This is a genomic window from Sphingopyxis sp. OAS728 (genome assembly GCF_014873485.1).
Taxonomy (GTDB): domain Bacteria; phylum Pseudomonadota; class Alphaproteobacteria; order Sphingomonadales; family Sphingomonadaceae; genus Sphingopyxis.
Map to the genome: position 1 here is coordinate 2217524 of NZ_JADBDT010000001.1, position 457202 is coordinate 2674725.

The window sequence follows — 457202 nt, forward strand, 5'->3', positions numbered from 1 at the left end:
CCGACCGCGAAGCCTATCAGCAGCGGCGCCAGTTGGTGACGACGATACGCAAAAGCGGCGAGTGACGATCAGCTGCTCTTGGCGAGCGCATAATCCTGCGTACCGCGCGTGATCACCACATCGTCCGGCAGGAAATCGGCGATCGGGATCGGCGGCAGCGCAGCGTTTTTTGCGTAGAGCGGCGCGAAATCAGTGTTCACCGTCGTATCGAGCAGCTGTTCGAGGCTTTCGATGACGAAATAATTCTGCTGGAAATCGTCGATCCGGTAATCGGTGCGCATCACGCGCGCGAGGTCGAAGCCGATGCGGTTCGGGCTGTCCGAATCGAGCGCGAAGACGCTTTCTGCAAAGGACGAAACGATGCCCGCGCCATAGATGCGCAGGCCGCCCGCCTCGCGGATCAGGCCGAATTCAACGGTGTACCAATAGAGCCGCGCTAGCTGTTTGAGCGCGTCGAACTTCAGGCTGCGCAGGCCGCCTTCGCCATATGCCACCATATAATCGGCGAACACCGGGTCGGCGAGCATCGGGACATGGCCGAAGACGTCATGGAAGACGTCGGGTTCCTGCAGGTAATCGAGCTGTTCGGGGGTACGGATGAAATTGCCCGCGGGGAAACGCCGGTTCGCAAGATGATCGAAAAACACGTCGTCGGGAACGAGCCCCGGCACGGCAATCACCTGCCACCCCGTCGCGGCCATCAGGCGTGCGTTGAGTTCGCGATAATCGGGAATGCCGGGCTTTTCGAGGCGCAGCACGTCGATCCCGCGCAGAAAGGCGTCGGCGGCGCGGCCGGGGAGCATGTCGGATTGGCGCGCGAAGAGGCGGTCCCACATCGCATGCTCGTCGGCGGTGAAGGCGTCCCAATTTTGCGAAATCGTCCAGTCGGCCGCGGCGCCGGGCGGCGGCGTGTCATGGACGTGGGTAAACTGGCTTTCCATGGGACTGCTTCTATCATCAAAATGGTTTCAAGTGAAACTTTATTCGCCGATCGCCACCACCTGCGTCGCAAGCCGGTCGACCTCGGCGCGGTCGTGGCTGACGTAGAGGATCGGCAGTTCGAGCTCGTCGCGAATCCGTTCGATCACCGTCATGATATCACCGCGCCGCGCGGCGTCGAGCGATGACAAGGGTTCGTCCATCAGCAGGATTTCGGGACCCGCGAGCAAGGCGCGACCGATCGCGACGCGCTGTGCCTCACCGCCCGACAGGCTCTGCGGCCAACGGCCGAGCAGGTCGCCGATGCCGAGGAATTGCACCGCCTCGTCGAGACCCATCCAGCGGTTCGCGGGATGGGCGAGATCATGACCATAGGTGAGGTTCGCGCGCACGCGCCGGTGCGGAAACAGCCGGCCGTCCTGAAAGACATAGCCGACGCGGCGCGCCTCGGGCGGCAGGTCGATCGCGCCGTCGAACAGGGTTCGATCGCCGATGCGGATGTGGCCGCGATCGGGTTTGAGCAGCCCGGCGACCATATTGAGGATGCTCGTCTTTCCCGCGCCCGACGGGCCGAACAGCGCGGTCAGCCCCGGCCCGGCGGAGAAACGCGCGGCGATGGTGCGCTCACCGAGACGGCGGGTGACGTGGATATCAATCGCCATGCCGCACCCTCCCGCCATGGGTACGACGCACCAGATATTCGGACAGGACGAGCGCGCCGAGCGAGAGCGCGACCGAGAGCAGCGCGAGGCGCGTCACCATCGCCTCGCCCCCCGGCACCTGCAGCGCCGAATAGATGGCGAGCGGCAGCGTGCGCGTCTCGCCGGGAATGTTCGATACGAAGGTGATCGTCGCGCCAAACTCGCCGATCGAGCGCGCGAAGCCGAGGACGAGCGCCGCGAGCACGCCGGGCAGCGCAAGCGGCAGGCTGATCGTCCAGAAGCTGTGCCAGGGCGTCGCGCCGAGCGTGCGCGCCGCGCCCTCGAGCCGCCGGTCGATTCCCTCGATCGACAGCCGCATCGCGCGCACCATCAGCGGCAGCGCCATGATCGCGGCGGCGAGCGCGGCTCCGGTCCAGCGGAACATCAGCGTCACACCGAACCAACTTTCGAGCCAGCGCCCAATCGGGCCGAACGGACCAAAGGCGATGAGCAGGAGCCAGCCGGTGACGACAGGCGGCAGGACGAGCGGCAGGTGGACGAGCGCATCGAGCACGACGCGCCCGGGGAAACGATAACGCGCGAGAAGCCAGGCGAGCGCGAAGGCGATGGGAAGCGTGGCAAGCACCGCGACGCCGCCGACCTTCAGCGACAGCGCGACGATCCCCCACTCCTCGGGTGACAGCATCAAGGCGCCGAGAAGCCGTGGCGCACGAAGATCGCGCGGCCCTGCTTCGACAGGAGGAAGGCACGGAAGCCCGCCGCATCCCTGTGCCGCGAAGCCTTCAGCAGTGCGACGGGATAGCGTATCGGCGGGTGGCTGGCGGCAGGAAAGGTGCCCACGACGCGCACCGCTTTCGACGCGCGCGCGTCGGTCGCATAGACGATGCCGAGCGGCGCGGCGCCGCGTTCGACGAGCGCCATCGCAGCGCGGACATTTTCTGCCGGAGCGACCTTGGCAGCGACGCCGACCCAGACGCCGAGATGCGTGAGCGCGGCCTTGGCATATTTGCCCGCGGGCACGGCGTCGGGATCGGCGAGTGCGAGGCGGCCCGCGCCGAGCGCCTTGGCGAGCGCGAACCCGCGTGCCGGGGTCAGGCGGACCTTGCTCGAAGTCGGCGCGATCAGCACAAGGCGGTTGCCGAGCAAGGTGGTGCGCGTGCCGGCGCGGAGCAGGCCCGCTTTTGCCACCGCGTCCATCCATTCCTCGTCAGCCGACAGGAAAAGATCGGCGGGCGCGCCCGCGATCGCCTGCCGCGCCAGAGCCGACGAAGCGGCGAAAGAGAGCACGGGTTTGGCGTGACCCTTTGCCGCCCAAGCATTGGCCGCCTCGGTCAGCGACTCCTGCAGGCTGGCCGCCGCGAGCACCACCGGGCCGCGCTCCTGCGCCGTCGCGACGGGCGCAAGGAGAATCGCCAGCAGCAGGGCGAGCAGGTGAAGGGCGCGAGCCATATGCAACCTATAGGCGCGCGCGGGCCGTTGTCGCAACGCCAAGCCAGCGCGCGGTGCGCGGCAGGCGCGGGATGATGAGGCGCTCGACGATCCAGAGGAGGATCAGCGAGGCGGCGAGCAAAGGAAGAAACGCCGCGAGGATCAGGATCAGCGCAGCGACACCCTTGAGCTTCGCCGGATCGCGCGGCTGCGACGGCGCCCCGAGCGCGTCGTCGGGCTTGCGGCGGCGCCACATCAGGAAGCCCGATATCGCGAGCGTGAACAGCGCGAGCGCGGTTGCGACGCCGATCAGCTGGTTGGCAAAGCCGAAGAGCTGCCCCTCATGCCACGCGATGCCATAACCGACTGCGCGGTCGATCGCATGTTTCTCGGCAAAGCCGCTGCGCGCGATTTCGAGGCTGGTTTCGGGATCGTAGCTGACCTTGCGCACCAGCGGCCGGTTTTGGGTGAGCGTGGTCAGCGTCCAGACATTGCCGTTCGGCGGACCGAAGGCGTTGGGCGCGCCGGGCGGCTGGATGATCGCGGGCGCAGGCATATGTTCGCTGCGGGCGCGGAGCAGGATATAGTCGAGGCGCGCACGCGGCGGCGGCCCCGCGGGCTGCGCCGCCGCCATCGCGTGATGATCGTGCGCGGCATGCGGGTCGGCGCCGCCCTTCCAGTCCTGCACGCCCGACACCCAGCCCATCTCGGCGCGGACGGTGCGAAGCCCGCTCGCCCAGACCTCGGTCCATGGCAACGCCGTGAAGAGCAGGACCAGCGCGAGGCCCGACACCCAGAAGCCCGTCACCACGTGGAGATCGCGCAGCGCGGTGCGGCCGCCGAGCGACAGGCGCGGCCAAACGACGCCCGCCGCCCCGCGTCCGCGCGGCCACCAGAGATAGAGGCCGGTCAGCATCATCACGATCGCCCAGCTCGCGGCGAGTTCGACGAGCAGGCGGCCGGTGCGGCCGATCAGGAGCGTGCCGTGGATGCGCGAGAGCCAGGCGGAGATGCGCTGGTCGGGATCGGCTGAGCCGATCACGCGGCCCTGCGGCGACACGGCGACATCGCGCATGGCGCCGCCCGGCAGGCCGATATGGATCACCGCGGCATCGCCCGGCGCTTCGGGAATGCGGTAGTAGTGGAAGCTCGCGCCGGGGTTGGCGGCGAGCGCGGCGGCGACCTGCGCATCGGCGTCGACCGCGCCTGCCGTCGGGAGGTCGCGCCATGCGCGCTCCTCCCACCGGTCGATCTCAGGCTTGAACAGATAGGCGGCGCCCGTTGCCGAGAGCAGAAGCACGAAGGGGATGACGAACAGCCCGGCATAGAAATGCCAGCGCCAGATCGTGCGATAGAGCGGAACCCGGTTGATGTCGGTCATCCCCTGCCCTCCTAGAACCGCGCGCGAATGCCGGCGGAGACCGCGCGGCGTTCGACCGGATAATAGATCGCCGACGTCGGCGTAACGGTAATTGCGGCGCTGATATCGCCGATCGCTTTCTTGCCGGTGATGTTGCGAAAGTCGACGAAGGCATCGATGCCGTTCCTAATCGTCGCGCCGCCGGTGATGCCGATCAGCGCATAGCCGGGGGTCCGGACCTGATTGCGATAGTCGGCGAAGGGTCCGTCGGGGATCCATTCGAGGTTCGGCGCGATATGGAGCGCGTCGGTGCCGAGGCGGAGTTCGGCGCGATAGACATGCGTCGGGACAACCGGCAGGCGATTGTCGCCGAACTGGGCGTCATCGCGGAAGCGGAAGTCGCTGTAGGTGTAGACTTGCCGCAGGCGCAGCCAGCCGGTGGGCGTGAGGTCGAGCCCCGCTTCGACGCCTTGGTGTAGCGTTCTGTCGGCGTTGAAGGTTGCCGCCGGAATATTGCTGTTCGTCGTGAACTGGAGCAATTCGCCCTTCAGTGTCGAGCGGTAGAAGGCGAAATCCCAGTTCGCAAAACCGCGCTTGCCGCGCGTGCCGATCTCGGCGGTCCAGGCGCGTTGCGGGCGGATGTCCGAAACCACAGTGCTCGTCGGCGGGGTGCCGATCGTCTGGAACACTTCGCCGAAGCCCGGAAATTCGGCCGAACGGCTGTAATTGGCGAAGAGCTGGATATCGGCGGCGGGTTCGAACAGCAGGCCGAATTTGGGCGAGAAGGCGTCGAAGTCGATCCGGCCGTCGGTCGCGGGGGTGCTCGAAAAATTGACCGTCCGCTTGCGCCAGCCATCGGCATAGACGCCGCCCGCGATCAGGGTGAGCGCCTCGACCGACCGCACTCGCACCTCGCTATAAAGCGTCGCGGTCTGCGCCTTCTGGTCGGCGTCGAAGGTCAGCGCGCCGCGGCGCCCGCCATTGTTCACGAACTGGCGCGCGTCGGTGGTGCCGCGGCGGATTTCACCGCCGAAGGTGACCTCGATCGGGCCGGTCGCATAGTCGGCGCGGAAGAAGGTGCCGACATCGACCGATTTCTGATCGATGAGCTGGAAGATCGGGTGATGGAGCGACTTGGCGTTGACGAAGCCGCCGACCTCGAGCCGTAAAGCGCCCCAGTCGAAGGTCGTGCGGTTCTGGAGGCGCAGCGAGTCGATGTCGCGTCCCTGATCGCCGGCGACCGCGCCGACGTTGGCGTTGCGCGGGGTCGAAAGCGCCTCGGCCCGCGTCAGCGCGCCGGGGAGTTGCTGATTGATGTTGTTGATGCTCGCATAGAAGCGCGTGCTCACGACATCGCTGAGCTTCAGCCCGACATTGCCCTGGAAGCGCAGGCTGCGGCGTTTTGCATGGTTGCGGTCGCCGTCCGAACGGTCGGCGCTGATCGCCCCCCACGCATCGACCCGATCGCTCGCGACGCCCGCCGAGACGAGACCGCGCGCGCTGTCGAAGCTGCCCAGGTCGGCCCGCAGGTAGATGCCCTGCGCCGTACGCCCGGTCGGGGTCACCCCGTTGATCGCGCCGCCCAATGTGCCCGATCCGAAGCGCAGCGCATTGGCGCCGCGCCAGACTTCGAGATGGTCGAAAAAGATCGGCTCGAGCTCCTGGAAATCGCCATTGTCGTCGGCGAGATTGATCGGAACCCCGTCCTGCAGCAGCGTCAGCCCGCGCATATGAAAGCCGCGCGAGAGGCCCGAGCCGCGGATCGAGAGGCGGACCTCCTGCCCATAACGCGGCTGGAGATAGACGCCGGGAGAGAAGGCGAGCGTGTCGCGCAGGCTCACGACCGATTTGTCGGCATAATCTTCATAGGAGACGATATCGGTGCCGCCGGGCGTTTGCGCGGCGCGCGCTTCGGCGGCGTCGGTGGCGGTGGGTGCGGTGACGATGATGGTCGAATCACCCTCTTCGGCATGGGCCGGAGCGGCGACAAGGCAGGTCGCAAGCGCCAGCAACGGCGCCGCCCCATGGATACGGGTTTTCATGTTTTTTCCTTCACTGAATGCAGTCACGGGCCGCGCCGCGCGAAAGCGCGGGCAGCCGGTCGGTCTGGATCAGGCGAAGGCGGGTGGTCCGGTACTCGGCGGCAGCGGCGAGGCGATGCCCGGCGCATAGCCGAGCGAGCGGACCGCGACCGGGACGGGCTCGACCGCCATCGGCGCGGCGACGAGGATGGGCAGGTCGGGGACGATCGGCGCATTGGCGAGCGCGCCCCATGGGCAATGCTGCTGCGCTTCGCCGGCGTTGTGATCGCCGGCCTTTTCGAGCGGAATCGTCATCGTACCGCCGGGGTTGGCGGGATCCGAACAGATGCGAACGGTGATCGACCCGCCGGCATTGCTTTCGATCATCCAGCCCGGCGCGACGAGCACGCGCGCGGCGAGCGCGAGGAGCAGCGGCACGAGCAGCAATATGCCCGGACGGCGAAAGGCGGCGAGGATGCCCACGGGCCGCGCCTTATGGCGCGGGCACGATGCTGGCAAGCGGACAGATTGCCCTATTCCGCCCCAAGCTATTCCGCCGGCGTCTCGTCGGTCTTCTTGCCCGTGCGCGTCCAAGGATAGAGGAACTGGCCCCAATAGCTGCGCGGCACATCTTCGGGGATGCCGTAATTTTCGGGCCAGCGGTCCTTCGGCAAATGGAAGGTGCCGAACATCTTGTCGATCCACGGGAAATGGATCGCGAAATTGACGTCGAACGCCTCGCGCTCGAGCCCATGGTGCCAGTGATGGAAGCGCGGGGTCGCGATCCAGTGGCCGAGCCGGTTGAAATTGCCCCCGACATTGGCGTGGAGCAGTGACGACCAGACATAGACGAAGCCGATATAGGCCTGCATCACCGATGGCGCGAAGCCCAACGTGAAGAGCGGCAGCGAGGTGATCGAGCGGAGCAGGATGATCTCGACGAAATGCATCCGCGACCCCGCGAGCCAGTCCATCGACTTCGCGCTGTGGTGCACCGCATGGAAGCCCCAGAGGAAGGGGTAGCGGTGGAAGGTGCGGTGGAAGAAATATTGCGCCATGTCCGACGCAACGAGCACGATGGCGAACTGGACGATCCACGGCAGTGACGCGACCCCGGCGCGGAACGTTTCCCAATTGCTCGTATTCTCGTTGATAATCGTGGAGGGTGCGAGCGCGAGGAAGCCCAGCACCTGCACGAACATCGTGCTGACCAGATAATAGAAAAGATCCTCGCGCCATTCGGTGCGGAACAGCCGCTGTGTCCGCCGGTGCGGGAAGGCACGTTCGAGCGGCGCGAACATGAAGCCGGTGACGAGCAGGTTCACGACGAAAAAGTCGAGCCCGAAGAAGATGCCCCAGTCGCGCGTTTCCTGCGGCTGGACGTTCGATCCGCCGACGAGAATCGCGGCGAGACCGATCATCAGCGCGGTGAGGCCAAGCACTTTGCGTGGTCGCAGCAGCAGGCTGAGCAGTGACAGGCCGTAGCTGATCAATAGCGTCGCGTGGACGACGCCGCGGAAACCGCCCCAATTCTTGATGATCTCGAGTTCGGGGGTCGCGAACCAGTCGGGGAAGCGCAGCGCGATCACCATGAAGAAACCGGCGATAGCAAAGAGCAGCCCGAAAAAGCCCGACAGCCAACCGCTGCCGAACCGCCGCACCTCGGTGTGCGATTCGAGGTCGCGCATCAGGTTCTGAAGATAATCACGCTTTGCCATGTGGCCCCCTCACAGCATTTTCGCCGCGCCGTCTGTGACGGCGCGCACGGGTCATTATCACGCTTACCCAATCTTCGTCATGCCGGACTTGATCCGGCATCCATTTCTGCCCCGGCGTCATGGACCCCGGATCAAGTCCGGGGTGACGAAGGGGGAAGCCCTAACCCGCCGCCGCGACAATCTCCGCCCATTGAGCTTCGTCGATCACCTTGATGCCAAGCGCGCTCGCCTGCTTGAGTTTCGACCCCGCTCCCGGCCCCGCAACCACGAGGTCGGTTTTCGCGCTGACGCTGCCCGCGGCCTTGGCGCCCAGCGCTTCGGCCTGCGCCTTCGCCTCGTCGCGGCTCATCGTCTCGAGCTTGCCCGTGAAAACGACGGTCATGCCCGACACCTCGCTCTCGCGCGTCTCGACGACATAGGGTGGCGGCGAGACTTCGGAGAGGAGATCCTCCCACAAGTCGCGGTTGTGCGGTTCGTGGAAAAAATCGGTGAGCGCCTCAGCGACCGCCGGGCCGATGCCGTCGGCGCGGACTTCGAGAATCGCTTTGATGGCGTCCATCTTGCGCGTGACGAATTTGCCCGCGGATTCGCCCTCGCCCTGCGGGTTCGAGTCGATATACGCCTGAATCCCGGCCGCCTTTTCGGGAAGCAGTGCGATATCGCCGACCCCCTTTAGCAGGTCGCGCGCGGTCACCGCGCCGATGTGGCGGATGCCGAGGCCGAAGAGCAGCCGCGCGGCGTCGGGCGTGCGTTTGGCTTCGATCGCGGCGAAGAGATTATCGACCGACTTTTCCTTCCAGCCCTCGCGCCCGAGCAGGTCGGCGCGGTGGCTTTTCAACCGGAAGATATCGGCGGGGCCCTTGTCGAGCCAGCCGAGGTCGAGGAACTCTTGGATGCTCTTCTCGCCGAGCCCTTCGATATCGAGCGCGCCACGGCTGACGAAGTGGCGGAGGCGCTCGAACTTTTGCGCGTTGCAGATGAGGCCGCCGGTGCAGCGCACGTCGACTTCGCCCTCCTCGGCGACCGCCTCGCTGTTGCAGACGGGGCAATGGTCGGGGAAGATGTACGGCACGCGATCCTCGTCGCGGGTCAGGTTCTCGACGACCTGCGGGATCACGTCGCCCGCGCGCTGGATGACGACGCGGTCGCCGGGGCGCACCCCCAATCGGCCGATCTCGTCGCGGTTGTGGAGCGTGACGTTCGACACGACGACACCGCCGACGGTGACGGGGACGAGGCGGCCGACGGGGGTCAGCTTGCCGGTGCGGCCGACCTGGATGTCGATGGCTTCGAGCGTGGTCTGCGCGCGTTCGGCGGGGAATTTATGCGCGATGGCCCAGCGCGGCGCCTTGGCGACGAAGCCGAGGCGCTGCTGCCAGGCGAGGCTGTCGACCTTGTAGACGACGCCGTCGATGTCATAATCCATGTCGGCGCGGCGGCGCTCTATCTCGGCATAATGGGCGAGGATCTCGTCGACCGATTCATAACGTTTGAGCAGCGGCGACACCGGGGCGCCCCAGCGTTCGATCGCCTTCATCACATCAAATTGGGTATCGGCGGGCAGCGCACTGACTTCGCCCCAGCCGTGCGCGAGGAAACGCAACGGACGCGACGCGGTGACGCTCGCGTCCTTCTGGCGGAGCGAACCCGCGGCGGCGTTGCGCGGGTTGGCGAACTGGCGGACGGTGGCGGGGTCGAACTCCTGTTCGCGCTGCGCGGCGAGCGCCCTGCCCTCCTCCATCAGTCGTGCGTTGAGTGCCGTGAAATCGGCCTTGGCCATATAGACTTCGCCGCGGATCTCGAACACGTCGGGCGCGGCGCCCTTCAGCTCCTGCGGGATATCGGCGATGTGGCGGACATTCGCGGTCACATCCTCGCCGACGCTGCCGTCGCCGCGCGTCGCCGCCTGCACGAGCTTGCCCTTTTCGTAGCGCAGCGAGCAGGAGAGGCCGTCGATCTTGTCCTCGGCGGTCATCGCGACGACCGCGCCGGCGTCGAGATTGAGGAAGCGCCGCACGCGCGCGGCGAATTCCTCGACATCCTCGGCGGCGAAGGCATTGTCGAGGCTCATCATCCGCTGGGCGTGCGTGACCTTGGCGAGCGGCGATGCCTCGACCGCCGCGCCGACTTGGCTGTTCGGGCTGTCGGCGCGGATCAGCGCCGGAAAGGCGGCTTCGAGTTCGTTGTTGCGGCGGACGAGCGCGTCGTAATCGGCGTCCGAAATCTCGGGCGCATCCTCGGCATGATAGCGTTTGCTGTGATAGGCGATCTGCTTCGCCAGCCGCATCAGTTCATTGGCGGCGTCGGCCTGCGAAAGGGATTCGATTTCGGTCATGCACCGGTCTTTGCCACCGGCTTGAACTCGGCGCGAGTACCAAATCCTGCGATAAGCGGACGACCCTTTTTGATCGCCGCCTGCACCGCGGGAAGCCCGAGCGAGGCGGCGTGCGCGTCCTTGCTGTCCCATAGTTCGACGATCCAGATCGCGTCCGGGTTCGCGCTGTCCTCGCCGATCAGATAGGCGATATTGCCCGGCATTTCGCCGGTGCCTTCGGACAGGATCGCGACGAGTTCGGCGCGCTTGCCGGGCTGCGCCATCATCTGGCCGAGCAGGCCATATTGGGGATCGGCTTCTTCCATCTTGGCCTCCAGAGCACGCAATTTCGTGGCGGGGAGCAATGCGGCGACCATGGCCAGCAGCGCGGCCATATATTCGCGCCGGTTCATTTCGCGATCACCAGCACATGTACCTCGCGCCGGATGCGAAAGCCGAGCGATTCATAAAGCGCAATCGCGCCGGCATTGTCGGCATAGCTGTGCAGGAACGGCATTTCGCCGCGCGCGACCATTTCGCGCATCACATGGCCGATGAGCGCGCGCGCAAGCCCGCGGCCACGACAATCCTCCCACGTCGACACGCCGCTGACCTCGGCCATCCCGGGAACAAGGATCCGCTGTCCCGCCATTGCAAGCAGTCGGCCGTTTTCCCGGATACCGAAAAACGGACCGTAGCGGTGGGTTTTCGGACCCCAGGGTCCGGGCTTGGCATGCTCGGCGAGCGCGGTCATTTCGGGCGCATCGTCGTCGCCAAGCGGGAGGATCGCGGGCTCGCCATCGCGCGGCGACGGCGGCGCACCCTCGGCGACCATTTGCGCGAGGATAGCGCGCTTTACCTCGCGCGTGCCGGGGGGCACCGGCCAGGGCTCGTCCTCGACGATCCAGATTTCGCCTTCGTCCGGCACCAGGGCCGCGAGCGCAGCCTGCGCCTCTGCGCTGGTGTCGGGAGCCGCGCCGAAAACGCCATAGCCGCGGTCAATCCGCACCGCCGGGCCATCACCCTCGGCGAGATGCGCCTGCCGCCCGGTGAGCATATTCCAGACCGGGCGGTCGAGCGCATGCAATGCCATGGCTCAAGCCCGTTCCATCGCGAGCGTTTCGGTTGCGGGGATTTTCACCCCTTCCATGGCATGCTCGGCATAGGGACCGGCGGGGTCGACCCAATGGAGGAACAGATGCGCCGACCAGCGATTGGGGTTCGGCATCGTCCGTCCGTGCAGACGGTGGACGCCCTGATAAAGCACCGCGTCGCCGGGCAGCATCGGCACCGAACCATAGGCTTCGTCGCCGAAATCCGGATCGGCGCGCTCGCGCGGGGTTTCGATATGCTGCGACCCGACCTCGAGCGGCCAGGCCTTGTCGTCGCTCGCCGCGAGCAGCAGCGACAGGCTGTGCTCGCACGCGTAGCGATCCGAATGGACGTGGCAAACATCGCCCGCGCGGTACATGCGGAAATAGCAGTAGGATGGCTTGAGTTCGGTACCGACGAGCGCACCGACCGCCGGAGTCATGCCCCAGAGAAAGGTCGAAAGCGGCAGATAATGGCGGCCATAAACCTCGACCGCTTCATTCGCGAGCAACGCATGTTTGCGTTTCAGCTTGTCGAACGACACGCCGCCGCGCATCAAATCGCCCTTCATCATGCCGAGCAATGCGTGCGTGACGTCGGTCGGAACAAAGCCGGGGAGCGCGAGATAGCCTTGCTCGCGATAAAGTTGCGCATTCTCGGTCATGTCGGCTCCAGCAGTCGTTCGGCCTGCGCGCGCGCTTCGGCGGTGACTTCGGCGCCCGAAAGCATGCGCGCTATTTCTTCGCGACGGCCGGCTTCGTCGAGTGCGTGTACGCTGGTGCGCGTCACCGTGCCCTCGCTCGACTTGGCGATGATGAAATGCGTCGCGCCCTTCGCCGCGACCTGTGGGCTGTGAGTTACCGCGAGCAATTGCTTGCCCGCCCCGGCGAGCCGCGCGAGGCGTTCGCCGATCGCCGATGCAACCGCGCCGCCGACGCCGCGGTCGATTTCGTCGAAGATGATCGTGTCCGCGCCGCCCTCTTCGGCGAGCGCGACCTTCAGTGCGAGGATGAAGCGCGAAAGTTCGCCGCCCGATGCGATCTTGGCGAGCGGCGCGAACGGGGCACCGGGGTTGGTCGAGATGAGAAACTCGACGCGGTCCATGCCGTCCGCTCCCCAACGATCCGCAGGCAGGCGTTCGACGAGCGTCTGGAAACGCGCAGCGTCGAGCTTGAGTGGCACCAGTTCACCCGCAACGGCAGCATCGAGGCGGGTTGCGGCCTTGGCGCGCTGATCGGACAGCGCCGTCGCGGCGTGGGTGTAGGCCGCGGCAGTTTCGGCGACCGCGGCCTCGAGCTTGGCGAGCCCCGCGCTGCCCCCTTCGATCGCGTCGAGCCTCGCGGCGAGCGTGCCGGTCAGTTCGGCGAGTTCGTCGGGCTGGACATTATGCTTGCGCGCCATCGCGCGGAGTTCGAACAGGCGCGTCTCGGTCGCCTCGAGCCGTTCGGGGTCATATTCCATCGCTCGCGCGGCTTCATGCAGCTTGCTCTCGGCCTCGTCGGCCTCGATGATCGCGCGGTCGAGCCCCGCGAGTGCCTCGGCGAGCAACGGATGATCCCCCGCGAGCCGGTCGAGCCGCCGCGCTGCGCCGCGAAGCTGCGCGGGACCGCTGTCGCTCCCTTCGAACGCTTCCATGATCGCGCCAAGGTCGCCCGCGACCTTCTCGCCCTTTTGCATCGCCGCGCGCGCTTCGGAGAGTTCGGCATCTTCGCCGGGTTGGGGGCCAAGCGCCTGCAATTCGGCGACGCAATGCTCGAGCCATTCGCGGTCGCGTTCGGCCTCCGAAATTGCGGCGCGCGCGGCGGCAAGCCGATCCTCGGCGCCACGCCATGCGGCATGGGCGGCAGCAACGCCGCGGGTGTCGGCGCGCGCATAGGCGTCGAGCAGCGCGCGGTGCCCGGCGGGCGCGAGCAGGCCGCGATCATCGTGCTGGCCGTGGATTTCGACGAGATGGGCTCCGACTTCGCGCAGCAGCGCCGCCGAACAGGGCTGGTCGTTGAGGAAAGCGCGGCTGCCACCGTCGGCCTTCAATGTGCGGCGGATCAGCAGCGGCTCGCCGCTTTCCATTGTGATGTCATTCTCGGCGAGCAGCGCGGCGAGCTTGGTCCCCGATGCTGGCGCGACAAAACTCGCGGTCACCTGGGCCTTGTCGGTGCCCTGCCGCACCAGCGCATTGTCGGCACGCGCACCGAGCGCGAGGCCCAATGCGTCGAGCAGGATCGACTTCCCCGCTCCGGTCTCGCCCGTCAGCACACCCAGCCCGGCCTCGAAATCGAGGTCGAGCCGTTCGATCAGGACGATGTTGGCGATGGATAAAGCGGTTAGCACGAGCCGTCCTTACCGCAGAACAAAGGCAGAATCTATTCCCGGCGAAATCAGGCGCTCGGAGCGTGTTTCTGCATCAGCTTGTAGGCGCGCTCATACCATTCATTGCCCGGATAGTTGGCGCCGAGCACCGCGGCCGACTTCTTCGCCTCCGCCGGGATACCGAGCGCGAGATAGCATTCGGTCAGGCGATAGAGCGCCTCGGGCGTGTGGCTCGTCGTCTGGAATTTGTCGACGACCTCGCGGAAGCGGATCGACGCGGCGAGCCAGTTCGAGCTCCGCTGATAGAAACGGCCGATTTCCATTTCCTTGCCGGCGAGGTGATCCTGCACCAGGTCGACCTTGAGCCGCGCGTCGGACGCATAGCGGCTGTCGGGATAGCGGCGGATCACTTCGCCGAGTGCATTCTGCGCCTGCTGGGTGATTTTCTGGTCGCGGGTGACGTCGCTGATCTGCTCATAATAGCTGAGGCCGATCAGATAATAAGCGTAGGGCGCGTCCTTGTTGCCCGGGTGGATCGCGAGGAAACGCTGCGCGGCCTCGATCGCCGGGGTATATTCGCGGTCCATATAATAGCTGAAGGAGCTCATCAGCTGCGCGCGGCGCGCCCAGGGCGAATAGGGATGCTGGCGCTCGACCTCGTCGAACAGCGCCGCGGCGAGGCCATATTGCCGGCGGTCGAGCCGGTCCTGCGCCGCGCGGTACAACGTGTTGACGTCGCGTGCGACGTAGCGCGTGTCCTTCTTCACATTGCCGCCCCCGGCGCAGGCCGCCAGCATCGGAGTGATCACAAGTGCGGCGGCGAGCAGGCGCATGGTCGCGCGCGAGGGGGCAAAACGAGTCATGCGCGCGGTATAGCCACAGCGCGGATGAACGCAAAATAAATGATGGGGTCCCGGCGCAGCTTTACGGCGCCTTGACGACACAGCCCTGTAGCGCGTTCGCCGGCGCCGGGACGCGGCGCGCGGTCTTGATCGTCACTTGCGGCTCAAGCATCTGGCCGACCATCACGCCCTCGCCCGCGGTCGGGGAGATCGGGGCGTTGAAAATCGCCTCGGCCACCTCGGCGCCCGCGACGATTTCGCCGAACACCGCGAAGCCGACGCCATCGCCGCCGGGCGCGTCGGCGTTGAACCCCTTGATGTCCGACAGGAGCAGGAAGAAGTCGCTCGTCGCATCGCCGGGATTGAGCCGCGCCATCGACAGCGCGCCCTTGCAGTTGGTGAGTCCCGTCTTCGTCGTCGGCTCGTGCGCGATCGGCGGGAAATTCTTGCGTGCGTCGCCGCGGTTGCCCGCCTGCACCAGCTGGTTGGCCGGACCCCAGCTTTTGGTCGAACGGTAGAATTTGAACCCGTCCATCCGCTTGGCATCGACATAGCGCAGGAAATTGCCGGCGGTGATCGGCGCGCGCTTGTTTTCGATCCGCAAGGTAATCGTCCCGAGATCGGTCACAAGCGCGACATAGGGCCGCGTGTCGGCCTCGACCACCGAGGTGACGGGCGCCGGTACCGGCGGCACCGACGGCGGCAATTGGGTCGCCTGCGGCGGAACGGAGGTCGATTGGGCGGCGAGCGCGAGCGCGGAGAGAAGCGTGGTCAGCATGGCGCCGATCATAAACGCAATGCGCCGATCTAGGCGAGTGGTTTCCAGCGCGATTGGAAAATGCCGAAACCCCGTCTAGGCATGCCCACCGAACGAGCGAAAGAGGAATGTGATGAGCGAGACGCCGAACCGTGACGCCGCACCCGAGCCGGCCCGGCCCGCACCGGACCCCACGGCAATCGGAACGCGTCTTCTGCGCTATCTGCCGCTGATCACGATCGCGCATTTCCTGATCGGCCTACCCGCGCTGATCGCGTCGCTCGCGCTCGCCTATTTCGCCTTCGTCCAAGCCGACGCGACGCAGAAGATGCAGACGGGCGGGGTAATGCCCTTCGTCACCTTCGGGACAAGCAATGGGGACAAGGATGGCAACCAGGATATTGCGCTGACGCTGACGAACAATGGTGTCGGCCCCGCGATTCTCGGCCCGATCGAAATCCGCTATGAAGGCAGGCCGATCGCCACCCCGATCGATTTGCTCACGGCATGCTGTACGCGGGATGCGCGCGCCGTGCGCCTTTCCACCTCGCCGTCGACCGGGATCGCCGTGCGCCCCGGAGAAACCATCGAATTCGTCAGCCTGCCGCGCACCCCCGAATCCGAGAAAGTCTGGCAGACACTCAACAAGGAGCGGTGGAAGCTGAAGGTCAGGGCATGTTATTGCTCGATCTTCAACGATTGCTGGGTGACCGAAGGCATGCAGGGATTGCCGAAAGCCGTGAAGAAATGCCCCGCCAACTGGTCGCTCTATCGCGAAGACGCCGGAAACCGGATCGCGGGTGGATCCTAGTTCGGGTAGCGGTCCGGGGTGACGAGGAAGGGGATCGAAGCGATGGGGAAGAAATGACCCAGCACAATCATCGCATTGAATTTCCGGGCGCAGCGCCTATCTTCATGTCGCGGGCCGGGCCCCTCTGACGATCCTGTGGATCGTGATGTCGGACCGCATCGGGGATATCCGATGTTGGCTCGACCTATATGCTTTCCAAGCCACATCGGTACCTCGGTTGGATCACAACTGGGAGTCTATGCGATGTCGCATCCATGTTTCGCCGCTGCCCATGGGCAGAAATCCGACAATCGGTTTCGACCGGTCAGCGGGAGGGTCATGCCATGAGCGGCCCCGCCGTGGGCATGCCCTGCCCCGTTTGCAAGGTGCCGTTGTCGATGAGCGACCGGCAGGGTGTCGAGATCGACTATTGCCCGCAATGCCGCGGCGTGTGGCTCGATCGCGGCGAACTCGACAAGATTATCGAGCGCAGCCAAGCGGCCGAAGCTTCGCCGCCGCCGTCCGCGCCGCCCCAACAAGCCTATCCGCAAAGCGCGCCGCCCGCACACTGGGATCAAGGATACCGCGGACATCACAAGGGCTATCCGAAGCGCCGCAAATCCTTCCTGGAAGAGCTGTTCGACTAAGCTTTTCCCGCATAAAAAAGGGGCCGCTTTCGCGGCCCCTTTCCTTGTTAGATAAACCGAAGGCTTAGTCCTTCAGGAAGTCGGGCACATGGCCCTGGTCTTCCGGACCTTCGCTGCGTTCGCGGCGCGGGCCGCGGTCGCCACGGTCACCGCCGTCGCGGCGCGGGCCACGATCGCGACCACCGCCACGCGGGCCGCGATCGCCACGGCCTTCGCCATCACGGCGCGGACCGCGATCACCGCGCGGTTCGCGCGGCGGGCGGGTGTCTTCCAGCTCTTCGCCGGTTTCCTGGTTCACGACGCGCATCGACAGGCGAACCTTGCCGCGCTGGTCGATCTCGAGGACCTTGACCTTGACTTCCTGGCCTTCGCTGAGGACGTCCGAGACCTTCTCGACGCGCTCGTTGGCGATTTCGCTGACGTGGACGAGACCGTCCTTGCCACCCATGAAATTCACGAACGCACCGAAATCGACCAGGTTGACGACCTTGCCGTCATAGATCTTGCCGACTTCGGCTTCCTCGACGATGCCGCTGATCCACTTGCGGGCCGCTTCGATCTGGTCGAGGTCGCTCGACGAGATCTTGATCAGGCCTTCGTCGTCGATGTCGACCTTGGCGCCGGTGGTCGCGACGATCTCGCGGATCACCTTGCCGCCGGTGCCGATGACGTCGCGGATCTTCGACTTGTCGATCTGCATCGTCTCGATGCGCGGTGCGTGCGCCGACAATTCGCTGCGGGTTTCGCCGAGCGCCTTGTTCATTTCACCGAGGATGTGCGCGCGGCCTTCCTTGGCCTGGTTGAGCGCGGCTTCGAAGATTTCGCGCGTGATGCCCGCGATCTTGATGTCCATCTGCATCGTGGTGATGCCTTCGGACGTGCCAGCCACCTTGAAATCCATGTCGCCGAGGTGATCTTCGTCGCCGAGGATGTCGCTGAGGATCGCGTAATCCTTGCCTTCGAGGATCAGGCCCATCGCGATGCCCGAAACGGGGCGCTTGATCGGCACGCCGGCGTCCATCATCGCAAGCGAACCGCCGCAGACCGACGCCATCGACGACGAGCCGTTCGACTCGGTGATGTCGCTGGTAAGGCGGATCGTGTACGGGAAATCGTCCTTCGACGGCAGCACGGGGTGCAGCGCGCGCCATGCGAGCTTGCCATGGCCGACTTCGCGACGGCCCGGCGCGCCGAAGCGGCCGACTTCACCGACCGAATAGGGCGGGAAGTTATAGTGCAGCATGAAGTTCTGGTACGACAGGCCGTTCAGGCCATCGACCATCTGTTCGCTTTCCTTGGTGCCGAGCGTTGCCGTGGCAATCGTCTGCGTTTCACCACGGGTGAACAGCGCCGAACCATGCGCGCGCGGCAGGAAGTGCGTTTCGGCGACGATCGGACGGATCTGCGTCGTCGTGCGGCCGTCGATGCGCTTGCCGTCCTTCAGGATAGCGCCGCGAACGATTTCGGCTTCCAGCTTCTTGGTCAGCTTGATGCCGGCCATGACTTCCTGAGGGGACAGGCCGTCGGCAGCAAAGCTTTCCTTTGCCTTCGCGCGCGCTTCGTTGAGCGCGTTCGAACGGGCCGACTTGTCGGTCAGCTTGTAAGCGGCAGCGATATCCTTGCCGATCAGCTTCTTGAGCTTGTCCTTGATCGCGGCATTGTCGTCGCCGGCGGCGACTTCCCACGGATCCTTGGCGGCCTGCTCGGCGAGCTTGACGATCGCCTTGACGACTTCCTTGCACGCGTCGTGCGCGAACAGGACGGCGCCGAGCATGACTTCTTCCGACAGCTCATTGGCTTCGGATTCGACCATCATCACCGCATCGTAAGTGGCGGCGACGACGAGGTCGAGGTCGCCCTCGGCAACCTGTTCGTCGGTCGGGTTCAGGATATATTCGCCATTGACGTAGCCGACGCGCGCGGCGCCGATCGGGCCCATGAAGGGCACGCCCGAAATGGTGAGCGCGGCCGACGCGGCGACCATCGCGAGGATGTCGGGCTCATTGTGGCCATCATAGCTCAGGACCTGGGCAATGGCGTTGATTTCGTTGTAGAAACCTTCTGGGAACAGCGGGCGGATCGGACGGTCGATCAGGCGGCTGACGAGCGTTTCCTTTTCGGTCGCGCCGCGTTCGCGCTTGAAGAAGCCACCCGGGATGCGGCCGGCGGCCGAATATTTTTCCTGATAATGGACGGTGAGCGGGAAGAAGTCCTGCCCGTCCTTCACCGACTTCGCGGCGGTCACGGCGCACAGGACGACCGTTTCGCCCAGCGTCGCCATCACGGCGCCGTCGGCCTGGCGGGCAACCTTGCCCGTTTCGAGCGTCAGCGTTTCACCGCCCCACTCGATCGATACTTTTTTCACGTCAAACATGTGGTTTCCTTCGCCCGCCGGGCCCTATGCCGGGCGGGGCCTCTGATTCCGGGCAATCCGGCCCGGGGCGGTTTAGGGCGTCTGTCTGCCCCAATGGCGGTCCCGCCGGATGCGGGAGCGGCCCTGTGGTCCGGCACTTTGCGCGGAGCCAATATGACAGCGGCCCCGGAAATCCGGGGCCGCCAGAAATTCTTATTTGCGGAGACCCAGCTTCGCGATCAGCGCCGAATAGCGGGCCTCGTCCTTCTTCTTGAGATAGTCGAGGAGGCTACGGCGCTTGTTGACCATCATCAGAAGGCCGCGGCGGCTGTGGTTGTCCTTGTGGTTCGCCTTGAAGTGATCGGTCAGGTTGTTGATACGATCGGTCAGGATCGCGACCTGGACTTCCGGCGAACCGGTATCACCCGATGCCCGTGCATTGTCCTTGATGACTTCGGCTTTGCGCTCGGCGGTAATCGACATATTTCTTTTCCTCGAACATCCTTGTTTACAGATTGAAGCCCCGGACCACCTTCAGCGTTCCCGCCAAAGCCTCGATCAGGGCAACGGGACGCATTTCGCTGTCCCTTCCCCAATAGAGCCCGTCATCCGTGCTACCCCCGGTCCAGACACGACCCTGACGGATCGCCCCTGCCGCTTCCGGAGAAAGGTTCAGAGCCGGGATGTCGACCAGCCCTGCCTCGAGCGGCAGAAATACTTCTGATTGCGCGGCCCCTTGGCCGAATGCGTTCAATTTGTCCAGCGAAATCGCCTGTTCCAGATCGAACGGCCCCGCCTTGGTGCGGCGGAGCATGGTGACGTGGCCGACGGTGCCGACGGCGTGCGCGATGTCGCGGGCGAGACTGCGGATATAGGTGCCCTTCGAGACGTGCGCGCTGAGGGTGATTTCTTCCAATTCCTCCCCGGCACGGGGAGGGGGACCATCCGCAGGATGGTGGAGGGGGGTGTAGGCCTCAGCCAACGCTTGAGGCCGCGCACCCCCTCCGTCAGCGCTACGCGCTGCCACCTCCCCATAAGTGGGGAGGATTTGAAGAGAGTGGACCGTCACGCTCCGCGCCTTCATCTCGACCGCCTCGCCCTTGCGCGCGAGGTCATAGGCGCGCTGGCCGTCCACTCTGATCGCCGAAAAAGCCGGCGGCACCTGCTCGATCGGACCGGTGAAGCGCGGCAGCACCGCCTCGATCTCGGCCAGCGTCGGGCGTATGTCGCTGGTCGCGACGACCTCGCCCTCGGCATCGAGGACGTCGGTCTGGGTGCCAAACTTCACGGTAAAATCGTATATCTTGCTCGCATCGAGCATCCGGCCGCAGAGCTTGGTCGCCTCGCCGAGCGCGATCGGGAGCACCCCCGTCGCCAGTGGATCGAGCGTGCCGCCATGGCCGACCTTGACCTTGCCGAGCCCCGCTTCGCGGCACACGCGCTTGACCGCGCCGACCGCCTGCGTCGAGCCGAGCCCCAGGGGTTTGTCGAGGATGATCCAGCCGTTCATCCCGCGCCGCTAGAGCATTTTCAAGTCAGGTGGAACCTGACGGTTCGCAAAATGCGGCAGACCAGAAAATCCGCGGGGTCGGGACTGTCAATTTTGCGCGGCCTTCTCGGCATCGCGCGCCGCCTTGCGCTCTTCCTTCGACGGCGGAGGCGCCGAGGTCACGAAGGACAAAAGCTGGCAGCGTTCGCCGCGCACGATGATCGACGCGAATTTGTCGAGCCGCCCGGCGCCGCGCGTTTCGAAACCGATCGCCTGTGCGAAATCGAGGTCGCGGCAGCGGCCGGCGAAGGTGCCGTAATACCAGTCATTGCCGCGGCCTTGGATCCAGATGCCGCGTTCGCGATCGGCCTGCCAGTTGCGGATCGAACTATCGCTCGGGAAGACGATGCTCGATTCGACGCCGAGCGCGCGTTCATCCTTGGAAGGCTCGTTGGCCGCCGCAGCCGCAGAAAGGGAAAGCAGCACGGCGGCCAGGGAGAGTGCGAGATTCTTTATCATGGCGACTCGCCTAGCAGCCCGCGCCTGAATGGGTGCTGACCCTCAGGACCGCGTCGCCCATTCGTCGGCGAGCAGCGACCATAGCCCGGTGTCGCGGGTGTAGCCGGTCCAGGTGATCCGCTCCGACCGCAGCACACCGTCCTTGTGACAACCGAGTTTCGCGACCGCCGCCTGGCTGCGCTTGTTGCGCTCGTCGATGCGGAATTCGATCCGGCGGATCCCGACCGCGAAAGCGTGGTCGAGCATCAGCTTTTTGACCCGGCGGTTGAAGCCGGTACCGCGTGCATCGGGGTGGATGAAGCTGTTGCCGATCTCGACCGTCTGCGCCGACATGTCGGGGCGCAGCCACGCGGTCATGCCGACGAGCGTCTCGCCGTCGATGATCGCATAGGGCATGCGGCCCGCGCCACCGGTCAGCGCGTCGAAACTCTTGTCGAAATGCTCGGCATCGAAGCTCGACGAATAGATGGGCCAGATATCGACATCGGCCGCGCAGACGGCGCGAAGCGTCTCGCGATGTGCCTCGGTCAGCTTGACGAGGCGGAGGTCGCCATCGGCGAGGTCGACATAAAGCTGCTCAAGCATCGGCAAGTGCCTCGGCGGCCTCGCGCCGTTTCGCCATGAAGTGGCGGCGGCACATTGCGACATAGCGGTCGTTGCCGCCGATCTCTGTCTGCGCGCCCTCGACCACCGCGCGGCCGCTCTCGTCGACGCGGAGGTTCATCGTCGCCTTGCGCCCGCATTCGCACACAGCTTTCAATTCGACGAGCGCGTCGGCGATGCCGAGCAGCGCTGCCGACCCGGGGAAGAGCTCGGCCGAAAAATCGGTACGCAGGCCATAGCAGAGCACCGGGATACCCGTTTCGTCGGCGAGCCGCGCAAGCTCGAGCACCTGCGCGCGCGTCAGGAATTGCGCCTCGTCGACAAGCACGCAGGCGAGCGGACGCTCCATATGCTCGGCGGTGACCGCGGCGAACATGTCGCTGTCGGGATCGAATTTATGTGCCTCGGCCATCAACCCGATGCGACTTGTCACCTGCCCGGCCCCGTATCGGTCGTCGAGCGCCGCGGTCCACAGCATCGTTTCCATGCCGCGCTCGCGATAGTTGAAATCCGCCTGGAGCAGCGTCGTCGATTTGCCGGCGTTCATGCTGGCGTAGTAGAAATAAAGCTTGGCCATGGTGGGTGCGATAACGCGTTCGATGGGCCCCGCCAATCACCAAACCATCGTCACTCTCGAACGAGACGCGTGGCTCGTTCGACTTGATCCGGGGTCCACGACCTCTGCGCCGAATGGACCCCGGATCAAGTCCGGGGTGACGAAGATGTGGGGTGCTTGACTCGCCCCACGCCCCTGTCATGCTGCGCATCAAAAGATGCAGCATAAACAGTGGGGAGAGCTGCCATGCGGCTGATGCCGGTGACCGATGCGATGTTCCTCGTCGCGGAGACGCGCGAGACGCCGATGCATGTCGGCGGGGTCAACCTCTACACTTTGCCCGACAAGGTCGACGAGACCGAGTGGCTGAACGAGATGCTCGCGCTGCTGCGCCAGCAGGAGGGGCTGCGGCGCCCGTTCAGCGAGGTATTGAAGCTCACCCCGCTCGGCCAGTACGGCCCGATCCGCCTCGTCCCCGACAAGGACATCGACATGCACTACCATGTCCGCGCGGCGGCGCTGCCCAAGCCGGGCCGCTACCGCGAGATGTTCGAACTCGCCTCGCGCCTCCACGGCACCTTGCTCGACCGCACCCGCCCGATGTGGGAAATCACGCTAATCTCGGGCCTGCCCAACCGCCAGATCGCGACCTATTTCAAGATCCACCATGCCTTCATGGACGGCGCGAGCTCGATGCATTTCACCAACGCGATGCTGTCGGCCGACCCCAAGGAGAAGCGCAGCTATTCGCCGATGTCGGTCGAGGCCTATGAGGCTTATAAGCGCAAATTCCCTGCCGCGAAAAAGGCGCCGACGCCGAGCATCACCGATCTGAAAGCCATCGGCGCCTTCCTGAAGGAGCAATGGGGCAACAGCGTCGGGGTCACCAAGGCATTGAACCAATATGCCGCGGCGATGTTCGGGCTGGGCGGGGGCGACCTCGCGACGCCGTGGGCCGGGTTGCCGCGCACCAGCTTCAACCGCAACATCACGGGCGCTCGCCGCTTCGTCGCGCAAAGCTGGTCGCTCGACCGTGTGCGCGCGATGGGCAAGGCGTATGACGGCACGATCAACGACGCGGTGCTCGCCATGTGCTCGGGCGCGATGCGCAAATATCTGCAATCGCTGAACGAGCTTCCCGACAAACCACTGAAGGCGATGGCGCCGGTGTCGATCCGCGCCAAGGACGATATCGATTCGGGCAATTCGGTTGCCGCAGTGACCGCGAACCTCGCAACGCATATCGACGATCCGGCCGAGCGCATGCGGACGATCCAGGCGTCGATGAACGCGGCGAAGGCGCAGCTGCGCGAAATGACCGCGCAGCAGATCCAGATCTATACCGCGATCACGCAGATGCCGCAGATGCTGACCGCGCTGACGCGCACCGCCGACAAATTCCCGGCGTACAGCGTCACCATCTCGAACGTCCCCGGCCCGCGCGAGCAGCTCTACTGGAACGGCGCGCGCCTCGACGGCATGTATCCCGCGAGCATCCCGGTCGACGGCATGGCGATGAACATCACGCAGGTGTCGAACAACAAGAATATCGATTTCGGCATCACCGCCTGCCGCCGCAGCGTGCCGCATGTGCAGCGGCTGATCGACTATCTGGAAGACGCGCTGGTCGAACTCGAGGAAGCGGCGGGGATCAAGGGGAAGTAGCCCTCAGGCCTCGCCCTCGTCGCTCGTCAAATCGCGCGCCACCTTCGGATCGCGCAGCAATTTTTCGATATGGCTCGCCTCGTCGAAGCTTTCGTCCGCAAGGAACTTCAGCTTTGCGGCATATTTCATGCGCACCTTCGATGCGACGGTCTTCTGGAGGTAGGCGGTGTTCGTGCGCAGCGCTTTCAGCACCGCGTCCTCGCCCTTGCCGAGCAGCGGCTTCACGAACACCGTCGCGTGGCGGAGGTCGGGGGACATGCGCACTTCGGTGATGCTGACGGGGTGCGTCGCGAGCACATCGTCGTGGACGTCGCCGCGCGCGATGATCTCGCTCAAGATATGGCGCACCTGCTCGCCGACCCGCAGCACGCGGACCGACGGGCCATTGTCCTTTTCGGCTTTCTTCACTTCGCCTTCTTTTCTTCGTCCAGTTTCGCGACGATGCGCGCGATCGAGCGCATGTTACGCGCGGTGCCCTTGCAGCCCAAGCGCCTTTCGATGAAGGGCCCGGTGAGCTTGCTGTCGGCGACGCCGTCGCCATAATCGAGGAACAGCATGCGCTTGCCGAGCGCGAGCTTCTCGCCCCCGCGGCCGAGATGATCGCCGACGAGCCGCTCGAACTGTTCCTTGCTCGGCTGGTCGGTCAGATACATGGTGTGGACGAACTTGTCCTCGTTCGTCCCCGCAAAGGGATTGTCCGACACGCCGGCCGCGAGTTCGTCGCGGTCACGCACGACGACCGCGCTCGTCATGTCGAAACGCTCGTCGACCATCATCGCGAGCTTCTCCTCGAGCCCGCGCGTCGGCCGCGCGTCATGGTCGAACAGCACATTGCCGCTCGCAACGACGGTCTCGACGTTGCTGAACCCCTCGGCCTCGAAGGCCGAGCGCAGGTCGACCATCTTCAGCCGGTTGCCACCGACATTGATGCTGCCGAACAGGGCGACGTAGCGCGCCATGGTGCCGCCTCCCCTTCATGCGGAGCGAACGCCCGTCAGAGCGTCCGGTCGCGCAGTTCGACTTCGAAGACTTCGAGGTGGTCGCCCGCCTTGATGTCGTTGGTGTCCGCCAGCACGACACCGCATTCGAGACCGGCGCGCACTTCGGCAACGTCGTCCTTGAAGCGGCGGAGCGACGAGATCGTCGTGGCCGAGACGATGACGTCGGCGCGCGTGAGACGCGCGTGCAGCCCCTTGCGGATCGAGCCTTCGAGCACGAGCAGGCCTGCGGCCTTGTCGCGCTTGCCAGCCGGGAAAACCTCCTTGACCTCGGCGCGGCCGACGACGGTTTCGACGCGTTCCGGACCCAGCTCGCCCGCCATCTCCTTCGCGATTTCCTCGGTCAGGTGATAGATGACGTCATAATACATGAAGCGCACTTTTTCGCGGTTCGCGATCTCGCGCGCCTTGGCGTTCGGACGAACATTGAAGCCGATGATCGGCGCCTTGGTCGCCGCCGCCAGCGTCACGTCGCTTTCGGTGATCGCACCGGCGCCCGACTGGAGCACGCGGACGCGGATCTCGTCGGTCGACAGGCGGTTCAATGCATTGACGATCGCTTCGACCGAGCCCTGCACGTCGCCCTTCACAATCACCGGGAACTGGATGACGTTCGCCTTGTCGGCGAGCGCCTCGAACATGCCTTCGAGGCTGACCGGGGCCTGGACGGTGCGCTTGCGCGTTGCCTGTTCCTGACGATAGGCCGCGACTTCGCGGGCGCGCGCTTCATTCTCGACGACGGTGAGCGTGTCGCCAGCCATAGGGACGCCGCCCAGACCGAGCACCTCGACCGGCATCGACGGGGTCGCCGATTTGATCTGCTTGCCCTGGTCGTCGATCAGCGCACGAACGCGTCCGCTTTCGGCGCCGCAGACGAAGATGTCGCCGACCTTGAGCGTACCACGACGCACGAGGATCGTCGCGACGGGGCCGCGGCCCTTGTCGAGCTTCGCCTCGATCACCGTGCCTTCGGCGGCGCGATCGGGGTTGGCCTTCAGCTCCATGATCTCGGCCTGCAGCGCGATCGCGTCGAGCAGCTTGTCGAGACCGGTCTTCTTCAGCGCCGAGACTTCGACATTCTGCACGTCGCCGCCCATTTCCTCGACCACCAGCTCGTGCTCGAGCAGGCGTTCGCGGACGCGCTGCGGATTGGCGCCTTCCTTGTCGACCTTGTTGATCGCGACGATGATCGGGACGCCCGCCGCTTTCGCGTGGTTGATCGCCTCGATCGACTGCGGCTTGAGACCGTCGTCGGCCGCCACCACGAGGATGACGATGTCGGTGACGTTCGCGCCGCGCTGGCGCATCGCGGTAAAGGCTTCGTGGCCCGGCGTATCGAGGAAGGTGATGACGCTGCCGTCCTTCGCCTTCACCTGATAGGCGCCGATATGCTGCGTAATGCCGCCGGCTTCGCCCGCCTGCACATTCGCGCCGCGCAGCGCGTCGAGCAGCGAGGTCTTGCCGTGATCGACGTGGCCCATGATCGTGACCACTGGGGGGCGCGGCTTCAGATGTTCGGCATCGTCGATATCCTCGTCGTGACGGATGTCGACATCGCCTTCGCTGACGCGGATGATCTCATGGCCGAATTCGGTGACGAGCAGTTCGGCGGTGTCCTGATCGAGCAGGTCGGTGCTGGCCGACGGGCTGCCCATCTTGAACAACGCCTTGATCAGGTCGTTGGTCTTTTCGGCCATGCGGTTCGCGAGTTCGGCGACCGTGATGCTTTCGGGCACGACGACTTCGCGGACCTGCTTTTCGCGCGGACCCGACGAGGTCATGTGCGAACGCTTTTCCTTTTCACGTGCGCGCTTCAGCGCTGCGAGGCTGCGTGCACGCGCGCCTTCGTCCTCGTTGAGCGCGCGCGTGACGGTCAGCTTGCCCGACTGGCGGCGGCTATCGCCGCCACGGGTCGCCTTCGGCTCGGGGCGCTTGGGTTCGGGGCGCTTCGGCGCCTCAACCGGGGTAAAGCGGCGCGGTGCCGGCGCAGCGCTGGTCGTCGCGGGCCGCGGCGCCGCGGCGGGCACTTCGCCCTGCGGTTCGGCAGCGGCGGCGGGCGTCTCGGCGGCAGGTTCGACCGGAGCGGGCGCAGCCGGTGCGGGCTCGGCGGCCTTCGCCGTCGCCTGCTCGGCGCGCGCTTCGGCACGCGCCTTTTCTTCCTCGGCGGCGCGCGCACGCGCGGCTTCGTCGCGGCGGCGATTATCCTCGAGCGCGTTCATACGCGCTTCCTCGGCCTCGCGCAGCAACTGCGCCTGGCGTTCCTGACGCGACATCAGGCTGTCGTTTTCGCTCGCGCGCGGCGCCGGCTTCGGAGCGGGCGCGGGCGCCGGGGCGGGCGTGGGTGCGGGCGCCGGAGCGGCCTCGACCTCTTCGACCTCGACCGGCGCAGCTTCGCCCGGACGGCCCAGCACGCGGCGACGCTTCACCTCGACCACCACCGTGTTGCGGCGGCCGTGGCTGAATTGCTGCTGCACTTGGCCGGCCTCGACCGTCCGCTTCAGCCCCAACGGCTTGCGGGTAAGGGTCGGCTTGTCCTGTTCGTCGCTCATCTAAACTCTATTTTCCTTCAATTCGCGCCCGAAGCGTCGGAAACCGTATCGGAATCCGTGGACGCCATCTCCTTACCCGCTTTGCGGGAATCCGTGTCGGAAACGCGGTTGGCCGCGTCCCTACTCCATCCGGTGAAAAACTGCCAGCGGCTCAAATGCGCCAGCACCCGGTCGGCGGCGCGGGCGTCGGTGACGCCCAGATGCACCGCATTTTCACGTCCCAATGCCATAGATAGGGACTGCCGGTCCACCGGCAAGATCATTCCTTCGCGGCCAGAGCCTTCGTCATCCTCGCCGACGCGCCACGCCTGTGCGAGTTTCTTGCGGCCATCCTCGCCCGCATCGCTGGCATGAAGGAGCAAGCGAACCTGACCGCGGCGCGCCGCCTGCTCGACTTTCTCGTTCCCACTGATGAGCATACCCGAGCGAGATTCGAGCCCGAGCCGGTCGAGCGTCGCACGCTTCAACTGAGCCTCGATACGTTCGCCGAGGTCGTCGGGGATCGCGATATTGCCTTCGTGCAGCGCGCGCGCGAGCCCGCCCTTGAGCTTGCCCTTTGCCTGCGCAGCCTCGAGCGTCGCGCGATCGACGCCGATCCACGCCCCGCGGCCCGGCGCCTTGCCATGGACATCGGGCGCGATGCTGCCATCGGGGCCGAGTGCCAGACGCACGAGTTGCTCCGCCGGCGAAACCTCGCCGGTTATAACGCAGCGCCGCTCAGGCACATGCTGGCCGCGCCCCTTTGCGCGGTCGGTTTCGGTCAGCTGATCATTGCGCGGGGTCCGCATCGGCGGCCTCCCCGGCTTGCGGCGCTTCGGCTTCCGGCTCGTCGTCGAACCAGTGCGCGCGCGCCGCCATGATGATCTCGTTGCCCTGCTCTTCGGTCAGGCCATATTCGCCCAGCACGCCGCCCTTGTCCTCGGCGCGTTCGCTGCGCGGCGGGCCGCGGCGGTTGTCGGTGCGCTTCTTGGCGATCAGCTCGTCGGTCGCGAGATCGGCGAGGTCGTCGAGCGTCTTGATCCCTGCCTTGCCGAGGATGACGAGCATCGCTTCGGTCAGGTGCGGGATGTCGGCGAGCGCATCTTCGACACCAAGCTCGCGGCGCTGGGCGCGCGACGCTTCTTCGCGGCGCTCGAGGCCTTCGGCGGCACGGCTCTGCAGTTCCTGCGCCAGTTCCTCGTCGAAGCCTTCGATGCTCGCGAGTTCGTCGATGCCGACATAAGCGACTTCTTCGAGTTCGCCGAAGCCTTCGGCGACGAGCAGCTGTGCGAGCGTTTCGTCGACGTCCAGCTCTTCCTGGAACATCGTCGAGCGTTCGACGAATTCGCGCTGGCGCTTTTCGCTCGCGTCGGCCTCGGTCATGATGTCAATCTGGCTGCCGGTCAGCTGGCTGGCGAGACGGACGTTCTGGCCGCGGCGACCGATGGCGAGCGACAGCTGGTCGTCGGGAACGACGACTTCGATGCGGCTGTCATCCTCGTCGATGACGACGCGCTGGACCGTTGCGGGCTGGAGCGCGTTGACGACGAAGGTCGCGGTGTCTTCCGACCAGGGGATGATGTCGATCTTTTCGCCCTGCATTTCCTGCACGACCGCCTGAACGCGGCTGCCCTTCATGCCGACGCACGCGCCGACGGGGTCGATCGAGCCGTCGTAGCTGATCACGCCGATCTTCGCGCGCGAACCCGGGTCGCGGGCGGCCGCCTTGATCTCGATGATGCCGTCGTAGATTTCGGGGACTTCCTGCGCGAACAGCTTCTTCATGAAGTCGGGGTGTGCACGGCTGAGGAAAATCTGCGGGCCGCGGGTTTCGCTGCGTACGGAGAGGATCAGCGCGCGGACGCGATCACCGACGCGCATCAGTTCGCGCGGAATCTGCTGGTCGCGGCGGATGACGCCCTCGGCACGGCCGAGGTTGACGACGATGTGGCCGAATTCGACCGACTTGACGACGCCGGTGATGATCTCGCCCGCGCGATCCTTGAATTCCTGATACTGGCGCTCGCGGTCGGCTTCGCGGACCTTCTGGAAGATCACCTGCTTTGCCGATTGGGCGTCGATGCGGCCAAGGTCGACCGCGGGCAGCGGGTCGACGATGAAGTCGCCGATCTTGGCGTCCTTCTGAAGCTTCTGGCCAGCGGCCAGATCGACCTGCTTGAAATAATCCTCGACCTGCTCGACGACCTCGACGACGCGCCACAAACGGAGGTCGCCGGTCTGCGGGTCGAGCTTCGCACGAATGTCGTTCTCGGCGCCGTAACGCGCGCGCGCGGCGCGCTGGATCGCTTCCTCGATGGCCTCGATGACGATGCCCTTGTCGATCATCTTCTCGCTGGCGACGCTGTTCGCAATCGCGAGGAGTTCGGCCTTGTTGGCGGAAATGGCAGTGGCCATCAGTCCTGTCCTTCTTCTTCCATTTCGTCGGCACCCTCGATCGAGAGCGGGACGGTTGCGGCAATCAATTTGTCGGTGAGAACGAGCTTCGCCGTGTCGATCGCGTCGAACGGCAGCTGATGCTCTTTCTCTTCCTTATCCTGTATCGTCACGACATCACCTTCGATGCCGATCAACACGCCGCTGAAGCGCTGGCGCCCGTCGCGCTTTTCCTTCAGCGCGATCTTCGCCTCATGCCCCGCCCAGTCGGCGAAGTCGGCGCGGCGCGTTAGCGGCCGGTCGATGCCCGGCGACGACACTTCGAGCCGGTAGGCCTGGTCGATCGGGTCCTTGCCCGCTTCCTCGAGCGCGTCGAGCCGGTCCGAGATACGGCGCGACAGGTCGGCGCAGTCGTCGATCGTCAGCTGGCGCGTGTCGGGGCGCTCGGCCATCACCTGCAGCGTCGGATCGCTCTCGCCGCCAAAAAAGGCGACGCGCACGAGCGCAAGGCCCATCGCCTCGGCTTCGGGCGCGATGATCGCATTCAGGACGTCGAGATCGGCCAATGAAAATTCCCAATTCGGATGACCGGAAAGCATGTGCGGATAGCCGCCGCGGCCCGCGGCCCCGACGTCCCAACTGGCTAACCATGTCAAGAAGTAGGCCGCATATAGGCGCGGACGGGTGAGTCGGCAAGGGGGAAAGGCGGCTCAGGGATTGAGCAGCCATCCGGCGACACCTGCGCCGATCACCAGCGCGGGCGCGACCCATTTCCCCTTTAGCAGCATCACCGCTGCAACCGCACCGGCGAAGATGGCCATTCCCGCGACCGGACTCGATACGCGGAGTGCGGTTGCCCAGCCGAGTTGCAACAGCGTCGCCGCGATCACGCCGACCACGGCGGCCGCGACGCCGGCAAGCGCGCGGTGCAGCGCGGGATTTTCGACGATCGCCTCCAGTCGCTCGAAAAAGATCATCGAGAAAGCGAAAGCCGGAAGGAACATCCCCACCGTGATTGCGACCGCGCCGGGAAGCTCCCCCGCGACATATCCGGCGAAGGTCGCAAAGATGACGAGCGGCGCAGGCAGCATACCCGCGAGCGCGACCCCGTCGAGGAAGCTCGCGTCGGACAGCCAGCCACGCCCGACCGTGTCGGTGCGGACATAGGGAATAGCGGTATAAGCGCCGCCGAAGGTCAGCAGCCCGCCTTTCAGCCCGGCGATGAACAGCGCGATAATACCCGCTTCGCTCGCGGCGACATGGGCCTTCACCGTCGGTCCCACGCCCGACATGAGGAAGGCCAGAACGACCGCTGCGAGAAACACTGCCGCCGCGACGACCGGCCGCGCGGCAATGCTGTAGATCGACGCCGCGGCGATCAGCGGAATCCAGAACGGCGCCCCCGCCAGCGTCGCACCGAGCGATGCCGCACCGAGCAGCCATAGCAGCCGGTCTTCGAGAATATGTGTGCAGATCCGCTGTACCGCGCGGAGGATGATCGCAAGCACCGCAATCTGCACCCCGAGGAAGACCGGCACCATCGCCGGATTGCCGACGATCCAATCCTTGTAGAGCCACGCCGCGCCGAGCATCAGGACGAAGCCCGGCAACATGAACCCCAGCCCCGCGAGTAGCCCGCCGATCCGCCCGCGCGCGACCATGCCAAGGTGGACGCAAAGCTCATGCGCCTCCGGCCCCGGCAGGATCTGCATCACCGCGAGCAGGCGATTGAAGCGCGCGGGCGATATCCAGCGCTCCTCCTCGACAAGCGCCTGCTTGACCATCGCGATCTGCGCGACCGGCCCGCCGAACGCGAGGATGCCAAAGCGCAGGAAGCGCAGGAAGAGCTGGAGAAGGGAAAGCCGGGGCGGTGAAGGCTCAAGATTCGTCATGGCAAGCGCGCTCCCTGCCGCAAATGCGGGCTATGGAGCGGAACTTGGACAGCAAGCCGTCTGGACGGGCGTCCGCATTGCCCGTGCCGTGACGAATAGCATGCCGAACGTGCGGGGGAAGAGATTTTAGCTTGGCTGCTGTGAAGTGGGGATGAGATCGGCGGCTACTTCAAAACCGACCTTGCCATTCCTTTTCCATCGGATAGGCAGCAAGCATGTCGTTCGATACCGAAACCGAAGCGCTGGTCCACGACCATATTTTCCTCGGCAAGCGGCACGACCAGAATGCGCGGCGCACCTTGTGGGTCGTCGCGCTGACCGCAGTGATGATGGTCGGCGAGATCGCAGCGGGGATCGCGTTCAACTCGATGGCGCTGCTCGCCGACGGTTTCCACATGGCGACGCATGCGGGGGCGCTCGGCATCGCCGCGATCGCTTATGCCTATGCGAAGCGACACTCGACGAGCGGCCGCTACAGCTTCGGGACCGGCAAGGTCGGCGACCTTGCCGGCTTTGCTTCGGCGCTGGTGCTCGGCATCGTCGCGCTCGGCATCGCGTATGAATCGACGATCCGCCTCGTCAATCCCAGCCCTGTCGAATTCGGTGAGGCGACGATCATCGCGGTGATCGGCCTTGGCGTGAATATCGTCAGCGCCTTGTTGCTCGGTCATGGGCATGACCATTCGCACGATCATGATCACGACCATCACGGCCACGTACACGAGAAAGACAATAATCTCCGCTCGGCCTATCTCCACGTCGTCGCCGACGCGCTAACCTCGGTGCTCGCAATCGCCGCCTTGCTCGGCGGGCGCTATCTCGGCTGGGTGTGGCTCGATCCCGCGATGGGGGTGGTCGGCGCGATCGTTATCGCGGTGTGGGCATGGTCGCTGATGCGCGACACGGGCAAAGTACTGCTCGATGCGACCGACTCCGCGCTCGAGACTGAAATCCGTACACTCGTCGAAGCGCCCGGCGACGCGAAGATCATCGATCTGCACGTCTGGCGTGTCGGGCCCGGCGCGCATTCGGCGATCATCAGCGTTGTCGGCGCAACCCGCGAGGCGATCTGCGCGCGGGTCAAACCGGTCCACGAAATCGAGCATCTTACGGTCGAGATCCGCTGAAGATCAGCCGACGATCTCGACATCGATGTGCGGCCACGCGGCCGCCAGCTTCTCGGCCCAGCGCTCATAAGGCCACGGGATTACCTCTTGGTCGAACCAGAAGAGGCGGTTCCCCTCCATGTCATAGAGATGCACCTCGTCGTCGCTTTCGTCCTGCCGGACGATACGAAGCTTGCCGATACGCGAAGGATGGATGCGGCCTTCGTCGCCGCCGCTCGCCCCGATGCGCCCCTGCCACCAAACAAGCTCGCCCGTCGCTGAATCCACAAAGCTGCCGCGGTTCGGGTTGGCGAGCATGTTGAGCCCCGCCCCGACTGCGACCAGCGCGCCGAGCCCCTGCGCCAGCGGCACCAGCCAAGGCGCGCATTCGCGTCCGTCCTCGCTGCAATTATCGGCCGGGTCGATCGTCGATCCCGCCCAGAAAAACACGAGGCCGAATGCGAGCAGCAGCCACATGCGAAAATCGGTGCGCGCGCTGCGCCGATAGGATGGGAGATCGCCGGTCATACGGTTGATATAAGGCGCGAACCTCAACAGCTGGATAATGACCGATCCGTTGCGAATATCCTGCCCGCCCCATAGGATATCGATCAACGAAGCCGCACCCCGGGAGCTATGACGATGGAAAGTCCGTTGATTGACGCGCTGCTCTGGTTTTCGATCGTTGCGTGCGGGCTGCTTGCCGGGCTCTATTTCACCTTCTCCGCCTTTGCGATGACCGCGCTCGGTCGCATCGAGACGCCCGCGGGCGTCGCCGCGATGAATAGCATTAACCGGGTAATTCAGCGGTCCCTATTCATGCCGCTGTTCGTCGGGTCGAGCCTGTCGAGCCTCACGCTCGCCGTTATCGGCGCGCTGCATCCCGGCGAAGCCTGGGCCTGCGCCGCGTTGGCCGGCGGCTGCATCTATTTCGTCGGCATGTTCGTCGTGACGATGCTCTTCAACGTGCCGCGCAACAATGCGCTCGACGCCAGCGATCCAGCCGCACCCGCAGGTCAGGCCCTCTGGGCACGTTATTGCAGGGAATGGACCGCATGGAACCATGTCCGCACCCTTGCATCCACGGCAGCGATGATCCTGTTTGTGATGGCGCTCGCCGCGCGGTGAAGACCGCCATCGTGGGACGTCGCGGCGACGATGAAACATTTTGTTGGCGTTTCAGCGTATAAGGCAGGCTGAGCCCGCCTGCGCGAATCGCGCGCGACGGCACGACGGAATTTGACACGTATGAAGCCCGAACTGTCCCTGACCGCCCGCTCGACGTGGCGCGATCCGCTGCCGGAAAAGCCCGCGGGGCCGGGGCGTGCCTTTTGGGCGGCGATCGTCGGGGTGGTTGCGGTCGCTTGCCTCGCCTTTCTGCTGACGAGCGGACAATTTCGTGCACCCCGCTTCTTCGGGCCGTACAGCGTCTCGGTGCCGCTCAACTTTCACGCCTATGATCCCGAACGCTGGGCGATCATGAATGCCGAGGATTATGCCGACGCGCTGAAGATTGATCCGACTTTGCCCAATCCCGACAGCGTCGGTTATGGCGACGCTGCGGCATTGCCTCCGACCGACCCCGCGCTGCTGCGCGACGAAGCCTTTGTCGGGCCGCCGGCCAAAAGCTACGTCTTTCGTGGAGTCACCGCGCTCGACCGCGAGCGTGCGCATTACTGCCTGACCGCCGCCATCTATTACGAGGCCGCGTCCGAAACCGACGACGGGATGCGCGGCGTCGCGCAGACGGTGATCAACCGCGTCCGCCACCCGAGCTTTCCGAACACGGTGTGCGGCGTCGTCTTCCAGGGATCGCAGCGCGCGGGCGTGTGCCAGTTCACCTTCAGCTGCGACGGTGCGATGGCACGCACACCCGAACGGCGAAACTGGCTGCGCGCGAGCCGGATCGCGTCGGCGGCGCTCGGCGGCTATGTCTTCCCGAAGGTGGGCCTTGCCACCCATTATCATACGCAGGCGATCTGGCCGCGCTGGGGCAAGAGCCTCGTGATGACCAACATCGTCGGCGCGCATATCTTTCATCGCTGGCGCGGGCGCTGGGGCATGCCCGACGCGTTTCGCGCGCCCTATCCAGGCCGCGAACCGGTGCCCGGCCCTTATCTGCCGCTCGCGCAGCAGCTGGCGATCCTCAAGGGCCAGGGCCTGCCACCCGGTGCCGGGCCCGCGCCAATGCTCACCGGCGCCGCCGCACCGCTTCCCGACACGCCCGCGGCTCCGCTCCCCGGCACGATTGCTCCCGCCACCCCCGTCGCACCGCCGCCGGTTGCCGCGCCAGCCGCACCAACCTACGCTGACCCGCGGCTCAACCAGTCGGGTCAGATCCGCGAAGAATTCCGCGGTAGCGGAGAGTGGAAACAGTGACGCAAACCGCCTAGGCTATCCGCATCATAGCAGGAGGCCATCATGGGACATGTCAAAGGCATCGGCGGGCTGTTTTTCCGGTCGCGCGACCCCGAGGCGCTTGCCGCTTGGTATCGTGAACGGCTGGGCGTCGGCGGTGGATGCAGCGCCGACGAGAGCGTGCCGCCGAACCAATGGGTGTGGAATGTCACCGCAGGTCCGCTCGTCTTCGCGCCGTTCAAGGCCGACACCGACTATTTCGCCTCCGACCGGCAGCATATGCTGAACCTGCGCGTCGACGATCTCGACGCCGTGCTGGTGCCGTTCCGCGAGGCGGGCGACAAGATCATCACCAAGGATGAGTGGGATGATCCCGCAGTCGGCCGCTTTGCGCGCGTGCACGACCCCGAAGGCAACCCCATCGAGCTTTGGGAGCCGCCGAAGGGGTAAGTCGATCGCCCGGTGCCGCCTTCGCCGCTAGGCGAAGATAATTACCGGCCCTGACTGCGCCAGCGCTTGACCACGCGCTCGAGTATCTCGAGCTCGCCGCCGGTTTCGCGCCACAGTTTCGAGAAGAGCGGATCGCTCGACGCCGGCCGCTTGTCCTCGTCGAGCGTGTCGAGATAGACGCGGATCGGGATCGACACGCCTTCGCCGCAGACGATGCATTCGCGGTTACGCAGCGCCGGGATCGAATCGATGAAGCCGCGCGCGCCTTCGGGCATCGCAGCTTTCACGAAATGCTGGTCGCGCTCGTTGTTGAGGCGCATCGAGATGATCGTGCCGCACTGCGACAGCACGCCTTCGGCAAGGTCGGACGGGCGCTGGGTGATGAGGCCCAGCGATACGCCATATTTACGGCCTTCCTTGGCGATGCGTTCGAGGATCTTGCGCACCGCCTGACCCTGCCCGATGTCCTTCGACGGGATGTAGCGGTGCGCCTCTTCGCAGACGAGCAGGATCGGACGCTGCGGCTCGCCGCGTGACCAGATCGCATAGTCGAAGGTCAGTCGCGACAGCACCGCAACGACGACGCCGGTAATATCCGACGGCACCCCCGACACGTCGATGATCGAGATCGGCCGGCCGTCCGACGGCAGGCGGAAAATCTTGCCGAGGAAATTCGCCATGGTGTCGGCGACAAGCATGCCCGAGAACATGAAATTATAGCGCGGGTCGGCGCGCATTTCCTCGATCTTGCCCTTGATGCGCATGAAGGGCGCGGACGAGGTTGCCTTGTCGAGCTTGCCCATCTCGTTCTGCAGAATGTTGAGCAGGTCGGAGAGCAGATAGGGGATCGGCGAATCGACCGTGATCTTGGTCATCCCCTCGGCGAGCCGGTTCTTGGTGCGCGCCTGGAGCAGGCAGCGCGCGAGCACGTCGCAATCGGCTTGGCGGTCGCGACCCTCGGCAGTGACGAACACTTCGCAATGTTCCTCGAAATTCATCAGCCAATAGGGCATTGCGAGGTTGTCGACGTCGAACAGCGCACCCGTCCCCTTGAACGCCGCCGAATATTCGCCGTGCGGGTCGATCATCACGATATGGCCCTGCGGGGCGAGCTCGCAAATCTTGTGGAGGATCAGCGCGGCGCTGGTCGATTTACCCGTACCGGTCGATCCGAGCAGCGCGAAATGCTTGCCCAGCATCGCGTCGACGTAAAGCGAACCGCGAATATCCTTGGTCGGATAGACGGTACCGATTTCGACATGCGCGCGTTCGTCGGCGGCATAAATCTGCTTGAGGTCGGCGCTGGTCGCCGCGAAAACCTGGCTGCCCGGGATCGGGTAGCGGGTAACACCGCGGCGGAAATTGTGAATGCGGCCGGTGATCTTTTCTTCCTCGCCCTCGCCGAGGAAGTCGATCGTCGCGAGGATGAGCCCTTCGCCGCGTTCGTGCAGTTGCTGTTCGCGGATGCTGGCGATCAACCAGATGTTGCCGACGCGGACCTTGACCTGCGCGCCGACCTGTCCGGCCATCGCCACTGCGGAATCGCTGGACGACGACAATTTGCCGACCGCTGCGGCGTCGATGAGGATGCGCGAGGCCGATCCCGAAATATCGACGACTTCGCCGATCAGCAGATCGTCACGATGATGGTTCGCGACCGGCGCCACCGGCGCCGCTACACCCCCGCCGGCAAGCCTGACATGCTGCGCCGCCGTCAAATCACTGGCGCCAAATCCGCCACCTTGCATATCCATGTATCCCGCCCCGCCTTTTAATGGTCCCGGCTCGGTCTATCGCAGACGAGGGTAAATAGGCCGTGAACTTTGCGTCAGCGGCGGCGGAAAATAGCCGAAGCGCCGTAACCGAGAACGAGCGACAGGAATACGGCGGAAAGGCCATAGAGGAAGCCGTGCCGTTGTGCCGCGAGCGCGACGAAACGTTCGAATCCCGCCTTGCGGATCTGGACATCGCGCGAGGCGACCGCGAGCACGCGGCCGCGGCTGATCAGATAGGTTTCGGCGCGGTACGTGCCGACGGGAACGCGCGCCGGCACCGGAATGCGCGCGCGATAGAGCACGCCTTCGGTAATTTCGACCGCGGCGGGGTTTTCGACGAACAGGCCCGAGCGGCGGTAGAGATCGGTCAGCCCCGCCTCGAAACGCTCGAGCTTCCTCGCCTCCGAGAATCCACTCGGCGACATCGACAGATTGGCGAGCCCGAGTTCGAAGATCGCGGCGGTGCGTTCGTCGACCAGCTTGTCGATCGGGCGCGACGAGCCGATCGCGTAAAAGCCCGGCGACGTGCGCAGACGGATGCTGCTGGCATTGACCCAGATGCCGGCAACGCGGCGCTTTTCGCGCAGCACGATCGGCCGCACTGGCCCCTTCAGCACGACGACGATATCGGCGCGGTCGTCGGGAAGGCGCTGGCCGGGATAGAGGATCGCGCCGAACAGCAGCAATTCCTCGCCGGTAAAGCTGTACTGGATGTCGATCGCGCGGCTCGACACGTCGGGCACCAGCCGCGGATCGGCGGCGTGCGCCGTCACGGGCAACAGCAGCGCGGCGAGCGACAGCAGCAAGGCGCGTGGCGCGCTCATTGCACCGTGTAGATTTCTTCGGGGCGGATGAAGAGGTCGACCCCCATGCGCAGCGCGACGAGCAGCACGATCGCCGCGAGCGCCATGCGCAGATATTCGGGCTTCACCTTTTGCGCGAACCGCGCGCCGACTTGCGCCCCGATCACGCTGCCGAGCAGCAGCAGCCCCGCGAGCACGATGTCGACCGCGCCGGTGGTCAGCGCATGGACCATCGTCGTCGCGATCGTTACGAACAATATCTGGAACAGCGATGTGCCGACAACGACCTGCGTCCCCATGCCGAGCAGATAGAGCATCGCGGGCACCATGATGAAGCCGCCGCCGACGCCGAGCAGCATCGTCAGAACGCCCCCTACCATGCCGAGCAGCAGCGGTGCGAGCGGCGAAATATAGAGGCCCGAACGATAGAAACGCCAGCGCATCGGCAGGTTCGCGACCATCGGATGGTGGCGCCGCTTGCGCGCGGGCGCGGGCAATCCCGCCTGCGCGGCGCGATAGCTGCCCCAGGCTTCGCGCCCCATGAACGACCCGACGATACCGAGCAGCGCGACATAGAGGATGTTGATCACCGTATCGATCTGCCCCCATGCGGTGAGCAGTTCGAACAGCCCGGCGCCGATCAGCGAACCCAGCAAGCCGCCCGCGACGAGCACCCAACCCATGCGCAAATCGACGCCGTCGCGTTCGAGATGCGCGAGCACCCCCGACACGCTCGCGCCCGTCACCTGCGTCGCCGCCGATGCTGCGGCGACCGTCGGCGGGATACCGTAAAAGATCAGGAGCGGCGTGGTCAGGAACCCGCCGCCGACCCCGAACATGCCCGACAGAAAGCCGACCCCGCCACCGAGCAGGATGATGACCAGCGCATTGACCGACAGATTGGCGACTGGGAGGTAAAGATCCATGGGCCCCGTTTACGCTCGACGGCGCACGAAACTGCGCCGAGTCCCATGACCCTAGAGCATTTTTACGGGGTGGGGAATCGGCCGCGGGCGCTAAATTTTCGGGAACTCAGAAGTCGCTCGCCAGCGTCAGCGCGAGGCCGCTTTCGGGGCGCGCATCCCCCGCGACGCGCTGGCGCCAGTCGAGCGCGATGCGACTCCCCTCGCCAACCTCGGGCAGACGCAATGTCACCCGCGGTCCGACATCGACGCGCGCCGCGCCGGGCTGCACCGCCCCCGCCGCAAGAGCGCCGAGGCGGAGCGGCGACATGTCGTCGGCGCCGATGCGGCGATCGACCACGATCGCCGCATCGGCAAAGCCGTCGCGCCGCCGTGCGCCGACAACGCCCGCTTGTGCGTAGGCGTCAAGCCGGAACCCTGCGGGCAGCGCAACCTCGGACACGCCCCCGCTGGCCATGATAGCGAGCGCGGTTCGGCCCTCTTTTCCTGCCGCGATACGCTGTTCGATCGCGACATCGACTGGCAGGTGCGCGAGCGGGGCGAAGGCAAGGCCGAACGCGACCTCGCGCTGCTGCGGCCGCTGCACCGCGATCGTCGCGCGGCCGTAGGCGCGCGCGCGACCCGTATCGCCAAAGCCATATCCGAGCCGCAGCCCCGCTTGACTGCCGCCGAGCTGGCTCGCCGCGCCGATCGGTTCGGACGCATTCCCTGATCCCTCGCGCAAATAGAGCCAGCCGGCGAGCGCCCAGCCGCCCAGCTGCCGCTGGATCCAGAACGGCTTGCCCTGCCCCGGGTCCGCGGACGCTGTCGGGGCAAGCGGGAACCAGAGCGGGCCCGCCCCCGCGACAGCCGACCGCGCGAGCCCGCCGGGCGGCGCTGGCAAGAGCCGCGCGAATAGTGCGAGCCGAAGACCGTGGCGGTCCGCGCCCAATCCTGTGGGTTCGGCTTTAGCGGCGGATGGCGTCTTCACCGCTAACGCTGGCATTGCCGTCAAAGCGGGCGACCGGCTTTCGCGCTCCGGTATTGGGGGAATCGGCCGGCCGGCGGGTGTGGTTGGCGAACCGGCAGGGACGGCGTCGGTCGCCGCGAAGGTCGACGGGACCGACCATGGCGAGCTGACAGGATCGGGCGTTGGTGGCGGCGCGAGATCCGATGACATCATGACGCGCACGACGATCCAGCCGCCGACGCACAGGAGCAGGAAACGCAGCGCCGGCGCGTCGCGGCGCGCGTCGATGCGGCGCGCCATCATCGTGCCACCGTCCGCGCAAAGCCGTCGTCGTGTGCAACTTCATTTTCCAGATGCTCGGTCTTGTCCCAAACGACCTCGCCCGATCGCAGCATCCGCAAATAGAGGATGATCGCGCGCCGCGCGGCGAGCATCGCGATCACATTCGCCACAAAGGCGCGCGGCAGCGAAAGCAGCGCGGCGCGAAGGCCGTACCAGCGCGCGGTAAAATGCCCACGCATCGCCATGCGCCAGCACAGCATGACCGCGTTGAAGGCCAAGAGCAGGCGCATGCCATCGCCGACGCTGACCGCATTCCAGCCCAGCAGATGCTGCCCCGCCCAGCCCAACGCCGAGAGCAGCCCCCCGACATAGGCCGCGAGGAGAATGAGCGCGGCGAGCGGCGCGCGGCGGTCGCGCCACAGCATCCAGCGCGCGGTCCAGGCGCGGCTCGCAGCAAGACCGGCGTCAACCCGCCGTGCCCCTGGCCAGCCGAGATGATCCCATCCGGCCAGCGCGATCCCGGCGATCCAGCGCGATTTCTGCCGCACTGCCATTTCGGTGCTACCCGGGAAGGCGCCGCGCGACACGACACGGTCGCCCGCTGGTCCGACGGTGTCGACAAAACGCGTTCCGAGGCCGTAAGCGCCGATCACCATGCCGATCTCATAATCTTCGGTCAGGCTGTCGCAGCGAAACGGCTCGCCGCCGCGCTCGATCGCCAGCAGCGCGAGCGCGGTGCGCGTCAGCGCGCAGCCGACCCCCGCCGAGGGGAGTGGTAGCTCGAGACGCGAGCGCACGACCATTTCCTTGCCATGCGCTTCGGCAAATTCGTCACCATAATGCCCGCCGACCCAGCGCTCGGCGCGTTTGATCAAAGGGACGACGGGGATCTGCACCATCGCATTTTCACCGAGATAGCGGCGATAGAGTGCGAGTTCGCCCGGATGGACATGATCCTCGGCATCGTGAAGGACGATGGCAGAGAAAAGCACGCCCTCGGCGCGCTCATCCTCGCCGAGCGCCGACCACAGCCGGTTGAGATTGTCGCCCTTCGTCGTCGGCCCCTCGCGGCTGCCGATGACAAGCCGCAGCCGAGGGTCGCGCGCGATCAATGGCGACACGGCAAAGAGCGTCGCGGCGTCGTTGGGATAGCAGCCGACATAGAGGCGAAAATCCTCGCCCTCCCACGCGCCGAGCGTCCGCTGCAACATCACGGGAAGAGCATTGGCTTCGTCCCAGGCGGGCACGAACACTGCAAAGCGCCCCTCGACCGGTGGCGCGTTCGGGATGAGCGACGGTCCGCGGCGACGCGTCGCCAGCCACAAGGCATCGAACAGCAAGTCGTCGAGCCCGATCAGCAAGATACCGACCGATGCGAACAGCATCAGTTCGTGGGCCGTGCCAAGCACCAGCCATTCCAGCCATGCGGTCGACAGCTCCACCGTGCTAGCCACGCCCCCACCGATGACCTAATGTCATCCCCGGCGAGAATGCTAGTGAATAGGTCCAATTTGTAAAGATCGCCGCCAGTGCAGAGATAATCGTCAAATTATCTGACGAACCGGGGAAATGAAGCATTATGAATCGCAGTAATCCGCCTCGATCGGCGTTACGTGACTTTCTTGAAAGTGAAAGTGCCGGCGGAGTTCTTCTGATTTTCGCGGCCATTTTGGCGATGATTGTCGCAAATTCATCACTCGGGACATTCTATCACGATGCGATCCACGCCGTGACCGGTCCGATACTGACCGACAAGCTGGGCCCGATGACGGCCCATCTGTGGATCAACGACGGGCTGATGGCGATTTTCTTCCTGCTCGTCGGGCTGGAGATCAAGCGCGAGTTCGTCGACGGGCGCCTCGCGAGTTGGGACCGACGGCGGTTGCCGTTCATCGCCGCGGCTGCGGGCATGGCGGTACCGGCGGCGCTCTATATGGCCTTCGCGGGCGGCGAACCCGGTCTGGCGCAGGGCTGGGCGATCCCCGCGGCGACCGACATCGCTTTTGCAATGGGCGTTCTCGCCCTCCTCGGCAAACGCGCGCCGACGTCGCTCAAGCTGTTCCTCGTCACCGTCGCGATCGTCGACGACATGGGCGCGGTCGCGATCATCGCGCTTTTCTATACGGCGAAGATCAACCTCGCCGCGCTCGGCGCAGCCGCAGTCATTCTCGGCCTGATGTTCGCGATGGGGCGCCTGCGCGTAAAGAGCCTGCCGCTCTACCTGCTGATGTTCGCCTTCCTCTGGTATGCGATGCTACTCTCAGGCGTCCACGCGACGATCGCCGGGGTGCTCGCCGCCATGGCAATCCCGTTCGAACGCACGCCGGGTGCGCCCGATAGCGAGCATTCGCCGCTGCACCGGCTCGAACATGCGCTCCACCCTTGGGTCGCCTTTGCGATCGTGCCCTTGTTCGGCTTCGCCAACGCCGGGGTCGATATCAGCGGGCTGACCGCCGCCCAGCTTTTCGCGCCGCTGCCGCTCGGTATCGCGGCTGGGCTGTTCCTCGGCAAGCAAGTCGGCATTTTTGGCAGCGTCTGGCTGTCGGTCAAACTCGGGATCGCGGGCAAGCTGCGCGGCGCGACCTGGTTACAGGTCTATGGCGTCGCGATGCTTTGCGGGATCGGCTTCACGATGAGCCTGTTCATCGGCGGACTCGCCTTTCCGGGCGACGCGCTGCTGGTCGAGGAGGCGAAGATTGGCATCCTGATGGGCTCGCTCGCCGCCGCGCTCGTCGGCTATGCGGTGCTGCGCTTCGCCCCGCTCCATCCTCAGCATGACGCGATCGAAAGCGAATCGGACGCCGAAATCGTGGCCGACGGCGATGTGCGTGACACCTCCGAAAACCCCGCTATGTCGAGGTGATGCGAAATCTCATTACCCTGTCCTTGATCGCCGCCCTGTCCGGCTGCGCCGCCGGCGAAACCAAACCGCAGCCCAAGGCCAGCGTCGCATCCGTCGATGTGCGCCGCACCGCCGCTTCGACGCAGGCGCTGGACGAGATTGCCGCGAGCTATCTGCGTCTGACACTCGAAATCGGGACGCACGAGCCCGGCTATATCGATGCCTATTACGGCCCGGCCGAGCTGCAAAAGGCGGCCGAAGCGGCGCCGCGCGACAAGGCTGCGCTGCTTGCCGCAACGCGCGAGCTGATGGCGCAGCTCGACCTTACGGCGCGGCGCCTGCCCGATCCGCTCGAACGCCGCCGCGCCGCCTTCCTTCGCGCACAGCTCCGCGCCGCCGAGACGCGGTTGCAGATGATGCAGGGCACGCGCTTCACCTTCGCCGACGAGGCCGAGCGATTGTTCGGGGTGCGGCCGCGCCTCCAACCGCTCGCAAGTTACGACGCCGAACTGGCGAAGATCGAAGCGCTCGTCCCCGGCGAGGGCGCGCTCGCGGACCGCGTCGAGGCCTATCTCGATGCCTTTACTATCCCGAAGGAGCGGCTGCAAAAGACCTTCGACGCCGCGATCGCGCGCTGCCGCGGGCGCAGCATGGCGCATATCCCGATGCCCGAGGGCGAAAGCTTCCGGCTGGAATTCGTCACCGGCAAGAGCTGGAGCGGCTATAATTATTATCACGGCGGCTATCACAGCCTGATCCAGGTCAACACCGACCTGCCGATCCGCCTGTCGCGCGCGCTCGATCTTGGCTGCCACGAGGGCTATCCGGGGCACCATCTGCTCAACATGAAGCTCGAAGAGAAATTGGTGAAGGAGCGCGGCTGGGCCGAGTTCAGTGTCTACCCGCTCTACAGCCCGCAAAGCCTGATCGCCGAGGGCAGCGCCAATTACGGCATCGACCTCGCCTTTCCCGAAAGCAGCAAGGCCGACACCGAGCGCGATGTGCTGATGCCGATCGCCGAGATCGCGGCGCCATCCGACGATCGTTACTGGCAGCTGCTCGCGGCGATCAAGCGCGCGTCGGGCGCGCGGCTGACGATCGCGCAGCAATATCTCGACGGCGCGATCGACCGGCCGACCGCGGTCGCGCTGACGCAGAAATATATGCTCGTCTCGCCGCAGCGCGCCGAGCAGTCGGTGAGCTTCACCGACCAGTATCGCAGCTATGTCATCAACTACGGCCTCGGCGAGACGATGGTGCGCGCCTATGTCGAGCGCGGCAGGCCGAGCCGCGACGAGATGTGGCGGCGGATGGCGAAGATCGTCAGCGAGTCGACCTTGCCTGCGGACCTGCTCGCGCGCTGAGCCGTCAGATATCGACGATGATCTTGCCGAAATGGGCGTTCGCCACCTGATGGCGAAAGGCGTCGGCGAGATTTTCGAGCGGGAAATGCTGGTCGAGGATCGGACGAATAGCATTCGCCTCGACCCCTGCGATCATCGCGAGCTGCTGCGCGCGGCTGCCGACGGTCAGGCCCTGTACGCGCAGATTCTTGCTCATCAGCAGCGCGGTCTTCACCGGCCCGACGATCCCTGTGAGCACGCCGATCAGCGCGACGTGGCCGCCGACGCGCGTCGCGACCATCGACTGGTCGAGCGTCCCTGCGCCGCCGATTTCGACCACCGTATCGACGCCGCGCCCGCCGGTGAGTTCGAGCGCCCTCGCGCCCCACTCCGGGACGTCCTTGTAATTGATCAGTTCATCGGCGCCGAGCGCCTTCAGCCGTTCGAGCTTGGCATCGGACGAGCTGGTCGCGATCACGCGCGCGCCGGCCGCCTTGGCGAATTGGAGCGCGAACACCGACACCCCGCCGCTGCCCTGCACGAGTACGGTCGAGCCCGGCTGGGTGAAGCCATCGACGAACAGCGCGCGCCATGCGGTGAGGCCGGCGCAGGTTAACGTCGCCGCCTCAGCAGCCGACCAACCCGCGGGAGCACGGGTGAACCAATGCTGCGGCGTCACTACCACCTCGCGGGCATAGCCGTCGATGCTGTCGCCCGGCACTTGTGCAAAGGCATGAGGCGGCGGCGCGCCATCGTCCCACAAGGGAAAGAAGAGCGACACGACAGCGTCGCCGACCTTATAGTCGGTGACGCCCTCGCCGACCGCCTCGACCGCCCCGGCGCCGTCGGACATCGGGATACGTCCGTCGGGCGTGGGGATCATGCCCGCAACGACCGCGAAGTCGTGGAAGTTGAGCGACGAGGCGGCCAGCCGCACGCGAATCTCGCCCGGCCCCGGGCTGCCGGGGTCGGGAAGGTCGGTAAGCGTGAGGTTGTCGAGGGAAGCGGGCGCGCGAAGCTGGACCGCCCGCATCACTCGGCCGCCATCGCCATTTCGACGCGCTGCGGGCCGCGGATGACGCCGCCGGGGGTCGGCCCCTGCATTTCGCCATCCTTGAAGGTCACGACGCCCGACTTCACCGTCGCGACATAGCCGTCGGCCTTTTGCAGCAGGCGCTTGCCTCCTGCGGGCAGGTCGAAGGCGAGCCAGGGCTTGCCGAGCTTGATTGCGTCCATGTCGATGACGTTAAGGTCGGCGAGATAGCCTGGCGCGAGCACGCCGCGGTCCTCGAGGCCATAAAGCAACGCCGTATCGCGGCACTGGCGCTTCACCGCATGTTCGAGCGCGATGCGATGGCCTTTGCGGTCGCGCACCCAATGCTGGAGCATGAAGGTCGGCGAGGCGGCGTCGCAGATCGTGCCGCAGTGCGCGCCGCCGTCCGACAGGCTGTTCACCGTATCGTCCGACGCCTGCAGATCCTCGAGGAAATTGAGGTTGCCGTCGCGGTAGTTCAAAATCGGGAAATAGATGAAGCCCTTGCCGTCGTCCTTCATCAGCAGGTCATAGGCATATTCGGACGGCGAGACGCCCGCTGCGGCCGCGCGCGCCATGATGCTCTCGTCCATCTTCGGCTCATAGTTGAAGTCGGGGTCCATTTCGAAATGGACCGGCCAGCCTTCGGCGACGACCTTCAGGAAGTCGAGAATATCGCTTTCGGGCCAGATATTCTCTTCCGAAATCATCCGCGCCTTGAACGCCGGGTCCTTCAGCTTCGCCAGCTGCTCGGCCCACGGCAGGTCGATAATCTCGTTCCATGCGGGCTTGAAGCGGAACGGGTGCACCGTCCCCTGCCACGCCATGATCACGCCGTTACCGCGCAATGCGATCTGCGCGACGATATTCGCGCCCGTCGCATTCTGGCTGCGCATTTCCTCGATCTGCTCTTCGAGCGGCAATTCCTTGGCGATCGACTGGAGCGCGGCGAAGGTCACGGGCAGCCCGGTCTCGCGGCTGAGGTCGCCCATCCACTGAAACTCGTTCCACTCGCGCTTAAGGTCGCTCGCCATTTCGAACACGCCATAACCGACGCGGCCCATCGCGCGGCCGATCGCGATCAGCTCCTCGGCGGTTGCGGTGGTGCCGGGGACGAGTTCGCCGTCGATCGACTTGTGGAGCACGGTACGGCTCGTCGAGAAACCGAGCGCGCCGGCGCGCACGCCTTCCTCGACGATGCGCGACATTTCGGCGATATCCGCCTCGGTCGGGATCGCGCCGGGCTTTTCACGGTCGCCGAGCACATAGGCGCGCACCGCGCCGTGCGGAACGTGGCATGCAACGTCGACGGTGCGCGGCAGCTTTTCGAGCGCGTCCATATATTCGGGAAAGGTTTCCCAGTCCCACGACATGCCCTCGGCGAGCGCGGTGCCGGGGATGTCCTCGACGCCTTCCATCAGCGAAATCAGCCATTCGTGGCGGTCGGGCTTGGCGGGCGCGAAGCCGACGCCGCAATTGCCCATGACGACCGTGGTGACGCCGTGCCAGCTCGACGGCGCCATTTCGGCGTCCCATGTCGCCTGCCCGTCATAATGGGTGTGGACGTCGACGAAGCCGGGAGTGACGATTTTGCCGCTGGCGTCGATTTCTTCACGGCCCGCGCCGAGCTTTTCGCCGACCGCGACGATGCGGTCGCCATCAACCGCGACATCCGCGACAAAGGGCGCTCCGCCCGAACCATCGACGACGGTGCCGCCGCGAATCACCAGATCATGCATGTCCGCTCTCCCAAGCTTTTGGCCATATTTTTAGTTTCACGAAGAAACCTATCATCAAATTTGCGATATGCAAATAAGCGCGCGGCCCCTGCGACAAGGCGCTATGGTGGCGGGACGAAATCATAGGGAGTCGATGCCATGATCCGCCCGCTTACCCTCGCCCTCCTCCTTGCCGTTTCGGCGACGCCGCTCGCCGCCAAGGAGAGTACGGCGTCCAACTACAAGACCGCCCTCGCCGATCCGGCGCGCCCCGCTGCCGACCGGACACGCGACGCGGCGCGCAAACCCGCCGAACTGCTCGCCTTCGCGCAGATCAAACCGGGCCAGAAGGTCGGCGACTATGTGATGGGCGGCGGTTACGTCACCCGTCTGCTCGCCGCCGCGGTCGGGCCATCGGGCAAGGTCTACGCCTTCCAGCCTGCCGAATTCATCGCGTTCAAGAAACAATATGGTGACGATCAGGCCGCGGTCGACGCCGCCTATGACAATGTCGATGCCGTCGCCGGGCCTTTCGCTGCGCCCGCCTATCCCGAACCGCTCGACACGATCATCACGGTGCAGAATTTCCACGACCTGTACCTCAAGCCCTTCCCCGCGGGGACGGGCGACAAAGCAAGCGCGGCATTATTCGCGGCGCTGAAGCCCGGCGGCACGCTGGTCGCGGTCGATCATAGCGCGGCGAAGGGCAGCGGCACGACGCTCTCGGACAGCCTGCACCGCATCGACAAAGACGCGGTGGTGGCCACGCTAACCAAAGCGGGCTTCAAGCTTGAGGCAGAAAGCAAACTCTACAGCCGCCCGGCCGATCCCCGGAGCGCCAATGTCTTCGACGACAAGATCCGCGGCAAGACCGACCAGTTCACGCTACGCTTCCGCAAACCGGGCTGACGCGGTAGGGACGGCGCATGACGAGTGACGACGAAGATTATGTCTATGACGAGACGAGCGGCGAATGGATGTCCGCCGGCGACATTGCCGCTCGCGACGCCGCCGCAGCCGCGGGGCCCGAGGTGCGCGATGCGGTCGGAAATTTGCTTGCCGATGGGGACTCGGTCGTCCTGGTGAAGGACCTCAACGTCAAAGGCGCAGGCCAGACGTTGAAGGTCGGCACGGTGATCAAATCGATCCGGCTGACCGGCGACGATCAGGAAATCGACTGCCGCCACGACGGCATCAAGGGACTCGTGCTGCGCGCCGAGTTTGTAAGGAAGCGCTAGGCACGCCCGGACGGCGGGGTTTCCGAATTCCAGTTGGGCCGCGCGGCATCCATCCCGGCAACGACCTTGTCCCAATAGGCTTCGGTCCGGCCCTGAAATTTCATGTCGAAGCTTTCGACCGTCCGGAATTCGAGCACTTCGACGCCATCGGGCCCGGGCTTGTAAGTGTAAGGCACGTCGCTGCCGACGAAGAAACCATCGCCTGCGCCCAGTTCCTCGGTCCCGAGCTTCAACGAGCCCGCGATGATATAATAGAGACAGTCGGCATTGTGGCTGTGCAGCGGCAGAGCAAAACCGCTTTTGAACCAGGCATAGGTCAGGCTCATATGCGGGAGCGAGAACAACACTTTCGTGATGTTCCCCTCACCCACGCCGGCAGCGACCCAGCGACCGATGCCCGCCTCGACGATCGGGTTCAGTCCCGCGAGCGTCATCTTGTCGGTTTCGTTGAGGTCGGGTGCGTCGGCTCCGCGAAAAACCCGGAACGACGTCGCATCCTTTGCGCGGTCGGCTTCGGCCATCTCTCTCTCCTCGTCCGTTCGTTGCACCGATCATGCCGCAACCGGACAAGGAGAGTCCATCCCGGTCAGATCTTGCGCAAAGTCTCTTTCCGCGGCCCCATATATCCGAACAGATAGGCCGCGACCTTGCGCATCTGGATTTCCTCGGCCCCCTCGGTGATCCGGTAACGGCGGTGGTGGCGATAGATATGCTCGAACGGCTTGTGGCGCGAATAGCCGATCCCGCCATGGACCTGCATCGCGCGGTCGGCAGCTTCGCAGACGAGGCGGTTCGCCCAATAGTTGCACATGCTGACCTTGTCGGAGAGGGTGCGCTCGACCTCCTTGTGCGGGGTGTTGTCCATGTCCCACGCGGTCTTGCGGATCAGCAGGCGCAGCATTTCGGCCTGCGTCGCGAGTTCGACGAGCGGGAACTGGATCGCCTGGTTCTTTGCCAGCGCCTCGCCGAAGGGCTTGCGTTCGCGGGCGTAACGCACGCTTTCCTCGATGCAGAAGACCGCGGCGCCTAGCGAGCTTGCCGCCTGCCGGATGCGGTTCTGGTGGACGAAGCTCTGCGCGATCGACAGCCCGCCGCCCTCGGGTCCCAGCCGTGCGTCGTCGGGCACCCACACATTGGTGAAGGTCATGCGCGGGTGGTCGGTCGGCATGTTGAACGTCCACATATATTCGTCGACCGTCATGCCGGGCGTGCCGGTCGGCACGAGCAGGCACGTGATGCCCTTCGCATCGCCGTCGTTCCCGCCGGTGCGGCAGAAGGTCGCGCAATGCGTCGCGACATGCATGCCGGTGATCCACATCTTGCGGCCGTTGATCAGCCAGCCCTCGACGCCATCGCGCGTCTCGCGCACCGCGCGCGTTTCCATATGTGTCGCGTCCGACCCGTGATCGGGCTCGGTCAGGCCGAACGCGGTGCGGCGCTTGCCCTCGAAGCCCCCGAGGATGAACTCCTGCTTCTGTTCGTCGCTGGTGCCGAACTGCTCGAACATCTCGACGAACGGGAAGTTGCCGACGATGCTGTGCTCGTTCTGCAGGTCGTTGTGGAGGCCGAGGCCCTTCGCCGCGAAATGCTCGCGGATCACCGCCATCCACAGGTTCGATCCGTCCTTGCCGCCATATTTCTTGGGCGCCGAGAAACGCCAATGCCCGCCGGCATCGGCCTTGCGCGTCGCCTGCTTCAGCAACGCTTCCCAATCGTGGCGGGGCAGCCCCTGATTGTCCCAGTTGGTGCGGCTATGCTCGCGGCGATGGTCAAAGAAGCGGATATTGTCGTCCGCCAGTTCGAGCGGCTTGATCTCGGCCTCGATAAAGGCGTCGAGTTCGTCCAGATACGCCTGCAGGTCGGCGGGCATCGCAAAATCCATGTCTCTCTCCCTTTTGTCTTTAGCCGCGCCAGTCGGCGCGCGCCGCGGCGAGCGCGGCATATTTGGGGCTGTCGACCGCGCATTTGTCGAGCGCATCGCGGCGCAGCCTTGCGAGCAGGCCGGGTTCGGCGAGCGTGGTCGTCCCGGCGAGCAGCGCGGCCGCCAGTTCCGCGTCCTCGGCGCGAATGCCCGCATCGAGATCGCGCAGCACGATGCCGAGCGCGTTCATTGCGACCACCGCTTCGAACTTGGCATGGCCTTCGGTGCCCGGCTTGATCGTGTCTTCGATCCAGTCGCGCACCGCCTGTACGATCTCGCGGTTGGTCGGCTCGCCGACGGGTTCGACCGAGGCCGACGTCGCGGACGGCAGCGGCCGCACACGCTCGCCTTCGGGCGCTTCGGTTTCGAGCAGCAGCAACAGGTCGAGTTCCTGCTCGGCCGTGCGCCGGCCGATGACGACGCGCTCGACGGTCGGGTCGGCGCCGTTCCGCCACATTTGCCCCATCTGTAAACAGCCCAGCGCCCACCAGAGCGTGCGATAGACGAGCCAGAAGCGGAACCGGCCGCGATCAACCTTCGCGCCGCCCGCTGCCTCATAGGCCGCAAAATAACCGTCGAGGCTTCCAACCCCGAAGGCCGGCTTGTCCAGCCGGCCAAAGCGCCACACCGTCATGCAACCGAACGCCAGATCCTCATGCGCATCACCGCGGTGCGCGAGCTCCCAGTCGAGTACGGCCGCCAGCCCATCGGCATCGACCATCACATTGCCCATGCGGTAGTCGCCATGAACGAGCACGGGATCGGAAGGCGCGGGCAGATGATCCTCGCACCATTTGATCGCGAGCGCGATTGCCGGCCGGTCGCCACCATAGGACAGGAAGCGCGCCTTCAGCTCTGCAAGCGCTTCGCCCGTGTTCATCAACGGGATCGCATCGGGGATCGCAGCCGGCGGGATGGCATGGATGCGCGCCAGTTCACGCCCCAGATCGGCAAGCAGCGACGGCGGCGGATCGGCGAGTATTTTTGCGGGATTCACCTCGGCGATCACGCGGCGCATCACATAACCGGTCCCCATGCCGTCACCGTCGGCGAGTACGCCCACGACCTCGGGCGCCTTCACCCCGGCGGCATGCGCCGCAATCACCAGCGCGGCCTCGTCGGCATGGCCATAGGGGCGGTCCGCCATATATTCCGCCGACGGCGCACGGCGGAGAACATAGGCGCGGCCAGCCCAATCGAACGCCCAGCTTTCCATATTCGCCCCGCCCGACAGACGCGCGAGCCCGTCCAGGTCGCCGTCCCCGGCGATGCGCGTCATGAAAGCGGAAAGCGTCGTGGCAAGATCGATCATTACTTAATGATGCTAAGGATTTTTGACGGCCGCAAGCCGTAATCGCATCGGGGACCGCGCAATCGCAGGAAATGCCAAATACTGCGGCAACCACGGTATCTCGCGATCACGGTTACCGGCTATCAGTCGATGGCCCCATAAGAGGCATAATCCTCGACATGCGCGTTCGAACGACGAAAGCTGGTGAAGCTCATGCTCGCCGACAGGTCGAGCGCCTCGACCTGGTGCCACCAGCCGACGGGCAGGAAGATCGCCTCGCCGGGGCCGATGATCGTCTCGAGGATCGGCGGTGTGTCGGAATCGCCGGGTCCGGCGGGCAGCGCCTCATTCGCCCAGTCGGAAAAACAATGGCGACTGTTCTTCATGCGATCGAACGCCCACGGCGGCGCCATCCGCACGTGCTTGCGGCCTATCACCTGCACCAGCAGGTTGTTGGTGAGGTCGTGGTGCCACGGGGTCAGCGTCCCCTTGGGCCCGAGCCAGAAAAAGCCGTCGCGTGTCCGGGGTTCGAGCAGCGCGATCGGCGCCATGTCGTCCCACAAGGGCGCCAGCGCCGCAGCGTTGGTGCCGCTGTTATAGGCCGTGAGGTAGATGTCGTTGCTCGCCTCGTCCTTGCGGAGCCAGTCGATCAAGTCTGCGAAGCGGACGAGGCGGCGATGGTCGTCCTTGGCGAGCTCATAATCGGGGCTGCGTTCGCGCTCGACCTGTGCCTCGACGGCCGCATCGCCGACGACGCCGGCGAAATGATCGAGCGACCAGCGCGCCAGCGCGGGCCAGTGATCGATGAGGCCCACGAGCTTCGCCGGCCGGTTCGCTTCATAATGATGGCGATAGAAATGATCGGGATCGACGCCCTCCAGAGTGTCGAGCGCGAAGCCGCCCTCGGCCTCGCGCGCCAGCCGCTCGTGATTGGCGAGCAACCAGCGCTGTTTCGCCATCCGCGCTGCCTGCTTGCGCAGCATCGCCGCCATCGGATCCTTGGCGAGACGGTCGACCTCATATTTGGCAGCGGCGGCCGAGATGCCCGCGGCAACGAGCCGGCTGTGCAGCGCACCATCATCGTCGCCAGCCGCGAGGCCCTCTGCCAACAAAATGCGTTTATCGGACTGCGACATTCAAAAGCTCCTCGGGCCGCTCAACGGCATCGAGATGACAAAAGAATGACAGGCTAGTCGCCCGCCGGCCCTTTGTAATCCGCTCCATAGACCGCGGCGCGAAAATCGCGGTGGAGCGTGCCGTCATAGGGCATCGTCTGGACGAAGAAGACCGCGGTGAGCTTGTTCGCGGGATCGACCCAAAACAGCGTCGAGGCGGCCCCGTCCCAGAAAAATTCGCCCACTGCGCCGCGATTTTCTTCCGCCGCCTGCGGCGGCGACTTGCGCACCGCGAAATCGAAACCGAAACCGACCGCGCCTTTGCCGGGCAGCCAAGCGCGTTCCTTGATCGCGGGATCGAGCTGGTCGGTCGCCATCAGTTTCACTGTCGAAGGTTTCAGGATGCGCGCGCCGTCGAGCTCGCCCTTGTTCAGGAGCATGCGCGCGAAACGCTGATAATCGTCGAGCGTCGAAGCGAGGCCGAAGCCGCCGGGAGTCAGCACATTGTCGCGAAAATTTAGCGTCTGCGCCGCGGCCGCGTCCTGCTGGACGAGCTTGCCGTCCTTCTTCACATTCATCGCCGCGAAGCGCGGCAGCTTCGCATCGGGTTGCCGCCACGCGGTGTCGGTCATCTTCAGCGGTTCGAAGATATGCGCGCGAACATAGCCGGCGAAGGGCTCGCCCGACAGCTTCTCGACCAGCGCCGCCTGCACATCGACCGCGATGCTATATTCCCACTGCGTGCCCGGCTGATAGAGCAGCGGCGCGGTGGCGAGGCGGCGGCTGGCCTCGGCGAGCGGGATCGTCAGCGCGAGCGGATCGGCGGCGACATAGGCGTCGTGCGCGGGCGTCGGCCCCGCACCGTAAACGAAGCCCGCGCTGTGGCGCATTATGTCGCGCACCGTGATCGGCCGTTCGGCGGGCACATAGCGCGGCTGGCCGGCAGCATCCTGGCCCGCATAGACGCGCATATTCGCATATTCGGGCAGATATTTGGAAAGCGGATCGTCGAGGTGGAACTTGCCCGCTTCCCAAAGTTGCATCAGCGCGACCCCGGTCACGGGCTTTGTCATCGAATAGATTTGCGCGATCGTGTCGCGGCGCATCGGGCGCTTCGCTTCGCGGTCGGCCATGCCCGCGGTGCCGAAATAGACCTCGCGCCCGTCCTGCCAGATTAGTACCGATGTCCCGGCAGCACGGCCGTCGGCGATCATTCCCTTGAGCGCCGCATCGATCCGCGCCTTGTCGATTTTCAGTGTTTCAGCGGGCTTGGACTGCGCAAGCAGAGGGGGCGCGAACACCGCCGGCCCCACCCCTGCCATCATCATCGCCAGTGCCAGTCGCTTGCCGCGCATATCGTTTCTCCCCTGTCCCGCCGTTCGCCATGGATCGGGCCCATCACATGAGATCGGACCGGATAGGTCAACCCGAATAGGTCTGCGAGGAGCCTATTCGGTCGCGACGGCTTCCGCCGGGGGAACCTCCGCGGCGGTCAGGCTGCCATTCTGGATCAGCCATTGCGGATAGCCCGCCTGCACCGACGCCATGATGCGGTCGATTGCGGCAGCGACCTGTTCGCCCTCGGCTTCGCGGTCGCGCTGGACGACTATGCGACGCGCCTGAACATCGATCAGCACATGATCGCGCGGCAGCAATTCGCCGACGGTCAGCCCGGACAGGATCGCGCGGCTGTCCTCCTCGCGCTGTTCAAGTGCGGCGATGCGGCGATTGAGCTGTTCTTCGACCTGCACCGCCGCGTTGGTCTGTTGGCGAAGTTGGACGATGTTGACGCGGACCTCGCGGTCGAGTTCGGCACCGATCTTTGCGGCGAGGTGCTTGTCGAGCTGTCCCGCGTAGCGATCGACGAGGACCACGCCGTCGACGGCGACCGCATCGCGTTCCATCCGCACGTTGAGGCTGTCGACGCGGTCGCTTTCACCGAGTAGCGAACGCAGTTCGGCCTGCACGACCGAGCGCGCACGAACCTCACCGGCGAGGCTGTTGAGCGTCAGGGCAAGCGGAATCGAAAGAATGCCGAGCGTCGCAACGATGCCGGCCACCTGCATCGCCGTATGCTGCGGGGTCAGCGACGGGCCGAAATGATTGAGCCGCGCGACGATGGTGGCGGCAAAGGCGATGGCGAGCGTATTCGTCAGGAACAGCAAGGCTGCGCCGACGGCGAAATCGAAGCGGCCGGTGGCAAGGCCGAAGCCAACTGTCGACAGCGGCGGGACGAGCGCGGTCGCGATCGCAACGCCGACCATCACTCCCGACAGCTTGCGCATGATCGCATAGACGCCCGCGATGCCGCCGACGACCGCGACGCCGAGATCAAGCAACGTCGGCTGGGTCCGCGCACGCAGTTCCGGGGTGACGTCGCGGATCGGCGACAGCCAGATGATCAGCATCGCAACGAGGATAGCCACCGCCATCCCGGCGGCGAGCGTCACGAGCGAACGGCGGATCAGATTGCTTTCGAGCGTCGCGAGACCGAAGCCGACGCCCATGATCGGCCCCATCAGCGGCGATACGAGCATCGCGCCGATGACAACCGCGGTCGAGCTCTGCAGCAAGCCGAGCGTCGCGATCATCGCCGCGAGGATGATCAGCAGCAGGAATTTCTTGTCGAGCCGCGCGTCGCGCGCGACGCTCGCCAGAATCAACGAGCGGTCGAGGGCAGCGTCGCCCTCGACCGCTTCGTGATTGTCGTCATTCCGCGTTGCCCGGCGGCCGCCCGCATTGAAGGGGGCATCGCCGATACCGGGCACGCCGGGATGATCGCCGGCCATGATCAGATCTTGCCGGTCAGCTCCGGAACGGCACTGAACAGATCGGCGACAAGGCCGAAGTCGGCGACCTGGAAGATCGGAGCGTCCTCGTCCTTGTTGATCGCGACGATCGTCTTCGAATCCTTCATGCCGGCGAGATGCTGGATCGCGCCCGAGATGCCGATGGCGAAATAGACCTGCGGCGCGACGATCTTGCCGGTCTGGCCGACCTGATAATCGTTGGGGACATAGCCCGCATCGACCGCAGCGCGCGAAGCACCGAGCGCGGCGCCGAGCTTGTCGGCGAGCGGGACGATGACTTCTTCGTACTTCTCGCTCGAACCCAGCGCACGGCCACCCGACACGATGATCTTGGCCGAGGTGAGTTCGGGACGCTCCGACTTGGCGATTTCGGCGCCGACGAAGCTCGAGATGCCGGCATCGCTGCCGGCGCCGACGGCTTCGATGCTGCCCGAACCGCCCGAGGTCGCGGCCTTGTCGAACGCGGTGCCGCGAACGGTGAGGACCAGCTTCGCATCCGATGATTCGACGGTCGCGATCGCGTTGCCGGCGTAGATCGGACGGGTGAAGGTCTTCGGACCCTCGACCGACAGGATTTCCGAAATCTGCATCACGTCGAGCAGCGCGGCGACGCGCGGCGCAATATTCTTGCCGGTGGTCGTCGCGGGCGCGAGGAACGCGTCGTGCGAGCCCATCAGGTCGGCGATCAGCGGCGCGATATTTTCGGGAAGATTGTGACCGAAAGCGGCGTTGTCGGCGACATGCACCTTACCGACGCCAGCGATGCCGGCGGCTTCCTTGGCAACCGCATCGACGCCGCTACCGGCGACGAGCAGGTGGACTTCGCCGAGCTTCGAGGCGGCGGTGACCACCGCGAGCGTGGCGTCCTTGACGGCGCTGCCGTCATGTTCGACCCAAACCAGAGTTTTCATGAGTGCACTCCCATCGCCTTCAGCTTGGCAACCAGTTCATCGACGTCAGCGACCTTGATGCCGGCCGAGCGGGCGGCGGGTTCGCTGACCTTGACCACCTTCACGCGCGGTGCGGTGTCGACGCCGTAATCGGCGGGGGTCTTGGTATCGAGCGGCTTCGACTTTGCCTTCATGATGTTCGGCAGCGACGCATAGCGCGGCTCGTTCAAGCGAAGGTCGGTGGTGACGATCGCGGGGAGCTTGAGCTTCACCGTTTCGAGACCGCCATCGACTTCGCGCGTCACGTTGACGCTGTCGCCGTCGACGTTGACCGCGCTGGCAAAGGTGCCCTGCGCCCAGCCGGTCAGCGCCGCGAGCATCTGGCCGGTCTGGTTGTTGTCGTCGTCGATCGCCTGCTTGCCGAGGATCACGAGACCCGGCTGTTCGGCGTCGGCGATCGCCTTGAAGATCTTGGCGAGTGCGAGCGGTTCGACCGCATCATCGGTCTGGACGAGGATCGCGCGGTCGGCACCCATCGCGAGCGCGGTGCGCAGCGTTTCCTGCGCCTTCGCCGGGCCGACGCTGACTGCCACGACCTCGGTCGCGACGCCTTTTTCCTTGAGGCGGATCGCTTCTTCGACCCCGATCTCGTCGAACGGGTTCATCGACATCTTCACGTTGGCCAGGTCAACGCCCGTGCCGTCGGCCTTCACCCGCGGCTTTACGTTGTAATCGAGCACCCGCTTTACGGGGACGAGGATTTTCATAGCTTCGACAGCTCCTCTCGAAAAATTGTGCACTGCGCCATAATTGGCGTTTACGTAAACGTCAACTAGCAGTCCCTACTCCTCCCTCGCAGGTGCGAGGGAGGGGTGGATTATCACGCCGCCTTGTTCACCTCGGCTACGATTTTCTTTGCCGCATCGCCGAGATCGTTGGCCGCAACGATCGGCAGGCCCGAATTGGCGAGGATGTCCTTGCCCTCCTGGACGTTGGTGCCTTCGAGGCGAACGACGAGCGGAACCGAGAGGTTCACTTCCTTCGCCGCGGCGACGATACCGTCGGCGATGATGTCGCACTTCATGATGCCGCCGAAGATATTGACGAGGATGCCCTTCACGGCGGGGTCCTTGAGGATGATCTTGAACGCCGCGGTGACCTTTTCCTTCGAAGCGCCGCCGCCGACGTCGAGGAAGTTCGCCGGGAACTCACCGTTCAGCTTGATGATGTCCATCGTCGCCATCGCGAGGCCGGCGCCGTTCACCATGCAGCCGATGTTGCCGTCGAGCTTGATGTAGGCGAGGTCATATTCCGACGCTTCGACTTCGGCCGGGTCTTCTTCGGTCAGGTCGCGCAGTTCGGCGATATCCTTGTGGCGGAACATCGCGTTGCCGTCGAAGCCGAGCTTGGCGTCGAGAACCAGCAGTTCGTCGCCGTTCGCGCCTTCGCAGACGGCGAGCGGGTTGATCTCGATCTGCTCGGCATCGGTCGCGAGGAAGGCGTTGTAGAGGCCGGCGAGGACCTTCGAAGCCTGCTTGGCGAGATCGCCCGACAGTTCGAGCGCGGCAGCGACACTGCGGCCGTGGTGCGGCTGCAGGCCCGTCGCGGGGTCGATGGTGATCGTGTGGATCTTGTCGGGCGTGTTGTGCGCGACGGTTTCGATGTCCATCCCGCCTTCGGTCGAGGCGACGACCGCGATGCGGCTGGTGGCGCGGTCGACGAGCAGCGCGAGGTAGAATTCCTGCTTAATGTCGGCGCCGTCGGTGATGTAGAGGCGGTTGACCTGTTTGCCGGCTTCGCCGGTCTGGATCGTCACCAGCGTGTTGCCGAGCATATCCTTGGCATGCGCTTCGACTTCCTCGAGCGTCTTGGCGAGGCGGACACCGCCCTTTGCGTCGGGGCCGAGTTCCTTGAACTTGCCCTTGCCGCGGCCGCCCGCATGAATCTGCGACTTCACGACATAGAGCGGCCCGGGGAGCTGCTTCGCGGCTGCAACAGCCTCTTCGACGCTCATCGCCGCAATGCCCTTGGGGATCGCGACGCCAAATTTCGCGAGCAGTTCTTTCGCCTGATATTCGTGGATGTTCATGGGGTCTGCCGGGCCTTTCGACTCTGGAGCGGGGAGAAGTTTGGCGCCGCATAAGCACAAGTTCGCGCGCAAGGCTACCCCCGGGGTCCGCAGATATGCTTGCGCGCCGCAAAGGCTTTCGGCCAGCCGGTCCGTCTTCGGGATGACGGCCCCGACCCGAGCTGATAATCGGGCGACGCCGGAGAACGGGATGAGGGAGCCGAAGATGCAGATAAAGCTTGTTGTTTTGGCGCTTATGGCATTCGCCGGCCCCTGTGCCGCGGCGGCGCAAACCAACCAGGCACTCGAGGTCAGGGTCGCCGAAGCGCCCGATATCGTGCGCATAGGCGCCACCGATCAGCTCGTTTACGAACTGCATCTGACCAATTTTTCGAGCCTTCCGCTGCGGCTGGACCAGCTTGTCGTGAAAGCCGGCGAGAAGGGAACGCCGACCAAAACCTATGCCGCCGACGAGTTGGCCAAAGCGATCGGCCTCGTCGGCCCGGTCGAGGCCGATCCCCGGATCATTCCGCCGGGCCGCCGGGCAGTCCTCTACATCAATGCCCCCCTCGCAGCCGGCGTGGCGCGCGGCGCGATTTCGCACGAGCTGAAACTCACCAAGATCGGAGCCGATGGCGCCAGCTTCACGATTTCGGGCGGCGCGACGTCACCGGAGGTCGCCGCCCTGCCCCGCCTGTCGGCCCCTCTGCGCGGCGGGCCGTGGGTCGCGGTGTACGACCCCGGCATGGAGCGCGGCCATAGGCGGGTCTTCTATGCGACCGAAGGGTCGGCAACCCTACCCGGCCGTTTCGCCATTGACTTCATGAAGGTCGACACGGGCGGAAAGCTGTCGGCGGGGGACGCCAATCTTCCGGCGAACTATTATGGTTTCGGCGCCGAGGTGCTCGCGGTTGCCGACGGCACCGTCATCGCCGTACGCGACGATGTCCCCGACCCGACGATGCGGTCCGGACGGACGAATCCCTCGATCGCCGATGCGAGCGGCAATTATCTCATGCTCGATATCGGCGACGGACGGATCGCGACTTATGAGCATCTGAAACAGGGCGCGCCGGTCAAGGTGGGAGATCGTGTCAAGGCCGGACAGCTTGTCGGCTTCCTCGGCTTCACCGGACAGGCGAGCGCGCCGCACCTGCACTTTCACCTCGCCGACCACGCATCGATCCTCGGCGCAGAGGGCCAGCCCTATGTCTTCGCTTCGCTCACGCGGCTGGGGCAATATGGAGCGATCGGCGATTTCTTCCGGGGCGAGCCATGGCCACCCACCGATCGCTCCGAAACGGTACGGGACAGCTTTCCGCCGCCCAATCTCGTCGTACGCTTTCCGGGCGATTGATGCGTTAGCGCAGCGCGCAGAGCGCCGCCGAGCTGGTTGATACCGTCAGTATCTCAGGATCCTTGAGCGCGCGGACCTTGTGCAGGAACTGCGCGAGCGACAGGTCGGTGATCTGCTTGTCCTTGAGGCTGCCGAGCGCCGACAGGCGCCGGAGCTGGACCAGCGAGAGCCGGTCGACCATGCGTTCGGCCATGCACGCCGACATCGCCTTCGACAGGCCGGCGTTGTTCAGCCCGGTGCGCAGCCGCGCCTCGGGGGTCGCACAGCCGGCAAGCGCGAGCGACAGCACCACCAGCGGCAGGGCAGCAAATTTCATCGTCGATTACCTTCCGTGATATTCGGCAACGGCGGAGGAGACCGACTGCATCAGCGCCATTCGCGCCGGGATGCCAGCGGTGGTGCTGCCCATCATTACGACGATCGCATAGCGAGTGCCGTCGGGCGCCGTGGCGATACCGATGTCGTTATAGCCGGCGGTCATGCCGCCCAGATTCTGACCCGTGCCGGTCTTGTGCATGAATTGCCAGCCCGGCGGCAGCCCGGCCTTGAGGCGTCGGGGCCCACTCTTGGTCCGGCTCATCACGCCTTGCAGATATTCGGTCGATTCGGGCGATAGCAGGGTACCGCGCGCCAATCGCGTGAGCGCGCTCGCGATCGCTGCGGGGCTCGCTCCATCGACGGGATTGGCGAGATAATTGTTCATCGCGGTCTGGCGCGTCGCAGCAGGCAACGCGGCGCGTGCGGCCTCGAAATTGCGGCCGATCGAATAGCTTTGCTGCCAGGTGAGCCCAGCGGTTCCCGCCTGCAATAGCCGCTCGCCGGGGCCGAAGCGGATCGAACCGAGGTCCTTTTTGGCAACGAAGGCGCGCACGGCGCTCGGGCCGCCGACGGTGCGCAGCAGGCTGTCGTTCGCAAGATTGTCGCTATGCGTGATCGCTGTCTCGATCAGGTCGCGGACGCTCATCGTCACCGAACCCTCGGCCCGCACGCGCGCGGCGAGCGGCTGGTGAAAGACCACCAAATCTTCGGGGCCGATGCGGACGCGTTGGTCCATCGTCATCCGACCCTGATCGACCGCGTCGAGTACCGCCAGCGTGACCCATAGCTTCGACACGCTCTGTTGTGGGAACAGGTCGCCGCCGCGCTGCGACAGCGCCCATTCGCCGTCGATGCGCTGCACCGCAATGCCCGTCTTGCCCGGGAAGGCGCGCCACAATTCAAAGATACGGTCATTGAGTCCGGCGGGCGCGCGGCGGAAGCCGGGGTCCAGCGGCCCCGCGGGCCGCGGCATCGTCGAGCGCACCGGTTGGCCGATCGGCACACTGACCGAACCGGCGGGCCCGCGCACCGCTGCCTTGGGCTGCGCGGCGGGCTGCGTACGCGGCTGCGGAACGATCGCGGCGCTGCTGACACAACCCGCAAGCACCGCGGCGCCCATCGTCACGGCGAGGAGCGGCCGGCCGGAAAACTTAACCTTCATTCAAACCCCGCACTTGCGACTTTTATCTCTACCCGACCCCTTCGGTCGTTTCCTCGTCCCGCAGGCGCGCGATGAGAACCAGCATTTTGCGGTGAATGATTCTTATGTCGCGACCAGTGGCGGAACCAAGCGGGTTTCAGGGGGCCGGCTTTGCGCGCACCATATCGGGGTAGAGCCGCTTCAGCGCCGCCAGCTTGGGCGCGTCCCAGCGCAATATATATCCGTTCTTCGGATTGAGCCGCATGAAATCCTGATGATTCGCCTCGGCAGGATAGAAGCGTTTATACGCCTCGATCGGCACGACGATCGGCTTCGCAAAATATTTGCCGCCACCGATCTGCGCCAGATAGGCGGTCGCGACCTGGCGCTGGCTGGCGTCGAGCGGGACGATCGCGGCACGATATTGCGGGCCGCTGTCGGGCCCTTGACGATTTTTGAGCGTCGGATCGGCGATCACTGAAAAGAGGATACGAAGCAAGGTGCCATAACTCACCTGCGACGGATCATAGACGATGCGCACCGCCTCGGCGTGCCCCGACTTGCCGTCGTGGGTCAGCTCGTATTTAGCGGTCGCGGCGCTTCCGCCATGATAGCCCGATTCGACCGAAATCACGCCTTTAACGTTGGAAAAGACGCCTTCGACGCCCCAGAAACAGCCGCCCGCGAGCACGGCGGTGGCGCGTTTCGCGTTGACGGCGGGATCGACGAGCGCAGCGGGCAGCTTGACGACGCTCTCGGCCTGCGCCGGCGTGCATTGCGCAACGATCGCCCCTGCGACCAGCGCCGCGACAGCGCGAAGGGTAAGGCTATGCCGCAGCGGCGTTACGCCGGGATCGGCAACGCGGGCTGATTGAGCACGATGTAGGTTGCGCCAATCGCGAAGCCAGCGAGCATGGTGAGGAACCAGTCGGAGCGGAGCATGGAGAGCATGATAACCTCTTTTTTTCATATTGTCAGTTCGCGGCCTGGACCGCTTTGGTTACACCGACGATATGGAGCGCCCCGACCAGCCGTGCAGTGATGTAAGTCACCCTAGTGGAAATGACTTACTATCCGGTGAACCGGGCGGTTAACCGCCGTTCATGTGCAAATAGGCGCCGCCGCCGCGATTACAAGACCGATCGGTATAAAAATAATCTTGCGCGAGATTATTTTCTTCAGCTGAGCGCGGCGCACGCCTGCTGGATGCGCACGCAGGCTTCCTTGAGCACCGCTTCCGACGTCGCATAGGAAACGCGGAATGCGGGCGACAGGCCGAAGGCACCGCCATGCACCGCCGCGACCTTCGCGCTGTCGAGGAAATAGTCGATCAACGCTTCGTCGCTGTCGATCAGCTTGCCGTCGGGGGTCTTCTTGCCCATGCAGCCCGACGCGTCGGGATAGACATAGAAGGCGCCATCGGGGACGGGGCAGCTCAAGCCCGGCGCGTCGTTGAGCATTGCAACGACCATGTCGCGGCGCTTTTTGAATGCGGCGTTGCGGTCGTCGAGGAACTGCTGCGGCCCGCCGAGCGCAGCGGCGGCGGCGGCCTGCGCGATCGAGCAGGGGTTCGACGTCGATTGCGACTGGAGCTTGCCCATCGCCTTGATCAGCCAGGCGGGACCGCCAGCATAGCCGATGCGCCAGCCGGTCATCGCATAGGCTTTCGAACAGCCGTTCACCGTCAGGATGCGGTCGATCAAATCGGGACAGCGCTGCGCCAGCGTCGTGAAGGCGAAATCGGCGTACCAGACATGCTCATACATATCGTCGGTCATCACCATCACATGCGGGTGGCGGCGGATGACTTCGCCCAGCGCGTCGAGCTCGTCGCCCGAATAAGCGGCGCCCGACGGGTTCGACGGCGAGTTGAACATCACCCAGCGCGTCTTCGGCGTGATCGCTGCGTCGAGCTGCGCCGGCGTGATCTTGTAATTCTGCGCCGCACCGCCTTCGATGATCACCGGCGTGCCGCCCGCAAAGGCTACGATGTCAGGATAGCTCACCCAATAGGGCGCGGGAATGATCACCTCGTCGCCCTTGTCGACCGTCGCGACGAGCGCGTTGAACAAGGTGTGCTTGCCGCCGACATTGACCGTGACCTGGTCGAGCCCGAATTCGAGGCCATTATCGCGGCGGAACTTGCCGCGGATCGCTTCCTTCAGCGCCACCGTGCCGTCGACGAGCGTATATTTGGTCTGGCCGTTGCGGATCGCCTCGATCGCCGCTTCCTTGACGAAATCGGGCGTATCGAAATCGGGCTCGCCGGCGCTCAGGCCGATCACGTCAACGCCCGATGCTTTCAATGCCGACACGCGCGCGGTCATCGCGAGCGTAGCCGACGGCTGGATGCGGTTGAGGGCGGCGGAGACATGGGGCTTCAGCGACATGACGATATCTTCCGTGGCTTGCGCGGTCGGGGCTGCCAAAGGACAGGAAATTGCGCGCGGCCGCGCCTAAAGCGTCTAACCGATATTCGCAAGCGCAGCGCTTGATAATTTACCTATGCGGCGGGCAGGCCAGCCTATCGACTATGCCGCAGCGTCGGCCAGTCGCGCCGGAATCAGACCGCGCAGCGAATTACCGATGAAAAATCCGCTCTCCAGATCGGCAAGCCGCAAGTGCGATTCGACCGCGCGCCCTTTCTCGATCAGCTCGGCGCGCAGTACCCCGGGGAGCAGACCCAGCGCCAATGGAGGCGTGAGCAATTGCCCGCCGCGCTCGACGAAGACATTGCTCCAGCTGCCCTCGGTGACGAAACCCGGTTCGTCGACGAACACGACCTCGGCCGCGCCGCTTTCGTGCCGCGCAGCGTCATAGGCGGCGCGCAGGCTGGTCTTGTGCGTCAGGCGAAAATCGTCGGCGGCCATCGGAGCGGGGCGTACCGCGACCGGAACCGGCAGTTCGGCGATCCGCGGTAAAGGTGATACTTCGACCGCGAGCGCGCCCGACGGCGCGAGCCGCATCCGCACGCGCGCGGCGCTGCGCAGGCGGAAGGTCGCCGACTGCAGGCTGTTGCGCGCGCCATGGCGGTCGAAGGTAAAACCCAGCGCCTGCGCGCTCGCCTTCATCCGCGCCAGATGCCCCTCGAGCCGCTGGACGCCTTCGACTGGGTCGAAGTACATCGTTTCGATGAGGTCGAAGCTTTCCCCCGCTGCGCCCACAAATTCCCCCTTGGCCAGACATTCGCGCCATTCTTCAGCCGGTTCGCTGTCGGCGACAATTCCCGATCCCAATCCCAGCGTGGCGCAAGGCGGACCGTCCCGCAAGGCGCTTTGCGGTAACATCCCGGGAAAGACGAGCGTCCGGATCGCGACATTGAACGCCGCATCGCCCCCCGGCTCGATGAAACCGATCGAGCCGGTGTAGAGCCCGCGCGCGCCCTCCTCCAGCGCGTCGATAATCTCCATCGCGCGCACCTTGGGGGCGCCGGTGATCGATCCGCATGGAAAGGCGGCGCGCAACACGTCGACCGCGTCCGCGCCGTCGGGCAGGCGTGCACTGACATCGGAGACGAGCTGGTGGATCGTCGGGAAGCTTTCGACGCGAAACAGGTCGGGCACCGCGACCGATCCCGGCACCGCGACGCGCGAAAGATCATTGCGGATCAGGTCGACGATCATCAGATTTTCGGCGCGCTGCTTCGGATCTTCGGCCAGTTCGCGCGCTGCCGTCGCATCGGCGTCGGGATCGGAAAGCCGCGCCGCGGTCCCCTTCATCGGGCGCGCCATCACCTGGCCCTGGCGCAGCGCAAAGAAGAGCTCGGGCGAGTGCGACACGATCGCCTGTTCGCCGGTCCAGATCACCCCGCCATAGCCCGCGCGCGAAGTACGCCGCAGCCGCGCATGAACCGCGAGCGGATTGCCGAGCACGGGCACATCGGCGCGAAAGGTGAAGTTTGCCTGATAGATGTCGCCCGCGCGGATGAGGTCGAGCACCGCCTCGACCGCTGCAAGATAGTCGGCGCGCGCGACGCGGGGTGCAACCTTGCCGACCCATGCCGACGCCGGGTCGGGGAGCAGGTCCGCGACCTTGTCGGCATCGATCCGACGGACCTTGGGAAACAGCCCGAACCAGCCGAGCGGAGCCGCGCCCGCTTCGGCGTCAACCGCACCGCGCCACGCCGGCGCCAGCGCCTTGCCCGCCTCATAGGTCAGATAGCCCGCGGCATGGAGCCCCCGGCCCTGCGCCGTTTCCAGCGCCGACAGCAGCGCCGGGACCTCCGCCGCAGAATGCGCCGTGAGCACCTCGACGGGATCGACGAACAATCGCGCCGCCGCCGCCGCGCCTTCGGCGCGCGCATCGTCGAGCAGCACGAAGGGCGGGCAGTCCGGGCCCGGAACGGGAATCGCGTCGCCGCCCGTCATCGCCTTGGCGCCATCGCTATTTCGCTGGGTTCGATCGCGCGCCGGCCGCGATCAGCGGTCGCGCTTCATGCGGATCGAGCGACCGCCGTCGACGGAGGCAAAATAGCTGCCCATCGTCGCGACCTTGATCTTGACCTTTTGCCCCGCCTTCGGCTGGCGCGGCAGCCTTGTAGTGTCGATCTGCACCCACACCGCGTCATCTTCCATCACCAGCGTATATTTGCCCGAACGGTCGATGCTCGCCGAGCGGATCGTCGTTTCGATTTCCTTGACCTCATCCTCGTCGCCGCCAAAAATTCCGCCGAGCTTGGGGAAGTTGAAACCGAACAGCCCGCGCCGCGCCTTTTTGGCGGTTTCACGGTCGGTGAAGGTAATTTCGCGCGCCTGGTCGGCGGTCGACAGCTCGCCGACCTCGCGGTCGAAACAGGCAAGGCGCGCGGCCGGATCGGCAATGTCGCGGCAGGCGTAGAGTTCCTGAATCTGCGCGGGACGTGCGGCCGGCAGCTTGTCCTTGGCGGCGGCCGGCGCGGTGGCGGCGCAGGCGAGAAGGACGAGCGACGCGGCGACGCGCGATGACAGCTGCAACATGGCAAAACCCCTGACGGTGACGATATGCGCTGCCTAGCGGTCCGGGCTGCACGCCGCAAGCGAGCGCGGTTGCAAATCACCGCTTGCTGACCCTAGTGTAAGGAACCCCACATTCGAAAAGGATTCCAACCCCCGATGGACAGCCGCTTTTCCTGGTCGACCGATTATCGCCACCCCACGGCATGGGACCAGGAGTTTGCGCCGCTGTCGTTGCCCGACATGCTTGCCGCCAGCGTCGCGCGGCGCGGCGATGCCCCGATGCTCGATTTCCTCGGCCGCCAGTTCGGCTATGCCGAGGTCGCGCGGGGCGCTGCGCGCGTCGCGAGGGGTCTACAACAACGCGGTATCGGCAAGGGCAGCCGCGTCGGCCTCTTCCTTCCCAACGTCCCCCATTATGTCGCGGCCTATTATGGTGCGCTCGCCGCGGGGGCGACGGTGGTCAATTTCTCGCCCCTCTATACCGTCACCGAACTGGAAGCGCAGGTCGAAGATTCGGGGACCGACACGCTGTTCACCATCAGTGCCGCGGCGCTGCTGCCTACCGCGCTCCAGGTGCTCGATGGGTCGAGCCTGAAGCAACTCGTCGTCGGGTCGGTCGCGGGCGGACTGCCCGCCGCCAAGTCGGTGCTCTACCGCCTGTTCAAGCGCAGCGAGGTTGCGGCATTGCCTGACGATCCGCGCATCATCCGCTTCTCGGCGCTCACCGACAATGACGGCCAGCCCGATCCGGTCGCGATCGACGCCGAAAAGGATATCGCGCTGATCCAGTACACCGGCGGCACGACGGGCACACCGAAGGGCGCGAAGCTGACGCACCAAAACCTCACCGCCAATGCGCGGCAGGTGAATGCGATCGACCCCGACCATGACGCGGCCGACCGCATCCTGGGCGTGCTCCCCTTCTTCCATGTCTTCGCGAACACCTGCGTGCTCAACCGCACGATCCTCAACGGCGGCACGATCACGATGCTGCCGCGTTTCGACGCGAAGCAGGCACTCGAGGCGATCACGCGGACAAAGACCACGGCGCTGCCCGGCGTGCCGACGATGTATCAGGCGCTGCTCGATCATCCCGACCTCGCGAAGACCGACTTCTCTTCGCTGCGCATCTGCATTTCGGGCGGCGCGCCGATGCCCGGCGAGCTGCGCGAGAAATTCGTCGCCGCGACCGGCGCGTCGCTCGTCGAAGGCTATGGCCTCACCGAAAGCTCGGGAGTCGTCGCGACCAACCCTTATGAAGGCCCGGTCCAGCCGGGCACCATCGGCCAGCCGCTTCCCGCGACGCACATCCGGCTGCTCGACAAGGAAGACCCGTCGAAGGACGCCCCCGACGGCGAGCCCGGCGAGCTCGCGGTCAGGGGGCCGCAGATCATGCAGGGCTATTGGAACCGGGCCGAAGCGGACAAGGACAGCTTCACCGTCGACGGCTGGCTGCGCACCGGCGACGTCGCAGTGGTCGAGGCGGACGGTTATATCCGCATCGTCGACCGGCTGAAGGACATGATCGCGGTCGGCGGCTTCAAAGTGTATCCGAGCGTGATCGAGGCGCATCTCTATGAACATCCGGCGGTGAAGGAGGCGATCGTCCTCGGCGTTCCCGACGCCTATCGCGGCGAGGCGCCCAAGGCATTCGTCACGCTCGAGGACGGGTTCCAGGTGAGCGGCGAGGCGCTGGCCGAGTGGCTCAACCCCCAGCTCGGCAAGCATGAGCGCGTGAAGGCGGTCGAGGTGCGGCTGAACCTGCCCAAGACGATGATCGGCAAGCTCGACCGCAAGGCTCTGCGCGCTGAGGAAGAAGCGACCGCCAAAGCCTAACTTGCTTTATAGCAAAGGCAGCGGCATCGGCCGACCATGCTTTCCCGGTTGGGGAGAAAAGGCATGGAAGAGAGTCGCGAATTTCTGACGCTGCGCCGCGCCGAAGCGCAAGCCGCTGCCGCCTGTGCCATGTCCGAGGACGAACGCACGCTTCACCGCGAACTCGCGGACTATTATGCCCAGCGGCTCGCGCAGATGGCGAACCCTGGCTCGGCGAAAGGTGGCGCTACGCCCAATTTCTGACATGGCAGACACCTATCCCCCACGCAGCTATTATTTCCACGTTCGCAACGACCACGGCCTGATCCGCGACGAAGAGGGCCAGATGGTGTCGCCCGACAAGAGCATCCGCCAGATCGCCATCGAAGGCGCGCGGTCGGTGATGGCCGCCGATGTGCTCGAAGGCTTTCTGGACCTGTCGGGGCAGATCGAGGTTGCCGACGACCGGCACGCAACGATCCTGACCGTCCGCTTCGACGAAGCCATATTGATGAAATGACGCCGCCCCCGGCCCTCAAGCCTGTACGTCGACGGGATCCTGGGTCAGATTGGGGTGCAGATAGCGATCGTTGAAATCGCCCAATTCCTCCAAAGCCGACCAATCGAGAATGCACATCGTGCGCTTGTCGCGCCTGATCAATTGCTGGCGTTCGAGATCGCGTAGCGTGCGGTTGACGTGGATCGGGGTCAATCCCACCGCGTCGGCGAGCTGCTCCTGCGTCAGCGGCATCTTGTAGCAATGATCCTTCGCCATGCCCGCAAAGGCGAGCCGCACCGCCAATTCGCAAAGCAGGTGCGCGATGCGCGACGCGGCGTCGCGGCGGCCGACGTTGACGATCCATTCGCGAAAAATCGCCGCGTCGATCAATGTGTCGCGCCACAAGGCGCGCCCGACAGCCGGGCGCTGCGCGATCAGCATCTCGATGGCGGTCACCGGGATCAGCGCGACATGCGCCTTGGTCAGCGTCTGGACGCTGTGATCGGCGATATCGAGAAGCGAATTTTGCAAATCCACAAAATCGCCCGGAATCTGGATCGAGACGATCTGGCGATTGCCGCCGTTGGTGACCTTGTGCCGGATCGCGATCCCTTCCAGCAACACGCAGCAATACTCGATCCGGTCATCCTCGCGCACGATATAGCCGCCAAGATCGAGCCATTTCAGGCGATGCGGCAAGGCGAGGAACGCGTCGACGTCATCCTGCGACAAACGTTCGAGCCGCTTCAGCTTTTCGGCGGCAGGGTAAAAGATCGACGATGACGACAAAAAAAGCTCCCTTCGAACGGCGGGAGCATTGCGCATCTCTCAGTCGTCGAAAACCGCGGACAGGTCCAACGATCGGCGAGATATAGCAGAAATTACGCCCCTGCGCATCCTATACACGCGGCGCGCGACGCTGGCTTAACTTCGGCCACGCATTGAAAACTTAACTTAGATTTATCTGCGACCGATTTTGCGGCCGACGGAATTTATCGCGGCCCCCACATAGACGTGGGCGGCGTCGGCAACGGAATTGCAATGTGATGTTGTAACCTTTGTCATGATATGCCATATCCCGGTTCGCAATTGCACCAACGGAGAATCGGGTGACCCAAGTCGCCAGCCATGCCCCTGTTCTGACGCGTCTCGGCGCGCTGGTCCGGGCTGCGCGCGATTCGCGTCCGTTGACCTCGCTCAGCGGCGACCAGCTCGCGATGGGCCTGTCGGGACTCTGCCTCGTCCACTGCCTTGCGACGACGATTTTCTTTGCCTCGATCGCCTCGGTTGGCGGCGTGTTCCTCGAAAACCACCTGTTCCACGAGATTGGGCTGATCGTTGCGATCGGCTTTGCGCTGATCACGCTCGTCTCAGGCGTCCTCAGCCATGGCTATATGATGCCCTTCGCGGTCGGCAGTTTCGGCCTCGGCATGATGGCCGGCGCGCTGTCGCGGCCGCACGACGGCAGCGAAGTGATCGCGACGATGATCGGCGTCGCGGTCGTCGCGCTGGGCCACGACCTCAACCGCCGCGCGCGGCACTGATCCCACCGCATCGGAGATGTCCGCAACTTGCGGGCGCTTCGCAAACAGCCTACATTGGGTGCTAGTTAGCGCGGAATTATCCGCGCCCGAGGAAACGCCAATGGGCAAGCATGATCATCCGCACGTCGAGGCCAGCGGTGCCTCGCTCGCCAAGGCGGCGCAAACCGCGCTCGAAGGCGCGGGCGAAGCGTGGACCGACATGCGCGCCGAGATTTTCGACGCGGTCGCCGAAATCGGCAAGCCCGCCAGCGCCTATGAAATCGCCGACATCGTCTCGCAGAAGCGCGGCAAGCGCGTCGCGCCGAACAGCGTGTACCGCATCCTCGACCTGTTCGTTGCGAACAACCTCGTCCGCCGCGTCGAGAGCGCCAACGCCTTTGTCGCGAACAGCCATCCCGGCTGTCTCCACGACTGCATTTTCCTGATCTGCGACAGCTGCGGCACCGCTGTGCATGTCGATAACGACAAGATTTCGGGCGGCGTGCGTGCCGCCGCCGAAGCGACGGGCTTCGCCGCCGAGCGCCCGGTGATCGAGGTGCGCGGCAAATGCGCCGAGTGCCAATAAGGTGAGCCGCCGCGCTCCACCGGACACGTAGGACGTGATCGGGGGGCTTCAGCACTGGATCGAAGAACAGCGGGCGCGGCCGTCCGCGCCGACGCGTGCGTGGGCGTGGACGCTAGCGCTCGGCATCGCGACATTGCTCTTCGGCCTCTACCTGGGTCAGGTCTTCCCGCAAACGGGGCATGACATCGCGCCCGGCTATGGCGCGCCCGTCCTCGCCTTCGAGTTCGCCGGCGGGCAGGCCGACCTCGAAGCGATTTTCGGCTTTTACACCGACCCCGAACAGGTGACGCGCCTCGCCGCGATGCGAACGGGCAACGAGCGCGACTACCTCTACATGCTGCTCTACGCGGGCTTCCTCGCCAGCGGTTGCCTTGCGCTCTGGCGCGAACTTCGCCTCCGCGCGCTGCTCGCCGCCGCCGTATTGCCGATCGCCGCCGCGCTTTGCGACGCGTGGGAGAATACCCTGCTCTTCGACATCCAGGCCGCTTTCACGCTCGGCGACTATTCGCCCGCAATGGCCAGCCTGCCCTATCCCGTCGCCGCCAAATTCCTGCTGCTGGCAGCGACCAATGTCATGATCGGCGCAGCGGCGACGCAGATGAACCGGTGGTGGGCGCTGTTCGGTACCATCGCGATCCTCGCCGCGATCCCGACGGTCATGGCGATCATCACTCCCGCGGCCTTCGCCTGGGCGCTGATCCCGTCGGCCGCCGGCGGTTGGCTCCTGCTCCTTACTCTTGCTGCGGCGGGCAGTTGGCGAGCTCTCTTCCACAAGCGGCCGCTCGTTGATCTCGGTGACACGGCTACCGTATCCGATCGGCTGCAACCCGCCCTGCCGTCCCAACGTGTCTTCGGCCGCCGCCGCACCTGACCCCTTGTCCATCCCGGCCGTGCAGGTCTAGGGAAGCCGCGAATCCCCAAAAAGGGCGAAAGGCTGCACATGAACACCGTGATCATCCGCGAAGACGACCTCATCGAAACGATCGCCGACGCGCTCCAGTACATCAGCTATTTCCATCCGATGGACTATATCCGCGCATTGGGCGCCGCGTACGAACGCGAAGTCTCGCCCGCCGCGAAGGACGCGATGGCGCAGATCCTCTCGAACAGCCGCATGTGCGCCGAAGGGCACCGCCCGATCTGTCAGGATACGGGCATCGTCACCGTCTTCATCAAATGGGGCATGGACTGCCGCCTCGACAGCCCGCGCAGCCTGCAACAGGTCGTCGACGAGGGCGTGCGCAAGGCCTATCTCCACCCCGAGAACAAGCTGCGCGCCTCGATCCTTGCCGACCCCGCGTTCAGCCGCGTCAACACCAAGGACAACACCCCCTCGGTCCTCAATGTCGAAATGGTCCCCGGCGCCAAGGTCGTGATCGACGTCGCGGCGAAGGGCGGCGGCAGCGAGAATAAGTCGAAGTTCAAGATGATGAACCCGTCGGATTCGATCGTCGACTGGGTGCTCGAAATGGTACCGCAGATGGGCGCCGGCTGGTGCCCGCCGGGCATGCTCGGCATCGGCATCGGCGGCACCGCCGAAAAGGCGATGCTGCTGGCGAAACAGTCGCTGATGGACCCGATCGACATGACCGAACTGCTCGCGCGCGGTCCGTCGAACCCGACCGAGGAGCTGCGTATCGAGCTCTATGAAAAGGTCAATGCGCTCGGCATCGGCGCGCAGGGATTGGGCGGCCTCGCGACCGTGCTCGACGTCAAGATCAATGACTGGCCGACGCACGCCGCGTCGAAACCCGTCGCGATGATCCCGAACTGCGCCGCGACGCGCCACGCGCATGTGACGCTCGACGGCAGCGGCCCGGCCTTCCTCGAGCCGCCGGTGCTTGCCGACTATCCGCAGATCGACTGGGCGCCCGACAAAGCGGCGATCCGCGTCGACCTCGACAATCTGACCCCCGAAGTCGTCGCCAGCTGGAAACAGGGCGACCGCCTGCTCCTCAACGGCAAGATGCTGACCGGCCGCGACGCCGCGCACAAGCGCATCGCCGACATGCTGGCGAAGGGCGAAGATCTGCCCGTCGAGTTCAAGGGCCGCGTCATCTATTATGTCGGCCCGGTCGATCCGGTGGGAGAAGAAATCGTCGGCCCCGCCGGCCCGACGACCGCGACGCGCATGGACAAGTTCATGGACATGATGCTCGATCAGGGCCTGCTCGCCTGTGTCGGCAAGGCCGAACGCGGCCCCGCGGCGACGCAGGCGATCGCCAAGCACAAGAGCGCCTATCTGATGGCGGTCGGCGGCGCCGCCTATCTCGTCGCGCGCGCGATCAAGGGCAGCAAGGTCGTCGGTTTCGCCGACCTCGGCATGGAAGCGATCTACGAATTCGAGGTCAGCGATTTCCCCGTCACGGTCGCGGTCGACAGCGACGGCCAGAATGTCCACGTCAACGCGCCGAAGCTGTGGCAGAAGCGGATCGCCGACGAGGGATTGCTCGAAAAGGCATAAGCATCGGGGGGGAGCGAAACGATGTCGAACCAGGAACCCGTCGACCTCTACGCTCCCCACTCGCCCGAGCAGATTGCGCGCACGCTCAAGCGGATCATGGACGACCCGATGCCGGGCGCGAAGGCGCGCGTGTTCGGCAAGGGCAGCGAGCGCGATATGAAGCTGCTCTACCGCCGGCGCAATTCGCGCACCAATATGGAGCCGGTGCTCGACGCGGTGATGGAATCGTACAAAGGCGGCACGCGCATCACCGGTACTTTCGGCACCCCGCCCGGCGCGCGCTATTTCCCCTATATCTGGGTCGGCTTTCTGTCGCTGTTCGTGATCGGCGGCGTCGCCGCTTATCTCTACATCCCCGGCGCCGGACTGTTCGCGACGATCTTTGCGGGCATTCCGCTTCTGATGATCTTCGCGGGCCTCGCCGCCTTCCGCGCCCAGCCCGACCCGGCGAGCGACAAAGCCAAAATCCTCGCCTTCCTTGCCGAGGAAATCGACGCGCGCCCGGTCACGTAACGGCGGGGTAACAGTAAGTCCCCGGCACGCCCTTGCGTTTCGCAGCCGATCCGGCACATTGCTTCGCATGCGAAGCAGCAGGGGACTTATGATGGATTTCCGTGAGCTTAACCGACTGAATCGCCGCGACATGCTGCGCGGCACCGCGATGCTGGGCGCCGGCGCGGCGTTCATGCAGCCGCTGCCGCTGTGGGCGCAGTCGGGAAGCATGGCGGATATCCGCAAGGCGGCCGAAGAGGGCAAGGACGCGTCGATCAAGCGCATCCGCGATTGGATCGCGCTCCCCTCGATCGCCGCCGAGAACCGCAGCATGGCAGAGGGCGCCGCCTATATGGCCGAACTCGCCAAGGACGCGGGATTCACCAATGTCGAAATCGTGCCGACCGACGGCCATCCCGGCGTGTTCGGGACGATCGATGTCGGCGCCAAACGCACGCTCGGCATCTATTTCATGTACGACGTAAAACAGTTCGACCCCGCCGAATGGTCGTCGCCGCCGCTCGAGGGGAAGATGGTCGAGCGCCCCGGTTTCGGGCAGGCGATCATGGGTCGCGGCGCGGTGAACCAGAAGGGCCCCGAGGCGACCTTCCTCGCCGCGCTCCACGCGATCCGTGCCGCGGGCCGCAAGCTGCCGGTCAACATCGTGCTCGTGTGCGAGGGCGAGGAGGAAATCGGCTCGCCGCATTTCCGCCAGATCGCGACCAAGCCGAACATCCTCGCAGCGCTCAAGAAATGCGAAGGCATTTTCATCCCCTTCGCTTCGCAGGGCAAGACCGGCAATGTCACGGTCAACCTGGGGTCGAAGGGGATCATCGAACTCGAACTGATTGCGAGCGGCGAGAAATGGGGTCGCGGGCCGAAGGGCGACGTTCACTCCAGCCTGAAAGCGATGGTCGATTCGCCCGCCTGGCGGCTGGTGCAGGCGCTCCAGACGCTCGTCACTCCGGACGGCAATAAGCCCGCGATCGAGGGCTGGTTCGAAAATGTCCGCCCGCTCACCGACCGCGAAAAGACACTGATCCGCGAAGCCGCGAAGGCGGGCGACGAGGCGCAACAAAAGGCGGCGCTCGGTGTCACCCATTGGATCGACAATCTTTCCTACCCCGATGCACTCACCCGCCTCGCACAGGAACCGACGGTAAATATCGAGGGGCTCGTCGCAGGCTATACCGGCCCCGGCGGCAAGACGGTTCTGCCGGGCAAGGCGGTCGCCAAGCTCGACCTGCGCCTCGTCCCCAACCAGACGCGCGCCGAGGCCGAGAAGAAGCTCCGCGCACATCTCGACAAGCATGGCTTCACGGACGTCGAGGTGAATGTGTCGGGCGGCTACGACCCCACCGAGGTCGCCGAGGACAGCCGCCTCGTCCGCTCGGAACTGGCGACCTACAAGAAGCTCGGCGTCGCGACGAGCATCAACCCGCGGATGGCTGGGAGCTGGCCGGGCTCGACCTTCACCGCGCCGCCGGTGTCGATCCCCGCAGCGCATTACGGCATCGGTCACGGGTCGGGCGCGCACGCCCCCGACGAATATTATCTGATCGATTCGACCAATCCCAAGGTCGCGGGGCTCGTCGATGCGACTATGGGTTTTGCCGAGTTCCTCTATGTGCTGGCGGCGATCAAATAGGGAGGAACGCATGAGCGACCTGAACGGCGTCGCGCACGTCATTCTGACCGCCGGCGACTTCGCACGCTCGACGGCCTTCTGGCGCGCGCTGATCGTCTATCTGGAGTTGAAGGTCGTGCTCGACAGCGAGCAAATGCTTTACGGCGTCGGCGGCCGCACCGCGATCGGCATCCGCACAGGCAGCCCCGAAAATGCCGGCAAGCGCTTCGACCAGGGTGCGCCGGGGCTGCATCATGCCTGCTTCCGCATGCGCGACCGCGCGGCGGTCGACCGGGTTCACGCCTTCCTTGCGGATCGTGACGATATTCGCATCGTCCATGATCCGCAGGAAGAGCCCTGGGCGCCCGGCTATTATTCGGTGCTATTCGAGGACCCCGACGGCATTCGCATCGAGTTCAACCATGTGCCCGGCATCGGTCTGCTTGCGGACGGTGAGCAGATCGGCGCGGCGAACGCCTTCGACTAAAAACCGTAGACCAGCGTAAAGCGCGTCTGCGTGTCGACCTTCTCGATCCCGGGCGGCGGGCTGGTGTCGATCTGCGCCGAATAGGCTATACGCGCCGACAGCGCGCCGGTCAGCTTGGCGCTAAGCGCGGTCTGCGAGCTGGTCGATCCATTGGCCTCGCCGATGATCGTCGACGCGACCTGCGTCAGCCGCAGCGTCGGCGATAGCTGCCAGCCGAAATCGAGCCCCGCGAGCGCGGTCAGCTCGGTGTCTTCTTCGCCGTTCACGAAATCGGTCTGGCGAAACGCCGGGCCGCCTTTCAGGCTCAGTGTCATCTTCTTGTTGTCGACCACCTTGTAGCCGAGCCCGCCCGACAGGTTCCAGCGCGTGTCGTAACCGAGAATCCGGTCGTGTTCCCAGCGCCCAAGGCCATAGGCGAAGGTCCGGTCGTTGATCCTGTATTGCGGCTCCAATTCGCCCAGATATCGTTCGACCGAGGTCGCACCGTTCGTACGCTGATAATCGGCCTGCGCGCGAAATTTGTGCGTCCAGTCGATCCCCTTGCGCGCAAGCGCGACGCCGGCGCTCAGCCCGACGGATTCGGTATTGCCGCTGCTCTGCGACGCACCGATCTGGCCCTCGCCCTTCCAATTCTGCCAGAATTTGGCCGCCGCCAGTTTCGCGCGCTCGGCCGCCGCCGCCTCGTCGCGCAGCCGCTTGCGTTCGGCGCGATAGGCGAGGAGACGTTCCTCGATCTCCTGCGCGTTTTCGGGGTTGGTTTCCTTCGCCAGCTTGCCGACCGCTTCGACATCGGCATCCTTTGCACTCGCCATCGCCGCGGCGAGCATATTGCCCACCGGATCGGGCGGCGTCTCCGGCGGATGCTCGCTGCGATAATAAGCGAGCAGCGCGTCGATCTCGCCGATATTGCCCGGGTTGGTCCGCCGCGCGAACCTCGCCACCGCCTCGACATCGTCATTGTCGCCGCTCGCGAAGGCGGCGTCGATCATCGCGCGCACCGCGATGGGCAGCTCGGGATCGAGCGGGACAAGCGCTGTCGGGATCGGATTGGCCAGCACCGGGTCGACAAGCAAGGGATTCGGCTGGAGCGACTCTGCCGCGTCCTGCGCATGCGCGGACGGAACGGCGAGAGCGAGCGGCAGGCAAAGCGCGGCCAGTCGGGGGAGGTTTGTCACCGAAGACGTCCTTCTCTGGGGGGCAGGAGCCGGGTTCGTTCGATCGTTCGCGCGGGGCCGGTGCGCGAACGGTGCGACCCTATAACCCGAAAGTCGCTGGCATTTCCACCCCGCGTCCCCCATTTGCAAACCTATGGTTATCGCACTCATCGCCATTTTCTGCGCCGGGATCGGCAATTTCGCGATGCACCGCGCCTTCATGGAAAGCGACGATCCGCTGATCCAGCAGATGGTCCAGCCGCTTGCGGACAAAGTCGGGCCGAACATCACCTACGTCTTCGAATTCCTGCTGCTCGTCGGCGCGATGGCGATCGCGACACGGAACTGGTTTACCGCGCTGATGCTCTATGGCCTCTACACAATCTTCAACGCGATGGCATTCAGCTGGATCATGCAAAGACCGCGATAAGCCGCCTACCAGGCCGGGCCGCTGATCGGCAGCCCCTGCGCCTTGAGCCGATCGAGCACGCCGTCCTTTTCGGCCAATATGCGCAGCGGAACGACCGCCAGCGTCACGCCGGGTTGCCCGGTCGCGTCGCGGATCGCACCGACCCATGTCTGGCGCAGCTCGGGACCGAAGCTGTCGTTCGTCCACGGCCAGCAGCGCCCCAGCGCCTCCTCAAGCGGGCTCGCCATCACCGCGGGCACGTCGAATTCGGTCCACGCGCGCCCGCGCGCGATCACCACATCGCCGTCCGCCTCGGCCGCCGCCATCGCGGCTTCAAGGCACGGGATATGCGTCTCGGGCGCCGCCGCAAACAGATTGTCGAGCATATCCTCGCCGCGCACCTCGCCGACGGGCTGGGTCGGAATCTTCGATTGCCGCGCCGCCTTGCGCACGACATCGGAGGCATCGTCGGCGCTGTCCTTGTTGAAGGCGAGGCGCTTCGACAGCAGGTCGAATGCCGTCATCAGGAAATTCGAACGGGCGTAGTCCTGATCGAACCGGGTTTCGAGCGCGTGAAGGCGCTTCATCTGATCGGCATTCAGATAATCGGCGGCGACGCGCCCCTTCGGCAATTTGGTCAGCCCGCCACCCTTGAAGATCAGCCGCAGGATATCGCCCGGCGATACCTTCGCCTTGGTGCCGAGGATGACGCGCTGCGCGCGGTCGGTCGCGCCCTCCAGCCGCTCGGGACGCCACGGCGTTGCTTTCGGTACCGCCGCAATCTCGCCGACGAGGATGACAACGCCCGCGCGCGTCTGGATCGTCCACATCGGCGCGCCCGAACGACGCGCGGTGACGACAATTTCGTCATTGGCACCGGGTTCGTCCGCCAGCGCGGTGACCGGCGCCAGCATGACCGCGGCGCCCAACAGAACCCCGAACCCGCGCATCAGGCTACCCCGTGATACCACCACACGCCGTCGCGGTCTTCGCGCTTCACGCGGCCCTCGACCTCGAGCCGCTTCAGATGCGCAAGCGCCTCGCCCGTCGCAAGCCCCTGATTATGCTCGCCGATCGGGCGATTGAAGAGCAGAGGGAAGCTGTCGACCGCGCGCATCGGCGCCTTCGCTGCCGCCTCGGCCAGATTGTAGAGCCGCATCCGATGCTCGTCGCGCAGCGCCATCAGGCGGACGTGAAGCCCCTTGAACGGCTCACCATGCGCGGGGCAGGTCACGACATCGGCGGGCACCGTCGCGAGCAATTTGTCGATCGACGCCAGCCATTCGCCCAATGGATCGGCATCGGGTTCGGTGATGTTGACCGAAACGTTCGAGCTGATCCGCGGCAGCACCTGATCGCCCGAGACGAGCACGCCTTCGCGCTCGTTCCACAGGCAGGCATGTTCGGGGCTGTGCCCCGACCCGGTGACGACGCGCCACTGGTGCGCGCCCATGTCGAGCCGCTCGCCATCCCCGATCCGCACATAGCTACGCGGCAGCGTGAAGATCATGCGCTGGAACATGTTCCAGCCGCGCGACCGCTGCGTCTCGATCGCAGCTTCGTCCCAGCCCGCGGCACGCGACTGGGTGAGCACTTCGTCGGGGGCGGTATCGGAGGAATCGGCGACAATCGCCCGCGCGGTGAGCATCTCGCCACGCGTCATCCACAGCTTCACGTCCTGCTTTTTAGCGATCCAGCCCGCAAGTCCGATATGGTCGGGATGGAGGTGCGTTCCGATGACGCGCGTGATGCGCTTGTCCTTGAGCGCGCCAGCATAAAGTGCCTTCCACGCATCGGAGCACATCGTCAGGCAAATGCCGGTATCGACCACCGCGACGCCTTCATGGTCGTCGAGCAGCCAGCTGTTGATATGGCCGAGCGACCCCGGCATCGGGATGCGCGCCCAGCTGATGCCGTTCGCGATGCGGATCGTCTCGCCCGGTCCGGGTGCGGCCTCGCCCCATGGATAGGTGAGCCCCGCATGACTCGTCGCGGTAAAGCTGTCGTCCTGGGTCAGCGAGGCATCCGGCGAGCCGCTGGCCGCCGGAATATTATCCTCGTCCGCCCCCGCCATGCGTCAGGCTTCGCCGTCGGCTTCGGCCTCTTCGGCGGCGCGCGCTTCGGCGGCCGCGCTACGCTCGGCGCGCAGTTCTTCGAGCAGCGCTTCGCGGTCGCCCTCGAACCGGCTGTCCTCGGGGGCCTTGATGCCGGCCTTCTTCGCCGCCTTGGCGACGAGCGCGTCGAGTTCACGCTGCGAGCAGAGGCCGAGCGTTACCGGGTCCTTCGGCACGATGTTCGCGCTGTTCCAATGGCTGCGGTCGCGGATCGCGCCGATCGTGTTGCGGGTGGTGCCGATCAGCTTGCCGATCGCGCCGTCCGACACTTCGGGGTGGTTCTTCAGGATCCACGCGATGCCGTCGGGCTTGTCCTGGCGCTTGCTGACCGGGGTATAGCGCGGGCCGCGGGTACGGCGGATCGTGTCCTGCGCCTGCTTGCTCATCTTAAGCTTGTAGTTCGGGTCCTTCTGACCCTTTTCGATTTCGTCCATCGACAGCTCGTGCGCGCGGACGGGGTCGCGGCCGGTATATTTGGTCGCGGCGGTCTCGTCGGCGATCGCCTGCACTTCGAGGATGTGGATGCCGCAATATTCGGCGATCTGGGCAAAGGTCAGGCCGGTGTTGTCGACCAGCCAGGCGGCGGTCGCATGCGGCATCAGCGGGGTGGCGTCGGCAGTGGCCATGACGAAAAGTCTCCAAGCGGAAATAATAAGGGCCGCCCCTCGCGGGGCGGCCGTTCGGCGGCTGATGTAGACCTGTTTGGCCTATGGGGCAAGGGAGAAGGCTTTGCGCACTTATGCCGCCATCGGCACAAACCCCGGCTCGGCCTCGATCCGCGCGATCCATCGTTGCACCGCAGGAGTGTCAGCGAGCGCGAACAGCCCGCTGTCCTCGGCGACATGCGTATAGGCATAAAGCACAATGTCGGCGAGCGAGAGGTCGTGCCCCGCGAGCCAGTCGCGCCCGGTTAGATGCTCGTCCATCAATTTCAGCGCCGCTACGCCCGCCGCCTGTTTCGCGGGCAATTGCGCGCGCTGGAGGTCGGTGAAATTCGCCTCGCCGATCCACTTCATCCAGAAGCGCAAGGTCGCGACATTCGGTTCGTGATTATATTGTTCGAAGAACATCCAGCGCAGCATGTCGGCGCGCTCGAACCGGTCATAGGGGACGAGATGTGTGCCGTCGGCGAGCCAGAAACAGGCGGCGTTGCTTTCGGGCAGGAACTTGTCGCCGACCTGCAGCACCGGGATACGGCCGTTGGCGTTGACCTTCGCCAGAAACTCGGGCGTCCGCGTCTCGCCCTTCATGATGTCATATTCGCGCCGTTCGATTGGGCACTCAAGCAGCGCCGCGGTCAGCCGGATCTTGTAGCAATTGCCGCTCGCGGCATATTCGTGAAGGATCGGCCTGTCGCCCATTGCAGCCCCCATCGTGATGAATCGCCGCTGGCCCCCGACACCAGCGGCGCTTCTATGCGGGGAACGGGCAATGCCCGCAAGCGGAGCTTACGGGCCGCAGCGCCACACCCCGGCGAAGACACGCTGCGCGCCGTCGGCGCGGTCCGCGGTCAGCGTCGCGGGACGTGGAGGCGATTCGCCGCCGCCCGGTGCCGGCCCTACCAGAGCGACGCGAAGCTGCAGGCCCTTGCTGAAGAATTTGGTGCCCTTGGCCATCGCGTCGAAGCCGCCGTTCGCCGACACGGGCTCGATTGTATCGCCGACCTTCACGATGCCCCGCGACGGGTCGCTCGAGGCAACGTCGCCATTGGCGATCAGGATCGGCTGCGCGGCTTCGTCAGCCGCGAAGCTGCATGCGAGTTCGCCCTTCAGCTTGGCGCCGCCGACGTCGGCTTCGGTCAGCGCCGAAAGTTCGATCGGCGATCCGTCGCCGCCGCGCGTCGGAATGTCGGTCGGCTTGATCGCGGGCACGGCGGGCTCGGCCGCCTTGCCTTCGGGCACCACGTCGCCGTCATAGGAGGCGGTGGAGGCTTTTTCGGTTTCGGCGGGCCCGGAACAGGCCGCAAGGGCAAAGGAGAGAGCGGTGGCAGGAACGAGCAAACTACGCATCTTCATGGGGAGAGATCATCCTCTTTGATTGTCCCCCTCCGGTCGCTCAACCGCCGATCATGCCCGAATGTTCCCTCGGTTCATCCCACGCTGAGCACGATCTTCCCCACATGCTCGCCCGCCTGCATCCGTGCGTGCGCCGCGCTCGCGTCGGCGAGCGGGAAGGCCCGATCCATCGCGGGCTTCCACCCGCCTTCGGCAAGACGCGGCCACAATGTGCGATGGATTTCGTCGGCGAGCAGCGCCTTGAAGTCTGCGCTGCGCGCGCGGAGGGTCGATCCGGTCAGCGTCAGGCGGCGGCGCATAACATCGGTGATGTCGATTTCGGCCTTTGCGCCGCGCTGGAAGGCGATCGAGACATGGCGCCCGTCCTCGGCGAGGCACGCGAGGTTGCGCGGCAGATAGTCGCCGCCGACCATGTCGAGCACGACGTTGACGCCCTTGCCACCGGTGAAGGTCTTTACTGCCTCGACATAATCCTCGGCCGAATAGTCGACCGCCAGATCGGCGCCGAGCGCCATTGCGGCGGCGCATTTGTCGGCGCTGCCGCACGTCACGATGATCTTGATGTCGAACAATTTGCAGAGGCCGATCGCGGTCGTGCCGATGCCGCTGGTGCCGCCATGGACGAGCACGGTCTCGCCATCATGCACATAGCCGCGCTCAAAGAGGTTGTGCCACACGGTGAAGACGGTTTCGGGCAGCGCCGCGGCCTCGGCCATCGAAAAACCCTTGGGTACCGGCAGGCAGCTTCCGATCGGAGCGAGGCAATATTCTGCATAGCCGCCACCCGCGACGAGCGCACACACCGCCTGCCCCAAAAGCTCGGGATCGCCCCCCGGCCCAATCCCGGCAATTACCCCTGCAATCTCCAGCCCCGGCAGGTCCGACGCGCCCGGCGGCGGCGGGTAAAAGCCCATGCGCTGGAGGACGTCGGGGCGGTTCACCCCCGCGGCGGCGACGCGGATCAGCACCTCCCCCGGGCCCGGCTGCGGCACCGGCCGCGTCGTCGGTTGCAACACTTCGGGCCCGCCCGGCGCACTGATGGCGATGGCGGTCATTTGTACTGGCACGCTGGTCACGCTGCTAATTCCCCCACTGGTCCCCTCAGGGTCCGTACTGATCCCCTACCCCCTGGCCCGCCTTATTGACAGTGCCGCGACACGGGTCAACAGTCGCGCGCCTTTTAACATGAGGGACCAGGAGGATACGCCATGGACGATGACGACCTTCCCCGCCGCCGCGACGATATACTGACGGCGCTGATAAAACAGCCACTCGATCCTTTGTCGGTCGACGAGCTCGGCGAACGCATCGCAACCCTCGAAGCCGAGATCGAGCGCGTCAAGGCGCACCGCAGCGCGGCGACGAGCCAGAAGGCGGCGGCCGAGGCGCTGTTCCGGAAGAATTGAGCGAAAGAAATCGCCGACGCCCCTCGGGGCGCCGGCGACATCGCCCCCCTTTTCGCGCGCTAGGCGACCTCTGCGTACCGAAGCAAATCGATCATCCGGAAATCGTCGCCCTTCTTCGACGCGTCGACCGTCGGCAGGAAGGGCTGCCATTCGGGATCCTGCGACAGATAGGATCCCTTGTCACCCTGCAGCAGCCCGACGAACACCTCGGTAACGATTCGTGCGCCGACCGGGCCGAGCCGCTCGCCATTTTGCGTCACCTGCGCCTCGCGCAGGATGTAGAACCACAGCGGCGTCCGGTCGTCGAAGCCGTGCGGCTTGAGGTCGGACAGGTCTCCCTTCGACAGTTCGGGCAGCTTCATCGCGCGCGCCACCCGCTGCCCCGACGGCAGCGAGAAGGTCAGGTGGCGGAGCAGGTTGCGCTGCGCGAGCGATGCCGGGTTCGACTTCGGATCGGGGTTCGGCACCACCGATCCCGGCAGGCGGAACAGCGAGGTAGACAGCGTCGTGTCGATCTTCTTGTTCGGCTTCACATTGCCGTCGCTGAAATCGAAGAAGGTCGGCCAGTCGATGAAGCGCCGCGGTGCGCGGCAACCGCCCGACAGATCGTCGGGATCGTTGGGGTCCGACGGCGTCGGGGTAAAGATCATCGCAAAGAAGGGATTGCCGCCATTGCCGGTGAAATTGGCGCGGTACGACGGTCGCACCTGGCTATGCCCGAAACGATAGGCCGCGACCGAAAATTCGACCGGGATATAGGGCTCGTTGTGCCAGCTGTAATATTTGCGGCCGTTCGTCAGAACATCGTCGACCACTGTATCGCCGCACGTCTTGCGCAGGAATTCATGGACGATGATCCATTGATAATGCCAGCGCACGATCCGCTGCGCCTCGGCGAAAATCTCGTCCGATCCGGTCAGCTTGATCTTGGTCTTTACATATTCGACGACCTGATTGTGAAACTTCAGGAAAGCGACCTGCAACTGGCTGATGATCAGATTCTCGTCGTCGCGCGGGTCGCCGATCAGCGCGACCTTCTGGCTGTTGCGCGGCACATCGAACTTGTTCGCGGTGCCGGTGGGTTCGAGCAGGAACTTCCCGCCCTTGCCGCCCTGCGTGTCATAGAGGTGCGGACTGCCGCCTGGCCCCGCGCCATAGACATTGTCGAGGCCAAGGCTTGGGGTACGGAAATTGGCGATCTGTTCGGGATCGACCTGCCGCTCGAGGCTCGACGTAGGGTCGAAGGTCATGTCGTGATCGAGGAACTGGCCGAGGAAGGTAAAGCCCGCGGTCAGCGTCGGATTGTCGCTGTTCTTCGCCGACAGCGCCGGGTTGGTGATCAGCTCGGCGGGCGTCTTGGTCAGATTGTCCTTGGCATCCATGATGCCGCCCACCTTGCCGATTTCGATCAGCGCGGCGCGCACATCGGGAGTATCGGCGGCAAAGGGGGGCAGTTCGCCGAACATGCGGCCAAAACGGCCGGCGTCGGAATATTTGGACCGCGGCGGAACGATGTCGCGCGGATATACGCCGTGACGAGGCATGGCAGTCTCTCCTGTTGGTCAACTATGTTTTGGGTTTTTCGGGACGATCCACCCACCAAGAGAGCTGGCATCCGCTGTTTTAGGCGCGAACCTGCGGCAAGGGTTGCGCCGATCCGCGCGCAGTCCCAAGATTTTAGGTGACTAATTCGGAATTAACATGCCGGGTCGCGGCGAAATCGCGACGGAGCGAGCCTATTCGGCCTCGGTGCTGAGCCCGAGTTCGGGGATGCCGATCGAGCGCCGCCCGCCGAAATCGGCGCGCACGACGATCACGCCCTGCTTTTCCATATATTCGACGAGGCGGCGGATGCGTCCCGGCGAGCGGCTGCCATAGGCGCGGCCAAGGATATCGTCGTCAGGACAGGGTTCGCCGTCCATCGCGGCGCGCGCAATCTGCAGGAAGGGCGCGAACATGTCGTGCGGCAGCCGGTCGGCAACTGCGAGCATCTCGCGCCAGCGCGGCTCGGACGGGTCGAACACCCCGCCCTTGGCGAGCGCGAAACGGCGGCGGAAGGCGGCAAGGTCGAGCGGCACCTTCTTCAGCTTCTGCATCCGGCAGCGCACCGAAAAATCCTGATAGAGGAAGGATTCAGGCTGGAAGGCGCAGTCGGGGTCGGAGAGCATTTCCTGCAGCGTCTCGATCACGACCGCGTCGCTCTGTTCGGCTTCCTCGACCGCTTCGAGGATGTCCAGCACCGGCGGCGCATCGGCATCCTCGTGCAGCGGCTCGCTCGCGGCGATCCGCTCGAGCACTTCGCTCGCCGCGACCGGTTCGGGTTCGGGCGCAAAGAAGCGGGGTTGGGCCGGCGCCTCCAATTCGGTGAAGAGCATCGAACGCATATCCTCGCCGCCCGCCGACGGCAGCGGCATCAGCCCATGCGTGCCCAGCCGCGTCGAGGTCTGCGTCGACCCGATCCGTACCGCGATCGGCCGCCGCGAGATCGCGGGGCCGAGCCCGAGGAAATGGCCGCGTTCGAGGTCACGGATCGTCTCGGCCTGCCGCCGCTCCATGCCTAGCAAGTCGGCGGCGCGCGCCATGTCGATATCGAGGAAGGTGCGCCCCATCAGGAAATTGCTCGCCTCGGCGGCGACATTCTTCGCCAGCTTCGCGAGCCGCTGCGTCGCGATCGCGCCCGCGAGACCGCGCTTACGCCCGCGGCACATCAGGTTGGTCATCGCACCGAGGCTCGCGCGGCGGACATTGTCGGCGACGTCGCCTGCGACGCTCGGCGCGAACATCTGTGCCTCGTCGACCACGACCAGCGCGGGGAACCAATGCTCGCGCGGCGCATCGAACAGCGCGTTCAGGAACGCCGCGGCGCAGGTCATCTGCGCCTCGATATCGAGCGATTCGAGGCTGAGGATGATTGACGCGCGATGTTCGCGGATGCGCGCGCCCATCGCCGCGATCTCGCGTTCGTTATAATCGCCGCCGTTGATGACGACATGGCTATACGCATCGGCGAGCGTCACGAAATCGCCCTCGGGATCGATCACGATCTGCTGCACCAGCTCGGCGCTTTCCTCGAGGATACGGCGCAAGAGGTGCGACTTTCCCGACCCCGAATTACCCTGGACGAGCAGGCGCGTCGCGAGCAGTTCCTGCACGTCGATGCGCACGCCCTGCCCCGTGCCGTCGGTCCCGATGTCGATGCTGGTCTTCACGATGGTCGCCCTATCGGGGCGTTTGGGCAAAGACAACCGGGGCGGGTCTTCGGATTGCCCGATTTTGCCGCGCAACCTTGCCAAGCCGCACGGAAGGGCCAAAAGGACGGCATGGATTTCGACGACCAGCTCCGCCGCTATTTCGGTACCGCCGACATTGCGGCGATCCACCCCGAGGCGCACGCTGCGGGCACCGAACGCATGCGCGTCGACTTCGGGCTCGAAACCAACCCCGGCCGGCGCTTCGCGCTCTGGGCGCTGATGTACATGCTCGGCGTGGCGCCCGACCTTGACGTGGCGTTCAAGGACGAGAGCGAGCGCGACACCGCGCGCGACTTCATGGACATGGTGGATCGGGCGGGCGAGGAAGACGGCAGGTAACGACCGGTAGGCGACCTGATCTCCCCTCCCGCTTGCGGGAGGGGCAGCGAGGCTTGCCAGCTTGCTGGCTAGCCGCAGCGGGGAGGGTCATCGTACCGCTACAGGCCCTCCCCCGACCCCTCCCGCGAGCGGGAGGGGAGAAAGAAGGGCCGCTCCCCAGCCCAAAACAGAGATTGGGCGAGCGACAAAAATCGCTGTCCTACTTTATTCCGCCGTGCCAGCCTCCGCCCCGCTCTTTGAAATGGTCGGCTTCAGCAACCTCGCCTAAAGCGACAAAGGAGACATTTTCGACGCGCACGTCCGTATCTTTTGTCGCCTTAAGGCCACAAAGGACACAGTTTCGAGGCGCCCATGTGGGGCTTTTGTGGCTTTAAGGCCCGACGGATCGCAAATATCGCATGCGCCCAAAGCCCAGGGCCGCGTTTGCCACCCTTGAATGGATCGTCGCGAAGCGGATTGCAGAACCTCGGCCCAATCCGAACATCCCGTTAACCACATTCCAACCCCGTCATCGTAATTTCACAAAGCCAACCGCTTTTCCCTTGCGATGAGGCGGCGGCATCGCCACCTTGTGTTCCTAAGGGGGCCGCCATCTCCCCGGCCTGGTCCCCGCAAGGAGATGAATGACCATGCCGTCTTTTTCGGAAAGCCTCGAAAAGACCCTCCATAACGCTCTGAAGGCCGCTTCGGAGCGCCACCACGAATATGCGACGCTCGAGCATCTGCTCTACGCGCTGATCGACGACGATCATGCCGCCGAAGTGATGCGTGCGTGCGGCGTCGCGCTCGACGACCTGCAATCGGCGGTCGTCCATTATCTCGACACCGAACTCGACAGCCTGAAGGTCGAGGGGCACAGCGACCCGTCGCCGACATCGGGCTTCCAGCGCGTCGTCCAGCGCGCGATCCTGCACGTCCAGTCGTCGGGCAAGGATGAGGTGACGGGCGCCAATGTCCTCGTCGCGCTCTTCTCTGAACGCGAATCCTATGCGGTCTATTTCCTGCAGCAGCAGGATCTGACGCGGCTCGACGCGGTCTCGTACCTCAGCCACGGCGTCGGCAAGGGCGGCAAGCCCTCGCCGCAAGCCGAGCCCGAGGAAAAGGAAGAGGCCAAGGAAAAGAGCGACGGCAAGAACAAGAAAGAGACTGCGCTCGACCAGTTCACCGTCAACCTCAACGAGAAGGCGAAGACCGGCAAGGTCGACCCGCTGATCGGCCGCAGCGCCGAGGTCGACCGCACGATCCAGATCCTCTGCCGCCGCAGCAAGAACAACCCGCTCTATGTGGGTGATCCCGGCGTCGGCAAGACCGCGATCGCCGAGGGACTCGCGCGCAAGATCATCGAGGGCGACGTGCCCGAGGTGCTGTTGCCCGCGGTCATCTATTCGCTCGACATGGGCGCGCTGCTTGCGGGTACGCGCTATCGCGGCGATTTCGAGGAACGGCTGAAACAGGTCGTAACCGAGCTCGAAGGCCTGCCGCACGCGATCCTGTTCATCGACGAGATCCACACCGTCATCGGTGCGGGCGCGACGAGCGGCGGCGCGATGGACGCGTCGAACCTCCTGAAGCCGGCGCTGTCGGGCGGCGTCATTCGCTGCATCGGCTCGACGACCTACAAGGAGTTCCGCAACCATTTCGAGAAGGACCGCGCGTTGCTGCGCCGGTTCCAGAAGATCGACGTGATCGAGCCGAGCCTCGAGGACACCAAGAAGATCCTCGCGGGCCTGCGCAGCGCGTTCGAGGCGCACCATCAGGTGCGCTACACGCAGGATGCGATCAACGCCGCGGTCGACCTGTCGGCGCGCTACATCAACGACCGGAAATTGCCCGACAAGGCGATCGACGTGATCGACGAGGTCGGCGCGATGCAGATGCTCGTCGCCCCGTCGAAACGCAAGAAGACGATCACCGCCAAGGAGATCGAGGCGGTCATCGCGACGATGGCGCGTATCCCGCCCAAGTCGGTCTCGACCGACGACAAGGCGACGCTCGCCAGCCTCGAAACCGACCTGAAGCGCGTCGTGTTCGGCCAGAACACCGCGATCGAGGTGCTCTCGTCGGCGATCAAGCTGAGCCGTGCGGGCCTGCGCGATCCCGAGAAGCCGATCGGCAACTATCTGTTCAGCGGCCCGACCGGCGTCGGCAAGACCGAGGTCGCGAAGCAACTCGCGTCGATCATGGGCATCCCGCTCCAGCGCTTCGACATGTCCGAATATATGGAACGCCACAGCGTGTCGCGCCTCATCGGCGCGCCTCCGGGCTATGTCGGTTACGATCAGGGCGGCCTGCTCACCGATGCGATCGACCAGAACCCGCATTGCGTGCTGCTGCTCGACGAGATCGAAAAGGCGCATCCCGACCTGTTCAACATCCTGTTGCAGGTGATGGACCATGGCCGCCTGACCGACCATCACGGCAAGACGGTCGACTTCCGCAACGTCATCCTGATCATGACGACGAATGCGGGGGCCAGCGACATGGCGCGCGAGAGCATCGGCTTCGGCCAGTTCACGCGCGAGGATGTGCAGGAGGAAGCGGTGAAGAATCTCTTCACCCCCGAATTCCGCAACCGCCTCGATGCGATCGTGCCCTTCGGCTATCTGCCCCCCGAAGTGGTCGCGCGCGTTGTCGACAAGTTCATCCTGCAGCTCGAACTGCAGCTGGCCGACCGCAACGTCCACATCCAGCTCGACGAAGCGGCGCGCGAATGGCTGACCGGCAAGGGCTATGACAAGCTCTATGGCGCGCGTCCGATGGGCCGCCTGATCCAGGAAAAGATCAAGCAGCCGCTCGCCGAGGAATTGCTCTTCGGCAAGCTGGTCCATGGCGGCGAGGTCAAGGTGAAGATGAAGACCGGCGAGGATGCCAAGGTCGGCAACCCGCTGACCTTCGAAATCACCCCCGCCGCGCCCAAGGCCGGCAAGGGCAAGCCCAAAGCCGACAAGGCGAAGAAGGCCGCAGAATAAAGGCGACGGGGCGGCCAATGGCCGCCCCTCGCTTTTTGAGGCTCCAGCGACTATATCGCTCTCATGTACGACTATGTCTCCGTAACCGCCGCCGATGCTGCGGCCCCCGCCCGCGTTCGCGACGGCACGATCAAGCTCCATGACGAGGCGGGCTTTGCCGGCATGCGCAAGGCGGGTCGACTGTCGGCGGAAATCCTCGACGCGCTCGTTCCCTTCGTCCAGCCGGGCGTGACCACCGCCGAGATCGACGACCTCGTCCGAACGATGATGCTCGATGGCGGCGGCATTCCCGCGACCTTGGGCTATCGCGGTTTCACGCACAGCTGCTGCACCAGCATCAACCATGTCGTCTGCCACGGCATTCCCGACGACAAACCGGTGCGCGAGGGCGACATCGTCAACATCGACGTCACCAGCATCGTCGATGGCTGGCACGGCGACACCAGCCGCATGTATCTGGTCGGCGATGTGCCGATCAAGGCGAAGCGCCTCGTCGAAATCACCTATGAATGCCTGATGCTCGGCATCGAGCAGGCAAAGCCCGGCAACCGCATGGGCGACGTCGCGCATGCGATCCAGACGCATGCCGAACGCCACCGCTATTCGGTCGTCCGCGATTTCTGCGGCCACGGCCTCGGCCAGATGTTCCACGATGCGCCCGAGGTCGTCCACGCCGGCCGCCCCGGCACGGGCCCCGAGCTTCGCCCCGGCATGTTCTTCACGATCGAGCCGATGATCAACACCGGCAAATATGCGGTGAAGATGCTCGCCGACGGCTGGACCGCGGTGACGCGCGACCGCTCGCTCTCGGCGCAGTTCGAGCACAGCATCGGCATCACCGAAACCGGCTGCGAGATTTTCACCGCCAGCCCGAAGGGTCTGAACGCGCCGCCCTGGGCGTAAGTCAGCCCCCTCTCTTACCCCCCAATTTCCCGCTTGCACCCGTGCGCCTTCGCGCGCAGTCTTGACGTTAACGTCAACGATAGGCGTCGAACGGGAGAGCAAGGGATGGCGAAACGGGTCTTTACGGCCGCGCTGCTGGGCTGCGCGGCATTGGCACTGGCTTCATGCAACGCATCGAAGAATGACAGCATCTCGGGCGGCGGATCGCTCGACGATGCCGAGAAGGCCAGCGAGACCCTGCTCAAGACCGGCGGCAACGGCGACGACTGGGGCGGCATCGGCTATAGTTACGACGAACAGCGCTTCAGCCCGCTGACCGATATCAACGACAAGAATGTGGGCGAACTCGGCATCGCCTGGACCGCCGACCTCGACGATGCGCGCGGACAGGAAGCCACACCAGTGGTCGTCGACGGCGTCATGTATGTCACGCACGCCTGGTCGAAGGTCAGCGCATGGGACGCCGCGACCGGCAAGCCGCTGTGGAAATTCGACCCCAAGGTTCCCGGCGAGCGCGCGGTTAGCGCCTGCTGCGACGTGGTCAACCGCGGCGTCGCCGTCTGGGGCGACAAGGTCTTCGTCGGCGCGCTCGACGGCCGCCTGATCGCGCTCGACAAAAAGACGGGCAAGGAGCTGTGGTCGACGCAGACCTTTGACACGTCGAAGCCCTACACGATCACCGGCGCGCCGCGCGTCGTGAAGGATATGGTGTTGATCGGCAACGGCGGCGCCGAATTCGGCGTGCGCGGCTATGTCACCGCCTATGACGCCGATACGGGCAAGGAGCGCTGGCGCTTCTACACCGCGCCGAACCCGACCAAGGCGAAGGACGGCGCAGCCTCCGACGATATCTTCGCAACTAAGGCCAACGCCACCTGGTCCGACAAGGGCGAGTGGCAGACCTCGGGCGGCGGCGGCACCGTGTGGGACGCGATCGTCTACGACAAGGACCTCGACCAGATCTATCTCGGCGTCGGCAACGGCAATCCGTGGAACCATGGCACGCGCTCGAATGGCGAAGGCGACAACTGGTTCCTCTCCTCGGTCGTCGCGCTCGATGCCACGACGGGCAAGTATAAATGGCACTATCAGGAGACGCCGGGCGAGACGTGGGACTACACCGCGACCCAGCCGATCATCCTCGCCGAGCAGGCGGTGAACGGCAAACCGACCAAAGTGCTGTACCATGCGCCGAAGAACGGCTTTTTCTTCACCATCGACCGCGCGAACGGCAAGCTGATCGACGCAAAGCCTTTCGTCGACGGGATCAACTGGGCGACCGGCTACGACATGGCGACGGGCCGCCCGATCGAGACGCCGGAGGCCCGTTTCTACAAGACCGGCAAGCCCTTTATCGCGATCCCCGGCGCACTCGGCGCACACAATTGGCATCCGATGAGCTACAACCCCGCGACGGGCCTCGTCTACATCCCGGCGCAGCAGATCCCGCAGGCTTATTTGCAGGACATGACCGAACTCGACAAACGCAAGGTCGTCGGGTTCAACATCGGCTCGTCGCTCACCGCGACGATGATGCCCGACGACAAGGCGGCCTATCGCGCCGCCGTCGCGGCCACCACCGGCCGCCTCGTCGCCTTCGATCCGGGCACCGGCAAGGTCGCCTGGGCGGTCGATCACCCCGCCGCATGGAATGGCGGCACGATGACGACTGCGGGCAACCTCGTCTTTCAGGGCACCAGCCTCGGCCGCTTCCGCGCTTATGCAGCCGACACCGGCAAGCAATTGCTCGACCTCGACATGCAGTCGGGGATCGTCAGCGCGCCCTCGACCTTCCGCGTCGGCGGCGTGCAATATATTGCCTTCCAGACGAGCAAGGGCGGCGCCTTCCCGCTCGTCGCCGGGGTCGCGGGCGGCGCGACGCGCAAGATCCCGAACATCCCGCGCCTGATCGTCATGAAGATCGGCGGCACGGTGAAGCTCCCCGCCCCGCCCGCCTCCGCCGCGCTCGCATGGAACCCGCCGCCAATGACCGCCTCGCCCGCGCAGGTTGCGGCCGGCAAGGCGCATTTCGGGCGCTATTGCATCGTCTGTCATGGCGACAGCGCGATCGGCAACGGCTTCACCCCCGACCTCCGCGTTTCGGGCACGCTTGCCAATGCCGACGCGTGGAAGGGCGTCGTGATCGGCGGCGCGCTGAAAGACCGTGGTATGGTCAGTTTCGCCAATGTCCTCACCCCCGCCGATGCCGAGGCGATTCGCGCCTATGTCATCGAGCGGTCGAACTGGACGAAGACCAATCTGGCGGACTCCTCGGCGCCGATGGGACGCTGACTGCTCAAAATTTAGGCAATCGAATAACGCCGTTGCTCACCCCTTGGGCAGCGGCGTTCTTTCGTTTCAAATTTCTTACCAAATCCCCGCGATTCGCCAATTGGCACGGCTTTTGATTGGTGCAAGATGGCGGGACATCGCACCGACTCGACGGCAGACCGGACCAGGCACGCCTGATCCGGCTTGACGCGCAAGGAGCGGCGGCCAGCCCAAAGGGGGACAAAAAGCGTGAAGAAGATTGAGGCGATCATCAAGCCGTTCAAGCTCGACGAAGTGAAGGAAGCGCTGCACGAAGTCGGTGTCAGCGGCATCACCGTCACCGAGGCAAAGGGTTTCGGCCGGCAGAAGGGTCACACCGAACTCTATCGTGGTGCAGAATATGTCGTCGACTTTCTGCCCAAGGTGAAGCTGGAGGTCATCGTCGAAGACTCGATGGCCGAACGCGTCGTGGAGGCAATCGCCGCCGCTGCGCAGACGGGCCGTATCGGCGACGGCAAGATCTTCGTCATTCCGGTCGAAACCGCGCTTCGCATTCGCACCGGCGAACGCAACGAGGACGCGCTTTAATCTTTCGCACTTTTCGAAAACCCGAAAACCCCCGGCACGCCGGATCATTTCGCAAGAAGGAAGCATAGACGATGGCTACGAAGCCCAAGGATATCATCGCGCGGATCAAGGAAAACGACATCGAGTGGGTCGACCTGCGTTTCACCGACCCCAAGGGCAAGTGGCAGCACCTGACCATGGTCGCCTCGGTCCTCGGCGAAGACGAGCTCGAAGACGGCCTGATGTTCGACGGTTCGTCGATCGAAGGCTGGAAGGCGATCAACGAGTCGGACATGATCCTCAAGCCCGACCTCGACGCCGTTTATGACGATCCCTTCTCGGCCACTCCGATGCTCGTGATCTTCTGCGACATCGTCGAACCCTCGACCGGCGAAGGCTATGCCCGCGACCCGCGCACCACCGCGAAACGCGCCGAGGCCTATGTCGCCTCGACCGGCATCGGCGACACCGTCTATGTCGGCCCCGAAGCCGAATTCTTCATGTTCGACGACGTCCGCTTCGAAACGGGCTACAACAAGTCGGGCTTCGAGATCGACGATATCGAGCTGCCGACGAACACCGGCCGCAGCTATGAAGGCGGCAACCTCGGGCACCGTCCGCGCGCCAAGGGCGGTTACTTCCCCGTCGCGCCGGTCGACAGCGCCGTCGACATCCGCGCCGAAATGGTCTCGACGATGCTCGAACTCGGCCTGCCGTGCGACAAGCATCACCATGAGGTCGCCGCCGCGCAGCACGAACTCGGCCTGACCTTCGGCACGCTCACCGAAACCGCCGACCGCATGCAGATCTACAAGTACGTCGTGCATCAGGTCGCGCATGCCTATGGCAAGACCGCGACCTTCATGCCGAAGCCGATCAAGGACGATAACGGCAGCGGCATGCACACCCACATCTCGATCTGGGAAAAGGGCAAGCCGCTCTTCGCGGGCAACGGCTATGCCGGCCTTTCGGACATGTGCCTCTATTTCATCGGCGGCGTCGTCAAGCACGCCAAGGCCCTCAACGCCTTCACCAACCCGACGACGAACAGCTACAAGCGCCTCGTCCCCGGTTTCGAAGCGCCGGTGCTGCTCGCTTATTCGAGCCGCAACCGTTCGGCCTCGTGCCGCATCCCGTACGGCGCGGGCGCCAAGTCGAAGCGCGTCGAATTCCGCTTCCCCGACGCGATGGCGAACCCCTATCTGTGCTATTCGGCACTGCTGATGGCGGGTCTCGACGGCATCCAGAACAAGATCCACCCGGGCGACCCGATGGACAAGAATCTGTACGACCTACCGCCCGAGGAACTGAGCGAAGTCCCGACCGTCTGCGGCAGCTTGCGCGAAGCGCTCGACAGCCTGATGGCCGACCACGACTTCCTGCTAAAGGGCGACGTGTTCTCGAAGGACCAGATCGAAGCTTATGTCGAACTGAAATGGGACGAAGTCTACCGGTTCGAACAGACCCCGAGCCCGGTCGAATTCGACATGTACTACAGCGCCTGATCCCAGCGATCAGTTACGCCACGGGAGGGCGTCCGGTTCGGGGGAACCGGGCGCCCTTTCCTGTTGGGTGTCGGCGCCACGAAAGCGCGGCCCTCCACTTGTGGTAAACTGGCGGGGTTGCGGTCCCTCCGGACGGGTGGCAGGTTGGTATCGGGTGGGCTTGATCGCGAAAGGCTGTTTGTTCATGCGGATACGCGTCCTCGCCGCCCTCTCCCCTTTGATCTTGGCATCTTGCGGCGGAGGAGGAGGAGGAAGTGGTGGCGGAGGTGGCGGCACCCCGCCCACGGCCAACGCCCCGCCGACCTTCACATCGCTCCAGACTGCAAGCATCGCGGAAAACACGGCCGCCGCCTATCAGGCGACGGCAACCGATCCCAATGGTGACGCGCTGACCTTTGCAATCGACGGCGGCGCCGATGCGGCGCTGTTTTCGATAACGACGGCCGGTGCGCTGCGCTTCAACGCCGCGCCCGATTACGACCTGCCCGGCGACACCAATGGAGACAATGTCTATACGGTCCAACTGCGCGTCAGCGACGCGAACGCAAGCGCGACGCAGATGGTCAACATCACCGTGACCAACAGCCGCGAAGGCATTGCCGTTGCGCGCGTCGGCACGGGCTTCAGCCAGCCCCTCTATGTCGCGCCCATTCCCGGCAGCAGCAACGTCTATGTCGTCGAGAAGGGCGGCAATGTGTACCGCTTCGATCCCGCCAACGGCAACCGGACGCTCGTCCTCGATATCACCGACATTTCCACGAACGGCGAACGCGGCCTGCTGGGGCTCGCGGTATATCCCGACCATGCCACCTCGCAGCGGCTGTTCGCCGTCGCCACCGCGACCGACGGCGCAGTGCAGGTGCGCCGTTACACGCTGGGGCAACCGAACTCGTCGACCACCTATGACACGGTGCTGAGCATCCCGCATTCGGAGAACAGCAACCATAATGGCGGCTGGATCGGCTACGGTCCCGACGGCCACGTCTATGTCGCCGTCGGCGACGGTGGCGGCAGCCTGGCGAACAATGCGCAGAATACGAACTCGCGGCTCGGCAAGATCCTACGCTTCGCGGTCGGCGCCGGGGGCAACAGCTACAGCGCCGCGCCGGGCAATCCATATCTCGCGGGCGGCGGCGATCCCTATGTCTTTGCGCTCGGTTTCCGCAATCCGTTCCGCGCCTCTTTCAACGGTTCGACGCTCGTGATCGGCGACGTCGGCGAAGGCGCGGTGGAGGAAGTCGATATCGTCACGACCAGCCAGCCGGGGCTCAATTTCGGCTGGCCGTTCCGCGAAGGTACGCGCGCGAATTCCGGAACCCCGCCCGCCGGCCTCGTCAATCCGGTCGCCGAATATCTGCATGGCAGCGGGCTGCGCGAAGGGAGCACCGTCACGGGCGGCTATGTCTATCGCGGCCCGGTGACCTCGCTTCAGGGGCAATATGTCTTCGGCGACTTCATCTCGAGCAATTTCTGGACCGTCCCTTTCTCCAGCTTCATCGCCGGACAGACGCTCCCCGCATCGCGCTTCGCCCGCCGCAACGAGGACTTCGCCCCCGATGCGGGAACGCTCAGCCAGGTCGCCTCCTTTGGCGAGGACAGCGCCGGGAATCTCTTCATCGTTAGCCTCGGCGGCGATATTTTCATGGTCCGCCCGGGCTAACGGCTTGCAGCCTTTTGAGGCGCGCGGCACAAGGACGCCTCCACAGGAGGCCCCCCCATGAAATCTTTGCCCTTTACCGCTCTCGTCGCGCTGCAACTCGCGCTCGCCCCGGCCGCGCAGGCCAAGCTGACGAAAGCCGAAAGCGGCATGGCAAAGACGGTCGAGGCCGAGCAGGCGCGCTCGCTCGCGCTGCTCGAAAAGCTGGTCAACCAGAACAGCGGCTCGCTCAATCTCGAGGGGGTCGAGAAGGTCGGGCAGATGATGCGCGCCGAACTCGAGCCCTTGGGCTTCAAGGTCGAGTGGAAGCCGATGACCGACACCGGCCGTGCCGGCCATCTGATCGCGACGCACATCGGCAAGCCCGACACCAAGCGCCTGCTGCTGATCGCGCATCTCGACACGGTGTTCGAGCCGGACTCGCCCTTCCAGAAATTCACCCGAAAGGGCGATATGGGTGAAGGCCCCGGCGCGGGTGACGACAAGGGCGGGATGGTCGTGATCGTCGCGGCGCTGCGCGCAATGAGGGCGGCGGGTACCCTCAACGACGCGAATATCGAAATCCACATGACCGGCGACGAGGAAGATTCGGGCAGCCCGATCGAGAAAGCGCGCGCCGACCTGATCGCCGCGGGCAAGCGCAGCGACGTCGCGCTCGATTTCGAAGGATTGGTGCGCGACAACGGCGCCGATATGGGATCGGTCGCGCGACGTTCGTCGGACAGCTGGAAGGTCGTCGCGACGGGCAAGAGCGCGCACAGTTCGGGCATCTTCAGCGCCGCGGCGGGCGACGGCGCAATCTATGAGCTGACACGCATCATCCAGCGCTTTCGCACCGAACTTCCCGAACCGAACCTGACCTTCAACGTCGGGCTGATCGCGGGCGGGCAGCAGGCCGAACTCGACGCCGCGGGCATCCGCGCGACCGCGAACGGCAAGACCAATATCATCGCGCCGATCGCGATCGCACGCGGCGACCTCCGCGCGCTGTCGGGCGAACAGATCACGCGCGTGAAGGCGAAGATGACCGCGATCGTCGCCGAGCATGCCCCCGGCACCGGTGCGACGATCAGCTTCGATCCCGGCGGCTATCCGCCGATGGCGCCGACCGACGGCAATCGCGCGCTGCTCACAAAATTGAACGGCGTGAACCGCGACCTCGGGCTCGCCGAAATGGCGCCGCTCGATCCGCTGAAGCGCGGCGCGGGCGACATCAGCTTCGTCGCTGCCGACGTTGACGGGATCGCGGGACTCGGACCGTATAGCACCGGCGACCACGCCCCGGGCGAGGCGGTCGATATCCCCAGCATCGCGCGGCAGGCGACGCGCGCTGCCATCCTGATGTCACGCCTTTCTGCTGAAAAGCGCTAAACTGCCGTCTTTGGCAGTTGGCCTCGCTTGATTCATTTGCCACAGTGATTAGGTAGCAATCCGAGACGGAATTGACCGCCGATGGGAGACAGGACATGAGCACCGAAACGCATCTCAAGCAGAATTACATCGGCGGCCGCTGGGTCGACAGCAAGGGCGGCAAGCCGCACGACGTGATCAACCCCGCCACCGAAGAAGCCGCCTCGACGATCGTCCTCGGCACCGCCGCCGACGTCGACGACGCCGTCGCTGCGGCACGCGAAGCTTTGAAGAGCTGGTCGCAGACGACGCGCGAAGAGCGTCTCGCGCTGCTGAACCGCATCGTCGAAGAATATAAGAAGCGCGCGCCCGACCTCGCGAAGTCGATGGCGAGCGAAATGGGCGCCCCGGTCAGCTTTGCGGGCACCGCACAGGTCGGCGCCGGCATCGGCGGCTTCCTCGGCACGATCGCGGCGCTTCAGGATTTCAGCTTCACCGAAAAATATGCCGCGGGCGTCATCGCCTATGAACCGATCGGCGTCGTCGGCATGATCACGCCGTGGAACTGGCCGCTCAACCAGATCGCGCTCAAGGTCGCCCCCGCACTCGCCGGCGGCAACACGATGGTGCTGAAGCCCTCCGAAGAATGCCCCGGCAACGCGACAATCTTCGCCGAAATCCTCGACGCCGCGGGTGTCCCGCCGGGCGTGTTCAACCTCGTCCAGGGTGACGGCCCGACCGTCGGCAACGCGATCAGCGCGCACCCCGGCATCGAAATGGTGAGCTTCACCGGCTCGACCCGCGCCGGCATCCTCGTCGCCAAGGCGGCGGCCGACACCGTCAAGCGCGTCCATCAGGAACTCGGCGGCAAGTCGCCGAACATCGTCCTGCCCGACGCCGACTTCGCCGCGGTGCTGCCGCCGACGGTGCAGGGCGTGCTCGTCAATACCGGCCAGAGCTGCATCGCCCCGACGCGCATCCTCGTCCAGAAGGACCGCGAAGCCGAAGCCGTCGGCGTCATCAAGGCGATGTTCGATGGCACACAGGTCGGCGATCCGCAGGCCGAGGGCGGCCATATCGGCCCCGTCGTCAACAAGGCGCAGTTCGACAAGATCCAAGGCCTGATCCAGTCGGCGATCGACGAAGGCGCGACGCTGGAGACCGGCGGCACCGGCCTGCCCTCAAACGTCAACCGCGGCTATTACATCAAGCCGACGGTCTTCTCGGGCGTCACGCGCGACATGCGCATTGCGAACGAGGAAATCTTCGGTCCCGTCGCAACGATCATGGCCTATGGCGACCTCGAAGAGGCGGTCGATATCGCCAATGACACCGAATATGGTCTGTCGGCCGTCGTCTCCGGCGATCCTGCCAAGGCCGCGGAAATCGCGCCGAAGCTGCGCGCCGGCATGGTCGCGGTCAACGCTTGGGGACCCGGCCCGGGCGCGGCGTTCGGCGGCTACAAGGCGTCGGGCAACGGCCGCGAAGGTGGCCTGTTCGGGCTCAAGGATTTCATGGAAGTGAAGTCGATCAGCGGCATTCCCGGCTGATAACTCCCCTCCCGCTTGCGGGAGGGGTCGGGGGAGGGCCTGTCGCGTAGCGAACCCTCCCCGCTGCGACTAGCGAGCAAGCTCGCAAGTCTCACTGCCCCTCCCGCTTGCGGGAGGGGTTTTGCTTTGGGCCGATAGCGATTATGCGCCGCCCATGACCACCCGCTCACCGCTCGCCCCCGACTCATTTCCGGTCCTCCCCGACATCGCCGGGGTTACGCGCCGCGTCGCGCGCGCGCAGTACAAGAATTGGGACCGCTGCGACCTCACCTATGTCGAGCTCGCACCCGGCACGACGGTCGCGGGCGTGTTCACGCGCAACATCTGCTGCTCGTCCGAAGTCGAACTCGGCCGCGAGCAAGTCAAGGGCGGCAAAGGCCGCGCGCTGATCGTCAACGCGGGCAACAGCAATGCCTTCACCGGCTATCGCGGGCGCGAGGCGGTCGAACAAATCATGGGTCAGGTCGCGGACCATCTCGGCTGCGAGCCGAACGAGGTCTTCGTGAGTTCGACCGGCGTCATCGGCGTGCCGCTCCCCAAGGACAAGGCGCGCGCCGGAGTCGCGGCCGCGCTCACGGCAGAGTCCTGCTCATGGGAAGACGTCGCCGACACCATCGGCACCACCGACACCTTTGCCAAGGGCTCCGCCGCCAGCGCGATCGTCGGCGGCACGACAGTCCACGTCGCCGGGGTCGTCAAGGGATCGGGCATGATCGCACCCGACATGGCGACGATGCTCGGCTATATCTTCACCGACGCCGCAGTCGCACCCGCGCTGCTGCAGGCGATGCTGAGCGAAGCGACCGGCGGCAGCTTCAACAGCATCACCGTCGACAGCGACACCTCGACCAGCGACACCGTGCTGCTGTTCGCGACCGGGCAGGCTGGCAACGCCGTGCTGACCACGCGCGATGACCCCGGCGCCGACGCGCTTTACGCGGCGATCCGCGAAGTCGCGCTCGACCTTGCACATCAGGTGGTGCGCGACGGCGAAGGCGCGTCGAAATTCATCGAAATTCAGGTAACCGGCGCGACCAGCGACGACAGCGCCAAACGCGTCGCGCTCGCCATCGCCAACTCGCCGCTGGTGAAGACCGCGATCGCGGGCGAGGACGCGAACTGGGGCCGCGTCGTGATGGCAGTGGGCAAGGCGGGCGAACCCGCCGACCGCGACAGGCTCGCGATCCGTTTCGGCGATCATTGGGTCGCGAAGGACGGGCTACCCGTCGACGGCTATGACGAGGCGCCGGTTGCGGCGCACCTCAAAGGCCAAGACATTCGCGTTGGCGCGGATTTGGGCTTGGGCGAGGGCCGCGCGACCGTCTGGACGTGCGACCTAACCCACGGATATATCAGCATCAATGCCGATTATCGCAGCTGAGCTGCGCATAGGAAATCCGTTCGCATCGAGCGAAGTCGAGATGTCCATCGATATGGCACAAGGCCGATGGGTGTCTCAACTTCGCTCGACACGAACGGACTAAAGGGCCGTTTACAGCGCGCCTTCGAGCCAGCCCTTGAGCGCGCTCTTCGGCGCGGCGCCGACCTTGGTGTCGGCGATCTCGCCGTTCTTGAAAAGGATCATCGTCGGGATGCCACGCACGCCATATTTGGCGGGGGCGTTCGGATGATCGTCGATGTTCAGCTTTGCGATCACCACCTTTTCGCCGAGTTCGTCGGCGATTTCCTCGAGCGACGGGCCGATCATCTTGCACGGACCGCACCATTCGGCCCAGAAATCGACGAGCACGGGGGTGTCGCTGTCGAGGACGTCGGCCTGAAAGCTGTCGTCGCTGATTGCCTTGGTACCCATATCTTGGACTCCTGAAATATCGTTGCACCCAAACTAGGGTGTCGCTGCGTCCGGCTCAAGGGCTGAACCCGGCAAATTCGCCTTGGTTGCCGCCAAGCCGGGCTTGTGCGCGTCGAGCAACGCGTCGTCGAGCCAAATCGGCCGCGCGGCGGCGGTATAAAGCAGCGCCACCTCGACCCGGCGTCCCGGGAAAATCACCGCGAGCGCATCGCGGTACGCCGCCATCTGGCGCAGATAGGCGGGCGCGACATCGGCGGCGGTGGCGGGAACATGCCGCCCGGTCTTATAGTCAATCACCGTCACCACTGCGTCGGTGACGAGCAGCCGGTCGACGATCCCCGCGACGACAATGCCATCGACCACCGCCGACAGCGGCACCTCTCCCAGCGATCCCGGCCCGAACAGCGCGGCATGCGCCGGATCCTCGATCACCGCGAGTATCTCGTCGACCATCGCCGCGCGCATCGCCTCGTCGAGCGCGGCGGCCTGCACCGACAGCCAGTGCAACGCCGCAGCGCGCCGACGCTCGGGCGCCACGGGCGGCAGCCGCTCGAACAGCGCATGGAGCAGCAGCCCGCGCTCGACCGCGACCGCACGCTCGCCGCCTTGCGGCGGCGCCGCGACATCGTCCTCGCCCAGCGCCGACGGCGCGAGCGGGCGCGGCGGGCGCGCTTCCTCGGACGCCGGTTTCAGCGCCCAATCGGGTATCGCGACGGCCCGCGCGGCCGCCGCGGGCTTGTCGCGATGCCGCGCCCACGCTTTCGGATTCACGGCATGGACGCGCTTCTGCCCCCAGCGCGGCCCGGCGTCCTGCCAACCGAGCCCCATGCCCTCCATCACCCCGTCGACCGCAGCATGCCAGCAGAGTTCGGGCAGCGATCGGTCTTCCTTCTTGGTGATACCGGTGACGATCAGCAGTTCCTCGGCGCGCGTCATCGCGACATAGAGCAAACGCCAATGCTCCTCGATCTCGGCCTGCGCCTTCCGGTCGTGCGCCGCAGCAACCGGCCCGTGGCGTTCTTCTTTCGACAGACCGAACACCGGCAGCCGGTCCCAACCCGCAAGCGACAGGTCGAAGCCGCGCTGGCGCTGCACCGGATCGTCGGTCGCATCGGCGAGGATGACGATCGGCGCCTGCAATCCCTTCGACCCGTGCACCGTCATCACGCGCACGACATTGCTGCGCGCCTCGGTCTGGCGCTTGATATCGGCGCGGCTCGCCTCGACCTCGCTCAGAAAGGCGAGCAGCGAGGGTGTGTGCAATCTTTCGAACGCCAGCGCCTGGTTCAGCAATTCGTCGATCGGGTCGCGCGCCTCGCGCCCCAGCCGCGCATAGAGCCGCCGCCGTCCCTGCATCGGCCCCGACAGCACGCGGTCGAGGAAGCGATAGGGCGTCGTGAAATCGGCCATGCCGAGCAGATGACGCAGCGCCGTCATCGTCTCAGCCGGCACCTCGGCCTCGCGATCGCGCAGCCGCTCCCACAAGGCGCGCTTGCCGCGCCCGTGCGCAAAGGCGAACAGATCGTCCTGCGACCAGCCGATCAGCGGCGATACCAGCAGCGCCGCGAGGTTCAGATCGTCGAGCGGCTGGATCGCGAAACGCATCGCCGACAACAGATCCTGCACGCCGAGCGGCTGCGTCAGCGCAAAGCGATCGACACCCGCGACGGGCACGCCAAGCGACTGCAACCGCGCAACGATCCGCGCCGCAAGATCGCGGCGGCGGCGGACGAGGATCAAGATATCGCCCGGCGCGACGCTGCGCCCGTCCTTGCCGTGCAGCGTCCAGTCATGGACCTCGTCGGCAAGCGCGCGCGACAGGCGGAGGCTCGCGGGATCGCTCGCGGGAGCGAGCGGATCGCCGCCCTCGCCGCCTTCCTCTTCGCCGCCATCCTCTTCATCGGCGTCGGCCGCGAACGCCTTGCCGACCGGCAGCGGCTGCCACAGTTCGACACGCCCCGGATGCTCGCTGCGGAACGGCTCGTGCGGTGGCTCGTCGCTCGCGAGGCCCATGAGTTCGGTTCCGCCGCGCGCCACCCATTCGTCGACGACGTCGAGCACCGCGGGGCTCGACCGGTAATTGGTGACGAGGTCGACCTCGGCGAACGGCTGGCCGCCGTCGGCCGCCCATTCGCCGAAACGGATGCGCGCCGCCTCGAATGCTGCGGGCTCGGTGCCCTGAAAGCCGAAGATCGCCTGTTTGCGGTCGCCGACGGTGAACATCGTGCGGATGCGCTCGTCCTTCGCGCCCGTCCCCGCGAAAAATTCCTCGGCGAGCGCGGCGACGATCGCCCACTGGCGCGTGTTGGTGTCCTGCGCCTCGTCGACCAGGATATGGTCGGTGCGCTGGTCGAGCTTGAAGCGCACCCATTCGCCGAACTGCCCGAGCCGCAGCAGCGACCCCGCAATCGCGATCAGATCGTCGAAATCGGCAAGCCCGCCCTCGCGCTTCGCCAGCGCATAAGCCTCGGCAAAGCGGCTCCCCAGATCCCACGCCGCGGCCAGATCGTCGGCGACGCGCATCGCGGCGGCAGTCGCCAGCAATGCCTGCGCGGTTTCGACGATCCGCACCGCGCTGTCGACGCAATCGGTCATCCGCCCCTTGTCGCCCGCGAAGTCCGCGCGGAGTTCGCCCTTGCCGGTCAGGAAGCAGCCGAGCAGGCCGTCCAGCGTCGCGGCGCGCGCGGACGCATCGGCAGCCAGCCAACCCGCCATCGCGTCGGCACAGGCAAGCCCGGTCTTCGTCCCCCAACCCGCCCCGCTGGCCGCGACGGCATGGACATGCGTATCGGCGATCGCCCCCTCCGCGATCCGCGCCGCCAGCCACGCCTCGGCATCGCCATCGGGCAACCCCAGCGCCGCGCGCAGGTCATGCCCGCGCGGCGGCAATATCCGCGTCTGGAACGGCGCGGCAAAGGCATGGGCGCAGCGCACGAGGAACGCCATCGCGGCATCCTGCCCCATCCGCCGCGACAGCATGGCCGCATGGCCGCGCATTGCATCGCCCTCGGCGCCGGGCTGCCCCAGCAGCTTGCCCATCACCTGCCGCTGCAGATCGGCCGCCTCGCCCTCTTCGAGCGCGCGGAAGCCCGGCATGATCTTCGCCTCGAGCGGGAAGCTCGCGAGCAGGGTCTGGCAGAAGCTGTGGATCGTCTGCACGCGGATCGCGCCCGGCGCGCTGTCGATCACGGTGGCAAAGAGCGACCGCGCGCGGTCGAGAATGCCCGGTTGCTGCCAGTCGGCGCCGAGTGCGTTGAGGTCGACGCGCAAATCGCCGTCGTCCATCCGCACCCAGAGCGCGAGCCGCTCGTGAATGCGGTGCGCCATTTCCGCGGCGCCCGCCTTGGTGAAGGTGATGCACAGGATCGCATCGGGCGCGACCCCCGCGAGCATCAGCCGCAGCACGCGCGCCGACAAGACCTGCGTCTTGCCCGTCCCCGCCGACGCGCCGAGCCAGACATGCTCGTCGGGCTGCGCCGCCGCCTGCTGCCCCGGATCGAGATCGTGGAGCCGCGTCATGGTACGTCGCCTCCCCGCCCGAACCATTCGTCGCGGCGCATCAGCTGGTCGTAATCGGTAAAGCGCTTCGCATTGTCCCCCGGCGCGAACACGCCGTCGCCGAGCAGATAGGCGGCCGTGAGTTCGGCGAACGCGTCATAAGCTCGCGCGACCGCCTCTTCGGCGGTCTTGAGCTTGCGCCGGCTCCCATGCGTCGGCGCGATGCTGCCGCCCGTGCCCTTGGCGCGGTCGGCCTTGAGGCTCCAATATTCGAGCGCGTTGATCGGTCCCGCCGCAACCCCGTCGACCTTGCCCATTTCGGCGAGCAGGCCGAGCAGCCCCAATTGATTGTCGAGACCGTCCGCCGCCGCGCTGCCGCTCGGCGCCGCGCCGGTCTTGTAGTCGACGATCGCGAGGCCGCCGTCGGCGAGCCGGTCGATGCGGTCGGCCTTGCCCGTCAGGCGGATGCCGTCCAGCTCGTGTACGCCGCTGACCTCGGTCGCGATCGGCTCGCGCCCTTCCGTGCGCGCCGCCCATACACGCTCGGCCGCCCAGCGCAGCGCCGGCTCGATCCGCGGGAACCAGAAAGCCCGCGCGAGCGCGTCGAGCGCCGGGTCGTCGAGCAGGCGGCCGATTTCGACCTCGAGCGCTTCGGGCGTCGCGCCCGCGCGCTGCCAATCCTCCAGAAACGCATGGACGCGCGTGCCGAGCCAGCGCGGATCGGGGCCTGCGCGCAACGGGTCGAGCACCGAAAGCCGCAGGATTCGTCCCGCGTAAAAGCCGTACGGGTCCTTCGCGAGCAGGTCGACACCGGTCACGCTGATCTGATCGGGCCGCGTATCGGCGGGCGGCCGCGGCTGCGGCATCGGCGCGGACGCGACCGGCCCCGGCGGCACATCGAGTGCTGCCGCCAGCGCCACTACGCTCTCACCGCCCAGCCGCGCCTCGGGCAAGTCGCCCGCGAGCGCCGCGAGGCGGAGCCAGAAGCGCGACGCGACCGCCGGATCGCCACCACTACGCATCGCGCGCGTCACCACCACTTCGCGCGCCGCAAAGGCGCCCGCGAAATCATGCGCCGCCGCGCCCTGCTGGCGTTCGGGCGCCGCGAGCCCGAGCATCCGCCGGATGCCCGGCGCGAGCCACGGATCGGGGCTCTGCTGCTGCGGCCAGCGCCCCTCGTCGAGCCCGCCGAGGATCATCACATCGGCGCGCTGCAACCGTGCTTCGAGCAAGCCCCAAATGAACAGCCGCGGATGCCCGCCATAGGGCGGCCGCACGCTTTCGCCCGACAGCAGATCGGTGAGCATCGCCGGGAAATCGGCGGGTGCGACCAGCGCGGGGCCATCGCCCTTTGCCAAGGCCCAGCGGTCGAAGAGTTCGGACAGCGCGCGTCCGGCATGGCCGGTCCATGCGCCCTCACCGGTCAGCCAGCCAAGCGCCGCCTGCAAGGCGCGGAGCAGGACGGGCGGCGGCGCGGACGCGCCCGCGGCGAAGGGCGCAAGCGCGGCGCCGAGCCCTGCCGCGACATCGGCCCACCAATCGGCGACCAGCGCCGCCTCGCCATGGCCGCGCGCCTTCGGATCGGCGGCGCGTTCGGCGATCCGGGCGGTCACACCTTCCCAGCCGGGCACCAAACCGGGGCCGCGCAGGACAAGGTCGAGCCGCCGTACCTGATCGAGCCAGCCCAATCGCGCCTCGCCCGCGCGCACCAGCGGATGCCCGAGCAGCGCGACCAGCCGCACCGGATCGAACGCCGCCGCGAACTCGGCGAGCGCGAGCAGCAGCGCGCCCGGCGGCGTCTGCCCCAGCGGCTGCCCCGCGCTGTCGTCGACCGAAATGTCCCAGCGCGCGAGCGCCGCCGCGACGCGCGTCGCGAGCGCGCGGTCGGGCGTGACCAGCGCGGCGGTGCGCGCGGGCGTTTCGAGCGCGTGGCGCATCATCAGCGCGATCCCCTGTGCCTCCTGCCCGTCATCGGCAAACACCGCCGCGCTGACCCCGCTTATGCCGCGTCCGAGATCGCCTGCCTGCTGCCAGCGCGCAGTGTAGGCGGCAGGCGCGAAGAGCAGCGAGGTGAAGGGCGCGCGCGCATCGGGACCGTCGAAGGGCGACGTCGCGCCCCACGGCTGCACCTCGTCTCGCGACACGCCCATGCGCCCGAGCAGCAGCTTCAGATGATATTGCGGGTGCGTTTCGAGCGGGCGTTCATGAGGCTTCTCCGGGTCGGCCTTCACCGGCCCGAGCGCGTCCCACTCCTCGTCCGCCATGCCAAGGTCGAGCCCCGGCAGCACGACCATGCCGTCGGCGAGGTCGGCGACGGTGCGCAGCAGCCGCGCGATCGCGGGCGCCGCCGTCGTCACACCCGCCGCGACGACGAAGCGCGCGGGCGGCGCGATGCGCCATCCCCTCGTCACGCGCGCGAGCAGGCGGTTACGGCGATCGGCGCGGTCGATCTGCCCCGTCTCGGCAAGCAGCTTCGGCCACTGATCGACAAGCAGCGACAATCGCCGCCACGACGCCTGCCAATGCCCCGCCAGATCACCGAGCGCGCTTTCGATGTCGGCGAGCCGCGCCGGCGCGATCTCCTCATAATGGAGCTGGTCGATCACGCGCCCCAGCCCCTCGGCAAGCTGGAACGCCGCCGCGCCGGTGATCGGGTCTTCGCCGGCGGGATTATGTTTCTCGATCAGCGCGGCAAGCATCAGCCGCCGCTTCAGCGCGTCGATCGCGGGCGGGATCGCATCGCTTTCGTCGATCGGATCGAGCGCGAGGGCCACCGATTCATCGAGGTCGGCGTCGCCGATCACCGCAAGCCGCGGCATCAGCAGCCCCGAACCGCCCGCGCGCACGAACGCCGCCTGCACCGCGCTCCGCGCACGGTTGCTCGGCAGTATGATCAACCCTTGCGCGAGCCCCAGCGCGCCGTCGGCGTAGCGCGCGATCAACCCGGCGGCGAGCGCATCGGCGAAGGCCCGCTGGACCGGAATGGAAAAGACGGTCGGTTTGGCGTCAGCCATCCGTCAGCGCGGCTTCGGTCGGCGCGATGCTCGCCGGGGTGCCGACGTCGAACCACTGCCCCATGTGCGACAAGCCATAGAGCCGCCCCGCCGCGATCGCGCGGTCCCAGAGGATGTTGGTCGAAAACGCCCCTTCGGGTGCATTGTCGAGCAGCCGCGGCGAAATGAGCTGGATGCCGGTATAGACGAAGGGCGCGATGCGCCCCGGTTTGCGGCGCGACAGCTTGCCGTCGCCATCCATATGGAAATCGCCGCGCCCGCCATGCCCCGTCGCGCTCGCCTGCCGGATCAGCAGCAATAGCGCGTCCATCTTGTCGCCGTCCCAATGACGCGCGAGATGGCGGATGCTGTCCTGCGGCCCGTCGGTCCAGATATTGTCGCTGTTGACGATCAGGATCGGGTCGCCCGTCAATTGCGGCAGCGCCTTGACCATCCCACCGCCGGTTTCGAGCAGCAGGTCGCGCTCATCCGAAATCGCGATCGTGAACTTGCGCTTCTGCGCCGCCAGATGCGCTTCCAATGCGTCGGCGAGATAATGGACGTTGACGACGACATGCTCGACGCCCGCCGCCTCGATGCGGTCGAGGCTGTGGTCGATCAGCGCCTTGCCGGCGACGCGCACCAACGGCTTGGGCCGCGTCGCGGTCAGCGGACGCATGCGCTTGCCGATCCCCGCCGCCATCACCATCGCGCTTTCGATTTTCACGCTCACAGCCAAGCCTCCGCCCGTTTCGAAGCGGGGACATTGGCGTCGAACCATTGCCGAACGGGGACAAGCGCCGGATGCGCGAGGTCGCGTTCGAGCAGCCCCCACATGCGCGGCTGGAAGCTTTTGTAATGCGGCTTGTTGTCGCGTTTCCACAGGCGGACGAAGACGCCGAGGATGCGCGTATTGCGCTGTGCCGCGAGCGCCCAATAGGCGTTCTCGATGTCCTGCCCGGTTGCCGCCTGATAGCGCGCGAGCATCGCCGCCTCGACCGCCGGGCTCACATCGCGCCGCGCGTCCTCAAGCACCGAGGCGAGGTCATAGGCCGGATGGCCGACCAGCGCGTCCTGGAAATCGAGCAGCCCATAATGGGCGATGCCCTGCTTGCCCGGCACCAGCATGATATTTTCGGCATGATAGTCGCGCAGCACGGTGACGCGCGGCAGGCCGTCATTCTCGACCGGCGTCAGCACCTCGGCCCATGCGGCGCGAAACGCGTCGCGGTCGACCTCGATATCGAACGCCGGGCAATACCAGTCGCTGAACAGCATCACCTCGTCGAGCCACTGGTCGAGCCCGTGCACCGGCAGCCCGTCCATCGGCGCCCGCGCATGCAGGTGGACGAGCAGGTCGGTGACGCCGGCGTAGAGGTCTACCTCGCGATGCAGCGCCTCGTCGGCCGTTTCGCGCAGCCGCACGTCGCCGAAATCGTCGATCAGCAGCAGCCCCTGCTCCAGATCGCGCGCGAGGATCGTCGGCGCGGTCAGCCCCTGTTCGCACAGATATTCAGCGACCGCGATGAATGGCCGCGGATCCTCGTGCGGCGGCGGCGCGTCCATCAGCACCGCCTGCCGGTGGCCGTCGACGATCCGGAAATAGCGACGAAACGACGCATCGCCGGCGAGCGGCAAAATCTGGGCATCGCCCCAGCCGTGCGCGGCGAGAAAGGCGGGCGCATGGGGGGGCGGAATCATCAAAGCGGCCATCTTGCTCCCCAAGCGGGCGGCACTGTCGCTGTCAAGACGCGCGCGTCGCCGTCGCCCGAAATCGCGAGGAGCAGCGCTGCGGGCCAACCGCCCGCGCCGAGCCGTTCGGGCCATTCGATCAGCAGCGCGCCGTCATAAAGATAGTCGTCGAGCCCGAGTTCGATCAGCTCGTCTTCGTCCTCGATCCGGTAGAGATCGACATGCGCGATGGGCAGGTCGGTCTCGGGCGGCGCATAGGGCTGGACGATCGCAAAGGTCGGGCTGGGGGCTTCGCCCGCGAGCCCGCGCGCCTTCAGCATCGCGCGCGCCAGCGTCGTCTTGCCCGCGCCGAGATCGCCCGACAGCGCAACGACGTCACCGGGCATCAGCGCCGCGCCGATCGCGGCGCCGATCCGTTCGGCTTCGCTCAGATCATATCGGGTGGAAAAATCGGTCATGCGCCGCGCGGCAGACTGATCCGCACGAGCGTTCCCTGCCCCTGCTCGCTGACGACTTCCATCGTCCCGCCGTGCGCCGCGACGAGCTGGCGCGCAAGCGCGAGACCGATCCCGCCCGATGCCGTGCCCGCCTGCTGTCCTTGAGTCACCGCCGTCACCGCCTCGGGAATACCGGGGCCATTGTCCGACACGATGATATCGACCCCGCGCGCATCGCCCGCGGCATGGAGCAGCACGCGCGCGCCGGTCCGCCGCGTCGGCACGGTGTAGCGGACCGCATTGTCGAGCAGCCCCGCGACAAGCCGCGACAGGCGGGGAGCGTCGCCCGCAATCTCGCCGAGATCGGGCGCCAGATTGCCGACCAGTTCGACCTTCTCGCCGTCCGCAAGCAGTTTGGCTTCGGCGAGCGCGCCTTCGAGCAGTGCGCGGACGTCGACCGGCTCACGCTCGACCGCCAGCGTCCCCGCCTCGCCCTGCGCAAGGTCGAGCACATTGTCGATCTGGCGCCCCAGCACAGCGACCGAATCCATGATCGCGTCGACATAGGCGCGCTGCTGGTCGCCGAGCTTGCCGGCATAGCCCGCCTGCAACATCTCGCCGAACCCGCCGATCGAGGTCAGCGGCGTGCGCAGTTCATAACTCATCCGCGACAGGAAGGCGGTCTTGACCTGATCGGCCGCCTCGAGCGCCTCGTTGCGTTCGCGCAGCGCGCCTTCCATCTTCCGGCTCGGCGTGATGTCGAGCATGATGAGCAGCGCATTGCCGTCGGGCAGCGGGATCGACGCGAAATCGAAATAGCGGCCGTCGGCGAAACCGATTTCGCCGCCGCGCTGTTGCCGTTCCAGGGTCGCGGCGCGGATGACTTCCTGCACGACGCTGATCTGGTTCGGTTTGACCAGCCGGTCGGCGAGGCCGCCCATCAGCGCGTCGACGCGCGGATGGGCCGCAAGCGTCCCCTCGTCGATGCCCCACAGGCGGCGGAAGCGCTGGTTCCACAAATGCAGCCGCCCGTCGGGGGCGAACACCGCGATCGCCTCGAACAGATTGTCGAAGGTCGCGGTGCGGACGCGCAGCAGCGTGTCGCGCGCGCCCGCGAGTTGCACCTGCTCGGTCTTGTCCTCGGCGATCAGCAGCATCCCGCCGTCGGGGGTCGGCTGGGCGACGACGTGGAGATGCGTTCCGTCGCGCAGCAGCCAGTCCTCCTCGCTCGCCCCCGGCTGCGCGAACCAGTCGACATGCGCCTGCCGCCATTCGGGATAGTTGCGTACTTCGGGCGTCCGCCCGCCCTCGCGCCATGCATCGAGCAGGCGCGCGAAGGGTGCCGCCTCAGCGACCTCGTCGGCGTCGAGTCCGAACAGGCGGCGGAACGGCAGGTTGGCAAAGCTCAAGCCCTGGTCGGGGCCGAATTGCGCGACCGCCGCCGACAACCGGTCGAGCAGCTCGCGCTGGGTATCGACGAAGCGGCGGTGCGCGCCGCGCTCGCTTTCGAGCTCCTGAATGTCGATCGCATAGCCCGCGATGCCGATCACCCGGCCGCCCTCGGGGGCCAGCGGCACATCGACGACGCGCATGATCCGCCGCTCGCCCTCGATCGTCACGGGAATGGTGCGGACCTGCGCCGATCCGGCGGCGCGCGCATCGTCGGCGGCTTCGGCGGCGCTCACGCCCGCGACGGTTTCGCACAGCTCGATCGCGCCATCGATCACCGCGGCGGCGCTTCTCGCTTCGACCGCGCGGACATAGGCCTTGTTGACCAGCGCGAGCGCGAGGTCGGTATCGCGGAACCACATCGGGAACGGCGCGGCCTCGATCAGCCCCGACAAGGCTTCGAAGGCCGCCATCGCCTCGTCGCGCTCGCTGCGCGCGTGCGCCAGCGCCTGCTGCCCGTCGGTCGCATCGCTCAGCCAGAGCAGCACGCCGCCCGGCCCGCCGACGGCATTCGGCGCCGCCGCGCCATGGACGATGATCGTGCGATTGCTGCTCTCGGGCCGAAGGCTCAGCGTAAAGGGTTTGGCGCCGCGCTGCGCGCCGAGGATCGCTTGCCGCAACGCGTCATGCCCCTGCGCGTCCAGCCCGCTGCCGAGCCCGCGCAGTTCGTCGAAATTGCGCGGGCCGCGCTCGAGCCCCAGCCAGCGCCCGAGCCGCTCGCTCGCCTCGATCCGCCAGTCGGCGCGGACGATGACGGGAAGCTGCGGCGACGCCTCGACCAAGCTGGCGAGCCGCTCGGCCTGCCCCGCGACGAAGGCCGAGCGGCGCTGCATCGCGATCCCGCGTCCCACCGCCCACAATCCTGCGAGCAGCCACAGCGCGGCGAACAGGCCGGTAGCGAACAAGGCTGTTGCCGACTGAATCATGACCATTGCGCCGGTTGGGCAGGAAAATCGGGACAATGGCCTGAGAGCATCTTGTCCCACTATCGCCAGTATCGAGCCGATTCAATCGTCGGACGTCGAAGCGTCGCACAACGGCGTCGCAATAGCGAAAACGCGGCATCTCCACCCGCCGAATTTCGTCGAAATTCGCTTGACTTGCCTGTCCCGCTTTGAAACCTTTTGGGCATGCCCGCATCAGGCCGCGCCGTAAAAATGGTAGGACAGGGCTCGGCTTGACCTTTTGTAAATGTCCCGTGGGCACAATACGAACGAGTACAAACCGGGGAATTGATATGCAAAAATTTGAAGCGGCCGCGTCGCGGTCACGGCGGAACTATGGTCTGGCCGGTGTATCGGCGTTGGCGATCATGCTCGCGGCGCCCGCTTACGCGCAAACGGAAGAAGCGCCTGCGGCTCCCGCCGACGAGGCGGTGGACGCCGCCGGCACCGGTGAAGCGATCATCGTTACCGGCTCGCGCATTCGCCGGCCCAATCTCGAGTCCTCGGTCCCCATCACCTCGATTTCGGGCGATGAATTCTTCCAGACCGGCAAGACGTCGGTCGGCGACGTGCTCAACGAATTGCCGGCGCTTCGCAGTACTTTCAGCCAGTCGAACTCAAGCCGCTTTCTCGGCACCGCGGGTCTCAACCTGCTCGACCTTCGCGGCCTTGGCACCCAGCGCACGCTGGTACTGCAAAACGGGCGCCGTCATATCGCCGGCGATATTCTGAGCAACGCGGTCTCGCCCGACGTCAACACCATCCCTACCGACCTGATCGAGCGCGTCGACATCGTGACCGGCGGCAATTCGGCAATCTACGGCTCGGACGCGATCGCGGGCGTCGTCAATTTCATCCTCAAGGACAATTACGAAGGCGTCCAGCTGCGCGCCCAGGGCGGCTCGAGCAAATATGGCGATGCCGGCTCCTATTATGTGAGCGCACTGGCGGGTACGAACTTCGCCGATGGTCGCGGCAACGTCGCGATCAACTTCGAATATGCGCATCAGGAGGACTTCTACGCCGCTGGCCGGCCGAACCTGCGCAACCAGCAGGGTTTCGTCCAGGTCGACACGGACGCGTCCGACGCACCTAACGGCAGCGACGGCACCCCCGACCGCCTTTTCTATACCGACATCCGCAGCGGGCTTTACAGCAACGGCGGTTCGTTCCTGTCCTATTTCGGCGGCGATTATTACGTGCCATATCTGTTCCAGCCCAATGGTACGCTGATCGAACAGACCGGCGAGGTTGTCGGCTTGGGTCCGGTCCCCACCTATATCGGCGGCAATGGTGACAATTTCCGCGACGGCACACAGTTCGGCCTGTCGCCGAAGCTTGATCGCTACTCGGCCAACCTGATTGCCCATTTCGAGGTGAGCGAGGCCTTCGTTCCCTTCGTCGAGGCGAAATATGTGCGGACCAAATCGCTCGGCAATGCCAGTGGCCCGTTCTTCTTCAACGGCGGGGTCACAGGTTCGCCTCGCGAAGTCTTTTTCACCGACAATCCCTATCTGAACGAACAAGCAAAGGGTATCATCCGCGACTATTATGGCGTCGCGCCAGACGAAGACACCGCCTTCACCTTCCTCAAAAATGCTGTCGACCTCAGCAACCGCGAGGAATCGGCAACACGCGAAACCTATCGCATTGTCGGCGGCGTTCGTGGGTCATTCAATGACGACTGGGGTTATGAAGTCTCGGCCAACTACGGCGAGTTCCGCGAAAAAACCCGAATTCTCGGCAACGTCAATCTCCAGCGCTTCCTGCTCGCGATCGACGCTGTCGATCAAGGCCTTGTCCAGAATGGTGTCGCCAACGGCAATATTGTGTGCCGGGCATCGATCGATCCTGCCGCGCGGGTAGCGCTCGAAACGGCGGCCGACCCGGACTACGCGGCCGCCCAGCTCGCCAGCGACGTCGCGCAATGCCGGCCGGCGAACTTCTTCGGTTCGGGCAATATTTCGGACGAAGCCCGCAATTACCTCCTCCAGGACAGCTTCGCGCGCGGCAAGATCACGCAGCTCGTCCTGAGCGCATCGATGTCGGGCGACACCAGCCAGTTTCTGGAGCTGCCCGGCGGACCGATCGGTTTTGCTTTCGGCGCAGAATATCGCCGGGAAACCGCAAAATATGACCAGGACGAAGCGACCGCAGCTGGCATGACCTTCTACAATGCCATCCCCACCTTCGATCCGCCGTCGTTCGAGGTGAAAGAGCTCTTCGGCGAATTGCGCGTACCGATCCTGAAGGAAACGCCCTTCTTCGAAGAGCTGACGCTCAGCGCTGCGGGTCGTATCGCCGACTACAAGGGTGCGACCGGAACGGTCTATTCCTACAACGCAGGCATCGACTGGGCGCCAGTCCGCGACATCCGATTCCGTGCAAATTATTCGCGCGCGGTGCGAGCGCCCAACTTGGTGGACCTTTACACACCGCTCGGCCAGAACTTCGCGCCCCCACCCGTCGATCCGTGCGCGCTCAATTCGATCGGCGAAGGCTCGGCGACGCGCGAAGCGAATTGCCGTGCCGACGGCGTGCCGGATGACTTCAACTTCCAGTACCAATCGTCGCTTCCCTTCCTGTCGGGCGGCAACCCCGATCTGAAGGAGGAAACATCGGACTCCTATACGATCGGCGGCGTGATCCAGCCGCGCTTCCTGCCGGGCTTCTCGCTCTCGGTCGACTATTACAAGATTGTCGTGAACGACGTCATCACCGCGCCGACCGCGCAGGCGATCATCGATACCTGTTACGACGCGTCGGATCTCGACAACCAGTTCTGCGACCTTTTCGAACGGGCCGGGCCAGGTGGCGGCCCGCGCGGCGAAATCGAGGGCCAGATTCTCGAAAACAGCCTCGACGTGGTTCCGCTGAACTATGCGAAGCTCAAAGTACGCGGGATCGATTTCGAACTTGGTTATCGACGCAATCTAGGCGGCATCGGCGATGTCAGCACGCGCCTTATCTACACGCGCGTGCTTCAGAACGACAGCTACCTCGATCCGACCGATCCCGGCTTTGCCGACCAGATCCTGTACGAGCTTGGCGACCCCCGCGACGCGTTCAACTGGAACGTCGATCTCAAGACCGGTCCGTTCACCATCGGGTACAAGATGCGTTATATCGGCAAGATGGTCCTGAACGAATATGAGGATTTCTTCAGCAAACAGGGCCGCGATCCTCAGAATGCCGACTATGCCGATCGGCGCTTCTACAAGGCCGTGATGTATCACGATGTCCGTCTGGACTTCGAAGCAGGGGACAAGTTCAACCTTTATGTTGGGGTGGACAATGTCACCAACCGCCTGCCGCCGCTGGGGCTGACTGGCGCCGGAGGCGGCAGCGGCATCTACAATAATATTGGCCGCTTTTTCTACGCCGGCGCCGTCGCAAAATTCTAACGGGATTTCGACAGCGAAACATAAGGGTCGGAGCGCATGCTCCGGCCCTTTTTCCTTATCGGCGGACCGACATTGTCTCTCGATCACAGCGGTGATGCCCCTTGATCTTTCGGAGCGTCCGCCGCCATCATGCCGGGATGGATGAGGTAGCACGTTCGGGCAGCCTGAAGGCGGCGTTGGCGCAAGGCGAACGGCTGCTCGGCTGCGATCCCACCGCGGCGCTCGAACAGGCACGCGAGATATTGAGGATCGCCCCTTATCAGCGCGACGCGTTGTGGCTGGCCGCGGCAGCGTTGCGGTCGAGTGGAAATGCCGTGGAAGCGGCGCGCGTAGAACAGACAGCAATCGACACCAGCGGGCAGGATCCGGATCTGGTGCGCGCCGGCAGCGCCATCGGCGCGGGACGTCTGCGCGAGGCCGAGCATATCCTACGCCCGCTGGTCCATACCCGGCCACGTGACGCTGTAGCGATCCGCATGCTCGCCGAAATTGCGATGCAGCTTGGCATCTATGTCGAAGCCGAAGCCGGACTGCGCCGCGCGCTGACGATCGCGCCCGGGTTCGCCGACGCGCGCGCGGCGCTGGCGACCGCGCTTATGCATCAGAACCGCCCGGACGAGGCGCTTGAGGAGTTCGACACGCTGCTCGCCGCCGATCCGGGTGACGCCCGCACGACGATCGCCAAGGCCCAGATGCTCGGCCAGCTTGGCGAATATGCCGCCGCGATCGAATGCTACGACCGGCTCCTGCAGCTTCGCATCGATTCGCCCCGTGCATGGCTTGGATATGGCAACATCCTCAAGACGGTCGGCCGCCGCGAGGGTGCCATCGCTGCCTACCGCCGCGCGCTGACGCTGGCACCAGCGATGGGCGAGGCTTGGTGGAGCCTCGCCAACCTGAAGACGTGGCGCTTCGACGCGCGCGACATCGCGGCGATGCAAGCCGCCGCCAGCGATCCGAGCGCGCAGCCTGGCGACCTGATCCACCTCCATTTCGCTCTCGGCGAGGCCTATGAGGTGGCCCGCGAGTTCGAAGCCTCCTTTGGCCATTATTCCGAAGCGAACCGGCTGCGCCGCCTCTCGATCGATCATGACGCCGAGGCGCTGACGAGGCAGGTGTCGAGCGGTATTGCACTTCATACCCGCACCTTCTTCGACGACCGCAAAGATTGGGGCGATGCGTCTGCCGAACCGATCTTCATCATCGGCATGCCGCGCGCGGGATCGACGCTGATCGAACAGATTCTGTCGAGCCACTCCGCAGTCGAAGGCACCGCCGAACTGCCCGACATCCCGCTGCTCCTGCAAAAGATGATGGTCGAGCAGCAAGGCGGATCGCCCCTTGCCTACCCCGAGATCACGGCCCGGCTGGGCGCAGACGCAGCGCGCGCATTCGGCAAGGACTATCTTTCGGGTACGCGGCTGCACCGCAAGGCGGGCAAGCCTTTCTTCATCGACAAGCTGCCGAACAACTGGCTGCATATAAGTTTCATCCACCTGATCCTGCCCAATGCCCGGATCATCGATGCACGGCGCGATCCGCTCGACTGCTGCTTCTCGAACTTCAAGCAGCATTTCGCGCGCGGGCAGGCCTTTTCCTATTCGCTCGACGATATGGGGCGCTACTACCGCGATTATGTCCGGCTGATGGACCATGTGGACCAAGCGTTACCCGGCCGCGTCCACCGCATGATTCATGAGGAATTGATCGCCGATCCCGAGCGCGAGATCAGGCGGATGCTTGCAGCACTGGACCTGCCCTTCGAGGAGGCCTGCCTGCACTTCCATGAAAACGCCCGCCCCGTGCGCACGGCGAGTTCGGAACAGGTCCGCCGCCCGATCAATCGCGACGGGGTCGAACGCTGGCGTGCGTATGAGCCGTGGCTGGGGCCACTCAAGCTGGCGCTCGGCGATCTGGTATAGAAGCCAACGGCCCGCCCCTCAGGTGAGGAGCGGGCCGTGTCACTTCCACATCCGTGGCGGAAGATCAGTAACGATAATGGTCGGGCTTGAACGGGCCTTCGACCGGCACGCCGATATAGTCGGCCTGCTTCTGGCTCAGCTGGCTGAGCTTCACGCCGAGCTTTTCGAGGTGCAGCGCCGCGACCTTTTCGTCGAGATGCTTGGGCAGGACATAGACGTCGTTCTTGTACTGCTCGCTGCGGGTCCAGAGCTCGATCTGCGCCAGCGTCTGGTTGGTGAAGCTCGCCGACATCACGAACGACGGGTGGCCGGTCGCATTGCCGAGGTTCACCAGGCGGCCCTTCGACAGGATGATGATCTGCTTGCCGTCGGGGAATTCGACCAGGTCGACCTGCGGCTTCACTTCGGTCCACTTGTAGTTGGCGAGCGCCGCAATCTGGATCTCGCTGTCGAAGTGGCCGATGTTGCAGACGATCGCCATATTCTTCATCGCCGCCATATGTTCGGCGGTGATGACGTCCGCGTTGCCGGTCGCAGTGACGAAGATGTCCGAACGCTTGACGGCCTCGTCCATCGTCACGACCTCGAAGCCTTCCATCGCCGCCTGCAGCGCGCAGATCGGGTCGATTTCGGTGACGAGCACGCGCGCGCCGCCGTTGCGGAGCGACTGGGCCGAGCCCTTGCCGACGTCGCCGAAGCCGGCGACGGTCGCGACCTTGCCCGCCAGCATCACGTCGGTGCCGCGGCGGATCGCGTCGACCAGCGACTCTTTACAACCATAGAGGTTGTCGAACTTCGACTTGGTGACGCTGTCGTTGACGTTGATCGCGGGGAAGGGCAGCTCGCCCTTCTTGGCGATGTGGTACAGGCGGTGGACGCCGGTCGTCGTTTCTTCCGACACGCCCTTGATCGCCTTGACCGTCTTGGTCAGGTAGCCGGGGTTCGCGGCAACGAACGCCTTCAGCGCGCGCTGCATCTCGATCTCTTCCTCATTTTCGGGCGCCGGCATCGTTTCGCCGGCTTCGAGCTTCGCGCCCCACAGCGCGAACATCGTGGCGTCGCCGCCGTCGTCGAGGATCAGGTTGCAGGTCGTGCCATCTTCCACGCCCCAGTCGAAGATGCGACCGACATAGTCCCAATAATCGGCAAGGCTCTCGCCCTTCACCGCGAACACCGGAACGCCCGACGCGGCGATCGCCGCGGCGGCATGGTCCTGCGTCGAGAAGATGTTGCACGTCGCCCAGCGGACTTCGGCGCCGAGCGCGGTCAGCGTCTCGATCAGCACCGCGGTCTGGATCGTCATGTGCAGCGAACCGGTGATACGCGCGCCCTTCAGCGGCTGCGCCGCGCCATATTCGGCGCGCAGCGCCATCAGGCCCGGCATTTCGGTTTCGGCGATGTTGATTTCCTTGCGCCCGAAATCGGCGAGGCTGATGTCGGCAACGACATAGTCACGGGTGTCGGCGGCGAGAGTGGCCACGGGGATTCTCCATTTTTGGCAATACGACCGCAGGCGAGCGGCCACGAAATTATCGTGCGCCCCTACCCCAAGAAGGCTTCCCGATCAAATATAAAGTTTTCTTTATATCGCGTGCGCACCACCGTCCATCGGCGGACGCGGGCATGCGAATCGGCGGCGCAAAAACGCACCGCCCGCGAAAATAATTTTCACGCGCTTCGATTGTGACAATCGGGAGGCTCCGATTGTGACATAGAGTCGCAAAAGCCAAGATTCTGAAAAATCTGACTTATAATGCGCCTTGCGATCAGCTTAATTTCGCTTTGTGACAACAGTGTTACAAAGCCCCGGAAATATTGACAATTTTTGCAATGCGCGAGAAAATCTCTCCAAGTTTTCGGGGAGATACCAGAATGAAAAAATATCTGCTGCCGCTCGTCGCCCTCGCCTTCGCGAGCCCCGCCATGGCGCAGTCGATCATCGTCACGGGTGAAGAAGAGAATGATTCGGCACCGCTGTCGGTCGCCTATGAAGAGCTCAAGGCCGGCCAGAACCAGTTGGCAGTCGACAAGCTCACGCACAGCTCGATCCACCGCGACGATCCCTCGCGCCTGATCAATCTCGGCACCGCTTATGCCCGCCTTGGCCAAAAGGCCGACGCGCAGACCGCGTACAAGGCCGCGATTACGAGCGACATCCGCTACGACGTCGAACTCGCAAACGGCACCTATATGGATTCGCGCTGGGCCGCGCGCACCGCACTGACGAACCTAAACGAGGGCAAGCCGCTGCTGGCGCTTGCGCGCTGAAATTGAAGGTGGCACCGGCCCGCTCCCCCTCCCGGCCTCCCTAACGATAGTAGCCTATGGGAGGCCGGGAGGGGGAGCGGGCCGGTGCCGAACGTTTCAGCAGAGCTGAAACAGAAACTAAGCCTCGCCGCCTTCGGTTGTGAGCAAGCGGGCGTCCACTCCCGCTTCGGCAAACGCCGCCTGCCACCTTTCGGCGGGCGGCGTTTCGAATAACAGGCCGTCGCTGCCCGGGGTGACGTGCCAGCCGTGGCGGACCATTTCGCCCTCCAGCTGGCCCGGCGACCATCCCGCATAGCCCAGCGCGACCAGCCAGCGCGACGGGCCGCGCCCTTCGCCGATCGCGCGCAATATGTCGTGCGAGCTCGACACCATCCAGCGATCGCCGACCTGGACCGCCTCCTGCCCGCCCCAGTCGAGACTGTGGAGCACGAAACCGCGCGACGGCTCGACGGGTCCGCCAAGGAATACCGGCTGGTCGAGCGTCGCCGTATGTTCGATTTCAAGCTGGTCGAGCACCGCGCCGACGGTCATGCCATCGATCGGATCGTCGATGCCGATCCCCATCGCGCCCTCTTCGTCATGGCTGATCATCGCGATCACCGCATGTTCGAACCGGGGGTCGCCAATTCCGGGCAGCGCTAGCAGCAGCTGTCCGGTGAACCAGGTGGGGTCTGTGTCCATATGTGACACCATGCCTCCTTGCGGCGACATGGTCCAGCCCTTCGATCGATTCGTCCGCCGCGCTTGACTTGGCCACCGGCGCATCCAATGTCACGCCCACCAAAAAATCCCCTCAATGAAAGGATGCCGACCATGACGATCCAGACCGGAGACAAGCTGCCCGACGCCACCTTCGTAAAGGTCACCGAAAGCGGCCCCGAACAGGTCAATACCGCCGATTATTTCAAGGGCCGCCGCGTCGCGCTCTTTTCGGTCCCCGGCGCCTTCACCCCGACCTGCTCGGCGAAGCATCTGCCGGGCTATGTCGACAAGGCCGGCGAACTCAAGGCCAAGGGCGTCGACGAAATCGTCTGCACCGCGGTCAACGACGCCTTTGTCATGGGCGCATGGGGCAAGAGCGCCGGCGCGAACGAAAGCGTCACGATGCTTGCCGACGGCAATGGCGATTTCGCCGAAGCAGTCGGTCTCACCATGGACGGCAAGGCGTTCGGTATGGGCAAGCGCGGCCAGCGCTTCTCGATGATCGTCAACGACGGCGTCGTCGAACAGCTCAACGTCGAAGCCCCGGGCGAATTCAAGGTGTCGAGCGCCGACCATATGCTCGAACAGCTCTGAAACCCTTTCCCGCCCGCCGGTCGCGGCCTGTTGCCCTAGAGCCACAGTGCCGGATTATTATCGTCCGGCGGGCGGTTTCCTCCCATCCAAGTCGTTTTCCAAGCGTTGCAGACGCGGCTGCAAAAAATGGCAGCCGGCCGCACAGGCCTGAAAACGACAGGAGGAGAGGATTATGTACGGAATCCAGCATTTCGCCCGGTCCGGAGCGGCGAGCATCGCCGTCGTGGCCGCGCTTGCAAACGCCGCACCCGGCTACGCGCAGCAGGCGGCGCCGCCGCAGGAAAGCACCGCCGAAACCTCGGGGGACATGATCGTCGTTACCGGCTCGCGCATTCGCCGCGATCCGCTCGATCAGGACGCCCCGATCACCTATGTCGGGCAGGAAGATATCGCAAAGACCGGCCTCGCGTCGGTCAACGACGTGCTCCAGCGCCTGCCGAGTTCGGGCGGCGGCCTCAACAGCAAGTTCAACAATAGCGGGAACCTCGGCAATCCGCCCGACGGCGGCGGTGTCGGTGCGGGCGCGGCGGAAATCGACCTGCGCTATCTCGGGTCGCGCCGTGTGCTCGTGCTCGTCGACGGCATTCGTTATGTGAACGGCGCCTCGGCGAGCGGTGTGCCCGGATCGACCGACCTCAACTCGATCCCCGAAAGCGCGATCGAGCGCATCGAGGTGCTGCAAGACGGTGCCTCGGCGATTTACGGCTCGGACGCGATCGCCGGCGTCGTCAACATCATCACCAAGAAGAGCCAGGAGGGCCTCCGCGCCAGCGCGCAGGTCGGCGGTTACGGCCAGGGCGACGGCTTTACCAAAAGCGCGCAGGTCAGCTGGGGCAACGGCCGCGGCCCGACGCAGATCGTCGTCGGCGCCAACTATGTCCAGCAGGACGGCGTCTCCGCGGGAAGCCGCGCGATTTCACGCTTTCCCGCGCCTTATTCGGACACCTGCCTCGATGGCGGCTGTTCGGGCTTCGTGCCGCTCGGGCGCTTCATCGTTTTTGGCAACGACCTGACGCTGCGCGGCCCGGTGATCGGCCGCAATCCCGTGTATAATGCGGGCAATCCGACCGATCCGGCGAGCGATTTCAAGGCGTTTACCGACGCCGACCGCTTCAACTTCGGCCCGTTCAACTATCTGCAAATCCCGGTCGAACGTTACGGCGCCTTCATCAACGCGCGGCAGGAACTGTCGGACAGCATCAACTTCTCGGTCCGCGGGATCTGGAACCAGCGTAAATCGCAGAACCAGGCCGCGCCCTTGCCCTTCGGTTTCGGCCCCGCTGCGGGACTGACGCCGGTGCTCGACGCGATCACGGTCGATGCCACCAACCCGTTCAACCCGTTCGGGGTGACGCTCGACGCGAGCAATACCGATCTCGTCTATCGCCGCTTCGTCGAAGGCGGGCCGCGCCGTTTCAACCAGCGGGTGACAACCGTCTATGGCGTCGCGACGCTCGACGGCAGCTTCGACTTTGGCGGCGGCAGCAAATGGTATTGGGACGTCAACGCCGCCTATGGCCGCAACAAGGCCAAGCAGACGATGTACGGCAATATCAACTCGGACCACCTGCGCCGCGCACTCGGCCCGGTCGCCGACTGCACCGGCGAATGCGTGCCGTTCAACATCTTCGGCGGGGTCGGATCGATTACCCAGCCGATGCTCGACTATGTCATGTTCACCCAGCGCGACCGCAGCCGTCAGTCGACCTTCAGCGCCTCGGCGAACCTGACCGGCAGCCTGTTCGAGCTGCCCGGCGGGCCGCTCGGCGTCGCGGTCGGGGTCGAATATCGTAAATTGAAAGGCAGCTTCGATCCCGACCCGATCGTCGCCGCAGGGTTCAGCTCGGACATTCCGGCCTTGCCGACGCGCGGCAGCTATAATGTCAAGGAAGCCTATGCCGAACTCAGCGCCCCCGTGCTGGCCGACGTCCCCTTCATCAACCTGCTCGAATTCACCGGCGCGGTACGCTGGTCCGATTATTCGACCTCGGGCTCGACGACGACGCTGAAGGGCGGCGTCAACTGGAAGCCGATCCAGGACCTGCGCCTCCGCGCCTCCTATGCCGAAGGGTTCCGCGCCCCGTCGATCGGCGAATTGTTCGGCACCCAGTCGCGCTTCGACCAGTCGATCAACGACCCCTGCTCGACCTCGACCACCGCGGGCCAGAATTGGAACAACAATACGACGATCCGGGCCAATTGCATTGCGCAGGGCGTTCCGGCGGCGGGTTATGCACAAGCCAATCCGCAGATTTCGGTGCTTGTCGGTGGCAATCAGGATCTGTCGGCCGAAAGTTCGAAGAGCTGGATTTTCGGCGGCGTCTACAGTCCGAGTTTCATCCCCGGCCTGTCGATCGAGGGCAATTATTACGACATCAAGATCAAGGGCGCGATCCAGGCCGTGAATGCCGAAATCACGCTGGCGCAGTGTGTCGGACAAAATGACGCCGACGCCTGTGCGCTCGTCACCCGCGCGCCGGGCGGCGGACAGCTAACCTTTATCGAAGGGCTGCTCCAGAATATCGCCGGCATCCGCACCAAGGGGATCGACGCCAACCTGACGTACCGGACGCAGAAGACCTCGGCGGGCCGGTTCGGCTTCACCTGGAACAACACGATCCTCACGCGTTACGACGTGATCGTGCCGACCGCCGACGGCTCGCTCGTCGTCAGCCGCGAGGGGACCGAACAGGGCAGCCCCAGCCAGGCCTTCCCCAAATGGAAGTCGGTCGGCATCCTCGACTGGGACGGCACGTCGATCGGCGCGACGCTGACCGGCCGCTATGTTTCGGCGATCAAGGAACCGCTGGCCGACGACAACAAGATGAAGGCGCGTTTCTACACCGATTTCCAGCTGCGCTGGTTCCCGGCCGAGGATCCCGAGGCCTTCGGCTTCGCGCTCGGCGTGAACAATCTGTTCAACGTCAAGGCACCGGGCTGCATCAGCTGCGATATCAATAATTTCGATCCGACCGCTTATGACCTGCCCGGACGTTATTTTTACGCCCGCGCCAGCTTCAAGATGTAACAAATGGGGGCGGCGGCGCGGCCCGAAAGGCCGCGCCGCCATCATTTCCGGTCACCCTTTTCTTTTGTCACATTTTCGTGCAACAGCGACGCGATGACATCCAACGCATCGCAAGAAACCACCGACCCCACCGCGCTCGTCGACGACATCATCGCCGAACTTCAAACGCGCTTCCGCACGTCGGTTTCCAACCTCAAATCCGCCATCGCCGACTATGTCCGCGACCGCACGCTGCCGCCGGCCGATGCCGCCGCGACCGGGCTGTTCGACTATCCGGCGATCCGCCTCGTCACCACCGGCGAGCAGCGCGAGGGGCAGAAGGGCCATAATCTCGCCTTCGGCCGCTTCGAGCGCGCGGGCGAGTTCGTCACCACCGTGACGCGCCCCGATCTTTTCGCCGATTATCTCCGCGACCAGCTCACCCTGCTTGCGCGTCACTATGATATCGAATTGTCGGTGACGCGCACCGGGCAGCAAATCCCCTTCCCCTATGTGCTCGACGCCAGCGACGGGTCGGACATGGGCGGTGTTACCCCGCTCGAACTCGCGCGCCACTTTCCGACGACCGAGCTTGCAGACATCGGCGACGAACTCGCCGACGGGCTGTTCGGGCAGGATCCCGCCGCGTCACAGCCGCTCGCGCTGTTCGATGCGCTGCGCACCGACTTCAGCCTCGCGCGCCTCCGCCATTACACCGGCACCGCGCCCGAGCATTTCCAGCGCTACATCCTCTTCACCAACTATCACCGCTACGTCGACGAATTCGTCGCCTGGGCGGGGTCGCAGGTCGGGCAGGGTCGGTACACCGCGCTCGCGGGCGCCGCGGGCCTCTACGTCGACCAGCCGGGCGTCAACGCGAGCGCGCTCGTCGCCGACAGCGCATGGCGGCGGCACCAGATGCCCGCCTATCACCTGATCGCCCCCGACGGCGGCGGCATCACGCTGGTCAACATCGGCGTCGGCCCGTCGAACGCCAAGACGATCTGCGACCATCTCGCGGTGCTGCGTCCCGAGGCGTGGCTGATGATCGGCCACTGCGGCGGCCTCCGCCCCAGCCAGCGCATCGGCGACTATGTACTCGCGCACGCCTACCTCCGCGACGACCATATCCTCGACGCGGTGCTGCCGGTCGAAATCCCGATCCCGCCGATCGCCGAAGTGCAGGTGGCGCTCGCAAGCGCCGCCGAAGCCGTGTCGGGCGCCACCGGCGCCGACCTCAAGAAGCGCATGCGTACCGGCACCGTCGTCACCACCGACGACCGCAACTGGGAGCTGCGCTACACCGACAGCGCGCTGCGCTTCTCGCAGTCGCGCGCGATCGGCATCGACATGGAGAGCGCGACCATCGCCGCGCAGGGCTATCGCTTCCGTGTCCCCTATGGCACCCTACTCTGCGTCAGCGACAAGCCACTCCACGGCGAACTCAAGCTGCCCGGACAGGCAAACCGCTTCTACGAGGAAGCGATCGCCGCGCACCTCCAGATCGGCATCCGCGCGTGCGAGACGATGCGCGACGAGGGCGCCAAGCTGCATAGCCGTAAGCTCCGCGCCTTCAACGAGCCGCCGTTCCGCTGACGGCCTCGCGCCCGATCGTCAATAAGGGCTTTTCGGTGCGGTTCCCGGCCGCGTGAACAGCTTTCCGCGCTCGGCCCAGAACACCAAGGTCAGGCCGACCACCGCGCTGATCAGGAAGGCATAGGCCAGCGGCAGCGTCGTGCCGTCATATTGCTGACCGATCGTCGCACCGACGGTCGCCGCCAGCAGCGTCTTGGCAAAGCTTTGATACGACGAGGCGACGCCGGCCATATGGCCGAAATCCTCCATCGCAATCGACCCGAAGTTGCTGCCGATAAAGCCGACGAGCCCGACGTTGACCATCATCAGCGCGGTGAACATCCACAAAGTCTCCGCTCCGCTCAATGCCGCGACGATCTGGAGGATCGAGGTCGCCATGAAAGCGAAGACCGCCGACTGCGACACCCGCCGCGCGCCGAAGCGCTCGACGATTGCGGCGTTCGAGAAATTGGCGATCGCGATCCCCACCGCGACGCAGGCGAAGATCAGCGGGAACATCGCCTGCGCGCCGAACACCTCTGAAATGATCTGCTCGCTGCTGTTGAGATAGCCGTAGAGTGCGCCCTGCATCATCCCCGACGCGATCATATAGCCCGCGGCGCGGCGGTGCCGCGTCACCGTCGCCCAGCCCGCGATCATCGTCTTGAGATCGAGCGGGCGCACATCGGCCGGGTCTAACGTCTCCGGAAGGCGGCGCAGCCAGAGCAGCATCACGATCGACATCACCGCGAGCACGACGAAGATCGCGCGCCAGCCCGCGACCGCGGCGATCCCCGCGCCGATCGTCGGCGCGATGATCGGCACGATCATGAAGACGAGGAAGATCAACGACAGCCGCTTTGCCATCGCATCGCCCGCAAACAGGTCGCGGATGACCGCCACGACGATGACCCCGAGCGCAGCACTGACCAGCCCGTGGATGAAGCGCAGCACGAGCAGCATCGCGAAACTCGTCGCGAGCCCGCAGCCGACAGCGAGCGCGAGATAGGCGAAGAGCGCCGGGACAAGCACGCCCTTGCGCCCAAAGCGGTCCGACAGCGGCCCGTAAAGCAGCGAGCCAAAGCCGATGCCGAGCAGGTAGATCGAGATAACGTGCTGGCGATCATTGGCGACGGTGACCCCCAGCGCGTGACCGATCGCGGGCAGCGCGGGCAGCATCGAATCGATGGCGAGCGCATTCAGCGCCATGACCATCGCCATCATGACCACCATCTCACGGTCGCCCGGCAGGCTCCGCTGGGGGGATTGGGCCGGCTTGTGCATGGCGGCAGCCTATGCGCCCATGGTGCCGCTTTGGATAGCCCCCGAATGGCCTGCAACGCCAAAGGGCATTGCTATGCAAAGCAAAAGGGCCGCCCGGCATGGACGGCCCTTCGCATATCCTGACGTACCGCTTAACCCTGACGGGTGCCGGTCATCGCCATCGAACCGAACGCACCGGCCTTGATCGTACCGGTCAGCGCGTCGCCGTCGATCGTCGCTTCGCATTCGAGCGTCATCGGCATCGGCACCTTCATGTTCATGGTCCAGGTCAGCTTGTTGCCATCGACCTTGCCATTTTCGACATCGAGCGAACCCATCGCGCCGGCATTCTGGCCGGTGAAGCTGCCGCCGTCGCTGTTGACGGTGAAAACCGACTTCTGGTCGCCCATCGGCGACTTGGTGACGCAATCATAGCTGCCATCGACTTGGGACATTGGGGCTCTCCTTACTGAAACTGATGTTAGTTATCGAGGGACACCGTTTCCACCGGCAGACCCAATCCGTCAAGCTGCGGTTTTACCACCGCGGCGTCACCGACGACGACATAGACGAGATCGTCGGTGCTGAGCGCTTTCCGCGCCGCGGCATCAATTTCGGCCGCGGTCATCGCCTCATAGGTGGCGGGCAGCGTCTCGTAATAATTGTCGGGGCGACCGAACTTCACGATCTGGCGGAGCCCGCCGAGCACGTCGCCCGACGTTTCGAAGCTGCCGGGCAGTTCGCGCACGCTGCCGTTGATCGTGCGTTCGAGTTCTTCCTTCGTCACGCCCTTGTCGCCGAGGAAGCTTTTGAGGTCGCTTTGCAGCTCCTTGATCGAATCGCCCGTGCGGTCGGCCTGCACCGGCGCCGAGGCGACCCAGGTCAACCGGTCCTGGTCACCCGAGATGCGGCTGCGCACGCCATAGGACCAGCCCTTGGTCTCGCGCAAATTGGTGTTGAAGCGCGACAGGAAATTGCCGCCAAAAATGTCGTTCGCCGACCGCAGCACTTCAAGCTCGTCGCCGCCCTTGGCGTCGAGCACCTTGCCGGCGAGGATCACCGACTGCGGCGATTTAGGACGGTCGAACAACAGGATACGCGGTTTCGGCGCGGGGATCGCAACCTCGAAATGCTTGACCGGCTTCGCTGTCGCGGGCGACTGCCACTGGCCCAGCGTTGCGTCGAGCTGCTTCTTGACCTCGGCGAGCGTCGTATCGCCGACGACGAAGATGCGCGCATTGTCGGGACGGATCCACGCCGAATGGAATGCCGCAAGCTGGTCACGCGTCGCCGCCGCCACCGACTTCGCATTGCCGAGGCCCGACGGCGGGATGCCATAGGGATGGTCGGCGCCATACAGCACCGGCGTCAGCACGCGTGAGGCGATTGCGCTCGGATTATTGAGTTCGGCCTTCAGCCGGTTGAGCTGCTGCGCGCGCACCCGCTCGAGTTCCTTAGCGTCGAACGCCGGATTGCGGATATAGTCGGCGAGCAGGCCGAGCGAAGCCTGCAAATTAGGCTTGAGCGCAAACAGGCTGAACACCGTCTCGTCGGCATTGGCACTCGCATCGATCTGCGCGCCGAGCCGTTCCTTCGCCTCGGCAAAGGCGATCGAATCGAGATTTTGCGTGCCCTCGTCCATCAGGCTGAGCATCAGCGACTGCGTGCCGAGCGCGCTGTGCGGATCGGCGGCATAGCCCGCATCGAAGCTGACCGCGACATTGACCGTCGGCACCGTCGTGCGGCGCGCAAAAACGACCTCGACGCCATTTTTGAGCTTGGCGCGCTCGATCGCCGGGAAGTCGAGAGCCTTGAGGTCGGCAACCGCGGGCAGCTGCGAACGGTCGGCGAACGACGACGCACCGCCGGTATCGGGGCCGACATCGCCGAGCGCCTCGTTCCAGTAGCGATCGGGCTGGACCGCTTCGGTCGCCTTGCCGCCCGTCACCGCGCCGCCGCGATTTTCGCCGCCCTCGGTACGTTCGCCGGGCGTGTAGGTCAGCGAGAAGGCCGGGCGCGACAGCCATTTATTGGCAACCGCCTTCACCTGCTCGGGCGTCGCCTTCGCCATCCGGTCGAGTTCGACTTTGTAGTAAGCGGGATTGTTCGAATAGAGCGCGCCCTCGGCCAGCGTCACCGCCTTGCCGCCAAAACCGCCGACCGATTCGAGCCCCGAGATCGTGCCCGCGAGGTAGCTTGCGGCGGTGCGCTGCAATTCGTCGGCGGTCGGCCCCGTCGCGAGGAAGCTCGCGATTTCGGCGTCGAGCCGCTCTGTGACGAGCTTCGCATCGACGCCCGGCTTCACATCGGCCTGAACCAGCAAGATGCCCGCGTCCTCGAACGGCTGCGCCACCGCCGACACGCTCACCGCGACCGGATCCTTGCGCACCAGCGCATTGTCGAGGCGCGACGAGGACAGACCGCCGAGCACGCTCATCGCCATCTGCAGCGGCACCGCCTCGGGATCGTTGAGCCCGGGGATCGCCCACATGCGATAGATGCGTGTCGTCGGAATGAGGTCCTTAACCTCCTTCGCCAGCGGCGCGGGCAGCGTCGGCACCGATACTGTGGGCATTGCCACCGCGGGGCCGCGCGGGATGTCGCCGAACCATTCCTGCACCTTGGCTTTTGCAGTGGCGACATTCACGTCGCCCGCGAGCACCAGCACCGCATTGTTCGGGCCGTAATTGTCGGTGAACCACTTCTTTACATCGCCAAGGCTCGCCGAATTGAGGTCGCCCATCGAGCCGATCGTGCTGTGGTGATAGGGATGGCCGGTCGGGAAGAGATTTTCGAAGATCTCGTAACGCAACAGGCCATAGGGATTATTGTCGCCCTGACGCTTTTCGTTCTGAACTACGCCGCGCTGGTTATCGAGCTTTTCCTGCGTCACCGCGCCGAGCAGATGCCCCATGCGGTCGCTTTCGAGGAAGAGCGCACGGTCGAGCGCGCCGGTCGGCACCGTCTCGAAATAATTGGTGCGGTCGACATTGGTCGTGCCGTTGCTGTCGGTCGCGCCGACCTGTTGCAGCGGCTCGAAGAAATCGCCTGGCGAATTTTCCGAGCCGTTGAACATCAGATGCTCGAACAGGTGCGCAAAACCCGTCTTGCCCTTGGGCTCGTGTTTCGATCCGACGCGATACCACACCGACACCGCGACGACGGGCGCCTTGCGGTCTTCGTGCACGATGACGCGGAGGCCATTGTCGAGCGTGAAGCTCTGGTACGGAATATCGACCGCCTTGACGAGCTCGGCGATCGGCGCCGGGTTCGCGGCCTTCGCCTGGGCGAGCGCGGGGCCCGCAGCGACGAGCGAGGTGGTGACCGCGAGGGCCAGGGCGAAGCGATGGAAACGGGACATGGAAATCCTTTTTACGGACACAGGCCATTCGGGCCTGATTGCGACCGGGTGCCGGACGGCACTGTATCAACGGTTTAGGACAGCAGTTTGCCGCTTTCAAGGCCGATAGAAGCGCGCCCCGCTCGCCTTCAGCGCCGCCGGATCGAACAGCACGGGCTTCAGCTTGTGCTGCACAAACAGCGGCGCCTGATCGTTATAATGCGGGCTGTCCGGCCGCGTCGTCGCCGATCCGAAGGGCTGGATCGATTCGGACTGAACCTTGCCGGCCTTGTCCCATGTCACGAACATGATGAAGCTGTCGCCATGACGCACCTTCAGCCGCCCGTCGGGTTCGGCGTCCCACAGGGTCGAGGCGCGCACCGTATCATTGCCACCGTCGAGCGGCAGATCGATGCGGTTCGCTCCCTCGCCGTGGCGAAGCCGCAGCACCGTCCCGAGCTTCGGGTCGAGGCCGTCGAAATGCTCCTGCAGATGCGCCACCGTTTCTTTGAGCACGGCGCGCGGATCGGGCGCGGCGCGGCGCTGGTAGTGGCTGCCGTTCGCAGGCCGCAGCACCATCAGCGCCAGCGCGTCGCCCTTGCCCTTGCCATCAAGGTTCCAGTCCCATTCGCGCAGCAGTTTCTGCGCCTGTGCGAGCGCCGGATCGTCCTTCGTGTCGAGCGCGAGCAGACGGCGCATCCACGCCGCCGCATAGCCCGTCTTCGCATAGGCGGTGTCATATTTGATCGCGCGCAGCCGTGCTGCGTCGATCTGCCCCGACGCCTCGAACAATTCGATCAGCCGCGTCGCGCGGTTGGTCATATCGTCCTCGATCCCGAGCAGCGGAGAGAAAGCCGCGGCATCGAGTTCGTCCCCCGGCCCCGCCGCGACCCACGGCGTGTTGTTCGCGTTCATCACATAGCCCGAGCGCGGATTGACCAGCGCGGGCACACGGTCGAACGGCAATGTCTTCGTCCACAGGTCCGCCGACGTGTCGCCAGGCAGCACCCCGCGCCAGTTGAACCCGGCCGGCCGGTCGGGGAACATCGCGTTGTAGAAAAGCCCGATGTTGCCCTTCGCATCGGCGTAGATGAAATTGGTCGCGGGCACGCCCTGCCCCGCCATCGCGGCGCGCCATTCGGCAAAGCTCTTCGCCTTGTTCAGCCTGTAATATTGCGTGACCATATTCGCCTGGTCGATCCCGGCATAACGGATCGCAAAGGCGCCCTTTTCGTTCTTCACGACCGGCCCGTGGACCGAGCGCCAGATGGTGCGCGGCACGGGCAGCACGAACGGGCCGACCTTGACCTTCAGCCAGATGCGCTTTTCTTCGAGCGGTCGCCACGCACCGTCGAAACGGTAGTTCTCGCCGCTCTCGTCGAGGGTCAGCTTGTACACGTCGATCAGATCGGGCCGGTTCACCGTGTTCGTCCAGCCGAGATATTTATTGTGGCCGAGGAAGGGATAAGGCGAGCCGGGGAAGTTCGCGCCGGCAAAGTCCCAACCTTCCTGCGAATGGACGACGAGTTCGTACCAGGCGACGCCGCCCGTCCATGGTTGGTGCGAGTTCGACACGAGCCGCGTCGCACCATCGGTCGAGCGCGCCGGCGCGACCGCCATGCCGTTCGATCCATTGTCGGCCGGGTCGGTGCCGACCGGCGTCAATTCGCGCGGGACAAGCTTGCCCGTCGCATCGAGCGCGGGGCCGCCTTCGCGGCTCAACGCCTTATCCTCGACGAGCGAACCGAGCACCGAATCGAGCCCGAAGAAAAAGGGCGAGCGCAGCACGAAGCCCGCGACGACATCTTCGCCGGTCACCGGGAACAGCCCCGACAGGCGGACCTCGCCCGGATGCTTGTCGGCATAATGGTTGAGCCCCGCCGCATAGGCAGTGAACAGCGCCTTCACATCAGCGGGCAGCCGCGGCCAGTCGCGCGCGGTCGTCGCACGGACGTCCAGCAGCGCCTCGGCATAGTCGATCTTCGCACCATCCTCGCCGAGCATCGCCCCCGCCCGGCCGCGCGTCATCGCGAGCACCTCCTGCAAGGTCGAGAAATCATCCTCGGCGTGCGCATAGGCGACGCCATAGGCGACATCGGCGTCGGTCTTGCCGAAGATATGCGGCACACCGAATTTGTCGCGCGCGATGCGGACGTCGGTCGGCTTGAAAGCAGGCGCAGCGGGCGCTTCGGCGGTCAGCGGTTCCCAGAACACGAGCGACACGGCGACAACCGCCAGCAGCAACAGGAACCCCAGAAAAATCCGTTGCAGCATCGTTGGTCCTCTTACGGTTTGGCGCGCAAGGCTATGTGACCGCCATGTCATCCGATGGCAAGCGACTGTCGTTCGTCGAGCCGAATTTGCGGGCGCGCGGAGTGTCGCTATGCAAGGTGGAGGTCATTGAACAACGGGGATATCGAACCATGCGCATGAAACATCTGCTCCTTTCCGCTTGCCTGTCGCTCGCCCTCGCGCCCGCCGCGATGGCACAGGGCATCGCCGGATCGGGCGTCGTTCCGGCAACCGCCGCGAATAGTGCCGAGCGCGCGATCGGTTTTGCCACCAACGCCCCCGCAGGCGCCGCACTCGTCGTCGTGATGACCAATGCCACGCTGCCGCCGCTGGACGGCGTGACGCTGAACGCGGCCGAACGGCAGGCGGTCACGGCAGCCATCGCGGCGGCGAGCTTCGACGGCAAGGCCGGCTCGACCCTGTCGCTGCGCGGCATCGGCGCGTACCCGCGCATCCTGCTCGTCGGGGCGGGCGCGACGCCGTCGTCGCTCGCTCTTGCCGAAGCGGGCGGAAAGGCCGCGCAGGAACTCAAGAGCGAAGCGCAGCCGGTGGCGATCGCGGGCGCCTTTGGCGACACAAGTGCCGCCGATGTCGCCTATGGCTTCACGCTCGGCCAATATCGCTTCGACCGCTATCAGACCGTCGGCAAAAAGGCGCCCGCGACCGGCGCCGTGACCCTCGTCGGCGCCAATCCGTCGGGCGCCGAGGCGGCGTTCACCAACCGCTGGAAGCCGCTGGCCGACGGTGTGCGCCTGTCGCGCGACCTTGCGAACGAACCCGCGAACGTCATCTATCCCGAGACCTTCGTGGCCGAAGTGCGCAAAGCTTTCGCCGGTGTGGCGGGCGTCAGCATCGAAGTGCTCGACGAGGCCGCGATGCGTAAGCTCGGCATGGGGACGATCGTCGGTGTCGGCCAGGGCAGCCCGCGCGGATCGCGCCTGTTGCTCGTTCGCTATCGCGGCGCGGGCTCGCCCGACTCGCCGACGGCCTTCGTCGGCAAGGGCATCACCTTCGATTCGGGCGGCCTGTCGCTGAAACCCGGCGCCGGGATGGGCAATATGAAGGGAGATATGTCGGGTGCCGCGTCGGCGATCGGCGCGGTCGTCTCGCTCGCCAAGTCACGCGCGCCGGTGCATGTCGTCGGCGTCGCCGCGCTCGCCGAAAACATGCCCGACGGCAATGCGCAGCGCCCCGGCGACGTCACGCGCACCATGTCGGGCAAGACGATCGAGATGGTCAATGCCGACGCCGAAGGGCGCCTCGTCCTCGCCGATGCCAATGAATATGTTGCCAAAACCTATAAGCCCAAGGCAATCGTCAACATCGCAACGCTCACTGGCGCGGTCGTCGGCGCGCTCGACAACAGCTATGCGGGGCTTTTCGCGCGCGACGAGGCGCTCGCCGCGCGGCTGACCGCCGCGGGCACCGCAAGCGGCGAGGAATTGTGGCGGCTGCCGCTCCACAAGGATTATGCCGAGCGGATGAAGTCCGACATCGCCGACATTCGCAACTCGGCGACCGGACAGGGCCCCGGCGCGAGCTTGGGTGCGCATTTCATCGGTTTCTTCGTCGACGAGGCGACTCCATGGGCGCATCTGGACATCGCCGGGGTCAACCGCACCGAAAAGGCCTCGCCGCTCGTCCCGAAAGACATGACCGGCTTCGGCGTCCGGCTGCTCGACCAATTCGCGCGGTCGGGCAAATAGCGTTCCATCTTCCGTTCGTGTCGAGCGAAGTCGAGACACCGTGAAGGCGTGCGCCACGATGGGCATCTCGACTTCGCTCGATGCGAACGGAACTGGTTGCAAGCCCCTTGTGTTGCACAATGGCAACACTATCTTGCTCGGCGAGAAAGGGGCTTTCTGAATGAACCTCGAAAAATTTACCGACCGCGCCAAGGGCTTTTTGCAGGCGGCGCAGACGATCGCGATCCGCATGAACCATCAGCGGATTTCGCCCGAGCATATCGCGAAAGCGCTGCTCGAAGACAATCAGGGCATGGCCGCAGGCCTGATCCGCGAAAGCGGCGGCGACGTCGCGCGTGCCACACAGGGTATCGACGCGCTGCTCGCCAAGGTGCCCGCCGTATCGGGCTCAGGCGCGCAGCAGACGCCGGGGCTCGACAATGATGCCGTGCGTCTGCTCGACCAGTCCGAACAGGTTGCCGCCAAGGCCGGCAGCGAGTTCGTCGCGGTCCAGAATATCCTGCTCGCGATGGTGCTCGCGCCGAGTACGCCGGTGGGCAAGGCCTTGGCCGACGCGGGCGTGAAGCCCGACGCGCTCAACGCCGCGATCACCAAGCTGACGGGTGGCCGCACCGCCGATACGGCCTCGGCCGAAGACCGCTATGACGCGCTCAAGAAATTCGCCCGCGACCTCACCGAGGTTGCGCGCGAGGGCAAGCTCGACCCGGTGATCGGCCGCGACGAGGAAATCCGCCGCACGATCCAGATCCTCGCGCGCCGCACCAAGAACAATCCGGTCCTGATCGGCGAGGCCGGGGTCGGCAAGACCGCAATCGCCGAAGGCCTCGCGCTGCGCATCGTCAACGGCGACGTGCCGGACAGCCTGAAGGACCGCCGCCTGCTGTCGCTCGACATGGGCGCGCTGATCGCGGGCGCGAAATATCGCGGCGAGTTCGAGGAGCGCCTGAAGGGCGTGCTCGACGATGTGAAGGCCGCCGAGGGCGAGATCATCCTCTTCATCGACGAGATGCACACGCTCGTCGGCGCGGGCAAGGGCGAGGGCGCGATGGACGCCTCGAACCTGCTGAAGCCCGCACTCGCACGCGGCGAGCTGCATTGCATCGGCGCGACGACGCTCGACGAATATCGCAAGCATGTCGAAAAGGACCCCGCGCTCCAGCGGCGCTTCCAGCCCGTCTTCGTCGGCGAGCCGACGGTCGAGGATTCGATCTCGATCCTTCGCGGCATCAAGGAGAAGTATGAGCTGCACCATGGTGTGCGGATCACCGACGGCGCGATCGTCGCCGCGGCGACGCTATCGAACCGCTATATCTCCGACCGCTTCCTGCCCGACAAGGCGATCGACCTGATGGACGAGGCCGCGAGCCGCATCCGCATGGAGGTCGAATCGAAGCCAGAGGAAATCGAGAGCCTCGACCGCCGCATCATCCAGATGAAGATCGAGGAAGCCGCGCTGGGCAAGGAAAACGACGCCGCGTCGAAGGACCGGCTGGCGACCCTGCAAGGCGAGCTCGCCAACCTCGAGCAGCAGTCGGCCGAGCTCACCCAGAAATGGCACGCCGAAAAGGACAAGATCCACGCCGAAGCCAAGATCAAGGAAGAGCTCGACGCCGCGCGCTCGGCGCTCGATCAGGCGCAGCGCGCCGGCGACCTCGCGAAGGCGGGCGAGCTCAGCTACGGCACCATCCCCGGCCTCGAAAAAAGGCTTGAGGAAGCGCAGGCGGCTGCGGGCAACGCGATGCTGCGCGAGGAAGTCACCGCCGACGACATCGCCGCAGTCGTGAGCAAATGGACCGGCATTCCCGTCGACCGGATGATGGAAGGCGAGCGCGAAAAATTGCTCGCGATGGAGTCGACGCTCGAGAAGCGCGTCATCGGCCAGGACGATGCCGTCCGCGCGGTTTCGACCGCCGTCCGCCGCGCGCGTGCCGGCCTTCAGGATCCCAACCGTCCGCTCGGCAGCTTCCTGTTCCTCGGCCCCACCGGTGTCGGCAAGACCGAACTCACCAAGGCGCTCGCGCGGTTCCTGTTCGACGACGACAATGCGATGGTCCGTATCGACATGTCCGAATTCATGGAAAAGCACAGCGTCGCGCGGCTCGTCGGCGCGCCCCCGGGCTATGTCGGTTATGAAGAGGGCGGCACGCTCACCGAAGCGGTGCGGCGGCGGCCCTATCAGGTCGTGCTGTTCGACGAGGTCGAAAAGGCGCATCAGGACGTGTTCAACATCCTGCTGCAGGTGCTCGACGACGGGCGCCTGACCGACGGGCAGGGCCGCACGGTCGACTTTACCAACACGCTGATCATCCTGACCTCGAACCTCGGCAGCCAGGCGATCGCCGCGCTCCCCGACGACGCGCCGGTCGAACAGGCCGAGCCCGCGGTGATGGAAGTCGTGCGCGCGCATTTCCGGCCCGAGTTCCTGAATCGGCTCGACGAGATCGTGCTCTTCAACCGCCTCGCGCAGCAGCATATGGGCGGCATCGTCGACATTCAGGTCGCGCGCGTCCAGAAGCTGCTGACCGACCGCAAGGTGACGCTCGACCTGACCGATGCGGCACGCGCCTGGCTCGGCCGTGTCGGCTACGACCCCGTCTATGGCGCACGGCCGCTCAAGCGCGCGGTGCAGAAATATCTGCAGGACCCGCTCGCCGACCTGATCCTGAAGGGCGAAGTCCGCGACGGCTCGACGATCAAGGTCGACGAAGGCGACGGCGCGCTGAAACTCACGCCGGCATAAACGAAAAGGGCGGCAGAGATGCCGCCCTTATTTATTTCCGACCGCAGCCCTAGCAGACGGCGGTCGGCGGACAGCCGCTCCCCTTGCTGCCGAAATGCTCTACCGTTTCACGCGAGTCGCGATTTCCCTGCTCCCAGAGCCTTTTCCACTCATCGTTGGTGTGGCAAACGCGCGCCTTTTTGACGAGCGAGCCGATCTCCTCGATCTTCCGGCACTTGATAAAGTCGGGATGCGTGGGCGCGAGTCCGACATTGTACGCCTTGATCTCGCTACCAGTCATTGTCGAGGCGGGTCGACCGAGCGGCGGACGGCGGTCCGAGTCCTCGCCGGCAGCGGGCAGCGCGTAAGCGGCAAGGGTCAGCACCGACATCGTCCGGATCAACGGCCCCTCCCGTCGCGACCGAAACACCGCCTCAGCAAGTCCCTGTCGCGCGGCAATCGCCCGCCTTGCTCGAATAGGCGTCCATCGTGTCGCGCGAATCTTGGTTGCCTTGCACCCACAGCTGTTTCCACTGCTCGTTGGTGTGGCAGACGCGCGCCTTTTTGACGAGCGATCCGACCTCCTCGATCTTGCGGCACTTGATGAAGTCGGGATGCGTCGGCGCAAGCCCCACGTTATAAGCCTTGATCTCGGTTCCCGTCATCGTAGAGGCGGGACGATCGAGCGGGGGTCGGCGATCGGTCGCGGCGACGGTCGTCGGTGTGCTCGACGTGGCGAGCGCGAGCGCAATCATCATCGTCAGCATGCTATGGCCCCTTTATTGCGGGCGAATCTCAGGCACCATGGTGCCCGGGGGCTCTTGCGAATTGCTCCAGCCGCGCGCCAGTATTTCCATCGAATCGCGCGCGTCTTGATTGCCCTTGTCGGTTACCCGTTTCCATTCGGCATTGGTGTTGCAAACGCGCAATTTCTTGACGAGCGATCCCGGCTGCTCGATCCGGCGGCAGCGGATATAGTCTGCGTCGGTCGCGACGCGACCTTGGTTATAGGCGTCGATCTCGGCGCCCGACATCTCTGACGGCGCCCGCCCCAGCGGGGTTTCGGTTTCGCCAGCGAGAGCGGGAGCTGCCGATATGCACGCCAGAGCCCCCAGGCAAACAAGTCTACGCATCGTCACTCTCCTACACCGGATCGCCGGGCGCTCAGTTCGACGAACTACCCCCGCCGCTCACAAATTGCTCGGTCGTGTCACGCGCATTCTGGCTGCTGTTCGCGATGACCTCTTTCCACTTTTCGTTCGTGTAGCAGGTGCGGTTCTTCTTCACGAGCGAACCGATTTCCAGCATCTTGCGGCACTTGATATAATAAGGGTGGGTCTGGGGAAGCCCCTCATTATACGCCTTGATCTCGGTCGGCGTCATCGCCGATGGCGGCTTGGGCGGCGGTGCGCGATCGGCACCAGCTTCGGCAGCCAAAGCGGCCGGCGCGGCGAGCAGCGCGGCCGCGACGAATGCGGGCAGAATATGGTTCATGCAATTCCTCCTACCGCGGGCCCCACCCGCAGCCTCATGGCGCCATCATATGGGGCATGGGGCCTTTCGCAAAGCTGAATTTCGGCCAGCAACAGGCGCCCCGAAGCCGCAGAAAGCCTAGCGCGGAACGGCATAACCCGACGCATCGGCCGACGCGAAATAGCGCTGGAGGAGATCGCGTTCGCGCTCGCTCAAATGCGGGTTCCAGACATCGAAGATCAGCACCGCGCGCAGCTCGTCGCTGTCGTTCCACGCCTCATGCTCGATCGTGTCGTCAAAGGCGAACGCCACGCCCTCTTCCCACGCACGCGTCTCTCCGCCAACCCGAAAGCCACAGCCTGGCGGAACGATCAGCGGCAGGTGGACGATCGCGCGCGTATTGGTGACGCCCGTGTGCGGCGGGATGCGCGTGTGCGGCTTCAACATCGAAAAAAATGCGCTCGGCGCCCGTCCCGGAATGCGCGCGCCCGGAATCGCCGCGAGCGCAGCCGCCGTTACGGGGCAACGGTCGAGCACCACTTGGTTGGGTTCGCCATATTCCCAGAGGAAGCAGGCGCCCCAGTCGAGCCGGTTGTCGAGTCCGGACCAGATCGATTCGGGCGTCCCTGCATCCATCTTCACATAGGGCCGCAGCGCCTCACCCGGATCGTCGAGCAAGGCCTGCAACTCGGCACGGATCGCGCCCGTTTGCGCCTCGATTTCGGCGAACCACTGGAAATGGCCGCGGTCGAAGAATTCGTCGGCAGGCAGGAAGGGATAATAGATGCCCGCGCACTCATTTTGATAGATACGGCGGCGGCCGAGCGCGCTCGCAATGAAGACCTCGCCGCGGCGTGCCTCGGTTTCCGACAGGTCGCCCCGAACTGCCGCGAACGCGCCCGACGCCGCGGTGAACATCGTATCGGTCGCCGCCGCGACAAAAGCCTGCCCATGCGCGAGTAGCGCCTCGAGCGGCGGCGGCACCGGATTATGCTGTGCGCCAAGCGCAATCGCCGCGCTCCACGCCGCGAGCGCGGCGCCCTTGTCGTTGCGTGCCTCATGACGTTCCGCTTTGCGGATCCATGCCATCAAGTCGCGACGATCGACCGCAAGGGCAGCATCGAGCGCTGCGAGTTCGCGCGCGTCATCGCCAAGCGCGCGCCATGCCGAGGCGAGGTTGCGTTGGAGCGCCCCCGAATGCGGATCGCCGGAAATCGCCGCCGCAAAATGCTGCGCCGCCGCCGCCGCGTCCCCGGCTTGCAGGGCTGAAATTCCAAGCCGATTTGCCTCGACGGATGAGGCGGGTGGAGGTGCGCTGGTCATGGCTATGCTTGCCATCGGCGGGGGCAATCGGCAAGGTCGATTGATGACCCCGGAGCCTTCAATTGCTGCCATAATGAGCGATACCGAATGGCTCGCGCATCGCTACGACCCCGGCCATGACGCCTTTCATTTTCGGCGCGTCGGCCGCACGCAGCGAGCCGATGTTCCTTTCCTGACCGACCTGCATCTCGGCGAGGAAGAATCGCCCGTCGTGCTGCGCCGCGCCGATTGCCGAACCGCCGCGGAAGGCCGGTCGCCTCCGCTGCATTTCCTGTTTCATTCGGCCTATTGCGCCTCGACGATGCTCGCGCAAGCGCTCGACCAGCCGGGCGTCGCGACCAGCCTGTCCGAACCAGTCCTGCTCAACGATATGGTCGGTTGGCGGCGCCGCGGCGCGAGCCCGCGCGATCATGCGCGGGTGATGGACGATGCGCTGGCCATGCTCGGGCGCGGCTTCACCCCCGACGAGGCGGTGATCGTCAAGCCGTCGAATATTTTCAATCCGCTTGCCCGCGGCGCCCTGATGCTGCGTCCCGAAGCGCGTGCGATCCTGCTCCATGCACCGCTGCGCGATTTCCTGCTGTCGGTTGCGCGCAAGGGCATGTGGTGCCGGTTGTGGTGCCGCGAACTGCTCGAGGGTTATCTGGCCGATGGCTTCGTCCAGCTCGGCTTCGAGGCGCGCGACTATTTCCGGCAATCGGATCTTCAGGTCGCCGCGGTGGGCTGGCTCGCGCAGCAACAAGCCTTTGCCGCGCTGCTCGCATGGGCGCCGGGCCGGATCGCTTCGCTCGACAGCAAGGTGCTGACGCAGAATCCCTCTGCTGCGGTTGCGGCGGCGATGGATCATCTGGGCCTCACCGGCGATCCTACTTCGATCGCCGGCCATCCTGCGTTCGCCCGGAACAGCAAATCGGGGGCGCCCTTCGCGGCCGGCGAACGACAGCGCGATCTGGCCGAAGCCGAAGCGGCCTATGGCGAAGAGATTGCGCAAGTCGTCGGCTGGGCCGAAGCCGTCGCCGACCAGGCCGGCATCCCGCTCACCCTGCCCGCTCCGCTTCTGACGCGCTGAGCGCCCGCCGGGCTGGTGATCGGCCTCGTCTACCGCTGATTGCGAGCGGAAGCCGCCCCATCGTTATAGACCCCCGGATCAAGTGTGGGGCACGAGGATGGGGATCGAGCCTCCGCTTCCCACCCCCAAGCCGCCACCAAACTTGCCCTTCGGCCCCATAGAAAAAGGGGCGGACATTGCTGTCCGCCCCCAATTCTTGCCGAAGCGTGAAGCGACTAGAACTTCAGCTTTGCCGACACAGCGTAACGACGACCCAGGGCGTCGTACGTCGCCGGGAAGGTGTTGCCGCTGTTGTAGGTGGTCGAACCGATGGTGTTGCCAACGATCGGCGGCTTGTTGTCGAGCAGGTTCTGCACGGTCAGCGTCACCACCAGATTGTCGCTGACGGTGAAACGGCCCGTCAGGTCGAAATAGTGCTGCGACTTGATCTTGCGGAACTTCTCGTCGACGACGCAAGCGCCCGGATCGGCACCGAGAGCATCGGGGCAATCCGCGTTACCGACGGTGTTGGCGATGTCGGCTTCAAGCTGTGCGGGCTCGAACGACACGCTGTCCTGCCAGCGCCACAGCAGCGACAGGTCGACCTTGTCGAAGCCGAGCGTGAAGCGGTTCGAGAACTGGTACTCGGGCTGGATCGAGCCCGTGAACGAGCAGTTCACGCTGTAGTAGCCGACGCATTCGCGGTTGAGCGACGACGCCAGGTTCACGTCCGACTTGAACTTCGACGAGTGCGTCCAGTTACCGACGAACGACCAGTCGAGGCTTGCGAAGCCGAGATCGGTGTTCCAGTTCATCAGCAAGTCGATGCCGTCGGTGAACAGGCGACCATTGTTGTTCGTCTGGCCGAAGAGGCCCGGCGTGGTCGCTGCGTCACCGTCGAGACCGCCGGTGAGCGGGTTACGGCGGATAACCGTACAGGCCGGATCAGCGGCGCTGGCGGCGGTGACGTTGCCGAAACATGCGGCAATGATGTCACCCGGCAGCGGAGCGCCGATCACGTTGTCGATCTTGATGTTGTAGTAATCGACCGACAGGTTGAAGCGCGGCAGGAAGTCCGGCTGGAACACAGCACCGATGGTCCAGGTGTTCGCCTTTTCCGGCTGCAGCGCGAGGTTGCCGCCCTGGTTGATGTTGGCCTGAGCCGCGGTCGGGTTGGCGATCGCGCCGATCGTGCCGGCCGGAGCACCCTGTGCAAGACAGATGGCGCGCAGGTTGGCGTTGGTCGTCGGAGCCGAGCCCGCGCAGGGGTCGATGCCGAGGTTGGTCAGCGCAACCGAAAGCGGCGTGAACAGTTCGCCGATGTTCGGAGCGCGGACTGCGCGGCTGTAGTTACCACGGATCTTGACGCCCGCACCCGGTTCCCAGCTACCGCCGGCTTTCCAGGTCCAGGTGTCGTAACCCGCGCCACCCTTGATGCTGTAATCCGAATAACGGATGCCGGCTTCGAGGGTCAGGCTTTCGAAGAAGGGCTTGTCTTCGATCAGCGGAGCGACGATTTCGGCATAAGCTTCATAAACGTCGTATTCGCCGTCGATGTCGGGAGCCGCACCGCCGGCGCCGCCGAGTTCACCCGGGGTCTTGGCGAGAAGATCCGACGACTGCTGGGCGGTGTAGCGGCGATATTCGCCACCAAGAGCGAAGCCGATCGGCTGAACCGCGCCCGGCGAAGCGAAGCCGAGGTCACCCGAGATGATCGCGCGAACCTGCGACAGCGAGGTGCGGTTGGTCGTCGAGCTGTTTTCCTGAAGGAAACCAGCAGCTTCCGGGGTGATCGAACCTTCGGGGCCGAAGATGTTGACCGGAACGCAACCGTTCGACGGATCCTGGCAGACGGGGTTCGCAAGCGTACCCTCGACCAGCGAGCCCTGGCGGAAACGCGACTGCAACGTATAGCCCTTGATCGTCTGGATATTTTCCGATTCGCCATAGGCGCCTTCGATGTTCCAGTCGATCGTGTCGGTGATGCCGCCACGGGCGCCGACGCGATAGTCGAAGAAGGTCGTCTGATAGTCGCTGATACGCGGGCCGACTTCTGGCGTACGACGGTTCAGCGTGATGCCGGGGTTGTCGTTGAAACCTTCATCGGGATCGGTCACGCCGTCGCCGTTGACGTCGACGTTGACGAAGCTGCCGGTGCCGGTCTGGCGATAGGCTGCGCTGCCGAAACCTGCGGTCGCTGCCGCGTCGCATTCTGCCTGCGAGAAGCGGCGCTGATAAACGCCCGCGCGCGGGTCGACGTCGAAGGCGCAGAGCTGGTTGCGCAGCGTCGCCGACAGATAGGGGTTGTTCAGGTTGATCGGAACCGAGCCGCCGAACGAGCCCGACGGTGCGATGATCGTCGACACCTTGTTCTTCGAGAACATGCCGCGCGTGTAGACTTCGATCGAGTCCGACACTTCATAGTTCGCCTGAGCGTAGATGTTGTAGCGCTCGAACGGGGTCTGGAAGATGTTGAACGGGTTGAAGTTGTAGGTCGCGAACGTACCGACGGCCTGACCCTGCGCGTTGATCTGGCGCAGGCCGCCGTTGGCGGTGCCGATATCGGTGTTGACCGAACCATCGGCGTTCAGCGGGCGGGTACCCGAGATGCGCGACGGAACCGAGGTGCCCGAACCGATGAACGTGTCCGAATAGCTGTCGAGCGTGTTGTCCGAGAAACCGCGCGCGCCCTGATAGACGGCGTCGGCCGACTGGTAGCCGATGCTCAGAACGGCGTTACCGCGGCCATCGTCGAAGTTCGCACCGATGGTGGCGTCGACGCGGAAGACGTTGCCGTCGCCCTGTTCGGTGATCTGGTTCGAAGCGGTGACTTCCAGACCCGCGAAATCGCGCTTGGTCACGAAGTTCACCACGCCGGTGATGGCGTCGGCACCATAGGTGGTCACGGCGGCGCCGGTCAGCGCGTCGACGCGCTCGATCAGGGCCAGCGGGATGTTGTTAAGGTCGACGCGGCCATTGACGTCCGACGGAGCGACGCGGTTGCCGTTCAGCAGGACGATGTTGCGGGTCGAGCCGAGGCCGCGAAGGTCGACGTACGAACCGCCGGTGTTGCCGTTGTTGACGGCCGAACCCATGTTCGGGACGACGCCGGGCATTTCGCGCAGGACTTCTTCGGCGACGTTCGACTGCTTCAGCTCGATCGTGTCCGAGGTCGTGACGTTGACCGGGGTCGACTGTTCGAGGTTCGGGTTGCGGATCAGCGAGCCGGTGACGACGATTTCCGACTGAGCGGCACCTTCTTCGGCGGCGTCCTGCGCAAAGGCAGGAGCCGAAACCAGGGCGACGCTCAATACGAGCGGCGCAGCGCCTAGCTTCAGCTTGGAATATTGGGTTTTCTTCACAGTGCAGTCCCTTGCTACTGGTGGATTGAAATTACCCGGACCCCCCGCGCGGCAGACCAAAGCCGACGCGCACAGATGCCCCGATAGCGTGCGGGGATGTAACTTCGTTCATGTCGAGTAAAGCGAATTCCCGGCGCTAACGGCGGTTTCGCGGGGCATTGTGACGTATTTGCAACAAGTGCGGGAATCCGCGAAATACAATATGGTGCAGCGCGTCATTTGCGACATATTGTTTCACTGGTTACGAATTCGCGGGTCCAGCGCGCACGTGCTCAGCCGCCGATCGGTCCCGCGAGCTTACCGGGATCAAGCCGCGCGTCGCGCCATTTGAGCCCCCAGTGCATATGCGGCCCGGTCGCGCGACCCGTCCGCCCCACCGTTCCGAGCTGCTGCCCCTGCGCCACCCGGTCACCGACTTTCACGTCGAGCCGCTGGCAATGCAGGAAGGCACTGCTGAGCCCCATGCCATGATCGACGATCAGTAGATTTCCCTCGAGCGTGAAGGGCGCGCTTGCGGCGAGTACGACGACGCCGGCGGCCGGCGCGACGAACGGCGTCCCCGGGGGCACCGCGACGTCGGTGCCACTGTGATAGGTCCCCGGCTTGCCCTGATAGACACGCTGCGACCCGAAGAAACCCGACAGGCGCCCCGTGACCGGCCAGCGGAATTTCTGCCGCCATCCGTCGGAGGCGACCTGCATATTGCGCGCCGCGGCAATCTGAGCGAGTTCGGCGGGACGGCGACGCTCGAAATCGGCGTCGCTGGTCGCGGCACCGCGATAGGGGGCGTTGATATGCTCGAGCCGCCAGCTGCCCGGAGCGACCGCGATCGCACGCTCGACCACCCGGCCGCCGTCCAGTGTCGCGACCAGCCGCGCGCTTGTCCCGGCGTCGCGGTCGAACGCGATCAGGAAACGCCCGTCGGCCGCGACCGGGATCGCCTGGCCGTCGAGCGTGAGCGTGCGCGTGTCGCTCGGCACCTGCCCCACCATCACCGCGCCCTGTTCGGCAAGACCGGCCAATGTGAAGTCGGCGCGAACCGGCGCGCGCGGCGGTGCGGGCGCAGAAGGCGGCGGGGCGGCGGGCTGAGCCGCTGGCTGCGGCGCGGACTTCGCATCGGTCCCGGCCGCCGGAACGCAACCCGCCGCCACAATCAGGAACGCAAGCGCCGCCCCATACCGCCGCCAATCCCTCGCAAAACTCATGCCTTGCGCGCGGCGTCCAGTTCGGCCTGCACCGAAATCTCGGCAGTGGCATAGGGCTCCTGCCGCGCGACCGACCAGTAGCGCAGTTCGTCGAGCCCGATCGGCACGCCGCTCACCGCGCACAGCACATGGTCGCCGGGCGCGAGGACGCGAAAGCCATTCGGTCCATATTGCAGGCGGGCAAGGCGGTTGCGGCTGGCGATCAACATGATTCTCTATCCATTCGGCGGGCAAGTCAGGCCGGGACTATAGCATCATCGCGCCGCGCGGCCACCCCTGCCGGTCTCAGAAAAGCTCGCCCTGCCCCCGTTTGGGCTCCGCGGGCGGCGCCTTGCGCGCAGGCTTCGGTGCCATGGACGGCGGCGGGACATCGCTCCCACTGACCTGCACCGGTACGTCGCCGTCGGCGAATTGCAACCGGAGGTGACCGGCGTCCTGCGCCTTGGCAGCGGTCGTCACGATCGCTCCCCCGGCATCGCGCACCATCGCATAGCCGCGCGACAGCAGCGCGCGCGGATCGAGGCTGTCGAGCAAACGTCCCAATCCCTCCAGCAGCGCCCGATCGCGGTCCCAGCGCCGCGCGAGCAATGCGGGACGCAGCGCCGCACCGCGCGTCGCGAGCCGCTCCGAAATCACCGCCAGCCGGTGCCTCTGACTCCGGTCGAGCCGATCGCCCGCATCGTCGAGCCGCTGGCGCTGCGGTGCATAGAGCGCATCGCGCTTCGGCAAATGGCGCGCGAGTGCGGTCAGTCGCTCGCCCGCCAGCGCCTGATGCCGGTTCGCCGCACCGATGATCCGCCCGTTCCATGTCGCAAGCTGCGCTTGCAGCTCGGCGCGCACCGGCACCGCCATTTCGGCGGCCGCAGTCGGCGTCGGCGCGCGCACGTCGGCGGCATAGTCGGCGAGCGTCACATCGGTCTCGTGCCCCACCGCGCTGATCGTCGGGATGCGGCAGTCGGCGATCGCGCGCACGACCACCTCCTCGTTGAACGCCCACAGATCCTCGATCGACCCGCCGCCGCGCGCGACGATGACCAGATCGGGGCGCGGCACCCGCCCGCCGGGTTCGATGGCGTCGAAACCGCGGATCGCATTCGCAACCTGCGCCGCCGCGCCGTCGCCCTGCACCAGCACCGGCCACACGATCACATGTGTCGGGCAGCGATCGGCGAGCCGGTGAAGGATATCGCGGATCACCGCGCCCGTCGGCGAGGTCACCACTCCGATCGTGCGCGGCAGATAGGGCAGCCGGTCGTACTTGCGCTCGCGGTCGAACAGCCCCTCGGCGCCGAGCCGCGCCTTCAGTTTCTCGAAGAGCAGCATCAGCGCGCCTTCGCCCGCGACCTCGAGCGTATCGACGACGAGTTGATATTTCGACCGCCCCGGATAGGTGGTGAGTTTGCCGGTCGCGATCACCTCGATCCCGTCCTCGGGCCGGAAGGCGAGACGCCCCGCCTGCCCCTTCCACATCACCATGTCGATCAGGGCATTATCGTCCTTCAGCGCCGCATAGAAATGCCCCGATGCCGCGCGTTTCGTCCCCGATAACTCGCCGCGCACGCGCACGCGCGCAAAACCGTCCTCGACCGTCCGCTTGATCGCCGCCGATAATTGGCTGACCGACAAGGCAGGCGCATTGTCCCCCGGCGCCGCCTCGGCTAACAGCCGCGCTTCGGTGCCATCGTCGGACGCCGTATCGGGAAAAGGGACTGACATGAATATCCTGCTGGTCGGATCGGGGGGCCGCGAACATGCGCTCAGCTGGCAGTTGGCACAATCGCCAAGCTGCGCCAAGCTCTATGCCGCACCGGGCAACCCGGGGATCGAGCTCTACGCCGAATGCGTCCCGATTTCGGTCGACGACATCGACGGGCTGATCGCCTTCGTAAAGGCGCATGCGATCGATTTTGTCGTCGTCGGCCCCGAAGCGCCGCTCGTCGCGGGCCTCGCCGACCGCCTCGGCGAGATCGGTATTCCGGCCTTCGGTCCGAGCGCTGCCGCCGCGCGGCTCGAAGGCTCGAAGGGCTTCACCAAGGACCTTTGTGCGCGCGCCGGCATCCCGACCGCCGCCTATGTCCGCTGCACCAGCGCCGAAGAAGCGCTCGCCGTCCTCGAAGGCTTTTCGATCCCCGTCGTGATCAAGGCCGACGGCCTCGCCGCGGGCAAGGGCGTGATCATCGCCGAAACGCAGCCCGAAGCCGAAGCGGCGATCGACGACATGTTCGACGGCGCCTTCGGCAGCGCGGGCGCCGAGGTGGTGATCGAGGAATTTATGACCGGCGAGGAAGCGAGCTTCTTCGCGCTGTCCGACGGCAAGGACGTCATCGCCTTCGGCAGCGCGCAGGACCATAAGCGCGTCGGCGACGGCGATGTCGGGCCGAACACCGGCGGCATGGGCGCCTACAGCCCCGCCCCTGTGCTCACCGCCGACCTCGAAGCGGCGGTGATGGACCGCATCATCCGCCCGACGGTGGCGACGCTCGCCGCCGAGGGCACGCCTTATGTCGGCGTCCTCTTCGCGGGCCTCATGCTGACGGCTGAAGGCCCGAAGCTGATCGAATATAATTGCCGCTTCGGCGACCCCGAGTGCCAGGTGCTGATGATGCGCTTCAGGGGCGATTTCGCCGCGCTGCTCCATGCGGCAGCGACCCGGGCGATCGCCACGGCCGAAGCGCCAGCCTTCTCGCACGATTATGCGCTGACCGTCGTGATGGCCGCAAACGGCTATCCGGGCACGCCCGAAAAGGGCGGCGCGATCCAGCGCATCGCCGATGCCGAGGCGGGCGGCGTACGCGTCTTCCACGCCGGCACCGCGCGCGAAGACCGGACGATCGTGGCCGCCGGCGGCCGCGTGCTCAACGTCACCGCGACGGGCAAAAGCGTCACCGAGGCACAGGCACGCGCCTATGCCGCGGTCGACAAGCTCGATTTCCCGACCGGCTTTTGCCGCCGCGATATTGGCTGGCGTGAGGTCGCGCGCGAGGCCGAGTGACCCACGGCCCCGCCATGGCCGCGAAAGCGGAAATGCCGAAGAAATTCATGGTGGCCCGTTCGTTAAGGTAGACCGGGCCCATAAGCCCGCATAGGCTGAAGGAAATTCACAAGCGGAGAAGATCATGGCCTGGCTTCAGGAAAACTGGATTATCGCGGTTGTCGGACTCGTCGTTGCCGTCGTGCTGCTGTGGTGGCTGTTCGGCCGGTCGAAGCCCGAAGAGATCGCGCAACCGACGGTCGAACCGGCGAAACCCGCAAAGCCGCTCGAACCGGTAAAGCCCGAAATCATCGCCGCCGAGCCGGCCCGCTTCAAACCGATCGAGCCCAAGGCGCCGCCCGTCACCCCCGCTGCGCCGCCGCCGGCGCCCGCGCCGGCCGCCAAGGTTGCACCAGCACCCGCTCCCGCTGCAAAATCGGCTCCCGTCGCCGAACCGGCCGCCAAGGCCGCGGCTCCCGCGCCCAAGCCGGCCGCGAAACCAAAGGCTGCGGCCAAGCCCGCCGCAAAGAAAACGACGGCCAAGGAACCGGCAGCAAAATCCGTAGCAAAACCCGCGACCAAGGCGGCAGCCAAGCCCGCGGCCAAAAAGACCGCCAAAGCGGCGCCCGCCAAGACCGCCGCCGCCATCCCCGAAGAGCCGACGGTTCCGCCGCCGCCCGCCGCGAAGCCCGCCCCGGCAGCGCCCGCACCCAAAACCGGCGCCGATAATCTGCAATTGCTGAAGGGCGTCGGCCCCAAGCTCGTCGTGCTGCTGAACGGCCTCGGCATCACCAGCTTCGAGCAGATTGCCGGTTGGACCGACGCCGACATCGCGCGCATCGACCCACAGCTCGGCACCTTCCAGGGCCGCATCGCGCGCGACAATATCGTCGACCAGGCTGGCTATCTCGCGCGCGGCGACAAGGCCGGGTTCGAAGCGAAATATGGAGCCCTCGGCGGCGAGCTTTGAGATCGGCTGACGGCCGGTGGCGGCCAATCGAGATGTGAGCCCCGGCGAAAGCCGGGGCCCAGAATTTCAACGCTGACCTTGGCGTTTCCGCACTGGGCCCCGGCTTTCGCCGGGGTTCACAAAGGACAGCTCCGCACCCCAAAACCGACTCCGCCGCGCGTCCCCGCTTACGCGGGGACGTAACGGGTTTTTCAAGCCGCCTCGGTCGCCCGATAACGCTCCGCTACGTCGCGGCGCGACAGACCGGGGCCCATCGCGAGCCGCGCCGCATGATAGGCATTCCACTGGCCTTCGTCGGCGAGCGGCGGGATCGTCACCTCTTCGCCGCGATCCAGACCAAGCAGCGCCGCATCGACCAGGTCGCCCGCGTCCATCACCATCTCGGCCGGAAACGCGTCGATATCTTTGCCCGAGCGCTCCCATATTTCGGTGCGCGTCGCGCCGGGGAGTACCGCCTGAACCGTCACCCCCTGTTCGCGCAGGCTGTTGGCGAGCGCCAGGCTGAGGTTGAGCAGGAAGGCTTTCGACCCGCTGTAGACGCCTTCAAACTGTTCGGGCGCCAGCGCGAGGACCGAGGCGATGTTGACGATCGCCCCCTTGCCGCGCGCACCGAACGCCTTGCCCGCAGCAATCGCGAGCCGCGCCGCGGCGGTGATGTTGAGCGCGATGATCGTCTGCACCTCGGCGGCGCTATTTTCGAGCGTGCCGCCGTTCAGCGACATGCCGGCATTGTTCACGAACAGCGTCACATTCGCATCGTCGATCAGCCTTTGCTCGATGCGCGTCACATCGTCGCTTTTGGTGAGATCGGCGGCGATCACGTCGACCGCGACGCCATGCTCTGCGCGCAGCTTCGTCGCGAGTTCCTCCATCTGCGCACCGTTGCGCGCGACGAGGATCAGGTCGCGTCCGCGCTTTGCGAGGCGGTCGGCATAAACGGCGCCAAGGCCGGTCGAGGCGCCCGTGATCAGGGCCGTTCCAGTGGGGATCGTCATTATCATTCTCCTTAACAGGCGGCCCTCCATCGGGTCACTTGCAAAATGATAGTGACTGCCCCATATGCGTTCAATGGGTATGGACGAAAATAATTTGGGCACCTGCCCCGTCGACCGCGGGCTGATGCGCGTGGGCGATCGCTGGAGCATGTTGGTGCTGCGCGATATCGAGCGCGGGCTGACGCGTTACGAGCAGCTTCGCACCAGCCTCGGCATCGCACCGAACATCTTGTCGCGGCGCCTGTCGGCGTTGACCGAGGCAGGGCTGATCGACAAGAAACGCTACAGCCAGCGCCCGCCGCGCGACGAATATCTGCTGACCGATGCGGGACGCGATTTCCTGCCGATCCTGATGGCGATCGGTGCGTGGGGGCGCAAATATAATGGCGGCGGCGCGCTCAGCCGCCACCTCGATGCGGAGACGGGCGAGGTCGTGCGCCCGGTCGTCGTCGACGCGAACACCGGCGCGCCGATCGGCTCGCGCCCGCTACGCTTCGAATATCCGGACTAAGCGATTCCCGGCAAAAGCCGGGATCCATTGCTACGCAGGCCGACTGGGTCCCGGCTTTCGCCGGGAATCACAAACCTATTTATACATGCCCTCGCGCAGGTTGATCCCGTGCTCGATCCAGACCTTGAGCGCGCAGAGCATCTGCGACCACCCCTGGCAATTGCCATAGGAGGCGCCGAGCGCACCCTGATTTTCGCGCCAGCCTTCCTCGGCGATCTCGACCAGCGTGCGGCCGTCGTCGAGCCCCTTGAAACTCATCGTCACGCGCGTGCGATAGTCCGCATCCTTGGGCTCGCTGCCCTCGATATTGTGCGCCTCACCCTCGCTCGCCTGCCATTCGAGTATGATCTTCTCATCCTCGACGACCTCGATGACATAGACGGGGAAGGCGCCCGGAAAATCGTGGAAGTCCCATTCGACCGTCGCGCCGGTCTCGAGCCGCCCCTTGGCGCCGCCGGTCGTGAAATAGTGCGATAGCTTCGCGGGATCGGCGACCGCCTCGAACACCTCGTGCACCGGCTTCGCGATCCGCGCCGCGACCCTGAATTTCAGCTCCATCGAAACTCTCCGCTTGATTCCCTGCCATTATGTTATATATTTATAACATGTCAATCCATGAAGAATATGACAAGGTTTTCAAGGCGCTGTCCTCGCACGTCCGCCGCCAGATCCTCGACACGCTCAAGGATCAGCCGCTGACCACCGGCACGCTGTGCGGCAACTTCGCCAACATCGACCGCTGCACCGTGATGCAACATCTGAAGGTGCTCGAGGACGCCGGCCTCGTCATCGCCGAACGCCGCGGCCGCGAGCGCTGGAATCATCTCAACGCGATGCCGATCCAGGACATCCACGACCGCTGGATCGGCCCGCACGCGGCCGCCGCCGCGACAAGGCTGGCGCGCTTCAGGAATATGGTGGAGGCGGGCTGACTATCCGCCGGCCGCGCGACGGCTCCGAAGGCAAGTATCGACCGCCGCATAGACCGGACCAAGCAGCGGCTGGAGCCCGCGCCAGCTGGTCACCGTCATCGAACCGCCATCGGTAACGAAGGTCAGACGGTCCTCGCGGACAGCGGCGTGCGGGACGGGCGGCGGCATCGGCCCGTCGTCGCCGATCAGGGGAATATCGATCCGGGATGGTACCGCCCGTCCCTCGATCGCCTCAAGCGCGCGTTGCATCGCAGGGCACTGTCGCGACTCGACCGTTTCGACTTGAACATTGTCGCGCAGCAGCTTGGCCGGAGAGGCGAGCGTGCCGAAGATGAGCCGGCCATCGACGCGCCACAGATCGGCATCGGGAGTGACGCCATTGGCCTTCATGCTCGCGACTACCGCCGCGGGATCGAAACTTTCGCGCAGGAATATTCCGACCGGACCGGCGCGGTCGATCGCCGCGGCCGGGATCGTGACGATCCTGAAAACGAACTGGCAATCGTTGTGATCGACGTCACCCTCGCCCGTCACGCGGCAATAGCTGCGGATATCACCCGACTGGAAATGTCCGTAATCGGAATTGGTGCTGAAGCTGACGGGGGCGACGAACTGCAGCCGATGATCTGCCACCTCCGCCGGTTCGGCCATTACCGCGTCGATAACCTCGCCCTTCCGGCCCTCGATCCAGAAACTGTATCGCGAATAGACGACCCCCAGATCATAACCGTCGAGTGTCCGGGGCAGATCGTCCGGATAGACTGGCGGCGGCGGCGGCGCGGCGGCAGTCGAAACCGCCGCGCCGCATAGCAGCAGCAACAGGGTGAGACGTTTCACCACCCCTGCGGCTTGCCCTTGTTCTGCTGGTCGAGCCATTTCTTCAGCGGCGCGAAATAGTCGGCCATCGCCTTGCCCGACATTTCGCGGCTGCCGGTGAAGGCCTGCAGCGCATCGGGCCAAGGCTTCGACGCGCCCATTTCGAGCATCGCATTGAGCTTCGCGCCGACCTCCTTGTTGCCATAGAAGGAGCAGCGATGGAGCGGCCCTTTCCATCCGGCCTGCTTGCACGCCGCCTGATAGAATTGGAACTGCAGCACGCGCGCGAGGAAATAGCGGGTGTAGGGCGTGTTGCCGGGGATGTGGAACTTCGCGCCCGCATCGAACGCGTTCGCGGGGCGCTCTCCCGGCGGGACGATGCCCTGATATTGGGTGCGCAGCTCGGTCCATTTCTTGTTATAGTCGGCGGGCTGGATCGAGCCGTCGAAAACGCCCCAGCGCCAGCGATCGACCAGCAGGCCGAAGGGCAGGAAGGCGACCTTGTCCATCGCCTGGCGGAGCAGGAGACCGATATCCTTGTCGGCGCTCGGCACCTTCGATTTGTCGAGTAGCCCGATGTCGACGAGATATTGCGGCGTGATCGACAGCGCGACGAAATCGCCGATCGCTTCGTGGAAGCCGTCGTTCGCGCCGTTCAAATAGAGGAACGGCTGCTTGTTATACGCGCGCTGGTAATAATTATGGCCAAGTTCGTGGTGGATCGTGATGAAGTCGTCGGCATTCACCTTGATGCACATCTTGATGCGGATATCGTCCTTGTTGTCGACGTCCCATGCCGAGGCGTGGCACACGACCTCGCGGTCGGCAGGCTTCAGGAACTGGCTGCGCTTCCAAAAGGTTTCGGGCAGCGGCGCCATGCCGAGCGACGAATAGAAATTCTCGCCCGCCTTGACCATGTCGAGCGGCGTCTTGCCCTGTGCAGTGAGCAAGTCGCCGATGTCATAACCTAGGTCGCCGGTCCCGGCGGGGGCGACGAGCGGGTAGATATTGCCCCATTCCTGCGCCCACATATTGCCGAGGAGGTCGGCACGGATCGGGCCGGTCTTCGGCTGCACCGCGTCGCCATATTTCTCGTTCAGCTTCGAGCGGACATAGGTGTGAAGCGCCATGTAGAGCGGCTTCATGTCGTTCCAGATCTGCTCGGTGACCTTCGCGAATTCCTCGGGCGGCATGTCGTAGCCCGAACGCCACATTGCGCCGGTGTCGGCGAAACCCAGCTCCTTCGCACCGGCATTCGCGATGCCGACCATCTTGGCATAATCATCCTTCATCGGCGCGCCGACCTTGTCGTGCCAGCTCGTCCACATCTCGGCGAATTGCGCCGGGGTGTTCTGAAGATTGCCCATTTCGGCCTCGATATCCGAGCCCGAGATTTCCTTTCCATTGAGCGTGCCGCGGCCCTTGCCATATTGCGACTGCAGGTCGGTCGCGATCGTGTTGAGCTCGGCCGCGGCGCCCGGCGTCGTCGGTGCGGGCAGCACGATGCCGGTGCGCAAGATGTCGAGCTTGCGCTTCGTGTCGGCGCTCAGCCCCGCAACATCCTTAAATTTGGCTGCTTCGAGGGCATATTTGACCGACTTTTCGGTGCCGACGGCATTGATCCGCGACGCCATCGCGTCGGTATCTTCGGTCAGATAGGTGCTGTTGACCCAGTTCACCTGGCTCGCCTCGACCGTATAGTCGAACAGATCCTTTTCGACCGACGCGATAAAGGCATCGGCATCGGCCGCCGTCGGCGCGCTTTGCGCAAGGGCGGGGGTCGCGACCGCGAGCGACAGGGCAAGCGACAGCGTGGAAATCATGGCTTTCATGGGGTGCGTCCTCTGGAATGTTATCGCAGCGCTCTACGGCGCATGCGAACAGCTAGGCGCTCGGCGCGAGTCCGGTCAAGCGGTCAGGAATGCAGCGATCGCCTCGCCCAGCTCGGGCTCGGTCACGCTCGACATATGCGTCCCCGGGATCGTCGCCAGCCGCGCATCGGGCAGCGCCGCGACCAGTTCCTCGGCCGATCCATTATCCTGATCCTGCTCGCCGCACACGACGAGCGTTGGCATCGTCAGTGCCGCGAGCATTTCGGGTGTCGTGTCGGTGAAGCTGTCGAGCAGATGTCCCGCCGCGATGCGATCGACCTTCATCGTCTTCATGAACTGGATCGACAGCCAGGTGTCGTCGCCGCGCTTTGCCGTTTCATATTCGGCAATGACGCGCTTGAAGAACTTGCCGCGCCGCTGCCAGCCTGCGAGCCCCGCCAGCCCCATGCCACCGAGGATCAGCCGCTGCGGACGCATCCCCGCGACCACGGCACGCGCGCTCGTCCGTGCGCCGAGCGAGAAGCCGCCGAGGTCGAACTCATCGAGGCCGAGATGCGCCACCAGATCCTGCAGGTCGTGGACCAGCACATCGGCCGGATAATGGTCTTCCTCGTGCGGCGCATCGCTCGATCCATGAACGCGCAGGTCGGGCATGATGATGCGATAGCCTTCGGCCGCGACGCGCGCCGCAGTACCGAACTTGATCCAGTTGACCTCGGCGTTCGAAAACAGGCCGTGAAGCAGGAAGAGAGGGCGTCCTTCGCCCATCTCGCGCCACGCCAACCGCACGCCATCGCGCGCTTCGAAAAATTGGGGTTCAATCGTCATGCGCCGCGCTATGCGCCCATCATGGCCGCTTCAGCAAGCACCGATCAGCGCGGGCGCAGCCCCTTTTGCTCCATCCGCCACTTTGCCATTTCGATGCGATCCTGCCCGAAAAAGGGCTCACCATCGAACACCAAAGTCGGCACGCCCCAATGGCCCGCGATCTCGAGCGCGACCTGGTTCGCGGCAATTTCATTGTCGAGCGCGTCGGCGTCGCTGACGGCCTCGGCATCGAGTTCGGCGAGGTCGAGATCGGCGCGGCGCGCGGCGCCTGCCAGATGGTCGCCGAGATGCCAGTCCTGCGCGCCGCCCCAGATCAACTGCCCCGCTTCATGCGCGAAGGCGAGGCTCTTGCCGCGCCGCGACGCCGCCTGCCCGAGCCGGGTCAGGCGATAGATATAAGGCTGTTCGGCGGCGATGGCGCGCGTCGCCATGTCCTGCACGATTGGGTCGGGACGCGGCGGACCGAAAGGGATGCCGTGGAACTGCGCGACACGGATCATGTCGCGCACGGTGTAGCTCAACCAGTTGGGATGGTTGCGCTCGAAAAAGTCGGGCTGGCGTACCGCGAGCGGATAGACCGGGCGCAGATTGATCGTGACGTCATGGCTCGCGGCAAGTGCGCGATAACGGCCGATAGCGAGATAGCTGTACGGCGAGCGAAAAGACCAGAAAAGGCCGGCGGTTAAAGTCATCCCCACATCCTGCCCAAAAACATGCCCCACGCAAGCAGTGTAAAGAAAATTTACACCATATTCGAGACTGTTGGCAATCCCCACGCTGGCATTGAATATAATAGCAATTGCTATTATATCTTACGATATGAGTGAAACGATCGGATTCCTGCTGAATGACAGCGCGCGCCTGTTCCGGCGCTCGTTCAACGCGCGCACGAAGGACAGCGGGATCACCGCGCTGCAATGGCGGTTGATCACCTATCTCAAGCGCCACGAAGGGATCCGGCAGGGCCCGCTTGCCGAGCTGATCGAGGTCGAACCGATCACGCTGTCGCGCATGGTCGATCGGCTGGTCGAGGCCGAGCTGGTCGAGCGCCGCGCCGACCCCGCCGACCGCCGTGCCTGGCAGCTTTACCTGACGCCGCGCGCGGGCGAGATGCTGAACGGGATGCGCCCGATCGCCGAGGCGCTGACCGCCGAGGCGATCGAAGGATTGAGCGCGGCCGAAGTCGAGCAACTCACCGACCTTGTCGAGCGCGTCCGCGCCAATTTGTCCCGCCGCATCTGCCAAAAAGAAAAAGAGATCGTTTGATGGACCAGCTCTCCCCCTCCCGCCCGAAGGCCGAGAACGCGACGCCGCCCAAGGCTGCGCCGAAGGCCGATCCTCTGCCCGCGCCCACGCCGGCGGCCGACGCCGCGCCCAAGGCGAGCTGGCGCACGCGCCTGCTGATGTTCGGCCTGCCCGCGCTGCTAATCGCGGGCGGTGCCGGCTGGTGGCTGACGAGCGGCGGATCGGTGTCGACCGACAATGCCTATGTCCAGATGGACAAAGTCTCGGTCGCCGCCGAAGTCGGCGGCCGCATCACCGAAGTCGCGGTGCGCGACGGCCAGCAGGTCGCGAAGGGTCAGTTGCTGTTCCGGATCGACGGCGAACCCTATGCGCTGACCGTCGCGCAGGCGACCGCCGCGATCGACGCCGCCGAGGTCGAGGTCGGCAATCTGTCGGCGAGCGCGAACACGTCGAACGTCGACATCGCCGCGGCGCGCGAGGACGTCAAATTCGCGCAGGTGACCTTCGACCGGCAGGCGGCGCTGATGGAAAAGGGCTTCACGACGAAGGCCGCCTATGACGCGGCGCGCCACGCGCTCAGCCAAGCACGCGAGAGCGTCCGCCAGGCCGAAGCCGCCGCCGCCGAAGCCCGCACCAAGCTTGCCGCCGGCCCGTCGAGCGGGATCAACCCGCAGGTCGAGGCCGCGCGCGTCCAGCGCTCGCAGGCGCAGGTGAACCTCGGCCGCACGACGGTGCGCGCGCCGAGCGCCGGGCGCATCGCGCAGTCGGACCGGCTGCAGGTCGGCCAGATGATGGTCGCCGGGCTCCCTGCCGTCACGCTCGTCGACACCGCGCATCCGTGGGTCGAGGCCAATTTCAAGGAAACCGACCTCGCCGACATGCGCGTCGGCCAGCGCGCCGAGATCAGCTTCGACGCCTATCCGGGGGTGAAAGTGCGCGGCCATGTGCTGACGATCGGCGCGGGCACGGGCAGCGAATTTTCGGTGCTGCCTGCGCAGAATGCCACGGGCAACTGGGTCAAGGTGACGCAGCGCGTGCCCGTCCGCATCGCCTTCGACGAAAAGCCGTCGCGCGACATGATCGCGGGGCTGTCGGCCGACGTGCGGGTGTTTACGAAGTAAGGTCCCGTGGCGAGCAACGCCCTCCCCCGCCGCTCCGCCGCCGCGGCGCTGCCCGACGATGACAGCATCCCGCTGCACGAACGCGTGCGCTATCGCGGGCTGCTGACCGTCGCGGTCATGGGCGCGTCGATCATGCAGATCCTCGACACGACGATCGCCAATGTCGCCATCCCGCATATGCAGTCGGCATTGGGCGCGACGAGCGAGACGGTGACGTGGGTGCTGACGAGCTATATCCTAGCGAGCGCCGTCGCGATGCCGATCACCGGCTGGCTCGCCGACCGGATCGGTCGGCGCGAATTGTTCATGGCGGCGGTCGTCGGCTTCATCATCGCATCAATGGCGTGCGGCGCCGCGCAATCGCTCGAACAGATGGTCGCCTTCCGCTTTTTGCAGGGGGTGAGCGCGGCCTTTATCGGGCCGCTGTCGCAATCGGTGATGCTCGACATCAACCCGCCCGAACGCCACGCGCGCGCGATGTCGATCTGGGGCATGGGGATCATGATCGGGCCGATCCTGGGGCCGATATTGGGTGGCTGGCTGACCGAGAGCGTCAACTGGCGCTGGGTCTTTTACGTCAACCTGCCCGTTGGGCTGCTCACGCTCGCGATGATGTGGGCGCTGCTGCCCAAGACAAAAAGCGTCACGCGGCGGTTCGACCTGTTCGGTTTCTCGATGCTCGCGCTGGGGCTCGCCGCCTTGCAGCTGATGCTCGACCGCGGCGCGCATCTCGACTGGTTCGACAGCATCGAAATCTGGATCGAGCTGGCAGTCGCGGTCTCGTGCCTGTGGATGTTCGTCGTCCATATGTTCACCGCGCGCGCGCCGCTGTTCAGCCGCCTGATGCTCGCCGACCGCAACCTCGTCACCGCGATGGGCTTCATGATCGTGATCGGGGTCGTGATGTTCGCATCGATGGCGCTGCTGCCCCCGATGCTGCAGAATCTGTTCGGCTGGCCGGTGATCGATACCGGCGTCGTGCTCGCGCTGCGCGGGATCGGCATCCTCGCCAGCATGTGGGTCGCGGGGCAATTGCTCGGCAAGATCGACGCGCGCTGGATGGTCGGCACCGGGCTGCTCATCGCCGCTTACTCGCTCTGGCAGATGAGCCACTGGTCGCTCGAAATGGGGATGCAGCCGGTGATCATCAGCGGGCTGGTGCAGGGGCTGGGCATGGGGCTGATCTTCATCCCGCTCAACACGATGGCGTTCGCGACGATCCAGCCGCAATATCGCACCGACGGATCGAGCCTGCTCAACCTGTTCCGCAGCATCGGCGCGTCGGTCGGCATTTCGGTGGTCACCACGCTGCTCGGTGCGAACATCCAGACGAGCCACGAGGACCTGGCGGCGCATGTCACCAACAGTTCGGTCGCGCTGCTCGACCCGTCGACCGCCGACCGCTTCGGCATCGCGGGCGACGCGGCGATGGCGATGGTCAATGCCGAGATCAACCGGCAGGCGGCGATGGTCGCCTATATCGACGATTTCTGGCTGATGATGTGGGTGACGCTGGCGTCGGTGCCGCTGGTGCTGCTGCTACGCCCGCCGAAGCCCGGGGGGCCGAAGGCGTCGGCGGCGGATATGGGGCATTAATGGGAACGGCGGCTTTGGGGGTGGGCAGCGGACGCTAGCCGTCTATCTGTTGACAGCCATCCCGCCACATGGCGCGGCGTCGTTTTTTATTCCGGTCCGCATGATAATGCTAATCGGCCTGCCATCGACCGACACTTGCTTCGGGACGTCAATTCGCTCCGCACTCTCAACTGAGAGAGTTAGCGTCTTTGGGTCTGTCCAACCGATATCGACACCGTAGGCGCAGCCGCTCCGCGCTGCTCCGTAAAGTCGCCCAGCTTGAACGGGCTTCTGCTCCTGCTTTGACGAGTCCGATAGTTCGACGAGATAGCCATACGAGGTCGTGGCTCCGCCGTTGGTTTCAAATAGCACGGCGCTGGTCCGACCGTCCGGTGACGCTAGTTGCGTCACCTCATCGCGCGGAGGTTCTGTCGTACATGCCACGAGGGACAACATAAGGAGAGTAGCCCGGAGCTTCATCACCTAGCAGTGCCAAAAGAACGGAACGTCTGCAATCGGTCGGTAGCAGCCGCTCAGCCCGCCCGGCGCGCCATTGCGAGGCGCATGAATTCCGCCGGGTCGGCGTTTTCGGCGAAGACCGGCACTGTCGGGTCGATCGCGATCCAGCCGCGTTTCCGGCTGGTCCAGATATGCGCGAAGGGTTCGAGCCCCGATGGATCGTCGAGGGTGCCGGCGCGCACGATCGTCATCGCGGGATAGACGGTGTTCGCATTGCACACGCGGCTGAAGCAGTCGGGGCAGTGCCGGTTGTTCGTCGTCCCGCCGGACGGGCGCTCGGTCGAATAGATCATACTGCGCCCGGTCAGTGTCAGCGCATCGGTCGATACGATGACTTGATCGGCAAAGGCGCTCGCGGTCGATTTCTGGCAATCGAGGCAGTGGCAGCAATAGTTGAGCAGCGGCCCGTCCTGTTCGAAGCGGTAGCGCAGTTGCCCGCAGCGGCAGCCGCCGGTGAATTCGGCAGCCATATCAGCGGAAGAAGCAGTTGGTGCCGGCGAAAAGCGCGTCGATTTTGGCCGCGTCGCCGGGCGCCGCGAACATGCCGCCGATTACATTATCGCCGGTGCCGATGCTGAATTCCTCGCCCAGCGTGCTGTCCTCGAGGTCGACGATCGACACCGATTCCCCCGCCTTGGCGCGCGTCGTGCCGATGGCGATCCCGCTCATCGTCGAGTAGGTCGCGGCGCCGGGTTCGTTACCGAGGAACCAGCCGGCGAACTTGCCGTCCTGGAAGTTGAGCGTCATCGCGTCGTAGCGAGTGAATTCCATCGGGCCCGCGCCGCATTCCTCGTTGGTGCTGCGGTCATCCTCCTTGCCCGCGACGTTGGCGAGCGCGGTTTCCGCCTGCGCGCGCGGGACGCCGAAAGCGAGCAGGCTGGTCTTGCCGCTGGTCTTGTCGACAAAGCGCAGCCCTTCGCCATCGAGATTGACCGCAGTGGTCGCGGCATTCGGGCCGTCATTCTTCGCCTCGGGCACCGGCGGCGCAACCGGATCGGCGTCGGCGGGCGCCTTGTCAGCGGCGGGTTTGCATGCGGCGAGCAGGCCAATCATCGCGAGGGTGACGAACTTACGCATATTCTCTCCTGTCGCGGCGCGGGATCGCCAGCACCAGTATCGCACCGAGGGTCGCGAGCGCCATATCCTTTTGCGCGTCCCATATGTCGCCTTGCTGCCCGTTGTAGCGATCGGCGGTTTCGCCCGCCGCGACGATGGTGAGCAGCCATTCGAAGATTTCGTAGAGGCAGGATATCGCCAAAACCCAGCCGAGCACGGTTAATGTTGCGCCGCGCGGGCCGAAGCCGCCCCAGCGCCGCGCGATCTCGGCAACGGGGATCACCGACAGCGCGCCGAAGGCGAAATGGACGAGGCGGTCATAATGGTTGCGCGTCCAGCCGAAGGCGTCGGACAGGCTGCTGCCGGTGATCGCGCGCGCCCAGTCGTCATAAGGGACATTGCTGTACGCATAGCGGCCGCCGAGCGTGTGGAGTGCCATGAAGAGGGCGATGCACGCGACCGAGGCGGTCGACAGCGGCCAGCGGCGGAGCAGCCATGGCGCGGCGACGATCAGCAGCATCGTCGGGATATGCTGGAGCAACGCGATTTCGGGATAGGGCTGGTCGACCTGCGCAAGGAGCAGTAGCGCAAGGAGCGCCCCGATAAGGCGGCGCTGCGCGGGCGGGGTGGCGGCGCTCACCAGCGCAGCGACATGCAGCTGAGCCCCGCGTCGATATGCGCGATCTGGTCGGTCGGCAGCGGATGGATTTCGATGCCGCGCTCCGCGAGCAAAGCGTGCGTCGCGGACCAGCGGTCGCCGACGAGCACGGTGTCGCGAATGCGCAGGATATTGGCGGCGGGCTCTTCGCCCGGCGGGGTCGTGACGACCTCGAGCCCGTCGAACTGCGGGCAAGCGGCGAGCGCCGGGACGGCGAGGATCGTGCGCGCATCGATCAGCCCGCAGCCGGTCTTGAAGTGAAGCACGCCCGGCGGGGTTTCGGCGATCTCCGCGCGATAGCCGAGCTGGCCGAGCAGGCCCGCGAGTTCTTCGGCGCCGGTGCGGTCGGTACGCGCCGAGAGACCGATGATCACGCGGTCGGCGAGGCGCAATATGTCGCCGCCGTCGGCGTAGCCGGGGCCGGTCATTTCGAGGAGGCGCGGGTGGTGCGCAGCGAGCGCGCCGCGGATATGCGCGACCTCGCCCGCGCGGCTCGGCGCACCGGGACGGAGCAGGATCGCGCCCTTGGGGAAGGTCAGCGCGACATCCTCGGTGAACAACGCATCGGGGAAATCGTCTAGCGGTTCGAGGACTTCGACCGCGAGGCCGAGGGTACGCAGCGTCGCGACATAGGCCTCATGCTCGGCGAGGAGGCCGTAGAAATCGGGGTCGGGACCGCCGTCGGCGCGGATACCCTTCACCGCCGAACGGGCGGGGGCGCGGCAGAGGGCACGGGTGAAGGCATAGGGACTGGTCATGCCCCATCCCTACCCGTTCGCATCCCGAAGTCGAGATGCGAACGGAGAGAGGTTCGGGCTCAGCCCTTCTTGAGGTGGCGGCGGCCGAGCAGCTCGGCGATCTGCACCGCGTTCAGCGCCGCGCCCTTGCGGAGATTGTCGCTGACGCACCAGAGGTTGAGGCCGTTTTCGACCGTCGGGTCCTCGCGCACGCGGCTGACGAAGGTCGCGAAGTCGCCGACGCATTCGACGGGGGTGATGTAACCGCCGTCCTCGCGCTTGTCGTGGAGCACGACGCCGGGGGCTTCGCGCAGGATGCGCTGTGCGTCCTCGGCCGACAGTTCATCCTCCATCTCGATGTTGATCGCTTCGGAATGGCCGACGAAGACGGGCACGCGGACACAGGTCGCGGTGACCTTGATCTTCGGATCGAGAATCTTCTTGGTCTCGACGACCATCTTCCACTCTTCCTTCGTCGAACCGTCGTCGAGGAATTTGTCGATGTGCGGGATGACGTTGAAGGCGATCTGCTTGGTGAACTTGTTGATGTCCTTCTCATCGCCGACGAAGATCTGGCGCGTCTGGTTCCACAGCTCGTCCATGCCCGCCTTGCCCGCGCCCGACACCGACTGATAGGTCGAGACGACGACGCGCTTGATCTTGGCGGCGTCGTGGAGCGGCTTCAGCGCGACGACCATCTGCGCGGTCGAGCAGTTCGGGTTCGCGATGATGTTCCGCTTGGTATAGCCGTCGATCGCGTCGGGGTTCACTTCAGGCACGATCAGCGGCACGTCGGGATCCATGCGATAGAGCGACGAGTTGTCGATCACGACGCAGCCGGCGGCCGCTGCCTTGGGCGCGTGGATCGCGGTCGCGTCGCTGCCGATCGCGAAAATCGCCATGTCCCAGCCCGACCAGTCGAAATTCTCGATATTCTGGCACTTCACGGTTTTACCGGTATCGCCGATTTCGATCTCGTCGCCCTGGCTGCGCGACGATGCGACCGCCGCCAGTTCGTCGTAGGGAAATTCGCGCTCGGCGAGAATGGCGAGCACTTCGCGCCCGACATTGCCCGTGGCTCCGGCGACTACGATACGATAACCCATTTATTCACTCCTCAGTGCAAACACTCGGTTGAAAACGTAACTAAAACTCAGACTTTCCAGCGGAAATGGCCGGTCAGCTTATGCTTGAACAACGCATCCTCCTCACGCGTGCCGCCGCCGATATTGTGGAGGACGAGCGGTACGCCGGTCGTATCCTTGCGGTCGGACACGATGCCGGTGTGCGGCAGCCGCCCGCCGACCATCTGGGTGAAGATGTCGCCCGGACGCCAGTCGGCGGGATCGTTGGTGACGGGCAGTGCCGCCCCGTGCCGCCGCCAATAGGTCGCGAGATTGGGCACGCGGCGATGATCGATGTTGCGGTCGGGGCGGCCGAGCCCCCAATTTTTCGGATAAGCCCCAAAATTGGCGCGCATGTCGGCGTTTACAAGGGCCTGGAGATCGTGGCCCAGCGCATCGCGAAAGGCGCGGATCACGACGTCGGTGCACACGCCCTTCGCGCGGTCGACATCGCCGTTCGGGAAACGCAGCACGGTGTAGGCGGGGTCATAGGTCAGCGTGACGCCGACCTGCCGCCGCGCGGCACGCACCAGAAGCTGCGCCGGGGTAAGTGCCATCGCCTCGCCCGACACGCCGAAGGCAAGCACCGCGCCAAGGAAGGCGCGCCGCGTTGGCTGGAACGGAGGTACGGACGCTTGCATCAAATTCGCTTTGCCCAAAAGAAAACGACCGGCTCTGCCTGTTGGCGGAACCGGTCGTTTTTGAAAGCTGTTTCGGCTTTGGTGTGGAGAAGCTCTCCTTAGCCTTCGCCGGCTTCCGACCGGTAATCGCGGCGCTCCGCAATACGCGCCGATTTACCAGTGCGGCCACGAAGATAGTAAAGCTTCGCACGACGCACAGCACCCTTGCGGATCACGGTAATGCTGTCGATGTTGGGCGAATAGAGCGGGAACACGCGCTCGACACCTTCGCCGAACGACATTTTGCGCACGGTAAAGTTGGAGCCCATGCCCTTGTTCGAGCGTGCAATGCACACGCCTTCGAAATTCTGGACGCGGGTGCGCTCGCCTTCGACCACCTTCACGCCGACTTTCAGCGTGTCGCCGGGACGGAAGGTCGGAATGGTCTTGCCAGCCTTGGCAATTTCTTCGGCTTCGATCGTCTGGATGAGGTTCATGTCCTCTAGTCCTTTTCTTTTCGCCGCGCGCCAGAGGCAGGCCAACCCGAGCATCGATATGACGCTCCCAAAGGTCCGGCCTGCGTAACCGTATCTGTCGGCAAGGCTTCCCGATCGCAGCACTTCGGAAACCCTGCGCCCCGTCCGGATGACCGGCCGGGGATAAGCGGATGAGGGGCGCGCGCAAGCAATGCGATTCGCCCGGTTCCACTCGAAGCCGCGGCCACTACGCCGGAAAGCCATGAAATGCAAGGGTCTCGGCGGCGAAGCGGCGCGGCGGGTTTAAACGGCCATTAACCAAAATCCGTCATGTGCAGCAGCGGAGGGACCCGATGCTGCAGATGACCGCCATGAAGCCGCTCGCGAGCCGCGCTTTTGCGCCCGCCGACGGCACCGGGCTGGCGGCGTTCCTCAACTGGGCGCTGTGCTGGATACTGCTGCCCAACCTGCCCTTTCTGCCGATCACCATCATGGGCGGGCCGATGCGCGCGCCCGAAATCTGGCTGTGCGCCGCGGTCGGCTTCGTCGCGAGCTGGTTCGGATATTGGGTTCGCCTTTCGGCCTTTTTCGGCCTTCTCGCCTATCTGACACTCGTCTTCATCGCGAGCATGTTCAACATGCACGTCAGCATGATCCTGTCGGTGATCGCGCTGGTGCTCGACCTCCGCCCCGCCGCCTCGCCCGAATATATGATCGGCGGGGGGCTGCTGATCTTCGTCCTGGCGATCGCCGCGCGGCAGCTTCGCCGGCCGAACCATCTGCGCGGACTGCAGTGGATGGCCGCAGCCGCAGCGCTGACCTATACGCTGGCGACGGCCGACTATGTCCGGGCGCGCGACGGGTCCACCGCCTATAACCGCGTGGCACCCGCCGATGCGCCGTTCACCTCGGCGACGCAGCAAACCGGCTTTCTGAAGCTCGCCGACGGCAAAAGGCATGTGATGATCGTCGTCGTCGAGGCGATGGGGCTACCGACCGAGCCCGCGCTGCGCACGCGCCTCGACGCCATCTGGACGCGCCCCGAACTCGCCGAGCGGTTCGAGATCAGCCAGGGCAGCACGACCTTTTACAATTCGACGACCAAGGGCGAGATACGCGAGCTGTGCCAGCGATGGGGCGATTATCCCGAGATCGCGGTGCCCGACCCCGATTGCCTGCCCGCGGCCTTGGCACGACGCGGCTATGCGACGCACGCTTATCACGGCTTTTCGCCGAAATTCTTTGACCGCGATCGCTGGTATCCGCTGATCGGGTTCGAACGAATGAGCTTTCGCGACACGCTTGAGGCCGAGGGCGCGGGGCATTGCCCGAACGTCTTTCCCGGCGCGTGCGACCGCAACATTCCGCGGCTGATCGGCCGCGACCTCGCTGCGGCGAAGCGGCCGCAGTTCGTCTATTGGCTGACGCTCAATTCGCATCTGCCGGTGGTCGCCAACGCCGAGCTGCGCACCGAGAATTGCCGCCAGCTTGGCGCCGTGCTCGACAGCGATTATCCGCCCGTCTGCCGCCTGTTCGCGATCTGGGACGACACCGCTGCGGCGCTCGCCGCGATGGCGAACCGGCCCGATTTCCCGCCGACCGACATATTGATCGTCGGCGATCATATGCCGCCCTTCACCCAGCAAAAGAGCCGGATGATGTTCGACAGCACGAAGGTACCGTGGGTGCTTCTGCGCTATCGGGCGCCGGAGCGTCCGGCCGAATAGGCCGCCCACAAATCGGGACGCCGCGCCTCGGTATCGCGTTCGGCCTGCTCGCGGCGCCACGCCGCAATCTTCTTGTGATCGCCCGACCGCAGCACGTCGGGGATATCGCGCCCTTCCCAGCTCACGGGCCGCGTGTAGTGCGGATATTCGAGCAACCCCTGTTCGAACGATTCATCGTCGCCGCTGGCCGAAGCGCCCATCACGCCGGGAAGGAGGCGGATGCACGCGTCGAGCAGCAACAACGCGCCCATCTCTCCGCCCGACAATATGATGTCACCCATCGACACTTGCTCGATCGGCCTCGCGTCGAAGATGCGCTCGTCGAATCCTTCGAACCGGCCGCAGAGGATGATCGCGCCGGGGCCGGCCGAAAGCTGGCGCACGCGCGCCTGCGTGATCGGTGCACCGCGCGGGGTCATCGCAAGGATTGGGAGGCCCGGATGCGCCGCCACCGCATGGTCGATCGCCGCCGCCAGCACATCGGCCTTGAGGACCATGCCGGCGCCGCCGCCCGCGGGTGTGTCGTCGACGGTGCGGTGCTTGTCGGTCGCGAAATCGCGGATATGCACCGGCGCGCAAGCCCACGTCCCGCTTTCGAGCGCGCGCCCCGCCATGCTGTGCCCTAGCGGGCCGGGAAACATGTCGGGGTAGAGGGTGAGCGGGACGGCGGTGAAGGTCATGGTCGGCGCTCAACAGAAATCTGGCGCCAAGTCCAGCGCATCAAGCCGTGCCCCAACAACCACGCCAAAATCGCGCCAACCGGCCCCCACCAAAGAAAAGAAATGGCAAACTTCCAGCCGAAAGCGGCCGAGTAGAGCCACAATCCGATCAAAACCGGAATCAGCAACAATATCGGCACGATCGCAGGAGCTACTATGACGGCTTCCCGATAGCCAACGCCGCCCCTTCCCGCACGGCGTAATGACAGGCGATACAGAAGCATCGTCCCGATCTGCATGAGCAGAATAAAGCAAATCAGAGAGATAGCCGGGAATATGCTCATAACAGCGGCTCCCATACCGCGTCGGGCAGCAGGTGGCGATCCTTCTCGATTTCGGCGTGCAGCCATTCGCGGAAGCGTTCGATCTTGCGCACCCCGACGCGGTTATCACGGTGGACGAGCCACATGCCCGACCCCTTCGACACATAGAATGTGTCGAAGGGCTGGACCATGCGGCCGCTCGCGAGTTCGCCCTGCCAGTAGAGCGGGGTCATCATCGCGACGCCGAAGCCCGCCTGTACCGCCGCCCCTTCCTGCAACTGGCTGTCGAGTTCGATCCCGCGACGCGACGTCGCGGGCGGCGTTCCCACCCCTGCCAGAGCGAACCATTCGGCCCACCAGCTGTCGTTCGGCGCGAGGCGCTGGACGCGGAGCAGGTCGGCGGGCTCGCGGATATCATGTTCCTCGAGAAAGGCCGGCGAGGCGATCGGGGCGAGATATTGGCGCATCAGGAAATCGCTGCGCAGTCCCGGCCACACGCCCCTGCCGATGCGGATCGCGACATCGACGTTGGAGGCGTCGAAGTCGACGAGATCGTTGCTCATCGCCATGCGCACCGCGAGTTCGGGATATTGGAGCTGGAAGCTGCCGATGCGCGCGCTGAGCCAGGTGCCGCCGAAGCTGGTCGCGGCGTTGATCGTCAGAACATCGGCCTCGTCGCTGCCGAGCGCGGCGAAGGCGTCGCCCATCGTGGCGAAGGCGTTGCTGATCGCGGGGAGCAATCGCTGCCCCGTTTCGGACAATCGCACACGGCCCTTTTCGCGCACGAAGAGCGCGCGGCCGAGGCGATCCTCCAATTGGCGGATTTGATAACTCACCGCCGCCTGCGTGAGCCCCAGTTCCTCGGCGGCGCGCGAGAAATTCTGCAAACGTCCGGCGGCTTCGAAGGTGCGCACGGCAGCGAGGGGCGGCAGGCGGGACATAAGACCTTATAAGCAGAGCTTATAATATGGTCTACGCCTTTTGTTGGCCGCGGGGAGCGGGGCGAGGCATATTCTGATCATCAAGCGAAAGGAGATGAACGATGAGAGACGAGCAGTTCATGCGCGTTTGGAATGACGGTCATGATCATTTCAGCGCCGATATCGCCCGCGGCCTCCACTGGCTCGCGACCCCGTTCCGCCGCCTCGGCGAGTGGATCGCCCTGCCGAGCGCGCCCGGCGAAGACAGCGCCTTCACCCGCGTTGCTGCACGCTGCGGCGTGCGCCCGCGCCGGGCACGATAAGAAACCCTGCCCTCCCCTCTCGAAGGTCCAGGGCGAAAACGGGGTGAGGCCGTCCCTTGCTAAAGCCTCACCCCGTCGAAATCAGCGCGCCTCGGGTGGCACGACGCGCAGGCGCAGCGCCTGGATCGTGACCGGCGTCGTCGGCGCGAGCAACAATTGCCCGTCGAGCTTGCCCTTCTCGCAATTGAGCCGGAAGGCGGTCGACATCGCCCCGCTCGGCGCGAGCGGTTCGTCGGTCGGGCATGCCCCGACCTCGGCCTTCAGCTTCGCAAATTCGGTTTTCCAGTTATCGGCCGAGCGGTCGAGCAGGAAGTTCATCGCGAGCCGACCCTGCAGCGGGCCAAGGTCGCCCGCGGCATAAGCCGCCCTTGCCGCCGCATAGGCGTCCGCCACCGCAGGCGACACCGGAACGGGGCGCGTTTCGAGCAGCCCCGCCTTGTCCATCGCGACCGCGGTGTCCCATGCGGGGCCCGACGGTCCGGCGTAGGTCCGGTTCGACAGCGCGAAGACCCCGACGCCATGGTCGGGCATCAGCATCACATGGCTGCCATAGCCCGGATAGCCGCCACCATGCGCGAGCGTGAGGCCGAGGTCGCAATCCTGCGCGACGCGCCAGCCCATGCCATAGGCGCCGGCCTGCTTGCACGCCGTGGCACCGCTCGCCCCGATGCGGTTCGTCACCGAGACGAAGTTCGAGCCCTGCGCGATCTCGCGCACCGTTGACCGCTTGACCGGGCCATTGTCGGCATCGTCGCGCGCGGGCCAGGCCGAAAGCAGGAAAGCGACCCATTTGGCATAGTCGGCCGCGCTGACCTGCAAGCCGCCCATCGCATTGAACGCGCCGTCGACCATCTCGGGCTCGGCGGTCCAGCGCTCATTTTCCCAGCGATAGCCGAGCGCGTAACGTGCCTTGGGCGCTTTGGGCGCATCGAAGCCGCTGCTCGTCATGCCAAGCGGGGTCAGGATCGTTTTCTGGACATAGGCCGTGTACGTCATGCCCGAGGCGTTGGCGACGATGCGGCCGAGCAGCGCGTAGCCGAAGTTCGAATATTCGTGGCTACTCTGCGGCACGCGGCTGAACGGTACACCCGCCGCGATCATCTTCGTGAACTCGTCCTGCGGCAGTATCTGTTGGCGGTCGCCCCATGGATCGTCGGTGACGAAGCCGCCGACATGCTGGAGCAGGTCCCTGATCCGTATGCGCGGGCTATCCTTCGTCGGATAGGTCCAGCCCTTCATTTCGGGCACATATTGCTCGGCCAGATCGTCGAGCCGGAGCTTGCCGTCGTCGCGCAATTTCAGGATCGACAGCGCGGTGAAGGCCTTGGTCATCGACGCGATGCGGAACAGGCTGTCGGGGGTCACCGCGCCCTTGTCGGCGATATTCTGGACCCCGATGCCCTTCACATAGGCAAGCTTGCCGTCCTTGACGACGCCATAGACGACGCCGGGCACATGCTGCTCGGCCTGGAATTTGGCGAAGAGCGCGTCGATTTCAGGAACGAGTTGGTCGAGGGTTTTCGGGGCGACCTCCTGCGCCTGCGCAGAAAGTGGAGCCAAAAGCAGGGCGAGGAAAAGACCGGTTTTCAAGCGCATGAAATCCCCCTTCAGTATGTCATGGGGCTATCATTTGCGCCCTATCGTCGCAACATCGCTATCGGGCGCGGCCGGTGCGCAGCGCGATCGCCCAATCGCTTCGCCCTTCGACCTCCGCCTTGCGCGCGGCCGCCTGATGGTCATAAGCGACGGCGACCAGATCGACATGAAGCGTGTCGCCGTCGACCACGGCATAGCGCGCCGCGGGCGATCCGGTTTCCATCACATGATAGTGCGGCCGGTCCCAGTCATAGGCGGGCAGCCCGACGCTGCCCGGATTGGCAACCGTACGCCCGTCGGACAGCTTCACCTGAAGCGGAACGTGGGTATGTCCGCACAGGACAAGCCGTTCGCTGCGGCCGACCACGCGCGCGGCGACGGCGTCGGCCGGCGTATCGCTTACTCCCGCTTCGTCCACGTCGTGGAGCATATAGTCGAGATCGCTGTGGAGCGTCCCGTGGCACAGATAGATGTCGGGCCGCCACGCGAGCACCGGCGGCAGCGTCCGGAGCCACGCACGTTCGCCCTCGCCGATCGCAGCGTCGGCAAAACGGTCCGAATCGCCCATTTGATCTCGCGTCTGCGTCAGCAGCTGGCGCTCATGGTTGCCGGCGATCGTCGGCCATTCGAGCGGGCGCAGATAGGCGGCGGTTTCGACCGGCCATAACGGCCCCGACAGGATATCGCCCAGATTGATGAATGTGTCGCAACCGCGCCGTTTCGCATCGTCGACGCAGGCTTCCAGCGCCGGGAGATTGCCATGGATGTCGGAAAGAACCGCTATCCGGCTCATTCGACATAGTCGCTGGAAATCACCACCTGCTCGCCCCATTCGGGAACGGCCTTGTCGTTCATCGGCACCATGAAGCGCTTGCCGTCGGGTTTCGCGATTTCGAGAATGTCGCCGGCGCCGAAATTTTCGACCGCAACGACTTCGCCGACGGTGCGCCCGTCGGTGGACACGCACGGCAGGCCGAGCAGGTCGTGGTGGTAATATTCGCCCTCGCCCAGCGCGGGCAGCGCCGAGCGCGGCACCGTGAGCACCGTTCCGCGCAAGGCCTCGGCAGCACTGCGGTCGGTGATTTCGGCGAAGGTTGCGACCGCGCCCTGATTGGCGGGACGTATCGATTTGAGGGTCAGCTTGCGGTCGCCCGCGTCGAAAACGGAAAAGGCGCGGAGAGCCTCCGCGCCTTCGCCGAACAGTTTGAGACGCACCTCGCCCCGCACCCCGTGCGCGCCGGCGATGGCGGCGAGGGTGACGGGACGATCGGCGTTCATAAAGGCTTAGCCTTCGGCCTTTTCTTCGGCTTCGGGAGCAACCGGGCCGCCTTCGGCGACTTCTTCGGCGATCGCGGTCGCGTCGTCGGCGGTCGCGTCGGCCGGGGCTTCGTCGGCGACGGCTTCGGCAACGGCTTCGGCGGTTTCTTCGCTCTTCACCGAACCGGTCGAATCCGATTCAGCGGCTTCGGGAGCGGCAGCTTCTTCGGCCACGACTTCTTCAGCGGCCACTTCCGGAGCGGCTTCTTCAGCAGCTTCGGGTTCCGGGGCCGGAGCGGCGGCAGCGGCTGCTGCGGCTTCTTCGGCGTCAGCCAGCTTCTGGGCCTTTTCTTCGGCACGTTCCTTGGCCTTTTCGCCGGGGACACCCTTGTTCGGATTGTTGCGCGCGGCGCGCTCGAGGACGCCCGCGGCGTCGAGGAAGCGGGCGACGCGATCGGTCGGCTGCGCGCCAACCGAAACCCAGTGCTTCGCACGGTCGGCGTCGAGCTTCACGCGCTCCGGATTGTCCTTGGCGAGCAGCGGGTTGTAGCTGCCGATCCGCTCGATGAAGCGGCCGTCGCGCGGGCTGCGCGAATCGGCGACGACGATCTTGTAATAGGGACGCTTTTTCGAACCGCCGCGTGCGAGGCGAATGGAGGTTGCCATGATATTTTCCTTCAGGGTTTAATGTTCAAATTCGGGTGTAATTACTTCTTTTTATTCATCAGATTGGCGAGTTCGGGCGGGATGGAGCCGCCTCCACCAAGACCGGGGAGGCCACCGCCACCCATTCCGCCCATTCCGGGAATGCCGCCGCCCTTGCCGAACAGCGCGCCGAGCCCCTTGAGCCCGCCCATCTTGCGGATTTTCTTCATCGCGCTGGCCATTTCCTGGTGCATCTTCAGCACCTTGTTGACCTGCTGCACGGTGGTACCCGAGCCGTTGGCGATGCGGATCTTGCGCTTCGCGGTCAGGATTTCGGGCTTCGCGCGCTCTTTCGGGGTCATCGAACCCATGATCGCGTCGAAGTGGATGAGCATCTTGTCGTCGGCGGCGCCCGCCGCCATCTGCGCCTGCGCCTTCTTGATCCCGGGGATCATGCCCGCGAGCGCGCCGAGGCCGCCCATGCGGCGCATCTGGTTCAATTGCGTACGAAGGTCATTGAGGTCGAACTGGCCCTTGGCCATCTTCGCCGCCATCGCCTCGGCCTCTTCGGCCTGGATCGTTTCGGCGGCGCGTTCGACAAGGCTGACGACGTCGCCCATGCCGAGGATGCGGCCCGCGATACGCGAGGGCTGGAAGAGTTCGAGCCCGTCGAGCTTTTCGCCTGTGCCCGCGAACTTGATCGGCTTGCCGGTGACGGCGCGCATCGATAGCGCGGCACCGCCGCGCGCGTCGCCGTCCATGCGGGTGAGCACGACGCCGGTGAGCGGCACCTGATCGGTGAAGCGCTGCGCGACCTGCACCGCGTCCTGACCCGTCAGGCTGTCGACGACGAGCAAGGTTTCGGCGGGGTTCGCGGCACGCGACACCGCCTGCATCTCGTCCATCAGCTGCTGGTCGACGTGGAGACGGCCCGCGGTGTCGAGCATCAGGACATCATAGCCCTGCAGCTTCGCGGCCTGCATGGCGCGCTGCGCGATTTCGACCGGCTGCTGCCCCGCGACGATCGGCAGCGTCGCGACGTCGATCTGGGTGCCGAGGACGGCAAGCTGTTCCTGCGCGGCGGGGCGATTGACGTCGAGCGACGCCATCAACACCTTCTTGCGCTCTTTTTCCTTCAGCCGCTTCGCGATCTTCGCGGTGGTCGTCGTCTTACCCGAGCCCTGAAGACCGACCATCATGATGACGGCGGGCGGGGTAACGGCAAGGTCGAGCTCTGCGGTTTCGGAGCCGAGCATTTCGGTCAGCGCGTCGCTGACGATCTTGACGACCTGCTGCCCCGGGGTGACCGAGCGCAGGACATTCTGGCCGATCGCGAGTTCGGTGACCTGGTCGACGAAACTGCGCACGACCGGCAGCGCGACGTCGGCCTCGAGCAAGGCGATTCGCACTTCGCGCATCGCGGCGCGCACGTCGGCCTCGGTCAGCGCGCCGCGGCCGCGGAGCTTCCCGAAAACATCGCCAAGCCGGTTGCTCAGACTATCGAACACAGCCAAAATCCCTGCCTACAACGCCCGCAACGCAAAACACGCCGGTGAGCGAAACCTCGCCAACCAGCGGTATCCGTGGACAGACTTTCCGTCGCGGATGTCGATATGTCCGAACGCAAAATGCGCGCGGACGCGGCGGCCTTTACGCAAAACCCCCGCCGAAAGCAAGCGGCGGGCCGTCCCGTGCGCGCGAACGGCACGGCGGCGACGCACTTAACCCAAATTTCACCGCTTTCTCTCATAAAGCCCGCGAGGGTGGGAAAAATTCATATGACAGCGACGCCGAAGCAATTCGACCGCAGCGAGGGCGCCAAACGCGACATCATAGCCGGGGGCATTGTTGTCGCCGCGATCCTGCTGTTCGTGGGGACGGGCAGCAATGTGATGCAGGCGGCCGTGCGCGCGCTGATCGGCATCGGCGGCGGCCCCGACCGCGCGCTGGCGACGGCGCTCATCCTCAATGTTGCGCTCATTCTCTTCGGCTGGCGCCGCTACAAGGATCTCAACCGCGAAATCGTCGAGCGTACCGAGGCAGAACAGCGCGCGCGCTATCTTGCCGACACCGATCCGCTGACGGGTTTCCTCAATCGCAGGGCGCTGCTCGCGGCGGGCCAGCGGCAGATCGCGACCGCGATCGCAGAAAAGCGTCAGGTCGCGCTGTTCCTGCTCGATCTCGACCATTTCAAGACCGTCAACGACATCCACGGCCATGCCGCGGGCGACCGTGTGCTGCAGGTCGCCGCCGAGCGCATCTCGGCCGTGCTGCCGCCCAATGCCACCAAGGCGCGGCTCGGCGGCGACGAATTTGTCGCGATGCTGGTGTTCGAGCCTGCAGCGCGCGCCGACATCGACGCGCTGGCGGCCGAACTCGTCGCGGCGCTCGACAATAATATCACGCATGACGCGCAGCAAATCCGCATCGGCGCCTCCCTCGGCATCTCGCTCGCCAACGACGCCAGCATGACGATGGAAACGATGGTCCGCCAGGCCGACATCGCGATGTATCATTGCAAGGACGAAGGCCGGAACCGCTTCTGCTGGTTCGAACAGGGAATGGAGATGGCCGTGCAGGTGCGCAACCAGATCGAAACCGGCATCCGCGATGGCATGCCGCGCGGCGAGTTCGTCCCGCATTTCGAACCGCAGGTCGACATCGCGAGCGGACGCCTGATCGGTTTCGAGATGCTGATGCGCTGGGAATCGCCCGAATATGGGATGATCCCGCCCGAACGCTTCATCCCGGTCGCCGAGGAAAGCGGCTTGATCGGCGAATTGTCGCTGCAGGTGATCCGCGAGGCGATGGAAATCGCCAAACGCTGGGATCCGTCGATCATGCTCGCGGTCAACATTTCGCCGCAGCAGCTGAAAGATCCGTGGTTCAGCCAGAAGCTCACCAAGCTGCTCGTCGAGGTTGGATTCCCGGCGGCGCAGCTCGAGGTCGAGATTACCGAAAGCTCGCTGTTCGAAAATCTGCCGCTGGTGCGCTCGATCGTCACCAGCCTCAAAAATCAGGGCGTGTCGCTCAGCCTCGACGATTTCGGCACCGGCTACAGCTCGCTGTCGCACCTGCGCGCGCTGCCGTTCGACCGGATCAAGATCGACCGCAGCTTTGTCGCCGCGATGCGCGGCAGCCCCGATGCGCAGGCGATCGTCGTCGCGATCGTGCGGCTGGGCGAAAGCCTGGCGATGCCGATCACCGCCGAGGGTGTCGAGGACGAGGCGACCGCGATCGAACTGACGCGGCTCGGCTGCTCGAAGGGACAGGGCTGGTATTTCGGCCGCGCCGCATCGGCGTCCGACACCGACCGGCTTCTGGCGGAGCGCGGCCTGCTGCGCGCGCCGATGGTGCCGCCCGCCGGCCCCGAACTCGGCGAAGACGCCCCGCTGCGCAAGACGGCCTGACACCGCCGCATCGCTAGACTTCGCGCCCGCGCCCCCTTACATGCGCGGACTATGGCAGACCGCTTCACCAAGATGCATGGCCTCGGCAACGATTTTGTCGTGATCGACGCACGCGAGCATAGCGTCGAGATGACGCCGGCGCGCGCGCATGCGATCGCCGACCGGCGCCACGGCATCGGGTGCGACCAGCTGATCCTGCTCGAACCGTCGAACAGCGCCGATGTGAAGATGCGGATCTTCAACGCCGACGGCGGCGAGGTCGAGGCGTGCGGCAATGCGACGCGCTGCGTCGCGACTTTGATCGGCAAGCCCGCGGTGATCGAGACCCTGGGCGGGATGCTGCGCGTTACACCGGCCGACGGCGGCGCCGAGGTCGTGCTGGGCGAGCCCGAATTCGACTGGGAGCATATCCCGCTCGCGATGCCGATGGACACGCGCGACATGCCCGTCGCGTGGGACGAGCTGGAGCATGGCGCCGGGGTCAATGTCGGCAATCCGCACATCGTCTTTTTTGTGCCCGAGGCCGATGCGGTCGCGCTCGACGAGCTCGGCCCGCGGATCGAGACCGACCCGCTTTTCCCCGAACGCGTCAACGTCAATGTGGCGAGCCTCGACGGCGAGAACCAGCTGCAGCTGCGCGTCTGGGAACGCGGCGTGGGCCTGACGCAGGCGTGCGGCACCGGCGCGTGTGCGACTGCCGTCGCGGCGATCCGCGCGGGGCTGGTCCAGTCGCCGGTGACGGTGTCGCTGCCCGGCGGCGACCTCGTCATCCGCTGGGCGCCCGGCGAACCGATCGTGATGAGCGGCGCCGCGACGCGCGTGTACGAGGGCGAGACCGACTGGGCGCAGTTCGGATGAGCGCCTCCCTCGTCGACCGGCAAGAGGTCGTCAATTTCGGTTGCCGGCTGAACATCGCCGAGGGCGAAGGGGTTCGTGCGGCCGTCAAGGCCGCGGGCGCTCGCGACACCATTGTCTTCAACAGCTGCGCGGTGACCGACGAAGCGGTGCGGCAGGCGCGGCAGGCGGTACGGCGCGCGCTGCGCGAGCGGCCGGGCGCCGAGGTTGTGGTGACCGGGTGCGCGGCGGAATTGGAGCGCGATGCCTTCACGGCGCTGGGCGCGCGGGTGGTGTCGAATGACGCGAAGGGGCTTGCGCAGAGTTATGGTGGCGCGGCGGCCGAGGCCGGCGTTCGACCTTACGCCCCCGCCCTCTCCGGCGCCGATCATGCGCGCGCCTTCCTCGGCGTCCAGACCGGCTGCTCGCATAGCTGCACCTTTTGCGCGACGGTGCTGGCGCGCGGGACGGCGCGATCGGCGGACATCGATGCGGTGGTCGCATCCGCGCAAACCGCGCTGGGTCGCGGGCAGCGTGAGATCATCCTGACCGGGGTCGACCTTGCGAGCTATGGCGACGATAGCGGCACGACATTGGCCACGCTGGTCGAGGCTTTGCTGGCGCTGCCGGTCGAACGCCTCCGCCTGTCGTCGCTCGACCCGGACCGGATCGACGACGCGCTCTTCGCCTTGCTCACGCAGGAAAAACGCGTGATGCCGCATATCCATCTGTCGCTACAGGCGGGCGACGATATGGTACTGACGCGCATGAAGCGCCGCCATCGCCGCACCGACGCCGTCGCGCTGATCGAGCGATTGAAGGCAGCGCGCCCAGAGATCGCGATCGGTGCCGATCTGATCGCGGGTTTCCCGACCGAGGATGACGCGATGTTCGCCAACTCGCTGGCGCTGATCGACGATTGCGACATCGTTTTCGGCCATATCTTTCCTTACAGCCCGCGCGCCGGCACGCCCGCCGCGCGGATGCCGCAGGTCGGTCGCGCCATCGCGCGCGAGCGCGCCGCCGCCTTGCGCGAGGCCAATGCGCGGCGGCGGCAGGACTGGCTCGATGCGCAGCTCGGCCGCACCGCATCGATGCTCGTCGAGCGCGACGGCATCACGGGCCATGCCGAAAATTTCGCCGCCGTGACGCTGACCGCACCCGCGGCGCCCGGCACCATCATTGACGTGCGCCTCGGCGCACGCGACGGCGACCGCATGATCGCCACCCATACGCAAGCAAAGGACATCGCCGCATGACCGGCAAAAGCTGGAGTGAAAGGCTGCTCGGCGGATTTCGCCGCACGTCGGAGCGGCTTGGCGAGAATCTCGCCGGTCTGACCGGCAAGGCACGGCTCGATGAGGATGATCTCGACCGCATCGAGGAAGCGCTGATCACCGCCGACCTCGGGCCCGCGATGGCCGACCGCATCCGCAGCCGCCTCGCCGAACGCCGCGACATCGCCGCGAACGGCACCGAGGAACTGCGCAGAATCGTCGCCGAGGAAATCGCCGCGGTGCTGCGCCCGGTCGCCGAACCGCTCGACATCGACGCCTTTCCGCGCCCGCAGGTCATCCTGGTGATCGGGGTCAACGGGTCGGGCAAGACCACGACGATCGCCAAGCTCGCGCACCTGTTCCAGGAACAGGATTATGGCGTGATGCTCGTCGCGGGCGACACCTTCCGCGCCGCCGCGATCGGGCAACTGAAGGTCTGGGCCGAACGGCTCGGCGTGCCGATCATGGCGGGGCCCGAGGGCGGCGATAGCGCCGGCATCGTGTTCGACGCGGTGAAACAGGCGACCGCGACGGGCATCGACGTGCTGATCGTCGACACCGCCGGCCGCCTCCAGAACAAGCGCGAGCTGATGGACGAGCTCGCCAAGATCAAGCGTGTACTCGGCCGTCTCAACCCCGCGGCGCCGCACGACGTCGTGCTCGTGCTCGACGCGACGACGGGGCAGAATGCGCTGTCGCAAATCGACGTGTTCCGCGAGGTCGCGGGCGTGACGGGCCTCGTCATGACCAAGCTCGACGGCACCGCGCGCGGCGGCGTCCTCGTGTCCGCCGCCGAGCGCCACGGGCTTCCCATCCATGCGATCGGCATCGGTGAAACCATCGACGACCTTCGCCCGTTCGATGCGGACGAGATCGCAGCTATTATTGCAGGAAATATCAGATGAGCGACCAGCTCCCGACGGGCCCCGAAGCCGTCCCGGCACCGCCGCCGGCGAAGCATGGCATGCTCAATTTCGTGATCGATTTCGGGCCTTTGCTCGTCTTCTTCCTCGCCTATAAATTCTCTTCCGGCGGCGAAGGCGCGTTCGCGGCGACGACCGCGGCAATCAAGGGCACCGTGGCGTTCATGGTCGCGATCGTCATCGCGATGATCGTGTCGAAATGGAAGCTCGGCAAGATTTCGCCGATGCTGTGGATGTCGAGCATCCTCGTGCTCGGTTTTGGCGCGCTGACAATCTGGTTCCACGACGAGCGTTTCATCGTGATGAAGCCCACGATCATCTACGCCAGCTTTGCCGTGCTGCTGCTCGGCGGTTACTGGTTCAAGAAGCCGATGCTCAAATATCTGCTGCAATCGGCGCTCGAAGGGCTCACCGACCGCGGCTGGCTGCTCCTCTCGCGCAACTGGGGGCTCTTCTTTGCCGCGCTCGGCATCGCCAACCATGTCATGTACGAGATGATCCAGGCGAAGCAGATGAGTTTCGACCTGTGGCTGACGATCAAGGTGTGGGGCGTCACCGCCCTCTCCTTCCTCTTCACCTTCAGCCAGGTTCCCGTGATGCTGAAGAACGGCCTTGCCGTCCCCGAACAGGCGGCCGCCGACAAAAATTGATGCATTTCCTCGCTGTGCTGGCATAGCTGCGTCACCGGCTCCGGGTCGCACGCGGCGCCGCGATAAACAGGGGGAACTGCAATGGACAAATTTTTCGGAAATCTGCACGCCGTGTTGGGCACCGGGCTGGTGCTCGCGATCATATTGATGCTGTGCCTCAACGGCCAGAATTTCGAGGACGGGGTTGCCGCGGGCAACGCGATCCTGCGCTGGCTGCACACCTTCTTCGGCGTGCTGTGGATCGGCCTGCTCTATTATTTCAACTTCGTCCAGATTCCGACGATGCCGAAGATCCCGGCCGAACTGAAACCCGCAGTCGGCAAGCATATCGCACCCGCCGCGCTGTTCTGGTTCCGCTGGGCGGCGCTGATCACCGTGCTGCTCGGCCTCGCGATCGCGGGTCATGCAAAATATCTGGCGCCCGCGCTCGGGCTGCAGGATCCGTATAAGCTGATCGGCGTCGGCATGTGGCTGGGCCTGATCATGGCGTTCAACGTCTGGTTCGTGATCTGGCCGAACCAGAAGAAGGCGCTGGGCATCGTCGAAGCCGACGATGCGACGAAGGCGAAGGCCGCGAAGACCGCGATGATCTTTTCGCGGACCAACACCTTGCTGTCGATCCCGATGCTCTATGCGATGGTGAACTTCAGCTAAGCCTGCCGACAATATCGCAAGGGGCGCTCCGGGAAACCGGGGCGCCCTTTTCGTATCAGCCCTCGATCGCCGCCTTGTGCATGCGGCCGTTCATCACATAATGCGCGACGCCCATCTGCATGCCCGCAGCCTGCGCATCGTCGATCTCGCGCACGCGCCGTGCGGGCGATCCGGCCCAGAGCTCCCGCGTCGGGATTTCCTTATTCTCGGTCAGCAGAGCGCCCGCGGCGAGCATCGCGTCGCTGCCGATCCGACAGCCGTTCATCACCGTCGCCTTCAGCCCGACGAACGCCCGGTCGGCGAGCGTGCAGCCGTGCACCATCGCCATATGGCCGATCAGCACATCCTCGCCGATGATCGTCGGGAAGCCGTCGGGGCGGTGCGGCATCGGGCCGTCGCAATGGACGACGCTGCCGTCCTGGATGTTCGATCGTGCGCCGACGACGATGTGGCTGACGTCGGCGCGCAGCACGCAATTATACCAGATGCTGACGTCGGGGCCGATCGTGACATCGCCGATGATCCGGCACCCGGGCGCGATGAAGGCGCTCGGATGGATCACAGGCGTCTTGCCGTTGACGCTGATGATGCTCACGTCCTGATAGGTCATTCGTCGCGGCCTCCGATGATATTCTTCCAGATCAGCACCGGCAGCGTCGAGGCATAATCGTCGGTCCAGCGGGTGAAGCCGGGGCGCGCGTCGAGCGGCACCCAAGTGTCGAGGTCGCGCGATTCCTTGCGCGGACGGATGCCGCCGGTCAATTGCTGCATCCGCTCTGGCGTCGCGGTCAGCGCGACCCAGTTCGATCCGGTCAGGTCGCCATATTCGTCGCCGATCGGGCCCGGGTCCATGCGGATCGCGCTCGTCCAGCCGCGCGCTTTCGCTTCCGCAGCCAGCACCGGCTCGAGATCGAAGAAGCGATTCGAGATATGGATGAGCAATATGCCGTCGGGCTTCATGGCGCGCGCATAGATGCCGATCGCTTCCTTGGTCAGCAGGTGCAGCGGGATCGCGTCCGACGAAAAGGCGTCGATGACGATGACGTCGAAGTGGCCGGCGGGCTGGTTGGCGAGTTGGAGCCGCGCGTCGCCGATGACGATCGGCGTGTCGCCGGCGCAATCGGTGAGGAAGGTGAATTTCGACGGATCGCGCGCGATGTCGACCATCACCGGGTCGATTTCGAAGATCGTCCAGTGCTGACCGGGCTTGCGATAGCAAGCAAGCGTGCCGGCGCCGAGCCCGACGATGCCGACCGAAGCATTCGGGCCGGCGAGCTGCCCCGCCTTGTCGAGCGTCAGCCCGACCCCCGACTGATGACCATAATAGGTCGTCGGATCGCGCCGGTGCGCGGCGTCGGTGCGCTGGAGGCCGTGAAGCGTCGTGCCATGCGCGAGGCGACGCTGGTTCGATGCGGGATAGTCGGTGACGGTGTAGACGCCGAAATAGCTGCGCACGCGCGCGCCGGCGAAGCTTTCCTGGATCGTGTCCCAACCACCGACGCCGATCATCAGCAATGCGAGCACGGGCACATAGGCCCAGCGCCAGCCGATGACGAGCATGCCGATGACAAAGATCGCGATACCCCACGACGTCGTCGCGCTGTCGAGCCGGCCGGTCCAGTCGCCGACCATATGCCAGGCACCGAAAGCGGCAACCACGACGAACATAAGCGCGACGGCGCGCGCAGTCTTCGCTTCAAGCCCAAGCCACTTGTCCCACGGGAAGAGCGCGGGGAGCGGCAGCAGCAGCCCGGCGGCGAGGATCAGGATCGGATGCTCATACACCCAGTCGAAGATCAGCGGCGCGAACAGCGCGGCGAACAGCCCGCCGAGCACGCCGCCCGCCGACATGATGAGGTAGAAGAGCGTCAGGTGCTGCGCGCCCGGGCGGAGATGATAGAGGTAGCCGTGGAGCGCGGTCGCGACGACGAAGAGCATCGCGAGGCTGGCGAGCGCGACCATCATCGACCCGCCGCCCGAGCTCAGCAGTCCGAGCCCGCCGACCGCGAGCAGCACGACGGGCGCGACCAGCGTGATGATCTGCGTCGGCCGCTCCATCGTCGAAAAGGCGATGACGAAGCTGAGCAGATAGAGCCCCAGCGGGAGCACCCAGAGCAAGGGCATTGCGACGATGTCGGTGGTGAGGTGCGTCGTCGTCGACAGCATCAGCCCCGATGGCACCGCCGCGATCAGCAGCCAATGGATCTGGCGGCGGAGCGTCGGGCGCGGTTCGTCGTCGGCGGCGGCGTGGGCTTCGGCGCCGCCATGCCAGCGTGCTGCGGCCGCCCCGGCGACGAGCAGGACGAGCAGCGCATAACCCGCGGTCCAGCCCCAGCTCTGCGCCGCGAGCGGCAGCGTCGGCTCAACGAGCGCAGGATAGCTGATGAGGCCCGCGAAGCTGCCGAGGTTGGAGGCGGCATAGAGATAATAGGGATCGCCCGCGCGGGTATCGGCGGCGAACCAGCGCTGCATCAACGGCGCCTGCGCCGACACGACGAAGAAGACCGGGCCGATCGAGGCGAGCAGCAGCAAGGGCACCCATAGCGCCTCCTGCCCCGGCCCGGGCGCCCCGATTTGCGCGATGCCGATCGGGAGCCACAGCGCCGCGACAAGGAAGAGCGCGAGATGGATCGTCGCCTGCCGCCGCACGGTGAAGCGCCCGAGCCAGTGCGCATAGGCATAACCGCCGAGCAGCAGCGCCTGATAGACGAGCATCGCGCTGTTCCACACCGCGGGCGCGCCGCCCAATTTGGGCAGCACCATCCGCGCGACCATCGGCTGGACGAGGAAGAGCAGGAAGCTGCCGACGAGGATCGTCAGCACGAACAGCCAGCGGCGCGGCGATGCGGCAGCGATCATAGTGTCAGGCGCCGAGGAGCCGTGCGGCATGGAGCGCGTGATAGCTCAAAACCCCCGACGCGCCCGCACGGCGGAAAGCGAGCAAGGTTTCGAGGACGAGCGCGTCGCGGTCGCCCGCGCCCGCGGCCGCGGCAGCCTCGATCATCGCATATTCGCCCGACACCTGGTACGCGTAGACGGGCACGGCGAAATTGTCCTTCACCGCGCGGACGATGTCGAGATAGGGCAGCCCGGGCTTCACCATCACGCTGTCGGCGCCCTCGGCGAGGTCCTGTGCGACTTCGCGCAAGGCCTCCTCGCTGTTCGCCGGGTCCATCTGGTACGTCTTCTTATCGCCCTTGAGCAGCCCGCGCGAGCCGACCGCGTCGCGGAACGGACCGTAGAAGGCCGAGGCATATTTGGCGGCGTAGCTCATGATCTGGACATGGCCGAAACCCTCAACCTCGAGCGCCTGCCGGATCGCGCCGATGCGGCCGTCCATCATGTCGCTGGGCGCGATGATGTCGGCGCCGGCGCGCGCCTGGTTGAGCGCCTGCCCCACCAGCACCTCGACCGTTTCGTCGTTGAGCACATAGCCCGCATCGTCGATCAGCCCGTCCTGCCCGTGGCTGGTATAGGGATCGAGCGCGACGTCGGTGAGGATGCCGATATCGTCGCCGAGCGCCTGCTTGATCGCGGCGGTGGCACGGCACATGAGATTATCGGGATTGAGCGCCTCGCCGCCATCGGCGCTGCGCCGGTCGGTCTGCGTATAGGGAAAGAGCGCGAGGCACGGGATGCCCGCGGCGACCGCTTCCTTCGCGCGCTCGACGAGAAGGTCGACCGACCAGCGCGACACGCCGGGCAGGCTCGATATCGGTTCCTCGGCGCCCGATCCGTCGGCGACGAAGAGCGGCCAGATGAGATTCGAGGGCGAGAGATGGGTTTCGCGCACCATTGCGCGACTCCAGCCGGTGCGGCGGGTGCGGCGCAGGCGCAGGTCAGGGAAAGCGGCTTGGGTCATGCGGGGTGCATAGCGGCGCCGGGCCGCGGGGCAAATGGATAATGCCGCTTTAGCGGAGGGTCAGATCCCGTCGCCCGCGCGTTTCGAGGCGACGTCGGCGAGGCTGCCGAGCTTCGGCCGCTCGACCTGTTTGGGTGCGATCGGGGTCAGCGCGGCGCCCGGCGCGATCGACGTCAGCGACCGGATGCGCGCGCGGAAGTCGGCGAGCGCCTTCCCTTCGAGCAAAGCGCGGGTGACGAAAGTCACCGACGACGGGTTCACCGCGCGGCCGTTGCGATAGAGTTCGTAATGGAGGTGCGGGCCGGTCGAGAGGCCGGTCGAGCCGATATAGCCGATCACCTGCCCGCGATTAACGCGCTGGCCGGGGCGCACCGCGATGCGGCTCATATGGCCATAGCCCGTGCCGAGCCCGTTGCCGTGGTTGAGCTTCACATAATTGCCGAAGCCGCCGTGGCGCCCGGCGATGGTGACGACGCCGTCGGTCACCGCATAGATCGGCGCGCCATAGCCGCCGCCGAAGTCCATCCCGCTGTGCATGCGCTTGTAACCGAGGATCGGGTGCCGCCGCATGCCGAAGGTCGATGTCACGCGGCCGTTCGTCGGGCGCGCCATGCCGCCGCGCTGTTCGCCGACGCCCGAGGCCTCGAACCATTGGGTCCGGCCGTCGACGTTCCATTCGAGCATCGAGAGTTTCGATTTTCCGCCGCGGATCAGCCCAGCGTAGAGCAGCTTGCCCGTCTCGCTCTCGCCCGTTTCGGCGCGGCGGTAATCGACGATGATGTCGAACTCGTCGCCGGCGCGGATATCGCTGCCAACCGAAATCTGTTTGCCGACGACGCGAAGATACGACTGGATCGCCTGCGGCGGCGCCCCGGCGGCGCGCGCCGAACGATAAAGGCTGTCGCCGACCCTACCGCGAATCCGCAGCGGGGTCGCGTCGACCGCAATCGGGATGCGGCGCATCACGAGCTGGCCGCCCTGCCGCTCCATTTCGATGCGGAGGTCGAAGCGTGCGCGCATCGCGAGCGCCTCGACCGGACGCGGCATCGTGCGTGCGGCGCGGCGACCGAGGATCAGGTCGATGCGCGTGCCCGGCGCGATGTCGGCGAGCGGAACCGCGCCCGACACCTGGTTTGCCAGCGCTTGGGCCTCGCTGCTGCCGACACCCGAGCGTTCGAGCAGGCGCGCGAAGCTGTCACCGCTGCCCAAGGTGGCGGTGAGTTCGATCTGCGGGCGTTCGGGGGTCTGCGTCAGCGGACGGACGGCGTCGGTCGCCGCCATATGCCGGCCGGTATCGCCGCCATATGCGAGCGGGACGATCATCTGCGCGCGTGCTTCGTTGAAATCGGCGGCGTCGAGCGCAGGGGTTCCGCTTACCTCGAACGGCTGGATCCCCGGGAAGGTCGCGATCGCGGTTCCGCAGAGCAAGGTTAATGTCGCGAGACCGCACCACCATTCGGCGGAACCGATATTGTCGCCAAGGTCGGGAACGAGGTCGAGCTCTGCCAGCCGGTCGCGCCAGCCGAGCCGCGGCTGCGCGTCCGAATCCGCACGCCGCAGCGGTATCGCTTGCGACATCGTGAGGGCGGCCGCGTTGCCGGACATCCCCGCGATGGGTTCGTGACGCTGAAACAAATTGCAACCCCCGCTCGGCGACCAAACCCTACACCCGGCCGCCGAATGATGTTTTCGAGGCGTTGTCTGTAAAGAAAGGTCGTTAAAGTCAATTTAATGGCGGATTTGCCGCGGTTCGTTGCGGCAAGGCGTGGCGGGGTCGGGATATTATGCAACAGTCGCGAAAAAAGCGGCCTCCATCCTATGGTTCGACGATAGGCTGTTGCGCGTGGACCCCGCGCATGTCAGCTTGGCTCTCAAGAAAATGACCTCTTCCTCTTCCCAGCCGGTCAAGGCTGTCCTTGGCCCCACCAACACCGGCAAAACCCATTTGGCGGTCGAGCGCCTGACCGCCCATTCGAGCGGCATGATCGGCTTTCCGCTGCGCCTGCTGGCGCGCGAGGTTTACGACCGCGTGGTCGCAATCAAGGGCGCGGCGCAGGTCGGGCTGGTCACCGGCGAAGAGCGAATCATCCCGCCCGATGCGCGCTACCTGCTCGGAACGATGGAGGCCCTGCCCGTCGAGCGCGACGTTGCCTTCGTCGGGATCGACGAGGCGCAGCTCGGCGCCGATCCCGAGCGCGGGCATGTCTTCACCGACCGGCTGCTGCGCGCACGCGGGCGCGAAGAGACGATGATCCTCGGCTCGGCGAGCATCCGCGGACTCGTCAAGGGACTGGTGCCCGAGGCCGAGATCATCACCCGGCCGCGCTTTTCGACCCTGAGCTATGCCGGATCGTCGAAGCTCTCGCGCCTGCCCAAGCGCTCAGCGATCGTCGCCTTCTCGGCCGAGGAAGTCTATGCGATCGCCGAAATGCTGCGCCGCTTTTCGGGCGGCGCCGCGGTCGTGATGGGCGCGCTCAGCCCGAAGACGCGCAATTCGCAGGTCGCCATGTTCGAGGCGGGCGAGGTCGATTATCTCGTCGCCACCGACGCGATCGGCATGGGGCTCAATCTCGACGTCCAGCATGTCGCCTTCGCGAGCTTGCAGAAATTCGACGGACGGCGCCTCCGCCGCCTGACCATCTCGGAAATGGCGCAGATCGCGGGCCGCGCCGGACGCCACCAGCAGGACGGCAGCTTCGGCACCGTCGGCTTGCCGCAAGGCGGCTTCACCCCCGAGGAAATCGCCGCGATCGAGGGGCATCATTTCCCGCCGCTGCCCAGCCTCTTCTGGCGCAACCCGACCCCGGGCTTCGGCTCGCTCGACCAGCTACTGTCCGATCTTGCCCAGCCGCCGAGCCAGCCGATGCTGCGCCCCGCGCCCGAGGCGGTCGACATCGCGGTACTCAAACATCTCGCGGGCGACATGGAAGTGCGCGCGCGCGGCGGTGATTTCGACGCGGTCCAGCGCCTTTGGGACGTGTGCGGCCTGCCCGATTTCGAGCAACTCGGCGCCGAGCATCACAGCCGCACGGTGTTCAAGCTGTGGCAGTGGCGCACGAATGGCGACGGGATGATCGATCCCGACTGGTTCGCGCGGCGCCTCGCGCGACTGAACGATGTCGAGGGAGACATCGACCAGCTCGCGAGCCGCATCGCCGCGGTGCGGACGCTTTGCTTCATCGCGCAGCGCGGCGACTGGATCGCGGGCGCGGCGGGATGGACCGAGCAGACGCAGGCGCTCGAATCGCGCCTGTCCGACGCACTGCATGCGGCGCTCGCGCAGCGTTTCGTCGACCGGCGGCTCGCGCTGCTGCTCCGCGACGCGGGACAGCGCGGCGCCGCGCTGCCGGTCGCGGTCGGCGCCGACGGCACCGTCGCGGTCGACGGCGAGGCGATCGGCACGCTCAAGGGCTTTCAGTTCAAGGTCGACCCGGTCGCGAAGGCGAGCGATCACCGCATGTTGCTCGCCGCCGCCGAAAAGCACCTACGCGCCGAACTCGCGCGCCGCGCGACCGCGCTCGCCGAGGGCGACGACAGCGCGCTGTCGCTGATCGCCGAACCGGGAACGGCGCCGCGCCTCGCCTGGCACGGCCACGCCATCGCGACGCTCGCGCGCGGACCGACGCTCGTCCAGCCGGCGATCCAGGTCGACCCCTCGCTGCGGCGGCTGGAGCCCCAGCAGGTTCAGGCGATTTCCGAACGGCTCCAGCGCTTCGTCGCCACACAGCTCGCGCGCCACGCCGGACCGCTCGCGGCGATGGGCGAAGCCGCAGGCGACCTGTTCACCCCGCCGCGCGTCCGCGCGCTGCTCGCCGCGCTCACCGACAATAGCGGGACGATCGGGCGCGCCGTCGTCGAGGAGCAGCTCAACGCGCTGACGCCCGAGGAACGCCCGCAGCTGCGCAAGCTCGGCTTTACCATCGGCTCGCTCGATCTGTTCCACCCGCTGCTCCTCAAGCCCGAGGCGGTGCGCTGGCGTGCAGCGCTGATGGCGGCACAGCAGGGCGCGCTGGTTCCCGCGCTGCCGCCGCAGGGCGCGGTGCTGCAAAAGACCGGCAGCCATGCGGGGCTGGTGATCGCGGGTTTCCGCCGCTGCGCGTCGGGCTGGCTGCGCATCGACATGGCGGAAAAGCTTGCCCGGCAGGCGCATGCCGCACGGATGCAGGCGGCGGCACCGCCGACCGCACCGCTGGCGGGCCGCGACGATCATCACGACGATCATGCGCATGACGAGCATGAGGGCGTCAGTGCCGCGCCCCCGCCCGGCTTTATCATCGACCCGGCGCTCGCGACCTCGCTCGGGCTCGACGAGGAAACGCGCCGCGCCTTGCTCGGCAGCTTCGGTTTTCGCGGCGTCGGCGAACCCGCACTCCAGCGCTGGCGCTGGTCGGGGCTGCGCAAACCGGCCGAAAAACGCCCGCGCCGCAAACCGCATCCGCAGCGCAAAAACGCCGAGGCGCCGCCGCGCACCGCGAACGGCGAAGCGCGGCGGCCGCCCACGCACCAAACAAAGGGCAAGCGCGGCAAGCCCGACAAACCGCGTATCGACGCCCCGCGCCCACCGCGCCCCGATCGCCCGCAACGGCCCGAGCGTCGCGGCCCGTCGCCCAACAGCCCCTTCGCCGGCCTCGCCGCGCTCCTCGCCGACGCGCGCAAAGACTGATGGCGAGTCCGGGCGCCGCGGGAAGCATCCGGCTGGACAAGCTGCTGTGGTTCCTGCGTTTCGCCCGTTCGCGCAGCATGGCGCAGGCGATGGTCGAGGCAGGCCATATTCGGCTCGACGGGCGACGGATCACGCGGTCGTCGTGCGCGGTCCACGCCGGGTCGACGCTGGTGCTGCCCGTCGGCGAGCGGATCGAGGTGCTGCGCCTGCTGTCCTTGCCGCTCCGCCGCGGTCCCGCGCCCGAGGCGCAGGCCTGTTACCAGCGGCTCGATCCCGGGGTTTCGCAGCCCGCACCGGCGGCTATCGACGCCGATGGAAATGCTTTGCACCCCGAAGACCTCGATCACCCTAATCAGTGAGAGTGATTCGCAACTGTCGCTTAGCGTTGACGCGCCGCCGTCACGCGGCATAGAGGCGAGCCCATATGGAGAGCCTGACGGCCCGATTGCCGTCATCTGAGGGAGCCTGAACCCATGACCTATGTCGTCACCGATGCCTGCGTCCGGTGCAAATATATGGACTGTGTCGAGGTGTGCCCCGTCGACTGTTTCTATGAGGGCGAGAATATGCTCGTCATCAACCCGAACGAGTGCATCGACTGCGGCGTCTGCGAACCCGAATGCCCCGCCGAGGCGATCCTGCCCGACACCGAGAGCGGGCTCGAAAAATGGCTCGAAGTGAACGCGAAGTTCAGCGCCGAATGGCCGAACATCACGGTCAAGAAGGAAACCCCTGCCGACGCCGACGAATTCAAGGGCGTCGAGAACAAGTTCGAGACGCTCTTCTCGCCCGAACCCGGCGAAGGCGACTGATACAAAGTGGGGCGGGACTTTCCCGCCCCTTCTTTTTGCCCCCTTGAAAGACCTTCGCTTGGCGACGATGTAGGATGGCGGAGGGGCCAGCCAGCCGGTTCTCGGCGCGGCGCTCCATAAACATAAGGACGAATTCCCAATGATCGACCCGCTCGCCGCCCTTGTTCCCGTCGTCGTCGAACAGACGAGCCGCGGCGAACGCAGCTTCGACATTTTCTCACGCCTGCTGCGCGAACGGATCGTCTTCGTCACCGGCGAGGTCGAGGACCAGATGGCCTCGCTGATCGTCGCCCAACTGCTGTTCCTCGAATCGGAGAATCCGAAGAAGGACATCTATATGTACATCAACTCGCCGGGCGGAGTCGTCACGGCGGGCATGGCGATTCACGACACGATGCAATATATCCGTCCGCGCGTCGGCACGGTGTGCATCGGGCAGGCCGCATCGATGGGCAGCTTCCTGCTCGCCGCCGGCGAACCCGGAATGCGCGTCGCGCTGTCGAACGCCCGCGTGATGATCCACCAGCCGTCGGGCGGTGCACGCGGCATGGCGTCGGACATCGAAATCCAGGCGCGCGAAATCCTGCGCATCCGCAAGCGGATGAACGATCTGTACGTCAAATATACCGGCAAGCCGCTGAAAGAGATCGAAAAGGCGATGGACCGCGACACCTTCCTCGAGGCCGAGGAAGCCAAGGCGTTCGGCCTGGTCGACCAGGTGTTCGACCGCCGTCCGGGCCTGCCCGGCGACGAGGCGCCGAAGGATGTGAGCGAAGGCCCGACGCCCTGATCGCCGCGTCCCGAAACGAACCAGTAACCGCGTTTCTTGACGTCCGCTTGGCGCCTTGGTGCTAGGCGGGACATTGAACCCGTGTCACCCAATTGCCATATTGTAATTGGGTGACCGGGGACTAGGATAAAGACGGCAGAGCCCCTTTTGGGCCCGCCATAGGAAGTTTTATGACGAAATTGAGTGGCTCGGACAGCAAGAGCACCCTTTACTGCTCCTTCTGCGGCAAGTCGCAGCACGAAGTCCGCAAGCTGATTGCCGGACCGACCGTGTTCATCTGCGACGAATGCGTCGAGCTGTGCAACGACATCATCCGCGAAGAGATCAAGGGCGGAATCGCCGCGCGCAAGGATGGCGCGGTGCCGACGCCGCTCGAAATCTGCCAGCACCTCGATTCCTATGTCATCGGCCAGAACACCGCCAAGCGCGTGCTGTCGGTCGCTGTGCACAATCATTACAAGCGCCTCGCAAACAGCGGTCGCGGCGACGACGTCGAACTGGCGAAGTCGAACATCCTGCTCGTCGGCCCGACCGGCAGCGGCAAGACCTTGCTCGCGCAGACGCTCGCGCGCTTCCTCGACGTGCCCTTCACCATGGCCGACGCGACGACGCTCACCGAAGCGGGCTATGTCGGCGAGGATGTCGAGAATATCATCCTGAAGCTGCTGCAGTCGTCCGACTATAATGTCGAAAAGGCGCAGCGCGGCATCGTCTATATCGACGAGATCGACAAGATCAGCCGCAAGGCCGAGAATCCGTCGATCACGCGCGACGTGTCGGGCGAAGGCGTGCAGCAGGCGCTGCTCAAGCTGATGGAAGGCACGACCGCGAGCGTTCCGCCGCAGGGCGGGCGCAAGCACCCGCAGCAGGAATTCCTGCAGGTCGATACGACGAACATCCTGTTCATCGCGGGCGGCGCGTTCAGCGGCCTCGAAAAGATCATCGGCGACCGCCTGCAGGGCAAGTCGATCGGTTTCGGCGCGCATGTCGCCGGCCCCGACGAACGCCGCAGCGGCGAAGTGCTCAAGCAGATCGAGCCCGAGGATCTCCTCAAGTTCGGCCTGATCCCCGAGTTCGTCGGCCGCCTGCCGGTGATCGCGACGCTCGAGGACCTCGACGTCGACGCGCTGGTCAAGATCCTCGGCGAGCCCAAGAACGCGCTGGTCAAGCAGTATAAGAAGCTGTTCGACCTCGAAGAGGTGGCGCTGACCTTCACCGACGATGCGCTTGTCGCGGTCGCGAAGAAGGCGATCGAACGCAAGACCGGCGCACGCGGGCTCCGCTCGATCGTCGAGGCGATCCTGCTCGACACGATGTTCGACCTGCCCGACCTGACCGACGTGGTCGAGATCGTCGTCGACAAGGATGTCGTCGAGGGCCGCAAGGATCCGGTCCGCGTCTATGCCGACAAGGCCAAGGAAGCGGCCGGCGACGCCGCCTGAGTCGTCAATGGGGCGCCCTCCGGGGCGCCCTTTTATGTTGCATTGCAGCAACAGTTTCCGGAAAAAACGAAGTCGCCCCTGTGGATAAATTCCGTCGCTTGACGGAAATTGGCGGTTTTTCGTCCCCCGCCTGAGTGGCGCGCCCCTCCCCCCTTGCACTGTCACAATTGCTGTCACAATCGTGCCACATGCGGGCTTCAGGGGCGCTCGCAGGTCAGGCGCGCCCCGTTTTGCGTGCCCGCCAAATGCACCACCAAAGGGGACATCCAGAATGAAATTCCGTCACACGCTCGCTGCTAGCGTTGCGCTGATTCCGGTCGCGCTGCTTTCCACGCCAGCCTTCGCTCAGTCGACCGGCTCGCAGGACTTCGAAAACGAAATCATCGTCACCGGTTCGCGTTCGAACCAGGGTATCGCCGGCGTCGTCACGCCCGACACGACGAAGGCGAAGGTCGTCCTGACGCAGGAATTCATCGAGCGTCAGTCGCCCGGCCAGACGGTCAACGACCTGATCAACCAGCTTCCCGGCGTCAGCTTCCAGAACAACGATCCGTTCGGTTCGGCCGGCGGCAAGATGACGATCCGCGGGTTCGACAACACGCGCATCAACCAGACGTTCGACGGTATCCCGCTCAACGATTCGGGCAACTATGCGCTCTATTCGAACCAGCAGCTCGATCCCGAACTGATCGACCAGGTCAACGTCAACCTCGGTTCGACCGACGTCGACAGCCCGACCGCTGCGGCTTCGGGTTCGACCGTGAACTATCGCACGCGCACCCCGGGTGAAGAGTTCGGCGTGAAAGTTGTCGGCTCGGCCGGCGACTTCAACTTCTTCCGCATCTTCGGCATGGTCGACACCGGCATCCTGACCCCGTGGGGCACGCGCGCTTTCTTCTCGGCTAGCCAAGCGACCAACGACACGGTGTTTGGTAACGTCGACCTGCCGGGCGTGCCCGCGCATCGCGGCCGCATCAACAAGAAGCAGTTCAACGGCAAGATTTATCAGCCGCTCGGCGACAATGGCGACTTTATCGCGCTCTCGGGCCACTATAACGAAAACCGCAATAACTTCTTCGGTTCGGTCGGCCTGCGCAACGTGCACAACACGGCACTGAACACCGTCCCCAACATCTTCCCGCAGAGCAAGAAAGATCGCGATTACAATATCGCGCGCTGCCAGATTAACACCGTCGCTCGTCCGGGCCAGACCGACACCGCGAACAGCTGCGGCTCGACCTTCGACGAACGCATGAACCCGTCGAACACCGGCAACATCCGCCTGAATTCGCGTTTCACCCTCGCCGAAGGTCTCGTCCTGACCGTCGATCCGAGCTATCAGTATACCAAGGCCAATGGCGGCGGCACCGCTGTCGGCACGGAAGCGCGCCGCGACGTCAATCCGCTGGGTACCCCCGCGGCTGCGAACTGCAACAACACGCCGAACAGCGCAGTGGTCAGCTGCCAGATGGGCTATATCGGCGGCACGCCCTATTATGGCCGTGACCTCAACGGCGACGGCGATCTGCTCGACACCGTTCGCGTGCTCGCACCCAACCAGACCCAGACCCACCGCTACGGCCTGATCACCGGCCTGCGCTACGAAATGGGCGACCACACGTTCCGCGTCTTCTACAGCTGGGAGCGCGCACGCCACCGCCAGACGGGCCAGACCAACTTCCTGCGCCTCGACGGTTCGCCGACCGACCCGTTCCCGGTAAACGATCCGCTGAAGGACGCCGACGGCAATGTCCTGCAGCGCCGCGACCGCAAATCGATCGCCAGCCTGAACCTGTTCGGCGGTGAATATCGCGGCGAATTCGGACGCCTGACCGTTCAGGCGGGTGGCTCGTACAAGATGTTCAAGCGCGATCTGAACAATTATTGCGCCACCTCGAGCGCCACGGGCTTCGTCGAATGCTTCGGCACGAACACCGCCGGTCTTGCCGCCTGGTTGGCTGCGAACCCGACCGTCGTGATCGGCGTCGACCGCAGCACGACCCCGGCGACCAACATCATCGCACCGGTCCAGGGTCCGCAGCAGCGCATCCGCAAGTATAACAAGTTCACGCCGAACGTCGGCCTGACCTACGACGCGACCGACGATGTCAGCATCTTCGCGAACTATTCGAAGGGTGTGCAGGTTCCGGGCACGGACAATCTCTACAACGCCTTCTATTTCCCGGCCGATTCGGACGCGGCCAACCCGGTTCCGGAAACGACCGATAACTTCGACCTCGGCGTGCGCTACACGACCAGCCAGATTCAGGCACAGGTCGGCGTGTGGTACACGATCTTCAAGGATCGTCTCGCCTCTTCGTTCGATCCCGACACCGAGCGTAACGTCTATCGCAACCTCGGTCGCGTCGACAAATATGGCATCGACGGCAGCCTCTCGGTCCGCCCGATCCCCGAATTTGCGGTCACCGCTTTCGGTTCGTACCTGAAGTCGAAGATCAAGGACGATGTCGTCAACGGCGTCTGCACCGCAGTATCGGCTACCTGCGCCAACATCGGGGACGACATCCTCGCTCCGACCAAGGGCAAGCGCGAATCGGGTTCGCCGGTCTACACGTTCGGCGGCCGCGTCCAGGGTGAACTCGGCCCGCTCTCGTTGGGTGCTCAGGTGAAGCGCACCGGCCCGCGTTATGTGAACGACCAGAACACCCCGCTGTTCCAGACGGTCAATGGCGTCGCCAACACGCCGGTCTTTGGCGCCAAGGCCCCGGCCTATACGCTCGTCGATCTCGATGCGCGCCTCGGCCTCGAATGGGCTGGCCTCGGCGACAAGGTCTATTTCCAGGTGAACGTCACCAACCTGTTCGACAAGCTCTACGTCGGCGGTTTCGACGGTCAGCTGGCGAACAACTCGGTTCCGTTCACCCAGATCGGCGCACCGCGGACCTTCATCGGCTCGATCGTCGTCGGCTTCTAAGCCGCTCGGTCAAACGAACGAAATCGGGCGCGGGAGGCAACTCCCGCGCCCTTTTTCTTGTGTGAAACGAATTGGAAGAGCCGTCCCGAGAGGCGGCGAGGCGTCAGCCCGCGACGAGGCGGCGCGCGGTATCCTGTACCAGTGCAATCATGTTGGGGACGCCTTGCGTCCGGTTCGACGACAGCTGGCGCGTCAGCTCGAAAGGCGCGAGCGCGGCGGCGACGTCCATGTCCGCGACTTCGGCCGCCGACTTGTCCTGCACCGCGGCGAGCACGAGCGCGACGATCCCCTTGGTGATCGCGGCATTGCTGTCAGCGAGGAAGTGCAGTTGTCCGTCTTCGCGCGGCACCGGATAGACCCAGACGCTCGCCGAGCAGCCGCGCACCAGCGTCGCGTCGGTCTTGAGCGCGTCGGGCATCGGCTCGAGTTCACGGCCGAGTTCGATCAGCAGGCGATAGCGATCGTCGCCGTCGAGAAAATCATATTCGTCGAAGATGTCGGTCAGGCTGCGCATGGCCGCGCCCCTCGCACAGATGGCGCCGCGTTGGAAGGCCCCGAAACGACATCGGCCCGCTCCCCTGTCAGCCGCCGGACGGATGGCGACTGACAGGGGAGCGAGCCGGTGCCGCGCGAAAGGGCGTCGATTAGAGGTCGACCCCCGCCGCGATGGCTTCGAGCTTGCGCAGCCGTTCCTTGAGGTCGGCGATCTCGATCCGCGACCCCGCGTGCGGGACGCCCGGGTCCTGCGCGAGCGGGGCGTGGCCTGCGGCGAGTTCCTCGCGCTTGAGCTGGATCCAGTCGCGCCAGCCGCGCAGCGCGACCAGGCTGACGATGCTTAGCGCGGTAAGCGCGATCGCCGCGGCGGTGAAATCGGGGGTGATGAAAGCCATGAGCGTTGCTCCTTTTCGGGCATTCAGATTTTGCTGCTGTCGCGCAATTTCTCGATTTCCTGATCGAGCGTGACCGCGCGGTTGTTATCGGTGGCGATGCGTTCGAGCACCTGGATGCGGTCCTTGAGCGCGCGGATTTCGGCCTGCAGCGCCTTGGTTTCGCTGTTGTCGGTGGCGACGAAATAGTCGCCGCCCTTGTGATCGCGGCGGATGCCGTGCTTGGCGCGGACGATGCTGCCGATGGTGACGATCAGGACGATGCCGACAACCATTTCAAACGGGCCCATGGGGAGGTTCCTTTCCGTATATCTTTGTTTTAGTTCAGCGGGGCGTCGCGCAGCTTTTCGATCTCGTCGGCGACATCAATTCCCTTGTCGGTAACGATGCGCTCGAGAACGCGGACGCGTGCCTCCAGCCGTTCGGTTTGCGCCGCATATTGCGCGGCCTTTTCGGCGGTCTCGTGCGTGATCGCCTGGAGCTGCTTTTCCTTGAATTTCAGCGTCCGCTCATAGGCGGCGTAGCCGATGGCCAGCGTGACGGGCAGTCCGACGACGATGGTGAGGATGAAGATGACTTCCATGTTCGCTTCCTCTCAGTTCGAGGGGCGCCGCAGCGCCTCGATCTCGTGGCTCAGCCGATGGCCCTCGTCGGTGACGATGCGCTCGATCACCGCGAGGCGATCCTTCACCGAGCCGAGCTCGGCGCGCAGCTGGGCATTTTCCTGGCTGATCAGCTTGACGCGTTCCATCGCCTCGTCGCTGTTCTTGGGATAGACCGCCTTGCCCCAGCTATTCTCGAGCGGATAACCGTTCTTGACGCGGAGCCAGGTGGTGAAGACCCAGCCGCCGACCCCGGCGAGGCCGACGATCGCGGCGACGGGGGCAATGGCGTTCAGAAGGTCGAGTTCCATTTTCTTCTATCCTCTCAGCGCAGGCGGTCGATCTGGCTGGCGAGCTCTGCCGCCTGGCCGTTGTTTTCGGTGGCGATCCGTTCGAGCACCGAAATCCGCTCTTCCAGCCGGCTGACCTGCCCCGCCAGCTTGGCGTTGTCATCGGTCAGCAGGGCGATTTTTCGATCAGCGTCGGGGTCGGTTCGATGAACCGTGCCGCCCCATTCATTCTCAACGGGATAGCCGTGCTTGGCGCGGATCCAGGTGGTGAACATCCAGCCGCCGATCGACAATGCGATGATGGCGAGGACGAAAGTGGTGCCACCGAAATTCATGTATCTTCCTCCCTGTTGCCGTTTCCGCTTGAGGCCCGATCAGCGGAGAGCGTCGATCTCATCCGCGAGACGGCGGTTGTGGCTGGTGTAATATTGCTCGATGTCGGCAAGCCGGCGGTCGATGTCGCGGAAGCGCGACTTGATGTCGCGGGTCGATGCGGTCGGGTTGCTGCGCACCCCCTGCCAGAATTTCGCTTCCTCGCTCGAACCATAAAGCGCGAACGGCTTGGGCGTGCCCATCCAGGCGACCATCCAGTAAGCGATCAGCGTCCAGGGGAAGCCGCCCATCAGGGTCAGCAGCACCGCGCCGACGCGAACCCAGAGGACGTCGATCCCGCTATAGTCGGCGATTCCCGAACACACACCGCTCCATTTGGCGTTCTGCTTGTCGAGGTAGAATTTCGTGCGGCTGGCAGACATCTCAGTTCCTCCGGTTTGTCATGTTTTCGAGTTGCGCCAGTTCTTCATCGCTGCGTACCGCGGGGCGGAAGTCGGGATGGTCGGCGCTGATGATGCGTTCGACGGTGTGCAGGCGGTTTTCGAGGCGCCGTGCGGTATCGTAAAGTTCGTCGAGCAGCTGTTCATCTTCTCCGGTCAGCGTCTTGGCCTGCTTCCACTTCGTGATGTAGTGGAGGATCAGCCAGGGCAGACCGAGGAAGAGCGTTCCGATGACGATCGGGACAATGATGACTTCTTCCATCGGTCCGGCTCCTTAATTCTTGCCCTGCGCGGCTTTCAGCGCGGCGAGCTCGTCGGCGACCTTGTCGGCGGCCTGCAGTTCGGCGATCTCTTCGTCGAGCGACTTCTTGTAGCCGAGGCTGAGCGCATCGGCGCGACCTTCGGCTTCGTCGACGCGGCGTTCGAGGATCTCGAAGCGCGAGAAGGCATCTTCGACGCGGTCGCCGTTGGTCATTTCGCGCAGCTTGTAGCGGTTCTCGGCGCTTTCGAGGCGGTTGACGACGCTCGACTGGCGCGCGCGGGCTTCGCTGAGCTTCTTCTGCAGCTTGGCGATGTCGGCCTCATAGCCGGTCAGCGCGTCGTCGAGGACGGCGATCTCGGCCTTCAGCTTCTCGGCCATGTCGCCGGCCTTCTGCTTTTCGACGAGCGCGGCGGTGGCGAGGTCTTCGCGGTCCTTCGACAGCGCGAGTTCGGCCTTTTCCTTCCAGCTGTCCTGCAGGCTTTCGAGCTTGGCGATATGACGGCGCATTTCCTTCTGGTCCGCGATCGTGCGGGCGGCGGAGGCGCGGACTTCGACGAGCGTTTCGTTCATCTCGAAGATGATCTGGCGGATCATCTTTTCGGGGTCTTCGGCCCGGTCGAGCAGGTCGGTGACGTTGGCGGCGATGATGTCGCGGGTTCGTGAGAAAATACCCATTTGAAACTCCTGTCGAAAACTTGAGATCTGTATCTTGTTTAAAAAGGCTGGTGCCGGGGCGGGGCAAGGGGGGAGAGTGCCCCGGCACCAGTGCCGGTCAGGCCAAAGCGCTGACCGCCGGGGACATGACAGCGGCAACCAGCGGGCCGGCGGGGGCGCCGGTAACGCTGGCGGCAACCTGGGGCTGGTCGATCACACCGACGAGGATGGCCAGCGCTCCGACCGCGCTGAGCGCGAAAGTGGCGGCCTGGGCAAACATCGTTTTCATGGATCAACCTTCCCTTTGGTTTTCGCTGCACCGGTGCGATTTGCGCCGGTTCGTTGAAATCTTTGCAGGAGGCGTGCCAATTGCATGAACCCGCAGAAAACCGCCGAACTTGACGCGCAGAATCGGCGCCAAATCGATTTAACTTGCCAATCAGCGGGAAAATTTGCCAATGATTGGGAATGGAGCGCGAGACCCAATTTATCGGCCAATCGGCGGCGTTTCAGGACGCGGTCGAACGCGCGAGCCTCGCGGCGTCGCTCGACCGCCCGGTGCTGGTGATCGGCGAGCGCGGGACGGGCAAGGAATTGATCGCCGAGCGCCTGCACCGCCTGTCGACGCGCTGGGACCGACCCTATGTGATCATGAACTGCGCCGCGATGCCCGAGACGTTGATCGAGAGCGAATTGTTCGGGCACGAGGCGGGCGCCTTCACCGGCGCGACGCGCACGCGCGCGGGGCGGTTCGAGGAGGCCGACGGCGGCACGCTGTTCCTCGACGAGCTGGCGACGATGTCGATGGGCGCGCAGGAGCGACTGCTGCGCGCGGTCGAATATGGCGAGGTCACGCGCGTCGGTTCGTCGCGCCCGATCCGCGTCGACGTGCGCATCGTCGCGGCGACGAACGAACATCTGCCCGCGCTGGTCGACGACAATCGGTTCAGGGCCGACCTGCTCGACCGCCTGTCGTTCGAGGTCATCACCCTGCCCCCGCTACGCGCGCGCGAAGGCGATATCGAGGTGCTCGCCACCTATTTCGGCCAGCGCATGGCGGCGGTGCTCGGCTGGGACGAGTGGCCGGGGTTCGGCCCGCGCGCGCTCGCCGCGATGGAAGGGCACGACTGGCCGGGCAATGTCCGTGAACTGCGCAATGTGATCGAGCGCGCCATCTATCGCTGGGCCGACCCGTCGAAGCCGGTCGATGCACTGAGCTTCGATCCGTTCGCCAGCCCGTGGCAGCCCGTCGTGCGCAAACCCGCCGCAAAGGCCGAGGCCGCCCCTGCGGCGCCCGCAAGTGACGCCGCACCCACTACCGCGCCGCCCTCCGGCCCGGTCAGCGACCTGCGCGCGGCGGTCGATGGATATGAGAAGCAAATTCTCGCGGACACGATGGCGCGCTGCCGCTTCAACCAGAAGGTTGCAGCCGAAGCACTGGGGCTGAGTTATGACCAGATTCGCCATGCGCTGAAGAAGCACGGGCTGAATCAGTAAAGAGGCAGGACCTTACTGCCCCGGCAACTGGCTACTCAAAGCCTCGATCACCGCATCCTGCGTCGAAACCAGATCGGCGAGGCGGTCGCGGAGCGCGTAGATGTCGGGCAGGCCGTCGACCTGCTCGTCGACGCTGCGTTCGAGATAGAGCCGGTCGATATCGGCGAGCGCCCCGGTGACCGGCGCGCGCGCCGCGGTCAGCCGCGAGATCGCCTGCTGCGCCACGACCCAACGCTCGCTGGCGACCGGCGCCCCCGCGGCAGCCGAGACGAGCGCCGCGGTCGCGCTGCGTTCGGCGGCGAAGGCCTGCTGCCCCGCGGCGCCATCCGATTCCCAGCGCGCGAGCCGGCCGGCAAGGTCGGTTGGCAGCGGGCCCGGCGGGGCGACAACAGGCGCGGGCGGCGCGACATCGAATCGCCCCTCGACCGGGCGCTTGGCGAGCGAGGGGCCGTCGTTGGCCTGCGTCCCGGCACAGGCGGGCAGCGGCAGGAGCAACGGGGCAAAAAGAAGGGCGCGCTTCATCGCCGCCCCTGATATGGGCGCACCGACGGCGCAGCAAGCACCGAATCGGCGGCGCGGGCGATAATCGACCCCGCCCCGCGCTTTTGGACAAAAAGCGCGGGATTTGGCGGTTGACAGCAACGGCCTGGCTCGCTAGTGGCGCTGACTTTCCCGCATGCCGGAAAAATCGCCTGCTTTGGCGGGTGACTGGCAGCGCGGGTGTTTTAGTTTCTGATTGGATGGAAGACCATGTTCGCAATCGTGCGCACGGGCGGCAAGCAGTATCGCGTCGCCGCTGGAGACAAGATCGCCGTTGAAAAGATCGACGGCGAAGCTGGCGACACCGTGTCGCTGGGCGACATCCTGCTGGCCGGTGACGGCGGCGAAGTGAAGAGCGCCGAAGGCCTCGTCGTTTCGGCCGAGATCATCGCCCAGACGCGCGGCGAAAAGGTCATCGTCTTCAAGAAGCGCCGCCGGCACAATTATCGTCGCCGCAACGGTCACCGCCAGTCGCTGACGCTGCTGCGCATCCTCGCCGTCGGCGATGCCAAGAAGGCCGCGCCGAAGAAGGAAGCCGCTCCGAAGGCAGAGGCCGCTCCGGCCGCCGAAGCCAAGGCTGCTGCACCCGCCAAGGAAGCCGCGCCCAAGAAGGCTGCTGCTCCGAAGGCCGAAGCCGCTGCCGAAGCGCCCGCAAAGAAGCCCGCTGCCAAGAAGGCAGCCCCCAAGAAGGAAGCCTGAGCGCGGCAACGCGGCTCGGCCTCTCGAACGAACGAATTAAGGAGCATCAGTCATGGCACATAAGAAAGCAGGCGGTTCTTCGCGCAACGGTCGCGACTCAGCCGGCCGCCGCCTTGGCGTGAAGAAGTTCGGCGGTCAGGAAGTGATCGGCGGCAACATTATCGTGCGTCAGCGCGGCACCAAGGTTTACCCGGGTGTCAACGTTGGCATGGGCAAGGACCACACGCTGTTCGCAACCGCCGACGGCCAGGTCCGATTCCACGATGGCAAGCTTGGCCGCAAATATGTGTCGGTCGACGCCATGGCGGAAGCCGCCGAATAAGGACGATCTTCCAGGGTCGTCCACCAAGGGATGACCCGGAACGGTCCTTTCCGCATCAGCGGGAACAAAGTTCGAAAAGAGGGAGACGGGTCACCCCCGTACTCCCTTTTTTCTTGTCCAGAATCCGTCACTTGTGACGAGCGGACGCGAAAACGGGGCCGTCCATCTCCCTCCATATCGAATGTCGTCAAAGCGTCACCATCTGGCGCCAAGGCGACAGGCACTGGGAGTTAGAAGACATGTTCGCGCGTACCGAAAGACTGTTGCTGCGGCCCGGCTGGCTGGAAGACGCCCCCGCGCTCGCCCGAGCGATCGGCGAAGAGGCGGTGGTCCGCAACCTCGCGACCGCGCCCTGGCCCTATGGCGAGGCGCAGGCGCAGGAGTTTCTGAGCAAGCCGCTCGATCCCGACCAGCCGCGTTTCCTGATCTTTGCCCGCACCGGCGGCGCGCCGCGCCTTGTCGGCGGCTGCGGCATTTCGCCGAGCCCCGAGGACGGGCTCGAGATGGGTTATTGGATCGCCCGCCCCTATTGGGGTCTCGGTTTTGCCACCGAAGCGGGACGCCAACTGCTCCATATCGCGCGCGCGATGAACCTGCCGAAGCTTTCGGCGGGCCACTTCCTCGACAATCCGGCGTCGGGCACGGTGCTGCGCAAGCTCGGCTTCCGCCCGACCGGCAAGATCGCCCAGCGCTATAGCCTCGCGCGGGGCGGCGAAGCCGCGGTCGCGCTGTTCGAGGAAGGCGACGCCGCCTCGGACGGCACCGTCACCCCGATGCGAAGCCGCATCGGGGTGGACGAGGATTTTCGTGAGGAATTGCGCCTGATCGCGGCGTGAAGGCTCCCCTCCCGCGTGCGGGAGGGGCGTCCCTTAGCCGCGCATCTTGTTGACCATGCCCATGATGTCGTCGAGCGGATTGCCGTCGCCGTCCATGTCGAGCATCTTTCCGAGGCCGCCCAAACCGCCCGCCGACGGCGCCGCGCCGCCGCCCATCGCGCCGCCGAGCACATTGCCGAGCAGACCGCCCAGACCGCCCGAAAGCCCGCCGCTTTCGCCGCCCTGCCCGCCCTGCTTCGCCATATAGCCCGCGGCCATCATCGCGAGGATCGGCAGCATCTGCTTGAGGATGCCCGAATCGATCCCGGTCTGTGCCGCGGCCTGTCCGGCAACGGTGCGGCTCACATCCTTCGATCCGAAAATCTGGCCGAGCACGTCATTGCCTTGCTCGACGGGGGTCGCCTGCGGCCCGAGCACCGAGTCGAGCAGCCCGCCACCGCCGAGTTGGCCGAGCAAACCGCCGAGTCCTTCAACTCCGCCGCCCGACTGCGCCTGTTTCTTGAAACCGCCGAGAATTGCGGGAAGCAGCGCATCGGCGCCCTGCTTGGCCATCGCGGGCGGAATACCCAGCTGATTCGCCATCGATTCGATGCCGCCGGCCTGCGCCAAAATGTCGGTGAGATTCATGGATCCATACTCCCGCTTCGGCACGGATCGGACGCCGCGCCGATACCGATGAGTATAGCAGCGCGCGGACGAAGGACGAGTCGGTCTTTTGACTGTCATTCTCAAATGCATAGTCCTAGCCTGCGGGTGCACGACTCGCCTTTTGGCGATGCGCCATGGTTTCTAGTGGGAGCTAAACAATGAGCATTTTCGGCAAGATCAAGGACGCCATCTTCGGCAAGAAGGCCGTCGCCGCGGAACCCGCCGCCCCGGCCGCGCCCAGCCCCGTCGGCACCGCGCTCGACGCCGCAACGCAAGCCATGGCCGCCGCGGCTGCCGCTCCCGTCGATGTCGACGCGATCCTCACCGCCGAGGCCGCGAACGCCGGACAGGATCTCAACTGGCGCACGTCGATCGTCGATCTGATGAAGCTGCTCGGCATCGATTCGAGCCTCGCCAACCGCAAGGAGCTGGCGCAGGAGCTTGGCTATACCGGCGAACTCGATGGCAGCGCCGAAATGAACATCTGGCTGCACAAGGCGGTGATGCGCGAACTCGCCGCGAACGGCGGCAAGGTGCCCGCCGACCTTACCGACTGACGAACGTCCGATAAAATTCGACGGGGGCGGGTAAGCATCGGCTTTCCCGCCCCCTTTTCGTTGACCCTCGCGCGGCGCTCCCTAGACAGGTTTCACAAGAAACAAGTCGCCAGGGAGCCGCCCGTGTCCAATCCGCTTTCCACGCCCGTCAGCCGCCGCCAGACGCTCGCCACGCTCGGCGCCAGCACCGCAGGGCTTGCCCTCGCTGGCCCCGCATCGGCCTTGCAGGCCGCACCCAAGAGCGACGCGCAGAAGCTGCTCGACTCGATCGCCGACAATCTGATCGCGCTGTCGCCCGAAGGCGCCACCTCGCTCGGCATCGACACCGGCGCGCGCGCCGCCGAACGCGGCAAGCTCGGCGATCGGTCGGCGGCGGGGCAAAAGGCCGTCGCCGACACGCTGAAGGCCGACATCGCGCGCGTGCGCGCCTTCGACAAGGCCGGGCTCGACCACAAGACACGCACCAGCCTCGCCGTGGTCGAAAGCGCCTATGGCGTCGCGCTCGACGGCTTCGCCCTGCCCTATGGCGATGTCGCGGTCGGCGGCTGGCGCAACACGCCCTATGTCGTGATCCAGAATGTCGGCGCCTATCTCGACGTCCCCAAATTCCTCGACAGCGATCATCCGGTGAAAAATGCCGCCGACGCCGAAGCCTATCTCTCGCGCCTCAACGCCTTTCCGGGCGCGCTCGACGGCGAGACCGACCGACTGAAGGCTGCGGGCGCCCAAGGACTGATCGCCCCCGCCTTCCTGATCGACAAGGCGGTGAAGCAGATGGAGGCGAGCCTCGCCGACGCCAAGGCGGGCGGATCGATGGTCGAAAGCCTCGTCCGCCGTACCGGCGAGGCGAAGATCGCGGGCGACTGGTCGGCGCGCTCGGCAAAGATCGTGCAGGGCCCCGTTGCCGCGGCGCTCGAACGCCAGCTTGCCGAGATGAAGGCGCAGCGCGCCAAGGCGACGATGGACGCCGGCATGTGGGCGCGCCCCGGCGGCGACGAATGGTATGCGTGGGGCCTCCGCGCCTCGACGACGACGCGCATGACCCCCGACGAGATCCACGAAATGGGCCGCTCGGAACTTGCCGAACTCCACGGCCGGATGGACCCGATCCTCAAGAAGCTCGGCTATACGCAAGGCTCGGTCGGCGACCGGATGAACGCGCTCGCGAAGGATCCGCGCTTCAAATTCCCCGACAATGACGCCGGCCGCGCCGAGATCCACGCCTATATCCAGACCTGGCTCGGCAAGATCCGTGCGCAATTGCCGCGCGCCTTCCGTACGTTGGTGAAGGGCAATGTCGAGGTGAAACGGCTCCCGCTCGCCGAAGAACCCGGCGCGCCCGCCGCCTATGGCGGCGCGGGGTCGATCGACGGCAGCGTTCCCGGCAAATTCTGGATCAACCTGCGCACCACCGAACTCCACAGTAAATATTCGCTTCCCGATTTGACGATGCACGAGGCGATCCCCGGTCATGTCTGGCAGGGCGAATATGCGAACCAGATGCCGCTCATTCGCACGATGCTGGCGTTCAACGCCTATTCGGAAGGATGGGCCCTGTACGCGGAACAACTTGCCGACGAACTCGGCCTCTATGACGATTTCGAGGTCGGGCGGTTGGGCTATCTCCAGTCGCTGGCGTTCCGCGCCTGCCGCCTCGTCGTCGACACCGGCCTCCATGCGAAACGCTGGACGCGCGAGCAGGGCGTCGACTTTTTCGTCAAGGAAAATGGCTCGAACCCGCTCGAGGTTGCGAGCGAGGTCGACCGCTATTGCAGCTGGGCGGGCCAAGCATGCGGCTACAAGGTCGGGCACAGCGAGATCGTCCGCCAGCGCGGGCTCGCGCAAAAGGCGCTCGGTGCGAAATATGACCTCCGCGATTTCGACGATGTCGTCGTCAAGGGGGGCAATGTCCCGCTCGACGTGCTCGCGCAGAATGTCGACGAATATGTGAAGGGCACAAAGGGCTGATGCGGCGGATCGCGGCCGCGCTCGCGGCGCTTCTGCTCGGCGGGGCGAGCCACGCCGCCGAAGCGCCGCCGCGCGTTACGATCGTCACGTCCGACATCGACCGCTTCTTCGCGCTATACGGCGATCCCGTGCTGGTGGCGGCGCCCGACACGCTTGCGGCGCGCTATCTCGCCGACGCGTCGCCGGGCCTGCAGGAATTCATGGTCCTGCGCCGGATCACGCCCGAAAAGCTGGCGGCTGCGCTGCGCGCCAAGCCGCAACTCTTTGCCGATGCGCGCGGCTGCGCGGCCAAGCTCGGCAATGTCCGCACGCGGCTGGCCGCAGCGACCGACCGGCTCGCGGCGCTCTATCCCGCAGCCAAATTCCCACCGATCACCATCGCGATCGGGCGCGGGACAACCGCGGGCACGGCGAACGCCAAGGGGCTCTACATCGGGCTCGAAACGCTCTGCATGGCAAAGTTTATCGAGGCCGACGACGAGGACCGCTTCGTCAACATCATCGCGCATGAATATGTTCACGCGCAGCAACCGCTCGCGCAGGTCGAGAGCGAGGACGACACCGTGCTTCATGCCGCGCTCGTCGAGGGCGCGGCCGAGTTCGTCGCCGAAAAGATCAGCGGCTCGGTCGGCTATCCGCTGCTCCATCTATGGGCAAAGGGCCGCGAGGCCGAGCTGGAGACCGCCTTCCTTGCCGAGAAGGACGGCAAGGCGATCGGCTCGCGCTGGCTCTACAACCAGCAGGGCAAGGACGGTTGGCCGGGTGACCTCGGCTATTGGGTCGGCTACCGCGTCGCGAAAAGCTATTACGACCGCGCACCCGACAAGGCCGCCGCGATCCGCGAGATCATCGAGATGCGCGACCCGGCCGCCTTCCTCGCGGAGAGCGGCTGGACGCCCGGCATGAAGCTCTAGGCGGGCAAGGGCGCAAGGTCGGGTTCTATGAACCCGCGCCGCGCCGAAACCGAGAAGAGCAGCTCGCGGCTGTAGAAGCGCAGCGGCCAGTCGCGGCGGCCGATGTCGGAGCGCAGCAGCGCGTTGACGCGCGCCGCGAGCCCGGTCTCCGCCGTCTCCGACAGGAACAGCCGCACCCCCGCGACATAGGCGCGCGTGATGCTGTCGTGATAGCCCTGCGTGTCGTCGTTCACGCCGCCGACACTCTCGTTGAACGTGCAGATGATGGTTGCGATCTCGGCATCGATATCGACATCGGGCCGTTCGGTCAGCAGCCAGAGGCAGGCGCCGAGATGCGCTTCATGCGTCCACGCCTCGCGCGGCAACGCGCACGCGAGCAGGCCTTCGCCAAGCGCGCGGATTTCATGGTCGCCTGCAAACAGGCGCGGTTCATATTCGGTGGTCATTGGTCCGGTCCTTCCGGGTGATGTGCCACCCGGAAGAGATCCGGGTCAATTATGCTGCGACCGCCGCCTGCGGCGCGGCCTGGCGGACGCCTTCGTCGACATGGTCCGCAAATTGCGCGAAATTGTCGATGAATTGCTCGACAAGCGATTGCGCCGTGCGGTCATACGCCGCCTTGTCGGCCCAAGCCTCGCGCGGATCGAGCAGCGCGCTGTCGACGCCGGGCACCGCGACGGGGACCATGAAGCCGAAATTCGGGTCCTTGCGGAATTCAGCGTCGTTCAGGCTGCCGTCGAGCGCGGCATTGAGCAGCGCGCGCGTCGCCTTGATCGGCATGCGCTTGATCCCGTCCATCGTCGCCATGCCGCCGGTCCAGCCGGTGTTGACGAGCCAACACTGGACGCCGCCCTTCGCGATGCGTTCTTTGAGCAGATTGCCATAGACCGACGGGTGGCGCGGCATGAAGGGCGCGCCGAAGCAGGTCGAGAAGGTCGCCTCCGGCTCGGTCACGCCGATCTCGGTTCCCGCGACGCGCGCGGTATAGCCCGAGAGGAAGTGATACATCGCCTGATCAGGGGTCAGCTTCGCGATCGGGGGCAAAACCCCGTACGCGTCGGCGGTGAGCATGATGATGTTCTGCGGCACCGGACCCATATTCTTTTCCGACGTGTTCGGAATGAAATCGATCGGATACGAACCGCGGCTGTTCTCGGCGAGGCTGTTGTCGTCGAAATCGAGCTCGCGCGTCACGGGATCGATCACGACATTTTCGAGCACGGTGCCGAAACGCTTCGTCGTCGCGAAAATCTCGGGCTCGGCCTCGGGCGACAAGCGGATCATCTTGGCATAGCAGCCGCCCTCGAAATTGAAGACCGCAGTGTCCGACCAGCCATGCTCGTCGTCGCCGATCAGCGTGCGCGAGGCGTCGGCCGACAGCGTCGTCTTGCCGGTGCCGCTGAGGCCGAAGAAGACCGCGGTATCGCCCTTGGGGCCGATGTTCGCCGAGCAGTGCATCGGCATCACGCCCTTCACCGGCAGCAGATAGTTCAAGATGCCGAACACCGACTTCTTCATTTCACCCGCGTACTGCGTGCCGCCGATCAGCACGAGCTTCTCGGCGAAATTGACCGCGACGACGGTTTCGGTGCGCGTGCCGTGGCGCGCCGGGTCGGCACGGAAGCTCGGCAGGTCGATGATCGTATATTCGGCCGCGAACGCCGCGAGCTCGGCCGCAGTCGGGCGGCAAAGCAGCGTGCGGATGAACTGGCTGTGCCAGGCGAATTCGGTGACGACCTGCACCGCGACGCGATGCTCGGGCTGCGAGCCGCCGAACAGCTGCTGGCGATAGAGGCGCGGGCGCTGCGCGAGGTGCGCGAAGAAGTCGGCCTTGAGCGCAGCGAAATGATCGGGGGTCATCGGCACATTGGTCTTGCCCCACCAGATCGTGTCGGCGGTCTCGGCGTCCTGGACGATGAACTTGTCCTTCGCGCTGCGGCCGGTGTGCTTGCCGGTTTCGACGACGAGCGGGCCGTCCTTCGCGAGCAGGCCTTCACCATGGCGAACCGCATCCTCGATCAGCGCCGACGTGCCCCAGTTTTCCGCAACGTTCGCCTGCGTTTCCACGCTGTTGTTGCCGATCACGATATTCGTCATTGCCTTGCCTTTCACGCTTGGCGCCGCGGTCCATTGCATAGGTATGCAAAGACTGCCGAATAAAAGGGCAGGCCCGCATTCGCATGGGTGCCGACGTGACGCCGATTCCGTTGATTGGCGCCCGCGTTAGCGATGAAGCGAGATGAGGTCAAAAGATTCTGGCGGCCCGGCGCGGCCATCCGTGGCGGTTGTCGGTCGGGCCTGGATCGGCTAGCTCTGCATCAAGCCTCGCCAACGGAAAGAGCATGACGGCAACCATCGCGCTGGTCGACGACGACCGCAACATCCTGCAATCCCTGTCGATCGCGCTGCAGGCCGAGGGCTTTGTCACGCGCGTCTATTCGGACGGCGAGGCGGCGCTGAAGCCGCTTATCGACAATCCGCCCGACCTCGCGGTGTTCGACGTCAAAATGCCGCGCATGGACGGGCTCGAACTGCTGCGGCGCCTCCGCGAAAAAAGCCAGCTTCCGGTCATCTTCCTTACCAGCAAGGATGACGAGATCGACGAGGCGCTCGGTCTCGCCATGGGCGCCGACGACTATATCGCCAAGCCTTTCTCGCAGCGGCTGGTGATCGCGCGCATCCGCGCCATCCTGCGCCGCGTCGAGCTCAACAAAAATGCACCGGGCGACGAGGACGAGCCCGTCGCCGACCCGATCACACGCGGGCGGCTCAGCATGGACCCCGCGCGGCACAAGGTCGAATGGGACGGCAAGGACGTGACGCTGACCGTCACCGAATTCCTGATCCTCGAAACGCTGGCGAGCCGCCCCGGCATCGTGCGCAGCCGCAACCAGTTGATGGACGCCGCCTATCAGGACGACGTCTATATCGACGACCGCACGATCGACAGCCACATCAAGCGGCTGCGCCGCAAGTTCCGCGAGGTCGATCCCGAATTCGACGCGATCGCCACCCTCTATGGTGCGGGGTATCGCTTTGCCGATGAAAGCTGAGGCCCTGAAACCCGATGCGAGCATCGCCGAGCAGGAGGAATCGCCGCTCGTCTGGTCGGCGCGCTGGTCGCTGACGACGCGCATCCTCGCGGTCAACATCCTCGCCGTCGCGCTGCTCGCGGGCGGCTTTTATTATCTCGACACCTATCGCAGCCGCCTGGTCGATACGCGCATCGACGTGATGAAGGACCAGCTCGCGATGCTCGACAGCGCGCTCGAGGCGGCGCGCCCCGATCAGCGGACGCGCCTGATCGAGGAGTTCGCCGCCGCGACCGAATCGCGACTGCGCTTCTATGCCGCCGACGGCCATCGCATTTCCGACAGTTTCGAGACTGGTCCCCCGACCTATACGCTGCGCGACCCCGACCTGCAGCCGTGGAAACGCGACGCCGCGCGCGCAATGGACCGCGGGATCGACTGGGTCGTCGGCGCGCCGACCTATCCCGAGTTCGAGGAGCCGCGCGTCGACAATGCGAAGGCGTGGCCCGAAGTCGTCGAGGCGCAAACCAGCGACGTGGCGGCCAGCCGCTTCCGCTACGCCCCCGAACGCACGCCGCTGCTCAGCGCAGCGCGCGTCGTCGACCTCGAAACGCCGCAAACGGTGCTGATGACGCTCAACGCGCGCGACATTACGCGCACGGTGCGCGCCGAGCGACTGCGCATCGCGATCGTCGTTGCGATGGTGTTGCTCGCCTCGACGCTATTGTCGCTCTTTCTCGCACGCACGATCGTTCGCCCCTTGCGGCGACTCGCGCGCGCCGCGGTTCGCGTCCGGCTGGGCCGCGCACGCGAGGTGGTCGTGCCGCGCCTGCCGAGCCGCCGCGACGAGATCGGGACGCTCGCACGCGCATTGAGCGACATGACGCAGGCGCTGCGCGAACGCATCGACGCGGGCGAGCATTTCGCCGCCGATGTGACGCATGAACTCAAAAATCCGATCGCGTCGGTGCGCTCGGCGATCGAGGGGCTCGGGCACGTCAAAAGCGACGAGCAGCGCGCGCAGCTTCTCGCAATTGCCGACGAGGATGTCCGCCGCCTCGACCGGCTGGTGAACGACATCAGCGAAGCGAGCCGCGTCGACGCGCAACTGTCGCGCACCCTGTTCGAACCGATCGACGTCGGCATCATGATCGAATCGATGCTCGCGTCGCGCGCGGCGCGCGTCGATGCCGACACGCCGCATCCGCGCGTCGCCTTCGCGCGGCCGCGCAAGGGCACGACCGTCGTGATGGGCGACGGCCACCGGCTCGAACGCGCGATCGACAATGTGATCGACAATGCGATCAGCTTCTCGCCCGCCACCGGGCTCGTCTGCATTTCGGCAACGCGGCTGGGCGACGAGGTCCATGTGAAGGTCGACGACGACGGCCCCGGGATCGAACCCGAACAGCGCGACGCCATTTTCCGCCGTTTTCATAGCGAACGCCCCGCCGGCGAAGCCTTTGGCCGCCACAGCGGACTCGGCCTCGCGATCGCGCGAACGATCGTCGAGGGGCATAGCGGGACGATCAACGCCAAGGATCGCGACGACGGCAGAGCCGGCGCCAGCATGCTCATCACCCTTCCCGCGCGCGAGGGTACGACCGAAACCGGCTGACGCGCTCATCCTATCGCCTTGCGGCACCGCACCGTCGCCGGTAAGCCATGCGCCATGCTTCCGAGCCGGACCAGAACCGATATCGTCAATATCCACGCCAGCTGCGTCGCGGCGGGCAATGGCGGCGTGCTGATCCTCGGCAATTCGGGACAGGGCAAATCGGACCTCGCGCTGCGGCTGATCGACCGCGGCGCCAAGCTGGTCGCCGACGACCGCTGCGACGTCTGGCATGACCGCGGCCGCCTGTGGTGCCGCCCGCCCGAAAATCTGGCGGGCAAGCTGGAGGTGCGCGGGATCGGGATCATCGAGCGCCCATGGACCGCACCCGTCCCGCTCGCGCTCGCGGTACGCCTCACCGACCGCTACGACCGCATGCCCGCGATCAACCAGGTCGAGATGGTCGCGGGCCATCCGCTTCCCGCGCTCCTGCTCTCCGCATTCGAAGCGTCGGCGCCGATCAAGATCATGCTCGCGCTCGAACGGCTGGCGCCCGCCGCATGATGCACGATCGATGAGTTCGGCGCCTGAATCGCGCCTGTTGCTGGTCACCGGCCTGTCGGGCGCGGGCAAATCGACCGTGCTCAAGGTGCTCGAGGACCTCGGCTGGGAGGTTGTCGATAACCTGCCGCTCGCGCTGCTCGAAGCGTTGATCGACGCGCCGGTGAAGCGCAGCGAGGCGGGGCGCCCGCTCGCGATCGGGATCGACAGCCGCAGCCGGGGATTCCGCCCGGCCTTGCTCGTGCGGCGGATCAAGGAGCTGCGCGAAGACGGCGGCCGCGACATCCAGACGCTGTTCCTCGACTGCGCGGGTGCCGAGCTCGAGCGCCGCTTTTCCGAAACGCGCCGCCGCCATCCGATGGCCGAGGACCGCCCCGCCGCCGACGGGATCGCGCGCGAGCGCGAGATGATGGAACCGCTCCGCCGCTGGGCCGAGCATGTCGTCGACACGACCAATTACAGCAGCAACGACCTGCAACAGGAAATCCGCCAGCGTTTCGGCGACGCCGAAGAGGGCGACCCGGTGCTCAATGTCCTGAGCTTCGGTTTCGCGCGCGGGCTGCCGCGCAACGCCGACCTGGTGTTCGACATGCGTTATCTGCGTAACCCGCACTGGGATCCCAAGCTCAAGCCCGGCACCGGGCTCGATCCCGACGTCGCCGCCTATGTGATGGCCGATCCGGCGTATGAAGACAGCGTCGGGCAGATCGAGAGGCTGATCCTGACCCTGCTGCCGCGCTACCGCGCCGAAGGCAAAAGCTATGTCACCATCGCCTTTGGATGCACCGGCGGGCGGCACCGGTCGGTCCATGTCGCGGCGCGTGTTGCCCAAACGCTACGCGAATCCGGATATGAGCCAGTGCTGACCCACCGCAATCTTGACTCTGCCCCGCAAGATGGGCTTGAGGGCAAGCCCCCGCCCGCGGCTTCCGCGCCCGGCGGCAAAAGATAAGGGTCGACGACTGCATGGCGAACGATAAGGCTCTGCCGCTTCTGGGAATGGTGCTCGTCACGCACGGCCGCCTTGCCGAGGAAATGGTGCGTGCGATGGAGCATGTCGTCGGTCCCCAGCGGGCGATCGCGACCGTCTGCATCGGCCCGAACGACAATATGGAAATGCGCCGCAAGGAAATCGCCGACGCGATTCGCAAGGTCGACGAAGGTCGCGGCGTCGTGATGCTGACCGACCTGTTCGGCGGCACCCCCTCGAACCTCGCGATCAGCCTGCTCGAGTCGGGGCGCACCGAGGTGATCGCGGGCGTCAACCTGCCGATGTTGATCCGCCTCGAAAGCGCGCGCAAGACGATGGAACTGCGTGCCGCGGTGATCGCGGCGAAGGAAGCCGGCCAGAAATATATTTCGGTCGCGTCGGAAATGTTGGGAGTGGGCCCTTGAACGAAAATTCCGAGACGGTCGAAATCACCAACCAGCGCGGCCTGCACGCGCGCGCGAGCGCCAAGTTCGTTACCTTCGTCAGCCGGCTGCCCGAAAGCGTCTCGGTCGAGGTCGAAAAGGGCGGATCGCGCGTCAACGGAACCTCGATCATGGGTCTGATGATGCTCGGCGCCGCCAAGGGCGATTCGATCACGATCCACACCAAGGGCGACGGCGCCGACGCGGCGCTGCTGAAGCTCGTCGGGCTGGTCAAGGACAGCTTCGGCGAGGATTGACCGGATGACCGGTCGCCGTTCCCAAATCGAGAGCCTGTCGAACCCGCTGGTCAAGCGGATGCGGCTGCTGCGCGAGAAGCGCCATCGCCGTGCCGAGGGGCTGTTCCTCGCCGAGGGTCTGCGCATCGCGACCGAGGCGCGCGAGGCGGGGGTGTTGCCGCAATGGCTGTTCCTCGGCCCCGAGGGCGATACGCACCCGCTCGCGGCGGCGCTGGTCGCCGATACGCTGGCGACGGGCGGCGAGGTCATCGACACAACCGGCGCGATCCTCTCGAAATTGTCGGGCAAGGATAATCCGCAGACCGTCGTCGGAATCTATGCCGAGCCGCAAACGACACTCGCCGACCTCGACCGCGATGCCGCGCCGATCTGGCTCGTTGCCGAGCGGCTGCGCGATCCCGGCAATCTCGGCACGATGCTGCGCACCGGCGACGCCGTCGGCGCGGGCGGGCTGATCCTGCTCGACGAATCGACCGACCCCTATGCGGTCGAGGCCGTGCGCGCGAGCATGGGCGCGATCTTCACGCAGAAGCTGGTGGTGGCGCGGTGGGAGGAATTCCTGCCGTGGCTGCGGCAAGGTGCGGGACAGCTCGTCGCGACCTGGCTTGGCGACGACACCGAGGATTATCAGGCGGTGCGCTACACCGCGCCGACCTTCATCCTCACAGGCAATGAATCGCAGGGCATGCCGGGCGACTATGCCGCCGCCGCCGATGTGCGCGTCAAGATGCCGATGATGGGCAAGGCCGACAGCCTCAATGCCGCGGTCGCGACCGCGGTGATGGCCTATGAGGTGCTGAACCAGCGGCGAAGTTGAGCCGCACGATCCATTCAGCACGCAGCCAGTGGCGTGCTACTATCTACCTCTTCCCCGTCCGCATCGAGCGAAGTCGAGATGCCCCTCGGCGTAGCACGACCCCGACGGGTGTCTCGACTTCGCTCGACACGAACGGAAATCAAGGAGGTGTTCAATGCCCAAGTTTGCGCCGCTTCTTGCTTCGCTCCTCGCCCTCGCCGCCTGCGCCCCCGCCGCCGAGGCACCGCCGCAAAGCCCCGGCGAACAGCCCGCCGCCTATATGGCGCTCGGCACCGAGCCCGGCTGGACGCTCGAAATCACGCCGTCGCGGCTCAATTTCGACGGCGACTATGGCGAGACCAAGATCATGGTGCCGAACCCCGGCGCGAAGCCGTCGTTCAACGGCGAGCGCTATGTCACCGGCCGGCTGACCGTCGACATCACGCACACCGAATGCAGCGACGGCATGAGCGACCGCCGCTATCGCGACACGGTGACCGTGACCGCCGACGGCAAGACGGTGAAGGGATGCGGCGGCAAGATCCTGCCGCCAACCGAGCTTGCGGGAACCAACTGGAGCTTCGTGTCGATCGGCGGCGTCGCTGTGACGGCGGATCGGCCGACGGCGCTGCAATTCGACGGCAACCGGATGAGCGGCAGCGCGGGCTGCAATCGCTTTTCGGGGACCTATTCGGTCGATGGCCGGACGCTCAAGGCCGGACCGCTGATGGCGACCGAAATGGCGTGTCCGGGCATGGAGCTGGAACAGGCCTTTTTCAAACTGATGGCGAGCCCGGTCAGCTTGACCTTTGCCGACGACGGGACGCTGATCCTGACGGGCAGCGAAGGCCGGACGGCGGTGTTGAAGCGGGTGATTTAGACCGCTCCGCTCCTCCGTTCGTGTCGAGCGAAGTCGAGACACCCATCGGTATGCCCAACCTCGCGGCATCTCGACTTCGCTCGATGCGAACGGGATTTGAGGTTTGAGGATGGGGCTATTCGCCCGCGTCGTTGACCGCCGCAGGCGCCGCCGCGAGCTTCGCCAGCGGCCGCGCCGCCTGCTCCGCAACGGGGAGCGCCGGGATTTCCTTGTCGCCGGTTTCGATATCGAGCGCCTCGAAGCGCTTCGCCTGCGTCAGCACTTGGCTTTCGAAACTGCCGACAAAGGCATTATACGCGCCCGTCGCCTGGTCGAGATTGCGCCCGACCTTGGCGATGTGCGAGCCCATCACCGACATGCGCGCATAAAGATCCTTGCCGAGCGCGGCGATCTCGCGCGCCTGATTGGCGAGCTTTTCCTGCCGCCACACCGCCGCGACGGTGCGCGCGATCGCGATGAGGTTGGTCGGGGTCGCGAGCAGCACCTTGCGCTCGAACGCATAGTCCCAGAGGCCCGCATCCTGATCGAGTGCGGCAGCGAGGAAATGCTCGCCTGGCACGAACATCACGACGAAGTCGGGGGTGTCGTCGAACTGGTTCCAATAGGCCTTCGCGCCGAGTGTGTTCACATGCGCCTTCATCGCCGCGGCATGCGCGACCAGATGCGCCGCCTTCTCGCGCTCGTCGACCGCGCCGAACGCGTCCTGATAGGCGTTGAGCGAGACCTTGGCATCGATCACGAGATTCTGCCCGCCGGGTACGCGTACGACGACGTCGGGGCGAAGTCGCCCGCCGTCGCCCTCGACGCTCACCTCGGTCTGGAAATCGGCATGTTCGGAAAGCCCGCAGCTTTCGAGCACGTTGCGCAATTGCTGCTCGCCCCAACGCCCCCGCGCCTTCGGTGCGTTGCGCAGCGCGTTGACGAGCTTCGCCGCCTCGCTCGACACGCGCTCGGTACCCTCGCGCATCGCCGCGATCTGGCCGTGGAGCAGCCCGAAGGCATCGCGCCGCTCGGCCTCGACCTTGCCGACCGCTTCCTCATATTTCTGCAATCGCTCGTGGACCGGATTCAGCAGCGCCTTCAGATTCTGCCCCGCGGTCTCTTCGCTCTGCCGAAAGCGTGCATCGGCGCGTTCGAGAAAGGATTTTTGCGCCTCGCCGAGCATCGCCTGCCCCACCTCGCGGAACTGCGCCGTCAGCGCCGCCTGCGCGTCCTTCAATTGCGCGATCTGCGCATCATGCGCCTCGTCGCGCGCGCGCTGCTCGCTGAGCAAGGCGGCAAGCTGGATATCGGCCGTCTTGCGCGCCTCGGCCTCGGCAGCAAGATCTGTTACGGCGCTCCTGAACCGCTCCGAAAGCCCGTCGCGTTCGGCCTTGAGCGCTCCCGATTGGCGGCCGGCGAAAAGCCAGCCGATCAGGCCGCCGATGGCGAGGGCAACAAGGGCGACGACAAGCGAGCTTCCATCCATAAGAGGAACATAGGACGAACGCCGTCCCTCTGGCTAGTCCGTAATTTGTCCGGTCACAGCAATTCGCTCGACACATCGAGCTCGCGCACGCGGCGCTTCTGCCGCGCGGCGTCGACAAGGCGGCGCAGTTCCTCGCGCCGTTCGGCGGCACGTTCGATATGAGGGATGACGAGCGCCCCGTCGCGCGTCGTCTCGTCGCTCGAATCGATCGCGATCGTGCCGATGCCCGCCCATTGATTGATCAGCGTGAAATCCATCCGCACATCCTTGACGCGGTACAGCTCGATCTCGTCGATGCTTTTGACGAAGATGCCCTTGCGCAGGATCAGCCGGTCTTCGGTGAGTTCATAGGTGACATCGAGAAAGCGGATCCACTGGATCAGCGCGATGACCAGCCCGACGCCGACGAGGCAAAGCAGGAGCGTCAGCCATCCGGCGAGCGTGCCGCGCAGCCAGCCCCAGGTCGAGGAACGAAAGCGGTCGAGGACTTCGGGCATGAACGTCTCCTTCGGTCAGAGAAGATAGATGACGACGTAACGCGCGACCAGCGCCGCGAGGATCGCGATGCTCCAGCGGCGATCCTTCACCCACATCGCCGCGACCATCAGCGCGACCAGCACGATCGTCATAATCCATGCGACCGGGTGCGCCAATGCGGCCGCCAGCGCGGGCTGCGACGCATAATAGGCGAGCTGCGCCGCCAGGAGCGCAAGCAAAAGTCCGAGCACGACCCGGCGGACACGGAAATAATGGACGTCGAGGTTCGCGAAGCCCTCGGGATGCGACGGAAAGACCAGCCGCGCGGCGAGGAAATAGACACTCGCAAAAGCCGCGACACCGAGCAAGGCGGTGCTCGACACCGCAATATCGCCGCGCGCGACCCATGCCGCGCTCCAGAAGGAAAGCAGGTCGAGCATCACGAAAATCGCGAGCAGCGGGGTCAGCCAACCGATCGCGAACGTCTCGCGCTCCGCCTCCGCCGCAAAGCGCGTCTCGATCGCGCGGCCGAGCCCGCCGAGCAATTCGACCATCGAGAGGCCGAGCAGCAGGCTGTAGAGCGCGAAGACGAACTCGAAATCGTCCATCTACGATATGTCCCACGATGACGGCAGGATCGCGCGATAGGCGTCGAGCCCCGGCGCGCCGCCGACGATCATGCCCTGCGTGAGCAGCCAGTAATGGCGGACGATCTCGGCCTGTTGCTCGAGCCCGTACCGTTCGAGCAGCCAGCCGGGTTTAAGGCTGTAGCTGTACGTCGCGAAGGGATGGCGCATCAGCACCAGATACCAGCGCCCGCGCGTCTGCGCCTGCCAGACATGCGTCATTTCGTGGATGAACAGCCCCTGCAGCCGCTGCGACGCGGTGCTGAAATCCTCGCAATAAAGCTCGCCATGCGGGTTGAAATGCAGGCTTCCCATCGGCGCCATGACGATGTGGCGTGGTTGGAAGAATATCCATTTATGATTGTTCACGCGCACGCGGTCATAGGCGATCGCGTCGCCGAACACCGTCCTGGCGAGCGCGATTTCGCCGGTCGTCAGCGGTCGCGACGGACGCGGCACCCGCGTTTATTTCTTCGCAGCGTCCGGGGCCGCCTTTTCGGTGCCCTTTTCCATCGCACCATGATCCATCGCGCCATGATCGGCGGCCGCCTCGGCGCCTTCGGCCGGCTTGATCACCATGTCGAACAGGATGCGCTCATTATTATTGTTGGTGAAGACGAACGCCATCGGCAACTTGCCCGCGCGCACCGCGGCGCCGTTGATCCCCCAGATCATCAGATGCTTGCCGCCCTGCTTGAACACCAGATCGCCCTTCGCGGGCACATCGGCGCGGAGCAGCGGCTTCATCGTCACGACGCCATTCTCGCGCACGCTTTCGTGCATCTCGACGCGCTGCGCGAGGTCGGCGGTCACCGCGACGAGCTGGACCGGCTGCGGCCCGCCCTGGACACGGAAATAGCCGACCGCCGGACGGTCGGGCGTCGCCCCCATCACGATGTGGCCGCTGACGACGTTAAGCGGCTTGGCAGCGACCAGATTATCGCCGCAAGCCGTCAGGGCCAGCGCGGGCGCGGCGAGTGCAAGGATCGCAAAAGGTTTCATTTTGGGAGGACTCCGTAAAAGCGCGTCGTTTCCCGCCCTCGATAAGCCCTGAAAGCCCTTGTGCCAAGGATTAGCGCACCTATATCGCCCCCATAAACCCATGGACGGCGTGCCTTTTCAGGGCGCCGGAGAAGCAACAAGGACTGAATACCAATGGCCAAAGTGATCGGGATCGACCTCGGCACCACGAACAGCTGTGTCGCGGTGATGGAAGGCGGAAAACCCAAGGTTATCGAAAATGTCGAAGGCACGCGCACGACCCCGTCGATCGTCGCCTTTGCCAAGGATGGCGAGCGCCTGATCGGCCAGCCGGCGAAGCGCCAGGCCGTCACCAACCCCGAAAACACGATTTTTGCGGTGAAGCGCCTGATCGGCCGCCGCTTCGACGATCCCATGACCAAGAAGGACATGGAACTCGTCCCCTATACCATCGTCAAGGGCGCCAACGGCGACGCGTGGGTCAAGGCGGGCGGCGAGGATTATTCGCCGTCGCAGATCAGCGCGTTCATCCTTCAGAAGATGAAGGAAACCGCCGAAGCCTATCTGGGCGAAAAGGTCGAGCAGGCCGTCATCACCGTTCCCGCCTACTTCAACGACGCGCAGCGGCAGGCGACCAAGGACGCCGGCAAGATCGCGGGCCTCGAAGTGCTGCGCATCATCAACGAGCCGACCGCGGCCGCGCTCGCCTATGGCCTCGACAAGACCGAGAACAAGACGATCGCGGTCTATGACCTTGGTGGCGGCACCTTCGACATCTCGATCCTCGAGGTTGGCGACGGCGTGTTCGAAGTGAAGTCGACGAACGGCGACACCTTCCTCGGCGGCGAAGATTTCGACAGCAAGATCGTCGAATATCTCGCCGACGGCTTCAAGAAGGACGAAGGCATCGACCTTCGCGGCGACAAGCTCGCGCTCCAGCGCCTGAAGGAAGCCGCCGAAAAGGCGAAGATCGAACTGTCGTCGGCCGCGACGACCGAGGTCAACCTGCCCTTCATCACCGCCGACGCCAACGGGCCGAAGCATCTTGTGAAGACGATCACGCGTTCGGACCTCGAAAAGCTGGTCGAGGACCTCGTCAAGCGCACGCTCGAACCCTGCAAGAAGGCGATCAAGGACGCCGGCATTTCGGCGAGCGAGATCGACGAAGTCGTGCTCGTCGGCGGCATGACGCGCATGCCGCGCGTCCGCGAAGTCGTGAAAGATTTCTTCGGCAAGGAACCGCACACCGGCGTGAACCCCGATGAAGTCGTCGCGATCGGCGCCGCGATCCAGGCGGGCGTGCTGCAGGGCGACGTCAAGGACGTGCTGCTGCTCGACGTGACCCCGCTGAGCCTCGGCATCGAGACGCTGGGCGGCATCATGACCAAGATGATCGACCGCAACACGACGATCCCGACCAAGAAGTCGCAGGTCTATTCGACGGCCGACGACAATCAGTCGGCGGTGACGATCCGCGTGTTCCAGGGCGAGCGCGAAATGGCGCAGGACAACAAGATCCTCGGCCAGTTCGACCTCGTCGGCATCCCGCCCGCACCGCGCGGCGTACCGCAGATCGAAGTGACCTTCGACATCGACGCCAACGGCATCGTGTCGGTCCATGCCAAGGACAAGGGCACCGGCAAGGAACAGCAGATCAAGATCCAGGCCTCGGGCGGGCTCAGCGACGCGGACATCGACCAGATGGTCAAGGACGCCGAGCAGTTCGCCGAAGAGGACAAGACGCGCCGTGAGGCGGCCGAGGCGAAGAACAACGCCGAAAGCCTGATCCACTCGACCGAAAGCCAGCTCCGCGAGCATGGCGACAAGGTCGACGCGGGGCTGAAGTCGGAAATCGAAGCCGCGGTCGCCGAAGCCAAGACCGCGGTCGAAGGCGGCGATGCCGCCGCGATGACCGAAAAGAGCCAGGCGCTCGCGCAGGTCGCGATGAAGCTTGGCCAGGCGATCTACGAGAAGGAGCAGCAGTCGGCCGCATCCCCCGGCGGTGACGAAGCTGCGGGCGAAGCGAAGAGCGACGAAGACGTCGTCGACGCCGAATTCTCCGAAGTCGAAGACGACAAGAAGTAAGAAACTCCCCTGCCGGATCCGTTTCATGCGGGTCCGGCGGGCCGGAGGGGGCCTGTTTGACCTATGTCACTCGACATCGATTATTACGAACTGCTGGAAGTCGAGCGCACTGCCGACGACGCCGCGCTGAAGGCGAGCTACCGCAAGCTCGCGATGAAATATCACCCCGACAAGAATCCGGGGTGCGATGACAGCGAAGCGCGCTTCAAGGCGATCAGCGAAGCCTATGACTGCCTGAAGGATCCGCAAAAACGCGCCGCCTACGACCGTTTCGGCAAGGCGGGCGTCAACGGCGGTGCGGGCGGCTTCGGCGGCGGCAATGGCGGCGACTTCGGCGACATCGGCGATATTTTCGAATCGATCTTCGGATCGGCATTCGGCGGCGGCGGGCGCCAGCAGCGCGGTCCCGCGCGCGGCGCGGACCTGCGCTATGACATGGAGATCAAGCTCGAGGATGCCTTTGCCGGCGTCACGCGCGAGATTCAGGTCGATGTCGCGGCACGCTGCGACACGTGCGACGGATCGGGCGCCAAGCCCGGCACCCAGACCAACCGCTGCACGACCTGCGCCGGCCACGGCAAGGTGCGCGCGCAGCAGGGTTTCTTCATGGTCGAGCGCACCTGTCCGGCCTGTCAGGGCGCGGGCGAAGTCATCGCCGATCCCTGCAACACATGCCATGGCGAGGGGCGCGTCGACCGGCGCAAGACGCTGACCGTCAACATCCCCGCGGGGGTCGACGAGGGCACGCGCATCCGCCTGTCGGGCGAAGGCGAGAGCGGCGCACGCGGTGCGGCGCCGGGCGACCTCTATATTTTCCTCCACATGGCGCGGCACAAGGTCTTCGAACGCGAGGGCACGACGTTGTTCACGCGCGCGCCGATCAGCTTCACCACTGCCGCGCTCGGCGGCGAGATCAGCATCCCCGGGCTCGACGGCAAGAAGCACGACATCAATATTCCCGCAGGGATCCAGTCGGGCAAGCAGCTCCGCCAGCGCGGCGCCGGCATGCCGGTGCTCAACGGCCGCGGCCACGGCGACCTCGTTGTCCAGATCGACGTCGAGACGCCGACGAAGCTCACCGCGCGGCAGAAGGAACTGCTCTGCGAGTTCCGCGAGACCGAGACCGGTGAAGAATGTCCGGCGAGCCAGGGCTTCTTCGGCCGCATCAAGGAAATGTGGGACGATCTGACCGACTGATCCGTCGCGATGCGGTGGATCGGCGTTCGGCAAGACTCGGTCGCTCCGGCATGATAGCCTCCCGCCCGGGAGGAGTGAGTCGATGCCGATCACCGAAATTCCCAGGCGCACCCTGCTCGGCTGGGGCGCCAGCCTGATCGCTCTTGCGGCGACGCGCGCGCACGCCGCCACGCAGCAGACAGACCTGTTCGGCCTCAAATTGCCCGGCGAAGTGAGCCGGCTGCTGCCGGGCGAGGCACTCCGCGCGGCCGAGATTGTCGACGCGCTGCGCCGGCTCGAACGCGACGCCGACCGCGCCAAGCTTCCCGATACGCCGCTGCGCTTCGACGGCGACCTGTCGCCCGCCGATATTCCGGGGTCGCTCTATCGTCTGGCGATGCCGCGGCTCGTCGCGCTGATCGACCGCAGCGCAAGGGTCGACCCTGCGCTTGGCGAGCAGGCCGGCGCGCTCCTTGCCGAGTTGCACGGCGCCGAACATGAAATCCCCGACCTTCTTCGCGGCTTCACCTCGGGCAGCGATCGGCAGCTTGACTGGGACAATGACGGTCCTATCTCGCTCGCGCCCTTCATAATCGACACCTATCGGCGCGCCCCCGCCCGGCCTGTCCTGCTTGCCAGCGCGGCGCCTGCGGCCCCCAAGAAACCGGCCCCGCCGCCACTCAGCCGCGCGCGCAACTATGCGGCACTGAAGGACGAATATCGCCGCCTGTTCGATACGATGACGCTGCGCGACCGGTACAAGCCGTCGACCGATTGGTATTTGACGATGCTCAAGACGTCGCGCCCGACCTATGACCGGGTCGCGCTCGACACCGGGGTTCCCTGGTATGTCATCGGCATCATCCACGGGCTCGAGGCGAGCTTCAACTTTCTCGCCCACCTGCACAATGGCGACCATCCGCTCACCGGACGGACGCGCAAGGTGCCGGCGGGCCGTCCGCTGGTTTGGGCGCCGCCGACCGATTGGGACTGGAGTGCGAAAGACGCGCTCAAGCTGCTGGGTTTCACCGGCAAGACCGACTGGAACCTCGAACGCATCCTGTTCCGCTTCGAGGCCTATAATGGTTTCGGCTATCGCGGCACTGCCGTGCCGACCCCCTATCTGTGGAGCTTTTCCAACCATTATGAGAGCGGCAAATATACCGCCGACGGGCGTTTCAACACCAAGGCCAAGTCGCAGCAATGCGGCGCGGCGGTCATGCTGAAGCTGCTCGTCGATGCAGGCGAAGTGACCGTCTGAGCTCTCAGCGCGCGCCGATCTCGCCGCGGAGTTCGTCGATCAGCGCCTTCACCTTCGGCAACCGCCCCTCCTCTTCATCGAGGATCGCGTGGAAGGCGCGGCGTTTGATCGTCTTCAATTCGTCGGCGGGCACCGCGCCGTCGCCGTTCACGCTGCTCGCGACGATGTCGATCAGCCGGTCGGCGCCGTGGAGCCGCCCCCACAGATAATCATTTTCGCGATACGCACGGCTGAAGAAGGCACCGAAGCTGTTGAATTCGACCCCCTTCAGCATCGCTGCCGCGCCGCCGGTGCGGATCGCGGTCGCATCCGAGGGCGAGATGCGGTCGATCTTGATCGGATCGAATTCGTCGAACCCCTCGCCTTGGAGCAGCGGCAGGGTCGCGATGTCGTAAAAGGGATAGCCGAGATAGGCGAAGAGCATCGTCCGCCGGTCGTCCTTGGGCAGCTTCGCAAGCGCCGCCGCGATCACCTCGTCGGTTTCGGCGTCGAGCGCGACGAGGTCGCGCCGCGCCGCGATCGCATCGATCCAATGGCCGGGTTCGGTATCGGCCGGCACATCGAGGTCGGCGAGCCAGGCGTCACCCTCACGCTCGAGATATTTGCCGAGCGCGGTGAAGATCGTCTCGCGCATCTCTTCGCAGTCCGGATCGCGCTTTTCGCGTGCTGCCTCGACCGACGCATCAAGTTCGCGCGCGAGGAAGCGCAGGCGCCGGATGCGGAAACCCAGATCGTGGGTACGGAAAAACTCGATCGCCTCGCTGCTCGCGCCCGTGCCCCGCTTGCCCGAAATCCGGTCGAGCCCGCGCGCGCGCGCCTCGGTCCACATCGCGATGCGGCGGTTGATGACATGCACCGGGCCCTCGGGCGGGACGAGGCGGTCGACGATATTCGCGAGTTCGTCGATCACCGCCGACAGCTTGAGATGACCGTAGGGCGCGTAAGCGAAGCCCGCGCGCACCGCCGCCTGATCCTGCGCCTTGGCACGCCATTTGGCGAGCCGCGCCGGGGTCGGCGTGTCGAGGAAGAAGGTTGTGCCGAACAGCGCCGCGACTTGCTCCTCGACCTCGACCTTCATCGCGTCGATAATGTGCTGCATCCGGCGGATGCGCCGCGACATGCCCTCGATCATCTCGATATTCTCGCGGATCGGCTGTTCGCGCGGGATCGCCGACAACGAGCCGAGAATCGTGGGCAGGAAACCCGGTAGCTGGCCCTGTTCACTGGCTTCGCCGGGTTTGCCGACGCTGATCGCCTTATAATCGGGTTTAGGGTCGATATAGATGAAGCGACGGTCGATCTCGCGGCGCGCCGGGCGCTGTTTGAGCGCCGCGATCGCGGGGCGGAAGGGTGCATTCGCGAGCACCGCGCCGTCGATCAGCACGCGATCGGCGGGATCGCTGTCGGGCACGCGCGGCAGCTGTGCACGAATGAAGTCATCGCGCCCCGGCCATTCGACGCCGCGTTTTTCGAGCGCGGTGTCGAGCTCGCGCAAGGTGAAAGGCGGGAAGGCGCCCGGAAAACTTGCCGTCGCGCGCGCCGCCGCAACCAGTCCCGGCACGTCGTCGAGCCGCCGGCCCGCGCGGCCGTCGTGCCGGAAGTGCATCATCAACCGATGCTCCTGTTCGGTCACCCGCGGCGGGCTGTTGAGGATCAGTTGCTCCTTATGTCCGGCAAAATCGGTCACCGAGACGATCAGGTCGACCGGCTGCGCCGCGGGCACCAGCGGCGGCCCGTGCGGCCCTGCATCCATCGCGTCGAAGGCATCGAGCAGCAGGTTCGAAAAGGTGACGCCGCCAAAGGGCGGCTCGAACCAGCGCGCGCGGACGAAGCGCGACAGCTTGGCGCGCACTTCGTCCTGCGCATCTTCGCCGACGGTGCGGTCGATGGCATTGCCGCGGCGTTTCATCGCCCATCCCGCGATCGGCACCGCCCAGAATTTTGTCATGGCGGAGAGCGGGCGCGCATCGGGGTCGAGCAGGCTGTCGACGTCGGCATCGGTCAGCCACAGCTCGGTCAGCGGATCCAGCGACTTGCCCGTGGCGAGCGCGCGCGCGAGGAAGATGCCGTTGATCCCGCCCGCACTCGCCCCCGCGACGATATCGGGAAGGACGCGGAGCTTGACGCTGCCATGCTCGGCGATCGCCGCGAGCAGGTCGCGATACACCCCGCCCGAGCCCGTAATCCCGTCGCCGTCATGAAAGGCGCGTGACGCCGCGGCCAGCCGCCAGATCTCCTTGGTGATCCCATGCATATAGACGGCAAGGCTGATGCCGCCGTAGCAAATCAGGGCGAAGCGTAGTTCCTTTTCCCGCATTGCGAGGATGATAGCGCGCTTTGACCGGCCTGTCCCCCTCTCCCAAGGTCGAAGGAAAATTCGGCTTTCTTCTTGCTTTTGAGAATAGTTCGCACTAGCGCGCGCTCCGAAAACAGGAGCTTTCCCCATGAATCGCAAATTCGTCTTCGTCGCGCTCGCTTGCACGGCGCTTTCCTCGCCCGCTTTCGCGCAGGATACCATGCCGGTCGCCGATGGTGACGAGAGCGAGGGCACGATTGTCGTCACCGCGGCGCGCACGACCCTGCCGCCGAACGCGCTGCCGCTGACGATCGATGTCATTTCCAAGGACAGCCTGGATCAGCAGGTCGCGGTCGCGGGGTCGGTCATCGATGCGGTCGCAAACCTGACACCCAGCTTCTCCCCGACGCGCCAGAAACTCTCGGGCTCCGGCGAAACGCTGCGCGGCCGCTCGCCGCTCTACGCGATCAACGGCATCCCGCAATCGACCCCGATCCGCGACGGATCGCGCGACGGCTATACGATCGATCCCTTTTTCCTCGATCGCGTCGAATTGATCTATGGATCGAACGCCTTGCAGGGAATTGGCGCGACCGGCGGTGTGGTCAATCAGGTGGTGATCAAGGCGCCGCACGAAGACGGCCTCTCCGGCCGCGCGCTGGTGCAGGGATCGACGGGCAATTTTGAAGACAACAGCTTTGGCGGCAAGCTCGGCGGACTGCTCGCCTATCGCCAGGGCAGTTTCGATGTGACCGGCGGCGTCGCCTATGAAACGCGCGGCCTCTATTATGATGGCGCGGGTCGCCGCGTGGGCATCGACAATACGCAGGGCGATGTGCAGGACAGCAAGAGCCTCAGCTTCTTTGCGCGCCTCGGGTACGACCTGTCCTCGACCGCCCGCATCGAACTGTTCGCCACGCGCTTCAACCTCGAGGGCAATGGCGACTGGATACAGGTCGCGGGCAACCGGGCGACCGGCCTTCCCACCAGCTCGCAGCGGGGCGACATAGAGGGCGAAGCCGCCTCCAATCGCGTCGAAACGGTCAATCTGACGCTGACCGATACCGATCTTGGCGGCGGAAACCTGGTCTTCCAGGCCTTCTTCAACCGGTCGCGCGATATTTTCGGTGGCGATGTGAGCGCGACCTTCCAGGACGCCAGCATCGCCCCCATCGGCACCCTGTTCGACCAGTCGGCGAACCGCTCGCGCAAGCTCGGCGCGCGCGTCAGCTATGAACGGCAGTTTTTCGACGCGCTCAACATCACGCTCGGGTTCGACTCGATGTGGGACAAGACCCAGCAAGGTTTGCTCGCGACAGGACGTTATTGGGTCCCGCCCACGACCTTCCGCACCCTTGCCCCCTTCGGCCAGGCGAATCTCAAACTGTTCGACGGCGCAGTACGCGTAGCGGGCGGCGCGCGCTGGGAGAATGGGCAGCTCAAGGTCGACGATTATGTGACGCTGGCCTCGTATAATTCGGCCCGTGTCAGCGGCGGCACGCGCAATTTCGACGATCTGCTGATCAACGGCGGCCTGATCGTCGAGCCTGTGCAGGGCATCCGGGCCTACGCCAGCTATGCCGAAGGCTATTCGATCGCCGACGTCGGCCGCATCTTGCGGGCGGTCAACGGCGCGACCCAGCCGAATTTCCGCATCGAGGATGTCAACGTCACCCCCGTCATTTCCAACAACCGCGAGATCGGCATCGAGATCAAGCGCGGCCCGCTGGATGCCAGCGCGTCCTATTTCTGGTCGACATCAAAAGACGGCGGCCTGTTGGTCCTGAACAGCGGGGGCGTCTATGACGTCCAGCGCCAGCGCATCGAAATCGAGGGTTTCGAAATCAATCTCGCGGTCGAGCTTCCGCTGGACGGGCTGAAGCTTGGCACCGGCTACGCCCATCTGTCCGGCCGCACCGACAGCAACAAGGACGACAAGGTCGATATCGACCTCGACGGTGCGAACATCTCGCCCGACCGCGTCAATTTCTGGGCCAGCTACAACAGCGGGCCGGTGTCCGCGCGCGTGCAGGCGGGCCTTTATCTCGACCGCCGGTTCGACGGTGCGCCGGCCAATACCGCCTTTTCGGGCTACACACTGACAGATGCGGTACTGCGCTATGACTTGCCGCGCCTCGGCGGGATCACGCTGGCGGCTTCGAACCTGTTCGATGTCGACTATGTCACCTATAACAGCCAGACGATCCGCTCGACCGTGGCGGCGACCGACAATGCCCGCTTCTTTACCGGACGCGGACGGACGTTCACGCTCGGCTGGGACTATCGTTTCTAGGATCTGGTACTTCCGACATGATGAAATTGCTCGACACGCTCCACCGCTGGACCGGCGGCCTGATCGGCCTCGTGCTCGCGCTGCTCGGCCTGTCGGGCACGATCCTGCTCTATGACTATCTGTGGATCGGATTTCCGGGGACCGGCGATCCGCTGCGCGGCGACCTGACGACGGTCGCCGCGACCACCGAGCGGCTGATGGCAACACCTGGCGCGCAGGGCATCATCTATGCCGACGAACGTTTCGGGCTGCACCAACTCCGCCTCGGCAAGGAAGCCGGCGCCTATGCGAACCAGTCGGGCGAGATTGTCACGCGCTGGGCGAGCCAGTGGGAGCGGCCCGAACTCTGGATCTTCGACTTCCATCACCATCTGTTCGCCGGCGACAATGGCGAATGGGTGATCGGGATCGCGGGACTGTGCGGTCTCTTCTTCATCATCTCGGGCGTCATCCTCTGGTGGCGCACGCGCAAGACCTTCCAGCTCCGCCTGTGGCCGAAACGCATGTCGCGCCCGTCGATCGTCATGCACCACCGCGACCTCGGCATCGTCGTCGCACCCCTGCTGCTGATCTCGATCGTCACCGGCACGATGATGATCTTCCGCCCCTTCGCCTTGGGAGTGGTCGCGCCCTTCGGCCCGATCGCCGAGACCGCAAAGGCGCTCGATCCGCCAAAATACAAGGGAGGCCCGCTTGCCGGAAAGCCCGATTACACCGCGATGCTGACCGAAGCGCGGCGCCGTTTCCCCGACGCCGAATTCCGCATCCTCAGCCTGCCGCGCAAGCCCGGCGACCCGATCAGCCTGCGCATGAAACAGCCCGCCGAATGGCTCCCCAACGGCCGCTCGACACTGGCGTTCGACGCCGCGACGGGCGAACTGCTCGGCGCGCGCGACGCGCTGAAGCTCGCCCCCGGCGCGCAGGCGTTCAACATGGCCTTCCCGATCCACGCGTCGAAGGTCGGCGGCTGGACGTGGCGCATCCTGCTGACGATCTCGGGGCTCGCGCTGACGATGCTCGGCAGCCTCGCCGTATGGACCTTCTGGTTCAAGCGGCCGAAACCAGTGAAGCGTAAGGTGAAGAAGGCGGATTTGGCTTCGACATAGCCGTCGGCGGACGTCTGCTTGGGGGTGGTGGGCTGCCCTATGTGAACCCCGGCGAAAGCCGGGGCCCAGTGCGGAAAAGCGCAAGGTTAGCGTCGGAATTCTGGGCCCCGGCTTTCGCCGGGGTTCACGCGTCTATCGGCCACAACCGGTCGTCACCGGCCATCGTCAACCACACCGCTTTCCTATTTTACCCGCCGCCCTATATCCTCTCCCATCCATGACCCGCGCCCGCGTCCTTCTCCTCACCGCCGCCCTCGGCCCACTCGACTATCGCGTCCCGCGCGAGAGCGAGGCGCCGCTCGGCAGCGTCGTCATTGCGCCGCTCGGCCCGCGGCGCCTCGGCGGCGTGGTGTGGGAGGATGCCAGCTTCGGCGCGCCCGAGGCGGTCGGCGACAACCGCCTGCGCAACCTCTACGAGGTCGTGCCCGTCCCGCCGATCGCGGCGCCGCTCCGCCGTCTCGTCGAATGGACGAGCGACTATTATCTCGCGCCGCCGGGCGCGGTGCTGCGCATGGTGCTCCCCGGGGTCGCCTTTGCCGACGCGCGGCGCCCGATCGTCGAATATCGCGCCACGGGCGAACTCCCGGCGCGGATGACACCGCAGCGCACGGTGGCACTGGAACAGATTGGCGAGCGGCAGGGCATGGTGCGCGAACTCGCCGCGCTCGCCGAGGTCAGCGACGCGGTGATCCGCGGGCTGATCAACACCGGCGCGCTCGAAGCCGTCACCGTCTCGGCCGACGTGCCCTATCCCGAACCCGACAGCGGCTTTGCCCCGCCCGACCTGTCCGACGAACAGACCGCCGCCGCCGGGCAGCTCCGCGACGCGGTACATGCCGGGAAATTCGACACGCTTCTGCTCGACGGCGTCACCGGGTCGGGCAAGACCGAAGTCTATATGGAGGCGATTGCGGCGGCGATCGACGCGGGCCAGCAGGCGCTCGTCCTGCTCCCCGAAATCGCGCTCACCGAACCGATGCTGACGCGCTTTACCGCGCGCTTCGGCTGCGAGCCCGTCGCATGGCATTCGGGGCTGCGCTCGGCCGAACGCCGCCGCGCCTGGCACAGCATTGCCGCAGGCGAAGCGAAGATCGTCATCGGCGCGCGTTCTGCGCTGTTCTTGCCCTATGCCAATCTCGGCGTGATCGTCGTCGACGAGGCACATGAGACGAGCTTCAAGCAGGAGGATGGCGTCCATTATCACGCGCGCGACGTCGCGGTGATGCGCGGGCATTTCGAAGGGCTGCCGGTCATCCTCGCGAGCGCGACCCCCGCGCTCGAAAGCCTCGCGATGGTCGAGGCGGGGCGCTATCGCCACATCCAGCTCCCCGCGCGCTTCGGCGGCGCGACGCTGCCCGACCTCGCGGCGATCGACATGCGGCAGGACCCGCCCGACCGCGGCCGCTGGCTCGCACCGCCGCTCGTCGACGCACTCGCCGACCGATTGCAAAAGGGCGAGCAGAGCCTGCTGTTCCTCAACCGCCGCGGCTTCGCGCCGCTCACGCTCTGCCGCACCTGCGGTCACCGCATCCAGTGCCCGAACTGCACCGCATGGATGGTCGAGCACCGCCTCGTCCACCGTCTCGCCTGCCATCATTGCGGCCATGTCATGCCGCCGCCGCGGCTCTGCCCCGAGTGCGAGGATGAGGACAGCCTTGTCGCCTGCGGCCCCGGGGTCGAGCGCGTCGCCGACGAGGTCGCGCTGCGTTTCCCTGAGGCGCGCGTCGCCATCGTCACCAGCGACACCTTATGGTCGCCCGCCAAGGCCGCCGAGTTCGTCGACAATGTCGAGGGCGGCCTCGTCGATATCATCATCGGCACGCAGCTCGTGACCAAGGGCTATCATTTCCCGAACCTCACGCTCGTCGGGGTCGTCGACGCCGACCTCGGCCTCGATGGCGGCGACCTCCGCGCCTCCGAGCGCACCTTCCAACAGATCGCGCAGGTCGCGGGACGCGCGGGACGCGGGGTGAAGCCCGGCGAGGTGCTGATCCAGACGCGCGTGCCCGAGGCGCCGGTGATGGCCGCGCTCGTCGCGAACGACCGCGACGGCTTCTACTCGGCCGAGGCCGCAGCGCGCAAATTCGCCGGCGCGCCGCCCTATGGCCGCTTCGCCGCACTCGTCATATCGTCGGAGGATATCGAGGTCGCGCGCGGCGTCGCGCAGCGGCTGGGGCAAAAGGCGCCGGTCGCCGAGGGCCTTGCGGTCTATGGCCCCGCCCCTGCCCCGCTCGCGATGTTGCGCGGCCGACATCGCTTCCGCCTGTTGCTCCACGCGCCGAGAAGCTTCGACCTGCAAGGGACGATCCGCGACTGGGTCGGCCGCATCGACTGGCCCACGAAAGCGCGCCTCGCGATCGACATCGATCCTTATAGCTTTGTTTAGGCGAAACAGAGCTTTACTGTAACAACAAGCGCTGGCAGCATCGCATGACTTATATGCGGGGGCGCAGAATGAACAAGATTGCCTTGGCCTGCCTGGCCGGGATCGCGATGGTCGCCAAGACGGGGCCGGCCGAGGCGAAATGGCTGCGCGCCGACACCGACAGCTTCATCATCTATAGCGAGAGCAACGAGAAGTCGCTGCGCGAGTTCGCGCAGAATCTGCAGCGGTTCGACACGACGTTGCGCCTGCTCTTCAAGGTTGAAGCCCCCGGCGAGGAAAGCAAGCTGCCGATCTACCTGGTACCCGCCATGGGCGATGTCGCAGAATTGGCAACCGGGTCGAGCCGCGCGTCGATCGCGGGCTTCTACCGGCAGGACCGCGACGGCAGCTTCGCCATGTCCTTTCGCCAGAACAACCCCAGCGCCGTCATCGGCACATCGGCATCGCAGCAGGTGCTGTTTCACGAATATAGCCACCATTTCATGAAGCGGCACCTGCGCGCGGCGTTCCCCGCCTGGCTCATCGAGGGCTTCGCCGAATATTATTCGACCGTCGATTTCGACAAGCAGGGCCGGGCGATGGTCGGGCAACCAGTCTATCGCCGCGCCTACGGCCTGTTGCAGATGCCGAAAATACCGGCGGACAGGCTGTTGCTCGAACAACCGCGCACCATGCGCAGCAGCGGGCAAATCGACGTCTATTACGGGCGCGCCTGGGTGCTGACCCACATGCTCTTCCAAAGCGCCGCGCGGAAAGACCAGATCAACACCTATACCAATGCGATCAACGCGGGCACCGAACCCAGGCAGGCGGCGACCGACGCCTTCGGGGACCTTGCGGCGCTCGACCAGGACCTGAATCGCTATATCCAGGGCAAACTCAGCTACAACACCACGCGCGATGCGATCCCCGTCTCGACCAATATCAGGATCACGTCGCTGTCGGCCGACGAGGACGCCGTCGTCATGCTGCGGCTCGAACGGCTGAATGCGCGGAGCGATGCCGCGCGGCTGACGAAAGCGCGGGACGCGCTGCGCGAGCTTGCCGCCGAACAGCCCGCCAACGCCGACGTCCAGTTCGAACTCGCGGCGGCCGAATGGGATATGGACAGGGACAAGCGCGACCTTGCGGCGATGCAGGCCGCGCTCGACAAGGTGCTCGCGGCCCGGCCCGACCATGTTCGCGCCAATGTGCTGCTGGGACGGCTCAAGCTGCATCAGCTGCGCGAGAAGGGCGAGGACGACCCCGCCGCCTGGCGCGAGGCGCGCCGACCGATCCAGCTCGCCAACCGCACCGATCCCGACGACGCCGTACCGCTCTACGCCTATTTCGACAGCTTTCGGGCCGAGGGCAAACGGCCGAGCGACATGGCGATCAAGGCGCTCGAACGCGCCTTCACCCTGACGCCGGAGAATATCGAAATGCGCGTCGCCTATGCCTTCGCCCTCGCCGACCGGGGCGAATTCGACCCGGCGCTGCGGCTGGCGAAAAGCGTCGCCTTCGATCCGCACGACAATGGCCGGGGCGACGCGATGCTCGCGCGGCTCGAGGCGATGCGCGATCGGCGCGCCAGCGGCAAGGGCGACCCTGCCGCCGCCGATGCCGCCGACTGACCGTCAATAATCGGGTTCGGCACCGCCCATCACCTGGCCTGCCTGCGCGGCCAGCCACGCCATTGCCGCCGCCCAGGGCTGGTGCCCGTGGCTGATCCGCGCGACGCCGAGCGCGGCGAGTTCCTTGTGCGTCGGCCCGCCCTTGCCGCGCAGGATATTGACCGGCAGCGGCGAGGCCTCGCAGATCGCGCCGATGCATTTCGGGTCGAGCAGGAAAGGCACGAAGAGCGATCCGGCGCCCGCGTCGGCGTAAGCGCGCGCGCGTTCGAGCGTCGCGGCGACGAGCGCGTCGCCGTCCTTCGCCGCATCGGCTCCACGGAAGGTATCGCAGCGCGCGTTGATGAAGATGCCGGTGTCGGCGGCTGCACGATAGCGTGCGACCGCCTCGGCCACGGGCAGCAGGTCGGTCGCGCCGGGTAGGCGGTCCTCCATATTGATCCCCGCGGCGCCGGCCGCCTTGGCGCGGCCGACCGAGACGCCGACCGCCGCCGGATCGGCGCCATAACCCGCCTCCATGTCGATCGTGACCGGCAGGTCGGTGACCGACAGGATGCGTTCCAGATTTTCGAGCGCGTCATCGAGCGGGAAATCCTCGCCGTCGGCGCGGCCCTGCGCGCCGGCGACCCCGAAGCTGCCCGTCGCGATCGCCTTGGCCCCGGCGCCTACGACCGCTCTCGCACTCCCCGCGTCCCAGATGTTGATCAGGATCAGCGGATTGCCCGGAACGTGCAGCGCGCGGAACTCGGCAATTTTATCGGACATCAAAAACTCTCCCTCTTGAGCAATTCTTCCTTGATCGGCAGGCCGTAGGCATAGCCGCCAAGCGACCCGTCGCTCCGTACCACACGGTGGCACGGGATCAGCACCGCAACATTGTTCGCGCCATTCGCGCTTCCCGCCGCGCGCACCGCCTTGGGCTTGCCGACCGCGGCGGCGATGTCGGCATAGCTGCGCGTCTCGCCCCCCGGAATTTTCCGAAGTTCGCGCCACACGGCTTCCTGAAAGGCGGTGCCCTTCACGTCGATCGGGATATGGTCGAAGCCGTTCACCGGCGCCTCGACCGCCTCGACGACCTGTTTGAGCAAGGCCGCAAATTCCTCGCCGCCCTCGACCAGTTCGGCGGCGGGAAAACGTTCTTCCAGTGCCTCGCGCCCTTCGTCGAAGCTCAGGCGGCACACGCCCTTGTCGGTCGCCGCGACGAGCATATCGCCAAGGCTGGTCGGCACGACCGCCCAATGGATCGTCGCGCCCTTGCCGCCATTGACCCACGCCGACGCGGTCATGCCCATGCGCCCTTCCATATTCTGATAGAAGCGCGACGGCCCCGAAAAGCCCGCATCGTAAATCGCGTCGGTCACCCGGCGTCCGTCGCTCAGCGCCTGCCGCGCGCGTTCGTCACGCAGCGCGCGGGCATAGGCGGCGGGCGACAGCCCGGTGTGGCGCGTGAAGACGCGCTGGAAATGCGTCGGCGAATAGCCGGTGCGCGCGGCGAGGTCGGCGAGCGCCAGCGGTTCCTCGCTGCCCTTGATCGCGGCGATCGCCTTGATCACCGCGCTGTCGTCGCGCGCGACATCGTCGGGCAGGCAGCGCTTGCACGGGCGGAGGCCTGCCCTGCGCGCCGCATCGCCGTCGGCGAAGAAGCGGACATTCTGGCGCAACGGGTGGCGCGCGGCGCAGCTTGGCCGGCAATAGATGCCGGTGGTCAGCACCCCGGTGACGAAACGGCCGTCCTGCGCCTTGTCGCGCGCCTGCACCGCTTCCCAACGCTCGTCGTCGGTCATGGCCCCGAAGTCCATGGTCAATTCCTCTCGATCCGCGCGGCGAAACAGCCATGCGCGGCGTTGTGGGCATCGATATAGGAAATGCCGGTGTCGGCGAACAGGTCGCGGATCGCGGCGTCGGCCTCACCCGGTCCGGCGAGCCGCGCGGTCTGCAGCATGCCCCCGACATCGAAGGCGCGGAGCGCCAGCGGGCGCCCCTCGAACACCGGCGGCAGTTCGTCGCAGTAGCTCGCCGCCTCGACGCCCGGCCGCACATAGATCGCATAGGCGCTGCGATACGGCGTTTCGACGTCGTGGCTGGTGTGATGGAGCAGGATCAGTTCCTCGCCCGCCTTTGCATCTGCAAGGCTGACGCGGCACGGAAAGCCGCGATCGGCCGTCGCGGTGACGCGGCGCGCGTTGATCGCCGCAAGCGCCGCATCGTCGAGCGCGAAGAGCGGAGCGAAGGGTTCGGGGCTGAGTCCCCGGATCGAATAGGTCATCGGAACATCCTTTCTCGACTGTTGGACCTTCAATGCCACGACCCGATTCACGCCGCGTCCCGATGCTTGCGTTCAAAGTTTGGACGGCTAGTGTGCGCGCCATGACCCGCCTCCTCGCGCTGCTGCTCGCCCTCGTCACCCTCTCGCTGCCCCTGTCGATTCCGGCGCGCGCCGCCGACGATATCAGCGCCGCGTCGCGCAGCGTCGTGCGCGTCGTCACCGTCGCGATGGTCGATGGCGAGGTCGTCGGTTTCGGCCACGGCAGCGGCATCGCAATCTCGCCGACGCGCATCGTCACCAACGCGCATGTCGTCGAATCGGCCGCCAAATATCCCGACAATGTCGCATTGGGCGTCGTCCCGTCGGAGGGGCAGAAGAGCTTTGCCGGCAAGCTGATCGCGATCGACACGGCGCGCGACCTCGCGCTGGTCGAGATTACCGAGGGCCGCCTGCCCGCAGCCGCGATCTATACCGGCCCGCTCGATTCGGGCGCCGATGTCGTCGCCTTGGGCTATCCCGGTAACGTCGACCTCGCGACCGCGCGCAGCGCCAACGACTATATCACCCCGCGCACCCCGACGCGCAGCGAAGGCAATATGTCGAACATGCAGTCGGTCGACGGCGTCGCGATGCTGATCCACACCGCGAAGATTTCGCGCGGCAATTCGGGCGGTCCCCTCGTCGACCAATGCGGCCGCATCACCGGGATCAACACCGCGATCACCCGCGCCGACGACGGCGATTCGCCCTTCGCCTTCGCCATCGCCGGGCGCGAGCTGCTGCGCTTCCTCGCCGATGCGGACCAGCAATATACCAGCGTCGGCACCCCCTGCCTGTCGCTCGCCGAGGCCGACGCGCGCGACCGCGCCGCGATCGACGCCGAATCGCGCGCAAGCGCCGAAGCCAATGCCGCGAAGGACGCCGCCGCCAAGCTCGACCGCGACCTCAAGCAGGCGCGCGCCGAAGAAGAGGCGCTGGCGTCGCGCGAAAATCGCATCGCGCTCGCGGGCGTCTTGTTCGTGATCGGCGCGCTCGCTGCCGGCGCCGGCCTGCTCTTCTACAATCAGAAGAATCTGCGCAACGCGAAGATCGCGGGCGGCGCGGGCGCGGTGCTGATCCTTGGCGCTGCGGTCCTGTTCGCCACGCGTCCCGACGCGCACGCCGAAATCGCCGAGGAAGCGGCGACCGCCGCCGTCACCGAGGCGCCCAAACTCGCACAGGGCAATCTGCTCTGCACGATCCGCCCCGACCGCAGCCGCATCACCGTATCGGCGACGACCGACGTGCCGATCAGCATCGGCAAGGGCGGCTGCGTCAACGGCCGCACCCAATATACGCAGGCGTCGGACGACCGTTGGCAGCGCATTCTCGTGCCGAACGAGGAAGCGACCGTCACCGTTGCGTCGATCGATTCGGCGGGACGCGACTATCGCGTCGAACGCTATCTGCTCGATGCCGAGACGATGGCGAAGGCGCGCGAGACGCGCGCGGCGATCACGCTCAAGAGCTGCACCGCCAATCCCGACGAACTTGCCGGCCTCGCGGCGCAGCAGGATGCGATCCGCAGCGCGCTTCCCGCGACTCCCAACGAACGGCTCGTCTATCGCTGCCAGCCTGCGGCGGGGGCGGCTGCGGCTTCAACCGGAAACTGACGGGTCCGGGTAAAGGCCAAGCGCGTCGGCAATATGCGCGGCTGCATCGGCCGGCGACAACATGCCGCTGTCGATGTCGACCGCGGCCGGCGGCAGCGGCGGGTAGGCAAAGGCACCCTGCGCTTCCAGTTCGCGGAGCAGCGCCAGCGACGACAATTTGCCGCAGGCCTGCCGCGACGGCGCCGCGACCCGCGCTTCGATCACGTCGGGCGCACAATGCAGCGCGACGAAGTCGACCGTCCCGCCCGCCGCCTCGACAATGGACACGGCGCGCGCCGGGAAATCGGGAGCGACGCTCGCTTCGGGATGAAAGGTGAAGATGAGCGAGCGCCCTTCGGCGGCGGCAGCGCGAAACACATCCATCCACATCCGCTCGCGCAGCTCGACAAAGGCCGGGCTGCCGAACGGGAAAACCGCGAGCAGCGCATCGACGACGAGATGATTGTGGAACAGCGACAGCCCGGTGCGCGCGGCAAGTTCGCGGGCGACGGTCAGCTTGCCGCTCGCAGCAGGGCCATGGATGAAGACAAGCTTCACGCCGCTCTCCATACCGGAAAGGTCGCGACGAGGAACGTCAGGAGCAGCGCTGCCATGCCGAGATCGGAGATCATCGCGACATTCTCCGAAAATTCGCGGCTCTTGTTCGTGACGTGGAGCGCACCCGCCATCGCATAGAAAAGCATCCCCGCGATCGCCATCGGCACCACCCAGTCGGGACGTTTGATCGACGCGATCGCGATCAGCCCGACCGTGAGGTTCCAGAACCCCAGTTCCTGCGCGAGCGGAAAGGCCGCCTTGTCGGTCACGCCGAAAATGCCCGTCGCGGTCAGCTCGGGTTTCACGATCTGCCTTGCTCCCGCGATCAACAGCCGCACGCCGACGCCCCAGAAGACGAACCATTTGCCGACAAGCTGCCATAGCGGCGCGGTCCCCGCCCCGGTCCAGCGTTCGATCAATACCGACGCCGCCGGCAGGACCAGCATGGTCAGCAAAACAACCGTCAGATGCATGGCGCCCTCCCCTGCGCTGGGCTTATCCCCCGCACGCCCTGAACAGCATCAGCGTCCGTTCGCGCGCCAGATCGGCGCTCGCCTCGTGATAATCCTTGCGCCGGTCGCTGTTGAACCCGTGCCCCGCTTCATAAACGAAAATCTGCGCAGTCGGATGATCCTTCGCGATCAGCGCCTCGACGCCCTCCATCGGGATGCCGTCGTCGTAACGGCCAAAATGGGCGATCGCGGCGCAGGCGGGCGCCTCGTCCTTGAACATCGTGGGCACGAGGCTGCCGTAAAAGGCCGAAGATGCGGCGAGGTCGGGGCTGATCTGCGCCATCCGCCACGCGACCGAGCCGCCATAGCAATAGCCGGTAATGAACACCGGGCCCTTTCCTTTGAGCGCGTCGATGCACGTCTGCGCATCCTTCAGGCTCTGCTCGAACGGATGGAGCTCGCGCGCGAGCTCAACCGCGCGCTGGAACTGCGGGCCCGAATAGTCGCTCTCGAACCCCGGATGCTCGCGGTCGAAGAGCGCGGGGCTCAGCACCTCATAGCCCTCGGCGGCAAAATCGTCGCACATCTCGCGGATATGGTCGGTGACCCCGAAGATTTCCTGGATCAGGACCAGCCCGCCCCGACGCTCGCCCACAGGTGCCGCATGATAGACAGCGATCTCGGCGCCATCGTCCATCGTCATCCGGATCATCTCGCCCATCATCGTCCCTCTCATCCGTTCGGACTGAGCTTGTCGAAGTCCCGTCCTTCTTTGCGGAACTTTTGAAGAAAGAACGGCCCTTCGACAAGCTCAGGGCGAACGGCTTTGGGGGTGAGCCTTGATTAGCCCCACCCCCGCCTTGCATTGCAGCAAAATCGTTGCTAGGCGCGCCGCGACTTCGCGTGGGGGGCATTCGTCGAATATCCCCGAAAAGAGCGCGACCCATCCCCCACGGGATCGTAGAAAAGGACTTTCACGCGTGGAGAATTCCGGCGGCATTCAAGGCAACATCACGGCGGGCCTCGCGGGCCGTTATGCGGTCGCTTTGTTCGATCTGGCGCGCGAATCGAACGCGATTGACGCGGTGGCCAAGAGCCTCGCGACGCTCAAGACCGGCCTCGCCGATTCGGCAGACCTGTCGGCGCTGATCGCCAGCCCGGTCGTCGGCCGTACCGACGCCGCCAAGGCGATCGCTGCGGTCGCCAAGTCGCTGAAGCTCGATTCGCTGACCGCGAAATTCCTCGGCGTGCTCGCCGAGAACCGCCGCCTCGCCGATCTGCCGAAAATGATCGACGCCTTCGGCGCGATCGTCGCCGATCACCGCGGCGAAGTGACCGCCAAGGTCACCAGCGCACATCCGCTTTCGGCCGCGCAGCTCAAGGAGCTGACCGCGAACCTCAAATCCCGTGTCGGGCGCGACGTCACCGTCGACACGACCGTCGATCCCGCCATCCTCGGCGGCCTCGTCGTCCAGCTGGGCAGCCAGCTGATCGACGGCAGCATCCGTACCCGTCTCAATAGCTTCGCACAGGCGATGAAAGGCTAAACAATGGAAATCCGCGCCGCTGAAATCAGCAAGGTCATCAAGGACCAGATCGCCAATTTCGGGACCGACGCAACGGTCAGCGAAATCGGTTCGGTGCTCTCGGTCGGCGACGGCATCGCCCGCGTCCACGGCCTCGACAATGTCCAGGCCGGTGAAATGGTCGAATTCGCCAATGGCGTGAAGGGCATGGCGCTCAACCTCGAAGCCGACAACGTCGGTATCGTGATCTTCGGCTCGGACAGCGAGATCAAGGAAGGCGACACCGTCAAGCGCACCGGCACGATCGTCGACGTTCCCGTCGGCAAGGGCCTGCTCGGCCGCGTCGTCGATGGCCTCGGCAACCCGATCGACGGCAAGGGCCCGATCAAGGCCGACAAGCGCATGCGCGTCGAAGTGAAGGCGCCGGGCATCATCCCGCGCACCTCGGTTCACGAACCCGTCCAGACCGGCCTCAAGGCGCTCGACGCCCTCGTCCCCGTCGGCCGCGGCCAGCGCGAACTGATCATCGGCGACCGTCAGACCGGCAAGACCGCCGTCGCGATCGACACCTTCATCAACCAGAAGCAGGCGAACGCCGGCGACGATGAGTCGAAGAAGCTGTACTGCATCTACGTCGCCGTCGGCCAGAAGCGCTCGACCGTCGCGCAGATCGTGCGTCAGCTCGAAGAAAATGGCGCGATGGAATATTCGATCGTCGTCGCCGCGACCGCTTCGGAACCCGCTCCGCTCCAGTATCTCGCGCCTTACGCCGGCGTGACGATGGGCGAATATTTCCGCGACAACGGCATGCACGCCGTGATCGTGTATGACGATCTTTCGAAGCAGGCCGTCGCCTATCGCCAGATGTCGCTGCTGCTCCGCCGTCCGCCGGGCCGCGAAGCTTATCCCGGCGACGTTTTCTATCTCCACAGCCGCCTTCTCGAGCGCGCTGCAAAGATGAACAGCGACAATGGTTCGGGCTCGCTCACCGCGCTGCCGATCATCGAAACGCAGGCGGGCGACGTTTCGGCGTACATTCCGACCAACGTGATTTCGATCACCGACGGCCAGATCTTCCTCGAAACCAACCTGTTCAACGCCGGTATCCGCCCCGCGATCAACGTCGGTCTGTCGGTGAGCCGCGTCGGCTCGGCCGCGCAGACCAAGGCGATGAAGAAGGTGTCGGGCTCGATCAAGCTCGAGCTCGCCCAGTATCGCGAAATGGAAGCCTTCGCGCAGTTCGGTTCGGACCTCGACGCGTCGACGCAGAAGCTGCTCAACCGCGGCGCGCGCCTGACGCAGCTCCTCAAGCAGCCGCAGTTCCAGCCGATGCCGTTCGAAGAGCAGACCGCGTCGATCTTCGCCGGCACCAACGGTTATCTCGACAATGTCGCGACGACCGACGTGTCGCGCTACGAACAGGCGATGCTCGCCTATCTGCGCAGCGACCATGGCGATGTGCTGAAGACGATCCGCGACACCAAGGACCTTGGCGACGACGCCAAAAAGGGTCTGGTCGCGGCGCTCGACGCCTTCGCCAAGATCTTCGCTTAATCGCTTTCCGCATCCCGGCCCGGCCGGGACGCAAAGAGGGGCTTAAATGGCTTCGTTGAAGGAACTCAAAGGGCGCATCGTCTCGGTCAAATCGACCCAGAAGATCACCAAGGCCAAGAAAATGGTCGCGGCCGCCAAGCTTCGCAAGGCGCAGGCCGCGGCCGAGGCCGCGCGCCCCTATGCCGAGCGTCTCGAAGGCGTCGTCGCGAGCCTCGCGTCGAAGGTCGGCGCGTCGGATTCGGCGCCGCAGCTGCTCGCCGGCACCGGCAAGAGCGACACGCACCTGCTCGTCGTGCTCAACAGCGACCGCGGCCTTGCGGGCGCGTTCAACTCGAACATTGTCAAGGCCGCGCGCGACAAGGCGCTCGAGCTGCAGGCGCAGGGCAAGAAGGTTCTCTTCTATCTGATCGGCCGCAAGGGCCGCCCGGTGATCGCACGCCTGTTCGCGGGCCAGATTACCGAGCTTTACGAGACGACCGGCATCCGCGACATCGGCTTCGACCAGGCGCACGAGATTTCGGCGAAGGTCATGGAGATGTACGAAGCGGGCGTCTTCGACGTCGCGCATCTCTTCTATTCGAAGTTCCGTTCGGCGCTCCTTCAGGAAGCGACCGGCCAGCAGCTGATCCCCGTTCCCGCCCCGGTCGACGTTCCGGCATCGAGCGGCGCCGCGGTCGAATATGAGCCCGACGAGGAAGCGATCCTCGCCGACCTCTTGCCGCGCAACATCACGATCCAGATCTTCAAGGGCCTCCTTGAAAACGCCGCGTCCGAACAGGGTGCGTCGATGACCGCGATGGACAATGCGACGCGCAACGCGGGCGACCTGATCAACAAGCTGACCATCGTTTACAACCGCACGCGTCAGGCGGCGATCACGACCGAACTCATCGAAATTATCGCGGGCGCCGAAGCGCTCTAATCGATCAACCCAAGGAAGAAGACCATGGCTACCGCTCCCGCTGAAAAGAAGGCTCCTGCCAAGAAGGCCGCCGCGCCCAAGGCCGCTGCGCCGAAGAAGGCTGCCGCTCCCAAGGCTGCAAGCACCGGCACCGCCACGGGCCGCATCGCACAGGTCATCGGCGCCGTCGTCGACGTCCAGTTCACCGGCCAGCTCCCCGCAATTCTGAACGCGCTCGAAACCGACAACAACGGCAACCGCCTTGTCCTCGAAGTCGCGCAGCACCTCGGCGAGAACACCGTCCGCACGATCGCGATGGACGCGACCGACGGCCTGACCCGCGGCCAGCCCGTCGTCGACACCGGCGCGCAGATCTCGGTCCCCGTCGGTCCGCAGACGCTCGGCCGCATCCTCAACGTCATCGGCGATCCGATCGACGAACGCGGCCCGGTGAACGCCACCGCCACCGCGCCGATCCACGCCAAGGCTCCCGAATTCGTCGACCAGTCGACCGAAACGAGCATCCTCGTCACCGGCATCAAGGTCATCGACCTGATCGCGCCTTACGCGAAGGGCGGCAAGATCGGCCTGTTCGGCGGCGCGGGCGTCGGCAAGACCGTTCTGATTCAGGAACTGATCAACAACATCGCCAAGGGCCACGGCGGCACCTCGGTGTTCGCGGGCGTCGGTGAACGCACCCGCGAAGGCAACGATCTCTACCACGAATTCCTCGACGCCGGCGTTATCGCCAAGGACAAGGACGGCAACCCGACCCCCGAAGGTTCGAAGGTTGCGCTGGTGTTCGGCCAGATGAACGAACCGCCGGGCGCCCGTGCCCGCGTCGCGCTCTCGGGTCTGACGATCGCCGAATATTTCCGCGACCAGGAAGGCCAGGACGTGCTCTTCTTCGTCGACAACATCTTCCGCTTCACGCAGGCGGGTTCGGAAGTGTCGGCGCTGCTCGGCCGTATTCCCTCGGCCGTGGGCTATCAGCCGACGCTGTCGACCGACATGGGCGCGCTGCAGGAACGCATCACCTCGACGAACAAGGGCTCGATCACCTCGGTGCAGGCCATTTACGTTCCCGCGGATGACCTTACCGACCCGGCTCCGGCAACCTCGTTCGCCCACTTGGACGCGACGACGACGCTGAACCGCGCGATTTCGGAACTCGGCATCTATCCGGCGGTCGATCCGCTCGATTCGACCTCGCGCGTGCTGACCGCCGCGATCGTCGGCCAGGAGCATTATGAGACCGCCCGCCGCGTTCAGGAAACGCTGCAGAAGTACAAGTCGCTGCAGGACATCATCGCGATTCTCGGCATGGACGAGCTTTCGGAAGAAGATAAGCTGGTCGTCGCCCGCGCGCGCAAGATCCAGCGCTTCCTGTCGCAGCCCTTCCACGTCGCCGAAGTCTTCACCAACATCCCCGGCAAGTTCGTGGCGATCGAAGACACGGTGAAGTCGTTCAAGGCGGTGGTCGATGGCGAATATGACCATCTGCCCGAAGCGGCCTTCTACATGGTCGGCGGCATCGACGAAGCGGTCGCCAAGGCCGCGAAGCTCGCCGAAGACGCGTAACAAAATTGAGCCCCTCCCACGCGGGAGGGGTTTAAGGACATATCATGGCTCTGAAGTTCGAACTCGTCACCCCCGCCCGCCTCGAGCGGACCGCCGACGTCCATATGGTCACCGTCCCGGGGACCGAAGGCGATTTTTCGGTGCTCGAAGGGCATGCGCCTTTCATGGCGACGCTGCGCAACGGGCCGCTGACCATCTATGCGACCGCGGGCGCCGCGCCCGAAGTGATCGAGGTCGAGGGCGGCTTTGCCGAGGTTAACGAGGCAGGCCTCACGGTCCTGGCCGAGCATGTCGCAAGCTGATTGCTTCCGCCGTCCACGGCGATCAAAAGCCCGCATCCCTATCGGATGCGGGCTTTTTTTATGCCCGCGCGCAAATGCTTGGCGCATTAGGACAATGTCAAAGTTTCCGGTTTATTCACCGTGTCGGATGGGGGTTCGCCTGCATAGGCAGCGACGCTCCCGAAGATATGGAAGCAGGATAAACCGATGAGTGCATTCGGACGCCGACCCGGAACCGCTGGCCGCCCCGCCTTTGGCGTCGCGAAGCCGATGCAGGGTGGCGCCGGTGTACCCGGCGGCAGCCAGTTCCCCGCGATCGAGACGCCGCCCGTCGAAATCCCGCAGATGCCGTCGAACATGACGCCCGAAGAAGAGGCGATGGAGCGGCTCAACCAGCGCTCGACCGCCGAGTCGATGGAGCCCGAAAAGGCGCAAGGGTTTGAAGCGAGCGTCCACAAGATCAAGGAACAGGTGCTGCCGCGCCTGCTCGAACGCGTCGATCCCGAGGCGGCCGCGACGCTCAACAAGGATGAGCTGACCGAGGAATTCCGTCCGATCATCCTCGAAGTGCTCGCCGAGCTGCGAATCACCCTGAACCGCCGCGAACAGTTCGCGCTCGAAAAGGTGCTCGTCGACGAACTGCTCGGATTCGGCCCGCTCGAAGAGCTGCTTGCCGATCCCGACATCAGCGACATCATGGTTAACGGCCCGTACCAGACCTATATCGAACGCAAGGGCCAGCTGGTCATCGCGCCGATCCAGTTCCGCGACGAACAACATCTGTTCCAGATCGCGCAGCGCATATGCAACCTCGTCGGCCGCCGCGTCGACCAGACCACGCCGCTCGCCGACGCCCGTCTCAAGGACGGCAGCCGCGTCAACGTGATCGTGCCCCCGCTCTCGCTGCGCGGCACCGCGATCTCGATTCGTAAATTCTCGGCCAAGCCGATCACGCTCGACATGCTCTGCCAATGGGGCGCGATGAGCCAGAAGATGTGCACCGCGCTGAAGATTGCGGGCGCCAGCCGTTTCAACATCGTCATCTCGGGCGGTACCGGTTCGGGTAAGACGACGATGCTCAACGCGCTGTCGAAGATGATCGACCCCGGCGAGCGCGTGCTGACGATCGAGGACGCCGCCGAACTTCGCCTGCAGCAACCGCACTGGCTGCCGCTCGAAACGCGCCCCGCGAACCTCGAGGGCAATGGCGCGATCCACATGGGCGATCTCGTCAAGAACGCGCTGCGTATGCGTCCCGACCGCATCATCATGGGCGAAGTCCGCGGCGCGGAGTGTTTCGACCTCCTCGCCGCGATGAACACGGGTCACGACGGGTCGATGTGTACGCTCCACAGCAACAGCCCGCGCGAATGCCTCGGCCGTATGGAAAATATGGTGCTGATGGGCGACATCAAGATCCCGAAGGAAGCAATCTCCAAGCAGATCGCCGACTCGGTCGACCTGATCGTCCAGATCAAGCGCCTGCGCGACGGCTCGCGCCGCGTTACCAACGTCACCGAAGTTATCGGCATGGAAGGCGACGTCATCGTCACCCAGGAACTGTTCAAGTTCGAATATCTCGACGAGGACAAGGACGGCAAGATCGTCGGCGAATATCGCGCAATGGGCCTTCGCCCCTATACGCTCGAAAAGGCACGCCAGTACGGCTTCGACCAACCCTATCTCGAGGCCTGCCTCTAACGGTCTAGAGCCGCATCCCCAACCAGATCACCGCTTCGGTCGACACGGACACGACCGGATCGAGCAGACGCTGCCAAAAGCCCGCCGATGGCAGGCGTGCGGCCGACAGATCATGATGTTCCTGTTCTTCGGCGATGATGATCGTCAACGTTCGGACCGCCGGGTCGTCGACACCCCGCAACGCCACAATCTGTTCGTGCATGTGGCGCAACACGACGCGCTCGATCGCGACCGTCGTCGCGGCGATCGCGCCGCGTCCCGCGATCCCGGTGATCGTGCCGAGTATCAGGCCGCCAACGCCGCACCAGAAATAGCTGCGGCAGCGACCGCGCCCGCGACGCCGCAATTCCGCGGCGAAAAGCGCGCGATGGCCGCGTTCATGCGCCAGGAAGGCGTCGAGCTCGTCCACCATGTCGGGCGCCCGCAGGCGTGCAAACCAGCGTTGCGCACTATAGATGCAGACGGCGCCATGCTCGCCCGCATGGTCGACCTTCATTACGCGGTCACCGAGGGTTTCGCCCGATTTCAGCCTTGCGATCAGCCTCATGCCGGGCGCGGCATCCATATTATCTGCCGCTCAACCAGTATGCCGTCGCGAACAGCGCTACAGCGGCAGACGCGAGCGCGATCCCGCGCCAGGGCATGAAGCCGACCTGTTCGACATCGCGCCGGTTGTTGCGGCGCCAGCTTGCGACCTCGGCGACGCCGAACAGCGTCGCCGCCGCAATCGCCACCGACAGCATCGACACTTGCATTGCCGCGCATCCCTTCGCAAACAGGGCCTTCCCCAGTCTCCGCAAAGGAGACAAATCCCTGCGGAGAGAGGTGCCCATATGCGTTCCCTGTTACTGGTTGCAAGTGCCGTCGCCCTGATCGCCGTCCCCGCTGCTGCGATGCAGCATGACGCGCACGCCAACCACAAGGCGCACGACGCGATCGCCGCCGCCGTCGCCGCGCCGACCCGCACGGCGACGAACACGCCGCGCGACGCATATCGCCACCCCGCCGAAACGCTCGCCTTCTTTGGCGTGAAGCCCGGCGACACTGTCGTCGAGCTGTGGCCCGGCGGCGGCTGGTACACCGAAATCCTCGCGCCGCTCGCCAAGGCCGGCGGCGGCACGCTCTATGTCGCGGCGCCGTGGGACCGCGGGCTCAACCGCGTCAAGGCCAAGCAGGCCGAGAATACCGACGTCTATGGCGCGATGAAGCTCGCCGAATTCCCGAACGCGGGCACCAACCCCAAGGTCCCCGACGGCAGCGCCGACGTCGTCCTCACCTTCCGCAACGTCCACAACTGGCGCTTCGATGGCACCGATAATACCGCCAACGCTTTCAAGCAGATTTTCGCGATGCTCAAACCCGGCGGCACGCTCGGCGTCGTCGAGCACCGGCTCAACGAAAGCGACGACAGCGCGAAGGAAGAAAAGTCGGGCTATATGAAGAAAAGCTCGGTGGTCGCCTTTGCCGAAGCCGCGGGCTTCAAGCTCGCAGGCGAGAGCGAGATCAACGCCAATCCCAAGGATACCAAGGATTATCCCAAGGGCGTCTGGACGCTGCCGCCGAACCTCACCGAGGGCGAAACCGACCGCGCAAAATATATCGCGATCGGCGAATCGGACCGCATGACGCTGAAATTCGTGAAGCCCGCGTCCTGAAGCACTTCGATTCCATCGACCCGGCGCTGCTGCTCAGCGCCTATGCGCAGGGCATTTTTCCGATGGCCGACGGGGCGGACGACCCGTCGGTCCATTGGGTCGAACCGCGGCTGCGCGCGATTCTGCCGCTCGATGGCTTTCACCTGTCGCACAGCCTGAAGAAAGTCATCGTCTCCGACCGTTTTCGCGTCACCACCGACACCGCCTTCGCCGACATGGTCGCGCTGTGCGCCGAGCCGGCGGGCGACCGGCCGACGACGTGGATCAATCCCGTGATCAAGGCGAGTTACGACCGGCTGTTCCAAATCGGCCACGCGCACAGCGTCGAATGCTGGCTGGGCGACGAGCTCGCGGGGGGGCTCTACGGCGTCTCACTCGGCCGGGCGTTTTTCGGCGAATCGATGGTCAGCCGCGCGCGCGACGCTTCGAAGGTCGCGCTCGCGCACCTCGTCGCGCGGCTCATCGCGGGCGGCTGGAAATTGCTCGACTGCCAGTTCATCACCGCGCACCTCGCCAGCCTCGGCGCGATCGAAATCCGCCAGGCCGACTATCTCGCGCGGCTCTATTCGGTGTTGGCGGGGGGCGACGGCGCCGCCTTCGGTGCGGGGGCCGGCGCAGGGGCCGGAACGACCGGCGGGGCGACGGGCGTCGCCGTCCCTTCGCCGCCATTCGTCGCGGGCGACTGGGGCGCACTCGACGCCTTGGGTGCGGCTGCGGCACCCGATTTCGGGGCCGAGCGTGCGACCGGCTCGCCGCCCGGATATGTCATCGCGCAGCTTTTGACGAAGACGTCATAAATCGGGTGCTGGATGATATTGCGGTCGGGCCGCTCGCGGAAGATCCAGCCAGAAAAGACGCGGCGCCATTTGTCGTCGCGCTGATCCTGCACCGTCAGCTGGACAAACGCACCCGTTTCGGGCGGATCTTCCCACGGCGCGGTCTGCTCGCACGCGCGCAGCCGCACGATCGCGCGGCCGACCCGCGCGACATCGCCGGGCTTCATCTCGAGATCGCGGACCAACCCGTTGCGCTTGTTGAGCAGGCCGACGACGGCGACACGGTCGGCCATCGGGGTCGCGCCCTCGATGCCGCCGACTTCTTGCGGCACACGTTCGGATTTGGCGATGGTCGGGACGGTGGCGCTGCCTCCCGCTTTCGAGGGTGTCCGGTCGCAGGCGGTCAGCGCGGTCGCAGCCAGAAGCGCGATCAGCGCGGTCGAAATCTGGCGCGGCACGCTGGGCTTCACTCGGCGCCGGGCCGCCAGGCCTCATAATCGCCGGTCGCAGCGGCGCGCTGGCCGCCGCGTTCGAGCGCGCCGGCGGGGCGATAGGCGCCCGTGCTGCCGGTCAGGTTCGCGGTCGGCTCTTTTTCCCACGCGCGCGGCGCGGGAAGGATGTCGGCCGGGAGTTCGTCGAAGGTGCCGTGGAGCCAGCCGTGCCATTCGGGCGGCACGCGGCTCGCATCGTTCGATCCATTATAGATCACCCAGCGGCGGCCGCCCTTCTTGGCACGGAAATAACGGTTGCCGAGGCTGTCCTCGCCCACCTTCTCGCCGGTGCTCCAGCTGTTCAGCAGGGTGCCGACGGTCGCACCGTCCCACCAGGTAAAAATCTTGCCCAAGATGCTCATGGCGTGGCGTTTACAGCCAAGGCGGCGCGGTCCGCAAGCCGCAAACCACGCGGCGCACCGCTATTTCGTATCTTTCCAGGTAATCTTCGCCGTCTCGTCTATCCCGAGCTTCGCCGCAGTCCCGCCCGCAAGTTCGAGCACCGCCGATACCTCGCCGCCGCTGACCACGGGCTCAAGCGATTCGGGGATGGTGTTTTCGGCGATCCGGTCGATGCTGCCGTCGGCGCGGATGAAGAACATATCGAGCGGGATCAGCGTGTTCTTCATCCAGAAACTGCCGATTCGCGGCTTCGCGAACGGAAAGATCATCCCGCCGTCGGCGGGCAGGCTGGTGCGGAACATCAGCCCGCGATCCTGCTCTTCATCGGTACGCGCCACTTCGACGTTGAAGACATGCGGCTGCCCCTTTGACGTGATCGTCACCGGGATTGTCGCCGCAGCCGCCTCCTCGCTGGCATCCCGGCCGCATCCCGCCATCGGCAGCGCGAGCGAGAGGGCAAGGGCAGTCAATATGGCGCGCATCGGCAGATCCTATCCCGAATGAATTTCGCTCGACCTAATCGAGCACCGCTTCATCGTCCAGCATCGCCAGCGCCGTCTCGTCTCCCGGCGGGACGGCAAGGATGCGGCGCGCAATCGCCATGCTGTGTCCCGCGCGCAAAAAGGCGGCAATCTGCCGCTCGCGCAGCTTCGGATCGTCCGTCGCGCTAACCGCAAAGGGCCCGAACCGCCGGCGCCGCGCAAATCCGACCGCCGCCGTCATCGCGGCGCCCTCGGCCGTCTCGATCGCCTCGCCGCTGTCCGCTTCGGCAATTCCGTCGACGTAAAGCTGCGCCTTGACGCGCCGGACGCCGAGCCCACGCCGCGTCATCGCGCCCGCGCGCATCGCGGCATATTGGCGGTCGTCGAGGTAGCGCAAACGCTCCATCCGGTCGGCCACCGCTTCGCACGCCGTCATGGCGTCAATTTCATCTATCCATTCGGATTCGCGGACTTTTCTGGAAAGATAGCGCGTCAGCTTCGCCCGGCTCGTCGCGAATCGGGCGACATAAGCGAGCGCCAATTCGTCAAGCTTGGCTGCGCCGAGAGGCCTATTCGAACGGTCGGACGGGGCGCGGCGGTTGGCCATATGCCATGTTTGTGCCACAGTCGGGCCCGATTGAGAACGATCAACACCGCCATATCGGGCCATAACGCCCGGAAATGGGCGATTGTTCTAAACAACACAGGGCTCGCGCACGGTACTATGGCTTCAAAAGATGACATGCTTGTTGCCGCGCGGCCCGTTTCACGGGATGTCGCACCCCCTATGACCCAGATCATCGACACGCAGGCCGACGAACTGACGTCGACGCCGACCTTCTGCGCCCAGCCGCGCCGCTTTTCGGACTTTGCCACCGTCGGCGAAGCGCTCGACTATGCCGCTGCCGGCACGCGCGGACTCAATTTCCACGATCCGCGCGGAAAGCTCGTGCGCCCCTATCCGTACAGCGAGCTCAAGGCCGATTCGCTTGCCACCGCTTACCGGCTGATCGCGGCTGGCGTGAAGCCCGGCGACCGCATCGCGCTGATCGCCGAAACGGGCGCCGAATTCGCCGCGCTCTTTTTCGGGACGATCTACGCCGGTGCCTGGCCGGTGCCGCTGCCGCTGCCGACCAGCTTCGGCGGCCGCGATAGCTATGTCGGCCAGCTCGTCGTTCAGCTTTCGAGCTGCGACCCGACGATGCTCTTCTTCCCGCCCGAAATCGCCGCAATGGCGGTCGAGGCCGCCGAGAAGGAAGGCGTCGCACCGATGGACTGGAGCGACTTCGCCGCGCGTCCCGCGTCCGTCGCCGAACTTCCAGAGCAAAAATCGGACGAGACCTGCTACCTCCAGTACAGCAGCGGTTCGACACGCTTCCCGCACGGCGTCGCGGTCACGCACGCCGCGCTGCTCAACAATCTCGCCGCGCACAGCCATGGCATGGAGCTTCAGGACAGCGACCGCTGCATTTCGTGGCTGCCATGGTATCACGACATGGGCCTCGTCGGCTGCCTGCTCTCGCCCGTCGCGAACCAGGTGTCGGTCGATTATCTGAAAACCGAGGATTTCGCGCGCCGTCCGCTCGCGTGGCTCGACCTGATCAGCCGCAACGAGGGCACGACGCTCAGCTATTCGCCGACCTTCGGCTACGACATCTGTTCGCGCCGCGTGTCGAGCCAGACGCATGTCGCCGACCGCTTCGACCTGTCGCGCTGGCGCGTCGCGGGCAATGGCGCCGACATGATCCGCCCCGACGTGATGCAGCATTTCGTCGACGCCTTCGCCGACGCGGGTTTCAAGGCGAGCGCCTTCCTGCCGAGCTACGGCCTGGCCGAGGCAACGCTCGCGGTCAGCATCATGCCGCCGGGCGAAGGCATTGTTGTCGAACTCGTCGAGGAAACCGAGCTGTCGGGCGCCGCGAACGATTCGGGCCGTCCGACGCGCTACCGCGCGATCGTCAATTGCGGCAAGGCTGCGCGCGACATGGTGATCGAGGTCCGCGACGAGGCAGGAAACGCGCTGCCCGACCAGACCGTCGGCAAGGTGTGGTGCACCGGCCCGTCGCTGATGACCGGCTATTTCCGCGACCCCGAATCGACCGCCGCCTGCATGAAGGACGGCTGGCTCGACACGGGCGATATGGGTTATTTGTCAGACGGTTACATCTATATCGTCGGCCGCGCCAAGGACATGATCATCATCAACGGCAAGAATCACTGGCCGCAGGATATCGAATGGGCGGTCGAGCAGCTGCCGGGCTTCAAATCGGGCGACATCGCGGCCTTCGCGATCACCGCGCCGGGCGGCGAAGAAACCCCCGCGGTGCTCGTCCAGTGCCGCACCAGCGACGATGCCGAACGGCTCGCGCTGCGCGAGACGATTCGCGAGCGCGTGCGCGCGATCACCGGCATGAACTGCCTGATCGAACTGATCCCGCCGCGCACGCTGCCGCGCACCAGTTCGGGCAAACTCAGCCGGTCGAAGGCGCGCGCGCAATATCTGGCCGGGGAAATCCAGCCTTTCGCGATGGCGGCCTGATCAACACACTGAGCGACCACGTTTTTCCAGTCCCGACTAAGGACAAAAAAGCGCTGGGCCGAGGCCGATAGTTACCTTCGGGTAACACCCGCGCGCTAAATAGGCCGCGTGAAAAGCCTGCTGACCGATCCTGTCGATGCCGAAGTCATTCCTGCGCGGACCCTGTTGGGGCTGGGACCGCGAAATCAGGACATCGGCAACCTCCGCCAGCTCCAGCTCGCGCCGCTTCGCGGCCGCGGGTCGCTGCGCCTGTTCATGGGCATGGGGATGGCGCTGGTCGCAGCCTTTACGATGATCCTCAGCGTGCCGCTGCCCGTCGCCGCCGGCTGGCTCGGCGCCGCGCTGGTCTTCGGCCTGTGGTCGTATAACCAGTTTCGCCATATGCCGTTCGGCGACCCGAAGCTTTCGGGGGTAGCCGAACATCGGCTGTGCACGCGCCATGCGCTCTATTCGGCCGTGCTCTGGGGCTCGCCCTTCTGGTTGCAGGGGCTGTCGCCGACGCTCGACCATGTGCTGTCGATGTGGACGATCGCGGTGCTGATGATGGTGACGCTGGCAATCGTCGCGCACAGCGTGCCGCTCGCCTGCACGCTGTTCATCGCCCCCGTCACCCTGTCGGCGGCGGTCGCGCTCGTGCGCGCCGGGGCGCCGCAACTCGCGGGCGTTGCGCTCGTCGCGGGGCTGCTGCTCTGCGCCTTCTGCGTCCGCTTTGCGCAAAGCCATATCCGCTTCCGCCGCGCCGAAGAGACGCTCCACGAAAAGACCGAGACGGTCAGCCTGCTGCTCCGCGAATTCGAGGAAACCTCGGCCGACTGGCTGTGGCAAACCGACAACAGCCGCCGCCTCATCCATGTCTCGCCGCGCCTTGCCTATGCGCTCGGCGGCACCGCCGAACGGCTCGAGGGCATCCCCCTGCTCCAGGCGCTGTCGGGCGATGCCTGGGAAACCGGCCTCTTCCCCAAAAGCCTGCACGACATGGCCGAACGGATGAAGCGGCGCGAAAGCTTTTCGAACCTGATCGTGCCGGTAACGATCGGCGGCATGCCGCGCTGGTGGGAGCTCTCCGCCTCGCCGCGCCTCGACGAAGCCGGCAAGTTCCTCGGCTTTCGCGGCGTCGGTTCGGACGTCACCGAAAAGCGCGCAACCGCCGAACAGATCGCCAAGATGGCGCGCTTCGACAATCTGACCGGCCTGCCCAACCGCCTCAGCCTCAACGAAGACCTCTCGCGCGCGCTCGCCCACGCGCTCGACGCCAAGTCGCGCTGCGCGCTGCTGATGATCGACCTCGACCGGTTCAAGGCGGTCAACGATACGCTCGGCCACCCCGTCGGCGACAAATTGCTCGCGCAGGTCGCCGCGCGGCTCAAAGGCCTGATGGAACGCGGGATGACGTGCGGGCGCCTCGGCGGCGACGAATTCGCCGTGGTCCTCCACAATGTCGCGTCGGCCGATGCCGCCGAAGAGCTCGCGCAGCGCCTGATCACGACGATCAGCCGGCCCTATGTGGTCGACAACCACCAGCTGTTCGTCGGCGCCAGCATCGGTTTCGCGATGGGGCCGCAGGACGGCGCGACGGTCGAAACGCTCACGCGCAACGCCGACCTTGCGCTCTACAAATCCAAGGACAAGGGCGGCAATGTCGTCGCCGCCTACGTCGCCTCGCTCCACGCGCAGGCCGAGGAACGGCGCGTGATGGAGCAGGAGCTGCGCGGTGCGCTCGAACGCGGCGAATTCGAACTTTATTACCAGCCGGTGGTCGCTGCGGTCGACGGCACGCTCAACGGCTTCGAGGCGCTGATCCGCTGGAACAACAAGAAGCTCGGCAATGTCTCGCCCGGCCGCTTCATCCCGCTTGCCGAGGATGCGCGCCTGATCTCGCCGATCGGCGAATGGGTTCTCCGCACCGCGTGCCACGAGGCGATGAAATGGCCGTCGAACCTGAAGGTCGCGATCAACGTCTCGGCCGACCAGCTCACCGACCCCAGCTTCGCCTCGGTCGTCGTCTCGGCGCTCGCGCAGAGCGGGCTCCCGCCGCAGCGGCTCGAGATCGAGGTCACCGAAAGCGTGTTCCTGCGCGATGGCGGCGGCGCAGCGCAGCTGCTCGATCAGCTGATCGGGCTTGGGATCCGGCTCAGCCTCGACGATTTCGGTACCGGCTATTCGTCGCTCGGCTATCTGCGCAAGACGCAATTTTCGACGATCAAGGTCGATCGCAGCTTCGTCGTCGGCGCGGCGAAGGGCAGCATCGAATCGATCGCGATCATCCGCGCCGTCGTCGCGCTCGCCGACAGCCTCGGCATGCAGACGACCGCCGAGGGCGCCGAAACCGAGCTCGAGGTCGAGACGCTCCGCGGCTTTGGCTGCAGCAACATCCAGGGCTATTATTACGGGCGGCCGATGCCGGCGGCCGACGTGCTAACCCTGTTCCGCGCGCCCGAAGCGGCGGACAGCGCGGCCGCCTGACGGCGACGCGATCAGAAGGACGCCGCCTGACGGCGGCAGGCCGAACCGCCCGCACGACGAATTGAACCTCTTAACAAAAGGTTCCCCCATCCACCGCATCGACGGCGCGACTCGTCGCTATCCGGGTGGTGTACCGCGCGGTACGTGGCAAAGACGCTCCAACGCTTGAAGACAAGCCATCGGGGGGTCGCTTTCCATGCTTATTCGTCGTTACCTGGCAGCCGGCATGGCGTCTGTGATGATGATCACCGGCCTGCTCGCCAGCGCCCCCGCCGCTGCGCGCGACTATCTGCAGTGCGTCCCCTTTGCCCGCGCCGAATCGGGCGTCGAAATCCGTGGCAATGCGAAGACCTGGTGGGCGCAGGCCGCCGGCACCTATGCCCGCGGCGACGAGCCGCGCGCGGGCGCCGTCATGGCGTTTGCCGGCACCGGCGGCATGCCGATGGGCCACGTCGCCGTCGTCAAGAAGATCGTCAGCGACCGCGAAATCCTGATCGACCATGCGAACTGGTCGCCGATCAACGGCCGCCGTGGCCAGATCGAGCGCAACGTTCGCGTCGTCGACGTCAGCGATGCCGGCGACTGGAGCATGGTCCGCGTATGGTACGCCCCGATCGGCGACCTTGGCCTCCGCGCCAACCCGGTGCAGGGCTTCATCTATGCCGACGGCGAAGAGGGCGCACCGAACAAGGCGCCGAGCTTCAAGGCGCCGGTATGGGCCCAGAACGACTGGAAGCCGGGCAACGGCCTCGAAACCGTCGCCGCCTCGCTCGGCCAGTAAGCCAAAATACAAACGCACAAAGAAAAGCCCCGGATCGCTCCGGGGCTTTCTTTTTGCGCTGGCGCGTCAGTGATTAGGCGTCATCGCCTTCGCTGGCCGCGGTGTCTTCGCCTACGGCACTATCTTCGAACCAGGCCTCGACCTCGCCCGACAGCTTGATCGTCATCGGCTGGCCGAAGCGGTCCTTCGACTTGCCCGCAGCAACGCGGATCCAGCCTTCGGAGATCGAATATTCCTCGACGTCGGTGCGCTCCTTGCCCTTGAAGCGGATTCCGATGCCGCGCTGGAGCACCTCCATATCGAAATGGGGCGAGCGCGGATTGGTCGACATGCGGTCGGGGGGCGTATCGGTCATGACTGTAATTCCCAAAAAATGATGGCGCGGCCCTAGCGGGACCGCGCCATCATCGTCAATCGTTGAGACGCGGCACCGAGGGACCGGTGCCGCAAGCTCAAGTCTAGAACCCGGCTTTCAGTGTGACGAAGAACTGCTGCGGCGCGCCCGCCAGCAGCGTCTGGCTGTCGCCGCGGTTTGCGAAGCCGTTCGTGCCGATCGTCGACACATATTCCTTATCGAACAGGTTCGTCGCATTCGCCTGGATCGAGATGCGGTCGTTGAGCCGATAGCCGATGCTGGCGTCGACGATCACGAAGCCGCCGACCTCGGCGTCATTCTCGTACGAATAATAGCGTTTCGACGTGTAATTGGCCCCGATGCGCACGAAGAAGCTGCCATTGTCCCAGGTGATTTCGCCCTTGCCGAGATGCTTGGGCGAATTGACCACCGTCTTGCCCGCGGTCGCCGCAACCACCGCGCCCGCCGCAGTCACGACATCGTCCTGATATTCGGAGTCGTTATACGCGTATGAAGCGAAGAGCGAGAGTTCGGGGGTCACGCGGAACGTCCCCGCCGCCTCGACGCCCCACGAGCGCACGTCGCCGACGTTGCTGAGGATCGCGGGGTTGCCCTGGATGCCCGACCCATTGGCGAACGCGATGATGCGATCCTTGAAGTCGACATAATAGCCCGCGATCACGCCCTGGAAACGCGACGACTTGGTCCGGAACCCCAGCTCGTAGGTCGTCGAGGTTTCGGGTTTCAGGTCGAGCGCGTCGAAGCCCGCCTGCGTCGTCGCGAAGGGACCGCCCGTCGCCGACGATTCATAGGCGCGGATATTTTCGGTGTAGCTCGCGAACAGCTCATTATCGCTGTTCAGGCGATAGAGCAGGCCCGCCTGCGGCAGGAACCAATCCTTCGCCTCGGTCGCCCCCGACGCGAGACCGCCGCTGACGACCGGGGTCGCGCGGTTGGTGACGCGCAGCCCCTTCCAGCCCGCATTGATCTGGAAACTGCCTAGGTCGAGCGTGTCCTGCACATGATATTGCAGCGTCTGGGTGTTGAAATCGAACTCCCACTGGGTCGCGAGCGGGTCCTTCGGGAATTTCAGGCTGCCGCGGCTCGGCGCGCCGGTGGTGTCGGCAAGACCATAGAAGCGCCGCGCCTGATTGAATTCATTATCCTCGTACCACATGCCGATTTCGAACTTGTTATCACCGACCTCGAACAGGCTGGAGGTGACGATGCCATAGCGTTCGATGTCATATTCGGTGGTGCGGATCGTCATCGGCGCGCCGCCCGGCGTGGTCACATAGGGCGTGAACCACAGGCCGCGGCCCTTGTTGCCATGATAATAGCCCATCGCCTTCAGCGTCCAATATTCGCCGAGCGGTGCCTCGACCCCGACGCCGGCGAGCCAGTCCTTGCGCAGGCCCGCGGCGTCATAATAGGCGTCGTCGACCGTCCCGACGGGCGCCGGGAACGCCTGACCGACACCGGCGTAGGGCGCGGTGAAGGGCGTGCCGAGCGGCAGGCTGCCATTCGCGACCGCCGTGTCGTAAGCCGCGCGCGCGACCTGATTCTGATAGACTTTGGCGACCTGAACCGCGAGGTCCCAATTCTTTGCGAAGTTATCCCACTGATAGCCGAGGCGGCCGATCATGTCGGCGCTCAAATCCTGATAGTCATTCTCGCGACGGTTCGAATAGTTGACGAACCCGAAGAACTGGCCGTCGCCGACCGGCTGGACGACGCGGAAATTGACCTGGTCCTGACGCTGGACCCCATTGCCCTTCCATTTGTCGGCATCCTGCCAGGCATAGCTCAGCGACAGGCGCGGACCGCCGGGCGCGATCTCGCCGCTGTCGATGCGCGCGAAAAGGCGCTTGGTTTCGTCGCTGCCATAGGTGCCCGACACTTCGACGCCGAGTTCTTCGGACGGCTCGCGTGAGAAGAATTCGATCGTGCCGCCAAGATTGCTCGTCGATGCCGCCGCGAGCGAGCCCGCGCCCTGCGCGACTTCGACGCGGCCGACATTCTCGCTGATGATCGCGCGGCTGATGTGCAGGCCATTGTGGTTGCCATAATTCATGTCGCCGAGCGGAACGCCGTCGAGCGTGAAGCCGAGCTGGTTCTGACTGAACCCGCGGATCGAGATGCGCGCCGACCATTCATAGGCGCCGAACGGATCGGCCGCCTGGAAATTGACCCCCGGCAGCTTGTCGATGGCTTTCAGCGGGCTGATCCCCGACACTTCGAGCGCGATGTCGGCGGCGCCGAGTTCCTGCACCTGACGTGCCTGGCCCTGGCCGAGCACGACGATCTCGTCGACATCGCCGCCGTCGGTGGCAGCATCGACCGCGGCTTCCTCGGCATAAGCCGGCGTTGCGGCCAGCATGACAAGCGCAGCGAGCGCGGCCCCGGCCCGCAGGCGGTTCCTGAACTGAATGGTCATCGATGATCCCCTTTTCCCGGTCGCGAAATGGCGCCTGGGTCGCGGGGGCATTAGGCGGGCGATATTGCGGCGCTGCGGCGAAGGCGTGACAGGGCGATGACGGAATGAAGAAGGATCAGCGGCAACCGCGCCGCGCGATCGGCGGGAACCTATTAACATAAATCAGTTTGTGAAATCCTGTCTCCAGATGGAGCATTTTTCGAACACATCAAGTCGAGTTAAAGAAACGCCTACAGAAAAATTTTAGTTAACATATCCGCCACCTCTGAAAGGAAATCCGTAGTGATCGGCTGAGTTACTAGTTTACATATCCGGTTAATAACAATTAATTTCAACAACAAAGGGAACTTTGTCGCAAGTTCGAGACTCTCAGCGTTGGGACCATACAATGTACGGAAGGGGATATCTCATGCCTTTGTCCTGTCTTGAATTCCGCCCAGCCCATCTCATCCTGATCCCGGCCTGCCTTGCGCTCGCCGCGTGCGAATCGTCGGGCAGTTACCGCGTCGGCAGCGTCGGCAGCGGCGGTGCGACCGGCACCGTCGGTCCGACGGGTGCCACCGGCCCCGCGGGTGCGACCGGCGCCACCGGCCCGGCCGGTCCCGCTGGCCCCGCCGGCAGCGGCCTCGGCCTTGGCGACGCCGGCGCGCTCGCGGTCGGCGGCCTCGTCGGGCCCAGCGGCGTCGCGGGCACCGGCCTCCTCGCCAACACCGGCGATCCCGCCGCGACCAATCCGGTGATCGGCAATGTGCTCGTGAAGACGGGCGGGCTCGTCAATGTTATCGCCGACAAGGGCCTGCTGCTCGCCAGCGCGGTCGACGGCAAGGTTCCCGGCAACACCAATCTCGTTGGCACCGTCATCGGCGTCGTCAAAAGCACCGGCGTCGCGCTCGTCCAGACCGGCGAGGGCAAGCAATATCTGGTCGACGGCCTCGCCGCCGCCCCCGGCCAGCTGGTCACCGCGACGATCGGCAAGGCGACCGCGATCGGCAGCCCGAACGCCTCGCCGCTGATCGGCGCGAGCATCCTCTCGCCCGGCCAGCAGAACGGCAGCCTGCTGACCGTCGGCGTCGGGTCTAGCGGCCAGCTCGTCACGCTCCAGCCCGGCACCGGCGGCAACCTGCTCGGCGGCGTCACCGGCGGCCTGACCGGCGGCACGACGGGCGGCACCGTCGGATCGCCCGTCACATTGGTCAGCAACGTGGTCACCACCGCGACCGGCGCACTCGGTCAGGTCACGAACGGCCTGACCGGCGGCACGACCGACGGCGGCACGGCGGTCGATCCCGTCACCGGCCTCGTTACCGGGGTCACCGGAACCGTCGGGGGCGTCCTCGGCGGGCTGAAACCGAAAAGCGGCAACTGAAGCCGCACCCGATGCGCCCATTGCGCAACGCCTGCATCGCGGCGGTGGCGGGAGCCCTGCTCCTCCCCGCCGCGGCGCTCGCGGCCCAACCGGCGGCGACGCCGCTCGACGGCCGCCCGCCCCTCGCCCCCGATCGCAGTCGCGACCCGCTTCCCGATCCCGAGGCCAAACCCCTCTCGCTCGGCAAGGTCGAACTTGGCGCACGGCCCGACGTCACCATCCGCGAAATCCGCTTCGTCGGCGCGGGCGTCCCCGCCAATGTCGGCCGCGCGGCCCAGCGCTTCGTCGGCAAGCCCGCGTCGGCGGGCAATCTCGCGAAGCTCGCCGCCGCGATGACGCGCGCCTATAATCGCTCGAGCGTCGCGCTTTTCACGCTCGTCATTCCCGAACAGGATTTGTCGGGCGGTGTCGTCACCGTCGCGTCGGCCGAGGGCTATATCGGATCGGTGACGCTGAGCGGCGAACGCGAGAGCGGCCCCGCCCCCCTCGTCGGCAAGATGGCCCGCAACCTCGTCGGCCAGCGCCCGCTGCCGCGCGCACGCTTCGAACGCACGCTCGGCAATATCGCCGACATTCCGGGGGTCACCGTCACCCCGTCGCTCGCGCTCGGCGGCGAGCAGGGCGCGGTCGCGCTCGACCTCGCGCTCGATGCGAAGAAACCCACCGTCGGGCTCGGCTTCACCACCCGCACCAGCCAGTTCGTCAATGACGGGATCGTCGAAGCCAACGCGCGCGGCACCAGCCTGCTGCGCAGCGGCGACGAAACACGGCTAACCGGCGCCGCCGCGGTCAACCTCAAATCCTTGCTCTACATGGCCGCCAGCCACTCGACCCCGCTCGGCGCCGGCGGCACGCGCGCCGAAATCTCGGCTGCGGCGCTGCGCACGCGTCCCAAAGGGCTCGCGATCGACGGCAAGGCGTGGAGCGCGGGCTTCGGTGTCACCCACCCGCTGATCCGCGCGACGCGGCGCAACCTGCTCGCTTCGGTCCGGCTCGACTATCTCGATTCGAAAAATGCGCTCTTCGGCTCGACGATCGCCGCCGAAAAGACATGGACCGCGAGCGGCAGCCTCGCCTTCCGCCTCAGCGAGGACCGCACGGTGATCGGCGCACGCCTCGGCGGTGCCAAGGGGCTCGATTTCGCCGGCGCACGTGTCGATCCGGGCGTCGGCGAGGTCGGCTTTGCCTATGCCGACGCGAGCATCGAGGCCAACCAGGCGATCGGCAAGGCGCTGGTCGTCCGCGCCGCCGCGACGGGGCGCTGGACGCGCGACCGTCTGCCCGCGGCGCAGCGTTTCAGCGTCGGCGGCGCAACCTTCGGCCGCGCCTTCGACGACGGATTGGTCAACGGCGACCGCGGCTATGCGACGTTCGGCGAATTTGCGGTGCGCCCCTTGCGCGCCGGCAGGCTGGCGAAGAGCGAGATCTACAGCTTCGTCGATTATGCCGATGTCACCCTGCTCGCGCGCACCGCGATCCCGAAAACCAATTTCCGGCTCGGCAGCTGGGGCGGCGGGGTGCGGCTATCCTATTCCGAAAATGCGACGATCGGCCTCGAACTCGCCGACGCGTGGAACCAGTCGGTGCCGGGTTACGATCAGGACTGGCGCGTAGCGCTCAGCTGGAAATTGTCGCTTCGTCCGTGATCGCCGGGCCGAGCGCCGAAGCGGCGACATAAAGCTTGTCGGCGAGCGGATAGAGTTCGCGCTCCTCGCGTTCGACCCGCGTCGCAAGCACGCCGAAGATTTCTATCGTGTCACGGCTGAATTCGGTCCATTTCGCCGCGACACGCTCGGCGGTCCATTTATCGTCATAAGCGACATATTCGGCCGCCAGATCGCCCATCTCCAGTTCGAATTCGTGCGTGATATGCATCAGCTCCGCGTCGCCGGTCGCGCGCAGGCGCGGATAGAGGATCCAGTCCTCGCATTTTAGATGGCGCACCAATGTCTCGCGAAGCCGCGCGCGCGCCGACGCCAGTTCGCTCAGCCGCGCCGGGCCCGGCGCCTGGAGCAATTCGGTCACGATCCGCGCCAGCGCGATCAGCGCCGCATGTTCGGCGCGCAGTCGCTCAATTTCGCGGCTCAGGGGCATGACACCTCCAGCGATCGAGCGGTCCCTCGTGGCCATCATAAGCAGCTCGCCGTGAAAGGAAAGTGAAACGGCGCCACGGAACGCACGGGGATCGCGCCGATCTCCATGCGTTCCGGAAAAAGGGCGTCAGGCGTGCCGCACGATCCGGGCCTGCACAGCAGAGGCGAGCCAAGCCGCGAGCGACCCGACGGCCGACGCGCCGCCCAGTTCGGCAAAGGCCGCGAGCGTCGGCGCCGCATGGGCCGCGAACACGCTTACCACCCCGAGGAAATAGCTGGGAATATTGCTCAGCGCGGGCAGGATCCGCGCCGACACGACCAATATGGCCACCGCGAACACGACGAACGGCAGCGCAAATACGCCGAGTGCCGGCGCGAGCAGCCCGAGCAGCGCCGTCGCGCCGAACCCGATTCCGATCCCGAGGGCGAGACAAATCCAGTTGATCAGCCCGTCGCGCGCCGAATGGCCGCGCGTGAACCAGGCGATCCATCCCATGAACATCGCCCACACCGGCACTGCGGCGAGCGTGCTGACGTGCGCCGCCGCGGCTGCGACCACGCCGGCGGCCGCGCCAAAGGCAAGAAACCGGCCGAGCGCGGACAGGCTGCGCGGGTGGGTGGGAGCGGCAACAGCCGCGAGCATTTCGTTGAACATCCTTCTTCTCCTTATTTCGTGTTGGGCCACCCTGTGTTCAGAGCTCGCGGCCGACGCGGCGGTCGACCGACAGCGCACCGCCACCCTCGATCGCGATCAGCAATGCAATGAAACCGAGTATCAACGGATATTCGAAACCCCGGTCGATCCAGGGATAGGTCGGCCCGAGCGCGAGGCAGATGAAAAGCATCTGGACCGCGAACATCGGCGCGAACAGTCGTGTGGCAAGGCCCGCGGCGACCGCGAGGCCGCCGAAGGTTTCGAGCAGCGCGACGAGAACCGCGATCTGCGGAGCGAACGGCAGGTGCAGCACATTGGCGATCAAATTGGTCGAGCCCGCCAGCGGGTCCGCCATCGACCCATGCGCCGACCCGGTCAGCTTCGGTAGGCCGTGGGTCATGATGGTCAGCCCGAAGGCCAGGCGGAGCGCCGCGCGCGATAGCGGCGCGGCGGAACGATAGAAGCCTTCGAGCCGCGGGAAAATGAGACGGGTTTCGTTGGACATGACAAACTCCTGATGAAGAAGGGGGACCCGCGTTGGTCGCGGGCCCCCGCTGGGTCGGCGATCAGGCGAGCTTGGCGGGCGCCAGCAGCTCGGACATGCCGACGCGGTGCAGCATTTCGGCGCGCACGCGGTCGAGCACTGCGAAGCCGACGTTCGCGCCGTCCTCGCTCGGATCGTAATGGAAACGGAACGGGCGGGTGCCGAACTCCATGCCCACGACCTCGACGATCCGTTCGGCGACGCCCGCCGGGTCGGCATCGTCGGGGACGATCGCGGCGAACGCCTGCTGGATCCGGTCGCCGAACCCGGCATAAGGCCCCGCTTCATAGTCTGCGGCGCGCGCTTCGTCGGCGGGGCGCCCCGAATGCGCGAAATGATTGGTGCCCTTGGTAAAGGCGCCGGGGACGACGATCGACGTCTCGATGCCCCAGAGCGCAAGCTCGCGCGCATATTGCACCGCCAGCGCGTCCATCGCCGCCTTCGCCGCGAAATAGGGCGAGAGATAGGGCGGCGTGCCGCCCGCCGAGCTCGAACTCGACACCCAGAGCAGCAGCCCTTGTTTCGCCGCGCGCATGTGCGGCAGCACCGCGCGGTTCACGCGCTGCGTGCCGAGCACATTGACATCATATTGCTGCGCAAACTGGTCGGGGGTGAAGCTTTCGGCGGGGCCGAACATCATATGCCCGGCGTTGTGGACGAGCACATCGATGCGGCCCGCCTCGGCGATGATCTTTTCGACCGCCGCGTCGGCCGAGGCCTCCGACTGGACGTCGAGTTCGATCGGCCGCAAGTCGCTGCCGACGATCGCCCTGAGCTCGGCCGCATTCGCCGCATTGCGCCCCGCTACGTCGCGCATCGAGGCATAGACGGTGTGACCGGCGCGCGCGAGCGCCTCGGCGGTCAGGCGGCCGAAACCGCTGGAGGCGCCGGTGATGAGGATGATCTTCTTTTCCATGATGATTTCCTTTCGGAGAATGGGGGGATGTTCAGATGATGCCGCCGTTGGCGCGGAGGATCTGGCCGTTGATCCAGCCACCGTCGGGGCCGGCGAGGAAGGCGACGGCGTTCGCGATGTCCTCGGGCTGGCCGAGCCGTTCGAGTGGCGCCGCCTTGGTCAGCGTGTCGATCACCGCCTGCGGCTTGCCGTCGAGGAACAGCGCGGTCGCGGTCGGTCCGGGGGCGATGGCGTTCACCGTGATGTTCCGGCCGCGCAATTCCTTGGTCAGGATATGCGTCATCGCCTCGACGCCCGCCTTGGTCGCGGCATAGACGCCATAGGTCGCGGGCGAGAGGCCAACGACGCTCGACGACAGGTTGATGATCCGTCCGCCTTCGCGCAGCCGCTTCGCCGCCTCGCGCAGCGTGTTGAAGCTGCCCTTCAAATTGATCGCGACCTGGCTGTCGAACAGCGCATCGTCGCTGTCAGCGAGGCTCGCGAGCTTCATGATGCCGGCGTTGTTCACCAGCACATCGATGCCGCCGAATGCCGCCTGCGCCGCGTCGAAAATCCGCGCCACCGCGGCCGGATCGCTGACGTCGGCCTGTGCGGGGATCGCAGTGCCGCCCGCGGTTTCGATCTCGGCGACCAGCGCCTCGGCCTCGGCCGCCTTGCCGGCATAGTTGACGACGACGGTGAAGCCGTCGGCCGCCAGCCGCCGCGCGATCGCCGCGCCGATGCCGCGCGAGGCACCGGTGACGATCGCGACCTTGTTTCCATCCTTACGCATATGTTTCTCCTTTGCTGTGGCCGTTCCGGCGGGAGCGGCTGCAGCGGGAGATGCCACCTCGACGGCTTCAGATAATCAGCCTAAAAACAGCAATACTGTTCGGATAAATGGAACAATAACGATGGACCGGCTCGACGCGATGCGGCTCTTCACCCGGGTGGTCGACCGGCGTAGTTTCACGCAGGCGGCGCACGACCTCGACCTGCCCCGCTCGACCGCGACACAGGTGATCCAGCAGCTCGAGACGCGGCTCGGCGTCCGGCTGCTCCAGCGCACGACGCGCACCGTCCGCCCGACGCTCGATGGCGAGGCCTATTATCGGCGCTGTCTCGCGATCCTCGACGATGTCGCCGACGCCGAGGGCGCATTTCGCGGCGCGGTGCCGAAGGGCATGCTGCGCATCGAGGTGCAGGGCACGATCGCGCGCCACTTCCTGATCCCCGGCCTCCCCGACTTCATGCACCGCTACCCCGAAATCGAGATTGCACTCAGCGAAAGCGACCGCTGGGTCGATGTGGTGCGCGAGGGCGTCGACTGCGTGCTGCGCTACGGCGCGCTCCCCGACAGCGACCTTGTCGCGCGGCAGGTCACGACGCTTGAGCGGATCACGGTTGCCGCGCCCGCCTATCTCGCGCGCCGCGGTGCGCCCGCGACCCCGGCCGATCTGGCAGGCCACCGCACGGTCGGCATCCGCCTCGTCAGCACCGGCGCGTTGACCCCGATCGAATTTGTCGAGGGCGGCGCGCCGTTTCGCGTCGATGTACCTGCACCGCTGTCGGTCACAGGTACCGAGAGCTTCCGCGACTGCGTGCTCCTCGGACTCGGCCTTGCGCAGATGCCGCTGTTCCACATCGCGGACGATCTCGCCGAAGGCCGGCTCGTTCGCATCCTCGATGATCATCCCGTCTCGTCCGCGCCGGTGTCGATCCTCTATCCGCGCAGCCGCCAGCTTTCGACGCGCGTTCGGCTGTTCATCGACTGGGCGGTGGAACGCTTTGCGGTGGGCGCGCGGGTCCGGCCGGAGCCCTGACTGGCCCGATCTATGGCATAGCCGGCCCGAACGATGGGGTCCGGGACGCAAAGGCGGTTGTCAATCGCGGGGGCAGGCCATAGGGCATTATTGATTATTCCTCGCAATAGCAGTAGTTTTCCCGCACCATGCAACGGTCGACCATCCGCACGTGGTTCCTGATCCACAAATGGACGAGCATCGTCTGCACGGCCTTTTTGCTGATGCTGTGCGTGACCGGCCTGCCGCTGATCTTTCATCATGAAATCGACGAACTGACCGAAGAGGCGCCGAACTATGGCATGCCCGGGGTCGGATCGTCGGGCGAAGCACCGGGCCTGAAGCCGCTCGATGAAATGCTCGCGAAAGCGCTCGCCGCGCGGCCGGGCGAAGTTCCCGTCTTCATGGCGTTCGACAATGACCAGCCGTCGATGACGATCACCACCGCCCCGCGGCCGGATTCGCCTGCAGAAGATATGACGATCCAGCTCTTCGACCGCTCGACCGGCGAAGCGACCGGCGCGGTCGACGAAAGCGGGGTGATGCATTTCATCCTCCAGCTCCACACCGACATGTTCCTCGGCCTGCCCGGCATGCTCTTCCTCGGGCTGATGGGGCTGCTCTTCGTGATCGCGATCGTCTCGGGGGTCGTTCTCTACACCCCCTTCATGCGCAAGCTCGACTTCGGCACGCTGCGCACGTCGCGCAGCCGCCGCGTCAAATGGCTCGACTATCATAATCTCCTCGGCATCGTCGCGCTCGCGTGGATGACCGTCGTCGGCGCAACCGGCGTGATCAACGCGCTCGCGACCCCGATCTTCAAATACTGGCAGACAACCGAGCTGGCCGAGATGACCAAGGCCTATGCCGGCAAGGGTGCGGTGGCGCCCGCCGATTATGGCTCGATCGACCGGGCGATGGCCGCGGCGCGTCAGAAAATCCCCGGCAACAATCCACAATTCATCGCCTTCCCCGGCGGCGCGTTCAGCAGCAAGCATCATTATGCCGTCTTCTTCCAGGGCGACACGCCGCTCACCGAACGGCTGCTCACTGCGGCGCTGATCGATGCCGAGACCGGCGCGTTCACCGACGCGCGGCCGATGCCCTGGTATGCAAAGGCACTCGCACTATCGCAGCCACTCCACTTCGGCGATTATGGCGGGCTGCCGCTCAAGATCCTCTGGGCGATCCTCACCATCTTCACGCTGATCGTCCTCGGCTCGGGCCTCTATCTCTGGCTCGGCAAGCGCCGCTACGGCACCGACGCGCTCGTCCGCGAGGTCGAGAGCGGCGGCGATCTGGTCCCGGCCGAATGAAGAAGGCCCACAGCCTTCGCGCGATTTTCGCGATCCCGCTGGTGCTCGCGCTTGTCAGCATCGTCGGGCTCGTCGTCGCGCTGACCGGCGATGGCCTCCGCGACGCCGCGTCATGGGCCGCGCTCGCCATACCCGTATTTGCCGTCGGCTGGGCCATGCGCGCCCGCCGGACCTGATAAAATCCGCGCGGGGTAGGGCCGCGCACGCAAGGGGAATATACATGACCAGATCGACCTTCCGCATCGCACTCGGCGCGACCGCTGCGACCGCTGCGCTCGCCTTTGCGGCGCCCGTGATGGCGCAAGAGGCTACCGGCGCCGACGAGATTCTCGTCACCGCACAGCGCAACAACCAGACCAAGGTAACCAGCGGCGGCAATGTCGGCGTCTTCGGCACCAAGGCGGCCGAGGACATTCCGTTCAACATTCGCAGCTATAACGAAGCGCTGATCCTGAACCAGCAGCCCGATTCGCTCGGCGAAGTGCTGGAGAATGATCCCACCGTCCGCACCGCGCTCGGCTTCGGCATCGCCGGCGAAGTCTTCGTCATTCGCGGCTTCGACCTCTCGTCAGACGATGTCGGCTTCGACGGCCTCTATGGCATCACGCCGCGCCAGATCGTCGCGCCCGAACTCGTCTCGTCGGTTCAGGTCATCAACGGCGCGAGCGCCTTCCTGAACGGCGCCGCGCCGGGCGGCAGCGGCATCGGCGGCAGCGTCAACATCCTCCCCAAAAAGGCCGAGCGCGATATGATCCGCGCGACGCTCGGCTATACCTCCGCCTCGCACATCTCGGGCGCGGTCGACATCGCGCGGCGCTTCGGCACCAATCAGGAATGGGGCCTACGCATCAACGGCTCGGCGCGTCGCGGCGATATCGCGATCGATGACGAGTTCCACTCGAGCTACGTCCTCGGCGCCACGCTCGATTACAACAATGGCCCGCTGCGCGCCGCGCTCAACCTCAACTACCAGCGGCTGAACCAGACATATTGGCGCGGCCAAGTCGGCATCGGCGGGGTGATCCCGCGCGTGCCCGACGCCGACACCAACTATTCGCAGCCGTGGAGCCAGATCCTGACCAAGGATTATTTCGGCACCTTCAGCGTCGAATATGACCTTTCCGACGCCGCGATGCTCTATGCCAAGGTCGGCGCACGCGACGGCCGCGAGGACCAGACCACCGCCGGCATCACCGTCAACGATCCGGCCACCGGCGCCGCGACCGGCAGTGGCTCCTATGTGCCGCGCGAAGACAATAATGAATCGGCGACCGCAGGCATCCGCATCAAGCTCGAAGGCGGTGGGATGAGCCACGAGATCAACGCCGGCGGCGCGGTCAGCTGGCAGGTCAACCGCAACGCCTTCGACTTCGGGGCCAACTATCCGACCAACCTCTACGACCCGGTCGTCGCGCCCGCGCCGACGCCCGGCTTCGTCGGCGGCGACCTCGACAATGTGTTCCCGATCAGCCGCAACCGCGTGTCGAGCGTCTTCTTCTCGGACACGCTCGGCCTGTGGGACGACCGCATCCTGATCACCGGCGGTCTGCGGCTGCAGGAGATCAAGACGACCTCCTACTCCTACACCGATGGCGCGCGCACGGGCGGTTACAAGGAATCGGCCGCGACCCCAGTTCTCGGCCTCGTTGTCAAGCCGGTCGAAGGCCTGTCGCTATACGCCAACCGCATCGAAGGCCTCGTCGCCGGCTCGACCGCGCCGCTGACGATCGACGACGGCCAGGGCAACAATATCCCCGTCGTCAACCGCGGCCAGGTGCTGCCGCCAGTCAAGTCGACGCAATATGAAGTCGGCGGCAAGCTCAACTTCGGACGCTTCAACGCAGGTCTAGCACTGTTCCGGATCGACAAGCCCAACAGCTTCGTCGACCCGGTCACGCTGGTCTATGGCAATTACGGCACCCAGCGGAACAAGGGCGTCGAGATCACGCTCGACGGCGAGCCGGTCGATGGCCTCCGCATCATTTCGGGCCTGACCTTCAACGACGCCAAGCTGCGCCGGACCGAAGGCGGCGTGGACGAGGGCAATGACGCGGTCGGCGTGCCCGAGGTGCTCGCCAACGCGAACGTCGAATGGGATCTCCCCTTCCTGCCCGCGCTGACGCTGGTCGGCCGCGTCGTCTACACCGGCAAACAGGCGGTGGACTCGGCCAACACGCTCGAACTCGACAGCTGGACGCGCTTCGATCTCGGCGCGCGCTATGTCGCGCTGCTCGGCGATACCCCGCTGACGCTGCGCTTCAACGTCGATAATGTCGCCGACAAGCGCTACTGGGCCACGGCCTATAACGCGTTCAGCGCCTTCGGCTCGCGACTGCTTCAGGGCGGCCCGCGCACCTTCAAGGCGTCGGCCTCGATCGAATTCTGATCCGTGCCGCCCCCCTCTCCTTCGGGAGAGGGGGGCGCAACCTAAGTCTGGTCCCCGCCCGCCGCGCCACCTGCCATAAGGAACCGCTCGCCGCCTTGTTCATTGTGACTCGGTAAAGCGAAAGGGAACGCCATGGCCGCACGCGCTTATTGGAAGGGACAGATACGGCTCGCTTTGGTGTCGATCCCGGTCGAAATCTATTCGGCGACCAAATCGGGCGCCGCGGTCACCTTTCGCCAGATCCACGAACCGAGCGGCAAGCCGATCAAATATGAAAAGGTCGTGCCCGGCATCGGCGCGGTCGACCATGACGATATCGTCAAGGGCTTCGAGCTGTCGAAGGGCAATTATGTCCTGCTCGACGAGGAGGAGATCGAGGCGGTCAAGCTCGAGAGCAAGCGCACATTGGAGCTTGTCCAGTTCGTCGATACCGACGCGATCGACGTGCTCTATTATACCAAGCCCTATTATGTCGTCCCCGCCGACGAACTCGCCGAAGAGGCCTATATTGTCCTCCGCGAAGCCTTGAAGCGCACAAAGAAGGTCGGGCTCGGCCAGCTCTCGCTGCGCGGACAGGAGCAACTCGTCGCGCTGCGCCCGTGCGGGCGTGGGCTCGTCCTCGAAGTGCTGCGCTACGCCGACGAGGTGAACAAGGCGGCCAATTATTTCCGCGACGTCGGCAGCAGCAAACCCGACGCCGACCTGCTCGACCTCGCCGAAACGCTGATCGCCAAGAAGAGCGGCGAATTCGACGCGAGCGACTATCACAACCATTATATCGACGCGCTCAAACGCGTGATCGCCAAGAAAGCGAAGGCGAAGGGCAAGCGCGTCCTCGAAGACGTCGAGGAACCGGCCAGCACCGGCCGCGGCTCGAACGTCATCGACCTGATGGCCGCGCTCAAGGCCTCGGTCGACGGCAAGAAGACCGCGCCCGCCAAAGCGGCGCCGGCGAAAAAGGCCCCGGCGAGCAAGGCCCCCGCCAAAAAGCCCGCAGCGCGCAAGCGCGCCTGACATGGCGAGGCGCGCCGATCCGCTCGCGCAATATAATGCCAAGCGCGATTTTGCGCTGACCCCCGAACCCGCAGGCAAGGTCGAAAAGGGAGCCGGCAACCGCTTCATCGTCCAGAAGCACGATGCGACCCGCCTCCACTACGACTTCCGGCTCGAAGTCGATGGCGTCCTCAAAAGCTGGGCTGTCACCAAGGGCCCGAGCGCCGATCCCGCCGACAAGCGCCTCGCGGTGCGCACCGAAGACCATCCGATGAGCTACGCCGATTTCGAGGGCGGCATCCCCAAGGGCGAATATGGCGGCGGTACGGTGATGCTGTGGGACCGCGGAACCTGGGCGCCGATTGCAGGCAAGAGCGCCAAGGATATCGAGAAGGGCCATCTCCATTTCACCCTCGACGGGACGCGGATGAAGGGCGAATGGCTGCTCGTCCGCATGAAGCCGCGCCCGGGCGAGAAGCGCGAGAATTGGCTGCTGCGCAAGGTCGACGACGCCTATGCCGGCGGCACCGACGATCTCGTCGGGCGCGAGCTGACGAGCGTCCTCACCGGCCGCACGATGGCCGAAATCGCCGGCGACGAAGGCGGCGAGCAATCGCTGAAGGGCGCCAAAGGCGCGGCCTTCGCCAAGAAGATGGCCGACGCCGCCGCGCACAACAAAAAGGTCGCGAAACCCGCCGCCAAGGGCAAGCCGCCCAAATTCCGCCCGCTCCAGCTCGCGACGCTCGTCGATGCAGTGCCCGGCGGCAACGGCTGGTTTCACGAGATCAAATATGACGGCTACCGCGCCGAAATCGCCGCGGCGGGATCGGACGTCCGCGTTTATACGCGAAACGGCCTCGACTGGACCGACAAGTTCGGGCCGCTCGTCCGCCATATTGCCGCGCTCGACCTGCCCCCCTGCCTGATCGACGGCGAGATCGTCGCCTATGGCAAGGACGGCAACCCCGACTTCTCGTCGCTGCAAGCCGTCCTCAAGCGCGGCCACGGCGCACAGGACGAGAAAACCGCGCTCCATTTCTTCGCCTTCGACCTCCTCGAAGCGGGCGGCAAATCGCTCGCCAGGCTCGGCAATCTCGAACGCAAGGAACGCCTCGAAGCGCTGCTCCGCGATGCCAAGACCCCGATCGCCGTCGCCGATCATGTCATCGGCGCGGGCGAGAAGCTCTACGACGCAATATGCAGCGCCGGACAGGAAGGCATCATTTCGAAACGCGCCGACGCCGCTTATTCGGGACGCCGCTCGAAAAGCTGGGTGAAGGTCAAATGCACGCGGAGACAGGAGTTCATCCTCGTCGGCTGGAACCCTTCGTCGACCAAGGCGCGGCCCTTCGCCTCCTTGCTCCTCGCGCAGCGCGAGGGCGACACGCTCGTCTATAAGGGCAATGTCGGCACCGGCTTCGACAGCGAGACGATGGCCGACCTCGCGAAAAAATTCGCCGCCCGCGAACGCAAGACCGCCCCGCTCGAAGTCGACGCCGCATCGGCGCGCAAGGTCCATTGGCTCAAACCCGACCTCGTCGCCGAAATCGCCTTCGCCGAATTCACCGCGAGCGGATCGGTGCGCCATGCGAGCTTCCTCGGGTTGCGCCATGACAAGGAGGCCAAGGACGTGACCCCCGAGAAGAAACAGCCCGCCCCCGCGCCCGAAAGCGACGTGACGATCAGCAGCCGCGATCGCGTGATCTTTCCCGAGGCCAAGGCGACCAAGGGCGACCTCGCCGACTATTATGCGGCGATCGCCCCCGTCATGCTCCCGCACACCGCGCGGCGCCCGATCAGCCTCGTCCGCTGCCCGCAGGGACGCGGCAAGAAATGCTTTTTCCAGAAGCATGATTCGGGCTCGTTCGGCGATCACGTCCTCCACGTGCCGATCAGGGAGAAGGATGGCGGGCACGAGGATTATCTCTATGTCGAGGACGCCGACGGCCTGCTCGCCTGCGTCCAGATGGGGACGATCGAATTCCACGGCTGGGGCAGCCATGTCGGCAGCCTCGAAAAGCCCGACCGCATGGTGTTCGACCTCGACCCCGACGAGGGGCTCGATTTCGCCGACGTCAAAAAGGCCGCGCTCGATATCCGCCGCCAGCTCGCCGATATCGGGCTCGTCAGCTTCGCGATGCTTTCGGGCGGCAAGGGCGTGCATGTCGTCGTCCCGCTCGATCCGGCGCACAGCTGGGACGCGCACAAGGATTTCTCGAAACGCTTCGCCGAGGCGCTGAGCCTCGCCGAACCCGACCGCTTCATCGCGACGATGAGCAAGGCGAAGCGCAAGGGAAAGATCTTCATCGATTATCTGCGCAACCAGCGCGGCAGCACCGCGGTCATGCCCTGGTCGGTCCGCGCGCGCGAACAGGCGCCGGTCGCGGTGCCGATCGGCTGGGATGCGCTCGCCGATGTCGACAAGGCTGGGCAGTGGACGATCAAGGATAGCGACGAACTGCTCAAGCGTGCCGCGAGCCCCGATCTCAAGGGCTGGGGCTTTGCAAACCAGGCGCTCCCCGATTTCTGACGCGCCGGGCCGGGGCGCGACTCGCGCGCGGCTGATTGGTTAGCGCGCTAAGCGTCCTCTCAACAATACCAATAAAATACCAAAATTATGCTGACTTCGCGCATGCGGGTCATATCTTGCGTCAAAATCCGCTTGACGGATAGATTGGTATGTATAAATTTCCCCAAAAATTAGAGCAAAAGCTGATCCAAGATCAAAAAGAGGGAGACTCAACATGACCAATGCAAGATATCTGCTCGCTTCGGCCAGCATTGGTACGCTGCTTTTCGCCGCCAGCGCGGCCCACGCCCAGACCTCCACCACCGCGCCCGCCGCTGACACGGCCGAGAGCGAAATTGTCGTCACCGGCATTCGCGGATCGCTCCGCGAAGCGATCGACGCAAAGCGCGACCTGTCGGTGATCGCCGACGTCGTCACCGCCGAGGATGTCGGCAAATTCCCTGACAAGAATGTCGCCGAGGCGCTCCAGCGCGTCCCCGGCATCGTCGTCAACCGCGAGTTCGGCGAGGGCGAGCGCGTCTCGCTCCGCGGCACCGCGCCGAACCTCACCAAGACTTTGCTCAACGGCCATAGCGTCGCGACCGCCGACTGGTTCATCCTCGATCAGGTCGCCTCGACGCGCAGCTTCAACTATCTGACGCTGCCCGCCGAAATCATCGGCCGCCTCGAAGTCTACAAGAGCCCGCAGGCCGACGTCGAGGAAGGCGGGGTCGGCGGCACGATCAACGTCATCACGCGCAACCCCCTCGACCTCGACCCGCTCACCCTCTCGGCCTCGGCGCAGGCCGCCTATTCGGACCTGTCGGGCAAGGTCGACCCGCAGGTTTCGGGGCTGATCAGCTGGAAGAATGCCGACGAGACCTTCGGCGTCCTTGTCGGCGCCATCTATCAAAAGCGCCGCACGCGCCGCGACGGGCTCGAAATCTTCGGCTACCGCTCCTTCCCCGTCGGCGGCGGGCAGAGCGCGCTCGTCCCGACGCTGATCGGCTCGACGATGTTCGAACAGGACCGCGAGCGCTACGGCGCCAATATCGGCATCCAGTTCCGCCCGTCGGACGAGCTCGAGATCAACATCACCGGCCTCTACTCGCGTTTCAACGCCGACAACTTCAACCAGAATTATATCGCATGGGGCGAACAGGCGCTCGCCGGCGGCGGCACGATCAGCAATGCCGTGGTCCGCGACGGCGTCGCGGTCTCGGGCAACATCGCCTCGGCCACCGGCGGCACGACGGGTTTCGGCGTCGTCTATGACGCGATCGACCGCCAGGCGGTCGCCAAGACCGTCTCGGCCGACTTCGACCTGACCTACCGCCCGACCGACAGCCTCTCGGTGCATTTCAAGGCCGGCTGGACCAAGGCGAACGGCGACACGAACAACGAGAATTTCATCGAGTTCGCCGGCCCCGGCGCCTTCAGCTACGATCTCACCAGCGGCCGGCCCGAGGTCAGCTTCTCGAACCCGAACCCGCTCAACCCGGCGGGCATCCGCCCCGACTTCGCGCGCATCCAGTCGGTGACCAACGACGATGAGGAGAAATATGTCTACCTCGACGTCGAAAAGGAGGTCGAATGGGGCCCGCTCACCGCGCTCAAATTCGGGGTCAAATATACCGACCATGATCGCGTCGCCGAACGCTTCGCGACCAACGGCGGCGTCTTCACCCCCGGCCTGCGTTGCAACGGCGCGCCCTGCACCTCGGCCGACTTCGCAACCGGCAGCGGGATGCCCGGCGACTTCCTCGACAATATCGCCTCGCCCGGCACGCTCACCGACTATTGGCGCGTCGACCCGGCGAAGCTGCGTGCCATCTATGGCGCATCGACATCGCCCTCGAACGACCGCTTCCTCGTCCCCGGCAACACCTATTCGATCAACGAAAAGGCGTGGGGCGGCTACGGCCTCGCCAAATTCGGCGGCGAGGGCTGGCGCGGCAATGTCGGCGTCCGCGTGATCACCACCGACCAGACGTCGGACGGCTATATCATCGGCGGCGCGAACCCCGAGTTCACCAACCCGTTCGGCGGCTTCACCCCGTCGACCGCGAAGCGCTCGTACACCGACATCTTGCCGAGCGCGAACCTCTCGGTCGATCTCTCACCGCAGGTCGTGCTGCGCTTCGCCGCGGGCAAGACGGTGACGCGCCCCGACTTCGTCGACATCACCCCCGGCGTCGATCTCAACGGCACCTTGCTCACCGGCCGCGGCGGCGATCCGAACCTCGATCCGTACCGCGCCAACCAGTATGACCTGTCGATCGAATGGTATCCCGACCGCGAGACGATCGTCGCGCTCGCCGCCTTCTACAAGGATATCCAGTCGTACATCGTCAACACGACCTCGACCGAAGTCCTGCCGGGCGTGTTCGTGCCGGGATCGCAGCCCGCGGGCTGCGTCGCGGCGGGCGGCGGCAACCCGAACCTGTTCAACTGCCCCTATCAGATCAACCGCCGCAGCAACGGCGACGGCGGGCGCAACCAGGGCTTCGAATTCCAGGTGTCGCGCCCGATCTGGGGCGGCTTCGGCGCGGTGGTGAACTACACCTATTCGGACGCCAAGGCGAACAATGGCGACCCGATCCCGGGCAATTCGAAGCACTCGCTCAACCTGACGGGCTATTATGAGAATGACCTCGTCAGCGCGCGGCTCTCGTACAATTACCGGTCGAAATTCTTCATCGATATCGACCGCGCCGCGCCGCTCAATCAGGCCGCACTCTCGTCGCTCGACGCGTCGGTCAGCGTCAATATCACCGACAATATTGCGCTCACCGCCGACGCGATCAACCTGACCAACGAGAAGATCGAGCAATATTCGGGCACCCGCGACCGCCCGCGCGCGATCTACGACAATGGCCGTCAATTCTATGTCGGCGCGCGCCTGAAGTTCTGACGCGCCGAACCGCCCGCGCCGGGGGTCTTTTCGGTCCGGGTTGAGGCGTCGTGATTGGTGCTGGAAGCGTGTCGGCGAGGAGCGTTGTGCAGGCCGGGCTGGTTGCCCGGACAAGCAACGCGACGATGACCGGCACGCTTCCAGCGCCAACCCCGAAGGGGCGGGCCGATTTTGGCCGATTGCTGCGTCGATCGTCGGTCACGATGCAAAGGCATTGCTCCCTCCTCTCTCCTCGCACTCGGCCAAAATCGGCTCCGTCACGACGCCTCAACCCGGACCGGAAAGACCCTAACGTGCCGCAGCACGATAGCGCGACGGCGGCACCCCGAAGCGCCGCGCAAAAGCGGTCGCGAAATGGCTGGGCGACGCAAAGCCCGTCGCCAACGCCACCTCGGTCACCGGCTCCGCGCGGTACCACAGCAACCGCGCCGCCTCGTCCAGCCGTGCGCGCATCACATATTGCCAGGGCGACACGCCGAACGCGTCGCGAAAGGCGCCGGTGAAGCCCCGCTCGTCCATCCCGACCAGCGCCGCGAACGCGGCAAGGCTATGCTCCGCATCGAGCTGCCCGCGGATCGCATCGACCAACCGGTTGCGATCCGATGCCGACAAGGCCCGCCGCACGGGCCGCGGATCGCGATGCCCATATCGATGAAACAGATGGCGCTCGAGCGCGTCGCCCACCTCGTGCGACGCCATCCGCGCCAGATCGTCATCTGCTTCGCCTACGAGCTCGAACAACCGCGCCGCCGCATCGAACAAAAACGCGTCGCGATGCTGCACCCGCGCCACGAGCGGCGCATCGGCGAGCAGCGCCGTCGGCACGCTCAGCTCGACAAACTCGGCACGCTCGCCCTGCGCGAGCGCCGCATAGCGGCCCGCCGCCGGGATCATCCACACATCGCCGCGCGCCGGCAGAACCGGCCCCGACGGCCCGACCGCGAACTCGCACTCCATCCGGTCGAGCCGGCCGCCGAGATGGACGACGATGACATGATGATCTTCCTCGAACGCCCAGTCGGTCGGCGCTTCGAGATTTTCGGTGGCGGCGAGCACGCCGAGCTGGCCGATCTGCGCCTGGTGCCGCGCGACGACGTCGCGCCCCGATCGCGGTCTGATGCCATCCCAGACGGTTGCGGCTTCGGTCAATCACCCACCTTGCGAGCCCCCACGACTCGCCGAAACAATATTCGAACGCTGCGCCGGAATTTGAAAGCGGACAAGATCAAAGCGGCTTAGCCTTGCACAGATAACGACCAAGGAGACCAAAATGGCCGACCACAGCATCAAGGGTAAGACCGTCCTCATCGCCGGCGGCGGCAAGAATCTCGGCGGCCTGATCGCGCGCGACCTCGCCGAACAGGGCGCGAAGGCCATCGCAATCCACTACAACAGCGCCGCAGCAGCAGCCGAGACCGAAGCGACGCTCGCCGCGATCCGCGCCGCGGGTGCCGAGGCGGTCGCTTTCCAAGCCGACCTCACGTCGGCCGCGTCCATGGAAAAGCTGTTCGCCGACACGATCGCCGCGATCGGCCGCCCCGACATCGCGATCAACACCGTCGGCAAGGTGCTCAAAAAGCCCTTCACCGAGATCAGCGAAGCCGAATATGACGCGATGACCGCGGTCAATTCGAAGACCGCCTTCTTCTTCCTGAAAGAGGCCGGCAAACATGTGAACGACAATGGCAAGATATGCACGCTCGTCACCTCGCTACTCGGCGCCTACACGCCCTTCTATGCCGCCTATGCGGGCACCAAGGCGCCGGTCGAGCATTTCACCCGCGCCGCGTCGAAGGAGTTCGGCGAACGGGGCATTTCGGTGACTGCGATCGGTCCCGGCCCGATGGACACCCCCTTCTTCTATCCCGCCGAAGGCGAAGATGCGCAGGCCTATCACAAATCCGCCGCCGCGCTCTCGGCCTTCACGAAGACCGGCCTCACCGACATCGCCGACATCGTCCCGTGGATCCGCATGCTCGTGTCGGACGGCTGGTGGATGACCGGCCAGACGATCCTCGTCAACGGCGGCTACACGACCAAGTGACCCCTCCCCGGCGGCCGTCCCCCCGGCCGCCGGACCTATCCCATGGGCCATCTTCCCTTGCCGCCGGGGCAGCGATATTCAGACCGCGATCCGTTTTCGAAGGGGACTTTCATGCACGCCAGGCCGGTCACCGCGCAATGACGGCGAAGCACCCCGGCGCCCCCCGCCGCCCGATGCTCCGCGACCGCGACGGCCATCACGCGCGCGTGACCTTCGAAGAATTGTTCTTCGACCTCGTCTACGTCTTCGCGGTCACCCAGCTCAGCCACACTCTGCTCCACCACCTCAGCCTCGTCGGCGCGCTCGAAACGCTGATCCTCTGGTTCGCGGTCTGGCTCGGCTGGCAATATACCTGCTGGGTCACCAACTGGTTCGACCCCGAAAACCCCCGGCTGCGCAGCTTCCTATTCGTGCTGATGCTGCTCGCGCTCGTGATGTCGGCCGCGATCCCCGACGCGTTCGGGAACAAGGCGCTTGTCTTCGCCGGATGCTATGTCGCGATACAGCTCGGGCGAACGCTCTTCGTAATCCTTGCGCTCGACCGCTCCACGGCACTCGCGGCCAATTACCGTCGCATGGCCGCGTGGTTCACCATGTCGGGTTGTTTCTGGATCGCCGGCGCGCTCGTCGGACATGAGTTACGCCTGCTCCTCTGGGCGATCGCCGTCTTCCTCGAATATGTGGCCCCGATGACCGGCTTCGCCTTTCCCGGGCTCGGCCGATCGCACACGAGCGAATGGACGATCGAGGGCGGGCATCTCGCCGAACGCTGCCAGCTCTTCGTCATCGTTGCGCTGGGCGAAACCCTGCTCGCAACCGGCGCCACGCTCGCCCGCGGCGAAGCGTGGAGCGGCTCGCTCCTCTCGGCGCTCGGCGCGACCTTCCTCGGCACGCTCGCGCTCTGGTGGCTCTATTTCGGCACCTCGAGCAAGGACGCGACGGCAAAGATCACGACCTCCGACGACCCCGGCCGCATCGGCGCCTGGTTTAACTATGTCCACGCGATCCTCGTCGGAGGCATCATCGTCTGCGCGGTCGGCAACGATCTGGCGATGGCGCATCCGGACGGCCACGCCACCCTGCCGCAGGTGCTGGTGATCGCCGCCGGGCCGATCCTCTATTTCGCCGGCAGCGCGATCTACCGCCGCGTCGTTTACGGTCGCATCCCGGTGTCGCATCTCGTGGGCATCGTCGCCGCGCTGGCGCTGGCTCCGGTCGGCCTCAACGCCGATCTGCTCACCATGGGGTGGCTCACGACGCTGCTCCTCACCGCGGTCGCGATCTGGGAAAGCCGGACGCGGCGCGCGGCGCCGCCGATCGAGGGGCACTGACCGCGCACGGCGGCAGCGCCCTTCCGTTCAGAACCGCGCTTCGAAACTCAGCCCGATCATACGCGGCTCGCCGAGCAACGCGTTGAGGCGGCCATCATTGTCATATTGATAGTCGAAGAATTTCTCGTCGAAGATGTTGTTCGCGAACAGATAGGCGCCGAAATTGTCGTTGCTCCAGCCGACCTTGGCATTGACGAGGGTGCGGCCGGGCACATCGCGGGCGCTCTGGTCGATCAGCCCCTGATAGGCCGCGCCGCGATGATTGACGTTGGCGTTGACCGAAATCCCGCTCCGGTCGCGCCAGCTGAAACCGGCCGCCCAGGTCCAGCGCGGCGAGCTCACGAACTCGAGTCCCGACAGATCGTCGACAAAGCCGCCCGTCGCGTCGAAATCGAGGAATTCGGTGCGCGCATAACCGACCGATCCATAGATGTTGAAACTGTCGGTGACGTCGAAATCGCTCTCGACTTCGAAGCCGTAAACGCGCGACTTGCCCGCATTCTGCGTCTCATAATCATAGACGCTGTTCGACAATTGCACGCTCACCTGCTGGTCGGTCCAGTCGATGAAAAAGGCGTTGGCGTTGAAGGTCAGCCGCCGATCGAACCACTGCGTGCGCAGCGACAGCTCATAATTCCACGTATATTCGGGATCATAGACATAGGTCGATGCGCGCGCCGGGTTCACGCCGCTGCCGCCCGAGCGATAGCCGCGCTGGACGATCGCGCTGATCGTCTTGTCGGGCGCGATTTCCCACGAAATGCCGCCCTTGGGCAGGAAGGCTTCATAACTGGTGTTCGACAGCGGGCTGCTGCTGCTGGCATCGTCGGCCTGCTGCTGGATCAGCCCGTTGACCGTCGACAGGATCATGTTGAGCGGCGACGGATAAAGCGCCGGGTTGGGCAGCGGGGTGTTGATGACGACGATATTGTCGTTCGATACCCGCTGCTTCTCGCGATCGTAACGGAAACCCGCGAGCAGCTTCAGCCCCGGCGTGATTTCAAAACTAGCATCGCCGAACAGCGCCATCGTCTCGATGTCGATCGAATAATCCTGCGACGAGGTGATGTAGATCAGCCCCGGATATTGCGCCCTCGCCTGCTGCGCCAGAAAAAGCGCTGTCGCGGGATCGAGGCCGAAGGGCGGGCCCTGCAGCACGGCGGCGACCGTCGGCGTCAGCCCCAGATCGCGGTCGGGATCGAGACCGAAGGTGCTGTTCGTGTTCGAATCCGGATTCTTGGTCCGTGAATAATAGCCGCCGATCAGGCCCTGCAACGGGCCGGTATCGAACGTCAGGCGCAGTTCCTGGCTGAAAATCTTCTGATTGGTAACCGCATCGCCATAGGCGGTATCGACCGCCTGCAAATCGCCGTCATAGGCCGACGATGTCCGCAGATGATTATAGGTCGAGATCGACGACAGGGTGAACACATCGCCGAGCGGCAGCGTCGCATCGAGCGTGAACAGGTCGGTCTTCGATCGCGAAAAGGTCGGCCGATTGGCCTCGACGATGCGATTGCTCCAATAATCGGGCGTGTCGCTATAGGCATAGCCGCGTCCGTTGCCGTCGTGCCGGTCATGGAGATAGGACAGCTTGATCTGCAACCCGTCGGCCCCCGACGGGGTGAACAGCAATTTGGCGCGCACGACGTCGCTGCTGTTCGGATCGTAATGCCCCCCGGTGAAGCTGTTCTTCACGAACCCGTCGCCGCGCGTCAGTTCGCCCGCAACGCGGAAAGCGAGGACATCGTCGATGATCGGGCCGCCGATTGCGGCGCCGAAGCGATATTCGCCATTGGCATCGGTGATCATCGCGCGCGCCTTGCCCTGCCAGTCGAAGCTCGGATCCGCGGTCTTGATGATGATCGCCCCTGCCAGCGCGTTGCGCCCCTGCAGCGTCGATTGCGGCCCGCGCAAAATCTCGACCTGGTCGATATCCCACAGGTCGAGCGGACCGCTGGCGGTCGCGTCGCTCGGCAGCGGCGATCCGTCGAGATAGACGGTGGCGAGGTCGCCGAAACCGGTGCCCGACACATTGGTGTTCGAAATGCCGCGGATCGTGAAGCCCGACTCGTTGAAGGTTGAGGCCAGGTTCGCGGTGCGATCGATCAGGTCGAATATATTGGTCAGGCTCTGACGTTCGATATCGTCGGAGGTAAAGACCTTCACGCTTTCGGGCGTGTCCTGCAGCGTGCGGTCGAATTTCAGGCCGGTGACGACGATCTCGTTGCTCTCGCCCGTATCGGCCGCGTCGGCCACCGCGGCATCCATCGCCGCTTCTTCGGCGTGCAGCGGCATCGCCGCGCTCGCCAGCATCAGGGCCAGAACCGGCCGGAAAGAGTTGGTCATTGTCTTTAGCTCCCCGCTTAGCTATCGAAGGGCCCGCTATTGCTATTGCGAATGCGAGTCAATAGTGAGGCCGGAAACGATATAGGGGGACAAGATGGAAGACACTCCGGCGCTTTTGCCGGCGTTGCTCATTGCCGTGGCGGCGGGCGCGGGCGCATGGCTGCTCCGCCGGTCGTGGCTGGGCAAGCAGCAGCAGACCGGCCTCGTCGCCCTCGGCTGGCTGCTCATCGCCGCCGCGACCATCGTCCCTGCGTGGCTGCTCGGCCCCGCGCGCGGACCGTTCATCGCGCTCGCGATCGCCTCGACCGCCGCGCTCGGCATCGTTGCCGCCAATTATACTGTCCGGCAGGCGAAGGCACGCGCCGCGCGCGAAAGCCTCGCCCCCGAACCCTCCGACCGCGCGACCACCAAGGGACGCGAGACGCTGCGCTGGCTGCTCGCGGGCCCGATCGGCATGGTCGCCGCGATGGGCGTCGGCATCGCATGGGCCGCCTTCGTCCCCGGCGAACAGCAGACGCGCCTCGTCATCGGCGGGCTGATCGTCCCCGTCGCATGGGGCGCGTGCATGGCGTGGACGCTCGCCGACAACCGCATCCTCCGCGCAACCGCCGTGCTCGTCGGCGTCGCGCTCGTCAGCTTCACCGCCGCCATCGTGAAGGGCTTCGCATGACCGCCGCCACCCCCGCCCCGAAGCCCCAAAAGCCCGCGAAGAAAAAGGATCTGATGTCGCGCATCCCCGCGGGCTTCGTCCGCGCGGTGCTCCGCGGGCACAGCAGCCTAGGCCTCGCCTTCGCCGCGCTCATCTATCTCATCTGCCTGTCGGGTAGCATCGCGGTCTTCGCGCACGAGTTCCAGCGCTGGGAAAGCGCCTCGGCGCCGCAGCTCACCGACGCCACGCCCGAATCCGTCCAGACCGCGTTCGAGGGCGCGATCGCCGCGGGCGGCCCGGGGGTCGAGCATGTCTATATCACGCTCCCCACCAATGACTTCCCGCGCCTGCTCCTCCATGTCGATGCCGACCAGGACCGCGAGTTCGTCGCCGACGCCGCGGGCAAGCTCGCGCCGTCGACCGAGTTTGCGTGGACCGAGTTCATCACGCGCCTCCACATCAACCTCCACCTGCCGCGCACCTGGGGCGGCTTCCTCGTCGGGCTGATCGGCGTCGCTTTGCTGTCCTCGCTCATCTCGGGCATCCTCGCGCACCCGCGCATCTTCCGCGACGCCTTCCACCTCCGCCTCGGCGGGTCGAAGGTTGCAGGAGGCCGATCTCCACAACCGGCTCGGCGTCTGGGCGCTGCCCTTCCACATCATCATCTCGCTCACCGGCGCCTTCCTCGGGCTCACGACGATCATCGTCGGGGTGCTCGGCATGGCGATGTTCAACGGCGACGCGGGCAAGGTCTACGCGCTCTTCATCCCCGAACCGCCGGTCGACGATCCGCGCCCCGCGCCGGTGCTCGACCTCAAACCGATGTATGCAAAGCTGCCGCAGGACGGCGGCCGCCTCACCTATATCTTCACCGAACATCCGACCGAGATGGGCGGCGCCGCGCTGTTCAACGTCAAGCAGCCCGATCGCATGGCGGGCACCGACAGCTATGCCTTCCGCCGCGACGCGAGCATCTACAGCGCGCAAAAGGCGACCGATAACAATCTCGGCGAGGATCTGCTCGGCGGCATGGGCCAGCTCCATTTCGGCTGGTTCGGCGGCGGGATCGTCAAGATCGTCTATTTCGCGCTCGGCCTCGGCCTCACCTATCTCGCCGCGAGCGGGGTCCATATCTGGCTCGCGCGCCGCCGCGACAAGGGCCGCCCTGCCCCCGCGTGGGAGCGCGCCTGGGCCGCGACCGTCTGGGGCCAGCCCGCGGGCATTGCCGCCGCTGCGGTCGCCGGCCTCGCCATCGCGAGCGCGCCCGCCGCGATCGCCGCGTGGCTCGTCGTCAGCCTGATCTTCCTGGCTCTCGCGATCCGCCTTCCCGCGACACGCCTCTCGACGCTCGGCCGCCTCGTGACCGGCGCGCTCACCCTCGCCGCCGCCGCGACGCACCTCGCGCTGCGCGGCGGCATCGGTACCGCGGATCCCATGGCGTGGATCGTCAACCTGTCGTTGATCGCCGGCGGGCTGTTCCTGCTCCTGTGGAAGCGCGGCACAGCCACCACCGCAGCCAAGCCCGAACCCGCGACCGCCCCGGCCTGACCCGAGGCGGCGCGCGGTCGGCCGCGCCTATTCGCAGCAGCGGTCGGGATCGTCCGACGCGTCGAGCGCAACAAGCAGGCCGATGCCTGCCAGCAGCGCGAGCCCGCCGACAACGACCGCGACGGTCCCCGCGTCGGACATGTTGCTCCGCCCCTTCGTCGACGCCGCCTTGCCGGAGGTCAGGCGCTGCCCGCCGAGCGAAAGCTGCGGCGCGACCTCATCGCCCCTGAACCCGAACTCGAGCCCCTCGCCAAAGCGCCACGCGGGTCCGCGCAGCCCCGACCCGTCGCTCCGCTGCATCGGCGCGAGCGTCAGGCTGGCGCGGATATCCTTGTCGCTCTCGCGCCCGCCGCCGAGCGGGATGCGCAGCCGCACCCCGGCAAAGCCCCCCGTGGCGACCGGCCCCGCGCCGTTCAGATACGCGGGCCCCTGCGCCGTCTGCGCATGGAGCGGCGTCGCGGCGCACGACAGCAAAGCGAGCGATGCGGCAATCGATTTCATGGTCATAGGATGCCCTCCCTGTCCGCACCTGATCGCCCGCAATTGAGGCCGAAGAATGGCCGGAGCACCCCGCCGGAAAGGCCTACCCCTCCGCCGCCTTCGCCTTGCGCCGCTGCCGCCACGACGGCACCTTCTTCACCGCGGCCACCCCGTCATCCACCGCCGGCGTCAGTGGCACCGCCGGCACTCGCTCGCCGCGCGCCTCGGCCGCTTCGATCCACGCCAGATAGCCCTCGGGAATATCGCCCCCCGCGCTCACCCAGTCGGCCTCGCCCGCAAAGCGCTGCACCGGCTCGGCATCCACAGGCGCCCCCTCATACATTTGCAGCGGCCCATAATAGGGCGTGTCATGCTCGCGCAGCTGCACCATCTCCACCCCCGGATCGTCGAGCTGCATCGCAATCGCCTCGAGCGCGCCCTCATCGGTCGCGGCGATCATCGCGCGCTGCCGCTCGGCGAGCGCAAGCAGCGCCGCCCCGATCTCGGCCTGCGCCTGATCGTCGAGCGCCGTCCCCTCATATCCTTCGAGCAGCGCTGCCGCCTCATCCTGTGCCCCGACCGGATCGCCCGCCCCCGCGCCATCGCCGTGGATCACCGTCCGCACCGTCGTCGTCGAGGCCTCGGCCATCGCACCTCCCGCCCCCACATTCCCGTTCGTGTCGAGCGAAGTCGAGACACCCATCGCGCCAGCACCGCCGCCCGACGCCACAGCAACCGCCCCGGCGCGCGTCGAGAAATAGTTGATCGTCGTCCGCTTGCCGCCCGCATCCTGCCCATAATGGCGCAGGCAGAACATCAGCAGCGCGTCATTGTGCCGCCGCCGAAACCCCATCAATTTCCCGGCGACAAAGACGGGCACCAGATAGCCGTCGATCGCGCGTTCGAACGCAATATCCTTCAGCCGCGCGACCCCGAAATCGAGCGCCGCCTCCCACGCCCGGCGAAAGCTCTCCGCACCGGGAGCGCGCCGCAGCGTATAGCAATTCGCCTGCGCCATATTGACCATAGCCGCCGCGCGGCTGACCGACCCGGTATCGGCGAGCGCCCCGATAAACGCCTTCTGCCGTTCGGGCGTCCACCCGTCATGCCGATATTTGCGCGGCACCGGCGTAAAGTCGGGAAGCGGCGGCCGAGCCTCCGCCGCGATCGGTGTCCGGTTCTGCATGATAAGCCCTCCTGTCTACCAAACCGGACAGGATATGACTTGGTGGTGGAATGTAGGAAAGAGGTTTGTTCATGGTTTGTTCAATCTGCGGCCATATCGGCTTCGCGGTACATTTTTGGCCCTAAAGTAATCGAGAGTTTCAGAACTGCGTTCGAAGGTCCATTTCGGGATCGATTGTTAGAAATCGTCTATGGTGCTGCAGGATACACGCGGTATCTTAGTGGAATGAAGCTCCCATTTGATGCCCGCCAAGACCGCGCGATCCGAGACGAATACGGCGACAAGCTCGAGCGAGGTCCATTTGTCGATAGCCTCGTTAGGGCATTGGTGCGGGTTGACCGTGATGATCGCGGAATAACCAAATCGGCCGAAGCAACCGGTTACGTTGTAGGTCTGACTGGCAAATGGGGGCTCGGCAAGTCGAGCGTCCTCAATTTATTGGCGCTAAAGCTTGGCTCAATGGACCGCGTAATCGTTGCGCAGTTCAACCCGTGGCTGCTTGGCAAGGGAGACGAACTTCTCACCGGTTTTTTCAACGCCCTGCGTGCAGCAGTCGGCAGAAATCGCAGCGAAGAATTTAACGCCTTAAGGGATGAATTGGACCGATATTGGGGCGCTATATTATTCTCGAGCAAGGTGACGATAGCCGCGACGGACGTCGGCACGAGCGCGGGTTTTTTCGAGAAGATTCTCCCGAAGTCGATAAAGTCGAAGCCTATTTCGCCGGAGGACGAGCGGTCGGTTTTAGAAAAGAAGATCACGGATCTACGCTGTGCGGTCGTCGTCCTTATAGATGAACTGGATCGGGTAGAAGACGATGACGTCAAAGCCGTCGCGCGCCTAATTAAAGCCGTGGGGGAAATTAGAGGCGTTTCTTATCTCGTAGCATACGACCCCAAGCGTGTTGCTGAGGCCCTAGGTGGAGGGCGAACCGACGAGTGCCGGGAGGCTGGCAACAGCTATCTTGAAAAGATCGTACAGCACCCAATCCCGCTTCGCCCTCTTTTCAGAGGCGACGCCATGGCATTGCTTGATGCCGCTCTTGAGCAGCACAAATCGGCATTGCCAGAAGAGCCTACTGAAGCCGAGCGCGACATTCGAGATCGAGTTCTCGACGCAATCGAAACACCGCGTGAGGTGAAGCGCCTAGTGGGGGCCTTTGCTGTGCTTGAAGAAGCGGTCCGCGGAGAGATATCGCCGTTTGATGTCCTCGGCTATTGCTGGCTAGCCACTAAAGCGCCCGCACTCCGTGATGCAATTGCTGCAAAAATTGAGGAACTAGTTGACGATCCGGGAGAGTTGGAAATGGTCCGGCGCGTTTCCGTTCAAATGGACAAGGGCCGCGCCCCGGACGTCACTTCTGTTCTTGGGCCAAGCGCGGCAGCTCATAAACATGTGCTCGAATTGCTCTTTCCGAGATTCACAGATCGAGGGGTAGCGGGCAGTGGGAATAGGCTGTCTCGTCGGAAAAATCTCATCCGAATGTTGTATCTCGGAAATCCACCAGGCATGATTCCTAGGAGAGAGATAGAGGCCCTGTGGATGCTCTGGGCCGCAGATCTCACTTCGAAGCTCCTTGAAACGTCTAGTGAGGGAAAGCTTCCGGATTTACTCGATCGCATTGAAGATCTGCTACCCGATCTGCCTGAAGCTGGCGATGACGAGTTCTGGTCGAAACTTTCCGACGTATTCGTGCGAGATCATGATTGGCTCGATGGCCCCAACAGTGCGAATGAACTTTCACGTGACGCGGCGCGATCGTTGGCACGGCTCGCAGCTCGTGATGTGCGTCAGATACCAAGAGTAAGGAAAGTTCTCGAAGCGTTGATCAGGGAGGGTGATCTAGTGATTGCTCCTTGGATTCTTCGGAATGAAATGCGCGCTAACGGGCTCTCCAGAAACTCGCCTAGCGGTTCATCACAAGCACTATATGATAAAACGCAAGTCGAGGATCTCATGCGCCGTGAGTTTCCCCGATATCGAACCGCAATCTTGAGCGGCCTAGCCCTGCGTAGGTTACCGAATATGGAAATATTTTATGCGCTTCTTAACGCGTCCGCTTGGGACGAGCACCTCCGAGAAAACCTCACTCAACAACTTATCGGAGCGGAAGCTATTGGCACTTTCGCCGGACTAATTGTGCCACCAGGATACGCCACCGAACTTAATACAATAAATGAGTTCTGTAATGCTGAAGTTCTCAATGCTCGCGTGGGAGACCTTTTAGCTGACCCAGCCGCCTTTCCCGATCCATGGATCAAGGAATCGGTTAACAGGCTACATCGAACCCTCAACGGGCGCGATCCCCATTTTGACGATTAAAGGAACGGCCACGACGTGAAACTTTGCGGCGCCCTAGCGGCTATGCTGAGCTCCGCTCTACCACCTGCCACTCCCCCAACCCCAAATCCCCGATCTCCCACCCCCCGATCCGCCACCGCACTAGCCGCAGCGTCGGAAAACCGACCGCCGCCGTCATCCGCCGCACCTGGCGGTTGCGGCCTTCGGTGATCGTCAGTTCGATCCAGCTATCCGGCACGCTCTTGCGATATCGCACCGGCGGGTCGCGGTCCCAGAGCATCGGCGGGTCGATGCGGCGGACCGCCGCGGGGCGAGTCGGGCCATCGTTCAGCGTGACGCCGCGGCTGAGCGCCGCCAGCGCGGCGGCGTCGGGCTCGCCCTCGACCTGCGCCAGATAGGTTTTGGGCGTCTTGTGCTTCGGCGACGAAATGCGCGCCTGCAGCGCGCCGTCGTCGGTCAGGATCAGCAGCCCCTCGCTGTCGCGATCGAGCCGCCCGGCCGGATAGACGCCGGGCACGTCGATATAGTCGGACAAGGTCGCGCGCGGGCCGTCCGCGCTCGCGGTCATGCCCTTGTCGGTGAATTGCGACAGCACGCCCCACGGCTTGTTGAACAGGATCAGCGTCACGGCATCACACTCCGCGCCACCGCCTCAGCGACCTTGATGCCGTCGACCGCCGCCGACAAAATGCCCCCGGCATAGCCCGCGCCCTCGCCCGCGGGGAACAGCCCCGCGGTGTTCAGGCTCTGAAAATCCTCGCCGCGGGTGAAGCGCACGGGCGAGGAGGTGCGCGTCTCGACCCCCGTCATCACCACGTCGGGATGGTCGTACCCCGCGATCTGGCGCCCGAACACCGGGATCGCCTCGCGCATCGCCTCGACCGCGAAGGCGGGCAGGCATTGCGCCAGGTCGGTCGGGGTCACACCGGGGCGATAGGAGGGGATGACGCTGCCGAGTTCGGTCGACGGGCGGCCTTTGAGGAAATCGCCGACGCGCTGCGCGGGCGCGCGATAGTTCGATCCGCCCGCGACAAAGGCGAGCGATTCCCAGTGCCGCTGGAACGCGATGCCCGCGAGCGGGTCGCCGGGATAGTCGCGCGCGGGGTCGATCGCGACGACGAAGCCCGAATTGGCGTTGCGTTCGTTGCGCGAATATTGGCTCATGCCGTTGGTCGCGACGCGGCCCTCCTCCGACGTCGCGGCGACGACGGTGCCGCCGGGGCACATGCAGAAACTATAGACGGTGCGGCCGTTCTTGCAGTGGTGCGAGATATGATATTCGGCAGCGCCGAGGATCGGATTGCCCGCATCGGCGCCGAAGCGCGAGGCGTCGATCCACGATTGCGGATGCTCGATGCGGACGCCGATCGAAAAGGGCTTCGCCTCGACATGCACCCCCGCCGCCAGCAGCATCGCGAAGGTGTCGCGCGCGCTGTGGCCGATCGCCATAACGACGCGATCGGCCTCGATATACTCGCCGTTTGCCAAGTGCACGCCCTGCACGCGGCGTTCGCCCGCGCCGTCGGTCACGATATCGAGCCCGTCGACCTTGTGCTGCCAGCGATATTCGCCGCCCAGCCCCTCGATCGTCTCGCGCAGGCTTTCGACCATCGTCACCAGCCGGAAGGTGCCGATATGCGGGTGCGCCTCGGTCAATATTTCGGGCGGGGCGCCCGCTTTCACGAATTCGGTCAGCACCTTGCGGTCGAGGTGCCGCGGGTCCTTGATCCGGCTGTAGAGCTTGCCGTCGGAGAAGGTGCCCGCGCCGCCCTCGCCGAACTGGACGTTCGATTCGGGGTGGAGCACGCTGCGCCGCCACAAGTCCCATGTGTCCTTGGTGCGCTCGCGCACCACCTTGCCGCGGTCGAGGATGATCGGGCGGAACCCCATCTGCGCGAGGATCAGCCCGACGAACAGTCCGCACGGCCCCGCGCCGACGACGACCGGCCGCTTGATGCCCTTCGGCGCTTGGGTGATGAATTTATACGCGGTGTTCGGGGTCTGCTGGACATTGCGGTCCTTGCGAAAGCGCGCGAGCACCGCGCCCTCGTCCTTCACATTGACGTCGACCGAATAGATCAGCTTGATGTTCGTCTTGTCGCGCGCATCGTTGGCACGGCGTGCGACGACGTGGCGGATCAGCTCGCGCGGCGAAATCCGCAGCCGCTTGCAGATCGCGGCGGGCAAATCCTCGGGCGCATGGTGCAGTGGCAAGGTCAGTTCGGTCAGGCGAAGCATCGCCCGCCTGTAATGCGCAAGCCCGCCGGGGGGAACGCCAATCGAAACGGGGTTCGAAAAGAAAAGGGGCGGCCATCGCTGACCGCCCCCTGATCCTTACGCCGCTTCCTTCTTGCGCGACGCCTTCTTGCGCTCGTGCGGATCGAGCAGCGCCTTGCGGATGCGGATATTCTTCGGGGTCACTTCGACCATCTCGTCATCGTCGATGTAAGCGATCGCCTGTTCCAGCGTCATGCGGCGCGGCGGGGTGAGGCGGATCGCGTCGTCCTTGCCCGTCGAACGGAAGTTCGTGAGCTGCTTCGACTTCATCGGGTTGACTTCGAGATCGTCGGGCTTTGCATTCTCGCCGATGATCATGCCCTCATAGAGCGCCTCGCCGGGCGAGACGAAGAGGATGCCGCGCTCTTCGAGCGGGCCCAAGGCATATGCAACCGCTTCGCCATTGCCGTTCGAGATCAGGACGCCATTCTTGCGGCCTTCGATCTGGCCCTTGTGCGGACCATATTTCTCGAACAGGCGGTTCATGATCCCGGTGCCGCGCGTGTCGGACAGGAATTCGCCATGATAGCCGATCAGGCCGCGCGACGGGCCGCTGAAGGTGATGCGCGTCTTGCCGCCACCCGACGGACGCATGTCGGTGAGGTCAGCCTTGCGGATCTGCATCTTCTCGACAACCGTGCCGCTATGCTCGTCGTCGACGTCGATGACGACGGTTTCATAAGGCTCGGTGCGCGCGCCGCTTTCGTCGGTGCCATAGAGCACTTTCGGGCGGCTGATGCCGAGTTCGAAGCCTTCGCGGCGCATCGTTTCGATGAGCACGCCGAGCTGGAGTTCGCCGCGGCCCGCGACGTCGAAGCTGTCCTTGTCGGCGCTTTCGGTGATGCGGATCGCGACGTTCGTTTCGGCTTCGCGGAACAGACGGTCGCGGATCATGCGGCTCGTGACCTTGCTGCCTTCGCGGCCCGCCATCGGGCTGTCATTGACCGCAAAGCGCATCGACAGCGTCGGCGGATCGATCGGCTGCGCGGCGATCGGTTCGCTGACGCTCGTGTCGGCGACGGTGTTCGCGACGGTTGCATTGGTCAGGCCCGCGATCGCGACGATGTCGCCCGCTTTCGCTTCTTCGACCGGAACGCGGTCGAGCCCGCGGAACGCGAGCAGCTTCGATGCGCGGCCGGTTTCGATCACCTTGCCGTCCATGTCGAGCGCGTGGATCGGCTGGTTGACCTTGACCGTACCCGACTGGACGCGGCCGGTCAGGATGCGGCCGATGAAATTGTCGCGGTCGAGCAAGGTCGCGAGGAAGGTGAAGGGCGCGTCTTCGTCGAGGCCCGGGGTCGGGACGTGCGACACGATCGTCTTGAACAGCGGCTCGAGCGTGCCTTCGCGCGCGTCGGGGCTTTCCGAAGCATAGCCGCCGCGGCCCGAGGCGTAGAGGATCGGGAAGTCGAGCTGTTCGTCATTCGCTTCGAGCGCGAGGAAGAGTTCGAACACTTCGTCGAGCACTTCGGCGGCGCGCGCGTCGCTGCGGTCGATCTTGTTGACGACGACGATCGGCTTGAGGCCGAGCGCGAGCGCCTTGCCGGTCACGAACTTGGTCTGCGGCATCGGGCCTTCGGCCGCGTCGACGAGCAGGATGACGCCGTCGACCATGGAGAGGATGCGCTCGACCTCGCCGCCGAAGTCGGCGTGACCCGGGGTGTCGACGATGTTGATGCGCGTCTGGTCGGCGCCTTCGCCCCACTCGACCGAGGTGCACTTCGCAAGGATGGTGATCCCGCGTTCCTTTTCGAGGTCGTTCGAATCCATCGCGCGTTCTTCGACGCGCTGGTTGTCGCGGAAGGTACCCGACTGGCGGAATAGCTGGTCGACGAGGGTCGTCTTGCCATGATCGACGTGTGCGATAATCGCAATATTGCGCAAAGACATGCGGAAAGAGCCTTGATGGAAGGGGGCAGCGCCCGGAGCGCCGCGAAACGCCGCGCCCCTAACAGAAGTGGTGCTGCGGCGCAACATGATTGCCGAGGGCGCGCGCTAGCGCAGCGATTCCGCCAAGCGTTTTTCATCGTACAGCGAACGGCTCTCCGCTCGGCGCAGCCGTTTTGCGAGCCCCTTGTCGAATTCGCGTTTCCAGCGCACGAGCGCCGGGCCGATCCGCGCCGGGTCGCCATCGCCGATCGCCTGCAACGCGCGCGACGCCGCGAGCAGCGCTTGGCGCTCACGCGCCAACCCCGCTCCCGTATAGCGTTCGGCAATCAGTCCGAGTTGGTGGCGCATCGCCGCGATCGACAGCGCCGCGCCTTCGGGATCGGCGCGATCGATCATCATTTGCGCCGCCGCGATCCCGTCGTCGATAGCCGCAAGTTGATCGCCTAGACGCCGCTCGACGCTCTGTCCCGCCGGGCAGGTACGCATTGCGCGAACATAGGCGGCAAGCACGTCGAGCATGGCGGGCGTCGGCTCGCGTCCGCCGAATTCCTCGACGATCAGGTTGCGGACAAAGGCTTCGAGCGCGCGCGTATCGGGATCGCGCGATACCTTTCCCGGCATCGCGAGATCGGGAATGACGACGGGGTCGAACTGGCCGTTGCCACGCGCCGCGCTGAAGAAACTGTTCGTGACATCGGCCGTCCCCGGCGCCTCCGACACACCCGCGAGCAGGAAATGCGGGTTGTTGCGCCCGTTGATATGGCAGCTTGCGCAGCTCAGCCCCGCCTTCGCCGCCTGACCACCAAGCAAGGTCGGCGCCCCGAACAGGGCGCGGCCGCTCCGGACCAACGGCATGTTGCTGGCAAGGCAGGTCGCGGGCTGCTCCGACAAGAGCGCTTGCTCGGACCCCGGCGCGGTCCAGCGCAATTGTTCGAACACCGGCGGCGGATCGGCGCGCGTTGCCGCGACGCCAAAAAGCAGCGCCGCGAACGCGATTAGCTTACGGATGAGCGCCCCGCTGAAATCCAGCGCTTGAGTTCGTCGACTTCGTGGCAGCCAAAACCGCAGATCGCCTCCAGCTTTGCCAGATGCGCTTTCGCGCCCGCCACGTCGCCCCGCTCAAGCTTCAGCTCGCCATAATATTCGAGCGCGCCGCGATGCTCCGGCGCAATGGCGAGCGCCTCGCGATAATAGGTCTCGGCCGCGTCATAGCGTTTCAATTTGCGGTTCGCGAAGCCCAGATAGGTGAGCACATCGGGATGCGGACCCGCCGCCCACAAGGCCTGATCGAGCTTGGCGATGGCGGCTTCATAACGATGCTCGTTGATCAGGCCGACCGCCGCGACATAAGTCGCATCCAGTGTTTCCGCTGCCGCCAGCCGTACCTCGGGCTCGACTGCGCTTTGCGCTTGCGGCCCCGCGGCGATCGCCGCCTGGAGCTTCGCGATGGCGTCGGTGAGCTTTGCCGAATCGGCGCAGGTCCCCGCGCACCCTTCCTGCATCGCTTTCAACGCGCCGAGCTGCTCGTCGGCCTTTTCGGCCTTGCCGAGTTTCGCCTGCGCGATGCCGAGGTCGCGCCGCGCGTCGACCATCTTCTCGTCGTAGCGGACCGCCGTTTCGAGCGGCTTCACCGCGCGCGATAAATCGCCCTGCGCCATATAGCTCGCGCCGAGCAGATAATTGGCTTGCGGGTTCTTGGGCACCGCAGACACCACCTTTTTGAATGCCTTTGCCGCCTCGTCATATTTGCCCGAAGCAAAAGCGTCGGCGCCCTTCTGATAGTCGACCGTCGGGTCGTAGGCACTCTGGCTCGGCGGGGCGCTGCTTCCACCACCGCCGCCGCCCGCCGCGAAGGCGATCGGCGCCGCAAAAACCGCACAGGCGGCGAGTATGGCTAGTGAAGACCGGTACCGCATCGCGAGTCTCTCCCTCGGTCGTTAGGGCGCCAGCCTATCACAAGCGCGGGACGCGCGGAACGGTTAGATCATGACGACCAGTCGCTCGACCTCTTGCCCCGCGACCCGCGCCGCGCGCACGAGATTGGCGTGAAAATCGCCGGCGCTGTCACCATTCGCCTCGTCGGTAACCGCCTTGATCGCGCCCCATGGCTTGCCCAGCCGCGCCGCGACTTGTGCGACTGCGCCAACCTCCATGTCGACGAGCGTCGCGCCGAGACCGGCGAGATCGGCCGCCGCATCGGGGCACGCGACGAAGCTGTCCCCGCTCGCGATCCGCGCGTGCGGAAGTCCGAGTCCGGGGTCGGACATTGCCGAAAAATGCGCTTCTCCGGCCTCGCCTATCGGCCATTCGCCCGCGCGATAGCGACGGAAGAGGCCGGGCTGGTTGGCGCCATAATCATGCTGCAGCGCCTCAGCGAGCCAATAGGCGCCCGGCGCCGCGCCGAGCGAACCGCAGGTGCCGGTCATCAGCAGCAAATCGGCCTCGCCCACCAACGTGCCCGCACACAGCGCCGCATTGACCTTACCCAGCCCGCAGGTTGCGACAGTTAGGCTGTGGCCGCCAACCACCAGCCGTCGTTCGGCAAACAGTCCGCCGACGCGTTCGCCGGTGCCGGGAAACAGCGCATCGGCCTCTTCGGGCAGCGCGGCGAGGATCAGGATATGGGCCATGGCGCCTCTCTATCGTCTCGCGCAGCCTTGCCAAGCGCGCGTCGCGCCGCCATCGCTCGTATCAATGCTGTCCCGCATCTTCCCCGACCGTTTCGTCCCCGTGCTGTTCGCGACGATCCTGCTCGCGAGCCTGCTGCCGGTACGCGGCGCGGCGGTGCCGATTGCGCAAGGCGCTTCCACAGCCGCGATCATCTTTCTCTTCTTCCTCAACGGCGTGCGCCTGCCGCGCGATGAGGTGCTGCACGGCATCCGCAACTGGAAATTGCAGGGGAGCGCACTCGCTTTCTGTTTCGGCTTCATGGCGATGCTCGGCCTCGCCGCGCAGGCAGCGACGGCGCCGTTGCTCCCCGCGACGCTCGCGCTCGGTTTCCTTTTCCTCGGCATCCTGCCGTCGACCGTCCAGTCGGCGACCGCGGCGAGCAGCCTCGCCGGCGGCAATGTCGCGGCCAGCGTCGTCGCGGCGGCGCTGCTCAACCTGAGCGGCGTCGCGCTGTCGCCTTTGCTCTTCGCGCTACTCGCCGGCGCCGAGGGCGAGATTCATGGCGAGGCGGTGCTGCGTATTGTCTCAATCCTGCTCGTCCCCTTTGTCGCCGGGCAGCTTGTCCAGCGCTCGCTGCGGCCATGGGTACTCGCGCATCGCGGCCTCGCGACCTTCATGGACCGCACCGCGATTGCGATCGCGGTCTATGTCGCTTTCTCGGCTGCGGTCGTCGCGGGAATCTGGGGCCTGCTCGACGGGCGCGAGATTGCCATCGTGTTTGCAGCGGTCACGGCGCTGCTCGCGCTCTCCTTCGGCGGTGCCTGGGCGCTGGGCAAGCTGCTCAAGCTCGCGCGTGCCGACCGCATCACCCTGCTCTTCTCGGGCGCGCAAAAGAGCATCGCGGTCGGCGCGCCGCTCGCCGCGACCCTTTTCCCGCCGGCCATCGCCGGCATGGTGCTCGTTCCGATCCTCGTCTATCATATGGCGCAACTGATCCTGTCCGCTTGGATCGCGCCGGCGCTGCGGTCGGGACAGGGTGTGGTGCTTGAATAACACAGATACGCATGCCATATAGGCAAGTGGTAAGGGGCTGGAAGGAAGACGAATGAGCGAACTGACTGCGACGGCGACCGCAACCGACGAGCTGAAGCTGACGCCGCCCGATCCCGTACCCGTGGTTGCCCCCGAAAAGGCCGCCGGCCTGGTCCCGCTGTCGACCGAACAGAAATCGAAGCTGGAGGAACGCGTCGACGGCTTTATCGACGACCTCGTTGCGCAGGACGTCAATTCGCCCGCCTTTGGCCAGAAGGTCGACCAGATCACCAACATGGGCCGCAAGGAAATGCTAGAGGCGGCGAACCAGTCGAACCGCTTCCTCGACCGCCCGATCAAGGCCATGGATCGCGATACCGACATCGGCCAGAACCTCATCGAACTGCGCAACACCGTCGAGCGGCTCGACCCGTCGGCGAACGGCAAATTGCTGTCGAAACGTGGCTTTTTCGACAAGATTTTCGGCGGCAAGGTCGGCAATTATTTCGCGCAATATCGCAGCGCGCAGACGCATATCGGCGGCATCCTGACCGCGCTCGCCAATGGCAAGGACGAGCTGTTGATGGACAATGCCGCCATCGACGTCGAACGCCGCAAGCTGTGGGAATCGATGGGCAAGCTTGAGCAGATGGTCCACATCGCCCAGACGCTCGACGAGAAGCTCGAAGCCAAGGCCACCGAACTCGACGGCGTCGACCCCGCCAAGGCCAAGGTCATCCGCGAAAATGCACTTTTCTACGCGCGCCAGCGGACGCAGGACCTGCTCACCCAGATGGCGGTGACGGTGCAGGGCTATCTCGCGCTCGACCTCGTCAAAAAGAATAATGTCGAGCTGGTGAAGGGCGTCGACCGCGCGAGCACGACAACCGTCGGTGCGCTCAAGACCGCGATCACCGTCGCGCAGGCGATGACGAACCAGAAGCTCGTGCTCGAACAGATCACCGCCCTCAACACGACGACCGCGAACATCATCGACGGCACGTCGAAGATGCTGAAGGACAACACCGCGCGCATCCACGAACAGGCGGCGTCGAGCACGATCCCCATGGAAACGCTCCAGCGCGCCTTCCAGAATATCTATGACACGATGGACGCGATCGACACCTTCAAGCTGAAGGCGCTCGACAGCATGAAGACCACCGTCAACACGCTCGAGGGCGAGGTCGCGAAATCGAAGGGCTATATCGCGCGCGCCGAAGGTGCGAGCCAGGCGCAGGCCAGCGTGGGCGGCGCCGACAGCCCGCTCGCGTCGCTCGAAGGCTAAGGCACATCATGAGCATGAGCGAAGTCGACAAGATCCGGGTTTCGGCCGCCTCGGCGATCGAACGGTCGCGCGAGCGCCGCCGCCCGATCGGGACAAAGAGCGTCGCGCTGCGCCGCCAGCATCTCTACAAAAAGCTTGGCCGCGTGCTGATCGCGGGCGGCATCGTGCTGATCGGCGCCGCGGTCTTCGGCGCGCTGATCCAGCCGCTGGGCTTCACCGGGCTGCTCGCTTTGTTTATCCTCCTGATCGGCGTCGCGGTGCTGTTCGGTCGCACCCCCTTCCCAGAGCCGCGCCAGGCCGACCTGCCGAAGGCCGACCTCAAGCAGCTCGCCGGCCGCACCGAAATCTGGCTCGAGGCGCAGCGCCCCGCGCTCCCCGCTCCCGCGCGCCAGCTCGTCGACGGCATCGGCGTCCAGCTCGACCTGCTCGCGCCGCAGCTCCAGACGCTCGACGCGGCGAGCCCCGCCGCTGCGAATATCCGCAAGCTCGTCGGCGAGGACCTGCCCGAGCTCGTCGCGGGTTATCAGCGCATCCCGGCGGGCCTGCGCGGCGAAGCGCATGCCGGCCGCACCCCCGACGAGACGCTTGTCGGGGGACTGAAGACGCTCGAAAGCGAAATCGGCCACGCCGCGCGCAGCCTCGCGGCGGGCGAACTCGACAAGCTCGCGACGCGCGAACGCTATCTCCAGCTCAAATATCAGGGCATCGACGGCGAGGACGTGCCGACCAGCTAAGCATTCGGGCGCACTAGGCCTGCCGCCAGCGCTGCGTCCCGAACCACAGCAGCAGGACAAGCAGCAGCGGCGGCGCGAGTCCCCAATGCGCCGGCCCGGCAAGCGGCGCCAGCAAGGGGGCCGACGACAGCAGCCACAAGGCCGCGAGCAGCGCGCCGACCGCCAGCGCTTCGAACGCGAAGCTCCGCCAGAAACTCCGGCGGGCACGAGCATAGGCCGCCTGCGCATCGATCGCGCGAGCGACGCCAACCGCAAAGCCGCGATCGCCCGGCCGCTCGGGCGGCGCCAGCATGGCGGCCAGCATCGCGTCGATGTCCCGATCGTCCGGCGCCGTCATGCGTCCGCTCCTTCGCCGATCATCTTCTGCGCCTTTGCCCGCCCACGCAAGACCAGCGATTTGAGCGTGCCCAATGGCAAGCCCATGATCGCAGCCGCCTCGCCATGCGACCAGCCATGGCCGAAGCATAGGGTAAGCGCGGCACGTTCCTGCGGCGACAGGGCGCCGAGCAGCCGGTCGGCGTCGATCGCGGCGTCGCTCGCCGGGCGCGGATCGGTCGAGCTGGCGGCGTCTTCTCCTCCCAAGAGCCCCTCGCGTCGCCTCGCGGTGCGCCGCTGATCGAGGAACAGCCGCCAGCCGATCCCCATGATCCACGCCGCGTAACTCCCTTGCCCCCGATATTCGCCCGCGCGCTGCCACGCGCGGACGAAAGCTTCCTGCGCCAGATCGTCGGCGTCGCATCCGGCGGCGCGGGACAGGAAGGCGCGCAATCGCCCCTCGTGCCGCAGCACGAGGAGCTGGAAAGCGGCACGATCTCCCCCGGCGACACGCTGGTTGAGGGCCCAATCTTCATCGACGCAACCCTCATCACGCAGCGGCGCGCTCCTCGGCAGCCGCGGCCCGCGCGAGGCGGCGACGGATGAGCAGCGCGATGCCGACGAAGGCGGGGAACAGCGCAGCGCCCGCCGAAGTGCGGATAAGTTGCTCATTGCCCTGGATCAGTCCGAAACCTGCCATAGCGAGGCCAAGCGCGAGCAGCACAAGCGCGTTACGGTCGTCTCCGGCGCCGGCGGTTTCCTTCCCGCCCTGCCAGCCGAGATGTTCATAGGGCTTGTTGAGCTTGTCGATCAGCGGGCTGACCGCGTCGGATTTCGCCTCGAGCGCGCGGCGGATCGACCGATGCAGCATCCACGCATGGAGTAATCGCGCGAGCAGAAAAAAGCCGACGATGAACAGCGCGACCATCGTGATGTTTTCGAGCCACCCGAAAAAGCTGTCGCTGATCGCGACCAGTTCGGTAGTCGGCGGCGGGGCAGGCATGAACGAAGCGATGTCGCGCGGGTCGATATAGGAGGCGACATCGGCCGGACTTATCGATTGCGCGGCCCCAACGGGTACGGTCACCGTCGCGGCGGGCGGCGCCGCGGGGGTCGCGACGGTGGCGGCGGCAGCCGTCGTGATCATCAGGTCCATCGAAATCTCTCTCCTTCATGCCACCGGGGCATGGTGAAACCACAGGCGGCGGCCTCCGGCAAGGCGGGGATGATCTGCGCCGGGGAGCACATACCAACCGCCGCGCGAAACCGCCGCCCGGACCGGCGCTGGGCCAGTCAGACACTAGACGGCACCGCACGCCTTGGTGGATGCAACAATGAGAAATTTTTTGCGGGGGTGAGCCTAAAGTCCCTCGCCGCCCGTCCAATGCGCGTTGACGAGGCGGCGCGCGAGCGCGCTGACCTGGTTGCGGATATCGGGCACCGCGACAACTTCCCACAAATCGCCACGCGTCATCGGCCCGATCGCCAGAATATGCTCCGACGATCGGCCCGACGCATCAACGATATGGCCGTCGCGGTCGATATCGAGCCCGAGGCGCAGCGCGTCGGGGCGGATGCGCCGCGCGCCGAGCAGGCGCTTCATCAGGGGATCCGACGAGCGCAGCAGGTCGCCCTGCGGCCCGGTGCAATTGATCACGCGCGCGGCGCGGAACGTCGTGCGCTCGGCTTCGCCGCGCGGAAACCACGAAACCGCGAGCGCATCGGGCTCGACCGCGACATCGGCGATCTTGCCGGCACGAAAATGCAGCTGCCCCGACGCGATGAGCGCGTCGATCCGGTCGGCGACTTCGGGCGCGAGGCGGTGACGATGGACGTCCCAGAAGGGACGCAGGTGCCGCAGAAAGCGCGCACGCTTGTCGGCGTCGGCCGCCGACCACATCATCTGCGTGATCGGACGGATCGAATCGACGACAAGCCGCCAGTCGCGCTCCTTCGCCTCGTCGCGCGCCCAGCGCACGAGTTCGGAAAGATCGGGCGCGGGCTTGGCAAGCACCGGCTTGGGACGCGGCAATCCGTCGACATGGCGATGCGGCCGCAGCCCCCGGCGCGACAGCGCTGTAATCGGCCCTTCGTGGCCATGCGCGACAAGCCGCAGGATCACGTCGATCGCAGTAAGCCCGGTGCCGACGATGAGCACCGGGGCCTGCTTGTCGAGCCCGTCCTCGAATGCGCTCGCCCAAGGATCGCCGATATAGCGATGCGACGGCAAATGCGCGCCCTCGATCGCGGGCGGATCGTGCGGCGGCAGATTGCCGATCGCGAGCACCGCGCGGTCGGCCTCGATCAAGCCGCCGTTGACGAGCCCGAGCGTGACCTGTCCGCCCCGCTCTTCGATATCGAGCACCGCGTCGTCGACGAGCTTCAGCCGGCGGCCATATTTCTCCATCGCCTGACCAAGCGTCTCGCGCAGGTAACGGCCATAGGTCGCACGCGTCACGAACGCCGCCTCGCAGCCGAGCCCGCGCGCGGCGAGCCACTCGCAAAAATGGTCGGGCCGGTCGGCAAAGGCGCTCATATTGCCCGCGCGGACGTTGAGGAGGTGCGAAGTTTCGGTGCTGCTGTACGCGACGCCGGCGCCCATGCGGTGCCGGTCGCGCTCGATCAGCAGCACCTCGACATCGGGCTGTTCGAGCAGGTTGATCGCGAGCAAGGTGCCCGAGAAACCCGCGCCGACGATCGCCACGCGGGTCGCGGTGCGGAAGCGCGGGCGCGGCGAATGAAGTTGCGCCTCGATCATCCTCATCGCGTTACCACATCGCCGGCAACCGTCACACGTTCGAGTGCGCGATATTCGGGCCAATAGTCGCCGACGGCATAATGCTGCGTCGAACGATTGTCCCAGATGCCGATCGCGTTCGGGGTCCAGCGGAAACGCACCTGATATTCGGGCACCTTGATCCGGTCGAACAGCAGGCGAAGCAGGCTGTCACTCTCCTCCTCGCTCACGCCGACGATGCGGCTGGTGAAGGTGTAGTTGACGTAGAGGATCTTCTCGCCCGTTTCGGGATGCGAGCGCACCACGGGATGACGCACCGGCGGGAAGTCACGCGCAAGCTGCGCGCGCTTTTCCTCGGTGACGCGGCCACCGAAGCTGCGCACGATATCATGCTCGGCTTCGAGTCCTTCGATGCGGTCCTTCACCGCTTGCGGCAAGCCCGCATGGGCGGCGACGGTGTCCGCCCACATCGTATCGCCGCCGAGCGGCGGCAGGTGCCGCGCGCGCAGGATCGAGGCGATCGACGGCCGCTCGCGGAAGGTCACATCGGTGTGCCATTTGTTATACGCCTGGAACGGCGCGACCGTCTCGGCGGTGAGCTGGACACCCTCGACGCCTTCGATCCTGAGGATTTCGGGATAACCCTCGACCGACGGGATCACCGGATGGCCTTCGAGTTCGCCGAACAGGCGGCCGAGCCGGACGTGGCTTTCGTGGCTGATATCCTGATCGCGGAAGAAGACGACCTTGAAACGAAGCCACGCGGCGCGAAGCAGATCACCTTCTTCGGAAGAGAGCGGTCGGCCGAGATCGAGCCCGCTGACCTCGGCCCCGATCGTCGGGGTCGAAGGCGAAATCGACACGCCGAGCGATTGCGCGGTCTCGAACAGGTCGGGGGTGTTCAGCTGCGTGGCCATGAGCAGTCCTTTCGGTCGTTCGATTCGGAAATACGTCCCGGAACGCTGAAAGTAACTCAACTGATATGATTGACAAGTCCTGACGCGCCGAAACGCATGATATGCACGACCTATGGCCGATAGGGAATCGCGTCGGGAAGGACCACGCCCACGTCCTGTGCGTAGCGATCCCAAGCTGCCGCCAGCTCGGCCTTGCGATCGGGATGCGCCAGCGACAGGTCGCGCGTCTCGCCCGGGTCGCGCGCGATGTCGAACAATCGCCAGATACCGTCACCGATATCGGTGAGCTTCCAGTCGCCGCGGCGATAGGCGCGCGACCCGAACAGCTCGGCCCCCACGCCATCGTCGGCGCCATAGACCGGAGCGTCGGCGTTCTTGAGCCAAGCCGCCCACGACCGGCCGGTGATCGGCACGACCTTGCGCCCCGCGACCTCGGTCGCCTTTGCATCGGCACCCGCAAGATCGAGCAGGGTCGGCGCGATATCGGTGACCGACAGATATTGCGTCTCGGCGCCCTTGCGCGCCGCAATGCCTGCCCCGCTGATGAATGCCACCGCGCGCGTTCCGCCTTCGCTCTGATAGCCTTTGGTCAGCCACGACGGTGCCGTTGCCGCCTGCGCCCAGCCCGCGCCATAGGTCAGATAGGAGGACGCCGTACCGCGGTTGGCGAAGCCGTTGTCGGCGCCCTTAAGCGAACTCGCCAGCATCTGCGCACCCGTGGTTTCGATGTCGAGCGCCTCGGCACCATTGTCGGCGAGGAAGATAATCACGGTGTTGTCGAGTTCGCCCGACGCGCGCAGCGTTTCGATCACGCGACCGACATTCTGGTCGAGCCGGTCGACCATCGCGGCATAGATTTCCATATTGCGCGCGGCGAGCCGCTGCTGGTCGGCGGTCAAGCTATCCCAACTGCCGTCACGATTGCGCGGGGTGTGCGCCGTCACGTCGGGCGCTAGAATGCCGAGCTCGCGCTGCCGTGCAATGCGGCGCTCGCGCAGCACGTCGAAGCCTTCGTCGTAGCGCCCTTTGTAGCGCGCAATGTCCTCCGCCGGAGCTTGCAGCGGCCAATGCGGCGCGGTGAAGGCCAGATAGCCAAAGAAGGGCCGTTGGCCTTTCCCTTTCACCGGCCGCTCGCCAAGGAAGTCGATCAGGCGTGTCGCGAAATAATCGCTCGAATAGAAATCCTGGGGCAGGCGCGCGACGACCTTGCCATCCTCGCGATAGGTCGCGATCCCGCGCGTACCGGGGCTGACTTCGGGTTTGATGTCGGTGCCATAATGATTGTGCCCGCCCTGCAATAGGGCAAAGCTGCGCTCGAACCCGCGCGCATGCGGGTCCTGCTCGGGGGTCAGGCCAAGGTGCCATTTGCCCGACAGCAGGGTGCGATAACCGCTCGCGCCCAGCCGTTCGGCGAGCGTCGCGACATCGCTGCGCAAATAGCCCTCATAGCCCGGCTTCCCCTGCTGGTTCGGGCGGATCATCTCGGCCATCGTGCCGAGCCCGGCGCGGTGATTGTCGGTGCCCGACAGCAGCATCGAACGCGTCGGCGAACAGGTCGGCGCGGTGTGAAAGCCCGCGAGGCGGATGCCGTTCAATGCGAGCTTGTCGAGATTGGGGGTCCGAATCTCGCCCCCGAACGCCCCAAGGTCCGAATAGCCAAGATCATCGGCGACGATAACGAGCAAGTTCGGCCGCCGTTCCTTCGCCTGCGCCGGGCCGATGGTCGCGGCAGCGCCGATCAGCACGGCAAAGAGGATGCAGGTGAAACGCGAACCTGGAGTCATTGGATGGTCTTTCAAAAACAAAAGGTCGGCGCGCCCGGGCGAATGGAACCGGGGCGCGCCGCAGACAGGGCCGGCGCAGTCACAGGAAGGAAAGGGAGAGCCATAAACGCCGGCCGATTTCGTCAGGCGGGTTCGTATTGAACCGCCTTTTCCTTGCGGACGGTGCGGCTCTGCCGCCCGTCGATGCCGACCGGAACCTCGCCGGAAATCGTCGCGCGGCGAAGCGTCCGGCGCTGCAGACCGAAGTCGGCGGTCGCACGATGCTGCGTCGACTGATTGTCCCAGATCGCCACGTCGCCTTCGCGCCACCGCCAGCGCACGACATTTTCGGGCTTGGTGATATGATCCTGCAGCGTCTGGAACAGCCGCGCGCTGTCGGCGGCGTTCAGCCCGACGAACTGCTTGACGAAATGGCCCAGCAGCAGGCTGCGCTGCCCGCTGATCGGATGGACGCGCACCACCGGATGCTCGGTTTCATATACCGTCGAGGCGAAGACGTTGCGATGCTCCTTGATCCGCTTCGCCGCGCTTTCGCCGTCGGGCGCCGATTGCAGGATCGACGCATAATCATAGAGATTGGTGTGCGTCGCCCACAGATTGTTCACGAGCTGGCGCAGCACTTCGGGCAGGCCTTCATAGGCGGTTTCGCCGTTCGCCCATTGCGTGTCGCCGCCCGCTTCGGGGATCGTCAGCGCGCGCAGGATCGACGCCTTGGGATAGGCGTCGACGAAGGTCACGTCGGTGTGCCAGCTCGACGCCGCATAGCCTTCCCTGCTGTCGAGCTCGAGCAGATAGCGCGAGCCTTCGGCGACGGGCACCGTCGGATGCGCGACCGGATCGCCGAGCAATGCTGCGAAATCTTCATGCTCCTGATCGGTCAGATGCTGCTGGTCGCGAAAGAAGAGCACTTTGTGCCGAACGAGTGCCGCCTGGATGGCCTGCACCACCGGCGCAGGCAGATCGCCCGACAGTTCGACACCATGGACGATGGCGCCGATCGTGCCGGTCACCGGCGTGATCTCGAGCGGGATATTCTTGTCGCGCGCATTGGCATAGCTGTTGTGAAGGTCCGTCATGTCAGTCTCCTTTTGGGGGTTGGACGCGGGTATTCGGCGCAGGCGCGTCCGGCCGGTTCCGGCTGTCGTCGCGGCGAATTTCTATGAAGGGCGGGAGCATCAGATCTTCGTCCTCAGCGTCGCGCCGATCGTGCGCGGTTCGCCGATCAGCGAGGTCACGATGCCCGTGACCGCCGGCGACAAAGTCTGGAAATAATCCTTGTCGAACAGGTTGCGCGCCCAGAGCGACAGATCGAACAGTCCGTCGTCGGTCTTGAAACCGATGCGTGCGTTCGCGATGCCATAGGCAGGAACGTCGGCGTAGACGCTATCGCTCGACGAGGTGTTGAACGACGAGCGGTGCGAATAATCGGCATGGGCATAGAGTGACAGGTCGCGCCCGCCCAGATTGCCGAGCGGCGCCGACACGTCGCCGCCGAGCGTGTAGGTAAATTTCGGTACGCCCGGCAACTGCGCACCGGTCAGGTCCTGGATTGCCCCCTGGTTGAGTCGTTCGGGTGCCTGCGGGGCGGTGCGGTAATCGCTGTAGGTCGTGTCGGCATAAGCGACCGACGCATAGAAGCTCGCCCGCTCCGACGGCGCGAAGCTCAAGTCACCCTCGACCCCGCGTGAGCGCACGCCCGGGATATTCGCGATATATTGGCGGACGTTGACCGTGTTCGGCACCTGCTCGGTGATCGCGGTCTGGTAATCGCTGATCTCGGTCCAATAGCCCGCGACGTTGAGCGTCACTGCCTTGTCGAGCCATTGCGACTTGATACCGAGTTCGTAGCTGTCGACCTTTTCGGGCGCGACGTCGGGATCGATCCCGGCGGGCAAGTTGGTGAGATTGAGCCCGCCCGACTTGTTGCCGCGTGAATAGGTCGCATAGGCGAGCGCGTCGCCCGAGAACTGCCACGACAGCGTCGCGAGCCCCGACACGCTGTTGTCGGTGAAGCCGGTCGAATAGCTGGTGACCGGGTTGAATTGCGCCCGAAGCGCCGCAGCCTGTGCAGCCAATCCGGCCGGCAGCGTCGACAGGTCGGTGCCCGCGACGTGGAACTGCGTGAACGACCCGCTCTTCTTCTCATGCGTGTAGCGCAGCCCCGCGGTCAGCGTCAGCCGGTCGGTGAATTTCCAGTCGAACTGGCCAAACAGCGCATAGCTTTTGGTGCGCGGGTCGGAGGTCGAATTCGCCTCGAAACCATTGAGCGCCGCCTCCCATGCGGCGAGCGGGATCGGCGAGGTCGCGGGACGGTTCCAGAGCGCTGCGGCAGGGCCATAGGCGCTCGCGCCCTTGCCGCGGATCACCTGCCAGAAATAATAGGCACCAACGACATAGTCGATCGGGCCATCGCTGTCCGACGCCAACCTGATTTCCTGGCTGAACTGGCGCTGGCGGTTCGCCTGCTGCGCCTTGACGATCACCGGAAGCGAGGTCGAATCGCCATCGTTCGCGGGGTTCCAGTCCCACCAGCGATAGGCGGTGATCGAGGTCAGCTTGACCGCGCCAACGTCCCAGTCGACTTGCCCCGACACGCCATAACCGTCCATGTTCGACTGGTAATGGCCGTCGGCCTCGCCGCGCCGTGCGAACGGGTCGATCGTCGGGAAGCTGTAACCGGGGAAGCGCGCCGCGCGCTCGGCAAAGCTGTTCGGAATCGCCGCGCCATTGTCATAGGTGCCGAAATAATCGGCGAAGACGTTGAGGACATGATTCTGCTTCTGGCGCGAGAAATCGCCGATGATGCGTGCCTCGAGATTGGGCGCCGGCGTGAACAGCAATTGCCCGCGCACGCTCCAGTTCGAATAATCCTGCGCGCGCTCCTGCTGCGTCGCATTATAGAGGAAGCCGTGGCGCTCGGTCGACGAACCGCTGATGCGAACGGCAAGCAGATCATCGACGATCGCCCCCGACGCCGAGGCGCGAAGCTGGTAATAGCCATAGTCGCCGACGCTAGCCTCGCCCGAAAATTCGGGATCGAAGCTCGGCTTGCGCGACGTGATGTTGATCGCGCCCGATGTCGTGTTCTTGCCGAACAACGTGCCCTGCGGTCCGCGCAGCACCTCGATCTGCTGCAGGTCGACCAGGTCGAACTGTGATTGCCCGGGGCGTCCGTAATAGACATTGTCGACATAGAAGCCGACGCCATTCTCGAGCCCGTCGTTGGTCAGCGCGACATTGCTCCCGAGCCCGCGAATGTTGATGTTGGTGTTGCGCGGGTTGAAGCTGAATACCTGCAGGCTCGGGACGATCTGCTGGATCTGCGTCAGCGAATAATTGCCCGTCGCCTCGAGCTGCGACGCGCCGACGACCGACAGCGCGATCGGCACGTCCTGCGCGCTTTCGTCGCGGCGGCGCGCCGACACGATGATTTCGGCGCCGTCATAGGAAGCGGCGGCGGATGCCACCACGGCAGCGCCAGCGGCTTCTTCTTCACCTTCGGCGCCGTCGGCGGAAGCCGCTCCGGTTTCGGCGGCAAAGGCGGGTACGGCCGGCAGCAACAGCGCCGCACCGAGCAGAAACTTCAAACGATGATCGGGAGAGAAACGGTTCATTATATTTGGTCCCCGGGCGGTGATCCCACCCCCTTTTTGATGTGATGGATGGTGGCGCGGTGCGCCGCGCCGGATCGGGCAGCCGCCAGCTCCGCCCCCCACAGCGCGCGGGCGGCGCTGCGCAGGGACGCAGGATAGCGAGCCAGATCCGACAGGTCGGATTGGGTCAGCAAAGGCATGATATTTCCCCGCGCCGGCGCTCGGGTGCCGGACGTCAGGCCGCAAACGTCTCGCGTGAGGAGGCGCGGCTGGAGATTATGGGAGGCCGCTTGGCGCGAGGGGCGCGGTCGGTCCGCTACCCCGCGCATGGCGCGGCGATGATCTAGTTGATGCTACTACACATACGCATCGCAATACCCCTTCTTGGGGGAACGCAATGCCTGGCGCTGTCGCCCGAGCATCACGCGCTTTAGCCGTTGGTAACGCGGAGCAAGCTGCTTCCCGGTCAAAAGCCGCGGGTCGAGGGGGAGAGCCCGTCATTCGTCTCGACCAGTGCCGAATGACAATGTCAACTTAATCGATTGATTTTAGATTCGTCAACGATCGTGGCCGGTTTTTGCGACGAAGAAAATCTTTCGGCGGACAAGCCGAAGCTTATCCGCCGATGATATGGGCGCGCAAATGGGGCGTTCAGCGCGGCGCGTCGGCGGGCGTCGTCAGGATCTTGTCATTTGTATCGACGACAAACACCGCGAGCAAAGTCGCGGGTTCGGTCTGGCTCGCATTGGCGCTGATATTGTGGAAATCGCCCGGCAGCTCGGTGAGATTCTCGCCCTTGCGGAAAGTGCGGATGGGACCGCCGTTGATCTGGTTGAGCACTGCGCCGTCGAGCACCGTCGCATAGATGAGCGCCGAGGGCGCGTGGACGTGCGACGCGTTCGCGGCGCCGGGTCCATATTCGACGAGCACGCCCTTGACGCTCTTGCCCGGGACTTGCGGGAGTTCGTGCTGATACACCAGGGTGACCTTCGCGGGCTTGGGTGCGGCGGGCGCGGCGTGGCCGGCGTGCGCAGCGGCATCGGTTTGCGCGGCGGCGGGCGCCGCGGCCAAAAGCGTACCGGCCAGGAATGAGCCGGCCAGGAGCGCGGACAGAGCGCAGGTGGCGATCATGGTCTTCATTTTCGGTCTCCTCGGGTTCGGATAGTCCGCGAACCATAAGGACGCCGCACGCCCGGTTGGAGCACCGAGCCGCGATGAAGCGCCTGTACCATCCGCCGATCGCGGAGCACGGACGATCAGAAGCGTTTGATCGAAAGCACTTCGAAGGTCTGGCGCAGCGTCTCGGTCGACCGGTCGTAATCGCCGAGCGCGAGCGCCGCGATCAGCGCGTCGACGACGCAGAGCTGCGCGATCCGGCTCGTCATCGCCTCGGTACGAAACCGCGTTTCGCGCGCCATGGTGAAGAGCACGATATCGGCATAGGCTTGGATCGGCGAGCGCGCGAAATTGGTGACGACGATCGTCCGCGCGCCCGCCTCCTTCGCAAGCCGCGTCGCCGCGACCGTCTCGTGCGTCGCGCCGCTGTGCGAAATCGTCAGTACCGCGACCTCGGGATCGCAGCGCGACGCGCTGATCGCCTGGATATGACTGTCGGTGACGACGCGCGCGTCAAGCCCGATGCGCAACATGCGGTAATGCGTGTCCTCGGCGATCGGCGCCGACGAGCCGATGCCATAGATTTCGACACGCTTCGCCGTCTGGATCGCACCCACCGCGCGCGTCAGCGCCTGCGGGTCGAGCACCGAGAGCGAGTCGCGCAGCGCCTGGATGCCCGAATGAAAGACCTTGCGGCAGATCGTGTCCATATCGTCGTCGCGCGCGACATCCTCGTGGATGAACTGCACCGACTGCACCGTCTCGCGCGCGAGGCTGAGCTTCAGATGCTGGAATCCCGACAGGCCGATGCCGCGGCAGAAATTGACGACGCTGCCCTCGCTGACGCCGACGGCGTCGGCGAGTTCGGTGATCGACAGCCCGACGATCTCGTCGGGCTGCGCAAGGATATAGTCGGCGATGCGCTGCGCCCCCTTGGCCATATTGCCATGAGCCATTCTCATTCGCTCGAGCGCATTTTCGATCGGGACCCGATCGTCTCCCGCCGCTTTGGTCACCCCACCCTTGTCACTCATTTTACGCAATTCTCCGCAAGAATCGACCTCCGCCCCCGCGGAACAGGGAATGCTAGCGGAGACCGCGTCAATCGAAAAGTACAATTTACTCATTTTTATTTAAATACAAAATTGAGCCCATTTCACTCAACTGTCACAAGCCGCCCTTAGCGGAGGCCCCGCACATTGATGCGGTGCAGCATCGAGTCGTGAACACGGCCGCCCCTGCTCCGCCAATGTGACCGGGATTCTTCAAAAGGGGCATGATTGTGCACATCTCTTCCAAAACGCGTGCGGCCATGGTTGGCCTGTTGCTCTCCGCCAGCGCGCTGCCGTCGGTCGCCTTTGCGGCCGTCGATGAAGCGGGCAGCGCCGATGCCGGTTCGGGCGCAGGCGACGAGATCATCGTCAACGGCACCGCGTCGGTCGAAGCGACCCCGCTCGCCGCCGCCGCGGTCGAATATGGCAACGCCGTCCAGATCGTCACCTCCGAAGAGATCGCCGCGACCGGCGCCACCAACTTCGCCGAAATCGCGCAGTTCCTGATCAAGGGCGCGAACATCGGCTATTCGCCAGACGAAGGCGAATATACGATCCGCCTCGACGGCGGCAGCGACCGCGACACGCTCGTCGTGCTCGATGGCGTGCCGCTCTATGACCGCGGCCCCGCGCTAGAAGATATCTGGGGCTCGACGACGATCGATCCGCACATGATCGAGCGCGCCGAGGTGTTCCGCGGCGGCAACAGCCTCTTCTTCGGCAGCAACGGCGGCATCGGCGTGATCAGCCTCGTCACCAAGCGCCCCGACGGCAGCAGCAAGTTCGAACTCGGCGCGCAATATGGCGCGTTCAACACGCGCGAAATCTGGGGCAACGCCCGCTTCCCGATCGATCCCGAGGGGCGTCACAGCCTGATGGTCTATGGCGGCACCATCCAGACCGACGGCCCGCGCATCTTCGCCCCCGAATCCTATGTCGACAATGTCGCCAAGGCCGGCGGCATTCAGGATTATCCGCTCAACCGCAGCAATATCGGCGTCAAATATCTGTGGAAGGTCGACGACAAGACCGAGTTCCGCGTGAACGGCCAATATACACAGATCGAGTTCCACGATCCCTTCCCCGACGCCGAAACCTATTCGCCGAACCGCGTCCGCTACCCGATCGTCGACTTCTCGCTCGACCGCCGCTGGTCGGACAATTTCTATACCGAGCTCGCGGGCTATTGGAGCAATCCGCGCCTCAACAACACCGAAACCTTCGCCGAGATCTGCAAGACCCCCGCAGGCTGCATCGATCCGACCACCGGCAAGACCACGCCCTTCGGCGATGCGACGGGCAAGTCGGTTCCCTTTCCCAATAAGGGCTTCGGCAAGGATTCGAAGGTCGGCGGCTTCCGCGAACTGGGGCTCAATTTCCGCAACACCCTCTCGCTCCCGAACGTCGGCGAGGTCGTCGCGGGCGTGCAGGTCGTGTCGTACAAGAATGACTCGGACCCCGTGTTCCCGATCTCGAACAAGGCGAACACGATCACCGGCGTCTACGCCGATTTCCGCCCGGTGATCCCGTTCAGCCCCGACACCAAATTGTCACTCGCGCTACGCACCGACTTCGCCGACAGCTTCGGGTCGCGCACGATCTGGAAATTCGGTTTCCGCCAGCCGATCGGCGCCTTCTATATCCGCGGCAACGGCGGCACCTCGTACAGCCTGCCGCGCACCAACGAACTTTATGCCGACAGCCCGACGCTGATCGGCAACCCCGACCTCAAGACCGAGGAAACCGAGACCTATAATGGCGGCATCGGCTTCTCGCAGAGCTTCGGCAATGTGCAGGTGAATGCCGAGGTCGGCGCCTTCCACACCGACGTCACCAACCGCATCCAGACCACGTCGGGCCTGACCCCCAATACCTATTTCAACAACGACCGCATCACCGAGATTCGCGGGCTCACCGCCGAGCTCGACGTCCGCGTCGGCAAGGGTTTCGCGTTCAACGTCAACTACACCAAGCAGAAAGCGCGCCTCGACGGCACCAAGCTCCAGATCAACGAAACGCCCGAATATATGATCGGCGGCAACGTCCGCTGGACCAGCCCCGACGACCGTTTCTCGGTCACGCTCTTCCCGCGCTATCAGGGCCCCGAATATGCGACGGGCGGCGTGAACAATTCGCTGCGCAACAATTTCGGCAATTATTTCCTGCTCAACGGCTCGATCGGATATCGTCTGGGCGACGAGCGCCAGCACCAGATCCAGCTGCGCGTCGTGAACATCTTCGACAAGAAATATGCCGAACGTTACGGCTACGGCAACATGCGCTACAGCTCGGCGTTCATCCGCGGCGAGATTGCGCTCAACAGCCCCGAATATTTCTATGGCTATGAGTTCGAGGGCAAGCCGCGCGCGGTCTATGTCTCCTTCTCGACGCAATTCTGATCGGGCCGGTTCGGAGAGCCCGGTTCATGCCGCTGTCACAGCCCCGTCGTAATCGCCCCCCGTTTTTCGGGTCGACGGAGATTGTGTATGCGGCAGTGGATCATTGCGGGCGTGCTGGCGGCGCTATGCGTCGCCGGCACCGCCTGGCTGATGAAATCCCCGCGCGCGACGCAGCCCCCGCCGCTCCGCGTGCTGCTGATCCCCGCCGACGGCGGGACCGAAAGCGGCACGCTCGCCGACTATCGGCCGATCTTCGACGCGGTCGCGCGCAGCACCGGCCTCGGCTTCGACCTCAAGGTCGCACAATCCTATGGCGGGGTCGTTGAGGCCATGTGCAACGATGCCGCCGATATCGCCTTTGTCGGTTCGGTCACCTATCTCCAGGCGCAAAAGCGCGGCTGCGCCGAACTGCTTGCGGTCGCGGTCAAGGGCGGTCGCTCGGTCTATTATTCGGGGCTGTTCGTGCGCGCCGACTCGCCCGCCCGGTCGATCGCCGACCTTCGCAGACGGCGCGTCGCGTTCGGCGACGTCAACTCGACCTCGGCTTTCATCTTTCCCGTCGCGATGTTCCTCGACGCCGGGATCGATCCGGTCCGCGACCTGTCGGCGGTGCGCATGACCGGCACCCACGCCAACAGCCTCGCCGCCCTGATCAACGGCGAAGTCGATGCCGCCGCATTATCCTTCGACAGCTATGACAAGGCGGTACGCGCCAATGTCCCCGGCGCGCGCGACCTTCGCGTGGTCGCGCGCAGCGAACCGATCCCCTATCCGCCGCTGATCGCGAGCACGCGCCTCAAACCCGCCGTGCGCGAGCGGCTGCGCACCGCTTTCGAGAAGGTCGATCACACCGCAGGCGTCACGCCCGAGATGATCCGCGGCTACGGCGGCGCGCGTGTCGACAGCTATGTCGGCCATGTTCCCGCCGATCATTTCGACCCCGCCATGCGCAAGATGGCGCAGGTCACCCCGGCACTGAAGGAGGAGATGCTGCGCAAGTCGGCCGAAAGGCAGGCGTGGTAATGGATATCGGAATCGCCGACCTCTGCGTCCGCCACGCTGGCGGCGCCCACGCGCTCGCGGACGTTACGCTCTATATCCCGGCGGGCCAGATCTGCGCGGTGCTGGGGGCATCGGGCGCGGGCAAATCGACACTGCTGCGCGCGGTCGCCGGGCTGGCAACGCCGAGCGAAGGACGGATCCTGTACGACGGCGCCCCCGTCAGCCAGACGCAGCGCCGCCGCATCGGTTTGATTCCGCAGGACTTTGCGCTGAGCGGCCGCGCCAGCGTCGCGCGCAATGTCATGGCGGTCGCCGATATCGGCATCGGGCGGTCCTTCGCCGGCCTCTATCCGCCGTCCGAACGCGCGCGCGCCGCGCACCTCCTCGCCGGACTTGGGCTCGAGGAAGCGCAACTCGCACGCCGCGCCGACAGCCTCTCGGGTGGACAGCAGCAGCGCGTCGCGATCGCGCGAGGGCTGCTTCATCGTCCCGCGCTCATCCTCGCCGACGAACCGATCGCCAGCCTCGACCCGGCGACGGGCGAGGCCTCACTGACGCTGCTCCGCGACGAGGCGCGCAGCCTCGGCGCGACATTATTGTGCAGCCTGCACCAGCCCGAGCTCGCGCACCGCTTCGCCGATCGCATCATCCAGCTCGATGGCGGGCGCGTGGTTTTCGACGGCCCGCCCGCAACACACGGCGGCAACCGGGTCCAGCCGCGCATCCGGGCGGTGGCGCAATGAACTCTGCCCTGTCTTGGCGATTCCCGAAGCTGCTCAACGCGCGCGCCGTCGCACTGCTCGCCGCCGCATTGCTGCTGCTCTGGTACACCGGCCAGCGCGTCGAAATCGGCAGGATGCTCGCGCTCAGCGGCGAGGCGGTGCTGGCGCAAGCGGGGATCGCCGACCGATCGCAGGTCGCCGACGGCCTCGGCTCGACGCTGGCCGAACTCGTGCCGATCCAATTGTCGTCGCGGCGCGAGGTCAGCCGCATCGAGGGGTTCGATCCCGAACACCTGCCCCCCTTCGCGCATATCGAAACCGCCGAGACGCGCGTCTCCGAACTCAACCCCGAAACATTGCGCCGCGAGGAACGGATGGTGCGAACCGCGTGGTTGGTCGAGCCGTTGGGCTATGTCTTCCATGTCGCGGCCAAGATGCTCGAGACGCTGGAGATCGCGCTGTGGGGCAGCGTGATCGCGGCGCTCATCGGGCTGCCGCTCGCGCTGCTCGGCGCGCGCAACGTCACGCCGCACCCGGCCTTGCGCACCGGCGCACGCGCCGCCTCGGCTTTCCTGCGCGCCATCCCCGAACTCATCGCAGCATTGTTCCTCGTCATCGCCTTCGGCTTCGGCCCGATCGCGGGCGTCCTCGCACTCGGTCTCCATTCGACGGGCTTCCTCGGCAAATTTTATGCCGACGATATCGAGGACGCCGATCCGCGCCCACGGCAGGCGCTCGCCGCAATGGGCGCCGGACGCCTGACGATCTGGGGCAGCGCCATCCTGCCGCAAGTGCTGCCGCAGCATATCGCCTGCACGCTCTACACCTTCGACCGCAACGTTCGCATGGGGGCTGTGATCGGCCTCGTCGGCGCGGGCGGCATCGGGCAGGAGCTCAAGGGCCGCTTCGACATGTATGAATATGGCCATGTCGGCACGATCCTGATCGCCATCTTCCTCGTCATCCTGACGCTCGACCTCGTCGCCTCGCGCGCGCGGCAGGCGTGGCGATGACGCCCACCTTCCCTTTCAATCCGGAGTAGTTTGGATGTCCAATTCGAGACGTGATTTCCTGAAAGCCGCGGGCGTTGCCGGCTCGGCCGCCGCCTTTCACGCCAGCATCGGCCGTGCGCTCGCCATCCCGGCGAAGCGCACGACGGGCACGATCAAGGACGTCCGCCACATCGTCATCCTGATGCAGGAAAACCGTTCGTTCGATCATTATTTCGGGACGATGAAGGGCGTGCGCGGGTTCGGCGACCGCCACCCGATCCCGCTCGCCGGCGACAAAAATGTCTGGTTCCAGAGCAATGGTGCACGCGACCTGCCGCCCTTCCACCTCGACACCGCGCGCACCAACGGAATGAAGGTCCCCGGAACCCCGCACAGCTTCGCCGACGCGCAGGCGGCGTGGAACCAGGGCAAGTTCGGCCTCTGGCCCAAGTTCAAGACCGACTATTCGATGGGCTATTACAAGCGCGAGGACATTCCCTTCCAGTTCGCGCTCGCCGAGGCCTTCACCATCTGCGACGCCTATCATTGCTCGATCACAACCGGCACCGATCCCAACCGCATCGTCTTCTGGTCGGGGTCCAATTTCGACCCCGAGGTTGCCGCGACGGGCACCAACTGCCGCGACGACAAGTCCGAACCCAATAACCTCCGCTGCTGGATCAAGGGCGCGCTGCCCGAACCGGGCTACACCTACGCCGGCAATGCGCTCGAATGGGCGACGATCCCCGAAGTGCTCGAAGCCGCCGGGGTCGACTGGCGCATCTATCAGGACCCCAACGACAATTGGACCGGCGCGATGCACGGCGGCCTCGCCTTCAAGGGCTTTCGCGACGCGAAGCCGGGTTCGCCGATCTACGAGCGCGGCATGTCGCACCATTCGCTCGAAAAGCTCGCCGAGGATGCGAAGAACGGCACACTGCCCGCCGTGTCGTGGGTGCTGCCGCCCAAACAATGGTCCGAACATCCGTCGGCCTCGACCCCGATCGAGGGCGCCGAATTCACCGCGTCGGTGCTCGACGCGCTGACCGCCAATCCCGACACCTGGGCGGGTACCGTCTTCTTCCAGACCTTCGACGAAAATGACGGGCTGTTCGACCATTTCCCGCCGGCCGCGCCGCCCTCGTACAATTCCGACGGCACGCTCGCGGGCAAGGCGACGCTCGCGCTGCCCGGCCATTATTTCGACGATCATGAGGATAAATATCTCTCGCGCGACGACAGCATCTCGGGAACGACGCGCCCGTTCGGCCTCGGCCCGCGCGTGCCGATGTATGTCGTCTCGCCGTGGAGCAAGGGCGGCTGGGTCAGCAGCGAGGTGTTCGACCATACGTCGGTCGGCCAGTTCCTCGAAAAGCGCTTCGGCGTCACCATCCCCGCGATCAGCCCGTGGCACCGCGCGGTGTGCGGCGACATGACCTCCTGCTTCGATTTCTCCAAGGGTGCCGACGCGGCCTTTCCGGCGCTGCCCGACGTCAGCAGCTCGACGAAGATCCTCGACACGCATCTCCAGCGCCCGAAAGCGTTGCCGCCGCGCGCGTCGCAGGAGCTGTTCCAGGAAAAGGGCATCCGCCGTTCGCGCGCGCTGCCCTACGTGCTCCACGTCGACGCGCGAATCGACGCGGGCAGCCAGTCGGTCGTGCTCGATTTCATCAACGAGGGCACAGCGGGCGCGGTCTTCCACGTCTATGACAAAGGCGATCTCGACCGCATCCCGCGCCGTTATACGGTCGAGGCGGGCAAAAGGATCGACGATCGCTGGGCCGTCGGCCCCGATGGCGAATTCGACCTGTGGGTCCTCGGTCCCAACGGCTTCCACCGCGCCTTCCGCGGCACGCTCACCGACGCCGCGCGCGCGCCAACGATGATCGCGCGTTACAATGTCAGGCAGCGCGCACTCTCACTCGCTTTCGTCAACGATGGCAGCAATGCACAGGAAGCGAAAATCCTTCGCGACGCTTATTCCCCGTCGGCCGGCAAGACGGTGGCGGTCGCCAATCGCAGCAAGGCGGTCGAGGCGTGGCCGACGCCCAAGGATCACGACTGGTACGACGTCACGGTCGCGCTTCCGGGCATCGAAATCCGCCTTGCCGGCCGTATCGAGCGCGGCGCGCATGGCATCAGCGATCCGCTGACCGCAGCCTAAAGGCGCGTATGCCGGGCGCGCCATCGGCCGCCCGGCGCTTCGGCCATTATGTCGAAGCGCAAAGCCGCGTCGCGCACCCACACCTTGGGCTAGGCTTCGCGATACCAACGATCGGCTCCCCTGACATTCGGCATGATTGTACGCGAAGCGCGCCCGAGGCACGCTCGCCGAACATCATCAAGGCCACGACCATGTCGCAGTTGATACGCCGGACAGAACGCGAATCGGACATGCAATGCAGCGCTTCGCCGTGGCCCGTCGATCAGGCCGCCGAGAGACATAATCCGGAAGGGCTTCGCGGCGCAGCAACGGGCGGGAGCTGGGCCGGCAGACGATTTCTTTCCGCGCGCATCGTCCATCTCCTGCGGCCCGCGACCAAACAGATATTCGCCCGGCCCGCCGACCCGTTGAGCGTGGCGCTCAGCTATGAAATTCTACGCAACGGGATCGGCGTGCTCGCGCTGGCCTTTCCGATCGTGATGCTGGTGGGCGGCGGGCTCGGCGATATCCAGAGCTCGCTCAGCGCTTATTATCATTTCTCCCCGGCCGCGCCGACGCAATATGGAGCGGGAACAATGCGCGATGCCTTCGTCGGCATGCTCTGCGCGATCGGCTCGTTCCTCTTCTTTTATCGCGGCCACTCGCTTCAGGAGGATCTGGCGCTGAATGCGGCGGGCATTTCGGTCGTTCTCGTCGCCTTCATGCCGATGGACTGGCCGGCGGCGGCGACGTCATCGACGAGCATCGCGGGGACCATCCACTGGGTTTCCGCCACGGTCTTTTTTGTGATGATCGCCTATGTCTGCATTTTCCGCGCCCGCGACACGCTTTGCCTGACGTGCGATGCAGCGCGCCGCAGGACATTCGAACGCATATATCTCGTCCTCGGGTCGCTGATGTTTTTGACCCCCGCTGCAGCCGCGATTTCGTTCGACCGGAGCGGCTATGCGACGCTCATCATCGAAATCTGCGGCATTATCGTCTTTTCGTCCTTCTGGCTGGTCAAGGGCTATGAGATCAGATCGTCGTTGCGCAGGACTATCGACGCCGATTAGCGCGCCATCGGATGAAAAGAAGCACCCACGCTGCGGGCGGCGCGCCAGGCGTGGAGTAGCAAAACAAATCCTTGAGCCCCGATCGAGAGGGCGCGCATCTTCGGTGGATCGTTGAAATTGCAACGCTGCGCATAGCTTGCAGCGTGACGCTCTGGATGCCCCGCGAGGATTATAACTTTTCGTCCTAACTCGTCCAAACTGGTGTCAAATGCTGGGAAAAATCGTCGCTTTTTCAACGAAATCTGATATCATCCATTCCCATCGAAACCCGTCGTTGCCAGCCCAAAATGAGGGAGGAAATGAGGGAGGAGATTTTGGCTGTTAGGTAGACAATGTGGTTGGGCTGACTTCCAGATTCATCCAACACGCAAAGCCGGGGCGTCACTGCGACGGACTCGGATTGTATTTACTTGTCGGACCGACAGGTTGCCGTTCGTGGATATTGCGGGTTCAGGTTCGCGGTAAGCGGCGAGACATTGGCCTCGGAGGCGTTGTGCTGGCGCCTCTGGGACGGGTGAGCAATATCGGCACAGACGTTCCGCTTGAGAGCAAGACCCATCTCAGCCTTTCCGAAGTTCGGGAGCTTTCCATCCGGCTTCGGAATGCCGCGAAGGCAGGCAAGGATCCTGCGGCCGAACTCAAGCGCGATCGCAAGCTCGCTCCGACATTCAAGGAGGCGGTCGAGGCCGCGCACAAAGCGCTTTCGGACAGCTGGAGCGAACGGGAGGCCAAGGCCTTTCTCGCGTCTCTCAAAAACCATGCCTACGCGCCCCTTGGCAACAAGCGCGTCGATTCCGTCACCGCTGATGATGTTGCTTCCACGCTCACCGCGATCTGGAAGTCCAAGCCCTCGATCGCGAAAAAGGTTCGGCGTCGCATCAACGTGGTGCTCGACTTTGCTTCGGCGAAGGGCTGGCGAACGACCGCAGCTCCGCGTGAACAGGTGCGTGTACTGACTGGCAAGGGCAAGAAGGGCGGAAACTTTCCGTCGATGCCGTACGAGGATGCGCCAGCCTACTGGAAGCATCTTGCAAGCCAGCGGCAGACCGTCGGACGTCTCGCCTTGATGTTCTTGATGACAACAGGCGCCCGATCGATCGAGGTGCGTGAGGCGACATGGCGCCACATCGATCTGGAGCGAGGCGAATGGGCCAGACCGGTGGAATTGATGCGCAAGTCGGAACAGGCCCATGTCATCACGCTGAACGAAGCGGCGATCGGCATCCTCCGGAAGATTAGGATCCTGCTGCCGCCCGCGGGGCCCGATGACTTCCTCTTCGCCAATCGCAAGGGTGGAATGATCAGCGACATGACGATTTCGAAGGTCATGCGTGATGATAATCAGCCCTTCGTTCCCCACGGATTCCGCGCCAGCCTCCGAACCTGGGCAGCGGAAAAACAGCCTTTGATCCCTGAACCAGTCGCGGAAGCTGCGTTGTCCCATGTCATCCCGGATGCGGTCATCAAGGCTTACAATCGGGCCGCCTTTCTCGACATGCGCCGAAAGCTGCTCGATCAATGGGGGGCCTTCATCGTAGAGGACAAGTGGAGCGTCCTTCTACCGGGCGACCTCGTTGTAACGAGCACCGCCTAGGCGGCCTGGCGATAGGAAGCAGGGTCCGAAATCCACTGATCGACTTCGGATTCATACCAGCCGGTGGCCTGGATGCCGATGCGGACCTGTCGCGGGAATGTGCCCTCACCGATCATGCGGTAAATCGTCGACCGCGACAGGCCGGTTCGGGCGAGCACTGTTTTCAGCCTAATGATTCTCTGCTCGAGCGTCATGGTCGGTTCCTCCGCCGTAGCTTGCGAAACTCCCTGTCGCCCGACATGAATATCTCGACCATCGCGGGAACGAGCCGCTCAGGCGGCAAGGGCTCGGCGAGACCGTTTGCTGACGCGTGCACCCGCGCATAATCAATGAGGTCGCGCAGGACAGCGCCACCAACCTCAATGCTGAGCTTGACGGGTTTGTCTTCGGCGATCGCGCCCAATCGAAGTTTCGTCATTGCCAGTCGCCTGGGTCGATCGGCTCGAACACCAGATCTTTCGTCACGAAAACCGCGAATGCGTAGCCAGGCCGGATGGTCAGGGTTGGGCGAACCGCCAGCTCGCGCTCGACCACCCTTCGGCCCGCCTCGCCGGTCGTGTCCTGCATGCCGGTGCGCAGGGCGCGGGCGAGGTCATCTTCGCCGCCCAAGCTGAGTTCGCCGCCAACACCCAACAAGGTCGAGACGAGAGCGGCCCGGAACATGCGGCCCCAGTGATTGTTCACGCGGTCCTGCAGCCCCGCCATACCCGACGCGTCGGCGCCGGGTTGGCGATCGAGCCGGATCGAGCGGCCGCCCGGCAATATGAGCCGGTCCCAGACAAGCAGGACACGGCTCTGACCTGCCGCGATTTCGCTGTCATACTCGCCAACCAGCCGGGCTCCCTGCGGAATGAGCAGGACGCGCCCTGTCGGACTGTCGTAGACGTTTTGCGTCACCTGCGCGCTGATCAGCCCCGGAAGATCCGAACGGATCCCCGTAACCAACGCAGCCGGAATGAGCGTCCCGGCCTGCACGACATAGGGTGAGCTTGGCGCCATGATGCGCTCGGTGCTCTGGATCGGCCCCTTACTTCCGCCGGCGAGGAACTGGCGTCGGCTATCCGGGACCGGTGTCGGAGTTCCGGCGCCGCGGTCCGCCAAGGGAGTCGGGGCAGCCGAAGGGGATGCTTCCTCTCGCGGGGCGCCCTCGCTGGCGAGGAAGAGGCGGCTCGCCCGGGCGCTGTCACCCTCTTGTACGGCGCGCTGCCGCGCCTGTTCAGCGGCCGATTGCCGCGGATCGTGCTGCTCACCCGCGGTTGCAGCGATCGGAGGCACCGGTACAGCTTTGCCTTCCGCCTGGGCCGCTACGATCGGACGGCCGAGGTCCCCGGGCAGCGGTGGCCCGAGCTTGGGGACCTTGCCATAATCTGCGGGCGCGCTCGTCACCGCATCGGGGCGCGCCGTGCTGGCTGTCTCGTAAAGTTCCTTCGGCTCACTCGCCGACGGAGTGCGGAGCGCCCAAAACAGCGAAGCGGCGATCGCGAGCCCGGCGACGCCTCCGGCGGCGGCAATAGCCCTACGCGAGAGGCGCATGACGCGCGGCCTCTCGCCTTCCAGCCGAAAGGCTTCGGGGCTAGGGGGAGCGACGGCAACGGCGGTCTCGGACTCCGCCTCGGGCGTAGCGGGCGCGCTCATGAGCGCCCCCGAAGACGCCTGATGTCGCGCTCGATCCGGACGGCCTTGGCGCCGCGACCGCTTCCGAGCCGCAGTTCGCCCCGGTCGAAAAGACGGTCGACGATTATGAAACGTCCATCAACCCGGTAATTGACCAGTTCTGCGGCGCCCTTCTCGCCGAGAATGAAGAGCGGCGGCATGTCGGAACTCGCGACCCCGTCCCCGAATTCGACGAAGAGCTGTCGCCCGTCGTCGAACACGCGAAGCGGCCGCCACGGCACTCGGTCTCCCGATATTCGATAGGCGAAGCTCAGCGCTGAGAAATCAATGCCGCGTGCCACCGGTGCCGCTCGGGCACGCTCGGCCTCGGCGGCCCGGAGCGCGATCAACTCGTCTTGCGGATAGGACCAGGAGACCGCCGCCATATAGGTGGCGGGAGTCGCGCGAAGCTCGAGGTGATAGGTCCGACGGCTGGTGTTGATGACGATATTCGTCATGATGTCGGCGCGCGTTGGCTTCACCAGGATATGAACCCGCCGCGAGGCGCCCGATCCGCTCACCGTATCGCCGATGATCCAGCGCACCGTGTCGCCGGCCGCGACAGGTCCCGGCCCGACCAGCTCCTCGCCTTCCTGAAGCGCGATGTCGGTCACCTGTCCGGGCGCGGCGTAGACCTGGAACAAGGCGCCTTCCGCCCAGGCATATTTCTGGATGGCGTTGAGGAAGGTCGCGCGCTCGGGCTGGACGCGCGCGGCATCATTGGCGCGGCCGACGCTCTGCCGAGGGTCGCGGGATTCGGCGGCGGCCGCTGGCAAAATCATGCCAAGCGCCGCAATGCCGGCGAGCAGCGAATAGTGAAAATCTGCGGTCATTGATTGAGCTCCTTGGACCAGGAAATAGCAGTCACAAAAACTCCAAGCGGATTGCGGCGGAGGGCATCGGAGGTGCGCGGCGGCACGTGGGTGACGGTGAGGATCGCGGACCAGCGCGCGGTCTCGATCAGGCTCCCGTCCTGATAACGGCGCTCCGTCCATGCGATCCGGAAACTATCCTTCGACGCCCGGATTACGCTGGACACATCGACCGCGACCTGGACCTTACCGATCTCGGCAAATGGGTCGTTGTTGCGCGCATGGTCGTTGAGCGCCTGCGCACCGGTTGCCGCCGTAAAGTCGTATGCCGACAGCCAGTCCTTGCGCAGCACCACCGGATCGGCAGGGATCGAGCGCACATGCTCGATGAAGCGCGCGAGATGGAAAGCCGTCTGCGGGTCGGTCGGCTGATAATCCTCTTCGGCCGGCGCGATCGCACGCACTTCGCCGAGCTTGTCGACCTCGACCACCCAGGGCGTGATCGTCCCGCGCGCCGAGTGCCAGACGAGGCCGGCCGCGAGACCGCCCGAGAGAAGAAGCGAACCGAAGAAGGCAAGACGCCAGTTCTTCGCCTGGACACGCGCCGATCCGATGCGGTCATCCCAGACCTGCGCGGCGCGCTGGTAGGGCGTGACCGGCTCGGGCGCGCGGCCATAATGATTATGGGGTCTTCTGAACATGTTCGATCAGTCCTTTTCGCTGATGTCGGGCGCCGAGCCGCCGCCGTGGCTGTCGCCGCCTTTGAGGGTGTGCGCGCCGATGGTCGCACCCTGCGTCACCATCTGGCGCCGGCGCATGGCCGCCGCCCAAGCCGGCGGCGCGCTCTCACCGCTCGCGGGCACCGCGCTATCGGCTGCGCCATCGCGCCCGGCTGCGAAGTTGGCGCGGGTCTTTTCGGCCGCGCTGCGGAGCGGCGAGGTGGCGCGGCTCCCAGCGGTGCGCGCCACATTGGCGAGACCCGACCCGACCGCCCTCGCCCCGCTTTTTCCGGCAGCGCCTGCCGCATACGCCGCCGATGCGCTTCCGGCACCACGGGCTCCGGCAGCAGCCGTGCCCCGCGCCGCCGCGGCCGCCGCGCCGCCCGCGAGCGTCGCGCCAGCGGCGCCGGCGGCGAGCGTCGCGCCCGCCGCGACCGTCGTGCCCGCCGCCGCGCCGGCTCCGAGCTGCGGTCCGCCCGCAACGATGCCATTGGCGATGTTGGGGCCGAAGATGCCAAGGCCGAGAAGCGTCAGCGCACCGAGCGCGATGGCCATCGCCTGTTCTATGTCGGGCTCTGGCCCCATGCCCGCGTTGAGGAAGCGGTCGAACAGCGTCGTGCCGATGCCGGTGATCACGGCGAGCACCAGCACCTTGATGCCCGAGGATATGATATGTCCGAGCACCCGTTCGGCCATGAAGGCCGTGCGCCCGAAAAAGGCGAAGGGAATGAGCACGAACCCCGCCAAGGTCACCAGCTTGAACTCGAGGATCGTCACGAAGACCTGCACCGCGAGGATGAAGAAGGCGAGCACGACGATGACCCACGCGACGAGCAGGATCATGATCTGGACGAAATTGGTGAAGAGCCCGACCGGCCCCAAAAGATCGGCGCTCGCATCGAGCAGGGGTTCGGCCGCGTCGAGCCCCGTGGCCGCAATGACGCCGGGCCGCATGAAATCGCCGATCGCCATCGCGCCGCCGCTCGCTTTCAGACCGAGCCCCGCGAAGCTTTCGAGCAGGATCGTGGCCAGGCTCTGGAAGTTGCCGATGATGAAGGCGAAGAAGCCGATGTAGAGCGTCTTCTTAACGAGCCGCTGCACGACATCCTCGTCGGCACCCCACGCCCAGAAGAGCGCCGCGATCGTCACATCGATCACGATCAGCGTCGAGGATAGGAAGCCGACCTCGCCGCCGAGCAGGCCGAAGCCGCTGTCGATATAGGTCGAAAAGACCGACAGAAACTGGTCGATAACGCCGGTATCGTTCATCTCGCATCCTTTTCGTGGCCGAAGAAGTGCCGCCGCTTCGCGTCCCAGGCCGCCTCGCATTCAGCATCGGCGACCGTAACGGTGCGGCAGCGGCGAAGCGTGCCGAGATCGGGTCGTGCGTCCGCTCCGGAGATCTGCGCGGGAGCGAACGCACGCGGCACGGGCGGGTCGAGCGCGGCCAGAAGCCCGAGCGCCAGCGCCATGCCGCCGACGATCGCGCCTGCCACGAGCTTCCCCGCCCGGCCCATCTCAATGGCCCTTGCGGAAGCGGCGGAAGCGTTCGCGCCCTTCGGCCTCGGCGGCGGCGGCGCGCGCGGCGTCCAGCATTTCGGCGCGGCCCTGCGCCGCGATCGCGGCGGCGAGATCGCCAAGCTGCTGCGACTGGAGCGCGAGCAGCTGGTTGCCCGCCTGCGCCGCCTGCAGCGCGCCGGTCGCCGACTGGCTGGCGGTGACCAAAGTGCCGATCGACTGGCGCGACGCCCCCATGTTGCCGACCACCCCGGCCTGCACCTTCATCGCGTCCTGGAAAGCGCCGACGCTGTCGGTCCAGCGCGCCTCGGCATTGGCGACCATCGCCGCCTGCGGCGCAGACAGCGCCGCGCCCTTGTAGCGCGCGTCGAACGCCTTCTGGATATCGCCCACATCGAACGCGACGCGCTGCGCTTTGCCGAGAAGTTCGCGCGTGCGATCGACCTGCCCCTGCAGCTCTTGCAGCGTCGAGGTCGGCAGACTCTGGAGATTGCGCGCCTCGTTGACGAGTGATGTCGCCTGGTTCTGGAGCTGCTTGATCTGGTTGTTGATCTGCTCGAGCGTGCGCGCTGCGGTCAGGATATTCTGGGCGTAGTTGCGTGGATCGTGGACGATCCCGCCGACCTGCGCAGCTGCAGGCGTGACTGCTGCAACAAGGGGCAAGCCAGCGGCCGCAAGCAACCCAGCCACGACGACACGACGGTAACAAGACATCTTCATCATATTCACTCCTTCAGGGGGCTGCGATTTCGAGATGGCCGAGCAGATCGGCGGCCCATTCGAGGCCGCGGTGGCGGAGCCAGGCCGCCGCAAACTGCTGCTGGCCATGGGCGGCGATGAGTTCGCCGATGCGGATCTGGTCGGATTTCGAGGAGGCCGCGGCAAAGGCGAGCGCGATGTCGCCGAGGCCAAGGTCGAACAGCCGGTTGCCGCGCCGCGACTGGCAATAATAGTCGCGCTTCGGCGTCGCCCGGCTCAATATCTCGATCTGCCGATCATTGAGGCCGAAGCGCGCATAGACGCGCGCGATCTGCGGCTCGGCAGCGCGCTCGTTCGGCAGGAATATCCGTGTCGGACAGCTCTCGATGATCGCAGGTGCGATGCTCGACCCTTCAATGTCCGCCAGGCTCTGCGTCGCGAAGATCACGCTCGCATTCTTCTTGCGCAGCGTCTTCAGCCATTCGCGCAGCTGTGCCGCGAAAGCGGGGCTGTCGAGAACGAGCCAGCCCTCGTCGATGATGATCAGCGTCGGCGAGCCGTCGAGTCGACCCTCGATGCGATGGAAGAGATAGGAGAGCACAGTTGCCGCCGATGATGCGCCGACCAGCCCTTCGGTTTCGAGCGCCTGCACGCGGGCTGTGCCCAGATGCTCGGCTTCGGCATCGAGCAGCCGGCCCCAGGGCCCGCCGACAAGATAGGGCGCGAGCGCAAGCTTGAGCTCCTGCGACTGGAGCAGCACCGCGAGACCGGTGAGCGTGCGTTCGGAAATTGGTGCGGTCGCGAGCGACGTCAACGCCGACCAGATATGCTCCTTGGCAGCTGGGTCGACACTCACGCCCTCGCCCGCGAGCAGCGCCGCGAGCCATTCGGCGGCCCAGGCGCGCTCGGCCGCCTCGTCGATCCGCGCAAGCGGCTGCAGTGCGACCGATCCGTCGCTGCCCGCGTCGTGGAGCGCGCCGCCGAGATCCTGCCAGTCGCCGCCCATCGCGAGCGCGGCGGCGCGGATCGATCCGCCATAGTCGAAGGCGAAGATCTGGCTCTCTGGATAGCGACGGAACTGCATCGCCATCAGCGCGAGGAGCACCGACTTGCCGGCACCCGTCGGGCCGACGACGAGGCAATGGCCGACATCGCCGACATGAAGCGAAAGGCGGAACGGGGTCGAGCCTTCGGTCTTGCCGTAAAGCAAGGGGGCATCACCGAAATGCTCGTCCCGCTCCGCCCCCGCCCACACCGCCGAGAGAGGGATCAGGTGGGCGAGATTGAGGGTGGAGATCGGGGGCTGGCGGACATTGGCATAGACATGACCGGGCAGGCTCCCGAACCAGGCCTCGAGCGCGTTGACGCTCTCGACGGTACAGGTGAAGTCGCGGCTCTGGACGATCTTCTCGACCAGCCGGAGCTTCTCGGCGGCAAGCGCCGGATCGCGGTCCCAGACGGTGATCGTCGCGGTGACATAGGCGATGCCCGCTTCGTCGGCGCCGAGTTCCTGCAGTGCCATGTCGGCATCGGCCGCCTTGTTTGACGCATCGCTGTCCATCAGGACCGAGGCTTCGTTGGTCATCACCTCCTTGAGGATCGCGGCGACCGACTTGCGCTTGGCAAACCATTGCCGGCGGATTCTCGTCAGCAGCTTGGTCGCATCGGTCTTGTCGAGCATGATCGCGCGCGACGACCAGCGGTAGCCGAAGGCTTGCCGGTTGAGTTCGTCGAGCAGCCCCGGAAAGGTGACGCTCGGAAAGCCGGTGATGGTGAGCGTGCGAAGATGATGGTTGCCGAGCCGCGGTTCGAGGCCGCCGACGACCGCCTCGTCGGCGAGCAGCGCGTCGAGATAGGCGGGGCTTTCGGGGACGCGGACGCGCTGGACCTTGGTCGAGACGCAGCTATGCAGGTAAGTGAGCGTCTCGCCGTCATCGAGCCATTCGGCCTCGGGCATGAAGCCTTCGACGAGATGGAGCACGCGTCCCGAGCGATCGATGAAGCTTTTCAAAAGCTCCTTCGGATCGACGCCAGTCTTCGATCGGCCCTCATAGAGCCAAGCCTCGGCGCGCGCCGCCTCTTCGGCGGGCGGCATCCAGAGCAGGGTCAGATAATAGAAGCTTTCGAAATGCGCGCCTTCCTCGCGAAATTGTTCGCGGCGTTCGACATCGAGCAGCTCGGATACGACATCGGGAAACTCCGAAACCGGATAGGAAAGAGCCGGCACGCGCTGCGCCTCGATGAACACCGCCCAGCCCGATCCGAGGCGGCGCAGCGTGTTGTTGAGGCGCGCGGTGACCGCGACGAGTTCGGCGGGCGTGGCGCTGTCGAGGTCGGGCCCGCGGAAGCGTGCCGTGCGCTGGAAGGCGCCGTCCTTGTTCAACACCACGCCCTCCGCCACCAGGCAGACCCAAGGGAGAAAATCGGCGAGGCGGGCGGACTTCGTCCGATATTCGGAAAGGTTCATCATGGGCGCATCCAGACGGGATATTTGAGGTGACGCCGGGCGACGTCGACGAATTGTGGGTCGCGGCGCGCGGCCCAGACCGAGAGGACGTGCCCGACCGCCCAGATCGCGAGGCCGGCGATCCAGAGGCGGAGCCCCAGTCCCACGGCACCCGCGAGCGTGCCGTTGACGATCGCGAGGCTGCGCGGTGCGCCGCCGAGCAGGATGGGCTCGGCCAGCGCTCGGTGGACCGGCGCGAAAAAACCCGGCACCTCCCCTTCCCGGCCCATCAGACGAGCGCTCCGCCGCCGAAGGAGAAGAAGGACAGGAAGAAACTCGATGCGGCGAAGGCGATCGAGAGGCCGAACACGATCTGGACGAGCCGGCGGAAGCCACCCGACGTGTCGCCGAAGGCGAGGCTGAGGCCGGTCACGATGATGATGATCACCGCGACGATCTTCGCGACCGGTCCCTCTATGCTCTCGAGGATCGATTGCAGCGGGGCTTCCCACGGCATCGACGAACCACCGGCATGAGCCGGGGCCGAAACCGCAAGCGCGACGAAAAGGGCGGTCGAGCAAAGCATGGCGCGGCGCACGCCATGCCGCAGGGCATGGATCATCGAATGTCTCCTTCAGGGGTGATGAGGGGGGTCAGCCGATATTCGCCGGTCGAGGGATCGAGGCCGTCGACGCGCGCGAGTTCGGAGAGGCGCCGTCCCGTTCCATCGCGGACGAGCACGGCGACGAGATTGATCGTCTCGGCGAGCAGCGCGCGCGGCACGGTGACCACGGCCTCTTGGATCAGCTGCTCCATGCGGCGCAGCGCGCCGAGCGCACTGCCGGCGTGGATCGTGCCCACGCCGCCGGGGTGACCGGTGCCCCAGGCTTTCAGGAGGTCGAGCGCCTCGGCGCCGCGCACCTCGCCGATCGGGATGCGATCGGGCCGCAAGCGTAGCGACGAGCGGACAAGATCGGAGAGTGATGCCACGCCGTCCTTCGTGCGCATTGCCACGAGGTTGGGCGCCGCGCATTGCAGCTCGCGCGTATCCTCGATCACAACAATCCGGTCGTTGCTGCCGGCGATCTCGGCAAGCAGAGCGTTGGTGAGCGTCGTCTTGCCGCTGCCGGTGCCGCCCGCGACGAGAATGTTGAGGCGGTCGCGCACGCCCTGGCGAAGAATGTCCGCCGCATCGACCGCCATGATGCCCGAGGCGACATAATCGGCCAGCGTGAAGACCGCGATTGCGGGTTTGCGGATCGCGAAGGTCGGCGCCGTCACGACCGGCGGCAGGAGGCCTTCGAACCGCTCGCCGCCTTCGGGCAGTTCCGCCGACACGCGCGGCGCGCCACCATGGACCTCGGCGCCGACATGATGGGCGACAAGCCGGATGATGCGCTCGCCGTCAGCAGGCGTCAGCGTCCGGCCGCTGTCCACGATGCCCTCGCCCAGCCGATCGACCCACAGCCGCCCGTCGGGATTGAGCATGATTTCGATGATCTCGGGGTCTGCAAGCCATTCGGCAATCGCATCGCCAAGCGCGGTGCGCAGCATGCGCGCGCTGCGGTGACGTGCTTCCAGCCGGATCGGTTCTGCGCCCATGAAAGACCCCGTTTCTTGGGCCAGGGCGGGTGTGCCCGGCTCGACGGGGATAAGTAAGAGACGCAGAGGAAACCTGAATTCAACAAGGTTTTCGCGGCATCGTACCGTCTCGTAGAAAGACAGGCTCTGGCGTAAGGCGCTCAACATCGGAACGGATAGAAATCACGCTGCCGCTTGCGAAGCATACGATTTTGACAAGAGTGTAAAGGATGACTGATTCGGGGTCGCAGCCATCAGAAGACGAAGTGCGCTGGGCACGGCTCACGGACAAGCAGCGTGCCTGCCTCGATCTTGTACTCGATCACCAGACCTCGAAGCAGATCGCGCGCCGTCTCGGTATCTCGAAGCAGGCGGTCGATCTTCGCCTCAAAACCGCACGTGACACGCTGGGTGTAGCGAACCGCGCCGAGACGGCGATCATTTACGCGCGTCTCAAGCAGACCTATGATCGGATACCATGTGATCCAATCATACTGGCGCCGCGGCCAGCACTGATGTCATTCGATTCTTCGAACGGAGGGTTGCCCGGGGCGATACACGGCTGCGGATCGCCGACGGGCGAACCAACGGGCAGCAACCCACCGTTCGGGGATTTCTGGAGGCACGATCACGCCCGCGTCAAGCGAGTCTGGATCATGGCGGCCCTGCTGGTCGGCTTTGCTCTGCTCATCCTGACAGGGCTTTCGATCGCTCAGGCACTGACGCGGCTGGTCTCCGGCTGACCCCTTTTTCAAGTCCAATGTCGATAGCCGAGGCGCGATGGCGCTTCCGGAAGAGGAGAAGTTATGTCCAAGGAAATCCCATTCACAGCGGCCCGCCTCGCCCGAGATGTTCCGGCCGCAGAGATCAGGGTCGACGACGCCCTGATCGCCGTGTCGTCACTGATGACGAGTGTCGTCATCGCGCGCCGCGACACTGTTGGCGTGCCGGCGGCGAAGGGCCATGCAACGATCCGGCGGCTCATGAAGGCGCAGATCGCTCTCGTCGGGGCGAGCAGTGATATTCTTCGCGTCCATGGCGACCTTGTCGACATCGGGCGCGCGACTGCCGGCTATGATTTGCACGAATGCCCGAAGACAGGTCGAGGCGACCCATCTGAGCTCACGTCGGCAGCTTGATCCGGTTGACGGGGAGCTATCGGCATGGAAATCTGGAGTGGTGCGCATCGCCTTGTTTCTCGCCTTTTTGCTGATCGCAGTGGTCTATTCTCTGTGGCGCGGAGGCGGCCCCGAGCGGGCCATGGCGGCGATCGCGCTGACAATGGTGGGAGCCGATCAGCTTCTCCATTCCCTCGTGCCGCCGGAATATGCGGCGTTGGATCTAGGGCATCTCGCAATAGATTTGTTCGGCGCGGCGGCTACATTCATGCTCGCACTCTTTGCGCATCGCTTCTGGCCTATGTGCGTCGCCGTTCTCCATATACTTCCTCTCTTGGCGCACACGAGCAGAATGATCGATGTGACGATGCAACCGGCGATCTACCTCACGATGCAGGTGGCGACGTCCTGGCCGGTTCCGCTGATTCTCATCCTCGCAACCTGGCGTCACCGACGACGGCTGGTACGCGGCGAGAGCGAGCCATCCTGGCTGATCTCATCGCCGCGATCGATCCGGCGAACAAGCACGCGGTAGCCGACGCACTGCTCGCGGAATATCGCACGCTCGCGCGGCTGTGGACCCAATCTCCCGGGTCGCTTCGCCGGGTTCTCGGAAAGGATAGTCCCGTCATAGCGATGTTGAGCGCGGCGCGTGCGGCAACGCTCGAAGCGATGCGCTCGCAGGTGGCGGGCCGCGCAATTGCTCCGTGGGACACCAAGCTGATTCAGTATCTGCAGGCGTCGATGGGGGCTCTTCCGTATGAGATACTACGCGTGCTGTTTCTGGATGCGTCCCGGCGTGTGATTGCCGACGAGCAAATGCAGCATGGGACAATCGGTCAGTTGACGATCCATGCGCGCATCATATTCCGCCGAGCCCTTGAGCTCGATGCGGCCGCAATTATTCTTGTGCATAACCATCCCAGCGGCGACCCTAATCCGAGCCGGGGCGATATCGATGTCACCGAACGGCTGGTCGCCATTGGCTTCGCGCTCGATGTCGATCTGCTGGAGCATATCGTGGTGACGGGCAGCGATCACCAGATGATCCTGAACCGGCGAGCGAAGCCGAAGCGGCGGCCATCGGAACGCTTGCGCGATAGCGCCAGCCCGCGAACGGACGCGGGTCTCGCGGTGGAAAATGCCCGTAAAACTGCGCGGCGCAGATTGCTGCGTCGCCAACTCGTTGGCGCAGAGGGGTTGTTCGGCGAGCCGGCGTGGGACATTTTGGTCGACCTGTTCATCCACGAAGGCCAGGGCAAATCGGTATCGACGGGTTCCGCTTGTATCGCCTCCGGGCTTCCCAGATCTTCCGCGCTCAGATTGCTCCAAACGCTCTGCGATGCGGGCCTGGTGGTTCGCGAGGCCGACCGCGACGACGGTCGGCGGACCTATATTCGCCTGAACCGCGATTTAGCGCATCGGCTCACCGCTTATTTTGCGGCGGGCGAAGAATGATCGAACGCGATCTTCTCGTCTCGCGCGTCGATATCGGCAGTCGCTAAAGCCCGGCGCCAAAACGGGAAGACAGAGACTGTGCCAATCCGGACGCGCTCGTCTTCGCGGCAACAGGCTGCGGAATGGCGGCCTGTGCGATCGCGGTCTGGACCGTGCCGGCGCGCTCATTGATCGCCGAGGTCAACTTAGCGCGGTCATTTGTGAAGATCGTCGCTGACTGCTTCGCGCGCGAAATCCCGACATAGAAGCTTTTCTGGTCGACCAGATTGGCCGCGCGGCTGTCGGCATGAACGATCACGTGATCGGAGGTCCGGCCCTGCGCGGCGAAGGCGGTATCGACGTAGCCATGCGCGATGTGACGATCGCAGGCGGTATCGACGTGCAGCGTCTGAACGTCCCCCCGCGAACCCCGAACGGTGGCGGTCCTGGCCTCGGCATCGACCGCCAAAACCTCCGCGCGTCCGCCGTTCACGCGGCCAGCATCACGATCGTTGCGCGTGAACCGGATGTTGTCACCAGCCCTCAATTCCAACCGCTGCGCCTCGAACGCCTGCACCTTGCCTGCGCCCCATTGCCGCAGCCGCCAGTCCACCTCCTGCCCGTCCTCCGATCGCAGCGCGACCGCGGCCTTGTCAGGATCAACTCCCTCCACACGAAACGCCTTCCCCCGGGCGACGCCCTTGTCCGCATAGTCTTGAGAGAAGCGGACGACGTCACCCTTGTCGTAGCTCAGCGGATCGCGGGCTTCGGCACGCGTGAGGCCCTTGTTGACCAGGCTTTCCAACGTGACAGCCGGCCCTCTGATCGCGCCCGATCGAATAAGTGCCTGACGAATATCTGCAGTCAACGCGTCCCGGCCTTCGCGCGAGGGCTCGACAACGAGCGTGCGAGCGCGGCTGGCCTTGTCGAGTCCGGCATAACGCTCGGCGATGGCGGCAAAGCGCTCGGAACGGTCGGAACTTTCGATGATTGCACCGCCGCCGCGATCGAGGGCGGCAAGCGCCTTCTTCGCGTCGCCGTCGATCAATGCCAGCACGGCGTCCTTGGTGGCGGCATTGGTCTGTCGGACGATCTCGTCGAGTTTGGCGGTTTCCATGCCCGCGCTCTGGAGTTGCGCAAATGCCGCGCCCGCCTCGACCGATCCAAGCTGCTTCACGTCCCCGACGAGGACGATGCGGGTATCATGCTGCTCGGCGAGATCGAAGAGGCGCGCGGTGTCGCGCGCGGAGAGCAGCGAAGCCTCATCGACAATCCACGCTGCGGGCGGGCCAGACGCGAAAGGTCCGGGCGACAGCATATGGCGCGCGACCGTGTCGCCGCGTGTCCCCAACGCCTCGCCGAGCACCATCGCCGCCGATGCGGTCGGCGCGAGCGCAACGACCGACACCCCGCGCGCTTCCGCCTCCCGGGCAAAGGTCGCGAGGACCGTCGTCGTCTTCGCGGTCCCTGCATAGCCCTGCACCGCGGTGATCCGATTTCGGCTAGTCAGAAGTTGTTCGGTCGCCGTGCGCTGATCGGCATTCCAGGCAAAACCGTTGCTCTCGGCCTGGCGTGATGCGACCGCGACCGCCTTTGCCGCGCTAAGCGGCGACGCGATCGGGGCGAACGCGCCGCGACCCTCCGCCTCGATCCGGAGCAGTCGCGTTTCGGCTTCGATATTGTGACGGGTGGTGAGTCCTGCAAACTCCGCACCGCGCCGATCGAGGAAGGTGCGGTCAATCAACTGGTCGCGCGCTCCTGCGGCCTCGATCGCCGCTCCGATCTGGGCATAGCTAACCTTCCCCAAGCCGACGCGCCCGGCCTCCTCCTGCAACGCGGCGACCGAAAAAAACGATTGCCGCTCGCCGAGCTTATCGGCGGCATAAGCGACCGCGCGCTCGGCCGCTAACGCCTGCTCCGCCAATCCCCTCTCGCTGCCCGCACCGGATTTTTCCTCGCTTATCAGCGCGAGCCGCGCTTCGGAATTGAAGCCGGCCCGGTCGGCGGTCCGGCGCCAATCCGCCACCAATGAAGCTTGATCCGCCGCAACCTTGGCCTGCCGCGTGTCGAGCGCTGCGACCTGCTTCTCGGCGGCGCTGGCTTCCTCGCGCGATGTCCCGCGTTTGCCGAGCGCGGCTTCGATCTCCGCACTGCGGGTGCTGAACGCCGCCATGACGTCAGCCGATACGCCCTTGATCTCGAACATCGACTCCTTGCCCGTCTCTATCTCATAACCGAGTTCGCGGACCTTCAGCGCCAGTTCCTGCCGGTAAATCGACCCGATCTGCTTCTGAAGCTGATAGATCGCGCGCGGTTCGAGGCTGCGCCAAGATCCGTCCTCGCCCTGCGTCGCGTTCATGATGACGTTGTGGGTATGAAGCTGCGGGTCTTGCGCCCGGCTGGTCCCGTGCTGGAAGCTGGCGACGATGAGGTTACCGGTCGCCTCCCGATTGACGGCGCCGCCATGCCGGACGCGGGTTGCGGCCATGTGGGTTTCGACATGCGCGAGCGCCGTCTTCACCGCCTCGCCGTGGGCGGCGATCAACCGTCGGTCGCCGGCAACCTCGGCCATGATCGACACCGACTTGGGCGCGCTCAAGGTCACATCCCATCCGGGTCGATGCTCAAGCTGACCATTGCGGAAGGTGCCGAGTTGTTGGTCGCCGATCTGGCCGTCGAGCAGTTCGCGAAAGCGCTCGCGGTCGACATCGCCCGACAGCCCAAGCTCCACGGCGCCCTTTCCACACCATTCGGACGGCGATAGGCCGCCCTCGGTATAATAGTCGTCCGCCTCGTAGTAGCTGCTGGCCTGAGCTGAGCTGGTCAGCACCGATACCGACGCGACCATCAGACTGGCCCGTTACCGGCGGGGGGTGCCGGAGGCGACTCTGCGGCTGGCGACGATGGCGCTGCGGGCGCTGCTAGCGCATCAGGTTTCGGCTGAGCAGGCGGCGGCGCTTCCACGGACCGGTGCCACAGACTATTCGTCGGGTCGCCTTCGGCAAAGCCCGGCTGGCGAGGTTCGCCACGACGGGCGATATGGTCGGCCGAGAGCTTTATGCGCGCGACGGGCAAGCCGTCGGGGAAAAGCAGATACCCTTCATGCTTGGGGAGTCGGAATTCGCTCTCTAACACTGCCGGTCGTGTTTCGCGTTGCCGGCCGAGTGTGGTTCGCGCCTTATCGTCGCCGTGAGCCAATGCGTCGGTCATGGTCGGAACCTCGACGTCGCATGTGCCGATTGTCTTACTGGACCACTGCCGTGTCTCGCTGTCGGTCAGCTGGAGGAACAGCTTGCTGTTGCAACAGCCGAGCATCGATTCCGCAAGCTGGGGCCCGTAGCGATGGCGCATCTGGCCGATCGCCTGAAAGGTCAGGATAACGGCAGCTCCAAACTTCCGCCCCTCGGGCAGCAGGCGCGCAAGATTGTCGACCCGGGGAAGATCAGCCAGCTCGTCGAGCACGAACCAGACGCGCCGGTCGGCCGACGGCGATAATCCCAGCACGGCGCTCGCCGCACACTCCAGCCAGCATGCGAGCAATGGCTTCGATGCTTCGAAATAGTCCTCCTTGCGCGGTACGAAGATCCAGGGTTTGCGGCCCTCATGCTTGTCGAGCCCGGAGATAAAGTCCCGGAAGGCGAACGGCGCCTCGTCGCCTTCCTGCATCCGGAGAAACTGAATCAGGTTCGAGGCCTTAGCGAGCATGAACAGCACGCTTCCCGTCGCGCGGTCGGCGTCATCGGCAAAGGTCCGCGCCGACGAGCTGTTCCCGAGCCACAGCTTGAGGTCGTCCTTTGTCCGCACCTGGAGCGCATCGAGCAGGTCGGGCAATGTGCCCTTGCCCTCGCGCCAAAGGGCGCGGATCATGTTGGCCACGAGGATGCGGCTCGTCTCGAGCCAGACATCGCGATCATGCTGGCCAGTCTCGGTGATGAGCTGGTTCGCGATCCTGTCGGCATCGGCCGGATGTGCGATCTCGGCAAACGGCGACCAATAGGCGCAGCGGGCGTCGAAAGGATTGAGGATGATATCGCCGCGCTCGGGCCGGTAGTAATGGGCGATGAACTCTCCGCTCGTGTCATAGACCAAAGCCGCTTCGCCGCGCGCCTCGATACCATCGAGCATTTGCCGAAGCACGGTGGTCTTGCCGCTGCCGGTCGTCCCGATCATTGCCATGTGCCGTGTCTCGAGTCTGGTCGGGATCGGAACTGCGCCGATCGCCAATGCGCGTTCGCCAGCCTCGCGGCGGGTCAGTTTGGCAAGGCGCTCCTCGGTCGTAACGAGCGTGCCGGCGATGAAACGGTCTCGGAGCGCAAGCTCGCGGCGCCGGGCCACGGCTTGCCGGAAAAGGATCGAGCCCGACAACCATCCGCCAAAGCCCAGCCAGAGACCTCGTACGATCATCGACGTCGTCGCGGACGCCGAGTCACGAAAATAGGGATGCGCCGCGACGATGCGAGCCGACGCTTCATACTGCTCGCCGCCATAGTCGACCATGATGCCGGGTTCGGCGGTGGTGCCACTGGCAAACCAGGTCTTGGCCTTCGCAAGACAGTAGGTGCCGGTCGCTTGCATCGTCCTTGGCGGCAGCATCATGTGAGGTACGATCAACCCGCCTAGCGCGACCGACGCCATCATGATCGCGGCTTGGCGCTTGAAGCGTTTTGCCTGGCTGAACCGATAATGCCGTCGCAGCGCGTCAGCATGGATCCGGCGATCCTGATGCTGGCTCATGATGGCGCCTCCTGAGCGAGGCGGCGCTGGCGCTCATAAGCAGGGCTCACTTCAGCGGCGATGTCCTCCTCGGTCTTGCCGCCGGCGAGTGCCGCGCTCCGCGCATAGCAGTAGGAGGCGCAGGCGGTGAACAGAACCCGGTCGAGCATTCGCTCGACGTGGGCGACACCTGTGCTGACAGATGCCAGTTCGGCGACCAGCTCGCGATCGTTCGCGCCGTGGCTCGGCGGGGTCGTCAGGGCGGCGACACCGGCTTTCACGCACCGCTGGAGCATCTCGTAAGGGGTGACATTCTGCTGGGCCGCGAGCTTCTGCATGGCCTTGTCGACGGCAGCCGGCACGCGGACGGTATATTGAACCGCCTTCATCGCGCCATCCCCGCGAGAGTACGGGAAGCACTCTCGAAAATCCGCAGAAAGACACGGGCTAGACCCCGGCTGCACTCCCTGTAGTCTGATCGTACTCGCGAAAAGTGGCGGAAAAGCTGGATGCACCCGTGCGTGAGGTGTGTATTCAAATTACGGGTCCGATGCGTAGCATCGCGGCCCTGCAATCCCGACTGCACGGCGCTCCTTTGTCGTCTTACCGAAGGGCTTGGTAAAACTCTGCTGCGATGATCCCCTAGCCGCACTCGATGGCTATGACGCAGCGCAACCCGGTGCGGTCGAGATGTAAAATTGGTCCAATTGACCATCAGCGATCCTTTCCGAGACCCGGTACGAAGAGCGGATAGGCGACGGCGGCAGGCGCAGGATGGTTTACCGTCGCCGAAGGCGGCGAAGGCAATGCCGCAGCAGGCACTTCGCCAACGGGCAGCCTTTCGCGCGCCGCGAAGATGCCCGCATGGCGCCAGCCGGGCGCAGCCGGCGGCGGCACGGCAGTTGCCGGAATACCAGGTTTCGAACCGAGGGCGGGCGCGATCGCGGCGATATAGGCGATGGTTTCCGCAGGCAGGCCGCGACGCCCGGCGGCATAGGCATCGGCGCGCCCTGGCCCAGCATTATAGGCTGCCAGCATCAAACGCACGTCGCCATAACGATCCCACATTTCGCGCAGATAGGCTGCGCCGGCGAGGATGTTGGCGCGCGGATCGAACGGGTCCGTGCCGAGCCGATGGCGCGCGGTCAGCGACGCCCAGGTTGCGGGCATGATCTGCATCAGCCCCATCGCTCCGGCGGGCGAAACCGCGCCCGACTTGCCGCGACTTTCGGCGTGCATCACGCGCCATATCCACAGTTCCGGGATACCGAAGCGCTGCGCCGCTTCGGCGACCGGAGCGGTATAAGGATGGCGTGCCTGCTGCACCGCCGCTGCAGCGGGCATGCAAGTCGCCGGCAATAGGACGGTGCTGACGAGCGCGCAGCAGAAGCCGCGCGCTGTGCTCCCGCTTAACGTGCCGATGATCATCTTTCTTTCTCCCTCACATTGCAGATCGGTTCGTCAGAACGACCCGCGCCGCGCCAGCGAAGCGGCGCGGCGGCGTGCGGGCGGGTGAGAAGCGGGTGCGCGGTGCCGAGCAGGCCGACGGCGGACACAGGCCCGAAATAGCGGCCGTCAAGGCTGTCCCGCGCCGCATTGACGAGGAAGAGCTGGTCGCGGCCGACGGTGCGGCAGCCCGTCCAGACGGGGAGCGGGCGACCGGTCCGGTCGCGCGGCAGCGCGCGAGCGACCGCGGCGCCGTTCACCGTCACGAAAACGCCGGAACGGCAGACGAGCGCACCGGGAAGCCCGGCGACCTGCTTCAGCAGGGGCACACTGCGCGGTAAATATCCGCGCTGCGCAAGGAATGTCTCGAGCGCGGGGGGCGGGGCGATGGCGACGAGGTCGCCGAGGCGCGACGGCGCGCCGACATCGACCCGGTAGAGCCCCGTCGGTGCACTGCCGCTCGCATTCCAGAGGAAGCGCGGCGCGGGCTTCAGCCACGCGACCGCGACGAACAATGTGCTGAAAATCGTCGCGGCCCCCGCCGTGGCTCGAAGTGACCGGCGGTTCATGACTCGACCGCGCGGCGGCGAAGCCATGCCGTGTGGCGGTCGCGGCTATAGGGCCGAAATGGCAGCCCCGTAGCAATCCGGCTGCCGACATGACGCCAATAATCGGGCGCCGCGTCGCAGCCATCGATGCCGTTCGCTTCGACCGCATCGATAGCCTCGAGCGTCTTTTGTACTTTCGACCAGCCATCGATCCGCGCCAGAATCTCGGCGCCTGGCCGAACGAACGGCAGCGTCGCATAGGGCTGATCGGGCGCCACTGCTGCGGCAATCGCGATAGTCGAGTGGATCGTCCCGAAGTCGTTCGACGTCCAGCGGACCAAGGCAAACACGGCACCGGGCCGAAACGCGACGACGCGCGTGGCGCGGCTCAAGTTCCGCTCGCATGCGACACGGCCGAAGCGGATCCATTGCTCGCGGCGCCCCTCGATCCAGGTCATTTCGACCTCGGTGAGCGCGGCGTCATACGGCGACGGGTACGCGCCGGCGCTGCTCCTTGTGGTCAGCGACGGGCGCAACGCCTGTTCAAAATCGGCGCGCCGCATCAGCCCTCTGCCTTCCGCGCCGGATGCACGGTGCCGGTGCCTGGATCGGACGTCGACGACCGCCGGCCAAGTTCGACCCAGGCATCAAGTTCGTCGATCGCATAGACGACGCGGCCGCCAAGCTTGCGATAGGCGGGCCCCGTTCCATAGCAGCGGTGCTTCTCCAGCGTCCGATGCGAGAGGCCGACCCGCTTTGCAGCATCGGGGGTCGTCAGAAAACGCGGCGGGTGACCAGTGGTCATGGGGGCTCCTTCCAGCGGCCGGACCGGAAAGCGCGGGCCGGCGGGCGATGTCGCGTCGTGGCGCGAAAGCGGGCGCGCGGGGGAGCGGCTGAATTCTGGTGCTATTTTTGTCGCCCCGCCCGGCCTGCGAGCAGCGCGCGATAGCCGCCTGTCGCCAGCGCCTCGGCTTCGCGGATCAGGCGCTGGGTCCGGCGCCGCTCGGGAGAGGCTTTCCACGCCGAGCCGCGACCGACATCCAGGCGCGGATAGATGAGCCGGCGGGCGACCTCATGGCTGGCCACGCCCCGGTCGCCGCGAAGATCGAGAATCGACAGCAGCAGATCGAGGCGCTGCGACTGGTAGGATGTCGGCCGAGCCACCGGCGACACGGCCGCACTTCCGCGGAGCCAACGTTTGAGATCGGAGACGGCCTGAAGCCGCGCCTCGGTCATGGCATCGCAAGGGATCAGGGCAGCCAGCGGAACAGCCGCCGGATCGCAGCGCAGCCAGATCCGGTGCATGATGTGTCCGTCGCCCAATATATATTGACCGCCGCCCGGCCCGATCCGGGAACCAAGGCGATGCGTCCAGCGAGCCGGATCGAAGCGCAGGTCAGCGGCAAAGGTCGACGGCGCCGCGTCGAGGATCACGACATAGGGGCAGACCGCCGCCCGCCAGAAGGCTGGCGCATCGAGCGCTGAAAGCCGTGGATCGACTGGGAAAGCAGAGGCCCCACCGGTGGGCCATAACCTCCTGCGACGCCGGATCGGCATGGCGATCCGACATGACGCTTTCATAGTCGCGGCGATAGTGCGGGCTGCGGCGCAGAAACTCTTGGGCGTAGCCGGGAAAATCGAGGCACAGCGGCCGTTTGCTTTTTACCGTCTTCTCAGCCGCCATATCAGCCTCCGGTGGAGACCGAAGAGTTGGCGATATGCCCGCGGGCGCCAATTCCAAGGCGCCGGGATCCCCTTCCCCATAAATGGGTATCCCGCCCGGCACTGCCGGGCGGGTCCCTGCGGCTCAGTCGCCACGGCGGGTCTGGCGGCTCCAGACCAGGTCATGCTCGTCGCCCTCGCCCGAAAATAGCTGCGCGAAGATCGGGGCGGTGAAGGTCGGATCGTCGAGCTTGACCGAAAGATAGGGCCTCTTGTCCTGCGTTTGCTTTTCCCAGGCTGCGCCGACTTCGACGTCACCGATAAAAACGCGGTGGCTGGGCGCATTGCCACTCGGGTCTTTTTCGGGTGCGATGCGAACCGATTTCGCCTGCACCGAGAGGGTGGTGATTTGACCCCGAAATTCTCCGGAGACTTTCTTGAACGTGCCGATCTTGGCCATGTCGCATTCCTTTCTTGACTCGGGCCGCACCATCGCGGCCTCGATGCGCATCGGTCGTCAGCGGGGGACCGGCGGTGCAGCCGCGGGCCCGCAGCAGAGCGGAGGACCGCGCCGTTCGGCTTTCTTGCTTCGCGAGGAACGGCGGCACGCCGGGGGAAGAAAGTCGTACGGTGCGGTTGCACCAAGCCGGGTCAGCGAAGCGGCGCGCTGACAGATGGCGCATGTCGAGAGGCCGTAATGTTGCGGAGCCGCGGACGGATGCGCTGCCGGTCGGCCGGGAAGCGAAGAAAGATGATAGCGGGGTGAACGCCTAGATCTGCAAAGCCGGTCGCTTGATCCCAACTGCCGTCGACAGGAGATCACGCCAACCGGCATAGCCGGTGGCGAAGGCGGTCACGACGGAAATGCCGCGCTGCGTCCAGGGATCGAGGTCGGCAAGCACCCCGAGCGCGGCGCCGACTTGGAAGCCAGCAGCCGCGGCGGCACCCACGAACATGAGGATCACGCCAAGCCGCACGGCGAACGGAGCTGAACCACGCACCAGATGCCGACCGAGGGCGTGGATGGAGACGCACGCAAGCAGTCCCGCCGCCAGAACGAACATCCAGCCGAAACCATGATTCCGAAGCGTGAAGGCCAGACCAAGCCCGGCAAAGACCGGAAGCGCAAAAGTCGCGCAGCGAAAGAGCAGCATCAGGCAATAGAATGCGGCAACTGCGCCAAGGATCAGCATCGGGGTCATGAACGTCCTCCCGTCGGACGCGCCCGCCACCCCCTCCACAGCGCAACCTGCAGGCAGAGCATAGCAAAAGCCGGCTCGGGAGAGAACCCGAACCGGCCCCAATCTGGACCCAATTTCAGATGCTTAGCGATTGAACGGGTCATATTCACAGACGATCGTTTCAGGATCACCGTCGAACTCATCGAGCGGCATGACCGAATATCCGGCGCTGGTCTCGACGAGGATGATCACGGTCATCATGGTCCGGGCGAGGCTCCAGCCGAGCGATTGAGCGGCGGAAAGCGGCATGGGATCAACTCCTGTCGTTGGGAGCGGGCCATTCCCGCTCGACAGGCGCCCCGCCGGACGGGGGCAGGCCGCAATCACCGCGCGCGAAGCCGCGGCCCGAGCGAAGCGTCGGGACCCTTCACGGGTTGATTGAAGGAGACCTGGCCTCGGCCAAGGGATCAGCGGCAATCGAGAGCGGGTATGGCCCGGTCCGTTGCGGCAGAGCCCCCACGCCCACCCGCCCCCGGTTCGCAGCCGCGTCCCGGCCCCATCGCTGGCCGTCTGTGCCGTAGACCTGTGGGCATTCTGCATCTCGCAGGAGCCGCAGCTTCCTTCGACAGCGTGATGCCAATCGCCGAAAAGGCGCGTGGCCCCGCCCAGAGGTCCACGAACACCCGCGAGACATGACGACTAGAACGAAAAAGGCGGCCCAGAGGACCGCCCTTACAATGTTGAACGCAATCGGCTCCGCCCGAGGGCGGAGCCGGGGAGCCCGTCAGGCCGGCGGGTTCCAGATGATGACCTTCTTCATCGGGTCGTCGCCGGGAGCGTTGGCGACGTTGCCGTAGATGGTCCCGAATTCGGGGGCCGACATCGTCACCGACACATATTCGGCGCCGTTGTTCTGCGAGAAGCGCTTCCAGCCGGCGCCGAGTTCGAATCCGTTCTTGCGGCTGAGGATGCGATAATCGGGTTCGTTTTCTTTGGTCTTGCGACCGTTCGGAACGATGGCGATCGGCGCGGTTACGTTGAGGGTGGCCAACGTGCCTTCGAAGCTGCCGTCGGGCTTGACGTTGAGATTGGCGATGGTGGGCATGAATTTTCTCCTTCGATTGCTCGGGGGACATCCCCGATGGCGCCAGAAGAAGGGACCGCGAGCTGCCGTCACCGAGCGGCACGCGAGGGCGAACCCCGCATGGGGTTGACGGCCAGAGGCAAGCCGGGACCGCAGAAAGGCGACAGGAGGGGGTGGCCTCGAGCAATTTAGAGAAGGCCACCGCCACGGCGATTCAACGATCAGCGCCGAACGCGAGGGCCTTCCAGCCCGACCGACGCGCCCAATTTGGTCCGTTCAGTCGCAGCGATGCGTACCCCAATATTTGCTCCAGCGCAGAGTGAGGCCACTTCGCACCATGGCGCAGGAAATATCGCCGGAACGGGGCGATGTGCAGAAGGCGGCGGTGCGGGTGCCGCCGGCCCCGCCCCTCGAGACGCAGCGCATGGCCGGTCCGCGGACGAGGATATGTCCCGTCCGGTTCCGCCCTTGCGGCTCGCCGAGCAACCCGGCGAGATGATCGCGCGCCGCGACCGGATCGGCGGCTGGGCAGGGATGTCCCGGACTGCAGCTGCCATCCATTTCGCGCGCGGCGACGCCGGAAAGGCGGACATGCGGGCCTTCCGCACACCAGATCGGCCCATCGCCGTCCCAGACCGCGACGGGCGTGCAGGTGAAGGATTGACCGGCGGGAACGACCGAGGCGAGCAAGAACAGGCTGAGCATCGTGGGGTCCGTAATGCGGACGTATCCCCAATTCAAACTCCTCCGCTATCACGAAGCATCAAGGGCCAGCGCGAAGCGCCCAAATATGAGTGCGCTCTTGGCGAGGCCGCAGCCGGGCGGCGTGTGCGCGGGCCTGTGGGCCAGCCGTCGCCCGGCAAGGACACCGAGCCAAGTGCGCTGCGCGGCCCAGAACAACGCGCGGTCCCTGGCGCCGCCTGTCGGTGCCAGAGCACGCCCAATTCAGCTGCGCTCGATCTGCAGCCGGGCAATTGACGCGTAGTTCAGCCTTTGTGAAGAATGACGTGCCGCGGCTCGCCGCAGAGTCCGCACGGTCCCCGGGACCGTTCAAAACCTCTGACGCCGGCAGCCGCGCCTGTCGCGACGCTGGCCTGCGCAATCGAAGACAGGTCGAGCCGATCCGCGATGCATTCGTCACAGAGAGGCGCCCCGTCCATGCGCCGGACTAGCGCCTCGTTCTGCGATGGAGGAGCTCTTAGTCATGGGCTCGCCGTACATACGGATTACGATTCGCGATAGCCGCCCGCCATTAAGGTGCCGGATCTGGCCGTTTGCGGCCCGGCAGCTTTTGGGCGCCTAATATAGGAAGCGGACGTCGATGAATTCCATGCCAACCACACAGCATCGTCCCTTCGGCCGCCGCGGCGCGGCGCGGCTCCGTCCATCCGGCCCGCGCTAGGCCGTAGATGCTATCAACCGAGCACTTCGATGCGATCGCCGCCATTTTGGATACATCTCTACTAGCGATAGGACAGACGCCCTGTTCGGCGCGAGAATAAGTCGCTAGGCTCGCCCTTCCGAGGAGGGGCCTCATGAAGCTTCGATCGTGTTTTGCAGCGCTGTTACTCAGCGCCGCTATACTTATGTCGTCGCCAGCAACTGCAGACGATGTCGCGCCGAGCGCACGTGTTTCGAGCGCGGTTCTTGTGCGGCAAGGACCATCGACAGAAACTGCCATTCTTGCGCGCTTACGGCCCGGCGACAGCGCGACGCTCGTGGGCGAGATCAGCGGCTGGTACGTCGTCGAGCTTGCCGATGGTACCCGCGGCTATGTCAGTAAGGCGTGGACGATCGTCCGTGCCGAAGAAGGCACCGAAGCGCTCGCGCAGAGCCGTCACAAGGTTCATGTCATCGATGTCGGCACCGGCCTCGCAGTGTTCATCGAAGGCCCCGGCTTCACGCTGCTTTATGATGCGGGAAGCCAAGACGATCTCCACGATGGCGATGAGAACCGCGTTGTAGCCTACATCCGTGCGGCGCGTCCCGACCTCACGCGGATCGATCACCTGATCCTCAGCCACCCGCACAAGGATCATCTTCAGTTAATGCCTGCAGTCTTCGACGCGTTTCGGATCGGCAACGTCTGGGAGTCCGGGCGCGTGAACAAGACCGATGGCTATTGCCACTTCCTCAAGGCCGCGATGGCGGAGCCGGGCGCGCGCTATCATGATGCGATCGCGTCGAACGCGACGCGAAACGTGACCTTCACCGGAAGCGGCTGCAACGGCACCGTGACCGTGCGTCAGGACGAGATGATGAGTGAGGCACCGGTCGCGCTCGGGACGGGCGGGCGGATGCGCTTTCTCTATCGCGACGCGCACCCCTATTCCGATCCCAACGGCAACAGCGTCGTTGTACGCCTCGATCTCGGCGGAAAAAGTATATTGCTAGCGGGGGACGCTGAAGGTGGAGAACGTGAGCTCCCCGCGACGCCTCCTAGCCCGCGCAGTATTGAGGCGAAACTTCTTCTGTGCTGCGCTGCTGATCTCAAGGCCGACGTTCTCATTGTAGGCCATCATGGCAGCCTCACTTCGTCCCGAACGGCTTTTCTCGATGCGGTGGGCGCGTCAATCTATGCGATTTCGTCAGGTCCCTACCCCTATCACCGCGTCAGGCTGCCCGATGCCGAGATCGTTTCCGAACTGGAGCAGCGGGGTCAAGTCCTGCGAACCGACCGCGAAGATGGCTTTCGCCTCGAAGACGATGCGCGCGCTTGCGAAATGCGCAATCGTAAGGTCGGGCCGGACGCCGACGAGATGCCGGGTGGATGCGACAATATTCTAATCGATATCGGCCCCGACGGCTCCATCCGCGCAGGTTACAGCAGTTTGAGTGACTAGCGCCGGCGTTCGCCGGGATCGGCGAGACCGCAACCGAAACCGGCAGGAGACGAAGATGGCAAAAGACGGAACTGAGGGACGCAATCTCGTCATATGCTGTGATGGGACCAATAACGAAATCGGAACGCGGCTTTCGAATGTCTTAAAGCTCTACAAGATTGCCGAAAAGAGCGACCGCCAGATCGCTTACTATCACCCGGGGATCGGCACAATTGCGATGCCGGGCACTTGGGGAAAATGGCGGCGGACAACCTCGTCACTCTTCGAGATGATGACTGGGCATGGGCTCGATCGCGACGTTCTTGCGGCTTACTGCTTTCTTTGTCGGCACTACCGTGATGGGGACCGCATCTATCTCTTCGGTTTCAGTCGCGGGGCCTACACCGTGCGCGTGCTCGCGGGCATGATCTATCTCGTCGGCCTTTTGCGCGAGCATCAGATCAATTTCGCCGAATATGCACTTAAGGCGTACAAGCGATCAGGCGAGACCGATGACCATGCGACGGCACGCGAGTTTCGCGACGTCGTGCGACCGCAGTTGGCCGCCATCAATTTTCTCGGCGTCTGGGATACCGTTGCCTCGGTAATTGTCCCGGGGAGCACGCCCCTCTCCGACCCGACGCTTGAGGAGCTTCCTTTCACTCGTCACAATCCGGCCGTCGCCGTGTTTCGCCACGCCATGGCGATCGACGAGTTCCGCCGCATGTTCCGCATTCTCCCGTGGAAGGAGCCCCAGGAATTTCGGCCCAATCGCTATTCGCAGGACGAAACCTTCCCCGCGCAGGATTGCCGCCAAGTCTGGTTCGCTGGCTGTCACTCTGATGTCGGTGGCGGCTTTGCAGAAACCGAAAGCGCGCTCTCCAAATATCCGCTTATTTGGATGATCGAAGAGGCCCAAAAGCACGGCCTGCGCGTTCGCACCTCTATGGTCAATCATATCGCGCGCGGTCAGCCGCGCGAAGGCGCACGAGACTATATGAAGCCCGATCCCGCCGGTCTGTTGCATCGCTCGCTCAGCTGGGGCTGGACCCCTTTCGAGATCGTCCCCAAGGCCAAGAAGTATCTCGACTGGACCGAACGGCGGTCATTTCTCGGCTATTATCTTCCTCGCGGTGAGCCACGCACGATCTTGCCGGACGCGTGGGTGCATACGTCAGTGATCGACCGGCAAGGCGCAGTGCCTGGTTACAAGCCGGTCAATCTTCCCGAAGTATTCCAGACCGAAACGATTTTCGGACCAGCCGAATCTGGTCCTAATGGAGGTCGCTGAACTTAGATTTCTCCATCCTCTCCAAATATCTCTGGCGATATGCCCATATTTCGCATCACTATGGCAATCAAGGGTAGGCATAATCAGTTTAAAATCGCATTCGATTGTGTCACATAAATCCGGGATGAGGGAGATGTGCTGTGGCTGATGCCGGAGCTCTCGTGGGGCCAGTGCCGAACATTGTAGAGATTTCGCTGCGACTTATGCGCGGATCGACGGCAGAAGAAGCGCTAAAGGATGATCATGACTTCACGCCGATGCCGAGCAGTATCGGGCAGCTCTATTTCAACCAGTCCGGTGCGCACCCCCCGGGTTGGGTGAATTTCTTGGAAGAGATTGCACCGGCAGCGCGCGACGAGTTCCGCACACAAAGCTGCTCGGCCGTCCTGTTCGTAGAAACCAAACACCCGGCCAAGCGGCTGTTTGCCATTTGTTTTGGGCAGGGCCATCACGCATTAACCGACGGCGCCGTCGAGACGGGGTTCGGCCTCAAGGTTACGCTTAACCTCGTATCGCGCGATCGTCTGCGTGTCATTGATAGCGCACAGCTCGACTCGACCGTTATGCAAAAGCGCACTCAAGCGAGCCGTAACGCAGATCTTGGTGCTTTCGAAGTGGATACAGACCGAGATTTGGTTCGGCTCGCGTCGGGCATTCCGTCATCGAGCGACTTTGCCAAGGCGCTTACCGGCCGCGACGCGCTAAAATTCCGGGCGCACCTCGCTCCGACGCGCATAGTTGCTCAATGCGAGCGTGCGCTCGAGCTCTATGGCGAGACGTCTTACCAACGCGACTTCGGCTTTATCGACCACGTGCAGCCCGTCTCCAGTCGTACGCTGATCCAGGCCCTCGATGACATGGTTTTCGAGGAGTTGAAGATCTTGGTCGATGGCGGCGCCTCCGACCTGCATCTCGCAATCCCTGACATACTGGGTCCAGAGGACTCGGTAGAGATAGGCTATTTTGGTCTGGGGCTGAGCTCCGGCAAGGAGAGCTATCTGGAGCTGGCGATCGAGGACTACGTTTCTGAGCTAAGAAAAGGGAAGTTCGACACCATCACTGACATGCGGGCACTCAAACCATCGCACGAGATTCGCGTAATGAAAAACGGACGCAGCGACGGCACACATCGCCGAAAGCTGTATTCCTGCTTTGTCTTCGAGACGAGCGAGGCGGACAATAGCTACGTTCTCTTTGACGGGATATGGTATCTGATTGAGGACAAGTTTCAGAAAGACGTCGAACGCAGCTACCAAGCCCTCCTGAAACCGTCGTTCTTAACCAAAACGGTAGCGAAAACTGAGCAGGCGTTGATCGCGGAGCTTATCGCCGACCAGCGACTTCTTTGCCTCGATCAGACCCGCTCCAATCCGGCCGGCGCACCCACCGCCAAGATCGAGGCCTGCGATTTCCTCTCTAGACAAAGCGAGCTGATCCATCTGAAGGACGGCCACTCATCGGCCCCGCTCAGCCATTTATGGAACCAAGCGTTGATCTCCGCCGAGGCGTTTATGGGCGATTCAAAATTTCGGGGCGACTTTCGGCGGGCCGCAACAAAGCGTGAGGTGAAATATAATCGCCAGGGCTTTTCCGCCCTCATTCCGGATGGACGCACGAGGCCTACCGCCAAGAATTTCACCGTAATCTATGGCGTGATGCGCCATGCCCACAAAAAGTCGAAAAACCTCAACCTTCCTTTCTTCAGCAAAGTGGCGCTGCGCGCCGCGGCCGCGCGCATCGATCGGATGGGATTCAACGTCCAACTCCATCTGATTGAGAAAGTTTAATCCACCTGGCAGCCACCACGTGCCTTCCCATTTTTGGCAGGAGGCGCAATGCTAACCCAGTAAGGAGAAGGGCCGCGTGCCGGATGATTTGAGTAGTATCGCTGCATCGTCAGATGCTGGTGGCATCGCTGCGCGTAAGGGCTTTCGAATTCAGGACCATGTTGCCGCGCGCCTTGCGCTGGAGATGCTGCACGATCCCACGATTTTGCAGCTGGAATGCGAGACTGGAGACGATGTCGTCCTGCGCCGTATGGAAGGCGGACAAACCATCATAGAATATATTCAGGTCAAAACGACCGAAATAGATGCAAAATGGTCTATCAAGGAGCTCACGGCACGCGTCGGCGGCAGGCAAGGAAGTTCGATATGCGAGAAATCTCTCTTGTGCGACAAGCACGGGGAAACCGCCTGGTTTAGGTTTGTAACCACGCGCGCAATATCGACAAAGCTGCAGCCTTTCCGGCGCCCGCGCGCCAAGCGCGCGGACTATAAGGGCCTTGAAGCTCTCGTCGTCAGCTTCTCCAATAAATTCAAGGCAGTGCAGTCGCCGTCGGGCCGAAACTTGGGCGACTGGGCAAGCAATATGTTCTGGGAGATTGAAGGTGAAGAGGACGCGTTGATATCGCGCAATATCAATGCCCTCCTCAAGTTGTCGGGCGGCCAGGGGGTCAATCCCAGCTACGAATCCATGGATGCGGTTTATCGCGAGCTAGCCGACAAGGTCCGGACAATGGGCGACAAGCCCTCGGCAGATGCCGAGGAGAAAGTGTGGACCCGCCATGACTGCCTGGACTGGTGGGCGTCGCGGGTCGATGCGATGCGAACGGCCGCGAATGCGTCGGTCAAGGTTTACCAAATCTCGAACGTTCCGCAGTTCTTCTCGGAAATCTGCTCGATGGATGAAGATACCATTCGGCGCGCGTTATACGCCTATGACGTCGAGTTTGATGGCGATGTCTGGCGGCGCGACGAGCTGATCGATCATCTGCTGGATTGGCTTCCGGAAATTGCGCTCCCGCCACAAACGCTAGCAAATTTTAATCATCTTGCCGCAAGGCGACTGCCGGGCGAGGCATTGAGAGAGCTTGATCGCCGCGGCTCGACCGATATTCCACAGCTCATAGCCGCACTCATGCTGCACGCCATCCTGCGCCATCATTTTGGCGCAGAGCCGATCGCCTGCCGCATATTCGTGCTGATTGGCGGAACGATGAGGGCAAGCAGCGCCCATATCGTCCAGTTACCCAGCGGTGAGGAAATCTGGCTCGGCCGTTCGCGACTGGTCACGGCGTCGTCTCATGAAGCCGTGATCGACGAGGTTCTTGCGGAACTGCGGACCGGGCTTACGCGCGACGTGCTGAAGGAAGAGCGGGACATCATCATCCAGCTGCGCGAGCCGAGGCACTTGCGAGACGACAAACTGGACGCGATCCTGTCGAAGACCGGAAAAACATCGGAATTGCTCAAGGTCATGCGCCTGCCCCTTTTGGTGGCCTATGATAGCGCGACCCTCGGCTCCGGCTTCGACGCGGGCTATCTCGATAGTCTAAAGGAAGAAGTCGCGATGGAATATGCGAGGATCAAGGCGCTGCTGGGCGACGAACTGGCATCTGTCCAGATCTCCTTGTTTCTAGTTCCTGTGGAATGCGCCGACACGCTCGCCCTGGATTTCGAGCAGAAGTTGAGGAAGTGACGATGGAACTCGACGATATCCGGCAGTGTATCGCCAATCCCGACAAGATGATCGCGGCCCGCTTTCCGATTTTCCGGGAGGTAACGCGGCTTGCCAACAGGGAGAACACAAGCGCTATAGCCCGGGATCTGGTCATACGCCTGCTTCCACACAAGGCGCTTCTCACCGATGGGTATGACGACTTACTTGATGCATTGGTGCGCGAAGTCGGCCTATATCCTTATGCCGATCAAGCGAGAAATGCGGGGATCGAGGAGCAGATGCTCTTCGAAGCGCACCGCGTACAGGGCGTGGGGCAAGAGAGATTTTTCCACAGCCTTCAGCTGGCGGTTTTCCAGGAGATTGTGAACGGACGAAATGTCGTTCTGAGCGCGCCGACCAGCGTCGGAAAAAGCCTTGTCATCGACGCTGTTCTCGCGACGCGACAACACAAGAAGGCCGTCATCATCGTCCCCACTATCGCGCTCATCGACGAGACGAGACGGCGCATAACGGCGACCTTAGGCAGCACGCACGACATCATCACCCATCCGAGCCAGGTTCGTCTTGGCGACGGCCGCCCCACGGTCTACATCCTCACCCAAGAACGGGCACTTGGGCGCAACGATCTTGAAGATGCCGATTTTTTCGTAATTGACGAATTCTACAAGCTGGATCTTCGTGATGGGAACGATGAGCGGGCGATCGATCTCAATATATGCTTTCATCGTCTAGCGCAGAACGGCGCTCAATTTTATCTTATCGGGCCCAATATCGCGAGCGTTAACGGCCTTGCCTCATCCTACAAGCATGTCTTCATGCCTTCCGATTTTTCGACAGTGGCTCTGGACATTGAATATTTCAACCTCAAGCAGCGTGGCGAGGAGCGGAACGAAAAGCTTATCCAATTGTGCGGATCGCTCAAGAGCCCCACTCTGGTCTATTGCCAGTCGCCGCGCAGTGCGCGCGATGCAGCGCGGACGATATATGAAGCCTCGAAGCTTCCTGTGACCGACGCCACGAAGAGCGCCGTCGACTGGCTGGAACAATATTTCCCGAGTGAATGGGAGGTAATCCAGGCTCTGAAGCACGGGATTGGCATTCATCACGGAAACGTTCCAAGGGCGATTCAGCAATATATGGTGAGAGCCTTTGAAGAAGGCCGTGTTAAAATTCTCGTCTGCACATCGACGATCATAGAGGGCGTGAATACGGTCGCCGAGAATGTGATAATCTTCGACCGCCGGACAAACACCAGCACGATCGATGACTTCACCTTCAGGAATATCGCCGGCCGTGCGGGGCGAATGAACCGCTATTTCATCGGCAAGGTGTTCGTCCTTGAGGAAGCGGTTGCGGAAGGGGATCATGTCGTCGATTTGCCCGTGGGCCAGCAGGACGAAACGACGCCGATGTCGCTGATCCTCGACCTTCCTACGGGGAGCCTGTCTCCCCTGTCGCAGGAAAGGATCAAGGCCGCCTTCGAGGAGTCCAAGCTGAGCGAAGCCACGATCCGGCAAAATCGTTACGTTCCGATCGAGGATCAGAACGCGCTGTTCGAGGCCGTTTCGCTCCTTTACGATACCAATCCCGGCCACCTTCAGTGGAAGGGCGTCCCCAAATCGGCGCAATTGCTTGCCGCCTGCAACCTGATTTACGAACATCTCGATCATGGGGAGTCGCTACGCCGGCACAAGATATTTGCCGGAGATCAACTGCAGGCCGTACTTACAAGCCTCATGAGCGCGGACGACTTCAAAGACTTTATTGCCCGGCGGGTCGCGGAGCGTTGGAAGGATGACACGATCAGCGACGCTGTTGAACAGGCGCTGTCGTTTCTTCGCAATTATGTAGGATATAAGTTCGGACGGCAGTTGATGGCACTGAGCAGAATTCAGGCCGACGTACTGTCGCGGTACAAAAAAGCCGCCCCAGGCGATTACTCCATGTTTGCTGCGCAGGCCGACTCGCTGTTCATGCCGGCTGGACTGTTTGCGCTGGACGAATATGGGGTTCCGTCCGAGATAGCTCGGAAAATCATGATCGATAGCGGCGCGATCGAGAACGTCGATCAGGGACTTCGTATCCTGGCAGGGATCGATCTCGGGCACGTACAACTCCAGCCTTTCGAAAGAGAGATACTGGAAAGCGTTCAGCAATCCTTACCGCTACGAGCGTTCGCACGGCCGGAAGACGAGAAAAACTGAGACGACTCGACTACCGCCTTGGGCTATGCCGTATGACTGTGAAAGGACGTGCTGCATTCTGGCTGCAACCGCCGCGAGGCGCTGCGGGGTGGCCCTTACGGGGCGCGATCACCCCGCCTGACCTCGAGTATAAATCTGTAGGACTTTAGCATGCTGAGGCAAATAGAGGGTCGGCATCCGCTTTCAGAGGTATTCTGAAAACGCGCAAACGTCCGATGCCGGGCGCAAAGCTCCCTCGACCGAGAAGAAACCGCCGCCGTTACGCCGTGACGGCAGGAAGAGTCGGATCGTCGATATTGATTGACAGCATCCATCGCTTTGAAAAACGTCCTGCATAGGGAGCCGCGGGCTCGAGTTTACGCGAGCTGCCGCGCTGCGCGTCATTGACCCACCTAGCGATACGAGGATCCTGGACGCCCAAGACTTCCTCCAGAAGATAGCCTGCTCGGACGCGGACGATCTTTTCGACACTGAGATCGATTTCCGCGATAATGGATTCGAGATGTTGTAGCGCATGCTTGCGCCAGACATCGACAACCTTGGCAGCCCCACCGCAGCGTCCGGGCGCGGCGATCGAGTCGCGAAACGTCACTCCGACCGGACTGACTCGGTCAACATCGGCGCCGAAGTCGCCTGGTGGCACCGGATCGCTACGCTCGTGACGATGGAGATTGCGCCCCCGCAAGACAGGAAACGGGCGCGGCGGGGTCATTCTGAAGAGCGAGCCGGCCTCTCCCCATTCATCCAGGTCATCGTCAAGCAGTTCGGCCACCGTCTCGCGGGCCCCGCGCGCCCATAGCGAGCGATCGGCGGTCGAGACGAACAGGTCAGGCTCAGGCGCGCTCAGTCCGTGCCAGGCTAAGGCGGAAGCGTGCGAGAGGTAGCAAAAGGGATCGGCGTCGAAGAGCACCGCCTCGGCATCGCCATCCTCCACAATGAAGATCGGCCCGCTGAATTCTGCGTCTCGCAGCAGCTGTCCGCTGCGAGCGCCCAGATCGGGATAATAGGGAAATGGCGTGAAGGTGACCTCGGCGAGCAGATTGCGCGCCCGTTTCGTGCTAAGGGGCCCGTTCCGTTGCGGAAGGCTTTGTCCGGCATAGCCTCGATCCCTGAATAGCTGCCGCGCAAGCAGCAGCAGACCGAATTCGGATATGACAGTGCGCCGCGTGTCCCGCGCCATTTGAGATATAAGGGTTGCAGCCGAGGTCATGGTTCGAGGATGGGCACGATGTCCTTAGGACATCGTGCCCATCCTCCACTTAGTCAAGCAAATCTTAATGGTGCTTCGATGTCAGCAATGTCCTAAGGACATTGCTGACATCGAAGCATTGGTCAAGACCTGCAGAATGAACCCGAACGGGAACATAAGCCGCAAAAGCCTCACTCATCCGTCAAATTGCACCCGAACAGGTGCATTATTGACTTTTACACCTCTCGTCATTATTTCTGCACCCGAAAGGGATCAAATGTCTGACGACCGGACCAGCAAGCGTATGCTTGAGGCTATCAATCTCCGCGATGCCCAGGTGAGAAGCGCGAGCGGCGACAAGACGCTACGCGCCTATCAGGGCGCACTAGAGGGATATCGCTCCTCGTCTGCGCGTGCCCTTACCCAATCGCCTTCCACCCGGCAGACAGGCGGCAACATTGTCGGACGCGACTCCCGGTCGGGTCAATTTCTGACACAAAAAGGACCCGCAACTTCCACCCCTCCAACGTCGGCGGGCGAAGTGCGCGCGCCGCACCCCATCGACAGCGCCGCCGATCTCGGCCAGATCATCCGCAAGGCGCGCAAGCGCATGAAGTTGAGCCAAGATGAATTCGCGACCTATGCGGGGGTCGGACGTCGCTTCCTTTCCGAGCTCGAAGGCGGAAAACCGAGCGTCGAGTTCGACAAGGTATTGGCGTGCGCGCGCGCGGCGGGGATCGATATTTTTGCGCGGCCGCGGCACGGCTGATGCGCCTGCTCAACGTCTGGCTCGAATGCGCCGAGCAACCGATCGGTACGCTTCTCGCAAATGACGAGGGCGCCCTGTCATTCCATTATGCGGATAGCTGGATCGAGACGCGCGCCAATCATCCGCTTTCCCTGTCGCTGCCGCTTGAAGAGGTGGAGTTCGGCGATGTGCGCGCGCGCGCCTTCTTCGACAATCTTCTCCAGGAGAATGATCAGCTCAACGGGGTGATGGCGCGCAACGGGATTTCGCGTACCGACATCGCCGGACTGCTTGCCCATGTCGGTGCGGACTGTGCCGGAGCTGTGAGCGTGCTTCCCGAAGACGCGCCGCCGATAAAGCGGCCGGGTGATCTCGATGGCGATTATGACGCGCTGGCCGATGAGGAGTTTCGCGACCTCGTCCATCGTCTGGCTACCGGCAAGCCCCTTCCGGACGGGATGAGAGACCCTTCCCCCGTCGCCGGCTTCCGCGACAAGATCAGTCTCGCGGCCCTCCCGGACGGCAGCTTCGGCCTTCCCAAGGCCGGGAGCGGCGCGCCGACCACGCATATCCTCAAGATTCCGCATGCCGATCACCGCCACGAAGCGCGCGACGAAGCCTTCGTCACACTTCTCGCCCATGATTGCGCCCTGCCAGTCGGCACCTGTGTCGCCCAGATAATAGACGAGCATGAGGTGCTGCTGATTCAGCGCTTCGACCGCATCGTCGAGGGCAATAAGGTCTATCGCATTCATCAGGAAGATTTCGCGCAAGCGGCCGGCCTGCCCGCCGAGCTCAAATATGAAAGGCGCGGCGCCGAAGGACGAAAATTCGACGCCCCGACGATCGGGCGCATTCTGGATGCAACGGGTCACCCCGCGCTATCCCGCGCCTTCTTCTTGCGCATGACGCTATTCAACCTGCTGATCGGGAACAACGACAATCATGCGAAGAACCACGCGATCCTCCACAGGCCGGGCGAGGCGCCCGAACTGGCCCCCTTCTACGATCTGGTGCCGGTCCAGACAGTGCCGGGTTTCGTCGAAGAACTCGCTTTCAACATAGGCACCGCAGCGCTGCCGGAGGACATCACCGTCGACGATCTCGACCAATTCGCGCACGCGATCGGCTTTCCGGCCCGCAACAGCCGAACGATCATCGGCAAGTCAGCGGGCGCTCTCATCAAGGCGATCGAACCGCTGGCGTTGAACTTCCCGGTCGAAATGCGGGCGCTCGACAATCAAATCGGCGCAGCCGCTGAATTTCTGAACGAGTTGCTATCGCTTGGCCTGGACGTCCGCGCGCGCGACGCGCTCGTGACAAGCGGCGGCGGCTGGCTCGTGAGTTGAGTCCGCTTCTAGGCACTTTCCGCACCATCCTGAACGGCCGACATGAGGCGCGTAGCCGACGCAATGAGCCTAATTGGCGCTACCGCTCGAAACGTGCAGGATGTTGTCGTCGGGGTCGCGAAACCAGATCACGCTCAGCGTGCCCCTGGTATGGACGCCGTCGATCACGGCGTCGTAGCCATCCGGATATTCTTCGAGCGTGACACCCTTCGCCAGCAGGTCCGCTGCGATCTTTTTGATTTCGTTACCAACCGACCACACGACGGCATTGGCACGATTGGAGCCGGCGTAGTCGCTCAAATAGACATTGAGCCTGGTCGCACCAGTTCCAAAAACTAAACCAACCCCGTGATCAGCGATGAGAGGCAGGCCGAGGACTTCGCCATAGAAGGCCTTTGCTCGCGCCAGATCGGAACATGGTACGATCGCGGATGAAGCATGATCCTTCAGCATCGGTGAACCTTTTCAAGATTTGCTGCGACTATTTCCCCGGGTGGGTGACAACATCGAGGCATTCCTTCGGCCGGGGTGATGTCAGGATGATAGCGAACGGCTACCACGCAATAACCTGTACCTAGGTTGAGCCGAGTACCTTTGAAGGAACAGGTCTCCTCGGCTGAGGCCAGCTAAACCATCTGCAAAGATCAGAGTGAAAATGAAAAAGGCGGCCCCGAAGGGCCGCCAGGTGAGTGAATGAAGGAGCCCTCCATTCGGGTCGCGACGGGCGCATACAGCAGCCGCCCAGCTACGCCACCCACATAAGATTATTATCCGCAGAATCACGCGGTACCGATGCATGAGGGCAACAGATTCAGCAATTTGCTTTCAAAATTATGCCGACCCTCTTTTTGAAATCAGCGTATCTCACGCTCGACGAGCAATTCTGTAGCCGGCTTTCGGCGCAGGGCCACGATCAGCACGCCAAGCAGAGCCAAGGCTCCGCCGATCCCCATGCGCAGATCGAAACGATCGTGGGTGATGAGCACGCCCAACGCGATCGTGCCGAGCGGAGTCATCAAGGTCAGCGGCGCAATCAAATTGGCTTCGTAATGGCCGATCAGATGATAATAGATCGAGTGCGCCCCGATCGAGACGATGAGCGCGGTGAACAATATCGCTCCAACGAAGGGCCATCCGATATGTCCGGCTGCCGCCCACTGCCCATCCTCCAACGCGAATGACAGCAGACCAAGGACGGTGGCCGATATCAGCCCGACCCATGCCTGAAAGCGAAAGGGCTTCACCCCGACGACCTGCTTCATCAGCACTGCACCTGCAGCCCCGGCGAAAGCACTGGCGGCCACCAGCCAAAGTCCGGAAGAAAGCATCACCCCGTCGGGCCGCCAAGACACGATTACTACCCCGGCCAGCGTCAGCGCGATCCCGAGCCCGCGGCGCCAGTGGATACGTTCACCGAGTAGGAGGATCGACAGAAGCACGGTGAAGGGCACGCCGAGCTGGAGAATGATCGCCGCGGCGGAAGGCGAGGTGGTCCGCAGGCCGACGAACAGAAGCGCAAAGCTGCCGCCGCCGAGCAGCAGGGCGATCGCGACGATCCGCCAGGCCGGACGCGGCATCGGTAATAGCCAGGGCAACATCAGGACCGCGACGACGCTGAAGCGAAGGGTCACATAGAAGAGCGGCGGGATCGCCCAGTCGGTGACGATGATCTTGCTGAGCACATTGTTGAACGCCCAGACCAGGCACACCGCGAAGAGCAAAAAGAAATCCCGGACACGCACGGCCCGGGCCTAGTCCGCGGCCTGCGCGGCTTCTTCCAGTTCAGCTATTCGCTCCGAACAGATCGCATGCACGGCGCGGCCCAGTTCCTCAACCCGGCCCGCCAACCACAGAAGCTCATCCTCGGTGATGCGATAATGCTTGGAGTAGCGCGCCTTCACATAGGCTTCCTTCAGTTTCGCGAAGCGCGCACGATCGGCCTTCAGTTCGCGCGGCCATGCATCGACAAGACGCATATCGATCCGTTCTGCTTGGGTGCGCAGAAATCCGAGATTGTGAACATGGGGCGTGTAGAAAGTGCAGACCAGCAGCACGCCATGATAAAGACCCTCTGTGGTTTGATGGAGATCAAACGCAGCCTGCTTCGTGTATCCCTTTTCCATCAGGAAACGGGCACTCTCGAAACGCTTCATGGAATTTGGAAACCACTCGTCGAAATATTCGCGCGCCATCGCCAGCGCCTGCTCGGGCGTCTTCGGCTTCGGGGTGTGCAATTCCTTGTCGTCGAATTCGTAGAGGGCGATGCCATCTTTCGCGACATCCATGAAGAAGTAGCGGCCATGCGCGAGCCCGTCGTTCACCTCCGACATGGTGTGGACGATGAAGTTCACCGGGGTGTGCAAGGTCTTGTCGATCGCGAGCTCGCGGTTCAGCCGGTCCTCGACCTTCAGCCAGTAATCGACCTTGTCGGTCAGCCTTTTGTCACTCACGATGATCAGCAGATCGAAGTCCGAGCGATAGCCCTTGGCGGTGTGCGGCTCGTCGACCCAGCCACCGCGCGCGTAGCTGCCGTAGAGGATGATCTTGTCGATCCGGCCCTTTTTCTTCCAGTTCATCGTCGCCAGCGCGATGCTGTCGGCGAATTCCTCGAAGATGATCGCCTTCACGCGCTCGAGTTCGCGCTGCTTGTTCGCCGGGAGATGATCGAGATCGGTTCGCATTGATTGTCATCCTGTAATCCCGCTCGCCGGATGGCAAGCATCGTCCGATTCAAAGTGGTGAGAATTCAGCCCGGTACCCGGAAATCCCAGACCGGAATGCCGAATGCGCGCGCCTTGTCGACGAGATTGTCCTGGATACCGGTGCCCGAGAAGACGACGAGGCCCGCCGGCATCGCATCGATCATCCGCTCGTTGCGCTTGAAGGGTGCGGCTTTCTTGTGGCGGTTCCAGTCGGGGCGGAAAGCCACCTGCGGCACGCCGCGGGCATCGGCCCAGCAGGCCGCAGCGCGCTCGGCCCCCGTCGGGGTAGCGCCGTGCATGAGCACCATGTCGCCGTGGCGCGCATGGACCTTGTCGAGTGCCGACCAGATATGCCGATGGTCGTTGCAGGACGGCCCGCCGCTGAAAGCGATGCGCGTGCCTTCGGGGATCAGCGCGGATGCCTTTTCGCGGAGCCGGCGGTTCATGAAATCGCGGCTGTCGATCATCGCGGCGGTCATCGTTTTGTGGCGGACACGCGAGCCGCTGTGCGGGACCCACGCCTTGCGGGCATGCATCCGAAATTGTTCGGCGGCGCATTCGCGGAAAAATTCCATCGTGTCGCGGCGCTCGATCATCGTGATGCCTTCGGCGATGGCGCGCTCGAGTTCGACCGAGCGGATCTCGCTGCCGTCTTGCTCGCGCTGAAGCTGCTTTTGCGCCGCCTCGTTGCGATCGAGCTCGCGCTCGACGCGTTCGCCGGCGCGGTGGAAGATATTGACGACGCTCCAGAGCAGATCCTCGAGATCGGGTTCGATCCGCGTGTCCTGCAGGCATCCGGCGAGCGCATCAAAGATATCTGCCACGGCGCCGCCGGCGAGCCGGTCGTCGGGGAGCGGCCGTCCGTCGGGTTCGTCGTCATAGGGCCGGTGACCGTAGAGCTGCATTTCCTGAAGGAGGATTGCGCTGGCGCCAGGCTCGGTCGGCGGGCCGGGTTCGGGATGGTCGAAGGCGTCGGTCATATCGGGTCTCCGCAGGGGGCCGCGCCTTTCGCGGCCTTCGCGGCGACACTTTGCGGCGCGCGGCGCGTCTCCGCACCGAAGGGGGCGGGGCCCCCGCCGGCCGCAGCGCCAGCGGAGGATGGCGATTGCGCGGCTATTTTGTTTCGCGATGCAAAGGGGCAAAGCCCCGGCGGAAAATAGCCGGGCAGTCGCCGTTGCGGCAGGCGCGCCGCGGGCCGCAGTCGCCCTCCAGCGAAGGCCGAAGGCGCAGACCTCGAAGAGCCCCGGCGCCATGCGACGCAATCGCTTTTCCGTCGCGGCCTTCCGCCGTGTCCCTCGCGATTGTCACACCGCGCCGACAAAGTGCGATCTGCGATCAGCCTTCCGCGCCGACTGGGAACAAAGCCGCAGCGCCGCCCAGCGGTTACCGGTTGCTGCGTCTCCGCTTCGCCGTTTTGCCGCATGACGCCTCACCGCTACACCGCTGACCGCTGACCGCTCACCGCTCACCGCTTCGCGGCCACGCTATACCGGGCATGAACGGCGCATTCAGGACCGATTGTGCGGGAGGGGCGTATTCCAGAGATACGGTCGAACGTCGCTTCGACAGCAAGACAAGGAATGGCACGATGAAAAGCAGAATATTAACCGCGGGCCTGATTGCAGCAATCATAATCCCCGCCGCCGCACAGGCCCAGACCCGCGAGATCGAACGCGATCGCCGCGAAGCCCGCGAAGAGCGCCAGGAATATCGCGACGCCCAGCGTTACGGCGACCGCGACGACATTCGCGAGGAACGCCGAGAATATCGCGATGCGCGCGACGATTATCGTGACGAAGTGCGAGATTGGCGCCGTGACACGCGCTACCAGAATTACCGCGCACCGTTCCGCTACCAGCAGTTCCGCGAAGGCTCGACGCTCCGCCCCAACTATTATGCGCCGAACTACCGGATGAACTATGACCGCCGCTGGGGCATTCCGCAGGCGCGCGGCAATCTGACCTATGTTCGTCACTATGACGATCTGCTGCTCGTCAACCAGCGCAACGGCCGCGTCGTGAAGGTCTATCGGGGCCATTTCGACCGTCGCCGCTAAATAATATTCGTCGCGCTGGCACATACCAGACAAGCAAAGGCCGTCCGTAAGGGCGGCCTTTCGCTGTTCACGACCTGCGGAAGATAGAGGTCGGCAACCAGGCAGGCCGAAACGGATCCTCGTCAGTTTGCCCTTCTTTTTCCGGCCAAGTCCGCAGCCCTATCCGGCCGATTGCCTTGCCCTTTCCGGCCAATTCCCGTTCCCCTTCCGGCCCAATGCTATTCGGACTGCAAGTGCCCGCGGTCGCATTCGGCAAGTTGGGCCGCGAGGCGCGTACGCACATCCGCGCGCCCGAGGGCGCAGAGGTCCGTGTTGAAATCGTCGCGAACGGAGTGGAGCGGGACGAGCTCGATCCCTGCCGCCCCCGCCCGCTCTGACAGCGTCTTGACCGCAGCCTCACCGGCCGCATCGTCGTCGCGTGCGACATAAAGGCGGCGAAGAACCCCAGGGAAACGGATCGCGGCAAGATGCGCGGCCGAGAGGCCCGCGATCATCGGCAGCGAGGGCGCGATTTGGCGGAGCGACAGGATGGTTTCGAGCCCTTCGCCTGCGATCATGACGGGACCGGACGCGCCAAAGCGCACACCGTTGCCGAGCAACTGTCCCATCGCGCGGCGCGGATTGGCGACCGGTGCCTTGCCGCCGGCGGGGTCGAGCCAGGTGCGATGGACGCCGGTGACAGCATCCTTCTCATCGGTGACGGCTGCGATGAGTGCCGGCCAGGCGCGCCGAACGCCGGGCGCGTCACCGGCGGATGCGCGATAATAGCAGCGCGGATGAGAGCGGAGCGCCGGTTCGCCAGGCGCGCCAACGATCGCACGGGTTGAAAGATATCGGTCGGCGATACTCCCCGCCAATCGACGGGAAGCCGCCCAGAGACGGCGTGCCGCCTCAGGCGACCCCGAAGGCGCCTTGCTCGCCCGCCGCGTCGACGAGGCCTCCCCATCATGACATGGCATCGGCAGGCTCAGGAAGCGGCGGGCTTCGGCCAGCGTGTCGTGCATCGATCGGTGGCCGCAGCTGGCGGCAATGATGTCGAGCAGGTCGCCATGCTCGCCGCTTTCGGCATCAGTCCATTTTCCGACCCGTCCGCCCCCCTCGACCGAGGCGCTCAAACGGACGTAGAGACTGCGCCCCGGCGCGCCATGGATATTGCCGACAAGCCAGTAGCGCCCTTCGCGGCGCCCCCGCGGCAAATAACGGCGGCAGACGGACTCGGCATTGTCGGCGAGACGTCGGGCGATATCGGAGATGCTGTCCATCGGGCTCCTCGTGCGCAGCTGGCTCGACGTCGATCTATCGGACGATGTCGAGCGCGGCGCCGGATGCCCCACCGGCAGATGACGGAAGGTTGCCACAAGCGCCGCGCAAATTTCAAGACAAAGCGACTACGGCCAAGTCTGGACCGCAGTCGCAAAAGGCCGGGCAAGAGAGGGCGGCCGAAGCCGCCCTCGCCCGTTTCACTCGGCGGCGATCGCCAGACCGTCGTCGTCCTCATCGCCAAGGTCGCCATCGATCGGGCCGCCCGGATCGGCGGCAGCTTCAATGCCGGCGTCGCCCGCTGCGGCACCATCATCGCCGGCTTCGACGGCATCGAGATCACCGTCATCCCCTTCGCCGGCATCGCGTCCGTCGACATCGGAAGCGTCAATATCAACGGGCGTGCGAAGCGGTTCGGGAAGCCAGCCGCTGTCTTCGAGCAGTTTCTCGGCTTCGCTTGCCATGTCGGGCTTCCTCAGATGATCGATCATCTTCGCAAAAGGCTCGCCGCGCGCTTCGGTGACGTCGGCGAGGATCCGCGGCTTGGTTACGTGCCGGAAATAACCGTCCGCGGTCGGCCGCCATCCCGCCGTGAGGACGTCCAGATTCAGGGCGCGCGCAAGGATATGGCTGTGCGCAATGCGGCGTTCGACACTCCGGCTGGTGACCCGGCCGCTGCCATATTTGGGGACGATCTCGGCCTGCGCATTGAGACCGAGCGATGCGCAATGCGCGAACAGGCTCGCCTGCTCGTTGGCATCGAGTGCAAGGAGCGCCTCCCAGAGATCGGCGTCTTCCTTGGGAAGCCGCGCGCGCCAGTCCTCGTGCCGGGCATCGATCGCCCGCGCCGGGCCGCATTCGCGAAGCCCCGCCGGCTCGTTGGTGAAATAGACCGTCGAGACCGACAGCTCGAGACAGGTTTCGTGGCTGGTCCGGTAGAAGACCGACAGCACGAGCGCATGCAGGACTGCTGCGAATGCGGCCTGCGGATTCTGCGCAAAGGCATCCTGCAACGCGAGCGTACGCCAGGCGGTGAGATCGGACACGAGCCGTTCGGGCAGCGGCTTCAGTCCTTCCTCGTCGGCTTCTTCACCGCCAGCCCCCGAACCGATCGCACCGTCAGGGCCCGCATCAGGCGCAGCGCCCGCCTCGCCGCCGGGTCCATCCTCGCCATCGTCCGCAGCATCCCCCGTCTCGACGACCGGTTCATCCTCGGGCCGCACGAAACCGCGATCGATGCGCACCGTGCCGTCATAATCAACCGACACGAAAGCGCCCCCGTAGATCATCTCGGTTTCGTCGAAGATCAGCGGCCGATCAGTCAGCGCGCCGATTTCGGCTTCGATCGCTTCGAGCCTTGCATGCACTTCGGCGGGCACGTCGGGTTCCTCCGACCATGTATCGGAGAGCGTATCCGCTTCTGCTTCGAGCGCAGCCAGCGTCGCTTCCTCCTCGGCGGTCATCGCGACCTCGGTGCTGACGAGGCGGCGAAGACCGCTCGTCGCGCTCCACGGCAGATCGATCGCGGTCTGGACCCAGAGCCACCCTTCCTTGCCAATGTGCGCGGCGACGGCGCTCAGTTTCTCGTCGACGAGTCGGTCGAGCAGCGCGGGGTCGGTCAGCCAGCCGCCATCGTCGGCCTCGAACAGGTCGCGCACGATCCCGCCGCCCGCGGCGAGATAGGCGTCGACGCTCACGAAACGCACGCGCTTGTCCACTGCACGGACGCTGTTCTCGGTGAGCTTCTGGCGGATAAAGGACGGCGACTTGTTGTAGCTGTGCGCGAGCATTTCCCAGACCTGGACCTGCCGCTCATGATCGTCCGAGACCGTGAAGGCCATCAGCTGGTCGAGCGTTATCTCTTCTTCGGCGTAGAGGTCGTGCAGCACCGGCGAGACCGATGCGAGCTTGAGCCGCTGGCGCACTACGGCAGGCGTCGTCATGAAATGCGCCGCGATCGCTTCGACCTCGGCGCCCTTGTCGACCATCGCCTGCATCGCCCGGAACTGGTCGAGCGGATGCAGTGCCTCGCGCACGGCATTTTCGGCGTAGCTGTCTTCCTCGGCAAGGATATTGGCCGCGGCCTGCTGGACGATGCAGGGTACGGGCGCGTCCTTGGCAAGGCGCTTCTGTTTCACGAGCAGCTCGAGCGCGCGGAAGCGGCGGCCGCCAGCCGGGATTTCGAACATGCCGGTGTCGCCCCCAGCTTCATCGAGCAAGGGACGAACATTGAGACCCTGGAGCAAGGTTCGACGGGCGATGTCGTCCGCGAGTTCGCCAATCGACACGCCGGCCTTCACCCGCCGGACATTGGACTGCGAGAGGACCAGCCGGTCGAACGGGATATCGCGCGACGGGCTGAGGGTGATCTTACGCTTTGCACTGGCCATGGCCATTCTCCACGACGGGCCGCCGCGAGACACTCTCCCGGCACCTGGACCCGTCGCGAAGGCGAAGCCCCCCTCTTCCTCCCGGGGCCGCGGCGCGGCCCCGGCATGTGGCGAGAGCATCATTCGCGCCCCGAAATCATCCGCGCCCCCCGGCGCAGCCTTTGCTCCCTGAGCACGATCGACCCGGCGGCGCGCGCCGCCGCGGCATAGACCGAGAGCGGGTGGCTCGCCGCGAAACAAAGGTCGCGCTCGATGGTGAGACCAAAAGGCAGGCGGAGGGTTTCAAGTTCGGCGACCGAGAAGCTGCCAAGCTCGGGGCAGCCGAAGCCAAGATCGGCCAAGCCGAACAGGATGCCGTCGGCGTCGATCTCGGTCGCGAGCCAGGTCGCGGCGCCGACGGGATTGAAGAGCCGGAGGACCGGCCGCGGATCGGGTTCGCGTTCGCCGCGCGCGACGGCATCGCGCCGCGCGATATCGTTGGCGCGAAGCTCGGCCTCGAGTTCTGGGGTTAGGAGCTTCATGCCGCGACCCTCCCTGCGATATTCGGCATGGTGGCGCCGCCGCCGTGAGCCCCCTCCGCGGCTGGACCTTCTGCGGGGTCGGTAGCATTGGCGTCGGGACGAAAGGCGAGCAGATAGTCCGCCGCTTTCGACGCGGCGCTCGCTGCACGCAGGATCGCTCGATGATCCTCGCGAATGATTTCGAGCCAGGACCCGATGTAATCGGCACGGCGCACGGTCGGCGCGATGCCGATCGCGGCGCAGACGAAAGCGCCGGTCATTTCGGCAACGAGTTCCTCCTGCCCATAGGGTTTCGAGCCGAAGCTGCCGCTCTGGTCGCGGTCGAGGCGGCTCGCATGACCGGTCCAATGGCCGAGTTCGTGAAAGGCGGTGCGGTGCCAGTTGATCGGCTCGAAGAAATCATCGGGCCGCGGCACCGCGACGAAATCATGCCGCGGGCTGTAATAGGCCGACACGCCGCCGATGCGGACATCGGCACCGGTCGCGGCGATGAGCTGCTCCGCCTCGGGGAGGATCAATCCTTCCGGAACGGGTTCCACCGGACGATAGAGGCGCTCGGGCAGGCCTTCGCGCTGGTCGACCGAAAAGACGGTGAATTGCTTGAGGAAGGAGAAGCCGCCTTTGCCCTCGCCGCGCGGATCGCCGGACTCGGTCCGGCCGTTTGCTTCGCCCTTGCCGACGCGGTGGCTGTAGATGATCGCGGTCCCATGCTCGCCGCGCCGCACCGAGCCCCCGAGAGCCGCTGCCTGCCGAAAGGTCAGAAAGCCATGCCCGGTGAAGCCCCGCGCTATGACCGCATGCCAGAGCGTGAGGATATTGATGCCGCTGTAGCGCCGCTCGCTTGCCGCGTTGAACGGCAGTCCGATCGCGGCGCGCGCGGTGCCCCAGGGCTGGACCCAGGGCAGGCGGCCCGCCTCGAGTTCGGCGATGATCCGATTGGTGATCTCCTCATAAAGCGGGACCCGCGGGCCCCGCCTGTCTTGCGCGATTTGCTGTTGCGCCATGTCCGGTCTCCTGCGGCGGACCGGCGGCGAGCCTCTCTCGCCGCACCCATTCGCCATCCGGCCCGGGCCCCGCTCTTCCTCCTGCTCCGGGGACCGGCGGCGTCCGCCGCCTGACCCCGGAGCAGCGGCGACGTTGGCGAAGTGAGCCGACCGGATCGATCGGCCCCTTGTCAGAATGTTCTTCCTATGTTCTCATAAGGACATGGACAGAATCGATACCGCCCGAGTCGCCGAGACCATCCTTTCCGCCCCCGGTTGGGCGCGCGTCGGCATCACCGCGCCGACGAGCCACATCCGGGTCGAGGCGGCGTTCGAGCTCGCGCGCGCGATTGTCGAGAGCGTGAAGCCGGGCGGCGAACCCGCCAGCCCCGACCAGCTTGGGCTATCCCTGTGACGTGGGCGGCTGGACAAAGGACGGACGGCACAATGCCACCAACATCTTCGAGGCCGCGGCCTGGTTTCGCGCGATCAGGCCGGTCTGCCGCTGCGGGCATAGCGCGACCTTCAATCCGTATGGCATCTGGTGGCGCTTCGAATGCAAGATGTGGGATGGCAATCTTGCCAAGGCCCGGCATAAATTCTGGTGCGTCCGCTGCGGCGCGCGAACGGGCAAGCGCGTTCGCCCGGTCCGGATCGACCTTGTCGACCCCGGCCCCGACGACATTGCCCTGCCCATGCCCGACGAACGCGAATGGAAGCGCGCGCTCAGCCGCTTTCGCGCCTAGGAGCTGAGAGATGGATATCGAAACGGACGATGCGCTCGTCGGGATCGGCAAGCTTCACCGTGTCATGGTGTGGGACGGACAGCGCGAGCGCGAAAAGGAAATGCTCTGGGGCTTGCCGTCGCGCGATCCCGAGGTCTTCCAGATCCCGCTGCTCAAGTCCGAAACCGCGATCATCGACCGGCCATGCCTGCTGCTTGCCAACGAGTTCGGGCTCGTGAAGCGCGGCAAGACGGTTTACGCCGCGAGCCTTATCACCGACGAGCCCTTTTTCTGCATCGCGGCGGTCTGGCGTCCGGCGCACCGGCTCTGGCCTGAGAGTTTTGCGGCGCTCACCGTGCCCGCCTATGACGATCTTGCCCCGCACAAGGACCGCCATGTTGCCGTCGTCCGTCCCGACGACTGGTTCGACTGGCTGATGGGCGCGCGGCCACCGCTGGACATTTTGCAGCCCTTCCCCAAGAATAGCTTCAGCATCATGCCGCCGATCCAGCAGAATTTCGACGAGTTGCTCGGAGCGGCCTGAGCCAAACCACGGCAGGGGACCGCCGCCATGTGCAATCTCGTCACGCTCAAGGCCTCGGTCGACGAAGTGGCATCGGCGTTTGGCGCGCGGCGCCCGCTCACCAATGCCCAGCCCGGTGAGGTCTATCCCGGCGGCCAGGGTTTCGTGGTCCGCGGGGATGCGGGAACACGCGCGCTCCAGTCGATGACTTGGGGATTTCCGGTCCGGCTCAAGCATATGAAGCCGACGAGCAAGCCGAAGCCCGTCAACAATGCGCGCGACGACAAGCTGATGACCTTCTGGCGGACATGGTTCACCAATCCGGCGCAGCGCTGCCTCATCCCGATCACGGCCTTTGCCGAGGCCGAAGGTGAGAAGGGCCGGATGACCCGCACCTGGCTTAGCGTCATCGACCAGCCGCTCGCCGCTTGCGCGGGCCTCTGGCGTCCAACCGATGAATGGGGCGACTGCTACACGATGGTGATGGTCGATGCGACCGAGGAGCTTTTCGACATTCACGACCGGATGCCCGTGATCCTCCACGCCGCCGATCATGACGCCTGGCTGTACGCGCCTCCCGAAGAGGCCCTACAGCTGGTCGCAAAATATCCCGCCGAGCGGCTCGCCGTCGAACGCACGGACATTCCTTGGTTCAGCCGCAAACCGCCCGCCGTCGAGGCCCCGACACTTCTTTAGCGTCGCTATAAGCAAAGCCCGACGAGATAACTGGTCGCGGTGCAAGCAGCCTAGGAAATGGCGCCGGCGCGGCGCCAAATAACTGCGAATATAACCTGTGTTAAGTCCGGATGCCGTAGCGTTAACAAGGCCTTGACTCTCATGTCGGGCGAGTTAGCCAGGACGCCTCTTTTCGATCTTCAATGCGACCCAGAAGATTCGGAGAGGGGGGCGACTTTCGATGTGGCTCCTGTGATATCGAAAGCCGGAAGGGCCTCGTCGAACGACGGGCCCTTTTTGGTATGTCCTACATTATCAAGCACTGCCATGCTCATGCCATGACCCGCGAACCCAAATGGAAAAGTCGCGCGATTGCGATCGAGTTTTGGCTCCTCTCGGCCTTGGTCGCGGGATCGTTCATCGCCGGACTCATCGCCGCGATCCGATCGCTCGTCGGCGGCTGATCCGATGGACGCCGCCGGAACACATTCAAACGCCCGCCTTTCGGCGGATGAAGTGTCAAACTGGGCCCATCTCCTCAGCACGAGGTCTTTACGCCATTTTTCCGACTGTTAAACCAAGGCGACCGATCGATCGCCGCGTCGAGGCCGCGAAAAGAACAGCCCGCCCCGCGATGTCAGGACCCGTCGGTGGAATGTCCATCCTTCGTGCGCCTAGGAAAGGAACCGACGGCGCGCGATCCAATGGAGCGGACCGCGGGCAGCCGGGTCGGGACCGTGCCAGCGGCCGATGATCAGACGTGAAGCATTTTCATTTGACGGAGGAACTCGCACAGGAAATCACCGGCGCCCGCAGAGAAGAACAGCTTTTCGCGGCGCTCGCGACTGCCACCGGGCGCATGGGGTTCGATCATTTCGCCCTCGCCTTCGACCGGCGAGGAGACGATGGCGCTTCGATGCTGGTCCATAATTATCCGGATGCTTGGGCGAAGGTCTATGTCGGCCTTGACCTCAGCGCCACTGATCCGATCCGGCGTGCCGGCGAGCGCTCAATCACGGGTTTCCAGTGGCGCGATGTCGATCGCTATGTCCCGCTGTCTCGCGGCGACCGCCAACTGCTGAGCGTCGCGCGCGACAGCGGGGTAGGTGATGGCTTCACCGTCCCCCGCCACTTGCCCGGAGAGGCGACCGGCTCCTGCTCTTTCGCGGTCAGCCCGCGCGCGGTCATGCCGGCGGACATGCTGCACGCCGCCGAGATCCTCGGCGCGATCGCGATCGCATCGGCGCGCGAACTGATCGGGTCCGCCTCCTTACGACCGCGCCCGGTCCTCACCGAGCGTCAACGCGAATGCGTCCTCTGGTCGGCGCGCGGCAAGACGGCAGGTGAGATTGGCGATATCCTGGGGATTAGCGAAGAGACGGTGGTGCGCCACCTCAAGATGGCCCGCGACCGTTATTCGGTCCATTGTCGCTCGATGCTCATCCTGTGCGCATTGTTCGACGGGCTAATCGGCTTTTCGGATATCTACGACTGGTGGCGTCCGAACTGAGCGCGACGCAAATCGCGAAATGCTTGCCCAGAAATGGGCATAGGCGACCCGCGGGATTGATGGTCTGATTCCGGCTCCACAAGCCAAGGAATTCTTATGACCACTCAATCCACGCGGGCGCATGATGCGCCCGGGAATGCCGCTTTGCGCGCCATGTTCGCAGCCCGCAAACAGGTTTTCATCGACCAGCTGAAATGGGATCTGCCTGCCCTCGACGGCCGTTTCGAAATCGACCATTTCGATACGCCGGATGCCCGTTACCTGATCCTGCTCGATCCTGACGATCTGCGTCACCGGGCATCGGCACGGCTCCTGCCGACAACGGCGCCGCATCTTCTCGGCGACGTCTATCCCCAGCTTTGCACCGACGGCCCGCCGTCCGGCGAAGGCGTGTGGGAGATCAGCCGCTTCTGCCTCGATCCCGCGCAAACGCGTACCGAGCGCCGCGACGCCCGTAACCAGCTTGTCACCGCGCTCGCGGAGCATGCTTTGCAGAATGGCATAAGCCAGTACGTCGGCATCGCCGAAGAGAGCTGGTTCGGCAAGATCAGCAAATTCGGATGGACCTGTCGCACGCTCGGCCCGGTCCACACCGATGGTATCTGCGACCTTCTCGCGCTCAACATCCACATCGACGAGGACACGATTGCCGGGCTCAAGCGCACCGGGACCCACGCGCCGCTTGCCCTCAAGTTCGAGGAAGGCGGGGAGCGCGCACAATGAAAAAGAACCTGACCGAAGCCGATCTTCCTGCCCTGCTCGTCGATGAGCTGCGCCGCAAAGGCTATTGCATCCTCGGCAACGAGGCGATCGGGCGCGTCCACGCCCTCGCCAGGGATCTCGATCCGATCTTTGCCGCGACGCCTTTTTGCGAGGGCAATTTCTACGGCTGCCGGACAAAGCGCTTCGGCGGTCTGCTCAAGCGATCGGAGCACATGGCCGCACTGGTACTCAACCCGCTCATCCTTTCGGCCGTGGAGACTATTCTCGGCACCGGCTGTGACCGGATCCAGTTGAATCTCACCCAGGCGATCGAGATTCATCCGGGCGAGGTGCGGCAGTTCCCGCACCGCGATCAGGATATGTGGCGCGGGGCCGACGGCACCCAGGAATATCTCGTCAATGTCCTGTGGCCGCTCACCCCGTTCACAAAAGAGAATGGCGCCACACGCATTTTCCCGAAAAGCCACGGCGTGTTGGGGATGGCGAAAACCGATCTCGGCCAGCCAATCTTCGCAGAATGCAAGCCGGGCTCGGCGATCTGCTTTCTGGGATCAACTGCGCATGGGGCGGGCTCCAACCTCAGCAAGGAGGTCCGGCGCGGCGTGCTCGTCAGCTACAGCCTCGGCTGGCTGAAGCCCTATGAGAATCTCTGGCTGTCCTATCCACCCGACGTCGCGCGGCATTTCCCGCCCGAGCTTGCCGCGCTCGCCGGATATGCACAGCATCGCCCCAATCTCGGCAATTACGAAGGGCAATGCCCGTCGATCCTGCTGCAGGACGACATTCCCGACCAAATCGGCGCGATCGACGCGCTCCGTCCCGACCAGGCCGGCGCTGTGTCCGAATATGCTGCTGCGGAAAGGAACGGACAATGAGCCCCGCGCATGTCTTCGAGCCGACTTATGAGGCGATAAAGCGCCGCCTGCTCACGGGCGAATGGTCCAGCGGCACGCGCATTGAGGCTGCCCGCCTCGCCGACGATCTGGGGGTGAGCCTGACGCCGGTGCGCGACAGCCTTTACCGGCTCAACGGCGAGCGCATGGTCGACTTCACGCCGGGCGAGGGTTTTCATGTCCATCGCCTTACCGAGACGGAGTTTCGCGACCTGCTTGAGCTGCACCTGATCCTGTTGCTCGCCGCGCTGGCGACGGCGCCGAAAGGACCGGCGACATCATTGCCCGCCGACCAGCCCTATCCCGATCGCGTCGCCGACCTATTCCTTGCAATCGCCGAACGCTCGTCGAACAACGAGATCGTAGCGAGCATCGCGGCAATCGGCGACCGGCTTCAGCTATCGCGGCATTTCGATGCCATGATACTTGGCGATCTGGAGGGCGAGATTGACGCGATCGCCACGGCCGTCGCCGATGCCGAGCCGCAGGCACAGATCCGCAACCTTCTGCTCGGCTATCATGAGAGACGCGCGCATGAAGCGGCGGCCTACGCCCGGACGCTTGCGGGTCACCCGGGCCGCCAACTGTAAGCGCCAGCGGGCGGAAGGATGATGCTTTTGCTTGTCAGCGCTGCCTAGAATTGACATGATTCCGCCGCGCAGGAGCATCGCTGGCAGCTTCTGCGCGGAATTTTCCGCCAGGCATTATTAGCGCCAGTCCTCAACGGGACCGGCGGCCCAACCGGACCATGGACCGCGCGAGCGTCCGAACGGCGGCACAGCACTGGGAGACGGGCATCCGGTCGCGACCGGCTGGTCCCGCTTGTGCCTCCGGGATACTCTGTCGTGTCTTCCTGTACCTGCGACGACCGCGCACCGCCGCGTCACCCCTTTTCGGTGTCTTCGGGCTGCCATGCGCATCCCGACGATCGTCCGCCGCCGGTCGAACAGCGGACGGGGGCCGGGCAAGATCTGGACGCCGTCTACCGGACGCATCGCACGTCGCTTTTTCATTTCCTGCGGCGAAAGGCGGGACCGGAGGAAGCGCCGGACCTGGTGCAGGAAGTCTTCGCGCGTGCGGCGGGCAGCGCACAACGCCATCAGCTCATCAACCCGGGCGGATTTCTTCGCCGCATCGCCCAGAATCTGCTGATCGACCGCGCGCGCCGCCAGAAGTCGGCGCCGGCGATCTTCTTTCCGCTGCGCGAAGACAGCCATGCCGTCACCCCTGCCGCGCAGGAGTGGAACCTCGAAGCTGCCGACCTGCTAGGGCTTTACGAAGCCGCGGTTGACGCCATGCCGCCAAAGACGCGGCGCGTCTTCCTGATGCACCGGGTGGACGAACTCAGTTATCGCGAGATACATGAGCTGCTTGGAATCAGCATTGCGACGGTGGAATATCATATGATGAAGGCGCTCAATCAGATTTCGAAGGCGGTGGACGGCCGCCGATGACAAGGACAAGCGGCGGCGACTATCCCGTCGACGAGGTCGCCCAAGCGTGGCTGATCAAGATGCGCGGCGAGGATGCCGGCGCACTGCGCGGCGAGTTTGAGGCGTGGCTGCTCGCATCGGCCGAACATGGCGAAGCTTATGTTCGCGCGCAACGGCGAATGTCGGCCCTGTCGGTTCTCAAGACATCGCGGCGTCACGGAGCAAGCCATGCCGAAGCGCGGCGGGGCCACGTCCGCGGCTGGCTGCCATGGGGCGCCGCTGCAACCGCGATGGCGCTGCTGATCCTCGCATTCGGAGCCGTGGGGGCCTCGCTTCCCGGCCAGCCTGGCACCGCTTCGATCGCGCGCGCCGCCGAACCCCTGGTGACGCAGCGCGGCGAGATCCGCACGTTCCGGCTCGCCGACGGATCGAGCGCGACGCTCGATACCGACAGCCGGCTGGATGTGGAGTTTGGAAACGGCGCGCGAATGATCCGCCTGATCAAAGGCCGGGTTCGTCTTTCGGTCGCCAGGCAGAATGGCCCGCTGCATATTGCCGCGGGACGGGGCACGGCCACCGCGAATGATGCCGAGATCGATCTGAGCGTCGACGAGGCCGGCACCGTGACCGTTGCCCTCCGGCGCGGCGAAGCGGATCTACGCACGGACATGAATATCGGCCCGGCTACAGCATTGTCTGCGGGACAGGCGCTGACCTATCGACGGGACGGCAAACTGCAGCATGCCGGGGCACCGGACCCTGACATTCCGACGAGCTGGCCGGAAGGCTGGGCCGAATATCATTCGATACGGCTCGATCAACTCGTAGCCGAGGCCAACCGCTATGCCGTGCGGCCGATCATAATCGACGACAGTTCGATCGCGGCTCTCGATGTGTCCGGACGCTTCCACATCAGCCAGAGCGAGCGGTTCGCCGAACGCATCGCGCGCCTGTTCGGCCTCAGGGTCGAACGGGAGGCCGACGCCATTCATTTGCGCCGCCGATAATTTTTTCGTCGATCGCCTAAGGGCCTCCTCTTCGCCCCGTCAACGTACCCCCACTGGCCGCCTGCCTGAAGCACGGCCGAGACATTTGGGGGAGTGAATATGTTGAAAAAGTCCCGCTCGCTGGTTGCGCTACTCGTCGGCAGCGCCGCCTGCCTATCACCGGCCGTAGCATTGGCCACGCAGCGGGAGCGCCAGTCCTACGACATTCCGGCGCAGGATCTCGGCGCCGCGCTACGGACCGCGGCGACGATCGCCGGCATCGAGCTTTATGCATCTTCGCGCGATCTCGAAGGAAAGACGGCGCCGCCGCTCAAAGGCGAAATGACGCCGCGCGAAGCGATCGATGCGCTGCTGAAGGATAGTGGGCTCGCGGCCAAGTTCGATGCCGGCGCAGTCATCATTTCAAAAACTGCGCTCGCGCCCTCCCGCTCCGATGCCGTGAGCGAAGAAGAGCCCATCATCGTGACCGGTTCGCGTATTGCAGGCGCTGCCCCGGCCGCTCCGGTCATCCGAATTACCGCAGAGGATATCCGGAGAGCTGGCCAAAACGACCTTGGCGAGGTCGCGCGCAGCTTGCCGCAGAATTTTGGCGGTGGCCAGAATCCCGGCGTTGGCAACGGACAAGGCGCAGGCAATGAAAATGCCAACGTCAATGGTGCCTCGACCTTTAACCTGCGTGGGATCGGTCCCAACGCAACGCTGACGTTGCTCAACGGAAACCGCTTTGCCTACACCGGCGTGTCGTCGGTGATCGACATCAGCGCGATCCCCGTGTCGGCGGTTGAACGCGTTGAGATCATCGCCGACGGAGCGTCGGCAATTTATGGTGCCGATGCGGTTGCGGGCGTCGTCAACATCCTGCTCAAACGCGACTATGATGGGCTCGCGGCAATGGGCCGGCTCGCCGCTTCGACCGATGGCGGTAACTTCCAGACGCAGGCCGGTCTGCTCGGCGGTACCGTTTGGACATCCGGTGGCATCATGGCCGCCTATGATTTCAGCCGCTCCACTGCGATCCGCGCCAGCGACCGCAGCTACACCGCCGCCGCCAATCCCGGGACAACCTTGTTTCCGGCGCAGCGCCGCCACAGCTTGCTTTTGAGCGGCCATCAGGCGCTTGGGGATGATGTAACCCTCAACGCCGACATGCTCTACAAGCGCAGTCACAACCACAGCATAACCGCCTTCACACTTGACGCCGCACCCGAGGCATCGGGGTTCGACGCGGTGAGCATCTCCGAAATCGTCGGCATCGCGCCGGGGTTCGCGGTCGAACTCGGCGACGACTGGACGTTAAAGACCGCAGGCTTCTTCGGGACCGACCGCACCGGCGGAGCGACGCGTCTTTTCGCCGGAGGCACCGAGCTCGCACGCCTTGACCGGCACTTCTTCAACCGCAACATCGCGATCGAAGGCGGATTCCAGGGTCCGCTGTTCGCGCTGCGCGCGGGCGACGTCCGTCTGGCAATTGGCGGCGGCGCCCGTCGCAATTTCTTTCGTTCAGTGTCGCCGACGGGAACGCTCGCCCGGCGTCGCGACAATATCTTCGCATATGGCGAAATGCATATTCCGCTTGCGGCGCCTGCGCAGGGGATTTCGGGTCTGCACCGGCTCTCGCTCACGGGTGCACTGCGGTTCGAGGATTATTCGGACGCGGACGGGATCGTGACGCCCAAGCTGGGGCTGGTCTGGGAACCCGTCTCGATCCTGCGGCTCGGAGTCTCATGGGGTCGCTCGTTCAAGATGCCGACCCTCGCACAGCAATATAGCGGCTACACCGCCGTCCTCGCGCCGGCGTCGCGCTATGGCGCCGGACTGCCGGCGACGGCAACCGTGCTCTATGCGGCGGGACCCGACAGTCGCATCGGACCCGAGCGCTCGGAAAACTGGACGCTCAGTGCGCAGCTAACTCCGGCCGAAGGTCTCGACCTATCGCTGTCCTGGTTCAATATCGATTATCGCGACCGGGTAGCGACACCTTTTTCTTCGCCTGCGGGCGCGCTCGACAATCCCATCTTTGCGGACTCGATCGTCCGATCGCCCGGCGTGGCGCTGCTGGATGACATCATTGCAGGCGCGCTGCCGCCGTTCCAGAATGTCACCGGCGCCGACTACGATCCTGCGAATGTCGTCGCCTTTCTCGATCTGCGCGATCGCAACATCGCACGTCAGCGTTATCGGGGTGTCGACCTGTCGCTCCGCTATCGCTTCGCGCTTGGCGGAGGCGAGCTCTCGCTGTCGGGCGCCGCCACGCTGCTGCAAAGTCGACAACAACTCCGCCCTGATGCGCCTTGGACGAACCTCGCCGGCACAGTTTTTCATCCGGCACGCTTCCGGTCGCGGGGCGGGGTAGCCTGGGCGAATGAAGAGCTATCGGTCGCCGCCTTCGTCAGCCATTCGGGGGCGCTGGTCGATGCCCGGCGCGCGACAGCCGTGCGGGTGCGCGGGCTCACGAGCTTTGATCTCAACGGCGACTTGCGGATCGCTGACGGAACCCGCGTGTCATTGAGCGCGCTCAACCTTTTCAACGCAAAGCCCGCGGCGATCTTCACCGCATCGCCCGCCGAAACCCCCTACGACACGACCAACAATTCGCCGGCGGGACGATTTCTGGGGATCACGCTGCGGAAGGAGTGGTGACGATGGAGCGCCCGCTGCCCCCTCGGGCCATTCTCCTCACATGGGTGACGGCCGCCGTCGCGGCAGCATCGACGCCCTCCAGCGCATTGGCAGAAGGGCGGCGCTGGACACTCGACGATCAGCTGACCGTGCCGGAGCTCCGGGCGATCGCGATTGCCGCCGACGGCGACAGCGCCGCCTATGTGACGCGCGTCGCCGACAGGGCGACCGACAAGACCGTCGCGCGATTGACCTTGGTCGATCTGAAGAGCGGTGCGAGCCGCGAATTGTTGCGCGCGGATTGGATCGACCAGCTCCGCCGCATTCCGGGGAGCAAGGCTTGGAGCGCGTTGATCGATCGCGGTGAAGGCGTGCAGCTATACCGGATCGAGGCTGACGGGCAGGTCGTGCCGATCATCGTCCACCCAGCGACGGTGCGGTTCGGTGAAGTCGATGGCTGGCTCTTGCCGGGGTTCGCACACGCGCCGCTCGGCGTAGGGGTTAAAGCCTATAGCTGGTCGCCCGACGGACGCTGGCTTTTCTACCTCGTGCTCGACGGTATCCACCCGGAGCGTGGTGTGCAGCATGACGAGCGGGTCGCCGAACTGCGGGGTATGCGACGACCGCGAGGGCAGGCGACCGCCTCGTTTTATCTTCGCGCCGCGGATGGTTCGACGCAGCTGGTTGCCACACGGCCGCGAAGCGATCTCCGGACGCTCGCCTCAAAGGGCGACGTCAACTGGACCGCGACTGGGTTCGAGTATGTATTGATGGATGCCGAAGAAAGTGGCCGGCAACGCAAACGGACGATGGCATGGTCATTCGCCGAGAAGCGGTCCCGCGAAATGGGCTCGACGGTGCAGATTGCGTCGTGGATGCTACCCGGCCCTCGCGGTGGAGGTCTGGCCGCTGAAGGGCTTGGCGACCGCCGCGAGATCATCGAGACAGACGGCCACGGCAGGCGGCACAGCTATGGTCTTTTTCCCTTCTCTGTCGGCCACGGAGCCGCCTTTGGCGGTTTCCGGACGACCAATGGCCGGCGCGCGATCGTCAACGCGCGAACAATCGAGGATGCACGGTATGGGATTGCCGTGATCGAAAACAGAGGATTGCGAACAATCTGGGGCGAGGCGAGCCTTACTAAATGCGATTTCACGCCGACGCTCGACGCCGGGGCGTGCATTGCCGAGGGACAAACAAAGCCGCCAGCAATCGTGAAGGTCGATGTCGATGCCGGCGAAGTGGAACCGGTCGCTTCGGTATCGCCGCAGCATGAAGAGATCGAGGCTCTCAAGGTGACGCCGAGGAGCTGGATCAATCGCTATGGCCACAAAGCCACAGGCTATGTCGTGTGGCCGCGCGATTATGACGCTCGAGCGCGCTATCCTGCGATCATCGTTACCCATGGGACGGACGCCGACCAACGCTTTGCCGTCCAGGAGAACCAGTGGGAATATCCGGTTCAAATGCTGGCCGAGCGCGGTTACGTCGTCCTGTTGGTCAACGACCCCGCTCCGCGCCAGAACGCCGAAATTCGCGACGCGTATGACGCGTGGACGCTTCAGCGGGCGGCGCTCGCGCCGGAGGACATGCGCAAGCTACTCTGGCTCTCTGGGGTCGCAAGCTTTGAAGCGGCGGTCGAGGAACTCGCGGCAGAAGGGATCATCGACAAGGAGCGCGTCGGCATCGCGGGCTACAGCCGCGGATCGCAAATGGTCAATGTTGCGATGACACACTCGACGATGTTCCGCGCTGCGTCGAGTGGCGACGGTGCCTATCTCGAGCCGGTCTACGAACCGGACATGCCGGATTCCTATCATGCCGTTTTCGGAGGGTCGCCGTTCGATCCCAAATTTTTGCCAAACTATCGCGCGCTGTCGCCATCGCTTCGCGCCGCCGAAGCATGTGGGGCCATCCTTCAGCAAGTCGCCGCACCGCACACAGGCGCGATCGATTTCTACAAAGCGCTCCGCGCCGCAGGCGTGCCAGCCCAGCTCAGCCACTTTGCGGGGGAAGACGACAGCTCGGACGAAACCCATATCTTCCACATCCCGTCGAACCGCATGGCGGCGATGCAGGAAAATATTGCCTGGTTCGACTACTGGTTGAAGGGAGAACGCGATCCGGCCTCGATTTCGGCGAGCCGCTATGCGGAATGGGACAGGATGAAGAGAGCCGCGCCGACGCGTTGTCCGGTCGTTAAGCAGCCTGCGTAAACAAAATACGGACGCTAGGTCTTTCCTTCCCACCAGCGCACCCAGGTTTCAGCGCCGCACAGCGTGAGGATCCGATGGTCGCGTCCGTCGTCCTGCCAAGCGGCCTCTGCCGCCCGCTCGAGATAGGCCGGATCGAGCAGCCCGGCTTCCACCAGGCGGCCGCCTCGCAATAGCTCGAGTGCCTGCGGCATATGCGCATCGAACAGCCGCCGCAGAAAGCCGCTCGGGCTGCCCTTGGTCCGCCGCTCGATCACCAGCGGCGGCAGATCGGCCGCGAACGCCGCACGCGCGACGGCACGATCGCGCCCGCCCCTGACCGCATACCAGGTCGGAATGGAAAGGCAGAGTTCGAGGATTGGCTGCGACAGAAGTGGCGCGATCTGCGGCGGCGCATTATCTCTGGGATAGAGCTCTATGCTCTTCTGCGCGCGGGCGAGCATCGCGACATAGGCCTTCTTCCCGGGAAGCGTGTCGGGGGCAGCCGCGAGCCACGGGTGGCGGTCGCTTGCATCCTGGGCAGCCTTCCCGGCCTCGATCGTCAGGCCGCTGAGGTCGAAGCGGATCGGGTGCGAGGTCCGCCGGTTACGCAGGCGCCGCCAACCATGCGCCCACACGGTCGCGAGCGGCGAGCCGGTTAGATCGGCCAGGTCGCGCGCCGTCGCGAATAGCCCGGGCGTCGGTCCCGATGCCAGAAACCGGTCGGCAAGTGGTGCGGCGCTGTGCATATTGCAGAAGACATTGTCGCCGCCGTTGCCCGTGAAATAAGCATCGACGGGCTTTTCCTCATCGAGCGCGGCATGGACGGCTGCGATCGCTTGCATCAGATGCGAGCCGCTCGGTATCGAGCTATGTGGGAGGACAGCGCGCGCAAGGTCGATCGTCGCGACATCGTAGAAGCGGGCGTTGAGGCCGACACCAAGCTGTCGGGCAAGCGCTTCAGCGTAGCGCCGTTCGTCGCCATCGGTGCCGGGCTCGGCCATGGTGAGGCAACGCAAGCCTGGCGTGCGCGGTACCGCCGACGCCGCGACAATCGAGCTGTCGACCCCGCCGGAAACGCCGAGCAGGATGGAATCGAAGCAAATCGTCCATGCGCCGACCGTGTCTTTGACCACGCACCGAAGTTCCTCAGCCGTATCGGCAAAACTCATTGTGGGACGTCTCCGCACATGCGTCCATGGCGACCAAGCGGTATTAATGGCGGAGCCGGTGGAGGTTGTGCTGAGGCACTCGCCCGGAAGAAGCTCCTCGATGCCGGCGATTCCGGTCTTCCGACCCAGCGCATCGACGCTGGCGAACATGCGCGCGAGCACCGAAAAATCGACTCTGGCGGCCCCAGGTTCAACAAGGGCGGGCATGTCGCTGGCCGCGCGGACGCTGGCGCCCGATCGCGCCACATAGCATGGAAGCATGCCGGACGGGTCGCGCAGCATATGCACTCCGCCGTTTGGCTCGATGAAGAGTGCAACATAACCGCCCCAATATTCATCGAGCAGCGAAGCGCCGCGGGTCGCGATGATCCGTTGCTGCGCGGAAGGATCAAGCTCGGTGATGCGACCGCAGGGGCTCTCGCGGCGAAACAAATAGCCCGCAATGCAGCCCGCCCGCCCCAGCGAGATCAGCGGCAGACCGCTCCAGACGCGCAAACTCGGCGTCGCATAGTCCGGTGCAGACTCGCTGTCGGCAGTCGGCGAAAGACCGCCCGCGGCGACTTCTGCCCGAAACCAGAAACTCACGACACCGCCACAATCGGTCTGAAGTTTTGAACACGGTCGAGTGGATCACTCAGCACCGTCTCGCCCAGCTGCACCCAGCAATGCGCGGCGAACGGCAGCCTCACTCCGATGACAAGCTCCGACGCCAAGCCGCGGCGGGCGAGCATCGCTCGCATCGCTATACCGTGTGCGAGACACTGGTCCTCCGCGTTTGCGTATCGCGCGGCACGGCTAAAGGCGGCTGCGAGCGGTACACAGAGTTCAATGTCGGGTTTGCCCGCGTGCAAGGGTGCAAGGAGCGCCGATAATGGCTCTCGCCTGACCCGGCGCCTCGCAATAACCTGCTGGGCCAGGGCTTCTGCAACGAGGGCAAGGCTTGGGGCAGGAAGAGTTTCCTCGAACAGGCTGGCATTTGCGGCGGTTGGTAGGCGGCGTGGCGGGATCGGCTCGCCAGTCTCGATCAACCCTCGTTCGATCAACCACAACATGGCGTCGGACTTACGGTCGCCGGCCAAAAATTCGGCGAAATATCCAGCCGCGCCACCCTCGAGAAGGAAATAGCGGCTCCCGGCGATATCCAGAAAGACGAAGCGTGCGCCGATGGCACAATAGCGGAGCGAGGTGCGAAGCCGATAGGCTGTCATAGCTTGGGACAGATCGGCGTGCAGCCGGTCGATTGCTGCACGCCGCATCGCTCAGTCGTCGTCGCTGATGCCGCCGTGGCGGATTTTCATCAGCGTCTGGAGATCCACCGGACCCTCGACATCGACGCCGCGGGTTTCGGTTCGCGCATCGCCGAGATCGACGAGTTGTGCATCTTGGTCATAGTTTTTCATGATCATTCCTTCCGGTCACGTGCCGCCGTAGAGAGCAAGGCGTGCGGCGCCCGCAGGGCCGCACGCCGGACGCATCAGTCTTCGGCCTGGATGCCGCCGTTGCGGATCTTCAGCAGGGTCTGAAAGTCGATCGGACCCTCGACGTCGACGCCACGGGTTTCGGTGCGTGCATCGCCGAGATCGACGACGCTGTTGTCATTCGTTTTCATGGCATTTCCCTTCTTCAACTCGCGACAGAAATGAGTCGCAGTCCGAAGCTATGCCTCCATGAAAAGGTCATCCATTTTATAATCGGATTATTATTGCCGACCAGACATCCTAAAAAGGCAACCGGGCAAAGGAAACGTGCGTCTGGAGCACACACCGCCATCTTTAGCTATTGCCTGGACATACATGGCGGAACCCGGTCACTCGCCCAAGTTCATTATGAGCGTCGGCTTGTCTCATCAGGACGACCGCCATTAGCAACGCTAAGTGGGTCCAGAAATGGACCTATTTAGAAGTCAGTATTAGCTGCCAGGATATTTTTCGGATTCGAGTCGTAGCAAGAGATTGCTGATTGCGGACGATCCCTCGACGCAAGACTTCGCCCTCGTAATCGCCCGCGGCGACCCAGTCGAATTTGGATTTCGGAAGACCAAAAACCTCATGCGGTCGATCCCGGGACTTCACAGGATGCGCTGTCATCATGCTAGCCCCACGTACCGGCTGACGCTTTGACCAAAGCTCAAGACGTCGCCTTTCGGCCCCCGCTTCTCACGACAGGGTGTCAGCCGGCGCGCGCAGAATAGCGCGAAGTTCGGAGTGAGTCACGATAGAGGAACGCTCAGACTGAGACCAATTTTACGCTGAACCATGTTGGACGGACTCGCGGCCGTCTCGATCCGCAGCGCTCAAACCGAGTTCGCCGCCGGGGATATCGCCCCGCCCGTAAGCTCGATCATGTTCCAATCCGGGATGTGGCCGATTTCCAGCAGCCGCTCGAGAAGCCGCGCTGTCACTCTGATCCCCTGCGCGGAAAGCTCCAGGTCACCCGAGTGAAGCGTGCCCGTATGAACGATGGCGCTCCTCTCGTCATAGAGCCGCCCAACGGTGCGCTTCGTCGCGAGCCGCGATGCATATTCGGTTTCAAGCAGAAGCGCCGCGCGGAGCTGGACGCGATATTTGAGCTCCTGCCGCGCGTCCCCTAGGACAGCCTCGAGGGCTATCGCGGTCTCGACGATCGCGTCGGCTGGACTGTCGGCTAGGACCGCTCGTCCGAGCCGGACGAGCGCGAGATCGATACGCTTGCGATCGGCGACAGGTAGCGCCGCGTAACGCGGACGCAGCTCGCGAACCTTGCCGGTGATCACGTGCGGCATCGAGCGAACATAACCGCCGATTGGTTCAACGTTCACACCAGTGGGTTGCTCCCAAAGCCTCGGTACGCCGCTTTGCACCCGATAGCTCGTCAGCCGGACGACCGGCGCGGAGGGACCGTCAAGCACCATCAGCCTGAGTGCCGCCTGGATCTTATCGATACCTGGCACCGGTTCCGCAATCGCACCCACGGCTTGCGGAAAGTCGGCCGCCGGATCGAGCCGGCGAAACGCTCTCTGGCGAGCCTCAGTCACGAGGATCGCGCCCTTTCTGTGGATGGAGGGGTTACGGAAATCCCGGATCGCCTTCCCGAAGTCGGCCGTCGGCGCGGTAGTCGACGGCAGGGCAACAACCCCATCGCCCAGATCGACCGGCTCCGACGTTTCTACATTATCAACATACACCATGATCATCAGATCGTTTTCCTCAAGCGCGAGGAGCTCGTCGAAACCCTCCAAGGCGTGATCGATGCCGTCGCGCCGTGCGACGCTGACGAGAAGTCGACCGATGCTCACCGGTCTCGCGTCCGATAACATGCTTCCGAACTGAACGGCGGGGGTCTCGCCCGCATAGAAAGGAAGAGACGCGAGATAGTCCGAAATCGCGTCGAACGCGGAAGGGTCGCCCGTGCGCAGGGCCTTCTGGATCATTGCTCGAAGCATTTTGCGATCATAAGTCATCGGTGCATTGGACAGTTCGACGACCCGCGATCAAGTCCAAATGGGCGGACCGGCACCCGCGCGTGATGGACGGGTAGGCCCCTTGCAGCCCAGCCGGAATCCTTACAGGCATCTGCATCTAACGATGTGGATGGCGCACCGCCGTTGGCGAAGATGTAAAGCCGCCTTGCTATCGCGCTCTAGGGCCAGGACTCATTGATCAGAGCCAGAAGATGACGGTTGCGGCGAGAGCCACGGGCGGCCGAACATGATATCGATGCGGTTACGGCGTTTGTAGCGGCGCTTGTCATATTTGACGGTCTTGCTGCGTATTTTCCGGCCCGGGATGCAGGGCGTGATGCCCTTTTCCTGCAAGGCATCGCGGAACCAGTCGGCATCATAGCCCCGGTCGGCGAGCATCCATTGCGCTTTGGGCAAACTGTCGAGCAAAGCGGCCGCGCCCGTGTAATCGCTGACCTGCCCGGCGGTCATGAAGAAACTGATCGGGCGGCCATTTGCATCGGTTACGGCATGAAGCTTGGTGTTCATGCCGCCCTTCGTACGGCCGACCACGCGTCCCGGAGCCCCTTTTTTACCTCAAGGCTCGACGCCGTGCGGTGCGCTTTGAGATAGGTCGCTTCGATCATGATCGCCTTGCGCTCTGGCGCCTGCGGTGTCGCCAAGCCCTCCATCATGCAGATGAAGATGCCTTTGTCGCTCCACCGCTTCCCGCGATTATAGAGTGTCTTCGCCGGGCCATACTCCCTCGGCGCATCGCGCTACCTCAGCCATTGCGGGTGACGAAGATGATGCCGCTAAAAACACGCTTGCGGCCATGGCCCTTCGGAAAATAGGGCTGAAGACGCGCCATCTGCTCGTCCTCAGCCAGAATAAATCTCAAATTCAGGCTCCTTCGTGGTCGCCTGAATCATAATCGCTACCGCAAATCATTGGGTGCTGACCCTACGGATAACTTCGGATTCGCAGATTATGGTTCTATGATGAAAGAAAAGGCGGAACTGCCGCTCCGCCTTTTCCGCCATGGGCTACGCTCCAACCCCGGCGCGAAGTAAACGCAGCTCGGCCGTTGCGGTTGCGCACACCGAACTCCCTGCAGACATGAACCAGCCAAAAATACACCCCGTTCTTCAGCTGAGTTCAGTTTTGTCCTCACCATGTGAGCGCGGTCGGCGCACCACCGCCTCATCCGAGCGGGACCTTTGTAAGCATGGCAATAATCGCGTCGCAAAAGTCGGGAAGATCGTCGGGACATCGGCTCGTGATGATGTTCCCGTCGATAACGACGGCCTCATCGACGACCTCGGCGCCAGCGTTGGCGACATCGGTCCGGATCGATTTATAGCTCGTGAGGCGTCGCCCCTTTGCAAGCCCCGCCTCGATCAGTAACCAGGGTGCGTGGCATATGGCGGCAATCGGCTTCCCGGCCGAAGCGAAATCGCGGATGAGCGCGACCGCCTTCTCGTCGACACGAAGGAGGTCGGGATTGATCTGCCCGCCGGGCAGGACAAGCGCGTCATAATCATCGACCTTCACATCCGCGATAGTGAGGTCGACCTCGATGTCCTCACCCCAATCGTCTTCATCCCATCCAGTGATTTCGCCCATTTCGATTGACGCGATGTCGACGTCGGCGCCGGCATCTTCGAGCCTCTCAAGCGGCACCTCAAGCTCGGACTGCTCGAAACCATCGGTTGCCATGATGAGAATGCGGCGGAACGAAAGTGTGTCGGTATCAGCCATGGAAATTTCCTGATCCTGTGAATTCTATTGCAGCGTCGGCTTCGGCGGAACGCCATTCCTGACGTCTGGGTCGACAGGAAGCGGCTTCAATGGCTCGGAGCCCGGGGGCACCATGTCCGATGGAGGAATTGGCGGCAGGTTCTTGTCCTTGCCATCGTCGCGCTTGCTCGCGGACACAGTCTCGCCGGTTGCCATGTTTCGTCCTTTCGGCCGCGGAAGCGGGGCGGCGCCCGTCAGTCTTGCGAAACGAGCGTCAGTTTGAGCAACCGGTCAGGGAGAGCAAAGTTCCGGCGAACAACCGCTTCCGGGCATCACCTGTCAATCCGGACTATCGGCAAAAGCGACGATTTCTGCTAAAAGGAACACAGACTCGGTTTGATCCCCCAACGCGAGATCCCGGGCTGGTCGCAATGCCGCATCCGATAAGGACGGCGAAGAATGATGGGAGATTCCCATGCCGGCGTTTCACATGTTGCTCCACTGTCCGTCGCGGCGCGACGCCCGCCGGATCGATTTCCATGCCGAAGGCCCGGACCACGCGTTCCAGATCGCGCGCAACGAGGCCGACGGGACCGGAGTCGAGCTTTGGGAAGGCGACAAATTGCTCGTGCGGATGGCAAAGACGATCGGCAATGTCTGGGAAATCCTCCCTTCGGACGGAGCGTGTTCCCATGCGGCAAAAGACGTTGCCAAAGAGGCACAAGATCGCCCCTCCATCGCCCAGGCGGCGCCACCTCTCTCGTTGCCTCACTAAGATAATACGCGGTAGGTTCCCGCCTGCCGCGCCAAGACTGGCACTCTGGATGGAGGCCGAATTCCATTTTTGCGAGCGGTCCGGCAGCCGGGGCGTGTCGGCTGCCACAGGACCGCCACACTTCTGTGTGGCCGGAACCGGTGTGCCCGCGGGGCCGCGGAAGGACGCCCCACCCTGTCCGGATCGCATCCGGACAGGGCGGGCCCTCAGCCCCGCTCCGCTGGATATGACGGGATGACTAGCCGAACGAGAAATGGCGGCCAGGAAAGGGGCCAATATTATCCCGCCGCTCGGGCCGTTTCCTCGAGCTGCGCGATACGCTCGGTGCAGACGATCTCAACGATTGCGGCGAGCGCCTCGACGCGGGCGCCGAGCCAAATCAGTTCCTCTTCGGAAATACGATAATCCTTTGAATAACGCGCCTTGATGTAGGCTTCCTTGAGCTTCTCGAATCGTGACCGGTCAGCTTTCGTTTCTCGAGGCCACGCGTCGATCAGTCGTGTGTCGATGCGTTCCGCTTGTCGAAAGACAGGGCCTTTTTCGTCGATGTGCCATGTTATGCCTCTGCGGGAATGGTCGTTTCCAATCTGGCTTCGCTTTCAGGCGCTCATGATGTCAAATGCCCCGAGCTCTCTTGCGGCCGGCTCGGACGATCGGTTCGGCGCCGACGAGCAAGCTCAATACCGTCCGCGCGGCGCTCGGCGAGCAGCGGGAAATCGAGTGGGAGGGCCCGCACGGACTGGAGATCGGCGCGGTGCCCATCCTCCCGGTCGGCTATAAGCCGGGCAACGCTATACGGTGCGGCCCCAAACGATACCGACGCCTTCAACTCGCAGCCTTACGAGGCACGTTGATCGGTCTCCCCTCCCATAGCTCCGCGGCAACAAAAGGAGACGACATTGGACCGAAGGAGCTTTCTTCAACTTGCGGCCGCGAGCCCAATCGTCACCGCGTGCAAGCCTCAGGCATCGGCGCGGTCGGCCCCCAGACGCCCGCTGCGCCTGCTCATCCTCGGAGGGACCAATTATTTGGGCCCGGCGCTCGTTCGAGCGGCCCGTGCCCGCGGTCATCGGCTTACGTTGTTCAATCGCGGAATAACGCGTCCGACCCTCTTTGAGGACTTGGAGCGCAGGCGAGGCGATCGTTTTCCCGAACGAGATGCCGGCTTGGATTCGCTGCGGAGCGGTGAATGGGACGCCGTCATCGACATTCCCGCCTATTATCCGCGGAATGTTGCGGCTACCGCCAATCTATTGGCGCCCCGTACGGCCCGATACATCATGGTTTCTAGCATCGCGGCTTACTCCGACTGGTCGCTCCTCGGCATGACCGAAACCTCGCCAGCCCATCGGCCTGTCGGAATTGAAGAGGTGCCCGAGCAATATCCGCTGGCGGCAGGCGGCCGTCGCTATGGTGCCCGAAAGGTCGCGTGCGAGCACGCCGTTGCCGCCGCCTTTGGCCAACGCTGGGCCAGCGTTCGCGCTACCGGGATCATCGGAGCGGGAATTGAGGACGACGACCCAAATAAATTCTTCTGGCCTGCACGACTGGCTCTCGGAAAGCCGATCCTTGCGCCCGGTGACGGGTCGCAAAAGCTTCAGTCGATTGATGTGAGGGACTTGGCCGATTTCATTCTTCTGATCGCTGAAACGGACCAGATGGGCATTTTTAATGCGATCGGCCCCGAAGAGCCCTTCACCACCCGCCACTATGTCGATCTGGCGCGCAAGGTGACCGGCGGGAGCGCCCCGGTCATCTGGAGCGGCCGGGACCTAGGGGAGATGCCGATGTACAACGACACCCCCGCCTTCGCAGCCTTCGATCCGCGAAAAGCCCGCGCCGCCGGCCTTCATTATCGCAGCCTTCGCGATTCGATCCAATCGAACTGGGATTGGTTCCGACGCAATTATCCCGCTGACTTCGACTTTGCGGGCGCCGGCTTCGGCCTGTCGCCGGAAGTGGAGGCCAAAGGTCTTGAGCGCGCAAGATCAGAGGGCCGCTGGCCCGCGATTCCAGGTTGGAGAAGCCAGCGCTTCTGAGCGCTGGCGACGGTTTTGCTTTCACGAAACATCACGGGCGAAGCCTCGTGACGACGGCCGATTGGCGCATGGGAGCGCGAACCGCGGCGAGGCTGCGGGCGCTGCCGACCGTCTGGATAACCACCCGCTCAACTTGCGCGGTCAGATCCGCTGCGGGTCCTGCCGCCGCGTTAACGGAGCGTCCGTCGTAGGAGAAACTCGCCGCAATCGGAGTCGGCCAGCCCGCAGGGCATGCACTACGCCGCGGAGCGCTTGCACCGCGCCCGCGCGCGCTTGGTCGCGGTGCGCCAGCGCGATGATTCCGACAATACGGTCCTCCAGATAGGGTCGGACGTCGCCGGCCAGGTCTTCGATATATTCGAGCGCATTCTTCACCAGCACCGAGACGCTCCCATACGGTGCTTCGGCTGCGATGATCAGCCCATCCGCCTCGCGGACGGCGGCGACCAGTTCCGCCCCGTCCCGCACCGAACATTGCGGCCCGCGGTAATGCGGCAGCGCGAGGAGATAGTCGCTTCCGAAAAAATCGCTTCGCCGCCCCGCCGCTTGGCGAGATCTGCGGCCAGTCGAAGGACGGGTTCGACCCCGCTGGAGGCCGACGTAGCGCCGCCGATGGCAATGACTTTCGGCTTCACTTTCATTTCCTTCGTTTGGGACGAGCCGCCCCACAATAGCCTCACGGCGACGGCCGCAGTGCGCGGCCCTTCAACTCCGCGCTGCCGCCTTTCCGGGAAAGCTAATCATGAATCCATTGACACGATTTCACGAACCTGCTGAACCAATCTCAGCACTGCTCAACCCGGCCAACGACAAGCCGATCAGCGGCGGACACGATAGCTGAGACGGCGCCAAAGCCATTCCGCCGGGCCGAAGGGCATGGCGCGCAGCCACAGTCGGCTTGCGAGCGCAAGGGCAAGAAACAGCGACACTCCGAAAAGCGTGAGGCCTGCGATGCCGAACGCGTCGAGTTTGCCGAGGCCATATCCATAAAGCACCCACGTCCCGATCGCGCCGGAGAGCAGATAGTTGCTGAGCGCCATGCGACCGGCCGACGCGAGCAGCCTTTGCAGCGGCCCGTCGGTTCGCGAAAACAGCAGAGTGAGCCCGGCCAGATATCCGACCGCCAAGACCGGTGCAGTCAGTGCCGAGGCGGTGATCAGCGCGTCTCCAATGCCGCCCGGACGAATGCCCAGCATCGGCAGCATGTTGACGGCGCTAAGGACAAAGCCGGCCGGGATGCAGACCCACGCGATGCGGCGCAGGGTCGCGGCGTGCCGCGACGGGTCGGTCAGAAGACCGGTGCGAACCGACCAGGCCCCGAGAAAGAAGAGCCCGAGGAGCGCGAGATCGCCGACCACCATCGGCGCGGTTGCGGTCGCGTGGCGCGTGACGCCGAGAATGAAATTCTCGCGAACCGCATCGGCATAATGAGGGCTCGAATAGGCGGCGAGGCCGCGCGCCATCCGATCGGCGATCGAACCATCGGCGAGGTTCGGCAGCGCCCCCCCCGCCAAAAGCTCGAGGCCTGCATGAAGGATTGGCGGAACCACGGCGAGGACGAGGCCGGTCTTGAGCAGGGCGGCGTCGCTCCCGCCGCGGCACAGCAGCAGGACGAAGCCGAGCAGCGCATAAGTGACGAGGATGTCGCCATAAAACAGGAAGAGCTGGTTGACGATTCCGAAGAGCAGCAGCGCTAGCAGACGCCGGGTATAAAAGCTCCCGAACTGCGCGTGGCTCGCCGAAGCACGGGCCAAAAGGATCGCGAAGCCTGCGCCAAAGAGGAAGGCGAAGCTGGCACGCGCCTTGCCGAACATCAGCAGGATATCCATGGCGAGGACGCCCATTTCGGCGAGCGATGCGCCCGCCAGCACGTGCGGGGCGTTGATCGACATTGCCATCGAGCCGATGTTCATCACGATCACGCCGAGCAGCGCCAGGCCGCGAAGCGCATCGATATGCGCCATCCGGTGGTGCACCGGCTGCATCGCAGAGGTAGAGCTGGCGCCAGTAAGAATCGTGGCTTCACCAGCCGCCTTGGCATGCTGATCGATACCAGCCTGTTGCCGGTGAGGGTTTTTGAACATGTTTCATTCCTGCGGATTAGGGTTTTGTTTTGCGCTCGCGTGCCGTCCGTCGGACTGACGGCCTCTTCGGGGCAAGGTTGCGAGGCAAGGCGCGACGGACTCCCAGGGGGTGACGGGAGGAAGGCCGCGCCCTGAGCGTCGAGTGCCGATCAGTCGCGCGCTTCGGCTGCGCGGCTCGCCGAAAACGCCTTCAGCACGAACCAGGCAAATAGCGCCAATCCCGCGAGCGTCGCCATGGTGCCCGGGGCGATCAGCATCGCGAGACGTTCGTCGGCGCGGAGCACGCCGGCGAGGCCGATCATCATCAGGACGACGCCGCCGACATAGGCAATGAATTGCCAGCGCATGATCCTCTTGCTGGAAAGATCGCGCATCTGGGCGTGGAACAACCCCTGGATGGCGCAAGACACCCAGCCGAGAAGATTGAGATGGGCATGGACAGGGCTCAGCGAATGATCGTCAGTCGCCGCCATATAGAGGCCGAGAGCAATGCCGAAGCCGAGAAAGACAAGCGCCGCCATCATGAATGCGAGGGCATGGGTCGACATGGAAGGTTTCGGCAAATTCATCGGAGGCTCCAGTGCGGTATTTATGTTCGCGGGTTGCATTGCACAGCCGCGCCGCAGCCGGACCTCCCTAGTCTACGAGGGTCTTGGCGGGGAAAGTGATCAAGTCGGGGCGCTCTGTGCTTATCGCCATGCTCGATGCGCGATCAGACCCGCGTGCAGACGGGCTGGTAGGTCATCAGCACCGACTCCTGGCCGAAACGCGCCATATATTCCCGCCGCGCGCCTTCGAGATTCGTGTAGCTTGCAGGCACATCGGGGAGCACGAGGGTGACGACCTCCGACTGCTCGCGCACCGGCGCCTTGCCGGCGCCGCGCCAGTGGCCGGTCCCGCTCAGATGCGTCATGCCTTCGGGAAAGCGGCGCGAAAGCACCTCGTCCACGAATGATCCGAACTGCGCCTCGCTGATGGCGGGGACCGCACCGATATTGCGGCCGAAAAAGAGCTGGGCGAACATCATCTTTTCCTCGCCAGCGGCGCAGACCGCGGCCTCGCGAGTTGTCGCGCAGCCCGCCGAGACGGCCGTCACCATGATGACCGCGCCAAGGCGGGCGCGGCGAAGGATCGACCGCAGCGCCGGGCGCGCGCGGTCGGGAGAAAGGATATTGAACGGCACTTTTGACTTCCTTGATCGTGCGGAGCGAGGCATTTGCGCTTCGCTGACGGGCGCGGGCGTGGCCCTTTGCGCGGGCATTGCCCTGCTACTCCTGCTGTATCCAGTGATGTAATTTCACATAGATGGTGAAATCGTTGCAGTATGGGTTGAGGCCCTCAGGGTTCGCGAAACAGCCGGCCGATCTGGTCGATGAGGGGCTTCAGAAAATAGGAGAGCGCCGAGCGGCTCCCGCCGCTGATATGCGCTTCGGCGGGCATGCCCGAGCGCAGACGCCGGATCGAGGGATGCGACGAGGGCAATAGTTCGCAGGCAACGAGATAATAGTCGACCCCGCTCCGCTCGTCGCGCTGCACGGTGGGCGAGATGCGCGTCACCCTGGCCGCGAACTGGGGCGTCGTCGCCGAGGCGAAGGCGGGGAACAGTATCTTGGCGGACTGCCCGACCGATATGCGGTCGATCTTGTCGGGCGCGATCCTCGTCTCCACGATCAGCCGCTCGCGGCTGGGAATGAGCAGGAGGAGCGCCTCCCCTGCGCCGAGCACGCCGCCGCCCGTCCGCTGCGCAAGCTGCTGCACGCGTCCCGCTGCGGACGCGCGGATGTCTAGATGGCTGCGCGCATCGGCGTCGGTGAGATTCTGGGCGCGGGCCTGCGCTAGCTGAAGCTGCGTTTCTTTCAAATCGGTCATGACGACATTCTGCCGTTCTGAGCGAAGCTGTAGTGCCTGAACCTCGAGTTCGGCGATCCGCGCGCGCCCCTGTGCGATCGCCGCGCGCTGGGCGCCGCGGTCGCCTTCGAGCCGGTGCGCCTCGCGTTCCAGGCTGTTGACGCGGGTCAGCGTCGCATAGCCCTTCTCGTAGAGCGTGCGGGCAGCGTCGAGCTCGCCGACGATCAGTCGGCGTTGGCCGTCTCCCGCGGCGATCTGATCCTGCAGCCCGGCGATTTCCGAACGCGTTTGCGCAATCTGCTCCCGTATCTGCGCCTGCTTTTCCGCCTCGAGGCGCCGCTGGGTCTCGAAGACGCGGACCTCGGCGCGCAGCACGGGATCGCCGGGCGCGTGGCCCGCATCGCTTCGTATCCGGGTGCCGTCCCGCTCGGCTAGAAGGCGGAGGCGCTGCGCGTCGAGTTCGCGCACGCGCGTTTCGGAAAAATCGGCAGCAGCGGTCACCGCGGTGGGGGCAAGCTGCGCGAGCAACTGGCCCCGGCTCACCTGCTGTCCCTCGCGCACGAGGATGGTTTCGATCCGGCCGCCGACCGGATGCTCTACCGAGATCGCCCCGGTTCGCGATATCACGGTCCCCTGCGCGACCACCGCGCTCGAAATCTGCGCGAGCAGCCCCCAGCCCAATATGAGCAAGGCAAGCAGCAATAGGAGAATCTTTCCCTGTTTTCCGTGCGAGGAAAGCCCGAAGTCCTCGAACGGGCCCGCGCGCAAGGTCGGTAATGTGGTCATGACAATCTCCGTAACGGCGCGGGTTCGGAGTTGGCGGCGCTCAGCACGCGGCCGGGCGGTCCGAACGCACGCTGGCGCCCGGCTTCCAGCGCCAGCATCTTCGTAGCCTGTCCGAGGACACCGGCCCGGTGGGCAGCGACGATCACGATCGCCCCGCGCTCCCGCGCCGCCGCGACCGCGTCGGCGAGTGCCGCATCGCCGTCGCGGTCGAGCGCCGAGTTAGGTTCGTCGAGGACGAGAAGGAATGGATCGCCATAGAGGGCGCGTGCCAGCGCGATCCGCTGGCGCTGCCCGACCGAGAGCCGCTGCCCATGGTCACCGACCTGCGTATCGAAACCCTCGTCGAACCCGCGAATCATCCGGTCGAGGCCGGCGGCCTCGGCGGCGGCCAGGATCGCCTCCGAACTAGCGCCCGGATCGAAGCGGGCGATGTTTTCAGCGATGGTCCCGCCGACGAGATCGATCGATTGCGACATATAGCCGATAAAGGCTCCGCGGCGCTCCTCGGGCCATTGATCGATCGTCGACCCGTCGATGCGATATTCCCCCGCCGACGATGCGACCAATCCGACAAGGCCGCGCAGCAGGGTCGATTTGCCGGCGCCGCTCGGCCCAACGACGCCGAGCACGTCTCCGGCTTCCAGTTCGAACGAGATGCCTTCGAGGATGGGCTCGTCGCCGCCGGCGGCGGCAAAAGTGAGCGAACTTGCCTTCAGATCGCGCGCCGGCAAGGGCAATGCGACCGGGATCAGCGCGCCGGCGCCCGGGTCGGACAATTCGTCGAGGCGCGCGATCGCCTGCCGTGCACCGACGAAGCTGCGCCAATGCGCGATCGCCTGGTCGACAGGCGCTAACGTTTTTCCGAGGAGGATCGAGGAGGCGATCATGACCCCGCCCGTCGCATCGCCGGCAATAATGAGCAGCGCGCCTGCCGCGAGCACGGCCGATTGCAGGAAAAGGCGGATGAATTTCGAGAGAGTCGAAAAGTTGGAGATGGCGTCGGCGTTGCGGAGCTGCGCCGCATTGGCGGCGCCTGCGATGCTCTCCCACCGGTCGCGGAGCGCCGCGGTCATCCCCATCGCGCGCACCGTATCGCGCGCCGCTCCGGCATTGTCGGCGGCCGACTGCACCTGCATCGACAGCAGCGAGTGCTGCATCTGGAGCGGGCCCGTCGCGCGATCGGTCGCCCATGTGACGGCGGCGAGCGAGGCCGCGCCGCCGAGGCCGATGAGGCCGAGATAGGGATGCAGCAGGAAGAGAAGGACAAGATAGAGCGGGGTCCAGGGCAGGTCGAACAGCGCCGCAGGTCCCCCGCCGGCCAGAAAGCTGCGCAGCTTGTCGACATCCTGCGTCCGGGCGGAGGCGCCGCGGGCGTTTGCGCCGCGCAGACCCGCGGCGAATGCGAGCCTGCCGAGCGGCCGGTCGACGAGCAATCCGAGCCGGGCGAAGATGCGCGAGCGGATGCGCTCGAGCCCATTTTGCGACGCATATAAGAGAGCGGCGAGGAGGAGCAGTGCGGCGAGGGTCGCGGTGCTGCCGCTCGCAAGCACCCGGTCGTAGACCTGGAGCATGAACAGGGGCGAGGTCAGCCCGAGCAGGTTGATGGCGCCGCTGAAGGCAGCGGTCAGCGCGAATGCGCGCCTTTGCTCGTGGAGGATGCGGCTGGCAGCGCCGCGTTCGGTCATGGACATAGATAAAAAATCCGGGCGCGCCGGAGAGGCGCGCCCGGAAACCCGGTTGCTAGACGAGATGGAAGTCCGTCACGCCGTGAAGGCGCACGGCCTCTTCGAGCGTGGGGAGCATGGCGTAATGCCCGCCTGCCGGCAAATCGTCGGCAAACAGATGGGCGACATCGGGTCCGCCATGTTCGGCAGGAGCCTGATCCAGCTCGGCGGCTGGAGCAAGCGGTGCCGGCGCCGCGGTCTCGGTGGTGAACTGCCACTGACCGCGGGTGATCGCTCCGGCTTTCCACGGCGCCGCGTTGACGCGAATGAAGTCATTCGTCGTCACGACGCTGTAGGTCGTGCCCGGCTTGAGGTCGAACTGGCCGAGGTCGATATCGATGACCTGCTTGCCGTCGAACGCGTCGCCCTTCACGAAGTCGATCTCGCCGATCGTCTTCCCCGAGGGTTCCTCGACGATCTTGAGACGGCCCGCAGACCATTCGCCGATCCCCGCGGTGACGAGCTTCATGCCGATATGGTCGTCGAGACCGACATGCGCCGCATCCTTGCCCGTCCAGACGCCGACGACGCCGGCCACGGCCTTCGCGAGCTTCGCGAAGACGGCGTTCGCCGGAATGCCTTCGCCTTGGTGCGGCTGGTCCGGATTGTCCGGGTCCTGCGGCGGCGGGGGCGGCGGGGGTGGCGGCGGCGGAGGCGGGGGCGGAACGTCCGGCGTCGCCTCGCCTTCCATCGTGATCTGCCAGTCACCGCGCGCGATCGCTCCCGCCTTCCACGGGGCAGCGTTGACGCGGATGAAGTCGTTCGTCGTCACGATGCTGTAGGTGACGCCCGCCTTCAGGTGGAACGCGGCCAGATCGATGTCGAGGATCTGCTTTCCGTCATAGGCATCGCCCTTCACGAAGTCGATTTCGCCGGCAACCTTCCCCGACGGCTCCTCGATGATTCGAAGCCGGCCGGCGGTCCAGTCCGAGGACCCAGCCGCGGTAAGCTTGATCTTGATATTGCCGTCGAGCGCCATCTTGTGGGGATCGGCGCCGGCGTTGATGCCGGCAATCCCCGCGACCTTCTTGACGAGCGGCGTGAACACATCGCCGGTCGGGGGCGGCGGAGGCGGAGGCGGAGGAGGCTGATCGGGCTCCTCCGGATCCTCGGGCGGCGGCGGGGGCGGCGGCGGAGGCGGAGGCGGCGGATTGCCACCCGAGGGCCGACCATCGCCGCCCTCTCCCGGCTGCATCGCCCCCTTGCCCGGCGCCTTTCCGATCCCGCCCGACTGCGGCAGTCCGACAGCAGGCCCGGCATCGCTCTGATCGGCACCGATATCGATCGCGCCGCCGGTCAGCGGACGACCGTCGAAGTCTTGGTTCAGGCCGGGGATAGCCGTGCCGGCATCGATTGCCGCCGAGCCGGGGGCCAGATGGAGCGTGCCGTCGAGCCCGGGCGTGCCGACGATGCTGTGCGCATCGCCGCCGGTCTGCGTCTTCCACTGGGCAAGGGTGATTTCGCCATTGCCGAAGTCGAACAATTTCCCGCCATGATTGCCGAGGCCGTTCAGCAGATTATGGTCGAGCTGCATCGGACCCGTGACGCCGCTCTTGATGACGGCGAGCGCCGCATGGGTGACATAGCCCGGCGATCCGCTGACCGGCGGTGCGACCGTGACGATATTGTTCATCACGAGCGGGTTCACCGACTTGGTGAACACGTCGCCCGACGGGGTCCAAGTATTGATCCCGGCGACCATGATGCCGCCGCCGAAATACCAGGGGTGGGTCGACACATTCTGCAGCGTGTTGTTGTAGACCTGCGCGTTAAGGCTTCCCCAGACGAGGATGCCGCCGTCGCCGGTATTTTCGACGATGTTGTTGCGCACGATGCTGTTCATCGTCTGGTAGAGCTGCGGATTGTCGTTGTCGAAATATTCGAGGTCGGTGCCGTAGCCGAGCATGATGCCGGCGCCCGAGTTGGGCGGATCGCCGAAGCTGAACCCGCCGGCCCCGCCGGTGCCGGTATTCTTGATATAATTATTCTCGATGACGCCGTTTTCGACGCCGCCCTTGATATAGACGCCCGTCGTCGCGGTATCGTGGATATAGTTGCCACGGATCACGACATTGTCGGCGTTCACGACGTCGATGCCTTCGGCGTTCGACCCGTCGCGGCGACCCGAATTGTAGATCTCGTTGTTGAGGATCTGGAGGCCGTCGCAGCCCGGCGTCACCTTGATCACGTCGCGGCCGCTGTCGTGCAGCACGCAGTTCTGGATCGTGATGTTGTGCACGCCGTCCTGCGGATAATTGCCGCCCCAGTCCCAGGTGCTCTCGAGCTTGACGGCATAATATTCGCCGCCCTTGATCTCGAGCCCGTCGAGCGCGCCGCCATGCGCATCGACGCCGAACCGCACGACCCAGTCGGGCGAACCGCTCGCCGTGCCCGCCGAGATGACCGCATGCTCGCCCGGATAGTTTTTGATCGTGATGTTCGGCGCTTCGACGGTCACCCCCCCGGCATATTCGCCTTCGCGAAGCATGATCGTATCGCCCGGCTTCGCCAGCGCGAGCGCCTGTGCGAGCGTCTTGACCGGCTGGACGACCGATCCCGGCGCTCCGGCAGCGCCGCTGTTGGACACTATGATCGTGGCCATATTGCACTCCCTCCTATATCCGGTCCACCATGGACCGGGTCGAGGCGGCCACGCGTACCGAGCGCGAAGAGCGCGCTGACCCTCGTTGACCTACCAGTGGACAAGGTCTCGTCGTAAAATTCGTTCGCACTGCCGCGGCGCCAAAAGTCGAGCTGTTCCGCGGCGGAACATAAAGATTAATAAGTCCTTGCGCGGGCTCGTCCGGATGCTCGCCTGGCTAGGAAAGCGGCGCGATCGCTTCGCGCAGTTCGCTCCAGTGTTCGCGCTTCAAAGGCTGGATCGGAAGCGGGGGATGCGCGTAGAAATAGCCCCGGATGCAGGCGACCGCGTAGATCACCCGAAGACTTCCATGCCGGCGGAACAGGGCCCAGAGGGGTTCGAAGAGCTGCTGCAGCCGATCGGTTTCGAGGCGGTTCCCCGCGCGGGCGGCGCGCGCCAGCGCAGAGGCCAGCGACGGAAAAATCCCGCCGGCGACGCTGTACCAAGCGTCGGCGCCGCGAAACAGCGCTTCGGCGCAGCCCCAGTCCCCGCTATATCCGACCGAAACGCTGCGCTTCGTGCGCAGCGCGCCCAACTCTTCGGCGAAGTCGCCAGCCTTGGGAAGGGGAAGCTTGAACGCCTTGACCGTCGGGAGATCCATCAGGCGAAGGATGAGCTCGCGGCTGAAACTGAAGCCGGTCGTCGAGGGATTGTCGTAGACGCAAATAGGAAGCGGCGTCGTTGCGGCCACGGCGGCATAATGGTCGAAAACCTCGTCATCGGTCAGCGGCATATAGCTGATGGGGGCGAGGAGGAGCCCGCTTGCGCCCGCTGCGGCCGCGACCTCTGCATGCGCGCAAGCCTCGTCGGTGCGCAGCGCCCCGACGCCCGCCATGATCGGTACCCCGCCGGCAGCGAGTACCGCCATTTCGATTGCGGCACGGCGCTGCCCCGGAGCGAGATAGGGATAGATGCCCGTGCTTCCGAGCAGGCCGATCGAATCGACGCCTGCGTCGGCAAGCCGTTCCACCTGCGTCTGGAGCGCGGCCGTCATGACCTCACCGCAAGCAGTGGCAGGGGTGAGCGGGAAAGCGGAAAGGCCGGAAAACAGGGTCAAAGCCGTGGATCTCCGAGCGCCAGCGCGAACCCTGCAAGCAGCTGGTCCCATGCGGCGTCCATCATGGCGGCATAGGCCTCGGAGGGCAGCTGGCTGTGCCGCACGGTCAGGCGCGTTGCTCCCTCCGCGTCGGCCAGTTCGTAGCGCAGCACCACCTCGGTATCGGGCGAGCGAACCGTGTCATGATTGTCGCTCCAGTAGCGATACTGGAAAAGCGTCGGCGCCTCGAAACATTCGATCGTGCCGCTGTCGCAGAAGGGACGCCCGTCCGCCGTTCCGTCGAAGCGGATGAGTCCGCCGACTTGGGGTTCGATCTCGACATGCTCGAAGGGAAATATGCGGACGATCCGGACGGGCTCGGTCAGGCAGGCAAAAATCCGCTCGCGCGGCGCGGGAAGCAGGAATTCTTTCTCGATGGTCAGCGATGACATGGCACACCCCTCATTTGTTTGAAACGATCCGGCAGCCGTCGGCCAAGCGGCGCGGCTGCAGGTCCGTGGATGTCGCACCCCCGCCCGCAAAGCGCCATCGGATGACGGCGGATAGTACGGTCGTTGCGATGATGTCCGTCTAGCGCGCACGCCACGCATTGTGCGCCTCGTAGGCTTCCCAGTCGCAATTCGGCCGCGCCCTTGCGACAAAGGCAGCACCGAAAAAACCAGGATGAAACCATGTCGCAATTTCGCTGCCATATTCTCGCTGCCGCCGCCTCGCTGCCGCTCCTCACGGGTGCGGCCGCACCCGCCGAAGAGGCGGCGATCCCCGAGCTGTTCGAACTGTCGCGTGCGTCGAATGCCGCGCTCATGCAGGGGGAGATCGACAAATATCAGTCGCTCCTCACACTTTCGGACGACTTCCTCCTGATGTCCCCTTTCGGCGGCACGCCGACCCATGCGCGCGACATCACGCCCGAGACGATGGCCCGGATGGGGCGCTTCTTCCGCAACGGCGACCTCCGTCTCGAACTGGTCAACGGCTGGGCTTCGAAGGACATGGTTGCCCTCGCGCTCATCGAGCGCTCGCATGTGGCGGTGGGCGATGTCCCCGAGCAGGAATGGGCGCTGCGCGTCACGCTCGTCTACAAGCGGGATGCAAAGGGCTGGACGCTCGCCCATCGCCACGCCGATCCGCTCGTCGGCGGCATTGCCATGAAGGAAGCCGCCGAGCTTGCGGCACGGCCCGCGCCGACCCCTGCCGCACCGCCGCCCGCGGTGCAGCAGGCAAAGCCCGGACAATGAACGCGACATCGATCACCCGCACGCGCGCCTCGAGCGGCGTCGCTCCCTATGATCTCCATGGCGCCGCGCTTCTCGACTGTTATCGCGGCGACGATCAGGCAACGCTGCTCGTCTATCAGGACGGCGAGCGCGACGATGTTCCCGCCGCCTTCTGGCTCCGCGAGACGCTCGATCCGCTCGAAGCCATGGCGCTCGACCATTGCCGCGGCCGCGTGCTCGATCTCGGCGCGGGGTCGGGACTACACGCGATCGAACTCGAGCGCCGCGGCTTCGACGTCGTCGCGGTCGACATTTCGCCCGCGTGCGTGGTGATCATGCGCGAGCGCGGCGTCACCGACGCCCGCGTCGCCGACCTCTACGATTTCGCCGATGGACGGTTCGATACGATCGCGTGCCTCTGCAATGGCCTCGACAAGGTCGGCCGTCTTACCGACCTTCCCTATTTTCTCGATCGTATGCGCACGCTGCTCGCCCCCGGCGGACAATTGCTCGCGGACAGCTTCGACCTTGGCGCGGCCGCCGATCCGAAAGATCGTGCGCGCATCGAAGCGCGGCAAAAGCAAGGGCGCTATGTCGGCGAACTCGACCTGCAGTTCGAATATCGCGGGACGAAGAGCGACATATTTCCCGTGCTGCATGTCGATCGCGAAACGCTTGGAATCACTGCGGCCGCGGCGGGCTGGTCGACGACGATCCTGTCGTCGCGCGGCGGTCATTATCTTGCGCGGCTCGAACCGCGCTAGGCTGCAAGCTTGCTGGCAATCGATGTGGCGATCATTCCTCGAATCAGGCAATGCTTCGATGCGTACCGAGCGCGTGTCGAAGTCGGTGAGATCGGACCAAAGTTGCGCCTCACTGCCGTAAACGAGCGCGGTCAGTTCGCCTTGCGCGCAACGATCCTGACCTCCGCGACAGCGTCGCCGCGGTAAAGCTGCGCGTTCCCCACCGCGGTCCATGCCGGAAACGGCGCCTTCACATAGCGGTGCTTGACCAGCACGAACGCATCGATCTGCCCGGCCATATCCACATGATAGCTCGTCATCTCGACCACGTCGTCGAAGGTCGCGCCGGCGCGCCTCAAGGTCGCTTCGATCCGCTCGAACATTCGCTCGAAAGCAGGCTCGGGGCCTTGGTCGCCAGCGCGCGGTACCGCGACGACGCCCGACAGATAAATGGTATCGCCGGCGATGATCGCCTCGGAATAGCCGAGCTTCTCCTGAGCCGAGCGCGCAGAGGGATTTTCCGCTACGATGACCGACCCGACGTCGCGGGCGGCCGCGCACCCGGCAAACAGGGTCCAGGCAGCCAGCATGGCCGCCGAAGCTGCGGCGGCGCCAGCCCGATAAGTCACCGCCGGGCGCCGGTGGCACCGCCAGCGGCGACCGGCACGGCCTGCATCGCGCGCTTCACGGCAGCCTCGAAGACAGGAGACCGCCGCGCAAGGGCGGCACCAGTCCCGATCGCGGTGACGGCCGCATGCGGGACCGATGCGCGCGCCGCGGACCCTTCAGTCCCCTGCCCCGCGACAGACTGGGAATAGAGCCTGCCCGGCGAGGCGACAGCGTCGAAGCCGGCCCGCCCCGCCCCGATGCCGCGCGCCATCATGTCGCTGCGAACCGGCAGCGGCGCCGTGGCGCAGCGCTCCTCGCCACTCGGGCGAATGTGCCGGCACGCAAGCGCTTCGCCGCCGACCGACAGCATGGCGACCGTGCGGGTCTTTGCTGCCGAAAGATGCTGAACCATCGACTTGAAAGGCGGATCGTAGGACCGGAATCCGTTCCGGTCGGCGTGACCGGTGCCGGTAAGAGCGATCAGCAGCGCCCCGCCGTGGCGAGCCCCCGCGGCGAGAAGCCGGGCCGCCATCGCACGTTCGCGCCCGTCGCTCGTTCCGCCGCCTGCGATTTCATGGTCGAAGGCGACGAGCTCGATCGAGCGACCTGCCTGCCGCAAACGCCAGACGCCAAGCAGCATGTCGACCATCGCAGCGCTGCCGCGGCCGTCGGGTCGCGCGAGCGCTGGCGCCGTGCGGAGGATGTCCAGCGCGGCGCCGGCGTCGCGCTCGGCGAGAAAGGCTTCCAGAACCGGCTGGCTGGCCGCGGGCCATTCGACGCCGACGACAAGGGGACGGGACCCCGCCGCGCAGACGAGATCGGAGAAGAGCTCAGGCGCTTCCTTCGTGCCGTGGGTCTCGCCGACCAAGAGATATTGCAAGCCGGGAGGCTCAAGCACATCAGCCGTCTTGGCAAGCGGCGCGCAGTCGCGCGCGAAAGCGCTCGCCGGCAGCGCGGAGAGCAAGCCCGCCGCGATCAGTAAGGTGGATCTCAGCATCATCTTGAGCCCTCATGACGTTGAACCGGCGCGCACGCGGGCACGCCCTCACCGCGCATCAGACGCGCGGCAAATTCCGAAGAGTCGCGAAACGACGGGTTGACCGCCGAACTATGGTCGCGGCCCGCATAGAGATGTGCTTCGACCCTCGCTCCGGCGCGGCAGGCGTCGGCGACGATGGCCAGCTGGCCATTGGCAGGCGTGTCGACGTCGTCGGCGCCGATGCCGACGAACAGCGGCTGCTGGAGCGCGAGCGACGGATAGCGCGCGGCGTCGATCGCCTCGCGGAAGATTTCGTAGAAGAGCGGCGTGATGGCATTGCCCTGATGGAGGCTCGCCGCGCGAACCTCTTGCAGCATTGGCAAGGCGCAGGTCGAGCGGGCGGCATCGAGCGCGGTGCGGCCCTGCGGCGTGAGCCCGTCCGCCGGGTCGAGATGCGGATCGCCCTCGCTCGCCGACGCGGCGAGATAGAGGAGATAAGCCACGGCCGGATCGAATGCAGCCTCGGCGCGCGCCGCGCGGTTGGCGGGACTGAGCGACGCGGTGACGTTGGGAACGCCGGTGGCGACCGTGCCCACTACGCCAAGCTCGCGCGCATAGCCCGGCGCGAGCGCGGCCGTGGAGATAGCGGCCGCCGCCCCCTGGCTCTGGCCGACGAGGAGGATGCGGTTGGCGAGCGCCGGCTCATGGCTCCGCGCGGCGCGTAGCGCGTCGAGGATGCTGTAGGCCGCGGCGCGATTGTCGAGATAGGGGTGCGCGCCGGGGGTACCGAGGCCCTGATAGTCCGTCGCGACGATCGCATAGCCCGCATTGAGCCATGCGCCGAGATATTGGAGGTCGCGCGGCGACCGGCCCGCGACCGTCGGCGCACAGGTGTCGGCGATGCCGACGGTGCCATGCGCCCAGGCGACTATCGGCCAGCCCCCGGCCGGGGGATCGCCTATCGGCAAGAAGAGCGCACCCGAGACCGCGACCGGGCGCGTCCCCGAACGACCGTCGGTCGATCCGTAGACAAACCGGGCCTGCCGTGCCGCCCCCGGGAGGCCGAGCGCGGCAGGCAGCGGCTCGGATCCCAGCCATTCGCCGCGGCCCGGCTCGCGCCCGGCGAACGCCCGATAAAGATCGGGCACTTCGCCAGGCTGCGAGGGTCCCGCCGACGAAGACATGTCGGCGGAAATCCAGAGGCCCGAGGCGGCGGAGATCGCGATTGCGATCGCGGCGAGAGCGCGCAGCACGGTCATCTCCGGCGCGATCAGCGCAGACGCCAAGTCAGGCGCGCACCGATCATGCGCGGCGCGCCCGCCACGAAGGTCGGCAGACCGAGGCGATCCCCCGAATTGCCCGCATCGATGAAATATTTCCGGTCCGTGAGATTGGTCGCGAACAGGTCGAAGGTCAGCGGGATGCTGTCGGGGCTGTAGGACAGCGTCAGGTTGACGAGGCCGAATGCCTTCTGCACCTCGTCGACCACCGTGTCGGGTACAAAGGCAACCGGCGGCTGCTGCAAGTCCGAGCGGTCATTGTCGTCCTCGAAGAAGGTCTTCGACTGCCAAGTGAAGGTCGGGCGGACCTCGATCTCGCTGCCGACGCGCAGGACGGCGCCGATAGACGCGCTGTGATCGGGCGACTGACGGAAGCGGTTGCCGTCGAACGCGCCGCTGGTGAAGCGGCTGTGGTTATAGGCGTAGGTGCCGTAGAGGCTCAGCGCTGCAAAGGGCGTCCACTCCCCCTGCAACTCCACCCCGTAGGATTCCGCGCTGCCGCCGTTGGTCGGCACGAGGCGCAGACCGTCGCGTTCGACCGTCTCGAAATTGTCGTAGCTGTAATAATAGACGGCGGCGTTGCCCGCGAAGCGCGAGGCGGGGCGGCGGAACTTGATGCCGACCTCGACGCTGTCGACGGTTTCCGCATCGAGGTTGACGAACTGGGGGGCGCCGAACGGCACCGTGGGTCCGGTAACCGACAGCGTTTCGGGGCGGCGGCCGCGTGCATAGGTAGTGTAGAGGCTCGTGTCCTCATCGAGCGCGTAGCGGGCGGCAAGACGCCAGGTCAGGCCGCTGTCGTCGATCTTGCCGCTCGACACGCCGCCATTGCCGGCAGTCGGTTGGAAGATCGCCCCGAAGAGCGGCAGCGCACTCGCCGGAATCGACTGGACGGCCGGGCTCCGGAGCGCTGCGAGAACGGCCTGCGCCTGGGCGATCGCCTGCGGCGAGCCGCTCGAGGCGAGGCGCGCCGCGCCGATGGTGCCGCCGAGAACGCTGCGCCCGCCGGTCAGGAATGCGCTGTAGGAGGAGCGGCGCCGGTCGAACGTATAGCGTAGCCCCGCCGAAATCTCGAGCGCGTCGGAGACTTGGAACGTCCCGTCGGCGAAGAGGTCGTAGGAAGAGAGGCGCGCGCTATCGACCGGCGTTTCGCGGTGGTTTGGGCGAAGATTGCCGGCCAGCGCCAGCGCCTGGGCTGGGCTCAGCAGGATTTGCGGATCGACGGCCGCCGTTGCGGGATTGTCAGAGGCGCTCGCAACAAGGCCTTGGAGCAGTGCGGCGTTGAAGGCGGGGTTCGTGAGGAGCGACACCGGAGCCGGGGTGGTTGCGGGGAGCCCCGAGCCGGCCGCGCCGCCGTTGAGTTGGCGGGTCAGCGTTGCGAGCAGGATGCGCTCGTCGATCTGGATTGGCGTCCGGTGGGTGCCGTCGAAGCGGAATGCGCTCGCGCCGAAGAAACCGCGGAAGCGATTGCCGTCATCGAAATTGACCCGCACTTCCTGGCTCCACTGCTCGGCCTTGCCCTGGTTGGCGGCGGTGAGCAGCGAGAGCGAAAGACCGTCGGGATCGTTGATCTCGGTGGAATCGAACTCGCGATAAGCCCCGATCGTCGAGATGGTGAATTTGTCGCCGAGCGGCGCCGAGCCGAGCAGCGTCACGCCCCAGACTTCACGGTCCACACCATATCGGTCGTCGATGAAGCCGGCCCCCGGTACGAGCGCGGCGGCGTCATGCGCACGCCGGTCGCTGACGACGGCGCCCGTCGCGGGATCGGTCTGGTCGAAGAGAATCGACTTGAAGGCCGTGCCCGACGGGCGGTCGCGCTGCCAGTTGGCGATGAGATCGAGCGACGCGCCGCCGTTGGTCCGCCAGCCGAGCGAGGCCCGAAGCGCCTTGGTGTCGACCGATTGGAAATCCTCGCCGCCCAGTGCATTTTTGACATAGCCGTCGCGATCGCGAGTCACGCCGGCAAGGCGCAGCGCCACGCCACCGCCGAGCGGAACATTGACCATGCCTTCGAGGCGCAGCAGCGAGAAGTCGCCGACCTCGGCGCTGGCGCGGGCATCGAAGCGGTCGGGATCGGCCTTGTTCTGGATGATGCTGACGGCGCCGACGAGCGCACCGCGGCCGAAGAGCGTCGACTGCGGCCCCTTGGCGACCTCGACGCGTTCGATGTCGAACAGCTCGACGTAGCTGCCTTCGCCCTTCGAGATCGAGACGCCGTCCTGGAATACCGAGACGCGGGGCTCGAAAGCGGTCTCGAGGACGCTCGAGCTCACACCGCGCATGATGAAGCCGGGATTGTTGGGCGACTGCTGCTGGACCTCGAAGCCCGGCGTGAACTGGGCCAGCTGGTCGAGGCCCTGGATGCCGAGGCGCTCGAGCGCGCGGCTGTCATAAGCGGTCAGAGCGATCGGCACTTCGATGGGCGACTGCTCCTGCTTCTGCGCGGTGACAACGATTTCGTCGAGGACCGCCTCCGGTGCGGCCGTTTCCTGAGCTGCTGCGACGCCCGGAAGGGCGAGAGCGGCGACGGTAAGCAGACGAATGGTGATGTGAGACATGGATGGGAGTTTCCGATTTTCATGGGAGAGAAAAGTAGGACCGGCGCGCAGCCGAATGGCCACGCGCCGGTGCGACCCGTTGCGGAGAGCGCGCCGCCGCCCACTGGTAGGGGGTCTGGACGGAGCGCGCTCACCACGCCGCCCCTCTAGCGGCAGTCCACGAAGCGGAAGCCTGTCAGGCTTACGAGGCCCCGGGTCCCCCTCGCGTACGCGCGCGATTCTCCGTTCAATATCAGAGGCTTGTTGAGGCGCCCCTGAACCGTCTGGGCTGTGAGACCTACGAGGCGACCCACACCTCGGGCGGCGTCATTAGGCCGCCACCGCTTCCCATCCCGGAGCGGCACACTCTCTCCCTCGCCGGTCGTTCGCCCAGCGCACGACCGGCATTTTTCCCATTCCCATTGCTCCCGTGGCGCCCTCAGGCGCGGGATCGGAGCGAAGTCTGAAGGTTCTTTATCATGACGAATATCAAAGGCTCCAAACCGGCTGCGGTGCGTCTCGCGGCGGCTTCATCCCTGACAATCGCAGCCATCCTCTCGACAGGGGCCGTGCATGCGCAGGTCACCCTCGGTGTCGGCGCCAGCGCTCCTAATCCTGAGACCGTTGCTGTCGGGGAGTTGAGCAACGCAACCGGCACCGGCTCGACCGCCGTCGGGACGTCCGCCGTGACGATCGGATTGAATTCGACCGCGGTTGGTCGTCAGTCCGCGGCGAACGGCGTCGGTTCGGTCAGCGTCGGATCGCTCGCGAGCAGCGCCGCCGACGGGGCGGTGGCAGTCGGCGAGCTTTCGAGCGCACTTGCAAATTCTTCGGTCGCGGTAGGCGCCTCGTCACGGGCGTCGGGCGTGAGCTCGGCCGCTTTGGGCAATTCGGCAAGCGCGAATGGTGCCGGGTCGCTCGCCGCCGGAGCGAACGCGGCCGCAGGCCAAGAGGGCTCGGTCGCGCTGGGCAGCGCCGCTGTAGCGGTCGACGTGAATGGCATCGGGCTCGGGGCGCGAGCCCGGGCAGAGGGTGCCGGCGCAATCTCGATGGGCGCAGACAGCAATGCCGCGACTGGCGGTTCGGTTGCCCTCGGACAGTTTGCATCGGCAACCGGCGAAATCAGCACGGCACTGGGCTTCGGCAGCGTTGCAACCGGCGAGCTGTCGTCTGCCTTCGGTCCGGGTGCGCGTGCTAACGGCGACGGCAGTTTTGCGGGTGGCCAGAATGCTTCAGCGGGCGGCGTAGGCGCGACTACGGTGGGGCGAAATTCGCTCGCCGGCGGCGCGGAAGCCAGTAGCTTCGGATCCGGAAGCAACGCCTCCGGTGCCGCTGCCACCGCTCTCGGCAGCCGCAACATCGCGGCTGGGGACCGCAGCTTTGCAGCCGGTGTCGAATCGCAAGCCAATGGTTCGGGTTCCATCGCTATCGGCGACGGCGCGACGGCGGATGGCGCAGGCGCGGTCGGTATCGGCGGCAATGCTAACGGCTTTGGGACCAACTCGGTGGCAGTGGGCAATTCGAGCGGCGCTGGCGGCGAGCAGGCTGTCGCGCTTGGCTTCGGGTCGAACGGGTTTGGAAACCAGAGCGTTGCCATCGGGAATCTTTCGCAGGCATCGGGTGAGCGGGGCGTCGCGATCGGCAGCGAGGCGTCCGCGTCGGGAACTGATGCGTTTGCGGCTCTCGACAATGCCACGGCCTCGGGCAACCGTGCAATCGCAGTCGGGGTAAGTGCGAGCGCAACGGGCGCGGACGCTATGGCGGTCGGAACCGCGAGCGAAGCCTCGGGACTGGCATCGTCGGCGTTTGGCCAAGCGGCCAGGGCAACGGGCGATAACGCAAACTCTTTCGGCTTCGGGAGCAACGCCGGAGGCAATTTCTCGACAGCGGTGGGTTCGGGCGCCCAAGCAAATGGCGAGAATAGTTTCGCTGGCGGGAGCAACGTAATCGCGGCAGGCGTATCCGCCACCGCTATCGGCGACGATGCGGTAGCGGCTGGAGACCAGTCTCTCAGCATCGGTGCGGCCAACCGGGCAGAAGCGGAAGGGTCGTCGGCTGTTGGCAACGCAAATAGCGCTACGGGTATCGGATCGACCGCGGTCGGACGGCTCAATGTTGCAAGCGGCAGCCGCAGTTTTGCCGCGGGGACCGAAGCCACTGCCGAAGGCAGCAGCTCGATTGCGGTTGGCGACGAGGCGCGCGCTCTCGGCGCACGAAGCGCGGTGGTAGGCTCTGAAGCGACTGCCGCCAGCGAGGACTCGAGCGCTTTTGGCGCGGGAAGCATTGCGCTCGATGAGGGCAGCACCGCTCTCGGCAGCAATGCGGTGGCTAGCGGGCTTCAGGCAACCGCCGTCGGGCGTTTCAGCTTTGCCGCAGGCGCGGACAGTTTCGCAGGCGGAACCAATGCGGTCGCACAGGGCAATGATTCTGTCGCTCTGGGAAGCAATGCTCAAGCGCTCGGCAATTCGTCGGTGTCGATCGGGCTCAACAGCAGCGCTTCAGGACTCGAGGCGACGTCAAACGGGTTCCTCAGCAACGCGGATGGCCGCGGCGCCACGGCTCTCGGCGGACGCAACCGCGCCAGCGCGACCTTCTCGACCGCGGTGGGCTGGGCCAACACGGCGAGCGGCACCAACAGCTTCGCCGCGGGCAATCGCTCGGTCGCGAGCGGCGCCTCGTCGGTCGCCGTTGGTGACCAGGCAACGGCGTCGGGCGCCAACTCGGTCGCCATCGGTACCGGCTCGACTGCAGTTGAAGACAATGTTGTCTCGGTCGGTTCGGCGACGAACCGCCGCCGTGTCACCAATGTCGCCGACGGTGTCGCGCCCAGCGACGTGTCGACGGTCGGCCAACTCCAGGCGGGCCTCGCCGCCGAGCGCGCCTTCGCACAGGCCGGGTTCGATCGCATCAGCCTCGACATTAGCCGCCTCGACAGCCGCATTGACCGCGTCGGCAAGCGCGCCGACGCCGGTACCGCAGCGGCGATGGCCGCCGCGGGTCTGCCGCAGGCGACGAGCGAAGGCGACGGCATGATCGCAATGGGCGTCGGCAGCTGGCGCGACCAGGCAGCGTTCGCGATCGCCGCATCGAAGATCCTGACCGGCGGCACCGCCGTCAGGTTCGGGGCGAGCTTCGACACGCACGGTACCGGCGGCGTCAGCGCAGGCGTCGGCTTCCGCTTCTGAGGTAGCGGCCGCCCTCACGCCATGGGACGGGAGGGCGGTTCGCCGCAGCGTCCGGGTCAAAGGGCCCTCTTGAGGCTCCGGATGCGCAGCCGCGCAGGGCGTTCGTCCTGCGCGGCTGTTACCGCGTCGCGTCCCCTAAAATCCGAACATCGAGAATGAAGGAAATGCTCCATGCGTGTCACATCCTGCCTGGCGATCTGCCTTGCCGCCGCGTCGCCCGCCGCGGCCCAGACCCAAGCGCCATCCGGTACCCTGATCGCGGTCCCCGCGGCGCCGCCCGCCTATAGTTCGGAGGATATATTCGCTACCGTCACGATCGCGCTGCCGGACGTGGGCGGCATCGCCTTCTCGCGCGACGGACATTCGATCCTGCTTTCGAGCGACCAGAGCGGAATTTTGAACAGTTATATCGCGCCTGCCAACGGCGGTCCCGCAATGGCGATGACGCGCTCGGCGACCGATGGTCTCGTTGCGGTCAGCTATTTTCCTCAGGACGACCGGTTGCTGCTCGCGGGCGACAGGGGTGGCGATGAGCGCACCCACATCTTCGCGCGAGAAGTCGGCGGAACGGTTCGCGATCTGACCCCCGGCGACGAGGTCAAGGCAGACTTTCTCGGCTGGAACGCCGACGGCGGCGAATTCTACATTCTCTCCAACGCGCGCGATCCCGGACAGGCCGATCTTTATGCGGTCGATGGCAGGACCTATGCAGCACGCATGATCCTCATGGCCGACGAACGGGAAATTCTCGACGTGTCGCCCGATGGCCGCCACGCGGTCCTGATCGCCCGGACCGGATCGGCCGACAGCAATCTTTTTTTGGCCGAGATCGGGAGCGGCGTTGCGCCGCGGCTTATCACGCCCCACAGCGGGCGCGCGCTCTACGGCAGTTTCGGTTTCACGCCTGACGGCAGCTCGCTGATCATTGCCACCGACGCGCATGGCGAGTTTGCCGAGGCGTGGTGTTACGATCTCAAAGCCGAATCAATGCAGCCATATCTGAAGGGCGAGTGGGACCTTGCCTGGCTGCGCTTGTCGCGGTCGGGCCGATACCGCGCCGCGGCGTTCAACGAAAATGGCCGGACGGCGCTGGCGCTTGTCGACCTTCATCGAGGCAAGCCGATCACTCTCAGCGGCATTCCCGACGGCGAGATCACCAATCTCCAGTTTGATCGGGCCGAGGACCGCATCGTCTTCACCCTTGCTTCTGATACGTCGCCGGCCGACGTCTATATTGCCGATCTGGCAACTGGCGCGGCGCGCCGACTGACGAATGCGCTTGGCGAACGGATTGACGAACGTCGTCTGGTTCGCGCCGATAATGTCACCATCCCGGGTCCGGACGGCCACGCGATACCCGCGCTGGTCTACCGCCCGCACGGCGCGACGGCGGCACATCCGGTCCCCGCCGTCGTCTGGGTCCATGGCGGTCCCGACCAGAGCCGCCACGGCTGGGCACCGACGCTGCAACATCTGGTCGGTCAGGGCTTTGCGGTGATCGCGCCCAATTTCCGGGGCTCGACCGGTTTCGGAAAGAGCTTTCTCCAGGCGGACGACCGCGCGCACGGCGACGCCGACCTCGCCGATGTGGTGACGGCGGGCGACTGGATGCGTGCGCAGGACTGGGTCGCCGACGACAAGGTCGCGGTCATGGGCCGGTCCTACGGCGGATTTCTGACGCTCGCGGCGCTCGCTTTTCGCCCGGATGCCTTCGAGGCGGGGATCGACATATTCGGTATCTCGAACTGGCAGCGGACGCTGACCTCGATCCCGCCTTGGTGGGAGAGTCTGCGCGTCGCACTCTACGAAGAGATGGGCGATCCCGCGACCGATGGCGAGCGCCATCGGCGAATCTCGCCTCTGTTCCATGCCGATCGCATCCGGCGTCCACTTCTGGTCGTGCAAGGTGCCAATGATCCGCGCGTGCTGCAGGCTGAAAGCGACGAGATCGTAGCCGCCGTGCGCAGGAATGGCACCCCTGTCGAATATTTGCTCTTTCCCGACGAGGGGCATGGCTTTCGCAAGCGCGAGAATCTCGTCCGGGCCCAAGACGCCTATATCGCGTTCCTGCGGTCCCACTTGGGCGATCCCCGGTTTACCGAGACGCCGGGTGCCGGTTTTCAATAAGGCCGCGGCTACCGACCACGCCGGCCTGCGACTTCAGAGATTCACCGCCCGGTAGCAGGTCGAGCAACCAGGAAATGGCGGGATCGCGCATCGCGGATTGAAGCGCGACGGCGTTCAGCCGGAAGGCCGGCATCGGAAACGGCGCTTCGAGGATGACGATACCGAGCCTGTCGGCATGCATGGCCGCAAAATGCCGCGGCACCGCGCAGACGAATTCGCTATCGGCGACCACCGCCAATGCGAACATGAAATTTGGGAGGGTCAGCGCGATACGCCGGGCCTTCCCGTCTTTCGCCAGGATATGGTCGACGAACCCCATCGGGTCCCCCGTCATCGACACGACAAGATGCTCCACGGCAAGATAAGTTTCGAGGCCCGGCTCTTTCTCGAGGCGGTGACCCCGCCGGGCGACGATGACGAAATCTTCTTCGTAAAGCGTACGCCAGTGAAAACGGGCCGGAATTTCGTCGGTAGGGATAATCGCGATATCGGTCGCGCGCGACTCGAGGTCGGCGAAGGCCGGCGTCCAGGCCCGAAGCATATTCGTCTCGCCCGGGGCGGGAAGAGCCTGGCGAAGCGAGATATCGATGCCGGGACCCATCTGGCGGAGCGACGCAAGCAGCGGCGCAAGAATTACCGCCGACACCCCATCGGGCGCACCGACGGAGAATCGCCGGCGCGAACTTGCGGCGTCGAAAGGTTCCGCGGTGGCCAGGATCGATCGCAATTGGGAGAGAACAGCGGCGACCGGCTCGGCGAGCTCGAGCCCCCGGTCGGTCGGCACGACGCCCTTCGGTGTCTTGAGAAACAGCTGATCGTTCAAGAGGCGGCGGAGCCTCGACAGGCCGTGGCTGACGGCAGAGGCAGAGAGATTGAGGCGATCGGCCGCACGGCCGACGTGGCGCTCCTCCAATACGGCCTCGAACAGGACGAGAAGATTGAGATCGGCACGGGACAGGTCGAGTTCGTTCATGGTCGGCTTTCATCAAAGCGGGACGGTCTCGGCCAGTCCACGCGGTTCGGTGGCTGTCAGGCGCCGCGAGAAGGGCGATAGACGCCGCGTCCCAAAACGTCATCCCATTTCGTGCATGATATTGATGAATTCATACCATTGGCTTCAGCACTGCCCAACGTGTCAATAGCGCCTCGACAGGGGCCCATGCCCACCTAGCCGTGAGACAAGACAATGCTGACCCAGACTGCTTTCCCGCCCGCCGCCGTACCCTTTCCTCCGATCGCCTCGGCCCAGTCGTGCAGCCGCACGCCGCTCACCGATCGCCAGCTCGAGTGCCTTGCGTGGATCAGCGAGGGCAAAAGCTCGACCGATATCGGCGAGATCCTCAGCATCTCGGGCCGTACGGTCGATTATCATGTCGGCGAAATCTGCCAGCGCCTCAACGTCCGGACGCGTATGCAGGCCGTTGCTCATGCCGTGCGCCGTGGCTGGCTCGAGACTGCCTGACCGGACGTCATGCCCGGCCCCGGCCAATCTCATAGCAACAACCGGTTACGTACGTCACCGGACCGCAATGCTCGAAACGGACGCGCCAGCTCGCGCGTCCGTTTCGAGCATCATGGGTAGCGGAGCATGACGAGCCAGGCTTGGGCGGGCCATTCCGCCCATCGGCCAGAGGCTGGATCTCCGACCAATTGCGCAGCGCATTCTTCATCCTCCCTGCCGCCTTTCCGCGCATTTGCCTCGCGCTCCGCAGCATATGACGCGGCGTTCCCCCCAAGCTGCGATCGAATGCTGCTAAGCTCGGCCACAGACCGGCTCCGCTGCGTAGCAACTCAGGCGCCGGCGAGCACCGCGAGCAGCATCGGCACCCCGAGCGCGCATTGCAACGTGGTCGAGAGCGTCCGCGGCCAGTTGAAGCGAATCAGTTCGGCAATCATGCGATCATTCTTGCCCGCTTCCAGACGATTATGCCGAGGGATCTGCAGCGCGAGCGTGAGCGCAAGACCGACCAGCCCGAGAATGATGTTGGCGATAGCCATCCAAGCCGGCACCGATGGCCCGAATAGCGCCAACGGAACGGGCAGAAGGAAGGTGGCGAAGCCGGGAAGAATCACGACGAACCAGATATGGCTGGTGTAGAAGCGGTGATAGTCGCGATATTCCCCGACGCCGACCTTGGCGAAAAGCGGGTAGATCACGATCTGGACGAACCAAGTGAGGCTCGCCACCCATGCGGTGAGAATGAGCCACATGACAAAAATAATTACGGGATCGGACATCAGAAATCCTGACTGGTCTGAGACATCGGCGGTCGGCCGCGCCTCCCGTTAGACGGTGCCGGGGGCTGTCGGGCCTAGCGAGGTATCGAGGCGGGGGGGCGAGGCACAGGCAGTCGAGCCAAGAGGCGGTAGCGCGGCTCACGACAATCAACCTGACAGTGTCACTGTCACGATGGCAGCATTACTGCCATGTCACCAAATACGCCCTCTCCTGGAAGCCCTCGCGAACAGCTCGCCCCAAGCCTCTGCATCGCCCGCCGATCTCGTCGCGCACATCCCCGCGCTATACGCCGCGTTCGATCGGGATGACCGGCTAGTGCGGGCGATGGTGCACGATCCGCATGGGCGCCGGGTCCGGATCGACAATGCGGAGGCCCGGCGAGCGAAGTTCCGAGACGCCTTGCAACCGGTACTCGCCGGACTTGGCGAAGACGATTCCATAGGGTTGTTGGCTTCGATAAGTGCGATTTGTTCGGCGAGCGGCTGGGAGATGATGAAGGACAATTGGCAGCTTGACAGAGCCGCTGCCGCGCGCGCCGCGCAATCGGGCGTGGAAGCGCTCATCGACGCTGCGCGCCACAAGACAGACCTTGCCGCAGACGCGGCGGTTGGTGTGACGACCAAGGGAGACCGGGGATGATTCACCACTCGTCCTTCGCGGTGCGCGAGCCGGACCGCGTCAACTGTCCTCGCGGATATTGCCGGTGCGCGGGCCATTCGCGCGCCTTCACCCCCTTTTTCTGGCCGGAACCTGGTTCGTCGTTTCCGGCGACGAGCGCGGATTGTCGCTGGAGATATTGCCGTGGACGGCGGCGTTCGACCCAAAGTCGCCGCTCGGCCTCAGCCGTCGTCCCGAAGGCCCGGGCTGCAGCGCCGCGCATGTCCTGATCAGCTCGGTGCACTCGCGCGACCATTTGCTTGCGATCGCGGCCGAGGCGGGATGGCACGCACAGGACGTCGAGACCGGAATGTTCCGAATCGTTAAGTTGTGGATCGACGAGGTGGTCCTCGTCGAAGTCCTGGCTGCCGGTGAGGCCGGACGTTATGTGGAGAGCTTCGGTACCGCGGGACTTCCGTCGCTCGACGCCCGCCTCCGCTGCCTTGAAACCGAATCATCAGAAGCTCTTTCTCGCAACTTTTCCCCGTCGGTGATCGCCGAGGCGTTCGCTTCCTCCTGCGGCGAATGACTCCTTGATGCTTCGCCGAAGAATATTTGCCACAGATTGCGCCGCCCCTGCGCGAGGCGTGCAGCCCGGTGCCGCGCCGGAGCGGGGCGAAATGCGTCGCCTGGTCGGAGGGCCGCCGGTTTCGCCTTACACGGGGCGGGCGGCACACCCACTGTCACCGCTGACCGGGCGCCAGCTTGAATGTCTCGCGTGGATCAGCGAAAGCAAGAGCTCGACCGATATTGACGCAATCCTGGGAATATCGCCCCGCACGGTCGACTATCATGTCGCCGAAATCTGCCGGCGCCTCAACATTCGCACCCGGATGCAGGCTGTCAAACAGGCCGTGACACTGGGGTGGATCGAGATCTGAACCGCCCGAGTCAATCCGTGGCCCTGCAACGCGGCGCGATCTCCCTCTCTCCCCCCGCCCCGGCAACCGCGGAGTCGTCGCTCGAAAGATAGATGGACCGCTCGCAGGCGAGCCGCTGCGGTCGCGGCCTCTGCACCGCGATGCCGACTGCTGGAGGCAGGAATGCCGCCCTCAGAATGGCGAGCACTAACGTCCGGCCCATCATACGCATATTCTCATTTGCTGATTGTCGATTTCAAAGCCTTGCCGCCGCGCTTCATCGGCATGCACCAAGCGCGTCTGTCGGGCTAGGCCGCTCGCACGGCGATGAGCCCTATGAGCCTTACCAGCCAGATGAACGCCGCGCCGTTAGCTGCCGACGCACGGCGCGAGCATTTCGGCGGCTCCACCCGGGGCAGCGTCGACGGCAGGACCGCCCGCCGGTTCCGCCCTCGTAAGTCTGACAGGGTGGCACGCCCCATCGCACCGGTAGGAGGACAGATTGAGTATCCATATTGGAACGGAGCAGCGGGATGCGGAGGGACGAGACATGACCGATCCACGGGCGCATGAGGCGCTGTGCAATGTGCATCGGTCGAAACCTGCGCATCTCACGCGATTTGCTTGCAAATCGGCATTCGTCGCCGTCGCGCTTCTCATCCTGTCGCTATTGTTTGCTCTGTCGGTGACGCTTTTTCTCCAAAGCATCACCCCGTTCGACGTCTCGCGTGACTCGTCGCATTGCGCCTGGATATTGACTGCCGCCTGCCCCTGTCCGTCCGAGCCGATCGTCTGCCGCATCGCGACGGCCGCCATCGCGTCCTGATGGCGATACCGCGCCTCCGCTCGGCCGATAAGATGCGACCTGTTCCTCGCATATATTGGCTCAATTTCCTGGGCCGACCGCCCGCAGCCGACCAGAGAAAAGCTCTTGCGTCCGGAGCTAGCGGCGCCGCCCTTCGGCCATGTGCCGCGGCGTCCGGCACGGCGGCTCGCTGAGGCGAGAGGGCATCCCGGTCTCATGTCTGCATCCTTCGCGCCGCCTTCGCAAAAAAGGGCTGGCGCCGCCGGAGGCGCGGAAGCCGCGCCGAACGGAAAGCGTCATTTTCCCATAATCCGCGCTTTGACCAGGGGCGGCTGCGTGCGGGGTACCAAGTCATGAGCACGCTGGAAACAGGCGACCGGGAGGGCGCGGTCGTCGATGTCCATCTGACCGAAAGGCAGCTCGAATGCCTCCGATGGATCAGCCGGGGCAAGAGTTCGACCGACATCGGCGCCATCCTCAATATCTCGGGACGTACCGTCGATTATCACGTCGCGGAAATCTGCCTGCGCCTCGACGTGCGGACTCGCATGCAGGCCGTCGCCTATGCGCTGCAGCACGGCTGGCTCTCCGAATAGTGCCGCGCGCACCACAGTTGCGCGACCCATCGAGCCCGTCACGCTCGGGCTCAGATGCCGGTCTCTCTGGAGGTGTCGCAGAGCGCCGCTCGCGCGGCGTCACGCGCCGCAACAAATGCATCGGCAGTTCGGCGGACGTCGTCGGCGGTGGTCGCCCACGAGCAGCTACTGACGCGAACGACCGGCTTCCGGAACCATTCCGAGAGGCCCGCTCCGCATTCGCCCAACGCCTATAGCGGTCCGCCATCGCGCGCGGGACCGCATCATCGCCGGCAGACACGAGTAGCTCGTTGAAAGTCAGATCGTTGGCGATGCAGAAACCTTCCCCTGGCATCCGGTCGCATAGCTCGACCATCCGCGAATGAAAGCCCGTTACCATCTCATCGAGACCCCCCCGCTCGAGATATTTGAGGCAGGACCAGATTTCGGCGAACCCCGAGCCCGACAGGACGCTGCAGACCAGCCCGGAATAGCGCCCCCCCCCCCGTCGTAGCGACGGTCGCCGGCGACCCGTCGGGGTGCAATTGCTCGACGATCGCCAGCGCGTCGCCGGCTACCGTGGGCAGCAACTCATCGAACGCGGCAAGTCCCTCCGGCGCGGCGGCATCGGGGAAGACGCTGCGGTCGCGAACGGTCGCGACATAATCGAGCGCGTGCGTTTTTGTCGCTTTGAAGACCGGCTTGTCATCTAATTCTGCGAACATCCCCTGCTGGCCCCGACCGTCCGTCAGGCTTCACTCTCCTTCTGTCTTTGCGATGTTTGAACGAGCGCGCACGGCGGCAATTTAGCGCGACGAGCAGTCAATCCCGCGTCGCGGTCCACTACCCTTTGTTGTCCTGCGGACCGAAGCGCCGCACCATCAACAGGCCGAGCCAGCTCACGACGCCAGCGAGCGCCAGATACAGTCCGACCATCTCGGTTCCGCCGCGATCGGCGAGAGCCTGCGCGATAATGGGAGCCATTGCGCCGCCCAATATGCCGCCCGCGTTAAAGGTGACCGACGCACCCGTGTAGCGGACTTGCACAGGGAACAAGGCGGTCAACCAGCTGCCGAGCGGGCCATAGACGAGGCCCATGACGAACAACGCCGAAGCGAGACCAAGAAAGATGGAGAGCCAGCCGCCCGAGGCCAGCGCCGGCCCGAACAGGAAGCCAATGAGTACGGTCGCACCACAGCCCCAGGTCAACACGCGCTGCGCGCTCGTCACATCGCTGACATAGCCCGCGAAGACGATCCCGCCCGCCATGAAGAGGATCGCGCCGAGCTGGATCAGCAGGAACTGCTCCTTGGGATAACCGAGCGCGGTCGTTCCGTGCGCGAGCGCGAAGCTGGTCGCTAGATAAAAGATCGCGAAACAGGCCACGACCGCGAAGGTGCCGGCCAAGGTCGGCAGCAGATGATGGCGAAAGAGCTCACCGAGCGGAACGCCGACCGGCGCCTCTTTCTCCAGCGCTTCCTGGAAATCGGGGGTCTCGCCAATCTTCAGCCGAACCCACAGACCAAGCCCGACCAACAGCGCAGAGAAGAGGAACGGGATGCGCCAACCCCAGCTTGCAAACTCCTGATCGCTGAGACCAAGACCGAGCAGCAGGAACAATCCGTTCGCCGCGATGAACCCGACCGGAGCGCCGAGCTGCGGAAACATGCCGAACCGCGACTTCCAACCCGGCGGCGCATTCTCGACCGCGAGAAGCGCCGCCCCGCCCCACTCGCCGCCGAGGCCGAAACCTTGGCCGAAGCGGAGGATGCAGAGCAGCAAGGGCGCGACCCAGCCGACCATCGCATAGGTCGGCAGGAAGGCGATCAGCAAAGTCGATGCCCCCATCAGCATCAGCGAGGCGACGAGCGTCGACTTGCGTCCGATGCGGTCGCCATAATGGCCGAAGACGATCGCGCCGACGGGGCGCGCGAAAAAGGCGAGCCCGAAGCTCATGAAACTCAGCATCAACTGCGCGGACGGCGACTCGGACGGGAAGAACAGCGGGCCGAACACCAGCGCTGCCGCCGTGCCGTAGATATAGAAATCATAGAATTCGACCGCGGTGCCGACAAGACTTGCAGCGAGGATGCGCCGGTGCGCGCGATAGGGTTTCAGGCGCATATGCCAGTCCTTTCCGGTTGCGGAACGACCACCGTCTCCATGTTTTTCTCCGCGTCGCAGTGGCATCCGCTGCCGATGCCGGAAGTTTCGGACAGCGAGGTGAGGCATGGCCGGCACAGTAGGGATCAGTTCGCCAAAAGAGGCTCGCTGACGCGCCCCTATCGCCGATCCTCGGCGCGAAGGACCTGTCAAGGCTACGAGGCTCGCATGGTTCAGGCCGGGGCGATCACGGTCGCCAGCCACCGCAGGTCGTCCCATGCAGCCTGCTCAGAGTGGCAATCCCACATAATTTTCGGCGATCGCGGTCTGCATGGCGCGCGAGCCCGCGAGATAGTCGAGTTCGGCGTTGCGCATACGGCGTTCGAACGGGCTTTCCCCGGGAAAGCTGTGCATCAAATTGGTCAGGCTCCAGCTGAAGCGTTCCGCCTTCCACACGCGGGCCAGGGCCGTCGCCTCATAGGCATCAAGGCCGCTCTCGTCGCCGCTTGCGAAATAGGACGCAAAGGCCTGCCACAAATAGGCGACATCGGATGCCGCGAGATTGAGACCCTTGGCGCCGGTCGGCGGCACGATATGCGCGGCGTCTCCGGCAAGAAACAGCCGTCCCCGCCGCATCGTCTCGCAGACATAGGATCGAAGCGGCGCGATCGACATTTCGAGCGCGGGGCCGCGGGCCACGCCATGTTTGCTGAGGCCGTCGAACCGCGCCTCGAGTTCGTCCCATAGCCGGTCCTCGCTCCATTCCTCGAGCCGGTCGGAAAGCGACACCTGCACATAATAACGGCTGCGAGTCCGCGACCGCATGGACGCGAGCGCGAAGCCCCGTTCGCCGTTCGCATAGATGAGCTCGTCGTGGCAGGGCGGCACGTCGGCGAGGATACCGAGCCAGCCGAAGGGATATTCCCGTACATATTCCCGGGCGGCCGAAGGGCGGACGACGCCGCGCGAGGGGCCGTGGAAACCGTCGCAGCCTGCAATGAAGCGCGCACCGATACAGGTGACCGCCCCGTCTTTCTCGAACGAGACCGAGGGCGATGCGCTTTCAACGTCATGAATGGCGAGATTCGCCGCATCGAAGATGATTTCGAGCCCGCGCTCGGGCGCAGCTTCGACCAGGTCGCGCGTGAGTTCAGTCTGTCCATAGACGGTCACATGGCGCCCGGTGAGGGCGGCGATATCGATGCGGATGAGCCGGTCGCCGCTCGCCAGATTGAACCCCGCCTCAACCAGCCCTTCCTTGCGCATCCGCCGGTCGATGCCGAGGCGGGTGAGAAGATCGGTCGTGACCGTCTCGAGCACACCGGCCCGGATGCGCGACAGGACATGATCGCGCGACTGGCGTTCGACGATCGTGCACGCGATTCCGGACTGACAGAGCAGATGACCCAGCAGCAGACCGGCCGGGCCGGCCCCGATGATAGCGACGCCGGTGGTGCTCATCGCATCTGTTTCTCGAGCGAGTCGAGCAGGCGGTAGCAGGGCATGACATCAGCGACGCTCGCGCGCGGTGGTCGCCCTTCCCGGATCGCCGCGACGAATTCGCGGTCCTGCAGCTCGATGCCGTTTCGCGAGACCGCGACGGCCGACAGGTCGACCGCCTCTTCGCGGCCGGTTACAAGATCGTCATAGCGTGCGATCCAGGTCCCCTCGTCGCATATGTATCGGAAGAATGTACCGAGCGGCCCGTCATTGTTGAAGGAGAGCGACAGGGTGCACAGCGCGCCGCTCTCAGCCTTGAGCTGGATCGACATGTCCATGGCGATGCCGAGTTCGGGATGCGGAGGCCCCGCCATCGCGCTCGCGGCGACGATCGGGCCCGCCTGCCATGCGAAAAGATCGACGCTGTGCGCTGCATGATGCCACAGCAGATGATCGGTCCACGAGCGCGGCTCGCCTTTCGCGTTGATATTTTCGCGGCGAAAGAAATAGGTCTGGATGTCCATCTGCTGAACGTGGATCTCGCCGGCCGCGATCTTAGCGTGAAGATATTGGTGGCTCGGGTTGAAACGGCGCGTGTGGCCGACCATCGCCACCAGCCCCGTTTCCGCCTGCCTTTGCGCCACCGCCTCACCATCGGCGAGAACATCGCACAGCGGGATTTCGACCTGGACATGCTTGCCGGCATCGAGGCATGCAATGGCCTGCGCAGCGTGCAACTGGGTCGGCGTGCAGAGAATGACCGCGTCGAGCCCGGGAAGCGCCAGCGTCTCGCCAAGCTCCGTCGCGGCATGGCCGATGGCGTGGCGCCCAGCAAAATCGCGGGTCGGCTCCGCGCGGCGGCCGACCACCGAGACGATCTCGACCCCGTCGATCGCGCGCAACGCCTCGATATGCTTTTCCGCGAACGCGCCTATGCCGGCGACAGCAATTCTCATGACTTCGGCTCCAGAACGATATGGCCGACCGCGGTATTGCTGCACGGCACATGATAATGACGGTGAAGGCAGCGGGTCTCGCGCCCGAGCGCGCCGCGCATGATCAACCACATGACCATTTCGATCCCTTCGGATCCCGTCTCGCGCAGATATTCGATATGCGGAATGTGGCGGAGATGATCGCTGTCGCCGATCAGCCCGTCGAGAAACATCGCGTCCCACCCGCGGTTGATCAGACCTGCGCGGCTTCCCTGGAGCTGGTGGCTCATGCCCCCCGTTCCCCATATCTGCACATCGAGGTCCTCGGGAAAGCTTTCGACCGCGCGCGCGATGGCCTCGCCGAGCGACCAGCAGCGATTGCCCGACGGAGGCGGATAGGTCACGACGTTCACCGCAAGCGGAATGACGCGCGACGGCCATGCCGGCGTCTCGCCGAACATCAGGCTCAAGGGCACCGTGAGCCCATGGTCTACATCCATCTCGTTGATGATGGTCATGTCGAAGTCGGAGAGAATGAGACTCTGCGCGATGTGCCAGGCAAGCTCCGGGTGGCCGATCACCTCGGGCACCGGTCGCCGGCCCCATCCTTCGTCGGCAGGGCGGAAGCGTTCGCCGCACCCGATTGCGAAGGTCGGGATGATCTTCATGTCGAATGCGCTTGCGTGATCATTATAAACAAGGATCACCACGTCGGGCGGGCTCGCGCGCTCCCAACCGCGTGTCCATTCGAACCCGTCGAATATCGGAGCGAAGCAGGGATCATGCTCCTGGTGCCGGTCATGCGCCATTCCGAGGAGCGGCACATGGCTCGACGCCACGCCCGCGGAAATATGTGCCATCAGCGGCCCTCTCGTTTCGATCTGAGCCCGTCGGGCGAACGCCCCCCCGCGGACATCATCGCCCGGTACTCGTCGACGCTCGCGCCGGTCATGGTGGCGACGGCCTCGACGAAGCTCAGCCCGTCGGTGGCAAAGATCTTCGAGAGGAAATAGATATTGCCGCCAAGTTCGAGCAGCCGGTTGTAGTCGCGGGCGCGAACCGCGGCCCTCTGGTCGTCGCTCATCGGAAAGTCCGCGAGATAGGCCTCCTCGTCCGCCTTCCAGCGGCTGCGGTTGTCGGGGTCCATGAGGCTCATCGCAAACTGGTTGAGATGATATCCCGCGCGTGCGCGCGCTGCCGTAAAGACGAGCGTCCCAGGTATATCCTCCAGCTCGGCGAGATAGGCCTGGATATCGTGGGGCGCGCCGGTCACAGCCCGCGCGCCCGAAGCTGCGCGTCAAGCCGCGGAAAGACGCGCCGCGCATTGCCCTCGAAGATCGCATGGCGTTCGCCGGCGCCGATATCGAGTGCATCGATGTAGCGCTTCGTGTCGTCGAAATACTGGCCCGTTGCCGGGTCGATTCCGCGCACCGCGCCGACCATCTCGCTACCGAAAAGGATGTTGCTGCTGTCGATGACCTTGGCGAGAAGATCGATACCCGGCTGGTGGTAGACGCAGGTGTCGAAAAAAATGTTCTGCATGAGATGGCGGTCGAGCGACGGCTTCTTCAGCATGTCGGCGAGCCCCCTGTAGCGGCCCCAATGATAGGGAACGGCGCCGCCGCCGTGGGGGATGATGAATCGCAAGGTCGGAAAGTCCGCGAACAGGTCGCCTTCGAGGAGCTGCATGAAGGCGATGGTATCGGCAGCGATATAATAGCCGCCCGTCGCGTGCATCGCAGGATTGCAGCTGCCCGACACATGGATCATCGCGGGAACGTCGAGCTCGACCATCTTTTCGTAGAAGGGGTACCAGTAGCGGTCGGTGAGCGGGGGATGCGCGAAATGGCCGCCGCCCGGGTCGGGGTTGAGGTTGCAGCCGACAAAACCGAGCCCGGTGACACAGCGTTCGAGCTCCGCGATGCTGCCCCGCATGTCGGCTGCAGGCGATTGCGGCAGCATGCAGACGCCGGCGAAGGTGTCGGGGAAGAGGCCCACCACCCGCGCGACCAGGTCGTTGCAGTGCGCCGCCCATGCGATCGCTACCGTCTCGTTCCCGATGTGCGGCGCCATCGCCGATGCGCGCGGACTGAAGATCGTAAGATCGGCTCCGCGCTCGCGGATCAGGCGGAGCTGGTTGCGCTCGATCGTTTCGCGAATCTCCTCGTCGGAGAATGCAGGATAGGGTGGCGGCGCGAGCCCGTCCGCATGCGCCGCCCGTTGCGCCACGCGCCAGCGGTCGTGCGCTTCGGGTGGAACCGTGTAATGGCCGTGGCAGTCGATCACGAGGCTCATGCGGCCGGCTCCCTTACAGAATTCCAGCGGGGCAGCGCATGCGCGAGCTTGGCCGCAAGGCCTGCCGGCGGCTCGCCGGTCCTCGCGCCGAGACGGCGCTGCAGCAGGATCGTACCGCGGGTCATCGCGGGCTCGACGCCGAGTTCTTCGAGCATCCGGGCCGCTTCTTCCATCTCGGCCGCCCGGCGCTGTCCGTGCGAGAGCATGCGGCCGAAGTCATAATCGGCTTGCTCGGCCCACCCGGGTGTCGCGGCGGTGGCAGAAAGCGAGGCCACCACGGCGTCGAGGATGCCGGCGCGCGCGGCGGCGGTAAGGCATTCGGCGGTAATCGCCTCGAGCCCCTTTACGAACACCGACCGCACCATTTTCACGGCCGATGCGTCGCCGATACGCGGTCCCGCCACGGCGATGTCGGTGAAGCCCAGCGCGCCCAGATATGCAGCGGCAGCGGCCGTGTGCGGACCGGCGAGCAATAAGGGCACGTTGCGGCGAAGCGGCTCGACGGGCGCCATGATCGCTACGTCGACATAACGGCCGCCGGCGGCCTCGATCGTCTCGGCTGCGAGACGCTTGGTCCCCGGCGCGACGCTATTCATGTCGAACCAGAGTGCGCCCGGCGCGATCAGAGGACCATAAGCATGTGCGGAGGCCAACGCCTCGTCGGGCGTGACGAGAAGCAGGACAGCTTGCTCCTGGCCCAGCTCGGCGGGATCGGCAAGCGAGGCGACACCGCGCGCGGCCATCGCCGCCAGCATCTCGCCGCGCGCTCCTGCGATCGCTGTCTTGCGATCATAGGCCTTTGCGCCCGACCAGGCGAAAGCGCGTCCGGCTTCCCCGAAGCCGATGAAGGTGGCGGTCGTCGACATGGGGCCGGACTAGGCGGGGGACCGCAGCGGCCGCCAATCCAATTGCCGAGTAGCCTATTGGCTTTCCGGAAGTCTCGTTTCGGCTGATGCCTGCTTCAGATGATGTATGAGCTGTTCTTGCGCCCGCGTCGGGCGCCAGCCGCTACGGACGCTGATGCCGATCATGCGCGACGGGCGCCCGAGATCGGACCCGATGCGAACCAGCATCCCAGTTTCGATCTCCATCGCGATCTGGTCGGGCGAAAGAAGCGTGAGAAGATCGCTTTGCATGAGGAGGCCGCGGATCACCATCACCGAGCCGCATTCGACCGGTACGGGAGGCAAGGTCTCGCCGAAGAGCCGCTCCCAGTGGAACCGCAGCGGCGTTCCCTTGGGTCCGATCACCCAGGCTTGGGTGCGCAGGTCCGCCACGCTGGCCTTGCGCTGCGCGAGCGGATGGCCGCGCCGTGCGAAGATCGCCGGGCGATCGGTAAAAAGCGGGATTTGCTCGACGCCGGGCGGCACGGTATCGCGCAAGGCGCCGATCATCAGGTCGATCACGCCATCGAGCAGGGGCTCGACAAGCTCGCGCCACGATCCTTCGACAATATCCAGCACGGTCGAAGGGTTGTCGGCAAGCATATGCGACAGCGCTCGGGGAAGGACGAGCGCCCGGCTGAGAGGCATTGCGCCGATCACGATCCGGCCCGGTTCGCCGGTATCGGGGCGGGTCTCGGCGATGCCCGCAGCAAGTTCGCTGCGCGCGAGCCTGATGCCCCGGGCCATCGCCGACCCGGCGGTCGTCAGCATCATGCCGCGACCGCGCCGCTCGGCGAGCGGCGTGCCGCAAATCTGCTCAAGTTCGCGCACCGCGCGGTGAAGCGCGGGCTGCGATATGCCGCTCGCCGCGGCGGCACCGGCATAGCCTTGCGCATCGGCAAAATGGAGGAAGGCGTCGAGCTGCGTCCCGGTCATCAGCCGGTCGGGCGCTGCAAACCCGCGCGAGGCGTTTCGTGCGATCCGCCGCGAGGCGACGCCGAGATGGCCAAGCGCCCGCTCGGCGCGCGCTACGAAAGCAGCGCCCGCAGCGGTCGTCGCCACCCCGCCCGAATGGCGCTCGAACAAAGCGGCGCCCAGCTGCTTTTCGAGCTTGGTCAGCCCTTGCGTCAGCGCCGGCTGCGACAGCCCGGCCGCGGTCGAGGCGCGATTGAGGCTCTGGAGGCGGGCCGCCTCGCACAGCGCCCGGACATGCCGTAGATTGAGTTCGAACGGGTTCGTCATCGCGTGCCGGACATAGCAAAAACTTATGGCCCGTCGACAGCTTCGATTGGCGCCCCTCGGCGCGAAGCTGCACCGATACCCGCAAAGGAGACTCCAATGGGTGTGGTGGTTCAGAATATCGAACGCGCGGACAGCGCCGTCATCGAGGAGCTCGGCAGCGCCGGCGTCGCGACGGTTCATGAGGCGCAGGGGCGGACTGGCCTGCTCGCCGACCGGCTCCGACCCATCTATCCTTCCGCCCGGATGGCGGGGAGCGCCGTCACGATCTCGGCGCCGCCCGGCGATAACTGGATGGTCCATGTCGCCATCGAGCAGCTCCGCGAGGGCGATATATTGGTGCTGGCCCCGACAAGCCCCTGCAGCGACGGCTATTTCGGCGACCTCCTGGCAACCAGCGCGATGGCGCGCGGTTGCCGCGGCCTCGTGATCGACGCCGGCATCCGCGACGTCGGCGATCTCGCACGAATGGGTTTCCCCGTCTGGTCGAAGACGATCTGCGCGCAGGGCACCGTCAAGAACAGCCTCGGATCGGTCAATATTTCCGTCGTCTGCGCGGGCGCCCCCATCGACCCGGGCGACGTCATCGTCGCCGATGAAGACGGCGTGTGCGTGGTCAAGCGCGCTGCGGCGTCGGACGTGCTGCGCAAAGCGCGGTCGCGCGAGGCCGCCGAGACCTCGAAACGGGCAAGGCTCGCGGCGGGCGAACTCGGCCTCGACATCTACGACATGCGTCCGCGGCTCAAGGAAATGGGGCTGCGCTATGTCTGACGGCGTGCGCGCGATGTGGATGCGCGGCGGAACGTCGAAGGGTCTTTATATGCTGCGCGGCGACCTGCCGGCGGAGCGCGCCGCGCGCGATGCATTCCTCCTCCGCGCCTTGGGGTCGCCCGATGCGCGCCAGATCGACGGGCTCGGCGGCGGCGATCCGCTGACGAGCAAGATCGCGCTGGTAAGCCGGTCCGATCGGCCGGGGATCGATATCGACTATCTGTTTCTCCAGGCGGTCGTCGATCGGCCGGTCATCGCGGACACGCAGAATTGCGGCAACATTCTCGCCGGCGTCGCGCCTTTCGCGATCGAGCGCGGGCTCGTCGCGGCGACCGATGGGCAGACAAGAGTTGCGATCCATATGGAGAATAGCGGCCAAGTCGCCGTCGCGACCGTCGACACACCGGGCGGAAAGGTGCGCTACGGGGGCGCGGCGGCGATCAGCGGTGTCCCCGGCACGGCGGCGCCGATCCCACTCCTGTTTCGCGATACCGCCGGCTCGACCTGCGGCGCGCTGCTGCCGACGGGCCGGGGCGCCGACCGGATCGATGGCCTTGCCTGCACGCTCATCGACAATGGCATGCCATGTGTCGTGCTCGCTGCAGGGGATCTCGGCGTCAGCGGCTATGAAGAACCCGCGACGCTCGAGGAAAATGGCGCGCTCAAAGCAAGGTTGGAAGCGATCAGGTTGCAGGCCGGGCCGATGATGAACCTCGGCGACGTGCGCGGCCAGACGGTCCCCAAGATGATGCTGGTCGCCCCGCCCGCCTCCGGCGGCTCGGTCAGCGTGCGCTCCTTCATCCCGCACCGTGTGCATGCCGCGGTGGGCGTGTTGGGCGCGGTCAGCGTCGCCGCCGCCTGCCTCGTCGAAGATTCGCCCGCCAAGACTGTGGCGGTCGTGGGCGAAGGCCATCACCGAATTATAGGCGTCGAGCATCCGACCGGCCTCACCGAATGCGTGGTCGTGGTCGGAGACGATGGAAAGCCGGTCGAGGCCGGCATGCTGCGCACGGCGCGCAAGCTGATGGACGGAGTGATTTTCGCATGAGCATCGATGTCGAAGGCCGGGTGCGCAGCTGGGCGGATGCGCCGTCGACGCCCGCTTTCTTGCCGCCCCCCGGCGCGATCGACGCGCACTGCCATGTGTTTGGCCCTGCCGCCGCGTTCCCGTTCAGCCCGGAGGCGAAATATCGGCCGCAGGATGCGGGTCCGGAGGCTCTCTTCGCGCTGCGCCACCGTCTCGGCTTTTCGCGGAGCGTGATCGTACAGGCAAGCTGCCACGGCAGCGACAATCGCGCGATGCTTCATGCGCTTGCAGAGTCGGGCGGCACGGCGCGCGGCGTTGCGGTTGTCGATCCCGCGATAAGCGAGGCGGAACTCGCCGCGCTCGACGCCGCGGGCGTCCGCGGCGTGCGCTTCAACTTTCTGAAGCGGCTCGTCGACGACGCGCCGAAGGATCGTTTCCTCGACGTCGCCCGGCGTCTGCCGGCGGGCTGGCATGTCGTCGTCTATTTCGAGGCGGACATATTGGCGGAACTGCGTCCTTTTCTGGACGCCCTGCCCGTCCCGGTCGTCGTCGATCATATGGGCCGGCCCGATGTGACGCAAGGACCCGGCGGGGCCGACATGCGGGCGCTGAGGGCACTGCTCGACAGCCGGGATGACATTTTCTTCAAGGCCAGCTGCCCCGATCGGCTCGACCTGGCCGGTCCGCCTTGGGACGCCTTCGCCGGCGCCGTCGCGCCGCTCGTTGCCGACTATCCCGATCGAGCGCTTTGGGGCACCGATTGGCCGCATCCGAACATGGAGCGTGCAATTCCCGACGATGGAGCCCTCGTCGACATGATCCCCCGCATCGCTCCGACAAGCGCGCTCCAGGAAGCCCTTCTCATACGCAATCCAGCGCGCCTTTACTGGAGCGAGGAATAAGGCAAGGGAGCGGGGCGCGCCATCGGCGCGCCATGCAATCGCCGTCCCGACCTCAACCGGGTGGAACCAGGGGCACGATCGCAAGCGAGGCAATGCGCCACTCTCCCTCTTCCGGCCTCGCCCTGATCTCCCAATCGCCGCAGATGGTGGTCAGGCGCGGTTCGCCGTCGATCAACTCGCTCTTGCAGATGAGCACCGCGAGCGACGCCTCGATTTCTGCAGGCGCCGCGTGCGCGACGCGGCAATTGGAAAGATAATGTTTGGCAGCGAACGGCAAGGAAGCGCGCGACGCCATCTCCTCTTCGAACGCGCCGCGGCCGACCTGCGATCCGCTAAGGCCGAAAAGCATCGTCTCGCAAAAGAGACTAGCCGCTTCGCTGGCCTTGCCATGGTCGAGGCGCCAGGCAAATTCGGTGCAGAGCGTTTCGACTATTTCGCGCGCGTCCCGTTTCGACATTGTCATTCTCCGGACGCTCCCTTTACCGAATGTCTGATGCTGCGCGCCGCCATGGCGAGTGCAAGTGCGGCGCCCGCGAAGGCGAGCGCCGAGGGCAGAAGGGCATAGCGGAGCGCGTCGCCGCCGAGCGAAGGCTGCAGCCGGTCGCTCAGACCGCCGACCACGACCGGGCCGAGCCCCACCCCTGCCAGATTGACGACAAGGCCGAGAATCGCGGCGGCGGTAGCTCGGGTTCTGTCGTGCATCAAGGATTGCACGGTGGCGAAGACGCCGGGCTGCCACCCGTTAGTGAAAAGATAGACAGCGACGAGGCCGGCCAGCGAAAGCCATGCATTGTCTGCGAACAGCATGATGAGCGATGGCGGTACCGCGAGTGCGACCATGAATGCCGGAATGGCGCAATGGGCTCCGGGATCGGCCGCAAGCCTTCGATCGGCGATGCGTCCGATCGCGAGCGCGCCAGCCACGCCAGCAATCACCGTCGCAGCCGCGAGGACGCTTCCCGTCGTGCCGACCGACCAGCCGAACACGCGTTGATAATAGGCTGGCATCCACGCCTGAAGCGAAAAGGTCCCGAAGCCGGCGAGCGCGCCGGCACCGAGCAGCCATTGAAAAGGCCTCATGCGGAGGATGAAGCGGAAGGCCTCTGCAAAGGATTCGCGAGCCTGCGCGGATGCTTGCGTGGCGGCGCGCGGTTCGGCGACCGTGGAAAAGGCGAGCGCGGCGATCACGAGCCCGATCAGACCGACCGCGACGAGCGGTGTGCGCCAGCCATAATGCTCGGCCAGAAGACCGCCAACCAGCAGCGCGGCCGCCGAGCCCGCGACGGCTCCGGCCTGCATGACGGCGATGGTGAAGGCGCGCCGCTCGGGGGGGTAATAATCGGCGAGGAGCGAGAAGGAAGCCGGAGAACATCCCGCTTCGCCGACGGCCACGCCCATGCGCGCCGCGAGCAACGCCGGGAAGCTCGTCGCGAAACCGCAGAGCGTCGTCATTGCGCTCCATACTGCGACGCAGCAACTGATGATCTTGCGGCGGTTCCCCGTGTCGGCGAGGCGCGCGATGAGGACCGCCGACGTCATGTAGACAAGGGCAAAGGACAGTCCGGTCAATATGCCGACCTGCAGATCGCTCAGATGAAGTTCGGCCTTGATGTCTTCGGCCAGGATCGTGACGATCTGCCTATCGACGATGTTGAGTGCGAAGATGAGTGTCAGCATCGCGAGCCCCAGCCGGGCTCGCGGATGCACGCCGGTCCGGGTGAGCGAAGGCGAAACGGATTCGGTCATGTCGGGCACCGGGTGATACTTGTCGTCATATCTGCCGCGCTTCCGTCTGCCAGTAGCGGTCGCGGACGCGGCGTTTCATGATCTTGCCGCTCTCCTCGCGCGGGAGACCGTCGTCGATAACGATCTTGCGCGGCACCTGATAGCGAGCGAGCCGGCCCTCCAGCCACGCGACGACACTGTCAGCCTCGACCGTGCGCCCCGGCTTGGGTTCGACATGGGCGCAAAGACGCTCGCCGTACGTCGGATCGGGGATGCCGAAAACGATACAGTCCGCGATTTCGGGCATCATGATGAGCGCGGCCTCGATCTCGGCCGGATAGATATTGACCCCGGCCGATATGACCATGTCGCGCTTGCGATCGCAAAGGAAGAGGAAGCCATCTTCATCCAGATATCCGACATCGCCGATGCTCACCAGTTCGCCGAGTTCGACTTCCGACTGTTTCTCGGCCAGGTGACGGTAGGAGAAACGCGGGGTGTTGAAATTGCGCGCATAGATTTCCCCTACCTCTCCAGTGGGGAGCTCCTTCCCGTCGTCGCCGCACACCTTGAGGGCGCAATCGGCCAGCAGACGTCCGACGGATCCGGGTTTCTCCAGCGCATCCAAAGGTCCCAGAAGGGTGATCGTACCGCACTCGGTCCCGCCGTAGAATTCATAGACGACCGGTCCCAGCCATTCGATCATGCGGCGCTTCACGTCCGGCGGACAGGGCGCTGCGGAGTGGATGACCCGCTGCAACGAGGAGAGGTCATATTTCGAGCGGATCTCCTCTGGCAGCTCGAGCAGCTTGAGCATGGTCGTCGGTACCATGTAGAGATGCGTGATGGCATGGCGTGCGACAAGCGCGAGAAGCTGTTCGGCTTCGAAACGCGGTTGCAATACGCACAGCGATCCGGGCGCAGCCCCCCGGTTGGCGAAGAAATTGGGTGCGCCATGATAGATGGGCGCCGGCACCAAGATACGCGCCGATTCCAGGTGCGTGAGCCCGAACAGCTCATTGACGACGCGCTGGAGCTTCGCAGCGCTTTCAGGATCGAGCGGTTCGCGCTCGACACCTTTCGGACGGCCGGTCGTGCCCGAGGTGTAGAAGATGCCGAGACCGCCGCCGCGTGCGAAATCCTCGACCGGAAGCGGCTCGAAATGAGCGAGCCAAGCAGGCCAGCTCATGTCCCCGGCGTCCACTGTCCCCGCGGCAGCCGGGAGATCATAGGCTGCCAGCAACTCGTCGGGAGTCGGCACGACGATCAGGCAAATGGCGGGGTCGAGCAACGGCCGGATGGCGGGAACGAGGTCGGCATGCGCAACCAGTATGCCGGCACTGCTGTCGGCGAGAATGAACGCGATATCCTGCGGCGAGGAATGCCAGTTGAGCGGGACCGCGTGACAGCCGATCAGGGTGGCCGCGGACTGGGCGACGAGGAACTCGGCGTCGTTGCGCATCAGCAGTGCGACGGTATCGCCGCGCTTGAAGCCCATCGCGCGGTAACCCGCCGCGGCGCGCCCGCACGCGTCGATGAATTGCTGCTCGGATAAATGACGCCGACCGCAGACGATTCCCGTCATCGTTTTCGCGTCGTCCGGTCGGACTGAGGATTCCATGATCATGCTCCAGATTGCTGCGCGCCGCGCGCAAGGGCACGCGGCATTCGAAAGGACCTGCGGTTCGCGCGTCAGCCGGCGCGCTCGGGGCCGAAGTCCCGGATCTTGCCTTCAAGGCCCTTGATATGATCGCCGGCGGCGGTTCGGGCGTAGGCGGGGTCGATCTGCGCGTCGAACTTGATCCGGTTGTTGGCGTGGGTGAGATGATGGAGAGCAAAGGCGTGGCGCAGCGTCTGCCAACGCCCCATCGCATCCTGCGCCTGGTTGACCGCGATCTTTGCGGCCCGGACTGCAAAGGGCGGCTTTGCGGCGATGACGGCCGCAAGCGATAGTCCCTCGGCGGCAAGTCGGGACGCCGGCACGACGCGGTTGATCATCCCGAAGGCCATTGCGCGGTCCGCGCTCAGCCAATCGGCCGTGAACAGGAACTCCTTCGCCCGGCGGGTTCCGAGCTCGAACGGATGGGCGAAGGTTTCGACGCCCATGATTCCCATGTCGATGGTCGGATCCTTGAACGACGCGTCCTCGGCAGCGAGAATGAGATCGCATGCCCATGCCAGCATGAGGCCGCCTGCGATGCATTTGCCCTGGACGAGCGCGATCGTCGGCTTCGACAGATTGCGCCAGCGCTCGCACATTTCGAAGAAGACTTCCATCTCGTCCCCGAAAAGCGCATCCGCGCCGTCGGTCGAAGACGCCCCCCAAGAGCTGACCCGCTCGAAGCTTTCGTCGAAAGTCTCGGAAAAATCATGTCCTGCCGAGAAATGGAGACCGTCGGCTGCGAGCAGGATCACTCTCACAGTTTCGTCCTGCGCTGCCGCGTCGAAGGCGGCATTGAGCTCGTACGTCATGCGGTTGCCTTGCGCGTTCCGTTTCTCTGGACGCGCGAGGACAATCCGGGCGATGCCGTCGGCCGGGCGTTCATAGCGCACCTGCCGAAACTGGTCCGGCGCGATGCTCATCGCCTTGCCGCCCGGCAAAGTCCCGGCTCGCAGGCATTTGCCCGCGAGCCGGGCAGGAGTGCCCCTCGATGAGACCCCCGCATCAGAAACGGACCGAGGCGCTGACGCCGAATGTACGCGGCAACCCATATTGCGCCACTTCGCCCGGCCCCACCGCGAAGGGATCGTTCACGAGCTTCGCGAGATAAGTGTTGTTGAGGAGGTTCCGCGCGAAAAGCCCCACCGAGTATCGCTCGGATTCCGGCTCGAACGTGATGCTCGCATTCACGAGGGTGCGGGCAGGAAGCTTCAGGCGAGCGATGTTGAGCGGCTCGTTATAACCGCTGCCCCGATAAGAGACCTCGCCGAACAGGGAAATGCGGTTGCCGCCACCGAACAGGATATCCTGCGAGATATTCGCCCCCGCCGTGGTCGATGGACCGTTCAGCCGGTTCCCGTCCGCAGCTTCCCCGGCGGCGCCGGCACCCGGATAGCGGTGATAGCGCGCGTCATTATAGCCGAACACCGCGCCGACGGTCGTCGTGTCGGTGAGCTTCGCGGTGACGTCGAGCGAGACGCCGTCGATTTTCGCGCTGGCCGCGTTCGACGTCACCGAGCCGCCATTGAACCCGAAGAATTGCGTCACCTGGAGGTTCGAATAATCCATGTGGAAGGCCGAGACGCCAACCCGCACCCGCCGGTCGAAAAACGATCCCTTGAGGCCGATTTCATAGTTGGTCACATTTTCCGGTTCGAAGCGGAGCTGCTGGACGGTCGGCGGCGGCGCGGCCGAGCGGCCGACGAAGTCGACGTTCCAGCCGCCCGACTTGTAGCCGCGCGAGACCTTCGCATAAATATTCGCGCTGCTGCCGAGTTCGTATTTCACACCAAAGGTCGGCGACAGATCCGTCTGGCGGCGTTTGTCCTTCTGGAGCGGGATCGTGTAGAAGAGCGGCGATGACCGGGCATCAGTGGTCACCTGGAAGTCGAGCTTCTTTTCCTCGTTCGTCACGCGCACGCCGCCGAAGATGCTGAGGCGCGGAGTGATGTTGATGCTGCCGTCGATATAGGCGGCGAAGCTGCGCGTGCGGACGTCGGCGAGCGGGGTCGCAAAGCCCCGCGGCCCGGGAAAGATGCCGAGCGGCGGCACCGAAAAATCGCGCCCGATGATGCCGATGTGGGCGCTGTCCGACTGCTGCTCGTAGAAATAGAGGCCCGCGATGAAATTGGCCGTGTCGCTCTTGGGCGAAGCCAGCCGGATCTCCTGCGAGAACTGGGTCTGCTTGTCGCGAAAGCTGATCAGGATGCGTTCCGCCGGCGTCCAGTCCTGCCCGAATTCGAGGAGGGAGCGATTGTAGCGGAAAGCCGAAATCGACGTCAGCTCGAAGCCCGACGGATCGCCGACGCTGACCGCGAGCGACGTACCCCAATAGGTCTGGGCATAGCGGCCGGGGTCCTCGTCGATCGTGAAGGGACCAGGGCTGGTGAGCGGCTGCGGCGGAGCCACGGTCTGGGCGAGCCCCGAGCGCGGCTCGCCGACATAATAGACCGAATCCTCGTCGCTATAGTCAAAGCTCAACACCGCGCGCAGGCTCGACTCGCCCTGGAACAGGAGCTTGGCGCGCCCCCCCCAGATGTCCCGCGATCCGAGATCGGGTCCGCCCAGCGCATTTTTCACATAGCCGTCGCGCTCGTTCGAGAAGAGGCTCGCGCGGAACGCGACATGCTCGTCGACGATCGGCGCATTGACGATGGCGTTGAGGTCGAGGGTATCGAAATTGCCGACCGTGACCTTGGCGCTGCCCGACCATTCGAACGCGGGATCGTTGGTGTTCACGTTGATCGCACCGGCGATCGAGTTCTTGCCGAACAACGTGCCTTGCGGCCCCTGGAGCACTTCGATCGAGCGGACGTCTTCGAGGTTCTGGTTGAAAGTCTCGGGACGGCCCGTATAGACCCCGTCGATATAGACCGAGACGCCGGACTCGACACCCGCGTTGCGGGTGTTCGAAGCAATGCCGCGGATGATCGGATTGCTCTCGGTCTGCCCCCCCTCGAGCAGCGAGACGTTCGGCAGGACAGTGATGAGGTCGGCGACCTTTACAGCGTTGCGCTTCGCGATATCCTGCTCCGAAACCGTGGTGATGGTGATCGGCACATCGACGAGATTCTCGTTGCGCTTCGTCGCGGTGACCACGATCTCGTCGAGCGCCGGCCCGCGCGCGCCGCTTCCATCGGCCGTTTGGGCGGCCGCCGACACCGGCACCGCGGCGATCGCCGTGCCCGTGAGACAAAGCATCAAGTGGATTTGCCTGGCGCTGTTGGTCATTCGCATCTTTCGTTCCCCATCCCGAATATTGTTGGTGGTCCGGCGGTCGTCAGTGCCGCCGAACCTCGCCTGCGATGACAATACGAATGGCCCCGCCAAGCAAGGAGGATCGCCGGACGAGCGTCCAGTGTCCCTATGCCAGCAGGCCCACGCGCGGCGGTTTTGCCGTTGCGATCGCCGCCGCGGTCATTCACGGCGAATTGCTGGCAGGTGTTTGCCCCAATCGCACCGAGCGGTCTGGAGCGGAGGATCGATCGCTGCTACGCTGGCGCCGAAGGATTTCAGATGTCGAAAGCCGACACTATCGATGCGCTGCTCGAAAGCGCGACGCTCTCGTTCGCACGGGACAGTTTCTCCGGCGCCTCGCTGCGCGAAGTGGCGGCCCGCGCCAATCTGGCTCTCGGCACGATCCATTTCTACTTTGGGTCGAAGACCGAATTATATGCGGCTGCGACCCGAAAAATCTGGCTGGAAATCAGCAACGAGCGCGACGCGCTGCTTGCCCGCGCGCTCGAAGACGGTGCCACAGGCGAGACACTCCTGCGCGAATTGGTGCGCGCGCTTGGCGAGCCGATCATCCGGCGCGCGCTTGGAACGGACGAGCGCGAGCTTGCCCAGCTCAAGGTCGTACGTGGGCGGGTGCCAGACGAGCAGGGCGGCGAGCTCGACCGTTCGGCGGGCCGGTCGGTTGCCCGCTGGATCGACGCGCTGGCCCAGGCCTGCCCCGGGCTGTCGCGCAAGGATCTGGTCTGGACCTATTCCTTCATTCTCGGGGTCATATGGGGATGGCAATCGATCGACCATCGCTATGACGATATGATGCACGACGATCTCACCCGGACGCCCGAAGACGCCATGACCGACATCGTCGAGTTCGCGACCGCCGGAGTCAGTGCGCTGGTGGCTCTGCGCGCTCATCCGCCGGAGGATTGAAGCGCTCGGCGAGGTAATCGAGCGCCAGCGCCGCGTGGAGCGCCGCACCGCGTGGCAACACGGCCTCGTCGAACATCAGGTCTCCCGAATGCAACGCGCAGCACGCCGCGGACACGTCCCCGCCCTGCCCCGCACCGATCATGAACATCGCCCCGGGGACCTTCTCGAGCACATAGCTGAAGTCCTCGGAGTTCATGTAAGGTTGCGGCAGCGTCGACCAGCCTTCGGCGCCGAACAATCGTTCGACGGTCCGCCGACCGTGCTCGGCGGCGCGGGCGTCGCAAATGGTTGCAGGAAAGCCGTCCCGATAGTCGACGCGGGCCTCAACGCCATGCGCAGCGGCGATGCCTGCGACAAGCCGACGGATTTCCGCTTCCACCGTTGACCGCGTCTCCGCCGAGAGCGCCCGCACGGAGACGTCGAGCACTGCTTCTTCCGCGACGATATTGTAAGCCGTCCCGGCGTGAATCTGGCCGACGGTCACGACCGCGCCGTCGAATACGTCGAGCCGCCGCGTGACGAGGGTTTGCAGGTGGATTGCGATCGAGCAGGCGGCCGGCACCGGGTCGCGCCCGCGATGGGGCGTCGACGCATGCGCCCCCCTGCCGGTGACGGTGATCGTAACATGGTCGGCGGACGCGAGCAGTGGGCCCTGGCGTCCGCGCACGAGGCCGAGGGGAACATCGGGCGCTATATGCAGGGCGAACGCCGCATCGGGCAATGGATCGATCAGCCCGTCATCGAGCATATGCCGCGCCCCGTGATAGCCTTCCTCTCCCGGCTGGAACATGAGGAGGACGCTCCCCTGCATCGCGTCACGCCGCTCCCAGAGAAGATGCGCGGCGCCGACGAGCATCGCCGCATGCGCATCATGGCCGCACGCATGCATCACGCCATCGATCGTGGAAGCATAGTCAAGCCCCGTCCGCTCGTGAATCGGCAGCGCGTCCATGTCCGCGCGCAAAAGTACGACCGGGCCGGGCTTCGCGCCGTCGATCCGGGCGACAAAGCCGCTCGTCGACCCGCCTTCGCGAAACGTCAGCGGGAGCGCGGCGAGCGCCTCGCGCACCTTGCGTGCGGTGAGCGGGTTCTGGAGCCCCAGCTCGGGTTCGCGGTGGATCGCCCGGCGGAGATCCACCATGTCTCCCGCGACCCTGTTCGCGGCGCCGAGAAGATCGCGGGTCACAGCTTAACGAGCATCTTTCCGGTGTTCCGCCCCGAGAAGAGTCCGATGAAGGCCTCAGGCATCGTCTCGATCCCCTCGCTCACCGTCTCGACGCTTCGCACCTCGCCGCGCGCGATCATGCCGCCCATGTCCTCGTAAAAGACCGGAAGCTCGTCGGCGAACTCGCCGAAATACATACCCTCGAGGCGGATGCGCGCCTGGATGATCCGGCGCGAGTTGCGCAGTTCGAGCGGCTGGTTTTCATTATAAACGCCGATCATGCCGCACATCGCGAAGCGCGCATGCGGGCGTGCGCAGGCGAGGGCCGCGTCGAGATGATCGCCTGCGACATTGTCGAAATAGACATCGATGCCCTCGGGCGCCGCCTCGCGAAGGCTTTCCAGCACCGGACCCGCCTTGTAATCGATCACCGCGTCAGCCCCGAGGCTCTTCACGAAGGCGCATTTTTCCGGACCGCCCGCAGAGCCGATCACGGTCATCCCGCGCGCTTTACCCATTTGCACGACCGCCGAGCCGACGGCGCCCGCGGCTGCCGACACGAACATGATGTCGCCCGCTTTTGCGCCAGCAGTGCGGAACAGCGCAAAATAGCCCGTTCCACCCGGGATACCGAGATTGTGGAGCCAGACCTGCTCTTCGACGCCAAGATCGGGTAGGACGAAAGGCGCGACGCCCTCCTTGGCCCCGAGCGACGGGTCGACAATCGCTTCCTCGCGCCAACCTTCGGAATGATAGACCCGGTCGCCGACCTTGAAGGCGGCATTGCGCGTTTCGATCACCTCGCCGACGGCGCTTCCGTACATCGGCTCGCCAATCTGGAAACAGGGCGCATATTTGATCTCTTCCATGCGAGCGCGCATGTAGGGATCGACCGAGAGCCATGTGTTGCGCACTCGAAACTCGCCTTCCTTCAGCGGGACGGCAGGCAGATCGATCAGTTCGAAATTCCCGGCAGTGGGCAAACCGGTGGGACGACGGACGAGACTCCAAGCACGCGACATGCAGCTGACCTTTCTGGCAGGGCTGGGAAAGCTTCAGCATATGAACGGACCGGACACTGTAAATTCGATCTGCCGGACGTTTGACCAGCAACAGGGGTTGCGCACCGCGAGCGAGACCGCAAAGCTTCGCCGATGACGAAATCGGACCATGAAGGGCGCGCGCCCGCCGTAGCGAATAGCAGCCTCGACCTGATCGGCCGGACGCCGCTCGTTGCCCTCGACCGAATTCACCGCGGTCCCGGCCGTATCTTCGCAAAAATGGAGTCGATGCAGCCCGGCGGCAGCATGAAGGACAGAGCGGCGCGGGCATGCATCGACCTGGCCCGGACGCGGGGCCATCTCGCCGAGGGCCAGCCGGTCGTCGAGATGACGAGCGGCAACATGGGCGCGGCGCTCGCTGTCGTATGCAATATGCTCGGCCATCCCTTTCATGCCTATATGTCGGTTGGCAACAGTCCCGAGCGCGCCAAGATGATGCGTGCGCTGGGGGCCAAGGTTGTTCTGGTCCCGCAGGTCGACGGCAAGCCGAGCATGGTCACAGGCCAAGACATTGCGGCCGCGGCCGACCGGGCCCGCCGGGCGGCAGAGGAAATGGGGGCCTATTTCGTCGACCAATTTGCGAACGAGGGCGTCGTCCTCGCGCATCAACTGGGCACCGGCCCCGAGATTGAGGCGCAACTCGGCATGGCGCCCGACGCCTTCGTATCGGTCGTCGGGACCGGCGGCACATTCATAGGGGTTGCCCGGCACCTCAAATCCGTCGCGGCGGAGACGGTCTGCGTCGCCGTCGAACCGGCGGGAGCGGAAGTGCTGGCCGGAAAGGTCGTCGAGAAGCCGGCGCATCAACTGCAGGGCTCGGGATATGCCATCCGCCCGCCGCTGTGGGACGACAAACTCGCCGACCTCTGCCTCTGCGTCACCGACGAGGAGGCAACCGATTTTCGGGCGCGCCTCGCGCGCGAGGAATCCATCTATGCGGGGTTCACGGCAGCGGCGAATATATGCGCCTCCGTCAAGCTGCTGCGATCGGGAATTCTTGCCGAAGACGCCGTCGTCGCGACGGTGATCTGCGATACGGGTCTCAAATATTGACCCGGCGAGTTTCGCCAGGACAGCCGTCCCCACTTTCGTCCCTCGCCTCCGAGGCGGTAGGCCGGAGGACGTTTCTCGCCGCCGCCGCCGCAACCGCCGTCGCTGGTTCGGCGGCGCATTCGGAAGCGTTCGAGGCGAGAGAAGGCGGCCATGGTTTATTTGAAAAGGATGTCGAAATGCTCGGTGCTCGGCGGATAGGTGATGGCCCGGTCAAGGCAATCGTAATGAACGACTGGATCGGCGACACCACGACATGGGACCCGTGCCTGCCCTATCTCGACAAGCACGCGGCCGAGTGGATTTTCGCGGATCTGCGGGGATATGGTCGATCACGCCATCTCGCCGGACCATTTGATGCACTGCAGTCGGCGTCGGACATCGCCGCGCTTGCGGACGGGCTCGGTGTCCCGCGGTTCGTCATCGTCGGCCATTCGATGAGCAGCATCGTCGCGCTCCACCTCGCGCAGTCCCGGCCCGAGCTTGTGCAAGGCGTGGTGCTGATCACCCCGCCCCCCTTCACTGGCGGTGCCCCCGCGGACATTATCGTAGGAGCCAAGGCGATTGCGCACGCCGACGACGAAGGCCGCCGCGAGGCGCTTCGTCAGATGTGGGGTGACCGGCTTTCGAACGAGTGGATCGACTTCAAGGTCGCCCGCTGGCGCGAGGCCGCCGCGCCCGAGGCAGTCGCTGGCTATGTGGACATGTTCGCGCGCGTCGGCCTTCCTCTCGGGACGAGGCCCGTAGCCGCTCAGGTCGTCGCGATCGTCGGCGAAGTCGACCCGAACCCGATGATGCGGCCTGCCGCAGTCGGAGACGCTCTCGCCCCGATTCAGTCCGGGGCACGGCTCATTCCGATCGCCGATGCCGGCCATTATCCGATGCAGGAAGCGCCGCCCCTCTTCGCCAAACTCATAGCCGGAGCGGTTACGGAGATCGCGGCTCCGGCTTGACCGCGCCGCACGGCGATCGCCCGCCGTGTGCCGCGATCGCCGGCGTCGCACCGATGCGGGCCGACGCCCGCGCGCCGGCCTCACCGCAAATTTCGCTGATCAGGCTTGCTCCGTGACCGCTATGCGCGCTTGCGGCTGAGATGCCCGTTCGATCTTGCTGCGAAGCGATGAGCGCTGGAGACGATAGCTGACGATCGCTGCCTCCTTTACGGAGCCGAAGCCGCGGATCATGTCGGGCAGCGCGGCCAGCTCGATCATCTCGTCGATATTGTGATCGGATAGTTCAGCGATCATCCACCGCACCGTCTCGAGATATTCGTCGCGAAGCATGCGCTCGGTCCGTCGCTCGGATGTCCGGCCGAAGGGATCGAACGGCGTGCCCCGTAGCTTCTTTGCTCTTGCGAGCAGGGCCATTGCGGTGAATATCCAGGTGCCGAAACGCCGCTTGCGGGGCCGACCGCTATTGGGATCTCGGCGCGAAAGCAGCGGCGGTGCGAGATGCACGGACAGGCGGCGATAGTCCGAGAACTGGTCCTTGAGGCCCGCAAGGAAGGCGGGCTCGCTGTACAGGCGGGCGACCTCATATTCGTCCTTGTACGCCATGAGGCGATAGGCCTGAAGGCTCGCCGCAGCGACAAGCTTTCGGCCGCGCTCGCCATAGGACGCCGATGCGGATTCGAGCCGCCGCATCAGGCCGGAGTATCGCTCCGCATATCGGCGGTCCTGATAGTGCGCGAGGTCGCGGGCACGCGCGAAGGTCGTATCGTCATTGCCAGCTGCTTCGACGATATCGTCTTGAAGACCTGCGACCTGTTCCACCCGCGCAAGATCGATCGCGGCGAGACGTCCCCAGTCGAAAGCGCGCTTGTTCAGGGCAACGGCAGCGCCATTCGCCGCGATGGCCGCATCGATCGCACGCCGCGACAGCGGCACGAGGCCCTTCTGCCAGGCGTAACCGACCATGAGAAGATTGGCCGCGATGTTCGATCCGAACAGGCCCTCGGCAAGGCAAGTCGCACGCAGCGCGAAACCGCGGCTGCCCGCACGCTCCATCATATGTTTCGTCATGTCGGCGGTGGGGAGCGCGGCATCGCGATCGGTGACGAAATCGGCGGTCGGCGTCTCGTCGACATTCAGCACGAGTGCGCCTCGATCCGAAAATTTGCGCTGCGCGTCGGGACTGCTGGCAACTACGCTGTCGGTGCCGATCAGAAGATGTGTCTCGCCGCCACCGATGCGAACCGCATGAAGAGGGGCACCGGCCGGCCGGATACGGACCTCGCTAACGACAGCGCCGTTCTTCTGCGCCAGCCCGGTAAAATCGAGCACACTCGCCTCGAGCCCGTCAAGATGGGCCGCCGAACCCAGAAGCGCCCCGACGGTGAGCACACCAAGCCCTCCGATCCCGGCAACATAGATATTATAGGCCGTGTCCACGCCAGGCAGGGCGGGATCGGGTAGGGCCGAAAAATAGCCGCTTTCAAGCGCCGCGATCCGCTCGGGGTCGGGACGCCGCACTACCGGCTCATCGACTTCAACGAAGCTCGGGCAAAATCCCTTGGAGCAGGAGAAGTCCTTGTTACAGGCGGACTGGTCGATGCGCCGCTTGACGCCATCCCGGGTCGGCAATGGCTGGACTGCGATACAATTGGACTGGACGGAGCAATCGCCGCACCCCTCGCAGACCCGGGGATTGATGAACAGGCGGCGCGGCGGATCGGGATAGGTACCGCGCTTTCGGCGTCGCCGCTTCTCGGCAGCGCATGTCTGTTCGAACACGATGGCGGTGACGCCGGGTGTCTCCCGCAGGCGCCTTTGTATGGTGTCGAGTTCGGCACGGTGCGCGACCGATACCGACCGCAAATGCCGCCACTTTCCAGGGTCGTCGCTGACCAGCCATATGTCGTGCACGCCTTCGGCGGAAAGCTGGTCGACAATACGCGCTGGGTCGATCGCGCCCTCGGCCGGCTGCCCCCCCGTCATCGCGACCGCGTCATTATAGAGGATCTTGAAGGTGATGTTCGTGCCGGCCGCGACCGCCGCGCGGACCGCAAGCAGTCCGCTATGCTGATAGGTGCCGTCGCCGAGATTCTGAAAGATATGGCGTGTCTGCGAGAAGGGCGCGGCGCCGACCCACTGCAGACCTTCGCCGCCCATCTGGCTGAAGGTGCTGGTCTTGAGCTTAGGCACCGACAAGGCCATCACATGACAGCCTATGCCGCCGCCCGCGATCGAGCCTTCGGGAGTCGCCGTCGAACTGTTGTGCGGGCAGCCGGCGCAAAAGAAGGGCTTGCGCGAAGGAAAGCCAGCCCGCGTTGTCTGCTCCGCCCTCGCCTGCCAATCGGCGAGGCGTCGTTCGAGGTCGCCGGCGTCCTTGCCGAGCCGGGCGACGAGCGCCTTGGCGACGATCAGCGGCGAAAATTCCGAGACCGCGGGGAGTAAAGGCCTGCCTTCGGCACCGGTCTTTCCGGTCACTTGCGGCCGCGGCCCCAAGGTGTTGAAGAGCGACGTCTTGATCTGGTTCTCGACGGTCGGGGACTTTTCCTCGACGACGAAAATCTCGTCGGCGCCGAGGGCAAAGTCGAGAAGGGGGTCGGCAGCCAGCGGCCAGCTCATCCCGACCTTATAGACCGAAAGTCCGAGGGCTTCCGCCCGCTCCGCGTCGATCCCTAGATGCGCGAGAGCCTGCATGAGATCCTGGTGCGCTTTGCCCACGGTCACGATGCAAAAGCGCTTTCGCCGGCTCGCGATCACGGGGCGATCGATGCGATTTGCGGCGGCCCAGGCGACGGCGGCCGGCAGCCGCTCATCGAGGAGCCGCCGCTCATACTCTGCGCGCTCGCGCGGCCATTCGATCGACGGATCCCAGTTAAGCCCGTGGGCCGGCCGAGCGCCCTCAGGGGCGAGGAAAATCGGCGAGGATTCGGGGAGATGGAATGACGCCGCCGATTCGACCACCTCGGCGATGGTTTTCATCGCGACCCAGAGACCAGAAAAACGCGAAAGAGCAATGCCTGCCAGACCGAGCGAAAGTATCTCCTCGACATTGGCTGGCTGAAGGACCGGCATATGCACGGACTCAAAAATTCCGTCGGTCTGATGCGGAAACATCGAAGATTGGGCGGCATGATCGTCGCCTGCTACCGCGAGGACACCGCCGAGCGCCGAGGTGCCGAGCATATTGGCATTGCGAAAAACGTCGCCGCAGCGATCGACGCCATTACCTTTGCCGTACCAGATGCCGAATACCCCGTCCGCGGCAGACGCACCGAATGCGCGGTGCATCTGGGCGCCCCAGAGCGCCGTCGCGGCGAGATCCTCGTTCAGGCCGGGCTGGAACAGGATGTCGTGCGCAGACAGGACTTGCTGCGCCTTCCACAGCTGCTGGTCATAGGCTCCCAGCGGGGAACCGCGATAGCCCGATATCAGTCCAGCCGTCTTGAGGCCGCGCTTCCGGTCGAGCCGGCGCTGCATGAGCGGAAGCCGGACGAGTGCCTGAATCCCGGTCAGGAATACCCGGCCCGCTTCCCGGTTGTAGTTCGCATTCAGGTCGAGCCCGTCTACCGCATCCATCGTAACCTCCATGAGGCGCGAATAGCATCGAGCGGATAGTGAGTGGGACTATTCTAACCATCAATACCAAATTTTTTGAGCAACTATTGCTAATAATCTCGATATCTGTAGAAAATATTTCTCAAGCTTTCCGAAGGGATCCAGTGCCAGACCTTGACAGCTACGACCGCCGGATTCTGCAGCATCTAACCGACGACGGCAGGATGACATGGAGCGATCTTGCCGATGCCATCGGTCTGTCGCTTACGCCGACCATCCGCAGGGTGCGCCGACTGGAGGAGGCGGGATTTATCGCCGGATATTCGGCGCGCCTCGATGAGCGAAAGCTGGCAGGGGCGATGAGCGTGTTCGTATCGGTAACGCTTGAGAAGCAGGTGCGGCTTGCGCTCGACGCGTTCGAGGCAGAGGTGTCGGTCTTGCCCGAAGTGATGAGCGGCTTCCTCATGTCGGGCGGGTCCGACTATCTACTGCGATGCGTGGTGCGCGATCTGGAACATTATCGCGCCCTGCTCGAGCAGCTTACCAATGCTGCTGGCGTTGCCCACATCCAGAGCAGCTTTGCGCTCAAGGCCTTCATCAATCGCTCCGCGCCTATCGTCCGGTAAGCCGTTGACCGGTCACCCCGCTTCGATTATTATAGATAATCTATAATATGCGAGGAATTATGAAACCTGCCAGCTCGTCCTCCGCTCTTCGATATCAGGAAGAAATCGGAAGCGAATTCATTGTCCTTGAGTTTGACGAAAGTACGCGCAGCGCCGCCGAGGCAGCAGCAACGATTGGTTGCCGCGAGGAGCAGATCGCCAAATGCATCGTCCTTCGCGGCAAGACGTCCGACACCTGCATCCTCGCCATCGCGCCCGGCCCGTCGCGGATCGATATGGCGAAAGTCGCGGCGATCGTCGGCGAACCGGTAACACGGCCAGATGCTGCGTTCGTGCGCGAGCGCACCGGATATGCGATCGGCGGTGTTCCGCCGATTCCGGCGGAGCGCGGCGTGACGACACTGGTCGCCGCAGCACTGGCGGATGTGTCACCGCTCTGGGCGGCGGCGGGAACGCCGAACGCCGTTTTCACACTTACCTATGAGCAGCTTTGCGCGGTGACCGCGGGCCGCGAAGTCGACATTCTTGCGGATGCTCCCTAGGATCGCCGCAACGCCAACCCTTCCGTCTTGCGAGGATATGCAAATCGATGCTGCAAAGCGCCGCCACCGCAGAGGATGATCGGTCGATCGCCGGAGAGATTGCGCGCAGCTTGGCTGCGCAGATCGTCTCGGGCACGCTGGAGCCCGACGCGCGCCTCCGTCAGGATGATATCGCGGCGAGCTTCAAGGCAAGCCATGTGCCGGTCCGCGAGGCGTTTCGCCGACTGGAGGCGCAAGGTCTCATCGTCGTCGAACCGCGGCGGGGCGCCCGCGTTGCGTCGCTCGACAAGACCGATATCGTCGAAGTGACCGAGATGCGCGCCGCACTCGAACCGATCGCGCTTCGCTACGCCCTGCCTTTCATTACGGCGGACGATCTCGCGCAGGCGCGGCTCGAGATGGCCGCCTGCGACGAAATCGACGATATCGCGGCGTGGGAGAGCGCCAATCGCCGATTCCACGCCGCCCTTTACGCGCCGTCGCGGCAGAAGCGCTTGCTGGCGACGATCAACGATCTTCACCAGGCAAGCGCCCGTCACCTCTTCGCCACTTGGGAGCGGCTCGGCTGGCAGGATCGATCGAGCGCCGAACATGCCGAGATTCTCGATGCGGTCGAACGCGGCGATGGCGAGGCCGCCTGCGCTATCCTGACAACGCACATCCGTGAGGCAGGCTTGGCGCTTGCCGCGACGATGGCCGAATAGCGTTGCAGATGCCGCCGTAGCGCTTAACTTACGTTCCTAGCTCAACTCTTTGCGCGAGCGATAGCGTCCAACTCCACGCGTGCCCCGAATGGCAGGCTGGCGACACCTATCGCGGTCCGGGCAGGAAAAGGCGCTGCAAACCGCGCAGCATAAGCCGCGTTTACCGCGCCATAGTCCGACATGTCCGTTAGATAGATGCCAACGCGGGCGATATCAGCAAGGCTGCACCCCTCTGCGCGGAGCACCCGCTCGAGATTGTCGATCGCGTTCCGCGTCTGCGTTTCGATATCGGGAGGAAGCGAAGCCGACCCCGGCACGAGCCCGATCTGTCCGCTCAGCAGCAGTAAAGAGCCGACGCGGGAGACCGGGGACAGCGGTGGTATGGCGAACGGGCCCGGCTGGGAACTGGTCAAGTTCAATCCTTTCGGTAACCCCGGGCCGAGGGCCCGGGGTACGTGCATCAGAAGCGCGTCGTTGCGCTGATCCCTATGGTGCGCGGCGTGACATAATAGGTGTACCGGCCGGGGGTGAACGGCGGATTCCAGAAGACCGTCGTGATTCCGCGCTTGTCGAAGAGATTTCGCGTGAAGATCGACACCGTCCAGTTCGCTGCATCGAGTTCGGCGCGGAAGTTGACGAGCGAATAGTCTGGAATGGCCACGAAGCCGGGGTTGGGCGTACCCGTTATCGCGCCCGTCGCCGTGTTCGTCAGGAACGGATTGAAGATGTTCCGGCTCTTCCCGACATATTGGAACTCAGGATGGAAGGAGAGCGTGAGGTCATCCCCCAGGGGCACCGAATAGTCGGCGGACAGGTTGATGGAGGCCTTGGGCACATAAGGCAGCTTGTCCCCCGCATATCCGCGATTGTTGATCCCGGGGTTAAACGGCTGGTCTTCGGTCAGGCGAGCGTTGGTCGTGCCGAACGTGGTCCTGAGGTCGAGGTTGCTCGTCGGTCGGCCGGTGATTTCGAGTTCGACGCCGTCGACCCGGGCCTTGGCGGCATTCGAAATAAAGCGGAACAGCCCGCTCGGCGTCGTGCTCTGAACCTGGATATTATCCCAGTCCATCCGATAGACGTCGAAGTTGACGGTGAGCTTGCGCCCGAACCACTGCGTCTTGAACCCGGCTTCGTAATTGGTGACGAGGTCGGGCCCGAAGCCTGCCGGGATCGTCGGCTCGGTCGCGATTAGCTGGTTGACGCCGCCGGCGCGAAATCCTTCGCTGTAGGTGGCGTAGAGCAGGATGTTGTCCTTCGCCTCCCAAGCCAGATTGAAGCGCTTCACGAATTTTTCACCCGAGAAGGAGCGACCGGTCCAGACTTGCGGCACCGGCATGCCGCCGGTGTTGATCCGCGCACTGTTCGCGCCGTCGACGTTGAATTTGGCCCAGCGGCCGCCTGCTGTCAGCGTGAGCGAATCGAAAAATTTGTACGAAGCCTCGCCGAAGACCGCGATCTGCTCGAGATGCGAGCGCACGAAACGATCCTGATAAATGGGATATCGGTCGGTCGGCGTCCCGCCCGGTCCGACAAAGCCGACACGGCTCTCGGTAAAGGCCTTGCGGTCCTGATAGTAGGCACCGATCGTCCATTGCAGCGGACTGTCGGGTTCGGGCGCGTTCAGCCGAAGCTCGAACGTTGGAGCCTTGGTGGTTTGCGGCTGGAGGATGTCGCCCGTCGCCACATTGGGCTCGCCCGGCTGCTGCGGCGCGACGCCTTGCGCGGCCGCAAAGGCCCAGGGAATTGCCAGATTGGGATAGGGAAGGTCGTAGTTGAGCTTGCGGTCATAGTAAGATGCGTTGACCGTCAGGTCGGCGAAATCGAACGCGTATCGCGCCGTCGCGCCAACGAGGATGTTGCGATCTTCGAGCGGATCGAAGGCCGGAACGTCGGACTGGAGCCCGCCGAGCGAAGTCGTCACATGGTTGCCGGCGTCATATTGCGCGCGGTTGACGAGACCGAGAAGCTCGAGCGAGAACCGCTCGCCCGGAGCGAATTTCAGTGCAAGGCGCGCGCCTTCATTGTGGCCACGGTTGATATTGGCGATGCCGAGCGTGCGGTTGTCGATATAGCCGCCCTGCGTCTCGTGCCAGCCCACCAGGCGGATGCCGAGAACATCGCGGACGAGAGGCAGGTTGAAGACGGCATTGATGGCTGAATTGGGCCGTCCGTTGCTGACAGCTGCCACCTCGGCCGACAGGTGAGCCGACGCCTCGGCGAGATCGGGCTTGTTGAAAATCGTCTGCAGCGTACCGCCCTGCGACCCGGCGCCGAACAACGTGCCCTGCGGTCCGCGCAGAATCTGCACCTGCGCAACGTCGATCAGCTTGAAATCGGGCGAGAAGCGGCCTGCATCGTTGGTCGCGCCGGGCGAACTCGTGATCGCGAATTCATCATAATAGATGCCGACCTGACCTTCGCCGGAGCCGACGATCCCGCGGATGATCGGACGGCGCGAACTCGGTCCATTGTCGATCAGCGTGAACCCCGGCACCGAGGACGCGATGTCGATAAAATCGCGCACCCCGGCGCTGCCGAGATCATCGCCCGAGATTGCGGCGACGCTGAGCGGCGTCTTGTCGAGACTCGTATCGCGCCGCAGCGCCGTGACGATAATTTCATCGGGCGCTTCCTCAGCCTCAGGGGCCGTTCCGGCGCTATCCTGGGCATAGGCGCTTGCAGGCCAGGCCAGCGCCATCATCATCGCCGCGCGCGCGACATGGTTTCTCCGAAGCTTGAACTGACGCATCACTGATACCCCTCTTAAGAACGATGAACCTTGGGCTGTCCGTCGCCGATACTCACTGGAGTCCGGACGAGCCTGCGTGAGGCCGCGAGCGCGGCGAGAGCGGCACAGCATGCGAACATGATGTACCAAGCGGGAGAAGCGGGGTTGCCAGTCGCGAGGGTCAGCGACGTCGTCGCAAACGGCGCGAGACCGCCGAAGGTCGCTCCGGCGACACTGTGGCTGATCGCCATGCCCGTGGACCGGATTTGCACCGGGAACAGGCGTGCGAGCGCGGCCGGCGCAGGGCCCGTGAAGGCGGCGATCGGCACCGCGATGGCAAGCTGGACGGCGAGGAGCCGCGCGGCCGACGGAGCCGCTGCCAGCCATTCAAGCGCCGGAAGCGACCCTAAAAGCAGGACCAGTGCTGCGGTGGTTTGCAATGAAATCGTACCGATGCGGTCGGCGAGCAGGCCGAACAGCGGCGTCAGGATAAGGACGAGCAGCAGCGTGATGCAGTTGGAATAGAGCGCATCGGCCTGCCCGATTCCTAGGACGGTGACCGCATGGGTCGGCATGAAAATGAGGAAGAAATTAACAAGGACCGCCCAGCAGGTGAACAGACCGAAACCGACGAGCAGGTCGGCCCGATTGTCGCGAAGCAGGATGCGGACCGGGTGCGCTGCGAGCGGAGCTTGCGCGCGTGCCGCCTCGAATTCGGCGGGCTCATGCGTGCGGCGACGGATGTAGATGCCGATCGGGGCGATCATCAGCCCGGCGAGGAAGGGCACGCGCCAGCCCCAGTCCAGCGCCTGCTCGGGCGTGAGGAAGCTGGCGACGGCCGCCGCGCTCAGCGAACCGAGGAGCATCGCGAGGGCTTGGCTCGCCTGCTGAAAGCTGGCGGCAAAGGCGCGGCGGTTCGGAGCCGCATGCTCGAAAAGAAAAGCCGTAGCGCTGCCCATCTCGCCGCCTGCGGAAAAGCCTTGGAGCAACCTCGCCAGAACGATGACGATCGGGCCGACAATGCCGGCCCGCTCATAGGTTGGGGCGAGGCCGATCGCGGCCGTGCCGAGCGCCATCGTCGCGATCGTGATCGTCAGCGCGGCCTTCCGGCCGCGGGTGTCGCCGAGCGAGCCCAGCACGACGGCACCCACGGGACGGATCACGAAGCCCAGGCCATAGGTGCCCACGGCGAACAAAGTAGCCACCGCCGCATTGCCCACGGGAAAAAAGAGCGTCGCGATGATCGTCGAATAATAGCCGAACAGAGCGATATCGAACCACTCGAGGACGTTGCCGGCGACCGCCGCGGCGATCGGCCGGACGCGCGAGCTGGCCGCCTCCGCTGCGGCGGGCGCGCTGACTCGGGGCCGCGTCAAATCGTCCAAAAGGACCTCCATCTCCAGCCCGCACGTCACCCTTCCCGGAATCAGGCTTCCGGGTGAGGCATGCGGTTGTTTCAATGACTGCCTTCAAGCAGCCAGTTTCAGGTAATTTCCTCCCAGAATTCCCATCATCTCGGTTTGCGAGAAGCCCTTGTCCTCCAGGCACTGGACAAGGTCGGGCAGTTGTTCGGGTTGCAGGAAGTCCCACGGCGGCGGCGGGTATCCGCGAGGATAGCGCGCCGGATCGAAGAAGCCGTAGTCGCTGCCTTCCAGCAACATGAAGTCCACGCCAAGGCCGACCTTGTCGGCTCCAATCAGCGATGCGATGTGCGCCGCCTGTTCGGCCATAGCGCGCGGAATCTCCTGTGCGGCCGCGCCGAGGAACATGCCGACGCCGCTAATGCCGACATAGGCACCCGAGCGGCCGGCCTCGCGCAGCAGATCGTCCGAGATATTGCGCTCGTGATCGAAGAGCGCGCGGGCATTGGAGTGGGAAAAGACGGGCGTTCTCGTCAGTCCCGTTGCGAGCGCGTCATAACTCGTTCGCTCGCCGCAATGGCTGAGGTCGACAATCATTCCCGCCGCGTCCATTTCGCGCAGAAGCCGCCCGCCAGCAGCGGTAAGCCCAGCGTCGCGCGGCTCGTGGCAGCCGTCGCCAAAAGTATTCGCCTGATTGTAGGCGATGATCGCGCGATCGATTCCGGCTGCCTTGAATGCAGATACCAGCGAGAAATCGGTGGTGAAGGGCGTCGCGGTCTGGAAGTGCAGCGAAACGGAGAGCTGACCCGCCGCTTTTGCGGCAAGAATGTCCGCAGGCGACGCGGCGTGCCGCAAGGAATCAGGCGCGCGGCGCAGTTCGGAAAGCAAAAAGCCGACACGAGAGAGCGCGGTGAGCGCATCGTCCTTCCCGGCCGCCGCGGTTACCGAAATATGGTCGAAGCCCGACGCGTGGAAACGGCGCAGCGTTTCGACGAGGTCGGCACCGGGCGGGAGGAAATGCGCGGTCCATGGCAGCAGACCGTCGCACACCGGCGTGTCGGCGAGCCATGGGCGCGCATCGCGCCATGCGCGCGAGGGGGCCTTCACGCCGCCGCCTCCAGGGCGCGCAAAACCTTGCCGCGCAGCCCTTTCAGACGTTCGACGGGCTCGTTCGCATAGACAAAACGGATATAGTCGCTGCCATGCATAGCGCCCCATCCCCTCATCGAGGTTGCACACACGCCTTCGGTCAAAAGGCGGTCGGCCATGACATCGCCGTCGATTCCGAAGTCGGACACGCGAAGCATCATCGACCATCCTCCTGCCGGGACACCGAACGGAAGCCCGGACAGTTCGGCCGCGATGAAGTCGGCGCGCGCTTCGAGCTCGGCGACATAGGAGGGGAGCGTTTCGCGTGAATTACGGAGCGCGATGGCTGCCGCATCCTGCGCAATGCCGACCGGGACGACGACATTGGCGAGCGATACGGCGACAAGATCCGGCACATAGGCCTCGGGCGCTACGATCCAGCCCACGCGCCAGCCGATCATGCGCAGTTCCTTGGACGCCGCGCCGATACAGATCGTTCGTGCGGCCATGCCATCGATCCCGGCCGGGTGAAGAACGCTTCGCCCCTTGAACAGCAGTCGCTCCATCGCGGCATCGACAATGAGAAGCAGATCGTGCGCTATGCACAGGCGCGCGACTTCCGCCCAATCGGCTTCATCGAGGATGGCACCGCTCGGCATGGAGGGCGACATCAAAAGCATCGCGCGCGTGCGCGGCGTAACTGCCGCTGCCAGCGCGGCGCGATCAAGGGTCCATTCGGTGCCCGGATTGAAGCGGAAGGGCACGCTCACTGGCGTACCGCCGGCAAGCCTCACACGATTGAGCAGTCCGGCATAGGTGGGGTCGGTGACGATGACCTCGTCGCCGACCTCGACGGTTGCCAGCAGCGTGTTCAGCACGCCCGACAGTCCGCCTGCGGATATGAGGACGTTATCCCGCGAATAGGTGATGCCGGACAGGTCCGACACGTGGCGGGCGGCCGCATCTCTGAGATCGTCTTGCCCGACGAACGGAAGATAGGAATTCGCAGCGTCTTCGAAAGCTGCGCGCCGCGTCCGCTCGATGACCTCTGGTTCCGGCGGAATATCGGTATCGAGATTTTCCAAGCGCAGAAGGTCGCGCCCCGACCCGTCGGCGATCGCACCCATGCGATCGACGCCGATGCCGGCAATGAAGTCGAGGCGTGCAGGTCTTACCAAGGCCAACTCCGAATCATAGATAATATATAATCTGGTTTCGTAATCGGCTCGCTTTGTCTTTGCAATAGCCAACACGTCGGCCGCGCAGCGATCTGCGCCGACCGAACGGCCCGCTCAGGTACGAGGTTCGGACCTCCTCGATTTGCCGCGATAATTCAGCCTGTTCGCACCTGTTTCAGTCCCGCGACAGACGCCCGCCCTTCCCTTTCATTCGGAGGTCCGGCCTCAGCGAGCCTCGGGCGCTCACGCCGACTTGCCACTTTGATCTCTTTATGTTCTCATCGGCCGATGGATAGAATCGATACCGCACGAGTCGCGACGACCATTCGAGATGGCAGCGAGCAGCAGCGACGCCTCCCATCCTGACCAACTCAGCCTTTTCTCGTGACGTGAGCGGGTGGGACGCGGATGGTAGCCGGCGCGCCTCGACCGTCTTCGAAGCCGCTGCCTGGTTTCAGGCCGTCCAGCCGGTCTGCCGCTGCGGACATGCCGCAAGCTTCAACCCATATGGGCTCTGGTGGCTGTTTCACCGGCGTCTCTGGAATGACGAGTTGCGAAATGCCAGGCACCGCTTCCACTGCGGGCACTGTTTCGCCGCCAAGGCCGAGCGGGTCCGCCCGCTGAGGATAGACCTAGTCGCGCCGCGCGACGGCGACATCGCACTGCCGATGCCCGCGGAGCGCGAATGGAACGGGCCGTAAGCCGGTTTCGGGCCTGACGACCTGATCAGGTGTCAATCTGGTTCCATCTCCACGGAGAGCGGCCTTTACGCATCGATTCAGACCGTTACGAGAGGCAAACCGATAGAATCGCCGCTCGAAGGATAGCGGAAACGGCGGCTACGTGCGGCGACAGGACCGGTCGGCATTGTCCCACATGCGCCTTGGCCGGACAGGAACCGGCGACGGCGCCCTTGGAGCGGACCGCGGGCAAGCGGGTCGGGACCCTTCCGGCGGCCGAACGACGATGTGAAGCATTTTCATCTTACGGAGGAACTCGCCCACGAAATTTCCGATGCTAGGCAGGAGGAGCGGTTGTTTGCCGCGCTTGCACATGCTGCAGGGCGCATGGGGTTCGATCATTTCGCGCTATCGTTCGACCGGCGCGGCGGTAGCGAACGGGGTTCGATGCTCGTGCACAATTATCCCGGCGCTTGGACGCGCTTGTCCGAGGCGCGCACCCTGTCCTCGGTCAGCCGCGCGCGAATGAACCAGGGCTGCTGGGTCGTCCTCGATTGCAGCATCTCCCAGACCTGTTCCTGCCGCGCATGGTCGCTCGCGACCGAGAAGGCCATGAGTTGTTCGAGCGTCATGCCGTCCTCGGCATAGACCTCGTGCAGCTTGGGCGAGACCGACGCGAGCTTGAGGCGCTGCTTCACCACCGCCGGGGGTGACCATGAACGTCGCGGCGATCGTCTCGATGTCGCTCCCCTGACCGACGAGCTTCTGCATCGAGCGGAACTGGTCGAGCGGATGACCTCGCGCAGCGGCATAATGGCGACAACGCGGCGCAGCGCTTCGATTTCCGGGACCCATCGCCTGCCATTTGCGGCGAAAAATCCGTCTCACGTAACGCGGGCGTTCGACGACTAGATTGGCGTCGTCACCAGTGACTGGCGTCTGTTAATGTCGGCGACGGCGGCAGTTTCATAATCCAGCGTCTGGCAATCGGGCGACAGACTGGCCTCCAGCTCCGTCGACGAGCGAAACTCGGTTCGGCGCGATTCACCGCTGCCTAAATCCAAGAGACTTTTGACGATAAAATTTTAGATGCCGCGGCGACCGAGAATGGGCGCAGGAACGAATGAGGGAGCAATTGAGGGAGGAGGTCGAGCGACCAACCAATTTTATTGGTTAAAAACAACACGTTAAACAGAAGAACTGGATGCCCCGCGAGGATTCGAACCTCGATAGGCGGTATCAGAAACCGCAGTCTTACCATTAGACGACAGGGCAGCAGAGGCGGGCCCAATATGATTGCGCGGCCGCGCTGTCAAGGCCGCAGCGACGACCCGCACAAGTCCGCTTGCCCTGACGCATTTCGCCGCTAGCATCGCCGCATAACAAGAAGGGGGCCGCGCGCCCGCGCGGACACCCGAAGGAGTGGGTTGATGCGTCATGTCGCGATCGTCGGGTCGGGCCCCGCGGGTTATTATACCGCCGAAACATTGCAGAAAGCGGACGATATCGCGGTCGACGTCATCGACCGCCTTCCCGTCCCTTACGGCCTGATCCGCACCGGGGTTGCGCCCGATCACCAGTCGATCAAGGCGGTGTCGCGCCGCTACGAGGGCACCGCACTCACCGACAATGTCCGCTTCGTCGGCCATGTCGCAGTCGGCACCGACGTGACGATCGACGAGCTGCTGACCCTTTATGACGCGGTCGTCCTTGCGACCGGGGCGCCCAACGACCGGCCGCTCGACATTCCCGGCGCCGATCTCACCGGGGTGATCGGCAGCGCGGCCTTCGTCGGCTGGTATAACGGCCACCCCGACTTCGCCGGGCTGAACCCGCCGCTCGATTCGCCCGGGGTCGCGGTGATCGGCAACGGCAATGTCGCGCTCGACGTCGCGCGGATCCTCGCCAAGACGCGACAGGAATTTGCCGGCAGCGATATCGTCGCGCACGCGCGCGATGCGCTGGAGGCGAGCGCGGTGCGCCATATCCAGATCCTTGGTCGCCGCGGCCCGCACCAGATCGCGATGACGCCGAAGGAGCTCGGCGAACTGGGTCACCTCGAACGCGCCAGCCCCCGCGTCGATCCCGCCGACCTGCCGCCCGAGGGCGACGATGCGATGCTCGAACCCGGGATGCGCAAGTCGGTCACGCACCTGCGCAGCTTTGCCGCGAACCCCGTCGCCAAGCCGGTAACGATCGATTTCGATTTCTTCGCGATGCCCGTCGCGCTCGAAGGCGAAGACGGCCGCGTCCAGCGCGTGATCGTCGAACGCACGAGGCTCGATGCCGACCTGACCAGCCACGGCACCGGCGAAACCTATGCGATCGACGCCGGCCTCGTCATCAGTTGCATCGGCTATCAGACCCCGCCGATCCCCGGCGTCCCGTACGAACATGGCCGCGGCCGCTTCGCCAACGACGACGGCCGGATCCTGCCCGGACTTTATGCGGTCGGCTGGGCGCGGCGCGGGCCGTCGGGAACGATCGGCACCAACAAGCCCGACGGCGCGCGCATCGGCGAGATGGTAATCGAGGATATCGGCCGCGGCGCGGGCAAGGCAGGGCGTCCGGCGCTCGACGCGCTGCTCGCCAGCCGCGGGGTCACCCCCGTCACCTTCCGCGACTGGCGCAAGATCGAGGAGGCCGAGGTCGCCGCCGCGCTCGACGGCAGCCCGCGCGAGAAATTCACCAGTATCGAGGCCATGCTCGCCGCGATCGGGCGGTGAGCCCGAACCGGGTAGGTATTCGGGCGGCGCTGCGCTGGCTGCTCGCGATCGCTTATGTCTATGCGGGTTATCGCCACCTCGCGACCCCCGCGCCTTTCCTCGCGATCACCCCGGCATGGGTACCGCAGCCGAACTTCGTCGTCGCAGCGACCGGCATCGCCGAAATCGCGGGCGCGCTCGGATTGATGATCCCGGCGACGCGCAAGACCGCCGGCTGGGGCCTCGCGCTCTATGCCCTCTGCGTTTGGCCGGCGAACTTCCACCACGCGCTCGCCAATGTCGCGATCGGCGGCGAAACACTAAGCTGGTGGTACCACGGCCCGCGCCTCGCCGCGCAGCCGCTGATCATCTGGTGGGCGCTGTGGGCGGGCGGCGCGACCGACTGGCCGTTCCGCCGCCGCACCTGATCCTTATTTCGCGACCGGCGTCTCGATCGGCGGCTGGCCCTTCTGGCTCGCCGCATAGGCCTCGACCGCCTTCAGCACGCGCAGCATATTGCCGCTCGAAATCTTCTCGAGCTCGGCCTGCGTATAGCCGCGCCGCGCGAGCTCGGCGAACAGCCGCGGATATCCGGTGACATCCTCGAGCCCGACCGGGGTCGCGTCCATCCCGTCATAATCGCCGCCGATCCCGATATGGTCGACGCCGATCGTCTTCTTGATATGGTCGATATGGTCCGCCGCGATCCCGATCGGCGTCTGCGGCGCCGGGTTCGCTGCGTCCCACGCTTTCAGCGCCGGGGCGACGGCATCGGGATTGCCGACATACAGCGCATCGAGCCGCGCCTTCTCCGCCGTCCGCGACAGACCATGTGCGCGCAGCTTGGGGTCGAGGAAGGCGGCATAGAGCACGACCATCACGACGCCGCCATTGGCCTTCACCGCAGGCAGCACGCTGTCGGGCACGTTGCGCGGATGATCGTTGACGCCGCGCACGCCCGAATGGCTGAACATCACCGGCGCGTGCGAGACCTCGAGCGCATCCTTCATCGTCGCTTCGCTGACATGGCTCAGGTCGACGATCATGCCGATGCGGTTCATTTCGCGAACGACCTGCTTGCCGAAATCGGTCAGCCCGTCATGCTGCGGCGCGTCGGTCGCGCTGTCGGCCCATGGCGTGGTCTTGCCGTGAGTCAGCGTCATGTAGCGCGCGCCCATGCCATAAAGCTGGCGCAGCACGGCAAGCGACGATCCGATCGACTGGCCGCCCTCCATGCCAAGCATGCCGGCGACCTTGCCCGCCTTCATCTGGCTTTCGAGTTCGGCCGAAGTCGATGCAAAGCCAAGATCGTTCGGATAGCGCGCGATCAGCCGCTTCGCGACGTCGATCTGCTCGATCGTCTGCTGCACCGCCTCCTGCTCATTCGTGTTCGACGGCACATAGACCGACCAGAATTGCGCGCCGACATGCCCCTTGCGCAGCCGCTGGATGTCGGTGTGCATCACCGTTCCGTCGGGCTTGGGTTTGGTGGTGTCGTTAAAATCGAAGCCGTTGATCATATTGCCGACCTGCCCGCGGAGTTCCCACGGCACGTCATTATGCCCGTCGAACACCGGCGCCTTCTTGAGCGCGGCTTCGGCAACCGCTTCGGGCGACTTTTGTGCCATGGCGGGAGTGGAGATCAGGGCGAGAGCGGCGAGGCCGGCGAGCAGGGTGGGCTTGTTCATGGCGCGCGACCTTAAGTCGTTGAGCGGACGGCGCAAGCCTCACTTGACGTACCCGTCAACGCCGCGCAGCATCGCGCCATGACAGCCTTCGACGACTGGCGCGCCCGATCGCCCTATTATGACGAAACCCACGAAGCGTTGGCGCAGAGCGTGCGCCGCTTCGTCGCCCGCGAGATTGCACCGCACATCGACCGCTGGGAAGCCGAAGGCGAACTGCCGCGCGAACTGCACAGGAAAGCCGCAGAGGCCGGCATCCTCGGCCTCCGTTATCCCGAACAATATGGCGGGCACAGCGAGGGCTTCGACAATTTCCACGGCCTCGTGCTGACCGAAGAGCTTGCCGCGGTCGGCGCCGGCGGGCTTGGCGCGTCGCTGATGACGCACGGCATCGGCCTCCCCCCGATCCTTGCATTAGGCTCGGAGGAACTGAAGCAGCGCGTCGCGCCGCCCGTGCTCGCGGGCGACAAGATCATCGCGCTCGGCATCACCGAAGCCGGCGGCGGCAGCGACGTCGCCAACTTGAAAACCACCGCAGTTCGCGACGGCGACCATTATGTCGTCAACGGCGGCAAGATGTTCATCACCAGCGGCATGCGCGCCGACTGGCTAACCTGCGCCGTGCGCACCGGCGGGCCGGGGGCGGCGGGCATCTCGCTCCTCCTGATCGACATGGCGAGCCCCGGGGTCGAACGCACACGGCTCGACAAGATGGGCTGGCGCTGCAGCGACACCGCCGCGATCCATTTCAGCGACGTCCGCGTTCCCGCCGAAAACCTCATCGGCCCCGAGAATGGCGGCTTCATCGGCATCATGCGCAATTTCAACAGCGAACGGCTCGGCATGGCGATGGGCTGCTGCGCCTACGCCCGCGTCGCGATGGCCGAAGCCGCCGAATGGGCGCAAAGCCGCGAGACCTTCGGCAAGCCGCTCGTCGGCCACCAGTCGATCCGTATCAAGCTCGCCGACATGGAGCGCCAGATCGAGACGACGCAGGCATGGGTCGACCTCTGCGCCTGGCAGGTCAAAACCGGCAAGGACCGCCCCGCCGACTTCGCGATGCTCAAGGTACAGGCAACGCGGATGCTCGAAGCCGTCGCGCGCGAGGCCGCGCAGATACTGGGCGGCGCAAGCTATATCACCGGCAGCAAGGTCGAACGCATCTACCGCGAGGTCCGTGTCAACGCGATCGGCGGCGGCAGCGAGGAAATCATGCTCGACCTCGCGGGCCGGCAGTTGTTCGGCGGCAAGCGCTAACCCTCGTCGCGCCGCTTGTCGGCCAGCGCGCGCGATTCGGCCTTCAGCGGGCGTGATACCGGGCAGACTTCCTGCACATAGCCGTTGAGCACATTGGTAAGCGCTTCGGGGACGAGGCGGTAAAAGACGAACTGACCGCGCTTCTCGCTGGTGATCAGCCCTGCATTTTCAAGCACCGACAGATGCTGCGATACCGCCGGTTTACTCATTTCGAAGCGCCCGGCGATGTCGCCGGCGCTCAGTTCGGCGTGCGCCAGATAGGCAAGAATCTTGCGCCGCGGCGTCGACGCCAATGCCTGAAAAACCCGTTCCATCTTCCCAAAATGGGGACCGCAACCCGACTTGACAAGCAATAATTTATTTAAGTAATTACTTATTTTCTTTCGAATGAGGAGTTGGGCGATGCGAAGCGATGATGATCCCCATGCCGTCAATTTCCTGGTCGACGAGGCGGGGCCCGATCCGCGCATCGGGCAGGTCCGCGCCGATGCGCCCAGTATCGTCTGGAACGGCGGCATGGCGGCGACTGCGCTGCTCGCGGGCCCCTTCTTCGCCACCCCCTCCGCGATCCTGCTCTTTTTCGTCGCCACCGGCGCCGCGCTGCTGCTCGGCCACAGCGTCGGCTATCACCGCATGATGATCCACGGCAGCTTTGCCGCGCCGCACTGGCTGGCCCGCACGCTCGTCTGGTTTGGCGCCTTCGTCGGCATGGCGGGGCCCTATGGCATCATCCGTGCGCACGACACACGCGACTGGGCGCAGCGACAGGCCGATTGCCACCCTTTCCTCGCGCACAGGACGCACATCCTCCGCGACGCGTGGTGGCAAATCTATTGCCGGCTCGACCTCGACCACCCGCCGCGCTTCGATTTCGCCGAACTCGACCGCGACCCCTTCTATCGTTGGCTTGAAGCGACCTGGCGCTGGCAACAACTCCCCGTCGCGCTGCTTTTCTTCGCGATCGGTGGCTGGGGCTGGGTCGTCTGGGGCGTCGCGGCACGCGTGGCCATCGCGAATCACGGCCATTGGCTGGTCGGTCATCTCGCGCACAATCGCGGGCCCCAACACTGGACCATCAACGCGCACGGCGTACAGGCCTTCGACGTCCCTTGGGCGGCGATCCCAACGATGGGCGAGGCGTGGCATAACAATCACCACGCCTATCCCGGCTCTGCGCGGATCGGCCTCCATCCCGGCCAAAGCGACTGGGGATATGCCTTCATCCGCCTGTGCGAGCGGCTCAATTTGATGTGGGAGGTACGGACGCCCGATACGATGGGCACACGTCCCGGGCTTTCCAAGGTGGCTCGACAGGAGCGGGACATCGCGGCACATTCGCGGCATGGAAACGCAATCACATAGCTGGCCCGTCGAGGCCGAAACACTCCTCGACGACCTCGTCGACCTCCGCCGCGCCATCCACCGCGAGCCCGAACTGGGCCTGCAGAACCCGAAGACGCTCGCGAAGATCAAGGACGCGCTTGCCGGCCTCCCGCTCGAATTTCGCGAAGGGCCCTCGACCACCGGGCTGATCGCGATCCTGCGCGGTCCAGCGAACGGCCGCACGGTGCTACTGCGCGGCGACATGGATGCGCTGCCCTTGCTTGAGGAGACCGGGCTCGATTTTACCTCCGAGATCAGCGGCGCGATGCACGCCTGCGGGCACGATACGCATGTCGCGATGCTCGTCGGCGCGGCGAAACTGCTCTGCGCCGCGCGCGACCGCCTGCCCGGCACCGTGATGTTCATGTTCCAGCCGGGCGAGGAAGGCCATCATGGCGCGCGCTTCATGCTCGACGACGGGATCATCGATCCGTTGCCCGACGCCGCCTTCGCGCTCCACATCATGCCCAACGCGCCGCACGGCATCTTTGCCGGGCGTGCTGGCCCGCTGCTTGCTTCGTCCGATGTGCTGAACATTACCGTCAAGGGCGCCGGAGGACACGCGTCCATGCCGCAAGACGCCATCGACCCGATCCCGGTCGCCTGTGCGATCGTCACCGCGATCCAGACGATGGTCACGCGCCGCATCTCGGTCTTCGACCCCGCGGTCGTGACCATCGCAAAAATCGCCGCGGGAACGACGAACAATATCATCCCCGAGACCGCAGAGATGCAGGGCACGATCCGCACCCTGTCGCCCGAACGCCGCGCAATGGTCGCGCGCGAGTTGAAGCGTCTCGCCCCCGCGATCGCCGAGGCGCATGGCTGCACCGCCGAGGTCGAGATTGTCGAGGGCTTCCCCGTCACCGTCTGCGACGCGCGCGCCGTGACGTTCGGCCAGTCGGTCGTCGAAGAGACGTTCGGCGAGGAAGCCTGGCTCACGATGGACAATCCGGTGATGGGCGCCGAGGATTTCTCCTACGTCCTCGAAAAAGTCCCCGGCGCGATGTTCTGGCTCGGCGCGAGCGAGGCGGGCAGCGACTGGCGCCAGTGCTGCGGGCTCCACTCGAACCATATGGTGCTCGACGAGAGCGTGATGGCGCGCGGCGCCGCCTTGCACGCCGCACTCGCCGAACGCTTCCTCAACGAAGGATTCAACGCATGATCAACATCATCGGCGCGATCATCTCGGGGCTGGTCATCGGCGCGCTCGCGCGCTTCTTCTATCCCGGCGCCGTCCACATGGGGTGGATCGCGACGATCCTGCTCGGCATCGGCGGCTCGCTCCTCGCCGGCCTCGCAACCTCGCGCGGCCGCGGCGACTTCAGCCGCGCCGGCTGCCTCGCCTCGGTGATCGGCGCGATCGTGCTGATCTTTGTCGGACGGCTGCTCGGCGTCGGCGGTTAGGGTACCAGCACCGTATCGACTGCCTGCGGCAGCATGTCGGGATAATCGAGCGTATAGTGCAGCCCGCGGCTTTCCTTGCGGTGGAGCGCGCTGCGCACGATCAGTTCGGCGCATTGCAGCAGGTTGCGCAGCTCGATCAGGTCGGTGGTGACGCGGAAGTGGCCGTAATAATCCTCGACCTCGCCCGTCATCATCTTGATCCGGTGCTGAGCGCGCTCCAGCCGCTTCGTCGTGCGCACGATGCCGACATAATTCCACATGAAGCGGCGGATCTCGGTCCAGTTCTGCTTGATCACGACCTCTTCGTCCGAATCGGTCACGCGGCTTGCGTCCCACGGGCGGATCGCGGGCGGCACATCGAGCTGGTCCCAGCAGTGGATGATATGCTTCGCCGCCGCTTCGCCGAACACGAAACATTCGAGCAAGCTGTTCGACGCGAGGCGATTGGCACCGTGCAGCCCGCTCTCGGTGCACTCGCCCGCCGCATATAGTCCGGGGAGGTCGGTGCGGCCGTCGAGGTCGATCAGCACGCCGCCGCATGTATAATGCTGCGCGGG

The 457202-nt window shown here is 65.1% G+C and carries 420 protein-coding genes, 1 tRNA gene and 6 pseudogenes (2 of these 427 running past the window's edge); 177 read left to right on the forward strand and 250 right to left on the reverse strand.

From position 1 onward, the window contains the following. Positions 1-65, forward strand: partial view of a hypothetical protein gene (locus GGC65_RS10355; RefSeq protein WP_192647081.1) — the 3' end only. 748 nt of this gene lie to the left of the window's left edge; the window shows 65 of its 813 coding nt (coding positions 749-813); its start codon lies off the left edge, out of view; the stop codon is at positions 63-65. Positions 66-68: 3 nt separating this feature from the next. Here the strand turns inward: GGC65_RS10355 and phhA are convergent, their stop codons facing one another. The 15 genes from phhA to GGC65_RS10430 form a co-directional block, all read right to left on the reverse strand. Next, positions 69-941: a phenylalanine 4-monooxygenase gene (phhA, locus tag GGC65_RS10360; RefSeq protein WP_192647082.1), complete on the reverse strand. Its 873-nt coding sequence runs from the start codon at positions 939-941 to the stop codon at positions 69-71. Between the two features lie 39 nt (positions 942-980). Further along, a complete protein-coding gene (locus GGC65_RS10365; RefSeq protein WP_192647083.1) occupies positions 981-1601 on the reverse strand; it encodes a molybdenum ABC transporter ATP-binding protein in 621 nt (206 codons plus the stop codon). Next, a complete protein-coding gene (modB, locus tag GGC65_RS10370; RefSeq protein ID WP_192647084.1) occupies positions 1591-2286 on the reverse strand; it encodes a molybdate ABC transporter permease subunit in 696 nt (231 codons plus the stop codon). Before modB ends, GGC65_RS10365 begins: the two co-directional genes overlap by 11 nt. After that, positions 2286-3050: a molybdate ABC transporter substrate-binding protein gene (modA, locus tag GGC65_RS10375; RefSeq protein ID WP_192647085.1), complete on the reverse strand. Its 765-nt coding sequence runs from the start codon at positions 3048-3050 to the stop codon at positions 2286-2288. Before modA ends, modB begins: the two co-directional genes overlap by 1 nt. Before the next feature lie 7 nt (positions 3051-3057). Continuing rightward, entirely contained in the window at positions 3058-4410 is a 1353-nt protein-coding gene (locus tag GGC65_RS10380; protein ID WP_192647086.1) for a PepSY-associated TM helix domain-containing protein, read from the reverse strand. A gap of 11 nt (positions 4411-4421) precedes the next feature. Then, entirely contained in the window at positions 4422-6431 is a 2010-nt protein-coding gene (locus GGC65_RS10385) for a TonB-dependent receptor family protein (protein ID WP_192647087.1), read from the reverse strand. A gap of 69 nt (positions 6432-6500) precedes the next feature. Continuing rightward, the gene (locus GGC65_RS10390) at positions 6501-6893 is read right to left on the reverse strand and encodes a hypothetical protein (RefSeq protein ID WP_192647088.1); all 393 of its coding nucleotides are present in this window, start codon (positions 6891-6893) and stop codon (positions 6501-6503) included. 65 nt (positions 6894-6958) lie between these two features. Then, positions 6959-8128: a sterol desaturase family protein gene (locus GGC65_RS10395; RefSeq protein ID WP_192647089.1), complete on the reverse strand. Its 1170-nt coding sequence runs from the start codon at positions 8126-8128 to the stop codon at positions 6959-6961. Between the two features lie 160 nt (positions 8129-8288). After that, positions 8289-10463, reverse strand: a complete 2175-nt coding sequence (ligA, locus tag GGC65_RS10400; protein ID WP_192647090.1) for an NAD-dependent DNA ligase LigA — start codon at positions 10461-10463, stop codon at positions 8289-8291. Continuing rightward, positions 10460-10837: a putative quinol monooxygenase gene (locus GGC65_RS10405; protein ID WP_225940767.1), complete on the reverse strand. Its 378-nt coding sequence runs from the start codon at positions 10835-10837 to the stop codon at positions 10460-10462. Before GGC65_RS10405 ends, ligA (GGC65_RS10400) begins: the two co-directional genes overlap by 4 nt. Before the next feature lie 14 nt (positions 10838-10851). Next, the gene (locus GGC65_RS10410) at positions 10852-11535 is read right to left on the reverse strand and encodes a GNAT family N-acetyltransferase (protein ID WP_192647092.1); all 684 of its coding nucleotides are present in this window, start codon (positions 11533-11535) and stop codon (positions 10852-10854) included. Between the two features lie 3 nt (positions 11536-11538). Beyond that, positions 11539-12198, reverse strand: coding sequence for a hypothetical protein (locus tag GGC65_RS10415; RefSeq protein WP_192647093.1), 660 nt, complete (start codon positions 12196-12198; stop codon positions 11539-11541). Next, positions 12195-13862 (reverse strand): DNA repair protein RecN, encoded by a 1668-nt coding sequence (gene recN / locus GGC65_RS10420; protein ID WP_192647094.1) that lies wholly within the window; start codon positions 13860-13862, stop codon positions 12195-12197. Before recN ends, GGC65_RS10415 begins: the two co-directional genes overlap by 4 nt. Before the next feature lie 47 nt (positions 13863-13909). Further along, complete coding sequence (locus tag GGC65_RS10425) at positions 13910-14704, reverse strand: outer membrane protein assembly factor BamD (protein ID WP_192647095.1); 795 nt, start codon at positions 14702-14704, stop codon at positions 13910-13912. Positions 14705-14765: 61 nt separating this feature from the next. Further along, positions 14766-15473: a peptidylprolyl isomerase gene (locus GGC65_RS10430; protein ID WP_192647096.1), complete on the reverse strand. Its 708-nt coding sequence runs from the start codon at positions 15471-15473 to the stop codon at positions 14766-14768. A gap of 100 nt (positions 15474-15573) precedes the next feature. On the opposite strand from GGC65_RS10430, the gene GGC65_RS10435 reads away from it, so the two are divergent. Then, positions 15574-16251, forward strand: coding sequence for a hypothetical protein (locus tag GGC65_RS10435; RefSeq protein ID WP_192647097.1), 678 nt, complete (start codon positions 15574-15576; stop codon positions 16249-16251). Positions 16252-16574: 323 nt separating this feature from the next. Then, positions 16575-16877, forward strand: coding sequence for a zf-TFIIB domain-containing protein (locus GGC65_RS10440; RefSeq protein WP_192649490.1), 303 nt, complete (start codon positions 16575-16577; stop codon positions 16875-16877). Between the two features lie 64 nt (positions 16878-16941). Here GGC65_RS10440 and pnp read toward each other — a convergent pair whose 3' ends face one another. The 6 genes from pnp to GGC65_RS10470 form a co-directional block, all read right to left on the reverse strand. Continuing rightward, positions 16942-19251, reverse strand: a complete 2310-nt coding sequence (gene pnp / locus GGC65_RS10445; protein WP_192647098.1) for a polyribonucleotide nucleotidyltransferase — start codon at positions 19249-19251, stop codon at positions 16942-16944. A gap of 192 nt (positions 19252-19443) precedes the next feature. Continuing rightward, the gene (gene rpsO / locus GGC65_RS10450; protein WP_192647099.1) at positions 19444-19713 is read right to left on the reverse strand and encodes a 30S ribosomal protein S15; all 270 of its coding nucleotides are present in this window, start codon (positions 19711-19713) and stop codon (positions 19444-19446) included. 25 nt (positions 19714-19738) lie between these two features. Next, the gene (gene truB, locus GGC65_RS10455) at positions 19739-20740 is read right to left on the reverse strand and encodes a tRNA pseudouridine(55) synthase TruB (protein ID WP_192647100.1); all 1002 of its coding nucleotides are present in this window, start codon (positions 20738-20740) and stop codon (positions 19739-19741) included. Between the two features lie 87 nt (positions 20741-20827). Continuing rightward, positions 20828-21238, reverse strand: a complete 411-nt coding sequence (locus tag GGC65_RS10460) for a DUF6491 family protein (RefSeq protein ID WP_225940768.1) — start codon at positions 21236-21238, stop codon at positions 20828-20830. A 42-nt stretch (positions 21239-21280) separates the two neighbouring features. Continuing rightward, entirely contained in the window at positions 21281-21823 is a 543-nt protein-coding gene (locus GGC65_RS10465) for a GNAT family N-acetyltransferase (protein ID WP_192647101.1), read from the reverse strand. Then, positions 21816-22418 carry a thymidine kinase gene (locus GGC65_RS10470; protein WP_192647102.1) on the reverse strand — a complete coding sequence of 201 codons (603 nt, stop codon included), beginning with the start codon at positions 22416-22418 and terminating at the stop codon, positions 21816-21818. Before GGC65_RS10470 ends, GGC65_RS10465 begins: the two co-directional genes overlap by 8 nt. 225 nt (positions 22419-22643) lie before the next feature. On the opposite strand from GGC65_RS10470, the gene GGC65_RS10475 reads away from it, so the two are divergent. Next, positions 22644-24062: a WS/DGAT/MGAT family O-acyltransferase gene (locus GGC65_RS10475; RefSeq protein WP_192647103.1), complete on the forward strand. Its 1419-nt coding sequence runs from the start codon at positions 22644-22646 to the stop codon at positions 24060-24062. A 3-nt stretch (positions 24063-24065) separates the two neighbouring features. Here GGC65_RS10475 and rbfA read toward each other — a convergent pair whose 3' ends face one another. The 7 genes from rbfA to chrA all read right to left on the reverse strand — a co-directional run bounded on the left by rbfA (position 24066) and on the right by chrA (position 31874). Next, the gene (gene rbfA, locus GGC65_RS10480; RefSeq protein WP_192647104.1) at positions 24066-24470 is read right to left on the reverse strand and encodes a 30S ribosome-binding factor RbfA; all 405 of its coding nucleotides are present in this window, start codon (positions 24468-24470) and stop codon (positions 24066-24068) included. After that, positions 24467-25021: a DUF1697 domain-containing protein gene (locus GGC65_RS10485; RefSeq protein WP_192647105.1), complete on the reverse strand. Its 555-nt coding sequence runs from the start codon at positions 25019-25021 to the stop codon at positions 24467-24469. Before GGC65_RS10485 ends, rbfA begins: the two co-directional genes overlap by 4 nt. Before the next feature lie 35 nt (positions 25022-25056). Continuing rightward, positions 25057-27609 (reverse strand): translation initiation factor IF-2, encoded by a 2553-nt coding sequence (gene infB, locus GGC65_RS10490; protein WP_192647106.1) that lies wholly within the window; start codon positions 27607-27609, stop codon positions 25057-25059. 17 nt (positions 27610-27626) lie between these two features. Then, complete coding sequence (locus GGC65_RS10495; protein ID WP_192647107.1) at positions 27627-28397, reverse strand: DUF448 domain-containing protein; 771 nt, start codon at positions 28395-28397, stop codon at positions 27627-27629. Next, on the reverse strand, positions 28378-30003 hold the full coding sequence (nusA, locus tag GGC65_RS10500) for a transcription termination factor NusA (protein ID WP_192647108.1): 1626 nt from the start codon (positions 30001-30003) through the stop codon (positions 28378-28380). Before nusA ends, GGC65_RS10495 begins: the two co-directional genes overlap by 20 nt. Further along, positions 30003-30548, reverse strand: a complete 546-nt coding sequence (gene rimP, locus GGC65_RS10505; protein ID WP_192647109.1) for a ribosome maturation protein RimP — start codon at positions 30546-30548, stop codon at positions 30003-30005. The genes nusA and rimP overlap by 1 nt, the downstream gene beginning before the upstream one ends. A 144-nt stretch (positions 30549-30692) precedes the next feature. After that, entirely contained in the window at positions 30693-31874 is a 1182-nt protein-coding gene (chrA, locus tag GGC65_RS10510) for a chromate efflux transporter (protein WP_192647110.1), read from the reverse strand. Positions 31875-32089: 215 nt separating this feature from the next. On the opposite strand from chrA, the gene dmeF reads away from it, so the two are divergent. Then, entirely contained in the window at positions 32090-33001 is a 912-nt protein-coding gene (gene dmeF / locus GGC65_RS10515; protein ID WP_192647111.1) for a CDF family Co(II)/Ni(II) efflux transporter DmeF, read from the forward strand. Between the two features lie 3 nt (positions 33002-33004). Here dmeF and GGC65_RS10520 read toward each other — a convergent pair whose 3' ends face one another. Continuing rightward, entirely contained in the window at positions 33005-33508 is a 504-nt protein-coding gene (locus GGC65_RS10520) for a hypothetical protein (RefSeq protein WP_192647112.1), read from the reverse strand. 114 nt (positions 33509-33622) lie between these two features. Here GGC65_RS10520 and GGC65_RS10525 point away from each other — a divergent pair, with 114 nt between their 5' ends. The 3 genes from GGC65_RS10525 (at position 33623) to GGC65_RS10535 (ending at position 35788) form a co-directional block, all read left to right on the forward strand. Continuing rightward, on the forward strand, positions 33623-34108 hold the full coding sequence (locus GGC65_RS10525) for a DUF1772 domain-containing protein (RefSeq protein ID WP_192647113.1): 486 nt from the start codon (positions 33623-33625) through the stop codon (positions 34106-34108). A 120-nt stretch (positions 34109-34228) separates the two neighbouring features. Beyond that, entirely contained in the window at positions 34229-35359 is a 1131-nt protein-coding gene (locus tag GGC65_RS10530; protein ID WP_192647114.1) for a cell wall hydrolase, read from the forward strand. Positions 35360-35401: 42 nt separating this feature from the next. Then, positions 35402-35788: a VOC family protein gene (locus tag GGC65_RS10535; protein WP_192647115.1), complete on the forward strand. Its 387-nt coding sequence runs from the start codon at positions 35402-35404 to the stop codon at positions 35786-35788. Between the two features lie 41 nt (positions 35789-35829). On the opposite strand, the gene GGC65_RS10540 is transcribed toward GGC65_RS10535, so the two are convergent. The 5 genes from GGC65_RS10540 to GGC65_RS10560 all read right to left on the reverse strand — a co-directional run bounded on the left by GGC65_RS10540 (position 35830) and on the right by GGC65_RS10560 (position 41974). Beyond that, on the reverse strand, positions 35830-37542 hold the full coding sequence (locus GGC65_RS10540) for an ATP-binding protein (protein ID WP_192647116.1): 1713 nt from the start codon (positions 37540-37542) through the stop codon (positions 35830-35832). A 74-nt stretch (positions 37543-37616) separates the two neighbouring features. Beyond that, the gene (locus GGC65_RS10545; RefSeq protein ID WP_192647117.1) at positions 37617-38387 is read right to left on the reverse strand and encodes a TIGR02186 family protein; all 771 of its coding nucleotides are present in this window, start codon (positions 38385-38387) and stop codon (positions 37617-37619) included. Continuing rightward, positions 38384-39292 (reverse strand): sulfite exporter TauE/SafE family protein, encoded by a 909-nt coding sequence (locus GGC65_RS10550; RefSeq protein WP_192647118.1) that lies wholly within the window; start codon positions 39290-39292, stop codon positions 38384-38386. The genes GGC65_RS10545 and GGC65_RS10550 overlap by 4 nt, the downstream gene beginning before the upstream one ends. A 106-nt stretch (positions 39293-39398) precedes the next feature. Further along, the gene (locus GGC65_RS10555; RefSeq protein ID WP_192647119.1) at positions 39399-40541 is read right to left on the reverse strand and encodes a hypothetical protein; all 1143 of its coding nucleotides are present in this window, start codon (positions 40539-40541) and stop codon (positions 39399-39401) included. Beyond that, positions 40538-41974 carry a glycosyl transferase family protein gene (locus GGC65_RS10560; protein WP_318780152.1) on the reverse strand — a complete coding sequence of 479 codons (1437 nt, stop codon included), beginning with the start codon at positions 41972-41974 and terminating at the stop codon, positions 40538-40540. Before GGC65_RS10560 ends, GGC65_RS10555 begins: the two co-directional genes overlap by 4 nt. A 125-nt stretch (positions 41975-42099) precedes the next feature. On the opposite strand from GGC65_RS10560, the gene nhaA reads away from it, so the two are divergent. Both nhaA and GGC65_RS10570 read left to right on the forward strand, forming a co-directional pair. Next, the gene (nhaA, locus tag GGC65_RS10565) at positions 42100-43383 is read left to right on the forward strand and encodes a Na+/H+ antiporter NhaA (protein WP_192647120.1); all 1284 of its coding nucleotides are present in this window, start codon (positions 42100-42102) and stop codon (positions 43381-43383) included. Next, a complete protein-coding gene (locus tag GGC65_RS10570) occupies positions 43383-44726 on the forward strand; it encodes a hypothetical protein (RefSeq protein WP_192647121.1) in 1344 nt (447 codons plus the stop codon). Before nhaA ends, GGC65_RS10570 begins: the two co-directional genes overlap by 1 nt. Positions 44727-44730: 4 nt before the next feature. Here GGC65_RS10570 and GGC65_RS10575 read toward each other — a convergent pair whose 3' ends face one another. Both GGC65_RS10575 and GGC65_RS10580 read right to left on the reverse strand, forming a co-directional pair. Next, positions 44731-45738: a zinc-dependent alcohol dehydrogenase family protein gene (locus GGC65_RS10575; protein WP_192647122.1), complete on the reverse strand. Its 1008-nt coding sequence runs from the start codon at positions 45736-45738 to the stop codon at positions 44731-44733. After that, positions 45738-47477: an N-acyl-D-amino-acid deacylase family protein gene (locus tag GGC65_RS10580; protein WP_192647123.1), complete on the reverse strand. Its 1740-nt coding sequence runs from the start codon at positions 47475-47477 to the stop codon at positions 45738-45740. Before GGC65_RS10580 ends, GGC65_RS10575 begins: the two co-directional genes overlap by 1 nt. A 138-nt stretch (positions 47478-47615) precedes the next feature. Here GGC65_RS10580 and GGC65_RS10585 point away from each other — a divergent pair, with 138 nt between their 5' ends. After that, positions 47616-48365 (forward strand): class I SAM-dependent methyltransferase, encoded by a 750-nt coding sequence (locus GGC65_RS10585; protein ID WP_192647124.1) that lies wholly within the window; start codon positions 47616-47618, stop codon positions 48363-48365. A 17-nt stretch (positions 48366-48382) separates the two neighbouring features. Then, positions 48383-48694 (forward strand): alkylphosphonate utilization protein, encoded by a 312-nt coding sequence (locus GGC65_RS10590; RefSeq protein ID WP_192647125.1) that lies wholly within the window; start codon positions 48383-48385, stop codon positions 48692-48694. On the opposite strand, the gene GGC65_RS10595 is transcribed toward GGC65_RS10590, so the two are convergent. The 9 genes from GGC65_RS10595 to sucC form a co-directional block, all read right to left on the reverse strand. Next, on the reverse strand, positions 48691-49215 hold the full coding sequence (locus GGC65_RS10595) for a cupin domain-containing protein (protein ID WP_192647126.1): 525 nt from the start codon (positions 49213-49215) through the stop codon (positions 48691-48693). The genes GGC65_RS10590 and GGC65_RS10595 overlap by 4 nt on opposite strands. Positions 49216-49280: 65 nt before the next feature. Continuing rightward, positions 49281-50576 carry an acyl-CoA dehydrogenase family protein gene (locus GGC65_RS10600; RefSeq protein WP_192647127.1) on the reverse strand — a complete coding sequence of 432 codons (1296 nt, stop codon included), beginning with the start codon at positions 50574-50576 and terminating at the stop codon, positions 49281-49283. Between the two features lie 19 nt (positions 50577-50595). Next, on the reverse strand, positions 50596-51927 hold the full coding sequence (locus tag GGC65_RS10605; protein ID WP_192647128.1) for a phosphotransferase: 1332 nt from the start codon (positions 51925-51927) through the stop codon (positions 50596-50598). Between the two features lie 122 nt (positions 51928-52049). After that, positions 52050-53042 (reverse strand): cupin-like domain-containing protein, encoded by a 993-nt coding sequence (locus tag GGC65_RS10610; RefSeq protein ID WP_192647129.1) that lies wholly within the window; start codon positions 53040-53042, stop codon positions 52050-52052. Positions 53043-53095: 53 nt separating this feature from the next. Continuing rightward, positions 53096-54376: a serine hydrolase domain-containing protein gene (locus tag GGC65_RS10615; RefSeq protein ID WP_225940769.1), complete on the reverse strand. Its 1281-nt coding sequence runs from the start codon at positions 54374-54376 to the stop codon at positions 53096-53098. A 93-nt stretch (positions 54377-54469) separates the two neighbouring features. Further along, the gene (locus tag GGC65_RS10620; RefSeq protein WP_192647130.1) at positions 54470-55810 is read right to left on the reverse strand and encodes a DUF389 domain-containing protein; all 1341 of its coding nucleotides are present in this window, start codon (positions 55808-55810) and stop codon (positions 54470-54472) included. Positions 55811-55812: 2 nt separating this feature from the next. Next, a complete protein-coding gene (locus tag GGC65_RS10625; protein WP_192647131.1) occupies positions 55813-56742 on the reverse strand; it encodes an electron transfer flavoprotein subunit alpha/FixB family protein in 930 nt (309 codons plus the stop codon). After that, positions 56739-57488, reverse strand: coding sequence for an electron transfer flavoprotein subunit beta/FixA family protein (locus GGC65_RS10630; RefSeq protein ID WP_192647132.1), 750 nt, complete (start codon positions 57486-57488; stop codon positions 56739-56741). Before GGC65_RS10630 ends, GGC65_RS10625 begins: the two co-directional genes overlap by 4 nt. 113 nt (positions 57489-57601) lie before the next feature. Continuing rightward, positions 57602-58810, reverse strand: a complete 1209-nt coding sequence (gene sucC, locus GGC65_RS10635) for an ADP-forming succinate--CoA ligase subunit beta (protein WP_192647133.1) — start codon at positions 58808-58810, stop codon at positions 57602-57604. A gap of 205 nt (positions 58811-59015) precedes the next feature. On the opposite strand from sucC, the gene GGC65_RS23725 reads away from it, so the two are divergent. Further along, positions 59016-60146 carry a M23 family metallopeptidase gene (locus tag GGC65_RS23725; RefSeq protein ID WP_192647134.1) on the forward strand — a complete coding sequence of 377 codons (1131 nt, stop codon included), beginning with the start codon at positions 59016-59018 and terminating at the stop codon, positions 60144-60146. A 4-nt stretch (positions 60147-60150) separates the two neighbouring features. Here GGC65_RS23725 and GGC65_RS10645 read toward each other — a convergent pair whose 3' ends face one another. From GGC65_RS10645 to GGC65_RS10670, 6 genes are all read right to left on the reverse strand, one after another. Then, a complete protein-coding gene (locus tag GGC65_RS10645) occupies positions 60151-60462 on the reverse strand; it encodes a hypothetical protein (RefSeq protein WP_192647135.1) in 312 nt (103 codons plus the stop codon). 6 nt (positions 60463-60468) lie between these two features. Beyond that, entirely contained in the window at positions 60469-61626 is a 1158-nt protein-coding gene (locus GGC65_RS10650) for a serine hydrolase (RefSeq protein ID WP_192647136.1), read from the reverse strand. Between the two features lie 136 nt (positions 61627-61762). Further along, positions 61763-62575 (reverse strand): peptide-methionine (S)-S-oxide reductase MsrA, encoded by an 813-nt coding sequence (gene msrA / locus GGC65_RS10655; protein WP_192647137.1) that lies wholly within the window; start codon positions 62573-62575, stop codon positions 61763-61765. A gap of 208 nt (positions 62576-62783) precedes the next feature. Next, positions 62784-63995, reverse strand: a complete 1212-nt coding sequence (locus GGC65_RS10660) for a pyridoxal phosphate-dependent aminotransferase (RefSeq protein WP_192647138.1) — start codon at positions 63993-63995, stop codon at positions 62784-62786. Positions 63996-64136: 141 nt separating this feature from the next. Beyond that, positions 64137-65972: an aminodeoxychorismate synthase component I gene (pabB, locus tag GGC65_RS10665; RefSeq protein WP_192647139.1), complete on the reverse strand. Its 1836-nt coding sequence runs from the start codon at positions 65970-65972 to the stop codon at positions 64137-64139. Positions 65973-66023: 51 nt separating this feature from the next. Beyond that, the gene (locus tag GGC65_RS10670; RefSeq protein WP_192647140.1) at positions 66024-66560 is read right to left on the reverse strand and encodes a hypothetical protein; all 537 of its coding nucleotides are present in this window, start codon (positions 66558-66560) and stop codon (positions 66024-66026) included. Positions 66561-66695: 135 nt separating this feature from the next. Between GGC65_RS10670 and GGC65_RS10675 the strand changes: the two genes are divergently transcribed. The 3 genes from GGC65_RS10675 (at position 66696) to GGC65_RS10685 (ending at position 68874) form a co-directional block, all read left to right on the forward strand. Continuing rightward, the gene (locus GGC65_RS10675; protein WP_192647141.1) at positions 66696-68375 is read left to right on the forward strand and encodes an AMP-binding protein; all 1680 of its coding nucleotides are present in this window, start codon (positions 66696-66698) and stop codon (positions 68373-68375) included. Between the two features lie 63 nt (positions 68376-68438). Continuing rightward, positions 68439-68618: a hypothetical protein gene (locus tag GGC65_RS10680; RefSeq protein ID WP_192647142.1), complete on the forward strand. Its 180-nt coding sequence runs from the start codon at positions 68439-68441 to the stop codon at positions 68616-68618. A 1-nt stretch (position 68619) separates the two neighbouring features. Further along, a complete protein-coding gene (locus GGC65_RS10685) occupies positions 68620-68874 on the forward strand; it encodes a DUF6894 family protein (protein ID WP_192647143.1) in 255 nt (84 codons plus the stop codon). 15 nt (positions 68875-68889) lie between these two features. Here the strand turns inward: GGC65_RS10685 and GGC65_RS10690 are convergent, their stop codons facing one another. After that, positions 68890-69642 (reverse strand): Crp/Fnr family transcriptional regulator, encoded by a 753-nt coding sequence (locus tag GGC65_RS10690; protein WP_225940770.1) that lies wholly within the window; start codon positions 69640-69642, stop codon positions 68890-68892. Between the two features lie 320 nt (positions 69643-69962). Between GGC65_RS10690 and GGC65_RS10695 the strand changes: the two genes are divergently transcribed. The 7 genes from GGC65_RS10695 (at position 69963) to GGC65_RS10725 (ending at position 76032) form a co-directional block, all read left to right on the forward strand. Next, positions 69963-70397: a MerC domain-containing protein gene (locus GGC65_RS10695; protein ID WP_192647145.1), complete on the forward strand. Its 435-nt coding sequence runs from the start codon at positions 69963-69965 to the stop codon at positions 70395-70397. 100 nt (positions 70398-70497) lie between these two features. Further along, on the forward strand, positions 70498-70962 hold the full coding sequence (locus tag GGC65_RS10700) for a Fur family transcriptional regulator (protein WP_093510597.1): 465 nt from the start codon (positions 70498-70500) through the stop codon (positions 70960-70962). A 34-nt stretch (positions 70963-70996) separates the two neighbouring features. Next, a complete protein-coding gene (locus GGC65_RS10705; protein ID WP_192647146.1) occupies positions 70997-71833 on the forward strand; it encodes a hypothetical protein in 837 nt (278 codons plus the stop codon). A 69-nt stretch (positions 71834-71902) separates the two neighbouring features. Then, entirely contained in the window at positions 71903-73426 is a 1524-nt protein-coding gene (locus GGC65_RS10710) for a fumarate hydratase (RefSeq protein ID WP_192647147.1), read from the forward strand. 21 nt (positions 73427-73447) lie between these two features. Further along, complete coding sequence (locus tag GGC65_RS10715) at positions 73448-73939, forward strand: hypothetical protein (RefSeq protein ID WP_192647148.1); 492 nt, start codon at positions 73448-73450, stop codon at positions 73937-73939. Positions 73940-74027: 88 nt separating this feature from the next. After that, positions 74028-75566 (forward strand): M20/M25/M40 family metallo-hydrolase, encoded by a 1539-nt coding sequence (locus GGC65_RS10720; protein ID WP_413052725.1) that lies wholly within the window; start codon positions 74028-74030, stop codon positions 75564-75566. 10 nt (positions 75567-75576) lie between these two features. Next, the gene (locus tag GGC65_RS10725; protein ID WP_192647150.1) at positions 75577-76032 is read left to right on the forward strand and encodes a VOC family protein; all 456 of its coding nucleotides are present in this window, start codon (positions 75577-75579) and stop codon (positions 76030-76032) included. Here the strand turns inward: GGC65_RS10725 and GGC65_RS10730 are convergent. After that, positions 76029-77207: a DUF481 domain-containing protein gene (locus tag GGC65_RS10730; protein ID WP_318780153.1), complete on the reverse strand. Its 1179-nt coding sequence runs from the start codon at positions 77205-77207 to the stop codon at positions 76029-76031. The genes GGC65_RS10725 and GGC65_RS10730 overlap by 4 nt on opposite strands. Before the next feature lie 133 nt (positions 77208-77340). Here GGC65_RS10730 and GGC65_RS10735 point away from each other — a divergent pair, with 133 nt between their 5' ends. Then, positions 77341-77616, forward strand: a complete 276-nt coding sequence (locus GGC65_RS10735) for a hypothetical protein (protein WP_192647151.1) — start codon at positions 77341-77343, stop codon at positions 77614-77616. A gap of 5 nt (positions 77617-77621) precedes the next feature. Here the strand turns inward: GGC65_RS10735 and GGC65_RS10740 are convergent, their stop codons facing one another. From GGC65_RS10740 to GGC65_RS10765, 6 genes are all read right to left on the reverse strand, one after another. Next, a complete protein-coding gene (locus GGC65_RS10740; protein ID WP_225940771.1) occupies positions 77622-78545 on the reverse strand; it encodes a TraB/GumN family protein in 924 nt (307 codons plus the stop codon). Continuing rightward, positions 78545-79669, reverse strand: coding sequence for an MBL fold metallo-hydrolase (locus tag GGC65_RS10745; protein ID WP_192647152.1), 1125 nt, complete (start codon positions 79667-79669; stop codon positions 78545-78547). The genes GGC65_RS10740 and GGC65_RS10745 overlap by 1 nt, the downstream gene beginning before the upstream one ends. Before the next feature lie 3 nt (positions 79670-79672). Beyond that, positions 79673-80308, reverse strand: a complete 636-nt coding sequence (locus GGC65_RS10750; RefSeq protein WP_192649496.1) for a DUF1013 domain-containing protein — start codon at positions 80306-80308, stop codon at positions 79673-79675. Positions 80309-80446: 138 nt separating this feature from the next. Next, positions 80447-81070 (reverse strand): glutathione S-transferase family protein, encoded by a 624-nt coding sequence (locus GGC65_RS10755; RefSeq protein ID WP_192647153.1) that lies wholly within the window; start codon positions 81068-81070, stop codon positions 80447-80449. Between the two features lie 87 nt (positions 81071-81157). Then, positions 81158-81718, reverse strand: coding sequence for a hypothetical protein (locus GGC65_RS10760; protein WP_225940772.1), 561 nt, complete (start codon positions 81716-81718; stop codon positions 81158-81160). A gap of 80 nt (positions 81719-81798) precedes the next feature. Next, positions 81799-82779, reverse strand: coding sequence for an NAD(P)H-quinone oxidoreductase (locus tag GGC65_RS10765; RefSeq protein ID WP_225940773.1), 981 nt, complete (start codon positions 82777-82779; stop codon positions 81799-81801). A gap of 153 nt (positions 82780-82932) precedes the next feature. Between GGC65_RS10765 and GGC65_RS10770 the strand changes: the two genes are divergently transcribed. Beyond that, positions 82933-83130, forward strand: coding sequence for a DUF1192 domain-containing protein (locus GGC65_RS10770; RefSeq protein WP_192647156.1), 198 nt, complete (start codon positions 82933-82935; stop codon positions 83128-83130). Positions 83131-83189: 59 nt separating this feature from the next. On the opposite strand, the gene GGC65_RS10775 is transcribed toward GGC65_RS10770, so the two are convergent. Continuing rightward, positions 83190-84674 carry a peroxidase family protein gene (locus tag GGC65_RS10775; protein WP_192647157.1) on the reverse strand — a complete coding sequence of 495 codons (1485 nt, stop codon included), beginning with the start codon at positions 84672-84674 and terminating at the stop codon, positions 83190-83192. Between the two features lie 192 nt (positions 84675-84866). Further along, complete coding sequence (locus tag GGC65_RS10780) at positions 84867-86339, reverse strand: helicase HerA domain-containing protein (RefSeq protein ID WP_192647158.1); 1473 nt, start codon at positions 86337-86339, stop codon at positions 84867-84869. A 111-nt stretch (positions 86340-86450) separates the two neighbouring features. Here GGC65_RS10780 and GGC65_RS10785 point away from each other — a divergent pair, with 111 nt between their 5' ends. The 10 genes from GGC65_RS10785 (at position 86451) to argJ (ending at position 100873) form a co-directional block, all read left to right on the forward strand. Beyond that, positions 86451-86720 (forward strand): hypothetical protein, encoded by a 270-nt coding sequence (locus GGC65_RS10785; protein ID WP_192647159.1) that lies wholly within the window; start codon positions 86451-86453, stop codon positions 86718-86720. A gap of 629 nt (positions 86721-87349) precedes the next feature. Beyond that, on the forward strand, positions 87350-89689 hold the full coding sequence (gene clpA, locus GGC65_RS10790; protein ID WP_192649497.1) for an ATP-dependent Clp protease ATP-binding subunit ClpA: 2340 nt from the start codon (positions 87350-87352) through the stop codon (positions 89687-89689). A gap of 63 nt (positions 89690-89752) precedes the next feature. Continuing rightward, a complete protein-coding gene (gene map, locus GGC65_RS10795) occupies positions 89753-90592 on the forward strand; it encodes a type I methionyl aminopeptidase (protein ID WP_192647160.1) in 840 nt (279 codons plus the stop codon). A 105-nt stretch (positions 90593-90697) separates the two neighbouring features. Next, a complete protein-coding gene (locus GGC65_RS10800) occupies positions 90698-92884 on the forward strand; it encodes a PQQ-dependent dehydrogenase, methanol/ethanol family (protein ID WP_192647161.1) in 2187 nt (728 codons plus the stop codon). 228 nt (positions 92885-93112) lie between these two features. Beyond that, positions 93113-93451 (forward strand): P-II family nitrogen regulator, encoded by a 339-nt coding sequence (locus GGC65_RS10805; protein WP_037518110.1) that lies wholly within the window; start codon positions 93113-93115, stop codon positions 93449-93451. 71 nt (positions 93452-93522) lie between these two features. Further along, the gene (gene glnA / locus GGC65_RS10810) at positions 93523-94935 is read left to right on the forward strand and encodes a type I glutamate--ammonia ligase (RefSeq protein WP_192647162.1); all 1413 of its coding nucleotides are present in this window, start codon (positions 93523-93525) and stop codon (positions 94933-94935) included. Positions 94936-95119: 184 nt separating this feature from the next. After that, positions 95120-96595: a PQQ-dependent sugar dehydrogenase gene (locus tag GGC65_RS10815; RefSeq protein WP_192647163.1), complete on the forward strand. Its 1476-nt coding sequence runs from the start codon at positions 95120-95122 to the stop codon at positions 96593-96595. Between the two features lie 57 nt (positions 96596-96652). Next, entirely contained in the window at positions 96653-97963 is a 1311-nt protein-coding gene (locus GGC65_RS10820; RefSeq protein ID WP_192647164.1) for a M20/M25/M40 family metallo-hydrolase, read from the forward strand. A gap of 95 nt (positions 97964-98058) precedes the next feature. Continuing rightward, on the forward strand, positions 98059-99492 hold the full coding sequence (locus tag GGC65_RS10825; RefSeq protein WP_192647165.1) for an aldehyde dehydrogenase family protein: 1434 nt from the start codon (positions 98059-98061) through the stop codon (positions 99490-99492). A gap of 154 nt (positions 99493-99646) precedes the next feature. Further along, positions 99647-100873 carry a bifunctional glutamate N-acetyltransferase/amino-acid acetyltransferase ArgJ gene (gene argJ / locus GGC65_RS10830; RefSeq protein ID WP_192647166.1) on the forward strand — a complete coding sequence of 409 codons (1227 nt, stop codon included), beginning with the start codon at positions 99647-99649 and terminating at the stop codon, positions 100871-100873. Between the two features lie 111 nt (positions 100874-100984). Here argJ and trxA read toward each other — a convergent pair whose 3' ends face one another. Genes trxA through GGC65_RS10865 form a run of 7 tightly spaced genes read right to left on the reverse strand, consistent with a single transcriptional unit; the run spans position 100985 to position 112300 of the window. Then, a complete protein-coding gene (trxA, locus tag GGC65_RS10835) occupies positions 100985-101305 on the reverse strand; it encodes a thioredoxin TrxA (RefSeq protein ID WP_062176521.1) in 321 nt (106 codons plus the stop codon). A 33-nt stretch (positions 101306-101338) separates the two neighbouring features. After that, on the reverse strand, positions 101339-104824 hold the full coding sequence (gene addA / locus GGC65_RS10840) for a double-strand break repair helicase AddA (protein ID WP_192647167.1): 3486 nt from the start codon (positions 104822-104824) through the stop codon (positions 101339-101341). Then, the gene (addB, locus tag GGC65_RS10845; RefSeq protein ID WP_192647168.1) at positions 104821-107817 is read right to left on the reverse strand and encodes a double-strand break repair protein AddB; all 2997 of its coding nucleotides are present in this window, start codon (positions 107815-107817) and stop codon (positions 104821-104823) included. The genes addA and addB overlap by 4 nt, the downstream gene beginning before the upstream one ends. Further along, positions 107810-108529, reverse strand: coding sequence for a nucleotidyltransferase family protein (locus GGC65_RS10850; protein WP_318780154.1), 720 nt, complete (start codon positions 108527-108529; stop codon positions 107810-107812). Before GGC65_RS10850 ends, addB begins: the two co-directional genes overlap by 8 nt. Next, complete coding sequence (locus tag GGC65_RS10855; protein ID WP_192649498.1) at positions 108526-109497, reverse strand: aminoglycoside phosphotransferase family protein; 972 nt, start codon at positions 109495-109497, stop codon at positions 108526-108528. The genes GGC65_RS10850 and GGC65_RS10855 overlap by 4 nt, the downstream gene beginning before the upstream one ends. Then, entirely contained in the window at positions 109497-109946 is a 450-nt protein-coding gene (tsaE, locus tag GGC65_RS10860; RefSeq protein ID WP_192647170.1) for a tRNA (adenosine(37)-N6)-threonylcarbamoyltransferase complex ATPase subunit type 1 TsaE, read from the reverse strand. The genes GGC65_RS10855 and tsaE overlap by 1 nt, the downstream gene beginning before the upstream one ends. Then, on the reverse strand, positions 109943-112300 hold the full coding sequence (locus tag GGC65_RS10865) for a PAS domain-containing sensor histidine kinase (protein ID WP_192647171.1): 2358 nt from the start codon (positions 112298-112300) through the stop codon (positions 109943-109945). Before GGC65_RS10865 ends, tsaE begins: the two co-directional genes overlap by 4 nt. A 311-nt stretch (positions 112301-112611) precedes the next feature. On the opposite strand from GGC65_RS10865, the gene GGC65_RS10875 reads away from it, so the two are divergent. Continuing rightward, the gene (locus GGC65_RS10875) at positions 112612-115722 is read left to right on the forward strand and encodes a TonB-dependent receptor domain-containing protein (RefSeq protein ID WP_192647173.1); all 3111 of its coding nucleotides are present in this window, start codon (positions 112612-112614) and stop codon (positions 115720-115722) included. Between the two features lie 137 nt (positions 115723-115859). Continuing rightward, on the forward strand, positions 115860-117644 hold the full coding sequence (locus GGC65_RS10880; RefSeq protein WP_192647174.1) for a tetratricopeptide repeat-containing sulfotransferase family protein: 1785 nt from the start codon (positions 115860-115862) through the stop codon (positions 117642-117644). Positions 117645-117708: 64 nt separating this feature from the next. Here GGC65_RS10880 and ahcY read toward each other — a convergent pair whose 3' ends face one another. Next, the gene (gene ahcY, locus GGC65_RS10885) at positions 117709-119124 is read right to left on the reverse strand and encodes an adenosylhomocysteinase (protein WP_192647175.1); all 1416 of its coding nucleotides are present in this window, start codon (positions 119122-119124) and stop codon (positions 117709-117711) included. Between the two features lie 392 nt (positions 119125-119516). Here ahcY and GGC65_RS10890 point away from each other — a divergent pair, with 392 nt between their 5' ends. Beyond that, positions 119517-119912, forward strand: coding sequence for a hypothetical protein (locus GGC65_RS10890; RefSeq protein ID WP_192647176.1), 396 nt, complete (start codon positions 119517-119519; stop codon positions 119910-119912). A 117-nt stretch (positions 119913-120029) separates the two neighbouring features. Here the strand turns inward: GGC65_RS10890 and GGC65_RS10895 are convergent, their stop codons facing one another. Continuing rightward, positions 120030-120593, reverse strand: coding sequence for a YqgE/AlgH family protein (locus GGC65_RS10895; protein WP_192647177.1), 564 nt, complete (start codon positions 120591-120593; stop codon positions 120030-120032). Between the two features lie 132 nt (positions 120594-120725). Between GGC65_RS10895 and GGC65_RS10900 the strand changes: the two genes are divergently transcribed. The 3 genes from GGC65_RS10900 to GGC65_RS10910 all read left to right on the forward strand — a co-directional run bounded on the left by GGC65_RS10900 (position 120726) and on the right by GGC65_RS10910 (position 125811). Continuing rightward, positions 120726-121208, forward strand: a complete 483-nt coding sequence (locus GGC65_RS10900; protein WP_192647178.1) for a peroxiredoxin — start codon at positions 120726-120728, stop codon at positions 121206-121208. Positions 121209-121380: 172 nt separating this feature from the next. Then, entirely contained in the window at positions 121381-124236 is a 2856-nt protein-coding gene (locus GGC65_RS23390; RefSeq protein WP_192647179.1) for a TonB-dependent receptor plug domain-containing protein, read from the forward strand. 93 nt (positions 124237-124329) lie between these two features. Continuing rightward, positions 124330-125811, forward strand: coding sequence for an AMP nucleosidase (locus GGC65_RS10910; protein ID WP_192647180.1), 1482 nt, complete (start codon positions 124330-124332; stop codon positions 125809-125811). A gap of 18 nt (positions 125812-125829) precedes the next feature. Here the strand turns inward: GGC65_RS10910 and GGC65_RS10915 are convergent, their stop codons facing one another. The 4 genes from GGC65_RS10915 to GGC65_RS10930 all read right to left on the reverse strand — a co-directional run bounded on the left by GGC65_RS10915 (position 125830) and on the right by GGC65_RS10930 (position 132667). After that, positions 125830-127074 carry a multidrug effflux MFS transporter gene (locus tag GGC65_RS10915; RefSeq protein ID WP_192647181.1) on the reverse strand — a complete coding sequence of 415 codons (1245 nt, stop codon included), beginning with the start codon at positions 127072-127074 and terminating at the stop codon, positions 125830-125832. A gap of 131 nt (positions 127075-127205) precedes the next feature. Beyond that, entirely contained in the window at positions 127206-127508 is a 303-nt protein-coding gene (locus GGC65_RS10920) for a hypothetical protein (RefSeq protein WP_192647182.1), read from the reverse strand. A 26-nt stretch (positions 127509-127534) separates the two neighbouring features. Beyond that, on the reverse strand, positions 127535-130414 hold the full coding sequence (locus GGC65_RS10925; protein WP_192647183.1) for a M16 family metallopeptidase: 2880 nt from the start codon (positions 130412-130414) through the stop codon (positions 127535-127537). Positions 130415-130510: 96 nt separating this feature from the next. Then, entirely contained in the window at positions 130511-132667 is a 2157-nt protein-coding gene (locus tag GGC65_RS10930; protein ID WP_192647184.1) for an acylase, read from the reverse strand. Positions 132668-132822: 155 nt separating this feature from the next. Here GGC65_RS10930 and GGC65_RS10935 point away from each other — a divergent pair, with 155 nt between their 5' ends. Continuing rightward, positions 132823-134391 carry a leucyl aminopeptidase gene (locus tag GGC65_RS10935; protein WP_192647185.1) on the forward strand — a complete coding sequence of 523 codons (1569 nt, stop codon included), beginning with the start codon at positions 132823-132825 and terminating at the stop codon, positions 134389-134391. A 160-nt stretch (positions 134392-134551) separates the two neighbouring features. Then, positions 134552-137131 carry an ATP-dependent chaperone ClpB gene (gene clpB, locus GGC65_RS10940; protein ID WP_192647186.1) on the forward strand — a complete coding sequence of 860 codons (2580 nt, stop codon included), beginning with the start codon at positions 134552-134554 and terminating at the stop codon, positions 137129-137131. Positions 137132-137180: 49 nt separating this feature from the next. On the opposite strand, the gene GGC65_RS10945 is transcribed toward clpB, so the two are convergent. The 5 genes from GGC65_RS10945 to GGC65_RS10965 all read right to left on the reverse strand — a co-directional run bounded on the left by GGC65_RS10945 (position 137181) and on the right by GGC65_RS10965 (position 139906). Next, positions 137181-137513, reverse strand: coding sequence for a hypothetical protein (locus tag GGC65_RS10945; protein ID WP_225940775.1), 333 nt, complete (start codon positions 137511-137513; stop codon positions 137181-137183). A 31-nt stretch (positions 137514-137544) separates the two neighbouring features. Then, positions 137545-137877 carry a hypothetical protein gene (locus GGC65_RS10950; RefSeq protein ID WP_192647187.1) on the reverse strand — a complete coding sequence of 111 codons (333 nt, stop codon included), beginning with the start codon at positions 137875-137877 and terminating at the stop codon, positions 137545-137547. 12 nt (positions 137878-137889) lie between these two features. Beyond that, positions 137890-138243 carry a hypothetical protein gene (locus GGC65_RS10955; protein WP_192647188.1) on the reverse strand — a complete coding sequence of 118 codons (354 nt, stop codon included), beginning with the start codon at positions 138241-138243 and terminating at the stop codon, positions 137890-137892. A gap of 31 nt (positions 138244-138274) precedes the next feature. Further along, positions 138275-138604 (reverse strand): hypothetical protein, encoded by a 330-nt coding sequence (locus tag GGC65_RS10960; RefSeq protein WP_192647189.1) that lies wholly within the window; start codon positions 138602-138604, stop codon positions 138275-138277. Between the two features lie 117 nt (positions 138605-138721). Continuing rightward, positions 138722-139906: an aspartyl/asparaginyl beta-hydroxylase domain-containing protein gene (locus GGC65_RS10965; protein ID WP_225940776.1), complete on the reverse strand. Its 1185-nt coding sequence runs from the start codon at positions 139904-139906 to the stop codon at positions 138722-138724. A gap of 73 nt (positions 139907-139979) precedes the next feature. Between GGC65_RS10965 and GGC65_RS10970 the strand changes: the two genes are divergently transcribed. Then, complete coding sequence (locus tag GGC65_RS10970) at positions 139980-140975, forward strand: hypothetical protein (protein ID WP_225940777.1); 996 nt, start codon at positions 139980-139982, stop codon at positions 140973-140975. A gap of 215 nt (positions 140976-141190) precedes the next feature. Here GGC65_RS10970 and GGC65_RS10975 read toward each other — a convergent pair whose 3' ends face one another. The 4 genes from GGC65_RS10975 to xseA all read right to left on the reverse strand — a co-directional run bounded on the left by GGC65_RS10975 (position 141191) and on the right by xseA (position 147237). Next, positions 141191-144316: a TonB-dependent receptor domain-containing protein gene (locus tag GGC65_RS10975; RefSeq protein WP_192647192.1), complete on the reverse strand. Its 3126-nt coding sequence runs from the start codon at positions 144314-144316 to the stop codon at positions 141191-141193. A 272-nt stretch (positions 144317-144588) separates the two neighbouring features. After that, positions 144589-145521: a M23 family metallopeptidase gene (locus GGC65_RS10980; protein WP_192647193.1), complete on the reverse strand. Its 933-nt coding sequence runs from the start codon at positions 145519-145521 to the stop codon at positions 144589-144591. After that, positions 145518-145730: a DUF2093 domain-containing protein gene (locus GGC65_RS10985; RefSeq protein WP_192647194.1), complete on the reverse strand. Its 213-nt coding sequence runs from the start codon at positions 145728-145730 to the stop codon at positions 145518-145520. The genes GGC65_RS10980 and GGC65_RS10985 overlap by 4 nt, the downstream gene beginning before the upstream one ends. Before the next feature lie 76 nt (positions 145731-145806). After that, entirely contained in the window at positions 145807-147237 is a 1431-nt protein-coding gene (gene xseA, locus GGC65_RS10990) for an exodeoxyribonuclease VII large subunit (RefSeq protein WP_192647195.1), read from the reverse strand. Between xseA and purD the strand changes: the two genes are divergently transcribed. Next, a complete protein-coding gene (gene purD / locus GGC65_RS10995) occupies positions 147236-148513 on the forward strand; it encodes a phosphoribosylamine--glycine ligase (RefSeq protein ID WP_192647196.1) in 1278 nt (425 codons plus the stop codon). The genes xseA and purD overlap by 2 nt on opposite strands. Before the next feature lie 124 nt (positions 148514-148637). Further along, positions 148638-149462, forward strand: a complete 825-nt coding sequence (locus tag GGC65_RS11000) for a hypothetical protein (protein ID WP_192647197.1) — start codon at positions 148638-148640, stop codon at positions 149460-149462. Positions 149463-149653: 191 nt separating this feature from the next. On the opposite strand, the gene GGC65_RS11005 is transcribed toward GGC65_RS11000, so the two are convergent. Further along, on the reverse strand, positions 149654-150457 hold the full coding sequence (locus GGC65_RS11005) for an SDR family NAD(P)-dependent oxidoreductase (RefSeq protein WP_192647198.1): 804 nt from the start codon (positions 150455-150457) through the stop codon (positions 149654-149656). A gap of 73 nt (positions 150458-150530) precedes the next feature. Between GGC65_RS11005 and GGC65_RS11010 the strand changes: the two genes are divergently transcribed. Further along, positions 150531-150968 carry a winged helix-turn-helix transcriptional regulator gene (locus GGC65_RS11010; RefSeq protein WP_225940778.1) on the forward strand — a complete coding sequence of 146 codons (438 nt, stop codon included), beginning with the start codon at positions 150531-150533 and terminating at the stop codon, positions 150966-150968. A 75-nt stretch (positions 150969-151043) separates the two neighbouring features. Here GGC65_RS11010 and GGC65_RS11015 read toward each other — a convergent pair whose 3' ends face one another. Continuing rightward, positions 151044-151526: an SRPBCC family protein gene (locus tag GGC65_RS11015; RefSeq protein ID WP_192647199.1), complete on the reverse strand. Its 483-nt coding sequence runs from the start codon at positions 151524-151526 to the stop codon at positions 151044-151046. Positions 151527-151573: 47 nt separating this feature from the next. Between GGC65_RS11015 and GGC65_RS11020 the strand changes: the two genes are divergently transcribed. Continuing rightward, on the forward strand, positions 151574-151900 hold the full coding sequence (locus tag GGC65_RS11020) for an ArsR/SmtB family transcription factor (protein ID WP_192647200.1): 327 nt from the start codon (positions 151574-151576) through the stop codon (positions 151898-151900). On the opposite strand, the gene GGC65_RS11025 is transcribed toward GGC65_RS11020, so the two are convergent. From GGC65_RS11025 to GGC65_RS11040, 4 genes are all read right to left on the reverse strand, one after another. Then, a complete protein-coding gene (locus tag GGC65_RS11025) occupies positions 151901-152737 on the reverse strand; it encodes a hypothetical protein (protein ID WP_192647201.1) in 837 nt (278 codons plus the stop codon). Next, the gene (locus tag GGC65_RS11030) at positions 152734-154548 is read right to left on the reverse strand and encodes a M2 family metallopeptidase (RefSeq protein ID WP_192647202.1); all 1815 of its coding nucleotides are present in this window, start codon (positions 154546-154548) and stop codon (positions 152734-152736) included. The genes GGC65_RS11025 and GGC65_RS11030 overlap by 4 nt, the downstream gene beginning before the upstream one ends. Before the next feature lie 75 nt (positions 154549-154623). Then, positions 154624-155376 carry an alpha/beta fold hydrolase gene (locus GGC65_RS11035; protein WP_192647203.1) on the reverse strand — a complete coding sequence of 251 codons (753 nt, stop codon included), beginning with the start codon at positions 155374-155376 and terminating at the stop codon, positions 154624-154626. A gap of 44 nt (positions 155377-155420) precedes the next feature. Next, positions 155421-156068, reverse strand: a complete 648-nt coding sequence (locus tag GGC65_RS11040) for a 2-hydroxychromene-2-carboxylate isomerase (RefSeq protein WP_192647204.1) — start codon at positions 156066-156068, stop codon at positions 155421-155423. Between the two features lie 127 nt (positions 156069-156195). Here GGC65_RS11040 and GGC65_RS11045 point away from each other — a divergent pair, with 127 nt between their 5' ends. From GGC65_RS11045 to GGC65_RS11055, 3 genes are read left to right on the forward strand one after another with little or no spacing between them, the layout of a single operon-like run. Then, complete coding sequence (locus GGC65_RS11045) at positions 156196-156642, forward strand: MarR family winged helix-turn-helix transcriptional regulator (protein ID WP_192647205.1); 447 nt, start codon at positions 156196-156198, stop codon at positions 156640-156642. Further along, positions 156642-157742 (forward strand): HlyD family secretion protein, encoded by a 1101-nt coding sequence (locus GGC65_RS11050; protein WP_192647206.1) that lies wholly within the window; start codon positions 156642-156644, stop codon positions 157740-157742. The genes GGC65_RS11045 and GGC65_RS11050 overlap by 1 nt, the downstream gene beginning before the upstream one ends. Positions 157743-157748: 6 nt before the next feature. Then, positions 157749-159338 carry an MDR family MFS transporter gene (locus GGC65_RS11055; RefSeq protein WP_192647207.1) on the forward strand — a complete coding sequence of 530 codons (1590 nt, stop codon included), beginning with the start codon at positions 157749-157751 and terminating at the stop codon, positions 159336-159338. 512 nt (positions 159339-159850) lie between these two features. On the opposite strand, the gene GGC65_RS11060 is transcribed toward GGC65_RS11055, so the two are convergent. From GGC65_RS11060 to rplS, 7 genes are all read right to left on the reverse strand, one after another. Then, positions 159851-160306: a GFA family protein gene (locus tag GGC65_RS11060; protein ID WP_192647208.1), complete on the reverse strand. Its 456-nt coding sequence runs from the start codon at positions 160304-160306 to the stop codon at positions 159851-159853. A 1-nt stretch (position 160307) separates the two neighbouring features. Then, entirely contained in the window at positions 160308-160913 is a 606-nt protein-coding gene (locus GGC65_RS11065) for a hypothetical protein (RefSeq protein WP_192647209.1), read from the reverse strand. Further along, positions 160906-161532, reverse strand: a complete 627-nt coding sequence (locus GGC65_RS11070) for a DUF2238 domain-containing protein (protein WP_318780155.1) — start codon at positions 161530-161532, stop codon at positions 160906-160908. The genes GGC65_RS11065 and GGC65_RS11070 overlap by 8 nt, the downstream gene beginning before the upstream one ends. Continuing rightward, the gene (locus tag GGC65_RS11075) at positions 161529-162308 is read right to left on the reverse strand and encodes a dimethylarginine dimethylaminohydrolase family protein (protein WP_192647210.1); all 780 of its coding nucleotides are present in this window, start codon (positions 162306-162308) and stop codon (positions 161529-161531) included. Before GGC65_RS11075 ends, GGC65_RS11070 begins: the two co-directional genes overlap by 4 nt. A gap of 59 nt (positions 162309-162367) precedes the next feature. Continuing rightward, entirely contained in the window at positions 162368-163393 is a 1026-nt protein-coding gene (locus GGC65_RS11080) for an aspartate-semialdehyde dehydrogenase (protein ID WP_192647211.1), read from the reverse strand. A 47-nt stretch (positions 163394-163440) separates the two neighbouring features. Next, complete coding sequence (locus GGC65_RS11085) at positions 163441-164052, reverse strand: DUF1287 domain-containing protein (protein WP_225940779.1); 612 nt, start codon at positions 164050-164052, stop codon at positions 163441-163443. Between the two features lie 98 nt (positions 164053-164150). Then, positions 164151-164528 carry a 50S ribosomal protein L19 gene (rplS, locus tag GGC65_RS11090; RefSeq protein WP_192649503.1) on the reverse strand — a complete coding sequence of 126 codons (378 nt, stop codon included), beginning with the start codon at positions 164526-164528 and terminating at the stop codon, positions 164151-164153. 332 nt (positions 164529-164860) lie between these two features. On the opposite strand from rplS, the gene GGC65_RS11095 reads away from it, so the two are divergent. After that, a complete protein-coding gene (locus GGC65_RS11095) occupies positions 164861-166234 on the forward strand; it encodes a sulfatase-like hydrolase/transferase (protein WP_192647212.1) in 1374 nt (457 codons plus the stop codon). Here GGC65_RS11095 and trmD read toward each other — a convergent pair. From trmD to GGC65_RS11110, 3 genes are read right to left on the reverse strand one after another with little or no spacing between them, the layout of a single operon-like run. Next, positions 166204-166914, reverse strand: a complete 711-nt coding sequence (trmD, locus tag GGC65_RS11100) for a tRNA (guanosine(37)-N1)-methyltransferase TrmD (protein WP_192647213.1) — start codon at positions 166912-166914, stop codon at positions 166204-166206. The two genes, GGC65_RS11095 and trmD, sit on opposite strands and share 31 nt — an antisense overlap. Beyond that, positions 166911-167237 carry a hypothetical protein gene (locus GGC65_RS11105; protein ID WP_192647214.1) on the reverse strand — a complete coding sequence of 109 codons (327 nt, stop codon included), beginning with the start codon at positions 167235-167237 and terminating at the stop codon, positions 166911-166913. Before GGC65_RS11105 ends, trmD begins: the two co-directional genes overlap by 4 nt. After that, positions 167234-168157 (reverse strand): LysR substrate-binding domain-containing protein, encoded by a 924-nt coding sequence (locus GGC65_RS11110; protein WP_192647215.1) that lies wholly within the window; start codon positions 168155-168157, stop codon positions 167234-167236. Before GGC65_RS11110 ends, GGC65_RS11105 begins: the two co-directional genes overlap by 4 nt. A 101-nt stretch (positions 168158-168258) precedes the next feature. Here GGC65_RS11110 and GGC65_RS11115 point away from each other — a divergent pair, with 101 nt between their 5' ends. After that, a complete protein-coding gene (locus GGC65_RS11115; RefSeq protein ID WP_192647216.1) occupies positions 168259-168459 on the forward strand; it encodes a hypothetical protein in 201 nt (66 codons plus the stop codon). A gap of 81 nt (positions 168460-168540) precedes the next feature. Here GGC65_RS11115 and GGC65_RS11120 read toward each other — a convergent pair whose 3' ends face one another. The 5 genes and pseudogenes from GGC65_RS11120 to ffh all read right to left on the reverse strand — a co-directional run bounded on the left by GGC65_RS11120 (position 168541) and on the right by ffh (position 173465). Then, on the reverse strand, positions 168541-170055 hold the full coding sequence (locus tag GGC65_RS11120) for a serine hydrolase domain-containing protein (RefSeq protein WP_192647217.1): 1515 nt from the start codon (positions 170053-170055) through the stop codon (positions 168541-168543). A 58-nt stretch (positions 170056-170113) separates the two neighbouring features. Next, positions 170114-170848 carry a metallophosphoesterase family protein gene (locus tag GGC65_RS11125; protein ID WP_192647218.1) on the reverse strand — a complete coding sequence of 245 codons (735 nt, stop codon included), beginning with the start codon at positions 170846-170848 and terminating at the stop codon, positions 170114-170116. Then, complete coding sequence (gene rimM, locus GGC65_RS11130) at positions 170845-171333, reverse strand: ribosome maturation factor RimM (RefSeq protein WP_192647219.1); 489 nt, start codon at positions 171331-171333, stop codon at positions 170845-170847. The genes GGC65_RS11125 and rimM overlap by 4 nt, the downstream gene beginning before the upstream one ends. Before the next feature lie 174 nt (positions 171334-171507). Beyond that, a pseudogene (gene rpsP / locus GGC65_RS11135) lies at positions 171508-171978 on the reverse strand (30S ribosomal protein S16); the annotation flags it as partial. A gap of 41 nt (positions 171979-172019) precedes the next feature. After that, positions 172020-173465: a signal recognition particle protein gene (gene ffh / locus GGC65_RS11140; RefSeq protein ID WP_192647221.1), complete on the reverse strand. Its 1446-nt coding sequence runs from the start codon at positions 173463-173465 to the stop codon at positions 172020-172022. 270 nt (positions 173466-173735) lie between these two features. Here ffh and GGC65_RS11145 point away from each other — a divergent pair, with 270 nt between their 5' ends. From GGC65_RS11145 to GGC65_RS11170, 6 genes are all read left to right on the forward strand, one after another. Beyond that, positions 173736-175367 (forward strand): putative bifunctional diguanylate cyclase/phosphodiesterase, encoded by a 1632-nt coding sequence (locus tag GGC65_RS11145; RefSeq protein ID WP_192647222.1) that lies wholly within the window; start codon positions 173736-173738, stop codon positions 175365-175367. 51 nt (positions 175368-175418) lie between these two features. After that, entirely contained in the window at positions 175419-176225 is an 807-nt protein-coding gene (gene dapF / locus GGC65_RS11150) for a diaminopimelate epimerase (RefSeq protein ID WP_192647223.1), read from the forward strand. After that, complete coding sequence (locus GGC65_RS11155) at positions 176222-177460, forward strand: MiaB/RimO family radical SAM methylthiotransferase (RefSeq protein ID WP_192647224.1); 1239 nt, start codon at positions 176222-176224, stop codon at positions 177458-177460. Before dapF ends, GGC65_RS11155 begins: the two co-directional genes overlap by 4 nt. Continuing rightward, the gene (gene ftsY / locus GGC65_RS11160; RefSeq protein WP_192647225.1) at positions 177457-178383 is read left to right on the forward strand and encodes a signal recognition particle-docking protein FtsY; all 927 of its coding nucleotides are present in this window, start codon (positions 177457-177459) and stop codon (positions 178381-178383) included. The genes GGC65_RS11155 and ftsY overlap by 4 nt, the downstream gene beginning before the upstream one ends. Further along, a complete protein-coding gene (locus GGC65_RS11165) occupies positions 178380-179051 on the forward strand; it encodes an inner membrane-spanning protein YciB (protein ID WP_192647226.1) in 672 nt (223 codons plus the stop codon). Before ftsY ends, GGC65_RS11165 begins: the two co-directional genes overlap by 4 nt. 81 nt (positions 179052-179132) lie before the next feature. Continuing rightward, the gene (locus tag GGC65_RS11170) at positions 179133-179705 is read left to right on the forward strand and encodes a urate hydroxylase PuuD (protein ID WP_192647227.1); all 573 of its coding nucleotides are present in this window, start codon (positions 179133-179135) and stop codon (positions 179703-179705) included. 55 nt (positions 179706-179760) lie between these two features. On the opposite strand, the gene GGC65_RS11175 is transcribed toward GGC65_RS11170, so the two are convergent. The 4 genes from GGC65_RS11175 to GGC65_RS11190 are packed head-to-tail and all read right to left on the reverse strand — an operon-like array spanning position 179761 to position 185145. Next, positions 179761-180315, reverse strand: a complete 555-nt coding sequence (locus GGC65_RS11175; protein WP_192647228.1) for a gamma carbonic anhydrase family protein — start codon at positions 180313-180315, stop codon at positions 179761-179763. Further along, entirely contained in the window at positions 180312-182564 is a 2253-nt protein-coding gene (locus GGC65_RS11180) for a fused MFS/spermidine synthase (protein ID WP_192647229.1), read from the reverse strand. Before GGC65_RS11180 ends, GGC65_RS11175 begins: the two co-directional genes overlap by 4 nt. A gap of 4 nt (positions 182565-182568) precedes the next feature. Next, positions 182569-183567, reverse strand: a complete 999-nt coding sequence (gene hemB, locus GGC65_RS11185; protein WP_192647230.1) for a porphobilinogen synthase — start codon at positions 183565-183567, stop codon at positions 182569-182571. Between the two features lie 60 nt (positions 183568-183627). Further along, entirely contained in the window at positions 183628-185145 is a 1518-nt protein-coding gene (locus GGC65_RS11190) for a M23 family metallopeptidase (protein WP_225940781.1), read from the reverse strand. A gap of 301 nt (positions 185146-185446) precedes the next feature. Between GGC65_RS11190 and GGC65_RS11195 the strand changes: the two genes are divergently transcribed. The 6 genes from GGC65_RS11195 (at position 185447) to GGC65_RS11220 (ending at position 194209) form a co-directional block, all read left to right on the forward strand. Further along, positions 185447-188230 (forward strand): helicase-related protein, encoded by a 2784-nt coding sequence (locus GGC65_RS11195; protein ID WP_192647232.1) that lies wholly within the window; start codon positions 185447-185449, stop codon positions 188228-188230. Continuing rightward, the gene (locus GGC65_RS11200; protein ID WP_192647233.1) at positions 188230-188589 is read left to right on the forward strand and encodes a S4 domain-containing protein; all 360 of its coding nucleotides are present in this window, start codon (positions 188230-188232) and stop codon (positions 188587-188589) included. The genes GGC65_RS11195 and GGC65_RS11200 overlap by 1 nt, the downstream gene beginning before the upstream one ends. 114 nt (positions 188590-188703) lie before the next feature. After that, on the forward strand, positions 188704-189042 hold the full coding sequence (gene fdxA, locus GGC65_RS11205; RefSeq protein ID WP_192647234.1) for a ferredoxin FdxA: 339 nt from the start codon (positions 188704-188706) through the stop codon (positions 189040-189042). Positions 189043-189181: 139 nt separating this feature from the next. Beyond that, positions 189182-189832, forward strand: coding sequence for an ATP-dependent Clp endopeptidase proteolytic subunit ClpP (clpP, locus tag GGC65_RS11210; RefSeq protein ID WP_192647235.1), 651 nt, complete (start codon positions 189182-189184; stop codon positions 189830-189832). 170 nt (positions 189833-190002) lie between these two features. Beyond that, positions 190003-191274 (forward strand): ATP-dependent Clp protease ATP-binding subunit ClpX, encoded by a 1272-nt coding sequence (gene clpX, locus GGC65_RS11215; RefSeq protein ID WP_192647236.1) that lies wholly within the window; start codon positions 190003-190005, stop codon positions 191272-191274. Between the two features lie 271 nt (positions 191275-191545). Then, positions 191546-194209, forward strand: a complete 2664-nt coding sequence (locus GGC65_RS11220) for a TonB-dependent receptor (RefSeq protein WP_192647237.1) — start codon at positions 191546-191548, stop codon at positions 194207-194209. 103 nt (positions 194210-194312) lie between these two features. Here GGC65_RS11220 and GGC65_RS11225 read toward each other — a convergent pair whose 3' ends face one another. The 10 genes from GGC65_RS11225 to GGC65_RS11270 all read right to left on the reverse strand — a co-directional run bounded on the left by GGC65_RS11225 (position 194313) and on the right by GGC65_RS11270 (position 197966). Continuing rightward, positions 194313-194723 carry a SufE family protein gene (locus tag GGC65_RS11225; protein ID WP_192647238.1) on the reverse strand — a complete coding sequence of 137 codons (411 nt, stop codon included), beginning with the start codon at positions 194721-194723 and terminating at the stop codon, positions 194313-194315. Between the two features lie 130 nt (positions 194724-194853). Continuing rightward, positions 194854-195099, reverse strand: coding sequence for a hypothetical protein (locus tag GGC65_RS11230; RefSeq protein WP_192647239.1), 246 nt, complete (start codon positions 195097-195099; stop codon positions 194854-194856). A gap of 23 nt (positions 195100-195122) precedes the next feature. After that, entirely contained in the window at positions 195123-195386 is a 264-nt protein-coding gene (locus tag GGC65_RS11235) for a hypothetical protein (protein ID WP_192647240.1), read from the reverse strand. A 29-nt stretch (positions 195387-195415) separates the two neighbouring features. Then, positions 195416-195679 carry a hypothetical protein gene (locus GGC65_RS11240; protein ID WP_192647241.1) on the reverse strand — a complete coding sequence of 88 codons (264 nt, stop codon included), beginning with the start codon at positions 195677-195679 and terminating at the stop codon, positions 195416-195418. 12 nt (positions 195680-195691) lie between these two features. Beyond that, positions 195692-196009, reverse strand: coding sequence for a hypothetical protein (locus GGC65_RS11245; protein WP_192647242.1), 318 nt, complete (start codon positions 196007-196009; stop codon positions 195692-195694). Between the two features lie 14 nt (positions 196010-196023). Continuing rightward, complete coding sequence (locus tag GGC65_RS11250) at positions 196024-196323, reverse strand: hypothetical protein (RefSeq protein WP_037513611.1); 300 nt, start codon at positions 196321-196323, stop codon at positions 196024-196026. A gap of 39 nt (positions 196324-196362) precedes the next feature. Then, positions 196363-196743 (reverse strand): envelope stress response membrane protein PspC, encoded by a 381-nt coding sequence (pspC, locus tag GGC65_RS11255; protein WP_137891839.1) that lies wholly within the window; start codon positions 196741-196743, stop codon positions 196363-196365. A gap of 1 nt (position 196744) precedes the next feature. Then, positions 196745-197023 carry an envelope stress response membrane protein PspB gene (gene pspB / locus GGC65_RS11260; protein WP_037554911.1) on the reverse strand — a complete coding sequence of 93 codons (279 nt, stop codon included), beginning with the start codon at positions 197021-197023 and terminating at the stop codon, positions 196745-196747. A gap of 12 nt (positions 197024-197035) precedes the next feature. Continuing rightward, positions 197036-197698, reverse strand: coding sequence for a phage shock protein PspA (pspA, locus tag GGC65_RS11265; protein ID WP_192647243.1), 663 nt, complete (start codon positions 197696-197698; stop codon positions 197036-197038). A gap of 97 nt (positions 197699-197795) precedes the next feature. Then, complete coding sequence (locus tag GGC65_RS11270; RefSeq protein ID WP_192647244.1) at positions 197796-197966, reverse strand: hypothetical protein; 171 nt, start codon at positions 197964-197966, stop codon at positions 197796-197798. A gap of 179 nt (positions 197967-198145) precedes the next feature. Here GGC65_RS11270 and pspF point away from each other — a divergent pair, with 179 nt between their 5' ends. Next, on the forward strand, positions 198146-199174 hold the full coding sequence (pspF, locus tag GGC65_RS11275; RefSeq protein ID WP_192647245.1) for a phage shock protein operon transcriptional activator: 1029 nt from the start codon (positions 198146-198148) through the stop codon (positions 199172-199174). 12 nt (positions 199175-199186) lie between these two features. Here pspF and GGC65_RS11280 read toward each other — a convergent pair whose 3' ends face one another. Continuing rightward, complete coding sequence (locus GGC65_RS11280) at positions 199187-199696, reverse strand: hypothetical protein (protein WP_192647246.1); 510 nt, start codon at positions 199694-199696, stop codon at positions 199187-199189. A gap of 228 nt (positions 199697-199924) precedes the next feature. Between GGC65_RS11280 and rplU the strand changes: the two genes are divergently transcribed. The 3 genes from rplU (at position 199925) to GGC65_RS11295 (ending at position 201571) form a co-directional block, all read left to right on the forward strand. Continuing rightward, positions 199925-200413: a 50S ribosomal protein L21 gene (gene rplU, locus GGC65_RS11285; protein ID WP_062185155.1), complete on the forward strand. Its 489-nt coding sequence runs from the start codon at positions 199925-199927 to the stop codon at positions 200411-200413. Between the two features lie 52 nt (positions 200414-200465). Continuing rightward, complete coding sequence (gene rpmA / locus GGC65_RS11290; RefSeq protein WP_037513604.1) at positions 200466-200735, forward strand: 50S ribosomal protein L27; 270 nt, start codon at positions 200466-200468, stop codon at positions 200733-200735. Positions 200736-200974: 239 nt separating this feature from the next. Next, the gene (locus GGC65_RS11295) at positions 200975-201571 is read left to right on the forward strand and encodes a GNAT family N-acetyltransferase (protein ID WP_192647247.1); all 597 of its coding nucleotides are present in this window, start codon (positions 200975-200977) and stop codon (positions 201569-201571) included. 33 nt (positions 201572-201604) lie between these two features. Here the strand turns inward: GGC65_RS11295 and GGC65_RS11300 are convergent, their stop codons facing one another. Continuing rightward, entirely contained in the window at positions 201605-202198 is a 594-nt protein-coding gene (locus GGC65_RS11300; protein ID WP_192647248.1) for a DUF937 domain-containing protein, read from the reverse strand. A 179-nt stretch (positions 202199-202377) separates the two neighbouring features. Here GGC65_RS11300 and GGC65_RS11305 point away from each other — a divergent pair, with 179 nt between their 5' ends. The 3 genes from GGC65_RS11305 to GGC65_RS11315 all read left to right on the forward strand — a co-directional run bounded on the left by GGC65_RS11305 (position 202378) and on the right by GGC65_RS11315 (position 205658). Beyond that, complete coding sequence (locus GGC65_RS11305; RefSeq protein WP_039577117.1) at positions 202378-202776, forward strand: DUF3597 domain-containing protein; 399 nt, start codon at positions 202378-202380, stop codon at positions 202774-202776. 123 nt (positions 202777-202899) lie between these two features. Next, positions 202900-204744 carry a DUF885 domain-containing protein gene (locus tag GGC65_RS11310; protein WP_192647249.1) on the forward strand — a complete coding sequence of 615 codons (1845 nt, stop codon included), beginning with the start codon at positions 202900-202902 and terminating at the stop codon, positions 204742-204744. Then, complete coding sequence (locus GGC65_RS11315) at positions 204744-205658, forward strand: DUF2268 domain-containing putative Zn-dependent protease (protein ID WP_192647250.1); 915 nt, start codon at positions 204744-204746, stop codon at positions 205656-205658. The genes GGC65_RS11310 and GGC65_RS11315 overlap by 1 nt, the downstream gene beginning before the upstream one ends. Here the strand turns inward: GGC65_RS11315 and GGC65_RS11320 are convergent. Both GGC65_RS11320 and GGC65_RS11325 read right to left on the reverse strand, forming a co-directional pair. Next, a complete protein-coding gene (locus GGC65_RS11320) occupies positions 205655-206104 on the reverse strand; it encodes a hypothetical protein (protein WP_192647251.1) in 450 nt (149 codons plus the stop codon). The genes GGC65_RS11315 and GGC65_RS11320 overlap by 4 nt on opposite strands. Before the next feature lie 49 nt (positions 206105-206153). Beyond that, complete coding sequence (locus tag GGC65_RS11325; protein ID WP_192647252.1) at positions 206154-207755, reverse strand: phosphoenolpyruvate carboxykinase; 1602 nt, start codon at positions 207753-207755, stop codon at positions 206154-206156. A gap of 245 nt (positions 207756-208000) precedes the next feature. On the opposite strand from GGC65_RS11325, the gene GGC65_RS11330 reads away from it, so the two are divergent. From GGC65_RS11330 to GGC65_RS11365, 8 genes are all read left to right on the forward strand, one after another. Continuing rightward, positions 208001-208711, forward strand: a complete 711-nt coding sequence (locus tag GGC65_RS11330) for a response regulator transcription factor (RefSeq protein ID WP_192647253.1) — start codon at positions 208001-208003, stop codon at positions 208709-208711. Further along, positions 208701-210308 (forward strand): sensor histidine kinase, encoded by a 1608-nt coding sequence (locus GGC65_RS11335; RefSeq protein WP_225940782.1) that lies wholly within the window; start codon positions 208701-208703, stop codon positions 210306-210308. The genes GGC65_RS11330 and GGC65_RS11335 overlap by 11 nt, the downstream gene beginning before the upstream one ends. Before the next feature lie 54 nt (positions 210309-210362). Further along, on the forward strand, positions 210363-210809 hold the full coding sequence (locus GGC65_RS11340; RefSeq protein ID WP_192647255.1) for an HPr kinase/phosphorylase: 447 nt from the start codon (positions 210363-210365) through the stop codon (positions 210807-210809). A 10-nt stretch (positions 210810-210819) separates the two neighbouring features. Next, positions 210820-211758 carry an RNase adapter RapZ gene (rapZ, locus tag GGC65_RS11345; RefSeq protein ID WP_192647256.1) on the forward strand — a complete coding sequence of 313 codons (939 nt, stop codon included), beginning with the start codon at positions 210820-210822 and terminating at the stop codon, positions 211756-211758. A 14-nt stretch (positions 211759-211772) separates the two neighbouring features. Beyond that, positions 211773-212201 (forward strand): PTS sugar transporter subunit IIA, encoded by a 429-nt coding sequence (locus GGC65_RS11350; protein WP_093509623.1) that lies wholly within the window; start codon positions 211773-211775, stop codon positions 212199-212201. Further along, positions 212198-212476, forward strand: a complete 279-nt coding sequence (locus GGC65_RS11355; protein ID WP_037555414.1) for an HPr family phosphocarrier protein — start codon at positions 212198-212200, stop codon at positions 212474-212476. Before GGC65_RS11350 ends, GGC65_RS11355 begins: the two co-directional genes overlap by 4 nt. A gap of 4 nt (positions 212477-212480) precedes the next feature. Beyond that, positions 212481-213293, forward strand: a complete 813-nt coding sequence (locus GGC65_RS11360; RefSeq protein WP_192647257.1) for a TrmH family RNA methyltransferase — start codon at positions 212481-212483, stop codon at positions 213291-213293. Positions 213294-213447: 154 nt separating this feature from the next. After that, a complete protein-coding gene (locus tag GGC65_RS11365; RefSeq protein WP_192647258.1) occupies positions 213448-214152 on the forward strand; it encodes an META domain-containing protein in 705 nt (234 codons plus the stop codon). 115 nt (positions 214153-214267) lie between these two features. On the opposite strand, the gene rmuC is transcribed toward GGC65_RS11365, so the two are convergent. Genes rmuC through GGC65_RS11390 form a run of 5 tightly spaced genes read right to left on the reverse strand, consistent with a single transcriptional unit; the run spans position 214268 to position 217725 of the window. After that, positions 214268-215620 (reverse strand): DNA recombination protein RmuC, encoded by a 1353-nt coding sequence (rmuC, locus tag GGC65_RS11370; protein WP_192647259.1) that lies wholly within the window; start codon positions 215618-215620, stop codon positions 214268-214270. A gap of 53 nt (positions 215621-215673) precedes the next feature. Continuing rightward, a complete protein-coding gene (locus GGC65_RS11375) occupies positions 215674-216117 on the reverse strand; it encodes a PH domain-containing protein (protein ID WP_192647260.1) in 444 nt (147 codons plus the stop codon). A 15-nt stretch (positions 216118-216132) separates the two neighbouring features. Beyond that, positions 216133-216705, reverse strand: a complete 573-nt coding sequence (locus tag GGC65_RS11380; RefSeq protein WP_192647261.1) for a hypothetical protein — start codon at positions 216703-216705, stop codon at positions 216133-216135. Next, on the reverse strand, positions 216706-217182 hold the full coding sequence (locus GGC65_RS11385) for a vgr related protein (RefSeq protein WP_192647262.1): 477 nt from the start codon (positions 217180-217182) through the stop codon (positions 216706-216708). 6 nt (positions 217183-217188) lie between these two features. After that, complete coding sequence (locus tag GGC65_RS11390) at positions 217189-217725, reverse strand: copper chaperone PCu(A)C (protein ID WP_192647263.1); 537 nt, start codon at positions 217723-217725, stop codon at positions 217189-217191. Between the two features lie 153 nt (positions 217726-217878). Here GGC65_RS11390 and dnaK point away from each other — a divergent pair, with 153 nt between their 5' ends. From dnaK to GGC65_RS11405, 3 genes are all read left to right on the forward strand, one after another. Beyond that, a complete protein-coding gene (gene dnaK / locus GGC65_RS11395; protein ID WP_192647264.1) occupies positions 217879-219789 on the forward strand; it encodes a molecular chaperone DnaK in 1911 nt (636 codons plus the stop codon). A gap of 63 nt (positions 219790-219852) precedes the next feature. Further along, positions 219853-220986, forward strand: coding sequence for a molecular chaperone DnaJ (gene dnaJ / locus GGC65_RS11400; RefSeq protein WP_192647265.1), 1134 nt, complete (start codon positions 219853-219855; stop codon positions 220984-220986). 82 nt (positions 220987-221068) lie between these two features. After that, positions 221069-222226: a hypothetical protein gene (locus GGC65_RS11405; protein WP_192647266.1), complete on the forward strand. Its 1158-nt coding sequence runs from the start codon at positions 221069-221071 to the stop codon at positions 222224-222226. Positions 222227-222230: 4 nt separating this feature from the next. On the opposite strand, the gene GGC65_RS11410 is transcribed toward GGC65_RS11405, so the two are convergent. After that, positions 222231-224543 (reverse strand): patatin-like protein, encoded by a 2313-nt coding sequence (locus tag GGC65_RS11410; RefSeq protein ID WP_192647267.1) that lies wholly within the window; start codon positions 224541-224543, stop codon positions 222231-222233. Positions 224544-224670: 127 nt separating this feature from the next. Here GGC65_RS11410 and GGC65_RS11415 point away from each other — a divergent pair, with 127 nt between their 5' ends. The 4 genes from GGC65_RS11415 (at position 224671) to GGC65_RS11430 (ending at position 231920) form a co-directional block, all read left to right on the forward strand. After that, a complete protein-coding gene (locus tag GGC65_RS11415) occupies positions 224671-226815 on the forward strand; it encodes a TonB-dependent receptor (protein WP_192647268.1) in 2145 nt (714 codons plus the stop codon). A gap of 20 nt (positions 226816-226835) precedes the next feature. Further along, positions 226836-227921, forward strand: coding sequence for a PepSY-associated TM helix domain-containing protein (locus GGC65_RS11420; protein ID WP_192649504.1), 1086 nt, complete (start codon positions 226836-226838; stop codon positions 227919-227921). A gap of 217 nt (positions 227922-228138) precedes the next feature. Continuing rightward, complete coding sequence (locus GGC65_RS11425; protein WP_192647269.1) at positions 228139-230307, forward strand: primosomal protein N'; 2169 nt, start codon at positions 228139-228141, stop codon at positions 230305-230307. 68 nt (positions 230308-230375) lie between these two features. After that, positions 230376-231920, forward strand: a complete 1545-nt coding sequence (locus tag GGC65_RS11430; RefSeq protein WP_192647270.1) for a tetratricopeptide repeat protein — start codon at positions 230376-230378, stop codon at positions 231918-231920. Positions 231921-231923: 3 nt separating this feature from the next. On the opposite strand, the gene GGC65_RS11435 is transcribed toward GGC65_RS11430, so the two are convergent. Genes GGC65_RS11435 through GGC65_RS11445 form a run of 3 tightly spaced genes read right to left on the reverse strand, consistent with a single transcriptional unit; the run spans position 231924 to position 234183 of the window. After that, positions 231924-232682 carry an isocitrate lyase/PEP mutase family protein gene (locus GGC65_RS11435; protein ID WP_192647271.1) on the reverse strand — a complete coding sequence of 253 codons (759 nt, stop codon included), beginning with the start codon at positions 232680-232682 and terminating at the stop codon, positions 231924-231926. Then, positions 232682-233716 (reverse strand): bifunctional DNA-binding transcriptional regulator/O6-methylguanine-DNA methyltransferase Ada, encoded by a 1035-nt coding sequence (gene ada / locus GGC65_RS11440; RefSeq protein WP_192647272.1) that lies wholly within the window; start codon positions 233714-233716, stop codon positions 232682-232684. The genes GGC65_RS11435 and ada overlap by 1 nt, the downstream gene beginning before the upstream one ends. Before the next feature lie 2 nt (positions 233717-233718). Beyond that, complete coding sequence (locus GGC65_RS11445) at positions 233719-234183, reverse strand: DUF1203 domain-containing protein (protein WP_192647273.1); 465 nt, start codon at positions 234181-234183, stop codon at positions 233719-233721. A 101-nt stretch (positions 234184-234284) separates the two neighbouring features. Between GGC65_RS11445 and GGC65_RS11450 the strand changes: the two genes are divergently transcribed. Further along, entirely contained in the window at positions 234285-235835 is a 1551-nt protein-coding gene (locus GGC65_RS11450) for a S1C family serine protease (RefSeq protein ID WP_192647274.1), read from the forward strand. Here the strand turns inward: GGC65_RS11450 and GGC65_RS11455 are convergent. From GGC65_RS11455 to GGC65_RS11465, 3 genes are read right to left on the reverse strand one after another with little or no spacing between them, the layout of a single operon-like run. Then, positions 235821-236372 carry an AAA family ATPase gene (locus GGC65_RS11455; protein ID WP_192647275.1) on the reverse strand — a complete coding sequence of 184 codons (552 nt, stop codon included), beginning with the start codon at positions 236370-236372 and terminating at the stop codon, positions 235821-235823. The genes GGC65_RS11450 and GGC65_RS11455 overlap by 15 nt on opposite strands. Continuing rightward, positions 236369-236845: a DUF6790 family protein gene (locus tag GGC65_RS11460; protein ID WP_192647276.1), complete on the reverse strand. Its 477-nt coding sequence runs from the start codon at positions 236843-236845 to the stop codon at positions 236369-236371. The genes GGC65_RS11455 and GGC65_RS11460 overlap by 4 nt, the downstream gene beginning before the upstream one ends. A gap of 22 nt (positions 236846-236867) precedes the next feature. Further along, positions 236868-237548 (reverse strand): dienelactone hydrolase family protein, encoded by a 681-nt coding sequence (locus GGC65_RS11465; RefSeq protein WP_318780156.1) that lies wholly within the window; start codon positions 237546-237548, stop codon positions 236868-236870. 256 nt (positions 237549-237804) lie between these two features. Here GGC65_RS11465 and GGC65_RS11470 point away from each other — a divergent pair, with 256 nt between their 5' ends. From GGC65_RS11470 to GGC65_RS11495, 6 genes are all read left to right on the forward strand, one after another. Then, entirely contained in the window at positions 237805-238371 is a 567-nt protein-coding gene (locus GGC65_RS11470) for a F0F1 ATP synthase subunit delta (protein WP_192647277.1), read from the forward strand. Positions 238372-238374: 3 nt separating this feature from the next. Next, positions 238375-239904 carry a F0F1 ATP synthase subunit alpha gene (atpA, locus tag GGC65_RS11475; RefSeq protein WP_192647278.1) on the forward strand — a complete coding sequence of 510 codons (1530 nt, stop codon included), beginning with the start codon at positions 238375-238377 and terminating at the stop codon, positions 239902-239904. Positions 239905-239950: 46 nt separating this feature from the next. Beyond that, the gene (locus GGC65_RS11480) at positions 239951-240826 is read left to right on the forward strand and encodes a F0F1 ATP synthase subunit gamma (protein WP_192647279.1); all 876 of its coding nucleotides are present in this window, start codon (positions 239951-239953) and stop codon (positions 240824-240826) included. Positions 240827-240850: 24 nt separating this feature from the next. Then, the gene (atpD, locus tag GGC65_RS11485) at positions 240851-242386 is read left to right on the forward strand and encodes a F0F1 ATP synthase subunit beta (RefSeq protein ID WP_225940784.1); all 1536 of its coding nucleotides are present in this window, start codon (positions 240851-240853) and stop codon (positions 242384-242386) included. Positions 242387-242430: 44 nt separating this feature from the next. Further along, positions 242431-242688 carry an ATP synthase F1 subunit epsilon gene (locus tag GGC65_RS11490; RefSeq protein WP_192647280.1) on the forward strand — a complete coding sequence of 86 codons (258 nt, stop codon included), beginning with the start codon at positions 242431-242433 and terminating at the stop codon, positions 242686-242688. Between the two features lie 186 nt (positions 242689-242874). Beyond that, positions 242875-244368: a CpaF family protein gene (locus GGC65_RS11495; protein WP_192647281.1), complete on the forward strand. Its 1494-nt coding sequence runs from the start codon at positions 242875-242877 to the stop codon at positions 244366-244368. 4 nt (positions 244369-244372) lie between these two features. Here GGC65_RS11495 and GGC65_RS11500 read toward each other — a convergent pair whose 3' ends face one another. Both GGC65_RS11500 and GGC65_RS11505 read right to left on the reverse strand, forming a co-directional pair. Next, the gene (locus GGC65_RS11500) at positions 244373-244915 is read right to left on the reverse strand and encodes a demethoxyubiquinone hydroxylase family protein (RefSeq protein WP_192647282.1); all 543 of its coding nucleotides are present in this window, start codon (positions 244913-244915) and stop codon (positions 244373-244375) included. Positions 244916-244934: 19 nt separating this feature from the next. After that, on the reverse strand, positions 244935-245123 hold the full coding sequence (locus tag GGC65_RS11505; RefSeq protein WP_192647283.1) for a hypothetical protein: 189 nt from the start codon (positions 245121-245123) through the stop codon (positions 244935-244937). Between the two features lie 78 nt (positions 245124-245201). Between GGC65_RS11505 and GGC65_RS11510 the strand changes: the two genes are divergently transcribed. Beyond that, positions 245202-246023, forward strand: coding sequence for a class I SAM-dependent methyltransferase (locus GGC65_RS11510; protein ID WP_192647284.1), 822 nt, complete (start codon positions 245202-245204; stop codon positions 246021-246023). Continuing rightward, on the forward strand, positions 246020-246820 hold the full coding sequence (gene aat, locus GGC65_RS11515) for a leucyl/phenylalanyl-tRNA--protein transferase (RefSeq protein WP_192649507.1): 801 nt from the start codon (positions 246020-246022) through the stop codon (positions 246818-246820). Before GGC65_RS11510 ends, aat begins: the two co-directional genes overlap by 4 nt. A gap of 35 nt (positions 246821-246855) precedes the next feature. Here aat and GGC65_RS23570 read toward each other — a convergent pair. From GGC65_RS23570 to GGC65_RS11535, 4 genes and pseudogenes are all read right to left on the reverse strand, one after another. After that, a pseudogene (locus GGC65_RS23570) lies at positions 246856-247092 on the reverse strand (DUF2155 domain-containing protein); the annotation flags it as partial. A 173-nt stretch (positions 247093-247265) separates the two neighbouring features. Continuing rightward, positions 247266-247652, reverse strand: a complete 387-nt coding sequence (locus GGC65_RS11525; protein ID WP_192647285.1) for an NADH:ubiquinone oxidoreductase subunit NDUFA12 — start codon at positions 247650-247652, stop codon at positions 247266-247268. A 60-nt stretch (positions 247653-247712) separates the two neighbouring features. Then, the gene (locus tag GGC65_RS11530; RefSeq protein WP_192647286.1) at positions 247713-248174 is read right to left on the reverse strand and encodes a DUF192 domain-containing protein; all 462 of its coding nucleotides are present in this window, start codon (positions 248172-248174) and stop codon (positions 247713-247715) included. A gap of 34 nt (positions 248175-248208) precedes the next feature. Next, a complete protein-coding gene (locus GGC65_RS11535) occupies positions 248209-248781 on the reverse strand; it encodes a regulatory protein RecX (RefSeq protein ID WP_192647287.1) in 573 nt (190 codons plus the stop codon). Positions 248782-248961: 180 nt separating this feature from the next. Here GGC65_RS11535 and GGC65_RS11540 point away from each other — a divergent pair, with 180 nt between their 5' ends. The 3 genes from GGC65_RS11540 to GGC65_RS11550 all read left to right on the forward strand — a co-directional run bounded on the left by GGC65_RS11540 (position 248962) and on the right by GGC65_RS11550 (position 253957). Beyond that, positions 248962-250713 carry a fatty acyl-AMP ligase gene (locus GGC65_RS11540; protein ID WP_192647288.1) on the forward strand — a complete coding sequence of 584 codons (1752 nt, stop codon included), beginning with the start codon at positions 248962-248964 and terminating at the stop codon, positions 250711-250713. 108 nt (positions 250714-250821) lie between these two features. Beyond that, positions 250822-253176, forward strand: a complete 2355-nt coding sequence (locus GGC65_RS11545; protein ID WP_192647289.1) for a putative bifunctional diguanylate cyclase/phosphodiesterase — start codon at positions 250822-250824, stop codon at positions 253174-253176. A gap of 226 nt (positions 253177-253402) precedes the next feature. Continuing rightward, the gene (locus tag GGC65_RS11550; protein WP_413052726.1) at positions 253403-253957 is read left to right on the forward strand and encodes a CHAP domain-containing protein; all 555 of its coding nucleotides are present in this window, start codon (positions 253403-253405) and stop codon (positions 253955-253957) included. Positions 253958-254030: 73 nt separating this feature from the next. Here the strand turns inward: GGC65_RS11550 and GGC65_RS11555 are convergent, their stop codons facing one another. Then, the gene (locus GGC65_RS11555; RefSeq protein ID WP_192647291.1) at positions 254031-254312 is read right to left on the reverse strand and encodes a DUF3297 family protein; all 282 of its coding nucleotides are present in this window, start codon (positions 254310-254312) and stop codon (positions 254031-254033) included. 103 nt (positions 254313-254415) lie between these two features. Further along, the gene (locus GGC65_RS11560; protein ID WP_192647292.1) at positions 254416-256749 is read right to left on the reverse strand and encodes a TonB-dependent receptor; all 2334 of its coding nucleotides are present in this window, start codon (positions 256747-256749) and stop codon (positions 254416-254418) included. 409 nt (positions 256750-257158) lie between these two features. On the opposite strand from GGC65_RS11560, the gene GGC65_RS11565 reads away from it, so the two are divergent. Next, positions 257159-258115 (forward strand): hypothetical protein, encoded by a 957-nt coding sequence (locus GGC65_RS11565; protein WP_192647293.1) that lies wholly within the window; start codon positions 257159-257161, stop codon positions 258113-258115. An 11-nt stretch (positions 258116-258126) separates the two neighbouring features. Next, entirely contained in the window at positions 258127-259761 is a 1635-nt protein-coding gene (locus GGC65_RS11570) for a ShlB/FhaC/HecB family hemolysin secretion/activation protein (RefSeq protein ID WP_192647294.1), read from the forward strand. Here the strand turns inward: GGC65_RS11570 and GGC65_RS11575 are convergent. The 5 genes from GGC65_RS11575 to GGC65_RS11595 form a co-directional block, all read right to left on the reverse strand. Beyond that, on the reverse strand, positions 259733-260209 hold the full coding sequence (locus GGC65_RS11575) for a hemerythrin domain-containing protein (protein WP_192647295.1): 477 nt from the start codon (positions 260207-260209) through the stop codon (positions 259733-259735). The two genes, GGC65_RS11570 and GGC65_RS11575, sit on opposite strands and share 29 nt — an antisense overlap. A 126-nt stretch (positions 260210-260335) precedes the next feature. After that, entirely contained in the window at positions 260336-260863 is a 528-nt protein-coding gene (locus GGC65_RS11580; RefSeq protein ID WP_225940785.1) for a DUF1097 domain-containing protein, read from the reverse strand. A gap of 37 nt (positions 260864-260900) precedes the next feature. Beyond that, a complete protein-coding gene (locus tag GGC65_RS11585) occupies positions 260901-261368 on the reverse strand; it encodes a DoxX family protein (RefSeq protein WP_192647296.1) in 468 nt (155 codons plus the stop codon). Positions 261369-261429: 61 nt separating this feature from the next. Continuing rightward, positions 261430-262323 (reverse strand): SDR family oxidoreductase, encoded by an 894-nt coding sequence (locus tag GGC65_RS11590; RefSeq protein ID WP_192647297.1) that lies wholly within the window; start codon positions 262321-262323, stop codon positions 261430-261432. Between the two features lie 31 nt (positions 262324-262354). Beyond that, positions 262355-263095, reverse strand: a complete 741-nt coding sequence (locus GGC65_RS11595; protein WP_192647298.1) for an SDR family oxidoreductase — start codon at positions 263093-263095, stop codon at positions 262355-262357. A 121-nt stretch (positions 263096-263216) separates the two neighbouring features. On the opposite strand from GGC65_RS11595, the gene GGC65_RS11600 reads away from it, so the two are divergent. The 7 genes from GGC65_RS11600 to GGC65_RS11630 all read left to right on the forward strand — a co-directional run bounded on the left by GGC65_RS11600 (position 263217) and on the right by GGC65_RS11630 (position 274222). After that, positions 263217-264125: a LysR family transcriptional regulator gene (locus GGC65_RS11600; RefSeq protein ID WP_192647299.1), complete on the forward strand. Its 909-nt coding sequence runs from the start codon at positions 263217-263219 to the stop codon at positions 264123-264125. Positions 264126-264253: 128 nt separating this feature from the next. Beyond that, on the forward strand, positions 264254-265420 hold the full coding sequence (locus GGC65_RS11605) for a PepSY-associated TM helix domain-containing protein (RefSeq protein ID WP_192647300.1): 1167 nt from the start codon (positions 264254-264256) through the stop codon (positions 265418-265420). Continuing rightward, on the forward strand, positions 265417-265596 hold the full coding sequence (locus GGC65_RS11610; protein WP_192647301.1) for a hypothetical protein: 180 nt from the start codon (positions 265417-265419) through the stop codon (positions 265594-265596). Before GGC65_RS11605 ends, GGC65_RS11610 begins: the two co-directional genes overlap by 4 nt. Before the next feature lie 44 nt (positions 265597-265640). Further along, positions 265641-267806, forward strand: a complete 2166-nt coding sequence (locus tag GGC65_RS11615) for a TonB-dependent receptor (RefSeq protein ID WP_192647302.1) — start codon at positions 265641-265643, stop codon at positions 267804-267806. 132 nt (positions 267807-267938) lie between these two features. Further along, complete coding sequence (locus GGC65_RS11620) at positions 267939-268820, forward strand: Ku protein (protein ID WP_192647303.1); 882 nt, start codon at positions 267939-267941, stop codon at positions 268818-268820. Position 268821: 1 nt separating this feature from the next. Next, positions 268822-271329 carry a DNA ligase D gene (ligD, locus tag GGC65_RS11625; protein WP_192647304.1) on the forward strand — a complete coding sequence of 836 codons (2508 nt, stop codon included), beginning with the start codon at positions 268822-268824 and terminating at the stop codon, positions 271327-271329. A gap of 214 nt (positions 271330-271543) precedes the next feature. Next, positions 271544-274222, forward strand: coding sequence for a TonB-dependent receptor (locus GGC65_RS11630; RefSeq protein ID WP_192647305.1), 2679 nt, complete (start codon positions 271544-271546; stop codon positions 274220-274222). Between the two features lie 288 nt (positions 274223-274510). Here GGC65_RS11630 and GGC65_RS11635 read toward each other — a convergent pair whose 3' ends face one another. Then, complete coding sequence (locus tag GGC65_RS11635; RefSeq protein WP_192647306.1) at positions 274511-275371, reverse strand: helix-turn-helix domain-containing protein; 861 nt, start codon at positions 275369-275371, stop codon at positions 274511-274513. 121 nt (positions 275372-275492) lie between these two features. On the opposite strand from GGC65_RS11635, the gene GGC65_RS11640 reads away from it, so the two are divergent. Beyond that, entirely contained in the window at positions 275493-276266 is a 774-nt protein-coding gene (locus GGC65_RS11640) for an SDR family oxidoreductase (protein ID WP_192647307.1), read from the forward strand. 137 nt (positions 276267-276403) lie between these two features. Beyond that, entirely contained in the window at positions 276404-277597 is a 1194-nt protein-coding gene (locus GGC65_RS11645; RefSeq protein WP_192647308.1) for a low temperature requirement protein A, read from the forward strand. Between the two features lie 27 nt (positions 277598-277624). On the opposite strand, the gene GGC65_RS11650 is transcribed toward GGC65_RS11645, so the two are convergent. Continuing rightward, on the reverse strand, positions 277625-279946 hold the full coding sequence (locus tag GGC65_RS11650) for a TonB-dependent receptor (protein WP_192647309.1): 2322 nt from the start codon (positions 279944-279946) through the stop codon (positions 277625-277627). A gap of 94 nt (positions 279947-280040) precedes the next feature. Here GGC65_RS11650 and GGC65_RS11655 point away from each other — a divergent pair, with 94 nt between their 5' ends. Together GGC65_RS11655 and GGC65_RS11660 are read left to right on the forward strand one after the other, a co-directional pair. Beyond that, complete coding sequence (locus tag GGC65_RS11655; protein ID WP_192647310.1) at positions 280041-280616, forward strand: hypothetical protein; 576 nt, start codon at positions 280041-280043, stop codon at positions 280614-280616. Positions 280617-280669: 53 nt separating this feature from the next. Then, positions 280670-282143 (forward strand): annotated as a pseudogene (locus GGC65_RS11660) (PepSY-associated TM helix domain-containing protein). A gap of 27 nt (positions 282144-282170) precedes the next feature. Here the strand turns inward: GGC65_RS11660 and GGC65_RS11665 are convergent. Beyond that, a complete protein-coding gene (locus GGC65_RS11665) occupies positions 282171-282650 on the reverse strand; it encodes a hypothetical protein (protein WP_192647311.1) in 480 nt (159 codons plus the stop codon). A 76-nt stretch (positions 282651-282726) separates the two neighbouring features. Beyond that, the gene (locus GGC65_RS11670; RefSeq protein WP_192647312.1) at positions 282727-283809 is read right to left on the reverse strand and encodes a hypothetical protein; all 1083 of its coding nucleotides are present in this window, start codon (positions 283807-283809) and stop codon (positions 282727-282729) included. A 174-nt stretch (positions 283810-283983) separates the two neighbouring features. Between GGC65_RS11670 and GGC65_RS11675 the strand changes: the two genes are divergently transcribed. Next, positions 283984-286131 (forward strand): P-loop NTPase fold protein, encoded by a 2148-nt coding sequence (locus tag GGC65_RS11675; RefSeq protein ID WP_192647313.1) that lies wholly within the window; start codon positions 283984-283986, stop codon positions 286129-286131. 40 nt (positions 286132-286171) lie between these two features. Here GGC65_RS11675 and GGC65_RS11680 read toward each other — a convergent pair whose 3' ends face one another. From GGC65_RS11680 to GGC65_RS11705, 6 genes are all read right to left on the reverse strand, one after another. Continuing rightward, on the reverse strand, positions 286172-286738 hold the full coding sequence (locus GGC65_RS11680) for a pseudouridine synthase (RefSeq protein WP_192647314.1): 567 nt from the start codon (positions 286736-286738) through the stop codon (positions 286172-286174). After that, entirely contained in the window at positions 286735-288348 is a 1614-nt protein-coding gene (locus GGC65_RS11685; RefSeq protein WP_192647315.1) for an NAD(P)/FAD-dependent oxidoreductase, read from the reverse strand. The genes GGC65_RS11680 and GGC65_RS11685 overlap by 4 nt, the downstream gene beginning before the upstream one ends. 96 nt (positions 288349-288444) lie before the next feature. Further along, on the reverse strand, positions 288445-290277 hold the full coding sequence (gene typA, locus GGC65_RS11690; protein ID WP_192647316.1) for a translational GTPase TypA: 1833 nt from the start codon (positions 290275-290277) through the stop codon (positions 288445-288447). Between the two features lie 105 nt (positions 290278-290382). Further along, positions 290383-291168, reverse strand: a complete 786-nt coding sequence (locus GGC65_RS11695) for a hypothetical protein (RefSeq protein WP_225940786.1) — start codon at positions 291166-291168, stop codon at positions 290383-290385. Positions 291169-291272: 104 nt separating this feature from the next. Further along, a complete protein-coding gene (locus GGC65_RS11700) occupies positions 291273-292193 on the reverse strand; it encodes a tetratricopeptide repeat protein (protein ID WP_192647318.1) in 921 nt (306 codons plus the stop codon). A 63-nt stretch (positions 292194-292256) separates the two neighbouring features. Further along, positions 292257-292907 carry a 5'-methylthioadenosine/S-adenosylhomocysteine nucleosidase gene (locus GGC65_RS11705; protein ID WP_192647319.1) on the reverse strand — a complete coding sequence of 217 codons (651 nt, stop codon included), beginning with the start codon at positions 292905-292907 and terminating at the stop codon, positions 292257-292259. On the opposite strand from GGC65_RS11705, the gene GGC65_RS11710 reads away from it, so the two are divergent. From GGC65_RS11710 to GGC65_RS11720, 3 genes are read left to right on the forward strand one after another with little or no spacing between them, the layout of a single operon-like run. Next, entirely contained in the window at positions 292906-293940 is a 1035-nt protein-coding gene (locus GGC65_RS11710; protein WP_225940787.1) for a bile acid:sodium symporter family protein, read from the forward strand. The two genes, GGC65_RS11705 and GGC65_RS11710, sit on opposite strands and share 2 nt — an antisense overlap. 52 nt (positions 293941-293992) lie before the next feature. Next, complete coding sequence (locus GGC65_RS11715) at positions 293993-295204, forward strand: toxic anion resistance protein (protein WP_192647320.1); 1212 nt, start codon at positions 293993-293995, stop codon at positions 295202-295204. A 14-nt stretch (positions 295205-295218) separates the two neighbouring features. Continuing rightward, a complete protein-coding gene (locus tag GGC65_RS11720) occupies positions 295219-295938 on the forward strand; it encodes a hypothetical protein (protein ID WP_225940788.1) in 720 nt (239 codons plus the stop codon). A 13-nt stretch (positions 295939-295951) separates the two neighbouring features. Here GGC65_RS11720 and GGC65_RS11725 read toward each other — a convergent pair whose 3' ends face one another. From GGC65_RS11725 to GGC65_RS11770, 10 genes are all read right to left on the reverse strand, one after another. Then, entirely contained in the window at positions 295952-296275 is a 324-nt protein-coding gene (locus GGC65_RS11725; protein ID WP_192647322.1) for a hypothetical protein, read from the reverse strand. Beyond that, the gene (locus tag GGC65_RS11730; RefSeq protein ID WP_225941135.1) at positions 296272-296895 is read right to left on the reverse strand and encodes an RNA polymerase sigma factor; all 624 of its coding nucleotides are present in this window, start codon (positions 296893-296895) and stop codon (positions 296272-296274) included. The genes GGC65_RS11725 and GGC65_RS11730 overlap by 4 nt, the downstream gene beginning before the upstream one ends. Further along, on the reverse strand, positions 296804-297409 hold the full coding sequence (locus tag GGC65_RS11735) for a hypothetical protein (RefSeq protein ID WP_192647324.1): 606 nt from the start codon (positions 297407-297409) through the stop codon (positions 296804-296806). The genes GGC65_RS11730 and GGC65_RS11735 overlap by 92 nt, the downstream gene beginning before the upstream one ends. Before the next feature lie 204 nt (positions 297410-297613). Then, entirely contained in the window at positions 297614-299011 is a 1398-nt protein-coding gene (locus tag GGC65_RS11740) for an FAD/NAD(P)-binding protein (protein WP_192647325.1), read from the reverse strand. A 2-nt stretch (positions 299012-299013) separates the two neighbouring features. Continuing rightward, positions 299014-299907 (reverse strand): TauD/TfdA dioxygenase family protein, encoded by an 894-nt coding sequence (locus tag GGC65_RS11745; protein ID WP_192647326.1) that lies wholly within the window; start codon positions 299905-299907, stop codon positions 299014-299016. A gap of 110 nt (positions 299908-300017) precedes the next feature. Beyond that, positions 300018-301691: an arylsulfatase gene (locus tag GGC65_RS11750; RefSeq protein ID WP_192647327.1), complete on the reverse strand. Its 1674-nt coding sequence runs from the start codon at positions 301689-301691 to the stop codon at positions 300018-300020. 122 nt (positions 301692-301813) lie between these two features. Beyond that, positions 301814-302767: a TauD/TfdA dioxygenase family protein gene (locus tag GGC65_RS11755; protein ID WP_192647328.1), complete on the reverse strand. Its 954-nt coding sequence runs from the start codon at positions 302765-302767 to the stop codon at positions 301814-301816. Positions 302768-302866: 99 nt separating this feature from the next. Then, the gene (locus GGC65_RS11760) at positions 302867-305305 is read right to left on the reverse strand and encodes a TonB-dependent receptor (protein WP_192647329.1); all 2439 of its coding nucleotides are present in this window, start codon (positions 305303-305305) and stop codon (positions 302867-302869) included. A 630-nt stretch (positions 305306-305935) separates the two neighbouring features. Further along, on the reverse strand, positions 305936-306424 hold the full coding sequence (locus GGC65_RS11765; RefSeq protein WP_192647330.1) for a cupin domain-containing protein: 489 nt from the start codon (positions 306422-306424) through the stop codon (positions 305936-305938). 116 nt (positions 306425-306540) lie between these two features. Further along, positions 306541-307434 carry a MurR/RpiR family transcriptional regulator gene (locus GGC65_RS11770; protein WP_192647331.1) on the reverse strand — a complete coding sequence of 298 codons (894 nt, stop codon included), beginning with the start codon at positions 307432-307434 and terminating at the stop codon, positions 306541-306543. Positions 307435-307676: 242 nt separating this feature from the next. On the opposite strand from GGC65_RS11770, the gene GGC65_RS11775 reads away from it, so the two are divergent. The 7 genes from GGC65_RS11775 to GGC65_RS11805 all read left to right on the forward strand — a co-directional run bounded on the left by GGC65_RS11775 (position 307677) and on the right by GGC65_RS11805 (position 317380). After that, a complete protein-coding gene (locus GGC65_RS11775) occupies positions 307677-309851 on the forward strand; it encodes a TonB-dependent receptor plug domain-containing protein (RefSeq protein WP_192647332.1) in 2175 nt (724 codons plus the stop codon). 87 nt (positions 309852-309938) lie between these two features. Beyond that, positions 309939-310874, forward strand: a complete 936-nt coding sequence (locus tag GGC65_RS11780) for a phosphate/phosphite/phosphonate ABC transporter substrate-binding protein (RefSeq protein ID WP_192647333.1) — start codon at positions 309939-309941, stop codon at positions 310872-310874. Then, entirely contained in the window at positions 310874-311596 is a 723-nt protein-coding gene (locus GGC65_RS11785; protein WP_192647334.1) for a phosphonate ABC transporter ATP-binding protein, read from the forward strand. Before GGC65_RS11780 ends, GGC65_RS11785 begins: the two co-directional genes overlap by 1 nt. Further along, the gene (gene phnE / locus GGC65_RS11790) at positions 311593-312588 is read left to right on the forward strand and encodes a phosphonate ABC transporter, permease protein PhnE (protein WP_192647335.1); all 996 of its coding nucleotides are present in this window, start codon (positions 311593-311595) and stop codon (positions 312586-312588) included. The genes GGC65_RS11785 and phnE overlap by 4 nt, the downstream gene beginning before the upstream one ends. Before the next feature lie 34 nt (positions 312589-312622). Then, complete coding sequence (locus tag GGC65_RS11795) at positions 312623-314731, forward strand: phosphocholine-specific phospholipase C (RefSeq protein WP_192647336.1); 2109 nt, start codon at positions 312623-312625, stop codon at positions 314729-314731. Between the two features lie 191 nt (positions 314732-314922). Further along, positions 314923-315786, forward strand: coding sequence for a hypothetical protein (locus GGC65_RS11800; protein ID WP_192647337.1), 864 nt, complete (start codon positions 314923-314925; stop codon positions 315784-315786). A 334-nt stretch (positions 315787-316120) separates the two neighbouring features. Beyond that, complete coding sequence (locus GGC65_RS11805) at positions 316121-317380, forward strand: tyrosine-type recombinase/integrase (protein WP_192647338.1); 1260 nt, start codon at positions 316121-316123, stop codon at positions 317378-317380. On the opposite strand, the gene GGC65_RS11810 is transcribed toward GGC65_RS11805, so the two are convergent. From GGC65_RS11810 to trbB, 12 genes are read right to left on the reverse strand one after another with little or no spacing between them, the layout of a single operon-like run. Then, positions 317377-317574 (reverse strand): helix-turn-helix transcriptional regulator, encoded by a 198-nt coding sequence (locus GGC65_RS11810; protein ID WP_192647339.1) that lies wholly within the window; start codon positions 317572-317574, stop codon positions 317377-317379. The two genes, GGC65_RS11805 and GGC65_RS11810, sit on opposite strands and share 4 nt — an antisense overlap. Beyond that, on the reverse strand, positions 317571-317798 hold the full coding sequence (locus tag GGC65_RS11815; RefSeq protein ID WP_192647340.1) for a DUF2274 domain-containing protein: 228 nt from the start codon (positions 317796-317798) through the stop codon (positions 317571-317573). The genes GGC65_RS11810 and GGC65_RS11815 overlap by 4 nt, the downstream gene beginning before the upstream one ends. Next, positions 317795-319015: a TrbI/VirB10 family protein gene (locus GGC65_RS11820; protein WP_192647341.1), complete on the reverse strand. Its 1221-nt coding sequence runs from the start codon at positions 319013-319015 to the stop codon at positions 317795-317797. Before GGC65_RS11820 ends, GGC65_RS11815 begins: the two co-directional genes overlap by 4 nt. Next, positions 319012-319866 carry a P-type conjugative transfer protein TrbG gene (gene trbG, locus GGC65_RS11825; RefSeq protein ID WP_192647342.1) on the reverse strand — a complete coding sequence of 285 codons (855 nt, stop codon included), beginning with the start codon at positions 319864-319866 and terminating at the stop codon, positions 319012-319014. Before trbG ends, GGC65_RS11820 begins: the two co-directional genes overlap by 4 nt. Then, complete coding sequence (gene trbF, locus GGC65_RS11830; protein WP_192647343.1) at positions 319863-320546, reverse strand: conjugal transfer protein TrbF; 684 nt, start codon at positions 320544-320546, stop codon at positions 319863-319865. The genes trbG and trbF overlap by 4 nt, the downstream gene beginning before the upstream one ends. A 6-nt stretch (positions 320547-320552) precedes the next feature. Further along, positions 320553-321833, reverse strand: a complete 1281-nt coding sequence (trbL, locus tag GGC65_RS11835; RefSeq protein ID WP_192647344.1) for a P-type conjugative transfer protein TrbL — start codon at positions 321831-321833, stop codon at positions 320553-320555. Further along, a complete protein-coding gene (gene trbK-alt, locus GGC65_RS11840; RefSeq protein WP_192647345.1) occupies positions 321830-322060 on the reverse strand; it encodes a putative entry exclusion protein TrbK-alt in 231 nt (76 codons plus the stop codon). The genes trbL and trbK-alt overlap by 4 nt, the downstream gene beginning before the upstream one ends. A 22-nt stretch (positions 322061-322082) precedes the next feature. After that, entirely contained in the window at positions 322083-322802 is a 720-nt protein-coding gene (gene trbJ, locus GGC65_RS11845) for a P-type conjugative transfer protein TrbJ (protein WP_192649510.1), read from the reverse strand. A 13-nt stretch (positions 322803-322815) separates the two neighbouring features. Then, positions 322816-325251 carry a conjugal transfer protein TrbE gene (gene trbE, locus GGC65_RS11850; protein ID WP_192647346.1) on the reverse strand — a complete coding sequence of 812 codons (2436 nt, stop codon included), beginning with the start codon at positions 325249-325251 and terminating at the stop codon, positions 322816-322818. Beyond that, complete coding sequence (locus tag GGC65_RS11855) at positions 325248-325517, reverse strand: VirB3 family type IV secretion system protein (protein ID WP_192647347.1); 270 nt, start codon at positions 325515-325517, stop codon at positions 325248-325250. Before GGC65_RS11855 ends, trbE begins: the two co-directional genes overlap by 4 nt. Next, complete coding sequence (locus tag GGC65_RS11860) at positions 325517-325849, reverse strand: TrbC/VirB2 family protein (RefSeq protein ID WP_192647348.1); 333 nt, start codon at positions 325847-325849, stop codon at positions 325517-325519. The genes GGC65_RS11855 and GGC65_RS11860 overlap by 1 nt, the downstream gene beginning before the upstream one ends. After that, positions 325846-326829, reverse strand: a complete 984-nt coding sequence (gene trbB / locus GGC65_RS11865) for a P-type conjugative transfer ATPase TrbB (protein ID WP_192647349.1) — start codon at positions 326827-326829, stop codon at positions 325846-325848. Before trbB ends, GGC65_RS11860 begins: the two co-directional genes overlap by 4 nt. Positions 326830-327038: 209 nt before the next feature. On the opposite strand from trbB, the gene GGC65_RS11870 reads away from it, so the two are divergent. The 4 genes from GGC65_RS11870 (at position 327039) to GGC65_RS11885 (ending at position 329384) form a co-directional block, all read left to right on the forward strand. Continuing rightward, positions 327039-327551 (forward strand): helix-turn-helix domain-containing protein, encoded by a 513-nt coding sequence (locus GGC65_RS11870; protein WP_192647350.1) that lies wholly within the window; start codon positions 327039-327041, stop codon positions 327549-327551. 63 nt (positions 327552-327614) lie between these two features. Continuing rightward, positions 327615-327947, forward strand: a complete 333-nt coding sequence (locus GGC65_RS11875; protein WP_192647351.1) for a hypothetical protein — start codon at positions 327615-327617, stop codon at positions 327945-327947. A gap of 37 nt (positions 327948-327984) precedes the next feature. Further along, complete coding sequence (locus GGC65_RS11880) at positions 327985-328461, forward strand: hypothetical protein (RefSeq protein WP_192647352.1); 477 nt, start codon at positions 327985-327987, stop codon at positions 328459-328461. Between the two features lie 101 nt (positions 328462-328562). Next, positions 328563-329384 (forward strand): JAB domain-containing protein, encoded by an 822-nt coding sequence (locus GGC65_RS11885; RefSeq protein WP_192647353.1) that lies wholly within the window; start codon positions 328563-328565, stop codon positions 329382-329384. A gap of 43 nt (positions 329385-329427) precedes the next feature. Here GGC65_RS11885 and mobF read toward each other — a convergent pair whose 3' ends face one another. From mobF to GGC65_RS11955, 14 genes are all read right to left on the reverse strand, one after another. Further along, complete coding sequence (mobF, locus tag GGC65_RS11890) at positions 329428-332211, reverse strand: MobF family relaxase (protein ID WP_192647354.1); 2784 nt, start codon at positions 332209-332211, stop codon at positions 329428-329430. Beyond that, positions 332211-334097, reverse strand: coding sequence for a type IV secretion system DNA-binding domain-containing protein (locus GGC65_RS11895; RefSeq protein ID WP_192647355.1), 1887 nt, complete (start codon positions 334095-334097; stop codon positions 332211-332213). The genes mobF and GGC65_RS11895 overlap by 1 nt, the downstream gene beginning before the upstream one ends. Next, complete coding sequence (locus GGC65_RS11900) at positions 334094-334465, reverse strand: hypothetical protein (protein ID WP_192647356.1); 372 nt, start codon at positions 334463-334465, stop codon at positions 334094-334096. Before GGC65_RS11900 ends, GGC65_RS11895 begins: the two co-directional genes overlap by 4 nt. Before the next feature lie 325 nt (positions 334466-334790). Then, positions 334791-335420 carry a lytic transglycosylase domain-containing protein gene (locus GGC65_RS11905; RefSeq protein ID WP_225940790.1) on the reverse strand — a complete coding sequence of 210 codons (630 nt, stop codon included), beginning with the start codon at positions 335418-335420 and terminating at the stop codon, positions 334791-334793. An 80-nt stretch (positions 335421-335500) separates the two neighbouring features. Then, complete coding sequence (locus GGC65_RS11910; protein ID WP_192647358.1) at positions 335501-336091, reverse strand: S26 family signal peptidase; 591 nt, start codon at positions 336089-336091, stop codon at positions 335501-335503. Continuing rightward, complete coding sequence (locus GGC65_RS11915) at positions 336088-336633, reverse strand: DUF2840 domain-containing protein (RefSeq protein ID WP_192647359.1); 546 nt, start codon at positions 336631-336633, stop codon at positions 336088-336090. Before GGC65_RS11915 ends, GGC65_RS11910 begins: the two co-directional genes overlap by 4 nt. Then, positions 336633-336875: a helix-turn-helix transcriptional regulator gene (locus GGC65_RS11920; RefSeq protein ID WP_192647360.1), complete on the reverse strand. Its 243-nt coding sequence runs from the start codon at positions 336873-336875 to the stop codon at positions 336633-336635. Before GGC65_RS11920 ends, GGC65_RS11915 begins: the two co-directional genes overlap by 1 nt. 101 nt (positions 336876-336976) lie before the next feature. After that, entirely contained in the window at positions 336977-337504 is a 528-nt protein-coding gene (locus GGC65_RS11925; RefSeq protein ID WP_318780157.1) for a DNA -binding domain-containing protein, read from the reverse strand. Next, positions 337467-337754, reverse strand: coding sequence for a transcriptional regulator domain-containing protein (locus GGC65_RS11930; protein WP_192647361.1), 288 nt, complete (start codon positions 337752-337754; stop codon positions 337467-337469). The genes GGC65_RS11925 and GGC65_RS11930 overlap by 38 nt, the downstream gene beginning before the upstream one ends. A 123-nt stretch (positions 337755-337877) precedes the next feature. Further along, positions 337878-338192 carry a DUF736 domain-containing protein gene (locus GGC65_RS11935; RefSeq protein ID WP_192647362.1) on the reverse strand — a complete coding sequence of 105 codons (315 nt, stop codon included), beginning with the start codon at positions 338190-338192 and terminating at the stop codon, positions 337878-337880. Between the two features lie 310 nt (positions 338193-338502). Beyond that, entirely contained in the window at positions 338503-338934 is a 432-nt protein-coding gene (locus GGC65_RS11940; protein ID WP_192647363.1) for a hypothetical protein, read from the reverse strand. 123 nt (positions 338935-339057) lie between these two features. Beyond that, positions 339058-339222: a hypothetical protein gene (locus tag GGC65_RS11945; protein ID WP_192647364.1), complete on the reverse strand. Its 165-nt coding sequence runs from the start codon at positions 339220-339222 to the stop codon at positions 339058-339060. Positions 339223-339697: 475 nt separating this feature from the next. Next, a complete protein-coding gene (locus tag GGC65_RS11950; protein ID WP_167919414.1) occupies positions 339698-340018 on the reverse strand; it encodes a DUF736 domain-containing protein in 321 nt (106 codons plus the stop codon). 255 nt (positions 340019-340273) lie between these two features. After that, on the reverse strand, positions 340274-340702 hold the full coding sequence (locus GGC65_RS11955; protein ID WP_192647365.1) for a hypothetical protein: 429 nt from the start codon (positions 340700-340702) through the stop codon (positions 340274-340276). An 881-nt stretch (positions 340703-341583) separates the two neighbouring features. Between GGC65_RS11955 and GGC65_RS11960 the strand changes: the two genes are divergently transcribed. From GGC65_RS11960 to GGC65_RS11980, 5 genes are all read left to right on the forward strand, one after another. Next, on the forward strand, positions 341584-342840 hold the full coding sequence (locus GGC65_RS11960; protein ID WP_225940791.1) for an MBL fold metallo-hydrolase: 1257 nt from the start codon (positions 341584-341586) through the stop codon (positions 342838-342840). A gap of 55 nt (positions 342841-342895) precedes the next feature. Next, positions 342896-344110, forward strand: a complete 1215-nt coding sequence (locus tag GGC65_RS11965; protein WP_192647367.1) for a DUF2235 domain-containing protein — start codon at positions 342896-342898, stop codon at positions 344108-344110. A gap of 140 nt (positions 344111-344250) precedes the next feature. After that, complete coding sequence (locus GGC65_RS11970) at positions 344251-345897, forward strand: DUF6119 family protein (protein ID WP_192647368.1); 1647 nt, start codon at positions 344251-344253, stop codon at positions 345895-345897. A 76-nt stretch (positions 345898-345973) separates the two neighbouring features. Continuing rightward, positions 345974-347590: a dsDNA nuclease domain-containing protein gene (locus GGC65_RS11975; RefSeq protein WP_192647369.1), complete on the forward strand. Its 1617-nt coding sequence runs from the start codon at positions 345974-345976 to the stop codon at positions 347588-347590. A gap of 2 nt (positions 347591-347592) precedes the next feature. Continuing rightward, positions 347593-349776: a DEAD/DEAH box helicase gene (locus GGC65_RS11980; protein ID WP_192647370.1), complete on the forward strand. Its 2184-nt coding sequence runs from the start codon at positions 347593-347595 to the stop codon at positions 349774-349776. Positions 349777-350035: 259 nt separating this feature from the next. Here GGC65_RS11980 and GGC65_RS11985 read toward each other — a convergent pair whose 3' ends face one another. Then, on the reverse strand, positions 350036-350956 hold the full coding sequence (locus GGC65_RS11985) for a hypothetical protein (RefSeq protein ID WP_192647371.1): 921 nt from the start codon (positions 350954-350956) through the stop codon (positions 350036-350038). Positions 350957-351242: 286 nt separating this feature from the next. On the opposite strand from GGC65_RS11985, the gene GGC65_RS11990 reads away from it, so the two are divergent. Together GGC65_RS11990 and GGC65_RS11995 are read left to right on the forward strand one after the other, a co-directional pair. Beyond that, positions 351243-351734 (forward strand): helix-turn-helix transcriptional regulator, encoded by a 492-nt coding sequence (locus GGC65_RS11990; RefSeq protein ID WP_225940792.1) that lies wholly within the window; start codon positions 351243-351245, stop codon positions 351732-351734. Beyond that, positions 351734-353062, forward strand: a complete 1329-nt coding sequence (locus tag GGC65_RS11995; protein WP_192647372.1) for a type II toxin-antitoxin system HipA family toxin — start codon at positions 351734-351736, stop codon at positions 353060-353062. Before GGC65_RS11990 ends, GGC65_RS11995 begins: the two co-directional genes overlap by 1 nt. A 69-nt stretch (positions 353063-353131) precedes the next feature. Here GGC65_RS11995 and GGC65_RS12000 read toward each other — a convergent pair whose 3' ends face one another. From GGC65_RS12000 to GGC65_RS12015, 4 genes are all read right to left on the reverse strand, one after another. Next, positions 353132-353515: a VOC family protein gene (locus GGC65_RS12000; protein ID WP_192647373.1), complete on the reverse strand. Its 384-nt coding sequence runs from the start codon at positions 353513-353515 to the stop codon at positions 353132-353134. Between the two features lie 401 nt (positions 353516-353916). After that, positions 353917-354804, reverse strand: coding sequence for a DMT family transporter (locus tag GGC65_RS12005; protein WP_192647374.1), 888 nt, complete (start codon positions 354802-354804; stop codon positions 353917-353919). A 9-nt stretch (positions 354805-354813) separates the two neighbouring features. Continuing rightward, positions 354814-355743 (reverse strand): nucleotidyltransferase and HEPN domain-containing protein, encoded by a 930-nt coding sequence (locus tag GGC65_RS12010; RefSeq protein WP_192647375.1) that lies wholly within the window; start codon positions 355741-355743, stop codon positions 354814-354816. A gap of 65 nt (positions 355744-355808) precedes the next feature. After that, positions 355809-356744 (reverse strand): DUF2493 domain-containing protein, encoded by a 936-nt coding sequence (locus tag GGC65_RS12015; RefSeq protein ID WP_192647376.1) that lies wholly within the window; start codon positions 356742-356744, stop codon positions 355809-355811. A gap of 608 nt (positions 356745-357352) precedes the next feature. Between GGC65_RS12015 and GGC65_RS12020 the strand changes: the two genes are divergently transcribed. Continuing rightward, positions 357353-357820, forward strand: coding sequence for a hypothetical protein (locus GGC65_RS12020; RefSeq protein WP_192647377.1), 468 nt, complete (start codon positions 357353-357355; stop codon positions 357818-357820). Positions 357821-358038: 218 nt separating this feature from the next. Here the strand turns inward: GGC65_RS12020 and GGC65_RS12025 are convergent, their stop codons facing one another. The 4 genes from GGC65_RS12025 to GGC65_RS12040 form a co-directional block, all read right to left on the reverse strand. Continuing rightward, complete coding sequence (locus GGC65_RS12025) at positions 358039-359082, reverse strand: toprim domain-containing protein (RefSeq protein ID WP_192647378.1); 1044 nt, start codon at positions 359080-359082, stop codon at positions 358039-358041. A gap of 198 nt (positions 359083-359280) precedes the next feature. Beyond that, on the reverse strand, positions 359281-361470 hold the full coding sequence (locus GGC65_RS12030; RefSeq protein WP_192647379.1) for a ParB/RepB/Spo0J family partition protein: 2190 nt from the start codon (positions 361468-361470) through the stop codon (positions 359281-359283). Positions 361471-361589: 119 nt separating this feature from the next. Continuing rightward, positions 361590-361991 (reverse strand): DUF2958 domain-containing protein, encoded by a 402-nt coding sequence (locus GGC65_RS12035; RefSeq protein ID WP_192647380.1) that lies wholly within the window; start codon positions 361989-361991, stop codon positions 361590-361592. Beyond that, positions 361988-362995: an ArdC family protein gene (locus GGC65_RS12040; protein ID WP_192647381.1), complete on the reverse strand. Its 1008-nt coding sequence runs from the start codon at positions 362993-362995 to the stop codon at positions 361988-361990. The genes GGC65_RS12035 and GGC65_RS12040 overlap by 4 nt, the downstream gene beginning before the upstream one ends. A 202-nt stretch (positions 362996-363197) precedes the next feature. Between GGC65_RS12040 and GGC65_RS12045 the strand changes: the two genes are divergently transcribed. The 13 genes from GGC65_RS12045 to GGC65_RS12100 all read left to right on the forward strand — a co-directional run bounded on the left by GGC65_RS12045 (position 363198) and on the right by GGC65_RS12100 (position 375298). After that, the gene (locus GGC65_RS12045) at positions 363198-363389 is read left to right on the forward strand and encodes a DUF6771 family protein (protein ID WP_192647382.1); all 192 of its coding nucleotides are present in this window, start codon (positions 363198-363200) and stop codon (positions 363387-363389) included. Position 363390: 1 nt separating this feature from the next. Continuing rightward, entirely contained in the window at positions 363391-363720 is a 330-nt protein-coding gene (locus GGC65_RS12050) for a hypothetical protein (protein ID WP_192647383.1), read from the forward strand. Between the two features lie 10 nt (positions 363721-363730). Beyond that, a complete protein-coding gene (locus GGC65_RS12055) occupies positions 363731-364243 on the forward strand; it encodes a hypothetical protein (protein WP_192647384.1) in 513 nt (170 codons plus the stop codon). Between the two features lie 27 nt (positions 364244-364270). Further along, positions 364271-364918: an SOS response-associated peptidase gene (locus GGC65_RS12060; protein ID WP_192647385.1), complete on the forward strand. Its 648-nt coding sequence runs from the start codon at positions 364271-364273 to the stop codon at positions 364916-364918. A gap of 317 nt (positions 364919-365235) precedes the next feature. After that, on the forward strand, positions 365236-365361 hold the full coding sequence (locus GGC65_RS23575; protein WP_264081025.1) for a hypothetical protein: 126 nt from the start codon (positions 365236-365238) through the stop codon (positions 365359-365361). Between the two features lie 311 nt (positions 365362-365672). Next, positions 365673-366407: a LuxR family transcriptional regulator gene (locus GGC65_RS12065; RefSeq protein WP_225940793.1), complete on the forward strand. Its 735-nt coding sequence runs from the start codon at positions 365673-365675 to the stop codon at positions 366405-366407. Between the two features lie 96 nt (positions 366408-366503). Beyond that, a complete protein-coding gene (locus tag GGC65_RS12070) occupies positions 366504-367130 on the forward strand; it encodes an acyl-homoserine-lactone synthase (protein ID WP_192647386.1) in 627 nt (208 codons plus the stop codon). After that, complete coding sequence (locus GGC65_RS12075; protein WP_192647387.1) at positions 367127-368005, forward strand: phytanoyl-CoA dioxygenase family protein; 879 nt, start codon at positions 367127-367129, stop codon at positions 368003-368005. Before GGC65_RS12070 ends, GGC65_RS12075 begins: the two co-directional genes overlap by 4 nt. Beyond that, positions 368002-368613, forward strand: a complete 612-nt coding sequence (locus GGC65_RS12080) for a GntR family transcriptional regulator (protein ID WP_192647388.1) — start codon at positions 368002-368004, stop codon at positions 368611-368613. The genes GGC65_RS12075 and GGC65_RS12080 overlap by 4 nt, the downstream gene beginning before the upstream one ends. Positions 368614-368868: 255 nt before the next feature. Continuing rightward, positions 368869-369477 (forward strand): RNA polymerase sigma factor, encoded by a 609-nt coding sequence (locus GGC65_RS12085; RefSeq protein WP_318780158.1) that lies wholly within the window; start codon positions 368869-368871, stop codon positions 369475-369477. Further along, positions 369474-370463 (forward strand): FecR family protein, encoded by a 990-nt coding sequence (locus tag GGC65_RS12090; RefSeq protein WP_192647389.1) that lies wholly within the window; start codon positions 369474-369476, stop codon positions 370461-370463. Before GGC65_RS12085 ends, GGC65_RS12090 begins: the two co-directional genes overlap by 4 nt. A gap of 99 nt (positions 370464-370562) precedes the next feature. Further along, positions 370563-373103, forward strand: coding sequence for a TonB-dependent receptor (locus GGC65_RS12095; RefSeq protein WP_192647390.1), 2541 nt, complete (start codon positions 370563-370565; stop codon positions 373101-373103). A gap of 2 nt (positions 373104-373105) precedes the next feature. Next, a complete protein-coding gene (locus tag GGC65_RS12100; protein ID WP_192647391.1) occupies positions 373106-375298 on the forward strand; it encodes a prolyl oligopeptidase family serine peptidase in 2193 nt (730 codons plus the stop codon). 14 nt (positions 375299-375312) lie between these two features. On the opposite strand, the gene GGC65_RS12105 is transcribed toward GGC65_RS12100, so the two are convergent. The 7 genes and pseudogenes from GGC65_RS12105 to GGC65_RS12130 all read right to left on the reverse strand — a co-directional run bounded on the left by GGC65_RS12105 (position 375313) and on the right by GGC65_RS12130 (position 381625). Next, positions 375313-377031 (reverse strand): asparagine synthase-related protein, encoded by a 1719-nt coding sequence (locus tag GGC65_RS12105; protein WP_192647392.1) that lies wholly within the window; start codon positions 377029-377031, stop codon positions 375313-375315. Further along, positions 377028-377702, reverse strand: a complete 675-nt coding sequence (locus GGC65_RS12110; protein ID WP_192647393.1) for a lasso peptide biosynthesis B2 protein — start codon at positions 377700-377702, stop codon at positions 377028-377030. Before GGC65_RS12110 ends, GGC65_RS12105 begins: the two co-directional genes overlap by 4 nt. A 3-nt stretch (positions 377703-377705) precedes the next feature. Continuing rightward, positions 377706-377846, reverse strand: coding sequence for a hypothetical protein (locus GGC65_RS12115; RefSeq protein ID WP_192647394.1), 141 nt, complete (start codon positions 377844-377846; stop codon positions 377706-377708). 74 nt (positions 377847-377920) lie between these two features. Continuing rightward, complete coding sequence (locus tag GGC65_RS23580; RefSeq protein ID WP_264081026.1) at positions 377921-378055, reverse strand: hypothetical protein; 135 nt, start codon at positions 378053-378055, stop codon at positions 377921-377923. A gap of 684 nt (positions 378056-378739) precedes the next feature. After that, on the reverse strand, positions 378740-379855 hold the full coding sequence (locus GGC65_RS12120; protein ID WP_192647395.1) for a HEPN domain-containing protein: 1116 nt from the start codon (positions 379853-379855) through the stop codon (positions 378740-378742). A gap of 229 nt (positions 379856-380084) precedes the next feature. Then, a pseudogene (locus GGC65_RS12125) lies at positions 380085-380749 on the reverse strand (IS5 family transposase). Positions 380750-381067: 318 nt separating this feature from the next. After that, positions 381068-381625 (reverse strand): type 1 glutamine amidotransferase domain-containing protein, encoded by a 558-nt coding sequence (locus GGC65_RS12130; RefSeq protein WP_192647396.1) that lies wholly within the window; start codon positions 381623-381625, stop codon positions 381068-381070. 454 nt (positions 381626-382079) lie between these two features. Between GGC65_RS12130 and GGC65_RS12135 the strand changes: the two genes are divergently transcribed. Next, complete coding sequence (locus tag GGC65_RS12135; RefSeq protein WP_192647397.1) at positions 382080-382379, forward strand: hypothetical protein; 300 nt, start codon at positions 382080-382082, stop codon at positions 382377-382379. Positions 382380-383278: 899 nt separating this feature from the next. Beyond that, the gene (locus GGC65_RS12140) at positions 383279-384418 is read left to right on the forward strand and encodes an NAD-dependent epimerase/dehydratase family protein (RefSeq protein ID WP_225940794.1); all 1140 of its coding nucleotides are present in this window, start codon (positions 383279-383281) and stop codon (positions 384416-384418) included. Between the two features lie 141 nt (positions 384419-384559). On the opposite strand, the gene GGC65_RS12145 is transcribed toward GGC65_RS12140, so the two are convergent. From GGC65_RS12145 to GGC65_RS12185, 9 genes are all read right to left on the reverse strand, one after another. Continuing rightward, the gene (locus GGC65_RS12145; RefSeq protein ID WP_192647399.1) at positions 384560-384886 is read right to left on the reverse strand and encodes an NADPH-dependent FMN reductase; all 327 of its coding nucleotides are present in this window, start codon (positions 384884-384886) and stop codon (positions 384560-384562) included. 350 nt (positions 384887-385236) lie between these two features. Beyond that, positions 385237-386502, reverse strand: coding sequence for a DUF418 domain-containing protein (locus GGC65_RS12150; protein ID WP_192647400.1), 1266 nt, complete (start codon positions 386500-386502; stop codon positions 385237-385239). A gap of 149 nt (positions 386503-386651) precedes the next feature. Continuing rightward, entirely contained in the window at positions 386652-387050 is a 399-nt protein-coding gene (locus tag GGC65_RS12155) for a hypothetical protein (RefSeq protein WP_192647401.1), read from the reverse strand. A gap of 164 nt (positions 387051-387214) precedes the next feature. Continuing rightward, positions 387215-387685, reverse strand: a complete 471-nt coding sequence (locus GGC65_RS12160) for a DUF3574 domain-containing protein (protein ID WP_192647402.1) — start codon at positions 387683-387685, stop codon at positions 387215-387217. Positions 387686-387840: 155 nt separating this feature from the next. Beyond that, a complete protein-coding gene (locus GGC65_RS12165; protein WP_192647403.1) occupies positions 387841-389136 on the reverse strand; it encodes an HlyD family type I secretion periplasmic adaptor subunit in 1296 nt (431 codons plus the stop codon). Beyond that, positions 389133-390821 (reverse strand): type I secretion system permease/ATPase, encoded by a 1689-nt coding sequence (locus GGC65_RS12170; protein WP_192647404.1) that lies wholly within the window; start codon positions 390819-390821, stop codon positions 389133-389135. The genes GGC65_RS12165 and GGC65_RS12170 overlap by 4 nt, the downstream gene beginning before the upstream one ends. Before the next feature lie 55 nt (positions 390822-390876). Then, positions 390877-393462 carry a right-handed parallel beta-helix repeat-containing protein gene (locus GGC65_RS12175; protein WP_192647405.1) on the reverse strand — a complete coding sequence of 862 codons (2586 nt, stop codon included), beginning with the start codon at positions 393460-393462 and terminating at the stop codon, positions 390877-390879. Positions 393463-393679: 217 nt separating this feature from the next. Beyond that, on the reverse strand, positions 393680-394609 hold the full coding sequence (locus tag GGC65_RS12180; RefSeq protein WP_192647406.1) for a dihydrodipicolinate synthase family protein: 930 nt from the start codon (positions 394607-394609) through the stop codon (positions 393680-393682). After that, entirely contained in the window at positions 394555-394989 is a 435-nt protein-coding gene (locus GGC65_RS12185; RefSeq protein WP_192647407.1) for an SRPBCC family protein, read from the reverse strand. Before GGC65_RS12185 ends, GGC65_RS12180 begins: the two co-directional genes overlap by 55 nt. Positions 394990-395229: 240 nt before the next feature. Between GGC65_RS12185 and GGC65_RS12190 the strand changes: the two genes are divergently transcribed. Both GGC65_RS12190 and GGC65_RS12195 read left to right on the forward strand, forming a co-directional pair. After that, positions 395230-395796, forward strand: a complete 567-nt coding sequence (locus tag GGC65_RS12190) for a nuclear transport factor 2 family protein (RefSeq protein ID WP_192647408.1) — start codon at positions 395230-395232, stop codon at positions 395794-395796. Then, positions 395793-396539: a class I SAM-dependent methyltransferase gene (locus GGC65_RS12195; protein ID WP_192647409.1), complete on the forward strand. Its 747-nt coding sequence runs from the start codon at positions 395793-395795 to the stop codon at positions 396537-396539. Before GGC65_RS12190 ends, GGC65_RS12195 begins: the two co-directional genes overlap by 4 nt. Positions 396540-396670: 131 nt before the next feature. Here the strand turns inward: GGC65_RS12195 and GGC65_RS12200 are convergent, their stop codons facing one another. The 4 genes from GGC65_RS12200 to GGC65_RS12215 are packed head-to-tail and all read right to left on the reverse strand — an operon-like array spanning position 396671 to position 401947. Next, positions 396671-397108, reverse strand: a complete 438-nt coding sequence (locus tag GGC65_RS12200; RefSeq protein WP_192647410.1) for a RidA family protein — start codon at positions 397106-397108, stop codon at positions 396671-396673. A 35-nt stretch (positions 397109-397143) separates the two neighbouring features. Beyond that, complete coding sequence (locus GGC65_RS12205) at positions 397144-398124, reverse strand: hypothetical protein (RefSeq protein ID WP_192647411.1); 981 nt, start codon at positions 398122-398124, stop codon at positions 397144-397146. Further along, positions 398124-399365 (reverse strand): lipase family protein, encoded by a 1242-nt coding sequence (locus tag GGC65_RS12210; RefSeq protein WP_192647412.1) that lies wholly within the window; start codon positions 399363-399365, stop codon positions 398124-398126. The genes GGC65_RS12205 and GGC65_RS12210 overlap by 1 nt, the downstream gene beginning before the upstream one ends. An 11-nt stretch (positions 399366-399376) precedes the next feature. Beyond that, positions 399377-401947, reverse strand: a complete 2571-nt coding sequence (locus GGC65_RS12215) for a TonB-dependent receptor (protein ID WP_225940795.1) — start codon at positions 401945-401947, stop codon at positions 399377-399379. A 458-nt stretch (positions 401948-402405) separates the two neighbouring features. Between GGC65_RS12215 and GGC65_RS12220 the strand changes: the two genes are divergently transcribed. Together GGC65_RS12220 and GGC65_RS12225 are read left to right on the forward strand one after the other, a co-directional pair. Further along, a complete protein-coding gene (locus GGC65_RS12220) occupies positions 402406-405111 on the forward strand; it encodes a YadA family autotransporter adhesin (protein ID WP_192647413.1) in 2706 nt (901 codons plus the stop codon). A 171-nt stretch (positions 405112-405282) separates the two neighbouring features. After that, on the forward strand, positions 405283-407238 hold the full coding sequence (locus GGC65_RS12225) for a S9 family peptidase (protein WP_192647414.1): 1956 nt from the start codon (positions 405283-405285) through the stop codon (positions 407236-407238). On the opposite strand, the gene GGC65_RS12230 is transcribed toward GGC65_RS12225, so the two are convergent. Then, the gene (locus GGC65_RS12230; RefSeq protein WP_192647415.1) at positions 407207-408211 is read right to left on the reverse strand and encodes a LysR family transcriptional regulator; all 1005 of its coding nucleotides are present in this window, start codon (positions 408209-408211) and stop codon (positions 407207-407209) included. The genes GGC65_RS12225 and GGC65_RS12230 overlap by 32 nt on opposite strands. Positions 408212-408424: 213 nt before the next feature. On the opposite strand from GGC65_RS12230, the gene GGC65_RS12235 reads away from it, so the two are divergent. After that, positions 408425-408700 (forward strand): response regulator transcription factor, encoded by a 276-nt coding sequence (locus GGC65_RS12235; RefSeq protein ID WP_192647416.1) that lies wholly within the window; start codon positions 408425-408427, stop codon positions 408698-408700. 329 nt (positions 408701-409029) lie between these two features. Here the strand turns inward: GGC65_RS12235 and GGC65_RS12240 are convergent, their stop codons facing one another. Then, positions 409030-409476 (reverse strand): hypothetical protein, encoded by a 447-nt coding sequence (locus GGC65_RS12240; RefSeq protein ID WP_192647417.1) that lies wholly within the window; start codon positions 409474-409476, stop codon positions 409030-409032. A 172-nt stretch (positions 409477-409648) separates the two neighbouring features. Here GGC65_RS12240 and GGC65_RS12245 point away from each other — a divergent pair, with 172 nt between their 5' ends. The 6 genes from GGC65_RS12245 (at position 409649) to GGC65_RS12270 (ending at position 413087) form a co-directional block, all read left to right on the forward strand. After that, entirely contained in the window at positions 409649-410116 is a 468-nt protein-coding gene (locus tag GGC65_RS12245) for a hypothetical protein (protein ID WP_225940796.1), read from the forward strand. Positions 410117-410180: 64 nt separating this feature from the next. Further along, positions 410181-410663 carry a hypothetical protein gene (locus tag GGC65_RS12250; protein ID WP_192647419.1) on the forward strand — a complete coding sequence of 161 codons (483 nt, stop codon included), beginning with the start codon at positions 410181-410183 and terminating at the stop codon, positions 410661-410663. A gap of 58 nt (positions 410664-410721) precedes the next feature. Further along, the gene (locus GGC65_RS12255) at positions 410722-411015 is read left to right on the forward strand and encodes a helix-turn-helix transcriptional regulator (RefSeq protein ID WP_318780159.1); all 294 of its coding nucleotides are present in this window, start codon (positions 410722-410724) and stop codon (positions 411013-411015) included. Between the two features lie 481 nt (positions 411016-411496). Then, on the forward strand, positions 411497-411820 hold the full coding sequence (locus GGC65_RS12260) for a hypothetical protein (protein WP_192647421.1): 324 nt from the start codon (positions 411497-411499) through the stop codon (positions 411818-411820). Positions 411821-412152: 332 nt separating this feature from the next. Then, the gene (locus GGC65_RS12265) at positions 412153-412395 is read left to right on the forward strand and encodes a response regulator transcription factor (RefSeq protein WP_192647422.1); all 243 of its coding nucleotides are present in this window, start codon (positions 412153-412155) and stop codon (positions 412393-412395) included. A gap of 524 nt (positions 412396-412919) precedes the next feature. Next, positions 412920-413087: a hypothetical protein gene (locus GGC65_RS12270; protein ID WP_192647423.1), complete on the forward strand. Its 168-nt coding sequence runs from the start codon at positions 412920-412922 to the stop codon at positions 413085-413087. A 130-nt stretch (positions 413088-413217) separates the two neighbouring features. On the opposite strand, the gene GGC65_RS12275 is transcribed toward GGC65_RS12270, so the two are convergent. The 8 genes from GGC65_RS12275 to GGC65_RS12310 form a co-directional block, all read right to left on the reverse strand. After that, entirely contained in the window at positions 413218-414498 is a 1281-nt protein-coding gene (locus GGC65_RS12275; RefSeq protein ID WP_192647424.1) for an MFS transporter, read from the reverse strand. A 267-nt stretch (positions 414499-414765) separates the two neighbouring features. Next, positions 414766-415938, reverse strand: a complete 1173-nt coding sequence (gene pobA / locus GGC65_RS12280; RefSeq protein ID WP_192647425.1) for a 4-hydroxybenzoate 3-monooxygenase — start codon at positions 415936-415938, stop codon at positions 414766-414768. Beyond that, on the reverse strand, positions 415935-416873 hold the full coding sequence (locus GGC65_RS12285) for a Gfo/Idh/MocA family oxidoreductase (protein WP_192647426.1): 939 nt from the start codon (positions 416871-416873) through the stop codon (positions 415935-415937). The genes pobA and GGC65_RS12285 overlap by 4 nt, the downstream gene beginning before the upstream one ends. Beyond that, positions 416870-417712, reverse strand: a complete 843-nt coding sequence (locus tag GGC65_RS12290; protein WP_192647427.1) for a class III extradiol dioxygenase subunit beta — start codon at positions 417710-417712, stop codon at positions 416870-416872. Before GGC65_RS12290 ends, GGC65_RS12285 begins: the two co-directional genes overlap by 4 nt. Further along, a complete protein-coding gene (ligA, locus tag GGC65_RS12295) occupies positions 417712-418125 on the reverse strand; it encodes a protocatechuate 4,5-dioxygenase subunit alpha (RefSeq protein ID WP_192647428.1) in 414 nt (137 codons plus the stop codon). Before ligA (GGC65_RS12295) ends, GGC65_RS12290 begins: the two co-directional genes overlap by 1 nt. After that, positions 418122-419147 (reverse strand): amidohydrolase family protein, encoded by a 1026-nt coding sequence (locus GGC65_RS12300; protein WP_192647429.1) that lies wholly within the window; start codon positions 419145-419147, stop codon positions 418122-418124. Before GGC65_RS12300 ends, ligA (GGC65_RS12295) begins: the two co-directional genes overlap by 4 nt. After that, positions 419144-420013 (reverse strand): NAD(P)-dependent oxidoreductase, encoded by an 870-nt coding sequence (locus GGC65_RS12305; RefSeq protein ID WP_192647430.1) that lies wholly within the window; start codon positions 420011-420013, stop codon positions 419144-419146. Before GGC65_RS12305 ends, GGC65_RS12300 begins: the two co-directional genes overlap by 4 nt. Positions 420014-420067: 54 nt before the next feature. Next, the gene (locus tag GGC65_RS12310; protein ID WP_192647431.1) at positions 420068-421273 is read right to left on the reverse strand and encodes a LysR family transcriptional regulator; all 1206 of its coding nucleotides are present in this window, start codon (positions 421271-421273) and stop codon (positions 420068-420070) included. 96 nt (positions 421274-421369) lie between these two features. Between GGC65_RS12310 and GGC65_RS12315 the strand changes: the two genes are divergently transcribed. From GGC65_RS12315 to GGC65_RS12325, 3 genes are read left to right on the forward strand one after another with little or no spacing between them, the layout of a single operon-like run. Then, the gene (locus GGC65_RS12315) at positions 421370-422041 is read left to right on the forward strand and encodes a 4-carboxy-4-hydroxy-2-oxoadipate aldolase/oxaloacetate decarboxylase (RefSeq protein ID WP_192647432.1); all 672 of its coding nucleotides are present in this window, start codon (positions 421370-421372) and stop codon (positions 422039-422041) included. Next, positions 422034-423089: a 4-oxalomesaconate tautomerase gene (locus GGC65_RS12320; RefSeq protein WP_192647433.1), complete on the forward strand. Its 1056-nt coding sequence runs from the start codon at positions 422034-422036 to the stop codon at positions 423087-423089. The genes GGC65_RS12315 and GGC65_RS12320 overlap by 8 nt, the downstream gene beginning before the upstream one ends. After that, complete coding sequence (locus tag GGC65_RS12325) at positions 423086-423970, forward strand: amidohydrolase family protein (protein ID WP_225940797.1); 885 nt, start codon at positions 423086-423088, stop codon at positions 423968-423970. Before GGC65_RS12320 ends, GGC65_RS12325 begins: the two co-directional genes overlap by 4 nt. Before the next feature lie 52 nt (positions 423971-424022). On the opposite strand, the gene GGC65_RS12330 is transcribed toward GGC65_RS12325, so the two are convergent. The 5 genes from GGC65_RS12330 to GGC65_RS12350 form a co-directional block, all read right to left on the reverse strand. Next, positions 424023-424427 carry a nuclear transport factor 2 family protein gene (locus GGC65_RS12330; RefSeq protein ID WP_192647434.1) on the reverse strand — a complete coding sequence of 135 codons (405 nt, stop codon included), beginning with the start codon at positions 424425-424427 and terminating at the stop codon, positions 424023-424025. A 2-nt stretch (positions 424428-424429) separates the two neighbouring features. Continuing rightward, complete coding sequence (locus GGC65_RS12335; protein ID WP_192647435.1) at positions 424430-425716, reverse strand: spinster family MFS transporter; 1287 nt, start codon at positions 425714-425716, stop codon at positions 424430-424432. A gap of 25 nt (positions 425717-425741) precedes the next feature. Continuing rightward, the gene (locus GGC65_RS12340; RefSeq protein WP_192647436.1) at positions 425742-427316 is read right to left on the reverse strand and encodes an AMP-binding protein; all 1575 of its coding nucleotides are present in this window, start codon (positions 427314-427316) and stop codon (positions 425742-425744) included. Positions 427317-427387: 71 nt separating this feature from the next. Next, positions 427388-428278: an enoyl-CoA hydratase gene (locus GGC65_RS12345; protein ID WP_192647437.1), complete on the reverse strand. Its 891-nt coding sequence runs from the start codon at positions 428276-428278 to the stop codon at positions 427388-427390. A gap of 82 nt (positions 428279-428360) precedes the next feature. Further along, positions 428361-430556 carry a TonB-dependent receptor gene (locus GGC65_RS12350; protein WP_225941149.1) on the reverse strand — a complete coding sequence of 732 codons (2196 nt, stop codon included), beginning with the start codon at positions 430554-430556 and terminating at the stop codon, positions 428361-428363. A 315-nt stretch (positions 430557-430871) separates the two neighbouring features. Between GGC65_RS12350 and GGC65_RS12355 the strand changes: the two genes are divergently transcribed. Then, the gene (locus GGC65_RS12355) at positions 430872-431519 is read left to right on the forward strand and encodes a TetR/AcrR family transcriptional regulator (RefSeq protein ID WP_192647439.1); all 648 of its coding nucleotides are present in this window, start codon (positions 430872-430874) and stop codon (positions 431517-431519) included. Here GGC65_RS12355 and GGC65_RS12360 read toward each other — a convergent pair. Together GGC65_RS12360 and GGC65_RS12365 are read right to left on the reverse strand one after the other, a co-directional pair. Further along, entirely contained in the window at positions 431476-432705 is a 1230-nt protein-coding gene (locus GGC65_RS12360; protein WP_318780160.1) for a M20 family metallopeptidase, read from the reverse strand. The genes GGC65_RS12355 and GGC65_RS12360 overlap by 44 nt on opposite strands. After that, complete coding sequence (locus GGC65_RS12365) at positions 432702-433706, reverse strand: NADP-dependent oxidoreductase (RefSeq protein ID WP_192647440.1); 1005 nt, start codon at positions 433704-433706, stop codon at positions 432702-432704. Before GGC65_RS12365 ends, GGC65_RS12360 begins: the two co-directional genes overlap by 4 nt. 132 nt (positions 433707-433838) lie before the next feature. On the opposite strand from GGC65_RS12365, the gene GGC65_RS12370 reads away from it, so the two are divergent. Then, entirely contained in the window at positions 433839-434798 is a 960-nt protein-coding gene (locus GGC65_RS12370; RefSeq protein WP_192647441.1) for a PLP-dependent cysteine synthase family protein, read from the forward strand. 224 nt (positions 434799-435022) lie between these two features. Continuing rightward, complete coding sequence (locus tag GGC65_RS12375) at positions 435023-435748, forward strand: alpha/beta fold hydrolase (protein WP_192647442.1); 726 nt, start codon at positions 435023-435025, stop codon at positions 435746-435748. 99 nt (positions 435749-435847) lie between these two features. Here the strand turns inward: GGC65_RS12375 and GGC65_RS12380 are convergent, their stop codons facing one another. Further along, complete coding sequence (locus tag GGC65_RS12380) at positions 435848-439321, reverse strand: indolepyruvate ferredoxin oxidoreductase family protein (RefSeq protein ID WP_192647443.1); 3474 nt, start codon at positions 439319-439321, stop codon at positions 435848-435850. Positions 439322-439359: 38 nt separating this feature from the next. Here GGC65_RS12380 and GGC65_RS12385 point away from each other — a divergent pair, with 38 nt between their 5' ends. From GGC65_RS12385 to GGC65_RS12395, 3 genes are read left to right on the forward strand one after another with little or no spacing between them, the layout of a single operon-like run. After that, entirely contained in the window at positions 439360-439926 is a 567-nt protein-coding gene (locus GGC65_RS12385; RefSeq protein WP_318780161.1) for an Lrp/AsnC family transcriptional regulator, read from the forward strand. Between the two features lie 59 nt (positions 439927-439985). Continuing rightward, positions 439986-440468, forward strand: a complete 483-nt coding sequence (locus GGC65_RS12390) for a YbaK/EbsC family protein (RefSeq protein ID WP_192647444.1) — start codon at positions 439986-439988, stop codon at positions 440466-440468. Positions 440469-440515: 47 nt separating this feature from the next. Further along, complete coding sequence (locus GGC65_RS12395) at positions 440516-441172, forward strand: GntR family transcriptional regulator (protein WP_192647445.1); 657 nt, start codon at positions 440516-440518, stop codon at positions 441170-441172. 41 nt (positions 441173-441213) lie between these two features. On the opposite strand, the gene GGC65_RS12400 is transcribed toward GGC65_RS12395, so the two are convergent. The 5 genes from GGC65_RS12400 to GGC65_RS12420 form a co-directional block, all read right to left on the reverse strand. Then, a complete protein-coding gene (locus tag GGC65_RS12400; RefSeq protein ID WP_192647446.1) occupies positions 441214-441585 on the reverse strand; it encodes a RidA family protein in 372 nt (123 codons plus the stop codon). Positions 441586-441632: 47 nt separating this feature from the next. Beyond that, on the reverse strand, positions 441633-443921 hold the full coding sequence (locus tag GGC65_RS12405) for a TonB-dependent receptor (protein ID WP_192647447.1): 2289 nt from the start codon (positions 443919-443921) through the stop codon (positions 441633-441635). A 14-nt stretch (positions 443922-443935) separates the two neighbouring features. After that, a complete protein-coding gene (locus GGC65_RS12410) occupies positions 443936-445276 on the reverse strand; it encodes an MFS transporter (RefSeq protein WP_225940799.1) in 1341 nt (446 codons plus the stop codon). A gap of 93 nt (positions 445277-445369) precedes the next feature. Continuing rightward, the gene (locus GGC65_RS12415) at positions 445370-446479 is read right to left on the reverse strand and encodes a dipeptidase (protein WP_192647449.1); all 1110 of its coding nucleotides are present in this window, start codon (positions 446477-446479) and stop codon (positions 445370-445372) included. Beyond that, positions 446365-447528: a pyridoxal phosphate-dependent aminotransferase gene (locus GGC65_RS12420; protein WP_225940800.1), complete on the reverse strand. Its 1164-nt coding sequence runs from the start codon at positions 447526-447528 to the stop codon at positions 446365-446367. The genes GGC65_RS12415 and GGC65_RS12420 overlap by 115 nt, the downstream gene beginning before the upstream one ends. Before the next feature lie 1067 nt (positions 447529-448595). Between GGC65_RS12420 and GGC65_RS23585 the strand changes: the two are divergent. Then, positions 448596-448649 (forward strand): annotated as a pseudogene (locus GGC65_RS23585) (hypothetical protein); the annotation flags it as partial. Positions 448650-448672: 23 nt separating this feature from the next. On the opposite strand, the pseudogene GGC65_RS23405 reads toward GGC65_RS23585, so the two are convergent. After that, positions 448673-449003 (reverse strand): annotated as a pseudogene (locus GGC65_RS23405) (ParB/RepB/Spo0J family partition protein); the annotation flags it as partial. 406 nt (positions 449004-449409) lie between these two features. Beyond that, positions 449410-449483: transfer RNA gene (locus GGC65_RS12430), tRNA-Gln, on the reverse strand. Positions 449484-449638: 155 nt separating this feature from the next. Between GGC65_RS12430 and GGC65_RS12435 the strand changes: the two genes are divergently transcribed. Together GGC65_RS12435 and GGC65_RS12440 are read left to right on the forward strand one after the other, a co-directional pair. After that, positions 449639-450934 carry an FAD-dependent oxidoreductase gene (locus tag GGC65_RS12435; RefSeq protein ID WP_192647451.1) on the forward strand — a complete coding sequence of 432 codons (1296 nt, stop codon included), beginning with the start codon at positions 449639-449641 and terminating at the stop codon, positions 450932-450934. Beyond that, positions 450931-451341, forward strand: a complete 411-nt coding sequence (locus GGC65_RS12440; protein WP_318780162.1) for a DoxX family protein — start codon at positions 450931-450933, stop codon at positions 451339-451341. Before GGC65_RS12435 ends, GGC65_RS12440 begins: the two co-directional genes overlap by 4 nt. Positions 451342-451344: 3 nt before the next feature. Here GGC65_RS12440 and GGC65_RS12445 read toward each other — a convergent pair whose 3' ends face one another. Next, the gene (locus tag GGC65_RS12445; protein WP_192647452.1) at positions 451345-452601 is read right to left on the reverse strand and encodes a dipeptidase; all 1257 of its coding nucleotides are present in this window, start codon (positions 452599-452601) and stop codon (positions 451345-451347) included. A gap of 78 nt (positions 452602-452679) precedes the next feature. Here GGC65_RS12445 and GGC65_RS12450 point away from each other — a divergent pair, with 78 nt between their 5' ends. Beyond that, the gene (locus tag GGC65_RS12450; protein WP_192647453.1) at positions 452680-453855 is read left to right on the forward strand and encodes an acyl-CoA dehydrogenase family protein; all 1176 of its coding nucleotides are present in this window, start codon (positions 452680-452682) and stop codon (positions 453853-453855) included. Here the strand turns inward: GGC65_RS12450 and GGC65_RS12455 are convergent. Then, positions 453852-454169, reverse strand: a complete 318-nt coding sequence (locus tag GGC65_RS12455; RefSeq protein ID WP_192647454.1) for a metalloregulator ArsR/SmtB family transcription factor — start codon at positions 454167-454169, stop codon at positions 453852-453854. The genes GGC65_RS12450 and GGC65_RS12455 overlap by 4 nt on opposite strands. A gap of 88 nt (positions 454170-454257) precedes the next feature. Here GGC65_RS12455 and GGC65_RS12460 point away from each other — a divergent pair, with 88 nt between their 5' ends. The 3 genes from GGC65_RS12460 to GGC65_RS12470 are packed head-to-tail and all read left to right on the forward strand — an operon-like array spanning position 454258 to position 456645. After that, entirely contained in the window at positions 454258-455217 is a 960-nt protein-coding gene (locus tag GGC65_RS12460) for an acyl-CoA desaturase (RefSeq protein ID WP_192647455.1), read from the forward strand. After that, a complete protein-coding gene (locus tag GGC65_RS12465; RefSeq protein ID WP_192647456.1) occupies positions 455198-456403 on the forward strand; it encodes a M20 metallopeptidase family protein in 1206 nt (401 codons plus the stop codon). The genes GGC65_RS12460 and GGC65_RS12465 overlap by 20 nt, the downstream gene beginning before the upstream one ends. Next, on the forward strand, positions 456400-456645 hold the full coding sequence (locus GGC65_RS12470) for a GlsB/YeaQ/YmgE family stress response membrane protein (RefSeq protein ID WP_192647457.1): 246 nt from the start codon (positions 456400-456402) through the stop codon (positions 456643-456645). The genes GGC65_RS12465 and GGC65_RS12470 overlap by 4 nt, the downstream gene beginning before the upstream one ends. Here the strand turns inward: GGC65_RS12470 and nadB are convergent. Beyond that, on the reverse strand, positions 456642-457202 hold the end of the coding sequence (gene nadB / locus GGC65_RS12475) for an L-aspartate oxidase (RefSeq protein WP_192647458.1). Its footprint extends 1026 nt past the window's final position; 561 of the gene's 1587 nt are visible here — the last part of the coding sequence; its start codon lies off the right edge, out of view — the gene reads right to left on this strand; its stop codon occupies positions 456642-456644. The two genes, GGC65_RS12470 and nadB, sit on opposite strands and share 4 nt — an antisense overlap.

Bases quoted from the DNA above. Each gene is read 5' to 3' on its own strand.
- trbG (WP_192647342.1), bottom strand. From the start codon at position 319,866: ATGACCGCAGATTTTCACTATTCGCTGCTCGCCGGCATTGCGGCGCTT.
- GGC65_RS10680 (WP_192647142.1), top strand. From the start codon at position 68,439: ATGGAAGAGAGTCGCGAATTTCTGACGCTGCGCCGCGCCGAAGCGCAA.
- GGC65_RS12405 (WP_192647447.1), bottom strand. From the start codon at position 443,921: ATGCGTCAGTTCAAGCTTCGGAGAAACCATGTCGCGCGCGCGGCGATG.
- clpA (WP_192649497.1), top strand. From the start codon at position 87,350: ATGCCGTCTTTTTCGGAAAGCCTCGAAAAGACCCTCCATAACGCTCTG.
- GGC65_RS10760 (WP_225940772.1), bottom strand. From the start codon at position 81,718: ATGCGTAGTTTGCTCGTTCCTGCCACCGCTCTCTCCTTTGCCCTTGCG.
- rplS (WP_192649503.1), bottom strand. From the start codon at position 164,528: ATGAACCTCATCCAGACGATCGAAGCCGAAGAAATTGCCAAGGCTGGC.
- pspF (WP_192647245.1), top strand. From the start codon at position 198,146: ATGGAGCGCGAGACCCAATTTATCGGCCAATCGGCGGCGTTTCAGGAC.
- mobF (WP_192647354.1), bottom strand. From the start codon at position 332,211: ATGGTCGCGTCGGTATCGGTGCTGACCAGCTCAGCTCAGGCCAGCAGC.
- dmeF (WP_192647111.1), top strand. From the start codon at position 32,090: ATGTCGTTCGATACCGAAACCGAAGCGCTGGTCCACGACCATATTTTC.
- GGC65_RS11200 (WP_192647233.1), top strand. From the start codon at position 188,230: ATGGCGAGTCCGGGCGCCGCGGGAAGCATCCGGCTGGACAAGCTGCTG.
- GGC65_RS10935 (WP_192647185.1), top strand. From the start codon at position 132,823: ATGAAACATCTGCTCCTTTCCGCTTGCCTGTCGCTCGCCCTCGCGCCC.
- GGC65_RS10530 (WP_192647114.1), top strand. From the start codon at position 34,229: ATGAAGCCCGAACTGTCCCTGACCGCCCGCTCGACGTGGCGCGATCCG.
- GGC65_RS12020 (WP_192647377.1), top strand. From the start codon at position 357,353: ATGAAAAGCAGAATATTAACCGCGGGCCTGATTGCAGCAATCATAATC.
- GGC65_RS10745 (WP_192647152.1), bottom strand. From the start codon at position 79,669: ATGGCGGGGGCGGACGAGGATAATATTCCGGCGGCCAGCGGCTCGCCG.
- GGC65_RS12130 (WP_192647396.1), bottom strand. From the start codon at position 381,625: ATGGCTGATACCGACACACTTTCGTTCCGCCGCATTCTCATCATGGCA.
- GGC65_RS11795 (WP_192647336.1), top strand. From the start codon at position 312,623: ATGTCCAATTCGAGACGTGATTTCCTGAAAGCCGCGGGCGTTGCCGGC.
- GGC65_RS10590 (WP_192647125.1), top strand. From the start codon at position 48,383: ATGACGAGTGACGACGAAGATTATGTCTATGACGAGACGAGCGGCGAA.
- GGC65_RS10625 (WP_192647131.1), bottom strand. From the start codon at position 56,742: ATGAAAACTCTGGTTTGGGTCGAACATGACGGCAGCGCCGTCAAGGAC.
- GGC65_RS10570 (WP_192647121.1), top strand. From the start codon at position 43,383: ATGCGAAATCTCATTACCCTGTCCTTGATCGCCGCCCTGTCCGGCTGC.
- pnp (WP_192647098.1), bottom strand. From the start codon at position 19,251: ATGTTTGACGTGAAAAAAGTATCGATCGAGTGGGGCGGTGAAACGCTG.
- phhA (WP_192647082.1), bottom strand. From the start codon at position 941: ATGGAAAGCCAGTTTACCCACGTCCATGACACGCCGCCGCCCGGCGCC.
- GGC65_RS10925 (WP_192647183.1), bottom strand. From the start codon at position 130,414: ATGTCCCGTTTCCATCGCTTCGCCCTGGCCCTCGCGGTCACCACCTCG.
- GGC65_RS12080 (WP_192647388.1), top strand. From the start codon at position 368,002: ATGAGCCCCGCGCATGTCTTCGAGCCGACTTATGAGGCGATAAAGCGC.
- GGC65_RS10660 (WP_192647138.1), bottom strand. From the start codon at position 63,995: ATGTCGCTGAAGCCCCATGTCTCCGCCGCCCTCAACCGCATCCAGCCG.
- GGC65_RS10800 (WP_192647161.1), top strand. From the start codon at position 90,698: ATGGCGAAACGGGTCTTTACGGCCGCGCTGCTGGGCTGCGCGGCATTG.
- GGC65_RS11800 (WP_192647337.1), top strand. From the start codon at position 314,923: ATGTCGCAGTTGATACGCCGGACAGAACGCGAATCGGACATGCAATGC.
- GGC65_RS10540 (WP_192647116.1), bottom strand. From the start codon at position 37,542: ATGGATATGCAAGGTGGCGGATTTGGCGCCAGTGATTTGACGGCGGCG.
- GGC65_RS11015 (WP_192647199.1), bottom strand. From the start codon at position 151,526: ATGGAGCTGAAATTCAGGGTCGCGGCGCGGATCGCGAAGCCGGTGCAC.
- GGC65_RS23390 (WP_192647179.1), top strand. From the start codon at position 121,381: ATGTACGGAATCCAGCATTTCGCCCGGTCCGGAGCGGCGAGCATCGCC.
- GGC65_RS11270 (WP_192647244.1), bottom strand. From the start codon at position 197,966: ATGAAAACGATGTTTGCCCAGGCCGCCACTTTCGCGCTCAGCGCGGTC.
- nusA (WP_192647108.1), bottom strand. From the start codon at position 30,003: ATGGCCACTGCCATTTCCGCCAACAAGGCCGAACTCCTCGCGATTGCG.
- GGC65_RS11965 (WP_192647367.1), top strand. From the start codon at position 342,896: ATGGCAAAAGACGGAACTGAGGGACGCAATCTCGTCATATGCTGTGAT.
- GGC65_RS11585 (WP_192647296.1), bottom strand. From the start codon at position 261,368: ATGTCCAACGAAACCCGTCTCATTTTCCCGCGGCTCGAAGGCTTCTAT.
- GGC65_RS12225 (WP_192647414.1), top strand. From the start codon at position 405,283: ATGCGTGTCACATCCTGCCTGGCGATCTGCCTTGCCGCCGCGTCGCCC.
- GGC65_RS11030 (WP_192647202.1), bottom strand. From the start codon at position 154,548: ATGAAAGCCATGATTTCCACGCTGTCGCTTGCCCTGTCGCTCGCGGTC.
- GGC65_RS10955 (WP_192647188.1), bottom strand. From the start codon at position 138,243: ATGCGTAGACTTGTTTGCCTGGGGGCTCTGGCGTGCATATCGGCAGCT.
- GGC65_RS12075 (WP_192647387.1), top strand. From the start codon at position 367,127: ATGAAAAAGAACCTGACCGAAGCCGATCTTCCTGCCCTGCTCGTCGAT.
- GGC65_RS10535 (WP_192647115.1), top strand. From the start codon at position 35,402: ATGGGACATGTCAAAGGCATCGGCGGGCTGTTTTTCCGGTCGCGCGAC.
- rpsO (WP_192647099.1), bottom strand. From the start codon at position 19,713: ATGTCGATTACCGCCGAGCGCAAAGCCGAAGTCATCAAGGACAATGCA.
- GGC65_RS10930 (WP_192647184.1), bottom strand. From the start codon at position 132,667: ATGCTGCAACGGATTTTTCTGGGGTTCCTGTTGCTGCTGGCGGTTGTC.
- GGC65_RS12175 (WP_192647405.1), bottom strand. From the start codon at position 393,462: ATGGCCACGATCATAGTGTCCAACAGCGGCGCTGCCGGAGCGCCGGGA.
- GGC65_RS11405 (WP_192647266.1), top strand. From the start codon at position 221,069: ATGCCGATCACCGAAATTCCCAGGCGCACCCTGCTCGGCTGGGGCGCC.
- GGC65_RS11040 (WP_192647204.1), bottom strand. From the start codon at position 156,068: ATGACTTTAACCGCCGGCCTTTTCTGGTCTTTTCGCTCGCCGTACAGC.
- GGC65_RS10685 (WP_192647143.1), top strand. From the start codon at position 68,620: ATGGCAGACACCTATCCCCCACGCAGCTATTATTTCCACGTTCGCAAC.
- GGC65_RS11415 (WP_192647268.1), top strand. From the start codon at position 224,671: ATGAATCGCAAATTCGTCTTCGTCGCGCTCGCTTGCACGGCGCTTTCC.
- GGC65_RS11445 (WP_192647273.1), bottom strand. From the start codon at position 234,183: ATGACCTATTCGATCCGGGGACTCAGCCCCGAACCCTTCGCTCCGCTC.
- GGC65_RS12245 (WP_225940796.1), top strand. From the start codon at position 409,649: ATGGCAGCATTACTGCCATGTCACCAAATACGCCCTCTCCTGGAAGCC.
- GGC65_RS11460 (WP_192647276.1), bottom strand. From the start codon at position 236,845: ATGCATCTGACGGTTGTTTTGCTGACCATGCTGGTCCTGCCGGCGGCG.
- GGC65_RS11280 (WP_192647246.1), bottom strand. From the start codon at position 199,696: ATGAAGCGCGCCCTTCTTTTTGCCCCGTTGCTCCTGCCGCTGCCCGCC.
- GGC65_RS10550 (WP_192647118.1), bottom strand. From the start codon at position 39,292: ATGGATCTTTACCTCCCAGTCGCCAATCTGTCGGTCAATGCGCTGGTC.
- GGC65_RS12415 (WP_192647449.1), bottom strand. From the start codon at position 446,479: ATGGGGCGCTATGCATGGCAGCGACTATATCCGTTTTGTCTATGCGAA.
- GGC65_RS11315 (WP_192647250.1), top strand. From the start codon at position 204,744: ATGCGGCGGATCGCGGCCGCGCTCGCGGCGCTTCTGCTCGGCGGGGCG.
- GGC65_RS11500 (WP_192647282.1), bottom strand. From the start codon at position 244,915: ATGAGGCTGATCGCAAGGCTGAAATCGGGCGAAACCCTCGGTGACCGC.
- GGC65_RS11195 (WP_192647232.1), top strand. From the start codon at position 185,447: ATGACCTCTTCCTCTTCCCAGCCGGTCAAGGCTGTCCTTGGCCCCACC.
- GGC65_RS11610 (WP_192647301.1), top strand. From the start codon at position 265,417: ATGAAGAAGGCCCACAGCCTTCGCGCGATTTTCGCGATCCCGCTGGTG.
- GGC65_RS11620 (WP_192647303.1), top strand. From the start codon at position 267,939: ATGGCCGCACGCGCTTATTGGAAGGGACAGATACGGCTCGCTTTGGTG.
- GGC65_RS10770 (WP_192647156.1), top strand. From the start codon at position 82,933: ATGGACGATGACGACCTTCCCCGCCGCCGCGACGATATACTGACGGCG.
- GGC65_RS12120 (WP_192647395.1), bottom strand. From the start codon at position 379,855: ATGATCCAGAAGGCCCTGCGCACGGGCGACCCTTCCGCGTTCGACGCG.
- GGC65_RS12235 (WP_192647416.1), top strand. From the start codon at position 408,425: ATGCTGACCCAGACTGCTTTCCCGCCCGCCGCCGTACCCTTTCCTCCG.
- GGC65_RS10460 (WP_225940768.1), bottom strand. From the start codon at position 21,238: ATGATAAAGAATCTCGCACTCTCCCTGGCCGCCGTGCTGCTTTCCCTT.
- trbL (WP_192647344.1), bottom strand. From the start codon at position 321,833: ATGAACGATACCGGCGTTATCGACCAGTTTCTGTCGGTCTTTTCGACC.
- truB (WP_192647100.1), bottom strand. From the start codon at position 20,740: ATGAACGGCTGGATCATCCTCGACAAACCCCTGGGGCTCGGCTCGACG.
- GGC65_RS10585 (WP_192647124.1), top strand. From the start codon at position 47,616: ATGATCCGCCCGCTTACCCTCGCCCTCCTCCTTGCCGTTTCGGCGACG.
- xseA (WP_192647195.1), bottom strand. From the start codon at position 147,237: ATGTCAGTCCCTTTTCCCGATACGGCGTCCGACGATGGCACCGAAGCG.
- GGC65_RS11540 (WP_192647288.1), top strand. From the start codon at position 248,962: ATGACCCAGATCATCGACACGCAGGCCGACGAACTGACGTCGACGCCG.
- GGC65_RS10985 (WP_192647194.1), bottom strand. From the start codon at position 145,730: ATGTTGATCGCCAGCCGCAACCGCCTTGCCCGCCTGCAATATGGACCG.
- GGC65_RS12340 (WP_192647436.1), bottom strand. From the start codon at position 427,316: ATGGAATCCTCAGTCCGACCGGACGACGCGAAAACGATGACGGGAATC.
- GGC65_RS11430 (WP_192647270.1), top strand. From the start codon at position 230,376: ATGAACAAGATTGCCTTGGCCTGCCTGGCCGGGATCGCGATGGTCGCC.
- GGC65_RS12210 (WP_192647412.1), bottom strand. From the start codon at position 399,365: ATGACCGTGCTGCGCGCTCTCGCCGCGATCGCAATCGCGATCTCCGCC.
- GGC65_RS11170 (WP_192647227.1), top strand. From the start codon at position 179,133: ATGGACAAATTTTTCGGAAATCTGCACGCCGTGTTGGGCACCGGGCTG.
- GGC65_RS11920 (WP_192647360.1), bottom strand. From the start codon at position 336,875: ATGACCACTGGTCACCCGCCGCGTTTTCTGACGACCCCCGATGCTGCA.
- GGC65_RS10425 (WP_192647095.1), bottom strand. From the start codon at position 14,704: ATGACTCGTTTTGCCCCCTCGCGCGCGACCATGCGCCTGCTCGCCGCC.
- GGC65_RS10950 (WP_192647187.1), bottom strand. From the start codon at position 137,877: ATGCTGACGATGATGATTGCGCTCGCGCTCGCCACGTCGAGCACACCG.
- GGC65_RS10645 (WP_192647135.1), bottom strand. From the start codon at position 60,462: ATGAAATTTGCTGCCCTGCCGCTGGTGGTGCTGTCGCTCGCGCTTGCC.
- GGC65_RS12045 (WP_192647382.1), top strand. From the start codon at position 363,198: ATGGACAGAATCGATACCGCCCGAGTCGCCGAGACCATCCTTTCCGCC.
- GGC65_RS11330 (WP_192647253.1), top strand. From the start codon at position 208,001: ATGACGGCAACCATCGCGCTGGTCGACGACGACCGCAACATCCTGCAA.
- GGC65_RS12165 (WP_192647403.1), bottom strand. From the start codon at position 389,136: ATGACCACATTACCGACCTTGCGCGCGGGCCCGTTCGAGGACTTCGGG.
- GGC65_RS10710 (WP_192647147.1), top strand. From the start codon at position 71,903: ATGAACACCGTGATCATCCGCGAAGACGACCTCATCGAAACGATCGCC.
- GGC65_RS12035 (WP_192647380.1), bottom strand. From the start codon at position 361,991: ATGAAGCTCCTAACCCCAGAACTCGAGGCCGAGCTTCGCGCCAACGAT.
- GGC65_RS10670 (WP_192647140.1), bottom strand. From the start codon at position 66,560: ATGTTGCAGCTGTCATCGCGCGTCGCCGCGTCGCTCGTCCTTCTCGCC.
- GGC65_RS11945 (WP_192647364.1), bottom strand. From the start codon at position 339,222: ATGCCGCTTTCCGCCGCTCAATCGCTCGGCTGGAGCCTCGCCCGGACC.
- GGC65_RS11115 (WP_192647216.1), top strand. From the start codon at position 168,259: ATGAGAGACGAGCAGTTCATGCGCGTTTGGAATGACGGTCATGATCAT.
- GGC65_RS10395 (WP_192647089.1), bottom strand. From the start codon at position 8,128: ATGGCAAAGCGTGATTATCTTCAGAACCTGATGCGCGACCTCGAATCG.
- GGC65_RS10600 (WP_192647127.1), bottom strand. From the start codon at position 50,576: ATGGATTTTGCGATGCCCGCCGACCTGCAGGCGTATCTGGACGAACTC.
- GGC65_RS12325 (WP_225940797.1), top strand. From the start codon at position 423,086: ATGAGCATCGATGTCGAAGGCCGGGTGCGCAGCTGGGCGGATGCGCCG.
- GGC65_RS12435 (WP_192647451.1), top strand. From the start codon at position 449,639: ATGCGTCATGTCGCGATCGTCGGGTCGGGCCCCGCGGGTTATTATACC.
- clpB (WP_192647186.1), top strand. From the start codon at position 134,552: ATGAACCTCGAAAAATTTACCGACCGCGCCAAGGGCTTTTTGCAGGCG.
- GGC65_RS11245 (WP_192647242.1), bottom strand. From the start codon at position 196,009: ATGGAACTCGACCTTCTGAACGCCATTGCCCCCGTCGCCGCGATCGTC.
- GGC65_RS11770 (WP_192647331.1), bottom strand. From the start codon at position 307,434: ATGAGTGACAAGGGTGGGGTGACCAAAGCGGCGGGAGACGATCGGGTC.
- GGC65_RS11685 (WP_192647315.1), bottom strand. From the start codon at position 288,348: ATGCTTCGCCTGACCGAACTGACCTTGCCACTGCACCATGCGCCCGAG.
- GGC65_RS12275 (WP_192647424.1), bottom strand. From the start codon at position 414,498: ATGCGCCTGAAACCCTATCGCGCGCACCGGCGCATCCTCGCTGCAAGT.
- ligD (WP_192647304.1), top strand. From the start codon at position 268,822: ATGGCGAGGCGCGCCGATCCGCTCGCGCAATATAATGCCAAGCGCGAT.
- GGC65_RS10650 (WP_192647136.1), bottom strand. From the start codon at position 61,626: ATGAAGGTTAAGTTTTCCGGCCGGCCGCTCCTCGCCGTGACGATGGGC.
- GGC65_RS11230 (WP_192647239.1), bottom strand. From the start codon at position 195,099: ATGGCTTTCATCACCCCCGATTTCACCGCCGCGGCGATCGCGCTTACC.
- GGC65_RS12030 (WP_192647379.1), bottom strand. From the start codon at position 361,470: ATGGCCAGTGCAAAGCGTAAGATCACCCTCAGCCCGTCGCGCGATATC.
- GGC65_RS10465 (WP_192647101.1), bottom strand. From the start codon at position 21,823: ATGCTTGAGCAGCTTTATGTCGACCTCGCCGATGGCGACCTCCGCCTC.
- modB (WP_192647084.1), bottom strand. From the start codon at position 2,286: ATGCTGTCACCCGAGGAGTGGGGGATCGTCGCGCTGTCGCTGAAGGTC.
- GGC65_RS10610 (WP_192647129.1), bottom strand. From the start codon at position 53,042: ATGTCGCAGTCCGATAAACGCATTTTGTTGGCAGAGGGCCTCGCGGCT.
- GGC65_RS10815 (WP_192647163.1), top strand. From the start codon at position 95,120: ATGCGGATACGCGTCCTCGCCGCCCTCTCCCCTTTGATCTTGGCATCT.
- GGC65_RS12015 (WP_192647376.1), bottom strand. From the start codon at position 356,744: ATGACCGACGCCTTCGACCATCCCGAACCCGGCCCGCCGACCGAGCCT.
- GGC65_RS11735 (WP_192647324.1), bottom strand. From the start codon at position 297,409: ATGGACCTGATGATCACGACGGCTGCCGCCGCCACCGTCGCGACCCCC.
- GGC65_RS11375 (WP_192647260.1), bottom strand. From the start codon at position 216,117: ATGCCCGAAGTCCTCGACCGCTTTCGTTCCTCGACCTGGGGCTGGCTG.
- GGC65_RS11640 (WP_192647307.1), top strand. From the start codon at position 275,493: ATGGCCGACCACAGCATCAAGGGTAAGACCGTCCTCATCGCCGGCGGC.
- GGC65_RS11360 (WP_192647257.1), top strand. From the start codon at position 212,481: ATGACCGGTCGCCGTTCCCAAATCGAGAGCCTGTCGAACCCGCTGGTC.
- GGC65_RS11655 (WP_192647310.1), top strand. From the start codon at position 280,041: ATGGAAGACACTCCGGCGCTTTTGCCGGCGTTGCTCATTGCCGTGGCG.
- GGC65_RS12305 (WP_192647430.1), bottom strand. From the start codon at position 420,013: ATGTCGACGACCGCCACCTTCATCGGCTTCGGGGAAGCCGGACGCGCT.
- GGC65_RS11555 (WP_192647291.1), bottom strand. From the start codon at position 254,312: ATGACCGATACGCCCCCCGACCGCATGTCGACCAATCCGCGCTCGCCC.
- GGC65_RS11425 (WP_192647269.1), top strand. From the start codon at position 228,139: ATGACCCGCGCCCGCGTCCTTCTCCTCACCGCCGCCCTCGGCCCACTC.
- infB (WP_192647106.1), bottom strand. From the start codon at position 27,609: ATGAGCGACGAACAGGACAAGCCGACCCTTACCCGCAAGCCGTTGGGG.
- GGC65_RS11335 (WP_225940782.1), top strand. From the start codon at position 208,701: ATGAAAGCTGAGGCCCTGAAACCCGATGCGAGCATCGCCGAGCAGGAG.
- GGC65_RS11960 (WP_225940791.1), top strand. From the start codon at position 341,584: ATGTCGTCGCCAGCAACTGCAGACGATGTCGCGCCGAGCGCACGTGTT.
- GGC65_RS12265 (WP_192647422.1), top strand. From the start codon at position 412,153: ATGAGCACGCTGGAAACAGGCGACCGGGAGGGCGCGGTCGTCGATGTC.
- GGC65_RS12465 (WP_192647456.1), top strand. From the start codon at position 455,198: ATGGAAACGCAATCACATAGCTGGCCCGTCGAGGCCGAAACACTCCTC.
- GGC65_RS11885 (WP_192647353.1), top strand. From the start codon at position 328,563: ATGTTGAGCGCGGCGCGTGCGGCAACGCTCGAAGCGATGCGCTCGCAG.
- GGC65_RS11860 (WP_192647348.1), bottom strand. From the start codon at position 325,849: ATGATCCATGCCCTGCGGCATGGCGTGCGCCGCGCCATGCTTTGCTCG.
- GGC65_RS12380 (WP_192647443.1), bottom strand. From the start codon at position 439,321: ATGGATGCGGTAGACGGGCTCGACCTGAATGCGAACTACAACCGGGAA.
- GGC65_RS10890 (WP_192647176.1), top strand. From the start codon at position 119,517: ATGAAAAAATATCTGCTGCCGCTCGTCGCCCTCGCCTTCGCGAGCCCC.
- dapF (WP_192647223.1), top strand. From the start codon at position 175,419: ATGGCAGACCGCTTCACCAAGATGCATGGCCTCGGCAACGATTTTGTC.
- GGC65_RS10755 (WP_192647153.1), bottom strand. From the start codon at position 81,070: ATGGGCGACAGGCCGATCCTTCACGAATATGCCGCGAGCGGCAATTGC.
- GGC65_RS11105 (WP_192647214.1), bottom strand. From the start codon at position 167,237: ATGAGCATATTCCCGGCTATCTCTCTGATTTGCTTTATTCTGCTCATG.
- GGC65_RS10365 (WP_192647083.1), bottom strand. From the start codon at position 1,601: ATGGCGATTGATATCCACGTCACCCGCCGTCTCGGTGAGCGCACCATC.
- GGC65_RS11815 (WP_192647340.1), bottom strand. From the start codon at position 317,798: ATGACGAAACTTCGATTGGGCGCGATCGCCGAAGACAAACCCGTCAAG.
- GGC65_RS11180 (WP_192647229.1), bottom strand. From the start codon at position 182,564: ATGATCGCTGCCGCATCGCCGCGCCGCTGGCTGTTCGTGCTGACGATC.
- GGC65_RS11950 (WP_167919414.1), bottom strand. From the start codon at position 340,018: ATGCCCACCATCGCCAATCTCAACGTCAAGCCCGACGGCAGCTTCGAA.
- GGC65_RS12185 (WP_192647407.1), bottom strand. From the start codon at position 394,989: ATGTCATCGCTGACCATCGAGAAAGAATTCCTGCTTCCCGCGCCGCGC.
- GGC65_RS10725 (WP_192647150.1), top strand. From the start codon at position 75,577: ATGAGCGACCTGAACGGCGTCGCGCACGTCATTCTGACCGCCGGCGAC.
- GGC65_RS11165 (WP_192647226.1), top strand. From the start codon at position 178,380: ATGAGCGACCAGCTCCCGACGGGCCCCGAAGCCGTCCCGGCACCGCCG.
- GGC65_RS10820 (WP_192647164.1), top strand. From the start codon at position 96,653: ATGAAATCTTTGCCCTTTACCGCTCTCGTCGCGCTGCAACTCGCGCTC.
- GGC65_RS10865 (WP_192647171.1), bottom strand. From the start codon at position 112,300: ATGATTCAGTCGGCAACAGCCTTGTTCGCTACCGGCCTGTTCGCCGCG.
- GGC65_RS11600 (WP_192647299.1), top strand. From the start codon at position 263,217: ATGGACCGGCTCGACGCGATGCGGCTCTTCACCCGGGTGGTCGACCGG.
- GGC65_RS11755 (WP_192647328.1), bottom strand. From the start codon at position 302,767: ATGACGGACCTTCACAACAGCTATGCCAATGCGCGCGACAAGAATATC.
- GGC65_RS12205 (WP_192647411.1), bottom strand. From the start codon at position 398,124: ATGCTGAGATCCACCTTACTGATCGCGGCGGGCTTGCTCTCCGCGCTG.
- GGC65_RS12025 (WP_192647378.1), bottom strand. From the start codon at position 359,082: ATGGACAGCATCTCCGATATCGCCCGACGTCTCGCCGACAATGCCGAG.
- ligA (WP_192647090.1), bottom strand. From the start codon at position 10,463: ATGACCGAAATCGAATCCCTTTCGCAGGCCGACGCCGCCAATGAACTG.
- GGC65_RS10720 (WP_413052725.1), top strand. From the start codon at position 74,028: ATGATGGATTTCCGTGAGCTTAACCGACTGAATCGCCGCGACATGCTG.
- pspC (WP_137891839.1), bottom strand. From the start codon at position 196,743: ATGTCTGCCAGCCGCACGAAATTCTACCTCGACAAGCAGAACGCCAAA.
- GGC65_RS12320 (WP_192647433.1), top strand. From the start codon at position 422,034: ATGTCTGACGGCGTGCGCGCGATGTGGATGCGCGGCGGAACGTCGAAG.
- GGC65_RS10555 (WP_192647119.1), bottom strand. From the start codon at position 40,541: ATGATGGCGCGCCGCATCGACGCGCGCCGCGACGCGCCGGCGCTGCGT.
- GGC65_RS10545 (WP_192647117.1), bottom strand. From the start codon at position 38,387: ATGAGCGCGCCACGCGCCTTGCTGCTGTCGCTCGCCGCGCTGCTGTTG.
- GGC65_RS11240 (WP_192647241.1), bottom strand. From the start codon at position 195,679: ATGGAAGTCATCTTCATCCTCACCATCGTCGTCGGACTGCCCGTCACG.
- GGC65_RS11495 (WP_192647281.1), top strand. From the start codon at position 242,875: ATGAGTGCATTCGGACGCCGACCCGGAACCGCTGGCCGCCCCGCCTTT.
- GGC65_RS12055 (WP_192647384.1), top strand. From the start codon at position 363,731: ATGGATATCGAAACGGACGATGCGCTCGTCGGGATCGGCAAGCTTCAC.
- GGC65_RS11900 (WP_192647356.1), bottom strand. From the start codon at position 334,465: ATGAAGGCGGTTCAATATACCGTCCGCGTGCCGGCTGCCGTCGACAAG.
- GGC65_RS11380 (WP_192647261.1), bottom strand. From the start codon at position 216,705: ATGGACGATTTCGAGTTCGTCTTCGCGCTCTACAGCCTGCTGCTCGGC.
- GGC65_RS11645 (WP_192647308.1), top strand. From the start codon at position 276,404: ATGACGGCGAAGCACCCCGGCGCCCCCCGCCGCCCGATGCTCCGCGAC.
- GGC65_RS12345 (WP_192647437.1), bottom strand. From the start codon at position 428,278: ATGAGCATCGCGCCGGACCAGTTTCGGCAGGTGCGCTATGAACGCCCG.
- GGC65_RS11765 (WP_192647330.1), bottom strand. From the start codon at position 306,424: ATGAAGACCATGATCGCCACCTGCGCTCTGTCCGCGCTCCTGGCCGGC.
- atpD (WP_225940784.1), top strand. From the start codon at position 240,851: ATGGCTACCGCTCCCGCTGAAAAGAAGGCTCCTGCCAAGAAGGCCGCC.
- GGC65_RS12070 (WP_192647386.1), top strand. From the start codon at position 366,504: ATGACCACTCAATCCACGCGGGCGCATGATGCGCCCGGGAATGCCGCT.
- GGC65_RS12110 (WP_192647393.1), bottom strand. From the start codon at position 377,702: ATGCGGCGTGCAGCAATCGACCGGCTGCACGCCGATCTGTCCCAAGCT.
- GGC65_RS12215 (WP_225940795.1), bottom strand. From the start codon at position 401,947: ATGTCTCACATCACCATTCGTCTGCTTACCGTCGCCGCTCTCGCCCTT.
- GGC65_RS12060 (WP_192647385.1), top strand. From the start codon at position 364,271: ATGTGCAATCTCGTCACGCTCAAGGCCTCGGTCGACGAAGTGGCATCG.
- ftsY (WP_192647225.1), top strand. From the start codon at position 177,457: ATGACCGGCAAAAGCTGGAGTGAAAGGCTGCTCGGCGGATTTCGCCGC.
- GGC65_RS11605 (WP_192647300.1), top strand. From the start codon at position 264,254: ATGCAACGGTCGACCATCCGCACGTGGTTCCTGATCCACAAATGGACG.
- GGC65_RS23580 (WP_264081026.1), bottom strand. From the start codon at position 378,055: ATGAAAACGAATGACAACAGCGTCGTCGATCTCGGCGATGCACGCACC.
- GGC65_RS11045 (WP_192647205.1), top strand. From the start codon at position 156,196: ATGAGTGAAACGATCGGATTCCTGCTGAATGACAGCGCGCGCCTGTTC.
- GGC65_RS12240 (WP_192647417.1), bottom strand. From the start codon at position 409,476: ATGTCCGATCCCGTAATTATTTTTGTCATGTGGCTCATTCTCACCGCA.
- GGC65_RS11095 (WP_192647212.1), top strand. From the start codon at position 164,861: ATGCTGCAGATGACCGCCATGAAGCCGCTCGCGAGCCGCGCTTTTGCG.
- GGC65_RS11390 (WP_192647263.1), bottom strand. From the start codon at position 217,725: ATGAAACCTTTTGCGATCCTTGCACTCGCCGCGCCCGCGCTGGCCCTG.
- GGC65_RS11595 (WP_192647298.1), bottom strand. From the start codon at position 263,095: ATGCGTAAGGATGGAAACAAGGTCGCGATCGTCACCGGTGCCTCGCGC.
- dnaJ (WP_192647265.1), top strand. From the start codon at position 219,853: ATGTCACTCGACATCGATTATTACGAACTGCTGGAAGTCGAGCGCACT.
- GGC65_RS11305 (WP_039577117.1), top strand. From the start codon at position 202,378: ATGAGCATTTTCGGCAAGATCAAGGACGCCATCTTCGGCAAGAAGGCC.
- GGC65_RS12335 (WP_192647435.1), bottom strand. From the start codon at position 425,716: ATGACCGAATCCGTTTCGCCTTCGCTCACCCGGACCGGCGTGCATCCG.
- GGC65_RS11715 (WP_192647320.1), top strand. From the start codon at position 293,993: ATGAGCGAACTGACTGCGACGGCGACCGCAACCGACGAGCTGAAGCTG.
- GGC65_RS11120 (WP_192647217.1), bottom strand. From the start codon at position 170,055: ATGCGCTTGAAAACCGGTCTTTTCCTCGCCCTGCTTTTGGCTCCACTT.
- GGC65_RS11320 (WP_192647251.1), bottom strand. From the start codon at position 206,104: ATGACCACCGAATATGAACCGCGCCTGTTTGCAGGCGACCATGAAATC.
- GGC65_RS11905 (WP_225940790.1), bottom strand. From the start codon at position 335,420: ATGCCCGCTGCAGCGGCGGTGCAGCAGGCACGCCATCCTTATACCGCT.
- GGC65_RS10900 (WP_192647178.1), top strand. From the start codon at position 120,726: ATGACGATCCAGACCGGAGACAAGCTGCCCGACGCCACCTTCGTAAAG.
- tsaE (WP_192647170.1), bottom strand. From the start codon at position 109,946: ATGACCGATTTTTCCACCCGATATGATCTGAGCGAAGCCGAACGGATC.
- GGC65_RS12445 (WP_192647452.1), bottom strand. From the start codon at position 452,601: ATGAACAAGCCCACCCTGCTCGCCGGCCTCGCCGCTCTCGCCCTGATC.
- GGC65_RS12285 (WP_192647426.1), bottom strand. From the start codon at position 416,873: ATGAGAATTGCTGTCGCCGGCATAGGCGCGTTCGCGGAAAAGCATATC.
- GGC65_RS12150 (WP_192647400.1), bottom strand. From the start codon at position 386,502: ATGTTCAAAAACCCTCACCGGCAACAGGCTGGTATCGATCAGCATGCC.
- GGC65_RS11670 (WP_192647312.1), bottom strand. From the start codon at position 283,809: ATGCAGAACCGGACACCGATCGCGGCGGAGGCTCGGCCGCCGCTTCCC.
- GGC65_RS12350 (WP_225941149.1), bottom strand. From the start codon at position 430,556: ATGCTTTGTCTCACGGGCACGGCGATCGCCGCGGTGCCGGTGTCGGCG.
- GGC65_RS12395 (WP_192647445.1), top strand. From the start codon at position 440,516: ATGCTGCAAAGCGCCGCCACCGCAGAGGATGATCGGTCGATCGCCGGA.
- GGC65_RS11125 (WP_192647218.1), bottom strand. From the start codon at position 170,848: ATGAGCCGGATAGCGGTTCTTTCCGACATCCATGGCAATCTCCCGGCG.
- GGC65_RS11705 (WP_192647319.1), bottom strand. From the start codon at position 292,907: ATGGCCCATATCCTGATCCTCGCCGCGCTGCCCGAAGAGGCCGATGCG.
- GGC65_RS11110 (WP_192647215.1), bottom strand. From the start codon at position 168,157: ATGTCCCGCCTGCCGCCCCTCGCTGCCGTGCGCACCTTCGAAGCCGCC.
- GGC65_RS11350 (WP_093509623.1), top strand. From the start codon at position 211,773: ATGGCGAACGATAAGGCTCTGCCGCTTCTGGGAATGGTGCTCGTCACG.
- GGC65_RS11085 (WP_225940779.1), bottom strand. From the start codon at position 164,052: ATGCAAGCGTCCGTACCTCCGTTCCAGCCAACGCGGCGCGCCTTCCTT.
- GGC65_RS12300 (WP_192647429.1), bottom strand. From the start codon at position 419,147: ATGAGCCTCGTGATCGACTGCCACGGCCATTACACGGTTCCACCCGAA.
- GGC65_RS11005 (WP_192647198.1), bottom strand. From the start codon at position 150,457: ATGACGATCCCCACTGGAACGGCCCTGATCACGGGCGCCTCGACCGGC.
- trbJ (WP_192649510.1), bottom strand. From the start codon at position 322,802: ATGAAGATGTCTTGTTACCGTCGTGTCGTCGTGGCTGGGTTGCTTGCG.
- GGC65_RS11930 (WP_192647361.1), bottom strand. From the start codon at position 337,754: ATGGCGGCTGAGAAGACGGTAAAAAGCAAACGGCCGCTGTGCCTCGAT.
- GGC65_RS11940 (WP_192647363.1), bottom strand. From the start codon at position 338,934: ATGACCCCGATGCTGATCCTTGGCGCAGTTGCCGCATTCTATTGCCTG.
- GGC65_RS11560 (WP_192647292.1), bottom strand. From the start codon at position 256,749: ATGACCATTCAGTTCAGGAACCGCCTGCGGGCCGGGGCCGCGCTCGCT.
- sucC (WP_192647133.1), bottom strand. From the start codon at position 58,810: ATGAACATCCACGAATATCAGGCGAAAGAACTGCTCGCGAAATTTGGC.
- GGC65_RS11075 (WP_192647210.1), bottom strand. From the start codon at position 162,308: ATGACCAGTCCCTATGCCTTCACCCGTGCCCTCTGCCGCGCCCCCGCC.
- GGC65_RS11250 (WP_037513611.1), bottom strand. From the start codon at position 196,323: ATGAATTTCGGTGGCACCACTTTCGTCCTCGCCATCATCGCATTGTCG.
- GGC65_RS11710 (WP_225940787.1), top strand. From the start codon at position 292,906: ATGGCGCCTCTCTATCGTCTCGCGCAGCCTTGCCAAGCGCGCGTCGCG.
- trxA (WP_062176521.1), bottom strand. From the start codon at position 101,305: ATGGGTACCAAGGCAATCAGCGACGACAGCTTTCAGGCCGACGTCCTC.
- GGC65_RS11000 (WP_192647197.1), top strand. From the start codon at position 148,638: ATGGCCTGGCTTCAGGAAAACTGGATTATCGCGGTTGTCGGACTCGTC.
- GGC65_RS10615 (WP_225940769.1), bottom strand. From the start codon at position 54,376: ATGCGCGGCAAGCGACTGGCACTGGCGATGATGATGGCAGGGGTGGGG.
- GGC65_RS11985 (WP_192647371.1), bottom strand. From the start codon at position 350,956: ATGGCGCGGGACACGCGGCGCACTGTCATATCCGAATTCGGTCTGCTG.
- GGC65_RS10485 (WP_192647105.1), bottom strand. From the start codon at position 25,021: ATGGCGCGCTACGTCGCCCTGTTCGGCAGCATCAATGTCGGTGGCAAC.
- GGC65_RS10740 (WP_225940771.1), bottom strand. From the start codon at position 78,545: ATGCGCGGGTTCGGGGTTCTGTTGGGCGCCGCGGTCATGCTGGCGCCG.
- GGC65_RS11745 (WP_192647326.1), bottom strand. From the start codon at position 299,907: ATGGCCACGCAGCTGAACACCCCCGACCTGTTCGAGACCGCGCAATCG.
- rapZ (WP_192647256.1), top strand. From the start codon at position 210,820: ATGAGTTCGGCGCCTGAATCGCGCCTGTTGCTGGTCACCGGCCTGTCG.
- GGC65_RS10580 (WP_192647123.1), bottom strand. From the start codon at position 47,477: ATGCATGATCTGGTGATTCGCGGCGGCACCGTCGTCGATGGTTCGGGC.
- GGC65_RS11630 (WP_192647305.1), top strand. From the start codon at position 271,544: ATGACCAATGCAAGATATCTGCTCGCTTCGGCCAGCATTGGTACGCTG.
- GGC65_RS12090 (WP_192647389.1), top strand. From the start codon at position 369,474: ATGACAAGGACAAGCGGCGGCGACTATCCCGTCGACGAGGTCGCCCAA.
- GGC65_RS10765 (WP_225940773.1), bottom strand. From the start codon at position 82,779: ATGACCGCCATCGCCATCAGTGCGCCGGGCGGGCCCGAAGTGTTGCAA.
- GGC65_RS11190 (WP_225940781.1), bottom strand. From the start codon at position 185,145: ATGTCGCAAGCGATACCGCTGCGGCGTGCGGATTCGGACGCGCAGCCG.
- GGC65_RS11725 (WP_192647322.1), bottom strand. From the start codon at position 296,275: ATGACGGCGCCGGACGATCGGGACATCGACGCGATGCTGGCCGCCATG.
- GGC65_RS10440 (WP_192649490.1), top strand. From the start codon at position 16,575: ATGAGCGGCCCCGCCGTGGGCATGCCCTGCCCCGTTTGCAAGGTGCCG.
- GGC65_RS10920 (WP_192647182.1), bottom strand. From the start codon at position 127,508: ATGTCCCAAGTCGATGGCAGCTATGATTGCGTCACCAAGTCGCCGATG.
- GGC65_RS11910 (WP_192647358.1), bottom strand. From the start codon at position 336,091: ATGAACCGCCGGTCACTTCGAGCCACGGCGGGGGCCGCGACGATTTTC.
- GGC65_RS12450 (WP_192647453.1), top strand. From the start codon at position 452,680: ATGACAGCCTTCGACGACTGGCGCGCCCGATCGCCCTATTATGACGAA.
- GGC65_RS11915 (WP_192647359.1), bottom strand. From the start codon at position 336,633: ATGCGGCGCGCCGATTTTGAACAGGCGTTGCGCCCGTCGCTGACCACA.
- GGC65_RS10405 (WP_225940767.1), bottom strand. From the start codon at position 10,837: ATGGCCGCGCTGCTGGCCATGGTCGCCGCATTGCTCCCCGCCACGAAA.
- GGC65_RS10595 (WP_192647126.1), bottom strand. From the start codon at position 49,215: ATGGCCGAAGCCGACCGCGCAAAGGATGCGACGTCGTTCCGGGTTTTT.
- GGC65_RS10675 (WP_192647141.1), top strand. From the start codon at position 66,696: ATGGACAGCCGCTTTTCCTGGTCGACCGATTATCGCCACCCCACGGCA.
- clpX (WP_192647236.1), top strand. From the start codon at position 190,003: ATGACGAAATTGAGTGGCTCGGACAGCAAGAGCACCCTTTACTGCTCC.
- GGC65_RS12390 (WP_192647444.1), top strand. From the start codon at position 439,986: ATGAAACCTGCCAGCTCGTCCTCCGCTCTTCGATATCAGGAAGAAATC.
- GGC65_RS11550 (WP_413052726.1), top strand. From the start codon at position 253,403: ATGGCGTCTGTGATGATGATCACCGGCCTGCTCGCCAGCGCCCCCGCC.
- GGC65_RS11340 (WP_192647255.1), top strand. From the start codon at position 210,363: ATGCTTCCGAGCCGGACCAGAACCGATATCGTCAATATCCACGCCAGC.
- trmD (WP_192647213.1), bottom strand. From the start codon at position 166,914: ATGACCTTCACCGCCGTCCCGCTCACCCTCTACCCCGACATGTTTCCC.
- dnaK (WP_192647264.1), top strand. From the start codon at position 217,879: ATGGCCAAAGTGATCGGGATCGACCTCGGCACCACGAACAGCTGTGTC.
- rimM (WP_192647219.1), bottom strand. From the start codon at position 171,333: ATGAACGCCGATCGTCCCGTCACCCTCGCCGCCATCGCCGGCGCGCAC.
- hemB (WP_192647230.1), bottom strand. From the start codon at position 183,567: ATGACCCAAGCCGCTTTCCCTGACCTGCGCCTGCGCCGCACCCGCCGC.
- GGC65_RS10825 (WP_192647165.1), top strand. From the start codon at position 98,059: ATGAGCACCGAAACGCATCTCAAGCAGAATTACATCGGCGGCCGCTGG.
- GGC65_RS11010 (WP_225940778.1), top strand. From the start codon at position 150,531: ATGGGTATGGACGAAAATAATTTGGGCACCTGCCCCGTCGACCGCGGG.
- GGC65_RS12010 (WP_192647375.1), bottom strand. From the start codon at position 355,743: ATGCGAACCGATCTCGATCATCTCCCGGCGAACAAGCAGCGCGAACTC.
- GGC65_RS11895 (WP_192647355.1), bottom strand. From the start codon at position 334,097: ATGAGCCAGCATCAGGATCGCCGGATCCATGCTGACGCGCTGCGACGG.
- GGC65_RS12170 (WP_192647404.1), bottom strand. From the start codon at position 390,821: ATGACCGAACGCGGCGCTGCCAGCCGCATCCTCCACGAGCAAAGGCGC.
- GGC65_RS11410 (WP_192647267.1), bottom strand. From the start codon at position 224,543: ATGCGGGAAAAGGAACTACGCTTCGCCCTGATTTGCTACGGCGGCATC.
- GGC65_RS10880 (WP_192647174.1), top strand. From the start codon at position 115,860: ATGGATGAGGTAGCACGTTCGGGCAGCCTGAAGGCGGCGTTGGCGCAA.
- GGC65_RS11020 (WP_192647200.1), top strand. From the start codon at position 151,574: ATGTCAATCCATGAAGAATATGACAAGGTTTTCAAGGCGCTGTCCTCG.
- addB (WP_192647168.1), bottom strand. From the start codon at position 107,817: ATGGCTGACGCCAAACCGACCGTCTTTTCCATTCCGGTCCAGCGGGCC.
- GGC65_RS10410 (WP_192647092.1), bottom strand. From the start codon at position 11,535: ATGGCATTGCATGCGCTCGACCGCCCGGTCTGGAATATGCTCACCGGG.
- nhaA (WP_192647120.1), top strand. From the start codon at position 42,100: ATGAATCGCAGTAATCCGCCTCGATCGGCGTTACGTGACTTTCTTGAA.
- GGC65_RS10735 (WP_192647151.1), top strand. From the start codon at position 77,341: ATGGTTATCGCACTCATCGCCATTTTCTGCGCCGGGATCGGCAATTTC.
- GGC65_RS11365 (WP_192647258.1), top strand. From the start codon at position 213,448: ATGCCCAAGTTTGCGCCGCTTCTTGCTTCGCTCCTCGCCCTCGCCGCC.
- GGC65_RS12190 (WP_192647408.1), top strand. From the start codon at position 395,230: ATGTCGCAATTTCGCTGCCATATTCTCGCTGCCGCCGCCTCGCTGCCG.
- GGC65_RS11435 (WP_192647271.1), bottom strand. From the start codon at position 232,682: ATGTCCGATAAAATTGCCGAGTTCCGCGCGCTGCACGTTCCGGGCAAT.
- GGC65_RS10960 (WP_192647189.1), bottom strand. From the start codon at position 138,604: ATGAACCATATTCTGCCCGCATTCGTCGCGGCCGCGCTGCTCGCCGCG.
- GGC65_RS12365 (WP_192647440.1), bottom strand. From the start codon at position 433,706: ATGTCGCGTGCTTGGAGTCTCGTCCGTCGTCCCACCGGTTTGCCCACT.
- GGC65_RS11035 (WP_192647203.1), bottom strand. From the start codon at position 155,376: ATGACGATTGAACCCCAATTTTTCGAAGCGCGCGATGGCGTGCGGTTG.
- phnE (WP_192647335.1), top strand. From the start codon at position 311,593: ATGAACTCTGCCCTGTCTTGGCGATTCCCGAAGCTGCTCAACGCGCGC.
- trbF (WP_192647343.1), bottom strand. From the start codon at position 320,546: ATGTTCAGAAGACCCCATAATCATTATGGCCGCGCGCCCGAGCCGGTC.
- GGC65_RS11525 (WP_192647285.1), bottom strand. From the start codon at position 247,652: ATGAGCATCTTGGGCAAGATTTTTACCTGGTGGGACGGTGCGACCGTC.
- GGC65_RS11565 (WP_192647293.1), top strand. From the start codon at position 257,159: ATGCCTTTGTCCTGTCTTGAATTCCGCCCAGCCCATCTCATCCTGATC.
- addA (WP_192647167.1), bottom strand. From the start codon at position 104,824: ATGACGCGGCTCCACGATCTCGATCCGGGGCAGCAGGCGGCGGCGCAG.
- GGC65_RS12310 (WP_192647431.1), bottom strand. From the start codon at position 421,273: ATGACGAACCCGTTCGAACTCAATCTACGGCATGTCCGGGCGCTGTGC.
- GGC65_RS11145 (WP_192647222.1), top strand. From the start codon at position 173,736: ATGACAGCGACGCCGAAGCAATTCGACCGCAGCGAGGGCGCCAAACGC.
- rplU (WP_062185155.1), top strand. From the start codon at position 199,925: ATGTTCGCAATCGTGCGCACGGGCGGCAAGCAGTATCGCGTCGCCGCT.
- GGC65_RS10495 (WP_192647107.1), bottom strand. From the start codon at position 28,397: ATGCGGACCCCGCGCAATGATCAGCTGACCGAAACCGACCGCGCAAAG.
- rmuC (WP_192647259.1), bottom strand. From the start codon at position 215,620: ATGGATGGAAGCTCGCTTGTCGTCGCCCTTGTTGCCCTCGCCATCGGC.
- GGC65_RS10525 (WP_192647113.1), top strand. From the start codon at position 33,623: ATGGAAAGTCCGTTGATTGACGCGCTGCTCTGGTTTTCGATCGTTGCG.
- GGC65_RS11155 (WP_192647224.1), top strand. From the start codon at position 176,222: ATGAGCGCCTCCCTCGTCGACCGGCAAGAGGTCGTCAATTTCGGTTGC.
- GGC65_RS10435 (WP_192647097.1), top strand. From the start codon at position 15,574: ATGAGCGAGACGCCGAACCGTGACGCCGCACCCGAGCCGGCCCGGCCC.
- GGC65_RS11750 (WP_192647327.1), bottom strand. From the start codon at position 301,691: ATGACTCCAGGTTCGCGTTTCACCTGCATCCTCTTTGCCGTGCTGATC.
- GGC65_RS12155 (WP_192647401.1), bottom strand. From the start codon at position 387,050: ATGTCGACCCATGCCCTCGCATTCATGATGGCGGCGCTTGTCTTTCTC.
- GGC65_RS12355 (WP_192647439.1), top strand. From the start codon at position 430,872: ATGTCGAAAGCCGACACTATCGATGCGCTGCTCGAAAGCGCGACGCTC.
- GGC65_RS11450 (WP_192647274.1), top strand. From the start codon at position 234,285: ATGACCCGCCTCCTCGCGCTGCTGCTCGCCCTCGTCACCCTCTCGCTG.
- GGC65_RS10380 (WP_192647086.1), bottom strand. From the start codon at position 4,410: ATGACCGACATCAACCGGGTTCCGCTCTATCGCACGATCTGGCGCTGG.
- GGC65_RS11570 (WP_192647294.1), top strand. From the start codon at position 258,127: ATGCGCCCATTGCGCAACGCCTGCATCGCGGCGGTGGCGGGAGCCCTG.
- GGC65_RS11060 (WP_192647208.1), bottom strand. From the start codon at position 160,306: ATGGCTGCCGAATTCACCGGCGGCTGCCGCTGCGGGCAACTGCGCTAC.
- GGC65_RS11810 (WP_192647339.1), bottom strand. From the start codon at position 317,574: ATGACGCTCGAGCAGAGAATCATTAGGCTGAAAACAGTGCTCGCCCGA.
- GGC65_RS11935 (WP_192647362.1), bottom strand. From the start codon at position 338,192: ATGGCCAAGATCGGCACGTTCAAGAAAGTCTCCGGAGAATTTCGGGGT.
- GGC65_RS10965 (WP_225940776.1), bottom strand. From the start codon at position 139,906: ATGACCAGCGCACCTCCACCCGCCTCATCCGTCGAGGCAAATCGGCTT.
- GGC65_RS11175 (WP_192647228.1), bottom strand. From the start codon at position 180,315: ATGACCTATCAGGACGTGAGCATCATCAGCGTCAACGGCAAGACGCCT.
- pspB (WP_037554911.1), bottom strand. From the start codon at position 197,023: ATGGAAGAAGTCATCATTGTCCCGATCGTCATCGGAACGCTCTTCCTC.
- trbB (WP_192647349.1), bottom strand. From the start codon at position 326,829: ATGGGCGCAGAACCGATCCGGCTGGAAGCACGTCACCGCAGCGCGCGC.
- GGC65_RS11990 (WP_225940792.1), top strand. From the start codon at position 351,243: ATGTCTGACGACCGGACCAGCAAGCGTATGCTTGAGGCTATCAATCTC.
- GGC65_RS11220 (WP_192647237.1), top strand. From the start codon at position 191,546: ATGAAATTCCGTCACACGCTCGCTGCTAGCGTTGCGCTGATTCCGGTC.
- GGC65_RS10430 (WP_192647096.1), bottom strand. From the start codon at position 15,473: ATGATCGGCGCCATGCTGACCACGCTTCTCTCCGCGCTCGCGCTCGCC.
- GGC65_RS10750 (WP_192649496.1), bottom strand. From the start codon at position 80,308: ATGCCGCATGCGACCGCCGCCTGGCTGGTCGACAACACCGGCCTGACC.
- GGC65_RS10895 (WP_192647177.1), bottom strand. From the start codon at position 120,593: ATGGACACAGACCCCACCTGGTTCACCGGACAGCTGCTGCTAGCGCTG.
- GGC65_RS11720 (WP_225940788.1), top strand. From the start codon at position 295,219: ATGAGCGAAGTCGACAAGATCCGGGTTTCGGCCGCCTCGGCGATCGAA.
- GGC65_RS12220 (WP_192647413.1), top strand. From the start codon at position 402,406: ATGACGAATATCAAAGGCTCCAAACCGGCTGCGGTGCGTCTCGCGGCG.
- GGC65_RS10575 (WP_192647122.1), bottom strand. From the start codon at position 45,738: ATGCGGGCGGTCCAGCTTCGCGCGCCCGCTTCCCTCGACAACCTCACG.
- GGC65_RS11575 (WP_192647295.1), bottom strand. From the start codon at position 260,209: ATGCCCCTGAGCCGCGAAATTGAGCGACTGCGCGCCGAACATGCGGCG.
- GGC65_RS11955 (WP_192647365.1), bottom strand. From the start codon at position 340,702: ATGCTCAGCCTGTTCTTGCTCGCCTCGGTCGTTCCCGCCGGTCAATCC.
- GGC65_RS11820 (WP_192647341.1), bottom strand. From the start codon at position 319,015: ATGAGCGCGCCCGCTACGCCCGAGGCGGAGTCCGAGACCGCCGTTGCC.
- clpP (WP_192647235.1), top strand. From the start codon at position 189,182: ATGATCGACCCGCTCGCCGCCCTTGTTCCCGTCGTCGTCGAACAGACG.
- GGC65_RS11995 (WP_192647372.1), top strand. From the start codon at position 351,734: ATGCGCCTGCTCAACGTCTGGCTCGAATGCGCCGAGCAACCGATCGGT.
- msrA (WP_192647137.1), bottom strand. From the start codon at position 62,575: ATGAAAAAAAGAGGTTATCATGCTCTCCATGCTCCGCTCCGACTGGTT.
- GGC65_RS10605 (WP_192647128.1), bottom strand. From the start codon at position 51,927: ATGATCGATCTTGCCACGACGCTTTCCGCTTTCATGACGCGCATCGCC.
- GGC65_RS11225 (WP_192647238.1), bottom strand. From the start codon at position 194,723: ATGCGCAGCCTGACCGACATCTTCGACGAATATGATTTTCTCGACGGC.
- GGC65_RS10980 (WP_192647193.1), bottom strand. From the start codon at position 145,521: ATGAGTTTTGCGAGGGATTGGCGGCGGTATGGGGCGGCGCTTGCGTTC.
- GGC65_RS11580 (WP_225940785.1), bottom strand. From the start codon at position 260,863: ATGTTCAACGAAATGCTCGCGGCTGTTGCCGCTCCCACCCACCCGCGC.
- GGC65_RS11855 (WP_192647347.1), bottom strand. From the start codon at position 325,517: ATGGGCCGGGAAGGGGAGGTGCCGGGTTTTTTCGCGCCGGTCCACCGA.
- pabB (WP_192647139.1), bottom strand. From the start codon at position 65,972: ATGACGGGCGGCGACGCGATTCCCGTTCCGGGCCCGGACTGCCCGCCC.
- pspA (WP_192647243.1), bottom strand. From the start codon at position 197,698: ATGGGTATTTTCTCACGAACCCGCGACATCATCGCCGCCAACGTCACC.
- GGC65_RS12040 (WP_192647381.1), bottom strand. From the start codon at position 362,995: ATGGCGCAACAGCAAATCGCGCAAGACAGGCGGGGCCCGCGGGTCCCG.
- GGC65_RS10470 (WP_192647102.1), bottom strand. From the start codon at position 22,418: ATGGCCAAGCTTTATTTCTACTACGCCAGCATGAACGCCGGCAAATCG.
- GGC65_RS12100 (WP_192647391.1), top strand. From the start codon at position 373,106: ATGGAGCGCCCGCTGCCCCCTCGGGCCATTCTCCTCACATGGGTGACG.
- GGC65_RS10875 (WP_192647173.1), top strand. From the start codon at position 112,612: ATGCAAAAATTTGAAGCGGCCGCGTCGCGGTCACGGCGGAACTATGGT.
- typA (WP_192647316.1), bottom strand. From the start codon at position 290,277: ATGTCTTTGCGCAATATTGCGATTATCGCACACGTCGATCATGGCAAG.
- GGC65_RS11235 (WP_192647240.1), bottom strand. From the start codon at position 195,386: ATGGGCCCGTTTGAAATGGTTGTCGGCATCGTCCTGATCGTCACCATC.
- GGC65_RS12115 (WP_192647394.1), bottom strand. From the start codon at position 377,846: ATGAAAAACTATGACCAAGATGCACAACTCGTCGATCTCGGCGATGCG.
- GGC65_RS12455 (WP_192647454.1), bottom strand. From the start codon at position 454,169: ATGGAACGGGTTTTTCAGGCATTGGCGTCGACGCCGCGGCGCAAGATT.
- atpA (WP_192647278.1), top strand. From the start codon at position 238,375: ATGGAAATCCGCGCCGCTGAAATCAGCAAGGTCATCAAGGACCAGATC.
- GGC65_RS12315 (WP_192647432.1), top strand. From the start codon at position 421,370: ATGGGTGTGGTGGTTCAGAATATCGAACGCGCGGACAGCGCCGTCATC.
- GGC65_RS12375 (WP_192647442.1), top strand. From the start codon at position 435,023: ATGAACGACTGGATCGGCGACACCACGACATGGGACCCGTGCCTGCCC.
- GGC65_RS11665 (WP_192647311.1), bottom strand. From the start codon at position 282,650: ATGACCATGAAATCGATTGCCGCATCGCTCGCTTTGCTGTCGTGCGCC.
- GGC65_RS10415 (WP_192647093.1), bottom strand. From the start codon at position 12,198: ATGACCGAGAATGCGCAACTTTATCGCGAGCAAGGCTATCTCGCGCTC.
- GGC65_RS11760 (WP_192647329.1), bottom strand. From the start codon at position 305,305: ATGAACCGTTTCTCTCCCGATCATCGTTTGAAGTTTCTGCTCGGTGCG.
- GGC65_RS11505 (WP_192647283.1), bottom strand. From the start codon at position 245,123: ATGCAAGTGTCGATGCTGTCGGTGGCGATTGCGGCGGCGACGCTGTTC.
- GGC65_RS11785 (WP_192647334.1), top strand. From the start codon at position 310,874: ATGGATATCGGAATCGCCGACCTCTGCGTCCGCCACGCTGGCGGCGCC.
- GGC65_RS23725 (WP_192647134.1), top strand. From the start codon at position 59,016: ATGCAGATAAAGCTTGTTGTTTTGGCGCTTATGGCATTCGCCGGCCCC.
- GGC65_RS11615 (WP_192647302.1), top strand. From the start codon at position 265,641: ATGACCAGATCGACCTTCCGCATCGCACTCGGCGCGACCGCTGCGACC.
- ada (WP_192647272.1), bottom strand. From the start codon at position 233,716: ATGGACTTCGGGGCCATGACCGACGACGAGCGTTGGGAAGCGGTGCAG.
- GGC65_RS11300 (WP_192647248.1), bottom strand. From the start codon at position 202,198: ATGAATCTCACCGACATTTTGGCGCAGGCCGGCGGCATCGAATCGATG.
- GGC65_RS11080 (WP_192647211.1), bottom strand. From the start codon at position 163,393: ATGGGTTATCGTATCGTAGTCGCCGGAGCCACGGGCAATGTCGGGCGC.
- purD (WP_192647196.1), top strand. From the start codon at position 147,236: ATGAATATCCTGCTGGTCGGATCGGGGGGCCGCGAACATGCGCTCAGC.
- GGC65_RS11700 (WP_192647318.1), bottom strand. From the start codon at position 292,193: ATGCGGTACCGGTCTTCACTAGCCATACTCGCCGCCTGTGCGGTTTTT.
- GGC65_RS11590 (WP_192647297.1), bottom strand. From the start codon at position 262,323: ATGGAAAAGAAGATCATCCTCATCACCGGCGCCTCCAGCGGTTTCGGC.
- GGC65_RS12370 (WP_192647441.1), top strand. From the start codon at position 433,839: ATGACGAAATCGGACCATGAAGGGCGCGCGCCCGCCGTAGCGAATAGC.
- GGC65_RS11050 (WP_192647206.1), top strand. From the start codon at position 156,642: ATGGACCAGCTCTCCCCCTCCCGCCCGAAGGCCGAGAACGCGACGCCG.
- GGC65_RS11325 (WP_192647252.1), bottom strand. From the start codon at position 207,755: ATGACGAATATCGTGATCGGCAACAACAGCGTGGAAACGCAGGCGAAC.
- GGC65_RS11980 (WP_192647370.1), top strand. From the start codon at position 347,593: ATGGAACTCGACGATATCCGGCAGTGTATCGCCAATCCCGACAAGATG.
- glnA (WP_192647162.1), top strand. From the start codon at position 93,523: ATGGCTACGAAGCCCAAGGATATCATCGCGCGGATCAAGGAAAACGAC.
- GGC65_RS10700 (WP_093510597.1), top strand. From the start codon at position 70,498: ATGGGCAAGCATGATCATCCGCACGTCGAGGCCAGCGGTGCCTCGCTC.
- GGC65_RS10715 (WP_192647148.1), top strand. From the start codon at position 73,448: ATGTCGAACCAGGAACCCGTCGACCTCTACGCTCCCCACTCGCCCGAG.
- trbE (WP_192647346.1), bottom strand. From the start codon at position 325,251: ATGATGAACCTTTCCGAATATCGGACGAAGTCCGCCCGCCTCGCCGAT.
- GGC65_RS11480 (WP_192647279.1), top strand. From the start codon at position 239,951: ATGGCTTCGTTGAAGGAACTCAAAGGGCGCATCGTCTCGGTCAAATCG.
- fdxA (WP_192647234.1), top strand. From the start codon at position 188,704: ATGACCTATGTCGTCACCGATGCCTGCGTCCGGTGCAAATATATGGAC.
- GGC65_RS11530 (WP_192647286.1), bottom strand. From the start codon at position 248,174: ATGCGCGCCATATTGACTGCCCTTGCCCTCTCGCTCGCGCTGCCGATG.
- GGC65_RS11775 (WP_192647332.1), top strand. From the start codon at position 307,677: ATGATTGTGCACATCTCTTCCAAAACGCGTGCGGCCATGGTTGGCCTG.
- GGC65_RS10775 (WP_192647157.1), bottom strand. From the start codon at position 84,674: ATGCCTCGTCACGGCGTATATCCGCGCGACATCGTTCCGCCGCGGTCC.
- GGC65_RS11740 (WP_192647325.1), bottom strand. From the start codon at position 299,011: ATGATCGAGGCGCAACTTCATTCGCCGCGCCCGCGCTTCCGCACCGCG.
- GGC65_RS12330 (WP_192647434.1), bottom strand. From the start codon at position 424,427: ATGTCGAAACGGGACGCGCGCGAAATAGTCGAAACGCTCTGCACCGAA.
- GGC65_RS23575 (WP_264081025.1), top strand. From the start codon at position 365,236: ATGACCCGCGAACCCAAATGGAAAAGTCGCGCGATTGCGATCGAGTTT.
- GGC65_RS10910 (WP_192647180.1), top strand. From the start codon at position 124,330: ATGACATCCAACGCATCGCAAGAAACCACCGACCCCACCGCGCTCGTC.
- GGC65_RS11650 (WP_192647309.1), bottom strand. From the start codon at position 279,946: ATGACCAACTCTTTCCGGCCGGTTCTGGCCCTGATGCTGGCGAGCGCG.
- GGC65_RS11870 (WP_192647350.1), top strand. From the start codon at position 327,039: ATGACTGATTCGGGGTCGCAGCCATCAGAAGACGAAGTGCGCTGGGCA.
- GGC65_RS12470 (WP_192647457.1), top strand. From the start codon at position 456,400: ATGATCAACATCATCGGCGCGATCATCTCGGGGCTGGTCATCGGCGCG.
- GGC65_RS12230 (WP_192647415.1), bottom strand. From the start codon at position 408,211: ATGAACGAACTCGACCTGTCCCGTGCCGATCTCAATCTTCTCGTCCTG.
- GGC65_RS10475 (WP_192647103.1), top strand. From the start codon at position 22,644: ATGCGGCTGATGCCGGTGACCGATGCGATGTTCCTCGTCGCGGAGACG.
- GGC65_RS11510 (WP_192647284.1), top strand. From the start codon at position 245,202: ATGCGTTCCCTGTTACTGGTTGCAAGTGCCGTCGCCCTGATCGCCGTC.
- chrA (WP_192647110.1), bottom strand. From the start codon at position 31,874: ATGACGAATCTTGAGCCTTCACCGCCCCGGCTTTCCCTTCTCCAGCTC.
- GGC65_RS12200 (WP_192647410.1), bottom strand. From the start codon at position 397,108: ATGCTGGCTGCCTGGACCCTGTTTGCCGGGTGCGCGGCCGCCCGCGAC.
- GGC65_RS11065 (WP_192647209.1), bottom strand. From the start codon at position 160,913: ATGCGTAAGTTCGTCACCCTCGCGATGATTGGCCTGCTCGCCGCATGC.
- GGC65_RS10855 (WP_192649498.1), bottom strand. From the start codon at position 109,497: ATGATTCCGCCCCCCCATGCGCCCGCCTTTCTCGCCGCGCACGGCTGG.
- map (WP_192647160.1), top strand. From the start codon at position 89,753: ATGTACGACTATGTCTCCGTAACCGCCGCCGATGCTGCGGCCCCCGCC.
- GGC65_RS12290 (WP_192647427.1), bottom strand. From the start codon at position 417,712: ATGGCACATATTTCCGCGGGCGTGGCGTCGAGCCATGTGCCGCTCCTC.
- GGC65_RS12000 (WP_192647373.1), bottom strand. From the start codon at position 353,515: ATGCTGAAGGATCATGCTTCATCCGCGATCGTACCATGTTCCGATCTG.
- GGC65_RS11295 (WP_192647247.1), top strand. From the start codon at position 200,975: ATGTTCGCGCGTACCGAAAGACTGTTGCTGCGGCCCGGCTGGCTGGAA.
- GGC65_RS11420 (WP_192649504.1), top strand. From the start codon at position 226,836: ATGAAATTGCTCGACACGCTCCACCGCTGGACCGGCGGCCTGATCGGC.
- GGC65_RS10620 (WP_192647130.1), bottom strand. From the start codon at position 55,810: ATGGCCGGCGATCATCCCGGCGTGCCCGGTATCGGCGATGCCCCCTTC.
- pobA (WP_192647425.1), bottom strand. From the start codon at position 415,938: ATGAGCACCACCGGCGTCGCTATCATCGGGGCCGGCCCGGCCGGTCTG.
- rpmA (WP_037513604.1), top strand. From the start codon at position 200,466: ATGGCACATAAGAAAGCAGGCGGTTCTTCGCGCAACGGTCGCGACTCA.
- GGC65_RS10970 (WP_225940777.1), top strand. From the start codon at position 139,980: ATGAGCGATACCGAATGGCTCGCGCATCGCTACGACCCCGGCCATGAC.
- argJ (WP_192647166.1), top strand. From the start codon at position 99,647: ATGACCACCCGCTCACCGCTCGCCCCCGACTCATTTCCGGTCCTCCCC.
- GGC65_RS12095 (WP_192647390.1), top strand. From the start codon at position 370,563: ATGTTGAAAAAGTCCCGCTCGCTGGTTGCGCTACTCGTCGGCAGCGCC.
- GGC65_RS10520 (WP_192647112.1), bottom strand. From the start codon at position 33,508: ATGACCGGCGATCTCCCATCCTATCGGCGCAGCGCGCGCACCGATTTT.
- GGC65_RS10630 (WP_192647132.1), bottom strand. From the start codon at position 57,488: ATGAAAATCCTCGTCCCCGTAAAGCGGGTGCTCGATTACAACGTAAAG.
- modA (WP_192647085.1), bottom strand. From the start codon at position 3,050: ATGGCTCGCGCCCTTCACCTGCTCGCCCTGCTGCTGGCGATTCTCCTT.
- GGC65_RS12460 (WP_192647455.1), top strand. From the start codon at position 454,258: ATGCGAAGCGATGATGATCCCCATGCCGTCAATTTCCTGGTCGACGAG.
- GGC65_RS12135 (WP_192647397.1), top strand. From the start codon at position 382,080: ATGCCGGCGTTTCACATGTTGCTCCACTGTCCGTCGCGGCGCGACGCC.
- GGC65_RS10785 (WP_192647159.1), top strand. From the start codon at position 86,451: ATGGATTTCGACGACCAGCTCCGCCGCTATTTCGGTACCGCCGACATT.
- GGC65_RS12180 (WP_192647406.1), bottom strand. From the start codon at position 394,609: ATGGGACCAGCTGCTTGCAGGGTTCGCGCTGGCGCTCGGAGATCCACG.
- GGC65_RS10915 (WP_192647181.1), bottom strand. From the start codon at position 127,074: ATGCACAAGCCGGCCCAATCCCCCCAGCGGAGCCTGCCGGGCGACCGT.
- GGC65_RS10385 (WP_192647087.1), bottom strand. From the start codon at position 6,431: ATGAAAACCCGTATCCATGGGGCGGCGCCGTTGCTGGCGCTTGCGACC.
- GGC65_RS11490 (WP_192647280.1), top strand. From the start codon at position 242,431: ATGGCTCTGAAGTTCGAACTCGTCACCCCCGCCCGCCTCGAGCGGACC.
- GGC65_RS12195 (WP_192647409.1), top strand. From the start codon at position 395,793: ATGAACGCGACATCGATCACCCGCACGCGCGCCTCGAGCGGCGTCGCT.
- GGC65_RS11465 (WP_318780156.1), bottom strand. From the start codon at position 237,548: ATGATGGGCGAGATGATCCGGATGACGATGGACGATGGCGCCGAGATC.
- GGC65_RS11535 (WP_192647287.1), bottom strand. From the start codon at position 248,781: ATGGCCAACCGCCGCGCCCCGTCCGACCGTTCGAATAGGCCTCTCGGC.
- GGC65_RS11780 (WP_192647333.1), top strand. From the start codon at position 309,939: ATGCGGCAGTGGATCATTGCGGGCGTGCTGGCGGCGCTATGCGTCGCC.
- GGC65_RS11875 (WP_192647351.1), top strand. From the start codon at position 327,615: ATGTCCAAGGAAATCCCATTCACAGCGGCCCGCCTCGCCCGAGATGTT.